This window comes from Sorangiineae bacterium MSr11367 (assembly GCA_037157805.1).
In the GTDB taxonomy this organism is placed as follows: Bacteria; Myxococcota_A; Polyangia; order Polyangiales; family Polyangiaceae; genus Pendulispora; species Pendulispora rubella.
Genome location: CP089983.1, coordinates 10,144,042 through 10,605,414, shown reverse-complemented (window position 1 = coordinate 10,605,414; position 461,373 = coordinate 10,144,042). Strand labels below are relative to the sequence as shown.

Here is a 461,373-nt window from a genome sequence, read left to right as displayed (position 1 = left end):
GCGCTCAGGATGAGCACCGAGGCGTCGGACACCTCGCCGATGATGTCGGGGACGAGAAAATAGGTGATCGCCAGCGTCCCCACCAAGCCGATGGCGCGTGATCCGACGCTGGTCGCGATGGTCCAACTCGCGCCCCGCACCGCCTTCGTGGTCAAAGGCTCGGCCGAGATGTGTCTCCCCCCTCTTCCCTTACCTCGCCGCTTTCCGGCGTTGCGTTCTGCCGTTGCGTTCGCGCGGCGTAGGCGTGGTGCGCCGCTCGAGGGCCGCGAGTTCGTCGCGATCGTCGTTCGTCGCGCGATCGCTGGCGCAAACGCGGCGCCAAACGGCAATGGCGTCGGTCGTCTGATCCTGCTTCTGGAACTTGCGCGCGAGCGTACGAAGCGCACCGGCGACCGACTCCGGATCCGCATCGCGGACGATGTCGAGCAGCGGTTCCCATCCGCGCTCGCCGGCGCCGAAGCGCTCCATGGCCCGCTCGAGCATCTTCTTCAAGAGCAGCGGCGGCACCTTCTTGGCGCTGGGGCGGAGCACGTTGCGCATCAACCACGCGCGGTCCGTGTCCTTCGTCTCGAGCAGCGCCTCGGCGAGCGGCGTGACCGCGTCGTCCTTTCCGGTGAGCGCGCCGGCTGCAAATTCGGCCCGCCGCCGGTCGAGCGATTTGACCACCCCCACCAGAACGAGTGTGGCCTCCCCATCTTTGCGGCGCCCGAGTTGGTCGATGACGAAGCGCGCGCGCTCCAACTCCGGGTGCCCGACGAGCCTTGCCAGGCTCTGCGAGGCCTCCGGAGGAATTTCCAGCCCTGCCAACGTTGTCAGCGCACTTTGCGCGAGGGCGCGATCGTCTCCCGAGGCAATCTCGATGAGCGCTTCGGCGACGTGCGGTTCGACATGGCTGTGCGTCGTGCCCGCGCGCGTGCCCACGACGAGGCGCAACGCGGTGAGCGCCTCGAGGCGCACGTTGGGATCGAGCAGCGAGTCCTTGGCGCACAGTGCGAGCTCCCGCGCGCCGATGCGCGAGAGCGCGGAGACGGCGTGGCGCTGGAGCACGGGCACGTCGCTGGAGAGCGCGTGGAGCAAGCCGCGGATCACGTCAGGACCGCCTGCGCAAAGCTCCCCCAGGACGATCACCGCCGCCATCTGGCGTTCGAGCGAGTCGTCGTGGAGAAGCTTGGTGATCTTCGCGATGTCGCTCACGGCCTATAAGAGTCACGCGCAGTCCGGGCACGCGCAAGTCGAAAACCGCACGTGTTCACTTGCGGCGACGCTAAAGTGGGGTCGACCTACATGACGGAGGATTCCGTGTTGTCCGAAGAAAACACCCACGCTGGTGTTGCGCGCTCTGGCGCTGCTGCGTCAGGAGGCGAATCCGCTGACGCGGCTGTCAGGCGTCGAGCCGAGCCACTCGACCTGCTCAGCGCCGGCGGAAATCTCCTGAGCCCGCTCGAACGCGGACAGATCCGGTTCATTCGTAAAAGCCTCGAGCCGGGACCCCTCGACAAATCGCTGAGATGGTTGCAGCGCATCATTGGCGCCAATTGGATCGAGGCGTCCATTCGGAACTTGCGTCACGTCCACGGACTGGATCGACTGCCGAATTTCGATCCGGGCAAAAGCTACGTGCTCGTGTCCAACCACCGCAGCTTTTTCGATCTGTACGTGGTCACCGGCTACCTCGTAAAGCGTGGGCTGCCGCATCGCATCCTCTTCCCGGTGCGGTCGAATTTCTTTTACGACCATCCGCTCGGCCCAGTCGTGAACGGTGTCATGAGTTTCTTCGCCATGTACCCACCGGTGTTCCGCGATCGCAAACGCCAGGGGCTCAATCTTGCGGGCATCGAGGAAGTGGCGTCGCTCCTTCGACGCGGTGGCGTGTTCGTGGGGTTGCATCCGGAGGGGGCGCGCAACAAAGGCGACGATCCGTACGCGCTCTTGCCCGCGCAGAGCGGGGTGGGGCGCATCATCCACCGCGCCCGCGCGCAGGTGATTCCCGTATTCGTGAACGGGCTCACGAACGACATCGTTCGACAGATTGGCTCGAACGTCACGCGAACCGGGCGCAAAGTGGTGGTCGCGTTCGGTGCGCCGGTCGACTTTGGCGGCCTTTTGGAGGAGGCGCCCAGCCCGCGGGTCTTCCGGCGGGTTTCCGAGCGCGCGTGCGAAGCCATCGCCGCACTTGGCGACCAGGAACGCGCGATTCGCGGCCGTTTGGAGGGTGGGCTGGCGTCGGGAGGCTCGTCGCGCTAGGAAGGCGCCTCCGCCGATGTCTGCCAGCCCCGTCAACGTCTCCGAACTATTGCGCAATCGCCCCGTCGTCCTCGCGCCGATGGAGGACGTCACCGACGTCGTCTTTCGTCGACTGTGCCGGGGGTTCGGGTCCACCATCGAGGTGACCGAGTTCGTGAACGTCGAAGGGCTGCTTCGCGGCTGCCGAAACGCGCGCCGGAAGATCTCGCTGGCGGAAGACGACACGCACACGGCCATTCAGATCTACGGCTCCAACCCGGAGCGCCTCGCCGAGGCGGCGCGGGTGGCCGAGGAAGCGCGGCCCGCGTTCATCGACATCAACTGCGGATGCTGGGTGCCGAAGATCGCAGGGCGTGGTGCCGGTGCGGGCTGGCTGCGCAACCCGGAGGCCATGGTGGCCATGGCCCGCCTCGTCGTGCAGAGCGTCTCGCTCCCGGTCACGGTGAAGACGCGGATTGGGTACGGGCCCGAATCGGACATGCCCATCGTCGATCTCGCGCGCCGCTTGGAGGACGTGGGCGTCGCCGCGCTCACGGTCCACTGCCGCACGGCCGCCATGGGTCACAAGGGCGCTGCCGATTGGGCGTGGGCAGCCCGCGCGCAGAGCGTCGTGTCCATTCCGGTCATCGTGAACGGCGACGTGCGCAGCGCCGACGATGCCGAGCGCGCGCTCGCCGAAACGCATTGTGCGGGCGTCATGGTCGGGCGCCGCGCCATCGAGCACCCGTGGGTCTTTCGCGAAATTGCCCAGCGCTTTCAGGGCAAGCCGGTGTTGCCTCCGACGGCCGAAGAACGGCTCGCGCTCTGCCGTGATCATCTCCGTGCCAACGTGGAGTTCCGCGGCGAGCCTCACGGCGTGCGGGTCACGCGGCGTCATCTGACGGGTTACCTCTCCGGTTTGCCGGGCGCGTCGGCGATGCGCCAGCGATTGTTCCAGACGGACTCGCTCACCGAGTGCGTCGACTTCCTTGAGGAAAGCGCCGCGCGGGCGGCTTGAAGATCGGCGACTGCCTGGTGCGACGGGCGTCCGGGTACTGAACCGGGGAACGGTCTCTTGCGGGCCGAACCGTGCGTGCGCACGCTGACCTACTTTCGCTGACTCCGGAGCAAATGAAACGGGGTTAGCGACCGTATCAGGCGAATGGTCGCTTCTTCTCCGCATCCAATTTTGGAGCGGGCATTTCCCCAGCTTTGGGAGCATCGCACATGCATCAGTCGAACAAGTTCGCGATATCCATTGTGTTCTGCGTGGCATCCGCGGCGTGCGGGTCGAGCCCGACCCCCGCACCGGTGTCGGTCGCCAGCACCTCCGCCCCCAGCGTCGAGCCTCAGGGCGTTGCGCCCTCAGCGGAAAGCGCACCGGCCGAGTCCTCCACGGCCACGATCACGCAGGCCGAGGTCGCGGCCACGGCTGCCGCACCGCTTCCCACGACGTGCACGGTGCAGGGTACGCGCAAAGCCTGTGTGCCCGACGCGGATTACGCGAAGAAGCTTTGCAGCACCGCGTATCCGGACGTGGCCCTCTCACTTTTCTCCCAGGGCACGCCCTTCACGCGCGCATACATGACCCGTGACGTCGACGGATGGAACGCCGGCGGCGGTCGCACGAGCCGCTCGAAGCTGCTCTTCGACGAAGAGGTGCTCGTGGTGGCCCATCGCAAGGCGAACGCGAACGGCATCGTTCTGGTCGCGGCCAATGGCGACACCGGCTCGTACGACGTGCTTCGCTGGGATGGCTCGTGCGTCTCTGTCATGGCCGAGGAAATCACGATGAACAAGGCGCCGAAACCCAAGCGCGCGGCCATCCCCTGGCGCCGCCTGGAAGAGCCCACCAAGAGCGCCCTTCTCGCCGCGCCGAAGGTGAAGGCCAGCCTCGAGGCCCGCGATAAAGCGTGCGGTGGCGACGACGAGGGCAAGTGCACCAAGGCCGAAGTGGCCTTCACCGGCGCCATCGCGGACTTCGTGCGCACGAGCAAGTCCCTACCGGAACCGACGCGCCGCCCGTAAGGCTTCACCGTTTTCGTCGGGGCGGCCGTGAGGTATACCGGGCGCCGTGCACGAAGGTACGCAATCCAAGCAACGTGTCCTCGTCGTCGGATGCGGAGGGCTCGGTGGCATCGTCGCCGCGTCCCTCCTCGAACATAGCGGCGAGTTGGTCGATGTGACCGGCCTCACGCGCAACCGCGCGGTGACGCACGCCATCCAGGAGCGCGGCTTCGTCCTGCGCGGTGTGGATGGCCTGCGCACGGTGCGCGGTCGCGCGGTGAACGAGCTCGCGCCCGACACCGCGCCGTTCGATTGGATCGTCCTGTCCACGCAGCCTACCCAGGTGGAAGATGCCGCGCGCAACGTCGTGCCCTTCCTTGCGCCGCACGGCGCCATGGTCTGCCTTCAAAATGGCCTCTGCGAGGATCGCGTGGCCGCCATCGCCGGGCCGGAGCGGGTCTTCGGTGCCGTCGTGGCGTGGGGCGGATCCATGGTCGAACCCGGTGTCTACGATCGCACCGCCGCCGGAGGTTTCACCCTCGGCCGCATCGACGGCAAGGCCGACGATCGGCTGATGAAGCTCGCGATGCTTCTCGAGCCCATCGGCCCCGTCTCGACGACGACCAACTTGGCCGGCGCGCGCTGGAGCAAGCTGGCCATCAACTGCGCCATCTCCACCTTGGGCACCTTGGGCGGCAAGCCTCTGGGCAGCTTGATGCTTCACCGGTTCGTCCGGCGCCTCGGGCTCGAGATCATCACCGAGGCCGTGGCCGTGGCCCGGGCGGAGAAGGTTCGGCTGGAAAAGGTCGCGGGTACCCTCGACATCGACTGGATTGCCCTCACCGAGGCCGAACGGCAAGTCAGCGGTTCGCCCGGGCTCGTGGCGAAGCATGGAATGCTCCTCGCTGTCGGTGCGCGTTATCGCCGGCTGCGTTCCTCCATGCTGGCCGCCATCGAGCGGGGCCAGCCGCCGGCGGTCGACTTCCTGAACGGGGAAGTCACCGTTCGTGGGCACAAGCTTGGAATTTCTACCCCTTTCAACCGCGAAGCCTGCAACATGGTGCACGCCATTGCGGCCGGAAAGATGAAATCCGGGATCGCGGCGCTCGAAGAGTTCGCGCGGCGCGTCCCCGACCTCGAACCTCGTTAACAGCGCAAACCGAAAAGCGGCGGGTGACCATGGCGCGCAAGATCGTCACGTACCTTCTCTGGACCTTCCTCGGCCTCACGTCGGTGCTCTGCCTTCTCGTCGCCGCCGTTCTCTGGGTGGTGACTGCGCCCTTCGATCGCCAGCGCCGTGTCAACCACATGTGGTCGTGCGCCTGGGCGAGCATGTACGCGGTGTTCTATCCCGGTTGGAAGGTCCGCACGATCCATCGCGATCGCATCAAGCCGGGGCAAGCGTACGTGCTGGCGGCGAACCACACGTCCATCGCGGACATCGTGCTGCTCTTCACGTTGTTCCGTCAGTTCAAGTGGGTCTCCAAGCGCGAGAACTTCAACATGCCGATCCTCGGCTGGAACATGTGGCTCTCCCAGTACATCCCGCTCGTGCGCGGTGATGCGAACAGCACGCGGACCATGTTGGAGCGATGCCGCGCCCTGCTGCAGAACGGCATGAGCATCATGATGTTCCCCGAGGGCACCCGCTCACGCGATGGGCGTGTGCAGCCGTTCAAGCACGGCGCCTTCTCCCTTGCTCACGAAGCGGGCGTTCCCGTCGTGCCGATCGCCATCCACGGCGGGCACGCGCTCATCCCGAAGCATGGGACCACCTTTGCGGCGACCGCCGAGCTCACCGTCGAAGTGCTCGAGCCGGTTCCGTCGGACCAATTCGAGGACGTGACCGACTTCGCCCGTGCCGTGCGCGGCCGCATCGTCGATGCGCTCGCCCTGCACGACAGCACGTTCGCGCTGGGCTTCGACGGGGCCATTCCCACCGAGAACGAAGCCTCGGACGGGCCCGGCTAGCATCTCGGGGACGGCGGCTTTTCTCTGATCCTTTGCGGTTGTCGTCGGCGTACGGCAGCTGGCCTGGAAGGGGCCAAGCCCGAACCGCCCCGGTGCGGGACACGAGAAGACCGCGCAAGACTCGGTTCGCCCCGCTCCTCTAGCCCCAAACCAACGGTTGACCTGATCGCCCCTGCCAACGTCACACCATGGCATGCGGAGGCCAACTAAGGCGATGAGTTGGGCATCAGATCGTCATTGCCAGTGGCACCTCAAAGCCAGTGTCGGGAGACGTCGGTTGTTGGCGGTCGCGAAAAAGCAGCTTGAGGAAGTCACGCGGTGTTCGGTTCGGTTAACGCGTAGTGCGGGCGGCGCAGTGACACTTCGCGGTGTGGTGACTGACGTGCAATGTGCATCGTCATGTTTCTAAAATGGTTGCCAACTTAAAGTGACATTAGCAGCAATTTGACACTCCCTATTCGATTGACCGGTGCGTGGGTATCGACGACCGTGCCTGGTAGGGAACTCGCGTCGTGTCCACGGTCGTGGCGGTGGAGCGCTCGGCGTAGCCATGTCTCACGGCCGTCTCGAGGTGCCGGTCGATTGCCATCTTTCGCCCCGGGGAAGAAACTATGTTACACAAGAAACCAGCTGGACGCTCTCGCGCCCAAGCTAAATTTAGATCCAGTAAATCCTCGCGTTCGTTTGTGCTGTTGATCCTGTCTGCGCTGACGCTGGCTCTGGGCTGCTCGGGAGGTGGCAATGGTGAAACGGTTGGACGCGTGCGGCTCGCCGATGGCTCCTCGTGCCCGCGCCCGTCTTCCAGCCCGGTGTCACCCGCCGCCTACAATCCCGATGCCTTCGGTGCAGTTCCCAGTTACGCGCCGCCCATTCCCGGCGACGAATCCAGCACGCATAGTCCTCTCGCCGAGAGTCCCCCTGCGGAAAGGTTCGAGTCATGGCCTACGCCGACTTTGGTTCCTTCGGTCGGTCTTGGTTGGGCGCCTGGCAAATTTGCAGTAGGAGACGATGGGTCCGCGAACTACTCCATTCCGATCTCCGTTCCGCCCGGTCGCATGGGCATGGAACCGGAGCTGAGCATCTCCTACAACAGCAACAGTGGATCTGGGTACCTTGGAGTTGGTTTTTCACTCGCTGGGCTATCAGCGATCACACGTTGCGACCAGAATTACTCCGACGACGATACCATGCGTCGAGTTGCGCTCGCTCGCGACGACCGGTTCTGCCTCTCGGGCCTTCGGCTCGTGGCTGTTCGCGGTGAGTATGGCGCAGACGGCACCGAATATAGGACTCGCCCAGATTCATTCGTGAAAATCGTCTCACACGGCGGCAACAACGGTCAAGATAGCTATACTGGACCACAATCGTTCACCGTTTACGACAAGAGTGGCGATTTGCGCGAATTTGGTGGTGCCGACGCCAGTGTCGAAGTTGGCCCCGTCACGGTGACATGGTCGCTCAAGTCGGTCCAAGATCGTTCGGGAAACACGATGGAGGTGACTTATGAGAAGCTTGCGTCCGACAAGGGCACCGAGGAGCACTATCCGATCGAGATTCGCTACGGCGCTCACTCAAGCGGGCTGCTTCACGACAAGTTTGTTCGCTTCGAATACGCAGCTCGGCTCGCCAGTGAGGTCATTACCAGTTACGCGTACGGGGCGCGTGCGAGAATAACAAAAATTCTTCACCGAATTGCAGTGCTGGCTGATGGTGGTCAAACCACCGTTCGCGTTTACGACCTCAATTTCGAAGCCGACTCCGCGAACCAGCGAAATCTGCTCAACGCCGTTCGCGAGTGCGATGTGGGCGGTTCGATCTGCAAGCGACCTACCGAATTCGTGTGGGCGACGTCTCGCCCCGAGTTCTTGGGCCCTTCATCGACGGAGCAAATGCCAGCAGTGGACCAGGCAGGGCAAAACGTCGTCATGGACGCGGACGGCGACGGTCGTGACGACATCGTTTACCCGGACAAAGAAAGGTGGAACATCGTTTTTGGTGCCAAGGAGCGGAATCCGTCGCCGGCGGCGACTCATCTCTCGACCCATGTGCGCACAGACGCGCCGACCAACGACGCACTGAGCGTAGGATTCCTGCAGCGAGGATTCCCCATTGACTATGATCAAGATGGCAAAACCGACTTGCTTCTTGCCGATATTTCTCCGACCTGGCGTTATTTGAGGTCGACCGGCGACAATTTTCAATTAATTAATACGGGAATACCTCGCTCAAAGCGCACAATATACAACCTATACTACGGTGGCGGCAGCGAGTCGCGCGACTCAGTGAAGATTCACGATCATCTTATGATGGGGTTCTACTTGGTGGATCTCAACGGTGACGGCATCAAGGATCTCCTCGAACGCGATCTACTCGACGACTGGCGTCCGAACCCACCCACGCCACTCTGCCAAGGTGACATGCCATGGAGTTGCGGTGGAAAGTGGACCTACCGAATGCACGATGGTCGTAGCGGCTTCGGCCCGGCGATCGAGGTTCCCGAACTGTTCAATGTAAGCATCGCGGCTCCGGTGCTTCCGCTCGATGCGGATGGAGACGGGAAGGAAGAACTGCTCATCGACACGTGCGCAGTGTATACCGGCATCGGAAACGTAGCCGTCATACCACCATCCTGTGGCCCAACGGATGGCAATGGGAAGATGCTCAACGACAACGGGCAGTTCAAGATCTTCTCCTGGCAGAAGCTACCCGGCCAATCCGATCCGAACAAGGGGACGTTCTCCATAGCCGATGCCGGTTTCAGTACACGATACGAGGCTCCCGGTATTTCTCAGAATATTGGGCAACAACAGGTCATCGTGCCCATAGATGCCAACGGTGACGGGCTCAAGGATCTGATCGCCAGCACTGACACTCGGCCCGAATACTATTTCGCGCCAAACTTTTGGCTCAACAGCGGAAAGGGGTTCGTCCGCCGCACAGATTCTGGTCTAGAGTCGCTCGGAGCCAATAAAATTCATCTGGAAGATAGTTTGGTTATCGACTATGACGCGGACGGACGAGAAGAGCTCTTCTTCGCCTATGGCGATACCGTGCTTCATTCGCCCGGCCAGTATCTTCCACCTGCGCTGAGAGAGGCGAAACGGTATTTTCGCTTTCGGACAACTGCAACCGCCAATGAGCTAGTATTCTCGTACTCAGGCGAGCAGCTGCCCTACGAGAAACCTGCCGAGCTGTCTGTGTTCCCAACACGACGTGGACCGCGCGTCGCTGATGTAAATGGCGATGGACTTCAGGACATCATAAGCGATTTTGGCGGCCTTCTTCATTGGCGGGAACATGCGAAAAACAACCAAGTGGGTGAGAAGGTCGATGCGATCGTTACCATCCGGGAGGGGCGTATGGACGGCGCCTTCGACCAACCGTCGGATATCTACCTTGGGTCGCTCTACCTGGACTATCGCCCACTGATTAACGCGTACGGAAAAAGTATTGCTGTCGAAGGCGGAAAGGACCTGAGCCAGATATACTTTCAGGCCGAGCAAAACCAGGCGACTTGCGTGTATCCGTGCAAGCGATTCGTTGGGCCAAAGTACGTTGTCTCTCGCACGTCCGAGGATACTGGGACGCGTTTTGGACGATCAACAAAAGAACTTTACGGTCGATACACTTTCCACCGTTACGAGGATGCGTACGTCGATCGTCATGGTCGAGGCTGGCTCGGGTTCCGGGCGCACGTTCAATACGAGTATCACGAGGACGAGAGCGGCCCAAAGGAGGGAATCTATCCCGTTACTGCTCGTTGGACGCGCGCGATTTACGATCCAACGACCTACGACGCTACGCAGCGAATATACCCCAATGGTGGGGTGCCGCTTTGGTCTATTGCATTTGGTTACCAACGCGCGAGCATGGGCGCAGAAGACCCGGCGCTCATGTGGCTCTCTATTGAAAGAGCCACGCCTTCTGTCCATAAGACAAACGGAAACAAGACGTATTTCGTCGAGACCCCTTTTGAGTCGACGCGGACGTACGAAAATCTTCCTTATGGCCCGCTGCAGCCCGGTCTCACGTTGGATCCCGAAGCGATGTTGCAGTCGGCCTCGGCGTATCGGGGTGAGGGGATTGCGGTCATTCGAGATGATTTTGGAAATAGTACGTCCACTCGTGTTAGCCACTGGACGCGACCTGACTTTGAAACGAGTCGGCTCAGCATCTCGGAGACTCTAACCTCGTATCTCAATGATGAGCCGCGCTGGATCATCGGCCGGGTGCGAACCACGAAAGTCACGGACCAGACACCAGAGGGCTCGCAGGCGCGCCAGTATGAGGCGTTCTACCAGCGAGACACTGGGCTCCTGGAGCGGCAAACCATCGCAACCCCATCGGACGACGCTCACTGGCTCGATACCGAGATCGAGCGTGATCGCTTCGGAAACATTGTTCGTTCGACGACGAACGACGCCCTGGACGTGTTTCGTGGCGAAACGGTTGTCACATACGACCCGGACGGCGTGTTTCCTCACGCGATTCGCAACGCGCTCGGTCACACGACACGCATCAAGTACAACCCGTACCTCGGGGTGCCAATCGCGATGGTTAGCGCGAATGGGCTTATATCTTGGCGCGTGTACGACGCGTTTGGAAATCTGAGGCGAGAGCACGAGCCCGACGGGAGCCTGACGACGTATTGGCTTACTCGTGATCGTGATGGCGAACTGTGGGGGCCGACGTTGCACGCGCAGGACAGTACAGGAGTTACATCGGGGGCACGATTAGATCGCCTCGGACGCGCCGTCTACGATTGGAGCTACGGCCTTCGCGGACAACGGTCAGAGTCGATCCGAACATTTTGGGACTTTGGCGGAACGAAGACCGCATCCATCCCCGCCCGCAGTGCTTCCACGAGCACACCGAAATGGTCGTTTTCATATGATGCTCGTCACAGGCCCTCGACCAAGGTCGCTCCCGATGGCGTAACAGTATCAAGGACATATCGTGAATTCGAGGAATGGCAGACGGATGGCAAAGGTGAGCAAAATCACTTTGTGTTCGATGGGCGCGGGCAGGTGGTGCGATCCGAGGATGCCAACCGTTTGCCGACGACCTACCGCTATGGACCATTTGGAAGTCTCCTGTCGGTCGACGTAAACGGCAGCAAAACAGAGTACACCGTCGACGACTACGGGCGAACGTTACGGGTTGTAGATCCGGATTTCGGCGCTCGTGCTTTAGTATATGACGCCTTTGGCCTGCGGAGCGTGGAAACGGACAACAAGGGTCAAGATACTTTGTCTTGCCACGATGCTCTAGGTCGTCTTACCCGAGAATCTAGCCCTGACGGGACCGACATTCGAACATATGACCAAGGCGCGAATGCCATTGGGAAACTGACGGCATCTATCAGCGCAGGCAGAAATGGACGGCGTTACGAGTACGACGCTCTCGGGCGACTTTCACGAACTACGACACTTGTGCCGAGTAGCGGAAGTCAATTGCAATCATATACGATCGAGCGGGCTTACAACGCTCGCGGCGAGCTTCACCGGCTGACGTATCCGAGCGTTGGTGGCAGCAGATTCGCCGTTGACTATCTGTATGACGACTATGGCAATTCGACAACGGTTCGAGATGCGTCGGACCAGCATGTGATGTGGCGTTGGCAGACTGCGGACGATGCGAATCGCATTAGCGATGTTCAGTTTGGCAACGGCGTCGCTGCGTCGAAAGTGTACAATGGTAATACAGGCCTTCTGCGTACCCTGACGAGTAGCTCGCCGAGCGTGGCGCAGCTTCAGAATCTTGAATATGCCTTCGATGAGAATCGTAATTTAAAGTCGCGTACTGACCACCGTCAGCAACTTGCGGAGAATTTTAGCTACGATTCGCTCGATCGACTGGTTCGCTCCGAATCGTCTGCGGCCAACGCTGCGTATGAGTACAAGTACGACGATATTGGCAATATTGTCTACAAATCGGACGTCGGTACATACGTTTACGATCGCGCGAACAAACCGCACGCCGTGCGCAGCGTGAACGGCCGGATTTACGACTACGACCCGAACGGGAACCAGATATTGCGGCCGACAGGTCCCGCCGACGACGTGGAAATAGAGTACACCGCGTTCGACAAGCCGCGACTGATTCGGAAGCCCGGAGGTGAGGTTACCTTCGAGTACGACGCGGACGGAGAGCGGCTCCGCAAAACGTCGGGCACCAAGTCGACTACATACATCGACGGGCTGTACGAGCGTCACGCGGACGGGCCAAAGCTGGAGCACAAGATGTACGTGTCCGGTCCGGACGGCCTTATCGCCATCGTGACGCTCTCGCAAACAGGAACCGGAGATATCGCCCGGAAAGAGCGATATGTGCATGGCGCACACGATGCGTCGGTTGACGTCATCACCAATGAGCAGGGAATGGTTGTCGAACGGCGAAGCTACGACCCGTTCGGACAAGCTCGGAATCCTGACTGGGCCACGGGTGGCGGACCGACGGAGCCAAAAACGGAGAGTGTCGGTTACACGGGGCACGAAGACGAGGATGATCTTGAGCTCGTCAACATGGGTGGGCGAATCTACGATCCGAAGATTGCGCGATTCCTATCGCCAGATCCAATCACGGAAGCGCCCTACTTTTCGCAATCTTGGAATCGATACGCATATGTCTTCAATAATCCTCTGACTTTTATAGACCCCGCCGGGTTCGAGACTACCAAGAACCACGATCGTCCAGCATCGCGTATTGAAGAGAAGCCATCGGAGCGCAAGGCAGAACCTCCGAAGGATGACTCGAAACCGGACCAGTCGGACTCTGGTTCGGGTGACCAATACGGCCATCGCGCCACACCACGCTCCGCGCAGCATCCGTTGGGCAATGCTGCCCAGGCCGTGACTCAGGCGAAGATGGGTGACTACGCGGGCGCTGTAAAGTCCGCCATCAAGGGGGTTTGGCAAATAGCTACCCGTTCGGTGCCGCAGCCCTTCGTGTACAGAATACCAGAGGCCATCAGGCAGGCAGACGAGGTCATAAGTCAATTTCAGGAGGGCGCGAACGTTCGTGATGGCGCCCGCAGAGCAACGGAAAAGTATGTCGAGCAGCGGCTGCGTGATGCACCCGTAGTTGGGCGTGTCCTGCGCGCGAAGGAGGCGGAGAAGGCGTCTCAGGAGGCGACGGATCCGGTTTCGAAGGCGGGCGCAGTTGGGGACGACTGGGGCGAGGTCGCGGATGCTGCGGCGGAAGCGGGCGCGCTAGTCTTTGGCGGAGCTAAGAGCGCAGAGTCAAAAGGCGTCAAAGGCGGCCGCGGAGCAGGCGCCGACCCCCTCTACATGAGAGGAACGAAAGCGGGCCCTCGGCTTCACGGAGATCTTCCTCACGCAGGCGATCTTCGCGGAATGCCAACCGATCGCCTCTCGGATCTGCGAGACATGACCAAGACGAGCCTCCAAACGAGGACTGACGAGATGCGTGATAGGGGTGACAAGGGAGGGCATGGTAGTAGGATAGGCGAAGAGCGGCAGCTACTTGAGCGCATCGAGCGAGAGCTGAAGAACCGAGGTGCACTTTGAGTAGAAGTAGGCGCAGTAGGAGCGAGGGGTAGGTAAGATGGATCCAGTTAGCGAACTAGTGGACCAGCTAGAAGAGAACCCAAATCGCTTCCGAGAGACCGATGGTTATGGGCGACTGGTTAGTCTCTTAGAACGCGGGTATCCGGGCGACGCCGTAAGGCGCGTCCTGCAAAAGAAGGACCCGGGTTTTGCGGGCGACCTGCTATGGGTGGTCGCAGAACTCGAGGATGTCACGCCCTTCGTTTCGGAGGCCGTCAGGCATCTCGCGAGCCCTGACAAGGGAACAGCTGCGTACGCAATGGAGGTCGTGCTGCGCGGGGCGAGAGATGGCAGTGAGTGCCGTGAGGCACTTCAGCGATTGTGCTGCTGCGACGTTGTTGTATGCAAAGCCGCAGTACAGACTTTGGCGGTAGAAGGGTTGGCGCGGCTACAAGAGATTCTCGAGAAGGCGGGGTGGACGTGGTCCACGGCTCTCGCGAAAGTTCTCTCGTCCCAGCCTGTTCCGCGCGAACTGTTCGAAAGCCTTGTCGCCGACCCGTCGTGTGATCGTCAAGTGGTCGGCGCGGCTCTTTGCACTCTTGCGTATGAACAGGATGCGGCCTACGTGAAATTTCTCACGCGCTCTGAGCATGCCTGGATTCGCGAGTACGGCAATCGGTTGGCCGCTCGGGCCGGGCGCGATCCACGTTAGTTGTCCAGAACGCGGCAGAGTGCCAACCAGATCTTCCCAAACGGAGACGACCATATGCCGGCATCGCGATGAATTGGATGCGAGTGTTCAAGAGGCAACAGCGCGATGCGACGAGGGCGGCACTCGAACGGATTGCACGGGACGGTTCGGATCTGAGCCGCCAGTTGAAAATGGACTTCTTCGTTGCTGTGCCCGATGAGATGAGCGGACGCATCATGGCAGTTCGCGTGGGTAAGCTCGGAGACAAACAAGCGTGGAGTGGGGCTCGGAAACGAAACCGCCGTTTCTTCTGGAACACGTGGCTCTTAGGAGGCGGCCACGGTATCGCCTGAGCGGGCTCGTCAAACTCGTTCGCAACCCGCTCGCGGGCCGGGGCATCCAACGCAAGATGCCCTCCGTTCAAGCTGGACCCAAGCCGAGTCGCCCGGAACCGGATCACGGTAGCGTGCGCTGTGACCCAGCGGCGACGCGGCCCGTACGCAAACCGCGCGCACAACCGAAGATCGAGAAGCAACCGGATCACGGCTACGACGAGTCGCACGGCTATGGGCCCGGACACGGCGGCCCCACCGGTCCCGGCGACGCGCCGGGCGACGCTCAGAAGTGATCGACCCCGGGGGCGCAAAGCACCTCGGGACCTTTTCCATAGTGATCGCGCACGAAGTCCGCGAGGCTCGCGGGATCGATGCAGCGTGCGCGGTACGTCCAACCCCATGCGGAAGCGGCAATGGGGAAGTCGAGCAGCGGATCGGGCGTGATGACGGTGCGCACGCGCTTCGTTTCGTTCGCGCAGATCGGATCGTTTGGCTGGCTGCTCACCGTGGAGCGAAATAGCTCGGTGATGGCGTTGCAATCGCCCGCGCCGGGGAGGTCGCACCGGTACAGGAACGCGACGGCGCCGTGCTCCAGATCGTGCACGTAGTTTCGCCGCGGCACTGGGTCGGTGAACTCCTGGAACGCGGCCCACTTTTGATCGTGCGGGCCGCTCGACGGTGGGTTCGAGTTGTAGGCAATCTCGACGCTCTTTTCGACGTGCGGCGAAGCAAGCAAGGGGTACTGGTCGATGACGATCTCGCACGCGGCATCGGGCACGACGTAGCGCGTGGTGCTGTCGACCAGTGCATCCGCGGGGACGCCCCCATCGCCCCCCGGCGTGTTCGGTGCGCTCTTGTCATCGTCGCCGCACGCGACGACGGCCAGCGGTGCGAACACCGCGGTGGAAGCTAGGACGACGAGCCCGCGAAGCCAACGAGAAGGGCGTCGCATGTCAGTCGGCCAGGGTGTAGTCGAACGCGTAGGTGCGCTGCCCATCGGCGAAGTCGATGCTCATGCTGCCGGCGATGCCCTTCAGGGCCTCGGTCCCCGTGTCGGGCACCACGGTGATGATCAGCGACGAGTTGCCGCGGTTCATCGACCCCGTGTGCTGCAGAACGAAACTGCCGCTCTTTCCGTGCAGACGCCCGCGCACCCGCTCGATGGCCACGTAGGCCATCGATTCGGGGACGGGAGCAATGGCGCTGAGCATCTCGACCACGCTGGTGCCTTCGAGGTCGCCCTCGAACTGCTTTTGGATCGTCGTACGACCGAGGATGACGCCGTCGTCCGTGTCGTACGGAGGCTGCGCATTTTTGGTGACGTGGAATTGACCGCGGGCGTGGTGACTCATCGCGCCCGTTCTACCATTCCTTGCGCCTACTTGCAGGCCGCCGGATCGTCGAGCTTGCAGACTTTGCCGATGCAGCGCGCCGGCGCTACGCATCCGGGGCCGTCCACGTCGTCTTCGCAGGGGCTGCCGTCGGCGGCGGGCGCCGCGCAGGTGCCTTGGCTGGTGGGGGCCGTGCACCTGCCGCCACCGGCGCAGCTGACGAAGTTCCCGCCGACGACGCCGCACGCTTGTCCTGGGGCCACGAATTGAACCTGGATGCACTTGTTGCTCAATCCGCACGCAAGGCCCTTGGCCGCGTAACATTCGCTCTCGAGCCCCACCGCGGTGCAGTCCTGGCCGGCTTCGGCGGGGGTGCCGCACGTTCCCGACTTGCACGCGGTCGTCGGGTTGCAGCGTTGGTCCGCGTTGCAGGTTTGGCTCGTCGCCTGAAACGCTCGGCATTTTCCATTGTTGCAGCCGAGGCCGAAGTCGCAGTCCTCGTTGATCCGGCAGGTATCACCCGCCGCACCCAGCTTGCTGCACACGCCGCATGACGATGAGACTTCCTTGCGGCAAAGCCGGTTCTGACATTGTTGATCCGAGCCGCATGCGGCACCGTCGGCCAGCTTGCCTGGCTTGGTGCGGCAGCTCTCGGGAATGTTGCGCGAGGTGACCTGATCGCAGCTGGCACCTTGGAGATCGCGCGCGCACGCCGCCAAGCCGGACGGGGTGAGGCTCGTGCCGTTGGCCGACAACGCCGGGAGCACGCCGAGTTTCTGGCGCGTCTTGCAGGTGGCCACGTCGCCGTACGCGACCTGAATCACCACCGGGGAGCACTTCTGCAGCGCATCGCAAATCGCGCTGGCGGCGTCGGTGGCAGCTTGGTCTGCGCTGACACCGTCGTTCGAATCGGAGGACGACGAGCATGCGGCCACCGCGAAGAGCGGCAGGACGAGGGTACACGCGAGTCCCAAGAGAGAAGAACGATGGTTCATGTGACGAGCCTATCCTTAAGCTGCAATACCGCGCGCGCGCAAAATCTCGCGCAGCGCATGCTGTACGTCGGGCGGGCTCGAAGAAATGGATGCACGCGCAAGCTCTACGAAACGGGCACCGCGCGTACGCTTGAGTCCTTCCAACGTGGCATGCCGATCGATCGGCGCGCCGTGCTCTAGGATGCCCAAAAGGAACTCCGCGGCTTCACGTGAATCGACATGCGCGAGCGCACGCAGCGCAGCCGCACGGATGGGCGGTTGTGATGACTCGCGCACGATGCGCGCGAGTGGGTCGAACGCATGCGGGAAATAGAGCGACTCCACCGCGCGCGCCGCGTGCTCCACCACAGCGGGATCCGGATCCGTGAGCCCCGCGCGCACGGTGACGAAGCTCCGCTTGAAGAACAGCGACTGCATGGCGGTCATCACCGCCACGCGGACCTGCCGCTCCGGCCTCGTGAACAACCGCTCGAGCGGTGACAGCACCGCGTACATCTGCAGCTGCGAAAGCTGCTCGCACAACCGCACGCGCGCATTCGTCGCGGCCGCGTCGCTCGGCCCCTCGCTCATGATGGCGCCGCTCGTGGGTACCGGCTCCACGGCGAACGCGGTCAGGCGCGTGAGCAGCGCTTTGCGCCGGATCAAATCGGGCAGGGCCGGGTTGAGCAAGAGGTCCGCGCACGCCTCCGCGGCGCTGCCTTGTTGCTCCCACTCGACGAGATCGAGGTGCCACACTTCAGTGACGTGGTTGTCCTGCCGCAGGTGCGAGGGGAGCTGCGCCGCATTGAGCATCTCGTCGCGCACGCCGGCATAGCGCCCCGCCGCGCGCGCGTAATGCGCCTTGCGCACAGGCTCGAGGTCCATGCGACTCAGCTCTTCGTAGAGCGCACCGACCCGCACGAATTGCCCGAGCTCACCCAGCGAAACGATGGCCGCGAGCAGCGCATTTTCGGCAATTTCCGGGGGTCCGCCGCGCTCGATCTGCTGCACGGCCACGTCGTGCCACAGCTCCGCCTGCACCGTCGTGTAGTACGTGCTCGCGGAGTGCAACGACAGCGCGCGCGCATACTCGGCGGCCTCGCGCGCGAGCGTGGCCGCGGCCGAGTACTCCTTGTGCTCCTTGGCGACGGAGAGCGCATCCTCGAAGTACTGCAGCGCGAAGTACTTCAGGTGATCCTCGCGCAGGATGCGGATGCAATTGACGTAGCCCTCGAGGATGTTCTCGAACATGCCACCTTCGCGCCCGATTTGAACGAGCACCTGGAAGCAATCGAAGGCCCGCTCGCGCTGCCCCACCGATTCGAAGTGGTCCGCCGCCTCTTCGAGCAAGCGCACCGCGGCCACGATGGCATCGCGCGCTTGCCCGGCGTCGTTGCACTGCTTCGCGCACCGCGCGAGGTTGAACTGCGCGAGCGCCGCATGGTACGCGTCTGCGTTGCGGATGCCTCGTTCAGGCGCCGCGCCGCCGGCCCCACGCGGGCCGCGGAGCACCTGCGAGAGACGCGACCAGAGCGCGCGCGCCTCCTGCCACTGCCCTGCCTTCTCGCGGTAGATCGCCGCCGCAGCCACGAGGCCCGCCTCTTCCATCTCACGCCCCGCGGCCGCCACGTCCCCGGTGGCGGCCATCGTGCGCGCGCGATCCACGGGCGGCACATCGTGCAGCAGGCGCAAATCGTAACCCAGCGAGGCCTCGACCCCGCGACCGCTGCGCTCCGATTGCGATCGCTCGGACTGCGACAGGTACCACTGCACCGTCAGCGCGCTGCGTGCATCGCCGCGCTTCGACATGGCGGCTTCGAGCGGGCGCAGGATGGAGAGGTACTCGTTCTCCGAAATCTGCGTCTGCTGCGCGATGGTGATCAGCGCCAGAATCGCGTCGTCATAATTTCCGCGGGAGGCCGCCTGACGCGCCCGTTCCCGGTAGTAATGGATCTCGTCCAGCATGGAACGAGGGAGAGACTACGTGGTGGGCGGTGCGCTCGCACGGGCCTTGGCGCGCTCGCGACGGCGCTTCGGCAACGTGAGCACCATCTCGATGAGCCCGATGCCCACGTAGAACGAGAGCAACCAGATGAGCACGAACGCCGGCTTGTAGCGCAGTGACACGACCAAGCTGGAGCCGACGGCAAAGGCCACCAGCGCCACGGAGCGCGCGTTGAGGCGCAGGTCCTTGAACGAGCGGAACTTGATGGTCGATACCATCAAGAACGTCAAAAACAGCGTGAGCGCCATGATGACCCACACGTACTTGGGCCCTGCCAGCGCACCTTCGACGGCGTGATTGGCCACCACCAGCGAGATCAACATGCCGGCCGCTCCCGGCACCACCAGGCCCACGATGTACTTGCCCGGCTTCGTCGGCTTGCCGCCTTCGCCCATGGTCAGCACGTTGAAACGCGCCAGGCGAACCGCACCACCCGCCACGAAGGCGAAGGCCACCACCAGCCCCAGCGTGCCCTTCTGATAGAGCGACCAGTTGTAGATGAGAATGCCAGGCGCAACCGCGAACGAAATGACGTCGGCCAGCGAATCGATCTGCAGACCGAAGGCGCTCTGCGTCTTGGTGAGCCGAGCAACGCGACCGTCGATCAGGTCGAAGAACAGCGCGAACACCAGAAGGATGGACGCACGGTAGAAGTCATCCCCATCCGCCCCGGCACGTGCGCTGATTCGAATCGAATCGAACCCGCAGAAAATGCTCGAAAGCGTGATCATGTTGGGGAGCAAGAAGAGGGTCTTCCTGAGATCGAGCTTTCGACGGGGCGCAACCATGGGTTTCTCGCTTCGAATCTGCCTGGTGAGAGGCCGTACGTAAAGTATCCACCTTCGATGTACGGATGTCTGCCCCCAAACGTCCCCTGAGTTTCGGATTTACGGAATCCTAATCGTAGCGCTCCGAGTGGACTTGTTCGCGCGTGGCGTTCAGCTCTTTGCGCAACAGATCGCGGACGGTGCTGACCATTCGCTTCAGGCCACAGATGTACGTGTGCGGTAGGCCGAGACCCAGGCCTGCGAGCTCGCTCCAGAGCTCCGGGATGTGTGTCTGCACGTAACCGCGACGTCCGCCCCACATCTCGCTCCCGCGCGAAAGCGTCGGCAGGAAGCGGATGTTCGCGTGCTCGCGGACCAGGGCTTCGAACTCGTCGCGGTAGAGAATGTCGTCTTCGTGCCGCACGCCGAACACGAGCCACATGGGCAACGTGTGCCCGGCGGTCTTCGCAGCGTGCATCATGCTTCGCAGCGGCGTGACCCCCGTTCCCGTGGCGACGAACAGCGAGGGCCCGGTCTTGTCGAGCGGCCGGGTGAAGAAGCCCTGCGGCCCCACCGCGCGGAGCAGCGAGCCGGGCGCGAGATCGTGGAGGTACGTCGAACCCGGACCGCCTTCCACGTGGGTGATGGCGAGCTGGAAGCTCGGCGTCGGCGACGGCGGCGATGCGATCGAATAGCTGCGACGGATTTCGCCATCGGGTCGTGGCAGGATCAGGCTGATCCACTGACCGGCCTCGAACGCGAAAGGAGCGCCATCGTGGCGCTCGAACGTGAGCTCTCGAACGGCAGGGGAGAGCTGGCGCTTTTCGGTCAGGCGAACTTCGAAGGTCGGCGGTAGCGGCACGGCGTTGGTTTACCTCGTCTCAAGTTTCTTTTTGGCTCAAGATTTTTTGGCGGGCTTCAAACTTTCCGCGCGGTACGCGTAAGAGGCCTTGACCCGCGAATGCGATCGCAGATTTCTCTCCATGCGCAAGAGTGCATCGAGCGTTTCCTCGGTGCCCATTCCCCGCTCGTGCGCGGCATCCAGCACGTGCCCGATGGGATCGGTGGCGTCGGCCGGGTGAAACAGCGCCCCGGGAAGCAGGGCTACTTCGAGCGGGCGATGGCACGCGACCACGCGCCCATCGAGCAAACTCGCGGCCGCGAGCGCCTCGTGCAGCCCCGGATCGGGATCGCCTACGACGAACTCGGCCCCGGACCAGAGGTCGACGAGCTTCCAGCCGCCCTCGCTGGGCCCCGCCCGAAAGAGCCCCCGGTGGGCCCGCTCCAAGGGCGCCACCCAGCTGCTCGCGCGTTCGAGGGCGGGTTGGGGCAACGCCAGGGCTGGCACAACCGTGCCGGCAAAGCCCGGTGTCGTTAGGGCATCGTCCCAAAACGCGCGGCTGCGCACCTCGAACCAGGCGTCATCCGGGCCGAACGGTCCGGTGCGATCTTCAAAAAGACGCCGCATTTCCTTGACCCGGCTTGCAAAGCGGGGGGAGCCGCTGCAAGTCACCAGGGCTTCGTACACGGCGAGAAAATCCATTGGGAAAAAGCGGTATAGTCGAAGGAATGCAAAATCGGGTCTTCTTCCCGCAAAGCGCACTCGACCAGTGGCTCATCGGGGGTGCGGTCGACCTGCGCGGTACGGAGCTCACCATCATGGGTGAAGCGCGTCGGTACCAGCTCGCGGAAGCGGTGCACGTGGTGCGGGAAGTCACCGGATCCGACGACGCGAACGATCTCGTGGGCCGGGTGAAGTCCAAGGTTTTCCTTCAGGAATTTGGCGCCGAGCTGCTCGAGAACTCGATGATCCTGGGGGACAACGCCTACGACGTGGAGCCGGGCTGGTTGGGCGCACCCATCGGTACATTCGACGAGCACGTCGCGTCCGGGGATCGTGCCGCGGCCCGGGCCAGCGGGCCCGATTTCGATGGCGATGAGCCCAAAACCGATGAAGACCTACTCGCCCGCTTTTTATTGCGGACCCTAAAATAGATCCCGGCTGAAACCTCGATGGCCTTCGCGTCCGACTTTTTCTTCGTCCTCACGGCGGCGAGCTACCTCGTGGCAACGGTGCTCTTCATCCGCTACCTCGCGGGCGCGCACGGCGGCCGTCTGGACGAGATGGTGACGTCGGCGCCGCAGTTCGTGCTGGTGGGGGCGCTGCTGCACGCGGGGCACATCCTGCTCTCGTCGCTGGTTCTCAACATGTGGCCCGTCGAAGAGATGCACTTCGGCATGAGCCTTCTGTCGATGCTCGCCTGCGCGGTGTACCTGGTCGCGCGCCGCCGTTACCGCATCGATGGCCTCGGGGCGTTGGTCGCGCCGTTGGCGCTAACGTTTTTGCTCGCATCGCGCATCGCCGCCATTGGAAGCCAGGAGCCCACGGCGCGGATCAAAAGCGCGATCTTGCCGCTGCACGTCACCGTGAACTTGCTCGGAGAAGCGCTGTTCACGCTGGCCTTTTGCGCAGCGGTTGCGTACCTGGTGCAGGAAAACCGGCTCAAGACGAAGCGGGTGGGCGGCCTCTTTCAGCGCCTGCCACCGCTCGATGCCCTCGACAAGGCCGAGCATGTGTTCCTCATGTCGGGCTTTCCGCTGCTGACCATCGGGATCCTCACCGGCACCGTGTGGGCTCGCCGCATGGAGGCCACGGGCTCGGCGGAGATGGCACGCGCCGCGTTCAGTTATCTCACCTGGATCTTGTTTGCCTCAGTGCTGGTACTTCGGGCGGTCGCCGGCTGGCGCGGTCGTCGGGCGGCGTACGGCACGATTGCGGGCTTTGGCTTCGCCGTTCTCGTGCTTCTTATCTATCTCCTCCGGGGACCGTTGCCGGTCCACGATTTGCAGGCTTTCGCGGGGATCTAAAGTCGTGACGTCGATTCTCGTTCTTGGTCTCTCGCATCGAACCGCACCCGTCGACGTGCGTGAGCGTTTTGCCGCCAACGGGGATGCCTTACCGCAGGTGCTGGCGCGCCTCTCGGCCCGTCCCGAGCTTCGGGAGACGTTGTTTCTCTCGACGTGCAATCGGGTCGAGGTCTTTTCCAACGCCGCGGGCGATCCTTCGACCGGGCGAAAGCGCGCCATTGCCGCCATTCGCGAAGTACTGGCGGAATACGCCGGGGTCACCCCGTCGGATCTCGCCCCCTACCTTTACGAGAAGCATGGCGAGGATGCGGTGCGCCACATCTTCCGCGTCACGGCCAGCCTCGACTCGATGGTTCTGGGAGAACCGCAGATCCTCGGTCAGGTCAAAGATGCCTACGACGCCGCCTTGGCGGCCGGCACACTCGGACACCTGCTCGGACGATGCGTGCACCGTGCCTTTACCGTGGCCAAGCGCGTGCGCAGTGAGACGGCGCTCGGGGCGGGGTTGGTCAGCATCAGCAGCGTGGCGGTGGATCTCGCGCGCCGGATCTTCGGCGATCTCGCGGGGCACACCGTGCTGCTCGTGGGCGCGGGGGAAATGGCGGAAGCCGCGGCCAAAAGCCTTGGAAAAGGCGGCAAAGGCATCCGCGTGGCGAACCGCACCTTGGCGAATGCGCAGGCCCTCGCGACATCGGTGGGCGGGACGGCGGCTCCGTGGAGCGCGCTCGAGGAAGAATTGGTCGGCGCGGACGTGGTGGTCACCAGCACGGGCGCGACGAACTACGTGATCACGGCGGACATGGTCAAACGCGTGCGCCGGGCACGCAAAGGCCGCACGTTGTTCTTCATCGACATCGCGGTCCCGCGCAACGTGGACCCGAACGTGCATGGCTTGGACAACGTGTACGTCTTCAACGTCGACGATCTTCAGGAACAAGTCGCCGAAGGCCTCAAGTCGCGCCAAAAAGAGGTGTCCCTGGCCGAGGGCATCGTCAACGGCGAGCTGTCGGATTACGTCACGTGGGCGCGCAGCCTCGATGTGCAACCGGCGGTGGTGGCGCTGCGGGCCAAGACGCGGGCCGTCCTCTTGGGCGAGCTCGAACGGACCTTGGCCGGGCGGCTGAAGCACCTGGGTGAGGGCGATCGCGCAGCGCTCGAGCAAATGATGGAGAGCGCGGTGAACAAGCTTCTCCACGCGCCCACGACGCGGCTCAAGGCCGGCGCCGTGAACGGTGCGGAGAGCGAAGAGCACGTGAAGACGCTCAAGCACCTTTTCGATCTTCCCGAGTTACCGCGGACCGCCGAAGAGACGCGGGCTCGTATGCCGCGCGAGCACGAGCCGCACCAAAGAGCGGATGACGACGAGCGCATCCCGCATTAGAAGAAGTTCTCCCGAATGCGCCTGGTTTACGCCACCCGAAAATCCGCCCTTGCCCTCGCACAGTGCCGCGCCGTCGTTGCGCAGCTGAAAGCGATCCACCCCAGCGTCGACTTCGTCGAGGAGCAAGTCGTCACCAGCGGGGACAAAATTCAGGATCGGCCGCTGTCCGAGATTGGAGGCAAGGGGCTCTTCGTTAAGGAAATCGAGGAGCGGCTCCTGGACGAACGGGCTGACTTTGCCGTGCACTCCATCAAAGACGTTCCCGGTCTGGTCCCGCCGGGGCTCGCCCTCGTGTGCGTTCCCCGTCGTGAGGATCCGCGCGATGTACTGGTCGCCCCGCGCCACGGCGTGCTCGCCGCGCTTCCGAGCGGCGCCACCGTAGGGACGAGCAGCCTGCGGCGCATGGTGGCCCTCAAAGCGGTGCGGCCGGATTTGAACGTCGTTCCCTTGCGCGGCAATGTCGACACGCGCCTGCGCAAGGTCGATGCGGGCGAGGTCGACGCCATCGTGCTCGCGCGGGCCGGCCTGGTGCGACTCCGCCTCGAGGCGCGTGCGACCGAGGTGCTCGAGCCCGACGTGTCCATTCCGGCGGTGGGGCAGGGGGCGCTCGGTCTGGAGAGCCGCGAGGAAGACGAAGCGACGCGGGCCTACCTTGCGCCATTGCACGACGCCGAGACGGGGATCTGCGTTGCCGTCGAGCGCGGTGTGATGATCGCCGTCGAGGGAGACTGCCGCACGCCCATCGCCGCATACGCCGTTCGCACGGAAAGCGGGCGCCTTCACGTGCGCGCCTTCATTGCTCGGCCCGATGGATCGTCGTGCCGGAAGACTGAACGGACGCTCCAGTGGCCGACCTCGGAGGCGGACGCAGCCTCCCTGGGGCAAGACATTGGTCACCATCTACTTGCCCAAATTTCGTAGCTGATTATCCTCGGGCCCGGTGAATCGCCTAAGCTTACTCGTCCGGGTCGCCCTCTCCGCGTGTGCGGCCGCGGCCATCTCCTTCATCGGCGCGCCGAGCGCGTGGGCCAAAGGCGCTGGGCCAGGCGATCCGCTGCAGCTCGACGTGCCGGGTCACGCGGACGCGTTTTATTACCAGCCGACCGTGCGCGGCCAGCAGCCGATTCTCATGTTCTTGCACGGGCGCGGCGGCAACCCCGCCGAAGACTGCCGCAAGTGGGCGCGCGTGGCGACGCAGTTCGGGTGGGTCGTCTGCCCGCAAGGCCCGGAAGATCGCGGCGGCGGTGCGCGCGGCTGGGGGAACAACCCGGTCTCCGGCAAGAGCACCATCGATTCGGTGGTGCAGGCATTGCGTGCAAAGTACAAGTCGCGCGTGCAGCTTCGTAACAACGTCCTCATCGGCTTCAGCGAGGGCTCGTTTATCGCGATGCAGGTCGGCATCAAGGACCCGCGCACGTGGGACCGCTGGCTCATTCTGGCCGCCAACGATCAATATTGGTGGGGCGAAGAGAACAAGCACCTGCTCGAGGAAGGCCGCAAGCGCATCCAGCGCGTCTACCTCTACACCGGCCAGAACGACGAAGTGGCCGAGAACACGAAGCGCGTCGAGAAGATGCTCCGCGATGCGAAGATCCCCGTACGCATGAACATCGTGAGCGGCCTCGGTCACGAGGTCCCCGCGGATCGCATGGTGACGAACTACCGCCGCCCGCTGCTCTGGCTCATGGCCGCTAAGAAGCCCTGAGAAGCACCGATGCTGGCCGGAGCGGAAATGCGCCAATGTCCTCGCTAGCCTCCGAGGAAGCGGCGCGGTTGCGTGTGGTGCCGGTTCGTCCGGTCATCACGGATCGTCCATTTGCATCGGTCGCCAGGGAAACGGCGGAGATCCATCAGGCCTTTTTCGACGACATCCGGCCCCTCGGGGCGCGCTTTCCGGCGGCGCATCTGCGCGAGGTCACCGTGGTGCGCGCGCCCGATCTGGATACGCGCGTCGATGCTTCGGGCCAGACGCGCGTGTGGTACGCGATCGAGTCGCTGCAGCAGACCGGGAGCTTCAAGGTTCGCGGTGCGTTGGTGGCCATAGATGCGTGCATCCAGCGCGCGGGCAGCAGCACGGGGCTGCACGTGGTGGCCGCGAGTGCGGGCAACCATGGTGCGGCCATGGCCTACGCGGCCTCGGTGCTCGGCGTGCGCGCGACCATTTTCGTCCCCAAGGGCGCACCCGCGGCGAAGTGCGAGCGCATTGCATCGTTCGGTGCGGATCTGCGGTTCGGGCCGACGCCGCACTACGACGACGCGGAGTCGGTGGCCATCGCGATGGCCGAGGCCGAGGGGCTCCCGTTCATTTCGCCGTACAACGACTTGAACGTCATCGCCGGCAACGGAGGCTCGCTCGGCTACGAGCTGGCGCGGGTGCTGGGTCACGTCCCCGAGCATGTACTTTTGCCCTTCGGGGGCGGCGGGCTCGCGACAGGTGTGGCGTGGGCGCTGGCCGATGCCGCAGGTGAGTCGCCGGGCCAGGTCCCTCGCGTGTGGGGCGTGCAGAGTGACGTGTCGCCCGCGATGGCCGATTCCCTCGAGCGGGGCGAGGCGATCGCGCGCTTCATTCCACAGGGACCCTCGTTGGCCGATGGGCTCTCGGGCGGCATCCCGGAGGATGCCTTCGCGCGCGCACGCTCCGCGATCGGCGGCGTCATGGTCGTGTCGGAGCAGGCCATCGCGCAGGCGATGCACTACATTTATCGCGACTTGGGATTGCTCGTGGAGGGCAGCTCGGCGGTGGCACTCGCGCCGTTGTTGCTGCCGTCACGCGAGCGTGTGGCCTCGGCCCTGGGCGTGCGCGGCGGCGATTTGGTCGTGCTCCTCACGGGTCGCAACGTGGATCGATCGACGTGGGAACGCGCCGTCGAGCCCTTCGTGGCAGTAACGAATCAATGAATGCACCGCCTCTCGTTCTAGGCATTGCCGGTGGCTCGGGCTCCGGCAAGAGCACCATTGCCCGCGCCATTCTGAAGGCGCTGCCGCCCGGCGCGGGGCTCCTCGTGGAGCAGGATCACTATTATCGCTCGCAGGCGCATCTGCCGTTCGAGGAGCGCGAGAGGGTCAATTACGATCACCCCGACGCGCTGGAAATGGATCTTCTCGCGCGGCATCTGGAAGCGCTGCGCGCGTGGACGCACATCGATCGACCGACGTACGATTTCTCCCGCCACGATCGCGCGCCCGAGTTGACGCGCGTCGAGCCGGTACCGGTCATCGTGGTCGAGGGCATCCTGGTGCTCGCCGACGAGCGACTGCGCACGCACTTCGACGTGAAGCTCTTCGTCGACACCGACGCGGACATCCGCCTGATGCGCCGCATCCGCCGCGATCTCGAGCACCGTGGCCGGACCTTCGCCCAAGTGCGAAAGCAGTATTACGAGACCGTGCGCCCCATGCACATGGCCTTCGTCGAGCCGTCCAAGCGCTTCGCCGACATCATCGTGCCCGAGGGCGGTGAGAACCGCGTCGCACTCGAGCTCCTCGTGAGCCACGTGCGGGCGCGTCTCGCGCGGGGGTGACTAGGGTTCGTCTTCGTCTTCGGGAAGGCTATCGATCTCCGCCCAGAGGGAATCCAAGTCGAGGGTGAGCTCGGGGCATCCCGGAATCGTGGACACCGTGCCATCCGCGGCGGTGAGCGCCAGCACGTAACGGCCGTCCGGGCCGAGCTCCAGGATCTCCAGGGTGCGTGCCTCCGGATCGATGAGCCAATAGTAGTGGATCCCGAATTGCGCATATTCCGTGGTCTTCTCGACCCGGTCCCGCCGCCGATCGCGAGCGGCCGGGGAAACGACTTCGATGGCGATGTCCGGCGGGACGCGTGTGGCGCCGTGGCGTCCGCCCGGTAGTCGACTGCCGGGAAGGTACGCCGCCACGTCCGGTTTTCGCCCTCGGTGCTCCGTAAGTCGGTATTTGGCCTCCGAGCCGAAAACTCGCCCGTTGCGCGGAACCAGCCAGTTGCGCAGCACCTGAATCAGCCAGCCGACGATCGTCTCGTGAATGAAGTCCGGCACTTCCTCTTCCTCCAGGTATCCATCGACCAACTCGCCGGGCTCGTCCTCCGGCAAGTCGGCCCACTCCTCGATGGTCATCGGCCGCTTCGGCGGAGCGTGGATGGTCACTGCAGGCTGTGCCATGGAGCCAAATATACCACGGGGGTCGACACCGCGGACCGGGTCGCACTACCGTGCCGGCATGCTCGGGAAACGATTCGCACTTCAAGGCGTGCTCGTGGCTGCGCTGGGGCTCGTCACGGGCACGGCGTCGGCCGATGGAATCAGTATTCCGCACGCCGTTCACAAGTTGAAAAATGGGATGACCGTCATCCTGAGCGAGGATCATTCGCTGCCACTCGTGGCCGTCAATGTCTCGTACAACGTTGGCTCGCGGTTCGAGGCGAACAAGCGCACGGGGTTTGCGCACCTGTTCGAGCACCTCATGTTCATGGGGACGAAGCGCGCGCCCACCGGTGCGTTCGACCAATGGATGGAGGCCACCGGCGGAAGCAACAACGCGTGGACGAGTGAAGATCGCACCGACTACTTCGATGTCGGCCCCAAGACGATACTGCCCCTCTTGCTCTGGCTCGAAGCCGACCGGCTGCGCGATCTGGGGCCGCTCATGACGAAGAAGAAGGTCGACGCGCAGCGCGAGGTCGTGCGCAACGAGCGGCGCCAGACCGGTGAGAATACGCCTTACGGCAAGGTCGAATTCCGGCTGCCCGAGTTGCTCTATCCCGAGGGGCATCCGTACCACCACCCGGTCATCGGCTCGCACGAGGATCTGGAGGCGGCCACCGTCGAGGACGTGAAGGAGTTCTTTGCCACTTGGTACGATCCGGCCAATGCGTCGTTGGTCGTCGCGGGTGACTTCGGCCAAGCGGAGACGTTGGACCGGATCAAGTCGTACTTCGAGTCGATCCCCTCGCGCGGCGCGCCCAAGGATCCGAAGGCGCCGGGATTTCCGGAAGGGGCCTCGACCCTCAAGTCGGTGGTCCGCGAGACTCTGGAAGACGAGGTCGAGCTGCCCAAGGTCATCATGGCGTGGCAGACGCCGAAGCACTTCGGGCCCGGCGACGGTGAGCTCGATTTGCTTGGCAACGTGCTCTCCGGTGGCAAGGCGAGCCGCTTGTACAAGGCGCTCGTGTACGAGCAGAAGATCGCGCAGAGCGTGGAGGCCGTGCAGCAATCGGGTACCCTCGGATCGCGGTTCGTGGTCGGCGTGTTGGCGCGGCCGGGCGTGCCGCTGGAACGGATCGAGAAGGCCATCGATGCCGAGCTTCAGCGCGTGCGCACCAAACCGGTTTCGGCGGAGGAGCTCACCCGGGTCAAAAACGTGGTGGAGACCGACTTCGTGGCGCGTCTCGAAGGTGTGCAGCAGCGGGCTTCGATCCTCAACATGTACCAGGCGGAGGTCGGGACGCCCGATTACGCGGAGCGCGATCTCGAGCGGTACCGCAAAGCGACCGCCGACGGCATTCGCGCGGTGGCCGAGCAATGGCTTCGCCCGGATGCGCGCGTGATCCTTCGTGTCGTGCCGAAAGGGAAAAAACCGTGACGTTCAAATACGCGAAACACGCGCTGCTTCTCGCCACCGTCCTCTCGACCGCCTGCGGCGGCGAGACTGCGGAAACGAAGCCGCCCGCGGTGGCACCCCCGAAGCCCGCGCCTGCGACACCGCCGGCCGCCGAAGCCGATCCACTGGGGCCGCGCCCCAATGTGGATGCGCCGCCGCCCTTCACGCCGCCCGCGCCGACGGTCTTCCGCACGGCCAACGGCATGACGGTGTGGCTCCTGGAGCGCCATGCCTTGCCGATGGTGGCCATCGATGTCGCGCTTCCCATCGGGTCGACCAGCGATCCGGCGGGTGAGGGCGGTCTCGCGTGGGCTACGGCGAGCATGCTCGACGAGGGTGCAGGTTCGCGCGGTGCGCTGGACCTCGCGCGCGCCATCGATCAATTGGGTGCCACGCTGGGCGCCACCGCGGGGACGGATCGAAGTGGGGTGTCGCTCTTCGTTCTCAAGCGAAACCTCGGGCCCGCGTTCGACCTTCTTGCCGACGTCGTCACGCGTCCGCGCTTCGATGCCACCGAGTGGAAGCGGGTGCACGAGCTCTGGACGAACGACCTCAAATCGCGCACGCGCGAGCCGCGGGCCGTAGCCTCGGTGGTCGCGTCGGCGGCGCTCTACGGTGCGGATCAACCGTACGGCCACCCCGTATCGGGGACCTTGGCCTCGGCGGCGAAGATCGATCTTGCGCGCGTGAAGCGCTTCTACCAGGCGAATTGGCGCCCCGATCAGGCGACCCTCGTCGCGGTGGGCGACGTCACGCGCGCCGAGCTGACGGCCGCCCTCGACAAGGCGTTCGCGGGGTGGAAGGCGCCGGCCGGACCCGCGGCGAAGGTGGCGCCGCTCGCGGAGCCGAAGGGCGCACGGGGGCGGCTCATCGTCGTGGACCGCGCCGATGCACCGCAGTCGCAGATCACGATCGTGCGTCCCGGGCCCACGGTGGCGGATCCCGATGCGGTCGTGGCGGGGCGGGCGAACATCGCCTTGGGCGGGTCGTTCACGTCGCGGTTGAACCTGGACTTGCGCGAGGAGCACGGCTGGACCTACGGCGCCGGCTCGCGGGTATCGACGATGCGGCAGGCGGGGACCATCGGGCTCTCGTCCGCGGTTCATACGGAGAACACCGGCGACGCCGTGAAGGCGATGCTCAACGACGCCGAGGTGTACGCCACGAAGGGCCTCACGCCCGCGGAAGTGGATTTGACGCGCATGATGGCCCGGGTGGACGTGGTGCAGGCGTACGAGCACGTCGCGAGCACCGCCACCTTGTTGGGCAACGATGCAGCGTTGGGGCTGCCCGCGACCTACGAGGCCGAGGCGGCGCTCCGGCGTGACAGTGCGACCAAGGCGGACCTCGACCGGGTGGCCCAGCGCTACTTTCATCCCAAAGACGCCATCGTGGTCATCGTTGGGCCTCAAGCGAAGGTGTTGTCGCAACTGGCCCAGGTCGAAGGACTGCCGAAGCCCGAGTTTTTCGACGCCGAAGGAAACCCGCGCGCGGCAAAGTAACGCGCGTCAGATCTTTCGCGGCGGGCCGAGCGTATGACGCTGGGTGCGCCGCCTATTGCCGTTCCTCCTCGCCTCGGCCGCCCTTGCAACCTCCGCCGGCTGTCGAACCGCGCAAAGCTCGCGTGGTTCGACGGACGAGAGGTCTCGGGCGGCGGAGTTGCTCGCCGCAGAGCCCATCGTCGAGGAGCCGCTGCCGCGGCCCAAGGACGTTCCGCCGCTGCGCCTCACGGCGTCCGACGGCACGGGCCTGCGGCTCACGCGGCTCAAGGCGCGCGCCGTGCTCGACGAGCCGCTCGCCTACACCGAGGTGCGCCTCGCCTTCGAGAACCCCGAGAATCGGACCCTCGAGGGGCGCTTCGAGATCACCTTGCCGCCCGGCGCCACCGTGAGCCGCTTCGCCATGAAGATTGGCGAGAGCTGGCAAGAAGCCGAGATGATCGAGAAGGCCCGGGCGCGGGTCGTGTACGAGGACTTTCTCCACCGCAAGCAGGACCCAGCCCTGCTCGAGCAAGCGGCGCCCAACGCGTTCTCGGCGCGTGTGTTTCCCATTCCTGCGCGCGGAACCAAAGAGATCCTCGTGGCGTATGCGCAGGAGCTCGCGCCGGGGGCGGGCTACGTGTTTCCGCTTGCTGGGCTGCCCGCGGTGGACGACTTCGACGTCATCGTGTCGCGTGCAGGCGACGAGCAGGCGTTGCAGACGCGCAAACGGCGTGATGATGCGCCGCTGACCGAGGACGTCGTGGTGGCGCCGGCGTCCCTGCGCCGCGATGGCGTGCGCAGTGGGCGCATCGTCCTCGCGCGCGTGCGCCCTTTCGCCAGTGCCGGGCCGGAGCCCTTCGAAGGCGGCACCGTGGTTCTCGTCGACACGAGTGCATCGCGCGCCCTCGGCTTTGCCGACCAGGCTGCGCTCGTCGAGGGGCTCGCCCGCGAAATCGCCTCCGGCGCGGACCCGAGCGCACGCCTCGTCGTGGCGGCCTTCGATCAGGACGTCGAGTCCATCTACGACGGCAACGCCGCCGGGTATGGCACGCAGGCCACCGCGAAGCTCATCGCACGTGGCGCCCTCGGAGCGTCCAATCTCGAGGACGCGCTCTCCTGGGTTGCGAAAAATGCCCATGAGATCCGCCGCGTGGTCGTCGTGAGCGACGGTGTCGCGACCGCCGGCTCCAGCGATGGCGAAAAGCTCTCCGCGGCCGCCGCCCGATTGCGCGACACGGGGGTGCAGCGGCTCGATGCCGTGGCGGTTGGCGGCATCCGCGACGATGCCGCCCTCGCGCGCCTCACGAGCGGCGCATTGCCGCATGACGGTGTCGTCGTCGATGGCGCACGGGACGCGCATGCATTGGCCAAGCGGCTCACGCGGACCGCGCAATCGGGTCTCACCGTGCAGGTGGAGGGCGCAACCTGGGTATGGCCCGAGCGCCTCGACGGCGTACAACCCGGCGACGAGCGCCTCGTCTACGCAGAGGTGCCCGAGGAGAGTCCCGTGCGCATCCGCATTGGGCAAGGTGCCCCCACGACCGCGGAGCTCCGCAACGTCGACGCCCCGCTGCTGGAGCACACGTGGGCGCAGGCGAAAATCGCCAGCGTCCTCGCGCACGCCGAAGGCCCCAAGGACGACGTGGCCCGCCGGCGCGTCATCGAGCTCTCCACGCGTCACCGCGTTCTGTCGCCGTACACCTCCCTCCTGGTCCTGGAGACCGACGCGGACTACGCCCGCTTCGACATCGACCGCAAGGCCCCTGGGAACCTCCTCGCCATCCGCGATGGTCGCGTGACCCTCGAGCATCGCGGCGAAGCGTGGCTCGGGAAGAACAAGGGAAAGGAGATTGCTCCCAGCGCCGCACCAAGGGCCACCGGCACCGTCGCTCTCGACGACACGCGTGCCGCCCCCGCCGAGGAGTTCGAGAAAAAGAGCGATTCGGCGCCGCCGCCACGCCCGCGCCCCCACGGTATTGCCGGTGGGCATGGTTCTGCGACAGGGACGGCGCTGACCGGCGCGCCGGACGCGCCTTCACCGCCCCAGGCAAAGCCGTCCCCCCGGACGAGCGACGCGGACGATCCCTGGGGGCCCGCCGCGCCGTCCCCCGCACCATCCACCGCATCCCCGGCGCCGCCAGCTGCGCCATCGACGCCACCCCGCGAGGACGGCGTGACGACGATGCGCGAGGAGGCCCCGATGCAGCGTCCGATGCGGTCTCGTTCTCGTGGACCTGTAGACATGGGAATGGGCAGCTACGATGGAGATGACCTCCCTGCGCGCAAAATTCACCCGTACACGGGCAATTTTGGCGAGGTGATGGACGCCATCGCCCACAACGATGCCAAGCGCGCCCTCGAGACGGCGACCCGCATGCACGACCAGGCACCCGGCGATGTCATGTCGCTGGTCGCGCTGGGCGAAGCGTTGGAGGCACGCGGTGACGTTGCGCGTGCGGCGCGGAGCTATGGCTCCCTCATCGATCTCTTCCCATCGCGCGCTGATTTGCGCCGCTTTGCCGGGGAGCGACTCGAGCGCCTGCGCTCGCCCGGCGCCCTGGAGCTCGCGATCGATACGTACTTCAAGGCCAAGGAGGAGCGCCCCGATCATCCGGCGAGCCACCGCCTTCTGGCGTTCGCACACCTGCGAAAGGGCAACTTCGCCGAGGCATTCGCGGTCGCTGCCGCCGGCGCCAAACGGCGCTATCCGGAGGGACGCTTTGCCGGCGTGGAGCGGATCCTGCGGGAGGACCTGGGGCTCATCGCCGCCGCGTGGATGCGCGCCGAGCCCGATCTCCGCGAGGAGATCACCAAGCGGCTGCGCGAGGCCGGAGGGACGCTGGAATCGCGCCCCTCGCTCCGCTTCGTGCTCAATTGGGAGACGGACGCCAACGATGTGGACTTCCACATCTTCGACGCGCGGGGTGGCCATGCCTTCTACCAACGTCCCCAGTTGGGGAGCGGCGGTGAGCTCTACGCCGACGTGACCACCGGCTACGGGCCCGAGTGTTTCACCATCCGCGCGCCTCGCAGCGCACGGGCCGCTCCGTACAAGCTGCAGGCCCACTACTATTCGCGTGGCCCGATGGGGTACGGCATGGGCAAGCTGGAGATCTTGGACCACGATGGGCGTGGCAACATCACCTTCGAAGAGCGACCCTTCGTGGTGATGGCCGACCAGGCCTTCGTCGACCTTGGCACGGTCAAGTGATCTGCTTCATGGTGTGCGCAGATCGTCCTCGATGCGCGAGATGCAGGCAGACACCTTGTCGTAAAAGGCGTCGTTCAGCGATTGGTAGCCGTTCGGTGCGGTCTGCACGAGGTCCTCGAAGCGCGTGAGCTCGCGAACCTTGCACCACCGCGTGTAGTTCTTCGGCGGATCGTCGTAGGTGGTGACGCGGAAGGTGACCGTGCACGAGGTTTGGGCGAAGCGGCACACGATCTTGGGGAAGTGCCAATTGTACTCGCCCTCGCACCAGGTATCGCCGCAGATGTCGTCCAGCAGCTTGAGCGCGATGGCGGCTTGCTCCTTGCTCAAATCGCTCGTCTGTAACTCGGCCTCGATATCGGTCGCTGCCGGCTCGAGTTCGACTTCGCCAGATGATCCCGCGCAGGCCGTGGCCAGCGACGCAACGATGACGAGGCAGAGCGCCCCGAACGAAAAACGCGTGCTCATGATGAATTCCTTCAGGCAGTGAAAGGTTGGTCGGTGAATGCCGACTGCACCCGCCCATTGCCAGTCGGAGGCCAACCCTCACGCCATCGATTCATCGAGAAAAACTGCCCCGCCGCGCGCCACCCACCTGTCCGGGACAGTTTGCCCCTGTCCCAGGACACCCCGTCAGGCGCGCAACACGGTCACGCCCGCCGCCTGGTACGGCGCGAGCGCTTCATCCGAAACGGTCGCCTCGGTCACGAGTTGCGTTAATTCGCTCAGCGGGGACACCACGTAGGGGGCGGCGGTGCCGAGCTTCTCGACCAGGGCCACGGCCACGACCTCGGCCGACGAGGCCACCATGGCCCGTTTGATGTGCGCCTCCGAAAAGTCGAACGTCGACACCCCCGTCTCGGGGTGCACGCTGCACACGCCGAGGAAGCACAAATCCGCGCGCACGCCCCGCACTCCTTCGAGCGTGACCGCATCGACGGTCGCGCGCGACGACTTGAACATGCGGCCCCCGAGCACAATTACCTCGACGTGAGGATGGTCCGCCAACGCCACCGCCACCGGCGGACTGTTCGTCACCACCGTGGCGTGCAAGTCGGGCGCGAGATGGCGCATGATCTCGACGTTGGTCGTGCCGCCGTCGACGAGCACGACGTTCGACGGACGCACCAAGGTGGCGGCTGCGCGCGCCAAGGTCGTCTTCGTCGAGGTCGATTGTGCGGCGCGCACGGCGTAATTGGCGCTGACGCGGGGGGCCGGCAAAGCGCCCCCATGCACGCGCTGCACGCGCCCTTCCGCGGCGAGTTCTCGCAGATCGCGCCGGATGGTGTCCTCGGACACCTCCAACACGCGACTCAACTCGCACGCGACGACCTTGCCCTCCCGCTCGAGCTCCGCCACGATCCAGCGGCGGCGCTCCTCGGTCAACATTGACTTGGGGACCTCACTCTGCATGGTTATGCGTACATTAGCACGAAAGTCCTTGAACGGACAGCGATGTCGTGCATGTTTGTGCCTGACATGATCGACTTTCCAGACGAAGCAGGCTTAACCCGAGCCAAGCGCGCACGCATAGCCGTAGGCGGGATGTTTTTCCTCCTTGGGGTCGCGTACGCGGGTTGGGTAGCGCGCATTCCTGCCATGCGTGACCGGCTCGATCTCGGCGATCGCGATCTCGGTCTACTCCTTTTGGCCGTGGCCATCGGGGCCATTCTTTCGTTCCGCATCGCACCGCCCCTCATCGCCCGCTACGGGAATCGCCGCACCACGCAGGTCGGCGCCTTCCTCATGTGCGTGGCCGTCACGTTTCCAGGCTTCACGCCCACGTCGCTTCTCACGGCCGTGGGGCTCTTTGCCATCGGCCTCTCGACGGGTCTGTTGGACGTCAGCATGAACGCGCACGGCGTCGACGTCGAACAGCGCCTCGGCAAGCCGATCCTCGGCTCGCTTCACGCGCTCTTCAGCGTGGGCGGCCTCGCCGGTGCCGGCATTGGCTCGGTCGCGGCCTCGCAAGGCCTCACCCCCGCCGTTCATTTGAGCTGTGCCTCCATCCTCTACCTCGTGCTGGCCTTCGTCTTTGGCCGCTCGCTCCTCCCGCGCTCCGACGCCCCCGTGCCGGAGAAAAAGCCCGAAGGCGCGCCCCGCGCGCGCCTCAATGCCACGCTCGTCGCGTTGGGCGCGGTCGCGTTTTGCTCGTCGGTGGGCGAAGGCGCCATGGGCGATTGGTCCGCCGTGTACTTGCGGGACATGCTGCACACCAGCGAAGCCGTGGCGGCCCTTGGCTACGCGGCCTTCTCGCTCACCATGGTCATCGGGCGCTTCGCCGGCGACCGGCTCACCGTGCGCTTCGGCGCCGTGGACATCGTTCGCTACGGGGGCCTGCTCGTGGCGGCAGGGCTCGGGGTCGGCTTGGTCTTCAACAACGTTGCCATGATGATCGTCGGCTTCCTCAGCGTGGGCCTCGGCCTCTCGGTGGTCATGCCCACCGCCTTCCGCGCGAGCGGCAACGTTCCGGGTGTCGAGCCCGCGGCGGGGCTCTCCATGATGGCCACCCTCGGCTACAGCGGCTTTCTCGTCGGCCCCCCCGGCATCGGCTTCGTCGCCGAACACCTCACGTTGCGTGGTGGCCTCGGCGTCGTGGTGGGGCTTGCCGTGGTCCTTACGGTACTGGCACCTTCGGTGGATCCTTCGCGGGCGTCTTCGCGAGGCGGGCAAGCGCGTCGTATGCTGCATACTTGAAGGCCTCGGCAAGGGTCGGGTAGTTGAAGACCATCTCGATGAAGGTATCCACCGTTCCCTTGCCCATGAGTAGCGCCTGCCCGATGTGAACGAGCTCCGACGCGCGATCCCCGATGCAGTGGCATCCCAGGAGCTCGCGCGTCTCGGCGTGGAAGATCAGTTTGATCACGCCGTCTTTGTCGCCCACGATCTTGCCGCGCGCATTGTCGCGGTAGAACGCGCGCCCCACCGCGTACGGAATCTTTTGCTCCGTGCAGGACTCCTCCGAGAGACCGACGCAGCTCACCTCCGGAATCGTGTACACGCCGTACGGCAACACGTGCGATACCTGCCGCTTGTAGGCGAAGTCGAAGGCATGGCACACGGCCACGCGTGCCTGTTCCATCGACGTCGACGCCAGCGCAGGGAAGCCGATGACGTCACCCGCCGCGTAGATGCTTGGCACCTCGGTGCGGTAGTCGTCGTTCACCGCGACGTAACCCCGCTTGTCGAGCTTCACGCCCATGCGATCGAGCCGCAGTTCCTCGGTCCTGCCCGAGCGCCCTGCCGCGAAGAGGAACTTGTCGCTGTCGATCATGGCGCCCGATTCCAGCTCGCATCGGATGCCGCAGCCCTCGAGCCGCGCGACCTTCTTCGTCTTCGCGTTCAAAATGATCTCGATGCCCAGGCCGTTCATCGAGGCTCGCAGGCGCTCGCCCATTTCCAAATCCAAGAACGGCAGCAGCCGCCCGCGGCCTTCGATGAGCGTCACCTTCACCTGCAGCGCCGCGAACATCGTCGCGTATTCGCAGCCGATGACGCCCCCGCCCACGATGGTCATCGTCCGCGGCAGTCGATCGATGAGTAGAACCGTGTCCGAGTCGTCCACGTCCTCGTCGTCGAAGGGAATGTCCGCCGGTTGATGCGGCTTCGAGCCCGTGGCCACGAGGAAGAACTCGCTCGTCAAGGTCCGCGGAGGCCCGCCGAGCTGCACGATCTCCACCGTGTGCGCATCGACGAAGCGGGCCACGCCGTGCAGCGTTTCCACTCCGTGGCGCTCGAGGTTCCAGCGGATGCGCGCCACCTCCAGATCGCGCACCGCATCCTTGCGGGAGAGCAGTTTTGGCACCGCCAGTTCGCGATTCAGGCGAACGTCGACGCCGTAAAGGTCCCGCTGCCGGTAGCCCGAGAGAAACAGCGCCGTCTCGCGCAGCGTCTTCGAGGGAAGGGTGCCCGTGTGCACGGCTGCGCCGCCCGGCTCCTTTGCGCACTCGACGATGGCCACGCGCTTCCCGAAGTACGCTGCCTGCACGGCGCCTTTTTCGCCTGCGGGCCCGGCTCCCAACACGATCAAATCGTAGTCGAACGCCACGGGGCTGACCCTACCAGAAGACGTGCGGCGCGTGCGCGCATCATCGCGCGGTGATGGCCTTTCGCAGCGCGGCCCTCGGGGCGCTATCGTCCAGCGCCGTCGCGCTCACACCGAGTTCACGAAAGAGCCCCGCAAGATCCACGGAGCCCGGTTGAGACCCCATCGAGGCGGCCAGGTCGCGCAGCACATGGGTACCGGTGGCGCGGTCGCCTTCGTCCCACATGCGCGAGGCCTCCCACATCTCCGAGTTGTTCCCGCCCGCCCGCAAAATCGCCCGCACCGCGTCGCGCAGCGAGTGCGCGTTCTGCGTGCGCTTGCGGATCTCCACGTCGGCGACGAGCCAAAAGATCGCGCCGCCCCAATAGATGCGCCCCCACGTGTGCGTGTTGTCCATGCCACGATCGCCTGCGCGGGGGAGGCCGTTGGGCATCATCTCGTAAAATTGCCGCCACAGATCCTCATCCGACGTGAGCCCCGCCCTCCGACGAACGATGGGCTCGAGGTACGTGGCGAGCCCTTCCTCGGCCCAAATGTGCTCGCGCGCGAGCGACGGCATGGCGAAGTGCAGCGTCTCGTGCACCGCGACCCAATCGCGTCGAAGCTCGGCCTCGTCGGTCTCGCGCCCCACGTCGATCAAAATGGACCCGCCCCCCGCACCGGCCGATGCGCGACCGAAGCCCACGGAGTCTCCCGATCGGGGAAGAACCGCATAGAGGGTGCCCTCCATGGGAAACGCTCCGAAATAGTCCCGCACGGCGCCGGTGCTGCGCGTGATCCACTCGGTCAACACCGCATCGCTCGCGCGAAACCGCCCGGGCACGATGGCCACCTTCAATGAGGTATCCCCGATATGAACCTCCGACGCGCGGAACTTCCCGAAAAGCGAATAGGGTACCCGTGAAATTTCGCTCGCGCGGATCTCGTAGGTGTCCGGCGCCGTGGCCCGAAGCCCCGTCGCGAAGCGAACGCCGTCTTCCGCCGCGACGTGGAACCGTGCGCGGTCCTCTTGATGCGTCTGCAGCGGGTGCAGGAGCCACGCATGCGCCGGCGATTCGATAACGCCATCACCCGCCCGCCGCGCGATCCCATCGCGCACGACCTCGGCGGCCGCCGCACGCAGCTCGAACCGGTAACGAATGCGGCATACGGACGCGCACTCCTGCACGAACCACGACGTTCCGCGCGGTGAAATGGCTTCCCACTCTCCGCCACGCTCCACCCGAACGTCGCGCACGAAGGGCTCTGCCGAGTCGCTCACCGAAAGCTCGATGCTCGCGGCGCGCGTCAGGGTCGCGGCGACGTCGAGCTCCGTTGCATCGCGGTTGGCCACGACCTCGTACGCCCAGGCCACGGCCTCGCCACCCGAGTCACGTGCGGCGGGCGGTGTCTTCGCGACCGGGTGCGTTTCGCCGCACCCCATCGTCGCGAGCGCAATGGCCAGGACGCTAGTCTTCAATCTTGTAATCCTTGATTTTGTAAAGCAGCGTACGGTGACTGATCTCCAAAATAGCCGCGGCGCGCGTCCGGTTGCCATTGGTTTTCTGTAGCGCGCGACGGATGAGCATCTCCTCGATGACGTGCATCGTCTTCTTGATGGAAAGCTCGCCGCTCGCCAAGTGCGCCTGCAGCGGATCCATCGCTTCCCGCAGTCGATCGGGGAAGTCCGTGCAATCGAGCACGTTGCGATCGGCCAGCACCATCGCGCGCTCGATGGTGTTCTCCAGCTCGCGCACGTTGCCGGGCCAGGCGTATTCGCAGAGAAGCTTCGCCGCCTCGGCCGAGACACCGTGGATGCTCGTGCCCAACCGCGAATTGTTTCGCGCGATGAAATAGTCCACCAAGTGTGGAATGTCCTCTCGGCGCTCCCGCAGCGGTGGAATCGAAAGTGCGAGCACGTTGATGCGGTAAAAGAGATCTTCTCGAAATTGCCCCGCGGCGACTTCTGCACGCAAATTGCGGTGGCTCGCGGCGATGATGCGCACGTCGACCGGTGTATCGACGGAGTCGCCCACGCGGCGAATGGAGGCTTCTTGCAGCGCCCGCAGAAGCTTCACCTGCAGCGCGAGCGGCAGCTCGCCGATTTCGTCCAGAAAGAGCGTGCCGCCCGTGGCCTCCTCGAACAGACCGCGTCGATCCGCCGCGGCGTCCGTGAAGGCGCCCTTGCGATGGCCGAAAAGCTCGCTCTCGAGCAGATTTTCTGGAATGGCCCCGCAGTTGATTGCAACGAAGGGACCATCATGGCGGCTCGACTGCGCATGGATCGCCCGGGCGACGAGCTCCTTGCCCACGCCGCTCTCTCCGCTGATGAGAACCGTGGTCTTGTACTCGGCGACCTTGACGATGGTGCGAAAGAGGTTCGCCATCTGCGGCGCCGTCGCCACGATGCCGTCGCGCGCATCAGCGAGCCTTGCCTTCATGGCGAGCCTCGCCGCACGGCTTGCCCCCTGACATGGGGATCACTCTTCCCGTAGGATGATTCCATGCTCACCGGACTCGACCATCTTGCCGCTGGAGGACCCGCTGCCCAACGAGTACGTGGCACCAACGTCGCGGTTCTGGCCCATCCGGCGTCCGTCACACGCGAACTCGTGCACGCCGTCGACGTGCTCATCGGACAAGGTGCGCGTCTGAAGGTCGTCTTCGGCCCCGAACACGGTTTCGGTGGCGAGGCGCAAGACATGATCGGCGTGGAAGACGCGCGCGATCGACATGGCATTCCAATTCGTAGCTTGTACGGCCAAGATTTTTCAGCGCTCGTTCCACGCGACGAAGACCTCGCGGATATCGAGCTCTTGGTCATCGACCTGCAAGACGTAGGCGCGCGTTATTACACCTTCGTGTGGACCGCGCTTTTGGCCGCGCGAAAGTGCCATCAGCTCGGCAAACGCGTTCTGGTGCTCGACCGACCGAATCCCATCGGCGGCGCGCCCTCCTGCGTCGAAGGGCAGCGGCAGCGGCCTGACCATCGCTCCTTCGTCGGGCTCGAGGCCCTTCCCATTCGCCATTCGCTGACCTTGGGAGAAATCCTCGCGTGGCGTGCGGACGAGGAGGGCATTCCGCCGGAGCAGCTCGAGATTGCCGCCGTGCACGATTGGGTACGCGAAGAGCATGCAACGGTGTGGGATCGACCTTTCGTGATGCCTTCGCCCAACATGCCCACGTACCACACGGCGTTGGTGTACCCGGGCGGCTGCTTGCTCGAGGGAACGAACCTTTCGGAGGGAAGGGGAACGACGCGCCCGTTCGAGATTTTCGGTGCGCCGTGGCTCGATGGCCAAAAGCTCGCGCTCGATTTCCACGCGCTGGGGTACGCCGGCGTGCGCGTGCGACCACTTACCTTCCAGCCCATGTTCCACAAGCACGCAGGTCAAGTCTGCGGAGGCGTCCAGGTGCACGTGGACGATCCCGCCACGTTCCGGCCCGTTGCGTGCTACGTGGCCCTCGTTGCTTTGGCGCACAAGCAAGATCCGGAACGGTTTCGCTTCCGAACGGAACGATATGAGTTCGTCGATGATATTCCTGCGTTCGATCTTCTCACCGGCGATGGCGAAGCGCGCGCGCTCATCGCGACCGGTGCGGCCGCGCACGATGTTGCGCAGATGGTCAGTCGGCTTCGCAATGGAGATTTGGAGATTGTGCGCAGTGCGCGCGAATCTTTGGTTCGTCGAACGTGTTGACTGGGCGCTCTGCCCGCTATTCGTACATGAGCGGATAACGGGTGTGGCTGGATCAAGCCGTGTTGGTTAGACTTCACCCCGATTGATGGCACAGGTGGAACAAGAAGCTCTGATTGGGCGCAAGATCGCGGGGAAATTCGCGGTCGAAGCGTTTATCGGAAGCGGCGCGATGGGGGCCGTGTACCGGGCTCGCCAGATCGCGCTCGACAAGGTCGTCGCGCTCAAGCTTCTTCATCGCGAGCTCGCGAGGGATGCGACGTTTCCTGCCCGCTTCATGCGTGAGGCCAAGGCCGCGTCCCGCATCGACCACCCGAATTCCATGCGCGTCGTCGACTTCGGCGAGGAGTCCGACGGCACGCTGTACATGGCGATGGAGTTCCTGGACGGGCGCGATCTGTTCCAGGTGATTCAAAACGAGTGGCCCATGCCGCCGCCGCGCATTGCCGATTTGGTGATGCAAACCCTCGCTGCGTTGGCCGTTGCGCATGACATGGGTGTCGTGCATCGCGATCTCAAGCCCGAGAACATCATGGTTCTCACGGCGATCGACGACGAGGGGAACACGAAGGACCTGGTCAAGGTCTGCGACTTCGGCATCGCGAAGATCATGGACGACCGCAGCGAGTCCTCGCCGGGTCACGGAGAGAACGGACAGCGCGAGCAAGGGAAGCTGACGACGCACGGTCTGGTGGTCGGCACACCCGAGTACATGTCGCCGGAGCAAGGTCGCGGCGAGCCGCTCGATGCGCGTGCGGATCTGTACTCGGTGGGCGTCATTTTGTATCAGCTGCTGACCGGTACGGTGCCGTTCGAGGCGAACAGCGCGCTGGGCGTCGTGCTGAAGCACGTGACGGACATTCCGCTCGCGCCCTCGCAACGCGTGCCGACGGTGGAGAAGAAGCTCGAGGCCATCTGCATGAAGGCGATGCAGAAGGCGCGCGAAGATCGCTACCAGAACGCCCGCGAGATGCGGGCCGATCTGCGTGCGTTTCTCGAGGGCGGTACGCCGCGTCTCGGCGTGCACCAGCACGTGGCACCGCATTCGTCGGTGCCTCCTGCCCTCCAAGCCGGGTCTGGGGCAGGAGCGACCGTTGCGCGCACGCCGCTGACCACACCGCACGATCTCGGTGTGGCCGCCACGGAGGTCTCCATCGACTCGAACGCGGTGCGCGCGGCGTCGGTGCGCAACTACAGTCGAAGTGGCAGCCGGCTCACGCCCCTCGGGACGGACATCGACAACGATCTTCCGGCGGCGCGCGGGCGCTGGACGGGGCACCTGCTCGCGGCGGTGCTTCTCATCGGCGTGGCGGGGGTGGGGGTGTTCCTCTTCCGAGGTACCTTCACGCAGAGCGCCGCCGCGCGCGACCACGTGGTCGCGCCGCAGGCAGAGCCTTCGGCGAGTGCTTCTGCGGCGGCAAACGCACCAGGCGCCTCGGCCAGCGCGTGGGCCGTGGCCACCGACGAGCCGAGATCGGGCGCGTCGGCGGAGCCCGCCCCGTCGGGGCATTCTGCGCCGCCCCACGCCGTCCATACGAGTGCTGCGACGCCGTCGCCGGAGTCCGTCGTCGAGCAAGCGCCATCTGCCGCGCCGTCGGCGTCAGGCAGCGCGCGTGCGCCCGCCGCGAGTGCGAGCGCCTCGGCATCTGGATCTGCGCCGGCAGGTGTGGCGCCCGCGGCCTCGGCGAGCGGTGGCAAGGGCAAAGGAAAGCGCCCGCGCACGTCGGTCGACTCGCCGCCGAGCGCTCCGTCGAGTGCCCCCACATGGGGCGTCGTGCCTCCCACGACGCCGCCCATCGTCTCGCCCTCCAGCGAGTCGCACGATCCGCCGGCCCCGAGCCCGGCGCCGACGGAATAGCGAGATCCTCTACGAGAGGCGCTCGTCGGAGTGCGGGTTGGCGCAGTTGCCCATGTGAATGTGCATCGCGCGATCGCGATCGCGCGCGGCATGGCGGCTGATCGCTTCGCCCAAGGTAACCCACATCGATTCGACGGCGTCGGCCTGCAGACGCAACGTTACGGGGCCGATCGTCAGGTGCATCACACCGCAGCTGCACTCTTCGACCATGCAGATGGGGCCCTCGGCGAGGCGGGTACGATGAGACTCGTCCATGTTCACTCCCTGATAGATGAAAGTGAAAATCACTTTCTATTTCATGACAAAGAGAACCCCACATCCCCCAAAAGTCAAGGAGAAAGGCTACTTCTTGTCCGCTTCGAGATCCTCGGCCAGGTAGCTCAGGATCACTTCATCCAGCGATTTGTCGCTGATCAGGTCTTCGCCAAAGATGGAGCTGCCTTGCTGAGGGCGCGCGTGCCCGAAGATGGCCGCCGGGCGAGCCGGTGCATAACGCCCCTCGGACCCCGCCGCGGCCGGTGGCAACGCGACCTTGCTCGGTTGGGACGATGGCGGAACCCTGTCCGTATCGGGAACGCTGGACGACACGCCCGACGAGATCGGGCCGCCCCCCGAGCTTGGCGGCACGTCGCCGCGCAAGAACGCGGGCAGCCGGTCGCGCAGCGGGTCAGGCGCCTTGGGCGAGCCCGGACTCGAAAGCGGCACCTTCGGCGAGCTCGGTGCGGGGCTCGGGGCCTTTGGCAAGGCCGGTCCCGGGAGAGGCATCTTGGGTGCAGCCGCTGCGGCCCCCGAGAGGGGGGCCTTCGGCGGCCCCGAGCCCGGGGGGGAGGCCTTCGGAAGGGTCGTCGAAAGCAGCGCCTCGGTGGCCCGCGTTTCTTTGCCCTGCCGGAAACGAAACGTATCCGCGCGCTTTTTGAAGAGTTGCGGCGAGAGATCCCGCAGCGGCTCCGGCGGCGGAGGGCTCTCCACGCGCGCCGGTCGCGGAAGCGGCTCCGGTGGTGGCGGCGGGGGCTCGAGCCGCACCTCGGGCGGTGGGGGCTCCAGCGCGTCGATGTCGAGGGTCAGCTCCGTTTCGCGTTCGGGCTGCTCACGCGTCTCGGGCGTCGTGGACGCGGGGGGCGTCTCCGGGGCGGGCGCGGAGACCGGCGGCGCGGCAGGAGGCGGCGAGAGGACAGGGGAAGGCAACGGTGGAGGGGACGCGGCCGCCGGCGGCGACACCGGCGCGTCGCTATCGGCCTTCGGCGGGGGCTCGGCGGCTGCCGGCTTGGCGCTCTGGGGGCGCAACGAAGGCGGCGACGAGTCGGCGGCGGCATCGACCAAATGATCGAAATGCCCACCACGCAAGGCGATGAACATCGCCTTGTGTTGTTCCTTCATCATCTGCCGCACCACGTCGGCCAACCCCTCGGTGCCGAGGTGCTCCGAGTAGCTTTTCTTCACCGACTTGAGGATCCGCCCCCCGTCCATGAACAGGTGCGTGATGATGTGCGGGTGCCGGACGCCCGAATCTTCGGTCTGGATATGGAATACCCGACTCTTGTGACGGACGTTGTTGTTATAGCCGAGCAGCGGTGAAGGCGCCTTGGACATGACTCAGCTACGCGAAGGCGTGCTCCCCCAAAATGTACCACGACGGGATGGCTGGTTGGCTAGCCCCCGACGATACTCGTGAGACATTCTTCGCGCGTCTGGCGAAGCCGCGCGAGGTCTACCCGAAGGCTTGCGCGCGTCGCGTCATCGATGCGCAGCGTCTCTCCTCCCGTCACGCCGATGGTTTCCGCGGGAACTGCCGCATCACGTGCTGCGGTGAGCACCTGCTCCACGCTGTTTTTATCGACGCTCACCAGAACGAGTGACGGGATCTCACCGAAAAATCGCGCGGCAGTGTCGGCGGCGCCATGACCTTCGGTCGAACCCACGGCGGGGAGCGTAATACGTGCTCCCACATCTTTCTCTCCCTCGGGTGCCGTCACACAGCACTCTGCAAGCGCCACGGCCAAACCGCCTTCTGCGACATCGTGGGCGCTTGCGAGAAGGTGCTCGCGCGCCAGCTTGAGAACGAGGCGCTGCAACCGCGTCTCGAGCTCCAGGTCGAGGTGCGGAGTGCCGGTCGTCCAGCCCTTCTTGCGCGCGATGTATTCGCTGCCGCCCAGGCACCCGGCCTGGTTGCTCGGCAGCACGCCCAGCGCGATCACCATGTCGCCATCGCGCTTGAACCACGGCGTGACGATGTCCTTCTCCGAGTCGAAGAGCCCCACGCACGCGATGGTCGGCGTCGGCAAGATCGCCTGACCCGCCGTCTCGTTGTAGAGGCTCACGTTGCCGCTCACGATGGGCACGTCCAGCGCGGTGCACGCGGCGGCGATGCCGTCGATGGCGCGCGAGAATTGCTCCATCACCTCGGGCCTCTCCGGGTTGCCGAAGTTGAGGCAGTCCGTCAGCCCGATGGGTTCCGCGCCCGAGCACACGACGTTGCGGCAGCTCTCCGCGACGGCCATGGCGCCGCCGGTGAAGGGATCGTTGCCCGTCTGGCGCGCGTTGCAGTCCACCGCGAAGGCCAGGTACTTGTAGACGACGCGGTCTCCGAGCTCGCACGGGACGCGCACCACGCCTGCACTTCCGCCGGGACGCACGGCGGTGCCGCCGCGAACGATGTGGTCGTACTGCCGCCAGATCCACCGGCGCGAGCCGATGTTGGGCGAGCCGCAAAGGGTGAGCAATTCATCGCCCCAATCCGCGGGCGGATCGAGTTCGATGCGCGTGGCGAAGATCTGCGAGAGCGGCTCGCGCGGCCGGTCGTAGACCGGGGCGCCGTCCGTCAGAATGTCGATCGGGATGTCGGCCACGACGACGCTTTCGCCCTTCTTCGGGCCGTCGGCCAGCGGGTCGTAACCCGGCGTCGCGCGGATGACCCAATGCTGCGTATCGGTGACGTGACCGATGACGGCGGCATCGAGTTCCCACTTCTTGCAGATCTCGAGCACGCGGTCTTCGCACCCGGGCTTGGCGACGAGCAGCATGCGCTCTTGCGATTCGCTGAGCAGAATCTCGTACGGCGACATGCGCTTCGCACGGCGCGGAATCAAGTCGAGATCGAGCTCGATGCCGTTCTTCACGCGGCCCGCCATCTCGACGCTCGACGACGTCAAACCGGCGGCGCCCATGTCCTGGATGCCCTCCAGCAGATCGAGCTGAAAGAGCTCTAGGCATGCCTCGAGGAGGATCTTGCCCATGAAGGGATCGCCCACCTGCATGGTGGAACGCACGCCGCTGCGGAGCGACGAGGCGGTGGCGATGCCGTCGTTGTTGGTCTTGCCCGCGCTGTCGTCGGCAAATTCGTCGGACGCCATGGTGGCGCCGTGGATGCCATCGCGTCCCGTCTTGGCGCCCATGTAGAGGATCGGGTTTCCGATGCCGGTGGCGCGTCCATAGAAGATGCGGTCCTTGTGCACCACGCCACAGGTGAAGGCGTTGACCAGGATGTTGCCGTCGTAGCGCGAATCGAAAAACACCTCGCCGCCCACCGTGGGGACGCCGAAGGAGTTGCCGTAGCCGCCGATGCCGGCCACCACACCGCGCAAGAGCTCGGGGGTGCGCGGATGATCCGGCCGTCCGAAGCGCAGTGAATTGAGCGAGGCAATCGGCCGCGCGCCCATGGTGAAGACGTCGCGCAGGATGCCGCCGACGCCGGTGGCGGCGCCTTGGTACGGCTCGATGAAGCTCGGGTGGTTGTGCGACTCCATCTTGAAGACGGCCGCGAATCCGTCGCCGATGTCGACGACGCCGGCGTTTTCGCCAGGTCCCTGAATGACCCGCGGGCCCTTGGTGGGCAGCCTGCGCAGGTGGACGCGTGACGACTTGTACGAGCAATGCTCGCTCCACATCACGCTGAACACGCCGAGCTCGGTGTAGGTCGGGGGGCGTCCGAGCGCCTCCACGATGGTCCGATATTCGGCCTCGCTCACTTTGTGTTGACGGACGAGCTCGTCCGTGATCACGAGATCTCCAGGAAAAACGCCCGGTGCGGTCCCAGGTACGGCGGCAACTCCGCCCGACGATTGGTGAGTCACGCGGCGCAACGTAGAAGCTTTGGCGCTTCCGTGCTAGCGAAAGGGCCGAAATGCGCGCCGCCGTTGTCGTTTTCCCGGGCATCAATGCAGATGCCGAAATGGTCCGTACGCTTCGCGATGTTTGCGGAGTGCCAACTACCGTCGTTCGCCACACCGAGACCGCACTCCCGACCGGGACGGATCTCGTCGCCATCCCAGGCGGGTTCAGCTACGGCGACTACCTTCGGGCGGGGGCCATCGCGAAGGTCGCGCCCATCATCCAGCCCATCGTCGAGCATGCAAAGCGCGGTGGATACGTGCTGGGTGTCTGCAATGGCTTTCAAATCCTCACGGAAATCGGACTCCTTCCCGGAGCGCTGACCCGCAATCAAGCGATGCGGTTTGCATGTGGCGACGTCTACGTCAAAGTCAGCGCCGTGGGTCCGTTCACACCGAAGGTCGATGCCGTCTGGCGCCTCCCCATCGCCAATGGAGAAGGGCGCTACCAAGCCACCGATCGCGTGCTCGCCGAGCTCGAACAATCGGGCAGCATCGCTCTTCAATATTGCGACAAGTCCGGCGCGGTCACCGACGCGGCCAATGCCGGCGGGGCGGTGCGCAACATCGCGGCCGTCTACGGTGGACCGCGCAAGAACGTATTCGGCGTCATGCCGCACCCGGAGCGCATGAGCGAGGCCATCCTCGGCGGCGTCGACGGGCGCACCATCTTCGACACCGTCATCGCAAGCCACGCGGCTTCCGTCGCGGCCTGATCCAAGGGGCGGAGGCGGGATAACGTGGACCTTCTCTACTTTACCCTCCTCACGAGCATCCTCATTTTCATTCACGAATCGGGGCACTTCGTCTTTGCGAAGTTCTTCGGCGTGAAGGTCATTACGTTTTCGATTGGCTTCGGCCCGAAGATCCTCCGGCTGCGTGGCAAGGAAACGGAGTATTGCGTGGGGCTTCTGCCCTTCGGCGGCTTCGTGAAGATGCTCGAGGAGGCCAAGGGCACGGAGGCGATTCCGCCGGAGGATGCCAAGCGCACCTTCGAGGCGCAGGCCTTGTGGAAGCGCGTGGTCATCGTGCTCGCCGGGCCGGCGATGAACGTCGTCTTTCCGGTAGCCCTCTACACCTCGGTGTTTCTCGAGGATCGGACCTTCCCCGCGCCCAACGTCGGCGTCGTCACGCCAGGCCGCACGGCGGAGGGAAAGCTCGTGCCGGGCGATCGCATTCTGTCGGTCGATGGACAGGACGTGGAGACCTTCCCCGAAGTGCAACGCATCGTCTCGCAGCGCGCGGGCGTGCCGGTTCGCTTCGTGGTGGAGCGCGATGGCAAACAGGTCGAGGTGCAGGTGACCCCGGCCGACGAACTCGTCGAGCGCTCCGAGGTGCAGCGCGAGCTCGATGTGGTGGAGCACGTGGCGCGCGTGGGAATCATGCCGAACTTCCCCGCGCCGGTCATCGGCGTGCCGAAGTCGGACTCGCCCGCGTACCGCGCGGGGTTGCGCACGTTCGATCGCATCACGGCCATCAATGGCAAAAAGGTCGATCGCTTTTTGGACCTGGTCGACGCACTGGCAAAGAACCGTGGCGACACGGTGGTGCTCGCGTACCTGCGCCCCGTGCCCGTTCCTGCGGCGGGCGGGCTTTGCGACATCGCGGTGATGGACCCCGGCGCGGTGACATTGACGCCGATGCCGCGCGAATCGGCGGGCACCGAGGAAAACGCGGATGCGCGCGCCAAGGACGTGCTCTTGCGCTCGGGCATCGAGGGTTCGGACATGTACGTGGCCTTCGTGCCACCGGGGTCGGGCGAGTGGAAGGCGGGGCTCCGTGCGGGCGATCGCATCACGCAGCTCGATGGCGTGCCGCAACGCTACTGGCCTGCGATGGCCGAGGAGCTTCTGCGCGATCCGAATCGGATGCACAGCCTGGAGTGGACGCGCGGCGGGCAGCCGATGGCCGGCAATTTCCAGTTGCGCAAAGAGCAATGGGTGGACGAGTTTTCCCAGCGCCACGAGCGGCACGTGTTCTTGACGACGCATTGGAGTCCGAATGCGCCGGCCGCGATGGTGAAGAATCCGAGTCTCATTTCGTACTCGCTGCGTGGTGCCTTCGAGGAGACGGTCAACGTCGTCAAGTTCATCACCGTCGGCTTCTGGCGCATTCTTCAAGGCCGCGTGAGCCTGGCCAGCGTGAGCGGGCCGATCACGATGTACGACGTGGCCGGGCAGGCCGGCGCCAAGGGCACGCGGGACTTCGTGTGGGCGATGGCGGTCATCTCGATCAACGTCGGACTGGTCAACCTGCTTCCCATTCCGGTGCTCGATGGCGGGCACCTCGTGTTTCTCGCGCTGGAGGCGATCAAGAAGCGCCCCCTGTCGCTGCGCGCGCGCGAGGTCTCGAGCCTGGTGGGGATGAGCGTGCTTTTCCTGCTGATGATGGTCGCCTTCAAAAATGACGTGGAGCGCCGCTGGGACGTCATCGTGGGGCAGATTCGCGAGATTTTCGGTTGAAGAACGAGATCACTGCTCGGAGTGTGGCTGCGGACGTCCTCGTTCGCGTGGATCGCGATCAGGCCTTTGCCGCGGCCGCGCTCGATGCGGAGATTGCGCGCTCCCCGCAGCTCGCCCCTCGCGATCGTGCCCTGGCCACGGAGCTTGCCTATGGTTCGCTGCGGGTGCGGCGCTGGCTGGAGTCGCGGCTTTTGCGACACGCGACGCGGCCACTCGAAAAGCTCGATCCGCGGGTGCGTGTTCACCTCGTGCTGGCGGCGTTCCAGCTCTTCTTCCTCGAGCGGGTGCCCAAATTCGCCGCGGTGAGCGAGGCGGTGAGTGCCGTGCGCGCGGTGAATGGGCCGAAGGTCGCGGCGTTCGCGAATGCGATTCTGCGCAAGCTTGCGCGCGAGGCGGAGGCGGAAGGCGCGAGCCTCGATTTGGAGGCCATCGCGGTGGAGTCGGCGCCGCCGTGGCTCTTTTCGACCTTGGCGGGCTCGCTCGGTGACGTCGGTGCGCGCGCGTACCTCCGCGCGGCCCTGGCGGCGCCGCCCAACGGTATATGCGTGTATGCTGCAAATATGCGCGATGCGTGGCTGGCGCGTCTGCGCGAGGCGGCGCCGCAGGGGGAGTTCGAGCCCGGGCCTCTGTCGCCGCATGCGATTCGCGCGCGCGCGGCGGGGCGGCTGCACGATTTGCCTGGGTTCGCGGAGGGAGCGTGGACTTCCCAGGAGGAGGGCTCGCAGGTGATCGCGCTCGCGCTCGGTGCGCGCGCGGGCGACGTGGTGCTCGATGCCTGCGCGGGGCGCGGCAACAAGACGGCGCTTTTGGCCAGTGCCGTCGGAACCGGCGCGGTGGACGCGGCGGATTTGCACCCGTCCAAGTTGGCGCGCCTTCGTGAAGAACTGACCCGCCTCGCGCGTGCGCCGCGGGCGACCTACGCGGTCGATTGGTCCGTGGGCGCCGGTGCCGTGGAAGGCCGCTATCACCGCATTTTGGTGGATGCGCCGTGCTCTGGAACGGGCACGTTGGGGCGCCGCCCGGACCTTTATTTGCGCCGCGCCCCGGAAGACCTCGCTCGGCTGTCGGCGCTGCAGGTCGCCATCGTCGAGCGCACCGCGGACCTTCTCGAGCCCGGGGGGCGCCTCGTTTATGCCGTATGCAGCGTTTTGCGCGAGGAAGGCGAGCAAGTCATCGAGAAAATTCTGGCCGCGCGCCCCGATTTGGAGCTCGGACCCTTCGAAGGCCAGCCCGCGGCAGATCTCGCGAACGGCGAAAGCATGCTGCGCTTGCTGCCGCATGTTCACGGCACCGACGGTTACTTTCTCGCGAGTCTCGTCAAGCGCCCCGCGACTTGCTAAAAGCTGGCGCCATGATTGACGTCACGCTTCCTCAGCTCGGTGAGAGCGTTTCCGAAGGGACGGTCACCAAGTGGCTCGTCCGCGAAGGCGACTTCGTGCAAAAAGACCAGCCGCTCGTCGAGATCGGGACCGACAAGGCCGACTCCGAGCTGCCCGCACCCTCTGCTGGCCGCGTGACGCAGATTCTCGCGAAGGAGGGGGAGACCCTTGCGGTGAACGCGGTTCTCTGTCGCCTGGACGAGAGCGCGCAGTCAAGTACGGCCCCGCAAGCGGGGCCTGGGGCTTCGGCGAGCGATGTGCGCGCGCCCGCCCCCGCACCGGTGCCCGCGCCGCCGTCGGCGCCCGCCGCCGTCGTGGCCCGTCCTCCCGCATCGTCGCCTTCGCTTGCAGCCGCCGCGGGGCTCGAAATCGCGTCCTCGCGCAGCGTCACGGGTGGCACCCTGGCCACGCCGACAGCACGCAAGGCAGCCCTGGAGAACGAGGTGAACCTCGACTCCGTGCAAGGCTCCGGCGAGCGCGGTCGCATCACGCGTGACGACGTGCTTCGCGCTGCGGCCAGCAACGGTCCGCAGGCCGTGCCGCCGCCCGCCCCCGCGCCTGCACCGGTGGCGGCTCCTCCCGCCCCCGCGCCTGCAGCCGCTCGCGCCCCGGCGGCCGCGCTTACGCAGTTGATCAACCAGGGTGGCGGCTTCGTTCCGCCGGTCCCGGGCGTGGGCTACGGCTCCTTCAAGGTGCCCGCCTACAAGCCGAACGAAGGCGACAAGGTCGTTCCCTTCTCGCGCCGGCGCCGCATCACCGCCGACCACATGACCTATTCGAAGTTCGCCTCGCCCCACGTCGTGACCGTGGCCGAGATCGACTTGAACAAGGTGTCGCAGCTTCGCGACGCGCACAAGGATCGCTACAAGAAAGAGGGGCACGCCCTCACGATGCTCGCCTTCGTGACGGTGGCGGTCGCCCGCGCTCTGCGCGAGAACATGGCGCTCAACGCGCGCGTCCTCGACGACGCGTACGTCGTGATGAAGGACATCAACATCGGCGTCGCAGTCGACTCGCCCGACGGCCTCGTGGTTCCGGTCATCCGTCGCGCGGACGAACTGGGCGTGCGCGGCATCGTTCGAGGGATCGACGAGCTGGCCAAGCGTGCGCGCAGCGGCAAGATCACGGTCGACGATCTGAGCGGCGCCACCTTCTCCGTCACGAACCCGGGCCTCAAAGGCAACTTGTTCGGCGGCGCGATCATCAACCAGCCCAACGTCGGCATCCTGCGCATGGGTGAAATCCAAAAGCGCGTCGTCGTCGTCGAGGGCCCCGGTGGCGAAGACGTCATCGCCATCCACCCCGTCATGTACGCTGCCCTGAGCTACGACCACCGCATCGTCGATGGCGTCGCCGCCAACAACTTCCTCTGGCGCGTCGCCGACGTTCTCGAGAAGGGCGAGTTCGAAGTCTAGTCGTCTCTTCGCTGAGCAAGCATCGCTCGAGGCGTTGCCCATGTTGAGCAGGACTTGCTCGACCCTAGGGCAGCGCCTTTTGCGTTTCTGCACCGTTCTCCTGGAAGCCGAACCGGTCCACTCGTTGCACCGGCGCCCGGGTCCCCAGGAGGAAACGGAATGTCGAAGATTCGGGTTCGTGGTGCGTTCGTCGTTGGCGTTTGCAGCGTAGTCCTGTTCGCGTGCGACGATGCCTCGTCCGATGCCGAGGGCGGGGCACAGGACGCCGGCATTCCTGACGTAGGCGCCGCGTGGAGCGCCGACGGCGGATTGGACGCAACCCGCGACGCCGATGATGGAACTGACGCCAGCGCGCTTCCGGACGCAGGCGGAACGCCCCCGCCAACGAACCCGCAATGCGGCTTGAATTGCGGGACACCAGGCTTTCCCCACAGCCAGGCCTCGGTGCCGGGTGGGCTGGTGCGCTGGAGCCAAAACGCCAATTGTTACGGGAATCAGCTGCCGGGAACGACCCCACCGGGAGCCGCATGCGAGGTGCGCGGCGATCACCCGGATAACTGCGCGCGGCACACCTGCAAGTGCGAAGCGTGTTCCGAGTCGTTTACCGCCGCCGCATGCATCAACGGCACATGTGCGGACGCCGCGACGACATGCCGCCTCGCTCGCGAGAATGCCCACACCTTTTGCGGCGATCCATGATCTTGCCGCGCCCCACACGATGAACGCTTGAGCTTCGTGAGGCGCTCGCCGGGGGGTCGCTATGGCATTCGCAATTCGCGAATCGCGAATCGCGAATCGCGAATCGCGAATGCCGCGTATCCTCACCCCGGAGGGCCGGAGCCATGAGGCAGCTTCATCTGAAGCCACAAGATGTTGTGCTCGCGCTAAAGGCCATCTCCACGGGACGGCGCAATTGGACGCAAACGGAGCTTGCCCAGACAGTTTTCATCAGTCCATCCGAGTGCAACGAGGGCCTCAAGCGTCTCGCGGCGTGTCATCTCTTCGACCGGTATGAAAATCGAGTGATCCGAGCCAACCTTCTCGAGTTTCTCGTGCACGGCGTGCGCTACGTGTTTCCTGCGCAAATCGGGGACTTCCGAGGAGGCATGCCCACGGGATTCGCCCTTCCAGATCTCGCCGATTCTGCGGGGGTCACGGTGTCCGACGATGAGGACCGCGTCGTCTGGCCCTTGACGAATGGGCTTGGCGGGGCCTTTGGGCGTGCCATCGAGCCGCTCTACAAAACGGTGCCTCGCGCGGCGGAGCAGGATGCCGAGTTTCACGAGTACCTCGCCTTGGTCGATATGGTGCGCATTGGGAGGCCCCACGAGCATCCGGCGGCGTGCAAGGAGCTCGAGGTGCGCCTTACCGACGATATCGCGAAGGGCTCCCAGCTATTTTCGTAGCCACGCGGCGAGGATGTACTCGAGGCCCCAGTTCACCACGGTGACGATGAGTGACGCGATGGATGCAGTGATGCAGCCTGCGAACTTCACGCCCGAGAGGCTGCCGGCGATCAAGAAGAGGAGGCCATTCAGAATGACGCCGCCGAGGCCCAGGGTGAGCACGCTCAGGGTGACCGTGACCGGGCGGAGGAAGTGCCACGCGACGGCGTTCAGGAGTGCGACGACCAGGGCGAAGACGATCGCGGAGCCAAATCCACGGGCGCGCATGCCCGGCATGATCTGCGCGACGATGAAGACGCTCAGACCCGAAATCATCAGGTGGCCGAGGCTGACGAGGAGCTGATTCTGTCCCATCGGCCACCAGTGTACGCGCCCGCTACTTACGGAATGCGAAAATCGCGCACGACGGCCATGTGCTGCATGCCGGTGGCTGCGCTGTCATCGGATTGGGCCGGGGCGACGTCGGCGAGGGGCGTGTAGACGCGCGAGTCGAAGACGAGGCCGTTGGGGAAGATCTGCGTGCCCACGTGAGCCTCCGTCGCGAGCGCGTTCATCTTCGGATCGGCGAGCACCCAGTCGTAGGGTTTGCTGCGCGGCGCGTTCGTCTTGTCGTTGCCCGTACCATCGACGGGGTAGGGGCCCGTCATGACGAACTTCGCGCCGAGCGTGGAGAGCCACTTCTCGTCGCGCGAGCTCGTGTTGAAGTCACCGCCCATGACGACGTAGTCGCTCGAGGGGATGTTTTCTCCAATCAAGCCGTCCAGCGCCTTTGCCTCGTCGCCCCGCTTCGCCTCGTCGGTGCTGCCCGATCCCGCTTTGAGGTGAACGCTGATGACCCAAAGATCCTTGTCACCCGGAATGTCCATCTTCGCCCATACGAAGTCGCGATCGGGGAGCGTTAGGTCCTCCCATTCGCCTTTCGCGAGCATCGGATAACGGCTGATGACACCATTGGGAATCCCCGTGCCGCTTTCGCGGAAGTAGGAAAAGTCTGTTCCAAATGCCGCGTCGACGAAGGTGCGAATATCCTTTTCGGAATTCGTTCCCACATTGAATTCCTGAATGGCGACGATGTCTGGTTTCAATCCTTTGAGAATGCGGATACCCGGCTCCAAATACGATTGACCATTTCCGCTGCTCAGATTGGCGGCCGCAATGCGGACGACGGTGCTGCCTCCAGGATTGGCATCCGATCCCGTATCGCGCGCGTCCGCGCCGGCGTCGTTCGGCGGAACGTACGCGTCGCTGCCCGTGTCGGGATTCCCGCCGCTGTCCGGCGGCAGCGTTTGTCCAGTATCTACGGAAGAATCCTTCAGGTCCGGAGGAAGGGTGATCCCCTCGCCCGAGCAAGCTGAAAACCCGTAGGCCAGCGTCAGTCCGAAGAGGGCGGCCAACGGCGCGCCAAGTGCCTTTTCGAGCGCAGTGCGTTTCTTGGACATAAGGTCCGCAGTCTTAGCGCGTTTTTCGAGTCTGCGCGAACGTGAGAATCAATTCCACGGTGCGGTACGTCACGTGCGCCGGAACGATGAAAAGCATGCCAAATCGAAGCAAGAACACCACGGTGCCCAGGCCGAATACACCGAGGTTGGGCATGTCACCGGTGAAAAATCCCTTGGTGAAACTCGTGTGCGCGAATCCCCACTGAAAAACGAAATACAGGAGCGACAGAAAAAAAATGCTGAAACGAAAACGCCACAACACGTCCAGTGCGCGCTTCATGGAGCGACATCCCCCGCGTGCTCCGCGCGAGCGGTGAGCAGCGCCAGAAGGAACGCGTTGCCGATGGGACCGAGGGCGAGAAATCGCGTGCGGCCACCCGACGTGTACGGAACGCCCGCGAGCGCCGTGGTTCGGTACAACTGCGCGAACTCCGCGGCATTTCCCGATGCTCTCGCCGGTGCGAGGGCGAACACGGTGGCCGTGGGAGATATGCCGAGAAGCACCGGAACGTCGTCGCCCTCGCCGAATCCGCTGTGGCCATCTTCGTATTCGCGAACGCCGCCGAACTCCCAGAGTCCCGACGCATACCGAAGCACCGCGCCCGTGAGCAGCTCCGCGATGCCGCGATCGGCGTAGCTCGCGTAATAGGCCGCGAGGGCCGTTCCCGAGGCCCGGGGGAAATCCGTTCCCCGCCCATTGCGGTGCTCCATGCGCTGAACGAGAAGGCCACTCGCGGGATCGATCTGCTTCGTTCGAACCTTGTCGGCCCAGTAGTGCAGCGCCTGCGCGTGCGAGCGCCCCGTGGCGCGCGTGTGCCACGCGAGGGCACCGGCGATGGCTGCCGTATCGTGCGGGTGCGCAGCATGCGGAAACGTTTCCACCAGGCCTGTCGGCGATGCGAGCAGACGTCGCTCGAACGCCGCGATCAGCGCGTCGTGCTGCTTGGCCACATCGGCCGGAAAGGCCGGGTCGAGCGCGCGCGCCACGGAAATGGCGAGGGCTGCGCCCCCGAGGTAGCCATGGGCATGCGAGCCCTCGAGCGACTTGAAGGCGTCTTCATTGCTCCACGCTTCCGTGCCGAAGGTGCGCATCTCCGGCAGAAAGCACTTTGCTGCGGCGCGTGTGACGACCGGCACGTATTCGGCTTTCCGCTCGGGGTGCTCGAATGCGACCTGCGCCAAGCCGAGTGCCGCCATCTGGTGCGTCCAGAGCGCCAACTTGCCATTGAAATGGCGCGGATCGTCGTCCTGTTCGAAGGCGATGACATCCGCGGCGAGTGCGCTCTGTCGTTCGCCGTCCCCGCGGAACCAAGCCTCGGCATCGCGCCCGCACCACCACGAGGCGAAGAAGCGAAACGCGATCAACGCGACGACGAAGCCCGTCGCGCGGATCCACCAAGGGGTCACCGATGCCTCCGACGCCGAACGATCACGGTGCGCGCGAGGATGGCAGCAATCGCGACGGCGCACATCGAAAAGAAGGCCACGGGCCCGCTTTTTTCACTCGGCACGGAGCATCCGCCATCGTCCGAGGACGCGGCGGGCTGCCCACCTCCGTCCGAAGCGCCGGCGTCGTAGGCGATACCGAGTTGATCGCGGATGGCCGGCCACTCGACGAGGCAATTGGCCGTCGGTGTTCCGTTCCCGCACGCGAGGGGACCGCGCACCGTGGCGAGGTGCAGAAGCGGCGCGAAGTTCGCGCCGTCATTGGTCGATGCACCGACGATGAAGCCGCTCGACTCGGTCGAGCACGCGTACAACGTCCCGCCGAACCAGGTCAGGCATTGAATCTGCGTATCGGATTTTTTGACGAAGGTGAGGTCGTCGCGCGAGGCCACGAAGAGCCCATCGGCACCGCCGACCCACACCTTCGAGCCATCGCCCGATAGCGCAAACCCGAGGAGTGCGGCGCCGGTGCGCACCGTGCGAAACGTCTTGCCGCCGTCGTCCGTCACGAGAAGACGACTTCCGCTGCCCGGTGTGGTGGTGCGCACGTAGACCCGCTCGGCGTTCACCGGATCGACGGCCGCGATGAAAGGCGCGCCCTCGTTCGGGGTCAGCTCGATGAGCGTTTCGGAAAAGGTCTGCCCGTTGTCTTTGGACGCGTAGAAGAGCCCTTCGATGGGCTCGCCTTTGCGACGAAATGCCGAGGCGTAAATGCGCGCGCCGTCGCTGGGGGCCGTGTCCACCGTCTCCGCGATGGCGTAGGTGGGCAGTCCGACGCCCAGGCGGCTCCACGAGATGCCTTGATCCGTCGTTTCGTACAGATGGCTCGTGTAGCCGTCGCCGGCATCGTCGCGCTTGTAGGTCGACGTCAAGGCGAGGGCGGCCGCGGGCTGGTTCGAGCGCGACGTCACGTCGATGACGACTTGGCCCTTCAATCCGCCGCCGGCGAAGGCCCATGAGCACCCGAGATCCTGTGTGACGCTGAGGCCCTCGAACGTACCCGCGAGCACCGTTTTTTCGCCGACGATGCCGAGGGCGGGATCTTCCACGCCGCCGTAGCCGACGGCGCGCTCGCAGACCCAGTCCCACGTCGCACCGCGGTCGTGCGAAAAGAGGATGCCGAACGTGGTGCGCAGCACCATCTTCTCCGGCGTCCTCGGGAAAACGACGAGCTGGCTCGCCGCCGGAAATCGCCCATTGGCCTGCGCCTGCCCCGCTCCCAGCATGAGCGAGATGGTGACGGCGATAGGCAGCGCCCATTTCGAAAGCACGATGCCCACGTTAGGCGGTAACGTACCGCGCGTGGAGACGGTTCGCCGCGCGCTAGCCCAATCGCTCGAGTGCGGGCGGTTTTCGGGCGCTTCCGCCCGCGCGCTCGAGCGGGCGTGGCACAGGTGGTCCGCCCCGCGCGTGGCACGGCCGCTCCAGGTGCCCGACGGCGTCGTGACCATTGCCGTGGGCGGTCCGACGCTCGGCGGCTCGGGAAAGACGCCGCTGGCCCTTGCATGTGCACGCTTCATCGCCGAGCAACAGTCCGCCCGCGTCGCCCTCATTGGCCACGCGTACCGGGCGACCCCGCGAATCGCGCGCGTCGTCCATCCCAGCGATGACGTACGCGTCGTGGGCGACGAGGCCCTCATGTGCGTTCACGCCGTTTCGGCTCCCTCCCCCCCGGAGGTCCGCGGCTTGCCGCGGCCGACTTTCAACGCAGAGGGAGGGCCGGGGAGGGGGAGTCTCGATGTCATCGTGGCCCCCACGCGGCAGCTCGCCATCGACCTCGCCCTGGCCCGCGGCGCGCGCATCCTCGTGCTCGATGGTGTCCTCCAGATGGCACCCCGGCGCGCGACGTTGTCACTGCTCGCATGCGACGCCCTCGCGCCATGGGGCAGCGATGCATGCCCGCCATGCGGCGACCTTCGTGCGCCGAAGGACGCGCTGCTCGCCGCGTGCGATCACGTCGTGACCCTTTCCGATGACCTGGTTCGAAGCCGTGGTGCCTTCACGTCCACTGGCGCGATGTTGCCGTACGAGCAGCTCGCGCGGATGAACCTCGGCTTGGTGACCTCCGTGGCGCGACCTGCGCGGATCCGCGAGCGCCTTCGGACCCGTGGCGTCGTTCCGCGCGCGGTCTTCCACGCTTCCGATCACGGTGTACCAAGCCCTCGGGAATTGGCGTCTCTAGCGGCAACGCATTGCGTCGAAGGATGGCTCGCGACGCATAAGTGCTCGATACACTTACGCAATTCATCAGTGCTTCCATTGTACGTCATGGAGCATGACGTGCATCTTGATACCACCCTTCGCTGTGTTCTGCGCGATGCGATCGGGCCTGAAAAGACGCGGGAAATGTAGCGCGGCCTTGACCGCGCTCGACACGCACCATAGTCTCGAAGAACGAATTCCAGGCTTTTTTACCGCCTTGCCACGATCATGGCTGAGTTCCTCTCGGTGCACGCGTGAGCGACTCGGACGAGAAAACGCGCGTCACCACGATCGTTCAGAAGACCCTCGGGGACGAACCACGTCCACGCGGTAACGATTGTTTGGTGGTGATTTACACCAAGGAGCCGACGCTCCTCGGCAAGCGGTTCGTCTTGGAAGGGAGCCCGTTCAAGATTGGACGCGGCGCCGAGAATCACATCGTGCTCGAAGGTGATTCCGTGTCGCGCAGGCACGTGCACTTCGAACAGCGTGGCGCGATCTGGTTCGCCGTCGACGACAACTCGACGAACGGCACCTACGTGAACGACGACCAGATCACGCGCGACATCGCCCTGGCGAACGGCGACCGCATCAAGGTCGGCCCCACCATCTTCAAGTATCTCTCCGGTGCCGATGTCGAGGCGCAGTACCACGAAGAGATCTACCGGATGACCATCATCGACGGGCTGACGCAGGCGCACGTGAAGCGCTACCTGCTCGAGGCCCTCGAGAAGGAGATCATCCGCGCGCGGCGCCACACGCGCGAGCTCTCGTTCTTGATGTTCGACGTCGACCACTTCAAAAAGATCAACGACTTCCACGGCCACCTGGCGGGCGACTTCGTGCTGAAGGAGCTCGCGCGCATCGTGCAGGGCCGCATTCGCCGCGATGAAGTGTTCGCGCGCTACGGCGGGGAAGAGTTTGCCATCATCCTGCCGGAGACCAACCTCGAGGGGGCGCGTTCGCTCGCCGACGGCCTGCGGGAGAAGATCGAGCAGTCGCGGTTCGTGTTCCAGAACGAACTCATCCGAGTGACGGTGTCCATCGGCGTCTCGCAGCTGCGCGAGGAAGATCGCACCAGCATGGATCTCATCAAGCACGCCGACGAACGCCTGCTCGAGGCCAAGCGTGGCGGTCGAAATCGTGTCGTGGGCTGAACGCCGGTGCTAACACGTGCAGCGCCGTGACGAACGCACGTCTTCCTGAGATTGTCACCCCGCCGCCCGGACCGAAATCGCGCGACCTGGCCGCACGCCTTGCTGCCGTGGAGTGCCCGGCCTTCGACGCACGCCGCGAAGCCCGCGCCGCGTTGAGCGAGGCGTCGCACGCCCCCATCGTGTACACGCGCGGGCAGGGGCCCAACGTGATCGACGTCGATGGGAATCGCTACGTCGATCTCGTGGCTGGATTCGGCGCGCTGCTTTTTGGGCACGGCCCGGAGGCCATCGTGCGCGCGGTGAACGAGCAGACGTCCGAGCTCGCATTGGCGCTGGGCGACGTGTACGCGGCCGAGACCAAGGTGCATTTGTGCGAGCGGCTGGCCGCGCTGTTTCCCGAGCCGGGGGCGCGCGTGATGCTGGGCCTCTCGGGGGCCGATGCGATCACCGCCGCCTTGAAGACGGCGCAGCTCGCGACGGGCCGCAGCAAGGTCGTAGCGTTCGTCGGCGGCTACCACGGGTTGTCGCACGGCCCATTGGCAGCGTGTGGGTTGGCGCCCTCGTTTCGTGCGCCGTTCGCAGGGCAGGTGGGCGACTTCGTGACGTTCCGCCCCTACGATGCATGCGATCTGCATCTATCCGACGACGTGGCCGCCGTCGTGGTCGAGCCGCTGCTCGGGCGGGGAGGGTGCGTCGTGCCGCCGCCGGGGATGCTCCGCGAGCTGCGCGCGCAGTGCGATGCGGTGGGGGCGTTGCTCATTGCCGACGAGGTGTGGACGGGAATGGGGCGCGCGGGGAGCATGCTCGCCTCGCTGGACGAGGGCGTCGTTCCCGATCTGGTGTGCCTCGGCAAGGGACTGGGGGCGGGCTTTCCCGTATCGGCGCTCATCGGTCGTGCCCATGCGATGCAGGCGTGGGGAGCGCATGGCGGAACGACGATCCACACGGGGACGCACTTCGGGTCGCCCCCCGCGTGCGCCGCGGCGTTGGCGGTGCTCGATGCCTTGCAGAACACGAACATCATCGAGCGGGCACGACGCACCGGCGATGCATGGCGCTCGAAATTGGAGCGCATGGCCGGCGTGACGGTGCGCGGGCGCGGCCTCATGGTGGGGCTCGCACTGGAGGGAGGCGCTGCTCGCGCGCTCGCCGTGTCGCGGGCGCTGCTCGCGCGGGGCTACATCGTTTTGACGGGAGGGGTGACGGGCGACACGTTGACCCTGACGCCGCCGTTCGACATCGAGTCGGAGTTGCTCGACGCGTTCGACACGGCGCTGGTCGAAGTCCTTCGAAAGGGAACCACGTGATGGACGCACGACGCAACGAGAGCGAAGCCCTGCACGAGCGCGCACGAGCCTTCGTGCGGGCGTTCGACGAGGGAAGGGCGATGCCGGAGCCATTCGACGCGCTGGCCGGCGCTCTCGCGCGCTTCCAGGCGCGGTACGTGCCGGGGTATGCGAAGCTGCTCGCGGCCCGAGGGCTCGATGCGGCGCGTTTCGAGCGCGCCATCGACGCGCCGGCGGTTCCAACGGATGCCTTCAAGGTGGCGCGCGTGAGCGCGTTCGGGGAGCAGGATACGCCCATTACGTTTCGCACGAGCGGCACCACCGTGGGCGCGCGCGGCTCGCATCCCTTTCGCGACGTCGGCACCTACGAGCGCGGCGCAGTGTCCTTTGCGCGGCGCACGCTTCTGCGGGATCTCCCCGAGCGGGTGCACGTTCTCGTTCTCGGGCCCTCGGCCAAGGACCTCCCCGACTCCTCGCTGGCGCACATGAACGACGCGTTCGTTCATGCCTTCGGCCTGCCGCGCGACGGCGACCCCTTTTTCCTTCGGGACGATGTCCTCGATCTCGCGGGGCTGGACGAAACGGTGGCACGCATCCTCGTCACCAGTGATGCGCCGGTGCTCTTGCTGGCCACGGCGTTTGCCTGCGCGTACCTGCTGGACGGCCTGGGCGATGCCGATTTCCGTCTTCCCAAGGGAAGCCGTGTGATGCAGACTGGCGGCTTCAAGGGCAAAACGCGCGAGATCGAGCCGCACGTTCTGCGCAGCGAGCTTGCGCGCGTCTTTCACATTGCCGAGGACGACATCGTCGGCGAGTACGGCATGACCGAGCTGTCGAGCCAGTTCTACGAAGAGCGCGGGGGCGGTCCCTACCTCGAGCCGCCGTGGGCGCGCGTCGTTCCCGTCGATCCGGTGACCCTGGCGCCGGTCGCCGAGGGCGAGGAAGGTATCGCGCGCATCGAGGACCTGATGAACGTCGATAGCGCCTTCGCCGTGCTCGCGGCCGATCGCGTGCGCCGCGTGGCCGGCGGGTTCGAGCTTCTCGGCCGCACTCCCGGTGCTCCGCCGCGCGGTTGCTCGCTCACCATCGAAGAGATCCTCGGGTCGTCGTGAGCCGCCTGGCGGACCTTCGCCGCATCCTCGATGCCGCGCGCGGGTTGGTCGAGCGGCGCGCGGCGCTCATCCCCGAGCTGGTGCAGAGCACCGGTCTCTCGCCCGAGGGCGTCGAGCACGCCCTCCTGCACCACCTCGAGACGGATGCCACGGAGGACGACCTGCGCACCCTTCTCGCCGGCACGGTCGAAGCGCCGCACGTCCACGTCATCCTCTCGGCCAACGTCTTCGTCGCCGCGCTGCGCGCGATCGTCCTCGCCCGCGCCGCCGCACCCACCGTCACGGTGCGGCCTTCGTCCCGCGATCCCGCCTTCGCGCTCGCTCTTCTCCGAGAACTCGCGGACCCTGCCATCACCCCCTCCGCCCCCGGGGGAGGGCAGGGAGGGGGGGGCGCCGAAATCCACGTGTACGGCCGCGACGAAACCATCGCCCAAGTCCGTGCCTCGGCCCCACCCGGAACCATCGTCCGCGGTCACGGCGCCGGCATCGGTGTCGCCGTCATCACGGAATCGGCCGATCTCGACGCAGCAGCCGAAGCCCTCGCCGACGACGTCATCGCCTTCGATCAACGCGGCTGCCTCAGCCCCCGCATCGCCTTCGTCGTGGCCAACGCCGCTGCCTTCGCCGAGAAACTCCATGCGGCCATCACGGCCCGCGAGCTCCGCGTCCCTCGCGGTGAACTCTCCTCCTCGGAGCGCGCCGACGCGCAGCGCTACGCGGACACCGTGCGCTTTGCGGGCACCTTGCACGCTGGAAGAGCCCACCTCGTCGGTGTGGCCGAGCCCCTGCTCGTCCCGCCCTCGGGCCGGCACCTCCACGTCATGCCCATCGAGGCCACCGCCGCCCTGCCGGTGATCCTGGCTCCGCTCGCGCGCAGCATCGTGGCCATCGGTCTCACCGACCCGGCGCCCCCCATCGTCTCATCTCTCCCGGGGCATGCCCGCATCTCGGCCCTTGGCCGCATGCAGCGCCCACCCCTCGACGGTCCGGTGGACCGCCGCCCTTCAACTCCCTGAGCGCGGACGGGACGGACGCGCCCGCGGCACGGCGGCGGCGATGTTCGTCGACGGCAGCGACGCCGGGATGATCTGCACGCGACGGTCCGGCCCTTCGCCGTTGCTCTCCGTGCGCACACCGCCCACGTCCTTCAGCGCCATGTGCACGATGCGCCGATCGCGCGCGCTCATCGGGTCGAAGGTGATGATCTTTCCTTCGGCGGCCACCCGCTCGCCGAGCCGCCGCGCCATCTGCGCGAGCTGATCCTCGTGGCGTGCGCGGTAGCCCTCCGCGTCGACCGCGACGTGCTTGCGCGGCTCGCCCGGACGGTGAACGACGCGGGTCGTCAGGTATTGAATCGCCTCGAGCACAGCGCCGCGCTTGCCGATGACGCGTCCGGCGTCCGGGCCTTCGATCTCGAGCCGGATCTCGTCCGCCGAGCCCTCGCCGTCATCCGGCGCCAGGTTCACCTCGGCGTTCATGAGCATCTTCTCCATCAAGGTGCGCACGAAAGTCAGCGCGCGGGACGCCTGCGGATCATCCACGCCGTTTTCGAGGCCATTCACGTTGGCCGCACCAGGGGAAACGTTCGAAACATCAGACACGGGCTTTTCCCTTTCGCAGGTTGCTTCCAGACTCCTTGGAAGCTTCTCGAACCTCGATATCGTTCTTTCCCTTCGGCGTCGACTTCGGGGCAATTTGCTCGATGAGGAGCTGCTGGCCGATACCGAGCACGCTGTTCGTCAGCATGTAGACGCCAAGCGCGGCAGGCAAGAACAACATCATGACGGTGAAAACACCCGGGAGCAGGTAGGTCATCATCTTCTGCTGCATCGGGTCCATTCCCTGCTGGGGCACGATCTTTTGCTGCACGATCATGAAAGCACCTAGCACGATGGGCAATATGAAGAACTTATCGGGCGCCGACAGGTCCGTAAACCACAGAAATTTCGTGTGGTACATCTCCACCGCGGTTTGCAAGGTGGTGTACATCGCAAACCAGATGGGCATCTGAACGAGCTGCGGTAGGCATCCGCCGAACGGATTCACGCCGTTCTTCTTCCAGAGCTCCATCATGGCCATGTTCTTGGCCTGGGGATCGCTGGCGAACTTCTCGTTCAGCGCGTCGACCTCGGGCTTCAAGCGGCGCATCGCCAGGCTCGATTTGATGGACTTCCACGTGAGCGGGAAGAGCAGGAGACGGAGGCAGAGCGTCATCACGATGATGGCGAGGCCCCAGTTACCGGTGACCTTGTTGCGGAAGAAGAGCAGAACGTCGACCAGTACCTTCGCCACGATGGAGAAGAACCCGAGGTTGATCAGGTCACTCAGCCCCTTGTTGCCGCCTGCCGCGTGGGCGAGGACGTCGCGCTCCTTGGGGCCGCCGAACGCGGTGACGCGGTAGGTGGTGCTCTCGCCCGGAGCGAGCTCCTTGGCGTTGTAGTTCAAGTTCGCGTGGTAAACGGCGGCCGCGGTGTCGTCGTCGCGGTTTTGACCGACCGAGTACCAGTCCTCTGCGAGGATCTCACAGGTGGCCGGCGCCGCCGGAACCAGGGCCTGCGCGAAGTACGTGTTCGAGATCGCGGCGTAGCGATCCACGCCCTCGCGGAAGGGGCCCTCTTTGAAGTCGTCGCGGTTCTTGCGCTCGACTTTGTTGGCGTTCGCGCACTCCAGATCCGTCATGAACGGGGAGACGCGGCCCAGGCTGCCCTTCACCTCTTTGTTGCGGCGGAAGGCGAAGGCCTGAATCGCGAAGCGGTGCGACTTCTTCGTGTCGGCCAGGTTGGTGACGGTGGTCTCCACCTCGAGCTCGAACGGGCGCGCGCCAGCGGTCACCGTCTTGACGATCTTCACCGTCTCGTCGGCGTAGGTGAACTTGCAGTCCTTGCTCTCCGAGGTCGAAGGTTCGAGCTTCCAATTGAAGCGGTCGTACTTGACCTGATCGTTCGCGCCTTCGGGGCCGCGGAACATGGTGCGGAGCGAACGCCACCGCTCGATGTCCGGCGTCGTCGAGAGGTCCTCGGCGTCGCTGCCGATGTACTGCGGATCGGTGAGCTTGTAGTGCGTGATGCCCGCACCGCGCGAGGACAACGTCGCCTGGAAGCGGTTTCCCTTGATGGTGCAAAGGTCACCCTGGGGCGGCACGTTCGGCACCGGCGCCTGATTCGGATCGCTCGGTATCGGTGGAGGGTCGATCACGTCACCGACGAAGTCGGGCGCGTTGACGTAGTTTTCGGCGAGACCCGGCTGGATGGCGTGCTGGGACTTGCCGGTGAGGGCGGGAATGCCCCACTGCCAGATTAAAATGGCCCCGATCGCGATGATCGCCCAGCGCAAAACCGTGTTCTTGTCCATTCGCTACTTCGAACTTTTCAGCCGATCCCCGTGGTTTTCATGACGTTTTCGATCGGCGGAACAGCCGAACTAGCCGAGCGAGGCGGAAGGTCGACGCCTCCCGGGTGAAACGGGTGGCACTTACACAGCCGCCTTAGCGAAAGCAAGCCGCCTTTCCATACCCCATGGCCTTCGAGGCAGGCCACCGCGTATCGCGAACACGACGGTTCGAAGCGGCAGACGTTGCCGAGGAGGGGGGAAATGAGGCGCTGGTAAAGCCGGATCAGCGCGATGACGACGTGCAAAACCATGACACTCGGTAGTGGCCGCTATTAGCTACGCTGACCTGGTGGCGAAAGATGACCCTTGTTCGATGCTTTGGCCAGCGCTTGTAACGAGCGCTTGCGGATCACCGGTCGCAATTTCTCCCATTCGGCGAGCGCGTCGGTCATGGAAAGTTTTTCAGCCCCTGCACGGGCGATCACCACGACGTCCGTTCCGGCCGCAACCCAGCGTTCATCCTGGGCAAGACGCCGGAAGCACTCTCGACAGATGCGCTTGATGCGGTTTCGGACCACGGCGCCGCCCAATTTACGGGTGACGATGAGGCCCAAACGCGCAAGTGCACGCGATGGAACATCGATCGGCGGACGCGACGAATCGCGCCCGTCCGGTGATGGGGCTAGGAGAAAGTAGAAATGCCGGCTCGAGACGCGTTCGCTCCCGGAGGACGTCGATTGAATGCGAACATAGTCCGCATGACGACGAACTCGTCGCTCGGGCCCAAAGCCGAAGCCAACCCAGGAGGAGGAACTTGCTTTCGTGGCAGGACTACTTTTTGTTACTACTTCTTGTAGATGCTGACAGCGAGACGCTTGCGACCCTTACGACGACGGTTCGCGAGCACTTGCTGCCCTCCACGCGTTGCCATGCGGGCGCGAAACCCGTGCGTCCGAATGCGGCGGAGGTTGTGAGGCTGGTAAGTGCGTTTCATGACGGGGCGCGAAAGAAAGCATCCATGTGTGCAGCGGTCAAGCGGCATGCCGACATCGGCAGCGATTTTTGACGCTTCACGTGGCGCATGATTCTCCGTACCATCGAGGCGTCCTGAAGGCGGCCCTTTTACGGATCGAAGCCGTCATCCGGAAAATCAAGCGTCGTTGTGAGCATCCGTGAGCAGCAGGTTAGTCCTCCTTCCGCTCCTTCTCCTAGCTGACGGAACCATGACCCAACAATTTTCCTCCGGTGGCGTCGGACCAGTCCGCCGCGCCATCGCCCGCCGACTGGGCGTGACCCTGGGCGCGACCGCGCTTTTCGCGTCTGCGATGCTGAGCAGCACGCGAGCGGAAGCTCAACAAGCAACCTTCCACCTGGATCGTCTGGAGGTGCCGGGTGCACCGGAGGACGGCGCCGTGCTCTTTCGGCCGGTCACCCAGCCAAAGCCGATTTTCTTCGGCCAATTGGCCCTGGGGTACTCGCTCCGGCCGTTGCACACGAGCAACGTCACGAATGACCGCAACACGCTGAGTCGCTCCGAGACAGCGGTCATCGACAACCAGTTCACGACGTACGCGACGCTGGGCTTCCAGTTTCTCAATCGGTTCACCATCGCAGCGACCTTGCCGGTCACGCTCATTCAAGATGGGCAGAACCCTGTGTACTCGTCGGGGGCCACGGGCGATGCGACCCGCGTCACCACCGGCGGTCCGTCGGCAGGGGATACGCGGATCGACTTGCGCGCCGTGGTCGTGCGGACCGGAAATGAGAAGGGCGCCCTCGGTGCGAGCTTCAGCCTTTTCGCGCCGAGCGGAAACAATTCGCGCTTCGGCGGCGATGGAAGCACATCAGCCATGGTGGGAATCCAGGCCGAGTACGACTTCAACCTGTTCGTGCTGACCGCGAACACGGGCGTGCACTTCCGCCCGCGCAACTCGATCAACCGGCCCGACCTGGACCAGGGTCTCGGCATCGGCAACGAGTGGCGTTGGGCCATCGGCGGGTTCGTGCCCATCAAGGGCGGGAAATTCCGGATCGGCGCCAGCGTCTTCGGCCAGACGGGCATCAGCGATGCGAACGTCATCGGCGACACCGTCTTCAAGAAGCGCAACACCCCCATCGAGTGGAACGTCGAGGGCCGCATGAAGTTCGGCCCCAAGGATCGCTGGTGGGTCGGCCTGGGCGGCGGCACCTTGATCGCCAACGGCTACGGCGCGCCGGACTTGCGCGTCATGGGCTTGATTGGTGCGTACCTGCCCATCTCCGATTCGGATGCGAATTCGCCGGATCGCAAGGCCGCGTTGCACGAGCAGTGGCGCCGTGAGGCCGCAGGTGATGCGGACAAGGACGGCATCCCGGACGACATCGATGCGTGCCCGAACGAGCCCGAAGATCACCAGGGCGCGGATCCGAACGACGGTTGCCCGCTTCCGCCCGATCGCGACGGCGACGGCATTCCGGACCAGTACGACCGCTGCCCCGATCAGCCCGAGGACAAGGACGGCATCGAGGACGGCGACGGTTGCCCCGAGGACGACGCCGACAAGGATGGCGTGCCCGACGTGACCGATGCTTGCCCCGACGTTCCCGGCAAGCCCTCGCCCGATCCGAAGACGAACGGCTGCCCGCAGTTCATCAAGAAGGAAGGCTCGGTGGTGCGCGTGCTGCAGCAGGTGCACTTCCAGACGGGGTCGGCGAAGATCCTGCCGGACAGCTTCCCGATGCTGCAGGAAATCACGGATCTTCTGAAGTCGAGCCCCGGCATCAAGAAGATGTCGATCGAAGGCCACACCGACAACAAGGGTGGGGCTGACCTGAACAAGAAGCTGTCGCAGAGCCGCGCCGACTCGGTCATGAAATGGCTGACCGATCACGGCATCGAGACCTCGCGTCTCGAGGCGCACGGCTACGGCCTCGAACGTCCCATCGAGGACAACGCCACCGACAAGGGTCGCGCTGCAAACCGCCGCGTCGAGTTCAAGATTCTCGAGGAAGAGGATCCGAACAAGATCAAGAAGTAGATTCTCTGCCGAGAATTAGGCTCGGGGCCGGAGGTGCTCTTACCCTCCGGCCCCATGATCGATCGACGCTCCAAGCGAAGCACCCAGAAGAACGAAGCCTTTCAGTACCTGCTCGAGGCGGTCGCCGATCGCAGCGAGGTCGAGGCGGTGGCCCTGGTCGACACGCGCGGCAACATCGTCGCCGGGACCGGCTTGCCGCAGGATCTCGCCGGCATCGCCCGCGTCGCCGGCCCCGTCGCCCGCGGCGAAGAATGTGTCGAGTTCGACCTCGTCACGGCCACGAGCGACTTGTTTCTCCGCTCTGTTCCCGCCGGCGACGAATCGCTCTACCTGGTGGCCCTCGGCTCGCGCGTCCGCAAGATGAACGACGCCGCCAACGCCATCACGCGCATCGCCACCGGCGCGTAAAATCTCCGGCCGCAAGAACGAACCGCCAAGACGCCAAGAGCGCCAAGAGAGATTCATGTGTTGGAGCGCCCGAGAACGCCCCTTCACGAAATCCTTGGCGTTCTTGGCGTCTTGGCGGTTTCTTTCTTGCGCGTTACGAAGCCCGCCGCGTGTCCAGAGCGGCGCGGCGGCGGCGTTCGCCGCGGTAGCCCAAGGCGATGCCCAGGCGGAGGCCTAGCAGGAAACCGAGGACGGTGCAGAGGGCTGCAGTGAGCACGGGACGGGATCTAGCACCGAGGGGCTAGCCCGTCCCGTTGTCGTGCTGCGCGAAGCTCAGTTCAGCGAGAAGGTCTTGCCCACGGTGACGGGGGCGCCGCCGAATGCCGGGACATGGGCGCTGCGGAACTTCGAGGCGATGCAGCCACCCACGGCGGTGCCGGTGAAGGGCGGTTGATCGACGTCGACGACGCTCACGGTGCCGCTCGGTTGGAACGTCACCTTGACGTGGCCGCTACCCGTCGGACCATCGGACTTCTTGCAGCTCGAGATGTTCACGTTGCCAAGCGATGCTGCTGCCTCGGCGCGGTTGAACGGCGCGGTGCTCGCCGCCGCTTGCGAGGGGGCAGACTCCTCGGCGTGACCACCGACCGCCTTCTGCATGGCGCCCGCCAGATCTGCCGGCCCTTCCTTCTTCGGGGGGGCAGCAGCCGGAGCCGGCGTCGCCCCTTCCTCGCCACCGCCGCCGCCCGCGCTGGCCGTGCCGCCGCCCGCAGCGCCTTTGCTGCGCGAGCCTCCGCCGGTGCCCTTGGCTCCGAGGCCCGGGGTGATCTCCTTGGCGCCCGAAGCCGCAGCGGTCGTTGCCGGATCGGTCGCGGCCACCGTGGGCGTCGGCACCGGCGTCGGTGCAGCCGACGCACTCACCGTGGCGGTGGGCTCGACGGCCTTTTGCTCTTCCTTCACCGACGGACGGGTCACGATCACCGCCACGATGACTGCGGTGCAAACCAGCAGCGTGCCCACGATGATAGCAATGAGCAGCGTCTTGTTCTGCCCGCCGCCCATCGAAACCGGCGACGACAGATCGCCGAAGTCTTGCGGAGGCGGCGCCAGCACGGGCGCCGCGAGCGCGGCGCTGAAGGCACCACCACCGCCGAGGTTCATGATGTCGTCCACGTGGCGTGGGTTCTTCGACCCACTGTCGCCCTCCGTGGAGCTGGTCGACGACGCGAGCGCACGAATGTCGATGAGGCCCGAGCCGTCGGAAACCGAGGACGACGACGAGGAGGACGGTGCCGACGGCGCCGAACCCCTGCCGGTAGCCTTGTCCGCCGGACCCGACGTCTGCGTGAGTGCGCCCAACGAGAAGAGCACGCTGTTCTCGTTGCGCTGGCCCGTGAGCTTGCTGCCATCGCCCGAGACCGGCGCGGCGCTGGTCATCACGTCCTCTTCGCCGCCGGCCTGCGACACGCTGCCGAACAAGTCCGCCTGATTCCCGCGGCCACCGGTGCGCCTTGCTGCGGCACTGGCACCCGCGGACCCGAGCGGGGATGCGCTACTACTTGCCGCCGCCAGCGGATTCGAATCGAACAGACCTCCGCTGGAGCCGTTGCCGTTCGCGCGAGGGCTGCTGCCGCCGCCGAAAAGCGAATCGCCTCCGCCGAAGCCACCGCCCAACCCGAGCGGGGACGAAGCCGTCCCCCCTCCCGTTGCCGCCGCGGCTGCGGCGGGGAGCGGATCGGCGTCGGGGCCGCTGTTGCGAAGGCTGAGCGGCGAATACTCTGCCACGGCAGGCGACGAGCCTGTGCTGCACGCTGCGTAGAGCGAGTCGATCTCGCGCAGCGGGAGCCAGTCGTTCATGCCGTCTTTCCAGCAGAACGTCTCGTCGTGGATCGTGCCGGTTTTGTACTCATCGACGATCTCCTGCACGGTCATCGTGCGTTGATCGCCATCGGCGACGTTTACAGTCCACTGATCTAGGTCGGCCGAGTACCCCGGATCGCTGACGGCTCCACTAGAGGCTCCTCCCCCGCTCGAAGCGGTGGCCTCCGGCTCGTTGCCGTTGATGACGATGGTCGCGCCGCATTTTTTGCAGCGGATCTTGACGATCTTCCCGAGGACCTTTTCGTCCGCGATGGTGTACTTGGCCTGACACGACTGGCACGAAATCTTCACGGATGCCTCCGGCCCTATACTCGGTGCAACACCATCCGGTCAGTGCACCGCCCTCTGAGTACGCACGGAGGCGTGCCCAGTAATCCGTGGGACGTTCGCTCACAGGATGATGAAGACAACTTTGAAAAGTATAGCGGGCCGCCAGAACAGCGATCAAGCAACGCGCCACAAAAGGTGGGAGACGCCTTAGCTAGGGTCCCGCAGCTTAATTAAGCAATACCAACGCTGTGCCGTCCTTGCCGCAAAATGACGCGGAGCCGTCGAATCGATCCCCGCAGGTAGGACAGATCTTCCCCTTCTCCTGTGGCCGCGCCGATGCGCCTGCGACGTAGGGAAGTATCTCCTCGCCTCCAGCAAGCTCGACCAGGGTGGCCCCGTCTTGCGGGCAAAATGTGGAACCGACCCCGTACTCGCGGTGGCAGGTCGGGCAGACGAGTCGCTTCTCGTAGCGCTCGCGGGCGCCGGCCACGGCCTTGGCTCGCTCGACGCTTTCTTCGTGCGCCTTCATCTGCGCGGCGTGCCGCGCGGCCTTCTCGCGACGGCGCTCCTCGACCTCGCGCAGCTTCTGCTCGTGCCGTGCCTCCGCCTCGCGCTGCAGCTTGGAGGCCCGGCGCGCGCGCCGCCATCCAAAAATGGCCACGAGGCCGAGCACCGCGGCCAAGGTGCCCACCACCGCGATGAAAATGTTCCGGCGCCGAACCGCATTGCCCACGGCGGTGGCTTCGTGCCCGCCGAGCGCGCCCTGCGCGATGATGGCCACCGACGTCTCCTCGTTCTCGCCCGAAGCATTGAGCCCGGACTGGGCGAGCAGCGCGTCGTAGTGCGCCGGTGAGCTGATCTCGACGAGGACCGTGGTGCTCTTGCCGGCGGCGCTCACCACCAGCTTCGTGATGCCCTCGGGTGCGTCTTCGGGGACGGTCACCTTGCCCGTGGGATCGACGACCAAGTGCGACCCTTCGCCCTCGACGTTCCATGTCACCGGCGTCGGCGTTGCGCATCCTTTGGCGTCGGAGACCACCGCGCGGAAGGGAAAGCTTTCCCCCGTGCGCAAAAGTTTACGAGAGGGCCGCACCTCGAGGCGTGCCGGCTCCCCTGGGGTGGTGCAGGCGCGGCTCGTAGGTTCGGGGGCATGCGTGGGCTCGGGCGTCTTCGGTGCCGCAGGGGTTGCGGAGGCGGCGGGGGTTGCCACCACCTTTTCGTAGCTGCGCGAACGTTTCACGTCCGCCATGCAGCGCCCCTCCTTCAAGGTGATCTCGTAGCGGCCGGACTCGCTCATCTCGAGGCGGTTGTCGCCGGAGATGGCGACCAGGGTGTTGAGCACCGCACGGCGCGGATCGGAGGCGGGGGTCGAGCAGCGTGTGCGCCACGAGCGCCCGGAGCCCTCGCGCGAGTGTGAGTCGCGCACCAGGGTAGGCATCTGCTCGTAGCACTGGTTCGTGCGAAACGTGCGGCCGGCGCCAACGATGCTCAGTTCGTCGCCTTCTTCCGTCACCGTGACGCTTTCTCCACCGCCCGTGGAACCGGTGACCGGAGGCGGCCCGCATCCAGGGAGCCACTGTTGCACCGTGTAGTCTTCGCGAAGGGGACCCTGTCGCCATTTTCCGTCGAGAGGACCCGCAAAGGCAGATTGCGTGAACGTGACGACTGCTGCGAACGAGCCAATCGAGAGGATGGCGAAACTTTCGAATCGGACCACGACGAGGGGGGAGCTTACCGCAAGACCATGGCCCGCGCTTTATTTGCCGGTTCTTTGGAAAATATGGGCATGATAGGCGCCAAGGCGAATGAAAGCTCACTACCGAAGCTTCGTGGCGCTCGCGTGTGCGAGTGCGGTGACCTTGTTCGGCAGTACGGCGGGCGCGCAAGTCGCAGACGGAAACGGTGACGGTTTCGATACGCACCTGTTTCGCCCTGCGATGGACTCGAAAGGGTTCTTCTCCGTCAACGGCACGGACATCCTCGGAAAGAACGACATCAGCGTCGGCCTCGTCATCGATTACGGCCGCACGTTGCTTCGCGTTCCCGACAACGGTGCGGGGAGTCCGCAACTCATCGAGCACTCGTTTCAGGGCACGGCGATGTTCAACTACGGCATCGCCAACCTGCTCGCCGTCGGTCTATCGGTCCCGGTGAACTTGATGGCCGGCGACGATCGCGGCGGGCCGGGTGGTGCGCCCACCGTCGGCGGCTGGGCGAACAACAAGCTGGACTCGCAGACCCTTGGGTACTTGGGCTTGCACGCGAAGCTGCGCCTCACCCGCGTCGATCGCGGCCCGGGCCTCGCGCTCGGCGTTTCCGCCGGCGTGCCCGTGACGGACGCACCGAAGAACGGCGGCGCCGATCCCACGGCGTGGGTGTGGCCCCAGGTCTTCTTCGAGCAACGCTTCGGCTCCTCGCAACGCTTCAAGATCGGTCTGAACGGCGGTATCCGCGTCCACGGTCCGAGCGACACGACGATCGAACTGCGCGACGGCACGTTCAAGGATGGCAATCGCCTCACGTACGGTGCCGCGGTCGCGTACCGCATCTTGGATCCCGTCGACATCGTCGCGGAGACGTACGCCACGTACCTGCTCTCGGGCGATGCCGCCGACAAGGTAAAGCCGTCGAACGAGGTGGTCGGCGGGTTGAAGATCTTCGTCGAGCGCAACTCGTACCTGATGCTCGGCGCCGGTCCCCGCTACACGAACGGCTTCGAGGCGGCGAACATCCGCGGCTTCATCGGCTTCGTCTTCGAGCCGTCGATCGGCGATCGCGATGGCGACGGCATCAAGGACGACATCGATCAGTGCCCCGACGATCCGGAAGATCATGACGGCTTCAAGGACGAAGACGGCTGCCCCGATCCGGACAACGACGAAGACGGCATCCCGGACAAGGACGACCGCTGCCCGAACGAGCCCGAAGATCGCGACGGCGATCAAGATGACGACGGTTGCCCCGAGGGCAACACGGGCGATCGCGACGGCGACGGCATCCCCGACAACGTCGACAAGTGCCCCGATCAGCCCGAGGACAAGGACGGCTTCCAGGATCAGGATGGCTGCCCAGACCCGGACAACGACTTGGACGGCATCCCCGACAAGATGGATCAGTGCCCGAACGATCCCGAGGACAAGGACGGCTTCGAGGACGAAGACGGCTGCCCGGATCCGGACAACGACAAGGATGGCATCCCGGACAAGGTCGACAAGTGCCCGAACCAGCCGGAGACCTTCAACGGCTTCGAGGACGAAGACGGCTGCCCCGACAAGGGACAGGTGGTCATCCAGGACAACAACATCGTGATCTTGCAGAAGATCAAGTTCAAGACGGGGTCGGCGCAGATCCTCGCCGAGTCGAACGGCATCCTCGACGCGGTGTCCGCGACCATCGTGCACCACCCCGAGTTCACCTTGATGGAGGTCGCCGGCCACGCCGACGAACGCGCGAGCGATCAGTTCAACTTGAACCTCACGCAGCAGCGCGTGAACTCGGTCATGGCGGCCCTCGTGCAGCGCGGGATCGACAAATCACGCCTGCGCGCCAAAGGCTACGGCGAGTACTGCCCCGAGGATCCCGGTCACAACGAGGAGGCGTGGGAGAAGAACCGCCGCGTCGACTTCAAGATCGTGAAGACGAAGGACGGGCCCACCGGCGTTCAGCTGGGTTGCCCGAACGCCATCGCCAAAGGTGTGAAGCCCGACCCGATTCCGTAACGAGCCTACTCGGCCGCGTTCGCGGCCGGCTCTTCTGCCGCATCTGCAGCAGCTGCCGCGGTCTCCGCCTTACCCCCAGCCTCGCTTGCGAGGCGGTTCTTGGCCGGACGACCGCGGCGCGGTTTTGTGGCCTCGCCTTCGCCCTCGGCTTTGGGCGCTCCCTCGGCGGAGGCGGGCGCTTCGTCGCCCTTGGGCGCGGCGCGCTTCGCCAGTTTCGGCAGCGAGATGGCGTCGAGTCGGGCGCGGAGCGGCTCGTTGCTCTCGGCGTAGATCCGCGCGTAGGCGAGGGCGCGCTGCGCCTGCGTGATCATCGCCTCCTGCCGCTCGGTGAGCTTGGCCTTCGCCGCATCCACCGCCGCCTGGGCGGTGACGACGTTGTGCGACGCCGCCTCGACCTCGGCGGCGAGATCCGCGAGGCCCTTGGCGTCCATGTCGCCAAAGCGGAGGTCGGCGAGCTCGTTGTTGAAGATCTCGAGAAGGGATTGCACGGGGAACGGTAGCATGGCACCGTTCCTTAGCACTGATCATAAGATCAGTGTAGGCAATACCCTATTTTTCTCCGAGCAACGATTTCGCGTTGTTGACGCAGACCTGGTCGTGCTGGTCGCGGCAAATCGTTTTCAGCAGCAGAAGCTCTTCATGCGTGGGCTTGCCCGAGGCCACGCGGGTCTGGAGCAGCTTCTTCGCGCCGTCGGGATCCTTGAGCATCATCCCGCGCACCTGATCGGCGACGCTTCCGCTCGCGGTGGTGTTCGAGGCCGATGCGGCCGGCGCCGCCGGGGGCAGGTTGCTTGCGCCGCTCGACTTGGAGCTCGAGTGCGAGCTTCCCGATTCGCCCGACGAACGGCTCGAGCTCTTCTCGGGGCGCTCCACGTGCTCGGGCGCGCTGGTGAGCGACACCGAGTGCCCGCTGTCCTTCACCGAAGGAGAAGGTCGCGCCATGGCGATGGTCTGAGCATCGAGCTCACGCAGCCTGTCGGTGGCCATCTTGCGGTGCGACTCATCGAGCGTGGACTGCTTCTCCACGAGCTCGTAGAGCGCGCGCTTGCGCGAAATGTCCGTCTCGTTGACGGCGCGCTCGAACATCTGCTCCGCCCAGCGAATCTCGATCGTCTTGAACCGCTTGTCGTTGCGTAGCGGCGAACCCTCGGGGATGCCCAGGAGGATCTTGTCGTGCGCTTCCTCGCAGCGGTTCTCCGGCGGATTGCACGCGCGATCGGCCTCGGCCAACGTCGCCTCTTCACCCGACTCGACCTGCGTGGGAACCGGCGACGCCGAAGGCAGAAGGCTGCGCTGTCGCTTGTAGGCCCAGACGCCGACGGCGGCGGAGGCGAGGATCATCCCGAGCAGCACCCATGGCACGACGCCGAGGCCTCGGCCGGAACGCGACACCGCATTGGTGGAGCGCTCACCGATGGACTCGAATTGATGCGTGTCCGTCGCGCCGGGCAAAAAGATCTGGCCCGCGCCGACGAATTTGAAGCGCACGTCGCCGAGCTCGATGATGTCGCCCGCCTCGATGATGCCGCGGCGAAGGTCCGAGCCATTCACGCGCACGCCGTTGGACGAGCCCTTGTCGACGATCTCGTAACGGCCTTCGCCGAGCGAGTGGATCTCGCAGTGCAGACGCGAGACCGAGTTGTGGTTCACCGAGATGGCGGCATCTTCCGCGCGGCCGATGGTAAGGCGTTCGCGATCGAGCGGGTACTCGAGGCCGGGCGTGGGACCGGCGAGCATGACCAAGCGATTCGGGCGCTCGAGCAAGAGCGAGCCGCGCGTGGTGATGTTCGGCAGCGTCGCCTTGGTGTCGTCCGGGATCGTGGCATTGGCGGGCACCTGCTCGACGGCGGCGTCGTCGTGCAGGACGATGCGGTAGTCGCCGATCTGAATCAGATCGCCATGCAGCAGGTCTTGCGTCTGCGCCACCCGCAGGCCGTTGACGTAGACCCCGTTGTAACTCTGGTGGTCTTCCAGGAAGAACGTCGGATTGCTCGGCGGAACCGACTGCGCCGGCGTGCGCGGCGATACCGGCGCGGCGCCATTCTTCTTCCGATGCAGCGCCGCATGATCACGGGACACGTTGCGCTCGGTGAGGCGGATGTTGTTCCCCTCCTTGCGGCCAATCGTGTAATCGTCACGCGTCAGCGGGACGACCGTCCGTTTGCCCTCCTCGTCCTCGATAATCAGCTTCCACATCGGAGTTCGTCGTCTGTTCGCACTCGCGAGGGGGCCCGGGTCAAAGTCAAGGTAGGCGCTCGGTTGAGGAAGCGGTTCCGCTTCTGCCCAAGTGTAGCTAGCGGGCCTACGTGAAAGCAACGGCCTAGACTACGCCCCTCCGCTGAATCTGCTGTGTCCACCTTCGGATACGTTTTTTCACCTATGTCGACTCGTAAATCAAACTGGATCCTTCTTTCCCGGGGACCCAACCGCGTCCACCCCCGCCTCGTCCTGACCTTTTGCGCAGCGCTTTTAGCGAACGGCTGTGGCACCACGTGGACGGGATCCATCGGGGCAATTTTGGCCAAGAACAACGAAAATGGGCGAGTTTTCGTCCGAGACGTACCCCCGGACATGGGGGCGGCCAGGGCGGGGTTGCTGGTGGATGACGAAATCACGGCCATCGATGGGAAGCCGGCGAAGGGGATGAATGGGGACGACTTGCATCAGGCATTGTCGGGCCAAGTCGGGACGCGGGTGCGGCTTCAGATTGTGCGCGAGGGGGTTTCGAAGGAGGTCGTGGTGGAACGGGGACCACTCGTGGCCCCGGCGGCGCCGTCACAGTCAGGTTCAGCAGGTTCAGGCGCGCGTTAGTCGACGCGCTGCGGTTCGGTTTCGGGAAGGGTCGAGACGAAGCGGTCGCGCGCGGCGAAGACTTGGGCGCGATCGCGACCGTCGAAGGTCACCTTGGTTTTGTACGACGGGTCGAACCACTTCGGGTACGAGCCCACGTCCACCTCGGGAAACGCCGCGACGACGTCGTCCAGCAGCGGCTTCAAGTCCCCCTCTTCCATCTTGGTGTAGACCGCGGTGGAGATGAACGGCACCTCTTGCCCGAGCTTCTCCACGAGGACGGGGATCTTCATGCGGAAGACCTCCGGCACGCCGGGCATGAGCCAGGTGTTCTTGAATCGAATCGTCGGCCAGCGGATCGCTTCCGTCGTCTCGAGCGTGGCGCCATCGGGAATGAGCGCCATGCGCAGATGACCTTCGGTGCACCGCTCCTTGTAGTGCTCGAGCAGCATCGTGCGCATCTCGGGGCTGGTGACGACGGCCACGCCGAAGGCTTTCGCCACGGCATCGACGGTCACGTCGTCGTGCGTCGGTCCGACCCCTCCGGAGGTGAAGAGCCAGTCGTGCGACGCGGAGAGTTCACTCACCTCACGCGCAATCGTCTCGATGTCGTCGAGCACCATGACGACGCGGCGCAATTGGATCCCCAAGTCGCGAAGCGCGCGTGCCAGAAACGGCAGGTTGGCCTCTTCGACTTTGCCCGAGAGGAGCTCGTTGCCAATGATGAGGACCGCCGCAGTCTTCGCCGGCTGCATGGAGCCTAAGAGTAGTCTTCCTGGATTGGGATTGGGGGGCCAAAAACCGTTCGATCCCGAACACGGTGCGAGCTTTCGCCCGCGCGGCGTAGTAAGCTTCCGCGCGGTATACGGGATAGCGATGCCCAAAGTTCTCGTGGTGGAAGATTCAGCCTCGGCGCGGGCATTCGTGCGCGCCATTTTGGAAGACGCGGAGTTTGCGGCTGCGCTCGGCGGATGTCAGGTCACGGAAGCGACCAGCGGCTTCGACGCCATGCGGCTTTTGCCGCGCGGTCCTTACGACCTCATCATTACGGACATCAACATGGCCGACATCAACGGCCTGGAGCTGATCCACTTCATCCGCAAGTCCGAGCACCATCGGTCGACGCCCTTGGTCATCATCTCCACCCTGGCCGCCCAGCGGGATGTCGATCGGGGGCTGGCCCTCGGCGCCAACGCCTACCTGCCCAAGCCGTTCACGGCCGAGCAGCTTCGCGCCACGTGTGTGCGCCTTTTGAGCGCGCCGGGCAGATCCGGCGTCGGAGGAACCGAGCAGGGGCCTCGCTCCAGCGTGACCGGGATTGCGGCGCCGGGCGAAGTGAAGCGCTGAATCGATGGCCGAGCACGGTGGGGGAGGGCGCGGAGATCTCGGAGACAAGGCGCGCGAGGAGTTCTTCTCCGAGGCGCAGGAGCTCATCGATGGCCTCGGGCGCGACCTTCTCGCCGTGGATGCCGTCTCCAAAGGCGGCCGCACCGATCCGGAGCTGATCAACGACGTCTTTCGTGCCGTCCACACGCTGAAAGGGCTCGCGGGGCTTTTCGGCGCCACCTTGATGAGCGGCCTCTCGCACGAGCTGGAGGACGTTCTGGACGATTTGCGCCTCGGGCGGCTCGAGATGAGCCCCGCGGTGCTCGATCTGCTCTTTCGCGCGGTGGAGCTCTACGCGCAGATCCTGGCGGCGGAGCGTGGCGATCGGCCCGATGAACCGGGTGCGGACGTCAAAGCGCTGCTGCACGCGCTTGGGCAGGTTTCGCAGCGGCGCGAGGGCGGTGGCGTCAGCCCGGTGGCGCAGTACGAGCTCGATCCGGGCCTCCTTGGCGTGCTCACCGAGTACGAGGAGTACCGGCTGCGCACGAACATCGCGCAGGGCGTCTCGCTGTTTCGCATCCGCGTGCAGTTCCGTCTGGATACGATCGACTCGGCGCTCGACGAGCTGAAGGCGCGTGCGCGGCCTCACGGCGAGATCATCACGTACCTGCCCACGGGCGAGGGCGGCGATGCCGACAGCATCGAGTTGGAGATCCTGCTCGCGAGCCACGCCACGCTCGCCGTGCTCGAGGCGGCGCTCGGTGGCTCGTACGCGGCCATCGAAGAAGTGCAGCGCCGCGGCGGTCGCAGCCGCCCGCCGCCGGCGATCGACGAGCACGAAGGCGAGCCTTTCGGTGACATGACCGGTGCCGTCCCGGCGGTGACGGGCGAGACGAGTTCGTTCCCGCAGGCCCCGCAGCCGCCGGAGTCCAAGGCCGGCGAGCTGCCGCTTCCCGTCGTGTGGGGGCGCGAGCCTCCGACCACGGGCACGGTCAGCACGACCACGTCGGAAATGCCGCCGCCTTTCGGCGACTTCGGCCGCGTTTCGCGCGGAAGGCCGACCGACGTCGACGACATTTTGAAGTCGATGCCCCCGCCCGTTCCACCGGCGGAAAAGCAGCCTTCGTACCCGCCCGGTGCCGTCGGCGGCACCGGTGGGCGCGAGATGTCGCTGCGCTCCGTGAGCCAGACGGTGCGCGTCGACATCCGCAAGCTCGATCACTTGATGAACATCGTGGGCGAGCTGGCCATCGTGCGCACCTCGCTGGCCAAGCTTTCGGACAAAGTGCGGTTGCGACCCGACGCGCGGGGCCTGGCCAACGAGCTGTATCGCCTGCACCGCGTCTTCGAGCGCAACCTCGCGCAAATGCAGAACGGCATTCTCGAAGTGCGCATGGTGCCGCTCGGGCAAGCGTTCGACAAACTAGCCCGCATCGTGCGCCAGATCTCGCGCGAACACGACAAGCAGGTGAACCTGGTGGTCACCGGTGCCGAGACCGAGATCGACAAGCTGATCGTGGAGGAGCTGAGCGACCCGCTCATGCACATGATCCGCAACGCCATCGATCACGGCATCGAGCCGCGCGAAGAGCGCATGCGCGTGGGCAAGCCCACGGTGGGCACCATCGCGCTGAACGCCTTCCAGAAGGGCAACCACGTCGTCATCGAGGTGGAGGACGACGGCGCGGGGATGAACACGCAGGTGATCATCAACAGCGCCGTGCGCCGCGGCCTGCTCTCGCGCGAGCAAGCCATGGAGCTTGCGCCGCACGAGATCCTCGGCCTGGTGTTCTTGCCCGGCTTCACCACGCGCGGCGAGGCGACGGATCTCTCCGGGCGCGGCGTGGGGATGGACATCGTCAAGACGAACATCTCGCGCATGGGCGGCATCATCGACATCTCGAGCGAGTTGGGCATCGGCACCAAGATGACCATCACGCTGCCCATCACGCTGGCGGTCATCAGCGTGTTGATCGTCGAGACCGCCGGGCGCACCTACGCCATCCCGCTGGCCAGCGTGGAGGAGGCCATCGTCTTCGACGAGCGCGATGTGCGGGCCGTGGAAGATCGCGAGGTGATGAACCAGCGCGGTCGCACCCTGCCGATTTGCCGCCTGTGGAAGCTCTTCGGCCTTGCGCCCGAAGCTGCGGCCACGGGCAAGCGCTTCGTCGTCATTGCCGCCGTGGGCAACCGCAAGTTGGGCTTCGTCGTGGATCGTCTGGTCGGACAGCAAGACATCGTCATCAAAGCGCTGGGCAAGTCGCTGTCGCACGTGCGCGGTTTCGCAGGCGCAACGGAGTTGGGCGATCAGCGCGTTGCGTTGGTGCTCGACGTGGCGGCGCTCGTGGAAGAGGTGCTCAGCGGCGACGGCGAACGTCTCCTCGAGGGTCGCAGTGCGGGGGCCCTGGAGATGCGAACGGAAGGGAGGCTCGGCGATGGCCGCGCTCGTGCGTAGACGCGCCGAGCAACGCGCCCTCCGCCGCGCGGCCGACGGCCAGCGCACGGAGTATTTGGCCTTTTCCCTGGCCGGGGAAATCTACGCCGTCGAAATCCACTCCATCGGCGAGATTCTCAAGCCGCCGCCGATTACGGAAGTGCCCCGTGCCGAGCCTTCGATCATCGGAGTGGTGAGCGTACGGGGGCGCCTGGTGACCGTGATCGATTTGCGAAAGCGATTCGGTGTCAAAGATGCGCCCATCGGCCATTTGACGCGTATCTTGCTCGTCGACAAGGGGGACGAAAAGCTCGGGCTTTTGGTGGACGAGGTACTGCAAGTCTACCGTCTCACCGAAAATGAGATCGAGCCGGCCAACGTCTTGGGCGGCGACCAGCCTGCCCACATCCTAGGCATTGGGCGACCCAAGGAGGGGACCGGCCGCCCCGACTTCGGATCTCTGCTCGTGCTGCTCGATTTACGACCTATTCTGGACGGGTGACGCCATGGCGCAGTCCTTGTCCCGCCCTCGCCACGATCCGCTGAAGAACCTCGTTGCGTTCGTCATTGGCGACGTCAACTACGCGTTCTCCATCGACTGCGTGCGCGAGATCGTGAATCCGCTTCCCGTGATCGAGTTGCCGAGTTCGCCCTCCGCGGTGGCGGGCGTGGCCGATTACCGCGGCGACGTCGTGCCGGTGATCGACCTGCGCGTGCGCTTTGGCTTGCCTCCGGTGACCGTGACGCGCCGGACCAAATGGATCCTCGTCGAGGTTGGCTCGGTGCAGGTCCCGAGGGCGCATCTCTCGCCTTCCGTCATGCCAGGGAGCAGACTGGTAGCCGTGATTGTCGACGGAGTGACAGACGTCTTCGGCACCGGCGGTGCCGAGCTCCGGCCCGCGCCACCGCTGGGCGCGGGCGACGACGTGCGTGGCATCGCCGGCGTGACGTACTTCGCCGATCTCATGGTCTTCGTCCTGGATCCGACGCGCTTTGCCGGCATCACGGACGCGCTGATGGAGGGCGCCGGCGTGGCCTACGCCCTGCCCGGCGAGGCCCCATCGTGATCGCCATGGAGCTCGAGCGAATCGAGCGCGCCCTCTCCGACGACGATCCGGAGGCGCGAAGGCTGGCCGTCCAGCAGCTGCCGCTGGTGCATGGTGCCGACGGTGCGCGGCTCTTGGTGCTCGCGTTGGGCGATGCCGATTGGCGCGTGCGCAAAGAAGCCGCGGTGGCCGCGCCGCTGCACGAAGCGCGCGGGCACATCGTGTCGTTCTTGCTCGATGCGCTCGACGACAAGCAGAACATCGGCCTGCGCAACGCGGCGGTGGAGGCGCTCGTTACCATCGGGCCGGACGCGGTGCCCGGCGCCATCGACGCGCTCGCGCGTCTCGACGCGGATGGGCGCAAGCTGGCCATCGAGGTGCTCGGCGGCATTCCGGATGCGCGCGGTGTCGCGCCGCTCGCGCTCGCGCTCGACGATCCCGATCCCAACGTGCGCGCGGCGGCGGCCGAGGCGCTGGGGCAGGCGGGGCTCTCCACGGAAGAAACGCGCGTGCAGGCGACGAAAGAGCTCACACGCTGCCTTTCGAGCGAAGACGTCATGGTGAAGCTGGCCGCCCTCGAAGCGCTCACCCGGCTCGATGCGCGGCTTCCGTGGAGCGTGTACGAGCCCCTGGTGCAGCACCCGCTCTTGCGGCGACAAGCCGTGGCCGCCGCCTCGCGCTCGCGCGAGGAAACGGCGTTGCTCGCGCTGGTGGAGGCCACGGGCGATCGCTCGATGACCATCGCGCGCGAAGCGCTGACGTCGCTCGGGGGGTGGCTCTTGACGGAGACGCTGGGCACGGAGCGGCTCGCGCGCGTGCGTCGCGCCATGGCCGCGTTGCCCCGTGCGGTGGACTTCGTGCGCAAGTGCGCAAAAGATCGCGCAGACAACGCGCGGCCGTATGCGCTGCTCGCCTTGGGGCTGCTGCGCGATCCGGCGGACCTACCGCTCATCGCGGATGCGCTGTCGGAGGAAGACATCGACGAGCAGGCGGCGCTTGCGTTGGACATTTTCGGCCGGGAGGCGACCGCGCCGCTCACCGAAATGATCCCGCGGGCGTCGGAGCACACGCGTGCGCTTTTGTTGTCGCTCCTTCCGCGCCTTTCACCCGAGCCGGATCCCTCGCTGCTCATCATGCTGCGCGAGGGAATGAACGATCCTGCGGCGGATGTTGCGGTAGCGGCCATTAAGGGACTCGCGGCTGCGGGGGATGCCAGCGATCTGGGGCGGATGATCTCGCTGACGAATCATTTCGACGTGCGTGTTGCGAAAGCGGCCGTGATGGCGCTCAGCACGCTCACGGCGATGTATCCAGGGCCGGCGCGCATGCTCTTGCGCGGTCTCGCTCCGGATGGGGAACACGTCACGGCGGGGTGTGCCATGGTGGCGGCCCTGGCCGGTGTCAAAGATGGCGTGGCCCCCGACGTCGAGTTCGTGAAGCGTGCGCTCTCCAACGGCGATCCGCGCGCGCGCCGTGTGGCCGTGGAATCGCTGGCCACGTTGGGCGGCGAGGAAGCGCAGCGCGCAGTTGCCTTTGCGCTGGCCGACGAGGAGCGCGAGGTCAGCCTCGCGGCGGTGCGTGCCCTGGGACGGTTGGGGTACGCGGATCCGTTGGTGGCGCTCATCGGCTCCAGCGACGAGCGCGATGTCATTGCGGCCACGCTGCGGGCGCTCTGCGAGGCCGATTCGTACCAGGGCCTCGTCTCCGCGCGCCCGCTGGTGAAGAGCCCCGACGCCGCCATCGCTTGCGCGGCTGTGGAAGCCATCCGCGGTTCCACGGGCATTCTGCGCGACGACGTGCTGTTCGACGCGCTCGATCATCCCGATCCCGAGGTGGTCAAGCTTGCGCTGGCCGAGCTTTCACGGGCGCCCGACGCGCGCGCACTTGCGCGGTTGGGCACGTGCCTCGACCATGCCCAGTGGGAGGTGCGAAGGCTCGCCTCCGAGTTACTCGGTCACACCAAGGCCCCGGCGGCGAAAGAGCTGCTCCGGGCCCGGTTGGAGCGGGAAAAGGAGCCCATCGTAAGGGGGGCGCTGACATTGGCGCTTTCGCTGCGGCCGCCACCGGGATCGGAGGAAGACTGACGTGGCGCGGACTCCGTTCGGCGATGGGGACCCGATCATCCGCGAGGACGAATACCGCCTTTTGCGCGATCTGGTGAGCGCCCGCATTGGAATCAATCTCGCATCCACTTCCCGCCAGAGCGTGGCGCGGCGTTTGCGTGAGCGATTGAGCGTGCTGAATCTTGCCTCCTTCACCGAGTACTTTCAGTACCTTCGATTTCATCCACTCGCGCGGCATGAGTGGGAGGAGGCGGTGGAATTGCTCACCACGAACGAGACGTACTTCTTTCGTGAAGATTTCCAGCTGCGGGCCTTCAGCGACGAAATCCTGCCGATGCTCCACGAGAGGAACAAAGCGCGAAGGCGCCTTTTCATCTGGAGTGCGGGCTGCGCGACCGGCGAGGAGGTCTACAGCATCGCCATCCTGGTCCATCAGTCGAACCTGTTTTCAGGCTGGGACGTGCGCATTTTTGGCTCGGACATTTCGCGCCGGTGTGTCGCCACCGCCCGGCGCGGGGTCTACGGGCCGGCGTCGTTTCGTGCGACACCCCCGGAATTGCGCCGTCAATACTTCGTCGAGCGTCCCGACGGGTCCCACATCCTCGATTCGATCAAACCCTTGTGTCATTTCGGGCAGATGAACCTGCTCGACGAGGACAAAGCTCGTATCTTGGGTCGGGTCGACGTGGTCTTCTGCCGCAACGTTCTCATCTACTTCGATGCCCACGTCCGCCGTCGCGTCATCGACATTTTTCACGACAGATTGTATCCAGGTGGGGTCCTTTTGCTCGGTCACTCGGAATCGCTGCTCAACGTCTCGACCGCATTCGAGCTTTTGCACTTGAAGGAAGACTTGGTTTACAAAAAGCCCACTTTGGCGCAGAAATCTGCGATGGCGAACCGGTCGTGAGCAGCTCGTCCCCCGCCCCCCGCATTCGACTCCTGGTCGTCGACGACTCGGCGTACAACCGCCGGAACATCGCCGACATTTTCCTCAACGTGCCCGAGGTCGAAGTCATCGGCAAAGCCGCCGATGGCGAAGAGGCCTTGCGTCTGACGACGCTGCTGAAGCCCGACGTCATCACGCTCGACCTCGAGATGCCGCGAATGGATGGTTTCACCTTCCTGCGCATCTTGATGTCGCGGCAGCCGACGCCGGTCATCGTGGTGTCGAGCTATTCGCAAAAGGAAAACGTCTTCAAGGCGTTGGAGCTCGGCGCGCTCGACTTCGTGACGAAGCCCGATCGGCAGATCACGCCCGACGCGACGGAGCTGCGCGAGCAGATCCTGAGCAAGGTGCTCGTGGTGAAGAACTGGCGCCCGCAGGCGCTCGTGCCCCACGGTTTGCGCCGTGCGGCCGCGCCCAGCGGCCCGTGGACGCCCGAAGGCCGGCCCACGCCGGTGCCGGCCGCGCAGCCGGTGTTCCAGCAGCCGCGCCACCTCGTGGCGATTGCCAGCTCCACGGGCGGGCCCAGTGCGCTGCTCGAGATCTTCAGCAAGATCCCCGCGACGTCGGGGGTGGGCATCGTGGTCGCGCAGCACATGCCGGACAAGTTCACGCGCACGTTCGCCGAGAGGCTCGACCGCCGCGGGCCCGTGCGCACGTCGGAGGCGCAGGACGGCGATCGGGTGGGGCTGCTCACCGGTTTCGTCTGCCCGGGCCGCCAGTGCATGGAAGTCATCCGCAACGCGAGCAATGATTACGTGCTGCGCGTGGGGCCGGGTGCGCCGACGGATCGGTACGTTCCCAGCGCGGATCGCCTGCTGAAGAGCGCGGCCGCGGCGGCCCGGGAGCGGTGCATCGGTGTCGTGCTCACCGGTATGGGTGATGACGGCGTCGAGGGCGCTCGGCAGATCTTTTTCAACGGCGGAACCGTGATTGCCGAGTCGCAAGAGACGGCGGTGGTCTATGGAATGCCTGCAGCCGCCGTTCGCGCGGGGGTGGTCAGCAAGGTCCTTCCGCTTCCGGCGATCGCCGAGTACATCGCCGGGCTCAGTTAGAGGCTTTTTCCTGGACTCTCCCCCTGCCCGAGAGGGGGAGGGAGCACCAAAGGCGGGCCGCTGTGGTAACAGTTTGATCCTATGAACTCGCCGCAAGATCCGCAGCTCGACGAACTTCTCGCTTTGGGTGACCGCGTGGTGAAGATGGCCACCAAAGGCGGTGCGACGGTTGCCGAGTGCCTGCTGCGCAACGGCGCCGAGCTCTCGGCCAAGGTTCGCTTGGGCGAGCCGGAGCTGGTCGAGGAAGCGGGGCACCGCTCCATCGGCCTTCGCGTGATGAAGGGCAAGCAGGTGGCCACGACGTCCACGAGCGATCTCTCCGAGGCGGGCATCGACCGCTTCGTGAAGGACGCACTGGAGTTGGTGGAGCTCGCGCAAGAGGATCCCTTCGCGGGCCCGGCCGATCCAAAGTTGCTCTGCGACACGTCGTCGCTGCCGGATCTCGAGCTCTACGATCCGTCCGGCGGACGCGTGGCGGCGGGCGAGGCCATCGCCATTGCGAAGAAGGGCGAGGCTGCGGCGCGCGGGTTCGATGCGCGCATCACCAACAGCGAGGGCGCGAGCTTCGGTCGCACCGCCGGCGGTGTGGCCATGGTGCTGTCGAGCGGATTCCATGTGGCTTACAAGGGGTCCTTCTGCTCGCTGAGCGTGGTGCCCGTGGCCGCGGACAACGGCGGGAAGAACCGCCGCGGCTACCACTGGACGGCGAAGCGTTTCCTCGCGGAGCTCGACGACGCGGAGGAAGTGGGGCGCGAGGCGGCACGGCGCACGCTGCAGAAGTTGGGCGCGCGACCGGTGGCCACCACCGAGGCGCCCGTGGTGTTCGATCCCGATGCCGCGCGCTCGATCCTCGGCTTGCTGGCGGGCTGCGTGATGGGCAGCTCCATCTGGCGCAAGTCGAGCTACCTCGTGGGCCGTGAGGGCACGCGCGTGGCGAGCGATCTCGTGACCGTGGTGGACGATCCGCTCATCGCGCGCGCACCGGGTTCGCGCCCGGTCGACGGGGAAGGGCTGGCCAGCCGCAAGAACCTGGTCGTCGAGAACGGGATTCTGCGGACGTACCTCTGCGACAGCTATTCGGCACGCAAACTGTCGCGCGAGAGCACCGCCAGCGCGAGCCGCGGCAGCTCCGCAGGGGTGGGGCCCGGCACGACGAACTTCATTTTGCAGCCCGGCAAGGAATCGCACGACGACATCGTGAAGGGCACGAAGCGCGGTCTCTACGTGACCGAGATGATGGGCTTCGGCTTCAACGCGGTGACCGGCGACTTTTCACGCGGCGCATCGGGCTTCTGGATCGAAAATGGCGAGTTTGCCTTCCCTGTGAGCGAGGTGACCATCTCGCTCAACGTCGACGAGCTGCTGCAGAGCATCGACGTGGTGGGCAGCGATCTGGATCTCCGCACCTCGACGGCGTCGCCGACGTTCCGCGTGGCGAAGATGACCATCGCCGGCGCGGGCTGATGTCGCCCGACGAGATCAAGGAGCTGCGCAAATCCCTGTCGTGCACGGCGAAGGAGCTCGCGGCCGCATTGGGTCTCGAGCAGAAGACCGTGATGGCGTGGGAGCAAGGTGAGTTGTTCCCAACGAAGCAATTCGTCGACCGCATGAACGCGCTGCGCGAGAAGGGCCCGTCGGCCATCCCGCGCAAATCCAAGGGTACGAACCCGATCAAGACGCTCGCGGATCCGCAACTCTGGGAATTGTTCCGCAAGCTCGCCGCGCACAAGAAGCTTCGCGACGACGTCGCGAAGCTCGCCGCGAACTATTCGGACCCTTCCGAAGAAGACTGATCGTCCTTCAGTACCGACTCGGGATCGGTGATCTCGCCCTCGATGGGCTCCTCGGGCTCGTCCTCGTGCACCTCTTCTCCGTACACGTTCTCGTCCTCGTTCTCGTTCTCACCTTCGTGCACGTTCTCGTGTTCGTGCACGGGCACGGGCACGTGCTCGATCTTCTCTTGCGGCGCGGGCACCGGCTCAATCGTGGGGACGGCATCCGGCAGCACCTCCCCCAACTCCTTCTCCACGATCTTCCGCGACTCCTCGTTCAACTCGGTGAACTCGTGCAACGTCGGAAGATCCTTCAGCGACTTCAACCCGAAGAACTCGAGAAACCCCGGCGTCGTGCCGTACAGCAACGGCCGCCCCGGCTCGTCCTTCTTTCCTAGAATCTTGATCAGGTCGCGCTCGAGCAACATCTTCAGCACCGCGCCCGTGTCGACGCCGCGAATCTCGTCGATCTCGGGCCGCGTGATGGGCTGCCGGTACGCCAGAATCGCCAACGTCTCCATCTGGGCGCGCGAAAGCTTCACCGGCTTTTGCTTGGTGAGATCCCGCACGTACCTCCCGTAGCGGGGCGCCGTGTGGAAGATGAAGCCGCCCGCCACCTCGTCCAGCTTGATGCCGCGCGGCTCGTACTCTCCCTTGAGCACGTCGAGGAGCCCCTTCACCTCCTTCTGCCGCGCCTCCGCCAGCCGCGCGAGCTCGCTCGCCTTCAGCGGCTTGTCGCTCGCGAACACCAGAGCCTCCAGGAGCCCCTTCAGATGCTCGCGCGATTCGTCGCCCAGCGGCTCCGCGGTGCCATCGTCGTCCTCCTCCTCGGGCTCGAAGAGCTCACCTTGCGCGAGCGCCTCCAGATCGAAATCGTCCCGCAGGGGAAGCGCGACCTCGTCGCCCACCAAATCGACCGTGGTCTCGACATCCTCCCCGACCGGTGCACCGAGCTCTTCGCCGAGCCCCTCGGCCTCCTCGGTTGCGGCCTCGTCGCCGCCGCCCTCGTCGGAGCCCTCTTCCTCGAGGACACTCTCCTCCGGCTCCGGCTCCGGCGTGGCGTTATCGGTCGGTTCCGTCGTCACGAGGCACCCTCGGGTGCCGCGGGCGGCGGTTCTTCGTCCTCCCCGGTCTCTCCCGCCAGCGCCGCCACGGCACGCGGGTCGAGCCCGCCGGACTCGATGCCGGCGTTGAGGTCCGTCGCTTCCACGTACAACGGCGCCAGCGGCTCCTCTTGGTAAAGCCGCGTCATGCGCAGACGGGTCATCTCCAGAAGCGCCAGGAACGTGATGACCAGATCGAAGCGCGTCGTGAGCCCCTCGAACAGCTCCTCGAACAGCATCCGAGGCTTGCCGCGCAAGAAATCAGCGAGCTCATGAATTCGATCCGTAATGGAAATACGGTCGGCGATGACGTCGTGGGTCATCTTGATCTTCGAACGCGAAAGGACCGACTGGAACGCCTCCAGGAGCCGGTAGAGCGGGATGTCGGCCAAAGGCGCCAAGCCCGTCTGGACGAAGGACTCCTCCATGGGCATGCCACGGCCGAACGAGTCCTGCCCCGCGACGCCACGCTCTGCGAGCTCGGCCGCGGCGTGCTTGTACTTTTGGTACTCGAGGAGCCGCGAAATCAACGCCTCGCGCGGGTCTTCCTCCTCCTCCTCGACCTTGTCGTCTTCCTGGCCGGGGGGAGGCGCCGGAAGCAGCATCTTCGACTTGATGTGGGCCAGCGTGGCCGCCATCACCAGGTACTCGGCCGCGATGTCCAGATTCAGCAACTGCATCAAGGCCAGGTATTCGAGGTATTTTTCCGTCACGAACGAGATCGGGATGTCCAAGATCTCGAGCTCGTGCTTCTGGCAGAGGTGCAGGAGCAGGTCGAGCGGCCCCTCGAACATCGGGAGAGAAACGGAATAGGTGCCGGGACCTGCGTCCAAACGCTCGACTTCGCTCATGTGCTGCTTTGGGCCTTATAACACCATTCCATTCGGGCCCAGTTTCAGGCCTAGATTCGGCCGAATTGGCCCGGTCGGCAACCGGGACTCTCGCTCCCCCGCCGCCGCTCGGCTAGCATGGGCCCTGTGATGAGAGGCGCGTCCGCCACGACGACGCAAAAGCATTGTCCGTCGTGTCGTGACCGTTTTTCGGGCGAGGCTCTCTTTTGCCCGAACGACGGCACGAAGCTCGTCGAATCGGACCCGAGCGACGAGTCCCCGGCGCCCGCGCCGCCGCCCGTCCCCGAGCCGGCGAAGCCCGTCGACACTTATTTAGGTCGCGAGATCTCCGGCCACATCGAGATTCGCGAGCTCGCCGGGGTCGGCGCCATGGGCCGCGTCTACCGTGCGTTCCAGCGCGGCATCGATCGCGACGTCGCGGTGAAGATCCTGCACCGCGAGCTCTCGGCCAACCCGCAGCTCGTGGCCCGCTTCCATCGGGAGGCCAAGGTCGCCTCGCGCTTGCAGCACCCCAACGTGGTGCACGTCCACCTCGCGGGGCAGCTTCCCGACGGCGCGCTGTACATCGTGATGGAGTACCTCGACGGTCTGTCGCTCCAGAGCGCGCTTACCGCCGCGGGCAGTTCGATGCCGCTTCCGCGTGCGCTCCACATCGCACTGCAGCTTTGCGATGCCGTGGGCGAGGCGCACGCGCAGGGCGTCGTTCACCGCGACTTGAAGCCGGAGAACGTGATGCTCGTCCGGCGCGGTGAGGACGCCGACTACGTCAAGGTGCTCGACTTCGGCATCGCGCGACTGAGTTGGGGCGAGCAGTCGATGGCCACGGCCGCCGGCCTCATTTTCGGTACCGCGCGCTACATTTCGCCCGAGGGCGCGCAGGGCGAGAGCGTCGGGCCGCCGGGGGACGTCTACGCGATTGCGACCTTGCTCTACCAGATGCTCACGGGGCGTACGCCCTTCGAGGGCGAGCAGGCGGTCGGCATTTTGATTCAGCAGATTCACGATACGCCGCCACCGCTCAAGTCGTTCCCCGAGGCGGCGGCGGTGCCCGATGCGCTGGCCGAGATCGTGATGCAGAACCTGTCCAAGGACCGCAACACACGCGCTCAAGATGCGCGTGCGCTCGGCCGTGCGCTGCTCGATGTGATGCGCGTATCGTCGCCGCGCGTCTCGGGGACGTCATTTCCGTCGGTGCCGTCGCTCGATGACGTGCCGTTGCTTCCAGGGGCTGCGCCCACGACCCGGTGGACGCCGCCGGTCGCGTTGCAGGCGCAACTCGTGCTCAATCCGCCGCGAGGCTCGTCGCCCGACTTCGGGCGCGCTTCGACGCCGACGCCGACGCCCGCGCCGGCGCTGGCCGCGACCATCGATGACGCCGAGATTGGCCTGGCGTTGCAGGCCCGGCTTGCGACCGCACCGACACCGGCGGCGCCGCTCGCGGTGCTGAATCAAACGGTGCGCCTGCCTCCGTCGTTTCCCACCGTCGAGCACCGACACGGGGGACCGGCGAAGCCGCGTTCCAACGTCGAGAGCACGCTGAGCGATGCCCCCTCGAGCGAGCCTTCGTCGGTGGCTTCCGTCCCGTTGCGCCCCCAGCCGCGCAAGTTCGCACGCTACGCGGCGCTGTTTTTCCTGCTGTTCATCGTGGGCAGCGTCGTGGCGGCAGGGGTCGCATACCACCTGGGCCTCTTGCAGCCTGCGGCCAGCGCGAACAACCTCGAGGACATCGTGATGCGCGCGCGCGTGGCGGCTTCCGAGGGACGGTGGGATGCACCGCCCGGGGACAACGTACAAGATCTCACCAACGAAGGACTCGTGCTCTGGCCCGGCGAGCCACGGCTGGTGGAGATTCGCACGCGTGCGAGCGACGACCTCATGAAGCGGGCCATCACCGCCAAGAGCGCGGGCGACTTGCAGCAGGCCGTGCGCGATGCGCGGCTGGCCACGCGCTTCGATCCCAACGACGCGAGCAAGCGCGCGCTGGTGCACGAGTACGAAAATGACATTGCGCAGGCCTCGGGCGAGCAGTTGATGCACCTGGCCGACGCCGGCGCCGGCGCGACGAAGCAGACCTCGTCGTCGGGAACGCGGGTGGCCGTCGAGACGTCGCCGGGCAAGCCGCGCATTGGGCAGCAGGTCGACTTTGCCGCACGGGTGGGGGTGGAAGGCAAGAACGTGAGCGACGCTCGCTTCGTGGTATCGGGCGGTAACCTCGGCGCCGTGGGCGCCAAGCTGACCGCGATCAGCGACAACGGTGCGTACCGTGCGGGGTTCACGTTTTTGGAGGCGGGGCGCTACGAGGTGAGCTTCTTGGCCCGGGTCGACGGCGCGAACGTGCGCGGCGTGCGAACCGTGGTCGTCGAGGGCGCCAAGCCGGTCCCCGCTCCTGGCGGCGAAGCCGCCCCGGCGCCGCCGGCACCGTCGGGATCGAGCGCGCCCCCTGCACCGAGCGGGAGCGCGAAATGGCTTTGAAAATAGCCGCCCGTATTGCGGCGGCTTCGACGATGGCTGCATGGCTCGGGGCGGCAGGGCCCGCGCATGCCGAAAATACGTCGCGCGTGCCGTCGACGAGCCCCGAGAGCCTCGTGGGCCGCCCGCACACCATCGCGGAGCTCGAGGCAGGGATCATCGCGCTTCCGAATGCGCCCATCTCGCGGCGGCAAGAGGGCGGCGAAACGCCGTTCGGGACCATCGGAAAAGGCGATGCGACGGTGCTGGTGGGGATGCACCTCCTCTACCGCGCCTCGCCCGCGTTCGCATTCGGCGCCGGCTTCCTTCTCGGGCCGCAGCCCACGTCGGACACGCAATACGGTGGCCAAACCGGGCTGAAACGCTCGCACGCGCGCAGCTACCTCCTCGTGGGCGGCGAGCTTCGCTACATCCCGTTCCGCTCGAAGACGCTGGAAGCCTGGTTCGGCCTCACCGTCGGTGGCGTCATCATCGCCGATCGCTTCTCGACGGACACCGGCGAAAAGGTGCCCGCCATCCTCGGCGTCCCAGCCGTGACCGTCCGCACCGAGGGCTACACCGTCGGCGTGGAAGTGGGCGGTAGCTGGGTCTTCGCCGATCGCTGGGTGGCCGGCATCATCGCGCGCACCGATCGTTGGAAGTTGCCCGACTCCCCGCAGTGCACCTCCATCGGCGACTGCGGCACACTCACCGGCACCGTGGAATCGATCCAATTCGGTTTGACCATCGGATATCGCATTCCCTTGTAGTTCGTAATCGCCCTGAAACGTTTGCAACGGGGTGCAACAGGGGCGCAACAGCGCGACCGCTCGGGAAAGCGCTTGTGTCACCCGGCGAGCGTGATGTGTAAGTGTAGTAATTTCAGTGGGTTAGCCTGCGTGCCTGGCATGGCCTGCGGCTTGCTCTAAGGGTCTCCAACAACGCGGACGCATCGTTTCGCGAACTTTGGAAAGGACCCTAGTTTGAAAAAGCCGTTGCTCATGCTGTTTGCTTTGGCGCCGTTCTTCACGCCGGGAACCGCGAAAGCACTGGAAGTGGCCGGAGAAGCCATGACGAGTTGGTCCGGCTGCGATTGCAGCGCAGGATCGCTGAAATACACCGACGATCAGATCTCTTATCTCATTAGCGAGATGCAAGATCTCGGACATCAGAAGAAGTTCTTTTACAAGAATAAAGATTCGTATTCGATGGATCTCATCGAGGACAGCCTGCCCAACGGCTACGACGCGGGCTATGCCGACGGCGTCGATTTGTTTGCGCTGTCCAGCCACGGCGGTGCGCCCAACGATTCGAATGGCAAGCAGACGTTCTCCACGCCGATGTGCAAATCGGGATCGGCTTCGGCATCGAGCAGCTGCCACTTCGACGCGAACAACTCTCGCATGGGTGAGGCGGCCGGACCGGGACAGAGCCAATACGCCACGCCGCATCCGGGCCAGGCCCGCTGGTGGGTCTTCTTCACCTGCTACAGCGTTCATACGAAGCCCAACGAACAATGGGGCCAAACCCTGGCGCACGGCGGCGACACCGTTCTCGGATACCGCGGAACCTCGGCCGATAGCTGGACGACGGACGAAGTGGGCGAGGACTTGGTCGACGCGGTGTTCGACGACGGCGACACCTTGAAGGGCGGCTGGTTCTGGGCGGCCGAAGATTGGGCGGTGGACGACGTGGCTTCGATGGTGGCCTCGGGCAAGACGAAGGACAAGGCCATCTACCGGCGCGACAAGGCGGTGACCAGTTGGGATCGGCGCGAGGCCGATAGTCATCATGGCTGGTTTGCGTGGGCGTGGCACGAGGGCTGAGAGATCCAAAGGATAGAACGAGGAATTACATACGATGAAATTCAACAAGAAGTGGTGGATGCTGACGAGCGTGGTGGGTATTGCGTGCAGCCCGATGGCCACCGGGTGCTCGAGCGACGATGTTCGCGAGAATGGTTCGGAGTCGACCGCGGTTTCGCCCTCCGCGCTCACCCCGGAGTTGCAGGGTGTCTCGACGTTTCGTGCACGGGCAGGGGCCCAGGCCTTTTTGCGTGACGAGCCGGCCACGGCGAACTTCGAGCGCGTCCGTGCGGCATTCGCCCAAAGGCAGCCCGTTGCGGGGAAGCTCGGCATCTACGAACTGGAACCGGTGGGCGATGTCGCCGCCACGTTGCAGCGCCGCGCGGCGGAGTTGGGAATTCGCGGCGAGGTCGTCAAGAAGCTGAATCACGCGAGCATCAAGGATGGCGTGAACGAGCTCCGCATCGGCGAGCGAAGCGGCGCCGAGCGCTCCCTGGTGACGGAGCTCTTTCATCAAGGCCCGGGCACGGCGGACTCGCGGAGCGACGACGAGTACCTGCAGCTGGCGAATCGCCGCGCGACCGTGGTGGGGTCGACGTTGCCGCTGGCGGACCTGTATCCGTACAAGATTCGCCGCTACAAGAACGCGATTGCGGAAGGCGAGGCGGAGCCCGAGGTGACGACGTACCAAGTGGCCGTGGCCTTCAACCAGAGCATCGACGATCTGCCGGTGATCGGCTCGGGCGGCAAACTCGTCATCCACATGACCACGGACGGGCAGCCCGTTGGGCACGAGTTCGTGATTCGCAAAGTGAAGTCCACCGTGAAGGAGCTGGACGGCTCGGCCCTGACCGATCCGGACACGGCGCGCGCCGAGGTGGAAGCGCGTTTGGCACGGAGCGGAATCGACATGAGCCAGTACCGCGCCGTGCGGTCCGAATTTGGCTACCAGCGCCTCGGGCGCGACAACACGCAAAACGTGCTCGCGCCGCACTATGGCTTCTACTACGAGGCCCTCGACGGTGTGTCGCGGAAGCTCGTGGAGTACGTCCCCGCGCTGAAAGACCCGACCCTTCGCGCGATCGCCGAGCGTGATACGAGCGCGAACGAATCGCGCAAAGCGCAGCGCAGGCAGGGGGCGACACCGCGTCGATAGGGTTTAGGGTTTAGGGTTTAGGGTTTAGGGGGGAGAGAAGAGAGAGAGGAGAGAAGAGAGCGGGGGGTTAGGGGGGCTTTGGCCAGGTGCGGATGAATTCGGCGGCGGCGCGGACCCCTTGGCGCCAGGAGGCCATGAGTTGAGCCTCGTCGTCGCAGCCTGCAAGCGTCAGTGCGTTCTCCCGGTCCAATCGGGAGAGCGCCAGGCGCTCGAGGGCATCCCCGAGCTCTTCGAGCTTGGCTGGGTCGAGGTCGAGGTCGAGGTCCGGCGGCGCTTGGCTCACGAGGATGCATTGACGATGACCCGAATGTTCTCCATTGCGCAATCGTTAAATCGGATTTTGAGGAGTAACTTGCTATTAGCAAGCTACTGCAATCTGCGCGCCTTATAGCAAAAACATCGACAGAATCGCCGTTTTTTGAAGGAATGCTTGACGGAGTCAAACGAATATTTGAGCATATCGCTCCCTTTCCCTACGGAGGAGCGAACCATGCATTTCATTCTTTTCTACGATGTCGTCGAGGACTACGTGACCAAGCGCACGCCGTTTCGTGGGCAGCACCTCGAGCTGGCGCGTGCGGCGTACGATCGCGGGGAGCTGGTCCTCGCGGGGGCGCTGGCCAACCCGGCTGACGGAGCCGTTCTCGTATTTCGAGATGGCAAGGCAGCGGAAGCCTTTGCCGTGAACGATCCGTACGTGAAGAACGGCGTCGTGGTTCGCTGGCGCATCCGTGAGTGGACGACCGTCCTCGGCGACGGCGCCACCCTGCCGACGCTATAGAGGTCCGCGCGACGACACGGCGCTCGGGCGGGAGGATGCAGTGGGATCGAACGGCGGGGTGGGGAGCGCGATCTGAAAGACCATGCCCCCGCCCTCCATGGTGGCCACGTCGATGGTCCCGCCGTGGACCTCGATGATCGACCGCGCCAGCGAAAGACCCAAGCCCAGCGCCCCGTGCCGGCGCGCCTTGTCGGCATATTTGAAGGCCTCGAAGATCTTCTCGCGCTCTTCCTCCGGCAATGCGCGGCCCGGCGTTTCGACGTCGATGTGCAGCCGGTCGCCGCGGAAGGAGGCGCGCACCAGCACCGTGCCCTCCTCGTGCGTGAAGCGCACCGCGCTGGTGATGATGCCCGTCAGGGCCTGCACGATGCGCAGCGAGTCGAGTTGCAGCCGGGGGACGCCGCGTTGCACCTCGCCCACGACCTGCACGCTGCTGTCGGCCATCAGATCACGGGCATCGAGCACGGCGCTCATGACCACGTCGTCGACCACGGTCCACTCGGGCGTGACCAAGAAGGCGCCCGCCTCCACGCGGGCGGCGTCGAGGATGGTCTGAATGAGGTGCAGCAGCTCGCGCCCGCGCTGCTCGATGATGACCAGGCTTTCGCGTTGCCCGTCGGTCAACGGCGCGCGCGAGGCCAGCGCCGCGAAGCCCAAGATGGCGTTGAGCGGCGCCTTGAGGTCGTGGCTCATGGAGGCGAGGAACAGACCGCGCATGCGCTCCGTGGCCTCGCGGGCGTGCGTGGCCTGCTCGTGCGCCGCGGCAAACTCGCGGAAAATGTCCCCGAGCTGCTCGATGGAGTCCATCATGGCGCCCACCGAAATGAAGCGCGCCATGCGCACCATGCGTGTGCCGCGGATGATGTCGGCCACACCGGTGGTGCGCACCGTGTTGGTGACCAGCCGCAGGTCCTCGCAGAAGCGCGTACCGACCCTCCAGGCGAGCAACGCGGCGAGTCCCACACCGGTGACGGCCAAGAGCGCGTAGATGAAGGTGATGGTATCGAGCCGCGCGGCCTCGAAGTGTACGGCCGCGTATCCATCGGTGAGTGGCACCAGGACGGTGGTCTCTTCTTCGGCACCCATGCCGAGTGCCGAGGGCGACACGGCGTTGGGCGAGAGCTCGGTGAAGTAGCCGAGTTGCTCGGCGGCCAAAATGGCCTGCTCCCGCCCCCGATCCGTCCCGCGGACGTGGTCGAACACGCCGCGCGCAATGTCGCTCGCCGTGCGCGCCCGCACGGCACTCTCGAAGAAGCGGGTGTGCGCGTACACGAGAAGCGATGCGCCCAGTGCGACAAAGGCCACTGGCCCGGCCACCGCGACGAGCAGCCGCGTGCGCGCCCGCATGGCCGTGCGGGGATTGGCGGCCATCACGAACACGGCATCGTAGGCCGCGTTCTCGGGCGCGACTTGGAGCACCCGCGCCACGATGCTGCGCAGCCGCACGTACAACGGCAGCGCGCCGGCCATGACGATGGTCGCATAGAGCAGAATGAGCGCGACCTGATTGTACAAGTCGTTCGTGATCGGCCGATAATTCGGCAAGAGCGTCGCCGTCGACGCGGCCAGCGACACGAACACCTGCGAGGTGGCGATGCGCGCCGGCAGCGCATAGACGGACAGGAGGTCCTGCGCGGGCACCGGCCCCGTGCCCTGGGCGAGGGCCCGCAACGTGGGCGCGAGGCGGCGGGTCAGGGTCAAGGTAATGATGGCGCTGAACACTGCCGACACCGCGAAGACCCACCCCGCCGTCGGCAAGGTCGCCACGAGCACCCGCTGATCGAGGAGCAGCAGCCGCGGGGCGAAGGCGACGGCCACGAGATCGCTGAACGCCGCGACGAGCAGCTGCATGCTGAGCAACCGCGGTACGAAGCGCAGGGCCGCGGGGCTCATGACAACCTCACGCGGGGGGCTTTGAGGGGCAGGAGCACATTGAAGGTGGATCCGCGTCCGAGCTGGCTCTCCACGTAAATGGCGCCGCCGTGCAAAAGCACCAACCGTCGCGCGATGGCCAACCCCAGGCCCGTGCCGCGTTTGCGCCGGTGCTCGTCGCCGGCCTGACGGTAATCCTCGAAGATCAGGGCTCGCTCGGTATCGCCGATGCCGGGGCCCGTGTCGCGCACGCTCACCTTGGCGTACGCACCCTGCAAGGCCACGCCGACGACGACCTCGCCCTTTTGGGTGAACTTGATGGCATTGGCCACCAAATTGGTGAGGATTTGGCGCACCCGCTTCGTATCGGCCTCGATGACCAGCCGCGCGACGCCCTCGTGCCCGACGACGATGGGGCGGCCTTGGAGCACACCGGCCGCCTCGCGCAGCACCTCGGTGGCGATGGCCACCACGTCGACCGGGTCCCGGGAAAGCCGCAATTGTCCGCTTTCCAGAGCGGAAAATTCGAGAATGTCGTTGATCAACTCGAGCAGGTGCCCACCCGAGGCCCGAATCTGCTCCACCTCCTCGGTGGCCTCGGCGGTGAGGGGGCCGTCGACGCCCTGAACGAGGATATCGGCAAATCCCAAAATGGCATTCAGCGGGCTGCGCAACTCGTGGCTCACCGCGGCCAAAAAGGCCGCGCGATCGCGGTCGGCTGCCCGGGCCCGCTCCAACGCGCCGCGGTAGCCTTTTTCCGCTTCCACGAAGCGGGCCACGAGCTGATTGAACGCGGTGGTGAGCGCACCGACTTCATCGAGCGAACGCACCGGCACGGGCTCACCGGAGGGCTCGCTGGGCACTTGAATCATCGCGCGGACGCGTTCGGTCAAGAACTCGACATCGATGTTCGCTTCGCGTGCCACGGCGTAGGCGAAGGCGGCCGCCACGCCGACGAGGAGGACCGTCAAGGCAATGAGCGCGGCCACCAATGCGGGGCCTGCCTCGGATTGATCGGGCGCGCGCACGAAGGCGAGCACATAGCCTTCTTCGGGATCTCGCTCGAGCGGTCGCACGGCGTAACGCACGCGGCCGAGCGATGTCGTGGCTTCACCGCGTTTCGCAACGATGAACTTGCGGATCGTGTCCGGCGGTGGAGCGCCCAGGCTCGCATCGGAGATGATCCCACCATTTTCATAGACGATGAGGATCTCCGCCTGCGTGCGCCGCGCAGCCTGCTGAATGGCTTCTTGGCGCCCCGAGAGCGTGAACCACGGAAGCCGCGCGCTGAGGGTCGCGGTGAGCAGCTCGGCACGTTCGGCAGCGAGGTCGTCGCTCTCGCGAACGAGGTGATCCAAGCCCGTGAGGCCAATGGCGATCGCCACGGCCAGGCTCACGAAAATGGCGATCGCGGGCGCCAAAGGATGGAGCGGCCAGAGCCGCCGAAAGGCTACGCCCTCCGCCGTATACCCGCCGTACGTCGGGAGTGAGCCTCGCGAACCGATGGACACGCGGACCGATGATACCCCCGTCTGGACGTGCGCGTGAAATTCTGGGCGCGTCGATGTGGCATCCGCCACGAGAGGCTTGTCTCTCACACGTCACGCAAGGGACGCACGCATGCGATGCGAGGCCCGTATTCATTGCGCGCTCCAGTGAACTCCGACCGAAACAGCCGATCTTTGCCTCGATGCAAGATTCGCCAGACGCAGAAAAATCCGGCCGATCGAGCCTCGTTCGTCATCGTGACAACAATGGCGGCGATACCACTTCAACACCTGTCACAAGGTCGGAACAACGCAGGGCGCGAACGCGTGCAACGCAGCACTTCACGCGCGTGCGCGTTCATGCAGGATCTCGCGCGCGAGGCCAGAAAGTGCAGCACGATTACGAGTTCTTCTGGCCATCTTGAAATAGGGGGTTACGCTCGTGGAGAACCATCGATTCGCTCCCAGGGTTGAAACGGTTCCGCTAGCGCGACCCCTGATTTTTAACTGAATGTTTACACCTAAAGGTTTCAGAGTGTTTTCAGGTGGGGCGAGCGAGCGGTTTTCCGGCTGAATTCCCGCGAATATTTCGCATCCGTTTCGCAGATCGATCGACGCACCGCGTCTCCGATTTTAATTGGCCGTTGACCCTTTACGCCGCTACGTCTTGGGCGGATAACATCATCGAACTACCGAAGTAAGCGATGCGCAAACTCTCACGACTCTTCGCAACCAAAGATGCAGCCCGCGGCGCGGCGCCCCGTCGCCGTCGCAAGCTCGTGCATCTTGCAACCGCGGCTGAAAGCAGCGCCAAGTTGCGCGTTGCCGACGTGCAGCAGGTTGACGTGGACGCGAGCGTGGTCGACGACGGCACCGCGGCCCTGGAGCTGGAGGAGCGCGCCGTTGCGGCACGTCACGCACAGGAGAGAGCACGCCGCGCGGGAATGGATGAATCGCGCGAGGTGTTGGTAGACGCAAGCGAGGCGGATGACGCGTCGCCTGACAGTTCTTCCCGCCCTTCTGGGCCTAGTCCCTCGGGTATCCCTTTCGAATCTGGTGTGTACGTGAGCTCCCGCTTTACCAACGCAGACCCCAATCTGGTCCGTCAGGTGACCCTCGTGGTGTACGAGTGGCACAATGTGGAGCCTGGCACACTGTCCTGGGTTTTTCCGAGCGTGCAGGCGGCCCTCGCCGCGGCCCGCGCGATGAAAAACGCGGTCAAATGGGCGGTCATCGCCGGCCGGCGCACCCAAAAGGTCGACGTCGAAAGCGAGCGCGCCAGCGGCCTCGTATTGGCCGAACAGGCGGGCTAGCGGCCCTGGGGGGCCGCACGGGTCTGGTTTTGGGGGGCTCCGCCGCCCCAAGCCCCCGAGAAAAGCGTTACGGCGTGTGTCCTAACCCAGGGTCCGCCGCCCCAAGCCCCCGAGAAAAGCGTTACGGCGTGTGTCCTAACTCAGGGCTCCGCCGCCCCAAGCCCCCGAAGAGGGGGTTACGGCGTGTGTCCTAACTCAGGGCTCCGCCGCCCCAAGCCCCCGAGAAAAAGCGTTGCGGCGCGCTGGGGGCGTGACCCATGGCCGTAAACGGTCTGGGGGGCTCCGCCGCCCCAAGCCCCCGAGAAAAGCGTTACGGCGTGTGTCCTAACTCAGGGTCCGCCGCCCCAAGCCCCCGAGAAAAGCGTTACGGGGCGGGGTCGTAATCCATGGGGCCGCAAACGGTCTCGGGGGCTTTGTCGCCTGAGGGGCCTGAGAGAAGTGTTACGGGGCGGGGTCTAACCCAGAGCCTCAAAGTCGTGATGGGGGGCTTCAGGGAGAAGCATTTGTTCACCCCTGAAGCCTGTCGCGACGCCGCTTTCTTCGTGAGAAGCGGCGCCTCGATGTCGCGCTAATTTAGATTCGTTCCAAAATGACGGCCATGCCCTGGCCGCCGCCGATGCAGGCGCTTCCTGCGGCGTAACGGCCTTGGCGGCGGGCGAGCTCGTAGACCAGGTGCGTGGTGATGCGTGCCCCGCTGGCCCCCAAGGGATGGCCCAAGGCGATGGCGCCGCCGTTCACGTTGGTCTTGGCCCGGTCGAGGCCTAGCTCCTTCTCTACGGCCAAATACTGCGGCGCAAATGCCTCGTTGACCTCGACCACGTCCAGATCGGAGAGCTTCAGATCCGTGCGTGCGAGCGCTTGCTGGATGGCCGGGGCCGGGCCAATGCCCATGATGGACGGATCCACACCGGCCACGCCCCACCCGATCAAACGCGCGAGCGGCTTGAGGCCTTTTTGCTGCGCAAATTCCTCGGTGGTGAGCACGAGGGCTGCGGCGCCGTCGCAGATGCCCGAGGCATTGCCCGCCGTCACCACGCCGTCCTTCTTGAAGACGGGCGCGAGCTTGGCCAGCACCTCACGCGTCGTTTGCGGGCGCGGGTGCTCGTCGACCTCGAAATTCACCGTGGCTTTCTTCTGCTTGATCTCGAGCGGCGTGATCTCGTCCTTGAAGCGCCCGGCCTCGTTGGCGGCCGCCCAGCGCTGCTGGCTTACCAGCGCGAATTCGTCGCAGGCTTCGCGGGTGATGCCATATTTCACCGCGAGATTCTCCGCGGTCATGGCCATTGGCAGGTTGCAATAGCTGTCGGTCAGACAGGTCCACAGCGTATCTTCCAGCGCGGGCGCCTTGCCGAAGGCGAATCCTTCGCGCGCGCCCCGCACCACGTGGGGTGCTTGCGACATGTTCTCGGTGCCGCCGACGAGCACCGCGTGGCCCTCGCCCAAAAGGAGCTGCTCGGCGCCGTTCACGATGGCTTGAAAGCCCGACCCGCAGAGACGATTCACCGTGAGCGCCGGCGTGGTGATGGGCAGCCCCGCCTTGAGCCCGATGTGCCGGGCGCAGTAAATCGCGTCGGCGCTCGACTGCAGCACGTTGCCGATCACCACGTGATCGATGGCGTCGGCTGCGACGCCCGATTGCGCCAACGCGGCCTTGGCCGCGACGACGCCCAGGTCGTTCGCGCTCAACCCTTTGAGGGCACCTTGCATGGTGCCGAACGCCGTGCGCTTCGCGCCGACGATGACAATCGATTTGGATAGCTTGGCCATGTCTTCCTCGTTTGCTCGATTCAACCCGCGTCGAAGCTTGCCCAGGCGCTGGTCAGCACCGTCTCACCGCGCTCCTTCACGGAAACGCTGAGCGCGACGCCGCCCGGCGCCACGATCCACCCTTCGGTGACGAGCGTATCGCCCGGCCAGACCGGACGCCGGAACTGCGCGTTGAATGCGGTGAGCTTCGACGCATCGCCTCCGCACGCGCCCTTTGCCGCGTGACGGACCATGTACCCGAAGGTGCAGAGTCCGTGCAAAATCGGCCCGCGCTCGAACCCGACGCTCGCGGCGAACTCGGGATCGGCATGCAACGGATTGCGGTCACCCGAGAGGCGATAGAGCAGCGCCTGCTCGTCCGTCGTCTTTTCCTCGATGCGAAAGTCCGCCGGGCGATCCTTCGGCACGGCGAAAGGCACTTCTTCCTTGGGCATCGATTTTCCGCCAAACCCGCCTTCGCCGCGGAAAATGATGTTCGAGGTCGTCTTGCAGACAACTTCGCCGTCCTCGTTCTTCGTCTCCATGTCCAGGACCACGTACGCGAACTTGCGCATGTCGAAGATGTCGCGGACGGTGGCCGTGGTGTACACGGTGCCTGCGCTGTTGAAGGGCCGCAGGATCTCCATCTTTTCCGAGCCGTGCACGACCATGGCCATGTTGCCCCCGCTCTTCGCAAGGAAGTCGAACATCAGGTCGATCTTCGGCACGACGGCGAAGCTCGGGTACACCTTGGGACCGCGCCCCTCGTAGAGGTAGTCGAGCTCGTCCTTGGTGGCACCGATGCCGAGCGCGTACAAAACGGTGTCCTGCCACGAGTAGATGCGTTTCGAGGGCTCGGACGGCTTTCCGATGATGTCCAGGTCGAGGCTCATGGCTCGAGAGAATCGGTTTTCCGCCCGCCTTGGTCAAGGCCGCGGTACCCTCGTTTCCGGTCGCGATGGCGGTTCCCAGTTCTTTCGGGATCGATTTATCCGCCCTAGGTCTCTCCTGGGCACGGATGCTGCCGACCGTCGCGCTCGTTCCCGCGTTCGGCTTGCGCGCCCTTCCCGGACCCGTGCGCGCCGTTCTCGGGTTGATGCTTGCATTGTGCATCCTTCCTGCCGTCGGAGCGACAGCCGGGACGACGCTGCTGGTGGCCCACGAGCCGTGGCCGCTTTTGCTGCTGGAGAACGTCGTGCGGGGCATTCCGGTGGCGCTCGCCGCGGCGATTCCTCTCTGGGCCGCGACCATGGCGGGCAATTTGGTCGATACGCTGCGCGGTGCCCACGAGCCGTGGAATGCCGACGTCGTCGCCGGCAAAGCGAGCCACATGGGCATTCTGTTCGCGCTGCTGTCCGCGGCGATTTTCCTGCAGTCGGGTGGCCCGTCGCGCGTGGCGTTGGCGCTCGCCACCGCCGATTTTCCCGCGCACCCGCTGCTGGCCGCCGTGCGCGATCTCGCGGGTGGCATCACCTTGGCCGTGGCCCTGGCGGGCCCTCTGTTCGCGGCGGCCATCGTGCTGGAGGTGGCCATCGCCCTCGTGGCGCGCGCGTCGTCCCCCGCGCAGCTCTACGTGCTTTTCCCTCCGCTGCGCGCGCTCGGCCTGCTCATCGTGGCGGCGTTGGTGCTCGAGCGCATTGCCTTCGTGCTTGCCCAGGCGATGCGTTGAAAAACGAATAGGATCGCCCAATGTACGCAGGACATTTTGCCATTGGCTTTGCACTTGCGCGGCGTTTGCGTGACGTGCCCCCGTGGATTCCGTTATTCGGAATCGGCCTGCTCGACATCCTCGATGGGGTGCTGGTCGGGGCCGGCCTCGAACGCGTGACCCCGGCCGCGAATGCCAATGGGTACATGCATATGTCACTCGAGTTCACCGATTGGGATCATTCGCTCGCGATGTCCGTCGCCTGGGCGGCCCTGGCCGGCATCGCTCTATGGCGAGCCGGTGGACCGCGATGGGGAATGGTCGCGGCCGCAGCCGTATTTTCGCACTTCCTAGCGGATCTCGCGGTGCACGATCCCGATCTGGCGTTGTGGCCGTATTCGTCGGCGCATGTGGGGCTGGGGGTGTGGAGCTCACTGCCCGTGGGCTCGTGGTTCCTGGAAGTGATTTTCGTTATCATTATGGTCTTAATTGGGTGTCCAAATGGCATCCAAAACTTGAATGCATCGAAATACCCCATCATGGTGATGGCATTTCTTTCGCTGCAATTGACACCATGGTGGTCGCCGATGGCGCTCGCCGACGGATTTGGCGCGTCGAGTTCGCCTGTCCTTTACGGCCTTTTTATCGTGGTTGGGTTCATTCTCCCGGCCTCGCTGATGTCCTGGTTCCTCATGCGTCCACTGGGTTCACGAGAGACGAATACGGCGACCTAATCAAAAGAAGGATTGACGCCCGAGATGTAATGTCCCCAAGTTAAGTCATCTCGGAGGACGAAAGCTTATGCGGCAATCGATGTGGCTGTTGGTCTTCGCGGCGGCAAGCGTGCCGGCGCTCTTGGTCGGTGCATGTAGCGGTGATGACACCTCCGTTCCCACGCAGGACGCGGGCACCGATGCGAGCAAGGACAGCACAACGGACAGCCCGTCTACTGGGGGCGACCCGGTGCGTGGCAAGTACATCGTGGACACGCTGGCATCCTGTGGCGATTGCCACACGCCGCGCAACGCCGACGGCAGCCCCGACATGACCCGCTACCTCGCGGGCAACGATTGTTTCATCGGTGTCAATCGCGGCGATGCGGGACCTGGCGGTCCGCAAGATCCTCCGGGGTGCCTCGCCGCGCGCAATCTGTCGAATCACGAGACCGGTTTGAAGAACCGGAGCGACCAAGAGATTCGCGACATGTTCCAAAATGGGAAGCGCCCCACCGGTGACGCTCTCTATCCGGTCATGCCATATTGGGTTTACCACAACATGACCGACGCCGACGCGAAGGCCGTTGTTGCGTACTTGCGCACCGTGCCGGGGGTCGATCATCGTTCGACGAGCCAAGCTCCGTGGAATTCACCCCCGCAAGGCACGGCACCGCCGATTGATCTCAGCAAGGTGCACACGCCGAAGCAAGAGGGCAACGCAGATTACGACAGCCAAATGCGCGGTAAGTACATTGCGGCGGTGACGGCGGCGTGCATCGAGTGCCACACACCGGACAAGGCGGGGGTCAACCCTCCCACGGCAGATCGAGAGAGATGGTTCGCAGGCAATCGTGAGTTCAACCGGGCCGATCTCCACCTGCCGCCCAATTTCCCGGAGACGATCCACAGCGCGAATTTGACTTCGGATCCGACAGGCCTCGCGGGCCGGTCGGTGGACGATATCGTCAAAGCCATCAAGCAAGGCGTCCAGCCAGACGGCGGTTTGGTGTGTCCCCCCATGCCTGCGGGGCACCTCGCTCCGTACTCCAAGATCACCGACGAGGACGCGAGAGATATTGCGAAGTACCTGCTGTCGCTTCCGCCCATCGCGAATGCGCGGCCCGACTGCCAACCCACGCCGCCATAAGTCGTCATGCGTACCATCGTGAGTGCGACGAAGGCAGGGGCGGCCGTCCTTGCGGCCGCCTCGTTGGCGGGATTGTTTGCGGCCTGTGGCTCGTCGTCCGACGGTGGCGGCAGTCCGCCGCCGGGGATCGATGCGGGGCCCGGAGATGCCGGGCCTTCGGGGCCGCCCCAACGCATTTCCGAGGCGGGGCTCTATTCGGATATCGCGACCAAGCAGGTGGCCGCGACCTCGCTCGAATATGCACCGGCGTATGCGTTGTGGTCGGACGCCGCCGACAAGAAGCGCTGGATCGTGCTTCCGGCGGGGGCGCGCATCGATACGACCGACATGGACCATTGGCGCTTTCCGATCGGGACCAAGCTATTCAAAGAGTTTTCGCGCGCCGGAAAGCGTCTCGAGACGCGTCTCATCCAGCACGTCGCCGATACGGGGAAGCTGGAAGACGACTACCTCGCGTCGACCTTCGTCTGGCGCGACGATGAATCCGACGCGGACCTCGTCGTCGACGGTGCCCCCAACGTTCGCGGGACCGATCACGACGTGCCCTCGCGCCAGGATTGCTTCAAGTGCCACCGCGGCGAGCCGGGGGCCATTCTCGGCTTCTCGGCGATTCAGCTTTTCCAACCGAAGGCCCCCGCCTCGGCGCTCACGTTGCGATGGCTCGTCGAGCAAGGCAAGCTCTCCGCACCGCCCGCGGCCGACGCCAACTTTGCGGCTCCAGGCGACGAGACGACGTCGCGCGCGTTCGGGTATCTGCACGCCAATTGCGGTCATTGCCACAACGAGAACGGAATTGCCTGGGCCGACAATCCCATGAAACTGCGCCTTCTCGTCGGCGAGCGCGATGCCGCGACCAGCAGCATCTACAAGGCCACCGTGGGCGCGAAAATGGATCGCCCGAAGACCTCGGGCGACACGTTCCGCGTCGTCGCCGGCCACCCCGAGCAGAGTGGCCTGTTGTATCGAATGTCCAGACGCGACGGCACGCCCGAATCGATGCCGCCCATTGCCAGCAAGCACGCCGATCCGGACGCCGTTTCCGCCGTCAAAGCGTGGATTGAACGCCTTCCGCCGTAAAGGCGAGTCAATCCCCCGCCAGCGCCCTCTCGATTCGCGGTAGCGCGCGCAAGGTGAGGGCGCTGAGCGTCAGGGTGGGGTTGACCGTGCCGCCGGTGCAAAACTGCCCGCTGCCCAGGAGGAAGAGGTTCGAGTGGTCGTGGGAGCGGCCGTGCGGATCGACGACGCTGGTCTTGGGATCGGTGCCCATGCGGTAGGTGCCGAGAATGTGTCCGCCTCCGAAGAAATCGGGCGCGTGTTCGAGGTAGGTGGTGCCGAGGGCCTCGTACATGCGGTCGTGCGTGGCGCGGGCGGCGGCGAGGCCGCGTTTCTCGTAGTCGCTGAGGGCGTAGTGCACCTTCGGGCGGGGCAAACCGAAGCTGTCGAGCGCGTCCTCGGCCAAGGTGACGCGGTTGTTCGGGTTGGGGAGCTGCTCGACCAGGGAGGAGACGCTCGAGTGGCGATGCGCATGCCATGCGAGCTCGCGCCGCAGTTGCGTGCCGCGAATGCCGCGAGCGAGAAGCTCGGGGAGCGCGAAATCGGCGGTTCCTTTGGCGTACGTCCAGCCGTCCGCGCGCAGCTCGATGCGAAAAGCTCCGCGGTGGGCGCGTTGATCGACGCCCTCGAAGTCGCGAAAGCGAAAATGATCGACGCCGGCCGTCGATTGCGGGCCGCGGTAGGCTCCATGGGCCTCGCGGGTGAGGGCCCAAGTGACCTGCGTCGGGTGGTCCATGAGGTTGCGGCCGACTTGGTCGCTGCCATTGGCCACGCCGCCGGGACGCGAAGACGTGCGCGAGAGGAGCAAAAGCTTGGGCGTCTCGATGCCGTGCGCGGCCAAGATGTAGATGCGCCCGCGCGCAATCTGCGTCGTGCCATCGGGCCTGCGCACGTGGATGCCTCGGATGCGCTCGTCGTCCCCCACCTCGACGAAGACAGCCACCGCATTCTCCACGATGCGTGCCCCCGCCCGTTCCGCGCGCTCGACCTGCACCCCGGCGTCGAAACGCGCGACCGTGGGGCAAATCGGAAGACAGCTCGCCCGGCCGTCGCACGCAGGCCTCCCGTCGTGCGGAATCGAATTGCGCGCTTGCGGATTGACGCTCATCTCGATTCCCAAGGTCGCCAGCGCGCGCTTCCAGGCCTTGTCCGCATTGTTGAGCGCAATCGGCGGCAAGGGATAGGGCGCGCTTCGCGGCGATTCCAAATCGCCGTGCCCCGATACGCCCATGAGCCGTTCGGCCTCGATGTAATACGGCTCGATATCCTCGTAGCGTAATGGCCAATCGACGCCGATGCCGAAACGCGACTTCATTTCGAAGTCGGTAGGGTGCAAACGCGGCGTCATGCCCAGCCAATGCCACGCGCTGCCTCCGACCAGGCGGAGGTAGTTGCTCCAGAACGTGTCAGGCCCCGCCTGGACGTAATAATCGCCAATGCGATCCAAAAGCGGCGCCGGTGCGTGCGCCACCGTCTCGTAAGGCGTCTCGGGCAATTTGATCACCGAGTCGCGGTAGCGCTGGATGGCCTGCGCGCGATCGACCCGTGGGCCGGCTTCGAGCACCAGGACCTTGGCCCCCGCGTTGGCGAGGCGGGTGGCCGCGATGGAGCCGGCCATTCCAGCTCCCACGATGACGACGTCTGCTTGCATATCGAGCATGTTCGAACTCATGGACTATCTCCGAGCGTCATCGCACGACGGGTGGCCGGCTCCAGAAGCCGGGAGGTCCGCCGCGGGTCGTCGGCGCATTGATGCCGTCGAGACGCCATCCCAGCGCGCGGACGTAGGTGGCGACACGCATGCCCGAGCCCTCTTCGTAGAGGCCCGTATACCAATTGGTAATCACGCGATCGGTGAGCACGCGAAATGCGCCATCTTGGAAGATGCCTCGGGATTCCAACTCCTCGAGGCTGGTCGGTGCATGCCAATCGCGGTATCCCGCGCGTTGATAAAGGCGTTGAAGATCGGCGGCACGCTGTGCATCCGACTGCAGCGAATGCAAATACGACTGCGCGAACGACGGTTCGAGCTGCTCGAATCCGGTGAGGAGCACGGACAAATGGAGAAATCGCGCCAGCTCGGGATGCAGGCGGAGCTCTTCGGGTAGCGTATCGAGCGCGTTTTCCTCTTCGGAAGGCGCGCAGGCGGCAAGGCCATGTGCGAGCGAAACGGCCGAAAAAGTAGCCAGAATCGCACGACGACCGATGGCGGGCGACGTGTCACTCATTAGGGACATCTTTGGCTCGAGTGCGCGCCGATTTCAACGGTACAACCATGTACGAGGAGAACTTTGCCCGATGTCGTTGTTACTCAAACCACCCGCGCCGCTCTCGTTCGATCGCACACTGCCGAGTGTCTTTCTCGCCGGCTCCATCGAAATGGGCGCCGCCGAGGATTGGCAACGCGAATTCGAACGCGGCCTTGGCGACACGCCCGCGGTCATTCTGAATCCGCGCCGCGATGACTGGGATAGCAGCTGGAAGCAATCGATGTCCGACCCGAACCTACGCGCCCAAGTGGAATGGGAGCTCGACGCACAAGACGCCGCCACCTGCATCGCGATGTACTTCGCCCCCACGACGAAGGCGCCGATCACGCTCTTGGAGCTGGGCCTCTTCGCGCACACGGGGAAGGTCATCGTGTGCTGCCCCGAGGGTTACTGGCGCAAGGGAAACGTGGATATCGTGTGCGCCCGATATGGCATGCCCATGGTGGCATCGCTCGCGGAACTCCTCGCGGCCACCCGCCAACGTCTCTTTTCGTGACCGCCTCTATCGGCGGGTGAGCGCGTCGAGATCGGCCAGGAGCCGCCGGATGCCACGCTCGATCGGGCGAAGGTCGGAAATCTCGACCCAAACCTCGAGCCCTTCCTGGACGGCGTAGCTGGTGATCGCGGTCAGCGCGTCGGCCGGGGAGCTCGTTTCGACGCGGATCGACACGCGTTGACCCCATGGCCCGGGCTGGCATTGCGTGAGTTCGAACGTCTTCGAGCCGAGCTCCAAACGCAATCGATCCCGCAATCCGCCCTCGACCATGGAGGCAACCAGCGGCTCCGGGTCGGGCGCTTTTCGTCCCTTCGTTCGCGGTGGCGGCTCGCGCCAAAGCTGTCCTGTCAGGGCCACGGTTTCTCCATCGAGTGACACGACGATCGCGCCATGCCGATATCCGCGGAGTGCGACGCGCTTCTTGCGCACGATGTTTTCGACGAGGACGACCTTGTTGACGTGGACCGCGCCTTCGATCTCCGCGGCCGCCGCTCGGGCGCGTTCAATCGATCGCGCTTCCTGTTCATACTCCCAGAACGAAAGCGTCATGCGCGAACGCTCCCTCGGCGGCGTTGCAAGACCCTTGCTCGCCTCCGTGAGGGCGGAGGCATCCACGTCCTCGAACGCGAGCTCCATGGACCAAGGGCGGTCCTCCGCCAAAGACCTCAGGGTATCCCTCCTCCATGCGAGCGCGTTTTCCGGCGCATTCGGGGCCGGGTCGTCCGGGCCCTCGGAAAGCGCCACGAGGACGTTCACGCCGTGCAGTGCGACGATGCAACCGACGCCTTCCGCGTTTTGCGCGACGCGCGCAGCGTCCGTGGCATCGCGCGCCCGTACGATCGCGAGCGCACTGGTTTTGCCGTGCACGTGGACGCCACCCGCGAGCTCTTCTCCTCCGCGCGCCCATGACAAGGCGCGCAGCTCGGCAAAGTCGTCTTCGGCCGTGTAGTCGGTTCGGGCCATGAAGGTGCGGCCCTCGACGAGCATCTCTTGCGGCGCCCAGCCGGCAAAGCGCTGCGGGATATCGGCGTGCTCGCGTTGGAAGAGCTCTTTCCATGGCTCGCTGTATGGTGCCCCCGGCACGTAGCCGGGGAGTAGGTCGGCGAGCAGCTTCTGCGCGTCCTCCACCGATTCGAACTTGGAGACGAGGATGCACTCTCCGCTGTTGTTCCCGCTGAAGGACTGCCAGATGCGAATTCCGTCGCGTCCGCCGCCGCCGGTTCTCTCCGCGGCGCGTGCGCATCCTGGGCGAGAGGACGCGAGGCGCAACGAGTCCCGTCGTGTTCTCCATGCCCGCATCGCGTCTTCGGCCGATTCGATGGGGAACGATACATCGTGAAATGAGCAGCCCTGCACGCGCTTGTCCGGCGTAATGGAGAGAAAATCGAGGCCTGCGCCGCAGTCTCCGGCGTCGTCCATGCCGTCGAAGAGTCGATGAACACCGAGCCGCGCGCCGAAACAGACGGATACACGGCACGGAAGGGGGCTCGCGCGAACGATCGCGGCGAGCGTCTCTTCGCTCTGAGCGCTCAGCATCATCGATGGATCCGGGCCCACGTAGGAAAGCAGCGACACATCCCGCGCCCCGAGCGCCGCGAGCTCGACGAGCAGCGCCGGTAGCTCCGCCATGACGCCGTCGTGCAGCAACACATTGGCTCCCCACGTTTGACCCGCGCGAAGGAGCGCCCCGGCGGCGCGGCGCCATCCGGCGTCTTCGTAGATGGAGACGCGCACCTGTCCGAGCGTACCCGAGAGCCGGGCGAGCACCTGGTCGCTGAGCAACGTGCCATTCGTGGTCACGTTGAGCGCGAGCTCGGTCGTCGTTCGCAAACGCGAAAGGAGGCGTTCGAAGCCGCGGAACGCAAAGGGCTCGCCGCCGCCGAACGCCACCTCCAGCGTTCCCGCGTGCGCGAGCCCTTCGAGCACCTCCGCCGCCGATTCCACGGTCCACGCGCTCGCACGCGATGTGTCTCGCGAGCAAAAGTGGCACGAGAGGTTGCAAACGTTGGTGATGCCGAACATCACGACGCGCGGAGCCTTCCGCGTGAACGTGCGGGTCGCTTCGTTTTGCACGCGAACGCTGGTGCCGGTCGCACCGTGAAAGTAGAGCATCGCACCATCGAGTGGGAACGCTCGGAATTCGCCAATGGCCGGAGGACGCATGTCCGCTATCATCTGTCCGCTCCTCCGCTTGTCATTCAAAAACGCTGCAGCACTCACGCCGTCTTCAAATTCCCTTCGAGACCTCTGCGACGCAGGAGCGCAGCCAGGTGTGGGCGGGGTCGGCGCGGCGGCGTTCGTGCCAGAGCATCGACATGGAAAAACTGGGCAGCTCGAGGGGCGGTTTGACCAGGACCAAGTCGAGGGATGGGGCAAAGGTGCGCGCCACCCGCTCGGTGAGGGTGAGGATCGTATCGGTTTGCTGCACCATGTGAGGCGCGGCCAAAAAGTGGGGCACCTCGATGGCGATGCGGCGGCGTTTGCCCAGCCGTGCCAGCGCGATGTCGACCACCGCGCCCGCCTCGCCGCTCGGGGAAACGAGGGCGTGTGGCAGTGAAACGAAGGTGTCCAGATCGAGCCGGCGACGCGCGCACGGGTGGCCTTTTCGCAGGACGCAAACGAAGCGCTCGCGAAAGAGGCTCTTGGCCAGAATGCCGCTGGGCGTAGCTATGCCGATGGCCGGTATGTCGAAATCGGGAATGCCGTGCTGGGGCAAACCCAACACGAGATCGGCCCGGCCCTCGGTAAGCGAGTCGCCCCACGGGCGCGGGTCGGAGATGATGCGCACGTCGACGCCGGGCGCCTCGGACCATATGCGCGCGAGGAGCTTCGGCATGAGGACCAACTCGATGTAATCGCTGGTGCCGATGGTGAAGCGCATTTGCGCACTCGCCGGATCGAAGGGGGCGGGGCTGGCCACGATGCGGGCGATATCCGCCAGGGCCCGCTCGAGCGGCCCGAGCATCGCCTCCGCGCGCGGCGAGACGACCATACCCTTTCCCGCGCGCACGAGCAGTGGATCACGCAGCTTGGTGCGCAGCCGCGCCAGAGCATGGCTCGTGGCCGATTGGGTGAGCCCGAGTCGCTTGGCCGCCCGGGTGACATGGCGCTCGACGAGCAGAGCATGGAGTGCGAGCACCAGGTTCAGATCCAGGCCGCGGAGGTCGCTCGCATCGAGATGCATGTCATGCATGGTTCATATGTCTATCATTGATTGGATACATGCCAGGGCGCGCCGTAGCTTTTGGGCATGTTCGTCATTGCTGGAGTCTCGGGAAATACGGGTTCGGTCGTCGTCGATACGCTGCTCGCCAAGGGCAAGAAGGTGCGCGTCATCGTGCGCGATGCCAAAAAGGGAGAGCCGTTCCGTGCGCGCGGCGCGGAAGTGGCCGTGGCCTCGCTGGAGGACGTGCCGGCGCTGACCGCAGCGCTTCAAGGTGCGGAAGGGGCTTACTTCCTGCAGCCGCCCGACGTGACGGCGACGAACTTTCTCGCAGGGCGCATCGCCTTCGCCGACGCCGTGGCGCGCGCGATCGATGCGAGCGGCATCCCCCACGTCGTTTTCCTCTCGTCGATTGGCGCCCATCGCCCCGACGGAACGGGGGTCATCGTCTCGCTCTACAATGCGGAGCAACGGCTCGTGCAGACGCAGGCCAAGGTGACCTTCGTGCGTGCCGCCTACTTCGTCGAGAACTGGGCCGGCTCCCTCGCGGCGGCTGCCGCCACGGGCAAGCTGCCCACGTTCATCGAGGCCGATCGCAAGCTGCCCATGATCGCGACGCGCGACATTGGCTCGGTCGCGGCGCAGGCGCTGCTCGAGGGGCCGCCCGCGGAGCATGTCCAGATCATCGCCCTCGAGGCTCCGCGCGCGTACTCGCCGCGTGATGTCGCGGAGGCGGCGGCGCGTGCGCTCGGCCGACCCGTGGAAGCGGATTTCGCGCCCGCGGAGGCCATCGAGCCGGCGTTTCAGAGCTTCGGCATGTCGGCGGACGTCGCGCGGCACATGCGCGGAATGTACGCTGGGATCAACGGCGAGGTGGTGCGCTGGGCCGGTGCAGGCGAACGGCACGTGCGCGGCACGACCGAATTGGACACGGTCGTGCGCGCGCTTCTGCCTTCGACGTGATCAACGCTTCGCGACCAACTCGATTTCGACGCGCGCGCCGAGGGGCAGGGCGGCCACGCCGATGGTGGTGCGCGCGGGATAGGGCGCGGTGAATTGCTTCGCGTACACCTCGTTCATCGCGGCGAAGTCGGCCATGTTCGTCAGGAAGACGTTGCACTTGACGACGTTGTCGAACGTGAGGCCCGCCGCGGTGAGCACGGCCTCGAGGTTCTTGAAACATTGCAACGTTTGGTCTCCGACCGAGCCTTCGACGAGGCGGCCGGTGGCGCTGTCGAGCGGGGTCTGTCCGGACAGGTAGACGTAGGGATCCGTATCGACGGCGTGCGAATACGGACCGACGGAAACCGCATTGGGGGCGGTGATGGATTTGCGTGCCATGAGCTGCATGCTCACACCGCTTCTGGCGCCGGCGCAACCTCCTTCGAAGTAGCTCAGCGGCCGAAGCGCTCCACCACGAAGTCGACGAAGGTCCGCAATTTTGCGGGCACCGGCTTTTGCGGTGGATACACGATGTGCATTGGAACCTCGGGCAAGGGATGATCCGGCAGCACGCGCGTCAATCGTCCCGCGGCGAGGTCGTCCGCCAATTGGAACTCGGGCTGAAGGGCAATGCCCATTCCTCGCACCGCGGCGGCGCGCAGGGCCTCGCCATTGTTGATCTTGAGGCGCGCGCGGATCTTCACGGGCTGAGCGGCCCCGTTCGGTGTTTCGAGCGGCCAGACATCGCTCCACGAGCCATATGCGTGCCCCATGCAGGTGTGCCGCGTGAGGTCTTCAGGGCGCTTGGGGATGCCGCGCGCGGCGACGTAGTGCGGTGACGCGGCGAGGATGAAGCGCACGCTGGCCAGGCGCCGCGCCACGAGGCGCGATGGCGCAAGCGGCCCGACGCGCACGGCGGCGTCGAACCCTTCCTCGACCAGGTCGGTGTAGTGGTCGTTCAAGATCAGCTCGACGCGCATGTCGGGGTAGCGGGTGAGGTAATCGGCAAGCGCCGGGGCCAGGCGGCACGCACCGAACGAGGCCGTGGTGGTCACGCGAAGGAGGCCCCGCGGCGATGCGCGGAGCTCGTCGGCGGTGCGATCCATGGCGTCGATTTCGGCGAGGACGCGCGCGCACCGTTCGTAATAAAGGCGCCCGAACGAGGTGAGACGCTGCGTGCGGGTGGTGCGCTGAAGAAGCTGCGCGCCGACGCGTTCCTCGAGGGCGCGCACGTGGCGGCCGACCATGGCGGGCGTCATCCCGAAATCGCGCGCGGCCGCAGCGAAGCTGCCGCGATCGACGGCGCACACGAAGAGCGACATGCCGGTGAGGCGGTCCATGATTCGATACCAATAGTACGGAATGAAGGTACTCGTTCGAAGATTATCTCGTGCGAGGACAGGATCTATCCATGGAGCATGTCGAGAATCATTCCTCTAGCCTTGGTGGTGCTCGCGGCACTCGTGTTTGGCGCCTGCTCGCGCAACGAGCCCAAGCTGACCACTGCGACAGGAGCTTCCGTGAAGGCGAATCCCGTTCATGAAATGCGTGTGGCACTCACCGTGGACGCCTACGACGAGGCGCTTCGGTTCTATCGCGAGGGTTTGAAGATGCGCGCCGTCGAAACGTGGGATCGGCCCGACGGCAGCGGGGCGATTCTCGATGCGGGCCTCGCCACCTTGGAGATCCTTTCGACGAAGCAAGTGGAGCGCATCGATCGCATCGAGGTGGGGCGGCGCGTCTCCGGGCCGGTGCGCCTCGGGCTGGACGTGGAGGACCCCGAAGCCGTCGCGCGGGCCTTCGAGGTCGGCGGTGCCGAGCGCATGGCGGGACCGGCGGCGGCGCCCTGGGGGACGACGTTTCGGATGCGCGCGCCGGACGGCATGCAGTACACGCTGTACGCCGGCCCGGGCGAAAAGACCGGCACGACGATCCGCGAGCTGCGCATCGCGTTGACCGTGGACGAGTACGAACCGGCGCTCCGCTTTTACCGCGATGGACTCGGGCTCCCACTACGAAAATCGTGGGCCGAACCCGAGGGAAGCGGCGCGATTTTCGAGGCAGGCAGGGCCACGTTGGAGCTTCTCTCCACGAAGATGGCCGAATCGGTCGATCGCATCGAGGTGGGGCCGCGTGTGGCCGGGCCCGTGCGCGTGGCGCTGGAGGTCGACGATTCGGCGAAGACCGGCGAGGCCTTGATGACCGCGGGCGCGCAGCTGCTCGGCGGGCCGGTGGTGACGCCGTGGATGGACAAGAACGTGCGCCTGCGCGCGCCGGACGGCATGCAGTACACGCTGTTCACGAAGCACGCGCGTTAGAGCATGTCGCGGGGTGCGGCTTCGATGGAGGCCAGGACGGCGCGGGCTTTGTTGCGCGTCTCCAGGGCCTCGTCGGCGGGGACGCTGCCTTCGACGATGCCCGCGCCGGCCGTGACGTCGAAGCCTTCGCCGCGGCATACCGCGGTGCGGATGGCGATGGCGAAGTCGAAATCGCCATGTTGCGTGAGGTAGCCCACCGCGCCGCCGTAGATGCCGCGCGGACGCGTCTCGAGCTCGCGGATGATCTGCATGGCGCGCAGCTTGGGCGCGCCGGAGAGGGTGCCCGCGGGGAACGCTGCGCGAAAGGCTTCGAGCGGCGGGACGCGCGCGGGATTCACGCGGCCTTCGACCTCGCTCACGATGTGCATGACGTGGGAGTAGCGGTCCACTTCCATGTTGCGCACCAGGTGCACGCTGCCGATGTCCGCCACGCGACCCACGTCGTTGCGGCCTAGATCGATGAGCATCACGTGCTCGGCGCGCTCTTTGGGATCGCCCAGGAGCTCGGCCTCGCGCGCGGCGTCTTCGTCGGGCGTGCGTCCCCGCGCGCGGGTGCCTGCGATGGGGCGCACGGTCATCACGCCGTCTTCGAGTCGAACCAGCGTCTCCGGGCTCGCGCCGGCGATCTGCGTGCGCGCGGTTTCGCCCTCCGCGGGTGGAAAATCGAGAAAGTACATGTACGGCGACGGATTGAGCACCCGCATCGCGCGGTACACGTCGAAGGGATCGCGCCCGGCGCGCGGCACGTGGAAATTGCGCGCCAGCACGATTTGAAACGCGTCGCCCGCGGCGATGTACTCCTTCGCCCGCCGCACGATGCGCTCGTACTCGGCATCGTCCATGCTCACGGCCATGTCGGCGGGCAGCTGTGCGCGGTCGGGCAGCGCAATCCGGCGCAGTGCACCCGGTGCCGCGAGATCGCGCTCGGCGCGGTCGACTTCTTCTTCGGTCTCCGCGGCGATGGTGAAGGTCTGTGCGAAATTGTCGAACACCACCACGGTGCTCCCGCCGACGAAGCGCGCGAGTGGGGCCTCCGTGCCCGGCCACGTTTCGACCTTGTCGATGGCATGCACGAGGTCCCAGCCGAAGTAGCCGACGTGCGCGCCGGCGAGGCGTTCGGCCGGGGTGCGCGGCTGGACCTTGCTCGCGAACAGGGCGCTCGCGACCGAAAGGGGATCGCCTCCGCGCGGAGGCGCCGAAAACGGCGCCTCGCCGCGCACGCTCCACTGGCCATTGGGCAGCAGGGCGGCCTCGTAGCGCGGCCGGTAGCCGAGCATCGAGAGACGCCCCCAGCGTTCCCCGGCGACGACGCTTTCCAGCAGAAACGACGCCGTTCCCTCGGCGGCGTCGCGCAAGAGCGCGTACGCCCGCACCGGGGTCAGACCATCGGCGACGAGCGTCCGCGTGACGAACGCCGTCACGTGGTGCCTGGGATACCGAGGATCTTCCGCGCCGTCTTCGGATCCGCCGGCGTGCGCCCGATGCTGCGCGCATACTGGGCCGCGCGCAGCACGAGCGGGGCGCTTCCCTCGGAGAGCACGCCCTTCGAGAGGTAAATGTTGTCTTCCAGGCCGAGGCGCGCGTGCCCGCCGAGGCGCATGGCCAGCTCGGTCATCGGCTGCTGGTGCCGGCCCACGGCCGCGACGGCCCACGAGGCTTCCTCCGGCACGAGCGTGCGCATGAAGCGCACGTGCTCCTCGCGCGCGCCGATGGCGCCCGGCACCCCGAGCACGAATTGGAAGTGCAGCGGTCCGGTGAGCGTTCCCTCCTTCACCAAGAGCAACGCTTCCTCGATATGCCCCACCTCGTAACACTCCAGCTCGGGCACGCTCCCCGCCTTGCGGATGCGCGCGGCCATGTCCCGAATCTCTTTCCGCGTGTTGATGAACACGTCGTCGCCGAAGTTGATGGTCCCGCAGTTGAGGGTGGCCATTTCCGGCCGGCACGCGAGCGGCCCCGCGCGCTCCTCCATCGACATGCCGACCGCACCGCCCGTCGTCGTCTGGATGATGCAGTCGGTCTTCGCGCGGATGGCTTCGATGGCCGCCGCAAAGCGCTCGGCCGATTGGGTCGATGTCCCATCGTCGTTGCGCACGTGCAGGTGAATCACCGCCGCACCTGCCTCGCGACAGCGGGCCGCTTCGTCAGCGATTTCTTGAGGAGTTATGGGCAGATATGGGGTCTGCGCCCGGGTGATCTCGGCCCCGACGATGGCCGCCGTCAAGACGATGTCCGGCGGCGGGGTGGGGGTGACGATGGGCTCCGGATCCGGCGCCGGGCCCGCGGGAAGGGCCGGCATGTAAAGCTCTCGCGCCTTTCGCTGCATGCCCTTGGGCACCACGCACGTGCCGGTCGCCCGGCAGACGACCACGTGGGGCTCCAAAAGGTCGGCTGCGCTCGGGGGCAGGCCGGACTCGCGCAGGTTGGCGATGACCTTGCGCGCCTCGAAGCGCATCTGCCGGCTGGTGTTGCCGACGGTGAGCAGCTCGGCTGTGGCCTCGATGTAATCGCCGGCGAAGACCGGGGCCAGAAACTCCACGGAATCGTAGGCGCGGAAGAGGCCTTCGTCCCCGTCGAGGCGGATGAGGAGCTCGGTGGCGAGATCCCCGAAGAGCGCAAGCATGCGCGCCCCATCGACGAGCTCCCCAGCGTAATGCGCATCGTGCGACGACATGCGAAGGCGCAGCGTGACCTTCAAGCCAACCATGCCACCTTAAGTATCATGGTGAGCCCGTTCCATGAGAGACCTGTTGACACGACTTACCGCCATGGCCGAGGACTTCATTGCCGGGGCGGTCGCCCCGTGATACCTAGCGCATCCTTGTACCGCGCCATCGTGCGCGGCCCCCGAGTCTCCGGTAACGCTGCATGACGCTCGTCGAAGCACGCAATCTCCCGTCCCACGTCGGCATCATCATGGATGGCAACGGCCGTTGGGCGCAGCAGCGCAATTTGAGCCGCGTTCGCGGTCACAAAGAGGGCTCGCACGCTGCCCGGCGCATCATCCGAGCGGCCCGTCGCCTTGGCCTCCGCGCCCTCACCCTGTACGCCTTCAGCGAGCAGAATTGGGCACGCCCGGAGGACGAGGTGGACGCCCTCATGGAGCTCCTGCGCGAGTTCCTGCTGTCCGAGCGCGAGGAAATCCTCGAAAACGGCATCCGGCTCAACGCCGTTGGCAACCTCGGCCGCCTGCCGGGCCTGGTGCGTGCCGTGCTCGACCCGCTGCGTCGCGAGAGCAAGGAAAACCACGAGATGACCCTCACGCTGGCCTTGAGCTACGGCGGGCGCGAGGAAATCGTCAACGCGGCTCGTGAGCTGGCCCGCAAGGTGGCCGCCGGCACCTTGGCGCCCGAAGACGTGACCGAGCAAGCGCTCCACGGGCTGATGCCGAGTCTTCAGGTGGGCGATCCGGACCTGATCATCCGCACCTCGGGCGAGCGGCGCATCTCGAATTTTCTTCTGTACGGGCTGGCCTACTCCGAGCTTCACTTTGCGGACGTGCTCTGGCCCGACTTCAGCGTGGAAGACTTTTACCAGGCCATCGCGAGCTACCAGGCCCGCGAGCGCCGCTACGGCCTCACCGGTTCGCAGATCGAGCACTTGTCGCTTGGTCCGCAGCATCCGGCAAACGGCACGTCGGCAGGATCCGGGACCGCCTCGCAAGCGGGGTTGGGGCGCCCGGCCGATCGAGCGGAGGCGGCGCGCATCGCCGTCTGATCGAAACGATGGCGGTCACCAAGTCGAACCTGGCGATGCGCCTTTTGACGGCGGCCGTCGCCGTCCCGGTCATCCTCTTCCTCCTCTACAAGTGCCCGCCGTACGCGTTTTACTTCCTCGCGTTTCCGGCCGCCTTGGTGGGGAGCTTCGAGCTGTTCTCGATGACGCACCCGGGGGACCGGGTCTCGCAGATCGTCGGCGTGCTTCTCTCCGCGGCGGCCTCGCTCCTCGTTTGGTTTTACGGCCACGACCCGCGCGTGCTCCTCACGATGCTCGTTGCGATCCCGCTCCTCGGGCCGCTGCTCACGTTGGTGCGCGTGGGGGACATCTCCTCGGCGGCCTTGCGCGCCTGTGCGATGGGTTTCGGCCCGCTCTTCGTGGCGTTGCCCATGACCATGCTCGCGATGCTTCGCCGAGACATGCAGGACGATGGGCCGGGGTACGTGCTCGTCACGCTGATGTTCGCGTGGCTGGCCGACACCGGTGGCTATTTTGCAGGCCGTTTCCTCGGCAAACACAAGCTCTACGAGCTCGTTTCTCCGAAGAAGACCGTGGAAGGCGCCGTGGGTGGCTTGGCGGGCTCCGTCGTGGGGGCGCTCCTCGCGAGCCTCGTGTATTTGCCGGCGTTTCCGCTGGCGCACTCGATTCCCCTCGCCATCGTCGCGAGCGCGCTGGGCCAAGCGGGCGACCTGGGGGAGTCCCTTTTGAAGCGCTCCACCGGCGTCAAAGATTCGGGCGCCATCGTCCCGGGCCATGGTGGCGTCCTCGATCGCATCGACGCCCTGCTCCTCACGAGCACCGCCGTGTACTTGTACACGTTGTGGGTTCACCACTAAGCCGAAGGCCGAGATTCAACCGCCAAGGCGCCAAGGCCGCCAAAAGAGGGATGAGGGGCGAGCAACGCCTTCTCACGCCCCTCCAAACCTTGGCGTTCTCGGCGTCTTGGCGGTTCGAATCCACCAATGGGACCCATTGGGAGAAACGAGACCACTTAAAAGACGGAACGCCGGCCTTTTGACGGGCCGGCGGTTGCCGCGGCTTCCTGGACGGGGCACCGTCCGGAGGCACTACATCTTTTGCGAGTAGAACTCGACGACCAGCTGCACGCGGAGCGGGAAGAGGACCGCGCCCTCGTCCGGGAGGGACGAGATCGTGGCCTGGCGCTTCGTGCGGTCGACGTCGATCCACGGCGTCTGGAAGCCGTCGGCGACGGGGAAGGCTTGCTCGACGGCGGCGTGGATCTTCTTGCGATCACGCACCGTCACGACGTCGCCCTTCTGGATGCGGTACGAGGCGATGTCGACGCGCTTGCCGTTGACGAGGATGTGCCCGTGGTTGACGAGCTGGCGGGCGGCCGGGATCGTGCGGGCGAAGCCGCAGCGGAAGACGATGTTGTCGAGACGGCGCTCGAGCAGCTCGATGAGCTTCGGCCCCGTGTTACCGGCCGTGGTCTTCGCCTCGTGCATCAAGTGACGAAGCTGGCGTTCGCTCACCCCGTAGTTCATGCGAACCTTCTGCTTCTCGAGAAGGCGCACCGCGTACTCGGAGAGCTTCTTGCGCGCCTGACCGTGCTGGCCGGGGGGATAGGGCCGGCGTTCCGTTTTCTTGGGGGACAGACCGGGGAGCTCCGTCCCGAGCTTCCGCATGATCTTAACGCGCGGACCCGTATAGCGACTCATTGCTCAAATTCCTCCAAACATTTCAACCGTGCTCCGGCAGGATATGCCGGTCCTAGGAAGCCGGCGGCGCAAGGTACACGGTTTTTCAGGAAAGGAGAGCACTTTTGGCACGAACGACGTCGTCGACAAGTGCTTTTTCCAAACGAGCCACTTCTCCGTAGTTTGGCAGCCGTATTTCGTGCATCCCGCTAACGAGCTGAACCAGAGACTTGTAGTCCGGCGCTTGAGCTTTCCAGTTCGCCACCGGGAACGTTTCGTAGAAACCCGACGTCAGACGCGAGGGCGTCAGCACGGAAATCCTCGCCTTTGGGTGCCAGAGCTGAAGATGCCAGAAACCGCGGGTCACGAAGTACTGGAATTTCCGCCCTCCAAACAGCCGCACCTCCCAGTCCTCCAGCACCAGGGCCAGATCGCGTTCGCGCGGGTCGTGCGGGGGAGGGGGCCAGTCGGTTCCGTGCAGCCGGTTGCGGAGGTCTCCGTCCACGGACAGCGGGCGCTCAAGGACGACGGTCGTGCGGCTGCTCATTTTCCTCCGATCCGGCCCGTTTTTAGGTCGAATGTGAAAGTGAAAATCATATTCATCAACTGCTCGCATCTGAGTTACCTTCGGCGCACCTGTCAAGGGAAACCGATTTGGGCGAACACCTCCCATGTTTCCGGGATGTTTCGAAAAGCCATCTCGCTCGAACGATCCCGCTGGCGAAAGCGATGGCCGATGTCTAGAACGAGCCACACATTTTGAACCGCCGCTCGTCGCGTAAGCGACCCCCCAACCGCACCGAAGGCGACGCCATGCGTCGAAATCCACCGATGACCGACTCGGAAAACAAGCCTGTTCCCGTGCCCCCGCCGTCGCGCACGTCGCTCCCGTCGACGACGACGAAGAAAGAATACGACTTTTTCGGAGTGATTCAGGACTACCTCGACGAGGCCGCGGCCGCGGCCAACCTCGAGTTGTTCGTCCGCACCATCCTGAGCCAGCCGAAGAACGAGATCATCGTCAACTTCCCGGTTCGGATGGATAACGGTGAGGTCAAACTCTTCAAGGGCTACCGCGTCCAGCACAACAACCTGCTCGGACCGTTCAAGGGTGGCATCCGCTTCCATCCCGACGTCAGCCTCGACGACGTGAAGGCCCTCGCCGCGATGATGACGTGGAAGAGCGCCCTCATGCGCCTCCCGTTCGGCGGTGGCAAAGGCGGCATCAAGTTCGACCCGCACAGCGTCACGCCCCACGAGCTGCAGAAGATCACGCGCCGGTTCACGCATGCCCTCGGCATGAACATCGGCCCGGACTACGACATCCCCGCGCCCGACGTCGGCACCAACGGCCAGACGATGGCGTGGATGATGGACACGTACTCCAACATGATCGGCAGCTACCAAAAGCAGAGCGTGAAGGGTGTCGTGACCGGCAAGCCCGTCGCCTCCGGCGGTACGCTGGGTCGCGCCAAGGCCACCGCGCAAGGCATGGTCTTCTGCCTCATCGAGTGGGCGAAGGAGCACAACTTCCAGCTCGAAGGCAAGACGATGACCGTGCAGGGCTTCGGCAACGTCGGCTCGCACGCGGCGGTCATCCTTGCGCGCCTCGGCGTTTCGACCATCGCGGTCGGCGACCACACGGGCTACCTGTTCAACCCGGAGGGCTTCAACGCCCACAAGCTGCAGGACTACGTCCAGCACCACGGGTCGATCGCGGGCTACCCGGGCGGCAAGCCCATCTCGCGTGAAGAGTTCTTCGCCACCAAGGCGGACATCTTCGCCCCGTCGGCGCTCGAGAATCAGATCAAAGAGGCCGAGGCCCGTCAGCTTCAGTGCACGGTCATCGTGGAAGGCGCCAACGGCCCGACCAACCCGGCCGGCGAGAAGATCCTCGAGGAGCGCGGCATCACCATCCTCCCCGACGTCCTCGCGAACTCGGGTGGCGTCACCGTCAGCTACTACGAGTGGGTGCAGAACAAGCGCTCGGAGAGCTGGACGGAGGAAGAGGTCGACGAGAAGCTCGAACGCGCCATGGAGCGTGCCTACCGCGAAGTGAGCGACTACGCGCGCAACAAGAAGGTGAGCCTGCGCATCGCCGCCTATGCCATCGCGCTCTCGCGCATCGAGGCCGTGTACAAGGAGCGCGAGATCTTCCCCTGAGGTAAAGATCGCGCGATCCCGTGCCAGTTTGCGAAGGGCTCCTCCGAAACGAGGGGCCCTTGGCATTTTTTGCGCATTTTCAGCCCTGTTGATCTTCGTTCCCCACTCGGTCAACATTCCGCCGTGTACGTCACCACGCGACTGGGCCGTTGGTTTTACGAGGAACGCGGGGAAGCGCAGAGGCCGAACGATCCGGCGATCGTGCTTTTGCACGCGCTTCTCTTCGATGGATCGGCGTGGGACGAGCAGGTAGGCCCGCTCTCGCAGTTGGGGCGCGTCGTGGTCATCGATGGTCCGGGGCACGGAAAGAGCGAGGTGCCGCCGCCGTTTTCGCTCGACGATCATGCGCGCGCGCTGGTCGATGCGCTCGATGCGCTGGGCATCTTCAAGGCGCTGCTCATCGGGGTCTCGTGGGGCGGCATGGTGGCCATGCGCGTGGCGCTCGACAATCCGATGCGCATCGTCGGGTTGGGCCTGATCGACACGACGGCCGATGCGCAGACCCGCGTGCGCCGCGTGAAGGATCGCGTGATGAGCAGTGTGTTTCGCACGATCGGGCTGCCGCCGAGCATCGTCGAAAAGCAGATCGCGCCGATGCTCTTCGCGCCGAAGACGCTGCGCGAGCGCCCCGAGCTCGCCGAGCGCGTCTATTCGCGAGTCAGCGGCTTTCCGCGCCTCGGTGTCAGCCGCGCGGTGAAGGCGGTGTCGGTGGAGCGGCAGAGCATCTTGGACAAGGTGCGGGCCATCAGCTGTCCGACCCTCGTCGTGTGCGGCCGCGAAGATGCGTCGGCGCCGCCGGCGCGCTCGGAGGCCATCGTGAACCGCCTGCCGCGCGCGACGATGCGGCTCATCGACGACGCGGGGCACGCCTCGCCCATCGAGCAGCCGGAGGCCGTCAACGCCGTGCTGGTCCCCTTCGTGCGCGAGCACCTCACGAGCGAGGCGCAGGCGTCGGTCTAGCAGGGGCTTCCGAGCCAGTGGCGCTCCATCTCGCCGAAGGGATCGGCGATGGCGGAGAGCACGTTGCGCGCGGTGGGGGAGCTGAGCGACTGCGCGGTGCGGTAGATGAAGTAGCGCGCCTCGCCGAGAAGCAGACCGCTGAGTGGCGTGTAGACGAGGTCCCACACGGAGGGGCGCACGCCGTTGCCCTCGAAGACGTACTCCCAGGCGACGGTGCTGCCGACGGCGAAGGCGAGCGAGCCCGCCCAGCCGAAATGGCAGATGCGCGCGCGCGTGTAGAGCTCACTGCCCATGAGGCCGTGGCCGATGACGTTGATGCGCCAGGAATCGCCGTCCCACTCGAAGGCCGGTTTGTCCGAATCGAAGATGGGCCAGTGCGTGAACGTATCGCGGTAGCGCTCGGCGATATGCTCGAAGTTCCCTTCCGCGAAAGGGTGCGGGTACATGTACGCCTCGATGTAGCGCAAGCCCGTGAGAAACGCCGTCGTGTGGAGCACGGGCGGCTCCCAGCGCGCCGAGAGATCCACCTTCTGCCGTGATGGCGCCTGCGGCGGCACGGCGACGAGCTGCGCGGCCAAGCCCAGCGCGAGAAGCCCCATCAGAAGCGACCCGTGATCCCCACGCCGTACGCAGGAACGACGCCGGTCGCCGTGACCGACGTACCGATGACGCCGCCCGTGGGGGTCATGCTCATGCCGGTGTTCGCGCGGGTCGTGGCCCGCGAAAGCGCGGGCTCGCGCGGCATGTTGCGCGTGAGAAACCACGCGATGCCGCCGCCTAGCAAGGTGCCCGCCCCCGTGAGGAGCGAAAAGGCCCGCGCACGGCGTTCGCTCACCGGCGTCTCGAAGAGCAGCGGGCTCGCCGAGGCGGCGGCGGCGAGTGCGCCCACGCCCAAGCCGAGATCGACCAGCATGACCCGCGACGGCGAGACGCGCACGAACGAGGCGAGGGTCCCCGCGCCTACCACGCCGATGGCGGCGCCGATGCCCGCGCCGTAGTTCGGCGTCACGTCCGGCTGCGAACCGCGAATGGCCATCTCCGTGAGGCCGCCCAGCACCAGCCCCAAACCGCCACCGGAGTGCGTGAGCACCGCATCGCCTTCGTCGGCCTTGGAGCGGGTCAGCGCGACGGTGGCCAGGGTGAGCCCGATCACGCCGCCGGCCGCGCCCCACGAGTACCTATCGGAGAACGGCTGCGTGTCGCGCCCATTGGCGATGAGCAGGCCCGCACCGGCGCCCCACCAGGCCCCGCCCGCGAGAAACCAAGCGTCGCCCGTGCCGACGTCCCACTCTTCGCTCACCAGGAGCGCGGTGCCGATGCCGATGCCCGTGCCCAGCGCCAACAGGGGATAGAGCACACGCGGATCGTCGTTGCCACTGGCGCGCTGCACGCTGAAGGCGACGTAGCCGCCGAAGAGCGCCCCATTGATGGCCAGCACCGCCCGCCCCTGCGATCGCAGTGGCATCATGAGCCGCTCGCGCGCCGACTCGTCCACCCGCGCGCGCTCGCGCTCGATGGCCGCCGCCTGGGCCGCCGCGGCCGGGGACAAGAGATCGCGCAGCATGACCAAGCCGCGCACCGCCACGTCGCTGCCTTTGACGATCTCGACGCGGACGCGCAGCTCGCGCGACTTGGGCGCCACCGCCACGATGCGCAGCACGAACTGGTTGTCCCCAGCGGCCTCGAGGCGCGGGCTCACCACCCACGTCCCCGCCGTCGCGCCGGCCGCACCCTCGTGTGCCGCGCGATCGATCATGTCGCTGTCGCGCATTTTCCCGGAGACCGGCCCCGTGTCCGTCACGTGCAGCGTGTAGCCGAGGTCCTGGGACGCATCGCGCAACGTGGCGTCCAGCTCCTGCGAACGCGAAAAAATGCCCGTCTCCGCGTCGCTGGGCTTGTGCAGCGGCGCCGACCCTGGCTGGTCCCCCGCGGGCGTCAGGGTGGGCCACATGACCACCGAACCGCTAGGCGAATCGGCCGCAAAGGCGCTCCGCTCCGCCGAAGCCATGAGCGGGGCTATCGCGAGGAGCGCAGTGGCAAGCCAAGTTCGAACACGCATTCGGAGAACCGATCGCAGACTGAGAAATCGATGGTAGATGAGGCCTACGAGGCCGCCAGGCCTCGTGAAGGAATGCGACGCTAACGGCCCGTGCTCCGCCCGTCAACGTACCGGAAATGGCGACGTTGGTTGCTCGGCGATGGGAAAAATGTCCGCCGTGATGTCCTCGGCCGTCAGCTCCTCGCGCGCGTGTTTGAGTTCGCTGCTCGTTTGGTCGAGCCGATCGGCCAACACGCCGAGGAATTGCCACAGCAGCTTGACCGCGAGTTCGTGCTCTTTGCGCAGGATTTCGAAAAAGTCGATGCGTTTGATGGCGATGAGCTCCGCCGTGCCGCCCAGGGCGGTGACCGTCGCCGAACGCGGCACGCTGCGGATCAGGGCCATTTCGCCCACGTGTTCGCCGGGGCCCAGCTCCGTGAGCGTGGCCTCGCCGCGCGAGACGCGCACCTTGCCCTCGAGGACGATGAACAACTCGTCGCCGCGGTCGCCCTCTTGGATGACCACGTCGCCCTCGTGGAAGGCCCGCACCTCGACGGCCTGCATGACCCGAAGCAGCTCGCGCTCGGTGAGCTTCGCGAACAGCGGCATGCGCGCCAGCACGTCGCGTTTGAGTGCAAGGCGCCGCGCGCGCTCGTCGTCGCCCTCGCCCTCCTCGCCCACCTTGACGATGATGAGCGTGATGTTGTCCTTGCCGCCCCGCTCGTTCGCCAGCTCCACGAGCGATTTCGCCGCCTGGTCGCCGTCCTTTTGCAGGTGCGTGAGCAGCTCTTCGACGCTCTGCAGGTAGCCCGTGAGTCCGTCGCTCGCGAGCACGAAGGTGTCGCTGGGCAGAAGCTCGATGACCAGCGTGTCTACCTCGACCCGCTCGTAGACACCCACCGCGCGCGTGATCGCGTTCTTGTGGGCGACCTTCTCGATCTGCTCGCGCGACAGCTTACCGCGCTTGATGAGCTCGTTGTGCACCGTGTGGTCTTCGGTAACCTGATGCACTTCATCGCCCCGCATCATGTAGATGCGCGTGTCGCCGACGTGGGCGATGAAGGCTTGGTGCCCGAGCACGATGATCGCGCTGAGGGTGGTGCCCATCCCGCGCTTGTCCGCGTCGCCTTGAGCTTCCTCGTGGATCTTCGCGCAGGCCCGCTGCACCGCGTGCTCGAGCAGCGCGATGATGTCCTTCTGCGTGACCTTGGCGGCCCCCGTCGCTCCATTGACGTAGTCGTCAATCAGCTCTTTTTCCCGCTTGATCTCCTCGTGCAACGTGCGCACGGCAATGGCGCTGGCCACTTCTCCGGCCGCGTGCCCGCCCATGCCATCGGCCACGACGAAGAGCGCGAGCTTTTTGTCGACGAGGAAGTTGTCCTCGTTGTGCTCGCGGACCTTCCCCACGTCCGTGGCTGCAAAGAACCGAATCGAGTCGATCATCTCTTTTTACGCCATCATGCCATGGATCGGTGCCGTCGCACCACGCAGCACGGTTGGGCTGACGGCGCTTCTCGTGGGTGCTGGAAATGGCTGCCCGGGTTGGATTCAGCGAGGTCATCCCATCCGTCCCCAACGTGCCCTTGCCCGTGCCCGTACTCGGCCACGCCCGCTGGCGAGTGTCGCGCTTTCCGCCAATCGACAAAGTTCGAAATAAACGATGCGGCTACTGGCAACTAGAAAAGGAGTGTCCAACCTGGGTAACGGTCATTGAATGCGTCAGGCCTTGAATGACCTCGTGCAGGAACTGCGGCAGCGGGACAAGACCGGCGGGACCGGAGCGATGCGCGCTCCAGAATGTCAGGACCGCCATCTTTTCTGGCGATCCTGGCGCTAGGGGCGGTAAGGCGCCGGCCTCGCCGGGATTGTCCTGCTGCCGCTGCTCGTATGCAAACGATTCGTAAATCCGCCACAATCAATTGGCTTTGGCGTTAATGGTGTATTGATTCACGACGGGGCCGGTCTCAGCCACGGTCATCTTTTCTCTTTTACATGAGCGTCTCGGGAGTCGCGTTTTCCGCGGCGTTCAATCGAGGTGTGCATGCGCTCTTTGCGATATGCGGGTCTGTTGACCACCGCATCTTTGTTCTTTTTTGCGTGTTCGGATCGCGGGGGAGAAAATACAGGAGGAACGAGTTCGCAGTCCCTCGAATCCGCGGCGTGTGTCGCGATTGATCCCGCGCGGTCGTTGTTCGTGACGAATGCGATCGAGTTGGAGAAGTTCTCGTTCCAATCGGTGATGAATCGAATCGTGAGCAACCTCGGCCCAACCGGGCAGACCTCGTTGGGATTGTACCAGCAAATGGTCGATACTCTGAACGACAGGGCCCACGGAACCACATCCGGGCCGCATTGTGATGATCAATTGGTGGGCGGCCAGCCGGCCATTAATGGATTTCCCATTCAATGCCCGCGGCAGGAGGGCGTGCTGTCGAAGACCAATCCATTCGAACCCGGCGACGACGGGTTTGCGCCCGTGGCCTTGGTCAACCGTTTCGACCTCGCGCCGCAAAATGGGTCGAATTGCGGGCAATACCGCATCGTGTACGGGAAAAACTCGGGCATCGAGAACGTTTTGGACCGCATGCTGTTCATCTTCGAGGCGGTATTGCCCAATCCCCATCCCGAGGCGGGAATCGGGGGGTGCAGGCCCGTTGCCGAGTTTTGGGCGAATCTCTCGACGGATGGCGATGCCAATTCGCGTGCGTCGAAGCTCGCGAATTTCTACTACTCGGGGCTCCCCGGCTTCGCGCCGGTCATCGAGGCTTCGCACTACGGTCCTGGCGGGACCGATACGGGGCAGATTCGGGCGAACATGTTCATGAATCGGGTGAGCCAGCAGCCGTGGGAGCTTCGCGAGTTCCGGCTCGGCAGCGTCTGCGGCGAGACGTCACCCTGTCCGCTGGTGGCGAAGAACACGTTCGTGCAGGTCAATCCGTTCGGCGGACTTTTCGGCCCCAATGGGCAGTCGAGCGGGTTCCAGACGGAGTTTCTGGACCAGGTCGAAGCGCTGGCGTCGGGAGACGTGAACACGATCACGATGTCGACGAGCAGCGGCTTCAACGCCGGCGAGAGCATCGAGAGCGGGACGTCGAACGACTACCGCGTCCAGGCCGAGAACAACACGGGCCTTCACCAGGCCATCACGGCGAAGCTGAAGTCCATCGGGCGCTCGGACCTCACGTCGAACAACATTCTCGATCGCGCGACGACACAATCGTGCGCCGGCTGCCACCAACTGAGCATCGGCGACGATCTCGGCGCCGGCGCCACCTGGCCGCGCAGCAACCTCTTCACCCACGTCAGCGAAAAGCGTGTGATCTCCCCGGCCTTGGCCCAAGTATTTCTGCCGTTTCGCGCGCAGGTGTTGAGCCATTTCCTGGACCCGACATGCGCTGCGCCTCCGTCGGCGAACGTGGATTCCCCGGTGCGCCGCACCCTCGGAGGAGGCGTGGTCGGCGCGGCCAACTAGGAGAGGAGAATTCACAGGAAGACGGGAAGACGGGAAGGGATTTCGACGCGCGGCAACACGGAACGCTTTTTTTGGGGTTTCCAGTTGGCCCACTTGGCCAATTGGAAGCCCTCTTAAACCTTCCCGTCTTCCCGTCTTCCTGTGAATCTTCTTCTAAGCGCAGACGGGGAACGAGCCGTCGACTTCGAAGTCGCGGCGGGGGAATACCAGGGACTCGCCTGCCTTCGTGAGGGGGTGGGCGATGCTCTTGCGGGAGACTTCGACCTTGTCGCGGCCCGCGGTGCAGGTCCAGGTTTGGTACTTCGTGCTCGTCGGCTTTTTGCTCGCGAAGACGGGATCGAAGAGGCCCACGTTGATGCCGTGGTGCGCGTTGGGGTGGGGCGCGGCGGGATCCAAGACGGTGCGGGCCGAGCGGAAGAGGAAGGCCTCGACCCCGGCGGCGCGCATGGCGCGGCCCAAAGGCTGCGCGGCGGCGTACGACGTTTTCGACGAGATGTGCATCTCGTGCTCGCGGAAGGGCGGCTTCGTCAGGTCGATGCCGCGGGTGGCGGCCACGTTCGCCACGAAGGTCGTCAGCTCGATGGTGACGATGCCCAGGTCCGCCGTCGTCCCCTCCAAAAAGAGAAGACGGTAATAGGCGACTTCGGCGAAACACGTTTCGACGTCGCCGGAGCCGTACCACATGCCCCGTTCGGCCCGCGTTCCAAAGCGAGAGCCCCACCGCAGCGGGGGATGACGGAAGGGGGTGAAAAGCAAATAGTGCAGGCCGCGAAACTCGGGCCCGTTCGGCACGGGCGGTTTCACCGTGTCGATGAGCTCCTCCAACAGGAGCTGCTCCTCGTCCGAGTCGACGAGCTTGCGGGTAGAGGTAATGTGCTGCGATTCGACAGCGCGATAGGCGTCCAAGGCCAGTGCCGCAAGGTGCTTTTCACCCTCGCATGCCTTCCACAGCCCTGCGATATCCGTCTGGAAATTCACTCGGCGGAGAGGCTACACGTGCCCGCGCATGGCGTCGAGATAAGTGGCCACATCGACCAGGCCCTCGACGGTGAGCACGCGCTCGGCGGGAATGCCCCCGAGATGGGCATTCGGAGAGTGAAACCAGGCTTGAACTTTCCGCTCGTCCCCACCGACGAGGGCATCGAGCCCGCGGAAGATGCGCACCAGGAGAAGAGCCAACTCCCCCTCCTTCTTGCTCGGCGTTATGAAGGTGCTCGTCATGAGCCTCGACACCGTGGCCTCGCTCACGCCGAGGATACGTGCCAGCTCCCGTTGCGAGAGGCCCAGGGCTTCGGCTACCCGGAGAATGGCCTTGGTTAAAACGACGCCCTCTTCCGGGTTGGGTGCGACTTGGTTCATTTCACAGGAAAACCTAACGCACGCCATTTTCAGGTGCAAACTGAATCCGGCCAATTTATGCCCGATTTTAGATGCTCGTACCTGACTCTGGCTTCGTGGTTTGCTGAAACACGACGAAAAGGTGAGTGATTTCCACGAGCCGGACCCACGAGAGCATGGGGGACGCCGGCGAGTCCATGCACTGAACAAAAGGCCAGTCTCTCCTTAATATAGAGCGCTGCCGCCGCCCCCGGCCTCCTCGCGCGGGGTGCTATTGGACGGGGACGGCATGTTCACGAGGCTCTTCGTCACCAGATCGGGTCAGGAGCGGCTGCTCGTTCCCGGGCTCGTCGCGTTTCTTCTGACCCTCGCGGTGGGCTTCGCGATCGCTTCGTACTGGAGCCACCGGGCCACCACGGACGAAGAGCGCGCCGCGGCGCTGGCCAATGGCAAACAGTTCGCGGCGGCGGAGGCGATCTACGTCCGCCTTCTGCACGAGCGGCCGAGTGTGCCGTTGGTGCTCGCGTTTCTGGACAACCACGAGCGCGCCATCACCGATCGCATCCGCCGCCGTCTTCAAGGCGAAGCTTACGACCCCATTGCCGAGCATGCTGCCGGCGCCCTGCTCAACGACGATACGCTGGACGAGGTGCTCTGGCGCGATCTCCCGCCGGACATCACCCTGGTGGCGCGTTTCTGGCGCGGGGTGGAGGCCGATGCCGTGCCTCGCCACGTGCGCGAGCAGATGCTCGCGGGTGCGAAGGGCGAGCCCCCGGTGCCTTGGTACAACCACCTGCTCGCGCGCGAAGCGCAGCAATCGGGTGCGCCCATGGAGGCGGCCATCTATTTCGAGCGCGAAGGTTTGACCTTTCCGGAGCGCGCCGGCGACGTGGACATTGCGCTCAACCTTTGGATGAACGCCGGCGCCTGGGATCACGTGCGGGATCGCTTGCAGGATGCACGCGTTTTCAAGGCGGCTGGGCCCCTGACCAAATACCGGTTTGCGGTCAACGAGCGCGATTGGAAGGGCGCGGCGCTGCAGCTCTGGGTCAATTGGAAGCAGCGCTGGCAGGGCATGGGGCTTTTGATGAGCGCCGTCTCCGCGCTGGCCTGGGCCTTCGTTTGCGGGCGCTTGGGAAAGCTGGGGGAGCGCCCGTGGTTTCGCTTGCCGCTCTACATCGTGGCCTTCGGGCTCGGTGTGGCCAGCGTGATTCCGACCATGTTCCTCATTGCGGTGGAGGAGTCGCGCCTGCGCCTGATCGAGACGGGCGACATGGTGAGGGACATCCTCTTCTTCGTCTTTGGCGTGGGGCTGCGCGAGGAGGCTTCCAAGTTGCTCCTCTTCTTGCCGCTCGTGCCTATCTTGCGAAAATGGGGAGACCGCCTGGACGTGCTGGTGGCCGGCGCGATGGTGGGCCTTGGCTTCGCCGCCGAGGAGAACATCGACTACATCGCGCAGGGCGCAGTGCACAGCGGCCTCGCGCGCTTTCTCACGGCCAATTTTCTGCACATGGCCATGACCGGCATTCTGGCGACGGCGCTGTTCGAGTTCATCGAGGACGGCGAGCGCCACGCATCGAATTTTCTCCGCACCTCGCTCTTCGTCGTGGGACTGCACGGCGCGTATGACTTTTTTCTCTCGCACGAAGAGATGGGCGGCTCCTTCATCGCGATGGCCGTGTTCCTCTTTTTGACGAAGCCGTTCCTCGAGGCCGTCGACGCGGCCCGCCGGCGCGCCGACAAAGGTATCTCGTTGCTTCAAGCCTTCGTGCTGGCCATCTCCGTGGTGACCGGCGTCACCTTCGTCTATGCCTCCGGGGCGATGGGGCCGCAGCAAGCGGCGGCCACCATGCTTCAAGGCCTTCTCGGCATCGCCATTCTGCTCTTCTTCTTCGTCCGCGAGCTGCGGGCCATGTAGCGCGTCGAGAACCGGAGTATCAGCGCGACTTGCAGTAGGTGACGGCGCCCGAGAAGACGTTGGGGTAGCTATGGCATTTGGTGCCGCCGTGTTTCTGGTAGTCGATTTCGCTGGTGATCTGGCCGGCTGCGGAGATCACGGCCATCGAACCTTCCACGGCTTGGCGGGTGTGTTCGGCTTGCCGCTGTTCGCGCTCTTCCTCGATGGCGTTCACCCGTTTGGCGTGCTTCTCGCGGACGTGTGCGTTGTGCGAGTCGAGGAGGTACCTTTCGTAGACCAGCGGATCGTCACACTCCGCCGGGTGCAGGTCGCACGTCATGATCACGGCCTGCGAATCAGCGGCGAAGTAGCGTTTTGCGAGCTCGGCATCGACCAGCCGTTGGAAGAGCAGTTGGCATTTCTCCTCCGTCGTTGGCTCCGCGCAGTGCTTCTCACGGAACTTGGAGCGAAATTCTTCGTTGCCAACGTGCTTCGTGATCAAACCGCAGTTCACACCGATCGCGTTGCCATCGGCACACGTCGCGTAGGCTATCTCTCGATGCGCCTCCATGTTCGCTTCGTAGCGTGCAACGTTGGCTTGGTTGTCGATCGTTTGGCTGCGGCAGCCCGAGAGCAACGAAAGAGCGACGGCGAGCGTGAAGAAAGGACCACAGAGTTTCATGTCGGGAGCCCGCAGGAGCAGGCTCCGTGCCGTGCGTCAGCCTTCGTCGTCGGTGTCGCCCTTGTCGCCGCGTAGACCGAGGGCGCGCGATTTCTTGTACAAGTGGCTCCGCTCCAGATCGAGTGCGCGCGCGGTGGCCGCCATCTGGCCGCCGTGGTGCGCGATGGCTTCGGACAAGATGGTGCGCTCGGCTTCTTCCACCAAGACGCGGAACGGCGTGCCGGGGCGATAGAGGCCCGCGGTCTTGGGCGAGCCTCCGCCCGGGAGGCAGGTGCGCACGTCTTCGGCTTGGATGACGTTGTCCGGGGTGAGGATGACGAGGCGCTCGATCAAATTGCGAAGCTCTCGAACATTGCCAGGAAAGCTGTACGCCGCGAGCACGCCCATGGCGTCGTCGGTCATGCGCATGTCGCGGCGGTCGTTCGTGCGCGCGGCGAGCTCGAGAAAGTGCCGCGCGAGCAGAGGAATGTCCTCGCGGCGGGCCCGCAGCGGCGGCAGCGCCAACGGGACGACGTTCAGGCGATCGTACAGGTCCGCGCGGAACTCGCCCTTGTCGCAGGCGGCGACCAAATCGCGGTTGGTGGCGGCGACGACGCGGGTGTCGACCTTGATGGTCTCGTTGCCGCCGACCCTTTCGATTTCGCGCTCCTGCAGGACGCGCAGCAGTTTGGCCTGCATGGGAAGCGGCATGTCGCCGACTTCGTCGAGGAAGAGCGTGCCGCCGCTGGCCCGTTCGAACTTGCCGCGGCGTTGCTTGGTGGCACCGGTGAAGGCGCCCACCTCATGGCCGAACAGCTCACTTTCGATGAGCTCACTCGGGAGGGCGGCGCAGTTCAGTTTCTCGAGCGGGCCCTTTTCCCGCGGCGACATCTGATGGATGGCCCTCGCGACGAGCTCCTTGCCGGTGCCTCGTTCGCCGGTGACGAGCACGCTCGCATGGCTGCGGGCAGCGCGGCCGATTTGCTCCATGAGCTTCTTGATCGCCGGGCTCTCGCCCACCAGGTCCGAGCCGGCGCCGCTGGCCAGGCGCAGGGCGCGGGCCTCCGCCTCGGCGCGATCCAGGCGCAAAGCGGTTTCGACGGCAATGAGGAGCGCGTCCGTGTTGATGGGCTTTTCGAGGAAATTCAGCGCCCCGAGGCGGGTGGCCCGCACCGCGGTGTCGATGGTCGCGTGCCCACTCATCATGATGACCGGGACCTCGACCTTGGCCGTGCGCAGACGCGAAAGCAGCTCCAAACCGTCGCCGTCGGGCAGCATCACGTCGAAGAGGCAGAGGTCGTAGCTGCGCTTCTTCAGCTTTTCGTCCGCGACCTTGACCCCGCCTGCGACGTCGACCGCGTAGCCCTCCAGCGAGAGTGCCTTTTGCAAGGTTGTCAGGATGGAAGGCTCGTCGTCGACGACGAGTAGGTGTCCTCGGGCCATGAACGGAAGAGTACACGCAATCACCTGGGAGTGGCTCGCGCGGCCGTGTACACTTGGCGCGATGCGAAGATCGCTCATCGTTGGCACCGCTTCCCTGATGCTCGCGCTGTCCGGCTCCCTACTCGGCTGCGCAGGCTCGGGCGAGGGGGCTCGTTCCCCCTACGGCGCCACCGCGCCGGACGTGGCGGTCTCGGACGATGCCTTCGCCGGCGCCGTGCGCGATCTGTTGAGCAGCGCCCCCGGGTCGAAGGAGCGCAGCCAGCGTCTGGCCGGGGTCGAAGCCGCGCAGATGGCCCGGGCGGTCGCCCGCTTCCGCAACCACACGCCGAACCGCGGGGTCGCCGCGCTCACTGGCGGTCTCTATCTGGTGCGCACCGGCGAGCTCACCCCGAGCCTTTTCGGCCAGAAGGGCAAGGACGCGCTGGCCTTGGGGGCGAAGGAATACGCCACGAAGGGCGACGAGGGGCGCGCGCAAGCGCTGTACGATCTGCTCGCTCCGCTGTCGTCGGCCGCCGAGAAAAAGGACATTCAGTCGCACCTCGACGCGCTCAATGCGTGGATCCGTGACGGGCGGCAGAAGTACGGGCCCGTCCGCAATGCGCACGAGCTGCAGACCATCGCCACGGCGAAGCGCCTGCTCGAGCCCAGCGACGCGGCGCTGCAGGACGCGTCGAACCGCACGGTGCAGTGGGTGCAGGCGGGGCTTGCGCTTCGCAACTCGCTGCGCGACAAGCGCATTCCGTCGACGCGGGAAGAGGGCATCGAGGCCTTCGGCGCGCTGCAAACCGGCGGGCGCACCCTGGCGGCGATTCATTTGCTCGCGTGCGATGCGCAGGGTGCCTTGGTGGCGATCGACAAGGCCGGGGCGCGCGAGTTGGTGCGGCCCGACCTGCTCATGGCGCTCGAGCGGGTGGGGGAGCGGCCGGATAGCCTGCGATGGCTCGACGTGCTCCGGGCGCTGCGTCCGCCGTCGTCGCGTGATTCGCAGGAGGAAGAGGCCATGTTCGAGGACCACGAGCTGTTTCGCGCAGCCTCGTGGGCGGTCTCCATCGAAGCATACCGGCTCGAGCCGTCGCTTCCGGAGGCGGCGGGCGCCGTGGCGGCGGGCCTGCAGGAGTACGGCATGGCGGAGGCGAGTCCCGCCGTGCTGGTCGCGGCGGCGAAGGCGCACCCCGATGCGCGCACCCTCGGCGGCGCGCTCTCGATCGTGATGCACGCGATGGAGCTCGAGGTGTCCGGCGAGGACGTGGCCGCAGCCCGTCGTGCGTTCAAGGCGGCGGCGCCGGTGCTGGCGCTGGCCGATCAGTCGAAGGGACGAACGGAGCCGAGCGCCGGTCAGGTGCGCGGGCTGATGGGCGAGCTCGAACTGCGCGAGGGCCGCGTGGCGGAGGCGCGCGAGCTGCTCAAGGCGGCGGCGCAGGATCGATCGGGCGGCGTGCTGGCGACCTTGGCTCGCATCGAGCGGTTCGATGGCCAGCTTCCAGCGGCCGCGGCGCACTTGAAGGAGTCGCTCTCCGCGCCCGACGTGGCGCGCGATCCTGCGCTGAAGGGCGAGATTCAGTTGATGCTCGGCGACGTCGCGGCGGAGCAGGGGAACTCGGCGGGGGCGCGTGCATCCTACACGGATGCCCTCAAGGACCTGGCGCGGGCGCGAACCCGCGGCGAGCCGGAGGAGCGTGCCCGCGTGGAGCGTGTGCTGGCCCGCGTGCTCGACCGGTTCGGCGCGGGGCAGCCGGCGACGAAGGCGCTGGAGCGCGCCTACGACAATGCGCCGCGCGACAAGCAGCAGGTGTCGGCGACCTTGGGCCAAATGGTGGGGCGCGCGCTCGTGCACAGCGATCTGCCGAAGGCACGCGATGGACTGCGTCGCGCGATCCAGGCCGATCTGGAGCAGGAGGACGTCGTCTACTTGGCGCTGTGGGTGCGGCTCTTGGAGCGGCAACTCAAAGTGCAACCCGACGGCACAGCGGAGAAGGTGTTCTCGTCGATTTTGGACGACGGTCGCTGGATTGGCCGGCTCTCGGCGTTCGGCGGTGGGCGCATCAAGGCGGACGAGCTCATTGCCAGCGCGAAGACACCGGCACAAAAGACCGAGGCGCTCTTCTACGCCGCCATCGATCGGCGCATCACGGGCGACCAGCGCGGCGCGGAGGCGACGCTTCGTCAGGTGCTCAAGACGGGCGGCATCGATCTGATGGAGGTGGCGCTCACCCGCGATCTCCTCAACAGCGGTCGCGTTTCCGTGGGGCCGCTGCCCGAGGTGGCGTTGCCGTAAGGGCCGATGGCAGAAGGCATTCGGCACAAGCTCGATTGGGGCAAGCTCGCGCCACTGCGCCTGCGTTCGCGGTTGGTCGCGGAGGGCGTTTACGCGGGCGGGCACCGCAGCGCCCGTCGTGGTGCGGGCGTGGAGTTCGGCGGCCACCGCGCCTACACGCCGGGCGACGATCTTCGTTGGCTCGATCGGCGCTCGCTGCTTCTCCACGATCGGCTTCTCGTGCGCCAATTCGAGACGGAGACGGATCGCGCGTTGCGGCTCATCGTCGACCGAACGGCGTCGATGGGCTACCGCGGTTCGCAGGCCGAGGGGGCGAAGCTCGCATGGTCGGCGTTGGTGGCGGCGGCGCTGGGGCGCATCGCCATCGAGAACGGCGATCCGGTGGGGCTCACGCTCGTGGGCGGGCAAGATGGAACGCGGAACCTGCCTGTGTCGGGCGGCCGTGAGTCGTTCGAGCGCTTGATCGCGACGTTGGAGTCGCTGGAGGCGACGGGCGATGCGCTGGCCGATGCGCGCATGCTGGACCGCGCGCTGGGCGGCATCGCGCGCTCGGCGCGGCGCGGGTCGGTCATCGTCTTTTTGAGCGACCTGCTCGACTTGCCCGAGGGCTCGATGGATCTCGTGGCCGGCCTCGCGGCGCGCGGACGCGTGCTCGTGGTGGTGCAGACCTTGGACCCCGACGAGGCCACGCTTCCCTTCGAGGGCACCGTGCGCCTGCGCTCCCTCGAAGGCGGCACCGTCGTCGAGACCGACGTCGAAACGACACGCGAGCAATACCTGACGGCACTGCGCGAGTTGAGCGAGCGCTGGGAGCGCACGATGCTCGCACGCGGTGGCCGCTTCGTGCGCGCCCTCACGCGCGAAGATCCCGTGCGCGTGGTTCGATCCATCGTCGAAGCGGCGCACTAACGGCACTCGCGGAAGTCGCGCTTCCGCGAACGGAACGACTCGTTCCGCCGGAGTGGCCGCGGGGGACAGTTTTGCGCCGTTTATGTGGGGGTACGTCGTTTGCTGACGGAACTTTCCATGACGCAGACGCCGAAACGCCGCACGGCACGTGTTGCCGGCGGCTTCTTGATTGCCACCTTCGTTGGCGCGCTTGGTTGCTTCGTGGGCTGCTCCACGCCTTCCGATTCGTCTTCCTCCGCGCCGCAGCAAGTGACCATTCCACAGGAACGAATCCTCGACGTGAAGCTCGATGGAAGTGCGCTGAAGGTCATCGGCGCGTACGTTCCGCAGTCGACGCCCACGGGCGTCCAGCCCACGCCGGGCCCGGGCACCCTGGACTGGACCTTCACAGCGGCCGACGGCACCACCGTCCGCGGCACCGTCGCCGACGGGCGCACCTCCGAGTCGGAATTCGCGCCCAGCGGCACCTCGGCACGCGCGGAAGTCTCGCAGCCGTGGATGGTCTTCTCGGCCCGCGTGCCCTCGACGGCGGGTACGTTTGCCGTGCCCCTCACCGGTGCGAGCGTGTCGCTCGGGGCGGTCACCCAGGTCTCCGCCAGCGCGCCCGTGGCCAGCGATGGTTCGACCCTTTCACCGGCGCCCTCGGGGACCGATGCTCCGCCCGACGGCGTTCGGAAGCTCCGCGATTCCAGCGCGACGTGTCCGTTCAACGTCTTGATCGTCCCCGAGGCGTTCACCGACATGGGGGCGTTTCGCACGCGCGCCGAGCAGGTGGCCAACGATATCGTTACTTCGTCGGAATATGGCACCTACGCGAGCGGCTTCGTCTTCTGGTCGCAGGACTTCGTCTCGCGCGATGGGAGCATCTTCGATCCCGGCGACAACCGCGCCAAGTCGACCGCGTTCGGTGTCTCCTTCGGCTCGGGGGATCCCAACTCCGCCGAGCGTCGCATCATCTACCCGCGCAACGCGCTCTCCGACGAGACGACCAACCGGCTCCGCACCGGGGCGCGCTACACCAAGGCGGACATCATCCTCATCATCGTCAATACGCCCGAGTACGGCGGTGTGAAGTCGCAGTTTCTCGGCATCACCTACGTGACGGTGACGAACAATGCGCAGGGCAACCGCGTCATCTTGCACGAGATGGGGCACGGGCTCCTCTCTCTTGCCGACGAGTACACGGACGGCACCTGCGATCGCAGCCGGGTGGAGTCGCCCAACACGTCGGCGCGGCTCGATGCATTGCCGTGGAAGGACATGGTCACGCCCTCGAATCCGCTGCCCACGCCCCAAGGCACGGCGGGCGTCGGTGCGTTCGAAGGGGCGGCGTACTGCACCACGGGTGTCTACCGGCCCGCGCACACCTGCCTCATGAAAGAGCTGAGCACCGGCTTCTGCCCCGTGTGCGCGCGCCAGCTGCGCAACGTCTTCGGTCCGCGCAGCAGCGGTGGCGATGCCGGTGCGTCCGACGCGGGAGGCTCCGACTCGGGCGGTGGCCTCGTGAACGGCGGCGACGGCGGGGGGCTCTACAACCCGGGCGGGAGCCTAGTCTGCCCCACCCGTGCTCTGTTCTGATGTACGTGCGACGTCGGTGCCGCGCAGCACTTCGATGGCCCTCTTGGCGCCCTCGAGGGTGATGTCGCGCGCCTCCACGATCATCGCGGCGATGCGCTCGACGGTGCTGCCTTTTGCGCCCGCCGCGATGGCCACCGAGCGCGCGTGCAGCGCCATGTGACCGCGCTGGATGCCGTCCGTGGCCAGTGCGCGCACGGCGGCGAGGTTCGACGCGAGGCCCACGGCGGCGCACACCGACGCGAGCTCGCCCGCGCTGGGCACGCCGAGAAGGAGCAGCGCCAGGCGCGCCGCTCGATGCACGCGCAAGGTGCCGCCCACCGTACCGAGCGCCATGGGCATCTCCAGCGAGCCCACGAGCCGTTCTCCATGGCGCCGCCACGTGGCCAGTGGCGCATAGCGGCCGCTCCGCGCGGCGTATGCGTGCGCGCCGGCTTCCACGGCGCGCCAGTCGTTGCCGGTGGCGATCACCACGGCGTCGATGCCGTTCATGATCCCTTTGTTGTGCGTTGCCGCCCGGTACGGATCGAGCTCGGCGAAGCGCGATGCGTTGACGATGCCGTCGATCACGCGCGACCCGGGCATGCCCTCCGTGGCGAGATCGTCCGCCGCGACGGAGCAACGAAGGCGCACTTTGCGCTTGTCGCAAAGGTTCGACAGGATGCGCAGCCCCACTTGGCCGTGCGCAAGCTCGGCCAAGCGCTCGCCCACGGCCTCGGCCACGCCGTTGACGAGGTTTGCGCCCATCGCGTCTTGGCAGTCCACGACGATGTGCACCACGAGCATCTCGTCTTCCGGCGTGCCGATGCTTCGCACTTCGAGATCGCGGGCGCCGCCGCCCCGCACGACCAGGCCGGGAACGGCCCGATCGGCGAGGGCGAGGAGCTCCTCACGCCGTGCGAGGATGCGCTCCTCGGCGCCGCGCGGATCGCGCACGTTCGTCAGCTGCACCTGGCTCACCATGAGCGGAGGATCGACCTCCGCCAGGAAGCCGCCACCCGCGCGGATCATCCTGGCCGCGTTGGAGGCTGCGGCCACGACGCTCGGCTCCTCGACGACCATCGGCACGACGTAGTCCTTGCCGTTGACGCGCACGTTGAGGGCCACGCCGAAGGGGAGGGCGTAGGTGCCGAGCACGTTCTCGACGAACTTGTCGGCCACCTCTGCCTCGAGCCCGCCGCTCTCGAGGGAACTCTCGAGAGCGGCCATCTCGGTTCCGGTCACGTCGGCGACGAGCGTACGGCGCTCCTGGATGCTGACTTTGTGAAAGCCGGGCAACCGCGATGTCTTGGCCATGGCCGGCTCAGTGCCCGAGTTCTACATTTTCCAGAATGCCGAGCGCGTCCGGGATGAGCACCGCCACCGAGAAGTAATTGCTGACCAGGTACGAAATGACGCCCTTGTCGTCGAGTCCCATGAAGCGCACGTTGAGGCTCGGCTGGTACTCGTCCGGGATCCCGGTCTGGTGCAGGCCGATGACGCCCTGATCTTCCTGCCCGGTGCGCATCGCCAAGATGGAGCTGGTGCCCGTCTCGGAGACGGGGATCTTGTTGCACGGGAGGACCGGCACCCCGCGCCATGCCCAGACGTGGCTGCCGTTGAACTCGATCTGCTGCGGGTACACGCCCTTCTTGGTGCACTCGCGCCCGAAGGCAGCGATGGTCCTCGGGTGCGCCAGGAAAAACTGCGTCTTGCGGCGTCGCGAGAGCAGATCGTCCATGTCCTCCGGGGTGGGCGGGCCGCTGCGCGTGTTGATCCGCTGCGCAAAATCGGCGTTGTGAAGCAAGCCGAACTCGCGATTGTTGATCATCTCGTCTTCCTGCCGCTCGCGCAGCGCTTCGACGGTGAGCCGTAGCTGCTGCTCGATCTGATCCATCGGATCGTTGAACAGATCCGCCACACGCGAGTGAACGCGAAGAACGGTTTGGGCCACCGACAGCTCGTACTCGCGCGGGGTCACCTCGTAGTCGACGAACGTTTCCGGCAAGATGGGCTCGCCCACGTGGCCCGCCGCGAGCTCGATGGCCGCCTGCCCGTGTTTGTCCTGCGGCGCCTGCAGGCGCAATTTGAACTTCTCCACGTGCTGGCGCAGCGTGTCCGAGTCCTTGACCGCGTCCTCGAACACCTTTTGCGAAAGCGAGAGCACCGTGCACGCCGTCACCGCGGTGACCGTGAATGGCCATTGGTCGCGGGACTCGACCAGCGCGTCGTCTCCGAAGTGGTCACCGTCGGCCAACGTGGCCAGGGTCTGCTCGTCGCCGTATTTGCCCGGCTTCAACTTGTTCGCCTTACCGTGGGCGATGAGATACACGTGATCGGCCGATTTTCCGGCCTTCACGATGGTCTCACCCGCCTTGTACTCTTTCTGGACGAACTTGGACGCCAGCCGACGCAGCACGCCGTCGTCCTGGATGCCCCGGAGCAGCGGTAGCTCGCACAGCTCCCCCGGAATGACCTCGACCTTGGCGCCGGTGCTCACGAAGGTGACCCGGCCATCGCCGACCGCATAGCTCAGTCGACGGTTGACGCGGTAGACGCCCGCAGACGTCTGCACCCACGGCAGCATGCGGAGCAGCCACCGCGAGGTGATGCCCTGCATTTGCGGGACGGATTTGGTCGTCGTTGCAAGCTTGCGGGCCGCGGCCGTGCCCAAGCTGGTGAGGGACTGCGGGCCGCCGTTGTGGCCATTTCCATTGAGGCCGTTGCCATTCAGATCGTACGGGGAGTGAGCACTCATTTCGCACCTCGCGTGAGCGGTATCATCGATTCAATCGGTTTTTCGAATTGCGAAATGGTCAATTACGTCCGGCCGATTTCGACATTTTCCAAAACGGCCAGCGCGTCCGGAACCAAGACGGCCGCCGAGAAATACGCGCTGACGAGGTAAGAAATAACGGCCTTTTCGTCGATCCCCATGAAGCGAACCGACAAGCTTGGTTGGTATTCGTCCGGAATACCCGTTTGGTGAAGCCCGATGACCCCTTGGTTCTTTTCACCTGCGCGCATCAGGATGACGGAGCTCGTGCGCGACTCCGTGACCGGGATCTTGCTGCACGGAAGCACCGGCACACCGCGCCAAGCCGGCACCATGTGGCCGCCCAGATCGATGCTTTGCGGGTAGATTCCCCGACGGCTGCACTCCTGCCCGAACGCCGCGATGCTCTGCGGGTGGGCCAAGAAACACGTGGGATCCTTCCAGACCAACGAAAGCAGATCGTCGAAGTCGTCCGGCGTGGGCGGCCCGCTGCGGGTATGGATGCGCTGCGAGAAGTCCGCATTGTGCAGAAGCCCGATTTCGCGGTTGTTGATGAGCTCCCGCTCCTGCTCCTCGCGCAGGGCCTCGATGGTCAGGCGAAGCTGCTGCTCGATCTGGTCCATCGGCTCGTTGAACAGATCGGCCACGCGGGTGTGCACCCGAAGCACGGTTTGGGCCACGCTCAATTCGTATTCGCGCGGTGTCACTTCGTAGTCGACGAAGGTGGCGGGAAGCACGGGTTCCCCCACGTGGCCGGCGGCCAGCTCGATGCAGGCCTGCGCGTGCTTGTCCTGCGGAAGCGTGAGAAGGTGCCTGAACTGCTCCACGTGGGCGCGAAGCTTCTCGGACTGCGCGATCATGTCCTCGAAGACGCGCTGGGGCATCGCCAGCACGGTGCAGGGGGTGGCCGCTTTGACCGTGTATGTCCACTTGTCGTTCGACTCGACGACGGCGCGATCGCCGAAGTAGTCGCCGTCGGCCAGCACGTCGATGGTCGCTTCGGCGCCATACTTCGTGGCGCCGATCTTGTTGGCTTTGCCGTGCGCGATGAGGAAAACGTGCTCGGCCGGCGTGCCGGATTGCACGATGACGTCGCCCGCCTTGAATTCTTGCTGCACGAAGCGGGCGGCCAGCGTGTTGAGGACCTCTTCGTCGTCGAAGCCACGCAGGAGCGGCAGCTCGGTGAGCTCGCGGGGAATGACCTGCACCTTGGCGCCGGTGCTCATGAAGGTGACGCGCCCGTCGCCCACGGCATACGTCAGACGCCGGTTCACACGGTAAACGCCGCCGCTGGTCTGTACCCAAGGCAACATTTTCAGCAGCCACCGCGAGGTGATGCCTTGCATCTGCGGTACGGATTTGGTCGTCGTCGCAAGCTTCCGTGCGGCGGCCGTTCCCAAGCTCGTTTGCGGCGTTCCGCCGTTGGACCCATTAGTCGATTTCGTGACGATGTTCATCGTGGCTCACCTTTCCGATGCGTGCCGCCGAGGCGCCCACCCCGTTCGGCCGCAGAATCGTTTCGCGCTTTCCCTGTCCGGGGAACGTTGCAGCGTTGCGGGGTCGCTATGCCTGCCGCACGGCACCCGTGCGGCGCGGCGGGCGGCGCACGCGCGCACGTAAGAACTGGCCAAATGGCTGCTGACGAGTCACTCGACACCCCCCGCGGCCATCGCGATCGCGACGGCGAACGCGAGCCACTCTATCTGCATGATTCGTATTGGCTACTGGAAAACGACGGCGCGGATCACATTCTTTTTGACAACCAAGTTACGACTACGGCTTAGGTCACGCGCGCGACTCATTTCGAGGTGAAATTCGAGAATATGGACTAGCGATGTTTCATTGGCATGTCCCGCACCGCCGAAGTGCAACCGTGCATCGCCGGGTGGGTTCGATGTGACTCGCCCATCGCGTTGTTGGGAATACGAAATAATTACTTCGGGTCAATAATGGGATTTTGCAATTGACGCTTGCATGTTCCATATTCGCCTGCGGGAAGAAGAAGACGGGTTGCGGGTGGTCCTTTTCGCCCTACCGCTCGCGTGGCCGTCCGCCGGGTGTAGGATGGCGCGCACGCTGGCGGTGCACATGATCCGCTCCATTGGTCGCGCGTCCGCTTCACCGGAGGAAAAGACACGAATTTTCGCCGCACTCGCTTCGCGGGTGCGCGGCACGATTGCCGGACCGGGTGCGCTGCCCATAGAGTCGCGGAGCGCTACGCGCAATTTACCCTTCTGGAGATTCCTGGAGCATACCCATGGCCGATACGCCTCCTGCGACTCTTGGCGCCCAAGCAGCGCGCCAGCTTGCAAACACTACGAAGACGCCGCCCCAGTGGGTCGGGGTCACGCCCCGCTGGTTGGTCAGCCTCCTTCCCTGGACCCCCGTCGAAGCGGGCACCTACCGTGTCAACAAGGTGAAGGAGGGCGGGGAGCAGGGCATCGGCATCGAGTGCAGCCCGAGCGACGCCGACGACCTTCCGAACGCTTCGGTGGACTACGAGGAGCAGCCTCGCGAGTACACGCTGAGCACCGTCACGACGACGATCGAAGTGCAGACGCGCATCTCCGACCTGTATCGCAGCCCGATGGATCAAGTGCGCGAGCAGCTCGGCGTCCTCATCGAGATGGTGAAGGAGCGCCAAGAGGGCGAGCTCATTAATAATCCGAATTACGGTCTACTCACCAGCGCGGCGCCCCAGATGCGTGTGAGCACGCGCGCCGGTGCCCCCACGCCGGACGACCTCGACGAGCTCATTGCCAAGGTGTGGAAGGAGCCCGCGTTCTTCCTCGCGCATCCGCGCGCCATCGCGGCCTTCGGGCGCGAATGCACGAAGCGGGGCGTCCCGCCGCCGACGGTCAGCATGTTCGGCTCGCCGTTCCTCACGTGGCGCGGCATCCCGCTCGTACCGACGGACAAGCTGGGCATCGATGGCAACAAGACGAACATCTTGCTGCTTCGCACGGGCGAGAAGAAGCGCGGCGTGGTCGGTCTCTTCCAACCGGGGCTCCCCGGCGAGGTGAGCCCGAGCTTGTCGGTGCGTCTGACCGGCATCAATCAACGGGGCGCGGCCTCGTACCTCGTCTCTCTCTACTGCTCGGCGGCGGTTCTCACCGAAGACGCGCTCGGCGTACTCGAGAACGTCGAGGTCGACCGCTACCATGAGTACAAGTAAGAGCCCGTACGAACCCGAGGTGGCACTCGACGCCGGCGCCGACGATCTCGTCGGCGCGATGGCCAAGGAGCTGGAGCGCCTTGCGAATAGCTATTTTTCGCAAGGCCCGATGGGCGCGCCCCTTCCCGGGGCGGATGCGACCGCTCTGACAGGTGTGGCCGGCGCGCCGTCGCCGGACGTTGCCGTGCCGGAAGCGGCTCCCGTTCTCTCGGCGGCCGCCCCGTTGTCGGCGACCGCTCCGCTGGTGCCGCCGCGGGTGAGCCCGCACGCGTTGAACGTCGGAGGCGGCGGAATTTCGCCGGCTTCGGCGCCGCTCCCTCCCGTGCCCGGCGCCGTGCATCGGCCTCCGCTCGCGGCCTCGCCGCCGCCGACGGATCGCGACCTTCGCGCGCTGCCGACGCTCCTGGCCGAGTATGGGCACTCGCCGTCGCCCATCGAGGTTGCGCGCGCGACGACAACGAACGACGCGTACGGTGGCTCGAACCCTGCGCCGTACTACCTGCAGACCGCAGGTATTCCGGGCTCGCCGCCCGCGTCGCCGGCGACCGCACCGACGCCTCCGCTTCCAGGTGGCGGTGCCTCGGGCTCGTCGTTCCAAGTGCCCGTGAACGTCGGTGAGTTCGTCGTCGTGCCGGATGCTCCTCCCACGGGGCTGGGCATGGACGTCACGAATGCGCCCACGGGATCGGCCACGCCGTATTTCCTCTCGCTGGCCGGCCTTCCGTCGTCGGTCTCGTCCTCGGGCGCACCGCCGGTGCCGGATTTCGGGGGGCTGCCGTTTCAGGTCCCCACCGACATCCCCACGACGCCGACGACGCCCAACTCGGGTCTTCTCTCGGGCGATCCGATGGCGGCCGAAATCGCAGCACCACCTGCCACCGCGGTGGAGCCGACTGCAACCTGGTCGGGCTACGAGTTCGAGCCCCAGTTGGTGCCCGATTTGGGCGGCACGCGGGCGACGGCTCCGGGCGTCTTCGATGCCAACGCCGTGAAGCGCGACTTCCCGATCCTCGAGGAGCGCGTGCACGGACGGCGGCTGGTGTGGCTCGACAACGCCGCCACCACGCAGAAGCCGCAGGCGGTCATCGACCGACTTTCGTACTACTACGAGCACGAAAATTCGAACATCCATCGGGCGGCGCATGCTCTGGCCGCACGCGCAACGGATGCCTACGAGGCGGCGCGCGACAAGGTGCGGCGCTTCATGAATGCGCCGTCGTCGAAGAACATCATCTTCGTTCGCGGCGCCACCGAGGGCATCAACCTGGTGGCGCAGAGCTGGGGCTGGCGCAACATCGTGGCCGGCGACGAAATCGTCATCACCTGGCTCGAGCACCACGCCAACATCGTGCCCTGGCAGCAACTCTGCTCGGAGAAGGGCTGCCGCTTGCGCGTGGCGCCCGTCAACGATCGCGGGGAGATCATCCTCGAAGAGTACGAAAAGCTGCTCGGCCCCAAGACGCGCCTCGTGTCCTTCACGCAGGTGTCCAACGCGCTGGGCAGCATCACGCCTGCGCGCGAGATGGTGGAGATCGCGCATCGCTACGGCGCCACGGTGCACGTGGACGGTGCGCAAGCGGTCTCGCACATGCCGGTCGACGTCCAGCTTCTCGGGGCGGACTTCTACTCCTTCTCGGGCCACAAGGTCTTCGGGCCGACGGGCATCGGCGTCGTCTACGGCACGACGGAGATCCTCGAGGACATGCCCCCGTGGCAGGGCGGCGGCAATATGATTGCCGACGTCACCTTCGAGAAAACCACCTACGGACCGCCGCCGAGCCGCTTCGAAGCGGGCACCGGCAACATCGCGGACGCCGTGGGCCTGGGCGCCGCCCTCGACTACCTCAGCGGGCTCGGGCTGGCGAACGTCCAACGCTACGAGCACGAGCTGCTCACCTACGCGGAGGAGAAGCTTTCGCGCGTGCCGGGGCTGCGCATCATCGGCACCGCACGCGAGAAGGCGGGGGTCATCTCGTTCATCCTCGACGGTCAGCGCACGGAAGAGATGGGTGGCGTGCTCGATCAAGAGGGCATCGCCGTCCGATCGGGCCACCACTGCGCGCAGCCCATCCTGCGCCGATTCGGCCTCGAGGCGACCGTTCGCGCATCGCTTGCCCCGTACAACACGTCCGAGGACATCGACGCGCTCGCGGAAGCTTTGCACCGGATCCAAGCCGGGAGGCCCGTCCGCGGGCTGTGAAAGGCTACGGGCTTCAGGGGCTACAGGAAAAGACAGCTCTCTATCTTCCTGAAGCCCCTATGCCACAAGCGTTCGAACCGCCAAGGCGCCAAGAACGCCAAGAGTAGGGATGTAAGAGCACCCCCTAAATCTTGGCGTCCTTGGCGCCTTGGCGGTTGAATCTTGGCTTTTCGAAGGCGAATGACGCGGTCCGTTATGGTGACGGGCCGGCCTTTTTCGCGGACAGTTCGGCCCGGGTGGCGCCTAAAGCGTAACGCGACCATCTGTGCGTCATTCCTGGGGAAAAAAGATGTGGGCGGCCGGCCTTGAACCGTCGGAGATGTTCGTTATAGTAGACGCATGGTTCGTTCGGTTAGTCCGCAGCAGGCTCACGATCTCATCTCCCGCGGAGAAGTCGAGGTGATCGACGTCCGTGAGCCGAACGAGTGGTCTACGGGGCATCTTGCAGGCGCGCGCCTCGTTCCCCTTGCGCAGTTCCGCGCGAATCCGAAAGCGGCGCTCCCGCGCGACGGCGTTCTCTTCGTGTGCGCGGCCGGTGTGCGCAGCGAAACGGCGGCCCGCCTCGCCGCCTCGAGCGGCTTCACCAAGGTCTACAACTTGAGCGGCGGCACCCGCGGCTGGGTAAAGGCCGGCAAGCCGCTGGTTCACGATCTCAGCGTCGCCGTCTAGTATACGAGCGACATCGGAGCGTCGCGGACGCGAAAACGTCACCGAAAGGTCGACGGCTTGTGCGACGCGCGGTGATGCATGCGGCGTAGGAACGTCGCACCAACATGGATATCGTCATCGTAGGGGGCGGCATCGTGGGCACGATGCACGCCCTTTTTGCCGTGCAGCGCGGGGATCGCGTCGTCCACTTGGAGCGCGAAGACGAGGCGCGAGGCGCCTCGGTTCGGAACTTCGGACTGGTATGGGTGAGCGGGCGTGCGCCCGGTGCCGATCTAGAGTTGGCACTCCGGGCGCGCCAGCTCTGGGAGAAAGTCGGCGCGGACGTGCCCGAGGTGGGCTTTCGCGCGAATGGATCGCTGACCGTCGCGCGGACCTCCGCCGAGGTGGCCGTGCTCGAGGCCGTGGCGCGCGCCGACGAAGGCGAGCGACGCGGGGGGCGCGTGCTCGATGCGGCCGAGGCTCGGCGGGTGAACCCTGCGCTGCGCGGCGAGTTCATCGCCGCGCTCCATTGCCGTCACGATGCGGCGGTCGAACCGCGCAAGGCGGCGCGGGCCATTCAGAGTTACCTGCGCGAACATGCACGCTACACATGGCTCGGCGGGCGCGAGGTCACGGGCTTCGGTTCGCACCACGCCATCGATGACCGCGGTGAGAAGCACAACGGCGATCTCGTGATCTTCACCACGGGTGCCTGGCATCGCGGACTCATGGCGCCGCACACCGCGACCGTGCGCCGCGTGCGTCTGCAGATGCTCCAGACCGAGCCGTTGGACGACACGCTGACCACGTCGATCGCCGATGGCGATTCGCTGCGCTACTACCCTGCCTTCGACGTTCCGGTTCGTGAGCGCCTCGATGTCCAAGTGCCGATTGCGCGCGAGCACCATATGCAGCTCTTGCTGGTGCAACGACTCGATGGCTCGCTGACCATCGGCGATACGCACGAGTACGCCGAACCCTTCGGCTTCGATGTGGACGAGCTCCCCTACGCGCATCTGCTCGAGACGGCCTCGCGCATGCTGGGGAGGCCGCTTCCGCCTGTGCGTAGACGTTGGGCGGGGGTCTATAGCCAATTGCGTCCGGAGGCCGCGGGGCTTTACCATCGCGTCGATCTCGCGCCCGGGGTTGTGTTGGTGACTGGGCCGGGTGGGCGCGGGATGACATTTTCGCCGGCGATGGCCGAGGAGACACTGGCACGATCATGAACCGGTCGCAGAGTGAGGAGTCGATGGCAGATGAGGCCTATGAGGGCCGTAAGGCCCGAATGAACTGGCAACTTGCATGTCTCGACATGGCGGGTACCACCGTGCGGGACGACGGGCTCGTGGAAAAGGCATTCACCGTCTCCGTGGCCGCGGAAGACGGATTCACACCAGGTTCTGCGGGCTACGAGCGCGCGCTTCGCTTCGTCCGCGAGACCATGGGGCAAAGCAAAATCGAGGTCTTTCGCGGGTTGCTCGGCGACGAGGGGCGCGCGGTCGCGGCCAATGCGCGCTTCGAGGAGGCCTACGGGGATCTGGTGCGCGCGGGGCACGTGCAGCCGATTCCCGGAGCGGAAGCGGCGATTCGTTCGCTGCGTGGTCTGGGCTTGTCGATCGCGCTGACCACAGGATTTGCGCGGCCGACGCAGGATGCGATATTGGAAGCACTCGGCTGGCGCAGCCTCGTCGATCTGGCGTTGTGCCCGTCCGACGTGCCGCGCGGGCGTCCGTACCCGGACATGGTGCTGGCGGCCGTGCTTCGCTTGGGCGTGACGGACGTGCGCTCCGTCGTCGTGGCCGGCGACACGCCGTCGGACATCTACAGCGGGCTTCGCGCCGGTGCGGGCATCGTGGCCGGTGTGCTCACCGGCCTCTCGGATCTCGAGGCCTTCTCGGCGGCCGGTGCGACGCACGTGCTCGCGTCGGTCAACGAGCTACCGGGGCTGCTTCGCGCGATGTCGCCGCGCGCGGCGTGACCTTCGCGCGCTGGCCCAAGGCGTAAGGGAGCAACGCGGCCGCGCAGACGAAGGCCAGGCCGATGAAAAGGTGAAAGACGCGATCCCAGCCGTAGCGGGTCGCCACCATGGCGGTGACCGCGCCTTGCGCGATGGCGCCGAACGAGCCGATGCCGTTGATGATCCCCGACGCGCTGCCGGCCCCTTCGGCGCCGCCCAGCTCCTGGGCCATGGCACCCGAGATGATCGCATCGGGGCCGAACAACATGAATCCGACGGCGGCCATGGCCGCGAAGTTCGCGACGGCACCCCACGCCGAGACCCGCGTGTACAGCACCAGGCTCAGGGCGAGCCCGAGGGTCATGGCGAAAAGCACACTGCGCTGGCGGGCGCCCATGCGGTCGAACACGATGCCGCTCGCCACGGTGCCGCAGACGCCGCCGAGTTCGAACGAGATGGAGAGATAGCCGGCTTGCCCGGGCGAATACCCGAGCTGCCTCTGGAGGTAGAAGGGAAGCCAGAAGAGAAGGCTGTATCGGATCAGTTTGAATCCGAAATAGATGAAGCCGAGGTACCAGACCTCCGGGCGCCGGGCGACGGAGGTCGTTCGCGGTCGTTCCTCCGCCTTGGGTGCGCCGGGGTGTGCCGGCAATCGCCAGAGCACCAGCACACCCACGAGGGCCATCCACACCGCGGGAACGTAAAACGCGCTTCGCCATCCGCCGTGCACGAGCAGGGCGCTGGCCAGGGCGGTCGCCGCGATGCCTCCGACTTGGTAGCAGGTGGACCACCAGCCCATGACCTTTCCGCGCTCACCGGTCGACCACCGCGGTGCCATGGCCTTGATGGTGCCCGGCCACCCCGTCGACTGCGCCAAGCCGTTGACGGTGAAGGCGATGCCGAACCACATCTCCGCGGACGAGGCGCCGAACCAGGCCACCGCCGCCGCCGACCCGAGCATCCCCGCCCCGATGAGCCGGCGCGGCCCCACGCGATCGCAGAGCCACCCGGACGCGAACATGCCCAACGAATAGGCCACCAAGTAGCCGGTATCGATGTGGCCGAGCGCTTCGGTGGTCAGCTGGTACTGCGACGCCAGGCTCGCCTTGCTCACGGCAAATTGCTTTCGCCCGATGTAATACGAAGCATACGCGAGCCAGCTCAGTGCGAAAACGTGCACGCGAAGACGTGTGGGCGGCATGGCCGTGCATCGAACAACGGTCGCGTGTCATCCGCGCGACTCGTTCGTCACGTAAAAGAGGCTTCCGCGTGACTTCGTGTCATCGTCGATACACGCGTGAAAACTCATTGCGAATACCCGTCAATTCCTAGCGGGGCCCATCGTGATTGGGTACCTCACGCACGCGATGAATCGACGACATTTTCTGAAGTTGGCCGCGGCCTCGGCGGGCAGCACAGCAATGCTCAACCTCCTCCCGAGCCATTTGCGGCGCGCACTGGCCATGCCGGTTCGGACCACCGGTTCGCTCGACACCATCGAGCACGTGGTCATCTTCATGCAGGAAAATAGGTCATTCGATCATTACTTCGGCACCCTGCGCGGTGTGCGCGGCTTTTCCGACCGCAGCGCGCTGCAATTGCAAACGGGGAAATCGGTTTTCTACCAGCCGAATGGCTCGTCGACGCTACTGCCTTATCCCGTCAGCGAGCAATACATGAGTGGCACTCCCCACGATTGGGGAACCGGCCACTCCGCGTGGAACGGAGGCCTCAACGACAAGTGGGTCCAGTACAAGGGCACGTCCACGATGGCCTATTACGCGCGAAACGACTTGGCCTTTTACCACGCGCTGGCCGACGCTTTCACCATCTGCGATGCGTACCACTGTTCGGTGATGGGGCCGACGAATCCGAATCGGCTCTACCTCTGGAGCGGCACCGTCGACCCGGCGGGCCACGGCGGTGGACCGGTCATCGACAACGACGAGTCCCGCGCCCGCACCTGGACGACGTACCCCGAGCGGCTCGAGGCGGCGGGGCTCAGTTGGAAGGTGTACCAGGAGACGGACAATTACGACGACAACGCGCTCGCGTGGTTCAAGCAGTACCGCGACGCCAAGCCGGGCAATCCCCTTTACGATCGCGGAATGGCCACCGTCGGCAATCTGGTGCAGGCCTTTCGCGCCGACGTGAAGGCGAACAAGCTGCCAAAGGTGTCGTGGATCGTGGCTCCCACGGCCTTGAGCGAGCACCCGGCGTATGGCCCCGTTCGCGGTGCGGCCCTTACGAGCCAATTGCTCGACGTGCTGGCCGCCTCGCCCGAGGTCTGGGCCAAAACGGTGTTCATTCTGACGTACGACGAGAACGACGGCTTCTTCGACCACGTTCCGGCGCCCACGCCGCCCGACGGCACGCCGGACGAATTCGTGAATGGCCAGCCCATTGGGCTCGGCGTGCGGGTGCCCGCCATCGTGGTATCGCCGTTCAGCCGCGGCGGGTTCGTCTGCTCGGAGACCTTCGATCATACGTCGATTCTGCGCTTCTTGGAGGCGTGGACCGGAATCAAGGAGCCGAACATTTCTGCATGGCGGCGCGCGGTGTGCGGCGATCTGACGCGGACGCTCGATCTGACGTCGTCCACGGTGACGTGGCCGACCCTGCCCGTCACGACGGACCCGGGGCCCGGCCGCGAGGTGACGGTCAAGCCGCCAAGGACCCAGCGCGTGCCCGTGCAGGAATCCGGAACGCGGGTTGCGCGCGCGCTCCCCTATCAGCCAAATGCCAATTTGCGCGCCGATGCCACGGCGGGCAAAGTCTGGATCGATATGGGCAATACGGGCACCTCCGTCGCGCAGCTGGCCGCTTATGCGAATCGCCACCGGACCGACGGCCCTTGGCGGTACGACGTCGGAGGGACCCCCGTTTCCGACTCGTTCAATGCGCGGGCCTACGGCGGGGGCAAATACGATTTATCGCTCTACGGCCCCAATCGATTCTTGCGCTGCTTCGCTGGAGATCTCAACGCGCCCGGAAAGGACATCGGGGTGACGTCGCTGGTGACCACCGACGAAGGGGGCAAGTTGCACCTCGTCTTCACCAACGAGAGCTCCTCGCCGGTCACGGTGACCGTGACGGCGAACAGCTACCGGACCGACGGCCCGTGGACGTACCGAATCGCCCCCGGCGAGAGCGCGTCCGATTCCTGGCGCGCGGGCCGCTACGGTGACGGTTGGTACGATCTCAGCGTGACCGTCTCGTCCGACCCGAGCTTCAGCCAGCGCCTGGTCGGGCACATCGAGACGGGCTCGCCGAGCGTGAGCGGGTAGATCGCTACGTCGTAACGTCGATCCGATCGACCAGCGACGGGCCGCCGCCGAAGACGACGGCGTCGAGAAGAAGGTCGTCCGACACCAGATCGAGCGTCGGGTGGTCTCTGCGCAGGATCACGCTTCCGCCCGTGTCGGCAAATCCGCACGCCTCGGCGCCTTCGATGGAGCCTTCGCGCCAGAGTTGCTCGGCGGGGGAGCGCTCGGAGGAAAAGGTAACGCGTGTCTTCGTGCGAAGGCGCTCGTGCGTCTCCAGGGAGCGCATGTCCTCGAAGGGATCGGTGATGACATGGCTGTCGATGCCGGTGCACAGCCGCGCGCCCGACGTGCGCAAGGCCGACAGATCCGGCAGGCCATCGCCCAGATCGCGCTCGGTGGTTGCGCAGATGCACGCGAAGGCGCGCGCTTCTCCGAGAAGACGCGCCTCGGTGTCGGTCAGGTGCGTGGCGTGCACCGCGACGAATCGCGGCGATAGAACGCCGCGATCGGCCAAGAGCTCCACCGGCCGGCGCCCCGTTTCGGCGACGCACTCCTCGATTTCGCGCGTCTGCTCCGAGACGTGCATGTGAAATGGAAGACCATGCCGTGCGGCGTACTCCGCGAGCGGCGCGAGCCACTCGGGCGGGACCGCGCGCACCGAATGCGGTGCGATGCCGATGCGCACGTCGGGATCGTCTTTGTATTTTGCACGCAAGGACTCGACGTCGGAAAGGATGGCGTCGACGCTGGGATCGCAGAAGCGCGCTTGCATCGCGTCGGCAGGCCGGCCGGCGCCCGCGCGGTGGTAGGCTACGCGCAAAAGCGCGATGCGAAGTCCCTCGGCCTTGGCGGCGGCGATGACCGCCTCGGAGAGCAAGGTGCGCTGTTCGTAGGGCGTGCCGTTCGGCTGGTGGTGCACGTAGTGAAACTCGCCGACGGTGCGCACGCCCGCGTGCCGCAGTTCGCGAAAGGCCACGCGGCTCACGTGCCCGATCGATTCGGGGGTGAGCGAGTTCGCAAGCTGGTACATGAGCCCGCGCCACGTCCAAAAGTCGTCCGCGGCGGCTCCGCGGCGGCGCGGTAGCCCGGCCTTGGGCCGCTGGGCACCACCGCGCATGCCGCGTTGAAAGGCATGGGAATGCGCCGTGGCCAGCGCGGGCAGTTTGAGCTCGGTTTTCACTGGCGCATCTCGTTGGCATCGGCGCGCGTGACGAAGTAGCCACGCGGCCAGTGGCGGTAATAGTCGGCGCGGAGGATGGGGCCTCCGTCGCCGGCGTCGGTGTCTTGCCCGAAGGTGCCGATGACCCGCACGAGCGAGCCCGGGCCGAGCGAAATCTCGCCGACGTCGTCCTCCGGCTTGAGACGGACCAAGGCGTGGACGGCGCCGAAGTCGCGATCGCTCACGGTGACGCGGCAGGTGTCGTTGGAGTTGATGCTGTCGCAGAGATTCCGCGGCTCCAGCTTGCGCACGGTGACGGCGAGGTAGGCGGCGCCACCTGCGCCCGGCGTGCGCGAGGTCACCACGCCGAAGAGCGAGCTCTTTCGCTTTTTCCACTCTTCGGGCTCGCGTGCATACATGACCGGGTCGTACTCGCGAACACCTGCGGCGGCCGATTCCTCCTCGGCCAGCGGCACGTAACGAGGCGAGTGACCATAGAGACCTGGGCCTGCGCACCCGGTCACGAACACGAGCAACGCGAGTGCTCTCTGGAACGAGATCATGCCAGCATTATCTCACGGTTCGACGGGGCGTACGGTGGACGAAAAGACGCGCAGTCCGAGCTCGCACGCGGTGAGAAAGAGGAGGATGAGTGCCACCACCCAGGAGACATCGACCGCGGCGCGCGTGTCGCCGAAATCGCGGCCCGCGGTGTTGGGCGCGGCGGCGCGCGGTCGCATGTCCAGCTCGCGTGCGCTGGGCGTGGCGACACGAATTTCGCGCTTTCCATCGTCGAATTCGACCCGGTAGTTTCCGATGAGGGGCGGGCTCACACGCCAGGTCGCACCATCGCGCTGGGCCTCGACCGGCCCCTTGGGACCGACGACGGCGAGGCGTCGCACACCGGGAAAGAGCCACGGGGTGGCCACCTCGCCGCGGCGCGCGGAGGCGTGCATGCGCGCACGTTCGACCCACATGTCGAGCAACGAGAGGAATCCGGGCCTCAGGGTCAAGTCGCTGCTGTCGACGCTGAAGGGCAGGGTGACGAGCCATGCCTCGCCGCGTCCCGCGGTGCGCGTGGCCACCAGCGGGGGCCCGTCCTTCCACGCGAGGAGCGCATTCAGCTTGCCGATGTCCTCCGCGTCGAGGATGGCCCGGTGGTTCGCGTCGAGCTCGAGCAGCGTGTTCGCTGCCTCTTCGAGCCCCGCGCGGGGGCTGCTCGGGTCGGCGCCCGGCACCTTGGTGAGCTCCCAGCGCACGGCGTGCGCGAGAATCGGTTCCAGCGACGCCCCGAGCGGCGCCACGGCTGCGCGCGGACCCAGCGCGAGGAGCACCACGCCGCCGTTGTCCATGAAGTCACCGAGCGCCCGGCGCTGCTCCGGGGTGAGCCCCGGCGGGTCGTCGAGCACCACACCCACGAATGGCGCGAGATCTTCCGCGCGCTCGGGGAACACCGGAATGGGACGCACGCCGATCTCGAGCTTGAGCGCCGCGAGCGCCTGCTCGATGAGCGGTGCGCCGCCGGTGGCTGCCGATTCGGCGGCCGTGTCGCCGATGACGGCGAGGGCACCGGGCCCGCTTTCCGTCATCACCGTCGCGACGTCGTCGGTCCCGATCGCATCGGCGCCGCCCAAGCGCGCGACGAGCTCGCCCGCCGGCTCCGCGGAGAGCATCACCACGGCATCGGCCGGCGCCGTCTGCGGGGCCGCGCCCTTGGCCACCACGGTTTCTCCTGCGGTCAACGTGATCTCGCGCCCCTGCGCGGTCGCACCCGGGCTGCATGCGACGCGCACGCGCACGCGTAGCCCCGCGCGATCGGCGGAGAGCAAGGCGCAGTCCGTCCCCGAGGCGCGAAGCTCCGGAAGCGCGACCCACACCGGCATTTCGCTTCCCTCGCCGATGGGCGGCTTGTCCGAGTGCCCGTCGGCGAGATCGCTCAGCACGACGACGCGCTTGTCCACCTGCGGAAGCTGCCCCACCAGCGCGCGCGCCATGGCGATGGCGCCTTCCAGATCGGTCGCGCGATCGCTCTCGGCGAGCCCGTCGAGCGCGGCTTGTGCGGCGTGGATGTCCGTCGTCGCGGCGAGTGCGACGCGCGCAGGTTCGCCCGCGGCCACGATGGCCACGGCGTCGCCTTCACGCGCCGACGCGAGCAGCTCGCGTGCGCCCTCCAGGGCCCGATCGAAGCGACTCTTTCCGCCGTCGAGCCGCGCGCGCATGCTCATCGAGTCGTCGAGCACGATAGCCAGCGCCACCGACGCACCGCTCGAGCGCTGTAGGGCGAGCCGCGAGCAGCGCACCAGCGGCGAAGCCCCGAGCAGCGCCAGCGCCAGCACCGCGAGGGCGCGGGTGGCAAACAGCGCGCGATCTTCGAGCCGAGAACGGCGCCGGGCCCGTGGCGGCGCGGGGGGGACGAGGTGCGCCGCGGCGAAGGGGCGATCGTCGGCGCGTTTGCGCCGCAGACGGTGCGCCAGGTAAGGCGCGACCACCAGAACACCGACGAACAGGGCGAGCGCAGCGACGAACGACACGGGACGCGAGGAACACTATCAGAGGTCGCGATAGTATTTCTCGAGCGCGAACAGATCCTCCTCACCGAGCCCTTCCTCGATGGCATTCTCGATGGCCCGCAGTGCCTCGCGCAGTACGGGGAGCGGCAGGCCCGCCTCCTGCTGCAGATCCACGTTGAGGAGCGCGTCCTTCAAGGTCAATTCCAGGGTGAACTCGGGGGAATAATCCTTCGCGAGCATCTTTTCCTTCTTGCCGACGTACGCCGGAGAGGCGAACGCCCCGATGGAAAGGGCCTCGATCAGGGTCCGCCGCGTCAGGCCGGCGCGTTCGCCGAGCGCGAGCATGCTCGTGTACGCAACGAGGTGGTGCACGCCTACGCCGTTGACCACGACCTTGAGGGCTTGCCCCTGGCCGACGTCTCCGGCGTGGATGATCCGCTTGCACATCGCCAAGAGCACCGGCTGCGCGCGCGAGACGTCGTTCAATCGCCCGCCCGCGAGCGCCACGAGCTCACCGCGCTCCGCAGGTCCCACCGAGCCGCTCACCGGCGAATCGACGAAGCGCCCGCCCGCTTCCTTCACGACGGCCGCAGCCTTGAGCGCGCCCGCGCGCCCGATGGTGGACATGTCCACGATCACGGTGTCCTTGTCGATGCCGGCCAGAATGCCGTCCTGCCGCGTGAGCAACTGCAGGAGCGCCGGTTCGTCGCGCACCATCGTGATGACCACCCGCGCGCCGCGCGCACACTCCGCAGGGGACGATTTGACCTTGGCCCCGAGCGCCGTGAGCGATTGGGCTCGCTCGTGATGGCGATTCCAAACTTGCAGCGCGAAACCCTTGCGCGCCACGTTTGCGGCCATCGGTGCGCCCATGGCGCCGAGGCCGAGAAATGCCACCTGGGTTTTCTGGGGTGGCAGAGTGGATATTCGAGACGGACCAGCGGGAGGAGGCGGCGGCCTAGATGTCATTCCGGCCACTTTATCGTGACCCAAGAAACGACGGCCCGCCACAATCCTGCGCGGCGGACTCTTCGGCTTACCCCCGCCAAAACCTGAACGACAACTGACTTGCTCCGAGCAAGCCACCACTTGCGCTTAGCTGCCCGGCGTTCGATGATGGGTGATCCATGTCCGGAGTATTCCAACTTGCGACACCTTTCGAGCCCAAGGGGGATCAACCGGCGGCGATCGCGGAGTTGCTCGAGGGCGTGAGACGGGGCGAGCAGCATCAGGTCCTGCTGGGCATCACCGGTTCGGGCAAGACCTTCACGATCGCCAACGTCATCGCGCAGAGCCAGAAGCCGGCGCTCATCCTTGCGCCGAACAAGACGCTGGCGGCGCAGCTCTACGGCGAGATGAAAGAGCTCTTCCCGAGCAACGCCGTCGAGTACTTCGTCAGCTACTACGATTACTACCAACCCGAGGCGTACGTCCCGTCGAGCGACACCTACATCGACAAGGACGCGATCGTGAACGACGCGATCGACCGCATGCGCCACTCGGCCACGCGTGCCCTGCTCTCGCGCCGGGACGTCATCATCGTGGCCTCGGTGAGCTGCATCTACGGCATCGGCAGCGCCGAGACGTACCACGGTCTGCTCATCGACCTGAAGACCGGCGAGGAATTCCGCCGCGACACGCTCCTGCGCATGCTGGTCGACATTCAGTACGAGCGAAACGACGTCGACTTTCACCGCAGCACCTTCCGCGTCCGCGGCGACATCGTGGAAGTCTTTCCGGCGTACGAGCAGGATACGGCCATCCGCATCGAGTTCTTCGGCGACACCATCGAGGCCATCCGCGAGGTGGATCCGCTGCGCGGCAAGGTGAAGGGCTCACTCGACCGCTACGCCATCTACCCCGGCTCGCATTACGTGACGCCGCAGGAGCAGATGCGCCGGGCCATCTCGAGCATCCGCGACGAGCTGCAGGATCGGCTGGGGTTCTTCGATCGGGAAGGGCGCTTTCTGGAGAAGCAGCGCCTGGAGCAGCGAACCCAGTACGACATCGAGATGATGGAGCAGATGGGGTTCTGCACCGGCATCGAGAACTACTCGCGCCATCTCTCCGGGCGCGCGGCAGGCGATCCGCCGCCGACGTTGCTCGACTATTTCCGTGAAGGCTTTTTGGTCATCGTCGACGAGTCGCACCAGACGGTGCCGCAGGTCTCCGCGATGTACCGCGGCGACCGCGCGCGCAAGGAGACGCTGTCGGAATACGGCTTCCGTCTGCCCAGCGCGATGGACAATCGGCCGCTCAAGTTCGAGGAATTCGAGGAGCGGGTCAAACAAGCGATTTACGTTTCGGCCACGCCGGGTGAATACGAAATACAGAAGACCCAGGGCGTCGTCGTCGAACAATTGATCCGGCCCACGGGCCTCACCGATCCGCACGTGGAGGTGCGGCCGGTGTCCGGGCAGGTCGACGACCTTCTCACGGAGATCCGCGATCGCGCGGCCAAGAACGAGCGCGTGCTCTGCACGACCTTGACCAAGCGCATGGCCGAGGATTTGACGGACTATTACCGCGAACTCAAGGTTCGTATTCGGTATTTGCACTCCGATATCGATACATTGGAGCGTATCGAGATTCTGCGCGATCTCCGATTGGGAGAGTTCGACGTTCTCGTGGGGATCAATCTTTTGCGCGAGGGGCTCGACCTTCCCGAGGTGAGCCTGGTCGCCATTTTCGATGCCGACAAGGAGGGCTTTTTGCGAAGCCCGCGCTCGCTGATTCAGACCATCGGGCGCGCCGCCCGCAACGTGAATGGGCGCGTCATCATGTACGCCGACCACATGACGCCGGCGATGAAGCAGGCCATCGGGGAGACAGACCGTCGCCGGGCTTTGCAGGAGGCGTACAACAAGGAGCACGGCATCATTCCGCAGACGGTGGTGCGCGCGGTGATGAACGTGAACCCCGCGGCGGGCACGATCGACTACTTGAACGTGCCCAAGGTAGGACGCGACGGCAAGGGTGCGCACGCGGTCGCCGAGACGGACGATCTCGCAGAGAAGATCGCCGCGCTGCGCTTGGACATGTTCACCGCCGCCGAGAACCTCGAGTTCGAAACGGCGGCGCGCCTGCGTGATGAGCTGAAACGGCTCGAGTCGTTGAGCGGGCTGTCCTCCTCGGATGCACCGCCCGCAAGCGGTGTGTCGTACGAGCCGTACGCGAACAAAAAGGGCAAGCGCGCGACCCGCGGCTCAGGGGCCAAAGGCAAAATGAGCGCACCGGCGGCCAAGTCGCCTGCGGCGCAGAAGCGGGCGTCGCGGAAGTTCCGCTAGATCCGGTTCGTGTCGCCGCGGGTGCGCAGGGCATCGACGACGCGGCGGACGTCTTGGGCGCGCTCGCGCGGGATGACCAGGAAGGCGTCGTCGGTCTCGACGATGACGAGATCGTCGACGCCGACGAGGGCGAACGTCTTTTTCGTCTTGGCGCTGGCCTCGGTGGTGAGATCGCGCACCAGGTTGCGATGGGCGTCGACGGCGACCGTGCCCTCGGGGAGGGCGTTGCCCGCGGCATCTTTTGGCGCGAGCTCCCAGGCGCTCTCCCAGCTCCCCACGTCGTTCCAGCCGAAATCGCCGTGTGCGACCGCGAGATCGGCCGACTTTTCCATGACGCCGACATCGATGGAGACGCTCGGCAGGGTGGGGAAGACCTCGCCCAACACGGCGGCCTCGTTGCCGTCGGCGGCGGCCGCATCGAGCCGGTCGAGGCCTGCGGCGAGCACGGGCAGGTGCGTGGCGATGGCCTTTTTCATGGCGCTCGCGTGGAAGAAGAACATGCCCGCATTCCACAGGTGCTTCTTGCCCGCGACGTACTCTTCGGCGCGTGCGCGGTTCGGCTTTTCGACGAAGCGTGCAACCGAGGAGAGGCCGGGCGCGAGCTCGGCGCCCAGTTCGATGTAGCCGTAGCCGGTTTCGGGTCGGGTGGGGACGATGCCGATGGTCGTGATGCGTCCTTGCCGTGCGCCGTCGAGGGCGCGCTCGAGCGTGGCGCGAAAGCCGGGTTCATCGAGGATGAAGTGGTCGCTCGGCAGCACGGCGATGAGCGCCTCGGGATCGCGGCGCGCGATGGTGGCCGCCGCCCAGCCGATGCACGGTGCCGTGTTGCGCGGCACCGGCTCGGCGAGGAGCTGCGCACGCGGGACGTCGGGAAGCACCGCGGCGGTCGCGTCGATCAGGTGCGCGCCCGTTGCAATGTACACGCGATTGGCCGGGACCAGCGGTGCGAGCCGGCGCACGGTGGCGGCGAGGAGTGATTCGTTGGCGTCGCCCCCCAGTGCCAGCAGCTGCTTGGGCCGGTGGTTGCGCGATGCAGGCCAGAATCGCGTGCCGGCGCCGCCGGCCATGATCACTGCGTAGACGTTTGCGGCCATGCGCAAGGTGTTACCACAGCTACGGCGTGTACGAGGGCCGGGCGTAGCCCCAGGCGATGGTCGCGATGGCCAGGGGCACGAGGTAGGCCGCGAAGAGCGCGAGCTTGCCGCCCACGAGGACGCGCCGCAGCGCTTGGAGGGCGACGATGCCCACCCCAAACGCGACGACGGTGCCCGCGAGCAGCGGGAAGGCGCCGCCCGCTTGCGGGCCGAAGCCGTGCCGACCTTCGAGCACGATGGCGCCGAACACCGCTGGCAGGGACATGAGGAAGGACAACTCGAAGGCGCGATCCGCCCGCACGCCGAGCCAGAGGAGGCTGGCGATGGTCATGGCGCTGCGGCTCAACCCTGGGAGCACCGCGCTGCCTTGCGCGAGCCCTACAAGGAGCGAGCCCAAGGTGGAAGGCGTGAGCTCACGCCCCACGGGCGACCACCGCGTGGACGCCACGGCTACGGCGGACAAGAGCAGGCAAATCCCTACGATGATGGGAGAACTCGACCACTCTTCGACGGACTTCTTCAAGGTGAGCCCGACGACGGCGGTCGGTACGCTCGCCAGGATGACCACGAACGCGTCGCGCCCGCCCGGTGTTTCGCGCATCAGCGAAGGCCGGACGAGGCCGCGCACCCCTTCATGAATGGCCGCGACCACGCGTTTGCGCAGCACCAGTAGCGTCGCCGCGAAGGTCCCCGCATGGAGCACGACGGTTGTTGCCAAGTCCGCCTGCCCGCCGAAAAGAAGCTGCACGAGCGCCAAGTGCCCATCGCTCGAGATCGGCAAAAATTCCGTAATTCCCTGAACGACGCCAAGTACGATGGCCTCGACGACCGGAATCTGCATCGGCTCCGTCACCTACCACAAAGCCGACCGCGACGGATCTTTCAGTCGTGAAACAACTCGTCCACCGCCCTGATGGAGACAGCCCGACGAATCCACCGCTCGAGCACCTCGAGGTGCTTCGTCGCCAAAATCCGAGCACGCGCCTCTTCGTGCACCCGGATTTTTCGAGCCTCTAGGAAGGTGAGCACCGCCTTCGGCACGCCCTTCGGCGAGTCCCTCGGCTTTCCCGAGGGCAATGTTCCTCTTCACCCAGTCACTTTGGAAAACATAGTTGCCGGATGCCCCCATCCCGCCAGCCTATCCAAGCCGGGGTACGAGGGCGAATTAACGGCGCTCTTCGTCGGAATTTCGACCTGGGGTGGGGGGCGCGCTTAGATCGGGCGCTGGACTCGATCTGCATGCCTCGATTCGACTTCGTATCGTTCGTTGCGTTTCTCGTGGTGGCGCTGTTTCTGGGCGCGGCGGTGCTCGGTTGTGAGGCCGAGCCGACGCCGCAGCTCATTTCGGTCACGGAATTGACGCCGCGTGAGGCGGAGGTGGGCGACAAGCTCGAGATCGCGGGGGCCGGATTTCCGCAGGGGAAATCTGCACGGATCGCGTTTCGTGGGACGCTCTATCGGCCAGGGGAGCGGCCCGCGCGCGGTGCGGTGATCGATGCGGAGGGCACCGTCGTGGGGCGCGACAGCATCGAGGTCGCGTACACCGAAGCGCTCGACGCCGAGTTCTGCGGCATCGCAGACCATCGACGGCACACGACCTTCGAAGGCGATCTCGAGGTGTCGTTCGCCGCCGCCTCGAAAGGCGCGCCGCCCGTGACGGCCGTGCTCCATCAGGTGACGCTCGACTTGCGGCCTCCGGAGGATTCACCCTCGGTCATCGCCGAGCGCGCCGCGGAAGGGGAGAAGACCCTTGCGGCCCTCGGCCTCCACGGCGCCGAGCCCACGGCGGAGCGAGGCCTTCGCGTCGCCAAAGTCGATGCCGGCTCACGCGCCGAAGAAGCAGGGATCCTCGCCGACGACGTCCTCGTCGGGTTCGCAGGCGTGCGCATCGGCAAGCTCGCCGATGTGGTCATCCCGAGCGGCGTGCGCGACGTCGAGGTCACTCTTCGTCGCGGTGCCGCAGCGCGCGAAGAAAAGCGCACCGTGCACACCCTCGGCGTGGACCGCTCGATTCCTACCGACGTCTTCGGCGCCGCCTTCATCGCCATTGCGGCCACGCTCGTCGTGCTTCTCTTCTTTACCCCGTCGCGCGGCCCCATCACCTGGCTCGAAAAGCGGTTCGTCAGCGCGCCCCGCTCCACCGTGGCTCCGCATACACCGCCGCGGCGCGAGCGCATCATGGTCGCCGTCACCGTCTCGCTCTGCTTCGCACTGCTCACGCTTCTTTCGTCGCTCTCGACGGCCTCGCGCAGCCTCATCGCGGAGCTCGACGTCCCCACCTTCGCCATCGTTTCGTGGATGACGTTGGGCACCCTGGCCCTGCTCGCGGGGGGCTCTTTCTCGAACCGCCTTCGCGGTGTGCTCACCATCGTCACCTTCGAGCTTCCGGTGGTGCTCGCCTTGATCGGGGCCGTCAGCATTGCAGGGTCGCTCCGCCTGCGCGACATCGCATCGGTGCAGGGCGGCTGGCCGTGGGAGTGGATCGCATTCCGTTCGCCGCCCGCCTTCCTTCTCTTCCTTGCGTTCCTCGCGGCGACCACGAAGGAGCGCTTTTCGCCGGCGGCTCGCGGCATCGTTTCTCTCGCCGAGCAGGTTCACGTGCTTGCGCTCGCCGGCCTGTGCGCCGCCGTCTTTCTCGGGGGCTGGACGCTTCCCATGCTCGCGCCGGGTGCGCAGCGCACCAACGGCTTCTATGCCCTGCTCGGGTGCGTCCTCTTTCTCGCGAAGATGCACGGCCTCGCGCACCTCGTTGCCCGCGGTCGCCGTATGACCTCGGCCATCGACACGCGCATGCTCATCACCCTCGCCTGGCGCTGGCTCGTTCCCTTGTCCGCCGCGGCCTTGGGGGCCTGCGTGGCGTGGGCGTACCTGCGCATCCTCCCCGAGATGGAGTCGCTCGTTGCCGCCGTCGACGTGGTGCTCGCCCTCTTGCTCATCGTGCGCCTTGGCGTGCGCACGGGCAGTTTCGGCCTACAAAAGCTGCGCGGGCGAGGCACGGCGGAGCCGCACCTCAACCCATTCCTTTGAGCCCAACCGTAGTCCCGGATCGAAATCGCCGGTCCGTTGCATATCGGGGCTAAACTTTTGTTCGCAGCGAGCCGTTCTATCTAAATAGAGGAAGATGGCCGCTAAATCCGTCACGGCCTCGCGCTCTCTACCAGCGCTCGAGGCGACGCCACGCACCTTCGGAGACATCGCACCCGTCTTGGTGCACGACTTCAAGGGTCCCCTTTCGGCCATGGCCCTCAACCTCGACTTCGTGCTCGAGCAGCTTCCGCAGGACGCCTCGTTCGACGTCCTGCGGGGAGCCCTCACCGAATGCCGCCACGCGAGCGACCGCATCTTCCGCACCATCGCGAATGTGCTCGACGTAACTCGCTGCGAGGAAGGCCGCTTGGGCCTTCGCCTCAGCTCCGTGAGCCTGCCCGAGCTCTTCGCCCGCGTCGTCGCCACGTACGAGCCCGAGCTCGCCCAGCGCGAGGTCGACCTTCAGATCGACGCTCCGGAAGAACTCCCCTCCGTCGATGCCGACGCCGATCTCCTCGCGCGGGTCATGCACAACCTCATCGACAACGCCCTGCGAAACACCCGCGCGCGCGGCAAACTCGTTCTCTCGGCGCAGGCCATCCGCGACACGATGGAAGTCCGCGTGAAGAACGAAGGCGCGCCCATCCCCTTGGCCATCCGCAACCGCCTCTTCACCCGCACCGTGGGCACCGAGGCCGAGGGCATGGGCCTCAACCGCGGCCTCGGCCTCTACTTCTGCCGCCTTGTCCTGCAGGAACTCGGCGCCACCATCGGCCTGTCCGAAGAGTCAGGCTTTCCCGTCTGCTTCGTCATCCGCTACCCGATTCCAGCTCGGTCGGTTCGCTGATTTCAACGGCCGAAGAGGATTGAACAGGGAGATCGGGAGATCGGGAGGTTTTTTGTTGTTTCAACGCGCCGCTCGTTCAACACAAAATCTCACTGCTCCCGATCTCCCGATCTCCCTGTTCAAAATTCACCGCGTTCCCGGTGGCTTCGCGTTGAAAATCGCAGCCTAAACGGCAACGAGCACGGGCCCTTGCGGGTGTCCCGTGCTCGTCGCACCTTGGTCGTGCTGGGCGATCAGTCTTTCAGCGCTTCGGCGCCGCCGATGATCTCCATCAGCTCCGTCGTAATGGCTGCCTGGCGGGCGCGGTTGTACGCGAGCGACAGACGCGCGATCACGTCTTTGGCGTTGCGCGTGGCGGCGTCCATGGCGGTCATCTGCGCGCCGAAGAAGCCCGCTTGGGTCTCCAGCAGCGCGCGGTAGATCGAGATGTCCATGTACATCGGCACGAGACGCTCGAGCAGGGCGCGCGGGTTCGGCTCGTAGAGGAACTCCGCCTTCAGCGCGTCGCCCTTGTCGGCCTTGTCGGATTTCTCGCCGTTGCTGTTGCTCTTGGGGATCGGCAGAAGCTGATCCACCGTCGTCTTCTGCGAGATGGCGCTCTTGAACTCGTTGTACACGAGGTACACCGCGTCGTACGTGCCGTTCTCGAAGTTGGACACGATGAAGTGCGTCACCTGACGCGCCTTCTCCAGATTCAGCCCGTCGTACAGGCCCGGGAAGTCCTGCGCGACGGTCGCACCACGGCGCTGCAGGTACTCGCGTCCCTTGCGGCCGATGGTTGCGAATTCCACTTCCGCCGCGCGCTCACCGCCCTCGCGCTCCTTGCGCTCGCGATCGGTCGCCTTGTTGACGTTGGCGTTGAAGCCACCACACAAACCGCGGTCGCCGGTCATCACCACGTAGAGCACCTTCTTCTCGGGCCGATACTCGAGAAGCGGGTGAAAGAGCTCGTCCGGATCGTGCGGATCGACCTTCGCCGCCTCGTCCTCGGCATGCTCGCGCATCGAATCCGCAACGCTCTGCAGCACCTCTTGCGTCTTCAGCGCGTACGGACGCAGCGCAAGAATGCGCTGCTGCGCACGATTGAGGCGCGCACCCGCGACCATCTTCATGGCGCGCGTGATCTTCTGCGTCGCCTTGACGCTCGTGATGCGCTTGCGGATGGCCTTGAGGTTCGGCATGCCTACTTGCCGCCTTTACCGAAAGCCTTGCCGAACTTCTCGAGGATGCCCTTCAGCTCGCCCTCGAGCTCCTTGTCGAGCACCTTCTTGGTGCGGATCTTCTCGAACATCTCGGGGTGGTTCGCATCGAGGTACGCGTAGAGCTCCTTCTCGTACGACGCGAGCTTGTCCACCGGGAGACCGTCGACGTAGCCCTTCGTCGCTGCGTAGATCAGCACGACCTGGCGCTCGACGGGGAGCGGCACGTACTGACCTTGCTTGAGCACCTCGGTGAGGCGCACACCGCGATCGAGCATGTCGCGCGTAACCTTGTCCAAGTCGCTGGCGAACTGGCTGAACGCGGCCTTCTCGCGGTACTGCGCGAGGTCGAGCTTCAGGGTACCGGCGACGCTCTTCATCGCCTTGATCTGCGCGTTACCACCGACGCGGCTCACGGAGATACCGACGTTGATGGCCGGGCGGACGCCCGAGTAGAAGAGGTCCGTCTCGAGGAAGATCTGGCCGTCGGTGATGGAGATGACGTTCGTCGGGATGTACGCCGAAACGTCACCGCCCTGCGTCTCGATGATCGGCAGCGCCGTCAGCGAACCACCGGAGTTCGGGTTGCGGAGCACCGTGTTGCCGTTGCCCTTCTCCTTCGCCTCGGCCTCCGCCTCGTGCTTGCCTTCCTCGCCGAGGTGGACCTTGCCGCCCGCGGGAACCTGCTTCCAATCCGTCACGCCGTTCGGCACCACCGCGTACTCTTCGGCCATCTTGGCGGCGCGCTCGAGCAGACGCGAGTGGATGTAGAAGACGTCGCCCGGGTAAGCCTCGCGTCCCGGCGGACGGCGGAGGAGGAGCGAAAGCTGGCGGTACGCGACGGCCTGCTTCGACAAGTCGTCGTAGATGCAGAGCGCGTGGCGGCCGGTGTCGCGGAAGTACTCGGCCATGGTCACGCCGGTGTACGGCGCGATGAACTGCAGCGGCGCCGACTCGCTCGCGCCGGACACGACGATCGTCGTGTACTCCATGGCGCCGAACTTGGTCAGCTTGTCCATGACCGCCGCGACCGTCGACTGCTTCTGCCCGATGGCGACGTAGAAGCAGTAAACACCGAGGCCCTTCTGGTTGATGATCGTGTCGATCGCGACGGCCGTCTTGCCCGTCTGGCGGTCGCCGATGATGAGCTCGCGCTGTCCGCGGCCGATGGGAACCATGGCGTCGATGGCCTTGATGCCCGTCTGGAGCGGCTCCTTGACCGGCTGGCGGGCCAAGATGCCCGGCGCCTTCACCTCGACGCGGCGACGATGCGGCGACTCAATGGGGCCCTTGCCGTCGAGCGGCTGGCCGAGCGCGTTGACGACGCGGCCGATGAGCGCCTCTCCCACGGGCACGTCCATGATGCGGCCGGTGCGCTTGACGATCGCGCCTTCCTTGATGGCGCTGGTGTCGCCGAAGAGGGCCGTACCGACGTTGTCCGACTCGAGGTTGAGGACCAAGCCCACCAAGTTGCCGGGGAACTCGAGCAACTCGCCGGCCATGGCTCCTTCGAGGCCGTAGACACGGGCGATACCGTCACCCACGCTGAGAACCGTTCCGGTCTCCTGCGTGAGCGCCGCGCGCTCGTAGTTCTGGATTTGCTTTTTGATGATCTGCGAGATCTCTTCGGCGCGAAGCTGCATGTTCTCGTCTCTTTGGTGCGGGCCGCTGTCGGCGGGTAAACTTTTTGGGGCCTAGAGCTTTGGACTAGGCCGGGCTGGGGGCGCTGCCCGACGCATCCGGCAGCAGGGCGTGTTTCATCTCTTGGAGCTGCGTGCGAATCGAACCGTCGATGACGGTGTCGCCGATGCGCGCGATGACGCCCGCGATGATCGACGGGTCCTCACGGCGGTCGAGGACGACGCGCTTTCCGGTCATCTTCTCGAGCTCGGCCTGGAGCTTCGCGTAATACCCCTCGCTGAGGCGCACCGCGGTCGTCACCGACGCGCGCACGACACCTCGCTCGAGGTCCGTCTTCTCTTTGAGCTGCTGCGCGATGTCCGGCAGGACGCGCATGCGGCGGCGGTCGTTCAAGAGCAGCAGCGTGTTGCGTGCCGTCTGCCCGAGGCCGAGTTGATCGGCGATGTCCCCGAGGATGGCCCGCTTGGCCTCGTAGGAGACCAGCGGATTCTCCAGCGCGCTCCGAAGCTCCGCGCTCGCCTGGTAATTCTGCGCGAAGAAGACGATCTCCTCGACCAGGGCGCCGAGGTTGCCGCTCTCCCGCCCGATCTCGAGGATGGCGGCCGCGTAACGGCGTGCAACGTTGGTGTTGACCATTTACTCCGTGCCTCCCGAAGAATGATTCGTCTGCTGCGCGTTGCTCGGCGCAGGCCGTGGCGGAACGCTGGCGGGACGCGGGAGCGGCGGACGCGCCGATCCTCCACCCGTGCCACCCGGACCGCGCGGGCCCGACGGCGGTGTCGTGGGCGAAGCCGGCTTGGACTTCGAGTTGCGCGCGGCCAGGTCCTGAAGGAAATTCTCGGCGAGGCGCTCGTGATCGGCCGCCGTGATGCGCGTCTGCAGAAGCTGCTCGGCCGCCGACACCGCACTCTCGACCGTCTCGCGCGTCAGGTCTTGCTTCACCTGGGCGATTTCGCTGGCGAGAAGCGCCTTCGCGTCGCGCTCCATGCGGGCCGCCTGCTCCTCGGCCTCGTGCACGATGCGCTCTTTCTCGACGGCGCCCGCCTCGAGAAGCCCCTTCTTCGCAGCGGATTGCTCCTCTTCGAGGGTCTCGAGCTTCTTCTGGTACTGCTTGGCGCGCTCTTTCGCTTCCTTCTTGATGCGTTGCGCGTTGTCGAGCTGCTCTTTGATGTTCGACTTGCGGCTGGACAGCGCCTTCGCGATCGGCTCGCGACCGAAGCGGTAGAAGATCCACATGAGGATCGCGAAGTTGATGATGTTCGCGATGTACGGCGTCGAGCCGGGCTTGAACTCGAACCAGTTGATGTCGCCCGGACCGTGATCCCCATGGCCTTCGTGCGCGCCACCTGCCCCGGAAGCTCCATGCTCCGCAGGTGCTCCGTGTGCGCCACCCGTTGCGGCCGACTGATGCTGCTCGTGCTGGTCACTCATCCCTGCACCTCTCGTCCAAGCACGCGGGTCGCAATGTCCTGCGCCAGCACCTTCGACTGCTCACGCAGTGCAGCGCGCACCTGCGCCGCGTCCGCCTCGGCCTGCTTGCGGCCGTCTTCCAGCGTCTTCGCCGTGCTGGCGCGGACGCGGGACATGATCTCGTTTTCCGTCCGAACGGCTTCCGCGCGGAGCTTCTCGCGCTCGGAGTTGGCCGCGTCGCGCGTCTTCTGCATCTCGCGCTGGTACTTGGCCTCCGCTTCCTCGGACTCCTTGTCCATGACGTGGCTCTCGTCGATGGCCCCTTGGATCCGCTTCTCGCGCTCGGCAAAGAGCTTGAGCATGGGATCGAACAAGGTGGGCTTGAGCACCACCATCAAGATGAGAAACAGGACGATTTGGCCGACCACCGTGAGGTCGAAGTCGACGTTGACCGCACCTTCCGCGGCGCGTGCCAGATTCGACTCCACCGCACCCATCATCGCGAGTGACATAGATCCGTCCCTAGGTCCTTCCAGACCCCGTTCGAGGCCTCTCTCCTTACAGAAGAAGCGAGGACAATCGTGCGGGAATTTCGCTTGAAAAGCAGGGAGCCACTACCACTACGGCGGCCCCCTGTCTACGGAGTTCTAGGTCGGGCGCCGCTCAGCCGATGTCGCCCTGGATCTCCGCCGCGTGTTTTGTCACGTCCACAGTGCGGTAGATTTTTTTCACGTTCCCGTCGGGCCCGATGACCACGGTCTGGCGCTTGGTGAGTCCGCCAACGAAGGGCACATTGAAGGACTTGGCGATGGCGCCGTCGGGGTCGCTCACGAGGAGGAAGGGGAGCTTGTGGTGCTCGGCGAACTTCTTGTGGGACGCGTCATCGTCGGCAGAAACCCCAATCATGACGGCCTTTTTGCCGAGTTGGTTCCACGCGTCGCGGAACGAGCAGGCTTCCTTGGTGCAGCCGGGGGTCTCGTCCTTCGGGTAGAAGTAGACGACGACGGATTTCCCTTTCAAAGCCGATAGTTGGATGGCTGAACCGTCGTGGGCCTTGGCCTTCAGCTCGGGCGCGGGCTTGCCAACCTCGAGCTCGCCAGCCGCGGTAGGCTCAGCGGTGGCCGCGGCGGGGTTGGCGACGGTCGGCGTCGGTGCAGCGGCGGGGGCTGCAGCAGCCGGGTCGGCGGTGGCGGCGCTGGTGGTGGCCTTGGAGCTGGATTCCGGCGGGGTCGAATCCTTCTGGCAAGCAAGCAGCGCGGTGGAGAGGGCAACGAATGAAACAAGACCGCGAATGGACGGGCACGGCATGGGTGAAGCCTCCTTCAAGGGTTCGCGAGGTGCGAGAGCACCACAGACCGGGTGATACGCCGCCGCGGTCGGAAGGTTACGTGGTTGGCCCGTACCTTCCATCAAATAATCCCGAACTCCTTGAGGCGCCGATAGAAGGTGCGGCGCGGGACGCCAACCAACCGGGCCGCCTGCACCCGGTTCCAGTTGCACTCCGCGAGGGCGTCCAGGATGCGCTGGCGTTCGGAGTCTTTGAATTCCGTCTTGTTGCGGGCCACGACGCGCGTGTTGGCGGTCGACGGCGGCCCCGCGCTGGCGCCCGTGGCGGATGCTGCGGATGCTGCGGACGTCGGCCGCACGCTGGACGTGTCCGGCAGCTCGAAGTCCTCGAGCTGGAGCTCGTTGGTGTCGCTCATGAGCCATGCGTTGAGCAGCACGTGTTCGAGCTGGCGAACGTTGCCCGGCCAGTCGTAGTTGGAAAGACGCCGCAGCGCCTCGCGATCGACCGCCTTGCGCTCGCGCCGGTAGCGCGCCGCGAAGATGGAGAGGAAGTGGTCGATGAGCGGCAGGATGTCCTCCGCGCGCTCGCGCAGCGGTGGGATGCGCAGCTCGACGACGTGCAAGCGGTAGAAGAGGTCCTCGCGGAAGCTTCCCTCGGCGACCATCTGGGAGAGATCGCGGTTCGTGGCGGCGACGATGCGCACGTCGCACGACTCCTCTTTGACGCCGCCCACGGGACGGACCGAGCGCTCCTGCAGCACGCGGAGCAGGCCCGCTTGCATCTTGATGGGGATCTCGCCGATTTCGTCGAGCAACAGGGTGCCCTGCTCGGCCTCGCGAAACAGGCCTTTGCGATCGCGGTCGGCGCCGGTGAAGGCGCCGCGCACGTGGCCGAATAGCTCGCTCTCGAGGAGGTTTGCCGGGATGGCCCCGCAGTTGACGCCGAGAAACGGCTTCTTGGCGCGGTTGCCCGAGGCGTGGATGGCCTTGGCGACGACCTCCTTGCCGGTGCCGCTCTCGCCGGTGACGAGCACGGGGACGTCGGTGTCCTTGATGCGCTCGATGATCGCGTACAGCTTGCGCATCGCCGCGCTGGTGCCCACGAGCCCCGCGTAGCCGAAGTGGCTGCGGAGCTGCGCGCGCACCTCTTTCAAATTGCGGCGCGTGACTTGGAGCTGCTCGGTGCGGCGGCCGAGGAGCTCGGAAACCTTGGCGTGCGCCGCCTCGAGCTCCTGGTTGGCGCGCGCGAGTTCGTCCGCGCGCTGCCGATTTTCGGCGATGAGGTGCGCGTTGGTGATGGCGATGGCCGCTTGATCGGCGAACGCCTCCAAGGTGGGCAGCTCCTCGGTGAAGCGCGCGCCGGGGCGAAGGCGGGTCTCCAGGTAGAGCGCGCCGATGGTCTCGTTTTCGCGCGAGATGGGCACACAGGCGATGGACTGGATCATCAACTGGTGCACGCTCACGGCCTCGGCGAGGCGCGCATCGTCGCGTGCACTGGTGGCGATGACCGGTTCGCCGGTGCGGACGACCTTTTCGGCGACCGAGTGCGAGAATTGCGCGTGCGGATCGTCGCCCTTGCGATCGCGCGAGGTGTGCGTCTGGAGCTCGCCGGCCGCGTTGGTGAGGACGACGAAGCCGCGCTCGGCGCCGAGCAAGGCGATGGCATGATCGGTGACCTTCGCCAGAAGCCGGCCGATGTCGTGGATGCTGGCCAGCTCGCGCGTGATCTCCAGGATGCGCACCAGCCGGTCCTCCGCCGGCACGGGACCTCGGCGCGTCCACGAGCTGCTGCGCTGGGGGCCGCTGGGCATGGTGACGTGCGAGGCGCCGTGGGCCTCTTGGAGGGCGTGCCGTCGCGGATCGTTCCAGAAGACTTCGCGCAGGTCGCGCGGGAGCTTGGCTGCCGTTTCCTCGAGGATGGAGAGCGCGGCCTCGACGTCGCGGCGGGCGAGCGCTTTGTTTCCCTGCGTCAGCGAGAGCCGCGCCCGGGCCTCCAGCGAGCGCCATTGCCATTCGCGGCGATCGGCCTGTGCGGCTTGGTCGTGCGCGCGATCGAAGGCCTGCCGGGCGGCGCCTTCGTCGCCCGAGAGCATCGCGATGGCGCCGGCGACGATCTGCGCGAGCGCTTCGTGTTCGCCGAAGCCGGACGGGCCGAGTGCCGCGCGGACCTTGCCGAGCCCCCGGCCCAAGGCGGCCGCATCGCCGCGCGCATCGGCCTGCGCGAGGAGGCCTTCGAGCCGCGACTCGGCGGCGTCGAGCGGCCTGCCGGTGGTTTCCCAGATGCGCGCGGACTCCTCGTAGAGCTCCGAGGCGCGGGGCACATCGCCCGTGCGTGCGGCCAGTTCCGCCTCGAAGCCCACGAGCATCGCCTCGTTGATCGGCGAAAGCTGCGCGCGTGCGGCCGCCAGCGAATCGATGGAGGCACGCGCCCGTGCGTAGCGGCCCAAGTACAAATCGAGGTTTGCGAGGTTGAGGAGCGCGCCTTGCAAAGCCAGAAGCCCGCCGGCGCGGCGTCCCATGTCCACGGCGGCCTCGAGGTGCGTCAGCGACAGCGCCAGATCGCCCTCGGCGCGTGCCAGCCCGGCGAGGTTCAAGCGGGTGAGCGCCACCGTGCCTGCGTCGCGGGCGTCCTCCGCCGCGGCGAGCGATTGCTCGTAGGCCTCGCGCGCCTTGCCGTTTTCGCCCGCGCGTTGGTGCACGATGGCCATCGCACCCAGGGCCACGGCTTCGAGGCGGCGGTCGCCCACCTGCCGCGCCAGTTCGAGCGAGCGCCCGAGCTCCGCGCGCCCCTGTTCGTCGCTGCCCATGAAGACGAGGGCGATGCCGCGCACGGACAGCGCATCCGCGGAGCGCGCATCGTCGCCCTCGATGGCGCCCTCCGCGAGCGCCGCTGCCTCGGCGTACGCCCCGCTTCGAAGGTGCGCGCGCGCCCGCGCCACCTTCCACGCCCGCGCGTATTTCGCCGTGTCGCGCACCGTCGGATCGATGGCATCCAGCTTGGCCGCGGCCGCCGCAGGATCACCGCGACCCAGCGCGATGCGCCCCTGGGCCACGGCCAGGCGTACGCGCTCGTGCACGTCGGCGGGATCGCCCAGCCGCGCGAACTCCTGCTCCGCTTCGTCGATGCGGCCCGTGTCGAGAAGCCGCTCGGCGCGCAGGAACTGGTCGCCGCGCGACACCGACGCGGGCACCAGCGAGACCTGGTGCTCGCTCTGCAGTACTGCATCGATGTCCTCGATGGAGATCAGCGGGCGATCGCCCACCTTGCGCAGCGCCGCGCGCAGGGCACCGGGCACGTGCGCCGTCCGCTCGATCAAATGATTCATCAGCGCCTTGGGTAGCGACGGCATGGCCCGCAGCACGAGCTCCTCGGCGGCGCGCGCATCGAGCTTGGGCACGTCGAAGCGCCGGGCATGTCCATCGCAGAGCTGGGCGACTTTCTCCACGCTGCCCACGCCCACGATGCGCGCTCCCTGTCGCGAGGCGCCCAGCATGACCCCGCGGGCCTCACGCCCCAGAAGGTGCACGTCGTCGATGATGATCACCGCCGACGCGAGCTCGGCCTCCGGCACCGCGCCAAGTTCCAGCGCGACCGCATCGGCCATCGAGAGAAGCCCGCCGGGCGAGGCCTCGATGCGCGCGACCGTGCGGCCCTCGATGCCCAAGGTCCACGCGAGCCGCAGGGCCAAGGTCGTGCGCCCCGAGCCGTGCGGTCCCACGATGGCCAGCCCATCGCCGGGGTCGAGGCCCGCCACCTCTTCGCTCAAGGTCTGCGCGACGCCCTCGAGCCCGAGGACCGGCCACCCGGGTTCCTCGGATCCATGGCTTTCGCGCCCGAACGACGATGGCCCCAAATGCGCCGCATGCCGCAGCGCGCTCGCGAACTCGTCGACGCTGGGAAAGCGCGCACTCGGCTCCTCCGCCATCGCCCGCGCCGCGACCGCGGCCAGCTCGGCCCCCATTGCGCTTCAACACCTCCGCCAACGTCGCCCCGAGCGAATACACCTCGGCCCGCACGGTGAGCGGCTCTCCCCGGAGCAGCTCCGGTGCGGCGTATTTCGGCGTCAGCCCTTCGGCCTGCGTCCCACGCCGCGCGCGCCAAGCCACCGTGAGGCCCAGGTCGACCAAGGTGGCGTTCCCCGCCTCGTCCACGATGATGTTTGCCGGCTTGATGTCCCCGTGCAGAAGCCCGGCCCGATGCAGAACGGTGAGCTTCTGGCTCGCGCCGATGATGGCCAGCAGCAGATCACGCGGCGGCCGCGTCTCGCGGGCATCGTCCAGGCTTTCGCCCGGGACCAGCTCGCGCACCAGGTAGCGCCGTCCGCTCTCCGGCAGAGCACCGAACGCGACCACGCGCGGGACCCCCAGGCCCTCGAGTCCCGAAAGGGCCATGGCCTCGCGCACCAGCGCCAGCCGCTCGTCGGTGCCCGCCCCCACGGCCAATGCTTTCAGCGCAAGCATGCGCCCACTCACGCGATCGCGCACCGCCCAAACTTCGCCACCGCCTCCCTTGCCCAGCGGATGTTTTGCTTCGTATCTCGGCGGAAGCAGGACCATCGATGACGATCCCGACTTATGTCACAGAACGAGGCCTCAGGGCTTCTGGGTTTTCTTGTCCAGCACCTTTTCCAGGCCGTAATTGGCGCTCAGGCCGAAGAAGAAGCCGGTGAGCGAAAACCCGACGGTGAGGCGCGCCACGAAGTCTTTCACCGGTTTGATGCGCACGCCAAATTGCGGCACCGCCAGGTGGATGAAGACGTTGGGCTTGGAGCCGCCGTTGACCCAGCTCGGCTCCTCGTACTGATTGACCTTGGCCACGCTCGAGTTGGAGTGCGCTCCCTTGGTGCATGCGTGCACCGAGCTCGGGTCGTCGTTCTCCGTTCGGCACGGCGCGTAGTGTTTGCCGTTGTCCGCCTGGTATGGGCCGTCGGCCTTTTCGTAGACCCAGTTGGTGACCAGCGAGCCAAAGATGGCCCCGAGGCCGACGCCGACGCCGTATTCGAAGTCGACGTTCCGGTGGACCTTGGTGGACCAGAGCAGGTCGGCGTTGACGTACAAGCCCTTCAAGCTGGAATTGACCAGCGACCAATTGTTGGCCGTATCCGGTTTGCCCTTCTCGAGAAAAAGAACGTCGCCGCCGGTACCATATTCGGTATACGTGATGGACGGAATGAAGGAAAAGCCATCTTTCCGAATGTCCAATTCCGCGCCGAAGGTATTCGAGTAAATCGTCTTTCCACCGTCGACGAAGATATTCATCAAAAACTTGGGAACGATGGTTCCGCGGTAGCGGGCTCCCACGAAGTAATAGGCCTTCCCCGGTTTCTCGTAGACGTCTTTGCTGTCGCTGGGCGGCTCCGCGGGCGGGTCGACGTGGGTTGCCGGCATCGCACTGGACGGCGGGGCGGCCAGCGGGGTCGATCCGGTGCTTGCCGGGTTCGTGCCCGGACTTTTTGTGCCTATGCTGGTAGGCGTGGTTTGTTGCGCGTAGCTCGACGTGGAAAAAACGAAGACGATGGTCGAAGCGATGAAAGGAAGGCGCAGGCGATGAGCTCTCATGAGTCCTCGTTTGGCGGGGCTGCGTTCTGGCTCAATCGTATACCACCTAACCATGAACCCGCAGTCCATCTGATGATGCACCGTCACGGTGGATGCGTATGACCGCACCGGTCGTGCGGGCAGGCTCCGTTCTCTGTTACCGGATGTTCGACGTGGGGGACGATGTATCCCTCGAACGTGCCGCGGGCTTGGCCCGCACGTCGGGCCTTTGCGACGCGTCCGAAGCGATCATCGGGCGGCGGCCTACGAGCACGATGGACGCTGCTGCCGTTCCGCTTCGCGTGGCCTTGGGAAAACGGAATATCTCGCTCCCGTCACTCGGGCGATCGCTCGAGGCAACATGCACGATACATCTATTTTCCACGGGCACGGTTTCCGTCTGTTACACGTTCCCCATCGCGCCGGGAACGTCGCTGGAAGCGCTTCTCCCCTTGTGTCAGGAACTTTACGTGTCCAGCACACTCGAAGCCACAGCACGTCGGGAGGCCGATGCGCTGGTGGCCGCCGTTGGGGGAGCGATCACGGGCGTGCACGTGTGGGACGAGTTCGAAGACTACACGGTGGTGCTGGTCCGCGCGTTCGAAGGCGATCTCACCGCCGATGCGGTCCTGCAATGGCCAGGTTTCCCCAAGCTGATCTTGGGCGAGCCTTCGCCCAAGCCGCTGGCCCACAAGCAGCGGCAGGACATTCTGCAACACGCATTTGGCTACCTCGATGAAGACCTGGTGGTGATCGATTGGAACAGCGCGTTCGTGCTGGATCCCGCGGGCGGTGCGGAGTTGGTGGATGTTTTGGAGTTTGCCAATTCGATTCTTTTGAATGTGCGCTATTACGATGACTTGCTCGATGTCGAGCTGCGCCACATTTATGCGGAATTGTCGCGCACGCGCCAGCGCAATGTCATCTTCAGCCCGTATGCGAAGTTCGCGCACGAGGTGATGCGGAATTGGCTCGGGCTGAGCGAGGTGTTGGAACGCATCGACAATGCCATCAAGGTGGCCGGCGAGACGTACGCGGCGCGCATTTACCGTGAGGCGGTGGTGCGCTTGCGGATCGACATGTGGAACGAGAGCATCGATCGCAAGCAGCGCCTGGTGTCGGAGGCGTACGGGATGCTCAAGGGCGAGGCCGAGCTTCGCAAGAGCCTGGCCCTCGAGGTGGCGGTGGTGGTGCTCATCGTCATCGAGATCATCGTGGCGTTGCGGGGACACGGCTCCGGCTAGGGAGGCGGCAGGGTTGGCAGGAGGGGGCTCTGCGGGTATTTCGCTCGGAATCGCGCCGCGCGCGCCCGTGCTTCCGCATCGCGGCCGGCGCCGACGAGGGCCTGAATCGCCAGGCTTTCGCGCTCTTCGGTGAGGTGCCCTTTGGGAAAGGTCCGCGCATGTTGCTCGGTCGCATCGAGGGCCGCCGCATAGTTGCCGCGCGCCAATGCGGCCCGGGCCATCTGCACGAGCGAGAGCTCCACCGCCAGGGTATCCGCGCTGTCTTCCTTCTTCGCCCGCGCGGGTGCCGGAGGGCGCGCGGCCGATGCCTGCGGGGGCGGGGCACTGGGCGCGGGCGGCACCGCGGCATCCGGCACGACGACGGAGGGCGCGACCTCCGCCGTGATGGCGGTCGCGGGTGCGGAGACGACCGGCGCCGGGGGTCGCGCTCGTTCCCCGAGTCGATAGCCCACGACACCGCCGCCCATCGCCCCCACCACCGCGGCCGCCGTGGCCACGGCGAGCTTCGTCTTCAAGATGGCTTTTGGCAGAGGGGATGGGGTCGGCGGAGCGGCGGGTGCGAGCGCCGCCGTCGTGGCGGCGAGGTGCTCGAGCACGCGTCCTTGGCGGGCGGGCGATTCGGCGTCGTAGTGGCGTTCGGCGTCGAGCAGTGCGGCGATGTCCGGCGCGATCGGGTCGAGCTTTTCACTCATCGCTCACCTCGGCGAAGTCGAATCCGGCGTGCCGCCTCGGTGAACTGCGTGCGCGCTGCCCGCAGCCGCGAATACGCCGTGAACATGGGAACGCCGAGCGACTCCGCGATCTCGCGCATCGGCAGCTCGTCGAGGTCGTGCATGATCAACACGGCGCGGCGATCCAGATCGAGCGCTTCCAAGGCTTCCAGAACGAGCGCGCGCTTCTGCGACATCTCCACCCGCTCGTCCGCGAGGGGGGCCGCATCGCTCGGGTCGAGTGGCTCGCTGCCCAGTTCTTCGCGGCGGTAACCCGGCCGGCGCCGATGGTGCGAGGCCACGCGAAAGACGATGCCGAACAACCACGGCTTGATCGCGCGCGCCCGATCGAACTCGCCGAAACGAAGGTGCGCCGCCAAGAAGACGTCGTGGGCGAGATCCTCCACGTCGCGATCGGCAATCCCGCATCGCCGCAGCGAGCGGCACACGTAGGAGAACTCGGTCTCGAAGACGGCTTGAAAGTGCGAATCCACGCCGCGCGTGCCCTAAAATTGCATGACCACGACGAGGCCTGCGGTGCCCGACACGGGTGGCATCGTCCAGATCGTGCGCCCGTTCAACGTGAGCGATGGCCGCACCAGCGCCGCCAATGCCTCCACCTCGGGACGAAGTGCCACGTACCGCGTCAGCGTCACCTCCACCCCCGCCCGCGCCCCCAACGCCGCGTACAGCCCATTGTCCTCCGCAGGCAGGCTCACGTCCTTCGACTCGCCCTGCAAGGACCCGATGGCACCCACCGCACAGAACTGCGCCACCTTCATGTGCACGCACGGGGCCAAGAGGCCCATCCCCGTCCACGCGTGCACTTCGCCACCCGTCGAGAGATCGGCGCGCGCCGGCAAAAAGATGCGTCCCTCTGCCGCGAGCGACAGCCTCGTCCACCTCAGGCCCACCGAGGCCCCCACGCCCAGCGCCGCCGACGGCGCGAGCCCGAGCGCGCCATGGCTCGAGAGCCCGATGCGCACCTTCGGTCGCTCCGCGTGCTCCGTGCCCTCGGCCTTTGACGGCACGGGCGGCGGCGTATCGTGCGGGACCTCCACGGGGGGCGGCTCGGAAGGCGGTGCCGGCAATGGCTCCAGCGGCGGGGGCGAAGGCCGCGGTCGCGCGATGGCCAGCGGGTCGATCGCGATGCTGATGGTGAACGCCATCGCCGAGCCGAGGCTCGCGCAGGTCATCTCGTGCGAGGACAGCTCGCGCACGCCAGGCGCCTCTCCGGGGCGGCGCACTTCGACTCGCCCCACGAGCCGTTCGCCCTTCTTTCCCACGGTGGCTTGCACCGCGGTGGACGCATCGTCCTTGAAGGGATCGTAACCGAGTTGGGCCGCCACTGCCCGTCGCATGCTCGCTTCGTCGCCACATGACTCGGCCCCTTCTCCACGCACGTATCGAAAGCGCGCCGAGGGCTCCGCCGACGCGGCGCGCGCGAGAAAAAGAAGAAGCAACGAAGAGACTACGAAGACAAAGCTGCGCGTCATTGTTCGAAGCAGTAAAGGTGCCCGCGCCGCTCGCACGGATTCGACGTCCAATCCGTCCATTCGTTGGGAGCCCCCGCCGGAGCGCCCACCTGCGCGTTGGCATTGCTTGCCGACGTCCACGCTTTGCACGTGGCGCCGTCGCGATCGAGCTGGCCACCGGAGTCGGTCCCGGTCCACACGAAGATGCCGTCGGCGATGCGGTTGCCGTACTCGTCTTGAACGAAGCTCGGGCCCTCGAGGCCCGCGTGCCATTCCCGTACGTCGGGTACGGTCATCAAGTTGCTCTTGTTGGCGAAAAGCCGCGCGGTGCGTCGGACGTTGTACCAGCCGCCGGGCACGTCGGCGATGCGATCGATGGCATGGTGGGCGCCGGCCCCCGCATCTTTGTCCGATGCATAGCTCGAGATCCACGCCCGCCACATGCCGCCGAGATGGGCCGCGGCCGCCGCCGTGGTGCACAGCTTGTCGGCACCGTCCGCGCCCGGATCTTTCTCCGGTGAGGCGCTCTCACCGCGCCCCTGCGTGGCCAAATCGGCGGTGTACGCCGCGCCCGTGACGAACATGCGTTTCGCGTCCGGTGGCCCGATGGTCGCGTGATCCTCCACGTCCTTCTTCGCGTCTCCGGCATCGCCGGCATCGACGATGTTCGTCCCCACGTCCAGCGCCGAACTGCACGCGGCGCCCGCCATCGCGAGCAGGCACGTCACGACAAGGCACGAGATGGCGTACTTCGCCATCACTGCTCGAGACAATACAAGTGCGACGGGTGGTGGCACTCCTCGATGGTGACGTTGGTCCACTTGGCGGGCTCCGGCATCATGAGGCCGATCGTGCCCTTGGTCGAACCCGTTTTCGACGCCGTCCAGCCGCTGCACGTGCCCTCGGCCATGTAACCGCCATTCCCCGTGCCGGTCCAAACTTGGGTGTTCTCGTCCACCCTCGTCGAAATGGGATCTCCGTATTCATCGAGCACGTTGCTCTTCGGGTCGTCCGAACCCGAGGTCCATCCGTTGGCCAGAGGATAGCTTGCCAAGTTGCCTTTGTTGGTAAAGAGGTGCGCCGTGCGCTTGACGTTGTACCAGCCACCGGAAACGTCCGCGATGCGGTCGAAGGCATTGTGCACCTCGATGCAGGTCGCTTCGTCTCCCATCGTGCAGCTCGAGATCCACGCCTTCCACGTTCCGCCTAGGTTGCCCGCCTGTGCGGCGCTCCTGCACAGTGAGTCGGCACCTTCCGCCCCCGGATCGCTCCCTGCCTTGGGCGCACCTTTCCCCAACACCGCGAGATCGCCGGTGTAGGCGGCCCTCGTCACGAACATCCTTTTCGCACCTGCCGATCCGGGGCCGGGCCCGCCGCCACCATCACGTTGATCGTCCCCGACGTCGAGCGTCGAACTGCACGCACTGCAGGTCACGGCGCCCAGTATCAGCAAGCCAAGAAAAAGAAGAGGATAGGTTTGTCTCATGCCCAGGGATTGCCGCGGCGTCGCGACGGTTGTTACGAAATCGAACCGACCCGATCGAAGGCGTGAAGGGCAGCATCTTTGAGCTGCTCCCGATCCGGGTAGGGAAGGAAGGCGCCATCGATGGCGTTGCACGTGAACCGCAGAAGGTCCGGTAGCTCGTAGCCGAAGGCCTCGGCCAGGTGCAAAAACTCTTGCGACGCCGTGGTGTCGCTCATCAACCGGTTGTCGGTGTTGATGGTCACGCAGAACCCGAGCCGATCGAGCCGCCCGAAGGGGTGCGTCGCGTAGCTGTACGCGCCACCGGTCTGCAAGTTCGACGTGGGACAGATCTCGAGCGGCACGCGCCGATCGCGCACGTAAGCCGCCAGGTGACTCATTCTAGGGGAGCCGGACGCTTCATCGATCTCCGCGGCGATGCTGATTCCGTGGCCAATGCGCCATGCGCCACACCGATGAAGCGCTTGCTCGAAGGGACGCGGGCCCAACCACTCGCCCGCATGCACCGTGGTGGGCATGTTCTCGTGCTGCAGAAACTCGAACGCGTCCAGGTGGGCGAGGGGCGGGTAGCCCACCTCCGCGCCCGCAATGTCGAACCCCACCACGCCGCGGTCGCGATGGCGCACGGTGAGCTGTGCAATCTCCAAGGCTCGCGCTGAGTGACGCATTGCGCACAAGAGCAATCCGACGCGCACCCTGCCCTGTGCCTGGCGTTCACCCTCGCGCAGGCCAGCCAGCACGGCGTCCACCGTCTCATCCAGGGTGAGCCCAGCCTGCAGGTGCTGCTCGGGGGCAAATCGCGTCTCGGCGTACACCACGCCATCCGCATCGAAGTCGGCCACCGCCTCCGCCGCCACGCGCGAAAGTCCCTCCGGCGTCTGCATCACTGCGGTGGTGTGCGCAAACGTGGACAGATAGCGCAAGAGTGCGTGCGAGTTGGCTTCGCCGATAAACCACTGTCGCAGCGCCTCGGGATCCGTATGGGGCAGTGCGTCGTAGTTCACGTTTGCGGCCAACTCGATGATGGTGGACGGACGAAGTCCGCCATCGAGGTGGTCGTGAAGGAGCACTTTGGGTACGCGGCGAACGGCTTCCACGCTCAGGGAGGTCGGTTTCATTTTTGCAATCTCGTGTCGGCATTGTTTCAGCATTGTTCGCTCGAGCCGCCCCCGATGCTAAGCTGAAGGACATCCAACGGGGGGAGGAGTTAGTCGCCTCTTGATTCTCCACGGACGCGTTACCAAGCAAGCCATCGACCGCAATCAAAGCGGGATGTTTCACAAAGAACTGGTGGTGACGTCCGGGCGGGTGCCGCTCGCCATGGTGCGCAAACGTTGGGCGGCGAACGATGGCGGCACGCGCTCGCCGGTGCTTCTGGTGCACGGCTTCGGGCAAAACCGATATGCGTGGCACCTGCCGTCGCGCAGCCTGGCCAATCATCTGGCGCGCGCCGGCTTCGATGTGTTCAACGTGGATCTGCGCGGACATGGACGCACGCGTCAGCTGACCAGCGTGGGCTCTTGTGGAATCGACGACTACGTGCGCGAGGACTTGCCCGCTGCCGTGGAAGAGGTCTCGCGCATTAGCCACAACCGGCCCGTCTTCCTCGTGGGCCACTCGCTGGGAGGCCTCATCTGTTACGCCGGCGCGCCCGAGCTTTCCGGCCTGGTCGCCGGCGTCGTCGGCATCGGGAGCCCGTACCACTTCACCAACGGTTCGTGGTCGTTGCAGACGTTTGCGCTCTTCTGGAAGGCCATCTCCGCGATGGGCGTGCGCCCGTGGAATCTGCCGGTGGCCATCCGCCCCATCGGATCGCTGATTCGCACGTTCCGCCGCGTGGCCGAGAGCCCGCTCTACCCCATTCCGCTGCGCGGCTGGCACGTGGGCGCGCTCGAGCCGCACGTTCTCGACGAGCACCTGCGCCTCGCCTTCGACCGCGCGATGCTGCACGACTTGGTGAACATGTTCGAGTGGGCCAACGAACGCCGTTTCGGCGGCGCCGCCTCCGACTACGCCGAGCGCTTCGAGAAGCACGACGTGCCGCTGTTCGTCATCTCGGGCCAGCGCGACGACATCGCGCCCCCTGCGAGCGTGCGCCCCGCGTTCCTGCGCAGCCGCTCCTCGGACAAGACGTACCGTGCGGTGCCCTTCGGCCACATCGACCTGCTCATGGGCCGCGAGGCACCGCTCAGCACATGGTCACTCGTCAGCTCGTGGCTCGACAAGCGCGCGGCTTAATCGTCGAACCGCCAAGACGCCAAGAACGCCAAGGTTTGAATCAAACAAACACTTGGCGTCTTGGCGGTCTAATTCGGCTTCCGCTCTAACGACGCTTCGGCGCGGTTCGTTCGCCGTTGTCGCGCGACTCCGCACGCGATTCGCGGCCGTCGCGCTGAAGCCGCGCCACCTCTTCTTCGAGGCGGCGCACCGTGCGTTTCAGATCCTTCACCTCGTCCTCGGTCGCCAAGGCCATCGCCTTGGCGATCCGCTCGGCCTGCTCCTGGGTGAAGGTCTGTACCTTGCCGGGCATGCTCATGGCGGTCATCACCGCCTTCATGACCCGCTCGTCCTGCATCAACTTCATGACGCGCGGGTCACTCATCCACTTCATGCCCTGCTTCAGCAGGGTTTTCTTCAGGCTAGCCATGCTGACGCCTCTGTATCAGTCTTTGGCGTCGCCGCGGGCGAAGATCGAAGCGACGTAGTTGAGGACGTCCGTCGCGCTCACCTCGTTGTAGCCGAAATTCTTGATCAATCTCGACTTGATGATGTCGATCTTCTCCTGCGTGTCCTTGTCGACCACGGCCGCCACCAGGGTCTTCAGCTTGATCGAGTCCTTCTGATCCTCGAACAGCTTCAACTCCAGCGCACGGCGCAAACGGTCGTTCGTCGACCATTGGAACTTCTTGCCCTCGACCGCCAGGGCACCGATGAAGTTCATGATCTCGCGACGGAAGTCGTCCTTGCGGTTCTCGGCGATGTCCACCTTCTCCTCGATGGATCGCATCAAGCGCTCGTCCGGCTCCTCGTCTTGGCCGGTGTAGCGGTTCTTGACCTTCTCCTTGAGGGTGTACGCCTTGATGTTGTCGATGTAGTTCGCCGCCAGCTTCGCGATGGCATCTTCATCGGCACTGATGGCGCGCTGCACCTCGTTCTTCACGATCTCTTCGTACTCGCGCTTCACCATGCTGATGATTTCGCCGAAGCGTTTGCGCTGTTCGTCGTTGGTGATGAGCGAGTGGTGACGTAGGCCCTTTTCGAGCTCGTTCATCACCATGAAGGGGTTGATCGTCCCTTCGCCCGCATCGTTCACCAGCGCGTTTGAGATCTTGTCCTGCACGTAGCGCGGGCTGATGCCCTCCATGCCTTCGCGCTTCGACTCCTTGCGCAGCTCCTTCACCGTGTCCTGCGTGTAGCCGGGGAGCACGCGGCCGTCGTACAGCTTCATCTTCTGCACGAGCGACAGATTGTGCTTCTTCGGATCCTCGAGGCGCGTGAGCACCGCCCACATCGCAGCCACCTCCAACGTGTGCGGCGCAATGTGCTTGTTCTTGATCTTCTTGGTGCTGAAGTCTTTCTCGTAGATCTTGATCTCTTCGTTGAGCTTCGTGATGTACGGGATGTCGATCTTGATGGTTCGATCGCGCAAGGCTTCCATGAACTCGTTGTTCAGGAGCTTCTTGTACTCGGCCTCGTTGGTGTGGCCGATGATCACCTCGTCGATGTCCGTCTGGGCGAACTTCTTCGGCTTGATCTTGTGCTCCTGCGAAGCACCGAGCAAATCGTAGAGGAACGCCACGTCGAGCTTGAGCACCTCGATGAACTCGACGATGCCGCGGTTGGCGATGTTGAACTCACCGTCGAAGTTGAACGCGCGCGGATCGGAGTCCGACCCGTACTCGGCGATCTTGCGGTAGTTGATGTCGCCCGTAAGCTCCGTGGAGTCCTGGTTCTTCTCGTCCTTCGGCTGGAAGGTACCGATGCCAACGCGGTCTTTCTCCGAGAGCACGAGGCGCCGGACGCGAACGTGGTTCGCGATCATCTTGGCCCAGTTGCCTTCGTACTTCGTCATCAAGTGCTTGAAGACGAAGCGGCTTGCCGGGTCGAGATCGCCTTCGCAGCGAACCTTGAACTGGTCGTTCGACAGCCCCAGCTCGTTGATGACGCGGGTGCGCCATTCCGGCGGGATGAGGCGCAGGGGCTCTTCGTTCATCGGGCTGGGGAAGACTTCCGCTTCCGTGCCCGTGAGTCCGCTGCCCTGCAGGTTGGTCCAGTCGAACGAATAGAGCGCGCCGTCGGGGGTGCGCGAATAGGCTTCCAGTCCCTGCTTGAGCAGGCGCGCGATGGTGCTCTTCGACGAGCCGACGGGCCCGTGGAGCAGGATGACGCGCTTTTCGGGTCCGTATCCTTCCGACGCCGCCTTCAGCACGTGAACGAGCCGCATCAGCGGGATGTCGAGCCCATAAATGGCGTTGGCGCCGTTGTTGAGCTCGTCCTTGAAGAAGTTGTACCGAACCAGTTTCTTCTTGTTGTCGATGTACTCTTCGGTCCCGTAGCTGATGATCATGTCGTAAACGCGCTGGTACGCGTTCCGCGTGATCTGCGGCCGTTGACGCACGACTTCCAAGTACTCTTCGAACGATCCCTCCCAATGCAGCTCGCGGTACAGGGCGTAGTCCTGCATTGCGGCGATTCGCTCAGTCATCGAAGTGCGTGTTTCAGCCATCCGTATCTCCTCTGTCAGCTTTGTGAGCTCTGTCGGCCTGTGAGCTTCGAGAGCTTGTCAGCAGCTTGGATTCTCGCCCGTCTCGCCAGCTTGGATTCTCACAGGATAACACGGCATGGAAAGAACACCCCTCCGAAGGCCGAGGTGCACGGGGCCTTGCTCGAGGCGCCGGAACGTCGCACCTTGTCGTCGAAACGAACTTCTTGGCGGGATGAAAATCGCATGCTCGCCTGTTGTCACTCGCTCTTCCTGGTTATGGCGGGTTCGTGGACTCCCGCTCCACTTGCTTGGATGAAGCAAGCTGGCGCGTTAATGGCAAGCGGTTCGACAAAGAGGCACACTAGGGAAGGATTTTGGGTCGAAGGAGGGAAGCTCACATGAAAATCGGTTCGCTCTGCAATGCCGGTTCACTGCGGGCTGTCGTCCCTTGCCTCTTGAGCGGCTGTCTTTTGGTACTCGGGCCCGCCCTTGGCGGATGTGCCGAGGCCTACGATCAACCCGCCGCGTACCCCTCTGCTTCTGTTTCTGGGTCCGCGGAAGAATCCAGCACGCGCTCGGCGAGCCTTGAGGCAAATCCTCCGGCGCCACCGCAGGAGATTGCCATCGGGGTGGACGAAAAGGCTTATGCCGACACGGATCCGACGGCCCTCACCGAGTTCCGCTCGACCTTGGAGCCGTACGGTAACTGGGTGGAGGACGCCAACTACGGCGTCGTTTGGGTACCGTCCCCCAAGGTGGTGGGGGCGGACTTTGCGCCGTACGTCAGCGCGGGGCATTGGGCCTACGACGACGACTGGGTTTGGGTGTCCGACTACTCGTGGGGCTGGGCTCCGTTTCACTACGGCCGTTGGGTCGCCATCCCGGGCCGCGGTTGGAGCTGGATCCCTGGGCGCACGTACCGTGGAGCGTGGGTCACGTGGCGTCTGGGATACGGGGCCTACGACTACATCGGCTGGGCTCCGATGGCGCCCAGCTGGTACTGGCGCGGTGGCTATGCCGTAGGGTTCTACGTCGCTCCGACCCCAACGTATTATTACTGCCCGCACCGCGACGTGTTCAGTCCGGCGATTGCCGGGCGCATCGTTCCGCCGTCGCGCGTTCCGCCCATCGCCTCCAACACGCGACCGTACTACCCGGCGGATCCCACGGTCGGGGGCGGACGCTCGGTGGCTACGCCCACGGTGGGTGGAGATCGCGTGGCCGCGCGACCGGACCTGGGGCATGGGCCTCCTCCGGCCACGATCGGATACGCCGCGCCGGGCTTCGCACGGCCACCGGCCAGCGACTCCGGGCTTTCCCGTGCACGCGCGTTTGCCACGCCGTCCACGGCGGTGGCGGTGGGCGCCCGGCCTCCGCAAGGTTTTGCTCCGCCGCCCACCCCCGTGCCGGTGGCGATCGGCGCGGGCCGTCCGGGGGTGCTACCCACCGGGCCGACCCGCTTGCCAGACCACGTCGGTGCCGCACCGCGGCCGTACATTTCGCCTTACACGAGCCCAACCGTCGTGGGCCGCACGTCGGTTCCCCGGCCCATGTATGGACCCTCGTCGAGCCTTCCACCGTCCCCTACGTTCCGCTCGAGCCCGTCCATCAGTGCCCCGTACCGCGCCCCAACGTTCTCACCTCCGCCACCTCCCGTGTTTCATCACGCACCCTCACCGATGTTCCATGGGGGCGGGAGCTTTGGCGGCGGTGGCGGAAGCTTCCACGGCGGCGGCGGAAGCTTTGGCGGTGGTGGTGGTCATAGCCCCGCGACGCCATCCATCGGCGGTGGTCGATCCGTAGGCGGCCGGCGTTAATCTTCTTAGACCTTGGAGAGTCCCATGTTTCGAAAATCGTTGGCCACCGCATTCTGCGTTCCCGTTCTCGCGTGCCTTGCCATCGCCAGCACGGGATGCGACGACGACGATGATTGGCGCCACGGGGATGCGTACGGCGGCTGGGTCAATTCACCGCCGCCCCCGAGCAGCGGGACCACCACACCGATCCTGGCGGAAGTCGACACCGATCAGACGCTGAACGCCAACCCCGGGGAGGGCGTGGGGATCTACACGGAGTACTCCACCGGCGGCCACTGGTACATCTGGTGGACGTGCGACACGAACCGCGACAAGGCCCACCGGCCCTGCGTCTTCGACGTGGACGTGCACGTCGAAAGCGGCAAAATCGCCAATGTGCGCGGCGACCGTCTTCTCTCGAGCGACAGCGTCACCGCGAGCAGCAACGGCACCGACGCCGGGGCCCACACGGTGACCACCACCGCCGTCGCGGGCATCGTGTTCGACACGGATCCCGGGGCGGTCATCCAGCTGACGGGCTACGTCGACAACAACGCCGACTCGTCGTACTTTTTCTTCGTGCAGAACGGCCAGGTCAATGGTGGCTTCACGGGCCGTCTGACGAATCCCTTGCGTCTGCAAGGATCGCGTCCCTAGACGAATGAGCGTACGCGTCGTCGTTGGACTTGGGTCGAATCTAGGCGATCGGCTGGCCACCCTGCGTGAAACGGCGGGGCGCATCTGCGCGGAGGTTGCGCCCATCGTGGCCGCCTCGTGGATCTACGAGACGGCGCCCGTGGGGCCGCCGCAGCCGCACTACTTGAATGCCGCGCTCTTGCTTCATTGGGCGCCAGACGATTTGCCTGCGTTGCTGGCGAAGCTGCAGGCCATCGAAGCGTCGCTGGGGCGCGTGCGGCGCGAGCGGTGGGGCGCGCGGACGATCGACTTGGACATCCTTTGGGCCGAGGATGTCGTCTTGGACCTTCCGCGGCTCACGGTGCCGCACCCTCGTGTGCACGAGCGCGCGTTCGCCATTCTGCCGCTGCTCGATGTCGCGCCCGACGCGCCCTATGCGCGGCCTGCGACGGTACCGGGCGAGATTGAGCGGTTCGCACCGGGGCATGAGTGGGTCGCGTTGTAGGCGCAAACCAAAACCCAAAACCCAAAACCCAAAACCCTCAAACCAACCCCCAAAACCCGCTCTCGAAATTCCTGCTCCCGCTCCTGCTCCTGCTCCACGCCAGGGTCCCGGACCGGGAGGCGAGATGCTCTGTCGAGATGCTCGAAGGTGGTGATGCTTGACGCCGCGCCTTTGGTGGGTTTCCGCCCTCGGCGCCAACGCACCTGTCAGACGTCATGCTGCAGGACGGGTCTGGTCCACCCATCGGGCGTGGAGCAGGAGCAGGAGCGGGAATTTCGAGGGCGGTTCTTGGAATTTGGAATTTGGGATTTGGCTGGAGGGATTTGGGATTTGGTTTAGAGGGTCCAGGGGGGCTTCGGTAGGAAGCGTTGCACGAGGGCATCCACCACGGTGCGGACCTTCAGGGAGGTGGGGCCGAGCCACATGGCGTGGATGGGAAGGCTGCGGCCGGTGTGGCCGGGGAGGACGGTTTCGAGGGTGCCCGAGGTAAGGTGCTCGGCGACGAGCCAGGTGGGGAGACGTGCAAGGCCCTGGCTCGACAAGACGGCCTCGGTGATGGCTTCGGCTCGGTCGAGGCGCCATCGGACGCGCATCGTGGCCGATTGCTCGGTGCCGTCGGGGGCGGTGAAGGACCACTCCGTGCCGGTGCGGCGATCGACGAGGGCGTCGTGTTCCGTCAGATCGGCGACGGTTTGCGGGCGACCTTGGCGGTCGAGGTAGTGCGGCGTTGCGCACACCACGGTGTCCTGCCGGCCGAGGTAGCGCGTGATGGGGTTCACGTTGTCGCCGAGGGCGCCCACGCGCACCTTGAGGTCGATGCCGTCGCGGGCGAAGTCGGTCTTGCGATTGGTGAACGACACGTCGAAGCGCAAGGTGCGATGGCGCTCCGCGAGCTCGAGGAGCACCGGCATGACCCACCGCTGGCCGAAGGACACGGGAAGATCGATCCGCACGCGCCCGGAAGGCACCCCCTTGCGCGCGGCCAGTGCCGCTTCGCCTTTCTCCAGTTCCGCGAGGGCGCGCACGGCGCTCGCGTAGAAGGCGCGGCCTTCGTCGGTCAGGGCGAGGCTGCGCGTGGTGCGATGAAAGAGCCGCGTTCCCAAGCGCCGCTCGAGCCGCCCGACGGCCTTGCCGATCGCCGAGCGCGTGAGCGAGAGCCGCTCGGCCGCGACCGTGAAGTTGCCGGCATCGGCGGTGACCACGAAGGCCTGGAGGCCATGGAGAAGGTCCGCGGAGACCATGGAGACCCATTCATTGGGGAATACATGTCCCTAGTCAATGCACCCGAGCCGGCGTTCCGTGGCGCGCCTCCCAGCTGTCCCGCCCTGACCCGTCGACGCTACAAGCCGAACGAACGCAGCTTCTTGTGCAGCCCTTCGCGCGTGATGCCCAACGCCTTCGCCGCGGCCGTCTTGTTGTTCTGGTGCTCGCGCAACGACTCGATCAAGAGCCACCGCTCGAGCTGGTCCATCATCTCTTTGAGCGTGCCCTTGGTCGGGCGCACGCGCTCGATCACGCCCTCGATCTGGCGAAGGCGCGGTGAGAGCAGCTCCGGCGTGACGAAGCCGCCCGGGTCGATCTGAATGACCAGGCGCTGCACTTCGTTTTGCAGCTCGCGCACGTTGCCGGGCCAGTCGTAGCTCTGGAAAAGCTCCATCGCCTGCTGCGAGAAGCCCGCGGCGGGCTTGCCCATTTCCGTGGTGAAGCGCTGCAGGAAGTGCGTGGCCAGCAGCGGAATGTCCTCGCGCCGTTCGCGAAGCGGCGGCACGCGGAGGGGGAACACCTTCAAGCGGTAGTACAGGTCCTCGCGGAAGCGCCCCTCGGAGACCTCTTTCTCGAGGTTCCGGTTCGTCGCGGCCACGATGCGCACGTTGATGCGCCGCTCCTGCGTCGCGCCGATGGGGCGGATCTCGCCCTCCTGCAGCACGCGCAGCAGCTTGGACTGCAAGGACAGAGGCATCTCCGTCACTTCGTCGAGGAACAAGGTGCCGCCGTCGGCGATCTCGAAGAGGCCCTTCTTCTCTTCGTGCGCACCCGTGAAGGCGCCCTTTTTGTGCCCGAAGAGCTCACTTTCGAGCAAATTCTCGGGCATGGCCGCACAGTTTTGCCCGACGAACAGCTTGTCGCGACGTCGCGAACGATAATGCACCGCCGCGGCGATCAGCTCCTTGCCGGTGCCGGTCTCGCCCTCGATGAGCACCGTCACGCGCGTGTCGACCACCTTGTCGAGCTGCTGGAGCAGGTGCCGCATCGGCCCCGCATGGCCGATGATCTCTTGCTGCCCGCCACGCCCGCCGGTGCGCCGCGTTTCCTCGCGCCCTTTGAGGAAGGCGTTTTCCTTCTTCAGCCGCTCCTCGGCGGCGCGCAGGCGCTTCACCAGCCGCGCGTTCGCCACGGCCAGGGAGGCGTTGTGCGCCATGAGGCCCACGATTTCCAAGTCGCCGCTGGTGAACACGCCCGCGCTCTCGCGGTTGTCCATCTGCAGCACGCCCAGGATCTCTTCGCCCTTCCACAAGGGTACGCCCAAGGTCGACCGGATGCGCGCTCCGATGAGCGACTCGGTCTGCCCGACCTCGCTCGTGGCGTCGGCCGCCAGCACCGCCGCGCGCTCGCTCACCACCTTGCGGAAGACGCTGCGCGTGATGGGGATCGGCCCGCTGCCTGCGCCCTCTTGACCGCGCAGCCGCGTGATCACCGGCACGTACCCCGCGCTGCCGGTGCGCGCGCCATCTTCGTCGTCGTCGCGCAGGATGATCGTCGTGTGCGTCGTACGCGGGACGAGTTCGAACACGGCGTCGCAGATGGCGATGAGCACTTCCGTGAGCTCGCCGGCGGCGCCGATGCGCGTTTGCGCTTCGTACAGCGTCTTGAGCCGGTCGCCGTGGCGCTCGAATTGGCCGCCGGCGGTCATCTCCTCGATGCGCCGTACGGCCACGACCCGCGCGTCGTCCGGGTCTTCCTTTACGGTGACGCCCAGCGAGACGGCGTGGTCGCCGCTGCCCAATTCGATGACGTCGCCGCTGGCCAGTGCGACCTGGAAGTTGTTCCCCGCGTCGAGCGGCACGCGCTCCGGTCCCTCCGGCCCCGGCCGCAGGATGGCCGTGCCGTTGGTGGAGCGCTGATCCGCGAGAACGTAGTGGTCGGCGGCGTAGACGATTTTGGCGTGCTGGCCCGAGACGAGCCCGTCGGACAGGACCAGATCGTTGTCCTCGGCCCGACCGATGCGCAGCACATCCGCGGATGAGTCGAGAAGTTTCCCGCTGGACGTTCCGCTTTTGACCTCGAGCCTAATCATCTGGACACTGCAGCTTTACCGCAAAATGCGGTCCGCCGTCACCCGTACCTCAAGGCAAAGCGCGCGCGCGCAGTCGGTTTGCCACTTTAACAACCGCGTCGTCACCTGCAATGAGGTCCTTGTTTCCACTTGCAATGTCCCCCGCCACGACTTTGTCGAGCGTCTCGGCCGCGGCCGTGTCTCCCTTGGGGGAAAGGTAGTCGATGGCTTCGGCGAGCGCGAGGCGCGACTGCCCGTCTTTGATCTTGTCGATCTTTTGCAGGAGCGCCTTCTTCGTGTCCTCGCGCCCGTAGGTTGCGGCCATTCGCGCCGCCTTGATGGCCTTCATGCGACCCGTGGGCGTGGAGGCCACAGGTTCGTCGAACACCGACGTGTAGCACTTGGCATCGACCCCGCACTTCTCGGTGATGTTCAGGGCGCCGTTGAAGAGCTCTTTCTCTTCCTTGGTCCAGTACTTCGTGACCATCTCGCCCACGGCGCGGCCGCGCGGCTTGTCCATCAGCTTGAGCGCCGCCTCGAGGCCCTTGGCCTGCATCGAGGCGCCCTCGTCGCCCTTGGAGCCGCTCACCTCGCGCAAAACCCAATCGGTGAGGGTCGGATCGTAGAAGGCGGAGCTCACCTGCACCAGGATGGGCCGCGCAAACGGCTCGTCCGGCGTCTTCAGCTTCGACGTGGACGCGAGCTTGCGGTACGTGCCCATGAACGCATCGCGGATGCCGGCATCCGGCGGGAACCGGGTCAGCGACTGCGCGATGACGGTGCGGTTCGTGTCGTTGTCGGCCTTCTCCAGGGCCGCCAGCAACGGAGCGCGCGAGCCCGGGCGCGAGATCCACGAGATGGCGTCGGCCAGGATGGCCGGGCCCAACTTGTCCGGCACGTCGTTGGCGAGCTTGGCCAGCTCGGGATCCGTCCCTTGCAGGGCGCCGAGCAGCGTCTTTTCGGCCTCCACGGGGATGACCATCAGCGCGGCGTTGACCGTGGCGCGTAGCTCGGCCTTGGCGGGCGTGAGGAGCACCTTCACCAGCGGCTTGACCGCTTGGGCGTACTTCAGCTCCTTGATGACCTGCACCGCGGTCTTTTGCCAGAATTGAATCTGGTCCATCGCCGACTCGGGGCTGTTCACGTCCACCGCGGCGGCCAGTTTGTCCGTGGCTTTCGGCCCGTAGCTCGGGTGCTTCACGTCGAGCACGGCGTCGTGAAGATCGGCCACCAAGTTGTACGACTTCGACTTGGACTGCGACGGCTGGAACTTGGCGAAACAGGTCCACAGCGAGTCGATGAGCGCCTGGTCCGTGAGCTTGCCCTGCGAGGCCACGCCGCTGGTCCATTGCGAGGCGAACTTCACGTCCTCCTCGTTTTTGCCCGGCTCGTAGTCGTTGAAGGCCTTGGCCATGGCCGGTGCCGCGCGCGAATCGCGCATGTCGGCGAGGGATTTGATGAGCTCTCGACGCGTTTTGTCGTCGAGGTTGCCGGCCGTGTAGACCTTGGTCATGGGCTCGACGATGACGTTCAGAAGCTCGGTCACCTCGGGTGCCTCGCGGTTCTTGTTCGTCTTCGTCATCGTGTCTTCGAAGAACTGGGCCAGGCGCCGCACGGCGGGGGAACGCTGGGCGGGGTCGTCGAGCCTCTTGACCCACGTCTTCGGGTCGTTCTCGTCCGCGCACGCGACGAGCATCGTGGATGCCGCACCTACCGCGACAAGCGGTAGCACGCCCCTCACCAGACCCGCGGCAAGACGGGTCGACAGCCCCAAGACAATGGATCGCGATTTTTTGCTCACTTGTACCTCCGCCAAGTGCAGCCTGTTGCTTGACGCTACCCGATGATCATCGCTTCGGACAAGAGTTTGCCCTCTCGGAACCGGCGCAGGTTCCAGCGTTCGAACATCGTGGCGCTGGGGGCGGGAAGTTCGCCCGTCATGTCTTCGGCAATGAGTTTGCCCATGATGGGCGCCATCATGAAGCCGTGACCCATGAAGCCGGAGGCCTGGTAGAAGTTTTCGACCTCGTCGACCTGCCCCACGATGGGGTTCGCGTCCGGGGTGATGTCGTAACAGCCCGACCATTGCCGCAGGACCTTCACATGGCCCAGAACGGGACAGGTTCGAACCAGGGACCGGGCGTAGCGGCCGAGAAAGGCGTGGGAGCTGTCCTGGTTGATGCCTTTGGGCACGTGCTCCTGGCCGACGCCGCCCACGATTTCGCCGCGCGTGGACTGGCTGAAATAGAGGCCGTCGGAGAGGTCGGCCACCAGGGGCTTGAGCCAGGGTTTCAGCGGTTCGGTTGAACAAATCTCGTGGCGATGCGGTTTGTTCGGCAGCTCGATGCCCAAGAGGCGCGCGATTTCGGGCGCCCAGGCGCCGGCGGCGTTGACCACGCGATGGGTGCGGATGGTCTCTTCTTTGGCCGGTTCCGTGGAGGCCTTGCCCGAATGCGGCAGGGCACGAGTGACCACCCCGTCGATGCGCGAGCCCTTGGTCCGGAAGCCGGTGACCTCGCGGAACGTCTCCACCGTGACGCCGTGCTTGCGCGCGCCCTGCGCGAAGCCCCACACGAAGGGCCAGGGGAAGACGACGCCGTCCTCGGGATTGTAGCTGGCGGCGACCACGCCGTCGGTGTCGAGCTCCGGCACGATCTGCTGCGCCTCTTTGGGCGTGAGCATGCGCGTGGGCAGGCCGCATTCGCTCTGCAGCTTCACGCTCGCCTCGAGCGCGCGCCGCTTGTCCTCGGTGCGCGTGAGAAAGAGGTAGCCGCCCTGGCGGAGCCACACGTTGATCTTCATCTCGCTGGCGAAATCGCGGCACATGCGGATGCTCTCCAGCATGAGGCGGATGTTCGCTTCGCTCGACCATTGGGCGCGCACGCCACCGCCGTTGCGACCGCTCGCGCCGCCGCAGAGGTAGCCCTTGTCGAGGACCACGATGTCCTTCACACCGCGCTTGGCCAGCTGGTACGCGATGGCCAGACCCATGATGCCTGCGCCGATGACGACGACTTCCGCGCGGTCTTTCATGACGGGTTTGCCTTCTCGACGTAGGCCTGGATGGCATCGTCGATGGCCTTGATCATCTCGTCGTGGAGCAAGCCGTTCGACATGACGATGCCGCTCTTGTTCTCCAGCGACTCCGCGCGGTAGTCGATGGCGTCGCCGCGGGCATCGCTGGTGCGGCCGCCTGCGCCGATCACGATGGCCTCCGGTGCGCACGCGTCCCAGCGGTAGCCGGCCTGCCCGAGGTGCGCATAAATCTCGGCGGCGGCGGTGGCCACGGCGATGGCCTTGATGCCTGCACTTCCGAGCGGCGCGACGCTTTTCACGCCAAGGTCGCTGGCGATGCGCACCAGTTCTTCCGACGGGCGCGAGCGGGAGAGCACGAGGCGCGCTTCGCGAAGCTCCGCGGTGGGCGAGACGCGGAGGGGCGTCTTGGCGCCGGCCCTGGTGAGCTCGAACGCCGGGACGTTCACGCCGCCGCCGAAACGCCGGCCGGTCGCCGGTGCGTGGATCGCCCCCAGCTTGGCCCGCCCGTGTTCGGCGAGGCCGATCATCACGGCGAATTCTCCGTTTTTCTTCACGAAATCGCGGGTGCCATCGAGCGGGTCGACGAAGAAGACCGCGTCGGAGTCGCGCCATGCGGCGTAGGTCGAGGGGTCGCTTTCCTCCGCGACCACGGGCACGCCGGGGAAGGACTTGGCCAGCTCCTCGCAGATGATGCCGTTGGCTTCGCGATCTGCGATGGTGACCGGATCGTGCGCGGCCTTGTATTCGACGGTGAAGTCGGTCGCGTACACGCGTGCGATGGCTGCGGAAGCGCGATCCGCGATGCGGAGAAGTTCGTCCAGCGTTCGGTCGTCGTCACTCATCTTGGGTTTTCTCGGCTCTCTCGAAGTCGTTCTCACATCATGATGCCGACTTTGGCCAGTGTTCGCGGGAGCGCGGCGAGGTCGGCATCGGGGAGGTAGACAGGACCTCCGCCCGTTTCGCGCACGAGTTCGACGAGTTGATCCACGGTGCGCGGCCCGAGGATGGCGCACGATACCAGGTGGTTCGCGAGCGCGAAGCGAATCGCCGCCGCACGCAGCGAGCGCACGTTGCCCTTCACGAGAAAGCGCAGGGCGTCGAGCTGATCGATGCGCTTTGCGAGCTCGTGCTTTTCCCATCGCTTTTCGCGGTGGTCGCCCTCGGCAAACCAATGCCCGTGCGCCCAGAGCCCCGAGAGAAGCCCGTACGCCAAGGTGGAGTGCACGAGAACGCCGGCGCCGTTCACCATGATTTCGCCGGCAACCCGGTGCAGATCCACCGAGTGGAGCAGGTTGTAGGACATGGAAATGACCTCGGCCCCGCGATCGAGCGCGGTCATGGCCACCTCCGAGTCGCCGGCCGAAATGCCATAGTGGCCGATTTTTCCGTCCTGCTTGAGCTTTTGCAAGGTCTCCAGCGCCTCGCCGGCGAGCAGGGCATCGACGCTGGGGTTGTGCAGCAGGTAGACGTCGAGCCGTTCGCGTCCGAGGCGCTTGAGCGAGCGTTCCACGGATTCGACGAGGAAGGGCCCGTCGAAGCGTTTGCGCGCGGGCGTGGTGCCCCGGTCGGTGCCGCCCTTGGTGACGAGCACCAAGTCCTTGTTTTTGTAGGGCGCCAGCGCTTTTCCGAGCAGGAGTTCCATCTTGCCGCCGCCGTAGCTGTCGGCGGTATCGATGAGCGTGATTCCGACGTCGATGGCGCGGTGGATCACCCGTTCGGCATCGTCCGGCTCGATGGGCCCGTAAGCGTCGCCCGACAGCCCCCAGGTGCCGATTCCCATTTCCGAGACGAAGAGCCCAGTCTTTCCGAGTGCACGCTTTCGCACAGTCAGCCCATCTCACACTTCCGCCAAAATTGCATTCGCACGCTACGGCTACCTGTACGTGCCCGTGCCCGTGCCCGTGCCCGAAAAATCCTGCCCGAAAAGACGGGCACGGGCATGGGCACGAGGGAGGGAACGGGGGAGGGGAATAGGTGGCCGCTGGGGCTTGACGAGACCCCAGAAAACGAGCGATTGAGGCCACGACCAATCAAACGGACGAAACTTGGGAACGAGGGGAGACCTTCGGGAGGCTGAAAACGATGCAAAAAGGACATGTGGCGCTGATTTTGGGGATTCTCGTGAGCGCGTGCGGTGGGGGTGAGGAAACAGCGCCTGCCCCGCAAACGCCGCCGCCTGCTCCGCCGCCGCCGGCCGCCGAGCAACCGAAGGCCGAAGCTCCGAAGGTGGAAATCAAGCCCGGCCTTTGGGATCTCGAGCAGGCGACCAACAAGTCGCTCGTCGAGGCCCTCAACGCGCACGACGCGAAGAAGGTCGCCGCGGCCTACGCCGACGATGCGGTCATCACGATCCCCGGCGTGTGGATCAACCACGGCCAGGTGCAGGGCAAGGCCGACATCGAGAAGAGCACGCAGCAGTTCTTCGACACCTTCAAGGACGCGAAGTTCTGGATTAGCCGCGTCTGGGTGAAGCAGGACGTCGCGGCCCTCGAGTTTGGCTGGAGCGGCACGCAGTCGGGTGAGTTCATCGGCGTGAAGGGCAGCGAGAAGCAAGCCGGCGTCGTGGGCCTCAGCCTGGTGACGTACGACAACGACGGCAAGATCAAGCAGGAAAACCGCTACGAGGACTTCGGCACCATCTTCGCGCAGCTCGGCATCACCAAGGCGCAGGGCAAGGTGCGCCCGGTTCCGACGGCGTCCGCCTCGACGGAGACGTTCATCTCGAAGGGCACGCCCGACGAGGAGAAGAACGTGGGCCTGGCCAAGCAGCTCAACGCGGCCTTCGAGTCGAAGAAAGAAGCCGACTTTCTCGCGCCGCTGGCCGAGGACATCGAGTGGAACGACTTCGTGATGCCCGAGGCTTCGAAGGGCAAGCCGGCCTCGAAGAAGTTCTTCGGTGAGTTCACCAAGGCGTTCCCCGACGGCAAGAGCACGGCCAGCGCGCAGTTCGGCGCGGGCGAGTTCGTCGTGGAGGAGACCGCCTTCAACGGCACGCAGAAGGGCGCCCTCGGGCCGCTCCCGGCGACCAAGAAGAACGTGACCCTGCACTCGGTCGACGTCCTCCAGATCAAGGATGGCAAGATCGTGAAGGGCTGGTCCTTCGGCAACAGCATCGAGCTGGTCGGCCAGCTGGGCCTCTTCAAGCCGCCGGCACCCTCCGCGGCCCCCGCGGGTGCGAAGCCGGCCGACAAGGGCTCCGTCGGAGCCAAGGGCGGCACGGCCCCGAAGAAGTAGTTTCGGGAATCCATCCGTATAGAACGGCGTCGGCCCACGATTGGGGCCGGCGCCGTTTTTCTTTTTGGGATGGGCCATGGACCTGGAACTTCAAGGCAACACCGGACCGATTCGTTCGCAGTTTCTCGTGCTGCTGTTCGACTGGCTCGGGAGAAACGATGCGGCGGAAACCGCCGATTCCATCCGGCGTGAGCTGCAGTTGCCCGAGGCGGGGGGCACGCTGGTGAGGGAGCTCACCGTGCCGCTCGCCTCGTACCGCACCGCCGGAGATCTTGCCGCGGCGCGCGCGGGGGATTCCTTCATCGGCCTTCACGTCGCGCGCGACATTCCACGCGGCAGCTTCGGCCTCGTCGAGTTTGCGGCCCGCAGTGCACCCGATGTGGAAGAAGCCTTCCATCGCGTGGTGCGCTACCTGCGGCTGCTCTCGGAGACGATTCGCCTCGAGCTGCGCAAGTTCGGCGGCGAGGTCGCGCTGGTGCACCGCATTCCTGGCGAGCCGTTGTGCGTAGGCCGTCAGGGAAACGAGTTTACCCTCGCGCTGTTTCACGCGTTCCTGCGGGAGCTCACACACTCGCGCACCCAGGCCAAACGCGTCGAGTTCGCGCATTCTGCGCCAGACGACGTGGGAGAGCTCGAGCGCTTTTTCGGCACGAACCAGCTTCGCTTCGACGCCGGGCGAAACATGATCGTGTGGAGCGACGCGATCCTTTCGCTGCCCTTGGTCTCGCACGATCAAAACCTGTTGCCTTGGCTCGACGACTACGCGCGCACGTTGCTTCCGGCCGACTCGGCGTTGGATCAACGCATTCCCGGATTGCACGAGCAGATTCGCCAATGCTTGCAGGCGCAAACGGTTCCCACGCTGGTGGAGGTCGCCCGTCGACTGCGCCTCAGCACGCGCACCCTGCAACGGCGTCTCGAGGCCGTGGGGACATCGTTCCAGGCGGAGCTCGAGAGCGTTCGCTTGGAGCTGGCGGAATGGCATCTGCGCGATCCGAAATGGAGCATCTACGAAATCGCGTTGCTACTTGGATATGCCGATCAACGCGGTTTCGAGCGCGCGTTCGTGAAATGGCGCGGAGTTACCCCGAAAGAATATCGACGTACGCATCCGTCTACTTCGTAAATATCCATCTAGCGTACGGAGCGTAAGGCGTCTCATCATTTGGCGTTGATTGCCTGGCTCGGCAGGTAATGGCCCATCATGCTGAGGGCCCATGAATTCTCGATTCATCCAACCTTCGCACCTGCTCGCGCTCGCGTTGCTGGGATGCGGCTCCTCTTCGAATGCCACCAACGACCCGGGCAGCGATGCCTCGCTCCGCAGTCCCGATGGCCCCGATGGTCCCGATGCGCACGGGCCGGCGCTGGAAGAACCCACCGGGCCCGTGGTGTATCTGTCGCAGCAGGGTAATGACGACAACGATGGGCTCTCCGCGGCCGCGCCGAAACGCACGTGGGACGCGGCCATCGATGCCGTGGGGCCCGGTGGGACGGTGTACCTCTCGGGGCGCTATTACAACGAGCGCATCATGATTCACGGGGCCGGCGAGCCAGGAAGGTCGGTGACCTTGCGGCCCGACCCGAACAACCGCGGTTTCGTCGATGGTGGCAAGTCCAACCCCCAGGGCACGTGGCGCGAGGACAATCTGGTTCGTGTGTACGGCCACGACATCGTTTGGGACGGAATCGAAATTTTCAACAGCCCATGGAACGCGTTCGGTTTCGACGACGATGCGGCGCGCGGGGTGATTCGCCGCACCAAGATTCACGATATTTACATGCAGCCCATCGGGAGCTCGGCCGACGACGTCCTCGTCGAGGACAACGAGATTTACGATAGCGAACTTTCCAATGTGAACAATTCCAAGTTGGAAGGCGTTTGGGGCGGAGGCATCGGCTCGGGGTGGAAGTTCAATCGCGGTGGTCGCACGAAGAATTTCACCGTGCGGCGGAACAAGATTCGCAACAATTGGGGCGAGGATGTCACTGCGCTTCACTGCGATGGGTTCGTCTTTTCGGACAACGACATTTCGCCAGTGACGGCGGTCGGTATTTACACGGACAACGCAGCCAACGGCGTCGTGGAGCGCAACTTCGTGCACGATGGGGAGGGCAGATCGCTGGCCTTTGCCTCCGAATCGTATGGATATGCGGACATCAAAGATCCGCCGCACGACATCGTCTGGCGGAACAACATCACGCGGAACGCGGGGCCGGTGGTGTTCGTTCGCGATGGGCGTAAGACGTATTACAACCTGCACTTCATCGGAAATACGTTTTACAATACGGAATTCTACGCTGACCAAGGCGACGAGGGCGGGGTTCGAGGGAACGAGTTCGTCGACAACATCCTCGACGGCAACTTCCACCTCGTCGACATGGGCGCGTGGTCCATCCATCACAACGACTGGGTGCGCGGCAATGCGCAGGGCGCGAATGCCTTCACGGTTGCGCCGGGCTTCGTCGATGCGGGGGCGGGGAGCCCGGAGGGCTTGAAGATCGGTGCCTCGTCGCCCTTGCGTGGTGCGGGCGCTGCGCATGCGGACCTTCCGACCGATTATTGGGGAGCGAGTCGCCCGGCCCCGCCGTCCATCGGCGCACACGATTCGCCGTAACGTAACGGTCGATGGAATGGTGTCAGTCATCCAAGGACCTGATGCGTGAGATTGCCACTCTCTGACGATTCTGGCGCTGGGAGCGGACTAAGGCGCCGGTCTCGCCGGAATTGTCTCGCTGCCGCTGCTCGCCTGCCAACGACTCGCGAGTCAGTCGCAATCAATCGACTTTTGCATTAGCGCTCTGAGCGGAAAACGGTGGCGGCCGCCAGCTGTCGTGCGAAAACGTGGTCGAGATGAATCGCATCGACCGCGTGCCGCCCACCGTCCAGCGCCGATGGCCATTTCTCACGGGAATTGCGCGGCTGCTTCCCGATCGGCGCGGGGTTTCTGCCATCGAATACGCGCTCCTTTTGGTCGCGGTTCTGCTGGTGGTGGCCGCGGGCTATCGGGCACTTGGCGGGAAGAACGCCAAGAGCACGAACAACGCGACCGCCGTTCTCATGGGCGGCGAGGCGGCACCCGTCGGTGGCGGCGGTGGGGGCGCGACCCCGGGAGGAAGCGATCGCGATCCCGGGGTCGTGTGCGACGGGCGTTCCTGCGGCGCGCCCGGCGCGTGCTTCGTTGCCGGAACGCTGGTGGCGACCCCCCAGGGGGAGCGCCCGATTGAGAGCCTGAAGGTCGGCGATCAGGTCTTTGCCCGAAGCGACCGAGACGATCGGGGGGACGAGGCAGAGGCTCGGCGCATCTCGAACACGTTCGTGCGGCCGGCCCCCTCGCTGGTCGACGTGCACGTCATCACGCTCGACGACGCGCACGAGAGCATCCGCTCCACACCGGAACACTTGTATTTTACACGCGATCGCGGGTGGCTGGGCGCGGGCGATCTCGTGGCCGGCGAGACGCTGCTCGATCGGGCGGGCCGCGAAGTTCAGGTGACCAAGGTCGTTCCGATCGCCCAATCGGCGGCGGTCTACAACCTCGAGGTCGAATCCGATCACACGTACTTCGTGGGCCGTAGTTCGGTATGGGTCCACAACCAGCCGTGCGGCACGGGCACCGGAACCACGGGCACGGGTACGACGGCGGCCCCACCGCCGCCCGTCACGGGTCCGGTCCCCAGCACGGGAGGCAGTGGCTCCGGCACCACGCCGTCGACGGCCTCCACGGGGCACCCGTCCTCGGTCGGAGGTCCGGCGGTGCCGGTTCCCAGCTCGGTGACCAACCAATCGTCCCATATGGGTGGGGGCGTGGTGAGCAACGTCACCGTTGGCACCGGCAAGAAAAAGAAGAAATTCGACGTCTATTACACGGACCCGGCGGGGCACGATTACGTGGGCGGGGGCACCTTCAAGAACAACGCGGGGACGCTTCCCACGAAGGATGCGTCGGGCAACCCCATCACGTACAAGGAATACGATACGAACTCCTTCACCCCGGGTGTCAATCGAGGGGCCGATCGCGTCGTCATCGGAAGCGATGGTACGAAGTGGTACACCAATGATCACTACGGGAGCTTCACGCGATTCTGATGAACCTCGATGATCTGTTGAAACCAGGGCCGCCGGCCATCGTGCAATGCACGGCCGACGTGGGGGCGATGAGCACGGCCGTCTGGACATTGCGGGGTGAGGAAGCCGCCCGCGGCCTGTTGATCGGAACGCTCCGCGGAACGCGAATGAGGCGGCGTGAAGGCCTCTTCGATCAGTTTGGCGCGTTGTTGCAATTCCCCAATTACTTCGGCGAGAACTGGGATGCGTTTCTCGACTGCCTCCGCGATCTCGAGTGGCTTCGCGCGGATGGAATCGTCCTCGTCGTGTTCGACGCCGTGCAGCTCTTGGCGGACGCCGGGGGGAGCGAATTCGCTATTTTCGTCGACGTGCTGGGCGATGCGGCCGACGCCAGCGCGGAGTCCGAAATGCCCTTTCACGTGGTGCTGCAAGCCACGGCCGAGCAAGCGCCCGAACTCCAGAGTCGTCTTGCCGCGCTCGGTCGCACGATCCCTCTGCTCAACCTTTGATCCGGCCTGAGCTGCGTCATTCGGTGCGAATTGGCGGCGCGACGCCGGGCGAATAGACTGCTCCCATGATGCCCATTCACCGTGAGGCTGCGGACCGCGTCGTGACGGAACTGTCCAACGATTCGCGGATCGCGGGGATCGGCGTCGGTGGTTCGTGGCTCACGGGAATGGATCGCTACTCGGACATCGACTTCGTCGTTGCCGTCTATCCCGAGCACGAAGAGGCGGTGAGCGCGGAGCGTGTGACCATGGCCGAGCGCTGTGGCTCGCTGCTCGCCGCGTTCACCGGCGAACACGTGGGCGAGCCGCGCTTGCTCGTCTGCCTCTACGGGCCGCCCGTGCTCCACGTGGATCTGAAGTTCGTCTCGCTCAGCGATCTCCACGAGCGCGTGGAAGATCCGGAGATCTTGTGGCAGCGCGGCGAGGACATGTCCCGCGCGATGAATGGCAGGGAGGCGAGTTACCCGTATCCGGATCTGCAATGGATCGAGGATCGCTTCTGGGTCTGGGTGCACTATGGCGCGTTGAAGATCGGGCGCGGGGAGCTCTTCGAGGCCATCGATTTCATCGGCTACCTGCGCGCGCAGGTGCTGGGTCCTCTGTTGCTGGCGCGCCTTGGCCGGCGGCCGACGGGGGTGCGCCGCATCGAGGAGGTCTCGTCCGAGGCATCGGCGGCGCTGGCAAAGACGCTGTGCGGGCATGATCGCGCCTCGTGCGGCAAGGCGCTGCGTGCCGCCATCGAGCTGTACCGCGAGCTGCGGCGCGGCCGCGGTATCGCCCAGCGCGAGGCGGCCGAGCTCGCGGCCACGTCGTACTTGGACGAAGTCCTTTAGAGGCCAAACCCGAATGCGAACAAGAAGCGTGGCGAGAGAGCCCTGCGATCGCCCGAGTCGCTGAGAATGCCCAAGGTCCCCGTTGTGTGAAGCTCGGTATCGCCGATGAGCATTCCCTGGAGACCGACCCCCATCGACAGGTAGAACCCCGCCGCCGTGGTGGCCTGAAAGCCGAGGTCGAAGGCGACGCCTTGCCGCTGGATGTCTTGGCTCGGACCATACGAATTGTAGGGTTTGGGATCCCTCGACATGATGCCGCCCTGTTGCAAGACCTGAACGATGTGCGAGACGCCGAGCCACCAGTCGAAGCGTCCCTTTCTGGGCACCGTGGCGTCCAGCTCCGGTGGCTTACTCAAGTAGAGCCGTGGCCCCAGCTCGAATACCCATCCTTGGAGCGAGGGATTGCCGGTGACCACGTGGTCGTATTCACCGAGTTTCTGCCCATCCTTGAGCGAGAGGTGGGTCAAGCCTGCGACGACCGACAGCCTTCCCACGACGCCGAGCACGAGCTGCCCTCCGATTCGGCCCGCGGCGGGGGCCACAGCGTTGAATTCGAGTGCCGCATACCGAAGGGGTCTCCATTCCTTCTCCGGTGCAGGAGCCTCTTCGGCATGCGCCATGAGCGACCAACCGTGTACGATTGTCACGAGAACAAGAAAGCCAAGGAAGCGTTGCCACCACCACATGCCCATGTGATAGCGGCGCTGCTCGGAACCAGAAAATGACACGAGCTGACTTCACGCGCCGCGCACTGCTCTTGGCTGGTTTGGGCGGTGCGGCGTGTCTCGCCCCGGCCTGTCGCAGTTCTCCGCCGCCGTCGCGTCTCCCCGTGACGCTCGTGCGCCGTTCGCCGGGGGGCCGCGGTCGCGAGGTGGTGAACTTTGGCCTGCCGCTGCCGCCGGGAACGCTCGAGGACGCGCGGCGCATTCGCGTGCTCGACGCGGACGGGCGCGAGCTGCCCTCGGCCACGCGCCCGATCGAGTCGTGGGCCCACGATGCATCGATGCGCGCCGTGCAGCTCCAGACCGAGGTCGATTTCGGCGCGGCGACGACGCTCTCCGTGGCGCTCGCGGTCGGTGAGTACCCGAGCGCGACGCGCGCGTTGGTGCCCATCGAGGAGACGTTGCTCCATGCCGACGGCTTGCAAGGGCCGCGTGTGATGGCGCTGCTTCCCGCCTCGTGGCTCTGCGAATCGCGTGTGGCCGGCCCGCAGGTGCCCGTGGAGCACTCGGGGAATTACGCGGCCTACGATCGCGCGGTCGAGCGGCATTTCCCGGGGTCGCTGCGGTACGTGGACAGCCGCGTCTTCAGCACGTGGCTCTTCGACCGAACGAGCACCTGGTACAAGCAGTACGTGCGCTCGGGCGAGGCGAAGTTTCTCGACGCCGCCTACCGCGCAGCCCATTTCGTGCGGCTCCAAACCGAACTCCAGGGGCCGGACGCGGGCATCTTCAAATTGAAAGGGCGCGACCTCAAATACGTGTACCCGCAAGCGATGCACTTGCATGCGCTGCTGAGCGGTGACCCTCGGGTGCATGCCGCGGGCGAAACGATGGCGCGCTACTGTCTGACCCGCTGGGATCCCTGGTATCGGCCCGAGCGCTACACCGAGCCACCGCTCGGGGCGGATCCGGAGAAGGACCGGCTCTTTTGGAGTGCGCGGCACGCGGCGTATGCGCTTCTGGGCATCGCGCACGGCTGGGAGATGACCGCCGACGTCGTGTACCTGCGCGCCATGCGCGAGCACGTGGACGCGCTTCATGCGCACCAACGTGAGCCGCCCGATGGGCGCCCGCCCGACGGCTCCTGGCGTCAGAATTGGGCGCTCTACGATCCGAACGAGACCCGGCTGACCGGTGCTGCATCACCGTGGATGACTGCGCTCTTGCTCGCCGCCCTCGTGCACGTGTGGCGCATCACCGACGATGCGCGCATCCCCGAGATGATCGTGCGCTGCTGCGATTTCCTCGACCGAAAAGGCTTTCAGGACGATGGCGACCCCTTTTACATCGTCGACGGTTTCGGAACGGCATCGGTGCCTTTGCCTCCGGGCAATGCCTCGGAGCCGGCGGCCATCCACTCCATGGAACTGGCCCATGGCTTGGCGATGGGCATCTTCTTCACGCGCGATCCCGCGCAGCGTGCGCGCTTTCGAAAGCGCTTCGAGGCCCAGTTCGCCCGTGCGCTGGTGCAAGATTTGAACGAGCCGCCGCGCGCGTACAACTGGGCGTTTCACGCCTCGAGTGAGCTCATCGTGCTGCTTCAGAATGCCCAATAGTGGAAGACCGCGAACGGCTGGCTCGCGACGATTTCTACGCTCGTTTCCGATTCGGCGATGTCCGCCGGAACGTCGAACGCGATTTCGCTCCACGTCGTGTCGGGCGGGAGCACGATGGCGGGGAGCTCGCGCCCGTTGACGCGGGGGTGAAGCACGTTGGCCGCTCGGTTGTCGATGCGCGCCACGATGCGTGTCGCTGCGCCGTTGCGAAGATGTAGCACGAAGCGTTCCACGCGGCGGTTGGCGCGGCCTCCTTCCGCGATCATGGGAAGGCGATCCTCGTCTTCGTCGGGCGGCCCGGACTCGGGGGTGCGCACGAGCGGTGCCGCATCGACGCGGGCGACGTCGTGGCCTTCGCGCGCGCCCGCGAGATCGTAGCGGTGCTCTTCTTCGCTCTCCAGATCGGCCACGTCGAGCGCATCGACCGGCTCCTGGCCGGAAAATGCCGCGCTCCAGGGTTTTTCGCCCGAGCCGAGGAGGCTCCAATCGGCGACGTGCGCGCGCATCGTCGTTCCGCCGAGCACGGTGGAGTCGACCACCACGGCCTCCGTGAGCAGAGGCCCGAGGACGGCGTCGCAGGCCATCCATTCCGGGTACACGATGAAATGCGTCGGCAGGCGAGCGCGATCCGTTTTGGCGAGGCGCTCGTAGTGCTCGTAGCGTGAGCCGGGGCCCGCGACCCAGTAGCGACCTTCGCCCGGGGTGGTGAGTCCCACCACGTCGAAGGTGCGGCGCTCGCTGAAGTACGCGATGGCGCCCGTGTCGTTCAAGCCGATGCGAGCGTCGGGCGGGAGGTTCTCCTTGGCCCAGCGTCCGAGTTTCACCTGCTGCCGATCGATGCCGCTGGCCGAGTTGACCACGTCGTCCAAGGTCCCATCGAGGCGCGACGCCAAGAGGCCGACGAAGCATCCTCCGAGGATCGGCGTCAGCACCCGCCAGCGGGCGCGGATCAAACCGAGGCCGTCGCCCGCGAGGCGCGCGAAGCAGGCGAGGCCCACGAACCAGCCTGGCGCGAAGGGCCACAGGTACCGAAGCCGGTTCCACAGGAACGAGACGTAGAAGCACGCGATGCCAATGCCCGCGGCGAGCAGCACGACGAGAAAGGCTCGCCAGCGCTTCTCCTCGCGCACGCCGAGCGGTATCACCGCGGCGACGCCGAGCAGGCCAATGGCGGTGCCCCCGGCCGGGAGAAACTCTGCCGACCAGATGCGTCCGTTGAGCAAGGTGACGAAGAGCAGCTTCACGTTGTATTGCACGGCCGCCCCCAGCGCGTCGCCCGTGTAATACGGATTGCCCACGAGAAGCTTGACGTGCGCCGTCGACGAGATGGCGCTGCCCGAGAGCACCCGCAGCAAGAGCGCGATGAAGACGGGCATGGCCAGCGGAAGCAGCGCCTGCCACCGCGAGCGCGCGGGAAAGAGGAACAACGTCGCCGCCGCCGCCACGGTGAAGAGTGCTCCCTCGGGTCGAAGCAAGAACGCGATCCACGAGCACACGACGAGGTGCCAGAGGGCGCGTGCCCGCCGGCGGTCCTGTTGGGTCTCGGCCCATTCGGCGGAAAGCCGGATGGTGCGCGCGATGGCCCACGCGAAGGGCACGGCCTCCATGCCGCTGGCCGCACACCACACGAGCCCGCCGAACGCCGGGACCATGGCCCCGGCCGAAAGTGCGGCGGCCTGCCCCGCCAGCGGTCGCGCCAGGCGGTAGACCTCCTGGGCGAGCAGAACGAGCGCGGCGAAGGAAAGAATCCACGCGGGCCACAGGATGGCGAGATCGCGAAAGCCCACGAGGTAAAACGGCGCGAGCACCAGGGGCCAGAGCAAGCTCGTGGCCCCGGTCGAAATGGGCTCACCCGCCTGAAAGCGCAGCGGGTGCCCCTCGGCAAACGCGCGCGCGTACTGGAAGTGGATGAACGAGTCGTCGAGCGTGGCGCCCGGGTGGCCGAGCTTCGCGAGGACACCGGAAACGGCCCAATGGGCGAGGCCCAACGTGGCCAGCACCACCGGCGCCATGGCGAGCGCCGTTCTGTGCCACGGGCGTGCCCGTCCCTTCCATGCCTCGGCGAGGCGGTTGCTCCATTCGCGCACGCGGTTGCCCATCATCGGGCTTGGAGACTATCGCGTCTCGTGCCGCATCACGAGCCGTCGTCGGCCGAAGCGCGCAGTGCGACGCCCCGGGGGACGTGCACCTCGACATCGCCACCGCCCAGATCCCGTGCGTAGATGATGACGGTGCGGCCGTGGCGTGCGATTTTCAGTGCCCCATCGGCACCCCCGCCGCCGTTGAGGGCATGAACACGGACTTCGATCTCGTCGCCGGGGGTGGACCGGACGTGCACTTCGCCGTTGCCCGCCCGAACGTCGACGACCTGCGCATGGCCGCGCCAAGCTTGGGCCGGGCTGGAGGTGCTGCTGCGCGTCTCGAAGCTTGCGCCATGACACGAGGCCAGCGCCGCGAGCGCGGCGGTGACCGCTTTTATGTGTATAATCCATGCATTCATGGAAGATCTCTCCTGCGCTGCCCCACGTGGCTACTGTCGGGGTGGCTTCTATTTGCGAACGTCGATGTGGATGTCGCCGCTGAAGGTCTGAACGCGTACGGTCGACGCCCCCGTGCCGACTTTGAAGTCGAGCTGTCTTTCGCCGGTGCGTACGGTGCCGAGTTGGCTGCTGATGGATCCGTTGTAGCTTCGAAGTTCGAAGCTGCCGCTGGTGGCGGACGGTAAAACGAGTCGGACGTCGCCGCTGGTGCTGCGCGCCTCGAAGGAGGCCTGCGCGGCGAGTTGTCCATCGAACGAGATGTCGCTGGACGTGTTGTGGATGTCGACCCGCGAGAAGGAGCTTCCGCTCAGTGCTACGGGGCCGCTCACGCTGTCGAGGGACGCGGTTCCTCGAACGCCGCGCACGTGGATTTCGCCGCTGAGGGTGCGCACGGTGGTTTGCGTGGTGTTGGCCTCGACCTTGACGTCGCCGCTGGCCGTGCGCGCGGCAATCGACTGGGGCGCGCCGGCGAGGTCGATGTCGCCCGAGATGGTGTCGACGCGCAGCGCACCGGTGACGTCGCGCACTTGCACGTCGCCGCTGGAGCTGCGCACCTCGACGGCGCTGGCCGCGGGCACGTGCACCTCCAAGGAGCCGCTGGTGGCACGCACCGTGGTGCGATCGCCGTTGACGCTGAATTGTACGCGCGGGGTCGAGTTCGACGTGTCTTTGACGCTAACCTCGGGCTTCGCCCAGCCGATGACGTTCAAGGTGGCGCCGACGACGTTGATGGTGACGGTACCCTTCGGCGATGCGGCGCTCACGTGGAACGACGGAGCGGGAGCAGGAGGCGCCGGTGGCGCGGGGGGAGCCGGCGGTGCGGCGGGGGGAGGCGGCGGCGGCGCGGGTTGCGCATGCACCGACGCGGCGCCGCACGAGAGGCAGGCGAGCGACGCGATGAAAAGGAGTTTGTGCATTAGATCCTCGCCGTAAGATCGATAACGTCGGTCTCGACGCGGATCTTCTGCTGGTAAAGGTCGGAGAGTTGCGACTTCAAATCGAGATCGTCCGGGGCGTTCACGAGGGTGTTGCGCACGGTGACGATGGCGGCGTCGATGGTTTGGAGGTTGACCTCCACGGCATGCAGCGTGGCCTCCGGCAGAGCGTGTTTGCCCCTTGCGAAATCCGCCTCCAGCGTGGCGAGTGCTGCGAGGTACGGTGCTTCTTCGGGAAATTCTTCCGCATGCGCCGGAGCGGGCGGTGCCACGGGAGGCGCGGGCACGACGGCCACCGGTTGCGAGGGCGGCATCTTCGTCGTGGGGCGCGAGGCCACGATGGCCAGGGCGGCCGCTGCCGCCAGCGCAAACCCTCCGGCCGCGATGCGCCACCGAGCATGTCCTTTGAGAACGCGCGGCTGCTCGATGCGTGACTCGATGGCCCGCCACAGTTCCGGAGCCGGGGCAATGGCGCGCGGCAGGGCGCCCACGCGCGCGGCGAGGGCGCGTTCCCCCTCGAGGAAGGCGCTGCAGCGGGCGCATGTGCTGGCATGTTCTTCGAGCGTGCGTGTGCGCTCCGGGGCGAGTTCCCCATCGGCCAGCGCTTGGAGCTCGAGTTCCGTGACATCGCAGGGTGTGCTCATCGGAGCACCTCCTTCAAAAGGGTGCGGGCCCGGTGCAGGTGGGCCTTCGACGTTCCCTCGGCAATGCCGAGGAGATCACCGATTTCCTGATGCTGATAGCCCTCCACGTCGTGCAGTACGAAGACGGTGCGGGGCCCTTCCGGAAGCCGTGCGAGTGCGCGCTCCAGATCGAGGGCCGCGTCGTCGTGACGGGGCGTGGAAGGCGATTCCAAGACGGCGTCGTTCGCCGTAGAAAAGATGCGCCGGGTGCGGCGCGCGGTGGCCCGTCGATCCTCGAGCACGACATTCACGGTGACGTGCCGCAGCCAGGTGGCAAAGGCACTCTCCCCGCGGAAGCTGCGCAGCTTCTCCCAGGCGCGCACGAAGGTGTCCTGGGTGAGCTGCTCGGCATACGGCCGATCGGCGACGAGGCGCAGACAGAGCGCGTGCACGCGCCCGACGTGGCTGCGATAAAGCTGCTCGAACGCCGCCACGTCCCCCCGAAGCGCCGCATGCACGAGCGGCTCGCCCGGGATCTCCTGTTCGGAGACCCCGCGTTCGCGCGGGGAGACTTTCTCCGCAGAGGCGGCAAAGAGAGTCCATCGGGGCAGGCCAAGCTCGGTCATCGCGGATTCTGTGCCCTAGATGCCGGCCACTCCCCAAGGGTTTAGAGAAATTCGTCGGCGGGTTGAATATCTAGCGATCAGTCTGCTTGCGAACCGCTTTTGCTTCGGGGTAAGGCGTGGGCCGATGCCCGAGACCCGTCCCCCGCGCCCGCCGCGCCCGTATGCCGATGCACCCCGCCTCCCCGAAGGCGAGCATGTGGAGGCCAAATCCCTGGTGGCCGGTGAATGGCTCGAGCTCGAGATCGGCCCCGGCCGTGGCGTCTTCGTCTTCGAGCGGGCCGCGGCCGTCCCCAGTGCGGGCCTCGTCGGCCTCGAGGTGCGTCGCAAGTGGGCCACCATCGTGGACCAGCGCCTCGCCAAGGCCGGACTCGGTCCGCGCGCCCGCATCTTCGCCGAGGACGCCCGCCAGGCACTCCCGCGCCTCGTACCCAACGGTGCCTTCCGGCGCGTGTTCCTGCACTTCCCCGATCCATGGTGGAAGAAGCGCCACGCGAAGCGCCTGGTGGTTCAAGGCGACGTCGTCGGCGAAATCGCGCGTCTTCTCGAGCCGAACGGGGAACTCTTCGTGCAGACGGACGTCGAAGAGCGCGCTGTGCAGTACGAAGCGCACCTGCGCGCGTGTCCGCTCCTCGTTCCCTTTGGCGACGCCGAGGGCAGCCCGCTCCTCGCCGAGAACCCCTACAACGCGCAAAGCCCGCGTGAAAAGCGGGCCATCGCGGACGGTTTGCCCATTCACCGACTGCGCTTCAAGCGCGTCGGCTAGCGGGTTTTGCGGGGGGTCAGCCGAAGGTCAGGTACGTCTGATCGGCCAGGCCGCGCTCGAAGTCGGCGAGCAGGCGCATGCCTTCCGTGGGGCGGAGGCGGTCCTGCTTGATGGCCGCATCGACTTGGGCCTTCAGCTTGGCGACCATTTCGCGCGATTCGTACTGCGTCATGCTGAGGACCTCGCGGATGCTGTTGCCCGCGATGGTTTCCTCCAGGTAGTAGCCGCATTCCTCGTCGTCATCGAGGAAGACGTGCACTTCGTTGACGCGGCCGAACAAGTTGTGAATGTCGCCCATGATGTCCTGGTAGGCGCCGGTCAAGAAGACCCCCAGGTAGTACGGCTTGTCGTCGAGCGCGTGGAGCGGCAGCGTGTCGCGCACGTCGCTCAAGTCGATGAACTTCGACACCTTGCCGTCGGAGTCGCAGGTGATGTCCACCAGGGTGCTCTGCTGCGTCGGCCGCTCGTTCAAGCGGTGGATGGGCGCGATGGGGAACAGGCCGCCCAGCGCCCAGTGATCGAGCAGCGACTGGAACACGGAGAAGTTGCAAATGTGCTGGTCCACGAGCTGTTTGCTCAGCTCCGTGATGTCGTCCGGCACCTCGCTCGCATCGAGCCGCGAGGCGATCTTCTGCATCCGTTCGGCGGCCTGCCAGAAGAGCGTCTCCACCCGCGCCTTCACGTCCAGATTGAGCAGGCCCAGATCGAACATCTTCTGGGACTCTTCCTTCACCTGGAGGATGTCGTGGCACGACTCGCCCAGGTTTTCCTGTGTCAGGTGCTCGAGGGTGTAGAGCAGGTTCTTCACCAGCTTGTGATCGTCGTGCGCGCCGTTGAGCGGGCCCGGGGTCACCTTCTCGATCGACCCGAAGGCCTGGATGACCAGCACCGAGTGGTGCGCCACCGTCGCGCGGCCCGACTCCGACACGATGTCCGGGTGCGGGACCTTCTCGTCGTCGCACACGTCCATGATGTTGTAGACGATGTCCCGCGCGTACTCCTCCACCGAATAATTCATCGAGGAGTGGAACGTCGAACGCGAGCCGTCGTAGTCGATGGCCAGGCCACCGCCCACGTCGATGTACTCGATGGGGTGCCCCATCTTGCGGAGCTTGGCGTAGTGGCGGGCGGCTTCCCGAACGGCGCGCTTGATGATCAGGATGTCCGGGATCTGCGAGCCGACGTGGAAGTGAATCAGCTTGAAGGCGGACGTCTTGCCAGCCTGCTTCATCAGCTCGGTGGCCGCGAGGATCTCCGACGTGGACAAGCCGAACTTGGCGTCCTCGCCACCCGAGGTGGCCCAGCGCCCCGCGCCCTTGGTCGAGAGGCGCACGCGCAGACCGATGAGCGGATCGACGTTCATCTCCGCCGCGATGCGCAGGATGGCGCGCACCTCGGAGAGCTTTTCCGCGATGAGGATGACCTTCTTGCCGAGCTTGCGCCCGATCATCGCCATGCGGATGTACGCGTCGTCTTTGTAACCGTTGCAGACGATGAGCGAGTCATTGTCCGTGTGGACCGACAGTCCAGCGAATATCTCCGGCTTGGACCCGACCTCGATGCCGTGGTGGAACGACCGGCCGGCATCGAGGATCTCCTCGACGACCTCGCGGAGCTGGTTCACCTTGATGGGGAACACGCCGCGGTAGACGCCGCGGTACTTGTTCTCGGAGATGGCGGAGGCGAACGCCAGATTCAGGTTGCGCACACGGTGGTGCAACAGATCCTGAAACCGGATCAACAGCGGGGTGCGCAGGCCTTGCTCGCGGGCGTCGTTCACCACGTCCTGCAGGGCGATCTTCCGACCGCGCTCCTGCAGAGGGGCCACGGTCATGTTGCCGTCGTCGTTGACGTCGAAGTAGCCGGCTCCCCATCGGTCGATGAGGTAGAGCTCTTTGGCATCATCGTTGGTCCAGACGTCGGGCGGCGGCGGGGACTCTCGCGACACGTCGTTCAATGGCTACTCCTCTTGGCGCCGGGGCTCTTCGCTCGCGCGCCCGCTACAATCCGGGGGGGGTTACTCACTGCCTCGCGCGGGGGCCGCCGATTGCAAGTCGCTTCAACTATTCGCGGTTACTACGCTACGCGGGCCAGCCGTTCAAGAACTGATTCGCGCTCCCGCGGCGGTTTTAATGTGTAACAAAGACGTGGCAGCTCCGCGAAGGAGTGGCTTCGCGCCCGGTCACAGTCCTTCACAATAGAAAGCGGTGGCGTGCGGTGCCGGCCGGGGGGACGCGGACGTTGGCCGACTGGGCCTTGCCCTCGGCAGGCGTGCACGTGACCCGGTGAAATCCGGCGGACAATTCAATGGAGGCCACCGGCGTGGGGCCAAAAGATTTTCCGTCGACGGAAACGTCGCACCAGCCGCCCGCTGCCGCCACGTTGAGTTTGCCGAGTTTGCCGGGGGCGTTCACCCGCGCGGCCGCTGCCCCCTCAAGATTGGCCTTCGGCGAGGCGGCGGCCAAGGGGTCCTGAGCAGTACGGAAAGGTACCGGCGCCTCCGCCGGCGAGAGACCCGGGGCTGGGGTCGGAGCTTCGCGAGCCTGGACAGCCTCGTCGGTCGTTGCCGGGGCGGCATTCTGCGGGACATTCGCGGACGCGGAGAGGTGCGAGAGCGAAGCCGTGGCCTCGGCGGGCCGGGTGCCCTTCGCGAAAAAGGTCGTCCCGGACACCACGACGAGCGCCAAGGTGACGACGCCGGCAAACGCCCATGGGAGCATGCGCCCGGACGGCGGGATGGCGTTCGTCACGGTGTGCGAGGCGGCGGGCGCACTGAGGTGCGCGCCGAAGTATTCCTTTTCGCTCGCGGGCAGGTCTCCACCGGCCTGCCCCGTGTCCGCTTGTCGAAGATCAATGGCCTCGGCCAGCTGTTTGCCCTGAAGAAGCGCCTCTTTCTGCGACACCAGCTTGTCGGCAAACAGCGAATGCATGAAATGCTGCAGCCCAATCGGGCTCACGATCATCTGCTCGCGCCGCACGAAGTCTTCCAGCGCGGCTTGCATCTCGCGGGCGGTGCGGAACCGCTCTTCGCGGTTGCGCGCGAGGGCGCGCATGACGATGGCCTCGAGCTCCGCCGGATAGTCCGGCACGACGTCCGACGGGGACGGGTAATCGCGCTCGCAGATCAACTTCAGCGTTTCGTACTCGCTCGAGGACTTGAAGAGGCGTCTTCCCGTGGTCAACTCGAAGAGCATCACGCCGGCGGAGAAAATGTCGCTCCGCGCGTCGATGTCTTCGCCCCGCGCTTGCTCGGGGGACATGTACGGGACCTTGCCTTTGAGCTTGCCGCTTCTCGTATCCGACCGAAGGCCGCGGTCGCTCTTGGCGATGCCGAAGTCGACGATCTTGATGTCGCCCGAAAATGTGACCACCACATTTTGCGGCGAGATATCGCGGTGGACGATGTTCAGTGCGGTGCCGTCGAAATCGCGCTTTTCGTGGGCGTAGGCGAGGCCGGCGCAGACACCGAGCATCACGCTGAGCGCATGCTCGAGCGGAAGCTCGGTGTAGCCGGGGAGCGTCTTTCGCTTCATCTGGCGGGCGATGGAGCGGATGTCCTCGCCGTGCACGTGCTCCATGGCGATGAAGTACGTGCCGTCGATCTGACCGACATCGAAGATTTGCACGACGTTCGGATGCGACAACGTGGCCGCGACCCGCGCTTCATGCAGAAGCATTTCGATGAAGGCTCGGTCTTGCTGCACCCTCGGCAGGATGCGCTTGATGACCACAAGCTTCTCGAAGCCCGCGACGCTGCGTTGCAAGGCGAGAAAGAGCTCCGCCATGCCGCCCGTCGCGAGCTTGCGCAGAAGGGTGTATTTGCCGAAGCGCTGCGGCAAACCCGACGCTGCCGGATCCGACGCAGCCGCACGCCCAACCATGGCCGGGCGGCCGACGTCTTGAACCGACGGTGCCGGGCCGCCCGAAAGGGGCGCGGGCGCACCCGAGTCTTCGGGGGCTGGCAGTGGGGGCGTTTTCAACGTGTGTGGTCTCCTCGAGCCGGCGAGACAGCGGACACGAGCTTCAAAGCGACGCAAACGTTAATCTGCACCCACGCGCCGGTCAATTCACCCCCGGCGTAAATCTATCCTCCAGCTCTCTCTATTTTTCCTGACTCTGCTGACCAGGTGTCAGCCGTTTCAGGGAAAACGCGGAGCTCATCGGAGGTAACTGTTGAGACGCCCGAGACCCCGCCGCACCACCCAACCTGAACTGGCCTGAACTGGCCTAACCTGGCCGGCCTGCATGGCGTGCGTACGGGGCCGTAACTCGAACGTGTTTCGTCAGCGAATTGAGGCGAGTCGATCCTTGGTGACCAGGCGAAGTTTCTTGAGCCGTATCGCCTGTTCCTGCTCCGTTGGGGTCATATGAAACCCCCTGCGCTCGAGCTTGTGGATTTGCTGCTCGAGTTCACGCGTCTGTGCTTCCAAATCGCTCACGGAGCTCTGAACCATTCGCTTCATGGGTCCTCCTGGCGGTGATTCCAAAACGCTAAGACAATATAGCGCGACGTCAACCCAAAGCCCGGCCGCGCCGCCGATCTCTTTCGAAGATGGCAGCATCTTTTCCAGCTCCTTTCTCGTTGGCCGAACGTACTGGGAGGATGACCGCGCTCGCGCTTTGCGTCAGACTCACCATGTGTTCGTGGGGTTGACGCGGGGAGCATGATTCGTATTCCCATGGAAAGACTGCCATTTTGGCGCCGCGCTGCGGCGTTGGGAACGCTCGGGCTCGGATGTCTGACCGGTTGCGCCGCACCGTCGTTGCCGCCGCCATCGCAGCCTCCGCCTCCGATTCGTGTGCCTACACAGATTGTGACCCCCACCCTGGACGGCTCGGAAAAAGAGCTGTTCGAGCGTGGTGAGCGGGCGCTTCTCGGACAACGTTGGCGCGAGGCGGCCGACATCTTCGAAACGTTGGTGCGCCTTCCGCCGCAGGAGTCGTTGGCACCGTCCGTGCTCTACGATCTGGCGAGCGCCTACGAGGGGCTCGAGGATCGCGAGCGGTCGCGTGATCGCTTTCGCGAGACCGCGCAGCGCTTTCCGCGCGACAAGGTGGCGCGTCCTGCGTGGCTGCGTGTGCTGTCGCTGGATGTGTACCTCGAGCAGTGGAAAGACTTGGGCGATTCGGCGGAGGTGCTGCTCGCGCGCGAAGATCTCGACCCGGTCGACCGTATGACGGGCCTCGGCGCGCGGGGGCTCGCACGCATCGAGGCCGGTGAGGACGTGCGCGCCATGATCGATGTGCAAAACGGGCTCGATCTGGTGGAGGAGCATCGCTACGGCATGACCGGGCGCCTGCCCGTGGCGGCCTCGCAATTGCGATTTGCGCTTGGAGAAATCCGGCGTGTGCGTTCGGAGCGCATCCAATTCGTGAAGCCGCTGCCGAATGGCGAGGTTCCCTCGGCGGCCGCCGTGTCACCCGATTTTTTGCCGAAGATGGAGGCCCGCTGCCAAGGTTTGCTCGATGCGCAGGCCGCCTACGGTGACGCGATGCGCTCCGTCGATGCGCATTGGATTGCCATGAGCGGCTACCGCGTGGGCGAGATGTACAAACGTCTCCACCGCGATTTGATGACCATCCCGCCCACGTTGCTGACCAAGACGGACAAGCAGAAGTCGATCTTCTACGCGATCATGCACCTTCGCTACCGCGTGCTCCTGGAGAAGGGGCTCGACATGACGAAGCGCACGCTGATCCTCGGCGAGCAACAACTCGATTCGTCGGCGTGGGTGCGGCGCGCCGAGGAGATGAAGCGCGACATCGAGCAGGCTCTCGAGGAGGAGAAGGCGGTGTTTGCGACGTTTCCCTTCACCGAACAAGAGGTGCAGGGTGCGCTGGACATCATGAAGAAGAAGGCCGAAAAGCAGCGCTTGGCGCGGGAAAAGGCGGGCAAGCTCTAAGCCAGGCTGGCGCGACTATTTCACGCTGCGCGAGCGGCTTTCGTTGGCGTCGACCCACGGTGCGCCGGCTTGCCCGGGCGCGTTCTTGTTGGGCACTTCGGTTCGCATGCGATCGGTTCGGGCAAGGCGTTCCAGGTAGTCGAGCCGCTTCAACGTCTCGCTGCGGAAGACGCTGAGGTCGCGGATCAGGTTCTCGATGCCAACCTCGTTCTTCAAGTTGACCCGGAAGTCCGTTTCCGCTTGCTTGCGGTCTTTGAGCGTTTGCCGATTCTGGCTCATGACGATGAGCGGCCCCTGAAGGGCGACCAGAATGGCGAGGAACAAGTTGTAGAACTGGAACGGGTACTCGTCGAACGGCCTGCCGGTGAAGGTGGGCGAATTGAAGAGGGCCCACCCCATGGAAAGGAAGAGCAAGAAGAGGATGAAGGCCCAGCTCCCATTGAGCTCGGCGACCTTGTCCGCCAGGCGTTGGCCCCAGGTGAGGTTGCCCTCGAATTCCTTGACGACGTCCTTCGCGGCGCGCTGACCGAGTAGCTCGTTGGTTTCGCGCAGGCGCGCGGCCATGTCGCTCAGGATGGCGATGGCCGCGTTTTTCGACTTCATCAAGTGCTCGCCGAGGTGCTCGCGCGTGAGCTCGAGGAGCGTGGCATCGACGGTGGCCTCGACGCTGGCCGAACGCGGCTTGTCGTCGAAGAGCGAGAGCTCGCCGAAGTACTCGCCGAAGCCCATGTCCTTCAGCACGACGCGCGGCGCCTCTGGCGATTCGGCCGGGAGAAAGACCTGCACGCGCCCCGCGAGGACCACGTACATGCTGAACCCGCGTTCCCCCTTCGCGAAGACCGCCTTGCCCTGCGCGTAGTGGCGCTCGATCATGCGCCCGGCCAATTCTTCGCGGTCCTCGTCGGAGAGCCCCTCGAAAAGCGGGATCTGGGCCAGGAGGTCAGCGTGGCGCATCGGACCCTAGCGTCGCCCAGTCCGCGAGGCCGGCGCAAGAGGTAGTATGGGGTGTAATGCCTCAAGCAAGCCGTGCGATGAGCGAGCTCTTGCCCATCGTGATCCTTCTCGGCGTCATTGCCGTGGTCACGTTGCGGTTGCCCCGTGTGGAGCTCGGTCACTCGCCTGAGTTCCGGCACCGGCGTTTTCTCAACTGGTTTCCCGTTGGGCTGACCTACTCCTTCCTCTACATGGGGCGGTACAACCTGACCGTCTGCAAGAACGCGCTCGGGCAGGTCATGACGAAGGAAGACTTCGGCACGATCTTTTCTGTGGGCACGGCGGTCTACGGGGTGGCCTTCCTCCTCAACGGCCCGCTCACGGATCGGTGGGGCGGGCGACGGACGATCATGCTCTCGGCGGTGGGCGCGGCGGTCTCCAACATCGCCATGGGCGCGGTGCTCCTGTCGGGCCGCCGCCACGCGCTCGTATCCGTGTTCGCGCCGCTTTACGCGCTGAACATGTATTTTCAGAGCTTTGGTGCGGTGTCGATCGTGAAGGTGAACGCCGCATGGTTTCACCTGCGCGAGCGCGGGACCTTCGGGGGTATCTTCGGCATCTTGATCTCGCTGGGCGTCTATTTCGCCTACGACTGGGGCCAGTTCATCGTGGACCACGCGCCCGTGCACTGGGTGTTCTTCGTGCCGGCGCTCCTACTTCTCACCTTGACCGGGTTCGACGCATGGCTGGTGCGCGACACGCCAGGGCAGGCGGGGCAGGCGGATTTCGACACCGCGGACGCGTCGTCCGGCGATGACGGGCCGCGGCTTTCGGTGTGGCAGGTGGGGCTGCGGATGCTGAAGCACCCGGCGATCATGACCATCGCGCTGATCGAGTTTTGCAGCGGCTACCTGCGCAACGCGATCATGCAGTGGTACCCGATCATGGCCAAGGAGACGGGCATCGCGAAGGCCTTCGTGGCCAGCCACTGGGGCATGATGACCTGCGTCGCCGGTATTCTCGGGGGTGTGTTTGCCGGGCTGATTTCGGACCGGGTGTTTCAGTCGCGGCGTGGGCCGGTGTCGGCGGTGCTGTATGGAGGCATGGTGCTGGGCACGGGCGGGATGTTCGCTGTGCTGACGACACCGCTGCTCGGTTGGCTGGTGGTGTTCATGTCCCTCTGCATCATCGGCGTGCACGGGATGCTTTCGGGCACGGCCAGCATGGACTTCGGCGGCAAGAAGAACGTGGGCGTGGCCGTCGGCTTGATCGACGGGTTCGTGTACCTCGGAACGGCGCTGCAGGCGTACGTGCTGGGCCAGGCCTTGCCCAAGGATGCGGCGGCGAAGGTGACGGAGAATTGGTGGGCGTGGCCGTTGGTGATGGCGCCCGCGGCACTCGCTGGGCTCCTGCTCGCGACGCGGGTGTGGAACGCGAAGCCAAAGCCGCGCGAGTTTGCCGCGAATAAAGATGCGTCGGAAGCGGAGACGGCCGTGGCCGGCACAGCGAACGAGACGCCGTGACCGCTCGCGGATATGGTTGGGGCATGCGGGCGGCGGGTGTTCTTGGAATCGTCATCGGTGCCGTCGTGGCGGGCGTGATGGCCTGCAGCGGCGATACCTTCACGAACGTCCCTGGGGGGGGAGACGCCGGCCCGGGCGTGGACGCTGGCGGCGATGCCGGCGCGGATGCGCGCCAAAGCTGCGCGCCGGGGGTTTCGGAGCGGGCGTTCTGTTCGAACTTCGACAAATCGCCGAACGCGCGCGACGACAAATGGGCCGTGAGCGGCGACGGGGATCGTGTGCAGGTTCGAAGTGGGTCCCCCTTCGCAGCGAAGTCGCCTCCGAATTTCTTGTTCGTCGACAGCGCGGACGCCGAGCATGCGTTCGTGACGACGAATTTGCCTGCGACGAAGCGTTTCCGCCTGTCGTTCGAACTGCGCCTGCAGGAGCTGGGGAGTCAGTCGTACGTGGCCACGCAGCTGTCGTTCTGCCCGCGACCCGGGGGCGGGAATTGCTTCACGTTGCAGCTTCGATTTGCGCCTCCGAGCGACACGGGCCGGCAGGTGCTCGTCGAGGACGGGACCTTCCAGGGGAACGTGGGCAAAGCCGAGGACGTGCGCGGGCAGTGGATCCACGTGGCCTTGGAGTCGAATCTGGAAGCGACCGCGAACAACCTGGGGACCCTGCGCGTGACGTTCGGCGGCGAGCCGAAGAACATGGCGATTCTCGTGCCGTCCAGCGCCATGGCGCAGGTCGACCACGTGGAGTTGAACCTCGGTGCGGTCGATGTTTCGGGCGGCGGGGGCTTCAATGCGTACCAGCTCGGATTGGACAACGTCATCTTCGAACCCGAGCCGTAAGGGTGGGTGTCCGGGACAGGCCTCGATCTGTCCCGGACGGGGCGGGATGTGCGAAGTCCCGGTAATTTGCGGGGGCTGCGGGCGGCACGCGGCTTGTTCTAACGCGCGGGCATGGACCTGCCGACTTCCCCCGAACCCCTTCGCATTTGCTTGCTGCTCTTCGTCGCCCTGCTCTTTCTTCCGACGCGGGCGTTTGCACAGTCGTTTGCCGGGCCGGAGCCCGAGATCGATCCGGACACGGTGGAGCGCATCGTGACCAAGCACCGCGGTGCGAGCTGGCTCTCGCTCGGCGGCTATGCGCATACGGTGGACGGGCACACGCGCGACTTCGGTGCGCTCGCCACGTTGGAGCTGCCGTTCGACCGCCTGGCGCACCGCCGGACGGACCCTCCACGCTTGGAGAATGCCGCGGCGATGGCGCCCAGCGGGACGTTTTCCGCCGCGAGCTTGCCGGTCACGCGCGACGTGGCGAGGGCCGCGGTTCTCGCGGCCTGGCGCTCGGCCGGGCTCGGCGCAGGCGATGGCCGAATGGACGACATGGCCACGCGGGCGCGGTGGAGCGCCTTGTTTCCCGAAGCGCGCATGCGCGTGGCCCGGGCCTTCGACGAGAGCGCCCGCATCGATTCCACGGCCTCGGGCGGTCCGCGCACCACCGACAGCGCCGGCGCGAACCTATGGCTCGAGGCGCGCCTCACGTGGCGGCTCGATCGCATCCTTTACGCGGACGACGAGCCCGCGTTCGAGCGCATTCGTTTCGAGCGTCACGACGCCCGTGCCCGCATTGCCGCCCGCGTGCTCACGCTGCTGGGGCAGTGGCAGCGGGCATGGGTGGACGCCCACCTCTCCGCGGCCGACGCCTCGGAATCGTTGGAGACGGGCCTCCGCCTCAGCGACGCCGAGGCCGCCCTCGACGTTCTCACCGGCTCATGGTTCGGCCGATGGCGCGCCTCCCTCGCCGTACGTTGAGAGCCTTACCCCGTGCGGCGGTCGTCGGTGGCGCGGCGGTCGGGCGAGAACGCGTGCGTGAGCGCAGCGGCGAGCTCGTCGGGGTTGGGGGCACGCCGATCGGCGAGCCTGCGGCGCTCGGAGAGAAGCGCGCGGAGTTCTTCGATGCTGCGCGCAGTGCGCGAGGCACGACGGTGCATCAGTTCGTGCGTGCCGCAGACGACGACCGGCTCACCGCCCGCGAGACGCAGGCTGGTCAAGGCGCGAGCATCGCGCTCACCGCACACGGCGCAGGCAGATCCACTGGCAAAGTCTTGCATCCGCCGACCCTCGTCCATTCAGGACGCGTGGGCCAACTTTGTGGCGGAGCGTGCGCGGGGAGGAGCCGGTATCTCATGGTCGATGTACTGCGCGGGCGAGCCCGCCTTTCCGTCCATGGCCGCGCGGGCCACGTTGAACATCTCGCGCGCGGTCACGTAGTGCAGCTTCCAGCGCGTGCCGTCGTTGTAGTGCTCGCGCAGGGCGGTATGCAGTGCCGCCATCTTCGGGCCGAGAACCGCCTCGGCGTTGTCCTCGGGTGCACCGTGCGTGTGCACCTTGACGAAGATCCAATCGGGGCGTCCTTTGACGGACACGCCCTGGCGCACCCACGTATGAAGGCGTTCCGGCGTCGGCGGATCGCGGGCGTCGAGGGCACCACCCTCGATGCGAAGCGGGCGAAGTGCGCGCGGTCCCGGCCGGCGGGCGAGTGCCAGGGGCCCCTGGATCATCAAGAGACGATCGCGGCGCGGCGTGCCGACGTGTGCGAGCTCGGCGTCTTCGTAAGCACGCCGCCGGCGCACGTCACCGCGCGGGTAGTAAATCGCGTTGACCACGTGCGGCTGGCACGGGTCGGGTGCACTGGGAAAGGTGAAGTCGGCGTAACATCCGAGCTCGTACAGGAGCTCCATTTCGTCGTCGACCCCGCACCAGCGGCCATCGGGGCGGGCGTTGGCCAGGCACCAATTGCCGTGGATGAAGGCCCACGCCGGCGTGCCCTGCGGATGGCGCGGCACCACGCCGTGCGCATCCAGATCGCGCAAAGTCTTCTCCAGGGCGGCACGCAAGGTCTCGCGTGTGTCGCCGTCGTGATGAAGGTGGACCTCCACCTCGCCGAGGCCCATGGCGCACATTTCGGCGAGTGGTTCCACGAAGCGTGGATCGTACTGCTCACCGGGAAAAAAGTAGGAGTGACGGGGCAAGCGCCCGTTCGCGTCGCGAAAAGGACGCGCCATCTCCGGGTACCGCCGCCGCCACGTCATGACCCGCTCGAGACCCTGCTCGAACGTGACGTCTCCGTGCAATGGTTCATAATGATCGCAAACGGCGAAGACAAGGTGCTTCACACCCTTGTCACCGAGACCGGAAGCGTCATGCGCGAAGGGTGCGCGACGCAAGTTCGCGCGCCCCCGCTGCAAAAGCCAGCCGGGCACCCACCGATGAAGCCCCTTCCGCCAAAGAGCGCGAAGCATGTGGGCTCTAGGTCACGGCGAGATACTTCGTCGAATGTTGCCGCTGCGACCGCCGGCGGTATCCCAGAGAACCACACCCACCGCCTTGCGCTGTCCGAGCTGTTTCACCCCTTCGCGCACGTCGGCACCGCGCGAGTTCGCGCTTTGCGCGACGACGATGACGCCGTCCACCGCGTTCTCGACCACGTTGGCATCGCCCGACCCGAGGATGCTCGGACCGTCGACCACCACGTAATCGTAACCACGGCCGAGGAACCCGACCACGTTCTGGAAATGGGTAGAGTGCAACGTTTCCGGGAAGGTGTGCGCACCCGTCTCTTCCGCCAGGACGTGCAGCGACGGGCCGAGGGCCACCACGGTCCAAGGCTCCATGCTGCCGCGCATCTTGCGCGCGAGCTGCGTGGAGAATCCGTGGCCCTCCGGAACGCGGAAGCCCAAGATTTTCGCGATCGTCGGTCTCTGGAAATTGGCCTCCATCAGAAGAACGCGTGCGCGCTGCGACTCGCTCAGAACGAGCGCGAGCTGGGCAGAAAACGTGCTCTTGCCTTCGCCATCGCGCGGGCTGGTGACACCAAAGACCCACATGCCGTCGGAGCGGCGCTGTTCGAGCCGGTGGCGGATGACGCGAAGCGAGGCGGCCGCCTCGGGGGCGGTTTCGCCGAGCATGATGAGAACGTGTGTATCGGGGGGGGTCGCCCAAGCTGGAACGACGCGCACGGGCGACTCCGCGCCGTGCACTGCCTGGGCAATTTCATTTCGAGACAGGACCAAAGTTCGGGGGGGATCTTCAATCAGCATGTATTGCCTCCTCCGTTCGGCGGTTGCGACGGTCCACTCCCAGAAGGCCTGGGAGGCGGCGCAGTTTCCGAACGGACCGAGTTTCTAGGAGCCGGGGGTTCCACGGAGCTCGACGGAGAGGGTGGAAGTTTGGGGATCGTACCGAGCACCGGGAGCATCCGGAGGAGCTCGACGTCGTACGCATCGATGAGCGTGTCATTCGTCGCGACCCGCGCAAAGGCGAATCCGACGGCGAGGAACATCGTAAGGCTGAGGCCAATCAGTGCGGCGTTGGTCCGGCCACCGCGCGCGGGGCGCGTCGGACGGTACGCGGGGTCGATGATTTCCATCTGCGCATCGCCGGTGGCCTCGGCGGCGCTTGCGCGAAGGCTCGCGCGATCCATGCGGCGCGCGAGATCGTCGTGGGACGACTTCGCATCGCTGGTGGCGCGCAAGAGACGTTGCCACTCGGTCTCCAGGAGGACCAGCGGGTTCGTCGGCTCGGCAACGGGAGCGGTCTTCGCGGTGTCCGCCGCGGAAGCCGAAGAGGAACCAGGGCCGTGCTTCGCAACCTCCGCCTGACGTTGCGCAATCTGCCGTTGGACATCCTCCACCCGCTTCTGAAGATCGGGCGCGACCTGTGCGATGTCGGCCTGACCTTTGTTGTCACCCTTCTTTGCGGCCTCGAGGTTGGCCTCGGCGGCCTGCAGCGTACGCGCTGCCGCGTCGACCTGGGATCGCGCAGCAATGACGTCGGGGTGTTGATCCGTGAAGCGCGTCACCTTGTCCGCCAGGTCCGCCTGAGCCTGTGCGGCCCGTCGCGCTGCCTCGTCACGCGCTTTGGCGAGGTTGGCGACGCTGTCATTCACCGTCGGCGCCGCGCCTGGGTTCGCACGCGCGCGCATTTCGTTTTCCAGCCGCGCCTTCTGACGGTAGAGCGAGGCGAGCTGTGGATCGGTCGAGTGTTGGGCCGCTACGATGCCAGGCATCAGAGGCGGTTGCTGCACGGCGGCGCCGAAGCCGGCACCGGGTTGTCCGCCCATACCACCCTGCCGCGTTTCGGCGGCGAACTCCGGGTGGGCGGCGAGGAACGTGGCGAGCTGCCGGTTCGCATTCTCCAACGCTTCTTCGGCGCGCTTTTGTTCCACGCCGAGGAAGTCGGCTTGTTGTTTGGACGTGCTCAGGTTGCCCTTGCGAAACTCCTCCATGGTCGACTCGGCGAGTCGCTGCGTGACCGCGCGGGTGCGCTCGGAGTCTTCGTCCTCGAAGGAGATGACGAAGGTCTCGCTGTCGCGCCCGCGGAAGCCCACGTGCAGCCGCATCTCCTCGACCGCGTCGATCATCCCCTTCGATTCCACCGTCTTCGGATAGAGGTTGAACTCACGAATGACGGGCTCCAGGCGCGTGCGCGTCAGGAGGGTGTCTTTGAGCTTCGGCGCCAGCTTCATGGCGCGCTCGGACGGCGACTCTTCGCGCTCGCCGGTACTGATGGCCGGGCGGACGAGGACGACGCATTCCGAGCGATAGATGCGCGTCAGGTTCGCGGCGATGGCGATGGAGATGATGGCACCGAGGACGAAAAGCGCGGCAGCGCTCTTCCAGTAGGTAGCGGCTCTGCGCGCCACCACGCGGGCGCGCTCCATTCTCTCGCGGGGCGTGAGCTCGCGAGGGGGCGCGAGCGCAACGAACTGGCCCGACACCGAATCGCGGTATTGCGATGCGGTGATGCGGAAGGCTTGCTTCAAAACTCCGAAGAGTCCGGAAGCATCCTCAGGGGAGGGAGGGGGCATGCAGATATAGATGCTGGATTCAGCGCAACGGATTGCGCTGATCCCTCCGTTAAAATCATTAGATATCGTCCTCTGCCTCGTGGTTCCGCTTCACAATTGCAATTTTTCCAATGGTTTAGCTGCGTCGAAAATAAACGAAATTTTGCGACCCGCCGTGAAGCACGGTCATCTGATATGGCCGGCAGAAAACAAGAGCGGTCGCAGTACCTCGGAGCGACAGAAAAAAAATGCCAACGTATCTCGTTACCGGGGGAGCCGGTTTCATCGGCTCATCCATCGCCGAGGCTTTGCTCACGCGTGGCGAAACGGTACGCATTCTGGATGACTTCTCGTCCGGGCGCCGCGCCAACGTGGAAAGCCTTTCGGGCAAGGTGGAGGTCATCGAGGGAAGCATCCTTGACGCGGACGTGGTGGCGCGCTGCATGCGCGGGGTCGACGTGGTGTTCCACGAGGCGGCCATCCCATCCGTCACGCGCTCGGTGGAGAATCCGCAGCGGAGCGTGCTCGCGAACGTGCAGGGCACGACCGTGGTGCTCGACGTCGCGCGCCACGAGCGCGTCAAGCGCCTGATCTATGCCGCGAGCTCGTCCGCCTATGGCAACACGAAGACCCTGCCGAAGGTGGAGACGATGCCGTCGGTTCCGCTCTCGCCGTACGCGGTCGCGAAGTTCACCGGCGAGCAGCTGCTGCGTGTCTTCGCGGGCCTCTACGGCATCGAGACGTTGAGCTTGCGCTACTTCAACGTGTTCGGCCCGCGCCAAGACCGAAAGAGTCAGTACGCGGCGGTGATTCCGAACTTCATCAGCGCGGCCTTGTCGGGTGAGCGGCCCATCATCTATGGCGACGGGGAGCAGACGCGCGACTTCTGCTTCATCGACAACGTGGTGCAGGCGAACCTGCGCGCGGCCGACAGCCACTCGGCGTTGACGGGCCAAGTGGTCAACATCGCCTGTGGCGAGCGGACATCGCTCAATGCGCTGGTGCGGTACGTCGCCGAGGAGGTCGGTACGCGCCTGGAGGCCGAATACCGGCCCGATCGCGCGGGCGATGTCCGCGACTCTTTGGCGGATATTTCGGCGGCGCGGGCGCTGATCGGCTACGAGCCCCAGGTGGACGTGCGCGAAGGTTTGCGACGAACCATTGCGGCATTTCGCACCACGAAGTAGGTTGCCGCCCCGCCTTCGTGCGGATCCGCTGGAAAACATTCACCTCGACGCCATGGCTCTGGGCCATGGCCGTGGCGATCTTGATCATCTCGAGCGTCGTGACGACGGCGTACTTGGTGGCGCTTCTGCGCGACCGCCCCGTGCTGGACGGGGAAGGGGAGATCCTCACCGAAGCGTCGCGGCTGCGGATGCGCCTGCCGCTGTACACGGATCCGCTCGTCGGGGCCTTCGACCAAGGGCCGTACCCGACCCGTGCGTACGTGCTTTACCCGCCACTCTGGTCCTGGGTGCTTTCGTGGTTGCCCGCCAAGGAAGCGCCGCTGTTGGGTCGCGTCGTGAGCGGCCTGATGTGGCTGGGCACCCTGATGTTCGTTCTTCGGACCGCGGCGCGTCGTGAGCGGCGCGGCGTGGCCATCGCGGCGCTTTACCTCATGGGCAGCCATTTGCTCGCGACGTTTGCGGTGTGCGCGCGGCCCGACACCGCGGCGGTGTGCTTGGCCGCCCTGGCGCTGCTGCTCGCGGTGCGTCGCGCGCATGCGGGGGCGCTTTGCGGGGCGCTCTTCGCGTTGGCGGGATGGTTGAAGCCGAATGTCCTCGGCCTTGGCGCCGGGGTGGCGGTGGCGCTGCTGCTCGAGCGTCCCTTTTCCGTCGCGGCACTGGTGCGCCGGATCTGGCCGCCGCTCTCCGGGGTGCTTGCCGTGAGTGTGCCCGTCGCCTGCATCTTGTACACGTCGAGCGACGGGACGTTCCTGGACCATCTGCGTCTCTCCGTGGGGCAGGAGCTCCGGCTCGACCTTTGGTGGGACCAAGTCAGCCGGCGGCTGCTCTTCCTCGGGCCTTTCGCCTTGGTGCTGGTGATGGGCTGGCGCGGGCGCAGCGATCCGCGCGTGCGCATCGCGTTCTTCGCCGTCGCGGTGAACCTCGCGTGGATGCTCTTTTGTTTCGCCAAGGTGGGCGCCGCGTCCAACTACTGGATGGAGCCGGCGCTGGGCGCCGTCATCCTCGTGGCCCACGCACCGTGGCCCGCCTGGTCCGCGCGCACCGCCCAAGCCCTCGGCGCCTTGGCCATCGCGCATGCGATTTGGCTGACCTATGTCTCGGCCGAGGGCGTGCTGGAGGCCTTCGAAAAGCTCCCCGCGCGCACCCAGCTCGTGCAGCGCGCCCGCGCGACCTGCCGCACGCAGCCGTCGGACGTCATCCTCTCGAACGGCGCCGGCATCGAGTACATGGCCAACGACCGCGTTCTCGCCCCCTTCTTCCAGACCTACGCGCTCATCTCGGCGGGCCGTCTCCCCGCCTCCACCTGGGTTGCGGACATCGAGCGCCCGGAAGCCAAATGCGTCCTCGCCGAAGGCCCCCTGCCAAGCATCCCCGCCGCGCCAGCGGTGCACGAGACGCTCACACGCAAATTCGTATTCGAAGCCGAAGCCGGCGATTTGCGGCTGTATCGCGCTCGGTGACGCCTGATGGCCTTTCGGGCTTGCCGGAGCTACGCTGACCGAGGCATGGCACCGCTCAAAGCTCACGTTCGCAATGGCCACATCGTACTCGATGAGCCGACTCCTTTGCCCGAGGGTGCAAGATTCGTCGTCATTCCGGCGGACGATGAAGACGTCTTCGCTGTCAGTGAAGCCGAAGCCAACGAGTTGGATGCACGAGCTAGTGCCCCTGTCGATACCGACGAGCCTGCGGAAGATCTGCTTCGCCGCTTGTCGCGCCCCGCGCGATGAGGGAGCCTCTTCGCGTTCGTTTCGAGATTCGTGCCTCGCGCGAAGCCGAACGAATCGACCGTTGGTGGCGCGGGAATAGGTTAGCGGCACCCGAGCTCCTCGAGCCAGAAGGGATCCGAATCCTCGCCATATGGCATGGTTCGCGAGGATCCGGACCCAATCTGTAGCGGTCTTTTTGCGAGGAGGCGGCTTACTCGTCGTGCTCTGCCAAGTGCGTCAGCGGTTGCTCGCCGGCCATGATGCGGAGGGTGTTCTTCAAGCGGAGATGTTGCAGGAACAGGTCGTGCTCTTGCACATGGCCGCGTTCGACGTGGGGGCTCTTGAAGTAGAACGAGAGCCACTCTTGGACGCCGCTGCGGCCTGCGCGGCCGGCGAGGTCGAGGAGGAGCGCCAGGTCGAGAACGACGGGGGCGGCGAGGATCGAGTCGCGGCAGAGGAAGTCGATCTTCATCTGCATCGGGTAGCCGAGCCAGCCCGTGATATCGATGTTGTCCCAGCCCTCTTTTTCGTCGCCGCGCGGAGGGTAGTAGTGGATGCGGATGCGGTGGAACAAATCACCGTAAAGCTCGGGGTAGACCTCGGGCTGTAGGATCGAATCCAGCACGCCCGACTTGGTCACTTCCTTCGCCTTGAAGCTCTCCGGATCGTCGAGCACCTCGCCGTCGCGGTTGCCGAGCAGGTTCGTCGAGAACCAGCCCTTGAGGCCGAGCGAACGCGCTTTGAGGCCGGGGGCGAGCACCGTCTTCACCAGGGTCTGCCCCGTCTTGAAGTCCTTGCCGGCGATGGGGACGTTCTTCGCGTGCGCGAGCTCCTCCAGCGCGGGGAAGTCCGCCGACAGGTTCGGCGCGCCGTTCGCGTAGGGAATGCCCTCTTGAATCGCCGCGTACGCGTAAAGCTGCGACGGCGAAATGGCCGGATCGTTCGCGCGAAGGCCCGCCTCGAATGCCTCGAGCGAGCGGTGGCACTCGGCCGGCTCCAGGTAGATCTCGGTCGAGCCGCACCACACCATCACCGCGCGGTCCGCCTTGTGCTGCGCGATCGCATTGCGGATGTCCTGGCGGATTTCCTCGGCGAGTTCGAGCTTGTTCTTCGCCGTCTTCACGTTCGGGCCGTCGAGGCGCTTCACGTAGTCGCGGCTGAAGGCGGCCTTCATCGGCTTGATCGAATGGAGGAACTCCTTGTGAGCCTCCAGATCGTGCCGGCGCAGGACCTCCGCGCGGGACGCGGCTTCGAACGCGTCGTCCGGGAAGACGTCCCACCCGGCGAACGCGAGGCTATCGAGCGGGGCGAGCGGCACGAAATCGCGAATCAACGGATTGCGGTTCTCCGAGCGCGGACCAATTCGAATGGTCTGCATTTGGGTGACCGACCCGATGGGAAGCGCGGTTCCGCGTCGGACGGCTTCCACCCCCGCGAAGAACGTGGTCGCCACGGCGCCCATGCCCGGAGTTAAGACGAGTAACTTGCCCTTGGATTCTTTGATCGGCCGCTGCGTCATATTGTTGGCCTGCAGTTGTGGGAAGGTTTCGTACTCAGAAAAGGGGTCCGGAGCCTAACTCAACTTTTCTTCACGTCCAACGGACCCTCTTTCCTCAGTGGCCTCCCGAAACTTGCGCCCCCCCCTTGTTGGCCGGCTTGCCGAGCAGGAGAATAAAGGGCAGAAACACGATGATCAGTGCGGCTGTGGCCCAGAACGTGTCCCCGAATGACATCACCGCGGACTGCTGCGCCACGATGCCATCGAGCAAGCCAAGGGCCTTTTGCTTCGCGTCCTCGAGCGAAATACCCCGGTTGACCAACATCTGCGTCATCCCTTGCAACCGCTCGTTGGTCATCACGTTGCTCGGGACGATGCTTTCCACCAACATGGCCCGGTGAAACTGCTGCCGTTGCGTGAGCAACGTACTCAGGAGGGCCACACCGATGCTGCCACCGAGCTGGCGCGTCAGGTTGTAGAAGCCCGTGGCCGTGCCGACGTCCTTCGTCGGAATCGGACCCAGGGTGGCCATGCTGAGCGGCATGAACATGAGCACCGAGCCCACCGAGCGGAAGATGAGCGGCCAAAAGAGATCGCGCTCCGCCGTGTCGGGGGTCAATCGGGTGAGTGCCAACACTGCGCCGATGAGCACCACCGCGCCGAAGGCCAGCAGCGCCCGCGCATCGAACCGGGTCACCAACTTGGAGACGAAGATCATGGTCACCGCGGAGCCGATGGCGCCCGGCAACATCAACATGCCCGTTTGCTGGGATGTGTAATGCATGCAGGTTTGCGCAAAGATGGGTACCGCGAACATGGCACCATAGAGCGTCATCCCGAGCACGGTGGACAAGATGCTCCCCGCCCAGAGTGAGCGGTAGCGAAGCACCCGCAGGTCGACGACGGGGTTCTTCGACCGCAGCTCGCGCACGACGAACGCCGTGAGCCCGACCACCGCCACGATGGCGCCGAAAACGATGGCGCGCGATTCGAACCAGTCCTCGTCGTTGCCTTCCTCGAGGATCGCTTGGAACGCACCGATGCCCACGGTCAAAAGGCCAATGGCAATCCAATCGATCTTGCTCCGCACCAGGTCTTCGGGGCGGTCTTTCTGGAGGAAGTACATCGTCATGGCCACGGCGATGATGCCGAGGGGCACGTTGACGAAGAAGATCCAGCGCCAATCCACGTTGGTGACCAAGTAGCCGCCGAGGGTGGGGCCGATGGCGGGGCCGGAAATGACGATGATGCCGAAGAAGCCCTGGGCCATCGCCTGTTCTTCTTTGGGGAACGTCTCGAAGAGGATGGCCTGGGCTTTTGCGAGCAAGCCACCGCCCGTGAGCCCTTGGAGGATGCGCGCGGCGATCAGCATGGGCAAACTCGTCGAGAGTCCGCACAAGATCGACGCGAGGGTGAAGCCGATCAGCGAAAAGACGAAGTACTTCTTCTTGCCGAACCGATGACCAAGCCAGGCGGTGAGCGGCAGGATGATGACGTTGGCGATGGCGTACGCGGAGACCACCCAACTGATCTGACTGAGCGTGGCGCCTAGTTCGGCCTGCATGTCGCTCAGTGCGACGTTGACGATGGTGGTGTCGATGATTTCGAGAAGGGCGCCGAGCGACACGGCCGCGGCGACGCCCCATTTGTTCACGGCCGGCGCGGAGGCTTGCTCCGGCGCGCGGGCGAGCAGGCCCGAGCCTTGAGCTGCGATAGCCATGGCATTACCCCTTTGTTCTTCTACTTTCGCGTGTCGACGGTGAGGTCGACGCTCATGCCGGGCCGCAGGACGATGCCGTCGGGCGCCGCGTGCAGCTTCACCCGAACGGGAAGCCGCTGAACGATCTTGGTGAAGTTGCCCGTCGCGTTGTCGGGCGGCAACAGCGTGAAGCGCGAGCCGGTTGCGCCGGAGAGGCTTTCGATCTCGCCTTCGAACTCGCGGCCCGGGAACGCATCCACCGAGAAATGCGCCGGTTGTCCTACGCGCATGTTGGTGACCTGCGTCTCCTTGAAGTTGCCCGTCAGGTAAATCTCCGGCGTGACGAGCTGCACGATCGTCTGCCCCAGGGCGACGTTTTGACCTTCGTTGATCGTTTTTTTCGAGACGACCCCGTCATGCGGGGCGACGATCTTCGTATAGGACAGATCGAGGGCGGCAAGATCGCGTTGGGCCTGTGCGGTCGCGACCTGTGCATGCGCTTGCGCCGCGCGGGCGCGCGCTTGGCGGACGAGCACCGGAACGTTGTTCGCCTGCTTGGCCTTGGCGTCGGCCTCGGCCACCTTGCTGCGGTTCTGCGCGACCGAGAGCTTCTCCGTCGTCAGGCGCGAACGGGCGGCATCGAGGTTCGCCGCGGCCAAGTTGTAGGTCGTATCGGCCTGATCGAAATTGGCCTTCGCGATGGCGCCGCTGTCGAAGAGCGACTTGGCCCGATCGCGATCGATCTTTGCCTGCGCCAGGTTGGCCTCGGCGGATTGGACCAGGGCTTCACGCTCCTTGATTTGATCCTGCGTGGTGGCCACGCCGGCAACGGCGGTTTGCAAGCTCGCATCGGCAAACGACTTGTTGCCGACGGCGTTGGTTTCGGCAACCTGGGCGTCGGCATCGGCCGCATCCGCCGAAGCGATGGCGGCGGCGACGCTGGCCTCGGCCTGCGCGAGGCGCGCTTTGGCCGGTGCATCGTCCAACTCGGCGAGGGCATCGCCCGCGTGCACTTGCTGGTTTTCCGTGAAGAGAATCTTGGTGACCGTACCGGCGGTGCGCGCCGGAACGGCGACGATGTTCGTGTCGATCTGCGCGTTGTCCGTCGTCTCGAGTCCGCGGTGCGCGAGGTACCACGCGCCCCCCGTGGCGATGGCGATGGCCGCGACGCCCATCATCATGCGGCGGCGGCGCTGCGGTTGAGCGGCCTGTGCCGGAGCTTCGGCGACTTCTGCGGCTGGGGCGTCCGTAAGAGTGGAGCTGGTGACGTTGCTATCGATGCTGGCTGATTGAGACATTTGCGTGTGCCCTCATACCCGGCAACCGGGTGTTGCCATATTGATGCTCCCACCTTGATTTGGCAACTCATGGTTGCCATGTTTTTGAGGTAGAAAGGTTCCTGACCGGATCGCCATCCGGCAAGGGGGCAGAAAAGCTCATGACCGAAGAAAACCGACCCACCGAGGAACCGAGACCTCGGCTTCGAAATGCCGGCCGTAGCACGCGTAGAACCGAAGGGATCCGCGTGCAGGGCCGAAGCGCCGAAATCGTCGAGCTCGTATTGCAGAATGCGGCCGAGGAATTCGGGCGAAATGGCTACGCCGGCATGCGTGTCGACGAAATCGCCACGCGTTCCGGCGTGAATAAGACAACTATTTACCGACGCTGGCCGACAAAGGACGATCTGGTGGTGGCGGCCCTTCGCCACATCAGCCCATACAAGCAGCCACCCAACACTGGCTCGCTGCGCGAGGATCTCCTTGGATTGCTGCGCAATATCGTGGAGATGGCCTCCACGCCCAAGGGCCTCGCGATCTTTCGCGCCATCCAGATCGAGCGCGGCCAGCCTGCGTTCGAGCCGGTGCTCACGCGTCTCAAGAACGAGATGGCGGGCAACCGGCAGGTGATCTTCGACCGCGCCATCCTCCGTGGCGAGCTACCCGTGACCACGGACACCCAACTCGTGGGCGAGTTGTGCTTTGCCGCGATGTTCCTCCGCATCGTGACCGTCGGGCAAAAGGTCGACGACCCATTCCTCGAGTCCGTGGTCGACATGATCGTTGCCGGCGCCAAGGCGGTGGGCGCCAAGGCCAGCGAGTCCATCGCCGGCCAGGCCAACCAAGCCAGCGTGGAGTAAGACCCGCGCGCCGCCTGTCCGGGACAGGGCTGAATCTGTCCCGGACAGGGCGCGATGTTGGATTCTCCGGCAAAGTCGGCAGGCTGGCCGTGGCACGGCGTTCGCGATGGCGATGGGCATGCTCGTCACCGCCCTGAGTGCCACGTTGATTGGTCTGCAAGCGCAACTCGTTCGTGTGGAGGTCGAGGTCGCGCGTGGCGTTCCCTCGTTCGAATTGGTGGGGCTCGCGGAGGCTTCCGTGCGGGAAAGCCGGGTGCGCGTCAAAGCGGCGCTCGCCCAAATCGGGGTCGATCTTTCCGAGTACCGCATCATCGTGAACCTCGCGCCCGCCGACGTGAAAAAGACGGGGAGCGCCTTCGACTTGGCCATCGCCCTCGCCACGTTGGCGGCATTGGAGATCGTGCCCGTGGCGTCATTTGCGGAGACGCTCCTGGTCGGGGAGCTGTCGCTCGCGGGAAGTGTGCAGTCCGTTCGCGGGGCGCTTCCTCTCTTGCTCGGCGCGCGCCAGCGCGGCCTGAAAAAGGCGATCGTTCCGGTATTCAACGAGGCGGAGGCCGGCCTGGTCTCCGGGATCGATGTGCGCGTGGTCGGGGCGATCCAGGATCTCGTGGCCGGCTTGCGGGGCGAGCAAGCCATTGCGCCGGCCAAACCCGGGTGGAACAAGGAGGAACGCGCACCCCCGCTCGACGATTTGAGCGAGGTTCGCGGTCAGAGTTACGCGCGCCGGGCCTTGGAGATTGCGGCCGCCGGGGCGCACAACCTGCTCATGGTCGGTAGCCCTGGCGCCGGAAAGACGATGCTCGCGCGGCGCCTGCCCACGGTTCTTCCGCCGCTGTCCGTCGACGAGGCGTTGGAGGTGATGGCCATCCACAGCGTGGGCGGGTTGCTCCCACCGGAGTGTCCGCTGTCGTTCACGCCACCGTTCCGTGCGCCCCATCATTCCATCAGCGAGGCGGGGCTGGTCGGTGGGGGCGATCCGCGGCCGGGGGAGGTGAGCATCGCCCACCGGGGCGTGCTGTTCCTCGACGAGCTTCCCGAGTTTCGCCGCGCCGCGCTGGAAGCACTTCGGCAGCCGCTGGAGGACGGCGTGGTCACCATTTCGCGCGCGTACGGCACGGCCACCTTTCCAGCGCGTCCACTGCTCGTTGCCGCAATGAATCCGTGCGCGTGCGGTTACCACGCCGACGGTACCGACCGGTGCACGTGCACGGTCGATCGCATTCGGGCCTATCGGGGCCGCATCAGCGGTCCGCTTCTCGATCGGATCGACGTGCAAGTGGCCCTGCCACCGGTGCACGTGAGCGCGCTCGCGCCATCGCGTCCCGGCGAGTCGTCGGCCACCGTCGCCGTGCGCGTGGCCGCTGCACGGGAGATCCAGCTCGACCGCATGGCGCGCGGGGAGACGAGCGCGCCCACCAACGCCACACTCCGCCCCTCGGAGGCGGCGCGCGTGACGGCGTCGGCGGAAGGCCTAGCGCTTCTGACGAGTGCCGCGGCGCGGTACGGTCTTTCGGCGCGCGCCTACGGCAAGGTGCTGCGCGTGGCGCGCACCGTTGCCGATCTGGAGGGGAAAACGGCGGTCTCGCGCGAACACGTTTCGGAAGCCATCCAACTGCGCCTCCTCGACCGCTTTCACACGAAGCGGCCGATGGGAGGCCTTACGGCTCCAATGCCGTAGCGGCCGCAGTTGGCGTCACGACGTGGGCGGTCACGCGCGAACGCCGGCCATCGAAACGCAGCTTCATGCCGAGGATCCACAGGTCCAGGGCCAACGTCACCGCGTTGGCCGCGACGACGGGCCACGCCCGGGCCAAGAGTCCGTACGCCAGCCAGAGGAACACCCCCGTGCTGAAGATCGCGTACATGCCCACCGAGATGCCCTCGGTGCGCCGGGTGCGCCAGATCATCAAAGCCTGCGGAAGGAAGGACGCTGTCGTGAGGAACGCTGCGAAATAACCGACCAACTCGGGAAGCAATGGGGGCACGGTGCGGCATCGTTTAGGAGCTCGGCCCATCCGTGTCCAGAGCGCGCCTTCGAAATGTAACGCAAAGCGTTAGCGGCCGCTGCAGTAGCGCGTGGTGGGGCGTGTCGAGGGGCGGCGCGGAGAAAGACATCGACGTGTGACGGAATCGAGGTTGCCCTCCCAATCCAGCCCCATGGCACGGGGTGGTGGGCGACGTACCATGCGATCGAGGTGCCGGGGCTACGTCTGCGGTCGTACCTTTTGGCGGCCTCGCGAGATGGCCACCCCCAAAAGGCATGACAGTCCGCCGGCAAACGCGAGGGGCTTGGGAACTTCGCCGAGGGCGAGCCACGACATCACGATGACCATGGCCGGGACGACGTAGGTCGTGGCGCCCATCTTGCCGGCGGTGGTGCGCGCGAGGGCATAGGCCCAAGTGGTGAAAGCCACCGCCGTGGGGAAGATGCCGAGGTAGACGATACCGGCGGTGGCGAGGGGCGGTGCTTTGGCGATTTGTGCGGCGAGTTGCCCCGCGAAGGGTAGGCAGGTGATGGTGCCTACGAAACAGCCAAACGCGGTGACTTGCAGCGCCGAGGCATGTTGCAGGGCGGGTTTCTGCCAAATGACGGCGGCGGAATAGGCGACGGCGCCGAGCACGCACAGGGCGACCCCAAGAACCGAGGCATGGCCGCCCTCGGACATGGAAATGCCGACGACGACGGCCCCACCGAATGACACGGCCATTCCGGCGAGGAGCCGCCGAGGGAAGCCCTCCTTCAGAAGCCAGCCGCTGAGGAGCGCAATCAAGATGGGACCGATGTTGATGATCATCGCGGCCGTGCCGGCGTCCACCTCCTGCTCACCCCAGTTGAGGACCACCATGTAGAGGCCGAACCAGAGGACACCGGAAACGACGATGCCGCGCCACGCTTTGCGCGCGGGCCAGCCTTCGCGCCGCACCAGGCAGATGAGGCCGAGCGAGATGGAGCCGATCAGCAGACGGCCGAGCGCCAGCGCCCCAGGCGAAAAGTCACGTGCGGCTGCGCGGATGGCCACGAACGAGGACGCCCAGCAGAACAATGTGACCAGCACGGCGGCGAAGGCGCGCCGGTCGATGCGAGGCTTCACGGACTCGATGGAAGCAGGGCGGGATTGCGCGGAAGCGGTCATGCCGTTGCATGTGTAGGGTCGCGCGGCCCCGTGCCCAATCCGTTCCTTGCTTTCGAATTCGCCAGGCGACCGGAGCTACCGGAGATAGATTTCCATCGGCTGGTTGTTGGCGCGATTCGTGTCGCCGTCCCACTTGAACGTGGAGAGGACGCCGAAGAAGTGCAGTCCCTTGGCGTTGTTGCGCGACCAATAGATGTCCGGGTAGCGCCTGTCGTTCACGTTGCCGGAAAAACTTACGCCGTCTACGTTGGCCCTCGACCCCGTCCATAGCGCGACCTGTTGGTCCTTGGACAATTTGTGAAGGTCGTAGTTGAGAATGTTGCCTGCGCGGAGATTGTCCAACAGGACGGTGCTCTCCGCGTTGCTGCTGAGCGAGTCGTTTGGGTCGGCGTTCTGCCGAATGTGAATCTGGGTGGAGAGGCCGGCGAGGGCCTTCATGGTCGCGGTCTTCATGTAGCAATTCGACTCGACGTCGATGGGGAGTTCGGCGTTGGCCTCGGCGAGATCGGACGGGCCGCGCTGGTTGCTCGTGGCCTCGATGAGCGACCAGCCGCCGCCGTCGAATTCCATCTCGCAGCGGGTGACCGTTTTCTCGTCGCCGGGCTTGAGCACGTACAAGACAGTGGCGGCTACGGGAAACGAGGCCTTCAGTTCTTTGCAGGTTCGAAAGAGGGCGCATGTAACCTGCACGGTTTGCACGTCGACGTCGCCGACGGTGCCGGTTGCCGAGGCGACGGTGCACGATTGATGCGGTGAGGTGGGAAGTCCGCCAGGCTTGACGCGGACGTTGTACGTCGCGCCGATGCGCACGGCGGCGGGGAAGGTGAAGGTGCCATCGCCAGAGACGAGCACGTCGTCGCCGCCGTTGTTCTGCAAGGTGAGGCCGCGGCCTTGAAGGCCGACCACCGTTCCTCCGACGAAGTGCGTGCCGGCCGGCGGCGGGCCCGCGTCGGGGCGTGGGCCCGCGCCGACGTCGGGGCCCGCATCTTGGGCCGTGCCAGGGGGCGGGGTGACGCCACCCTCATCGAGCCCGCACGCGGGGAAGAGCACCGCGAGCGAGCACGCAGAGAGGGAAAGGACGGCACGCGCGAAGGAAGCGCTCGGCATGGACCTGTTGAAGCGTACGTCGAAGACGTCGAGATCGCCAGTCAGCTCCGCCGTACGCAACTCCTGAAAAGGTCTTTCCTTTTTGTAACTGAAGTCTGAATCATCGCGGTGCGACAATCACCGATGGACCTGGCACTTCCGGTTCCTCCTTTGCCCCATGAGTTCGTTCGGCCCCGCATATGCCGCGTATCTACGCGTTCTCTCTCGCTTCCTGGCGGTGCGCGGCCGCCGCGGCGCGCTGGGTTTTTTCCTCATCGTGATCACGCCTCTGGTGGGTGTGTGCGCGTCCGCATGCGGGGGCGCGGGCTCGTCGACCTCGCCGACGAAGGCCAGCGCGCCGCGCACCGAAGCGCATGGCGAAAGGGGCGACGAGGCGTGTCCTGCATGTGCCGCGGATGCCACGCGCTACCTGCGCCAGCTCTCGCTCGATTTGCGCGGACGACCGCCGTCGGTCGAGGAGCTGGAGCAGGTGCGCACGTCGCAAGACGTGACGCCCGAGACGATCGACGCGATGGTGCACTCGGACGAGTTCCTCGGTCGCGTGCGCACGTGGCACATGGCCCTGCTCTGGCCGAACCTCGATGGCTTCCACGTTCGCGGCGCGCCGCTCGTTGCCATCGACTACGACGATGCGACGGGGCGCCAAAAGGGTGGCACCTTCTCGCCCGATCCGGCGATGGTCGAAGACGGCCCCGCGCCCAAGGGCAGGAGCGGAAAGCGGCCCGCCGCGCGCGGCTTCGTGTACCACCCTGACGGGTACGTGAACCAGCTCCTGCGTGGCGGCGAGGTTGGCGCCACGCTGTGCGATCCGCGGATCGAGTACCCCAAGCCGGCGGCGGCGCGCATGGAAGGCGGCCGCTCGGTGGCGCCCGCGCAGCCGACGTACAGCGTGGTGGGGACCGACAAGAAGAGACGCAAATATCCCTATTACGACGCGGACGGCGTTCCGCTGCCGTACCACGATGCGGCGCATTGCCCCAACTATTGCTCCAGCAAAGGCGACGCCGAGCGCGCCTCGCGCGATTACAAAGGAAGGCGCGAGTATTACGCGCCGATGAATGCCAAGGGCGCGGACGCCAAACCGCACGAGCTCGACCCGCCCGATATGCATTGCCCGGATGCGTTCCCGCACCGCGTGGTGAACTCGTGCGACAACCACGTCGGGTCCAACGACCCGGAGATGGTGGTGCGGGTGCGCCGCGAGGGGATGCGCAAGGTGCGTCATTATTGGTCCGGCACCACGGAGGTTCGCACGTGCGCCTACGACGCGCAGGAGCGCACGAACAGCACGATCACCGGTGCCTCCTGCGCGGGCAATGCGCTGCGTGACGCTTCCTGCGGCTGCGGACCGCAGGGCATGTATTGCATGCCGAGCATCCTCTCGGCAGGGGTTGCCAGCTCGCGCGCCGAATACGTGGTCCGCACGGCGCTGAACGAGGAGCCGCTTCGCATCGTGGAGTCGGTGGTCGCGCGGGACGAAGACTACTTCGACATCTTTCGCACGCGCCGCTCGTTCATGAATGGGCCGCTCGCGATGCTGTACAAGAACCAGCTCGGGTCGCTGCAAGGGCTCGCGTTGAGTGCGCCAGCATCGGCGGAGGCGCTTCCGGACATCTCGTACGACGATGCGGGCTTTCGCGAATACCTGCGCGATGCGCAGCATGCGGGCGTGCTCACGACGCCGGCGTACCTGGGGCGCTTTCCCACCTGGCGCTCGCGTGTTTCGCAATTTCGGACGGCATTCATGTGTCGCCCGTTCACGCCCGGAAGTGCGGCGCTGCCCTCGCCCGACGATGCATGCACCCGCGAGCCGAATCTGGCGCAGCGATGCGGCTGCAAGAATTGCCACGCCGCCCTCGAACCGATGACGGCGTGGTTCGGGCGTTGGGCCGAGCGCAGTGCGCAATACCTCGGGCCGGCGGAGTATCCGGCGCGCGATCCATCGTGCGAGCAATGCGCGGTGAACAAGAAGGGGTGCACCGAGCGGTGCCGCACGCAGTATGTGGTCGACACGGTGAATGCGGACGGCGCACGCTATGCGGGCACGTTGCGCGGGTACCTCTATCGCACCAAGGACGAAGAGGCGCGCATCGACGAAGGGCCGGGCGGGCTCGTCGCGAGCGCCATTGCCTCCGGGGAGCTCGAGAGCTGCACCATTCGAACGGCCTGGGGCAAGCTTCTCGGGCGATCCATGAGCGACGACGAGATGCAGGCCGTGCTGCCGGAGCTCGCGCGCCGCTTCGAGCGGAGCCATCACAGCTACCGCGATTTGATCAAGGCCATCGTCACATCGCCCGCGTATCGGAGGGTCGATTGACCCGTGTGCTCGCATGCGTCTTGCCGCTCGTCCTCGCGACGTGCGAAAGCACGGCACCGCTGCCCGAACCGCGCACCGTGCAGGGACGCGCGGTGCCCGTGGAGACGGCGGGGGCGCTGCCCGAAGGTCATCCCGAGATCCCGCTGGCCGAGCCGGCGTCGAACGATGGGCGCGTGGGGCGGGCTCCGCACCGACTCTCCGTCGAGCAACTCCGCGCGTCGCTGCTCGCGGCCACCGGCTACACCTGGATGGCCTCTCGGGTGGTGAACGATCCCGATTCGCTCGCCGGCGTGACGTACCTCCCGGATGCCGACATGCTGGAGGCGCTCGCGGCCACGCTCGGCCGGCCCGACTACGTGACCAGCACGAGCGAGGCCATCGAGCCGGCGGTGACCTTCTCCAAGCTGGCGGGGGATGCGGCGCGTTCGTCGTGCCGCATGTCGGTCAAGGCCGACACCACCGCGGCCGAGAAGGAGCGGCGGATCCTGCGGTATGCGACAGCGAAGGATACGCTGGTATCCAATTCCGATGCGATAAGGAGGAATCTCTCGTATTTGGTATTGCGCTTCTGGGGCCGCACCCTCGCCCCGAACGATGCCCAGCTCGCACCGCTCGTGACCCTTTTCGAGAAGGCCACCGCCGCGCCAGGCACACCCGTCGAAGGCTGGCGCGCCGTCTGCATTGCCATGGCCACCGACCCCCAGTTTCTCACCTATTGAGGCCCCCATGAGAAAGGACGAAACCCGGAAACCGATGCACTTCACGCGGCGCGATCTCCTACGCAGTGTGATGACGTTGACGGCGGCAGGTTTCGCGTCGCGTTTGGGCTTCCCCGCGCTGGCCCAGGCCGCGGCGCAGGTGTCGTCCACGCGCCGGTTCGTCTTTTGTTACTTCCCCGGTGGCTGGGATCAATTGCTCTTTTTGGATCCGCGCGATCCCACGGCCAATGGCAAAAAGTTCGACGACGAGAACCGCGCGAACACGCTGACCGAGACGCGGTATGCGTCGCTCGATGGCCACAATGGGTTTTCGTCCAAGGTGGTGACGGCCGGGAATCTCACGTTCGGGCCGGCGGTGGAAAAGGCCAATTCGACGTTGCCGAAGCTGACGAAGCATTATCAGCGCCTGGCCATCGTGCGCGGCATCAACATGGGAACGTTGGGGCACGAAGTCGGGTATCGCTACTTTCTCACCGCGAAGTTTCCCGCGGGGAACACGGCGCGGGGGACCAGCCTGGCGACGGAGGCCGCTGCGCAGATGCAATCGCCCCTGCCGCTTCCGGCGCTCTCGCTGCGCGTGGAGTCGTACAACGAGCATCGCCCGGGCCAGTATTCCGCGATGCGGGTCGACAGCATCGACGATTTGCTCATGGTGCTCGAGCGCGGGAAAGACCTGCTCGAGCGCGATGCGGTGGAGGAGGCGCTCACCGATTATGCGAAGCAAGGGGCGCCGTGCGCGGTGAACGTGTACGACCGCCGCGGACTGCTCACGCGCATGCGCGGGACGGATGGCGCGGCGCGCGCTACCTTGAGTTCGAAGCTCGCGAACAAGTTTCGTTTTCCCACGGGCAAGGATGATCTGAGTGCGGCGGTGCGCCAGCAATACGGTTTGAACCGAGGCGAGGCGGCATCGTCGGCCGCGCGTGCGGCGTTTGCAGCGCAGGCCATCAAAGAGCAAGTGGCCCAGTGCGTTTCGGTGGCCATCGGTGGCGGGACCGATACGCATTTCCTCGGCAACGGCGGGCATGCGGACGCGCTTCATCCGGGCATTGCGGCATTTGCGGCGCTGATCGACGACTTGGCCAAATCGCCGGCGCCGCCGGAGCTTCAGCGCTTGGGCGGTGACTCGTGGCTCGATCACACGACGTTGCTCGCCTTCAGCGAGTTCGCGCGCACGCCGATGTTCAATACCTTCGGCGGGCGCGATCACCACCTCACGAGCTCGTGCCTTCTCGCGGGGGCGGGCATCGTGGGCAATCAGGTCGTCGGCGCCTCGGGCGACGTCGGCATGGGGCCGGGGCGCTACGACTTCAAGACGCGGCGGACGACGAGTCAAGGCGGCGAGAACATCAAGCCGGAGCACGTCGCGGCGACGCTGTTGGCGAGCGCGGGGCTCGATCCGGGCGGTGCGCTCATTCGCGAGGAGCCGCTGCGGGTGTTGGTTGCCGGATGACGCGATCCTGGTGGGCGTCCCTTCTCGTGGTGTTCGGCGCGGCGGCGTGTGGGGCCGGTGATGAGCATCCCGTGGCGCTCGAGCCGGTGTCGGTGGATGGATTCTCGTGCGCACCGTTTCAGATGCAGAGTGCACAGGTTCGCATGGCCACCGGTTCGGCGGTGGCGCTTCATGCCGTGGGTGGCTCGGGTGTGGCGACGTTCGGCCTCGCCGGGGAGACCGGCGGCGCGAGCATCGAGCCGGGTGGCGGCCTGCGTGCAGGCAAGCGCGCGGCCTCGTTCGAGGCGATTGCGCGCGATGGTCGCTGCCGCGCGGAGGCTCGCACCCGTGTGGAGGTGATCGGGCCCTTCGCCGTCGAGCCCGCGTCCATCGTCGTGGCCCGCGGCACGCGGCTTTCGCTTGCGCCGAGCGGGGCACTCGGTCGCGTCTCGTACACCGTACTCGAGCGGCCCGGGGGGCGCGAGGGCGCGCTCGGGAAGATCGATGCGAAGGACGATGCGGCGTCGTTCGTCGCGGGCGACGAGGAGGGCACCTACCGCATTGCCGCGCGGGACGTCGGAAGCGGCCATGAAGCGCTGCTCACGGTGACGGTGGGCAAACCCGTTCCACTGCGCCCGCGCGCGGAGCTCTATGCCGTGCCGGCGCGCGGGCGTGTTCGGCTCGATTTCCGCGGCGGCTCCGCGCGCGTGGAGCCCGTGTCGGTCGGCGGCGCCGGAGGGCGCGTGACCCTGGAATCGGGCGACGCGTGGTTCGAGGCTGGCGCAGCGCCCGGCATGGCCGATGTCACGGTGCGCGATCGCTTCACGAAGGAGACGGCCAAGGTGCGCGTCCTCGTGGCCGAGACGCTCGGCGCGCCGTCGCTCCCGCGCGGAATGCAGTCCGGTCTGGGCGATCTCGCGTCCGGTGATGTCAACGGTGACGGCAAGCCCGACATCGTGGTGGGCCACTCCGAGCGAAGCAAGGTGGCCATGGAGGCGGGCGGCATCCTGGTGTACGCGGGAAGCGGTGCGCCGGGCGCGGTGGAGGCCGTCCCCGCGGTCATCGAAGGCGAGCGCCCCGCCGACCATCTCGGCGCCGTCCTCGCGGTGCGGGATCTCAACGGCGATGGCATCGACGACATCGTGGCGGGCATTCCCGACGCGGACCTCGGTGACGCGGATCGCGGGGCGGTGGCCGTCTACCTCGGCTCGAGCCATGGCGTCGCGCCGGAGCCCGATCGCGTCATGGCCGGCGAGGGGATGAACCACCATTTCGGCGCGGCGCTTGCGCTCGGCGATCTCGATGGAGACGGCGCGCCGGATCTCGCCGTCTCCGCGCCCACCGGTCGTAGCTCCTTCGAGCCGGGCTGCGAGGGCGGCCGCGTCTCGATTTTTCGCAATCGAAAGACACCGCGGGCCGTGTTCGAGAGCGTGCCCGAGCAAACCCTGGACATGCGCCCCGTGCAAAGCGACTCCGATGCCGTGCCCGCGTGCGGCAACGGACCCACCGGGGCCGGGCGCGCGCTCGCCCTCATCGACATGGATGGCGACAAGACGGCCGATCTCGTCGTGGGGCTGCCGCAGGTGTCCTTCCCGCAGCCCGGCAAGGCGCACGGCCAGGTGCTCGTCTTTCGCGGATTGGGTGGCGCACGCTTCGAGACCGATCCGGCGTGGGCCCTGGAGCTCGATGGGCCCCAGCGGCGTGACAATGCAGCCTTCGGGTCGGGGCTCGACGTCGTTCGGGCGGAGCCTCGCGGGTCCGAGGTGCTGGTGGTGCGTGCACCCGGTCTCGGTTTTTTCTCCTTCGCGCCGGGCTCTCTCGGGCCGCGCGGGCACGATCGACGCGCGCACGTGGTCACGACAGCGGCGGCGCGTGCGTTCTACGTGGACGACCGCCAGGCTGCGCGCGGGATTGCGCGAAGTGCGGCACTGGGAGACGTCGACCCTGCGGCGGGATTCGAATACGTGGTGTCGGCGCCGGAAAACCGTGGGGGCGTCTTGGTCTTCTCCGCGTCGGGCTTGCTCGATCGCCGCGGTGCACTGACCCCGCTCGCCGATGGCGCGGGCCGTCCGAACGAGTTCACCGGCCTTCGCATCGCGGCGGTGGGGGCGGGGGCGCTCGCTGTGTGGTCGCCGTGGAGGAACACGGCGCAGGGGAATTTTGCCGGTGCCATCGACGTCGTTGCCGCCGAACCCGCGCCATTCAAGGGCCGCTGGCCCGGCAAGGAAGCCATCGTGCTTCCCACGTTCGGCGCCGGCGATCGCGCGGGGCAGGCCGTCGAGCTCGGGGTGCTCGATGGCAAGAGCATCACGCTGGTGGGCGCACCCGGCGCGAACGTGCCCTCGCGCCTTCGCGCGGGCGCCGTCGATCTGTTCGGTGCGGATGCCGCGCGATCGCTGCAGCGCGTGACCGGCGAGCGGCAGGATGCGCAATTCGGGCGGGGCGCCATGGCGGTGCTGGACTTCGACGGGGATGGTCAACTCGATCTCGCGGTGGGCGATGCCGATGACAACTGGGGTGGCCCCACGCCGAAAGGCTTCGCGGACCCCGACGGGTGCTCCGTGCTCGACGCCGCGGGGAAGCCGGTTCAAACCGCACACCGCGGTTCGGTGCGCATCTATTCGGTGGCCGCCGGCAAAATGGTGGAGCGCTTCCGCCTCGTGGCCCCCAGAGAATCGCCGCGCAACATGAAGGGTTGGCCGCCTTACGCACGCGGGCGTTTCGGATTTTCCCTCGCCGTCGCCGACGTGAATGGCGACAAACTGGATGACCTCGTCGTGGGGCGGCCGAACGCGTTCGATGGAAGCGGCGCCGAAGTGATCCTCGGGCGAAAACACGATGCGGGCAACGATGTGCGGGTAGCCTGCAACGTCGGCGAGATGGGCAAGAACGGCGCACTGGTCATCCCGTCGATGGGGGAAGGCGCCCCGACGTCGTACGGCAGCGCGGTGGCGCGCGTCGGAGATCTCGACAAGGACGGATGCGACGAGGTGGCCATTTCGCTGTCGTCGACCGGTGGCTTTCCCGAGCACGCGGGCGTGGTCGTGGCCTTTGGCTACGATGCCGAGGGTAAGCGATGCCGAGGGCACGATCGGCCGTTCGTCCTGCGGCTCGTGGCTGACGATCATACGCTGGCCGACGACGTCGTGGGGGATCCGAAGACCCGCGCCAACGATCTGCAGGATCTGCGACAGCCGACGACCATGGGGCGCGTGCTGGCGCGGGGCTCGGGCGACTTCACCGGCGACGGCGTGCCCGACGTGGTCTTTCGGGACGGGGATCTGACGCTCGGCGAGATGCGCGGGCCGGCGGTGGAGATCCTCTCGGGCGCGTACCTCGCAAGCCTCTGCCCAAACCATCGATGCCCGCGGGGCCGGCATGGAGCACTCTTTTCCGATGGCGACTGGAACGTCGTGGCCATGCGCCCGCTCGGTGCGCCCGTGCGCCGTGTCCTCTTCGCGGGCCCCACGGCGCGTGGTGGCATTGCCTCCGTGGCACTGGGCGACGCGAACCGCGATGGCGTCGCCGATCTCGCGATGGGTGTGCCCGACGACTCCGACCAGGGCGAGTTCGCCGGGGCGGTTCGCGTGTACCTCGGGGGCAACAAGACGTCGGTGGACCCCTACGTGATGGCCGTGGGGGATCTCACGGAGACGAGCGTCTTCGGCGTGTCCGTGGCGCTTTCGCCGTCGGCGCTGGTCGTCGGGGCATCGGGGTCGACGCGCGGTGGTAAGGGCGCAAACCTCGGCGCCGCCTACCGCTGGAACCTGGAGGCGTCCAAATGAGGCGCGCCCTGCTTGTCGCGCTGCCGCTGCTGGCGGGCTGCGCAACCGCCGCGATTCAAGATCGCTCCGTGAGCGCGGTGGATCGCGCCCCGCGGGTGCTGCAGCGGGTGCCCCTTCCGGCGGGAGCCCGGGCCGTGGGCGTCGTGGCCCAGGAGGGGGGAGAGGGTATCATCGAGCTGGCAGACGGCCATTTCCTTCGTGTGGACGTGCGCGGGGAGGTGCAGCCCATCGACGGCGCCCCGGCGCTGCCGCGCGCGGAGTGGACCACGTCGGGCGGACTGCGCGCCGAATACGGCGGGCGATGGTTCGCGCTCGAGGCGCCGCCTGGGAACGAGCTCGGTGTCGCGCCCGAGGGACTCCGTAGCATCGCGCAGGTCGTCCCGCTCACGTTCCGCGGCGCGAAGGACGCAAAAGGCGCGCGCGATGCGTGGATCCGCATCGGCACGAGCGTGGTGCGCGTTCATCTCGAGGGTGGCGCCGACGCACCCAAGGTCACATGGATGGACCCGGCGCCGGGAGCCTCTGTCGGTGCCGTGCAATCGATCGCGCGCATCGACGAGGGGCGCGGCGCCATGGCGAGCGACCGCGGTTTGACCCTCGTCTCCGAGGGGACCATCCGCACGTACCGCGATGCCGGCATCCCCGGACCACTCGGCGGTGGCGGTGGCTGGGCGTGGGTCGGCTGGAATGGCCAGATCCTTCGCACCGACGGCGAGACTTGGGAATCGCTGGCCAAGGACGTCGTCCTCGGCCAAGGCGCGCGCCTCGCGGTGGACGGTGGAACGGGGACCTTTGCGCTCGTTCTCGATGGCGCGGGCGGCGTGTGGCGCATCCAGGCCGACGGCGCGCTGTTTCTCTCCGGGCTCGCCAACGGCGCCGCCGTTTTCGACACGAAGCTCGAGCTCGAGGCTTCCCCCGCCGAGCGCGACGCCCTCGAGCGGGTCTCGTTCGCCCTCGACGGGAAGGACGTCGCCTCCCGCACCGCGCCGCCGTGGGGGTGGGGAACCGACGGCGTTCGCCCTGCCGACCTCGCGTCCATCGGCTTCGGCACGCACCGCATCGACGTGCGCGCGCGCTTCGGCGACGGCCGCGAACGCACGCGCACCTTGCGCTTCGACTACCGTTCGCCGATCGGGCGCATCCCCACGTACGACGCCGACATCGCCCCGCTCTACGACGCCAAGTGCGGCTCCTGCCACACGGCCGGCGTTGGCCGCGGCGTCGCGCGCGATCTCTCGTCGTACGAGCGCCTCTCCGGCCAAGCCGCCGCCGTGCGCCGCGCCGTTCGCCAGGGCCGGATGCCCCCCGATCTTCGCCTGGACCCGGTTTCCACCAGCCTGTTCACCGCCTGGATCGACGGCCGCACGCCCCGTTAGACGATATCCATCCGCGCTTCGCACGCGCGAACGGCTGCGTAATCCTCCGCCACGGCGGCGGCGTCTTCGCTGGCCAGCACCACTTGGCCGATCGAGGTGAACACGTCGACCGTGCGCGGGACGTGATCGCCCGTGCCGTACACCAGGTGAATGTCCTGGAACGTCGGTCGCTGGCTCAATGCCTTCATCTCTTCGGCGTTGCGCCACGTGCCGGTGCGGGCGGCCGACAGATAGGCCACCGTGACGTGCTTGTTCAGCCGGTAGCCGTCGCCGCCGAGGGGCTCGCCGACCATATGGCGCACGCAGCGATCGATCTGCGAATCGCCCGTGGCCAATCGGGTCAGGCGCTGCTGGTGCCCGCCCGAGAGGCGCGCGTTCACCTCGATCAAACGGGGGCCTCGGGGCGTGTCCATCACCTCCACGTGGGCGGCGCCGTTGCGCATGCCCACGGCATCGAGCGCCGCGCGCACGTAGTCGTAGAGCGCCTCCACGCGCGGGGCGTCGGGCGGCAAAAAGTCCACCGCTTCGTAAATCCCGAGCCGGTCGTCGATGGCCCGCTTGCGGTACCGACAGACCGACACCAGCCCGTGCGCTCCGCCCGCCGTGTACGTATCGACCGCGTACTCCGTTCCCTCGCCGAACTCCTGCACGAGCACAGCTTCGTTGTGCAGCCCCATCTTGTTGATCACGCCGAGGATCTGCGCGAACACCGGACGCCAATCCTGGCCCGCCCGCACGATGTGCACGTTGTCGGTGCCTGCACTCTTCGGTGGCTTGAGCACCAAAGGCTGCCCCTCCAGGCCAAATTCGGCAATCCATGCCTCCACCGCCTCCGGCTTCGCCGTGCCGACTTGGTGCAGCACCGGAATTCCGTTGCGGTGCAACGCCAGCGCGGTCTGCCACTTGTCGCGGCGCGCCGCGGCCAGCTCCGGCACGTTGCCGACGTGCGGCATCAGCCGCGCGGTGAGCGCCTCGGCGAGCTCCACGCCCGACTCGTTGCCCGGCAGGATGCACAACGGCGAAAACTCGGCCACGCGCGCCGCGAGATCGGCCTCGGGCATCGTGCCGTCGAGGATGCTCTCGAAGTGCGAAGGATTCCAGCTGTCGAGCGCACTCTCGGGGATCTCGAAGGCCGTGCGCACGGCGACCGCGTCCACGTTCTTCGCACGAAATGCAGGTGCCAATCCGTATCCCGAAGAATACGGGTCCACGATGACTACTTTGGATCGATTGCTCACGATGGCCCTCTATCTATTCGGCTACTTATGAGTCTGTACTTTACGGAAAAAGCGCAGGGCTACGAAGAGCAATGCCATGAGCCCTGCGGTGGCCGCGGCCGTCTGCGCCAGGAAGGCGTGCAACGCGCCGCGTGCCAAATAATCTCCCAATAGGACGGCCACCACGGCACATACCGCTCGGTCGATGATCGACTCGATCGACAGCAGCGTGGCGCGCGCATCCGAATTGACGATGGCCTCGTTGAGCAGTTGCCGCTGAATCGGAAACGACAGGCCGCTCGCCAAGGAGAACACACTCAAGGCCGCGATGGTTCCTGCGACGCCCATGGGAACCAAGGCTGCCAGCGCACCGGCCATCGTCAAGGTGAGTACGAACACGGCGTTTTGATTGCTCATCCACCGCTTGATCCAGCCGCTGCGGAATGCCCCCGCAATTTCGCAGACCGTCGTGCCGGCCATGATCAATCCAAACGTGGGCAGCGGCAGTTCCTTCGAGGTGAGAATCGGCTGGAACAGATTCACTTGGACGATGCGCACCAGGGTGAAGACGGCGACGCCCTGGACCATCAGCATCAACAGCTGCGGCGTTGCTCGAAGGTATTTGAACGCCGTACCGATCAACGTCACGAAAGGCAGTGGCGTCTTGGCCTTTTGACCCGAACCCCCGATGGGCGGCAGCCGAAAGGCAATCACGGTCGCCGCCACGGCACTTGCCGACGAGAGCCAATACGGTGCCGCGGGCAGCCAGGACATGAGCAGACCCGCGACCGGTAGACAGGCGACCCTTCCTACCAAGCTGTAGGCGCGTCCTCGCCCCTCCGCGGCGCGGTAGGCATCGCGCGCGCCCTCGGCCGACAAGTAATCATAGAGGTACGCACTAAAGGCCCCCGACACCAACGAACGCGCCAGGGCGATGAGCACGAAGTGAACCAAAAAGCCGGTATAATTCGCGGCAAATACCGGTGTCAGGTTGGCCACCGCCAACACCACGGCGCCCGCCCGCACCGAGCGGCGGTAATCGAATCGATCCGCAAACAGGCCGGTGGGTACCTCCAAGAGGCAAAACACCACGTAATAAATGCTCTGAATCCCGAAGATCTGCGGATCGCTCAGGCCCGATTGGCGCTGATAGACATAAAAAACGGGAAGCCAGAACAGAAGCCCGAAGAGGAGTTGAAACGCATTACTCAACGCGACCACCCGCCGTACGCCGGCGGGGATCGCGGTAGAACTTGGCTGAGTCGACATGAACGTCAGAGTCGATGGGGTGGTTTGCTCTAATGTGAATAGGGGCGGACTTGCAGAATCTGCAATTCGTCATTCCCCGCCAACCATTCTACGTCGATGGGATCGGCGAAGGTGTAATTGGCGGCAAAGTGCGATTGCAAAAGCCGGCCCACGAGGGCCAATCGACCGAGCAGCGCTTTGTCGGTGTCGTCGAGATCGGCATCGGAATCGCCCAACGAGACGGTGCGTCCGCCGCCCTCCATCGTGTTGTAGAGGTATTGCAGCGGTGACGCATCGCCCGACACGATGGAGCTCACCGAGCCGCGGCGGGATGCGTTGATGTACACGTGGCGGAAATCCGCCGCGCTTGTCGGGTTGGTCGTCACCATCACGCCGCCCAACTTGGACGCCACTTCTTGCTGGATGACGACGCCCATGTACACCGCATCGAGCGAGATGCCCGCCTGCTGGCGCAGGCGCACGCTCCGCGGCGACACGAGCGACGCCCACACTTCCTGGATGCTGCGCAAAATCGTTTCCACCCCGCTCACGCGGGTCACCGATTCGTAGATGCCCGCGGCGGAGAAGCCCGCGAGATCTTCCGCGTTCGACGAACTGCGCACCACGAACCTCTCGGCGCCCGCGAGGTGATGAACGATGGCTGCATCGATGCTGTGGCGCATCTCCGCCGGCATGCGCGTGCGGCGGATCAAGTCCTGCAGCTCGAGACAGAGCGGATCGATGTGCGCGTCGGCACCGAGCTCCAACACCGCCTTGAGTTTCCCGACCACCTGCTGGATGCGCCAGGACGACTGCAAGAAGCGCTGCTGAACGGCAAACGGCAGGGCAATGCCGCGCGGGACGCGCACGTACTTGCGCAGCATCGCCAGGGCGGCGTTGGCGAGGCCGTCGCCGTTGATCACCCCTAGCTGGCGCGCCAGGTACTCCAGAAGATCGCTCCGCGGGGGACGCGGCACCTGGTAGAAACCGAGCAGCCGGTGCGAGCCATTGGCGAGCAGGTGATGCAGCTCACCGAGGTTGGCCGCCTTGGTGCCGTAGAGGTAACGGTCCGACGCACGCAGCTCCTCGAGGCTCAGGATGCTCCCCGTCACCGTCTCGGGATCGTCGATCCACACGTGCTGCCGTGGCGGTGCCGGAAGCTCGGCCAGCGACGGCGCCTCGATGCGCTGCAAACTGAGATTCGCATTCGACGGGTCGATTCGGTATTCGACCCATTGGCCGTCGAGCTTTTCGCGATCGATCATCTCGAACGCGTCCAATGCGATGGCATTGGGGATCTTCCACCCGTGTGCGAGCACGTTCACGTGCGAGAGTGGCGTGATGTGCGCGGCGTTGATGATGCCCGACACGCGCGGAATATCCTCGGGCACGCGCTCCATCACGACGATGTCCGACCACTTGAGCGGCATCGTCATGTTGCGGTAGTCCGCGCCGGTGCGGAACATGCGCAGGCGGCCGCGCGCCATGCCCGGGTTGAGCGGGACGAAGCGCGCTTGCGAGAACAACTCGTGCGCGAGCACGCGCGGCACCTCGTCGGTCGGAATGGTCCGCAGGAATGCCTCCTGCAGGTGATTCGCCGGCTTCATCACCACCGGGATGCTCGGATCGACGTTCTCCCGCACGAACGCGTAGAGGTAGCGGAGCATCTCCGCATCCATCGTGTCCGCTTCGGTGGTCTCCAACGAGAAGAAGACTTCCGCCGCGCCATTGCTCGGCGGCGTATGCAGCGTCTTCGACGGCGTGCCGGGCTGGCGCACGTGGCGTGAAAGGATGGCCAGGTAAAAGCGCCGATTGGGATCGTTGTAGACGCTGGCGTTCACCGCATCGAGCGTCCGTTCGAGCTCCGCGCGCGGCAAGTTGAGGAGCTTGGCGACGTATTCGACGTGGAATCGCCAGCGCGCGCTATCGAGGAAGTGCGCGATACCCGCCGGGCGGTCGACCACGATTTTGACGAAGCGTACGCCGCTCAATTCGCCGGAGAGTCGGTCGAACGCCTCCATGGTCAACGGCTCGCCCACGAGGGCCGCCGTTTCGGCTTCGGCTACCTGCGCTGCATTCGTCATCTGATGCCACCGATTCGCTTGGGTGTGTTTAGGATAACAACCAACCGGTCCGCGGCCTTTGAAACGTATCGAATTAAACTACAAGCGCGTACCCGTTGGGGGCGCGCACTTATGCCACCGGTTGGCGGCGTGTCAAGGCAGTCCCGTCGCGCTGTGAGTGTCTTTTTTCAGCTATGGCGCGCGGCGCCGTGATGTCCGCGATCGTTGTCAGTGGACGGGAGGCTTGAAGCACTCGATCGTCGTGTCGACACGGAACGTGGACTTCTCAGTGTGTCGTTCCGCGTGGAAGAGATCCATCGAGTACGTCTTTCCGACGGTGAGGCCGCGCGCATCCATATTGACGCGGTCGCGCGCCGGCGGGTGCGGCCCGCCGAGATCGAGTGCGAGCTTCCCATCGACGAAGACCCAGAGATCGTCATCGCCGTAAAACTCGAAGGTCTCGCCGCCGCGGTAGGTGAACGAGAGGCGCACCTCGGTGGTGAACTCGAAGTTGTGATCGATGTTCTCGTTCGGGGGCGGGGGCTTGGGGCCGTTGCCGAATCCGGTGGTGGTGCCCTGCGCCTTGTCGTCGTCGATGGGAAAGAACGCGGTGCGCTCGTAGACGTAGTGGCCACCCGCTTGCTCGACCAAGTCGAGCTGGCGCGTCAGCTCGATGTTGACGCCCTGCTTGGTGTGGTACCAGTCGTGAAAACGCGCGGCGTCGGTGGTGGCGGGTCCTTCGTTCGTCTGGCCGCGGGCGATCCACACGGGCGTGTGATCGTCGGGGTTCAAGCCGAGGCCCACGATGCCCTTGGCGACGCCGTCGCCGCGGTAATGCTCGAAGTCGAGGTGGCCGTTGGCTTGGGTGCAGCTCGTGGCGTTGGGCTCCGCCCCGCACGGGCGGAAGTCGCGGATGATGGCCTTCAGCGAGTGGCTGCACTCGCCGCCCCCATCCGGGAGTCCGCCGCCGTCGTTGCCGGGGATGACGACGCCCCCTCCAGGGTTGTTCGCGCCGCCATCCCCTCCATCGACGCCGTTCCCGCCGGTGGGCGCGTTGCCGAAGTTGGACGAGTCCGAACCGCACGCGAGAAGAACGAGGAGCATCGACGTCAGGTACCGGCGCATTTCTCGACGGTAGATCGAATTATTGCATCGATCGATTAATAATTTGCGCAAAATTACGTAAACTATTGCGCGTGGACGTGCGGTTTTTCCCGACATGGCGCGCAAAGCGCGCGGCGAATCCCGATTGAATTTTGAACAGGGAGAACGGGAGATCGGGAGCAGTGAGGTTTTTTTTGAACCGAACGCTGCGCGTTGGAACCCCCAAAACCTCCCGATCTCCCGATCTCCCTGTTCAAAATCCAAGTGGACGCTCGTGCCGCTCCAGCGATCGGCCATGATGCTGCCCTGGAACTAGGGACAGTCCGCGCACTAGGCTGCGTGGAACCATGGCGAGCCCCCTCGAGCGTGCGCTGGGCGTATTTCACGAAACGGTGGCGCAGGTGCCCGCCTACCGCACGTTTCTCGCGGAGCAAGGCGTTGCCGCCGAGCAGGTGCGTGACGAGGCGGCGTTTCGTGCGCTGCCGCTGATGACCAAGGAGAACTACTTCCGTCGTTTTCCGCTGGATGCGCGTTGCCGGCAGGGAGCGCTCGCGCGGGCGGAGATGATTGCCGTGTCGTCCGGCTCGACGGGCGAGCCCACGTTCTGGCCGCGCACGGCGCGGGACGAGGCGTTGGTGGCGGAGCGCTTCGAGCAGGTGTTCCGCGATTCGTTCCGTGCGGACGAACGAACGACGCTCGCGGTGATCTGTTTTCCTCTGGGGACGTGGGTGGGCGGGATGTACACGACCAGCGGCTGCCGCGCGCTCACGGCGAAGGGCCAAAAGGTCACCGTGATTACGCCGGGCAACAACAAGGACGAGATTTTGCGCGTGGTGGCGGCGCTGGCACCGTCGTTCGAACAAGTCGTCCTTTTGGGCTATCCGCCCTTTTTGAAGGACGTGGTCGACACGGCACGGGCGCGTGGCATCGACCTCCGCCCCTGGCAGGTGAAGCTCGTGCTCGCGGGCGAGGTGGTCAGCGAGGAGTGGCGCACGCTTCTCGCGGAGCGGCTCGGGCAGGGAAATATCCTGCAGGATTCGGCATCGCTCTACGGCACCGCGGATGCGGGGGTGCTCGCCACGGAGACGCCGCTGTCGATTGCGCTGCGCCGGTTCTTTGCGGCGCATCCGGATTTGGCCCGCGAGCGCTTTGGCGAATCGCGCCTGCCGACGCTCGCGCAGTACGATCCGCTGGCGCGCTATCTCGAAGAGCGCGACGGCACCTTGCTTTTCACCGCGGATGGGGGCGTTCCGCTGGTGCGCTATCACATTGCCGATACGGGGGGCATTGCCGACTTCGGCGCGATGATGGAGTTTGCGCGGGCGCGTGGCTTCCTGCTGCCGGCGGAGCTCGAATCGGGCGATCGTGGTGTGCGTGAAATGCCATTCGTATGGGTATTCGGCCGCTCGCATTTCACGGTTTCCTTTTTCGGTGCCAATGTCTTTCCCGAAAATGTCACCGTGGCGCTCGAAGAGGCACCGATTCACACGTGGGTGACGGGCAAGTTCGTGCTCATGGCCGAGGAGGATGCCCAGCGCGATCGGCGCCTGCGCCTCGTGGTGGAACTCGCACCCGGCGTGGCGGCGAGCGACGATAAAATCGAGGCCATCGCCGCCTCGGTGGTGCGTGCGCTGGTGCTGCGAAGCAGCGAATTTGCCCACTACGTCCCCAAGGAGCGGCAGCGCCCGGAGGTGATGTTGGCGCCGGCGGGGGATCCCTCGTGGTTCCCGGTTGGGGTGAAGCACCGCTACACGCGAAACGCGCGATCCACTTCCCACTAATATAATACGCAAATAACTCTTTTTTGCAATGCCTTGAAGAGAGGGCATCTGCTGCGCATATCTACCCGCTCCGGAGGAGGGATATGCCCAACGTTCAACCGCGGCCGCTCACGGCCGCAGAGTCGAAGCTCGTCCGCGATCACGAAGCTTTTGCCGCGTCCGTGCGCGCGTCGGTGCTCGAGAAGGCACCGTCTCGATCGGGCGGCACGGAGGACCGGTTCGCGTATGCGCGCTTGCGCGACGAATACGCCGAGGCCGGCGAGGAGGACCGGATGGCGCTGCTCGCGCAGATGCACGAGACGGCGGCGCGGGCCGATGCGCGCAGGGCGCAGGAAGAGGAGCTACTGCCCGATCTTCAGGCACCTTATTTCGCGCACATGCGTCTTCGCACCGCGGGAAACGTGCGGGACGTGCTCCTGGGCGCGCGGCCGTACGTCGACACGGGGCGTGCGGTGACCATCGTCGACTTTCGGCGCGCGCCCATCGCCGAAGCCTTTTTTACCTGCGAGCCGGGCGACGACTACGAGATCGAGGTCGACCGTCGCACCGTGGAGGGGGTTCTCGAGGCGCGGCATTTGGTGGCGTTCGAAAAGGGCGCGCCGGCGGCCATCACCGTGGAGGGCGGGGCCCTTCGCCGGGTTCGCGGGGAGTGGCACTTCGAGCCCGGCGCGCTTGTCCCTGATTTCTCCCGGGTGGAGGGGCTGCCTCTGGCCGCCGAGATCGATCACGCCCAGCGCGAGAAGGGCATCGCGGCGCTGCTCGATGCGGATCAGCGCGCCGTCCTAGAGCGCGATCCCAAGGAGACGTTGTTGGTTCTCGGCGCCGCCGGCAGCGGCAAGACCACGGTGGCCATCCATCGCATCGCGGCCATCGCGGAGCGTACGCCGGACTTCGATCCCACCGCGGTGCTGGTGCTCGTGCCCGAGGTGGGATTGCGGCACCTCGCGCGGCGGATGCTGACGGATCTCGGGCTCGAGCGGGTCCACGTGCGGACCTTCGACGAATGGATCCGCGGGGAGGCGCGGCGCGTGTTCCCGTGGATTCCGGAGGAGTCGCCCGACGCGCCGGCGGCGGTGCGCCGGCTCAAACGGCATCCGGGGATTTTCGCGGCCATCGACGCGCTCGTCGAGGACATCGTGCGCGGGATCGGTTCGCGCATCGATCGACTGCATGCGGGGCGTGGCGCGATTCGCGAGGCCATCGACGCGCACCGAGAGCCCGTGATCGAGCATCGACTGCGGCAGGCGGAAAAGGCCGTGCTCGGGGCGGCGTCGCCGGCCAAGCAGCCGCTGTTGAAGGATGCCTTTCGCGAGGCGCGCCGGCGCCTCGAACGGGTGCAAGCGGACCTGCATCGGTTGGTGGGCGATCGCGCGCTGCTGGAGCACGCGGTGCGTGCGGCCAAGGGGCAGTTGGCCATGCCCGTTCTCGAGCAGGCGGTCGAGCACACGCGGCGCCAGCTCGACGATCCCAGCGCGGTTCGGTTCGCGCACGTCGACGCGGAGCGCTTGCAAACGCTCGATGGCCTTTCGCTCGACGAGGATACGCCCGATGCGGTGGCGGGAACGATCGACGCGGAAGACTATGCCATCTTGTTCGAATTGCTCTTTCGCAAGACGGGTCGCTCGGGGACGCGGGCGGGGGCGCTCCGCCGTTATCGGCATTTGGTCCTCGACGAAGCGCAGGGACTTTCGCCCATCGAGTTGCGCGTGCTCGGGCGGGCGCTCGCGCCGGGCGGTAGTGCGACGGTGGCCGGCGATGCTGCGCAACGGCTCGGCGAAGGGGAGGCGTTCGCATCTTGGGATACGCTCGTTTCCGAGCTGGGCGTGCACTCCACGGCGACGCACCTCGAGACGTCGTACCGATGCCCGCGCCCCATTTTGGAGCTCGCGTATGCCGTGTTGGGCGACGAGGCCGCGGGGCCCATGCCCGCTGCCGCACGCGAGGGACCTGCGGTGTTGCGCACCGTGCTGCCCGGCGAGGGGCACGCGGCGGTGTTCATTTCCGAAGCCCTGCGGAGCCTCGCGCGGCGTGAGCCTCACGCGGGGGTGGCGGTCATCGCGGCGGATGCGAAGTCGGCGCGTGCGGTGCACGAGGTGCTCGCGCGCTCGCTGCCGGCGCGCCTCGTGCTCGATGGGGACTTCGCCTTCGCGCCAGGGGTCGAGGTGACCGAGGTGGCGCAGGTCAAAGGCCTGGAGTTCGACTACGTCATCCTGCCGGATGCCGACGCGCGGACGTACCCGAGCGACGGCGAGCATCGCCGCAAGATGCACGTGGCACTGACCCGGGCCGTGCATCAAGTGTGGATCGTCGCGCCGGGCGCGCTGTCTCCTATTTTCCCGATGGCGCTGGCGGTGCCGGAGGCGCTGTCGTGGCCGATGGGGCGAAGAACTTGACCTCGGTCGGGCCGCGCGGTGCCGGCTTGGGGCCTTTGTGCACGACCAAGTACACTAGGAATGCGATCACGGCACCGAGCACGATGATCGGCTTGAGGGCTCCCTCGAACACGGTCCGGGGGGTTTGCCGCCCCCCGCCACGGAGCACATAATCGAACAACGCCAACGGGCACCTCTACAAAACGAGAAAACGCCGATTCTACGGGCGACGCCCTGCCGCGTCCACCCGCGCCCCCAAAAATGCCCAGGCTGGCAGGGCTACTCGTACCAGGTGGCCACGATTTCCTTCACTTGGCCCAGTGCGGCCAGGGCGCAGAGGCGCGACCAGGCCTCGTTCGAGGCGGCGCCGTGATGGCTCGGGCAGTCGCGCTCGTTCAGCGGAATCAAGGTGAGCGTCTGAGAGGGATTGCATCGGGCACGCCCTCGGCTGCCGGGTTGGAACTGCGCATCGGGCGCGAGCCCACGCACCGCGTCGCGCGCGGCCGTGTCCGTTGCGTCGAGGCAGAATTCCACCGAGCCATCGTTGTCGCACGCGTGCTCTTGCGTGAACGCGAACTTCTGCGCGGGGCACGTCGGCGTGCTCGGTGCAGGCGCCGTGCTGGGCGCGGGGGCTGCGGCGGGCGACTTCGTCTCGCTGCAGGCCCAAAGCGCGGTGAGCAGGGCGCCCACCGCACCCACCAAGAGCGCGCGATGCGCGCGCATCACGGGAGCACCCGCGCGAGAAATCCGTCGATGAGCGCGGCCACCTCCGTCGGTCGCTCGAGCCCTGCGAGATGCCCGGTGCGGGGCATCACGTGGAACTCGGCACCCGGGATGGCCGCGGCCATGCGTTGCGTCTCGGCCAGCGAAAACGTGGGATCCTCTTCGCCCGCCACGACGTACACCGGCGAGCGGATCGTCGCGAGCAGCGCGTGCTGATCCGGCCGCGCCGAAACGACGCTCTCGACCGCCAAGATCGACGACGTCACGTGCGCGCGTGCGACCGTCTCGCGGATGGTCCGCACCGCTTCGGGCTTTTCGCGCAAGCTGGTGGGCCCGAGAAACGCGCGCGTCACGCTCCTCATCAACGGGCCACGCACGCCGCCCATCGCGCGGACGATCCGCGTCAGCGCAAAATACTCGAGCTTCTGGCGAAGCCCTGCCTCGGAGGCCGTCCCATTCATCAACACCGAGGCCACGACCCTTTTCGGATGCCGCGCAGCAAAGGTGCCACCAATCATGGCGCCCCACGAGTTGCCCACGAAGATGGTTTTCGCAATCTCCAAGCCGTCGAGCAACTCGGCGATGCAACGCGCACACTCGTCGAATGCGAACTTTCGCACCAAGGGGTCGCTCTCACCGTGGCCCGGCGAGTCTACGAGCACCACGCGGTACCGGCTCTCGAAATGCGCCGCCACGGAGGACCACATGGTGCCGTCCATCAAGAGGCTCGGCCAAAACATCATGGCGGGATGGTTCTCATGTCCCGCGATCCGAACATGGATGCGACCGAGGCACGTTGGCAGATGGCGACTGAGCCATGTCATGGTCATACCAGTGTAATCCTGCATTGGCCTCCACCGCGAAACGGATGTTACGTTTTGCGTCGCTTGACCACCTTCACGTCGTTCACCGAGAGCAAGCGACCGTCGTCGGAGCGTAGCTCGAGGGGGCGCACGGGGCGATCGGTCGCGCCATCCAAAAGCGCGACCGAAATCGTCTCGTGCGGCTCGTACGAGAACTGCTCCCCCCATTGGCGCAGGGCCACGATGACATGAAAAAGACCGCGGCCCTTCGTCGTGAGGACGTAGCGGCCGTGCGCGCCCCCATCTTCGGAAGGCACGTGCTCGAGAATGCCGGCTTCGATCAACGAGCGTAGGCGGGTGGCCAGGATGCCCTTGGACAATCCCAGACTCCGCTGAAAATCACTGAAGCGCTGCACGCCCTCCAGCGCGTCGCGCACGATCAAGAGGGACCACCAGTCGCCGATGGCATCGAGCGAGCGCGCCACCGGGCACGATGCCCCTTCTAGACTCGTTCTTTTCACCATGCGTCCTCGTTCTCGGGGTTGCCTTTCGCGTCGAGCCGCTTAAAGTCCAGATGGTTCTATCATAGAACCAATGTCTTCTCAAAGGATTCGAACATGGGGTCTCGAAACGGTGCGTTGTCGAGCTATGGCACGCTTTTGTTTTCCGTCGCCTGCGGTCTCGCAGTGGCCAATGTCTATTTTGCGCAGCCGCTGCTCGATGCCATGGCGGCACGGTTCGGCATTCCTCATGCGACGGTGGGCATCGTGGTCACCGTCACGCAAGTGGGATATGGGCTGGGACTGCTTTTGCTCGTACCGCTTGGCGATCGATTGAATCGGCGCAAGCTGATTGTCCGGCAATCGGTTCTATCGGCCATGGCGCTCGTCGCCGCGGGGTCCGCCTTGACGGCACCATGGCTGCTCGGCGCCATGGCGTTCGTCGGCCTTCTCGCCGTGGTGACGCAGACGCTGGTCGCCTTCGGCGCAACGTTGGCCGCGCCGGAGCAGCGCGGGCGCGTGGTGGGGGTCATCACGAGCGGTATCGTTCTGGGCATTTTGCTGGCGCGTACCGTGGCCGGCGCCCTTGCTGATCTCGCGGGATGGCGCTCCGTGTATTTCGTTTCGGCCGCGCTGACCCTGGTGATTGCGGCGCTGCTTCATCGTGTCTTGCCCGCAGAGGACACGGGACGGGAAACGACGCCCTATTTCAAATTGGTATCTTCCGTCTTCACGCTCTTCGTCGAAGAGCCGCTCCTTCGCATTCGCGCCACGATCGCCCTGCTGATGTTTGCGTCCGTCACCGTTCTCTGGACGCCGATGGTTCTTCCGCTCAGCGCCCCGCCGTTCTCGCTTTCGCACACCCAAATTGGCGCATTCGGGCTCGCCGGGGCGGCCGGTGCCCTCGGGGCTGCGCGCGCCGGCGGCTGGGCCGACCGCGGGCACGAGCGCACCGTCACGGCGCTGGGCCTGCTCCTAATGCTCGTTTCGTGGCTGCCCATCGGCATGATGAAGCAATCCTTGTGGGCGCTCGCCGCGGGCGTGGTCGTGTTCGACTTGGGCCTTCAATCGACGCACGTGACGAGCCAAACCGTGCTTTACGGTGCCCTCCCCGCCGATGCCCATAGCCGGATCACCGCCGGCTACATGATCTGCTACTCGATCGGTTGTGCCCTCGGTTCGGTGGTTTCGACCGCGGTTTATGTGCGCGGCGGATGGGAGGCCGTGTGCATGCTCGGCGCGGCCATCAATGGAGTGGCCCTGGCGTTTTGGGCCGTGACCCTGCGCCGAGCGCCCCATCTTCTTCGCAAAAGCCCGTCCACGCTTCCCACTCCGTAAATGCCTGGAGCATGTGCATTCAAACCGGGATGTTCGACCGCGGTCGCAGAACCACACCACGACGAAACGCCTCGATGATGGCATTCACCTCGAACACCGTCCGCGTCCCCTCCAGTGAGGGTAGATACAGTGAACGCTCGGCCACCGCCATCAAGTCGAAATGCCAATACAAGGTCATGAGCGGATTTATGAATAGCTTGCTCGTCCGCGTGCGCCTCGTCCGATGATGATCGCCAAAATGCCCCTCGAGCGCGGAAAGGATGCTCGTGTTCACGATGCTCACGCGCTCGGGCATGCGCGCATGAACGAATTCCAGGGCCTCCCGAAAAAGCTGCCCCTCGGGCATGCTCAACTGGAGTGCATGCGCCCCCAGATATCCGCCCACCGTCTCCAGGGCGGCCACGTTCTCCAGAAATTGCGCGTGGCATACGCCATGAAAAGCGTCGATGCCAAAGCCGAGGCACGTCACGATGCGCTGTGGAACCGAAAGCCCGGCCACCGCTGCAAGGCTGGTCATGTCCTCTTGCGGTGTCCCGAGCCCCGCTTCGTCTCCGCGCATGAGGATGTCCGTGCCTCCGTCTATGAGCACGACGGCGTCGATCCCATGCGCCGCGACGATATGCGCATACGCGTCACGGAGTGGTGCCACCCCCACCTTGTCGAAGCAATACATCGGCGGCGCCTCGCCGCGCGCCGCGAACCATTGGCATAGGTACCGCTCGGGGAAATAGGGCTCTTCGCCCTCGGTGAGCGCAGTGACCTTGGCCAGCGCCGGCGTCAGGAACCTCGCGTCCGTTCCTCCGAGGTAGGTAAAGCTCAAGTTCGACAGCACGACGTCCTTGGCAACGGCGCGTAGTGCGAAATACAGCGGCAGTCCGGCGAAGACGTCGAATCCGCCGCCAGCACCGCTGACGAGGATGCGCTGGGCGGTGCGGAGTTTCGTGAGGAACGGGAGTTCGAGCAGGGTCATGCGGCTTTCGTCGAGGCGACGCGGAGGCGTTCGGGGGCGACGCGGAGGGTGACGTGGGTTCCCCAGGGGAGCTCGATGCGGTCTTGTTCGATGCCGTCGCCGAACAGGGTGCCGCCTTCGTTCATTTCGGAGACGACGTCCAAGCCTTCGCGGCCGTCGAGCAGACCACTCGCGAGGGATGTGCCCGTGGCGATGCTGGGCCAGGGCTCGCGCACGAAGAAGGCCAGCTTGGGCTCTTCGGGCGAGGGGAGGGCGCAGGCGGTGCGAAGCTGGCGGTGAATCGATAGCGCCCAGCCGGTTGCGCCCGTTCCGGTCGAGACGATGAGGCCCGACGAGGAATGGCGCTCCTGCTGCTCGCCGCGATGCAGGCGATAGCGCGCGGATTGGTGGCTGGTATGGCCGACGAAGATCTCGTTCAGCGCAAGGAGCCGTTGCCCGTCGGGGAGGCGCGCCTCGACCATCGTTCGGGTTTGAACGGTGCAGTTGTCCGATGCGGCCGCCGCCAAAAGCGACGCGGCCTCCTCCGGCCGATGGCGCACGAGCACGCCCGGGTAAACCTCCGGATCGGGGTTCAATCCGATCACGAGTTGCCCGGAGAGGTACTTTGCCACATTGGCCACCAGCCCATCTTGACCCACGGCCGCGACAATGTCGTCGGGCTCGAAGACGAATTGGGCCAGATCGGCGCGGCCCAGACGGATGCGTCGCCACGCCGTGGGGATCGCCTGCGTCAGCGTTTGGACGGCGCCGTGAAAGCGGTGGTGCCGCGCCTCGGTCTCGTCCAGCGACACGCCGCGCGTCTTCGAGAAAAAGCGCGCCTGCTCGCGCGTGCCATGCCGGGCGATGAGCGCCTCGTAGTCCGTCGGCCGGGTGACCACGACCACGCGCGGAACCTTGCTCATGGCTCTCGCTTGCTTTCCAGCTTGCGCGTGGTCGCGCCCACCAGGCTCGTCATCATCGACGCGAGCAAATCCGGGCTCACATTGAGGTGCTCGATGTGGATGCGCTCCAGCTTTCCGGCCACTTCCTGCGCGGCCAGCGCCAGCACGATCTGCGGTGCGAGCTGTTCGTACACGGCGATGCGCTCCTTCTCGAGCGCCACCTTCGCACCCTCGATCGCGCGAAGTTTGTCGGCTTGGGCGAGACCCAGAACGCGGCTGCGTTCCGCTTCGCCCTCGGCCGAAATGCGCGCCGCCTCGGTTCGTTCGGTCGCCTTGCGCCGCTCGTTCTGGCCCTCTTGCAGGATGAGCGCCTCGTTGCGCTTGGCGATCTCGATGCGGTTCTGCAGCTCGTTTTCCTGGATGGCGCGCTCCTTCTCCACCGCCATCGCGCGCCGTGCGAACGCCGCTTCGTCGGCTTCTTGCAGGATCCGTTCGCGCACCGGCGCCTCGATCGCGCGCTCCGTCTCGGGCGTTGGCTTCACCGAGAGAACGGCCACGGAAAGCACGGCGACGCCCATCGCCTTCAGCCGTGCATCGCCGAGCAGCGCCTGCTCGATGCGCTCGCGGATCTGCGCCTGGCCCTCCGCGAGCACCTGCCGCACCGGCGTGCTGGCGATGTAGTCCCAGGCGTGGCGCTGGGCGAGATTGGCCAAGGTAGACGACAGCTTCTCCAGCGGATCGCGCAGGTACGCCCCGCGGCGCAGATCGATGGTGAAGTCGACGGCCTCGGCCACGGCCTCGGGGTTCTCGATGCGGTACGTCAGCGCGCCCTGGGCCGTTACGTCCTGAAAATCCGCCGAGCGACCGTGGAAGAGAAATGCCTGTTCACGCTGATCGACGGGCACCTCGGCCATGCTCGACGAAAGGGGCAAGAACCAGAACGACAGACCGCGCCCGCTCGCCCGCAATCGTCCACTGCGGTAATAGAGGATGTGCGAGCTCGCATCGGCCCGGAAGTGTCGAACGAAGGGGTAGCTGCGTATTTCGGCCACGGAATAGAGTCTAAGTGCGACTGAAAAAGTTACAAGAACCCTTTCTATGAAAATCGCACCCTAACTCAAGCGGGCGCAGCTTCGAATCGAGAGCGTATCCTGTGGAAATCACGATATCGAATACGAATTAACATATGGGATCAGCGAGAGCACTACCTCTTATCCCCGCCGGACGTCGCGCCAAATCGACGCCGAAATACCGAACATCCGGGTGGGCATATGCGACCAAATTCGTGCCTTCGGGAGATCCGCGCATACGGATTTCGTTGCGGTGCTCGAATCGGTTCGCATATACCCGAACTCGCTTCCAGCGCTGCGCAGCGCGGAAAAATCCGCGATGGAGTGTACCGTTCCCACCGCGATGATCCATGCCCGGTGCCCATTTTCCCCTGACCTGTAACGGGGCCTGGACATCGACACAGCCATGCTCCCGAGCTTCACGGTGACATCGCTCTACGTGAGCATGCACGCTCGATTCGAGCTTGTTTTCTCGGCTCATCGTGCCTGGCGTGATTGGAAGTCATCTCCATGCTTGCGATCATAGGTCGAATGGTTCATTGACCAATTGAATGAGCCCGTCACGCGCGCGGCCTGAATCTGCGCGGATTATTGGGCATGCATTGTGCTGGATGTACTTCCGAGGAGACCATGTTGAGAAGCCCTCGACGACTTATCCGAGCCACCCAAGGCGCCATCGCCGTGGAGTTCGTGATCGCCTTCATGCCCATGGCGCTCGCGTTCTTCTCCTTCACGCAGCTAGGCTTTGCCTACTCGGCCGGCATCGTCATGCGCCACGCGGCTACGGTGACCGCGCGCTATGCCTCGGTCACGGCGGGCAAATGCATGCCGGGTAGCCCCCCGTCCGACACGACGGCTGCCGCCAAGGCTGCGTTGGGGCCCTGGTCGTCGAAGATCGAAGTGCAGAGCGTGGAGGCTTCGTACAACGGCCCCGGCCCGCAAGGCCCGCTGCCGACGACGGTGCGATTTGCATATACCTGCACAGTGCCGCTGGGAAAGAACATCGTCTGCAATGGGGGCAAGTTGCAGAAAGAGATTCGAGTGACCCTTCCGCATCACGGAGCTTCGTACAACCATGCTTGCGAGTGAACGCTGCATCGCAAAACCGTCGCTGAAGGACGATCAGCGCGGCGCCATCATGCTCATGGGCCTGTTCATGGCGTTGTCCCTCGTGGCCTCGCTGTGGTTCTTGATCGGCATTGGCCAGGCCATCATCTTCCGTGATCGCGGGCAAGAAGCTGCGGATGCGATGGCCTTCTCCGTGGCGGCCGTCGATGCGCGCGGGATGGATCTCATCGCGGTGCTGAACGTCATCATGCTCGCGCTGGTGAGTATCTACCTACTCATCCAGCTCGTGGCCGACGCCATGATCGCGTCGATCATCTTCAGCCCGGAGGGCGAGGCGGTCGATCGCGCCAACCAGGGGGCCGTGAAGGGCGTGTTGACGGTGGCCCTGCCGACGATTGCCACGGCCCAGACGGTGATTGCCGTGGCGACCCCATGGGTGGGCACGTTGATGATCGCTCCCCAAGTGGCGTCGCACTACCAAGGATTCGAGAAGAGCGGACCGTTTGCCGCCTTCGGATTGCAAAATATACCCGGTGCGGGATTCTCCACGGGCAAGGCCGCTACCTTCGACAAATCGAAAAGCCGCAAGGACAAGGCCAAGGAGCGCGAAGGAGAAGAGCCGCTTTCGGCCGAAGATCAGGCCGAACGCGATCGCGCCGACAAGGCGGAGGAGCGAAACGGCGTTCTGGGAACGATTCGCCTCGGCCTGCCGGTGGCGTACGAGCCGAACGACACGCTTTGCATCCGTGCGTTCGTCTTCGTGCCGGACATCATCGCCGATCTGTTTCATCTCCCGAGCCCGGTGAAATGGGCCATCGACATCGTGCTGGGCGGAGCCGGCGAGCTCTATGCGAAGAGGGCTTGCAAGGGGGCACCGTGGGACTGGCCTGGGCCCAAAAAGATGGCCGGCGGCAACCTCTCGCCGCAGACGCAGGTGTACGGTTTCTCCAATGGCGACTTCCAGGACAAGTGGGAGCGCAAGGTCAAACTGGGGGGCCCGCGAGCCCAGTGGGGCGGAGGCGATGGCGCGGCGAAGGAGCACTCGTACAACGCGCAGGCCGAGTTCTATTACGATTGCAAAGGCCGCTTTTTCGAGGCCGATTGCAACGGGCAGACGATTGGCGCCACCAGCGTGGGCAAAGAGCACGCTCTCTACTCGATTGGCTGGAAGGCGCGGCTCATGAAGTACAAGAGCCCTGGCCAGCTTCTGTTCGAGAACCTCGTAAACAGCACGGTGAGCAACGGTGTCGGCTTGGCCTTCGACGGCATGGCCGAGGGATTGAAGAAAATCGGCGTCCCCGATGCCGTCGTGGACAAGGCCAAGAACATGGGCCGCAAGGCCTACGACTCGAGCGATATCGCGACCCAGCAGGTTCCCAAGGTCAGCGGTGCGATCAAGAACGCGGGCAAAGAGTTTCTGGACGAAGCCAACAACTACCACTGATGACCATGGAGAATTCGCTCGTGAAAGCCTCGTCTCTGGACCGGCCCCGCAAGCGGGGCCTGGGGAAGAAAACCGCACGTCGGATTCGAAACCGCGGTGCGGCCATGGTCGAAGCTGCGGTGATCATGCCGGTGCTCATCAGCTTCTTCGGCTTCCTGACCTTCTTCTACGCCGGCTACAGCGCGAAGCAGGAGGCCATGGCGGCGAGCCGCAATGGCGCCTTCTCGCAGGCGCTCCAAGGTGGGTGTGGCGGCGGCCAAGCCTTCCCGATCAAGCCCGACGTTGGCGGCGGGAAGGGGGTGGGGGAGGCTGCCAGCAAAAGCCCGCTCAATGGAATGGTCAGCCAAGGCATTTTCACGACGACGGGAAGCGCCAGCAAGACGGCGACGAACGCGGGGCTGAGCGTGCTGGGTTGGACGAAGGACGTGACGGCCAACTCGTACGTATTTTGCAGCCCTGCCACGGGTGCGGACTTCCTCATGGAAGCCTTGAAAGCCGGACTCAACGCGCTCAAGGGCGCCGTGGGACTCTAGGAGCCGATCATGTGGGCACTGATGTGGATGGCTTTGCGCAACAAGAGCAACTTCAATGCGAAGCGCGCCCGCTACTCCGGTGGCACGTTGCGCGTGTTCGGGTACGTGCTGGTACTCGCGGTCGTTTTTAGTGCGTTCTCCGTGCACTCCGCGCGGGCCGAGATGGCCAAAACCAGTATGCAGCTGGGTCGCAATCTGGCACCGCTCGCCCATATGATTCAGCAGCATTCGAAGGTCGATATCGACGGCGAGTCGATTTCGATGGGGTTGGGAACGAGCCCCGATGATTTGAATACCGTGCTGGACAAGTTCGAAAACCATTGCCGCGAAAACGGCGTCGTGGGGACGTGGGACAAGGCGGCGATGGCCTCGGCCAAAATGCTGCCGCAGGCGGTGCCCGACATGGGCGTGATTCGTTCGTCCACGAAGCTCGAGGGCGTGGTCCTCTGCTTCATCAAATCGGAAGATACGCCGGACTCGCTGCTCGGCCGTCTGCAGCAGTTCAACAAGACGCACGACCTGAGCGCGCTGGGCAAACTTCGTTATGCGTACGCCGCCGTTGACAAGGGCGTGACGAGCATCACGACCATGTGGACCGAGGACCACTTCCGCATCGATCGTCTGATGCCGACGGAGACCTTCGAGCCGGGCTCGGACAATCCGCTGCTCCCGCGCCCCATCCAGTCGCGCCGCATCCTCTCCGGCACGGTCGAGGGAACTCCCTACGGTGTGCGCGGCTACCTTTCCACGGCGAGCCCGCGCGAGGTGCTCGATCACATGGATACGGACATGACGGCCGGCGGCTGGCAGGGCCTGCAGCACCCCGAAGACGCGGTGGGCCGCGCGTACATGAAAGACGGCGTGATCGTGTTCGCGGGCGCGGTCGTGAAAGACGGCAAGACCATGGTGTCGATGGCCGAAATGGGCGGCCAAGATCCGCTGACCGTGGGCGTCGAGGCCGTGAAGGCCGTCTCCATTACGGAGAAGTGAGATTTGAACAGGAAGGGGGGAAGGCGGGGAGGGATACGGCACAAATCCCACCGCGCACCGAGGCTGGTTTGGGTTTTTTACTTGACTCACGAAGCCAACTGAAAACCAAAAAAAGCCTTGGCACTCGGTGGGATTCGCGTTGTTTCCCTCCCCGCCTCCCCCACTCCCTGTGAATCTTCTTCTGTAGCCCTCATGGGTTCGCGCGGTAGGTGATGCGCCAGATGGTGCCGTTGGCGTCGTCGCCAACGAAGAGGGCGCCATCGTTGCCGACGGTGACGCCCACCGGGCGGGCCCACACGGACGCGTCGTCCACGACGAAGCCGGTCATGAAGTCTTCGTATTCGCCCGTGGGGACGCCGTCTTTGACGAGGATGCGCACCACTTTGTAGCCGGTGCGGCTGTCGCGGTTCCAGGAGCCGTGGAGGGCTACGAAAGCGCTCCCCTGGTACTCGGTGGGGAACATCTTGCCGTCGTAGAACGTGATCTGCAACGGCGCCGAGTGGGACTGTAGAAGCACGTCGGGCATGGCCACCTTGCCGGCGAGATCCTTGCGCGCGCCAGCATGGCGCGGATCCTCGTGATCGCCCAGGTAGTACCAGGGCCAACCGTAGAAGGCGTTCTCGCGGACGCGGGTGACGTAGTCGGGGACCAGATCGTCGCCAAGCTTGTCGCGCTCGTTGGTGGCGCACCACACATCGTTGGTCTTCGGGTGCACCGTCATGCCCGAGCAATTGCGAATGCCCGTGGCGAAGACGCGCTTGTTCTTGCCCTCGGCATCGAAGGAGAGGACGGCGGCGCGGTATTCCTCCGAGTCCCACATGGCGCCGAGACCATGCGTCGCCTCCAGTTCGCGGATGGCCTCCGGCGTGCGTTTCGCGACGTCCTCGGCCACGTTGGAGGACGAGCCTACAGCCACGAACATGCGCTTTCCGTCGTTGGAGAAGGCCAGGTCGCGCATCGTGTGTCCGGCGCTGGTGGGCGAGAGTTGCGCGATCAAGGTCTCCGGGGCGCCGCGTGCGGTGACGTCTCCCTCGGTGTACGCGAAGCGCTTTACGGCATTGGCCTCGGCGACGTAGACCCATTTGGGCGAGGGGCCGAGCGGATAGAACGCGAGCCCGAAGGCGTCGTCGAACCCGGTGGCATACGTCTCCACGCGCTCCGCCGCATCGGCGCCCGCCGCGGCGCGCAGCACTTGAATCCGTTTGGCATCGCTCTCCACGACGAAGAGATCTCCATTGGGGGTAACCCGCAGAAGGCGCGGCTGCGAGAGACCTTTGGCGAAGACCGTCGCATGAAATCCCGGCGGGAGCTTCGGCTCGGCGCTCTGCGGCCGATCGACCACGTTGGCTCGGTTGCGAACCGACTCGGAGGCGAAGGGCGCGGGCAGATCCGCCACCGTGATGCGACGGCGCACGCCCGGTGCGTCGCTGCGGAAGCCGCCGGCATTCGTGGTGCGGGCGGAAGCAACCGTTTCGGTACGGCTGCCGAGGCTCGAAAGGTACGCGATGATCGCTTTGCGGTCGGCGCCGGACGTCGTCGCCAAGGTCATCGTGCTTCCGGGCACGAGCAAGCCGGGCGCCGAGAGAAATTTGTCCAACGTGGGCTCGTCCCATGTGAGCTCGGCGGCGCGCATCGCCTTCGTGTATCCATAGCGCGCTTCGGCGCCGGCTTTCCGGCCCACCACGCCGCGCAAGGCGGGACCTTGTGCGCCCTCGGCTTCCCGCCCGTGGCAGACGGCGCATCGCTCGAGGAAGATCGCCCGCCCGTCGCGTGCGTCGCCCGCGATGGGCGCGCTCGCCTGACTCTCACCGCGCGAACGAAACCAGAGGACCGATACGGCCGCCAAGGCCGCAACGCCGACGATGGGAAGAACGATGCTACTTCTGGCCATGTTACCCCGTGATTAGCACATCCTCCCGCCAGCGGTGGGGATCGGCCCACGTGCGAAGGGCTGGCGGAAGCGACCAGCCCAAGTCAACGACCCACTTCGCCGGTGGAAAGGTGGCGGCGCGGTGGGGCAAGCCTTCGAGCCAGATCACCAAGGTGTAGACCGCAATGTCGGCACCGCTCCACGCGGGGCCGCACAAGGGTTCACCCGCGGGGCGGGTCGAGACCATTTGGGCCAGCCGATCCAGCATGCGCTGCGCGCGGCCGATGAACATGTCGCGCACCTCGGGAAACTGCGGGTGCTCGTGCAGCGGGTGGTAGCGCATACCCAGATCCGACAGCGTGTCGATGACGCTGTCGGTCAACGCGACGAACTCGAAGGCGTCCGCGCCGGCCATTCCCGCGGGCCAGAGCGGCGGCTCGGGGAACTTGCGGTCCAAGTAATGACAAATCGCCGTCGAATCCGAGATCACGCGATCGCCATCGACGAGCACCGGCACCGTGTGCACCGGGTTGAGGCAGCGCACGGCCTCCTGATTCTCCGGCGTGGCGCGCGCCTCGCGCAGCTCGACGGAAATACCCTTGAGGACCATGGTAAATCGAACACGGCGGGCGAAGGGCGAATTGACGAAATGATAAAGAATCATGGTTTTCAAAGTTCCTTCACGTACCAAGCTTCTGACCCATAGTGTCCCGTGGTGCCCAGCTGCTTGGGCGTCGTTACGAAACCATTTCTCTCATAAAGTATGCGCGCGCGCCTCATGTTCGTGAGTGTTTCCAGGTAGGCGCGTCGGTAGCCGAATTCTTTGGCCGTGCGCAGGCACATGTCGAGCATACGTTGCCCGAGCCCGTGTCCTCGGCACTCCGACAGCAAGTACATCTTTTGGAACTCGCAGGTGTGCGCGTCGCCGCCCTTCAGAGGGGCGACACCGGCGCCGCCGAGCACCCGCTGCTCGCGCTCGATGACGAAATAGGCGGAGCGCGGTCTGCGATAGAATTCGTACAGGCTGTGAAACTCCGGGTCCTCGTCGACCAGCCCGCGGGTTCCGGGGCTGAACTCGGCGAGGCATGCGCCGATGATTTCCGCGAGTGCCCCGTTGTCCTTTCGGGCAATCGGGCGAATGCGAAATTCCTCCTGCAGCCGTGTGGCCCGTAGCGCGCGTGCATAAAGGTTCATTCCGGAGAGGACGATGGTGCGTTCCTCCTCCGAGAGGATGGCCAGTGCTTCCTGCACGCGTGAATTGGCCGGGCCATGGATGATGCCCAGGCGCTTGCGCCCCGCCGCCGTGAGTATCAGCACGCTGCGGCGCGCGTCCTGCTTGTCCTTCGGCGCGCGCACCCACCCCTTTTCCACGAGGCGCGCGACGATGCGGCTGGTGGTGGATTTGTCGAGGCCGAGCGCCTGACTCAGATCGGCTTGCGAAACGGCCCCGACGGGGCCTTTGCCTTCGATCTCCATCAGGGCGTGAGCCTCCGAATGACTCACCCCGGCCTCGTCGTAGCGGTCCTGCAGAAAACCGAGCTCGCGTACGACGCTGCGCGCGGCGTGCCGCAGGGGGAGGACTTCAGGGAAGAGGGGGGTGGTCATGATGATAGTTGTTGCATGCAACTAATTGGTTGTCACGTGCAACTTCATGGTCCCGCTTCGCCCCGCACGGACCCGTGAAATGCGCTAGCATGCGCCACCCACGACCATGCCGAGTTCCATTTTCCTTCGACCAGCCCTCGCGCTCTCGCTTTTGTCTGCGCTGTCGTCCGTCGCGTGTGGAGGTGCGGAGTCACCTCCGCCGGCACAGCCGCCATCGCCTCCCACCGCGCCCGCACCGGCTCCCGTGAGTGCCGCGCCGCCCATGGTGCCGGGGCACTCCCTCGACCTCGGGGCGATGGATCGATCGGTGAAGCCGGGGGCGGACATTTTCCTTTATGCCAATGGCGCGTGGTACGCCAAGGCGGAGATCCCGGCGGATCGCAATGCGACGGGCGCCGGCATGCGGGTCACCGAGGAGATCGAGGGCCGCACGCGCGGCATCCTGGAGGAGGCCTCGAAGGGCGCGGCCGCGGGGCCTCTCGCGAAGAAGATCGGCGACACCTATGCCAGCTACATGGACGAAGCGGCCATCGAGGCGAAAGGCACGGCGCCGCTTCGGCCGCTGCTCGATCGCATCGCGAAGATCCGCGATGCGCGCAGTTTGGCGGCGTACCTGGGGAGCTCGCTCCGTGCGGACGTCGATCCGCTCAACGATACGAATTACCATACGGATCACGTGCTCGGCCTCTTCGTCGAGCAGGATTTGAACGACCCATCGCGTTCGGTGCCGTACCTCCTGCAAGGTGGCATCGGCATGCCCGAGCGCAGCTACTACCTGGAGGAGGGGACGCGCATGCAGGCGCATCGCGACGCGTACTTGAAGTACGTGGCGACCTTGCTGCGGCTCGCCGGTGTGGCCGATGCCGATGCCAAGGCCGCGCGCGTGGTCGCGCTCGAGAAGAAGATTGCGCAGACGCACGCAAGCCGCGAAGACTCGGGCGATTTTACCAAGGCGAACAACCCGTGGTCGCGTGCCGATTTCGCGTCGAAGGCGCCCGGTCTCGATTGGAATGCCTTCTTCGTGGCGGCGTCGCTCGACAAGCACGCGTCGTTCATCGTCTGGCAGCCGGCCGCGGTGACCGGACTGGGCGCGCTGGCGAAGAGCGAGCCGATCTCCGTGTGGAAGGAATACCTCACGGCGCGCACCATCGATCACGTGGCGCGGTTTCTTCCGAAAGCCTTCGTCGATGCGAGCTTCGCCTTCCATTCGAAGCAAATGCGCGGCACGCAGGCGCCCCCGCCGCGTTGGCGGCGCGCGAACGAAGTCGTCACCGAGAGCCTCGGCGAGGCGGTGGGCAAGCTGTACGTGGAGCGCTATTTCCCGCCGGAGACGAAGCGCGCGGTGCAGTCTCTGGTCGAAAACCTGGTGACCGCATTCGGCCGGCGCATCGATGCGCTGTCGTGGATGGCCCCGGCGACGAAGGCCAAGGCGAAGGAGAAACTCGGCACGCTCAAGGTCGAAGTCGGTTATCCCGATACGTGGCGCGATTATTCGGGCCTCGAGGTGACGCGCGGCGATGCACTCGGTAATTTCGAGCGCGCGGAGTCGTTCGAATATCGTCGCAACTTGCAGAAGATCGGGCGCCCGGCCGATCGCGGTGAGTGGGCCATGGTGCCGCAGGTGGTCAATGCCGTGAATCTGCCGGTGCGCAATACATTGAATTTCCCGGCGGGAATGCTCTCGCCGCCGTATTTCAATGCGAAGTCGACCGCGGCGGCGAATTATGGATCCATCGGCGCGATCATCGGGCACGAGATTAGCCATTCGTTCGACGACCAAGGTGCGAAGTTCGATGCGCGAGGGCGGTTCGCCGATTGGTGGACTCCGGACGATCTGGCGCACTTCCAGGCTTCCGCGGCGGCATTGGCCGCACAATACGACGCGTACAAGCCTTTTCCCGATTTGGCCATCAATGGCAAACAGACCCTGGGCGAGAACATTGCCGATCTCGCGGGCCTCGCCGTGGCCTTCGACGCGTGGCGCGCGTCGCTGGGCGGGGCGCCTGCACCGGTGCAAGATGGGCTCTCGGGCGAGCAGCAGTTCTTCCTGTCGTATGCGCAATCTTGGCAGAGCAAACTGCGCGACGAGAGCTTGAGGAACCGCATCAAGACCGACGGGCACGCGCCGCCGAAGTACCGCACGTTCACCATGCGAAATTTGGATGCTTGGTATTCCGCGTTCGACGTGGGCGCGGGCGATCCGCTGTATCTCGCACCCAACGCGCGCGTGCGCGTTTGGTGATCCGTCTGGTGCATTAGGCCGAGGCCAGGAGCAGGCCGGCGCCCGCGAGCTCTACCCAGAAATAGAACCACGTTGGGTAGAAGGCGGACGGGCGCTCGAAAAGGCGCGCCACGAGGCGGCCGAAGGCCATGCCGAGCAGGGCGAAGGCCACGGCGACGACGGCGCCGCGCCGGAGATCCGTTCGCATGATGGCCACGAGGAGAAGGGCGCCGATGGCGATGCCGAACCCCCCGTAGACCGCGCGCACTTCGGTGCGGGCCTCGGCACCGTCCAGCTCGATGCGGAAGGGCGCTACCAGTCTCGTCGGTGCGGCCAGGCCAAAGATGCCCATGCCCAAGAAGAACGCCGCCACGAGGGCGAGCCGTGCACTATCCATGGTGCAAGCATGACCGATGCTGCCCCGCCTCCGCTTTCACGAACGTGCTACGCCACGCTCTGGCTATGGCCTGGGCGCGCCATTTACCGCGGCGCGTCGCTGCAGCTCGATGCCCATTCCGGATCCGTGGCATGCCTCGCCGTGGGGGTCGATGCCGCGTTCACCTTGCACGTGGGCAGCACGGCGACGATCGCGCGTTCCGCGTTGATTTCCGCGCGCACCCCCCATCGGCTGGTGGCGCATGGCGCGGAGATGATCTTCGCGTACCTGGATCCGGGCACGCCGCTCGAACGCGCGTGCCGGCGTTCGATGACCATGCACACGGGGCCCATCGCGCATGGGCATCGGAACGAGGAGGCGTTGTTCGATTTCGAATCGCCCGAGGCGTGGCTCGCCAAGGCGGCGGCCCTCGAGGCGGGGGCCGCGCCGCGCCTCGATCCGCGGGTGCGTGCGGCGGCGGAGGCCATCGTGCGGGAGCCGGCGGCGGAGGAATCGGCTGCCGCGTTTGCGGAGCGCGCCGGGCTGTCGACATCGCGGTTTCTTCATCTGTTCCAAGAGGAGACCTCGACGAGCTTTCGCCGATATCGACTTTGGGCGCGCATGCTGCGGGCTGGTGCCGCGTTGACGCGGGGAGGGGATCTCACGGCGGCCGCCATGGACGCGGGATTCTCCAGCTCCGCGCACTTCAGCAGCGCATTCCACGCAATGTTTGGCCTTCCGCCGAGCCGTCTGCAAGCCGGCGTTCGCATCGTGCTTGCAGAATCGGCGGCCTGGAAGGCCTAAAGGGCGTCGGTTCACCAACGCGCGGCATGGTAATACCCTGGCGCGAAAAAGGTATTCGTGGCGTCTCCGAAGCCGCCACTCGCGACGGGTCCGTTCGGGTTCCCGTGATCGACGGGCTGCTCGAACCGAAGTGCCAAATAGCGTTCGCCTGGCTGCGTCACGTCCATCTCACGCACCTCGACGATGCCGGGCACCTTGCGCAATTGGACGAGAATGTCCTCCTCCTCGGCCTCCAGGAGTGAGCGTGCTCCGTGGCTCACTCGTCGGTGCGAACGCCGTCTTTTTCTCGCCGCGGCCGACCTCGCTTGGCGCCGTGCATCCTCGGAGGGCGCGTATTTCCGGCACTGGCTTTGCGTCCCTCTTCGATTGCGATTCGGGATCAGACGAATGACGTCAATGTCATAATTGAAATTCGTATTGTCCAATACGCTATATCGTCATCGCGATTGTCGAGATGTCGTTATTTGATGCGTGCTCCTGAATCTTGATTGCCATCGGAAAGATCGCGCCGTGTCATCGTGCGCGTCGGAAGGCCACGACACGTCGATGTCGCCGTTACAACATGCGCATTAGAAAGGTTGCTAAGGTGCCAAAGAAATATCGATTCACGTGAACGGAGCCGGGTGGACGTCCTTCGTACCGGGCGAAGTCCGGCGCGAATTTTACCGGGCGCCCGACATGCAATGCGCGCGATGAGTGGCATAGTCGCAACGCAATCGCGAAGTGGTATTTGCCTTGACTCTCCGAAGATATATGGCAATAAATGTTGCGCGTCGCGTCACGAGTACGTGCGCGTGTCGCATGCCGCAATCATACTTCGGAAGCGAAGGCACCGTGAAATATGGAGGTGTCGCCTTTCGTAGTTCGCTGCAGACGATCCCCTTTTCCTTTTCGCAGCGGTGAACATGGGCCAGCATTTCGATTCGCGCGTGCGCCGTCCATTGACGGCGTATCAACGTGATATTTGGATCGCCAATTCGCGCCTTCCCGACAATCCGCAGTTCAATTTTTCGGGGCGCACGCGTCTCGAAGGCGAGCTCGACGTCGAGCTGCTGAGAGAGTGCGCGGCCCGTGTGATCGAGCGTCACGATCCCTGGCATCTGCGTCTTGGCGAGATCGATGGCGAGCCTCGTCAATGGCTCGAATGGGAGATACCCGAGATTCCCATCGTCGATTTCTCACGCGAGTCGGACCCGGCGGCCGCGTGCAAGGCGTGGCGTGAGCGCTCACTGTTGCGTCCATTTTCGGTCGAGAAAAATAGGCTGATCGAATTTTCGCTGCTGCGCGAGAGCGACTCCGTCGTGCACCTGTATTCGAAGGTGCACCACATCGCCGTCGATGGTTTTGCCACCGTCCGGCTCACCGACGAGGTGGTGGCGGATTACGTGCATGTTCGGCGCACGGGGGAGCCGGCCAAGCTTTCGGCATCGTCGTACCTGGATTTCATCGACGAGGAGGCGCGCTACCTCGCCTCGGCCGAATACGAACGAGACGTCGAGTTCTTTCGGGCGGAGCTGGCGGGCGTATCGCCCGCATTGTTTGCGAGAAGAGCGAAATCGGGGGAACGGACGACGGTCTATCATCGTGTGACCGTCGACGGGCGCATTATCAAGGGGATTCAAGAGAGCGGCGCCGCACTGTCCGCGTATTTTACAGCAGTAGTGGCTATTTACGCGTCGAGGGTCCACGGGCGTGACGAGGTCGTTCTCGGTATTCCGTTCGCGAATCGGCAAGGAGACGTTGCGCGGCGGGTTTGTGGCCACGTTGCGAACATGCTGCCCCTGCGCGTGCCCGTCGCGGGCTTGACCATGCGCGAGCTGGTGGCGCGGACCCGGACGGCATTGTCCACGCTGCGCCCGCACGAACGGCTGTCTTTGGGCGATGTCATGCGCGAAGCCGTGCCGCGCGGAACGGGGCCGCTGTTCGACGTCACCTTCTCCTATTTGCGCCTCCCTTCGCCAACGGAAATTCCGGCCGTCGCGCGGGGAACCTTGGAGCCGACCATGCTCGTCCACGATTCGGACGCATTGTCGATCACGGCGTTATCGTTCGAAGGGGACGATGCCCTCTATTTGGACTTTTACCATGCGCAGGACGTCTTCGACGACGACATGCCGTCCGCCCAGGTGGCGCAGTCCATCCACGCGCTGGCGGAGCAATCCCTCGCAAACTTGGATCGCCCCATTTCCGAGCTCGATTTGGTCGGCGGTGCCGCGCGCGCTGCTCTGCTCGAGATCGGTACGGGGTCGCGATCGGCATATCGGCGCGATACCACGGTGCATGGCCTGTTCGAGGAGCAGGTCGCGCGCATTCCAGACCACGTTGCCATCGTTGCAGCGGATGGCGCCACGCTGACGTATGCCCAGCTCGATGCGCGCGCCAATCGCGTGGCCCGCGCCCTGCGCGAGGAAGACGGTGTGGGGCCCGACGATCGGGTGGCCGTTCGGATGGAACGCAGCCCCGACATGCTGGTGGCGCTGCTTGGTGTGATGAAGGCGGGGGGCGCATACGTGCCCGTCGATCCGGGGTATCCCGAGGAGCGGATTCGATTTTTGCTCGCGGACAGCCGTGCCAAAGCGGTGGTCGACGCCGAGCGACTTCGGCGCATCGAGGCGCAGGCATGGCCGTGTACGCCCCTTGCGCCTCTCGCGGGGCCGAAAAACCTCGCATATGTCATTTACACTTCCGGCTCGACGGGAAATCCAAAGGGCGCGATGGTCGAGCATCATTCGGTCATCAATCGTTTGACGTGGATGCAGACGGCCTACCCACTCGGGTCGGGTGACGTGCTCCTGCAGAAAACGCCAATCTCCTTCGATGTTTCGGTGTGGGAGCTCTTTTGGTGGGCCATCGAAGGCGCGGCGCTGGCCTTGCTGCCGCCGGGGGCCGAAAAAGACCCGCTCGAGATTTTGCGCGCCATCGGTGCGCGAAAGGTCAGCGCGATCCACTTCGTGCCGTCGATGTTCGGGCCCTTTCTCGATGCGCTCGAGGGCGTACCCGAACGGCGCGCGGAGACGGCATCGCTGCGGTTCGTCTTTTGCAGTGGCGAGGCCTTGCCGCCGGCGCGTGTCGAGCAATTCAATCGCATTTTCGGCGGTGGCGGGCCCCGTCTCGTCAATCTGTACGGGCCTACGGAGGCCACGGTCGACGTATCGTATTTCGATTGTCCGACGGATGCGTCGGTGGCGCGCGTGCCCATCGGGCGGCCCATCGACAATACGCGCCTGTACGTCCTCGATCCCGACGGCAAGCTGCAGCCGCCGGGGGTGCCGGGGGAGCTCTGCATCGCGGGCGTTGGTGTGGCACGCGGCTACCTCGATCGGCCCGAGTTGACGCGCGAGAAGTTTCGCGACGACCCCTTCATGACCGGCGAACGCATGTACCGCACGGGCGATCTCGCGCGGTGGCTCGCCGATGGCAACCTCGAATACCTGGGGCGGATCGATGGGCAGGTGAAGATCCGCGGCAACCGCATCGAGCTCGGCGAGGTGTCCAATGCCTTGGCCAAGCTGCGCGGCGTTCACGATGCCGTCGTGCTGGATCACGTTTCCGAGGCGCGCGGGACGCATTTGGTTGCGTATTACGTATCGGACGAGGCCCTCGACGATGGCGCGCTTCGCGCCGATCTCGGCGTGACCTTGCCCGAATACATGATCCCCGCGCGGTTCCTCCGCATCGAGCGCATTCCGCTCACGCCGAACGGCAAGGCCGATCGCAAGGCGCTCGCGGCGTTCTCCCCCGCGGAAGCGCCGCGTCCGTACGAGGCGTCGCGCAACGAGTTGGAGGCCGCGATCGCGGCGGTATGGGCCGAGGTGCTCGGCGTGGAACGCGTGGGCGTGCACGATGACTACCACGCGCTCGGCGGCGATTCGATCCTGGCGCTCCGCGTTCGGGCGCAGGCCGCAGGGCGCGGCGTGCATTTTTCGCTGACCGATCTCGTGCGCCATCCCACGGTGGCGCAGCTGGCGGCCCGCGCGATGTCGCGTGAGGCCGCGGACGAGGCACTCGAGCCGTTCAAGCTCGTTTCGCGCGTCGATCGGGCGCAGCTCGAAGACTGCGAGGATGCGTACCCCGTCACGCGTTTGCAGCTCGGGATGCTCTATCACAGCCGCCAGCACCCGCGCTCGGCGGTCTACCAAGATGTCTTCCGATACACGTTGACCCTGCCCTGGGAGGAGGCTCCCTTTCGCCAGGCCTTCGACAAGCTGGTGGCGCGTCACCCGGCGCTGCGCACCTCGTTCGCGCTGGGAGGCCACGCGGAACCGCTGCAGCTCGTTCGGCGTGCCGTGCATGGCGGGATGACCATTGCCGATCTGCGTGCGTGGCGCGAGGCGGACGCAGAGGCCGAGATACGCCGCCACATCGACGAGCGCCGCTTCCATCCGTATCGGTTCGATCAGGCGCCGCTCTACCTTTTCCGCGTTCACGTGCGGCCCGAGGTGGTGGAGCTCGTGTTCAGCTTTCACCACGCCATTCTGGACGGTGGAAGCATCGCGAACCTCCTGCGCGAGCTCCTTCAGGATTACCTGCACGCCATTGGACGCGGCATCGATGCCGTGGGCGAGAAGCCGCCGCCGTCACCCGCGCATCACGCCCGCGAGGAGCGGCGCGCGCTCGAGTCGGAGGAATCGCGTGCGTACTGGCTCCGCAAGCTCGAAGGGGCCTCGCTGCTCGAGATTCCACCGTTCGGCTCGTACGAGCCGCCGGGTGAGGGCGACGCGGTGATCCGGCACATCGCCTTTCCCGACGGTCTCGAGGTGATGGTGCGCGACTTTGCGCGTGCGCATGCCATCCCCGTCAAGTCGGTGCTCTTTGCGGTGTACTGCCAGACCTTGCGTCTCTTTTCGGGGACGGACGACATCACCACCGGGCTGATCACGCACGGCCGCCCCGAGCGCGAGGGGGCCGATCGCATGGCCGGGCTCTTCCTCAACACGGTGCCCGTGCGTCTTGGCTCGGGCGCGTCGAGTTGGCTCGAAGCGGTGCGCGAGACCTTCCGCCAGGAGCAGGAAGGGCACGCGCACCGGCGCTATCCACTGAGCGCGATCCAGGCCGATACCGCGAGCGACGTGCTCGATACCGCGTTCAACTACGTGCACTTTCACGTGCTTTCCGCGGTGTTGGAGCTCCCCGGCGTGGCGCTGCGCCGGTTCGAGTCCTGGGAGGAAACGAATCTCGCGCTGCTGGTGAACGCGATCACCAACGTCGACGATGGCCGCATGCGGCTCCGCATCGACGCGCGCCGCAACGCCCTCAGTGCAGACCAGGTGGGACTCTTTGGCGAAGCGTACGTGCGCATCCTCCGGCGCATGCTCGAGCATCCGCACGAGGCGCCGGACTTCGCGCCCCTTTTTGCGATCGATGTGGTGCGACAATTCGAGATGCAGGTTGCGCGCACGCCGGAGGCCATCGCCGTGCGTTTCGGCGACACGCGCTGGACGTACCGCGAGCTCGATCGCGCGGCCAATGGGATCGCGCGTCGACTGCTCGACGCGGGCGGCACTCCCGGCGCGATGACCATCGGCCTCTCCGTCGAGCGTTCGCCCGAGATGATCGCGGCGGTACTCGGCATCGCCAAGGCCGGCGGGGCGTGCGTGCCGCTCGACCCGAGCTACCCCAAAGCGCGTCTCGATGCGATGGTCGAGCAAGCCCGCCCCTTCCGGATCCTCCGGCGCGAGGATCTCGTCGGGGCGCACGAGGGCTCGGCGGGGCTGCTGCCGGAGATCCCGCTTGCCAGCCCCGCGTACGTCTTGTTCACCTCCGGCTCCACGGGAACGCCCAAGGGCGTGGTGATGCCGCATCGCGCGCTCTCCAACTTGGTCCGGTGGCAAAATCGCATCGACACGGCGGCGACGGGCGGCGTGACCTTGCAGTATGCGCCACTCAGCTTCGACGTCTCCTTCCAAGAGATCTACGCGACGCTCTGCTCGGGTGGGGCCTTGCAGCTCGTGTCCGAGGAGGAGCGGCACGACATGCGTGCACTGCTGCAGCTCTTGGATCGAAACGAGGTCGAACGGATCTTCATGCCGTACGTGGCGTTGCATCAGCTCGCGGAGATGGCGAGCGCGCTCGACATCCGGCCCCGCGGCCTGCGCGTCGTGATCTCGTCGGGTGAGCAGCTGCGGGTCAGCAGCGCGATCCGCCGGCTCTGTGAAGGCGCGATCCTCGAGAATCAGTATGGCCCGACCGAGACCCACGTGGTGACCAGCTTCGCCATGACGGGCGATCCGGAGGCGTTCCCCGTGCTGCCGCCGATTGGTTCGCCCATCGATGGTGCGGAAGTGCACGTGCTCGACGCGCAGCTTCGCCCCGTACCTCCGGGGGTCCGCGGCGAGATTTACGTGGGGGGACGCTGCCTCGCCGATGGCTACTTGGGCCGGCCCGATCTCACCGAGGAACGCTTCCGCGCGCATCCCTTCGGCGCAGAGGGCGATCGACTTTACCGCACAGGTGACCTCGGCATGCTGCTGCCCAGCGGGGCCATCGTCTGCCTCGGCCGCGCTGACGATCAGGTCAAGGTGCGGGGCTTCCGCGTGGAGCCTGCGGAGGTGGAGCGCGTCATCACGGACCTGGGCGCCGACTACCCGGGCTTGCGCGAGGCCGCCGTGGTCGTGACCCGCCGCCGCGACGGAGATGCCTTCCTCGCCGCGTACCTCGTGGGAGAGCCCGACGAGGTTCCGCTCGAAGCGATCACCGAGCGGCTCCGGAACGTGCTGCCGAAGCACATGGTGCCCGCGCACCTGGAATGGATCGAGAGCCTTCCGCGCACGCCCAGCGGAAAGCGCGACAACGAGGCGCTTCGCAAGCGGCCCCTCGCGCAGAAGCCTGCTGCGAGCTCGAATGGTCGCGCGCCGGCCGACGTCTACGAGCGCGTGCTCGTGGAGACTCTCGCCGATCTGCTGCAGCGTTCGGACGTCGGGGTGGAGGACGATATGTTCGAGCTCGGCGGAACCTCGCTCACCGCGATGCGGCTCGTCATGATGATCGAGCAGCGCTTCGGTGCGCACGTCCCGCTGTCGCATCTGTTGAAGGCGCGGACGGCGGCCGCGCTCGCAGACCACCTCCGTCGCGATGGAGCGATGGCCGAGTTCGACCCGCTCGTGAGCCTTCGACCCGAGGGAACGCGTCCGCCGCTGTTCCTCGTGCACCCCATGGGAGGCAATGTGCTTTGCTACCTCCCGCTGGCGCGCCACTTGCCGGACGACCAGCCTCTGTACGCGCTGCAGGCCGCGGGCGCGGACGCCGGCGGTGTCCCCATCGAAAGCGTCTCCGAACTCGCCACGAATTACCTCGCGGCCATCCGGCGCGTGCAGCCAGTCGGGCCGTATGCGATTGGCGGCTGGTCGTTCGGCGGGTTCGTCGCCTTCGAGATGGCGCGTCAACTGCGCGAGGCCGGCGAGGATATTTCCCAGCTGATCATCATCGACACCGTCGCCTTGAGCCCGGACGAGCGAATGCGCGCCGCCGACGAGTTCGTGCTTGGCTGGTTCTTCTGGGAGCTTCTCTGGCTCGAACGCGGAGCGAGCGCGCCGATGGAGGCCATTCCGTCGAACCTGCTGACCTTGGAGGAGAAGTTCGAGTTCATCGCGCGTCAGGCGATCAAGCTCGGCGTCCTTCCCGGCGGTAGCTCGGGGGCCACGGCGCGCCGTCTGTTCGAAGTGTACAAGGCCAACTCTCGGGCCGCGCTCGATTACCGTCCGGGCGTGTTGGATCGTGACATCACGCTCCTTCGCGCGGCGCGTCCGCTGCCCGAGGTGCTGCGCCCCATGCACGATAGTGCAGGATCCATGTACCGCGACCCGGCCAACGGTTGGACGGAGCGCACCACGGCAAAACTCGAAGTCGTCGAAATTCCGGGCGACCATCTGACCATGATGGCCGAGCCGCACGTTGAACACCTTACCGCAGCAATCATCGAAAAGATCGGGCAGAACAAATGGGAAACACCAAAGCCATCATCGTGGGCGCCGGAATCGGCGGGTTGGCAGCCGCCGTCTCCCTCCGACGCGTGGGAATCGACGTTGAAGTTTGGGAGCAGGCCCCCGAGCTCAAAGCCATGGGGACGGGCATTTCCGTCATTAGCAATGCGGTGGCTGCCCTCCAGCTACTTGGCATCGATCTCGGCCTGGGCACGATCCGCGGTGCCGTGGGGGAGACTGCGGAAATCCTCAACCCCAAAGGCCAGACCATCGTAACTTCGCGCGCGTCGGATATCTTCAAATCGCAACCGGGCGCGAAGACCGTGTGCATCCACCGTGGCGATCTCCAGGCTGGGTTCCTGGAGGCGTCGAAGGGCACGCCCATCCACCTCGGTGCGGTGGCCTCGAAGTTCGAGCGTGATGGTAAGGGTGTTCGCGTGAAGTTCAAAGACGGGCGCGAGACCCGCGGCGACATCCTCATTGGCGCGGACGGCATCAACTCGACGATTCGCAGCCAGCTCCACGGGGCGAGCCCGACGCGTTACGGTGGATTTCTCTGCTGGCTGGCCACGGTGCCGTTCAAGCATCCGCGCATGACGCCGGGGTGGAGCGGTCAATACTGGGGTACGGGCAAGCGCTTCGGCCTGCACGACATCGGGCAGGGGCGCGCGTATTGGTGGGGCACGCAGACCATGCCGGAGCAGCAGGCTCGCAATTGGAAAGGCGGCAAACGGGAGCTGGCCCGCGCCTTCGAGGGCTGGGCGCCCGAGACGCGGGAACTCATCGAGATCACGCCGGCGGAAGACATCGTGACGGTGCCGTCGCAGGATCGGCCGTTCATCGAGCGCTGGGGCGAGGGGCCGGTGACCTTGCTGGGCGACGCTGCGCATCCCATGCTGACGAGTCTTGCTCAGGGTGGAAGCAGCTCCATCGAGGACGCGGTGGTGCTGGCCTCGACGTTGGCCACGGCGCCGGATCCGGTCCGCGGTTTGCGTCAATACGAGGACCAGCGCCGCGAACGAACGCGGTGGATGGTCGACACGTCGCGCAAGCTGGGCGTGGTGGAGCAAATCGAGAATCCCTTGCTCATTCTGCTGCGCACGGCGTTCTTGAAGCTCACACCGAAGGGCAAGCTCTGGGAGACGTTCGAACGCGCCGGAACGCTGCCGCCCATCAACACCGCGTTCAAACTTCAGACCGCAAGCGAGGCATGACCATGGCATCATCCAATACGAACGACACGCGAGAAACGGTACTTCGATATCTGAAGGCGCTCGGGGAAAAGGACCTCGCCACGGTCCTCGCGCTCGCCGCCGACGATATCGAGTACCGAATTCTAGGCGATCATCCGCTCGCGGGCGTCTTTTCCGGGCGCGACCAAGTCGTTGCCGGATTCTTTCAGCCCATGATGTCCCTGTTGGACATGGCCGCGCCGTATGTGACCGAGGTGTCGCGCATGATCACCGAGGACGAGCACGCCGTGGTGGAATGCGTCTCGAGCTCCACGACGAAAGACGGCCGCCCCTTCCGCAACCCCATGGTGGCCATCCTCACCGTAAAAGACGGCAAGGTGACCCAGGTCGCCGAATACTTCGACACGGACAACTTCAAGCGCACCCTATTCCCCTCGGCCCCGCGCTAAACGAACTTTGCTCGCGACGGCGGAACTCCGGATCCGCCGCCTCGCTTTATTACATGCATTCACGCGAGTCTTGGACGGTGATTGTGGCGTGACCGTAGAGTTTCGCGTTGCCTTCCTTCGGGATATCCACCGTCACGGCGGTGCTTACATTGAAAGAGCCCGTCTCGCGCCGTTCCCTCGGTTTTGCCGAGTGCATCGTTCCGGAGGTGGTCCATGAACGCGGGGCGGACGTGGCGCCGGAGGTGTCCCAACAGGTGGGGGCCACGTCATGATCGGGCGATGAAGGGGCTTCCTTCATCCACTGCCGCGGCGAAGGGCAGGTGAGGACGTCGATCTCGATGGGGCATGTGTCGCCGCTGCACGCATTCCTTGTACGCCGCAGCCGCATGACCGTGGTGATGCCTATGGTGGGACGATGAGGATCGGCGCCGCCATCCCAGGGCGGAGCTCCGGCGTCCGGTCGCGCGATTGGTGCGCTCAGCCAAATGGCGGAGGGGGTCCGAATGTCCTGCCTCCGGAGCTGGACGATCCCATCCAAGAAGTCACGGCGGGTCCCATCGTCGAATGTCCGCACGAAGGTCCCATCGACGCTCTGGCGAGAATCACGCTTTCCGTCGGCCTCTTCATAACTGTCGCACGAGCTCCCTCCGATGCCGTGGTAGCACGCGGCGCTTCCGAGCGACGTCGCAATACCGATGACGACGCTGGCCAACAGCACCAACTCGCAACGTCCTCGCGTGTTCATTCGGTTCTTTTGCGGCGGCGACGCTCGGCCCGCAAATGACACCAGCTGACATGGGCACGTAGTAGACTTTCACGCGTGGAACCGACAGATATGCAGCCCGAATCGGAATCGCCGCCGCCGCACACGGGCCGCTGTCTTTGTGGTGCCATCCGCTACGTGGCCAACGGATCGCCGGTGAACGTGCGCGTCTGCCACTGCCGCATCTGCCAACGGGCCACGGGCGCGCCCTTCTTCGCGCGCGCACTCTTTCCCATCGCAGCGGTTTCGGTCCAAGGACAAACGTCGGCCTTTGCCTCGTCGGCCGGCCTTCTTCGCCGCTTCTGCGCATCGTGCGGTACGTCGGTGTTCGCGCAGCGTGATCACGAGTTTCTCGCCGTCGCGCTCGCGACCCTCGATGAACCGGGGCGGCTTCCCCCGACGATGCACATCTTCACCTCGAGCAAAGTCCCATGGCTTTCGTTGAACGACGGCTTGCCGCAGTTTCTCGAACGGCCTTGAATGAATCGACCAAATGGGTGTGTTGCGCCATCGGGCGATTCGCGTGAATGTTTGATTCGTTATGAACATTCATGATTACGCGCGGCGCGCCGTGTGAACTTCGTGTTCACTCTAGCGTATGAGCCATCCACGGCGTATGCATGGCTTCGCCTAATAACGCATCCTCGATGTTCGCCTTCGCGAATCGGGGGCATTCTGGAGATTTGTACATGTCTTTCGCTCGTTGGTTCTTCGTGGCCTGTGGAGCTTCGGCCATCATTGCATGCAGCTCGTCGTCCGAGAGCGGTTCCGATACTTCGAATTGCTCGTGCGATATCTCGTACAATGGTGCAAAGCGCACGCTTTCGTGTGGCACGAATACCTGTTTGAACGGTGTCTCCTTTACCTGCGGGAAAAACGCCGCCGTGTCCCAAGGTGGTCAATGCACGGGCGAGGAAAGCGATGACGACCAGAAAAATGGCGGTCCTCCTGCGACCAACGACGCGGGAAAAATCACGGACGCCGGCCCTGCTCCCCAGCCGGGACGCGAGTGCAATGAATTGCGTACGTATTGCGATACGAAATGCAACGACGGCGGCACGGCGTACGCCGAGTGCGTCAAAACGGCCAACGAGGGCAACGACAAGGCGTGCGTGGCCTGGCAATCGAACAACGCTCAGCTCTGTAGCCTCGCGACGCGCGACAACTAAGCAGGGATTTCCAGCCCTGGAAGGGCGACCTCAGGCGGCTGTGTCGGTAGCGGTCGTGTCGCGCCCGGGTTCGGCTATGCTGCTCCAGGAATGACGCAGCGGCGCTACTCGGACGAAGAGGTTCGCACCATCCTGGAGATGGCGCTCAAGAGGGACGACAAGCAAGGCGTCGGGCACGACGAGCTTCTGGCTGCGGCCGCCGAGGTAGGCATTTCGCGCGAGGCCATCGAGACGGCGGCGCTGGAGCTCGACGATGCGCGCGGTGAGCAGCAGGCGCGGGAGGCGATTTTGGCGCGCCGGCGCAAAGGGTTCGCAGCCCACATGTGGCCCTTCATCGCGGTGAACGCGTTTCTCGCGGCCATCAACATGCTCACGACGCCGGACGTCCTTTGGTTCCTCTTTCCGCTCCTCGGGTGGGGCCTCGGCATGTTTTTCCATGCGCGGTCTGCCTTCTCGAAGGAGGTCTCGCCCAAAGCGCTGGCGCGCGAACACAAACGAAACGAGCAGCAGGCGCGCAAGCAGCGACGCGAGAAGACCGCCAAAGAGCTCAATGCGGCTCTCGACCATGGCGTCGACCGGTTGCTGACGCACCTTTCGCGCGAGATGCGGGATGGCCGAACGCGCGTTGCCGATTCGGGCGCGAAGGACCCGCGCAAGCGCGTCGACGTCCGGGAAGACCTTTTGGACGAGCTCGAGCACGATGAGCCGTCGGAACAGCGCGCCCGTCGTTCGCGCTGACCCGCGGGGCGCAATTGCGTCGCACGCATGTTCGATATTGACACTATGCATTGGCCGCATGCCGTTTGCGGGCGCATTTTCTCCCTTGCGACGCGGACGAACGCCGTGGACGCAGGACAAAGGGAGAATCTCGTGAAAAATATCGCTCAATGGAAGATCACCCTCGGCGAATCGCTGGTCGCTTCGGCGGCGGCGACGGTGAGCTTCGTGCTTCTCGGTCTGCCGGTGTGGGCCATGTTCATCGGTTGGATCGCGTTCTTTACGCGGGGGGTCGATTTCCGGCACGGCGCGATCAACTTCGCCTGCGTGCTCGTGGGCTTGGCATGTGGGATGGGCGCTGCCGTGGGACTCCACGCGCTCGGTCCGTACTTGGGGGCGTGGACGGTCACCGTGGTGGTCTTTTTCGTGGCGATGGTGGTCGTGTCGTTGCGGCTGGTGCCGATCTTCAACAACCTGCTCGGATTCTTTCTAGGCTTGGTCTCGTACTTTGCCTCGCACCTTCCGCCTTCGGGGGAGGCTTTTGCCAAGCTGGGAATGGCCGCGGCGGTGGGATCCCTCGCGGGCTGGTTGGCGAGCCGCGTTCACAAGCACTGGAGTGCGACTTCGTCGATTCAGCCCCGACCGCGCGGCGGTGAGGCACTCGGAAATGGCTAATCCGTGTCGGTTGCGCAAGCCTCGCTCGTGGAAGGCGAGGCGCTGCGGGATGTACGGATGGGCATGTCAGCGTCCAATCGGCGCTTCATCGATGAGGTCAGCGCGTAAAAGCCCGCAGCCGCCCCGGCACAGAGGAAAAAGCACGTGGACCAGAGCGTGCTCCCGCCATGTCGCTGAAGAAGGAACGCACCGCACGCGGGCGCCGTCATGTTCGCAGCGCCCCACACGCCTTGGTAGATGCCAAGGTAGTTTCCGCGCGCCGCGCTCGGGGCCAGATCGGAGATCACGGAGGTAGCAACTGGCAGGGCGAACATTTCGCCGAAACTCCAGATGGCGACCGAGATGGCATAAATTGGAATGGTGGTGGCAAAGGCATTGATGCCAAAGCCAATGGCCATCAAAATAGCACCGACGGCCAAAACCCCGAGGCGGTTGAATGCTCGGGTAACCTGCCCCATCGTCGGCTGCAACACCACGATCAGTGCGGGGTTGATGGCGATGAGCAAACCGTATTGCCGCGCGCTCAATCCGTGGTTGCCCATATCGATGGGCAGATTCGTCTGGTGCTGCGTGAAGACGAAGGCCAGTGGAAACATCAGAAGGACGAAGCCAAGAAACAGGGGATCGCCCAGGACGGTCGGGCTGGAGACGCGCACCTCGACCTCGGTGCGTTCGGCCGGACGCGTTTCCCGCACGCCGGCCCAAATGATGGCCACGAACACGAGGCTCGCGGCACCGTCTGCCAGAAAGAGCCATCGCGGGCTGAACGTGGCAAGCGCGCCCGCAAGCGGCACTCCGCAGGCAACGCCGAGGTTCACGGCCCAATAAAGGAATGCATAGGCGCGAGGTCGAGCTTCGGGGGCCACCACGTCGGCCACCAGCGCGCTGACCGCAGGTCGATACATGTCGCCCGTCATGCCCAGGACGAAGGCGCCGGCCGCGAAGTGGGGGAGCGTTTGCGCCAGAGGCAGCAGCATGATGGCGATGGCACTGAATCCCAAGCTGGCGATGATGGTTCGCCGCCGCCCGATGCGATCTGCCAGCGTGCCACCCAGTGGCCCGGCCGCGAAGGAGCCTATGCCAAAGAACGAGGCGACGATCCCCGCCTCTTGCGGAGAAAATTGCCTGCGCTGGGTGAGGTAAATCGATAGAAAAGGTAGAACGAACGTTCCGAACTTATTGACGAACGTGCCTGCACAGACGAGCCAAAATGCCGTCGGGAGTCCACGCCAATCCGGAAAGATGCGTCGCCACATGGTCTGGGCCCGCGTTTCACGAAGCGTGGGCTCTAACCCGTCGGTAGGGCCGCTCTCGCCCAAAGTCCACCGCCCTCGCATGGATCGGGCATGGATCGGGCCACATCCCTACGATGGACCCTTCGCGCCATCACCGTGGCGTAGATTCGCATTGCTCCGCAGGCCGGCGACCTCGAAGCATGATCATGCGGATCATCCAAACGCGATCGTCGTGATCACGTTACCGCCCTGTAAGCCGCTATTTGCGTGTCATTGCGTAATGGCGAACGGCATGCGCACTGCAGTGTCGCGCGGCGAGAGGAGTGATCACCATGAATAAAACCATTCGCCGTACGGCATCTCGCGTCACCGTGCCCGCGTTCTGTCTTCTCGCGACGTCGTTGTTTCTCGCGCCCGCGGCTTCCGCGGGCACACGCGGCCCCAACTCTGCTGTCGCGCCCGACCCTCGTGCGGTGGAATGCACGCAACAGAGCACCCTCGACGGCACGCATTTGTCCGATGTCCAAATTGCCCAGTATGCGCGAAATGCAGGACTCCACGGTGATGGACTCGTGATTTCCATCGCCGTCGCATTGGCCGAGAGCCAAGGCTGGACGCGCGCGGTGCTCATCAACACCGATTGCAGCCGCGATCGCGGCGTATGGCAGATTAACTCGTATTGGCATTCCGAAGTATCCGACGACCAAGCGTTCGATCCTGCCGGCTGCGCCGCGGCGGCGTACAACATCTCGTCGGGGGGAACCAATTGGACGCCGTGGACCACGTACAACAACGGCGCATACCAGCAATACATGTCGCGCGCTCGAGATGCCGCCAATCAGGTCGGCGGCTAACGGTTGGCCGCCTCCGTGCGGGGTGGCCGTCGGATGGTTCACCCGTAACGCCAGCCGAGGGCCGACATCTCGTAGGGGGCGCTGCGGGCCCAGCGATTGGGCAATTGGTCGAGGTCGTTGATGACGATTTCGACGGGGGCCGCTGCGCGCGCGCCGCCAAAAGCTCGACGGACGAACGCCACGATGGAGCTTCTTTCATTGTGGCGGGTGTTCGTCGTTTCCATGCTGCTGTCTCTTCTTCTCTTCGGTTCGAATGCGGGCGTTCCTCCGCGCGAACGTACCTCCTCATCGAAGTACGCGAACGGCGCGGGCTGGTTTCGCCGTGAAGGTGCTGTGGGCGTCGGGCCGTTGCTGACCGGCGCCCCTGTCTAATGTCGTGTCAGACGCTCCGGGATCGACGTTCCGGCCAAATATTTCTCGAACGCAGCAAAGATCGAAAATGACGCCGGCACGGTTTGACGCCACGCGCTAAAATAGGTGCGGCGTGTCTTCGTAGACCATTGTTTTTACTAAGATTTCTTTCCTTGGCTCCAAGCCCAGTCCGCTATGCTCCTACGGCAATCTCCGTAGCGGACATTCGTGCCAGCTCGAGCGTGGTGGCTTTCGCGTCGGGAAGGCGCGCGAAGCTAGTGGTGTGGAAGCCGCGCTTTCGGTGAGCTCCCGTTGCCGGTTCCGGCACACGGGAGCCTTCAGGCAGGCACGGTCTCAGTCGGCTGTGAAGGGGAGTGCAGCTCGGAGCATGGCGGTGTCCGATGGTTGGGCCTGGACCTGCAGTTTCGAGGGGGCGAACGCCGCGCTGCTGGTCTTCTCGCCGCCACGCGGTGTCCATTGCTTCACCTCGTGGTGCGATTCGAGAATGTCGATCGTCGAGTCGGTGATGGTGGCGGGCGATGACGTGGTGGCCGACATTGCGTGGTACTTGCTCGAGCAGCTGCCGGTGATCGTGACCCGATCGGCCTCGATGCGCAGCGTGCTGACCACCCTCAGCTGGTGCTTCTCGATGACCTTTGGATCCCCGCCAAGGAGTACGGAGGGAAGTTGCCAGGTGCCGTAGACTGGTTTGCCGCCGGCGGCCGACACCAACGTCAAGTCGACCTGCTGGCCGCCCGCCGAGAAGTGGAGGATGTTGCCCGAGACGGTGTACTCGACGCGGTTTGGTCCGGTCAGCTCCGCGCTGCAGCTGAGCACGAAATCCGCCGGGGCCTCGCTGGGTGAGCCGCTGTCGGGCGGACCACCGTCAGGGGTAGCTCCGCTTGGCGTATCGCCCGGCGATCCGGGGCCGCCGGTTGAGCGGCCCCCGTCGTCCGAGTCGCTGCAGGCCGTGAGCGCCGAAAACGTCGCCATCGCAAAGGCACAAAGAATAAGTCGCTTCATGACCGAGATGTCGGCCGTCTCGCCATGCGTGTTGCGCACGAACTTTAGCCCCCCGGGCCAGGGCCGAAGCGCTGTCCGGGACAGCCGGGAATCTGTCCGGGACACTTCCGACACTTCGGATCTTCCGCCCATTTCGCACGGAACGCCTCGGCATGACGCTCGCTATGAGGCCAGTCGCCGCTGCAACGAGCATCGGCGAAGCCCGCGCACACGCTGCCCCACGGCGCGACGGGAGAGATCCATGGGGCGATCCAAAGGCAGACGAACATGATGGATTGCATTGCAGACAAGATGAAGTCGTTGAAGAGCGTGTTGCATGCGGTGGAAAAGCAGTTTGGCAAGGGCTCGATCATGGCGCTCGGCGACGAGTACGAGCCGGAGCCCGTGGGGACGATTTCCACGGGGTCGCTGTCGCTCGATCTGGCAACCGGCGTCGGTGGGTACCCGCGAGGCCGCGTGATCGAGATTTACGGCCCCGAGGCGAGCGGGAAGACCACACTGGCCCTGCATGCCATTGCGGAAGCGCAGCAAGCGGGCGGCGTATGCGCATTCATCGACGCCGAGCACGCGCTGGACATCTCGTATGCCCGCGGCATCGGTGTGGAAACGGAAGGCCTCCTCGTTTCCCAGCCAGATACCGGCGAGCAGGCGCTCGAAATCACGGAAATGCTCGTTCGATCGGGGCATGTCGATTTGATCGTGGTCGATTCCGTGGCGGCGCTCACCCCCAAGGCGGAACTCGAAGGCGATATGGGTGACGCGCACATGGGCCTGCAAGCGCGACTCATGAGCCAAGCGCTCCGCAAGTTGACCGGTGCCGCCCATCGTTCTGGAACGACATTGATGTTCATCAATCAATTGCGTCAGAAGATTGGCGTCACCTTCGGATCTCCCGAGACGACCACCGGCGGCAACGCGCTGAAATTCTATGCCTCGTTGCGGCTCGACGTGCGCCGCATCGGTCAGGTCAAGGTCGGCGACGAGCTCGTAGGTGGCAAAACACGGGTCAAGGTCGTCAAGAACAAAGTCGCGCCCCCCTTCACGGAGGCGGAGTTCGAAATTCGTTTTGGATCGGGGGTCGATACCATGGCCGAGTTGATCGATCTGGGCCTTCTGCGCGGGCTCTTGGACAAGAACGGCAATCATCTGTCGTACGACGGGACGACCCTGGGGAATGGGCGAGAGCGGTCCCGTGAAGCGCTCAACGAAAGCGACAACCTGCAAAGTACGCTGCGCGAGGCCATCATGGCCGCAGGCCCGGTCAAGCCGGGGCGGCGCACGATCGATGCCTGATGGCATAGCACAGCGCGGTTCCCAGCTCCGGTTTCCGTCGCGACCTTGTCGGGGCGGAAGCCGGTTCGCACGAGACCAAAACCGGAATGAAACTAGATTTCTCGGAATTTCGCTGCTCGATCGCGCGCACATTGGATCATCTCGAGCCAATGTGGACGCCCCTGATCCTTCGCGATGTCTTCTTTGGATTGCGAAGGTTCGACCAAATATGTGCAGACTTGGGGATCGCCTCCAATGTGCTCACCGCCCGGCTCGAGACCTTGGTCGACAAGGGCATCTTGGAGCGCGTTCCATACCAGAATCGCCCACCGCGCTACGAATATCGCCCCACGCGCAAGGGGAAGGACCTATTTCCCATTCTATTGGGCATGATGCACTGGGGCGATAGCTGGGTTTCCGAGCGCGAGGGTCCACCCGTACGGGTTCGGCACGAGCCCTGCGGTCAGTCCAGCGAGCCTCGTGTCGTATGCAGTGCATGCGGCGAACCTATTTCCCTCGACAACGTCGGCGTCTACGCTGGCCCTTCGGCACGGCCCACGCGCGGAACGTCGCTCCTGGCGAGGGATTTGCCGCCAGAGGACGGACCCAAGACATCACGCCGCCGCCTCCGAGAGCGGCTTGGTCAGGCCATCGCGGCCACACTGGAGGTGCTTCACTCGGCCGGGGCACGCTACCAAAAGGCGCGCCCAAGCCGTGCAGAACACGATGGTGCGAAAGCCTTTTACCTCGCTTGCCATCACGAAGCACCGACGAAAACGGGCGTTACCGTGAGGCCCCAAAGCTCGTCGCAATAGGTTCCCAAACGAGCGCTAGCCCAGCATGACCTGAACCGCGATGTATACGGCCGCGACGGCGATGAGGCCGCCCAGAAGAAGGATAACCGTGCCGAATGCGAGGGCTGCCCACGCGCATGCGCGCTGGAAGGTTCCGCGCGGCACGTTCTTTCTATGGCATTCGATCAACGCTGCGATAGCAAGGATTACGGTGACGATCTCACATGGCACTTCGTTCGGTTGATGTCGATAGATGTGCTCAACGGCATAGTGCCGCAAGAACGGGGGATGGGCCCAGGCTGCGTCCGTTTTCCCAGTGGTGCTGGCGGTCGACACCGAAGAGCGTATAAACGGCATTGACGACCGAGGCGATGGTCAAATACCCATTCGCGGTATACTCGGCCGGCTTTGCCCCCGTGACGAGCCCCGTTTCGAAGTCGACCGGGAGCCCCATTCGCTTGAGTTTGCCCGCGTCCAAGGACAAGTGCGCACCCGAGAGCTCCTCGTTCGACGATTGGAAGTCCGAACCTCCGAGCACTGCACCGGCACGAATGCCCTTCCCCGCGAACAGGATCGAATTGGAGAATGGGTTGTGATCCGTCCCGGTGTCGTCAATCGGCCTATCCAGCTGACGCATGGTGCGGGAGAACTCGGAGGCGAACATGACGGTGGTCACATCGAGCAGGGATCGCGAGCCATCGAAAGGCGTGTTCTTCAAGTACGTAATGATTTGGGCGAAACGATTCGCAGTCGTAGTGCAGAGCTCCGCGTGGCCCTTGGCCAAGGGCGCCGAGTGAGCGTCGATGATCATGTTCCCCGTGATATCGAACAGCGCCGACTGAGCGATGCCGCGCCGGAAAAACTCTCCCATGAGGGCGAGGTTTTGCTCGAGCTCCACCACGGGAATGGATCCATCGTTCGTGGGGGTGGGCGGGACCAAGGGGGGCAGTTCGAGCGCACGCAAGCGATCGGTGAGCGATAAACTCTGAGCCGTGGCGTTCCCGAGTGCTTGCGCCCCCGTGGCGAAGCGACTCGAGCCGGTCGCCGCCTCCCGGCAGCGCGCTTGGAGAAAAGGGTCGATGGAGAATTGATTCTCACCCGAGGTCGGCAGTCTGGACTTGAGCGCCAACGCGCCTGCAGGGGTCAATGGCACGAAACGGGAGTCATCGAGCTCTGCACCCAGCAAGGAACCAACTTTCAGGTAATCGAGCGGCTTGTCGAGATTCAATCGCGATATCGCCGAGGGGCCACCGAAAGGGTTTCCCGTGAGACACACGTTCAAATTCTGGTCATGCCCATCGAACGTCGTGGACATGATGACGCCATTGACTACGCAGATGTCCTGCAGAAGAGGACGGAGCGCTTCCGCGGCCGGCGCGGCCAATGTTTGGTTGCCATTGTTCCCCTTCCAGGGCACAGGCTCTTTCCCCGTGTAGTTCTGCTGCAGCTTCGCCGCCGTCATTTCCAGCGGGCGCGCGTCGAGCAGGCAGGTCGAATCCATTCCACCGGTGACGAGCACCTGCAGAAAGAAATGGGGATCATCCGGTTTCGTCTCCCCTCCGAACGCCCGCCGTGAAAGAACGAGTCCCCCCGCCGCACCGGCGAGGCTCCCGAGAAAAACGCGCCGGGTCATCCGAGAAGAGTCTTTCATGTTCGTCTCCCAACGTGTCATGGATCTCACTGTTCGAGCAGGACGTAAGGATTGAGCAATGCGGCCGTCACCATGGTCGTGATGAGCGTTTCTGCCGTTGCGTTCTGGAAGGTGGGCCCCAAAAACTCTTCGCGCCAGGCCTCGTACTCCTTGGGTGGCGCGTCGTACCCCGTGAGTCCTTGCCAGAACGAACGCAGAACCGTGTCCTCGCGTGCCTGATCCTGCGGCCAGGTGCAAAGACTCTGCACGACCGGCACGAGGCTCGAACGAAGCTCGAAATCAGGAATGGTTCGCAACTTCGAAGCACCGGGACATAGGGAAGCAACGTCCTTTCCAAGCCCCGTGAATGCCATTCGCCATATCACCAGGCTCATCGCATTTGGATCCCCGTTCTGGAATGCATTGCGGGAACCATCGCCGCTCCAATCGCCGAGCAACTTCGCGAGCACCAAGCCGGTACCGGCATCCGAAGAAGGGTCTTCGAGGTACTGCGACAGCGTGAAGGAGGTTGGCTTCGCCACCAGCCGCGAACGGAGGATCTCGTTCATGGCCACGTATCCTCGATAATGTGCCGACTTCGAATCGACGCCGGGATCGGGCTTCCTGGGAGGAACGCCCGCGTCGGCCTGGGTGGATTGACCGTTGCGGGTCTCCGAGGAACATGCCGTTGCCGCGACGAGCATGACCGCTGCCAGCGGTGCAAGATGGGTGAGTGCGTTCATCGAGAATCTCCAAGGCGGCCCTCGAGCCACATGTAAAGGGTTTCGCGCTCGCTTGCGGGCATGGAACGGCCCGCGGGCATACGCCGTGCGGGATCCGAAGTTTTGACTCGATCGAGCATGCGCGCGAACGTGTCTTTGGGCGCACGCTGGGAGCCGTCCGGGCCACGATGTGGAAACGCCTGCTGGTCGGAGAGCCATCCCGTGAGATCGAGTCCGCTTTGCGCGCCCGGTCCGGAGTGGCATGTCGAGCAGTTCTTTTGAAGAATGAACGCGACCGGACACGGTGGGCGGGATGCAGAATCCACACCGGGCGGCAAATCGTAGCACTCGTCGGAACGCGGTTGGGACGCTCGGAATGTGCGACCCGTCAGCACGCGGCGGATGACGTTTCGGAACGCCGTCGAGGAATTGCTTTTTGCTTCGTCGACGAAGAGAGCGCTCAATTGCGCCAGGTAACCGGGATCGACGAGCTGCTGATCGCCATTGAAGTACTCGAAGGTGCGTCGAACGAGGCACGTTTTCACCTCGGGAGCACTCTCGATGATGTGGAACAAGTCGTCGAGACTTTCTCCGTAGCCATTGAGCGACGGGTCCGTCGAGGAACGGACGTAGCCGATATTCCAGCCGCCTGCCGTGGCCCAACTCGCCTCGTACGTGCCGCGGTCCAAGATGGCCTGATCGTCGAATGCGATACTCTTGTAGCGGCGCATGTCCAGTCCTGCGAAGCCATTGGCCTTGAAGAACCCAGCCATGGGATCCAGCTTGTAATGACAGGCCGCACACCCCGGATCGGAAGCATGCCTATTGCCGACGTGCGTCTCCGGCAGCGCAGCGTTGATTGGCTTGAGGTCGTCGCAGAAAAAGCGATCCAGCACGTAGGCCGCGCGACGGCGATTCTTGTTGGTCGACGAATTCAGCAGGATGCTCCAGAAGGCCTCTGAATCGAGTCCCCCCGCGGCTTCCGGAACGCCGAGCTGTGCGGCATCGACCTCGGTGAGATCGTGCAGGTTGTCGAGGTGGGGGCTCTTCTCGAGGAGCCCTTGCTCGAAGTCGTAGATTCCGATGAGGGCTTTGCGAGCCGTTCGCACGACCTCTGCCAGATCGACGGGGAAGCCTCCCGTACACAGGAGGATTGGAAAGAGGGGAGACAACTCGGTACCGCTGTTGCCGGCCCTATATGGGAATATGTCACCCGGAAACAAGAAAGCCGAGCTGCCTTCCGGTTCTTCGGAGAACAACAAATGGTTGCAAAGTTCCGTGATGTTCTTTGCCTTCTCGATGCGGACGAGCAGATCATCGGCATACTTGACCCCCACGTCGCGTTCGCGGCGGATCCGCTCGGACGCCGACGGAGTGGGAACTCCGGCGTCCGCGTTTGGCGCACCCGACGGGGAGGGGAACCTCGGGCCCGCCGCGTAGAACGGTTGGTTCAGAGAGAGAAGGGAAAGGTAGTTCCCTCCGCGCTCGAACTCCAAAGCCGCATGGATGGCCCGCCGTGAAATCAGAGCATTGTGATCCAGTTCGCCATCGGTTCCGCGAAGCGCGCCCCTTTTCAAACCGAGAAAATACAGATTGAAGTCCAGAATGGTATCCAACGATCGTGGATCGTCCATGAAGTGGTCGACGATTCGCTCCGGTGAGAGCCGGAGGAGTGCCTCGACATCGTCGGCGGACTCGAGGCCAGCGCCATGTCGAAGAGCGCGCGCTACTTTTTCGATGTAGTGACGTCGCTCCCAGTCCGATTCCTCGGGAGGAGCCGCGGCGTCATTCGTAGGTGCTACCGGTGTCATCGGCGCAGGTTCATCAGACAATGTATTCGAATTGCCGCCGCACCCCGAAAGGGACGCCAAACCCGTTCCGAGCATGACGCTCACAGCGAGCAGGACATGACGATGCCTTGCGGCAACGTTGGACAGACTACGCCAGGTGGTGGTGCCCATGTTTGCCACGCTATGCATCACGAATCTCGTTTTGGCCAACGAAATACGTAAAGCTTATTGTTCTTACGGGCGGTTCAACATTTATTGAACATGGCAAGTCGTAGTCGCCCAACGGCCGCAAAATGATGGATACCGCCCGAGCGATCGGCCTCATTTATTGTGTTTCGGCGGCGCTCAAACGCCGGGTCGATGTGCGTTGCGTCATCGTATGAAAGGTAATTGTAATATTGTGGAACGTCAGGAAAAATACTAAATAACGACCTAACCGGAACGCTCAATCTCGAATTCGAGTATGAGTTTGCACAATCCAAATCGTTTAAGGACGTGTTCGGTTCGCCCGGAGCGTGACGTGCCTTTACCGGTGCCCGAGATCGTCGAGGATCTCGGGCGCTGGCCTCTTCGCCAACGAGGGGCGCCGAATGAGCGGTACGTCCGGTAACCCGAGTGAGATCGGCCCGGCTGTCGTTGTTGAAGCCGCCGCCCCATTTGTTCATTCGACGAGAGGCATCCAGCGTCGGTCGATGCTATGTAGGGAACCATGCCGAAGGACAAAAAGAAGAAGAGCGCACTCGCTGCCGCTGCAAGCCGCAAGCTCTCCAGCATCGGAGCGCCCCAAATGACACCCGAACAGCTCGCGCACTCTCTCTTGCACGCCGAAGAGCGCGGCGAAGTCCAGCGCGTGACGCTCGACGACGGCTCGTGGGGCTGGGCGATGAAAGACGCGCAGGGACAAACGCGCATCCTCAAGCCGACGCCGCCCATGCTCGAGGCGCTCGACCGCTTCGAACGCGAGGGGCACCCGGCGCACTGACGCGCTCTCCCCGTAGGCTCGGGGGCGGCATGAATCCGCGAGACTTGGAGGCAGTATCCTTCGAGCTCGAGGCGGGGCGGGGCGGTGGTTATCGCCTTCTGCTCTTGGATATGCGTGCCGCCTGCAACCGAATTTCGACCGCTGACGAGCGATCCCGAGCCGCCCAGCGGCATGCTCGCACGAGGGCTCGATGCCCGCGACTATGCCGTGGATCGGGAATCGAGTCATGCAGACAGCATCGAAATCCATCGGCAGTCGCCTTCCCGAAGCATTTCGCCCTAGCCGAGCCCTGGCCTGTCTCAACGCTCGTCGCCGTGGGCTTCGCGCTCGCCTGCTGCGTCGGTGCCATTTGGGCGCCCCTGTTCGTCGATCCCGGCATCCCGTATTCGACGGTGGCTCTCGAAATCGCGATTCCCACCCTTTTCGTGGGAACTCTCTGGGCAGCGCTGCTCCGAGTGAAAAGCACGGCTCGCGGCGGGGAAGTCCGATGGGGGTGGCGCCTATCCATTCCACTGGCCCTTGTGGATGCCCAACTGACCAGCATCATCCTATTGGCGTCGAAGGCGACCTCGGGGTTGGAGATCATCATCTCCGTCCCGTGTGGGCTTTGGATGGGAATGACTTGGGGAACACTCGTTTGGGCCCCCTCCCTCGTCGTCGCATGCGGGTGCTTCGGACTTCCCATTGTCCATGCCGACGAAGAGCTCTTCGAGTTTGAGGCGTGCGATTCATAGGCGCCGACACGGTGGACTATTTCTTCTTCGATGGCTTCGGGCCCTTGCCGGAGTTTGGCGGGCTCGAATGGTAGTAGTAATTGTGCTGGTTGCCGAGGACCTCGTTGTAGGTCGGCGTCTGTCCGTGCGCGCCGTGAAAGTGATTGGTATTCGAGCCGCCCACGGCATTGAACTCGCCCCCATGGACATTGACGCTGTAGGAGTCGGCGGGCTTGCTCCACGGATTCGGCGTGTGGACGTTCGAGGTCGTCGTCGTCGACGTCCCGTCGGGATAGATATGCGTGGTATGCGTCGTACCGTGGACGTAGTTGAACGTATTGGGCGCTTGGTAATTGGGGCCTGCGCCCGGCGGTAGGTCGTGGTAGTGATTGTGTTGGTCGTTGTTGACGACGTTGAACGTGCCGCCATTGACGTTGTACGTCATATGTCCATTGTCATGTTGGGTCGAGGTGATCCATTTGCCGTCGCCTAGGACGGCCCCGAACTTCGTGGTGCCGCCCGACCCGTCGGCTCCAGATCCACCGCGTACCGGGTAGCCGCCACCCCGGCCAGGGCCAGAGCCAGGTGAGGAGCCGCCGCCAAAGTTGTACGAGGAACCTCCAACGCTGTACGAGCCGCCGCCGGGATTGTACGAGCCGCCGCCAGGGCTGTAGGAAGCGCCGCCCACGTTTCCGTTTCCGGAAGTGCCCGGGCCGCCAACGGCGCCGTTCGTCGCAACGCCGCCGCCGGGGTTCCCGGGGTCGTGCGCCGCACGAACGACGCGATTCTGGAGTGCCCGGAATGCGGTGCTCGCTACGAGCATGATCGCGATGAGGAGCAGGCCATACTCGATGGACCCCGCGCCGCGCTGATCACGAGCGAGCTGTACGAGTGCCCCCGGAGCTGGGACAATCGGATTTATCCGCCGCAGCTTCATCGTATTCCTCGTTGCGCAAATTCAATCGACTGACGTCTGGGCACGATGGCCAACGTGACGTTCGGGAGGCGCGAATGAGCCCACGCCCATGCTGGAAGGTGGGCCATTCGCATTCGTCTTTCAAGACACAAATAGCAATCTCTTGCGAAAGTTGCATTGTGTCTTCGCCGTCCCACTGGCAGGTCGAATCGACTGCGGATTTGCGCAATGTATCGCCCAAGGTGTCATGGTCCACGGGAAGACCACCGGTATCAATCGGCGTCTTTCTGCGGGTCGACGGCAAGATGGGCCGTGGGCTTCGAGGTGATATTTGCTATATCGTGCACGCGACGCACGAAGAAACGATGACCGCTATTGCGTTAGCTCCAAGTTCGACACGTTGGTGACCTGCTCATCGACCCAACCTGCGTCGAGACCCCCTTCTTTGATGAAGACGGTGTCGTTGGCCGCGTTGAGCGAGGCGAAGCGGATTTATGAGCCGTCGAGCGTGCACACGGCCACTTCCACGCCGCCGAGGTACCAATCTGCCCACTGTAGAGCGTGCCGCCTCACACGAGATGGCTGCACTTTCTCATATAGGTTCGCTTTCATCGACGATGGCGGCGAACGCACCAGCATGCAATGAGGATGACGACGCCCGAATGTCAGTTCTTCACCCCCCATTCCGGTCCCGCGTCGCTCGAGGTACGGCGGAAATTGCTGCGTCGATCGTGCGCCCGTCGATTTTTTGATCGAACCGGCCGCGCCATCCCAATGACTCCGTGACGGCTCGTTCCGAGCCCGAGCTCGGGATAAGCACTCCCGACGATAGGAGTCTTTGACAATGCATCGGTTCTTCATTCGAAGTGCGTTTCCAGTTGCAGTATGGAGCTCCCTCGCCCTCGTAGCCTGCGCGGATGCCTCGAACGATTCTTCGATCGAGGGTACGGACGTCGTGAACGACCCCGTCGTTCAACGCGAGCTGCGCGCGGAAGCGGATCCGCCCGCAAAAATCAAGGTGGTGGCTCCTCCCGGAGCGCCCGCCAACGCGCGTGTTCGAATCGGCACGCTGTATGGCAATCTTAATGAGGAGATTGGACCGCTCCGAGAAACGGGCGTCACCTATTGGTGGAGCCTTCTTTCGTATCCTGTCATCACTCGAGAATTTACCTACGTCGCACCGGGAAGCTTCACCACGGTGGAGGCGTCTCTGCTCTCTCTCGACATCAAGGGCGTGACGAGCCCTACGCTCGGGCTCAGCAAGCTGCCCATGATTCCGGCGCCATATGTCAACCTTTCGAGCATCATCAACGGTGTGGCCACCAAGATCCACAACGACCCATTGCCCCTCACATGGGACGGGACGGTCCCCGTCGCCTTGCTCCCGGGCCAGTACATGGTTTCCTTCGGCTACGACGAGGCCGACGGTCAGGTCGTCGATATCCCCGCAGGCGAAACGAAAACGATTCACGCCTGGGACTACGCCGGCCGTCAGGTTGCCAAGATCGTGGCGCCCAACCGCCGATTCGCGACGGCGTCCTGCGCGCTCCCCCGTGCCGGTCAAACGGTGCAGTATTATCGGCTCCAGGAGAGTATCTCCCATGAGATCGCACTGGCCGACGGTGAAAGTTCCGCCGAATTCGGCAAGCGCGCCGGCTCGTATTTCAATTACTTCTTTACCATCGACGGCATCGTCGAAGGAGGGTATCCGATGCAGATACCCATCGCCCTCGGCGAACCTGGGCAGGGACCGCGACCCTTTCGCGTAGGGCGGCTCGACATCGATCATGTCCCCGTGCCACAGCCCGACGGCACCACGAAGATGGTGGCCGGTACGTATCAGGTATATCGGAAGACCGGGACCGATTCGAGCGGACGCGACGTCTTTGCGTCGGTCAACCTCGCATGCAACGCGTCCGTCCCGACGCACACCGGCATCGACGTTCCCGATGGGCGATACAAGGTCGTCGTCAGCTATTCCACGGCGAGTGGACCCCAGAAGGCCATCGATATCGTCGATGTCCGCGGATCGCTTCCATGATGTGATCTCGATACGCTCGTTCCGCTCGTGCACTTGGCGACAAGCCTTGGCGGCATCGGACGGCGTGTGGGTGGATTTACAGATGTCTCGAGTGAGACGCGATCGATACAATGTTCGTTCTTCCTGCCGTCGTCGATGATGGATCAGGTCCACGCGATTTTTCTTCGTGTGCGCTCAAATGAAGTTCGTTCCGCTTTCGTAGAGTCATGATGAAGGGCACCGCGCGGGCTTTGCGTGCCCTTTGTCGACCATGATCGAATCGAATGCGCCGGATTCGTCGACCGCGTTGACGGTCGAAGTTCATCGCCCCATTTCATCGAACGACGTCGATGACGATGGCCTGTCCAAGCGCCGGACACTGCGGTCTCTGCAGGAGCTTCTGATCTCCGATCCGACGCTGCGGATGCATTGTGCCATGCTGCTGCCTCTCGGCTCGCCGTGGCCATGGCATCCGCTGCATCCGGGTGGCACGCGTGCGGTCACCTTGGACGCATGGCCGAAGACCCGTGCACCGGAGGTGGACGAATGGCGCCATTTCGTCGACTATTTCGTGCGCCCCTTCGTGAAGAGCACCCGGGTGGCGTTGGAACGATACGGCGTAGCGCTTTGCCATGAGGGCCCGCTCGCGTTCGAAATGGCGCCCGATGGACGTGCTACCGGCCGACTCGTCGTTGGCGTCACCGCGGAGGCGCCTCGCAGTCGGACCTTTCGAGGCCCCGAGTCCCTCGACGCCGTGCGCAGGGGCCTCGCGAGTCTCGGCGAGGCATTTCGTCGCGCCGCGGGTTGTCGCCGGCCGGAGTTCGACATCGATCGAGCCGTTCTTCAGGCGGCGGCGCGGGAGCTGCGCTTTCTCGATCCGCAGGCCGCCAAGGCGCTGTCGGCGGACCCTGTCGTGCGCGGTCTCGTGCACACGATTCTTCCGGCGCAGGATGCGCTCTTGCGCGCCGTCGTGCAGCGGGTGGAAGACCTTGCACGAAAGCGCTCCGCGGATCGGTCGCTGCCCAAACCTGCGGTGATCATCGATCTCGATCTGTGCGCGTTGATGCCGCGCACGCGTACACTGCTTGCGGCCAGGCAGGTTGCGGAATGGCTCGACCCCGAGCGGCTCGACCCGCTGCCGGTGCACCACGAGGCCGGTTGGCTCGATTTTCTCGCGCACCATCGGCTGCCGCAGAAGTACCCGGACGTCGATTGGGGCGGACTTCGTGCCCGCTTCGAAATGGCCTATTATCGGCCCTGGGAGAACCTTCGCTCGGACGAGCCCACACCGGGTATCGCCCAGTTCGCCCACGACATCGTCCAAGCGGGGGGCGAGGTCGTGTTCAGCACGGGGCGCCGGGACCGTGTGCGCGAGCAGACCGAATACGTGCTCGCGCGCGCCGGGATCGTTCACGCCACCCTGTTGACGATGCCGGATGACCGAACCCGCCCGGTGGCCGAGCTAAAGGTCGAGCAGGTGCGTGCCTTGTCGGGGCTCGAGGTGGTGGCGTTCTTCGACGACCTCGCGGCCAACAGGGCGGCCATGGTGGCGGCATTTCCGACGGCCACCGTGGTGGCTGCACGTGCCCCGGGCTTTGCCGGCGAGCCCGTCACCGACGACGCTCCCCAGATTGCCACTTTCGAAACGGCGCCGCGCGTCCACACCCCGATGCGTGGCGTGGTTCCTGCGCCGCTCGATGCGCAGACCATCGCCAAGCTCGCGCTCGCCGAACTCGATGCGCCGCCGGTGGCTGCCGATCATGCGGTCCATCTCTCGCTCGAGCAATCGCGCGCCATCGTAGACCGGCTGGTGGCGCGGGCGGAGCTCGATGCGGAGCGGAACGCAGCGGCCGCGCTTGCGGCGCTGCAGGTCGGGCCGGTGCCTGCGAGCGACGTCGAGCGCACCGTGCGCCTGCTTCACCACGTGCTGACGCGCAAACAATTCTGCAAAGGCCCGCGGGGTCATTACCCCATCGAGTCGGCCATGCGCGACATGGGCCCGCACATCGAGCGGCATTTGCCCGTGCATATCGTGATCTTGGGATTCCCCATCAAGCATTGCGAAAGCGCGCTGAAGGCATTTGGACCCTTGCCCGACGTTGCGGAGCTCGGTGCTCTGGTGCGTTTGCGCGAACTCGAACTCTCCGTTCAACGCCTGTTCGAGCCAGGCCTTCGACTCACGGTGCTGACCGACGGACAGCACTACCGGCCGCGTTCCGAGGCGAGGGTGGCGGCGTACCTGAATGGGCTGCACGCATACCTCGATTGGGTCGGCGCGGAGCGCATCGCGTTTCGCGACATCGACGACCTCGCGGAAGCGACCTTCGGGCCGGGAACCCGTGCGCGCCGGCAGGAGGTGATCCGGCAGGAGGAACATCGCCTGCGCGCCGCCCTCGAAGGGCTTTCGGTGGACCACGATCCGCTGAGAACGCTCCGCGTGGCCGCCGCGCGCCATGCCGATTCGGAACATCTGACGTTTCAGGAACTGTTTCTGTCCCTCGTGCACTCGGTTCCGATTCCGCCCCCGCCGTCGGGCATGACTCCGCTCGCGTGGTCCAAGGCCCTCTACGAGGACTTATTCAACTTGGAACGCGACGGCCTGCGTGACGCCCGGCGCACGCTGCTCACGACGGCCTGGGAACACAGCATCCGCTACATGGCGTCGGTGCGGGCCAACGCGCTGCTTCGATATTACGGTGAACCGTTCGACGTGCGCGTGCGCATGGGGGTCGTACCCCGAGCGGGGCGCCTTGGGATCTCCCTCCTCGGCGGCTCCACACTGCTTCCATGGCACGGTACCGGCTGTGTGGACGCACGCGGCTACGTATCTACCGAATTCGCCATTTCGCTGCTCGATCAGGGATTCGTCCCGGTGCACTCGCCCCTTTTGAAGGGGCAACCCTGGATGATGGTGCCCATTACGGCCACACGGGTGCCGGCTCCCGGCCGCCCCGCGGAATTGGTGCCGTCCTTCGTTGAGAGCATTCGGTTGCGGAGGAAGTGATCTCCTTCGATGAACACGACCGCCGCCCACCCCGTGCCCCTCCTTACCCGTCCGTTTGCATTGGCATGGGTAGCCTATTTCTTTCACGCGCTTTCGTTTCAGCTCCATCTGCACGTGCCGGGCTATCTCCATGCGCGCGGTGCCAGCGAATTCGACATCGGCTTGATTTATGCCGTGAGCGCGGCGTTCGCCATTGTGGTCAAACCGTTTTTCGGACGCCGCATCGATGCGGTGGGACCGCGACCGGTTCTCCTCGTTGGCGGCGTGTTGGCCACGATGAGCACGTGCGGGTACATGCTGGCGCAAGGCCATGGCCTTCGTTGGATCTACCCGTTGCGCATGCTCCAGACGATTGCCATTCAGGTACTCGTCACCTCGTTCTATGCGTATGCCGCCCATCATCTGCCGGAGCGGCGCCGCATTCAGGGGATTGGCCTCTTCGGCGTGGCGGGGATTCTCCCGATAGGTCTTGCGGGACTGCTCGGTGAAGTCTTGCTGCGCCTGCGCCCCGACTACACGTTGCTCTTTGCGACCTCCACCGGGCTTGCGATGCTCGCGTGGGCCATTTCCGCGACGCTCACCGCCGCGGCACCCGTAGGCGACGGGCCGCCGCGGCGCTTCTCGGCAGCCATCTGGCAGCGGGAACTCCTCCCGCTGTGGTTCGCGAGCTTGCTTTGCGCCATCATCGCGGCCATTTATTTCACGTTTCTAAAGACGTTCGTTCAAACCACCGGCATCGGTTCGGTGGCGATCTTCTTTTCGATGTACACGACGATGTCGATCATCGTGCGGGTGCTGGGGGGTGGACTGCCCGAACGCATGGGCCCCAAGCGCGTCCTCTTCATGGGAATGGCGTGGATGGCCGTGGGCCTCTTCCTGCTCGGGCAAGCATCGAGCGGATATGGAATCGCGGCCGCGGGGATCGCGTGTGGCCTCGGGCAGGGGTACGGGCTTCCCGTTCTATTGGGGCTCGTGGTCGCACGCGCGGACCCACGGGCACGCGGTTCCGCGCTGGCGATTTTTACGTCGTTCTACGATATCGGAACGATCGTGGCGGGGCCCCTCTTCGGGTTGGTGGTTCGCACCACCAACTATGCCGTGATGTTTCGGATGGCGGCCGTCCTCATGCTCATTGGAATAGGGCTGTTCGCCCGATTGGACCGCCGACATTGACCTCGAGGAGAAATCTCATGTCCCGTTGCATGCCTTTGGATCGCGCCATTTTGGCCCGGGCGGTCGCCGACAGCGTGGTGGTGGCCTCCGATCCCGACGTCAAGACGGCCAATCGGACGTATTGGGAACGCTCGCAACCGTGGACGCTCTCGGTGGTGGATGCCATTCGGAAGCACCCCGATGCGACGATTCGATCGCGCGGTGAAAACCTGTTCGCGGAGCCAACCGCCCCGGTACCGTATTTCGATTTGAAAACCGCTTTGCTCGAAAGCGCGTCGAGCGAGCCGACGCAGGCTCTGTTCGAGAAGGCATGGCAAGCCGAGTGCATGTCGCGCGTTGGCTATCACCTCGGTGCGAAGTACGAGCCTCAGGTTCCCGCCGTATCCGCCGCGGAACTGCAAAACGCCTCGCCGCGGCCGGTTGGCGGGGGTCGGTCGCCCATGGTCACCGTCGTCATCCCTTTTCGGGATAGGGATACGCAAGGGGTGCGCTTGCGAAATCTATTCGCCTGCCTTCTCGCCTTGCAGGATCAATCGATTCCCCGCCACGACTACCGCGTGCTCGTCATCGAGTCGGACGAAAGCGCCCGCTGGCGGGACACCGTCCAGCCATACGTCGACCAATACCTGTTCGCGCCGAAGGCGGGACCCTTCAATCGCTCGTGGGCCATCAACGTGGCGGTGACGAACGCCGCCGAAGACTCCGAGTTGCTCTGCATTCTGGACGGCGATGTCCTCGTCGATCGCGACTACATGGCGCGGAACATTGCCCGCTTGCAACGCCCGGGGACCGGCGCCCACCTCACGTACCGGGACATGTCGTGCCTCGACGAGGCTTCCAGCTCGGCGGCCATTCGCCAACGCCTCCACGGCGGCGCGCCCGACGTGGACGTCGACCGGTTGCGCGCATTTCAAATCCGGCGGCCGCCGAGCTGCTCTTTGTGGCTTAGGACCGAGGCGTTCCGTCGCATCCATGGCTTCGACGAACGGTACGAAGGCTGGGGCGGTGAGGACAACGACTTCTTCTTCCGCCTGCATTTGGCCGTGCCCTTCGATACGTTCGACGACTGGCTCTTGCACTTGCATCACCCGCCAGCGGCCACCGTGATGGCCGGGGCTCAAAAGGTCAACGCCCGTATTCCATGGTGCTCGTGGCGTCCCGAGGGGCCCATCGGGCAACGGGATCGATTCGTCGACGAATCGGTCTAGGGGCGCGAGAATGCGAGTGCCGAAACCGAGGGTATACTTCAAGCATGCACGACATGCGAAAAGGTAGATGTCCCCTCTGCGCTCACAACGAGATCGTGCGGGCGATGCCGAAGGCAGTCGACGACAGCGACGACGCCGGCTCGTACGTGCTCACCGCCACGCACGCTCGGACCGAGCAGCTGTCCGGAATGGTCTTTGGCATGCGGCCACCCGTGGTCTTCGGCATCATCGAAGCCTACATTTGTCGTCGCTGCGGGTTCGTTCAGTCCTTCGCCCGCGAGCCGGAAAAGATCCCCATCGGCGAAAAGTACGAGACCACCCTCGTCCGCGGCCCCAAGGACGGTAACCCCTACCGCTGATCGCGCGCGCCAATCGCCAATAGGTAAATCATGATTACTCTTCTTCACTATTTGCTCACCTCGCCTGCGATCGGCGAGATTGATTCCATCGATGCGCTCCGCATCCGCGCTCGCGAGGTTGCCGCGACATTTTCCGTGCCATTCGACCGCGCCGTGGTGACCGCGTTTGCGTGCGATCGGATCGGCTTTGCGTTTGCGGCGGGGTACCAGGCTGCCTTGCACACGCTGGTGCCGGCACTTCCTAGGGATCTTGCGGTGTCGCTCTGTGCCACGGAGGACGGCGGCGCGCATCCGCGCGCCATTGCGACGCGGCTCGATGCGGAGGGTGGGGGCTTCGTGCTCCGCGGAAGGAAGCGGTGGTCGACGTTCGCGCCCGCGGCCGATGCGCTCCTCGTCGTCGCGTCGGTCGGCGTGGACGATGGTGGCAAGAATAGGCTTCGCCTGGTGCGTGTCGATTCGAAAGCCGACGGCGTTCGCATCGAGCCCATGCCGCCTCCGCCGTTTGCACCGGAGATCCCGCATGCCGAGGTGACGCTCGACGGGGTGAGCGTTCGCGGTGAGGATGTCCTCGAGGGCGATGGCTACGATCGCTACCTAAAGCCGTTTCGCACCATCGAGGATCTTCACGTGTTCGGCGCATTGATCGCACACGTCTGCGGCCTTGCTCGTGCGCTGTCGTGGCCGCGCGATATCGTCGAGGAGCTCACGGCGTCCATCGTCACGCTTCGCGCGTTGGCATTCGGCGATCCCACGTCGCCGGAGATCCATATCGCGCTCGGCGGTGCGCTCACGCATACTCGGTCGCTCCTCGAGCGGGTCACCCCGCTCTTCGACACCGCACCCGTCGAGACGCGGGAACGATGGGCGCGCGATCGCGCGCTCCTCGGCGTCGCGAGGACCGCGCGCGGTCGGCGGCTCGAGGCGGCGTGGGCGGCGCTCAGCCGCGCCTGATGCGATGCCCCCTCGTGACCGATCGACTCCATGTTCACGGAGGAAGCTCGTCGCCCCGTTTCAGTGCCTGGAGCGCGCTCGAAAGCTTTTCCTTGGACCAACCATTCTCCAGAGCGACCGCAGCCTCCAGCGCCGGGATGGCACTCCGCGCGTGGAACGCGACCAAGGCATTGGCCGCGGCAATGCGCGCGTGAGGATTGTCATGCTTCAATTGTGGGAGCAAATCAGGAATGGCCTCTTTGGCATCGAGCTTCACCAGCGCGCGTGACGCATGTTCGACGTCCCAGAGCTCCTTTCGGCGAAGCAAGGCACGGATGGCGGGAATGCTCGTCTTGTCACGGACATCCGCCAGCGTGTCCATCGTGTAGCCGCGCACCTGGTACACGCGAGAGTCGAGAAGCTTACGCAACTTGGGAATGGCGCGGACGCCCGCACTCTTGGCCAAGCCGCGCACGGAGTTCGAAATGGAATCACTGTCCATGGGCGGTGCGCCCGTCATCAGTGCAGGCTCGAGAATGTCGAACGTCTCCTCCGTACCTCTCTCGGCAACGCGGTACACGATCTCGAACCACGTTTGGGTATCCGTAAGGAGCGCACGGATCTTCGCCAGGTCGGCCGCGCCGTTTTCCGCATACGCGCGGAGCGCATACCGCCGAACCTCGGGATCGGGATCGCCGAACAATGTCTCGAGGAGCTCGCACGCCTGCGGTGACCCGATGCTGCCGAGGCCCTTGGCGGCGTCTTCTCGAGCCTTCGCATCCGGGGAGCGCGCGAACACCGCCAGTTGCTCCAGATCCTGGGATTGCGCCGTTTGGCCGAGCGCGCGCAGTCCTGCACCGCGGAGCTGTTCGTCCGAGGACGATATCGCGATGCTCGCAAAGCGATGCGCATCGGGGCGCTTGTCTTCGGCCAGCAAACTCACCGCCTGCGCGCGAACCGCAAAGGTGAGGTGCTCATCGCTTGCGACGCGCACGAGATACGGTCCGCGTCGCTTGTCCTTCTCGTCGGGAAGCATGGCGGCAAAGGCCCTCAGCGCGACGGACTCCTCTTGGCCAACGCAGCCAGACAACGTGTCCACGGGCGTCGCGTCCGCGAGCAGCGTGTACACGTGCTCGCTGTCTGCCGGCATTCGGACCGCGATGTACTCGGCCATGTATCCACGCACGACGGGACTCTGGTGCATGAGCAGAGCGAGTCGCTCCTTCGACGACGCATCTGCGACCATCTTGCGGTACGCGAGCCACGATTTGCTCGTGCTCCCGCCGTAGCCAACTGCGCGGCTCTCGATCGAGTGGCGTGCCGCGAGCTGGTCCACGTCGCCCCGAACGATGGGATCGGTGATGAGCTTCTCGGTCGGAAGAAAGACGTTGGGATACGGCATGGGCGACGCCTTGTCGATTTCCCCGTCCGAGCGAAATTCGATGTGCCTCACGGACTTTTCGAGCGCCGGGGGCTCCTTGTCCCCGCAGTTCACGAGCATGGCCACGGAGATCCCGACCCAACGTATTCTCATCTGCCGACCTCTCTATCGCGAGTAGCGAGAGAATCCACACGATGGCATCGGCGGCACTCATTGTCGAGAGAGCTTCGTCGTGAGCGAAAGTTGCGCATGCGTTGCGCACGAATTGCCCAACTAGGACGGCCTAGCGTTTCGACAGAGCAGCGCCACCGCCGTGCCGCGCGCGAGGGAACGCTTCTTCCCCGGGACCAAGCCCGTGGCTCGAACTTCGATGTCGATTCCATGACGAATCCAATCGCCCATGGTGGGAGAACCTTCGACGCATGTTCCGATCCCGGTGTGCAGGCCATCGTGATTCGTGACGGACCGCGTGTGGAGCCCGACGCCTTCGGCGCGATCGACCGCGCCACGAACGACCCCCTGGTGACGGCCCTGATGGCGGGCTGTGGCCGCGGAGGAACCCGAACGGGTGCGCTCGGAACGCAATAACGTGGTACCTTCCTCCGCCATGGATTCTCGTCTCGTTGAGCTCAAGCAGCTGTGCGTGGTGGGTGTCGTGGCCATGGCGGTCCTGGGCGGCTGCAGTGGGTGCGGAAAGAAGAGCGACAAATCCGAGGGCGCGTCGTCTGGCGGGCCGGTGGCCTCCGCGACCTCGTCGGTCACCGTGGGTCAGCCGGGCCTCCCGGATGTCTGCAAGATGTTCACGAACGAAGAGATGGCGGCCCTGATCGGCGGCAAGATCACGAGCTCGCGCGCCGGCGAGAAATCGACGGCCCTGCAGCCCGAGTGCGACTGGCTTGGCGCCAACGAGGGCATCTCCGTGAGCATCAGCCTCACCCCTGCGCTCAACACATCGACGCTCGAAGGCTACGAGCCCGTCGCGGGCATCGGCGAAGCCGCGACCGAAAACCACGGCATTTTGACCGTGCTCTATCGCGGGACCGAAATCACCGTGATCCACGGAGGCACCGGCCAAGTGGAGACGCAGAAGAAGATCGCCGCCAAGGTCATCGAAGCCATCGACAAGAAACGCCAGGCTCACTGAACATTCGACGGCGAGCCGAGCGCGAGATCCATCACTTACGCACGTGCGGGGTGGCCGGATGCGGTCTACAGTGCGCGCCGCCGCATGTCCGATATTTCTCAGGAAGAGCTCGCTCGTACGATTGCCGTTCTCGAATCCCTCGTCGAGAACCGAATCCAACTCGCCACCATTCCAGAGGAGCAGCGCGTCGCGCTTCTCATGGCCGCGGGTCGGCTCTCGCGGCCGCACCGGCACGAGGCGGTGAAACTCTCGAAGGCGTTCCGGCGCGTTCAGCGAAAGGCAAACCAGAGCGCCGATCGCGATGCGCGCGGGGCCACCGAGATTCGCGCGGCGCGGCGTGCCGACGTGTTCACGGCGCCGCCTCGGATCCTCCCTGGGCCCTCGGCCGCGCCGCCCCGTGAGCTGAACAAGCCGCGCGCGTGCTACGTGTGCAAGACCGAGTTCACGCGGCTGCACTTCTTCTACGACTCGATGTGCGAGGCGTGCGCCGAGTTCAACTACGAGAAGCGCTTTCAGACCGCGCCGCTCGCTGGACGGGTCGCGCTCATCACGGGGGCGCGCGTGAAGATTGGGTACCAGGCCGCGCTGAAGATGCTGCGCGCCGGCGCCCGGGTCTTCGTCACCACGCGCTTTCCGCACGATGCGGCGCAGCGGTACGCGCGCGAGCCCGACTTCGCGCAGTTCTCCAGTCGGCTGCACGTGCACGGCTTGGATTTGCGTCACTGCCCGAGCGTCGAGCTGTTCACGCGCTACCTCGAGCAGACATGCGATCGGCTCGATTTTCTGGTGAACAACGCTGCCCAGACCGTGCGGCGCCCCGCCAACTATTACGCGCACCTGCTCGATCTCGAGCTGCGCGCCGAGCGCGATCTGCCCGATGAGATGCGCAAGGTCCTTCGGGGTCACGAGGCGTGCAAGAGCGCGATGAGCGTCTCCGAAGTCGGCGCGATCGATGCGCTGGGGCAGGGCGGCACCGTCTCGGGCGGCCTCGCGGTGTGGAACGACGGCGCGCCGGGTGTGGGCATCCGCTCGTCGGCGCTGCTCTCCCAAATGCCATGTACCTACGAGGATGGCATCACGTCGACCGAGATTTTCCCCGTCGGAGCCATGGACGCCGACCTGCAGCAGGTCGATCTCCGGACGATGAACAGTTGGCGCGCGACCCTCGCCGACGTGCTGACCACCGAGATGCTCGAGGTGAACCTGATCAACGCCGTCGCGCCGTTCATCCTGTGCAGCAAGCTCAAGCCGCTCATGATGCGTCAGCCGACGGGCGATCGGCACATCGTGAACGTGTCGGCCATGGAGGGCGTCTTTTCGCGCGGCACCAAGACGGACAAGCACCCGCACACGAACATGGCCAAGGCCGCGCTCAACATGATGACGCTTACCTCGGCACCCGACTACGCGAAGAGCGGCATCTTCATGAACGCAGTCGATACCGGCTGGGTGACGGACGAGGATCCCGCGCAGATCTCGCAGCGAAAGCAGGAGATGCACGACTTCCAGCCGCCGCTCGACATCGTGGACGGTGCCGCGCGCATCTGCGATCCGTTTTTCTCCGATTTGAATACGGGTGTTCGCGTGTTCGGCAAATTCCTAAAGGACTATCGGCCTTCCACCTGGTGAGGCCATCAGTTTAGCGGTGCGCGTCCGAATGTAAAATAAATGACAAGGTGGCCAATGTGCCTTGGAGGCAAACTCCGTTGCCTGCAAACGGGCTCGATCGCGCGTGAGCGGCGCACTAGACCGTCGTGCATGCGATTCATGGTCAATTCAGGATCCGTATTGCTCATGGGACTCGGGCTGATGGGGTGCGGGGGGCCGCCGACGGACGAAACCTCGCAGGAGGAGCTGTCGCTGCAGGCCGACGCCGGCCCGGTCAAAACGTCCCTCAATACAGTGTCTTGCCAGTTCCGCGTCTCGAACACGCAGTCGTTCCCGGTCGATCTCGAGAAGACAGAGGTGGGACCGTTGGAGAGGGGAACGATCCATTGGTCCGCCACGTTGACCGACGAGGCGGGGGCGACGACGGTGGCTCGCGTCGATCACGAAATCGATGGCCCGAATGCGGACGGGAGTCGTCGTCTCCCAGCGCGGGCCACCGCACGCATTCGGAATCCATTCGATGGGCAAGAATTCTTTCGCGACGACGCGACAGGGGAATTGCAATGGCCTGACTCGATTCTCGTCAACGACGAAACCGGCAGCCTTCGAGCCTCCGCGGGCAAACCGGGCCCCAGTCTGGTCGAAGGGACGTTCTTCATCGTGTTGATCCCGAACAAGACGGGCCATCGCTGGTTCCAGGACGGCAAGGAAGTCAAGTACGTCAATTACACCTGCTCTCGGCGCCGCCTCAACGACAACTGACCTTGCCGGAGCTGAGCCACGAGTGCGGCTCGCTCTCGCCACGACGGAACCCGCCAGGCACGGCGTGGTTCGGACATGCGACCTTCCGTGCGACCCAGTGGAGCACGTCGGCGGTGACAGTTGCCCCCGCGGCCCGTGACGTCCGAGTTAGAGTGCGCGAATGATTCGTACTTCCGCTGCGGTCCAATTGGGGTCGTTGAAAAGGAAGCTTCTGACCGGCGCGCTCGCGGTGACCGCTTTCGCCGCGAGCAGCGCATGCATCTCCATCCTGGGGGTCGACGACCTGCCGGCGATGAGGACGGACGCGTCCACGAGCGATGCGGCCACGAGCGACGCGACGGACTTCGCCTGTGGAGGAAACGCCGACTGCTTCGAGCGGTATGGGGAAAATTGGATATGCCGGCCTTCGAGTCAACGTTGCGTGAACCTCGTGTCGACCGAGTGTCCGCGCGTTATCGGCAATAGTCGCGACAACAATGCAGTCATCTTCGGGTCGATTCTTCCGCTCATGCCCCCCTATGTGCGTGCGGGTCAATCGATGGTCCACGGCATTGAACTAGGCATTCTGGATTTCGAACTGGCCGGGCGTCTTCCTCCGGTGCCCGGGAAGTTCGGTCTACGGCCCATCGTGGTCGTCTCGTGCATGGAGGACTGGATGGACCAAAGTGTTTCACTGCGGGCGGCACGGCATTTGGTCGACGACGTCGGCGTGCCCGCCATCATCGGCCCGGGCTCGAGCCCGAACTTGTCGAAGGTGGCTACCGATGTTGCTATTCCTCGAGGAGTGCTGTTGGTCTCGCCTTACTCCACGAGCCGCAGCCTGACGCAGCTTCCCGACGACGGCTTGGTCTGGAGAACCGCCCCATCCGCAGCCGTCATGACGAATGGGCTCGTCGCGCTCATGCCGTTGGTGGAGCAAGAGTCGAAGTCCCATTCGGCCGATACGGCCATCAACGTGGCCGTCGTGAGCGCGGTAGGCTCGTACGAGCAAGGTCTTGCAAATGCACTCATACCTCGTTTGACTTTCAACGGCGCACCGGCCAGCGATCACACCAATTCGAAACACTATACTCGTATCAATCATGAATATGGCAGTCGAGACATATCGGCCACGATTGCAGGTCTATTGTCCTTCAAGCCGCACGTTGCTTTCGTGCTCGCAATGCCCGGCGAAGTCCAACGTATCATCACGGAGGTGGAAAAAGGGTGGCCGTCCTCTCTCGCCTATCGTCCGCTCTATCTGCTGGCCGATGAAAATGAAAAGGCGACGATATCGTCCGGTTTGGCGGGATTGAGCCGGGATTCGCAAAAGAGGATTCTGGGGACCAAAGTCGGAGGGGCTGGGGACACGTTCGCCGCGTTCGTTTCGGCATACCTCGCCAGAATCCATGATGGCACGTTACCTGACGACTCTTTTGCGGCGAATGCATACGACGCCCTGTACAACTTGGCCTATTCCACCGTTGCTCTCGGCGCCGAACCGCTCACCGGCCGGGGCCTTGCGCGTGGGTTTGCGAAACAAATCTCCGGGAGCATGATTCCAGCGGGGCCGGGCAATATCAGCGCAGCGTTGGAACGCCTTCTCGCGGGAGAAACGTTCGATTACGACGGAGCGTCCGGGCCGTTGGATTTCGACGTTGCGACGGGGGAGGCACCGGCCAACGTTCCACTCTGGTGCGTCGGGAGCGGGGACGGTTCCACGGTGGATGTGCGCACGAGCTCCGTTCATTACAGCGCCAAACTTGGCAAACTGACCGGGTCCCTCGCGGAAATTCGGGCCACGTGCAACCCGTAGCGCGGAGGGCCGTGGCACGGTGGAGCTTGATGGCGCTGGGAATCGAAGGTACGGCTTTCGTCGGCGAGAAGGTCGCAACCCATGTCCGACACCGACAAAGCTTTCTCTGGGTCGATTCCCGCTCTCTACGAGAGCCACCTGGTTCCGCTCATCTTCCAACCCTACGCGAATGATTTGGCGACCCGACTGAAGCCGCGGGCGCCCAAACGGCTGCTCGAGGTGGCCGCGGGTACCGGCGTTTTGACCCGGGCCTTGGCCCACGCGTTGGACGAGAATACCGCCATCGTCGCCACGGACTTGAATCAGGCCATGCTCGATCATGCTCGCGCGGTGGGCGCGAAGCCAAACGTCGAGTGGCGCCAAGCGGATGCGATGCAACTCCCTTTTGGAGACGGAGCGTTCGACGCCGTCGTGTGCCAGTTTGGTGCGATGTTCTTCCCCGACAGGGCGCACGCCTACGCCGAGGCTCGCCGGGTCCTCCGCCCGGGTGGACTCTTCGCATTCAGCGTATGGGATCGCATCGAGGAGAACGAGTTTTGCGAAGTCGTCACGACCGCGCTCGAGTCCATCTTTCCCGACGACCCGCCGCGCTTTCTTGCGCGCACCCCTCATGGCTACCATGACCGTGCGCTCATCGAGCGCGACCTCAGGGCCGGCGGCTTCGTGGAAGCCGTGCAGATCGAGACGATCGCAGCACGCAGCCGCGCGGAGTCTCCATCCATCCCCGCGATCGCCTACTGTCAGGGAACGCCGCTGCGGAATGAAATCGAGGCGCGCAATCCGACGCGGCTCGCGGAAGCGACCGACATCGTCGCGGCGGCCATCGCGAAACGATTCGGCACGGGAGCGGTCGACGGCAAGATTCAGGCGCACGTCGTCACGGTTTGCAAAGACCGCGGCACTTGAGTCGCGTCGGTGATGCGGCGAAGATCAGCGAGAATTCACCGGGTTCGAGGTGACGAGGGGCATGCCCCGACGATAGTCTTGGCAGACCATGGGACTAACGCGTTGCCCCAAACATGGAGACCAGGGACTGTTCCTTGGTTGCCTTCACGTGATTGCCGGGGTCGAATCGGACGCTTTCCCGCCTCATTACCGCCGCTTCGACTTCACTTGGTACGATGAGGAAGATCCGAACCTCGTTACCTTCTCGTTTTGGTTCTGCGACTCGTGCGCCGGTGAGTGCGGCCTGCCTAGCAAGACGCGAGACGAGGACGAAGTCCGTAGACTCGAGCATGCGGCGGGCGCTCGCAGTCGCGCGGCTTGTTGTGAGTGCGCCCGTGAGTTGTTGCGCCGATTTCCCCCCGTGGCCGCTCCTGAACTCTTGCGAAGCCACATATGACTTAGCGCGCCGTGGGCGCGTACGCAGAGGAGCTGTCATGTCGGCAAGCAAAGATCACCTCACTCGATTGCGGACGTAGGCCTCGAACACTCACGCGTCGTGCGCAGCTCAATCGCTTGCTAGGCTTTCATTAGAAACGGCTACTCCTTTGAGCGGCTTGTCGCACGCGATTGGCGTCACGTCGTCAGGGGGCCGCCCCGGGCGCTGAAGAGGACGGGAGGGGGCGGGGCCGGTCGCGGCGCTTTGTGGGGGAAAGCCGACCTCATGGGCGCAGATTGCGATGGATCGGAGGCACCTTCGGGCCGCTCTTGCGACATATGTATACATGTCACTGTGACGGCTCGTGCTTGGCGCTCGCTAACCCCTCGTCCCTCACGAGACCCGGTTCGTCGTAAACTCTGAACGGTTCGCGAACCCACGTTGGCCTCTCGTGGATTGTCCGCGCAAAGAATTGGGCATGCGCGCCTTTTGCTGCCCTGTTGGGGCACATGGTGGGCGAAGGGAAACGTCGACGTGAGGGGCCACCGCTCGCTCGCGCAGACCGTTCTCCTCGTCTTGCCGTTCCAGATCATCTTTCGCGCGGGCGAGGCGCTGTGGCCTCTGCTGCTCGCGTTTTGGTTCGGCCGGAACCATGGGACGGACGTCTACTACCTCGCGTGGGCGGCGTTTTCCTTCGTCGGCTCGCTCGTCTTTTCGGCGCATCAGGATTCGGCGCTCGTCCCCATTCTTGCGGAGGAGCGGCTGCGGCGGCCAAAGGAGGTCCCACGCCTCCTGGGCTCGGTGCTTGCGCATACGTGCGTGCTGGGTGGCGTCCTCTCGGCGTTCGTGGCCGCGGCCGCGTTCGTCTTCTTCACTCTGAAGTACGAGGGGGCCGATCGCGTGCTCGCCAACGCGATGATCTTGCCGTTCGTGCTTTATCTCGTCGTGCTCTCCGTGCGGACGTTCTTCGCGACGTTGCTTGCGACGGAACATCATTTCGTGATTCAACCCGTGGCAAGCGGACTCGGGATGATGGTCGCGATCGCCGTGCTCCTGCGGGGCCATGCGCTCGTCGGCATTGGACTCGTGCCCATTGCCTCCTTGGCGGGCGAGCTGGTGAGTCTCGCCGTCCTTGCGTGGTTTGCACTGCGCGTCGCAAAGGTGAAACTCGTCCTCAATTTGTCGCGCACGCCCGCACTCCTGGCCATTGCGCAGCTCATGGTGGCCGCCGTTGGCGGCGGCGCGATTACGCGCATCAATCCCGTCGTCGACCAGCTCATGGCCGCACTCACGACCATCGCAGGGGCTGGGACGATGCTTCGCTACTCGGGCGATCTCTCCAGCGTCCCCACGTCGCTCCTGCAAGCGGCTCTCTTGCCGGTTCTTCTCGCGCGCCTTTCGGATCAATTTGCGAAAGGCGAGCACCTGCACGCACGACGCACCGTGATCCGCACGCTCATCGTCGTATGCAGTCTCCTGGCCGCAGCCAGCGTGCTGCTGTACGCCGTGCGTGAGCCGCTGGTTCGGTTCGTGTTCCTCCGTGGCGCGATGGACGAAGAAGGCGCGGCGCGGATTGCGGCCATTCTCCCGTACCATCTCATCGGGCTCGCGCCCTTCGGCGCCCTGCTCGTTCTTGCGCGCGCGCACATGGCCGCGCAGAACAGGGCCGTGTTCCTTCGCGCTGGTATCTTCAATGCGATTAGCAACGTGGTGTTCAACGTCTTGCTGCTCCGGGCCATCGGTCTCGAAGGCCTCGCCTTGGCCACATCGTGCATGCAAGCCGCCGTCGCCGTCTTCCTATGGGTCCGCTTTATCGACAAACTCGACACACCTACCGCCGGTCCGCGAGGCGTCGTCGCAACCAGCCCGTGATGGACAGCGGCCCCTCGCCGCCGAGCACCAGCGCGGCGAGGGCGGCTAAATAGAGCAAATTCGTCTCGTATCCCGGCTCGCCGAAGTGCGCGCCCGCCGCCGTGACGGATTGGAGCTTGATCGCGCTAAAGCCGTAAGGCAGATGCACGGTGAAGATGGCGACGAGCATGACCACGGCCATCGGTAGGCTCGCAAGGGGGATGGCGTACCCGACGAGCACTGCAAGCCCTCCAAGAAGCTCCACGGCAACCGTGGCCCATGCCAACACCGTGGGCGCGGGAGTCCCCATCGCGGCCAAGAGTTGCGCGAACATCTCCGGGCCGCGCGTCAACTTTGCATAGCCATGCGCCATGAAGCCGTAGCCGACGATCAGGCGCAGTGGGAGCGCGTACCAAAGCGGCGAGCGCGGCGCTACGACTCGGAGATAGCGATCGACGAATTTGGGAGTCATGGACGCCAGTACGCGGCCGCGGGCCGTCGGTTTCATGGTCGAGACATCATGACGTCATGATGTCTCGGTCTTCGTGAAATGAGCGCCGATTTGACCCGGAGACATCATGACGTCATGATGTGTTCGTGAGAGACAAGCCACCGAACCGCGCCCCGCTCTACGCACAGATCGAAGACGCCCTTGCAACGAGCATGGCGAACGGTACGTTGCCGCAAGGAAGCCAGCTTCCGCCGGAAGACAGTCTCATCGCGCAGTTCAACGTGAGTCGCACCACGGTTCGGCAAGCGATTCAAAATCTCGCGAATCGAGGTCAGGTCGAAATTCGGCGCGGCAAGGGGACCTTCGTCGCAAAGTCGAAGATCACGCAGGAGCTTACGCACCTCACGGGCTTCGTCGAGGATATGCAGGCCCAAGGCCGTCGACCTTCCGCGCGCGTCCTACAAAAAGAGGTCGTCACTGCGAGCAAACGCGTCGCCAAATATCTAGACTTGGCGGAGGGCGCGCGCGTGGTGCGGATCCGTCGGGTGCGCCTCGCCGATGGCATTCCGGTCTCGCTCGATGAAACTTACCTCCCTCATGCCGTCGGCAAGAAGGTGCTGTCGAACGACCTTGAGAAAGAGCCCATTTTCGCGTTGCTCGAGCAAAAATACGGAACACCTCTCGTCGAAGCCGAGTACATGCTCGAAGCCGTGGTCGCAGAGCCGGACGTCGCGAAGGCTCTCGGGATCAAACCAAAGAGCGCCATCTTTCTCATCGAGCGCATCGTCTACAGCCGAGGACATCGTCCCGTCGACTACGAAAAGCTCTATTACCGCGGCGATCAAATCCGATTCACCACGCGCCTCGCGCGCCAGACGTTCGCCGCGCGAAGCACGACATGAGCGAGAATTGACGAGGGCCACCCGCCGCACGCGTTACGAAATTTACGTTGCGGAGGCCCATTGCCGACGTTATCCCAGCAAGAGCCGATTCTAACGACGCTATTGCAAGGGGAAAGGGGTGGCGCCATGAAACACGGGCCGATCCAGATCAACGAGCCGGTTCGAGCGAACAGCGATATCAATATTACGCCGCTGGTCGATATCGTACTCGTGCTCTTGATCATTTTCATGGTGGTCACACCGCTGCTCGAGAAGGACATCTTGGTGCGTGTCCCCAGCGTTCAGACGGACCCGCCGGACCAGGTACCGCCACCCGATCAAATCGTCGTTCACGTGAAAGGCAGCGGAAAGCTCGACATCAACGTGCGCGAAGTCGAGGAGAACGACTACATCGCGGAGTTGAAGAAGCGACTGGACCCGCGGCAAGAGAGCGAGCGGGTCGTCTTCTTCGTTGCCGAAGAGAAGGTGAACTACGGGCGCCTCGTATGGGCCGTGGACTCGGCGAAGATGGCCGGAGCCCAGACCATCGGGATCGCCACCGACGCGGTGCAGTAGGAGCCAGGTTAGACGAGCAGGCCGTGGAATCCGAGCGGCACGTATTCCAGTACGATGTGGCTCGATTGATGACCGGCAGGCAGTGCGCGTCGGTAATGTGTCAGTTCGCGGCCGTGGTAGAAGACCGCGTCTCCGATGCGCAGATCGGCGTGTGCGGGGGGCTGGCCGCCGGCTCGGTCGAACGAAAAGCTCAGTGGCCAGCCGGTTTCCGCGGCGGGCTCGGGATGGTAATCGAGCTGCAGCGAAATACTGAGTTCCGCCTGCGGGCGATCTTTGTGCGGTAACAGCTCGGCGCCGTCGACGTACGAGAAGAAGTACGAAAAACTTGGTTGGACCGGCTGTCCAACCACGGCCGACATGATGCCGGTGAGGCGCGCATGCACGAACCGAGCGATGGTGTCATTGTAGCTCGAGAACCGTGACGCGTTTTGCCGATCGCCGCGCGCGAGCAACCCGGCCTGGAGCACCGCGGCGTAATAGCGGCGAAGCGCGCGCAGCTCGGGCGCGGAAAGGAGATCGCGCACGATGGTGTGCCGCTCGGAGGCGAAGGCCGCGCGATGCTGGGCGAAGGACTCGAGCGGATCCGCCGGGCTCCGATCGCGCGAAACGAGTGCGCCCGCCGACGCCAGGCTACGGGCGAGCAAGGGCGGAAGCGGCGGCGGTGCCCGACCAGGTACGAGCTCGGCCAAGATGGCCGCGGCCGCGGGATCGACCCAAAAAGGGGAGACCAAGGCGCTCGGAACGCCGACCCAGAATGCAGGGCCTGACGCGAAGCCGTGCAATCGGCCTTCCTGTTCGTCGTAATCGGCGGGCCAGCGCACGTGGGGATGCAGGCCGAACTCGGGTTGGAAGAGGAACGTATCCGCGACCACCCACGCATCGTCACGCGCCAATTTGGCGGGTACGTCGTCGAGTGGCACCTCGAAGCGTGGCCAGTCGACGATCTCTTCGTCGCGCACCAGAAACCCGATATCCACGAGTGCCGCCACCACGGGGGAATGGGAATCGAGATCGATTTCGCCGCCGCGTTCCACCAAGATCGAAAAAAATTGGAACAGTGCCGGGTCGGTTGCGCGTGTGAGATCGCGAACCACCAGCCCGCGTCCTCGCACGGGGTTCTTGACGCAGATCGTTTGGATGCGATCCACGTCGATCGGATGCGCCTTTGGCTGGGGATGAACGTGGATGTCCACGAACGGGTTCATCATCAACGGTGAATTCGGGTCATCCATCATGCGTTTTCGTCCGGAACACGGCGTGCGCTCGGGTCCACCAGGACGTCGGCGATCGCTCCGGCAATGGTTTCCGTGTGGCTTGGACCTAAAAATGCGAATGACGCCGAGGGGTTGAGCTCGAGGAAGACGTGGCGGCCCTCTTGGGTCACGATGAGATCCACGGCCCCGTAGTTCAACCCGAAGCGGTCGAGCATCTTCAGCAGCTTCGCACCGATCCCGTCGGGCAGCTCGTACGCGGACCACCTCGGGATCCTGTCGAGCGTATAGGCCTGGCGACGCCAATCCAGATTGTTGCCGCCCCGCGCGCCAGCCTCCGCGGCGACGCTGAAAATGCGATTTCCAACGATGGTGACACGCACGTCGAATCGATTCTCGATTCGTTCCTGGAAGATCATCGGACAAAGCTCGAGTCCGTCGAGGTTTTCCAGAGCATCGGCGGTCATCTCGGTGGTGAAGAACACGGAGCGCTCGGCGTCGTCCACCGGGCCCGTGGGGACTTCCTGGAGCAGTGCCTTGGTGACCATCGACCCGCACTGTTTCGCGAATGCGCGAACGGCCGCGGCATCGTTGGTGATGAGCGTCTTGGGCACGTCGAGGCCGAGCCTTTGCGCCACCCCGAGTTGATGCGGCTTGTTGTCGGCACGGCTCTTCTTCCAAAAGGGATCGAGCTGGAAGACCTGCAAGTTTTCCAGGAAGCCGACGATCGCGATCTCCGAGGCTGCCACGCACGTCTCGCGCACGCCGGGCTCCATCGCGGGCAGTCCCGCGCCCACGAAGATGCCTTGCCAAACGGACAAGATGGGCTCGCTCTCGAGGGGGCCGCGCGCCCAATTCGTGCGCGATGCCCCCTCGCGGTCGTACTCGATCGAAAGGAACTCCTCATTTGGAAACCGAGTCGGATCGAGCAACAACGCATCCACGTTCCAGCGATCGCGCAATGCTGCGACGACCGCTGGAATTTCCGTGGCCTCCCCGCGAACACAAAGCAGGACATAGCCACGACCACCGACGGGGGTACGAAGATTCGGATCGAAGGCCGTCATGGCCGCGTCCTTTCCTCAGTTACTGGCCGATGGGCCCGCCCGTGGGCACCGCGCCCGAGTGGATGCCCGCCTTGATCTTGATTTGATAACGGCGGAACAACGGCTTGACGATAGAGGGCTGGCTCCCCGTTTCGACGGTCTCCGGCTTCTCGGTCTCGACGATCTCTTGATTCGATTTCATGACAATGCTCCTTCCCCCCCCAACGTGATTGCACATAGTATCGCCATCGTCTCAGAGCAAGTGGTCTGCGTGCAAGTTGCTATATATAAAATTGTATTTATCGTCGCACGCGACACATCGAATTATTCCAAAAGCGAATCGCGCCAAAATCGAGGCGCTCACGCCAATCTCCCTGACCTCCTTGACAACTTAGGAGTCCTAAGTTACATCCATGGCATGACTGGGAAGCGCCTGCCGTATTTCGAGGAACATACCGAGCCGCTGCCCGCGCGCATTGCCACTGGTCTGCACAAAATCGGGCTCGCGATGAAGCAGCAAGCTTGGCTGCAGGCGAATCAAGAAGGGCTATCGGCCACCCAAGGGCAGATTCTCGCGGCGCTCGTCGCGCATGGCCCGCTCACCGGCTCGGAGCTGAGCGAGCGCCTTGGGATTACACTCCCGACCATCAGCGATTCGGTGCGCGTGCTCGTCGAAAAGACGCTGGTCACGAAATCGAAGGATCCTCGTCATCCACGCGCCAGCCTGCTCACCCCGACCAAGAAGGGGGCCATGTTGGGGGCCCGTGCGCGCTCCTGGCCGGAGTTTTTGGCCGCGTCGGTGAATGACCTGGCGCCCGAGGAACAGCGCGCGTTCTTTTCCGGCGTCATGAAGATGATCCGCACCTTGCAAGAGCAAGGGCTCGTCCCCGTGGGCGGTATGTGTGTAACATGCACGTATTTTCGCCCGAACGTCCGCACGGGGGCATCGCCGCATCACTGCGCCTTCGTGGACGCGCCGTTGGCGAACGAGCAACTGCGCCTCGATTGCCCCGAGCACGGGCTCGCCGCCGAGAGGGCGCGACGCGAGATCTGGGACCAGTTCATGCGACCCGGCTGAGCGACCTCCGCGAACACCCCATATCGAGTTTTCCGCGGTCACACGGACCGACGGCAAGAGCGGAGCTTTGCTCCGAGAAAGAGACGACCCTCATGAACACCGCACCCGGTTACACCCATGGCTCCTCGGCGGTTGCGACGTCGCCCGTGACGCTCGCCGCCTTCGAGGAGATGAAGGCAAGTTCCCTCTTCGGCGACGAGGACGTGAAGTACCTCCGCATGTCGCACGACATCGTGAAGGACGAAGTCGAAGCGATCCTCGACGTTTGGTACGGCTTCGTCGGAAGCCAGCCGCATCTCCTCGCGTCGTTCACGGGCAAATCGGATGGCAAGCCGCTCGGCGATTACCTTGGTGCCGTGCGCAAGCGTTTCGGGCAATGGATCCTCGACACCGCACGTGCCGAGTACGACCAGATGTGGCTCGACTACCAGCACGAAATCGGGCTCCGCCACCACCGCGCCAAGAAGAACGCGACGGATGGCGCCCCGTCCACCGACATCGTGCCGTTTCGCAACCTCTTTGCGCTCCTCTTTCCGGTGACGTTCACCCTTCGACCGTTCCTGGCGAAGAAAGGGCACGCCGCCGAAGAGGTCGAGAAGATGTATGCGGCGTGGGTCAAATCCTGCTTGCTGCAGATCACCTTGTGGAGTCACCCCTACGTGAAGGATGGAGACTTCTGATGCCGACACCCCGCCTCGCCCCCGAGTGGACGACGACCGAGTGGCTGAATACCCCCGAGCCCCTCACGATCGAGCGCCTTCGAGGTCGCGTCGTATTGCTTCACGCCTTCCAGATGCTCTGCCCCGGATGCGTCACACGCGGCATTCCCCAGGCCCAGCGCGTCGCCGAGCATTTTTCGCGCGAGCCCCTCGTCGTCGTAGGACTGCACACCGTCTTCGAGCATCACGAGGCCATGCGCGTGGAGTCGCTGCGAGCATTCCTCCACGAATACCAAATACGTTTTCCGATTGGTATCGACGCGCCCGATCCGGCGGGTGGCCCGCTCCCTCGAACGATGAAGGCCTATGCCATGCAAGGCACGCCCACGACGGTGCTCATCGATGCCGAAGGGCGGCTTCGACAGCAGACCTTCGGCGTTCACGATGACCTACGTCTCGGAGCGGCCATTGGGCAGCTCTTGAGCGAAAGGAGCGGTGTGCGCCGCGTCGTCGTCGAGGGAGCGCCGATGCCGCCAAACCGTGCTGCGTGCGATGAAGATGGATGTGCGAAGGCCTGAATAAGGCCGCGTCGACATTTTTCGCACAACCCGAGCGCGGCCCGCGCCGAAGTAACTTGCATGCGGCCGTGCAGGATCACGACATGGGCGAATACACCTCAACGGCGTGCGACGCTCGCGAGGGTCGCATGCGCCTTGGCGATGCTCGGCGTCGTCTTTTTTGCATCGCCAGCGGGCGCCATTCCTCTCGATCGACTCGGCGATCCGCGCCCTGCCAGCCTCGTGCTCGACACCACGGCGGTGATTGACGGCGCCTCGCGCGCCAAGCTCGCCACCCTTACCGAGGAGGTGCGCCGGTCGGGACGTGGCGAGCTGGTGGTCGTCATCATCGACAACGTGGAAGGGGAAAAGCCTCGCGAATATGCCACACGCCTCTTCAACAAATGGCGAATTGGCGACTCCACACGCAACGATGGGATTCTCATCCTCGCGGCCCTACAAGATCGAAAGGCCGAAATCGTCCTGGGCAAGGGACTCGAATCGCCGGAATACGTACACGCGAGCGAAGAGATCATGCAGGACGAGATGGTCCCTCGCTTCCGGAGCGGAAAACTCGGCGATGCTCTCGTGTTTGGGGCACGTGGCTGTGCAGGTCGAATCTTGCACGCCACGAGCCTCGTTGCACGCGCGGGAAACTTCGTCGAAAGCAACGCCGTTCCCCTCGCGGCCGGCGGAGGCATCTTCGCCATCGCTTTGGCCTTTGCCGGGCGTGTGTACCTGCGCAGGCGCCCGCGCCGGTGCACCACCTGCGGGCAAACGATGCTCCGTCTCGGCGAGGTGCAGGACGACGCGCACCTCTCCCCGGCCGAACGAACCGAGGAACAGATTGGAAGCGTCGATTACGACGTATGGCTCTGCCCATGCGGCATGGCGCTGAAGTTTCGTTATGGCGCATTCTTTACGAAGTATTCGAATTGTCGGCGTTGCTCCGCGAAAACGAGTGTCTCCAGCACCACCACGCTGGTCTCGCCCACGGAGTACTCCGAGGGGACGGCTCAAATCGACGAGCATTGCGAGCATTGCGGCCACAGCCACTCGTACACGCGCTCGATTCCACGCGTCGAACGACGCGAGTCTTCTAGCTCCTCATCGGACCCGTGGTCGAGCTTCTCGAGTAGCAGTAGCAACGATAGCGGCGGGACTTCTTCCGGTTCGGGGGCCAGTGGTAGTTGGTAAGCCACGCTCACGGAGCATCGATCGGGGCTGGTTTCGTGGTGCGTTGGAGTAAGATGCGTAGACGCTCATGCGCGAAGGTGTCGCTTTCATTGGCCGGGCGGTCGTCGTCGCGGAGCTTGTAACGCTGCTCGATCGGGTCGCCGAAGGGATCGGTGGGCTCGCGCTGGTGGCGGGGGAGCCGGGGATTGGCAAGACGGCGCTGCTCGAGCGACTGGCCACGGCCGCATCGGCCGAGGATGTGCGCATTCTCTGGGGCGCGTGCTGGGAGGCCGACGGGCAGCCACCGTATTGGCCGCTCGTGCAGATGCTCCGCCGAATCATCGCCGACGTTGGCTGGGCGCGCGTAGAGCATTCGGTAGGTGAGGATGCGCCATGGCTCGGGCCCCTGCTGCCGGAGGGGAGCCGGGCGATGCCGCCTACGGCTTCCAGCGGGGAACAGGCCCGGTTTCGGCTGTTCGACACGTTCACGCGCCTTTTGGCGGACATCGCGCGCGAGCGTCCGATCCTCCTCGTCGTCGACGATCTGCATTGGGCGGACGAGGGGACGCTGCGGTACCTCGAATTCGTCGGGCGCCAGCTGCGCGATTTCCGCGTCCTCGTGGCGTGCACGTACCGCGATATCCCCACCGAACAGAGCCCCGCACTGAGGCGCCACCTTCCGTCGCTGACGAGGCTGGGACGGCGGATCGATCTCGAAGGGATGCCGGCCGACGAAATCGGCGCACTGATGCACGCGGTGACGGGGCGCGTCCCCGACGCGGCGCTCGTCGCCGAGGTTCACGAGCGCAGTGGCGGAAATCCCTTGTTCGCCGGCGAAGTGGCCCGCGCGGGCCTCGCCGAACGACGCTTTGCGGCCGCGGATGCCGTGCCCTCCGGTGTGAGCCATGTAGTGACGAGTCGCCTTGCGCGACTGCCCGCCGCCACCGTCACGCTCCTTCAGCAAGCCGCGGTCCTCGGCAACGCGTTCGAGCTGCCCACGCTCGCCCAGATGGCCGGCTGCTCGATCCAAGCGACGCGGGAAGCGCTGCACGAGGCGGTGCGCGGTCGGATCATCGCGGAGAAAGACGATGGCGGCCGCATGGCGTTCATCCATGCTTTGGTTCGCGACACGCTCTATGAACAGCTCCCGCGCGCCGAAGTGGCACGTTTGCACCGCCGGGCCGCGGACGCCCTCGTTGTGTGTGGACCTGGTACGGACGGAGCGTCCGCCGCGCGCCTCTCCCATCACTTCGCACTGGGCGGCTCCGTGGACCGAGCCATGGCCTACGCCACGATGGCCGGTGAGCATGCCCTGCATTCGCTGGCCTACGAGGATGCGGCGCAACATTTCCAAAATGCCCTGAACCTCGAGGGCGCCCTCGGAGGCGACGAGGCGCGGCGGCTCGACATGCGCTGCCGGTTGCTCTTGCAGCTTGGCCATGCGCAGTGGCGTTCGGGTGACGGGCAATTGGCCTCGACGACCTATGCCAAGGCACTCGAGATCGCGCGGCTCACACGAGACGCCGAGGCGTTTGCCCTTGCCGCCCTTGGCTGCTGTGCCCGGGCGCAGCTCTGGGTCTTCGATCGGGAGCTCGTGCGCGAGCTCGAGCAGGCCCTCCTCGGGCTCGGTGAATCGGATAGCCCGATCCGAGCCCAAGTTCTCGCGCGGCTTGCCAAGATGCTCTACCTCGACCCCGCCTCCATCTCCCATCGGGCCGATCTTGCCTCTCGCGCGATTGAGGTAGCTCGGCGCGTGGACGATCCTGTTACGTTGATCGAGGCGCTGTCTGCGCGCCCGCTCGATACCACGGAGGATAGGCTGACCACGGCCAACGAAGTCTTTCATCTCGCCAGCCGCATGGGGGACGAAGAGTTGGTCATGGAGTCTCAGTTTTCGCGTGCCATGGCCATGCTCGAAGGTGGCGATCGGAATGGGGCGGAGCTGGTCATTGGCAGTTACGGGGTCATGGCCGACAAGCGCCGAGTGCCCCTTTGGCAATTCCATCACCGCTGCCTGGTGGCGTGCTTGGCGCGGATGTCAGGACGATTCGACGAAGCCCAGGCCCGCCTCGAAGAAGCGGCCGACCTGGGGGCCCGTGCCAAACTGCCGGGGGCGGGCGTCATCTGTGAGCACCATCTGGCCCACCTGGCGCTCGACCGTGGGCAGCGTGCGGCTGCGGAGGCGTCCGTCCAATCGCTGGCAGCGTACCTTGCCCGCCAGCCGTTGATTCCCGATTACATAAACTGCATTTTGACCCGTCTCCAGATTGCGCTGGGCTCCGAAACGGAAGCTCGGGTGGGTTTGGACCGGTTTCTCGTGACGGGCGAACGGCCGCGGGTTGCAGGACCGGTAGGTGCCGTCAGCCTCATGCTCCTGGCCGAGATGGTCCATGCGACGGGGGCCCGCGATTACGCCGCATCGCTTTTCGAAGAGTTGAAACCCTACGAGGGGTGCGTTGCGGTATCCGCCCGCTTCGTCTATTGCGCAGGGCCGGTATCGTACACCCTCGGCCTCCTCGCCGCGATGCTCGACCGTCACGACGACGCCGAGCGATATTTCGATATCGCGCGCGAAATCGCAGCACGCATGGGGGCCAGTGCGTGGTCCTCCAAGATTCGGGAGCAATCCTCTCGATGGCGGCGCCAACGAGCAGGGCTGCAGGCTTCTCACTCCCCGGAGCGGGTGCTGGCGCGCCTGGGAAGCGTCATCCAGTTGTACCGAATCGAGCGAGTTCTCGGCGTTGGAGGAATGGCCGCCGTCTATGCGGCCCGCGCCGAGGACGGTCATCCGGTGGCCATGAAAGTCATGCTGGAGCGTTTCCTGGACGATCCCGCGCTCCTTGCGCTCTTCGCACGTGAAGCCTTGATTGCCAATCAGGTGGGACATCCTGGCGCCGTCCCCATTCTCGCCCACGACGTGGACGAGGACGGCTGCCCATTTCTGATCATGCCGCTGCTCGAAGGAGAAACCCTCCGCAGGCGCTGGGAGCGCGCAGACAAGCATCTGTCCATGGCCGAGGTGGGCGTGCTTCTGTTGGACGTGCTCGACGTGCTCTCGGCGGCCCACGAGAAGGGAATCGTCCACCGCGACATCAAGCCCGAGAACGTATTCGTCACGCTCGATGGAGATGCGCGCGTCCTGGACTTCGGAATTGCACGGCGTGTGGATGGGGAGGGAAGCGTCACGGTGACGGGGCAGATGTTCGGTACCCCCGCGTTCATGCCGCCGGAACAAGCCTTGGGCGATCGGAGGTCCATCGGCCCGCACAGTGATTGCTGGGCGGTAGGCGCGACGATCTTTACCTTGATCTCGGGAGAATTCGTGCACGCCGCCGACAACGTTGGCGCACAGTTGGCCGCGGCCGCCACCAAGAGCGCGCGGTCACTGCGTGAGGTGGCGCCGAATCTACCGGCATCCATGGTCCGATTCGTCGATAGGGCGCTCGCCTTCGAACCGACCCATCGATGGCCTTCGGCGACGCCCATGCGTACGGCACTTGCGGAAGCGCTTTGTGAGGCCCTGGGCCGCCCTCTCGACGAGGTCACGACGCAAGTTCGCACGAACCTTCGCGCAGAGCTATCACCGGACGTCGACGAGACGCGCGCAAACGCATTGCGTGCTTCCGCGTCCTGACTTGACAGCGTCGTACTTCCCGTGAGACTCCCTTCTCGATAGCGATAGTGGTTTTCACTTTTGCTTGCGGCACTGCTGCGCTTCGGGTGGGGTGCCTGCGGGGGGAGATACTTCGATGCGCATGGATTGCGAGACGAAGGTGGGGCGGTGGTTGGCGCGCGGTTCGGTGGCGGCGGTTCTGGCGTCGCTGTTCGCGGTGGGACTCGTCCAAGGTTGCGGTGATGACGATCCCGCTGCGCCGAAGCAGGACAGCGGGCCGCCGGACACTGGAAAGCCAGACACCGGAACGGACGCCGGCACCGACGCGCAGGGCGATGCGGATCCGGGACCACAGCCGAAGAAGTTGGCGCTCTCCAAGGACGGCACCGATCGGTTGCTGAACGTCACCTTCGACAGCGCGGGAAATCTCTACGCGGTGGGCATCGTCTCGACGGCGACCGGCGCGAATGCGGATTTCGAGACGGCGGTCATCAAGGTTCTGCCAAGTGGGGAAACCGATACGTCGTTTGGTGGTCCCGGTGCCAATGGCGTGGCGCGCAAGAACATCGTGGTCGGCAAAAACGGAGAGCTTGCGCGCGGAATCGCCATTCAGCGCGCGCCGGTCGCGGATGGCGGGACCGAAGATCGCATCGTGGTGGGAGCGACGGTCGATTTGGCCGCCGACGCCGGTGCGGACCCGCGGGATCGCGATATCGCGTTGGTTCGATTCAAGATGGATGGAACGCTGGATGATGCATTTGGCACGGGCGGCGTCGCAACGTTCAACTTGAAAGACGGCATCGAATTCCCCACGACTTTGCCGGACGGTGGGGCGAGCACGGGTTACACCGCGGACTCGCAATGGGGGCTCGCCGCGCTGCCGAATGGCAGCCTGATTGTCACCGGTTCGCAACGGACGGCGAATCCGAACGCCGCCCGCACCGATAGCGATTTTGCGGTCATCAAGGTGGATTCCCAGGGCAAAAAGCTGGACGACACCTTCGGCCAAGGTGGCTCGGGCGTCTTCACCTACGATCCGGACCGCGACGTCGATGCGGGCTGGCGCTCGGCCAGTCCTCGCGCCGTCACCCTCCTCGAAAATGGCTCGATCGTGGCGACGGGCTATCAGCCCGACACCGATGGCAAGACCGTCGTGCCGACCATTTTCAAGCTCACCCCCGCAGGTGCCCTCGATCCGAGCTTCGGAACCAATGGCGTCTTCAGCAAGGTGCTCGGCGCGGTGACCGAGGCCTATGCCGTCGTGCAACAAGGCACCAACTTCGTCACCGTGGGGTACGGGCGCGAGGTCAGCACCAATCCGAACGACATCGTTTCCGTGCGCGTCAACGCCAGTGGGCAGCTCGATGGGACGTACGGCACCGGGGGCAAGGCTACCCTCGACGGGAACAACCAAGTCGACCAAGGGCGCAATCTGGTCGTGCTGCCGGACAGTCGCCTTTTCGTCGTTGGCAATGGCCAGCAGACGAAAGACGTCGGCGAAGCTCTGACCGCCGTCTTCACCGCGAATGGGCAGCCCGATACGAACTACGCGCCGAAGGGCCGCAAGCTCTACGATCTGGGCGGCACCGGCGACGTCTTCTGGGGTGTTGCGCTTTCCCCGGACAAGAAGAAGATCGCCATCGTCGGCTACTCCAGTGCCGTGCCGACGGGCAGCAACGAAGACTCCTTCCTGCTCCTGGTTCCCGTTCCCTAACCCACGAGGAGATGGCCATGCCCTCTTTTCGGCGGGTCGCGTGGGCCGTGGCCGCGTGCGTGGCGTCGGTGGGCCTTGCAGTGCTCGGAGCGAACGCCGGGTGCCGCAAAGCACCACCGGACGAAAACGTCTACACCGGATCGGGCGGTGCCAAGCCGCCTCCCTCCGGAACGACCCCCGACTCGGGCGACTTCGACAAGCGCGCCTTGCTCCAAGCCGCGGGCGAATGCGCCGTCGGCCGCTACCGCGACTTCGAAGGCTCCGCACGCGCGCTGCGCGATGCCGCGGCCGCATGGCGCGACGATCCGAGCGATGTCCGTCGAGACGCCGCACGGGACGCATGGCGCGCGGCCATGGCCGCATGGGAGCAAGCGGAGGTGTTTCGCGTGGGGCCGGCCGCGCGCTCTTCGGAGCCGGGCGGCAAGAATTTGCGCGACCAGATTTACAGTTGGTCGCTCTTTCATCGATGCACCATCGAGGAGCAACTGGTCGACGAGACGTACGCCCGTCCGGAGTTCGCGACCACGTTGATCAGCACGCGAGGGCTCGGCGGCTTCGAGTTCCTCGCATTCTACGGCGGCACCGACAACGCCTGTCCGGGCGGCTCACCCATCAACGCGCTCGGCTCGTGGAATCGCCTGGGACCCGAGGAAATCGGACGCCGCAAAGCGCGCTATGCCGCGGCGATCGCCGACAACATCGGCGGGCACGTGGCCACGCTGCTCGCCGCGTGGGACCCCGGCGGAGGAAATTTTCTCAACGAGCTCGTCGCCGCCGGCGCGGGAAGTGCCACGTTTGGGACGAATCAAGATGCTTTCAATGCGCTGAGCGCGGCCTTGTTTTACGTGGAAATGGAAGTGAAGGACGAGAAGCTGGGAAAGCCCCTCGGCCTGAACGACTGCACGCGGGGCCGTTGCCCAGAGGCCGTCGAATCGCCCTATGCGCGCATCTCCAAAGAGAACATCAAGGCCAACCTGATCGGGTTTCGTCGCCTGTTTCAAGGATGCGGCGAGAACGGTGCAGGCCTCGGCTTCGACGATTGGCTGCGCGCGGTCGGCGCTTCGGATCTCTCCGATCGGATGATCGCGGCGCTGGCGACGGCGCAAGCCGCCGTGGACGCGTTGGCGGGGATGTCGCTGGAGCAGGCGCTGGAATCCGCGCCCGCCAAAGTGGAAGCCCTCTACGGTGCGGTGAAGACGCTCACCGATTTGCTAAAAACGGAGTTCATCACGGTGTTGAACCTCGAGCTCCCCAAGGGCAGCGAGGGGGACAACGATTGAGCCATGAAAAGCACCGCGATCTTCGACGGACTTGGCTCGTGGCTCTTTCGGCCGGTCGATATCGCATTTCTCGCAGCGTTTCGCTTTTTGTTCGGCGTCACCATGTGCGTCAGCATGCTGCGCTTCATCGCGTATGGCTGGATTGACGACTTTTTCGTCGCGCCCGCGTTCCACTTCAAATATTGGGGCTTTGGCTGGGTGGAGCCGCTCGGACCCGGCGCGATGCACGCTCTGTTCTGGGTGCTCGCGGCGCTCGGTGGCGCGGTGGCCGTGGGGCTGGCGTTTCGGTTGACGGCGATTCTCTTCGTCCTGGGATTTTCGTATTTACAATTGCTCGATGTCGCGACCTATTTGAATCACTACTATTTGGCCGCGCTGCTCGGGATGCTCCTCGCCGTGTCGCCGGCCCACCGCGCGTTCTCCGTCGATGCCTGGCTTTGGAAGTCTCCGCCCGCCGAGGTGCCGGCGGCGTGGCTCTATCTGCTTCGATTCCAGATCGGTGTCGTGTACACGTTTGCCGGGCTCGCCAAGGCGAACGCGGATTGGTTGCTCCACGCGCAACCCCTGCGGATTTGGCTCGGGGCGAAGACGGGGTTGCCTTGGATTGGGCCGGTGTTTGCCTGGCCCGGGGTGCCGCTCGCCATGAGCTGGGCCGGGTTTCTCTTCGATACGTTCATCATTTGGTTTCTCGCGTGGCGGCGGACGCGGTTGGCGGCATTTGCCCTGGTCATCGTGTTTCATGCGATGACGCGGATCCTTTTCCCGATTGGGATGTTTCCGGTCATCATGGTGCTTTCGGCGCTGGTGTATTTCCCGGCGGATTGGCCGCGGAGGCTGGTGGGGCGCGTGACCGGAACATCGGTTGCCTCGACGCCCGAAGGGACGCGCGCATCGTGGACGCGCGGTCGCAAAGCCGCCGTCGGCCTTGCCGCGCTGTATGGCTTCGTTCAGCTCATGATGCCCTTGCGGCATTTGGCCTATGGGGACGGCGTGCGCTGGCACGAGCAAGGGATGCGGTTTTCGTGGCGCGTGATGGTGCGCGAGAAGAATGGGAGCGTCACGTTCATCGTGCGCAACAAGCACACGGGGCGCGTGTGGAACGTGAGCCCGCGTGCGATGTTGACGCCGCTCCAGGAGCGCGAAATGGCCGGGCAGCCCGATCTCATCTTGCAGCTGGCCCACCGCGTGCGGCAGGACGCCGAGGCGCGCGGCGAAGGCCCGGTCGAGGTGCGCGTCGATGCCCTCGTTTCGCTCAACGGGCGCAGGCTGCGGCGCATGATTGATCCCGATGTCGATCTCGCGTCGATTCCGGATGGCCTCGGACGGCGCGACTTCATTCTCCCCGGTCCGACCGAATCCCCACCGCACATCCGGCCCATTTAGCGACATGCTCCATCGCGCCCCTCGTTTCCTCGTCCCGTTCGTCGTTTCCCTGCTCGCGCCCGGAGCGGCCCGCGCGCAAGATGCGCCTGCGGAAAAACCGGCCCAGCCCCAAGAGGTCTCCGTGGCGGGTACGCGGGTGGCGCGCACCGCAGGATCGGCGCACGTCATCAAGGAAAAGCGCCTCGAGGTGTTTCGCTACGACGATCCCACTGCCGTCGTCGCGCAGGTTCCCGGCGTGTATTCGCGCGGAGAAGACGGATTCGGGCTGCGGCCCAACATCGGACTACGGGGCGTCAATCCCGATCGAAGCAAGAAGGTGGCGCTGATGGAAGACGGTATTCCATTTGCGCCCGCGCCGTATTCGGCCTCGGCCGCCTACTTCTTTCCGCTCATGGCACGGATGGTGGCGGTGCGGGTCATCAAAGGGCCGGCGGCCATCAGCTATGGTCCGCAGACGGTGGGTGGAGCGATCGACTTCATCACCCGGGCCATCCCGCAAACGACGTCGGGGGCCATCGATGCTTCGGCCGGCGAATACGGTTACGGGAAGCTGCACGGATACGTCGGCAGCGGCAACGAGAAGGTGGGATTTCTGCTCGAAGGCGTGCACCTTCGAAACAGCGGCTTCAAAGACCTCCCGAACGGCGCCGACACCGGATTCGCCCGCAACGAGTGGATGTTCAAGGGCTATTACGTCCTCGATCCGAGCGCCGCCATTCGCAACGAGCTTCGATTGAAGGTCTCCTATTCCGACGAGGTCTCCAACGAGACGTACCTCGGATTGAGCGATCGTGATTTCCGCAAAGACCCATTCCGTCGTTATGCGGCAAGCTCGCTCGATCGCATGCAATGGCATCGAACGGGGATCTCGCTCGCGCACGTCTTCACGCCTTCGCGCGACGTTTCGCTCACCACCACCGTCTATCGCCACGACCTCGCGCGCACCTGGCGCAAGGTGAACGGCTTTCGCGGTGCCGATCTCTTCGACGTATTGACCGATCCCACGAACCCACGCAATGCCGTCTACGATGCCGTGCTCAATGGTGCCGATGGCGGTAGCGCGAACGAGAACATCTTGATTGGCCCGAACCAGCGCGACTTCGTCTCCCAGGGCGTGGAGATGCGCGTGAAGTACGATCCCAAAACCGGGCCTGTCTCGCACAGAATCGAATATGGAGTTCGCCTTCACCAGGATCGGGTGGAGCGGAGGCACAGTCAGGATGCCTTCGCCATGAGCGGGGGCACCCTGGTGCCGGTTCCCCAGCCCACGGTGGTGACGGCCTTCAACGAGGCGTCGTCGGAAGCGCTGGCGATCCACGCTACCGATGCCATCACCTGGAAGCAGCTCACCGTCACGCCGGGACTGCGCGTCGAGGCGATTCGCGGGACCTTCATCGATCGCGCGACCCACCAAACGACACGCGGCCTCACCCAGGTGCTCCTGCCCGGTGCCGGTGCGTTCTATTCGATTCTCCCGCCGCTGGGCGTGCTCGCCGGCGTTCACCGCGGATTCAGCCCGCCGCCGCCGGGGAGCCCGTCCGACGTTCGCGCCGAGTCGAGCGTCAATTACGAAGCCGGGGCGCGGTTCGTCAAAGGGGCGGCGCGCGCGGAGCTCATTGGTTTTTACAACGATTATTCCAACTTGACCGACGTCTGCACGCTCTCCAGCGGCTGCGTCGAGCAGAACCTCGATCGGCAATTCGACGCCGGGCGTGCGCGCATCTATGGGCTCGAAGCTTTTGCCGAGCACGAGATCCCGGTGGTCTCGGACATCAAGCTACCGGTGCGGGCTTCGTACACGCTGACGCGGTCCGAATTTTTGCGCACCTTCGGTTCCGAAGATCCCATCTTCGGCGCCGTCACGCGCGACGACGAAATGCCCTACGTGCCGCGCCATCAACTCAATGCATCGGTGGGGGTCGACACCAAGCGCTTCTCCGGCGCCATCTCGATGAACTACGTCGCCAAAATGCGCGAGAAGGCCGGCCGCGCGGCATTGGACAACGTGCTCCACACCGACGCGCTGCTCGTATTCGATGCCAGCGCGACGTTCCGCCTGTTCGAGAATATTTCGATTTACGCGAACGTTCGCAACATCTTCGACGAGCACGCCATCGTCTCCCGCCGCCCGTTCGGCGCCCGGCCGAACGCCCCGCGTTGGATTCAAGTCGGAATCAAGGCCACCTTCTGAGCCGCGGGTTTTCTCCAGCCGCGCCGCGGCGGTGCCAACCCCGCCGCAGGCCCGGCGATGTCGATTGCACGCGAAAGGGCAGATTGCGCCACGAGATCGATTGTATTGGCGGAAACGGGTGAAAGCTCCCGGGTGATCGTGGAAAAGGGATGGGATTTGGATTTGCGTAAAGGACTGTGCGCGGCGTCGCATGGCGTGCCGGCGCGTCCCGACCCAGGAGAGATCGCTCATGAACGCAAGTTTGGATTTTCTCGACCCGAACGTACTTGCCGAGGGGGCCCCGTACGAGGCGTACCGCACGCTGCGCGCGGAGGCGCCCGTTACGTGGCTGCGCACCCCATTCGGAGGGCATGACTACTGGCTCGTCACGCGTCACGCCGACATCCAGGAGATCTTGGTGAACTCGACCGATTTCTCGTCGGCGCTCGGAGGGACGGCCACCCGCCCGCTCAGCGAGTTCGAACTCAGCGTCGCTCGCCAAATGGTCAACGTGATGGACCCGCCGAATCACACGCGGCACCGAAAGCTGGTGACGCGTCCTTTTGCCATCAAAGCGCTCGAGCCGCTCAAGCCCCGCGTTCGCGCCCTCACCGCCAAGATGATCGACGAATTGGCCGGCCGCGATGTGTGCGACGCCGTGGGCGAGTTGGCGGCGGAGCTCCCCATGCAAGTCATCCTCGAAGTGCTCGGCGTCCCCGATGCCGATCGCGGGCGATTGTTCGAAATCAGCAACGCCCTCATGCACGTGGACGATCCCGAAATGGGCGGCAGCCTCGAAGCGGTGCAGATGGGCGTCATGGAGCTGATTGGCTACTTCATGAAACTCGCCCAAGAAAAGCGCCAAAGGCCGCAGGACGATGTCATGACGTTACTGGCCCAATCGGAAGTCGACGGCGAGCGCCTCACGGACGAGGAGCTCGGAATGTTCTTCGTCCCCCTCCTCATTGCCGGCAACGAGACCACGAGAAGCGTGATCGCCTCGGGCATCGAGATCCTCGCGTCACGGCCCGAGCTCTATCGCCAGCTGCGCGCCGATCCGGCCCTTCTCCCCGGGGCCATCGAGGAGATGATTCGTTACGTGGCGCCCATTTGCCATCTCCGGCGAACGGCCAGCCGCGATTTCGAGTTCCGCGGGCAGCAGATGCATCATGGCGATATGGTCGTGTTGGCACTGGCATCGGCCAATCGCGACGAATCGGTCTTCGCGAATCCGAACGAGTTCGACATTCACCGAAGACCGAATCCGCATATCTCCTTCGGGTACGGCCCGCATCTCTGCTTCGGCGCCGCCCTGACCCGCCTCGAGGCCAATATCTTCTTCGACCTCTTCCTCGACCGCTTCGCCAGCGTGTCGCCGGCGGCTCCCTCGAAGCGAATTCGATCCAATTTCATGAACTCGCTCAAGTCTCTCCCGATTCGGCTGGAGGCGGCGAGTGCGTGACGGCTAAATTCCCAACGTCGTGAAGGGCTGGCAACGCAGTGGGGCCGCGTTCTCCGGATCGAGGCCCCGCAGGATCAATTGCGTGATGTTCGGATCGATGGCCATGCCCAGGTGGCCGGCGGTGTCGAAGCGGCAGGCATCCTGGAGCACGATGTTCGTCACATTGTCGCCGGCACCCTCGACGACGCCGCTCGTGTACGGCGTAACCACGTTGTCCACGCGCGAGACGATGTTCGTGTACGAAGGTCCCGCCACGGTGACGCCGCCGTCGTTGAGCTTTTGCGCGAACGGCGAGCCGGGCATGAATTCGAGGCACGATGCGCAGGCGTGGCGGCTGAAAAGATCGGCCAGGCCGGGGGCGACGCTGGTGAGCAATCCGATCAGCGTCGACAGGCCATGCAACGTGGTGCCCTTGTAGTTGGCGCCGAAGCCGACGAAGTGTTTCACCTTGGCGTCGCCGCCGAGGAACTTCATGTAGTACGCGGGAACCGTGGTGCCCTCGGAGTGCCCGACGATGTCGACCTTGGACGCGCCGGTGGAGGCGAGGACTTTGTCGACGAAGGTTCCGAGCTCGGCGGCGCTGTCGGCCATGGAGGCGAGGCCGCCCACCCAGGGGCCGAGCAGGCCGGTGCCGTACGTCAATGCAAATACGCAATAGCCCGCGCTGGCGATGCGGGGCCCATGGTAAAACCAATTGCCATCCGCCGTCGAACCGAGGCCGTGCACCAGGATGACGGGCTCGGGGTGCTCGCTGCTTGGCTTGCAGTCGAAGTCGTTCGCCTGGGCGCTGGGGGCGGCCGTCGATTCGACACCTTGAAGGGAGACGATGGGAACCGGGCCCTTGAGGGCGTCCACCTGCGTGGGGCTGCCTGCCCCTTGGTCGGCCTCCGACTGCGCTCCCGCCGTACAGCCACCGAGCCAGAGTGCGAGAACGAAGGATCCACCGAGCCGACCGAAACGAGAAAGGCAGTTTGCCATGCCGAGCACCTCCTAACGGGACACTTTATGAAAGCGGTCCGTACACGGCTTGTATGAGGAGGCTTTTCTAATTGCGCAAAGCGACTATTTTGAATCGCGAATGAGCACGCCGTTGCGATGTACCGTTTATTACGGATTACGGCGTTTCCTGCTACTCGCACCTACGTTCATTCTGGCGCCGGCAACGCCCTATCGCCGCCTGACGCCGACGCTGCTGCTGTCCTGCAAAGGGCCATTCCAGCTGGAGGTGAACGATGACGCGCCGCGTTTTGTACGCGCTGCGTTGATCGCGCCCAAGGTTTTGCGGCGGCGCGTCATTGCGTTGGACAGCGATATGGTGATCTTCGACTTGCCGATGCATTCGGTCGTGACGACCGAGCCGGTGCGTGTTCTGGAATTCGAGCGCTTCGCGCCCTTGCTCCCCGCGTTGAGCGAGGCGTTTCCCGGGAAGCTGCCGGCTGCGGAGGCGGATCGCTTGTTCGATGCCGCGGTGCGGTTGGTCGACGAGACGCCGCCGGAGCCGCATCACGATCCGCGCATCGAGCAGGCCCTGCGCTTGATCGACGAGCTGCCCTTCGACGAGGTGACGGTGACGGAGCTCGCGCGTCGGTTGGGGCTGTCGCCCTCGCGGTTTCGGCATCTCTTCAAAGACGTGACGGGTCACACGATCAGCCACTATGCGCGCTGGGCCGCCGTGTGGCGTGCGTGCTCGCTCTGGTCGCAGGGGCGGCGTCTCACGGAGATTGCCCATGAAGTCGGCTTTCACGATCTCGCGCACCTCGATCATGCCTTCATCGAAGTCTTCGGTTTGAATCCCTCGACGGTGATCGATCCGGAGAATGTCACACTCATCCGGTGTACGTAGTGCGCAATCGTCCACCAAGTCCTCCCAAGACGGCGAAGAGCATCGCGCCCGCGCCTGCGAGGCCGCTGGTGGCGGCGAAGGCTCCTGGGTAGCCGACGAGGGTCACTAGCCATCCGCCCGCAACGCTGCCCCCGAGGACACCGAGATCCCAGCATGCGGTGAGCGCACCGAGGGCGGCGCCGTGTTGCTCCGCCGGGGTGCGATTCACCACGATCTCGACGGTCGATGGATAGAGCAACGACACACCCGCCGCCACCGCCGCGACACCCGTGAGCACCACCGTGGAGGTGTGGCCGACGCCCACGAGCGCGAGGCCCACCGCCTCCAGGGCGGCAAAGGCCACGGCGACGCGATGGCCGCCAAAGCGATCCACCAGCGGGCTCCCCAGCGCGCGTGAAAGGAGAAAGCAAAAGGCAAACAGCGCCAGCGCAATCTCTTGTCCGCCGAGCCCCGCGTCGGCGAGGCGCAAGAGAACCAGCGCCGCAATGGCCCCGTAGCCGCAGCTCGCGAGGCCGAAGGCGAAGGCCGGCGCCCGCGCGCCGAGTGGAAAGAGCCATCCTGCGCGAGGGTCGCTCGTGCGCCCCGGCGCCGCCGTCGTGGTGGCCACCAGCGCCAACGTGAGCACGGGCAGGGCGGTGACGGCGCCCCACACCGCGGGCGATCCGCCGGCGCGGTGCAACACCAGCGCGGCGAATGGGCCCACCGCCAGGCCGGCCCACATCGAGAGCCCGTACCAGCCGGCCACGCGCCCTCGGCGGTCCGCGGGCGCAAATTGCAGGATCCACGCGACGGAGCCGGTGAACACGCTGCCTTCGCCTGCACCGAGGCACAATCGCGCCAGAAAGAGTGCCCCCAGGTTCGGGGCCAGCAGATGGCCGAGCCCGCCGATGACCCCGAGGGCGCCGCCCATGAGCACGACGCGCCGTGCGAGGCCGCGATCCGACGCGCGTCCCACCAGAGGCCGTGTCACCGCGGCGGCCACGGAGGCGACGCCGATGACGGTGCCCACGCCCAGCGGCCCCGCGCCAAAGCGATTCACCAGGTAGTCGGGGAGACTCTGCAAGGTGACCCCGAGCGCCACGTATCCGAAGAACGTGGCCAACCAGAGACGTACGAAGGGAGCGCGGTCATTCACGCGAAGGAATGTGGGGTTCGCATGTCATCGTGAAAAACGATTTGTTTCGATGCAGGTCATCGTTCAGAATGATGACCCCATGAACTCCGCGGATCTGCACGTCTTCGAGGCCGTTGCCCGCCATGGCGGCATCGGAAAGGCCGCGCGCGAGCTGGGGACCGTTCAATCGAACGTCACCGCGCGCATCCTCGCGCTGGAGGACAACCTTGGAAAGCCGTTGTTCTTCCGGCACGCGCGCGGTGTTTCGCTCACCCGTGCGGGCGAAACGCTGCTTCCCTACGCCGTGCGCACCGCCCAGCTATTGACCGAGGCGCGCCGCGCCCTGGACGATGGCAAGCCGACGGGCAACTTGGTCATCGGCACGTTGGAAACGACAGCGGCGGTGCGCATGTCGCCGGTCCTCATTCGCTACCGCAAGCGCTACCCGGAGGTCGATCTCACCTTGCACACGGGCTCGTCGGCGGGGCTCGTCGAGGACGTCCTCGCGTACAAGCTGGAGGGGGCATTCGTGGTCGGCCCCAGGCACCATCCCGATCTGACGGAGGAGACCATCTTCGAGGAGGAGCTCGTCCTGGTGAGCGCCCCCTCCCGCACGGACTTGCGGGCGGCGTTGCGGTGCGAGGGCGTGGTCGTCTTTCGGGCAGGTTGCTCGTACCGGCAGAACCTCGATCATTACCTTGCCGATCGCGGCATCGTCATGCCGCGCCGGCTGGAGTTCGGCACGCTCGATGGGATCCTCGGCTGCGTCGCGGCCGATCTGGGCATCACCCTGATGCCGAGATCCGTCGTCGAGACCTCCGGGAGTCATCGCGTGAAGGCACACACCATCCCAAAGCGCTACGCCGTCGCGCACACCGTCTTCGTGCGACGACGCGATGCCTTTGCTTCGCGCGCACTCGTCGAATTCGTTCGCACCGCGGGGGAACGATGAGCGCCCGCCGCGACGATGCCCTCGCCCGGGACGAGGCCGATCCGCTCGCGCGCTTTCGCGAGCGGTTCGACTTCGGTCGCAGCACCTGCATCTACCTCGATGGCAATTCGCTGGGGCGCCCGCCCCGGGCGGCCATCGCGCGCATCCGGCGCGCCATGGAGGACGAATGGGCCGGCGAGCTCGTGGCCGCGTGGGATCATTGGATCGAGCTCGCACGCGAGGCGGGGGATCTGCTGGCCGGCATCGTGGGGGCAGCGCCCGGGGAGGTCGTCGTCTCCGACTCGACCAGTGTCAATTTGTACAAGCTCGCCGCGGCCGCTTTGGACGCGCGGCCCGAGCGTCGGGTGATCGTCACGGACGACGACAATTTTCCCACCGATCGATACATCCTCGAAGGCCTCGCGCAGGACCACGGGCTCGACGTGCGGTCGATTCGCACCGACATCGACGAGGGTGTGACACTCGAGCGGGTCAAAGAGGCTTTGGGGCCGGACGTGGCATTGCTGTCGCTTTCGCACGTCGCCTACCGCTCCGGTGCCATCGCCGACATGAAGGGCATCACCGCCGCGGCGCACGAGGCGGGGGCGCTCGTTCTCTGGGATCTCTGCCATTCGGCGGGGGCCGTGCCCGTCGATCTCGCCGGTGCCGGTGTCGATCTGGCCGTTGGGTGTACATACAAGCATCTCAACGCCGGCCCCGGTGCGCCTGCGTTTCTCCATGTGCGCGCGGACTTGCAGGCGAGCTTGCGCCAGCCGATCTGGGGCTGGTTCGGGCAACGCGATCAATTCGACATGGGCCCGGCGTACCAGCCGGCCGACGCCGTCGAGCGCTTTCTCGCGGGCACGCCGCCCGTGCTTTCGCTCTACGGCGTTCTCGAGGGCGCGCGTCTCACCGCCGAGGCGGGGATGCCTGCCATTTACGACAAAGCGCGCGCTCTCACGTCGTACGCGGTGCTCCTGTTCGATGCGTGGCTCGCGCCGCTCGGTTTTCGGCTGGCCTCTCCGCGCGACGAGCACGCGCGGGGCGCACACGTCACGCTCGAGCACCCGGAGGCCTGGCGATTGTGCCGCGCATGGAAGGATGCGGGCACCATTCCGGACTTTCGCACGCCCGATCGCCTGCGGATCGGTGTCGCGCCCTTGTACACGCGCTATGTCGATCTGCACGACGGGCTTTCGCGTTTGCGCGACCTTGCGGCGAGCAAGGCCTACGAGGCATACCCGAAGACGCGTTCGCGCGTCACGTGAGCCGTCTCACATGGCCGGTGCGCGGCCTTGCGGCGGCCCGGAGAGGACGCGCTCCACCATTTCCTGCACCACCAAGGTGGCATTCTGGCGCTCCACGAGCTCCGGATCGAACTCGTGCGACCAGGTGAACACGCTGCTCGAGAAGTACTCGGCCAACAGGGCCACCATGCGAAATGCGCTTTGCCCCGCCGACTTCGCCGCCGTCGCGGCGCGCGCGGGATCGCCGCGCTCCTCGGGCGGCAGAAAGAACGAATCGTGGAATACCACCGCGCGCGGTCCCTGCGCCGCGCCGCGCATGGCGGCGACACGACGGCCTTGCGGAGGAGGGGAAGGCGCAGTGCTCGAGGTGTAGTCCGGGTGCGGCACCAATTCGTCGCGTGGCTCGTCCATGAGCCCGGCCATGCCGAGCATTTGCACCAGATCGCCGTACCATGACGGCAGCGCGCGTTCGGTGAACGCGTCGCGCGGGCGCGCCGTCATGTGCGGATAGAACCCCTCGAGGTGCCGCGAGATCTCCCGATAGGCGACGTACGCGCCATGGTCATTCCAATGGGTATCGGTCCGCGCATACACGCGTTGCCGCGCTTTCTCTTCCAGCAGCGCGCCGCGCACGTCGAGGATTTTGACCCGTGAATGAGCGCTCATGTGCAAAATGAGCTGGTCCAGCCGCGTGGCCCCTCTCTTTTCGTAGCCCTCGGCGAGCATGTCCCCATAAATCGATTCCTTGTTGGGGGCGATGAGGACGACATAGCGACCCCCGCGCGCGGCCATCCAATTCGCGCGCGCCTCGAGCTCGCGCTGCCACGCGACGAGCTCCTCCCGCGACATCGGCCGCTCACCGCGATGGATCTCCATCGAATGATCGCCGGTGTAAAAGAGCCAGCCATCGCGGCCGCGGACGACGTCGTTCATCGAGGCGACGCCAAACGCGAGCTTGCTCTGCGCGTGCATGCGAATCAGCTGCTCACGGAAGCCGAACGAATCGTTCCAATAAGCATCGAAGTCGCGCGGGAATTTTTCCACCGCGGCCAGGGTGGTGGGCAGGCTCGGTGCTTCGGCCTGCCGCCGGTTCTCGTCGAGCCGCGACACCTCGGGGGAAGGCGCCCAGCGCCGCGCCAGCGGCAAGAGCAGCCCGGCGACGAACAGGGCGATGAGTGCAAACTCGGCGGGGTACTTTCTCAAGGTCAAAATCGGAAGTAGATGAAAGGGTTGTACGTATTGGCCGACAATTTGATCGCGCAGCCTACGAACACCAAGCCGAAGCCGGCCACGCGCACCGTCGATGCGATGCCGGCGCTCGCCGCATCGGCACGCCGAACGATGGCGCTCCGCACGGCGGGCAGGCATGCGGCACTGGCCACGACGCCGACGAGGATGGCCAGCGCGCGCTCGCTATCGAGGTAAATGGTGCCATTGTAGTCCACCCGCGGGCCCAGCCCCGCGAGCGCGCGAAAGTAGACGCTTGCGTGCCGCAAGGTATCCGCGCGAAAGAGCACCCAACCCATCATGATGGCGAGCAGCGCGTACGCATGCTGCAGCATGCGCGGCCATTTCGCGAGCACCTTGCCCAGCCCCGCGCGCTCCACCACGAGAAAGACGCCATGGTAGATGCCCCAAACGACGAAGGTCCAGCTCGCGCCGTGCCACAATCCACAGAGGAAGAAGACGGTGGCCAAGTTGGCGTAGGTGCGAAGCGGAGACCCGCGATTCCCTCCCAGCGGGATGTACAAATAATCGCGAAACCACCGTGACAGCGAAATGTGCCAGCGCCGCCAAAACTCCGTGAGGGACGCGCTGACGTAGGGATAATCGAAGTTCTCCGGGAAGCGGAACCCGAACAGCGCCGCGAGCCCCACGGCCATATCGGAGTATCCCGAGAAGTCGAAATAGATTTGCAGCGAATAGCAAACGATGCCCAGCCACGCGAGCGGTGTGGCGAGTTGATCCGCGGGGAGGGCGAAAATGGCATCGGCCGAGACGGCGACGGTGTTGGCAATGAGCATCTTTTTGCCCAAGCCGAGGATGAATCGCTCGGCGCCGGCGGCAAACCGCACGGTGTCGACGTGGCGCCAGACGAGCTGGTGAGCGATTTCGTGGTAGCGAACGATGGGCCCCGCGATGAGCTGCGGGAAGAATGCAATGTAAAGCGCGAGCCGGAATGGATTGCGCTGGGCCGTGGCGTGGCGGCGCCGCACGTCGATGACGTACGAGAGCTGATGAAAGGTGAAGAACGAGATGCCCAGCGGTAATTCGATGTGCCCGATGGTGATGGGCCCCGCGCCGGGAAATGCGAAGGCGCGGAGTGCCTCCACCGTTTCCATGGCGAATACGGCGTACTTGTAAAAGAGCAGAAGTCCTATGTTGAGGGCGACGGCGCCGAAGAGGACGGCCTTTCCCAGGAGGCCTTCGCGGTACCGCTCGACGAGCAGGCCCAGGGCATAATTGAGGGAAACGGAGGCGAGCAAGACAACGATGAATCTTGGCTCGCCCCACGCGTAGAAGAGAAGGCTGGCAAGGAGAAGAACCGCGTTCCGCGCCACGTGCGGCGCGATGAAGTAAAGGGTAAGAACCGCCGGCAGAAATAAGAACAAGAAAAACGGCGAAGAGAAGACCATGAAAAAAGTGCTCCACGAAGAGTGTCCAAACCTTCGCGCAGGAGCTCTCGATTCGAAGCAAGAGCAAGGTTCGCCGGCGGCGCTGGCTTACTCGCTCCAGTGTCCGGGTCGCGCGCCGCCGGATCGGACGATCGGCGTGGCGCGCGTTTTTTTTCTAAACGAGCTCGGCCTTAACCGCCCGCGGCCTTTTTGATGGCCAGGCGAATGCGGGGATACGAGCCGCAGCGGCAGACGTTGTCGATGGTGTCGATGTCGTCGTCCGTAGGCGCAGGCTTTTGCGCGAGCAGCGCGGCGGCGGCCATGATTTGGCCCGCTTGGCAGAAGCCGCACTGGGCGACGTCGCAGTCGATCCAGGCTCGCTGCACGGGGTGCAACGTTTCGCCGGTGGCGAGGCCCTCGATGGTCGTGATTTTCGCGTTGGCCGGGACGTCGCGCATGGCCATCAAACAGGGGGTGAAGGCCGCACCATCGAGATGGCAGGTGCACGCGCGGCAGACGCCGACGCCGCATCCGTATTTGGGTCCGGTGATTCCGAGTTTATCGCGCAGGACCCACAAGAGGGGCATGTCCGCGGGAGCGTCCACCGTGATCGATTTGCCGTTGAGCGTGAAGGTGTAATTCGGCATGGGGTGGCTCCTCTTCAACCCGTGATGGGAAAACGGCGCGGGGTCGTTCCCGTCGCGCGGGCGTAGGCGTTGGCCACCGCGGCAGCGGCAGCAGGGTAGCCGAGCTCCCCGGCGCCGCCGGGTTCGCCGGTCGTGGGCGGGAGAATGTGCACTTCGAAATGCCGCGGCGTATCGCGCATGCGCGCATAGTGGAAGTCGGAAAAGCTGCTCTCCCGCACGGCGCCATTGTCGATGTGCAGCCCCGCTTGCAATGTGACGGAAATGCCATCCACGGTGGCGCCCATCAATTGCGCCTCGAGCCCGCGCGGATTCACCGCGCGCCCCACATCGGCCGCGACCACCGCCTTGGTGACGCGCGGTCCCGAGCTCCCGGTGGTGTCGATCTCCACCAGGCAGGCGACGCACGATTTGTATTCCTCGTGCAGGCCGATGCCTTGTGCGGTGCCCGGGGGCATCGCGCGGCCCCAGTTTCCAGCGCTGGTGACCTTGTCCAACACGGCTTTCGAGCGGGATGACGACAAAGTCGCCCGGCGGAAGGCGGCGGGATCTTTCCCCAACGCGCGCGCCATTTCGTCGACCATGATCTCATTGGCCACGGCCACGAATCCCGAATAGACCGAGCGCCAGCTCCCCGTGTTCATCTCCAGGGGCACCTCGGACAGAAGCTGCGAGCTGAGGCCGAAGTTGTACGGCACCTTTTCCGTCAGCAGGAAGAAGAGCTGGTTCGGCACGCCGCCGAGAAGCTTGAAGCCCACCGCGGTGAGCGCCTCGCCCAGGCCGTGCGTGAGATCGGTTTTGACGGCGGCGATGCGATGCTCGTAGGTGAGTACGGCGCCCAGGGCATGCGTCGCGCGCAGCTTGTGATGGCTCATCGGCCGCATGCGCCCGTGCTTCGTGTCGTCGGAGCGCGTCCACATCAATTTGACGGGGCGGCCGATGGCCTTGGAGATTTGCGCCGCCTCCAGCGCTCCGTCGAAAAAGAGCCGGCGCCCGAACGAGCCACCCCCGCGCACCACGTGCAAGGTGACCGCGCTTTGCGGGAGGCCGATGCTCGCAGCGATGGTCTGCTGCGCCACGATGGGCGACTTCGACGAGCACCATACCTCGGCCTTTCCATCGCGCACGTCGGCGACCGCCGCAAGCACCTCCATGGGCGCATGGCTGACGAAGGCGAAATCGAACTCCGCATCGACGTGCGCCGCCAACAACGGTGGGGTCAAAGGCAGCGCGGCCGATGCGAGCATGCCGCGAATGTCGCCATCGGAGAGCCCTGCAACCGGGCCATCGTCCCAGGTGATGCGCAGCGCATCGCGCGCTTTGATGGCTTGATCGAAGGTCTCCGCGGTCACCGCGATGCCATTCGGGATCTGCGCAATGGCAATCACCCCGGGCATCCCCCGCGCCGCCGAAGCATCGAACGACGCGACGGTGCCCTTGATGGTCGGAGCGCGCGCCACCACGGTGGGCATGGCCCCCGGCACATCGAGGTCCATCGCGTACTTCGCCTGACCGGTCACGATTTCGCGCGCATCGATGCGCGTGGTCGGCTGACCGATGACCGAGAACGTCGACGGATCTTTCGGCGCCGCCGACACGGCCGGCAAGAGCACGCGCGCGGCGTCCTCGGACAGCGAGCCATACGTGGCCGTGCGCCCATCCGGCGCGATCACCTGCGTGTCCTTGGTGACCAAGGTGTGCGCCGGTACGTCGAAGCGCGCCGCCGCCGCCGTGACCAGGCGTGCCCGCGCCGCCGCGGCCACCGCCCGCATCGGTCCGTAGAGCGAGCGCACCGAGTTGGAGGCACCGGTGAGCTGGTTGAAGAGAATCTCCGGTTGCGCGTCCGAAAGGGCCACTTCGACATCGGTCAGCTGGGCATCGAGCTCCTCGGCCACGATCATGGCGGCCGTGGTGGTGATGCCCTGTCCGACCTCGGCCCGCGGCAGCTTCACGCGCACACGGTTCGCCGTGTCGATCTCGATCGAGAGATTCCACGCCGTGAGCGCACCCGCCAAGATGAGCGCGTCGCCGAGATCCACGATGTCGGGCACGCCCAAGGTCGCTTCTTCGGCGGCGGGGGCCGTTTCGACCTCGGCTTTGCACGCCACCGTGAGGATGGGGGCGGCGACCAAGTACGTGAGAAACCGACGACGCCCGATGGAGCCTTCATCTTTGTGCATTGCTCACCACCGTTCGAAAGCCTGACCACGTGGCCAGGACCCCAGGGTCGCATTCGTTACGAGGGGGTCATTCTAACTTCGATGCCGGTAATGAGGGAATCGATTGTTATGCCGCATTGCGTCGGGTGCGGAAATCCACGCCCGAGAGATTCTCCGGGAGGATCCAGAGCTCGCGGGCGAGTGCCTCGTCGAGCGCGCGGGCGGGCAATTCCACCTTCGCGGGCGGCCTTCCAATCCCCAGCATATTCAACGGCATCCAGTTGCGCGGGCCGAAATAGTCGCCCCCGGCCACCTCGCTCCCGACCGCTGCGTACAGGATGGATAACGCACCAAAGTTTGGCGGTGGTGCAAAGCTCACCAACCACCTTTGTAGGCCGCCATCGAGGAGATCCGTGCTGGAAACGCCGGTGTGGGCCCCCACACTGGTGAGGCCCGGCACCCGACGATGTAATTCCAACATGAACAAGAGGTTCGCGAGCTTGGAGGCGGCATAGGCCCGTTGTGGGCAATACCTCGTTTCGTGTTGCAGGTCGTCCAAATCGATGCGGCCATGTGCGGCAAGCCCGCTCGACACCGTTACGACGCGCGCGCCCTGGCCTGCTCGAGCAGGGGCAGGAGTTGTCCGGTGAATGCAAAGTGCCCTTAGGTTTACTGCCGAAACTTTGCGAAAGTCTCGAGCTTTGGTTACGGTCGAACCGCGGCAGCGCGACAATCCCGGCGGGGCCGGCGCCATCGCTCGCTACCCGATGGCCGGGTCGCCAAACGTTACGGCGACACTCTCCTGTCGAATCGGTCATTCCGGCGGCCCCGCCGCGCTTGTCGCGCTGCCGCGGGTTCGACTTCACCGAGAGATTCGATCCACTACGTGGACGTCGGCAGTACGGTTCGGTGATTCGTTCCGAACTGACGTTCGAAGCCATCCTCGGTGAGCTCGCGGGTCGGGATGTTCATCACGCCGGCATTGTTGACCAGGATGTCGACCGGCGTTCCCGCACCGAGCATGCGCTCGGCGAAGCGTCGAATCGACGTGAGCGAGGCCAGATCGAGGGCTTCGAGCGCGACGTTCGCCTTCGGAACTTCGGTGAGCAATCGATGGCGAGCCGCGATACCTGGGTTCGCGTCGCGGCATCCTAGAAGGACGTGCGCCCCGGCGCGTGCGAGCTCGAGCGCGGTGCTGTAGCCAATTCCGGAGTTCGCGCCGGTGACGATCGCGAGCTTGCCGTCGAGCCGAGGTATTCGTCGAGGGGGCCAATTTCGTTCCATGGTGGATAGAAATGAGGTTTCTCGGTTCCAAACGCTCGTGAATAGTCGTCATGACGGACATAATGTGCCGTTATGTTTGGCGCCGATGTCTATGCACGCGATCTGGACCTCAACTTGCTCCGCGTCTTTGCGGTGGTTGCGGAAGAAGGGAGCATCACCCGTGCGGCCGCGCGCCTCTACGTCACGCAACCCGCGGTAAGTGCGGCCATTCGCAGGCTTACCGCGTACGTGGGGGCGGAGCTGATCACCCGCCAGGGACGTGGCGTGGTGGTCACCCATCGCGGCGCCGAGCTTTTGGCCGCATCCCGCGCTCACTTGCAGCCGCTCCTCGCGGTGGCCATGGCGGTGCCCGTGTTCGACCCAAGGTCCTCGATGGCCACGGTCCGCATCGGGCTTGCCGATTCGTTGGAGTCGTTGCTCCTTCCCGATTTGGTGAAGGCCTTGCGGACCGAGGCGCCGGAGATGCAGCTCATCATCGCCCCGGTGCAGTTTCGCACCGTCGAAGAGCTGCTCCTCTCCAACAAGGTGGATTTCGCCGTGAGCATCGCCGACGAGCTTCCGCGCTCGATCGTTCGCCAGCCGCTCGCCTCCCATCCGCCGTCCTGGCCGCCTTTCACGTGCCTTTACGATCCTCGCCACTCGAAATTGCCGAAAAAGCTCTCCGAGCGCGAGTACTTCGCACGCGAACACGTCGTGGTTTCGTATGCGGGCGACGCCCGGGGCATCGTCGAGGATTCGGGCGCTCGAGCACGGAAGGTGCGCATTGCGGTTCCCGCATTCAGCTACGTGGCGGACGTCGTCGATGATTCTCCGCTCCTCGCCACGATTCCGACGCTCGTGGCCAAGCATATCCTTCGGACGCGGCCGCACTTGCGGAGCGCGGCCTTGCCATTTCTCTCGTTCGAATCGACGGGATTCGAGCTTCTTTGGTCCCGAGCCAACGACGATGACGATGCGGCGCGCTTCGTACGCGGTCTCGTCACGAAGGTGACCCTCGCCATCGTGGCGAGCCTGGAACGCCCGGGCAAGAAGTGAGGAGTGCGGCGGCGATCATAAACGGTACGTATGTTCTTCATATTCCTTATTTCCTCGTCTTTTGCATCGTCCACCGTAGATTGACGGCAAATGCCTATATCGAAGTTCGTGCTGAACGGTCGCGACGTTCGGATCGACGTGGACCCGGAGACGCCGCTGCTTTGGGTGATCCGTGAACAACTCGGCCTTACGGGGACGAAATACGGGTGCGGGCGAGCCTTGTGCGGTGCCTGCACCGTGCACCTCGATGGAAAGGCCATTCGCTCGTGCGTGTATCCGGTGAGCGAGGTGGAGGGGCGTCAGGTGACGACCATCGAAGGCCTGAACGGTGGCGTGCAGCACCCGCTGCAAGCAGCCTGGATTGCCGAGAACGTCCCGCAATGTGGGTATTGCCAATCCGGCCAAATCATGGGCGCGGCCGCCATGCTCGCGGTCAATCCCGCACCGAACGACGAGGATATTGCCAGCGTCATGGGGGCTCACCTTTGCCGGTGCGGTACGTATCCGAGAATCCGTTTGGCCATTCATCGTGCCGCGGCGCAAATCGGGCGCTCTGGAGGAGGGCGATGAATCCCAGCCGGCGCGACCTGCTCAAGTTTGCGGGCGGTCTCGCGCTTGCGATGCACCTTCCGGCCTGCGGCCGCTCGTCCGGCGCCCCGACGGGGCCAGGAACGTCGTTCGAGCCGAATGCATGGCTGCGCATCTTTTCCGACGATCGCATCGTGTTCGTGCTCGATAGGGTCGAAATGGGGCAGGGGACGATGACGTCGCACGTGATGATGCTGGCGGAGGAGCTGGAGGTGGATCCCCAGCGCATGGAGGTCGTCCTTGCCCCCGTGGACCCCGCGTACGGCAATCCCGCGCTCGGGGGAGCTCAATTTACGGCGGGCTCCACGAGCGTCGAAGGCTCGTGGGACGCCTTGCGGAACGCGGGGGCGACGGCTCGTGAGATGTTGCGGCGTGCCGCGGCCGCGCAATGGAGCGTCCCGCTTGAGGAGTGCGATGCGCGCGACGGAGCCATTCGACATGCGAAGAGTCGGCGAACGGCCACCTACGGCGCGTTGGCGACCGCGGCTGCAGCTTTTCCCGTCGAGGCGCCTAGGCTCAAGGAACCTGGTGAATTTCGGCGAATTGGGACCTCGATTCGCCGTCTCGATGCGCCGGCCAAGACGAATGGTTCGGCGGTGTATGGCCTCGACGTCAAGCTTCCGGGCCTCGTCGCCGCGGTGGTGATGCGTCCGCCCGCACGCGGTGCGCGAGTCGCCTCGTTCGACGCGGCCGTTGCGCGGACTCGTCCGGGAGTGCTCGACGTGATCCCGCTGCCTCAGGGAATTGCCATCGTGGCCGCGACCTATTGGCAAGCGCGCAGGGCCTCCGAGGACGTGCGCATCGCGTGGGAGGGCGGAATCACCGGGGCCTCCTCGGCATCGATGCTGCCGCACTACCGCGATCTGTCGTCGCGACCGGGGACGGAGCTAAGTGCTCGAGGCGATTTGGACGCGGAGTTGGGCCGCGCGGTCGCCACGTTGGAAGCGACGTACGAAGTCCCGTTTCTCGCGCATGCGGCGTTGGAGCCAACGAATGCGACGGCGATCGTGACCGGCGACCGCTGCGAGATTTGGGTGCCCACGCAAGCGCCGATCGCCATGCAGATGGTGGCCGCACAGGTCCTGGGGCGTCCGGCGCCGGCGATTCAGGTTCACACGACGATGATTGGGGGAGCCTTCGGGCGCCGTACCCAGCCGGATGAAGTCATGGACGCGGTCATGATTGCCCAGCGCATCGGCAAACCCGTCAAGGTCGTGTGGTCGCGCGAAGACGAAATGGCCAATGACTACTATCGGCCCATGGCCGTCTCGTTCATGCGCGGTGGTCTCGATTCGACGGGGGCGCTGCGCGCCTGGCTGTGCCGCCTCGCGGTCCAGACGGGACCGCTCACTCCCGGGATCGACACGGAGGCGCTTTCTGACACGCTGTATGCCATTCCGGCGATGCGGATCCAGGGGTGCGTGGCCGAATCCATCGTGCCAGGTGGTGCCTGGCGCTCGGTGGCGCAATCGTCCAATACCTTCTTCCTCGAGGGCTTCCTCGACGAGCTCGCGCACTTGGGAGGGCGCGACACGTTGGACTTCCGCCGCGCGCTGCTACGCGATAGCCCGAGGCCTCTCGCCGTCCTCGAAATGGCTGCATCCAAGGCGGGTTGGGGCAGCCCACTTCCTGCAGGCATGGGTCGCGGCATCGCGCAACAGACGAGGGCGGGCAGCCATTGCGCCATGGTCGTGGAGGCGGAGGTGAATGGCACGGACGTGCGCGTGCGGCGGGTGGTGGCGGCCATCGATTGTGGCCTGGTGATCCACCCGGATCTCGTGCGCGCGCAAATCGAGGGATCCATTGTCTTTGGGTTGGGGGCGGCGCTCCACCAGCAGATCACCTTTCAGGACGGGCAGGTTCAACAGAGCAACTTCGACGATTTTCGCCTGCTCCGCTACCACGAGAGCCCGCCCATCGAGGTGCACGTCGTCGAGAACACCGAGCGGCCGACGGGGTGCGGCGAGGTGGGGGTACCCCCGGTTGCACCGGCCCTATGCGGAGCCATCTTCGCAGCGAGCGGCCGGCGCATTCGCCGTTTGCCGATTCGCGAGGCGATGAGGGAGGCATCGTGAGCCCGCGCTCCTTGGTGACGGCATCCGTCATCGCGTTCACCGCAGCGGTGGGATGGCTCGGCCGGCCCGAGAGCGCGGTGGCCGCGGACCCGCTCGCGGAGTACGACGTCGTTTACAGCGTGCTCCTGTCGCCGCGCTGCCGAAATTGTCACCCCGCGGGAAATGCGCCGCTGCAGACCGACGAGGGCATTCCGCACGCGCAAAATATCTCGCGCCGCTCGGAGAGCAACGGCCTTTCGTGCTCGACATGCCATCGTGAAACCAATGGGCGGTTGCCGCACACACCGCCCGGCGCGCCGCATTGGGATCTCCCGCCCATCGCGACCCCGATGGTCTTCGAAGGCCGGACGCCGCGGCAGCTCTGCGAGCAGCTCAAGGATCCCGTGCAGACGAACGGCAAAGACCTCGAGGCCCTCGCCGAGCACATCGCGGCCGATCCGCTGGTCGCATGGGGCTGGTCGCCCGGCCCCGGACGCACGTTGCCGCCCGCCTCCCACGAGCGAACGACGGAGGCGATTCGTGCGTGGGTAGCGGGCGGAGCGCCCTGCCCGTAATCGACGTGGGAGGTTGCATTTGTTAAGGTGATAGGGTGATCGATCTCTCGTCCATTCTCGATGCTTATGCCGCGGCGCGCCGGGCCGGCGAGGTGGGATGGCTGGCCACGTTGGTCGAGGTGGAAGGCTCCACGTACATGCGGCCGGGGGCGCGCGCATTCATCACGCCGCGGGGGGGCGTGGTCGGTCTGGTGAGCGGCGGCTGCCTGGAGAAAGATCTCGCGGAGCATGCGCGCGCATTGTCCGTCGATGCCCCACGGCGGCTCGTCGTGTACGACTTGCGCGACGAGGACGATATCGATTTTGGCCTCGGGCTTGGCTGCAAAGGCAAATTGACCATTGTGATCGAGCCCATCGATCCGCACGATCCGGCGAATCCGCTGGAGCGCCTGAGGGCCTTTTGGAATCAACGGCCTCCGTCGCCGGGGGTCGTGGTTACGGCGCTGGACGAGGCCCGGCCGGCCACCGCCCTCGAACGCGAATGCACCGAAGTGTTGCGAGCGGGCAAGTCGCGAATCGTCGCCCTCGATGGGAAACGCTATTTCGTCGAATACCTTGCGCCGCGCATGTCGCTGGCCATTTTTGGGGCCGGGCCTGACGCCGTTCCGGTGGTGCACCGGGCCAAGGCGTTGGGCTGGTGGGTGGCGCTTTGGGATCATCGGGAGAGTGCGCTGGCGAACGATGGCTTTTCCACCTGCGACGAGCGGCATCTCGTCCCGGTCGCGGGGCTGGCGCGCGCGGCGGCGGAAGCTCGAACGACCGCGGCGCTGGTGATGACGCACCACTACCGGGCCGATGCAGAAATTCTGCGCGGCCTTGCCGGGCGGCAGCTGCCGTACGTGGGCTTGCTCGGTCCGCGCGATCGGGCGCGTGCGCTCTTCGAGGAGCTCGCCGAGCCGGTTCTCGAGAACCTGCACAGCCCCGCAGGGCTCGACGTGGGCGCCGGGACACCGGAGGCCATTGCGCTGTCCATCATCGCCGAGATTCACGCCGTGCTGCACGGGCGGTCCGGCGGTTCGCTGCGCCACCGCGGAGGTCCCATCCATGACCGCGATGCATGAAGTCCGAAGCGTGCACACCGTAATTCTGGCGGCGGGCGGTTCGAGCCGGCTCGGGCACCCCAAGCAACTGGTCCAAATCGGTGCGGAGGGCGTGAGCCTGCTTCGCCGTGCCGTGCAGATGGCGCGCGCTTCGGAGGCCGCCTCCGTCACGGTGGTGCTCGGTGCCCACGAGGCGGCCATGGCGGCGGAGCTCGCGGGTCTCGACGTGCGGACGGTGCACAACGCAGCCTGGCAACGCGGCATGGGGTCTTCGATCCGGTGCGGCGTGCACGCGCTGCGTGGTGCCCCCGTCGAGGACGGCGTTCTCTTCGTCGTGTGCGATCAGCTGCGCGTGACGACGGCGCACGTGAATCGGATGATCGCGGCCTTTCGCGAGGGGGCGGCCATCGTGGCCAGCGGCTACGCGGATACGGCGGGTGTGCCGGCCCTCTTCGCGGGCAGCTTTCGCGAGGAGCTCGCCGGCCTGGAGGACCAACAGGGAGGCAAGCACGTCCTCGAGCGGCATGCGGCGCGCGTCCGTGTGGTACCGCTCGTCGGCGGGGAGGTCGATGTCGACACCGCCGAGGATCTGCGCCGCGCGCGGTCCTTTGCCGTTGGGCGCGACTTTCCCGCCCTCGAGCAACAGGTGAACGAGAAGCCGCTGGTCTACTTGGATACGGCGGCCACGGCGCTCAAGCCGCGCGCGGTCATCGACGCGGTCACCCAGGTGTACGCGCGCGATTGCGCGAACGTGCACCGCGGGCTTCACCAGCTTTCGCAGCGCGCGAGTGCCGCGTACGAGGGCGCGCGTGCGGCGCTCGGCAGCTTTCTCGGTGCGCGTTCCCCGGAGGAAGTCGTCTTCGTTCGCGGCGCGACCGAGGCGCTCAACCTGGTGGCCGCGTCGTGGGCGTTTCCCCGGCTCGGCCCGGGCGATCGCATTTTGGTGACCGCCCTGGAACATCACGCGAACCTCGTGCCGTGGCAGGTCGTGGCACGGCGTACCGGCGCCTTTCTCGACGTCGCGCCCATCGAGCCCTCGGGCGATGTGTCCCTAGAGGCCTTCGCCTCGCGCCTCACGGCGCGCACGCGCGTCGTTGCCGTTTCGCATGCCTCGAACGTGCTCGGTACGGTGCTTCCCATTCGGGACATGGCGCGCCTCGCCCACGCCCAGGGCGCCGTCCTCGTCGTCGACGGTGCGCAGGCGGCCCCCCACGTGCGCATCGACGTGAAGGAGCTCGATTGCGACTTTTACGCCGTGAGCGGGCACAAACTCTACGGCCCGAGCGGCATCGGTGTCCTCTGGGGGCGCGCCGCGCTCCTCGCCGACATGGAGCCGTACCAAGTCGGCGGCGACATGGTGGCCGAGGTGGCGTTCGACGGCGCCTCGTACCGCCCGCCGCCCCACCGCTTCGAGGCGGGCACGCCGAACATCGAGGGGGCCATCGGCCTCGGCGCGGCCGTACGGTACCTCCGGGGGCTCGATGCCGCGGCCCGCGAAGCGCACGAGCGTGATTTGCTCGAATATGCCGTTTCGACCTTGGAGCAGATTCCCGGTTTGGAGATCGCGGGCTCGCCGTCCACGCGCATCCCGCTGCTCGCGTTCGCGATCGAGGACGTTCACCCGCACGACTTGGCCACCTTCCTCGATGGCGAAGGGATTGCGGTTCGCGCCGGCCACCATTGTGCGCAGCCGCTTCTCGAGCAGCTCGGCCACACGGCGCTCACCCGCGTATCCTTCGGCATCTACAACACGCACCGCGACATCGACGCACTGGCCGAGGCCCTGCGCGGTGCCCGCGATTTCTTCTCGGTGTTCTAGGGCAAATGGGCTCCGTTCGCGATCTCTACAAGCGCACCATCCTCGAACATAGCCGCGCCCCGCGGAACTTCCGCGCGCTCACCGGCGAGGGGATCCTCTCCGCCGAGCTTCGCAACGTCACGTGCGGCGACCGCATCGTTCTTGCCGTCGCCGTCGAAGACGACGTTCTCCGCGACATCGCTTTTCAGGGAAGCGGCTGCGCCATCAGCATGGCCTCGGCCTCGGTCATGACGGAGGCCGTGAAGGGGCTATCGCGCACCCGCGTGTCGGACTTGCACGAACGATTCGCCGCGCTCGTCCGCGATGGCGTGGAGAGCGAGCTGGGAGAGCCGGGCGAGTTGGCCGTCTTTCGGGACGTCGCGCGCTTTCCCGTGCGGGTGGCATGCGCCACCCTGGCGTGGGACGTGCTGCATGTCGCCATGGCGCTGTAGCCCGCGTCGGTGAGGGAAGCTTCTTCTCTCGAATCCAAATGAAGTTTTCCAAGGATGGATTCTGTCGGTGGGGCACCCACGCATGTCGCCAGACATCGCGTTGGTGGACGTCGATATGTCCACGAACCGCCACGCGAATGTTGCGTCGTTGACACAATCTGGACTCCTCGTTATATCGATTGCATCGATGTTTGGCGCCCCAGCTGGCCCCATCGGCGCTTGGGTACGTTCAATCCCAACGAGCCTTTGGATTTCCGCGTTCGTTCAAACGGTGTTCCTCATCGCGCTCGCCGCGAGTGATGGCTATGACGTTGCGCGCCATGGCGAAGCAATCCGCGTTTTGCTGACGTATGCCACGGTGTTGGCCCTTTTCGGGCTGATTCTCCTGGCCATACGGACGCCCCGCCGGGCAACGCGCGCCACGGCGGTGGTGTTCTCCTTGTTCGTCGCGGCCAACTTCGCGCGGTTCGAAACGACCGGCTCCTTCGACTACGGCTTCGTGCGCGCGAATCTTCGGGAGATCGCGACTCCCCTCGGGCGCCGCATCGTTCTCTCGAACGTGCACCTATGGGAAGTCGTCGTTCTCTTCGCCCTCCCGCTGGCCCTCATTGGCGCGATCGTACGCTGGCCCGCCCCGCGATGGCGCGGAACGGAGCGGTCACGCCGCCTCGCGATGGGCGTGTGCGTTCTCGTCCTGGTCGGCGTGCCCGTGGCGCGCATTCGCACGCACGAGTCGCTGACGGATTTCGTCGTCTCGGCGTTCCGCTTCCACGCCGTGAAGCGCGCCGCCGCGGCGAGCATTCACGGGGCGGAATTCCCCCTGGTGCACGAGTCCGTACCCACGGCAGCGCGCATGCTCGCCAGCGCCGATGCCCCTCGGCCCCACGTCATCCTCCTCTTCCTCGAGTCGTGGAGCGGGCACTATTCCGATAAGACGCGTCCCGACGGTCATCCGTTCACCCCCACCTTCGACGCACGCCGGCGCGAGGGACTGACCTTCGATCATTTCTACGGCAACTCCGTGCAAAGCAGTCGCGGTCACTTTGCGACGCTTTGCTCGCTCATCCCGATGATCCATGCGAAGGAGTTCGTCGACATCCCGAACACGCGCGTGCGTTGTCTGCCGGAGGTGTTGGGCGAGCAAGGTTATGCCACCTCGTTCCACTCTGCGAGTGACGAGCCGGATTTCGATTCCGCCGACAAGTTTCTCGCCCGCATTGGCTTCGACGATATCCGCTTTGCGCAGAAGCGCCCCGAAACGCCGGAAAGCTCGGTCTGGGGCGTGGGGGTTCAGGACGACGTCTTCTACCAGCGTTTTTTCGCGGGGCTCGATGCGACGATGGCGCGCGAACCGGGCAGGCCTCAGTTCGCCGTGCTGGCGAATGCGTCGCACCACTATCCATTCGACAAGAATCCGAATCACGTCCCCGATCCCGAGTACGACGGCCAATCCACGAAGTACCAACGGAACTACACCGCGTCGCTCACCGCGTCCGATAGGTGGTTGGCGACGTTCTTCACGGAGCTTGATCGAAGGCCTGCATTCCGAGACGCCATCGTCATTCTCGTCGGCGATCACAGCTTTCCGGCGGACGAACATGGCATCCACTTCAATGGGATTGGCTCGTTCGAAGAGACATTTCATATCGGCTTTTCCCTTCGCTGGAAGGGCCACGTGCCGCCGCAGGTGGTCACCGATCGCGCGGCCTCGCAGATCGATCTCGCGCCAACGATCCTCGACCTGCTCGACATCCGCACGGCGACGCCCTTCATGGGGCAATCGCTCGTGTCGGGGGACGCGGCCCGGCCCCCCGTCCCGCTCGTGCAGCCGTACGACGGTGTGCAGCTGGCGGCCGTGCGGTGGCCATTCAAATTGACCGTGCACGAATCGGCGGAGCAAGAGCACCTCTACGATCTCGCGCAGGATCCCCGCGAAGAGAACGATCTCATCGATGATCCGCTGTTTGCCCCAGAGGTCGCGACGCTTCGGCCGACCATCGTCGGCATCCACGCGAACGAAGACATCCTGCTCACGAACCGCGTCTGGCCGTTTCCCGCCTCACGAAGACCGAAGGCCGATTCGACGGTCTTCACCGAGTGGCGTCAGACGCACGTGACGTTGCGCTAGATCAACGCGCGCCCGCTCGCCAGGCGTTATCCCGTGGCGAGCGCTCGAAGGAGGGGCGCGCATCGAAGACGACGAAGGGCGTCTGCGGATCGAAGGTGGCGGGGAGCTGTGTCCGGCGCGTGGGCGTCGCGTCGTCGTCGAAGCGTTGCAGCGCATCGAACGTCTTGGCGTCGGGCTGCCAGCCATCCTTTTCCCAGTGGAAGCGTTGGCCTCGTGCCTGCGGGCCGCCCGTTTCGCTGGGGGTGACGGTGAGCTCCGATGCGGCGGGCGGGCCCAGAAGCGCGCGGCTCGTCTCGGGACCGACGACCTTCTCGAGCGCCGTTTGCACGGTGTCGCCGAGGCGCACCCTATCGGCCACGCGTGTGGCGGCGCGCACGGCCTCCGCGGGGCCGACGGACTGCGCCCACGCCAGGGTCTCCAGCGGCGCGTACGAAGGGACCCATTTGGCATCGCCATCGCGGGCAAGGCTCGAAAGCGGTGCGTCCAGCGCGCCCAGTGAATCGGCGACGCGGTCGCTGCGACGGGCGAGAAGGGCGAGCCATGGATCCACGCCGTCGGCGGCTCGGACGCACTCGAGCCCGAGCCATCCAGCGACGCCGTCGAGCAGCCATCGCGCGCCGGGTTCTGCCCGAGCATCGGCGCGATCGGCGAGCCAACGTGCAGCGAGGGCCTGGGCCAGTGCCGCGCGTCGGGTGGAGCGCCCGACGCCCGAGGATGCGATGTCCCAACCTTCGCTCTCGGGCAGCCACACCATCGCGCCGTGCACCTCGAGCTTTCCGCGCTCGCGCGGCGCCTGCACGATGCTGGTCACCTCCGGGGCGGTGCCGAGGTGCGTTCCAATGCATTCGCGCATGCGGCGGACGTCGTCGAGGACTTCGCGCGCCGTGTCGACGTGCGTGGCGCCGTGCCACACCATGAGTCCATCCTCGTGCCGTTCGTGCAGCGCCGCCCCTTCGGGCAGCCAAGCGACGGCAAAGTCGAGGCCTTGATGCGTATCGCCTTGGGTCGTCGTCGAGTTTGCGCCCTTCACGTCGGCCGCATCCTGCTCGGAGAACGACACCGACCAGTGCCAATCCCCTGCGGGCGCCACACCCGCCATCGGCACGAGGGCCTTCGCGTCGATGGGGGAAGGCTGCTCCGGCAGCCCGAGATTTCGTCGCATCGAGGGCGAACGCAGGGCGCGCTCGCCGTCGATCCCCAGGCGCGGAAGCAGGTCGGCAGCGCGTGCCCAAACGCCCGAGCCGTCCAGCCAGGGTGCCTCGTTCTCCTCGAACCAGCCGGGGGCGGCGACGGTGATGTTCAACTGGACATTGCACCCACGGTCCGGGCAGCTGCCCAGGTCGAGCATGAAGTGCTCCTCCTGCTCGACGACGTCGCGCGGGCTACCGTCCACGCGGGCCTCCTCGATCCGCATGCCCGTGCGCAGCGCTCCATGGAGCTTCGCACGTGCCGTGCGCACGCCGCGAAGTTGCCAGGTGATACGGGCCGAACGCTCCGATGGATGGATGGTCGCCTCGACCCGTCCTCCCTCCACGGAAAAGGGCGACGCCTCCGCCCAGAAGCTTTTTTCCCACGCGGCATCGGAGGCATTTTGCTCGGTCTTCGAGGCGAAGCCCGATTGCACGACGATCCGATCGCGCAGGAGTACGGTACACACCACGAACGCGGCGAAGCTCGCCATGCCGAGCAGCCCCGCGCCCTGCCGGAGCCTCCGCGCGGCGTCGCGCCATCGTGCGAGCCAGGTGATCGCCGTGCCTCGGGCGTGCGCCAACCAGGCGAGCGCGATGGTGAAGGCCACGACGCTCATCTTGAGACAGGCCATTTGCAACACGGGGCCGAGCCACGGGCTCCAGCCGGAAAACTCGGACAGCGCAATGTGAACGGGCACGCCCACCTGCGCGACGGGATAGGAAACGATGTCCAATTCGTGATTCAGCAGCGCAATGAACGCGACCAACATCGACAGCGCATAGGCGGTGCCCGACGAACGCACGAGCGCGTGCACCAGGAACGTCAGCGCGCCGAGCTCCAGGAGCGGGGGGGCGGCCACCAGCGCATTCACGAGCAACGCCGTCCAAGGCTCGAAGGTCGAGGGAACGGTGAGCCCGACCACGATCCAGTTCGACAGGGTCGGCAGTAGCGCCAGGACGAAGGTCAGGCCGAGGGCCGCCAGCGCCCGCCCAAGAACGCGCGTGCCGAGTGGCGCGGGGGTGGCGTCGATCATCTCGTCGAAGCCGGCCCGATCGTCGCGTCGGACGAGCGCGCCCACGAAGCCTGCCACGGTAAACAAGGAAAAGACGTAAGAAAGGCGAAGCAGGAACGGCGCGAGGATCGCAGCACGTGGGACGAACGGCCCGTCGGCGTGGCCCACCATGTGATAAAAGGCGCCGGCCACGTTCATCAACGTCCAGAGTCCGATGGCCACGCGAAAGGCCCATCCTTTGGTCGCCTGCATCAAATGCCAACGAGCCTCGGAGAGGGTGGCGCTTTTTAGAATACCGCTCTTCGTCGAAATACGTTTTTTCGGAGGGGCATGGCTCTTTTGCGGGATCGCCCGCTCCAGAACGAGTGCCTCACGCCGTTGCCGATGGATCGCCCAGCCCAAAATCGCAGCAGGGATCGCCGTCCAGAGCAGGCGATTGAGCAGCAGCGGTGCACTCAGCGCCAATTGTGCCGTGGCCTTCTCGTGCGGAGTCCATCGCTTCGTCTGGGCTTCCGCTTCTCCAAAGCCACTCACGTCGAGCACCGTGGCGATGTCCGCGTGGACGCTGCCGCCGCGAAGCACGACCATCGCGATCATCCAGACCAAAATGACCACGGCGGCCACGGCAAACGGCCCCGCGCTGCTTCGCGTTCGCAAGGCTGCGGCGAGATACAGCGCCCCCAGTCCGAGCGCCGACGGCACCACGAAGAGAATCCACGCCCACGTGATGGCCGCATACGGCGTTGGCCCGACGGCCTCGGGCGGGAAGGCGCCCAGTTTGGCCAAACCCGGAACGAGCAGAAACCCGATGGAGCTCGACGAGCCGAGGATGACCGCCAGCCCGAGCGCGCCGGCATACCGCGAAAGCAAAAGCCCGCGCAGAGAAACGGGCGCGGTGAGCACGAGCTCGTGGAGGCTTGCGGTGCGGTCGCGCGTCACGACCTGCGCGAACACCCACGCCCACGCGAAGACCAGCCAGAACGACTGCCCCGACGTCATCTGGAAGATCACGTGCGGGCTGTTGCGCGCCACGTCGGCGCCGCCCATCTGACGGAGGTACTCCGCGTTGAGGAGCATCATGAAGAGGTAACCCACCAGCCCCACGAACATGAGCGGGACCAGCGAGGTTCGCAGGCCCGCCCGAAGCTCGTGCCACGCTTCCATCGCGTAAATGCGCATGATGCTCATGCGGCCTCTTTTGCCAGCTGCGCTTGCGCGAGCACGTGGTGGTACGCATCGTCGAGCCGGGGCGCATGCGGCACGTAACCCTCGCCGGGTGGTGCGTCGCCGATCACGATGGCGCGCGTGCCCTCCGGCGATGCCGACACGTTGAGCACGTCCTCGGGGGCGCGCTCCGTTCGCGGGTAGATGCGGCTCCAGGTGCGGCCTTCCAGCGGCCGAATCAACTCCGCTGGCGTTCCGCTTGCGACCACGCGCCCGCGATCGAGGATGGAGAGCCGGCCGCAGAGGCTCTCGATGTCGTCCACGATGTGCGTCGACAAGAGCACCACCGCCTCCGCCGCAACGTCGGCCAGCACGCGGTGGAATCGATTGCGCTCGGCCGGATCGAGGCCTGCCGTCGGCTCGTCCACGATGAGCAACTCGGGCGAGCCCAAAAGGGCCAATGCGATCCCGAACCGACGCAGCATCCCGCCGGAATACGTCGCCACCTCGCGGTGCGCCGCGTCGGTCAAGTTGACCCGCTCGAGCAGCATGGCCATCTCCGCTTCGCGCTCGCGTCGGTCCGTGCGCCCCTTCAACCAAGCAAACCGTTCGAGCAGCGACCGCGCCGTCACACCCGGGTACGCACCGATCTGCTGCGGAAGATACCCGAGGCGGCGCCGCAGTCCGTCGGGTGAGGCGATGACGTCCAGCCCGTTGAAATGGATGGTCCCTGCATCCGGCGTTTGCAAGGTCGCCAACGTGCGCATCAGCGTACTTTTGCCCGCGCCATTCGGCCCCAAAAGGCCATAGAGACCTGGGCCCACCTCGAGCTCCACGCCATCCAGCGCCCGAAGACCATTGGTGTAGGTCTTCTTCAATCCTCGCACGAGTAAACCGTTCGATTGCGACATGGCAAACCTCGTCAATGGAATCAGCGGATGCGAACGATGCCCCAGGTAACCCCGGGCATCACGAGACCCTGGGCCGGTGCGCCGTCGCCTGTCCTGCGCCGCAGGGTGGTGGTGGCGAAGTTGGCCGTCGAGACATTCTCGTAGGCCTGGCCGTCCACCTCGAAGACGGTGATGCCGCCGGCGAGCGGCGCGGCGTCGGTGCGCTCGGCGGGTTTCGTATTGTCCAAGGTGATGCGCCACGTTTGCCACGCCGTGGCCGAAAAGGCCTGGTTGTACGTCGCCCCGGGCGCCGGCGCATAGAGCGTGCGATCCAGAACGCGTACGTAGGCCTCGCCGTTCGAGCCGGGAATCAGCCCGCCGCTCGGCGCCCCGGTGACGTCGTTGAGCGTGACGACGGTCGGATCCAGCGTGTCTTGCCCGGCGGCCAGGCGTGCCAAACAGGGGGCGGGCGAATGGCTCGGCGAAATCAGATGCACGGAGGCGACGTACGGATCGGATGCAAAGTACACGTCCCCGTTGGGCGCGCTCGCCGTGTAGAGCAATCCCCCGCAGGGGGCCTTTTTGACGGCCATGGTGCCGTTCGACGTATCGAAGAAGAGAATCTTCGATTCGGGCGCCACCTGATCGTAATTGGCGCTCGTGCCATAGACGGCGGTAACGTACCGGTTTCCGAATTTGCGAAAGCCGTTCTGCGCGAGAAATGTATTCTCGGAGCCGGCGATCAAGACCTCGGCGAGGCTGATGCGCCGGACGATCTGCATGGCGGCGAGGTCGAGTTCGAGGGCTTGCCCCGATTTGGGGTCGAAGAGGTATCCCTTGTTGGGCCCGTCGAAGAGCATATTCTCGCCCAGAAGGGCCGAAATGCCCACGCCGCCCAATCCGAGTTTCCCTTGGACTTCCGGGCGTCCGCCGTTCAATCCGTATTTCGATACGGTGAGCTGCTCGGAGCTGACGACGTAAAAGACCCCCGTCTGCGGGACACCCCAAATCGAGGCACCGCCCGGAAGCTCGATGGCTTGATCCAGCTTGGCCTCGCCCCCGTTGATGTCGCTCACCAGCCAGAGCAGCGAGGTGACCTGCGTAAAGTCGGGACTGTACACGCGCCCCGTCACGGCGTACGCGGGACCGCTGCTCGTGGGCGGGGGCGTGTTCGACGTCGAATCGTCGCTGCTGCATCCCGCCACACCCAAGAAACAGGCGGCGATCCAAAAAGCGATACGTTGGTTTCGGCGAGTCGTCATGGTGATGCTTCTCCTCAAAAATCAGCCGACGTTTTGACGTAAAAGGCCCTGCCAGGGCGTTGCACACCGAAAAAGTCGAAGACCGCTTCATCGGTGAGGTTCTGAACCTCCACGGTCATCCCAAAGCTCGTCGCATCCTTGCGGGCGACGTAGCCGAGGGCCACGGAGTGCACGAATTGGGACGGGATCTCTTTCTTGAATTCCGTCTGACCGAGGCTCTCCCACGTGCGAAAAAACGAGTGCACGTACCGGCTGTTCCACGTGAGGGAGATTTCGTCCTGCGCGGCGAACGCCTGGCGCATCTGCAGTCGTACGGAGCCGTTGCCGAAGAGGTAAGGTCGATTGGGAATGCGATCTCCTTCGAAGTCGCCGAACGTGCCCTGGTGCGAGCGGTTTCGGAAATCGACGTACGTGACGTTGCCATCGAGTACGACGTACTCCCCCGGCGACGTCCAACCGGCGGAGCCTTCCACCCCGAGCGAGCGCCCGTCGTAGACGTTTTGGTAGCTTTGCGCGCGCGCGTCGCCAAAGAGGCTGATGAGGTTTCGTGCCTCGCGCAGGAAGGCATTGGCCGTCGCCCGCCAGTTGCCGGACGGGGTCTGGCGCGCGTCGAACGTGAGTCCGAGGTTGCCGTTGTGGCTGGCCTCGGGCTCGAGGCTCAGATTGGGGATGATGAGGGCATTGTTGCCGAATACTTCGTCGGCCCGGGGAAGGCGTGTGGCGTATTCGTAGGATGCTTTGGCGTAAAGCCAAGGTGAAAAGCGATAACGGATTCCATTTCCCGCCCCGAATCGATGGGTGTCGCGATCGCGCCGCTGGAAAACGTTGCCCGGGAGCGGCTCCTCGCCCTGGAGGCTCTGCACGTAGTCTTTGGCAAATGCGATGTTTTGCAGACGTCCTTCGAAGAAGTTGGCCTCGTATTCGAGGCCGTTCACCAAGGTGAACAGCTTGCGTTCGGACGACAGCGGATCGCGGTCCTGGGCATTGCTGGGGAATTGAGAGCGGCCCGTTCGCACCAGGTACGTGGGGGCTGCGGACAGCCGCAGGACGTGGGCTGGGTGAAGTCGCCACTCGACGTTGAGGCGGGCGAAGCCGGTGTCGTCGAAGAGGACGTCGTCGTGCGCGCGCAGCGGATCCGACTCTCCCGGGCGGAGGCGCGGGTCGGTGCAGCGGCCGAACCAGTCGTACGTGCATATCGCGGTGTCCAGGAAATGCCCGCGCGTGCGCGTGTATCCGCCCACGACGTCCATGGATACGCCGTGGCCGAGCGGCTGCGTGTACCGCAAGCTCGCGCCCATGGAGGTTTCGCCGTAGCTCACGCCGCCGTAGGGCACGGTCATCACGACGTTGTGCTGGTACTCCTTGTCGAAGTCGGTCACGAAGGCGCGCAGCAGCAAACGCTTCGCCCAAGGCCGATCGACGAAGCCCACCTCCACGTTGCCGCCCTCGGCGCGGTAGCGATCGTGAAAGCGGTAGATGCGTGTGGGCGTGATCACGCCGCGCGTGTCGGCGACGTCGACGTCGACGGGGTAATCGTTCTTGGCATAATCGACGAAGGCGTTGGCCCGTGCGAACAGGCCGCTTCCCTCGTCCAAGTGCCTCCCGCCGAGGGTCAATCGATGCGTGTCGAAGGAGCCGACTTCGTATGAGGCTCCCGCGTGCGTGCCGCGGATGTCGCGATCGGTGACCAGGTTGACGGCGCCGCCCAACGCATCGGCGCCCAAGCGCACGGGCACGACGCCGCTGTAGACTTCGACCCGGTTGAGGAGGTTCACCGGCACGTTGGCGATGCCAAAGGGGTAGCCCGCGAGTTCGAGGGGAACGCCGTCGAGGAAGAAGCGGACCTGGTCATCGGTCAGCCCATTGAGCGAGAAGCGCGTGCTGGAGCCGAGACCGCCTTCGCGCCGCACGCCGACGCCTTGTGTGCGGGCGAGCACCTCGCCCAAGTCCGCCGATTCGCGCTTGGCGCGATCCATCTCGACGACCGCCACCGCCTCCGCCGACCCGCGGAGGCGATCCGCCTCGGATTTGCCTTTCACCGTGACGTCGGTGGGCGTTGGACTCCCCCACCCCAACCCTCCCCCGGAGGGGGAGGGAGCCGAAACGTCCGTCCCCCCTGCGGCGGTGCCCCCGGCTCCCGGTGGAGAGACAGACGTCCCGGCTCCCGGTGGAGAGACGGACGTCCCGGCTCCCTCCCCCCCCGGGGGAGGGTTGGGGTGGGGGAGCGCAGGAAGACGAAACTCGTACGAATAGAGAATACGCGCCGCAACGGCCCTGCCGTTCCTCTGGGCCGGTGAGAACGAGAAATGCAACGCCGCCTCGCGCGCAGCTTCGTCGAAACCGTGCCCGGCGGGCTGCACCGGCTCCGCCGCCGAAACATGTCCAACGGCATCGACGGTAAGGCGCAGTACGACGGTGGCCTCCAAGCGCTGCGCGAGCGCCTCGGGCGGATACGTGGCCTCGATGGACGAGGCGAGCACCGGCGGCAGCACCTCGTCGGCCTGACGCGGGGGCTCCGATGGCGGGGGATCCTGTGCGCGTGCGACACCCTCCACGAGGCACGCGCTCGCTGCCACCAGGGCAGCACAGAAGACAAGTCTCATCATTGTACGAGCTACCACTCGCTAGCGCATCTATCAGCAACCACATTGAATGAGCAATAGAATTGCATTTTCAACAACGCTCGCTACACTTCTGCATCTGCGAAACCGTTGCCTGTGTCTGGCGTTGTTGAAAATACATGTTAATTGCATTTACATCTGTGCTGCGTGGTTGCTAACGGTTCTTTCATGGGACTTATGTCGAGACGATGCTTCGCAACGACTTTGTCGATGGGAATCCTGTGTGCCGTGTCCGCGCAGGGGCAGGAGGCTCGAGGCGCAGCCTGTCCGCCGACGTGTGAACGCGTGATTTTCGACGTGAAATTGCAGCCCGACGCCACGGAGCCGCACCGCATGGTGGGCTCGCTGTGTGCGCGAGGCCCTGTCGCGCCGCGCACCTTGCAGGTCCTCGTTCACGGTGCCACGTATACGAAGGAGTATTGGGATTTCCCGTACGCCCATCCGCGGTATTCGTATGTGGCCGCGCAAACCGCCGCGGGTTTTGCCACCCTCGCCCTGGACGGCCTCGGCACCGGCGAAAGCGACCGCCCACCGGCCGAGCGAGTCACCACCGCGGCCAACGCGTACGCCGTACATCAAATCATTCAGACGATGCGCGCGGGCTCACTCCGGCCCGATCGCATCGTTTTGGTGGGCCATTCGCTCGGCGCCGCGGTTGCCGCCGTCGAAGCTGCGACCTATCAAGACGTAGACGGCGTGATCTTCTCTGGGATTCTCCACAACCAGGGGCCCGACAACCTTGCGCTCTACGGCCAATTGCAGCCGGCCGCACCCGCGGGATACGTGACCACCGTTCCCGGTCAGCGGGGACCGCTCTTTTATCGTTCCGAATCCGCCGATCCTGCCGTCATCGAAGCGGACGAACGCCTCAAATCGACGGTCAGCGCGACTCAATTTTCGGATGCTGCCGCGGGGGCGGCGGCCACGGCGTCCATCCGCGTGCCCGTGTTGGTCGCGGTGGGGGACGAAGATACGACGTATTGCAGCCCCCCGTCGTGCTCGGAAACGGGCGCCCTCGAACGGGAAAAAGCATTTTACGCGCACGAGGCCCGTGTCGAGGTACTGGGCATTCCGCAGATGGGGCATTCGCTCAATCTGCACCGTCGTGCAGGGGTCTGGTACGCGGCTGCGGCCGCGTGGACCGCGCGACGCGTTCACTGAAGTTCATTCATTCATCAATATTCCCAGAGTGGAACATGAAATATCGACAGTACGCTGAGGACGGTATGTCCGATAGGCCGACGTACGTCGAGCGACGCGTGACCGTTCACGCGGATCCGCTCGAATTGGCGGCGGCGCTCATCGCGTCGGCCGCACACACGACGTATGCGCTTTACGAGCGCCATGGAGAATGGAGTGCGGCGTTGGGCGCAGCCTACGAAATCGTCGTCGATCGCGACGACGTGCTCGTGTCGAGCGCGGCGGGTGCCCAGCGCATCGAAGGCGTCGATTTGGCATCGATGCTCGACAACGCGATCGCGAGCGTCCCGTTGCGCGGTTTCCGCGCCTACGGAACGGCGTCGTTCGAACTCGCGTATCGCTACCATGGCCTTTCCGGCAACCCGGCCAAGGAATCGCTTTTGCATCTTTGCGTGCCGGAGAGCGAAATCCGCCTTCGCGAGGGGACGGCGCTGGTTCGCGCGCTCACCCTCGCGGAGGTGGAGCGGCTCGTCGGCCTGGTGAACCGGCTCGATGCCGCCGCCGTGCGCGATGGCGCGGGTGCCGAAATGCCGCCCCGGGCGACGGGGGACATCGTCGATTTGGGGACGGGCAGCGCCAAGTACAAGCAGCTCGTCGCATTGGCCACGCAGGACATCGCCGCGCATGGTTTGGACAAAGTCATCGCGTCGCGCCGCGTTCCCATCGCCTGTCCCATCGATCTGGTGGCGTCGTACGTGGCGGGCCGCCGGCGCAACAATCCGGCGCGCTCGTTTCTGGTGAAACGCGGTGACCTGCAGTTCGCCGGATTCAGCCCCGAAACGGTGCTCGAGGTGAGCTCCGATGGAACCGTCACCACGCAACCCCTGGCGGGGACGCGCGCGCTGGTGGAAAACGATGCCGAGAATCACGGTTTGCGGTCCGAGCTCCTTCGCGACACCAAAGAGCTCGCCGAACATGCCCTCTCCGTGCGCCTGGCCTTCGAGGAGCTTGCGCACGTCTGTACCGCCGGCAGCGTGGCCGTAACGGATTTCATGTCCGTCTCGCCGCGCGGTACCGTGCAGCACCTTGCCTCGCGGTTGTCGGGCACCCTCGACGAGAACAAGAGTGCGTGGAACGCGTTTCAGGCGCTGTTTCCCGGCGTGACGGCGTCGGGCGTGCCGAAGCGCGAAGCGCTCGAGTGGATCCGCAACCACGAGCCGCACCGGCGCGGCCTTTACGCGGGTGCGATGATGTTCATCGACGACGACGGCGCCATGGACGCCGCCCTGATTTTGCGCACGGTGTTTCAGTACGGCGGCGACGCGTGGTTGCAGGCGGGCGCCGGAATCGTCGCGCAATCGACCCCCGATCGCGAGTTCGAGGAAACGAGCGAGAAGCTTCTATGCGTCGCGCGTGACCTGGTGCCTCGTAACCCTTCGACCGCGCGAGTCCGCCATGCCGAGTCACGATAGTTTCCTGGATGTGCGGGGCACGATCGCCCGCGTGCTCGGTGTGCCCGCGGAGTCCATCGACGATGCGAGCAACCTCATCGAGCTGGGCCTGGACTCGATTGCCATGATGCGCCTGGCCGGGCAATGGCGGCGTCAGGGCATCACGGTGGCCTTTGCCGAGCTGGCGGCGAACCCGGTGGTGTCCGCGTGGAGGGCCTTGCTGGAGAAGCCCGCGCCGCGCGCTTCGTCGGAGGCGTCGTCGCACGCGGACCCCATCGCCGTGGACGAACGCGCGCCGTTCGAGCTGGCCCTGATGCAGCACGCCTATTGGGTGGGCCGCGAGCAGGGCCAAAAGCTGGGCGGCGTCGCGGCGCACTTCTACAACGAGTTCGACGGCGAGAACGTCGACCCCGCGCGGTTGGAACGCGCCGTTCGTGCGCTGATGCAGCGCCACGGCATGCTCCGCGTCCGGATTGGCTGCGATGGACTGCAGCGCATCGTCGAGGGTGACGTGTGGCCCGGCCTCGAGGTGCACGACCTTCGCACGCGCACCGAGGACGAGGCACGGGAGGCGCTCGCGCTCTTGCGGCGGCAGCTCTCACATCGGCAGATGGACCTCGAGCGGGGCGAAGTGTTCGACGTGCAATTGTCGCTGCTTCCAGAAGGGCGCACGCGGTTGCACGTGAACCTCGACATGGTGGCCGCCGACGCCCTGAGCCTGCGCGTGCTCTTGGGCGACTTGGCGCACCTGTACGATGGCAACGAGCCGCCGTTGCCGGCCATCGGCTACAGCTACCCGCGGTACCTTCGCGCGCATGCGCAGCGGACGCGCGCGGGCGACCAGGCGTACTGGCGTGCGCGCCTGGAGCAGCTTCCCTCCGCGCCCCAACTTCCGGCCGCGGTGCAGGTCGCCGACGTCACCACCGTCGTGCGTCGCCACCGCTGGCTGCCGCCGGAGCGCGCGCGCGAATTCGAGGCGCGGGCGAGGCGTCACGGTCTCACGCCGGCCATGGCCATGGCGGCCGTGTTCGCGGAGGCGCTCGGCGCGTGGAGCGATGCGCCGCGATTTCTGCTCAACCTGCCGGTGTTCGACCGCGAGCCGCTCCACCCGGACGTCGGCTTGATCGTCGGTGACTTCACCTCGTCGATTCTCTTGGCGTGGGACGGCGAAACGCCGGGCTCCTTCGCGGAGCGGGCCAAGCGCCTGCAATCGCGGTTTCACGAGGATGCGGAGCACGTTGGCTATTCCGGGGTCGAGGTGCTGCGCGATCTGTCCCGCGCGCGCGCCGAGCAGGTGCTCGCGCCCGTGGTGTACACGAGCGCCCTCGGCCTGGGGGAGCTGTTTCCCGCCTCCGTGAAGGAGCGCTTTGGAACGGCGTCGTGGATCATCTCGCAAGGCCCGCAGGTCTGGCTGGATGCGCAGGTCACCGAGCTCGATGGCGGCTGGCTGGTCAATGTCGACGCCCGCGAGAGTGCCTTCGCGCCGGGCGTGCTGGATGCGCTGTTCGAGGCCCACGGCCAGCTGCTCGAGCGCCTCCTCGGTGAGTGCGGTGCATGGGACGAGCCCGTTCCCGCGCTGCTGCCGGCGGAGCAAATGCAAACGCGCCGCGCGGCCAACGACACAGCGAAGCCCCGCAGCGGCAAACGCCTCCACGATGGCTTTTTCGAGCGGGCCGAGCGTGATCCCGAGGCCATCGCGCTCGTCTGGGGCGAGGACGGCGCGATGTCGTACGGCGAGCTTCGTCACCGAGCTTTGCGCGTCGCCGCGCACCTGCAGGCGCACGGCGTTGCGGCCGGGGACGCCGTGGCCGTGCATCTGCCGAAGGGCCACGAGCAGATCGTCGCGGTCTTGGGGGTGCTGGCGGCGGGGGCGGCCTACGTGCCGGTGGCGATCGATCAACCCGCGCTGCGCCGCGAGCGCATTTACCGCGCGGCGCAGGTCGCGTACGTGCTGGAGCGCGATAGCCTGGCCTTGGGCCACGCGCTGCCGGGCGAGGGGCCAACGCTCCCCGCGCCGCTCTCGGGGAGCGATGCCGCGCGGGCGTACGTCCTGTTCACATCGGGTTCGACGGGAGAGCCCAAGGGGGTCGAGCTTCATCACGCGGCCGCGATGAACACGATCGAGGACCTGAATCGTCGTCTCGCATTGGGTGCAGCGGATCGAACCCTCGCCTTGTCAGCCCTGGAGTTCGACCTCTCCGTGTACGACATGTTCGCGCCGCTCACCGCGGGCGGTGCCATCGTCTGCATCGAGGAACGCGAACGCCGTGACGCGTACGCGTGGCTCGATCGCGCCAAACGGCATGGCGTCACCGTGCTCAATTGCGTTCCGGCCCTGCTCGACATGACGCTCACCGCGTCCGGCGGTGAGGCCCTGCCGACCTTGCGCGCCGTGCTGACGGGCGGCGATTGGGTGGGCACGGACCTTCCACGCCGCCTGTCCGCCTGGTCGCCGCACTGTCGTTTCCTCGCCCTGGGCGGCACGACCGAGACCGCGATCCATTCCACCCTTTGCGAGGTGACCGACGTTGCCCGGATGCCGGCGCACTGGACGTCGATCCCGTATGGCAAGCCGCTCGACAATGTGCAGCTTCGCGTGGTCGACGGCTTGGGTCGCGACTGTCCGGATTTCGTCGCCGGTGAACTCTGGATCGGCGGCGACGGCGTTGCCCTCGGCTACCGCGGCGACCCGGCGCGGAGCGCCGAAAAGTTCGTATCCGAACAGGGAACGCGGTGGTACCGCACGGGCGACCGCGCGCGGTACGTGGCCGGTGGCGATGTGGAGTTCCTCGGCCGCGCCGACTTCCAAGTGAAGCTGCGCGGGCACCGCATCGAGCTCGGCGAGGTGGAGGCTGCGCTGCGCAGCTTCCCCGGCATCGAGCGCGCCATCGTGCTGCTCGGAAAACATGCCCTGGCGGCCGTGGTCGTGGGCCCGTCGCCGGTCGACGTTGCATCGGTTCGCGCGTTCCTGGCGGAGCGATTGCCGGCGTTCATGTTGCCCGAGCAACTGGTGCACTGTACCGAGCTGCCTCTGACGGCCAACGGGAAGGTCGACCGCAAGCAACTGGAGCGCTGGGTGGCGTCGCTCGCCCCCGGCGACAATCGAGGTGCGAGCGCACCGGTCGGCGAGATCGAGCAGAGGGTCGCTCTCGCCTGGTCCGAGGCGCTCGGTGTGGTGGCACCGGGCCGCGAGGATAATTTCTTCGCTGCGGGCGGCGACTCCCTGGTGGCCACACGTCTGGTGCGTCGCCTGCTCGATCATGGCCTATGCGACGTGAAGCTCTCGGAGTTGTTCGCGCGCCCGATCCTGTCGGACTTTGCCGCGACCTTGCGCCTCGGCGAGGGGGCGCTGGCCGCACCGACGTTGACTGTGGATCCGAGCCGTCGCCACGAGCCATTCCCACCGACCGAGGTGCAGCGCGCCTATTGGCTGGGCCGCAATCCGAACTTCACGCTCGGCGGCGTGGGCTGTCACTTCTATCGCGAATACGACATCGACGACCTCGATGTCCCGCGCTTGGCTGCGGCGGTGGATGCCCTCGTCCAGCGGCACGAAATGCTGCGTGCCGTGTTCGACGAGAATGGCGAGCAGCGCATTTTGCTCGAGGTGCCGCCCTTCGCCATCGAGGTCGTCGAGGCCGGCGAAGACCCCGAGCGCGCACACGCCGAGCTTCGAAACGAGCTTGGGCACCGATGCTACGATCCGGCCCGATGGCCGCTCTTCGCGATGCGCGGCGTGCGCTCGGGCACGCGGACGCGTCTCGGGGTGAGCCTCGACAATCTGGTGGTCGACGCGCTCAGCATCCTCACCTTTTATGCAGAGCTGAATACGCTTTATCGAACGCCGGATGCGCGTCTGCCGCCGATCGAACTCTCGTTTCGCGACTACGTCGTTGGCCTGCCCGCGGACCCTCGGGCAAGGACGGCCGCGCGGGCGTTTTGGGAACGAAAGCTTCCGACGCTCCCGCTCGCGCCGCAGCTCCCGCTCGCGAAGAGCCCCACCGAAATAGGGCGCCCGCATTTCATCCGCTTCGAGGGGCGCATCGACGCCGGCGATTGGACGCGCATCCTCGGACACGCCAGCACGTGCGGCGTGACGGCATCGACGGTGCTGCTCACCACGTTCGCGGACGTCTTGAGCCGCTGGAGCAGCCATCCCGATCTGACGATCAACGTAACCTTGTTCGATCGGCGCGAGGTGCACCCGGATATCCATCGCGTGATGGGGGACTTTACGTCCCTCAGCCTGGTTGGATATCGACCCACGGCCGGCGAGAGCCATGCCGCTCGTGCGCGGCGCATGCAAGGGGAGCTCGGCCAGGCCCTCGACCATCGCGAGGTGTCGAGCATCTCCTTGGTGCGCGAAATGGCGCGGGCTGCCGGGAGGCCAGATCTTTCGATGCCGGTGATCTTCACCAGCGCGCTTGGCGTTCCGGGTGGTACGTCGGCGCCGGCGAGCGGGCCTTTCAGCAGGCCCGTCTGGGGCCTCACGCAGACGCCGCAGGTGTGGCTGGACCACCAAGTCGTCGAGTCGGACGGTGGCATCGCGCTGAATTGGGACGTGGTCGAAGGCCTTTTTCCCGAGGGCATGGTCGCCGACATGTTCGAGGCGTACCTGCGCGCGCTGCGGTGGCTCGCGGCCCACGCATGGACGCAGCCTCTGCCCGACGCGCTTCCCGATGCCCATCGACGCGTTCGCGACGACGTCAATGCAACCGCGTGTGCGTATCCCCAGCGGACGCTGCACGAGGCGTTCTTCCGCATCGCCCGCGAGCAGCCCACGCGCACGGCCCTGCATTGGGACGATGCGCAGGCGCAAAGCTACGGCGCGCTCGCCGAACAGGCCTTGCGGGTGGCCGCCATGCTGAAGCATCGCGGCGTCGAGCCGGGCGATCTGGTCGCGGTCAGCGTGCCGCGAGGACCCGAGCAGATCGCCGCCGTGCTGGGCGTACTGGCTGCCGGCGCCGGGTACGTTCCGATTGCGCTCGATCAGCCCATCGCGCGCCGTGAAGCGATGCTGCGACAGGCGGGTGTGCGCTGTTCGATCACCGATTCGATCCGGGAGGCGCGGTCCTTCGACCCGGCGCGGGAACCCGTCGTGGGCGATCCCGAAGGCACGGCCTACGTCATCTTCACCTCGGGCTCGACCGGCGAGCCAAAGGGCGTGGAGATCTCGCACCGCGCGGCGCACAATACGATTGTCGACATTCAGCGGCGCTTCGACGTGGGCGCGAGCGACCGCGTGCTCGCCGTGTCGGCCTTGGACTTCGACCTCTCGGTGTTCGACATCTTCGGTCTGCTCTCGGTGGGCGGCGCGCTGGTGCTCCTCGACGAAGAGCACCGCCGCGATCCGCGGCGCTGGCACGAGCTGGCCGCCCAGCACCGCGTCACCGTGTGGAACAGCGTGCCCACGTTGTTGGACATGCTCCTGCTCGTGGCCCATCAGGCCTCGCTGGCCTTGCGCCTGGTCCTCGTGTCCGGCGATTGGGTCGGTCTCACCTTGCCGTCGCGGTTGCAGGTCGTGCGATCCGGCTGTCGCTTCGTGGCGATGGGCGGCGCCACCGAAGCGGCGATTTGGTCGAACTTCGTCGAGGTCGAACGGGTGCCCGCCGGGTGGCAGTCCATCCCGTACGGCCGCCCCCTTGGCAACCAGAGCTTCCGCGTGGTGGACGCGCACGGACGCGACTGCCCCGACTGGGTCCCGGGCGAGCTCTGGATCGGTGGGGCCGGCGTGGCGCGCGGCTATCGCAGCTCGCCGGAGTTGACCGCGCGCAAATTCGTGGAGCATGGAGGCGCACGCTGGTACCGCACCGGCGATCGGGGTCGCTACTGGCCCGACGGCACCCTGGAGTTCCTCGGCCGCACCGACCATCAAGTGAAGATCCGCGGGCATCGCATCGAACTCGGCGAGATCGAGGCGGCGCTGAAGTCGCATTCCGAGGTTCGCGAGGCCATCGTGGCCGCCCACGATGGGCGCCTGCTGGCCGTCGTCGTGCTCGCGAACGACGTCTCCGAGCAGGCGTTGCGCGCGGTCCTCGAGGGCAAGCTTCCCTCGCACATGATTCCCGCGCGCATTCAGCGCATCGACCGCGTTTCGCTCACGGCCAATGGCAAAGTGAATCGTGCGCAGGTCCTCGAGCAGCTCGCCGGCCTGGCTGGCGCGCCGGACGCGCCCTCCGAGCCGCTGCGCGGCGATTGGGAACACTCGATTGCGGCCCTCTGGAGCGAGTTGTTCGGAGGGCGCTCCGTGGGGCCGCTCCAGAGCTTTTTCGAATTGGGGGGCGACAGTCTGCTGGCCACGCGTTTCCTCGAAGCGCTGCGGCAGCGTCACTCCATTCAGTTGCCTCAACGGCGCTTGTTCACCGGCCCGACCGTCCGCGAAATTGCCGCGGCGATCGCAGCCGATCCCACCGTCGCGCACTTCGAAGAAGGCGCGTTGTGAAGGAGCTTTCTGCCATGGCCCCTGTTGCCATCGTTCGTGAATTGAAGACCCTCGGCGTCGAACTCTGGACCGACGCCGGGCAACTCCGCTTCCGCGCACCCAAAGGCGTGCTCACCGAGGACAGGCTCGCCCTGCTCCGTGCGCACAAGGCCGAGATCCTCGACGTGCTCGCCGCCGAGCAGCCGCCCCGCGTCTCGGCCGATCTACATGCACGCCACGAGCCGTTTCCCCTGACCGACGTGCAAACCGCGTATCTGCTTGGCCGGCAGGACTCCTTCGGATTCGGCGGCGTGGCCTGTCACGGGTACCTCGAGCTGCACTATCCTCATGTGGAGCCCGAGCGCCTCACCGGGGCGTGGAATCAATTGATCGCGCGGCACGACATGCTGCGCGCGGTGGTGGAGGCCGACGGGTACCAGCACGTGCTGCCGGAGGTGCCCCGCTACCGCATCCAAGTCGAAGACCTGCGCGAGGCCTCGCCGGATCGAACGGATCGCGCCCTCACGGCGATCCGCGCGGCGATGGATCATCGCATGCACGCGACCGCGGTGTGGCCGCTGTTCGAGCTGCGGCAAACGCGAACGCGGGAAGGGGACATCGTCCACTTCTCCATGGACGCGCTCCTCGCCGATTGGGCGAGCGCCGAAATCCTGTTTGCCGAGCTGGATCAGATCCTCGACGGTGCCGGCGACGATCTGCCGCCGTTGCAGATTCAATTTCGCGATTACCTTCTCGCGGAGCGCCGCCTGCGTGACACGGCCCGCTACCAGCGCGATCGCGAGCATTGGCTGGCGCGTGTGCCGCACCTGCCTCCCGCACCCGAATTGCCATTCGTCTCGATCTCGAATTCCGGCGAGGTGCGCTTCCAGCGGCACCGCCGCAGGGTCGAGATGCCGCATTGGGAGCATTTGCGCCGCCGGGCCGGTGAGCACGGCATCACACCGTCGGTCGCGGTGCTCGCCGCGTACGTGGCGGTGCTGCAGCGATGGGCAAGGCGCCCGAGTTTCTCGGTGAACCTCACGATCCTGCATCGATTGCCGCTCCACTCCGACGTCGAGCGTCTGGTGGGCGACTTCACCTCGGTGAGCCTCTTGGCCGTCGAGCCCAGTGCCGGTCGCCGTTTTCGCGAGCACGCGGCGCGACTCGGCGAGCAGCTGTTCGAGGACATGGACCATCGCCTGTTCTCCGGCGTGGAGGTGCTCCGCGAAGTGGCGCGGCAGCGCGGGCGGGAGGCGGCGATTTCTCCGGTGGTCTTCACCAGCGCCATTGGCCTGGCCCGCAAACGCGCTGCACGCTTTGGGTACGGCATCACGCAAACGCCGCAGGTCACCTTGGACTGCCAGGTCCAGGACGATGCGAACGGCTTGCAGATCCATTGGGACGTGCGCCAGGGCGTCTACCCGGACGGTCTCGTGGAGGACATGCTCGAGGCGATGCACGGCCTGCTCCTTCGTCTGGCCGAGGACGCGGACGCCTGGGAAGCGCTCGACCCCGTTGCATTGCCCGCGTGGCAGAGCGCCGAGCGCGCACGCGTGAATCGGACCGGCGGCCCGGTGCCGGACTCGCAACTTCATCGCGCCGCCGTCGAGCGGGCGAGCACGTCCCCCGATGCGGTGGCGGTCATCGATCCACGCGGGGCGTTGACGTACCGCGAGCTGATGCTGCGCGCCGGGGCGGTGGCCGCGGCGCTGCGTGAGGGCGGTTGCGTGCCCGGCGAATGCGTGGCCATCGCCATGCAAAAAGGCGTCGAGCAGGTGATTGCCGTGCTGGGCGTGCTGCTCGCAGGCGCCGTGTACCTTCCCGTGGACACCACGCAGCCGCGCCTTCGCCGCGACAAGCTGCTCGCGAATGCCGGGGTGGTCCACGTCCTGACCCAATCCTGGGTGGCCGCCCTGCCGGCGGCCGAGAGCCTTCCCGAGGTCGCGTGGGCCGATCCCGATGCGCTGGCCTACGTGATCTACACCTCGGGCTCCACGGGCGATCCCAAGGGCGTGATGATTTCCCATCGCGCGGCGCTCAACACGCTCGAGGACATCCAGCGCCGTTTCCCGATGACCGCCGCCGATCGCGTTCTCGGCCTCGCGCAACTGGGGTTCGATCTGTCGGTGTACGACGTCTTCGCGACCTTGGCCGCGGGGGCGGCGTTGGTGTTGCCCGATCCCGAGCGCTTGGCCGATCCTTCGCATTGGGCCGCGCTCGTCGCGCAGCATGGCGTCACCGTGTGGAACTCCGTTCCCGCGCAGATGCAGATGCTCGCGAGCTACTTGCCCACGGAGCCCGTGAACGTTGCATCGCTGCGGCTTGCTCTGCTGTCCGGCGATTGGATTCCCGTTTCGTTGCCGGAGCAGATTCGCCGGTTCATTCCACACTTGCGCATGATCGGTTTGGGCGGCGCGACCGAGGCCTCCATCTGGTCGAACTACCACTGCATCGAGAAGGTCGACCCGACGTGGCGAAGCATCCCGTACGGCGTGCCGCTGACCAACCAGGCCTTCCGCGTGCTGGACGGTGCCCTTCGCGATGCACCGGTGTGGGCCGCGGGCGATCTGTACATCGCCGGGCTCGGCCTCGCATCGGGGTACCTCGGGGATCCGCAGCTCACGTCCGAGCGCTTCTTCGCGCACCCGGTCGACGGTCAGCGTCTTTATCGGACGGGCGATATGGCGCGCTACCTCCCCGGGGGCATCGTCGAGTTTCTCGGTCGCGAGGATAGCCAGATCAAGCTTCGCGGACACCGCATCGAGCTCGGCGAGATCGAGGCGGCTTTGCTCGCGCACCCCGCCGTCGGTGCCGCGGCCGCGTGCGTCGTGGAGAGCGAGCACGAAGGCCGCAGCCTGAGCGCGTTCGTGGAGGCGCGTCGGAGCTCCGTCGATCGGGACGAGCTTTCCGCACGGCACGCGCGTCTGCGTTCGGCGGCCGTGCGCTTCGCCGACCGGCCCGATCTCGAGCCCATGCATGTGCCCGCTTATCTGTCGGCGCTCCGCGATGCGTCCCTCGCGTCGATGCTCGCGGTCTTGCCGCACGATCACACGGTGGAGGAGATGTTCTCGGCCGTACGCGTGGCCGAGCGCCATCATTGGCTCGTCCGCCGCTGGCTCGGCATGCTGACCGAATCCGGGTGGCTCTCGTTCGACGCCTCCAGTGGCCGCTACCGGCACCAAAGGGCCGTCGATGCGGACACGGTGCGGGGGGCATGGCAACGTGTACACGAGTTTGCCTCCGAGACGGGGCTATGCACACCGGCGTTCGTGCAGTACCACCTGGCACACGTCGAACGCCTGCACGCGCTGCTCGAGGATCGGCAGAGCCCCTTCGAGCTGCTGTTCCCCGAAGGGCGCCAGGAGATAGCCCTCGCGCTGTACCGCGACGACGCCATCGCGCGGTACAACAACCACGCCGTTGCGGCGCTCATCAACCGCATCGCGGCGTCGACCCCCGGCGGCAGCAAGCTGCGGGTGCTCGAGGTGGGCGCAGGCACCGGGGCCACCAGTGGCGTGGTGCTGCCGCTGCTCGAAGGTTATGACGTGGATTACGTCTTTACGGACCAAACCGCGTTCTTCCTCGCCGATGCCGGCCGTCGGTTTGGCGAATATCCCTATCTGCGGACGGGGCTGTTCGATCTCGATCAAGATTACCGCGCGCAAGGCTACGCGCCGAATTCTGCCGACGTCGTGCTGTGTGCGGGGATGCTCAACAGCACGCGCAACGTCGAGGCGGCCGTGGCGTCGGCCATCGCGTTGCTCGCCCCGGGCGGGTGGTTGGTCTTCACGGAGCCAACGGCCGATCACGCGCACATTTTGCTCACGCAAGGCTTCATGATGGACCCCGAGGACGGGGACCGTGAGCACGGGACGAGCAAGTTTCGCTCGACGAGCGCTTGGCGCGCGTTGATCGAGCGAAACGGTGGCGAGCTGGCTTTTTGCCTGCCCGCGGAGGAGCACCCGTTCGCGGCCTACGGAATGCACGCGTTCGCAGCGCAATTCAAAAGCGATCGGCAGTCGATTCGCCTCGACGAGCTCGGGCCGTTCCTGGCCGAGCGCATCCCGGCGCACATGATTCCTTCGCACCTGCAGATCGTCGACGCGCTGCCGCTGACGGCAAACGGCAAGGTCGACCGGAAGAAGCTTGCAGGGCTACGTCCTGCATCGCTCGAAGGCTCCCCCGCCGATGGTCCGCACGACGCGGAGGTGGACGAGCTCGATGGGCGCCTGTGCGCCCTCTGGGCCCATGCGCTCGGGATTGCGAAACTCGGTCGCGACGACAATTTCTACCAGCGGGGAGCCGACTCGCTGATCCTCGCCCGCGTCGCGGGGCGCCTTCGCGAAGAGATCCCCGAGGCCGCATCGCTGGCGTACGACACGCTGCTGCGGCAGATGCTCAACGAGCCCACGGTGCAGGCCCTGGGGCGGATGCTTCGCCGCGGCGAGGAGGCCAAGAAGACGACGCCGTGCGACGCGGAGCACGGAATCCCTCGCCACCGCGAGGGCAGCAACTCGTTGCTCGTCTCCTTTGGAGGAGGGGAGGGGGGCGGAGGAGGGGCGAGACCGGTGCGCGTGATGTTTCACGCCGCGTTGGGCACGATGGATTACTTCCAGCACCTGGGCCACGCATTGGCGGCGCAAAACCTCGGGCCCGTCGTCGGTGTGGCCGTGGCCGATGCCGAGCAATACCTCGAGACCGCACCGCGCGAGCTGATCGATCGCTTGGCCGATGACTACGCGCAGCGCCTCGTGGACGAGGGCTTCGAAGAGTTCCAGCTCATTGGCTATTGCCTCGGCGGGCTGCTGGCCATCGAGGTGGCGCGCCGTCTGCTCGAGCGCGGCTTGTCCGTGCGGGATCTGACCCTCGTCGACAGCATTCCCATGTTCATCGAGACGGACGAAGAGTTGGCGTTCGAGGCGATCTTCGTTCCCAACTTGCAACTCGATCCGGTGGCCGCCGTCTTTGGGCCGGAGGTGGAGGCGGCCGACGTTTACCGCGCCATCGAGAAGCTCATGGTCGACTACGATCGCAACGTGCCCGCGGGGGCGATGGCAAAGCTCTCCGGCGATGCGGGGCTCGAAGCCGTGGCCGCGGCCGTGCGCCGGCAATCGGCACGGCCGCAGGAAGAGCGCCTGGCGGCGTATGCGCACGCCGCCGCGTCGCAAGCGGGTGTACCCATCGGGCCGGAGCTGGTGCCCTCGCTGTTTCGCGTGTGCCGGCACAGCATGCGCGCCGCACGCTTCGATCCGCCGCCGTACGTGGGCGACATGAACTACCTGCGCTGCATGGAGCAGCAGTCCTTCGGCATCACCGCCGGGGTCGGGCACTTGGCGGCGCCCTTCTGGGAGCAGACGTGCCTGGGGCAGTTCCGGGTCATCGATGTGCCGGGCAACCATTTCAGTGTGATCGAGCCGCCGTTGGTGGAGCACGTCGCCGAGCACCTCGCTGGGTCGTTGCGCGGAGCGCCGCAATGATCATCGCCGTGCTCGGTGCTTACGGCGATGTGGGGCGCCAGGCCACGCGGCAATTGCTGGGGCTCGGGCGAGGGGCCTTGCGTCTCGGAGGCCGCGACGTGGCCGCCGCACGAGACTTCGCCGCGCAGCTGCCTGCGGCGGATCTCGCGTGCTGTGCGGTGGACTATCGCGATCGGGCTTCGCTGCGCGCGTTCGTCGACGGGGCCCGCATCGTGGTCAACTGCGCGGGGCCTTCGCACGCGATCGGGGATGCGGTGGCCCTGGAAGCCTTGCGCACCGGCGCCGACTACATCGATGTCGCGGGCGACGATGCGTTGCACCGCACGCTCGATGCGGAGGCCTTCGCGCGCGCCGGGCGCACGGTGGTGCTTTCATGTGGACTTCAGCCCGGGTTGACGGGCCTCTTGCCGCGCTGGCAGGCGCAGCACGCCTTCGACGAGGTTCATCGCCTGGTGAGCTACTTCGCGGTGCTCGACCAGTTCACCGCGGTGGCCGCCGACGACTACCTCCAGGGCGCCGAGGAGGGGGTGAGCGAGCCCCTCGCCGCGTGGCGAAATGGGCACCGTCGTTCGCGGGCATCCACGCGCGTGCAAGGTGTGCGCGTTCCCTTTTTTCCCGGTGCGGCGACCTTGTTGCCATTCCTCGATGCGGAGGGGGAGCGGCTGGCGCGCGCGCTCCGACTCGAGCGCGGCGATTGGCACACCGTGCTGGTGGGGGAGCAGATTCGAAGGGCCTTCGACCGCGCACGGACCCTCGGCCGGGCAGAGGCCATCGCGGCGCTGCGCCGGGCAAGCTTGCTCGATCTGGCCGGGCGTGAGCCCTACGTCGTGCTGCTCGTGCAGCTCGAAGGGCGGCGCGGAGGTGCGCCCGCCACGCGCACGCTGATGGTGCGCGGGCACGGCAATGCGGTGCTCACGGGAACCATGGCGGCGCTCGGTGTGCGCGCGGTCGACGAGGGCACGGTGCCCCCGGGGTGCCACTTCGCGGCGGACGTGCTTCCCCCGGCCACGACGGTGGCACGGCTGCGTGGGAGCGGTGCGCTGGGGGCTTTCGAGCTGTTCGACGGCGCTCTGGATGCGCGGACCGAACACGAGGAGGGAAGCCTGTGAGCATCGGCGAGCAGCTCGAACGAGGGATCTCCGTGCTGGTCGAGACGCCGCTCGCGTATGACGAGCTCCTCGCGTGCATGCGCATCGCGCGTCGCACGGGCGCGTCGTTGCGCGTGGCGACGGTGCTCGAGCGCACGCCGTCGGCACGGCGGTTCATCGCCGCCGTGAAGGGGCTGCAGGCGCCGATTCGAGGGGCGAATGCCGCGTGTACGAGGGACGATCTCCACGCGGTGTTGGCCCTCCTAGGCCGCGCGTTCGGCGGCGTTCGCCCATGGCGCTTCACGCGGGGCGCGCATGGGATCTCGGGGCGCCTCGCCGGTGTGCCCATCGTCCTCCGTGTGCACGAGGAGCCTGCGCCCCTCGAGCTCACCCTCGATCACGATGCCGGCGCGCTGACGTTCTCCCCCGCGCCCGGCGAGGCCGTCGATCCCGCCGCCGAGCCTCGGGCCGACGCCGCGGAGATGCAGCACCAGCTCGTGCTGGCGCAAATTCACCAGGCCATCGTCCAGGCGCCCGAAGCGGCGCGGCCGGAGTTCCCCGATCCGGCGGCGATCCACGACGCCGCGCTGCGCTTCCTGGGAGGGCGCGCATGGGAATCGCTTCCCGTGGCGTTGGGGCGGCTCGAGGCCATCAGCCTGCGCGCCCTGTCGGCGCTTCTTCTCGAACGCGACGAGCCCGAGATCCTCGCGGCGCTCGATGTGGCGCCGCGCCACGTTTGGCTCGTTCGCCGTTGGCTGCTCGCCTTGAACCGCGCGGGCCGGCCATCGTCCGGACCCGAGCTCGCCGACCCGGCGACTCTGCGCGACGCCTACGCCGCATTGGCCTTTCCACCCGCGATGGCCGATCTGCACCTCGCAGCGCTGCGCGCACTGCCGCAACTCCTCTCGGACCAGACCACGCTCCCCCGCCTGCTCGGGTCGAACGCGGCGAGCGCCCTCTCCGCGTACCAGAGCAACGTCTTCACGGCCTACCTCGATGCGGCGTGCGACCAGCTTGCGCAACGACGCGATGCGCCCCGCGTGCTCGAGGTGGGGCGCGGCAACCTCGATCTCGACAGCGATTTCGCCGTGCAGGGCGTGGCGCCCGAATCCGTGGACGTGCTGATCGCGCGCAATGTCCTTCACAACGCTGCGCACATCGGTCGCACCTTGAGGTGCATGCGCCGTGCGTTGTCGGCCGGCGGGTGGCTCGTCTTCACCGATTCGACGCACGAGAACGCCGCCATGCTCAGCGCCATCATGTTCTTGCTGTCACCGCCCCCGGGGGCACCGCCCCTGGGCGCTGAAGATCGGCGCGCAGGCACCGGCTCGCCCTTCGTCGACACGGACGGTTGGCGCGCGGAATTGCTCGCGGCCGGCTTCGCGCCCCAATTCGAACTTCCCCCTCCGAACTCGCCGCTGGCTGTCGCTGGCCAGCGCCTCTTCTTCGCGGTCGCCCTATGATCATCGACTTCTCGGCCTTGCTCGCCGCGTGGTGCCGGACCCTCGATCCGCCTGCCGTTCGCATGGCCATTCTCTCGTCGCCCGACGGCTTTGGCGGTATCGCGGTCCGTGCCGCCGAGGGCTGCGGTTTGGAGGTTCGGCGCGAACCTTTACCCCTTCGCCCGGCCAGGGCCCTGGCCTTTCTCGAGCGCACCCGGCCCGATTGCGCCGTGCTTCCCGTGGCGTTGCTTCGCGAGGTGCTGGCCTGTGAAGCCCTCGCCCTCTCCGATTTGTCCACGTTGCGGTGCATCTTCTACGAGGGCACCGCCGGTGCAATGCTCGATGCCGCCGAAGTCGCCGCGGCCCAACGCCTTCTCGGGGCCGAAGTCTCCGCTTTCGTGGTAGACGGCGAGCCCGCCGCGCCCATCGTCCCCCAAGGGGAGGCTGCCGCGCTCGCGGAAGCCAAGGCGCTGTTGGAGCAGGACGTTGCCGGGCTCGATTTCACGGAGGCCATCCGCGCCCTCGAAGCCTTGAGCCACACGGCGCTGCGCTCGATGCTTCATGGCCTCTCCCGCAGCGGCCTGTTTTCCACCCCGGAGGCCCTGCACACCGAGGACGACGTCGTTCGCACCGCGAACGTGGCCGATGCCCACCGCCCTCTGATCCGCCGCTGGCTTCGCGTTCTCACGGAGCAGGGGCTCCTGCTGCGCAGCGATGACGCCTTCCGCTCCACGGTTCCACCGGCGGCGTACACCGGTGATGCATTGGACCATGCCTGGACCGAACTGGAGACCGAGTGGACCCTCACCATGGGGTCGAGTGGAACGATCGCCTATGCACGCCGCAACGCGGAGCAGCTTCCCGAGCTCCTACGCGGAACCCGAAAGGCCGTGCACCTCTTGTTTCCCGAAGGCCGAACCGACCTTGCGCGTGCGCTGTACCGCGAGAGCATCGCCGCCCGCTACCAGCATCACGCCGTGCGCGCGCTGGTCGGCCGGGTGGCAGCCCATGCTCCACGGCCGCTGCGCATTCTCGAGGTTGGCGCGGGCACCGGCGCGACATCGGAGCTCCTGCTGCCCGCGCTCGCGGGCCGCGACGTGGAGTACCTCTACACGGACGTCTCCGCGTTCTTCTTGAACGAGGCCGCGGAGCGGCTGCGCGCGTACCCCTTCGTTCGATTCGGCCGCTACGACATCGACCTGCCGCCCCGCGCCCAGGGTTTCGCTCCCCACGAATTCGACGTGGTGATCGGCGGCGGTGTCCTCAACGCGGCCCGTGACACGGACGCCTCCATTCGCGGATTGACCCAATTGCTGCGAACCGACGGCTGGCTGGTCCTGACGGAACCCACCCGTGAAGAGTTTTGGGTGCTCGCGTCCCAAGCCTTCATGCTCGGAGAAACGAGCGACGGACGGGCGTCGACCGACACCACGTTTCTCTCGCTCCCGCAGTGGAACGCCGTGCTGGACCGCGCAGGATTGCGCCGCGTGCTCGGTCTTCCCGAAGAGGGCCACCCGCTGCACCGACTCGGCCATCGCGTCTTCGTGGCGCGCCCCAAGCAATGACTCGACCAAAAGGATTCGACCCATGACGGACTCCCCCCGACCGTATCCGTTCAACGACTTCGAGGGCATCGACCTCGCACCCGCCTACCGTGACGCGCAGGAGACGCCGGGCCTGGTCAAGGTGCAGCTTCCCCTCGGCGAGCCTGCGTGGCTGGCCACCCGCTACGAGGACGTGCGCCTCGTGCTCTCGGACCGCCGATTCAGTCGCTCGATCGCCCTGACCCGCGAACAGGCCCCGAGAATCATGCCCCGCATTGCGGAAGGCATCGTCACCATGGATCCGCCGGCCCTCACGCGCCTCCGGAATCTCGCCGTGCAAGCCTTCACGCCCCGCCGGGTCGAGGCCCTGCGTCCGCACGTGCGCGCCCTCGCGCACCGCCTCATCGACGAGATGGTGGCCAAAGGCCCCCCGGCCGACCTGGTCGAGGACTACGCGCTTCCCATTCCCATGTCGGTGATCTGCGAGCTCCTCGGCGTCCCCGTGGCCGATCAGGCGCGCTTCAAGGAATGGAACGACTCCCTGCTCTCGACGAACACGCGGAGTGCCGAACACGTCATGCAGAACATGGGCGAGCTGTCGCGCTACATCCTCGAGCTCGTCGCACTGCGCCGCCGCGAGCCGCGCGACGACCTCATGACGGCGCTGCTCGAGGCCCACGACGTCGACGACCGCCTGAACGAGCGTGAGCTCGTGCTCCTGTGCATTGCCATTTTGGTTGCCGGCTACGAGGCGACGTCTTCGCAAATTCCCAATTTCATCTTTACGTTGTTGAAGCACCCCGAGCAGCTCGCGCGCCTTCAGGCGAACCCCGACTGCGTGGGCGATGCCGTGGAAGAATTGCTTCGCTACATCCCACTGGCCTCGGCGGCCATGTTTTGCCATTACGCGACCGAAGACGTATGCGTCGGCGGCGCGGTCGTGCGCATGGGGGAGCCGGTGTTCGCATCGGTGGGCGCGGCCAATCGCGACGCGGAGAAATTCGCCGCCCCGGACGAGTTGAACGTGTGCCGGGATGCGCATGCCCATATGGCATTTGGACACGGAATGCACCACTGCATCGGGGCCGCCCTGGCGCGGGTCGAGCTGCAAGAGGCGCTCGCCGCCCTGGTCGTTCGCCTGCCGAACCTCCGGCTGCACGAGGACGTCCGCTGGAAGGCGGCGACCTTTTTCCGCGGCCCGCACGCCATGCTGGTGAGCTGGTGAAACGTCGCGTCCTCGTCGCGGGCACGGCCTTTGGCCGCATTTACCTTGCCGCAGTGGCTTCGGCGCCCGAATCGTTCGAGCTCGCCGGGGTGCTGGCCCGCGGAAGCGATTACTCGCGCGATGTGGCTCGGCAGCACGGCGTGCCGCTCTACACGAGCGTCGAGCAGGTGCCCGGCGACGTGGACATCGGCTGCGTGGTCGTTCGCTCGGCGGCGACGGGCGGCGACGGTGCCGAGTTGGCCCAGGCGCTGCTCGCGCGCGGCATCCACGTGCTCCACGAGCACCCGGTGCACGTCCGCGAGATCACCGCGTGCCTTCAAGCGGCGAAGCGCGGTGGGGCGGCCTACGCCGTGAATACGCTTTACCCGAATGTGCGCCCGATCCGTCGGTTTCTCGCCGCGGCCGCCCGCCTGCGTCCGCACCAACGGGTCGCATTCGTCGATGCGGCGTGCAACAGCCAAGTTGCCTATCCGCTGCTCGACGTGATCGGCCGCGCCGTCGGCGGTCTGCGTCCGTGGTCATTCGGCGGGTGCGCCCCCGACGCGTGCGGCTCCCCGTTCCGCATCCTCCACGCCACCCTGGGCGGTGCACCGGTGACCCTGCGCGTGCAAAACCAAGTGCACCCGGAGGATCCGGACAACCACTCGCACTTCATGCATCGCCTCGAAATCGGTTTCGAGGCCGGGGTGCTGACCCTCGCCGACACCCACGGCCTGGTCCTCTGGAATCCACGTTTGCACGCTCCACGCGATGCCACCGGCCGGCTGCAGATGGGCGGCCCTGGCACGGAGCGTCTCGCCGTACCGAGCACGTCGATCATCGGCGGAGCGGAGGCAGGCAGTTACCACGACGTCTTCGCGCGGACGTGGCCCGAGGCCGTCGTGGCCGCGTTGCGCGATTTGTGCGACGACATCGCGGACCCGGCGCGGCGTGCGCGGGCGGGGCAATGGGCACTCGCCGTGTCCTCCGCGTGGCGCGATCTCACGGCGCGCATCGGCATGCCGGAATTGATCCGGCCCGGCACGCCGCAGCCGTTCCCGTTGGAGGACCTCCATGACCACGTCCTGTAGCCACGTTTTGCTCTGGGTTCGCGACATTCACCAGGCGGTGCGCGACTACCGCCAACTCGGTTTTCGCGTGGATTATGCCACCGCGGAGGCCAAGGCCCAGCACGCGCACATCTGGTTTCGCCGCGGGCCGGCCATCGAACTTCTCACCGCGCCCGCCACCGCCAAATGGTTCAAATGGCCTCTCGAGCTGGCCTTCGGCCGCGGTGCCGGTCACCGCATGGTGCGCTGGACACGAAACGAGGGGTTCTGCGACGTGGCGGTCGCCGTCGATTCGGACGATCTCACGGGCGAACGACGTGCCCTGGCCAAAGCGGGCATCCCCGTCGGTCGCGTGGTCCGCTGGAAGCGCACCAAGCCCGATGGTGCGCATGTCCGCTTCCAATTCGCCTATCCGCGGAACGAACATCTGCCCTTTCTGGTCACCCCGTACGATACGCCGCAATGCCCGCCCGAGGTGCACCATCCCAACGGCGCCGTCGCGCTCCGCCAAGTGCGAATGGCCGTGCAGGAGCGCGATTTCGCGGCCGTGCGGAGGCTCGTCGGCGACGACCCCACATTCTCGTTGGAACCCGGTGAGCGCACGCGAATCCGTGATGTGGCCCTCGAAGGCCTTCTGACGGAGCTCGATCCCACGCTCCTGCACGGAGCGACCTTTCTTTCATGGGGAGATGAATCATGCTCGAAGGCTTCGTAAATTGGCCTGCGGAGTTCGCGGCGACGTACCGCGAACTCGGCTACTGGCGTGGCGAGACACTCGGCGCCATGCTGCGCGCTCGCGCCGAACGAACCCCGGAGCGGTGCGCGGTCGTCGATGGCGATCGCGCGTGGACGTACCGCGAGCTGGAGCAACGCTCCGCGCGATGGGCCGCCGGTTTGCGCCAGCTGGGCATCGCGCACGGGCAGCGCGTGCTGGTGCAATTGCCCAACACGGCGGAGTTTCTCTCCCTGTGCTTCGGGTTATTTCGGATAGGGGCGATTCCGGTGCTCGCCTTGCCCGCGCACCGTGTGACGGAGATTGTCCATTTGACGGATCTCTCCGAGGCCGTGGCGTACGTCGTGGCGGATATCCATTTTGGCTTCGATTACCGCACGTTGGCCCGCACCGTCCGCGAGCGCTGTCCCAGCGTGCGCCATGTGTTGGTCGCAGGCGACGCGCAGGAATTCACGTCGCTCGCCGACCTCGACGCGCACGCCCCGGACGCGCAGGAAACGGAGCCCGATCCGGGCGATGTGGCCTTGTTGCTCTTGTCGGGTGGAACGACGGGGGCGCCCAAGCTGATTCCGCGCACCCACGATGATTACCTCTGCAACATCCGCCTCAGCGCGGAAGCCGCTGGCTTTCACGCCGATACGCGTTATCTGGTCAGTCTACCCATCGAGCACAATTTCGCATTGGGCTGTCCCGGCGCGCTCGGCTGCTTGTACGCGGGCGGCACGGTCGTACTCTGCCGCGACCCCAGCCCCGACACGGCGTTTGCCCTGATTGAACGGGAGCGTGTCACGGCGACGGCGCTGATTCCGCCCTTGGTCTTGCTCTGGTTGGAGGCGGTGGAGTGGGCCACGGAGAACCTGGGCAGCCTCGAGCTCTTGCAAGCGGGAGGGGCTCGTCTCAAAGCCGAAACCGCCGCCCGCGTGCGCGGAACCTTGGGCTGTACCCTGCAACAAGTCTACGGAATGGCCGAAGGCTTGCTCAACTTCACCGGCCGCGACGAGCCCGATTCCATCGTATTCGATACCCAAGGACGCCCCGTGGCGGCGCACGACGAAGTGCGCATCGTCGACGCCCATGACCAAGCGGTGGCCGACGGAGAGCTCGGCGAGCTGCAGGTCCGAGGGCCCTACACCATTCGCGGCTATTACCGCGCCGAGGCGCACAATCGACAGGCATTCACCTCCGACGGCTTTTACCGAAGTGGCGACATGGTGCGCCGATTGCCCGGCGGGCACTTGGTCGTGGAGGGGCGCAGCAAAGACGTCATCAACCGCGGCGGCGACAAAGTGCCCGTCGAGGAAATCGAGAATTACCTCCTCTCGCATCCGAAGATCCGCGACGTCGCCCTGGTTGGCATTCCCGACGACGCCATGGGCGAGCGCACATGTGCATGCGTCATCGCGCGCGATGCCGCCCCAACGCTCGCTGAGCTGAATACGCACTTGCGATCCATCGGCGTCGCCGCCTTCAAGCTTCTCGATCGCAGCGTCGTCCTGGAGGACTTCCCAAAGACGGCCCTGGGCAAGGTCAACAAGCGCGAGCTGGCCGCACGGATCGCCGCGCAGCCTCGCGGCTAGCCGCGGTTCATCAGGCCGAGCCGCTTCGGAAGTTGCTCGGCGAGAAAATCGAGGAACGACTGGATCTTCGAGGCATTGTGGCGTGACCGTACATAGATGGCATCGAGGACGACGTCGTCCGTGTCGTAGTCGGAGAGAACCTCCACCATCTCACCGCGTTCGATTTGCGGTTGCACCATGTAGCGCGCCAAGTACACGAGCCCGGTGCCGCGAAGCGCCGCATCTCGAAGTGCGAAAACGTCATTGGCGACGAGCGCTTTGCCCGCATCCACCATGACGGACTCCCCGTTCACGTGGAAGGTCCAGCGCGGACGGACTGCATGGCGCAACAGATTCGGGTGCGCCACCGGCCCGTCGTCCGATGAGTCCTTTTCCCAAAATGCGCACTCCGAAATGGCTTCTCAGCCGGTGCAACGCCCAGGAGTGCCGTACTTCTTCGACCATTCGGTGGCATTCGTTTCCAATTCTACGTACCAGGCCTTTCAGAATTCAACTTGGCTCCGAGATGTCTTTTCGAGCCTGACGGTCGACACCCAGACCACGCCGGAACAACCCAGCGTGACGCAGCAGTTCGAGCGCACGAGCCTGATGTTCTTCCAAGAGGGAGCATTCGGATTCCCGCCCGGGATGACCGGTTTCGGCTTCACCTCGGAATCACCCGGAGGACTGAAGCTCGCCACGCATGCCTTGGAAACCTCGCTCGGGAAGGACAACGTGTCACCGTACACGGAAACGACATCCGTTCACGGACGGGCGGCGACGGTGCGCGGATCGGAGATGGCTTTCTCCGGTCCTTTCTTTTCGTGGGTCAATGAGACAAGTACGGATTCCAGTCCGAACATTCCGCTTACGCGCACCGAAATGGTAAATGAGGATTATGCACCGGCGAAGCTGGCCAGCAATCTCGTGGCCATCGGTCTCGCGCTCGGCCCCGAGGACAGCGGGCGCTTCGAGCAAGTTCTGCGAGCCGTCGGATGGTCCGTTGAACGGCACGAAGCTTACTTCGCGGGGCACTCACCTTTGGACGGAGGCAGCCGTCGATCCGTGATCGTCGAACCCGCCGTCGGAAGTCGACGCGGAATGTCCGTGGCGGTCATCGCGTTGAATCGGTACACCTCGCACGACGAACAGCTCGGCGATGCGAGGCTCATGGTGGGGGTGCGCGGGAAAAACGTCGCGGTGCTGCGGATTCACCCGTCCGCCGGCAACGAAGCCATCGAGCGCGAGATCGACGGCCTCTGAACGCGGTTCCACTATCCGCGTTTCCGCCGAGAAATCAGGGAAAGCACCATGTCGCGATCGGCGCTCTTCAACTCGCCCGTGACGGCGAGAAGGGCGACGTACGCGATGGCGACGACGCCGGCTGCAACGGGCGTGAGAAGCCAGCCGAGGCGCGGCAAGAAAAGGCCCGCGACATAGGCCAAGGCAATTCCTCCGAGCGCGCGCAGGAACGTGGCAAAGGGGATGAACGCTCCCGAATAGCGACGAACGGCGACGGCCATGGCCAAAAGGCCAATGCCCAAGGTCACGCTCGTCGAAAGGGCGGTGGCGCGGAGTTGCGGCTCCCCGTACGTGGCGTGGGAGCTCGCCACCCAGACGGAACCCGCGAGAAGAGCCAGCAGAACGAAGCTGAGGGTCGCCGAAAGGCGCTCTTTGCCCAGGCTGGCCAGGACGGTGGTGCCGATTCCGAACAAGGTGAAGGCACCCTGTCCAATCACCAGAATGCGCAAGGTGCCCGCGCCGCGCTCGGACACCACGGAGCCGAAGGCCACGCCGAGTACGGATGCGGGCAGCGCCACGATGACCGCGACGAACAGCCCGCACGCGAGGGCGCTGATCCGCGCGCCGCGTTCGACGTAGCGGCGGACGGCCTCGCGGTCGTTTTCCGCGTGGGCGCGCGCCACCATGGGAAAGAGGATCTGCGCGATGCTCAAGACGAGCTGGTACGGCAGGAACGCGAAGAATTGGCAAAACCGATACACGGCGACCCACTCGTCGGAGCTGCTCGCGGCCGCGGCGCCCGTGAGGCCGCTGTCGAGCGCGCCCGAAGAGAGAAAGCGCCCGAGCACGGCGATGTCCGCCTGCATCAAGCCATTGGCGAAGAGCTGCGCCAGGGCCAGCGGCAGGAGCTGCGCGAGGTAGGCCATGCCGCGCGGCACCTCCGGCGCGCCCTCCGCCTCGGGCGTGCGCCCCGTGCCGCTCCAAAAGAGCGCCATGGGCACGATGAGCAGCGCGGCGATGACGAAGCCGAGGACGGCGCCTTCCACCCCGGCGCCGAAGCGTGTGGCGAAGAACCAGCCCACCCCGATCAAGCCGACGGTGCGCAGGGTCGCAAAAATCGTATCGAGAGCCGCCTGGCGCGTGAACATCGCGCGTCCGTTGAGCGAGCCCACGAGCGGCGCGTACACGCCATAGATCGCGACCACGCAGGCCACGATGCGCAGCGGCCGCGCGATGTGCGGCGATTTTTGAAACGCCGCGTACGTGGGGCTGAGCAAGGCGAAAAGCACGGCGAGCCCGATGGCCAGCGGCACGTGGACGCGGAGCGTGGCCCGGAAGGCCTCGTCCTGGCGCTTTCCTCCGCCGGCGACCGCGCGGCTCACCCCTTGGGTGGAGCTCGAGACGATGACGTTGTTGATGATGTTGGCCGGTGCAAGCACCCGTGAAAGGGCGCCGTAGCCGGCCATGCCGATGGCGTACTTCAGGGCCGTTTGCTGCACGAACCCGAGCAAAATGAAGTACGCCTTGGCGCCGAGCACGGCCAGTCCGCCCCTTCCGACCGCACGCGCGCCTTGCCCGGCCTGCGGCTCGTCCTGCTTGGACGCGGAGGGTGCCGGGTGTGATAGAGGACGAACCATGGTGAAGGTTCCTCTAACACTCTCCGCCGTTTCACCGCTCGCGTTTGCCGTGCTGGCAACCCTGGCCTTCGCTGGAACAGGCTGCAGCAAGAACGAAAAACCCGAAGAGCGCGGTTCCGCGCCCCCGCCCGTGGTGGAATCCGCCAAACCCGGAGCGTGCGCGTCCGGCGGCGGGACCGTAGACGATCCGGTGCAAGGCGAGTTCTTCGTCCGCACCGCAGGCGGCTACTGCCTGGAGCCCCAGGGCGACACCAAGACGTACGGTGACCGCGGCAAGCTCACGATGGACCAGGTCTGCACGACCGCCGTCGACGGCGAGTGCGAGGTGTACAAATCGTACGGCCTGAAGCGTGCGGTCATCGTTCGTTACGTGGACGGCGGCGGTGGCGGCGGCAGCGTGGAAGTGGTGCTCACCACCTTCGGCGATCCCGGTGGCGCCTACGGCATGTTCACCAAGCGCGTCATCGCCGACGCCGATCCGGCGGACGCCCGTGCACCGAAGCCCATCACCGCCGGCGGCGCGGGGGCCCTGGGCAACGGCCGCGGTTACGTGTGGAAGGGGCCCTACCTGGCCGAGCTCACGTACTTGAACGAGCAGGAGTCGCCCGAGCAGATCACCAAGTCGAGTGCGCCGGTGCTGACGGCCATCGCGGAGGGCCTTGGTGGCAAGCTGCCTGGATCGGCGGACAAACCCGCGGCCGCGCAGGCCCTGCCCACGGCGAACCTGGTGCCCAACGGCATTCAATACTTCCCCAAGGAGGTGCTGGGCATTGCACGCCTCGGGGCGGGCGCCGTCGGTTACTACAAAGATGGCACCAAGCGCTACCGCATCGTCTCGCTCGTGCGCGACGACGCGGACGTGGCCAAGGACGCGATGAAGCTTCTCCGCCAGCGCCCCGGCACGCTCCCCGTCGCGCAGCTTGCCGACGAGGCGCTGCATCTGACCCTCCAGGATGCGCCCGACCGTCCCAAGAGCGAATACGTCGTCGCGCGCAAGGGCACGATCATCTTCGGCGTGGGCGACGAAGACCTGGTGGTGAAGCCCGGCGAGCCCGCGGAGAAGCAGGGCGAGCTGCGTCTGAGCAAGGATGAAAAGATCGCGCGCCTGCGCACCTGGATCCTCGCCGCCGCCGGCGTGCCCGCGGCTCCCGCCGCCGACGCCGGAAAGCGCTAGCCCGCGCCGAGCGCCTTGCGCTCGAAGCATTGGTTCGGGACCCCGCGTTTTCGTCGCAGAAGAGCACTCTGCTTGATGAAACGCGTGGTCACCGGATCGTGGTAGCCGCTGGCCAAGGGCAGCGACTCGTCGACCTCGCGGTGGTAGCGCACCACGCGATCCATCATGAAATCGCGCACCCATTTGCCCACGAGTGACGCCATGCCCACGAGCAGGTGCGTCTCGTCGACGTCGCGCACGAAGGCGATGCGGCCTACGCCGGGGAACTGGTACTCGCTGCGTGCGCGCCCTTCGCAGACCACCGCGTGCAGCCGCCCGCCGAGTGGCCCGAAGTGATCGCTGTAGCGGTCGTAGCCACCGACCTTTCCACACGCGGCCTCCACGTCTTCGTTCACGGCCGCGCGTGCCGACAACACGAGGCGCTCCATCGCATGGAGGTCCACCAAGAAGCGCGACGCACCCTGCTCCACGGCGCGGTTGAGCGCAGCGGTGCACACGAGCGACACCTCCACGCGCACGATCTCGACGCCCTTTTTCGCGAGGCGTGCCAGATCGCGCCGCACCTTGGTGACGATGGCGTCGTCGGCGACGAAGGCCTCCGTCTCGTGTCCCCAGCACTGTCGTTCGTGGTCGCTTGGACAATGGGCCCGCAACTCGGTTGCAGGCTCGAGCGAGAGCGCGCCAAACAGGGCATCCGGGTCCGCCGCGTCGCGTCCACGACCCGTGACCTCGGCCAGCGCACGGGCCCACGCTTCCCCGAGCGCAGAGTCGCCGTACGCCACGAGGCCCTTCGAATCACCGAGCCGCTCGGAGAAGGCACGCCCCGGCCGCCCAAACGCCACTTTGGCGCCCGTACCCTCGCACTTCGCCGTGACGGCGGTGACGATGAGCGGGCCCAAGCGAGGTCCGAGCCCATTTTCATCCACTGCAACGAGGTAGCTCATGGCGGGCCGTTCCTGGGCGGCACCCTAGCAGTGCCCACGCCGGGTGGTGCTCCTGAATTTGGAACCCCAGCCGTCCGCCCTCGAAGCCCTTGACGAAAAATGCCCACGTGCTTACCGTCTCCCGCCCTCGAATTCGGGGCATCCATTAGACTAGACAAATTACCGAGCCCAAGGCGTTGCGTAGCGAAGCGGAGCAACCGAAGTGAAAAAGAACGATCTCAAGAAGTTCAAAACGCTACTCACGGAAAAGCGCGACGAGATCATCAAGAAGGCCAAGCAAACGTTGGAGGAGGACATGACCCTCGACGCCAACGACTTGCCCGACGAGATGGACCTCGCGTCGAGCGAGTACCTCCAATCCTTCACGTTCCGCCTGCGCGGCCGGGAAAAGGCGTTTCTGGACAAGATCAACAAGGCGCTCGCGAAGATCGAGGACGGTAGCTTCGGTGTCTGCGAAGAGTGCGGCGAGGAAATCTCGTTGAAGCGCCTCGAAGCCCGCCCCGAGACGAACCTGTGCATCCGTTGCAAGGAGGACCAAGAGCGGATGGAGAAGGACTACTCCTAGTCGTTCGATCGCGTTTCTTTCTGCGATCTCTCGAAATCGTGCTCGCGCCATGACGGAAGCCCCGCGTGGGGACAAGACCGAGTCGAAGGCACGAAACATCGGGAGATCGCATGAGAACTAGAATTTCTCCGTGGGGGCTTCTCGCACTCGCGTTGGGAACTGCGTGCGGGAGCGCGCAAAAGCCGGTGACGTTCGTCACGTCGGCGACCGTCGAGAGCGGGATCGACATCGTGAGTCGCACGTTGGCCGCCGAGGGACACTCGGCCACCTCCGTCGATCGTCAGACGGGCATCGTCCTCACGGAGTGGCAAGACACCGGCTTCGGATACGGCTTCGTGAACCAGCAGCCCGCGAACATCGTGCGGCGCTACGTGGTGATTCTCGCACCCTCCGGCAACGGCGCGAACGTCACCGTGCGCATCGACACGAAGCGCTGCGCCCAAGGTTGGTCGACCATGGCGGGCGTCGACCGGCAAGGTCCGTGGATCGTGAACTTGCCCGGTGCATATTGCCAAGAGAGCCCGATGATCCCGGGAAGCTTCCAGGAAGACATCGACGCTCTCGCTGGGAAAATTCAGCACGCGCTGGCTGCGACGGCCCCGAAGACGATTTAAATAGCGGGGATGGCCGAGCCCATCCCCATCGCCGAGGCGCCTGCGGCGGTTCGCTTTTCTAGGTTCTTCAACGAACTTGCTCGCGCTTTCATGGAGCGCGAGGGGCTGCTTCACCAGATCGCGCTGGCGCTTCTCGCGCGCGAACACGTGTTGATGACCGGCCCTCCGGGCACCGCGAAAAGCGCTGTCGCATCCGCGGTGCTCGGGAGGATTCTCGATGAGAGCACGGGGGCGCCCAGCGTCTTTTCGCGCCAGTTCACCGAGAGCACCGTGCAGACGGATCTCGTGGGGCCGGTCGACTTCAAGACGCTCATGCAAACGGGCCGCACGGAGCACTTCACCGACGAAGGCATGCTCGGCGCCGTGCATGCGTTTCTCGACGAGGTGCTCGACGGGCGCGACATGCTCCTGCGCACCACGCTCAACGTGCTGCACGAGCGCGAGCTCAAACAGGGTACGTTCACCACCAAGGGCGCCATCGAGTGCGCGTTGATGACGACCAACCGCTACCTCGCGGAGGTCCTCGAAACGTCGCGTGAAACGCTGCTCGCGTTCATCGACCGCATCGCGTTCATCGCCTTCGTTCCCAAGAGCTTTGCCGACCACGCCAACTTCGCGCAGGTGCTGCGCACCCAGGTTGGAGGGGCAGGGCGCCCGCGTTTGGGCTCGCTCCTCACCATCCAAGATTTGGACGTGCTGCAGGCCGCCGTCGATGACGTGTTCGTTCCCGACGAGGTGTGCGACGCCATGGGCGCGCTCATCGAGGCGCTCGATCGCGAGCTCTCCAGCAGCGCACGGAGCGACCCCAGTTTTTCCCCGACGCGCTACCTGTCGACGCGCACCGCCGTTCGGCTCGGGCGCGTGCTGCGTGCTGCGACGGTTCTGCGGCGCATCACACGGGGCGGGCCCGAGGAAGCCTCCTTCGACGATCTGTCCATGCTTCGTTACAGCCTGCTCTTGTGCGGGCCTCCGCGCGAAGCGGTGGAGAGCCTCCTCGCGCGCGAGACCGATCCGCGTGAACGGCGCCAGCTTTCCATCATGAAGGTGGAGGGCAGCATCTTCGATGCGGTGCTGGCGCGGTTGCCCAAGCCGGCACCGAAGCCGGTCGTGCAAGTCGCGCTCGAATCGGTGGACGAGCTCGCGCGCACCGTAGAGCGAGTGAAGAAGGAGGCGGTGCCCGCGACGCTTCTGCGGACCGCCGAGAAGCTGGCCAAGGCGGCCGACGCGGGCGGGCGCGAGGCGCAGCGGGCGGCCTCGCTCTTGGCCGAGACGTTGGACGCGCTGAGCGGCGGCGCGCTCGAACAAGGGCTCGCCGGCGGTGCGGGCGCGATGCCCGTGGACAAGGTCGTGGACGACCTTGCGAACCTCGCAGAGCGGCTGGAGAAAGCCTCGGGCACGACGCGGCCGATTGCGCGGTGGCTGCGCGGACGGGCGATGACGCTGCTCGAGGAGCACGCGTCGCTGGGGTTCGCGCCCGTGGGCGCATGGCTCGACGAGGGCGAGGTGACGGTGCGCCCCATCGAGAGCTCCGACGCGATGCTCGCGTCGCTGGAGAAGCTCGTCGCCGAGCACGCGAAGCTTAACGCCGAAGGGGCCGAGGCGACTGCCAAGGTCGAGGGGGCGCCGTTCGCGAGGGCGGCAGCGCGCCTCGAGGACCAGCTGGTCGTGCTCTGGGACGGCGAGCTTCAGCGCGCGGTGCGGGCGGCGTTGCTGGGCAAAAATGCCGATCAACTCGAGGCGGTGGTGGGCGCCCTCGAGCCGCATCTGGAGCACGTGGATCGGACGGGGCAGCGCCTGGAGGCACTGGGGGCGGTGCCGCTCGCCTTCAAATCGCGCGTGCTGGGGCCGCGGATCCGGCCGCTGCTCGAGGCAGCCTTCGAGCGCATCGACGCGAGGGATCGCCTGCAGGTCATCGAGCGCACGTCCTCGGTGTTGGAGCGCCTCGAGGCCGTGGGCCTGGGGCGCGTGCTGACCCGCGGTGAGCTGCTCACGCTCATCGCCCACGTGCTCTTGCGCACCGAGCGGGCGTCGCACCCGGCGCCATCGCCAAGCGCGAAGGGCTACCGCGATCTGCGCAACGCCGAGCAACGCGTCTCGCTGACGTACACCCTGCTGGTGACGGCCTTTCGCGTGTCGCAGGACGCGGCCTCCTCCCGTGTGGAGTATGACGCGCGCCTCGCGGACGTGCACGAGCTCCTGGAGGGGATCCCCGCGGAGCTTCGCGACCAAGTGGTGACGATGGATATCGAGCGCATCGGTCGCGCGGTGACCCTCCTGGAGCAATTCTGGGAGACCCTGCGCGGTCCCATCGAAAGCACGTGCGCCTCGGGTGATGCGGCGGCGTTGCTCGTCGTCCTCGACGACACGCGAAAGAGCCGCTTTTTCCATGTCGCGTACGACGAGGGCGCCTTCGCGCGCTTCTCGCTCGAAGCGCGTCTCGTGGGCGAGGTCTTCCCGGCGGCGCTCGAGCGCACCGCCGCGCTGCGGGCGCGCATCGACGGGCTCGAGTCGCATTCGAGTGCGCTCCTCGCCCGCCTGCGCCGCGGCCATGCCGACGCGGTCTGGGCCGATATCCTCGCGACGGGACGCCCGTGACCGCGGAGCTCGGCGCGCGCATCGAGCGTCTCTCCCTCGGACCGGAGCACATCGAAAAGCAGCGCCTCGTCAAGGTGGCCCGTCCGCTCTTGGCGGCCTTCGGTTACCGCCCGAAGACGGTGACGATGGCCTTGGAGGCGTTCGGTGCGTCGAGCGAGTCGGCCGAGTCGCTCCAGGCCGCGTGGGACGAACTGGAAGAGAACGTGGAGCTCGTGGAACGCGCGACCATCGTCGTGGGGCGGCCGCTCGTTGCGTACGCGGCGTGGCTGCGGCGCGTGTGGGAGCTCCTTTCGCGGGCGGCGCCGCCCGCAGGTTCCGTGGCGTTGCTTCCGCCGCTCGGCTTCGCGACGGACGTGCCCGAGACGACACGCGCGCTGGAGCTCGAGCTCGCGCTGGTCGATCACCTGCTCGACGGTGCGCGCACCGAGACGCGCCTCCTCGGGCGAAGGCGGCAACAGTTGCTCGCCGCGCGCCAGGTCCTTCTCGACGTGGCCGCGGCGCTGCCGCTCGACGCCGGCGCGGTGGCGGCGCGAAGCGCGTACGTGGCGCAGCAGATTGCGTGGCTCGATCGCCTTCAAGCGGCGGGACTCCAGGCCGACGTCGATCTGATCCATCAAGCGCGCCAAGCCTCCCGCACGGGCGACGTTCGCCTTCTCTACGCCGGCCTGCGCGCACTCCAGGACAGCGGCGACGCCGAGCTAGGACCGGCTGCTTCGCGTGCGCTCGGCGGCCTTCGCGGGTGCAGGCCGCTCGAGATCAGCGAATCGCTCGAGCGCTCGGCGAGGGAGACCTTCGGCGCCGTGGTGTTTCGCGATGATGCCACCCGCGCATGCGCCCTGGCCGTGGACGGCGCGTTCGAGCTCGGCGCGCCGATGACCCCCGTGCGCGTCGACGAGGAGCGCCGGCGGCTGCGCGCGGTGCGGTTTCCCACGCCGGCCATGCAGCTGGTCTCCGCCCGCGGTGCGGAGGATCTTCGGGACGCGTTGATCACCGACCCGCGGGCGTTGCTGCTCGATCTTGCCGCGGGACGCCTCTTGAGCCGTCGCTTCATTCGCGAGGAGGTCGAGCGGCGCTCGCGCGTGGTCATGACCAGCGAAGTGCGCGTCTACGTGCTCGACGGCTCCACCTCGATGCAGGGCAACCGCGCGCGCATGCGCGACGCCATCGTCCTCGCGGAGCTAGCGACGCTCCGAAAGCGCCTCGAGGACCCCGGCCACGTGCGCCCGATGCTTTACTTCCGCTACTTCACCAAGGAACTCGGGGACATCGTCCGGGTCTCCACCCCGGCGGAGGTCGACCAGGCCATGGTGGGCATCAGCTCCACGGTGCGCGAGGGCGGGACGGACATCGAGCGCGCACTGCTCGCGAGCTTCGCCATGATCGCGCAGGCCAAGGCGAGCGATCCTGCGCTTGCGCGCGCGCAGATCGTCCTCGTCACCGACGGCTGCGCGCCCGTGAACGAGCCCCAGGTCACCCAGGCGCGCGAAAGCCTGGGCGATCTTCCCATCGGCGTCAGCGTCATCGCCCTGGGCGAGGAGAACCCCGTGCTGCGCGCGCTGGTGGCACAGCAGCGCACACGGGGGGAGCGCGCGTTCTACCATTTCATGGACGACGCCCAGCTCGAGGGCATCTGCAGCGGTGCCCAACTCGGGCCATCGTTGCACGCCGACATCGCACCCGAGCAAGAGATCGGGCTGCTCCTGGACGAACTGGAGCTCATTGCACGGCGCCGCGACCAGAGCGCGCTCGAAGACCTTGAGCTCGAGGCCGACGCGCGCCGCGAGGCCGGGCTCGAGCCAAGCGACACCACCGAGGGCGAACGCGCGCACACGGAGGCCCTCTACCGCGATCTCCGCGCGCTGGAGCAGCGCTTCGCCCGTTGGTTTCCCGACCCGGCCGCCGCCCCCGTGCCCATGGCCATCGAGCCCGAGGAGGAAGAGGCGGTCTACGTTGCGCTCGCCGCCATCGCCGAGGTCCTCGACGTGGTCGGCGGAACGGAGCTCCACCGCCGCGCCGACGCCATCGCCCTGCTCGAGCGGCTGCTCCCGGATGCGCGCCTCACCCCCGCCACCTACGCCCGCACCGTATCCTCGGGTTCCGAGCGCATCACCACCGCCCTACGCGCCGTGCACCAGGCCGTCGCGGGGCGTGCTCCCTGATCTCACTCCACTTCGGGCCGCGCCTGCCCCCGCTCGGTCTCACCCCGCACCTGGTATGGGTGCCCGAGCAACCGTTGCCACGCCGAGCTCCCGCGCCACGCCAGATACGAGCGATTGAAGCCGAGCACGTTCCGCTTGTCGAAATACGGATTTTGAATATTGCCCAACTCGGCGAGCAAAAGAACCAACTCGCCAATGCTCACCGGACAGCCCTCGAGCCGGATGTACGGCTGCTTCTTCAGCTCGCGCAGCTTTCCGGCCATCTTCAGCATGCGCGCATACACGTCCTTGTGCTTGATCTCGTATGGATCGAGCTGCGACCGATCCTTGTACAAACTTTCGATCCGCACCACCTCGCCGCCGAGGCTTCCCTGCCATTGGCAGCAGTCCCCCACGAAGACCACTTTCTCGCCGTACTTGATGTCCAGCGGTCCTTTGTAATGGCCAAAGACCATATGGAGGCGCGGCAGCTTCGCATCGCATTGCTCGTCGTAGAGGCGCAGCACCTCGATGACTTCTTCCATGACGCCCGGGCAACCGCCCCAGCAATAGCCATCGTCGCCGTGGCCGGGCGGCGGTCCCGCATAGCCGAAGATGTTCGTCCCCTCGAAGTACTTCTCGATGCGCACCAAGCCCACCTGGAAGCCCTTCGCGCGCTCCTGCATCTCCTCGACGGTCACATCCCCGGTGATCTTCGCCTCCAGCGGGCCGAAGCCGCGCTCGTGCGCGAGGCGAATGTGCTCCACCTCCATCGGGTCGACGCCGATGATGCGGCAGCACACGGAATCGAGCGCCACCTGGTTGTTCCCCATCACGATGAGCCCGAGCTCGCGCGGGATTGGCGTCAGCATGCGCCCCTCGCCGGCGATGATGGCATCCACCGCGCAGAACTGCGGCTGAATGATGTATTGCAAATCGGCCACCTTGCGGTTGAGCGCATGGTCGTGATCGATGAGCCGGTGCCGGTCGTCCTGGATACCAATGTAGTTCTTCATCGAGAACGTCACCGTGGTCCACGGATGCGCCTTGAACTTCGGGCAATTGACGAAGAAGTCGGCCCGAGCAATGGGCTCTGGCGTAAACAGGTAATCGCGCAAACGCCCTTCGTGGTGCAGCGGAATCTCGACTTGCGGCTCCTCCTCGAAGAAATACCGCTTGGCCCCCACCCGCGAGACCACCTCGTTGTATCCCGCCTCGTCGAACACGAAGCGCGTGGGCACGGTGATGCCGCTGCGCTCCCCGATGGCGAGCTCCTTCATCGACCCATCGTCCCGATCCTTCAGCGCGAGCAGCACCCCCTCGGCAAACTCCGCACGCGTGTGCGCATGCGTGAAAAGCTCCCCGGCGGCGACCAAGTTGGGCTTCACCAAGGTGCGCCCGAATGGCCGAAGCCCGAGTTCCTCGAGCCCCCCGCGCACGATGGCGCGGATGTTCTGAACGTCGTAACCGTTCGCGCGGCGAAGAATGACGCGGGCGTCTTGGGTCGGGTGCATCCTTCGAGAGTACGCCTTTACCAAGTTTTCGATAGACCGACGGACGGGCGAATGCTCAGGTCGGCCTGCCGCTTGGTTTCGCCGGAAACGGCGTTTTCCAGCGGATACAAGTACAACGCAAATGCACCCTCGGCCGAGAGCGCGAAGCCGCCTGCGAGTTCGAGCGATACGCCGAGCACGCCCGCACCGGTCATGCCAAAGGTTCGGCTGTCGCTCGCGCTTCCGTTGCGCAGGTCGAAGTTCTGCGACAGAAAAAGTGCGCCCGCCTCGATACCGAAGTACGGCGATACGCTGCGTAGGTCGATGACGCGCACGAGACGCAGTTGTGCGGTGGCCTCGTCGACGGTGCCTTGCAATCGCCCATTGTCGAAGGCCGCACGGCACACGCCCACGCGCAATTGTCCCGTGAGGGCTTCCCAATGAATCCCGACCTCACCGTACCCGCCGAAACAGGTGCCGGTGGCATTGCTCAGCGCCGTGTGAACCTGCGCCCCCGCCCCCACGAAGAACGCGGAGCTTCGCACGCCGCCTTTGCGCACGAGTCGGGCGTAGGCACTCCTACTCAGATCCGCATCGCGCACCTCGCGCGTTTCCCAAGCGCCGACCCGCACCCGCCCCTCGAGCAGCGCATCGGGCGCACGCGCGCGCAGGAAATACGTGCCGGGACGCACGCTGATGTGCCGCGCGCGATCCGAGGCCCCGATTTCGCCGACGACGGGACCGGAGCTCGAATCGCGGAAGACGAGGTAAGGTTTCCCGGCGGGCACCACCAACGTCGCGCGGCCGGAGGTGTGTTCCCACAAGGTCGTGAGCTCGAGCTTTCCATATCCGGAAAGCTCGTAGCGGAAGGTGGGATGCTGCGTCCCGCCGAAGGTCGCGCTGGAGGCCCGAACGGTGTTCTCCGAGGCGTAGCGGTACGCTTCTTCGACGGATACGTTGCCATCGCCATCGACGTCGCCTGCACCGAGCAGGGCGGAGTTGAGGTAGTGGGAAAAGAAGGAGCCCTTGATGGCGTCGGATTCCTGCGCATCCTCGTTCGCCGCGCTGGCCGTCCAAAAGAGAAGCCCTTCGCGGGCCAGGCTCCCTTCGGTGCGAATCTCCACCGGTGGGGCGCGCGTGCCACCTTTGACCCGGGTAAGGGCGCCGGAGCGGCATGCATCGAGGATCAAGAGGCGAAATTCGGCCGCGGAAGCGCGAACCCATTGTTCGAGCTCGCCGAGCGGCAGAGCGCTGCCCCGAAGATGCAAGGCCGCGCCGTCCGCGTGGCCGGAGTAATACGCAAAGAGAACGACCTGCGTGTTCGGTTTGCTCGCGGCCAGGCGAAGGCGCTCGCCCAGGCCGGCCAGCGCCTTGCGCACGGTGTCGGCGCTTTCTCCTTGGAGCAAAACGAGTTTGTCCGGGTCGAACCTGCCCAGCGACTGCAACGTGTCGCGGATCTTTTCCGCGTCCGATTCCGCGTAGCGCAGTTCGGCTTGCTCGGGCGAGCCAACGTTGTTGCCGAGGATCAGACCGAACCGCTCGACGTCGGCCATGGCCGGCTTGGCCACGAGCAAAGCAAGCGCGCACCCTGCGAGTTGGGCTACGAATCGGACGAAGGCGTTCACGGCGTGCGCGCCCCTTTGACCAGGGTCCAGCGCGTGGCCGTGCACGATGGCGGCGCCGTGAAGCGATCCCCCTCGCGAAGCAGGCGTGCGCGAAGCGGTTCGGCATCCTCGGGCCCATCGCAGACGAGGCCCACGATGGATTCTTCACCGAGCACGTCGTCGAGCACGATGCTCGTCGGAAGCGCGCGCACCTCGTTCCCCGTGGTGGCGGGCATCTCCGCCGCGCCATCCGCGTACACCGATGCCGCCCCCGAGCCGTCGACGCTCAGCACGAGCACGTGCACCGGATGCCGCGCCGAATAGGCGAATTGAAGCTTGTCGCCGGGTTGAACGCGTTCGCCCGGAACGCCACTGCGCACGTGATCTTCGTGCTCCACGAAGAACGCGACCTCGTTTCCGCCACCTTTGAGCCGCGTCGTGTCCTCGTGGCGCGTGCGAACGAAAAGGGCGATGCCCGCGGCCAGGGCCAGACCGCCCACGGCCATGGCCGGCCACCTGCGCGTTGCGCGCTTCGTCGGCAGGCGAAGCGGCGGCCACTGCTCGCGCATCCGAGCGTACTCCGCGGAGAGCTCGTCCCTCCGCGCGCGGCATTTTTCGCACTCCGCGAAATGCCGCTCGGTCTCCTCGTCGCGCAGCTCGCCGGCGAGGAACGCGTCGATGCGGTAATCCGATAGGCAGCGCCGCGTCACCATGAGAGTCCTTTCTTCGCGGCGCGCGCGCGAACCTGTTCGAGGAGATAACCCACGCGCCGCGCCGAGCAGTCCAAGGCGAGGGCAACCTCCTCGTGGGACATGCCATCGAGCCACGAATGGACGGCGGCCATCCCGAGGTCCTCGGGAAGCCCCGCGAGGAAATCGCGCATGGCCAGCGATTGCTCCGGTCGCGGATCGTGCCCCTCGGGCATCGACCGGCCACGAAGGCCGAGAATACGCCCGCGCGTTCGCTCGTTTCGCAATCGATTGAGGCACTTGTGCGTCGTGACCGTGTAAAGCCATGCCACGACGGAGTTCTTCCCGCCCAATTGGGTTGGATCGGCCAGGAGCGACACGAAGATCTCCTGCACGACATCGCGCGCCGCGTCCTCGTCGAGCAGCTGGCGCGCACGACGAAGCACGATGGGCCCGTGCGAGCGATACAGCTCTTCGACGTGGTCTAATGATAATTGGGCCAATCGAGAGACTTCCCTGCTGCCAACTTCAATGTGACTTCCGTGCCGATGGGCACTTCGTGGAGCTCGTCGTAAATGTAATCCGACCCGCACGCCACGCGAACGGCCCAATTGTCTTCGCCGGCCCGCGTGCGGTAACACGCCTCCCGCTCGGCGAGCATCGCCTGCTTCTCCTCCGGGGAAAATCGAACGACCTTCATCAAATGAAACCCTTGGCTCAACGTCCCATGCAGCACGTTCGCGGTTGCGGTATTCGGCCGTACCGGCTCCGGCATGTACACCAGCACGTAATCCTCGACGATGCCGATCGCCGTGCTATCGAGCGGCCCTTGGGGGCCCGGTGTTTCGAGCGCCACGATGTTGGCCACGGCGAGGGGGACCTCGTTCGGGTGCAGGCCCTGATGGCCAAAATCGTTGAAGACGTGCGGCTCCGGCGGTCTCAGAACGTCGAGGCGAAACCTGGCCGGAAAACTCCCGCGCACCGTTGCCGCCTCGGAGCTCACGATGTCTCCTTGCCGCGTGAAATTGTCCCAGCCCAACATCACGTGAACGGCGGGCGGAATCGCATCGGCGCCCAACACGACATTGCCTCGTAGAACGACGAGTGGCTCGCCTTCGTAGTCCGCATCTTTTTGAGCCGAGCATGCCGGTATCAGCGCGAAAAACACGACGAGCGCTGTGGCCACGAGAAACGCACGGGGCATGGCTCCGTCTAACATTTCCGCCGCCGACCGGGGGCTCCAATTCAGCGGACCCGGAAGCTCACACTATTTCCAAAGTCCCCGTCGGCCGTTTCGGCGTGCGCCAATAGTTGGTATTGGCCGCTCGGCGTGGTGGGCGACGTGACGATTTTGACGTTGCCGTCCGTGCGGAAGTCCCACAATTGCGTCGGTCCTGAAAATTCGTTTCGTGAAATGCTGATTCCCGCCTCCGACGGGAGCGGTTTGCCATCGATGTCGCGCACGGCAAAGTCCACCCATTCGAGCGCTTTTTCACCGCCGCGGGCCGCGCCGGTCACGACGAACGAGTCGCCTTTGGGGACGGAATAGGGGCTGATTTCGAGTTGGATCTGCGAATACTCGCGCGGCACATTGTCGCCGGCGCAGCCGGCCAAGAGCGCGGCTGCGAGCCCCATCGTTCGGATCTTCATGTCCATCAGGACCGCGAGCGCGCGCGGCCGGCAAAAGAAAATGAAGAAACGAAGCGAGAAGAATCTCTTCTCAGTCTTTGCGAACCGGAATTCCACCTACCGGCGCCACGTCGGCAATGGCCCGGGATGCCTCTTTGTACCGCGCCATCATGTCGCGGGTGAGCTCCTTGTCTTTGCCAAAGAGATCCTTTTCCTCGCGCGGGTCGTTCTTCAAATCGAACAGCTCGAAGCTTTGGTCTTTACCGCGCGCGATGAGCTTTGCGTCTTCGTGCCGGAAGGTACGACGCCGCTGATTGAACTCGTCCTCCGGCAGATCGGTCACGATGTCGTGCGACGGTGCGGGCGGCTCGCCGAGCAGCTCCGGCGCGAAGCTCTTTCCGTGCAAGCCTTCCAGCGGCTTGGCGCCGAGCAAGTCGGCGATGGTCGGCGTCAGATCCAGCGCGCTGCGCGTGGACTCGATGCGGCGTCCGGCGGCCTGTCCCGGGACGAAGGCCATGAGCGGCACGTGCACCAGCTCCTCGTACAACTCGTGCGCGTGCTTGATCCGCCCGTGCTCCCCGAAGGCCTCCCCGTGGTCGGCGCTCACGATGATCGCGGTGCGCGCGCCCCAAGGTTCCTTGGCCACGAAGTCGAGCAGCTTGCCGATCCACAGGTCGGTGTAGAACACCTCCTCGTCGTAGAGATCGCGCGGGCGCGTGCCCCAGTGCGGCGACTCGTCGTGCCCCTGGTACTTGTCGTGCGGGTCCATGTAGTGGAACCACGCGAAGAACGGGCGCGATCCATCGCCCCGCAGCTTCTCGTTGCTCAAAAGCTCGATGGCCAGCGGCGTGAGCTTCTGGCTCGTGACGTGCGGGTCGGTGTTGTAGTCGAACGTGATCTTCGGCACGAGCTTCCACTCGGCAAAGCCGCGATCCAGGCCGGCGTAACCCTTGTCGAGGTACGCGTGGGCCTGGCCGGTCATGCAGGGGATCTGCTCCTTGGCGAGCAGCTCGCACAAGAACGGCGGGTTGTCCTTGTAGCGCGTGAAGAAGACGCCCGTGCGTTGAAGCTCCGACGGGTAACGCCCGCTCAGGAAGCCGACCAAGCTTTTCGACGTGAACGACGAGGTGGAGTACGCCTGCGTGTACACCGTTGAGCGCCCCGCGAGCTCCGTCAGGCGCGGAGCAATCGGCCGCTTGTACCCGGCCCACGGCATGTCCGCGCGCAAGCTGTCGATGGTGATGAGCAGCACGTTGAACGGCGGGCGCGGTGCGGCTGCCACCGAGGCATCCACGGCGGGCGCATTGGACGGCGCCGCGGACGCGTTGGACGTGGCCGCCGAAGCAGGGCTCGCATCGCTGCGCGAGCAACCCGCGACGAAGGCGGCGACCGAAACGAAGGGCACGAACAGGAGGGCGGCTCGAGAAAACACGGGCCTCGTTCCCTAGCACGACTGCCCTGCCCGACGAAAATCGTGGGGATTCTGCATGCAATCGCTGCCGTAGCCAGTTCGTTCAAGAGCCGGGCAGGGGACCTCCGCATACTCACCCTCATGAACTCCCGACACGATGAATCGGTTCTCGCCCGTCAGTGGAACAACTACCGCAGCGTGCATCACAGCCGGAAAAACCTGCTGATTCACCTGCTCATGGTGCCGGTCTTCATGGCCGGCACCGTTTCCGTCGGCGCGGGCGTCGTGCTGGCCATCCTGGGCAAGGCCGGCGCGTTCGGGGCGGCGGGCGCCATCGCCGGCGGGCTCTTCGCCATGATCCTCTCGATCGGCCTTCAAGGCGTCGGTCACAAGGCGGAGGAGCGTGCCCCGGAGCCCTTCGCCGGGCCGAAGGACGTCGTCCTGCGCATCTTCGCCGAGCAGTGGATCACGTTCCCGCGCTACGTGCTGAGCGGCCAGTTCGCGCGTGCGTTGTCGGGATCATGACCTGCGAGGTAATGGCTCCACCGCCGCGCGGTGCCTAACGTGATCGGCATGGATACACGCACCGTCGTGGAGCGCTTCTTCGATCGACTTACTGCCGGCGCGGTGGAGGATGTCGCCGCCTTGGTCTCGGATCCGGTCGACTGGTACATCCCCGGGCATGAAGCCATTGCCCCATGGCTTGGACGGCGCACACGCCGCCACGAGGTGGAGGAGGTGTACCGGCTTCTGTTCCGCAACGTCGAGCCCATTCGATTCGCGATGCACGACATCGTCGTCGAAGGCAACGTGGCCGTGGCCAGCGGAGAATTCGCCTCGCGCATGCTCGCCACGGGCAACGTCTACGAATCGCTGCTCTTCGTGCATTTCACCGTCGTGGACGGCCAGATCGTGCGCTATCGCCTGCTGGAAGACACCTACGGGCTCGTGCGCGCCATGAGCGCGCACCCTTCACACCCAGCGGTGTGATTCGCCTTTGACGGCATCGACCTCGCCGTCGAGTTCCAGCGCCGCTTCGCGGGTCTGCGAGGGGGCATCGCCGATGCGCCGGCGGTACTCCAAGTGCGCGGCATCGAGACGGCCGAGTGCACCGGCCATCGCGGTCAAGCTCGCGGCGGCAGGCTGGCGTCCCCCGTGAATCCCGCCGGCCAGTCGCTTGGCGGCGTCGAGGTGTTCCTCCAGTTTCGATGCGCTCTCTCGGAGCGGCACCGGCACCGTGTCAGGACCTTCCCATCGACCGACCCGCGCCGTGGCGGTCAGTGATTCCATGAGGGCGTTGAGTATCTTGCGAAAATCCCCGATACGCGTGTCCTTCATAGGGCGCGTACGGTCCCAAGTGCGGCGGCGACGGCATCCCAGTCGAAGGTAGGAAGCTTGCGTTCCAGGTGCTGCTCGGCCCACGTACGGGCCACAGCCTGAAGAGCTTCCGCGCGGGTGGCGCCCCACTCGGTGACGACTTCGGTCTCGGCCGTGCCACGGACCCAAGCCCGCACACGCCATTCGCCCTCGTCCTCTTGCGAGGACCGCTGGGCGATCGAAATGGTCAAACGATCGTCGTCACAACGAAAGTCGTAGACCATGCTTTCTTCTTTGCGAAACTGATCGGTGATACGCAGCGCACGCCGGCCGGCGGCCTCGGATTCTTTCGTCACGAGTCCTCCTCGGCGACAGGTTGCGGACCCGGCACGATGTGGGCGATGTCAGGATCGACGCCCGTGTCCGTCGACGAGCGGGCTGGGCGCTCTTCGCGGCGCTGCTTTTTCCGCTCTTCCTTCTCGCGCTGCTTGTCCAGGCGAGCTCGCTCTTTTTGACGCTTTTGGAAGGTGGTGTTTGAAGCCATGCGCGCAATTATCCCATGCCGGCTGGGCGGCTCGTTGAGGCTATTGGGGAGGGACGCGCCGTCGCTGCTGTTGCTTGCAACCGAAGCTGAAGCGAAGAGCAGCTGGCGCGTCCGAGATGGCGAAGCTGGAGTCGCGACTACCAGCGATTGCGGCCGCCGCCGCCGCCACCGCCACGTCCACCACCACCACCGCCACGACCCCCACCGCCACCGCCGGGACCGCGTCGGGGGCCACCGCCACCGCCGCCGCCACGCTCCGGGCGCTCTTGGGCCTCGTTGACCTTCAACGGACGGCCATCGAGAAGCGCGCCGTTCATCTCGTTGATGGCATCAGACGCCGCTTGAGCCGAACCCATGGTCACGAACGCAAAGCCACGGGGCTGACCGGTTTCCCGATCGGAAACGACGTACACCTCAGCGACTTCGCCGAAGCGCGCAAACGCCTCGCGAATGGATTCCTGAGAGGTCTGGAACGAAAGGTTGCCAACGTAGAGCCGATTGCCCATGTTTTCCCGATTCGAATTCGCAACGATTGAGCGCGATCTCGACTATCGAGAGGCGTGGTCGTACGCGGTTGCTCGCGGGCTGCGAGGTCCCCGAAGAGTGAGGCCTTGCCGCAAAAATTGCAAGGGAGCACAAGAACGCACCCGCCGTTTCATGCCACCCCTAACTTTTCCGGCCCATCCGCAAGGCCGAGCTGTCACGATTTGGGGCGTAGCGGTATCGCGATGGGCCGGAACGGCGCCGCCGACGCACCCCGCAATCGCAGCGGCGCGGCGATGAAGGCGAATTCGTACGTGCGGTCGCGCGCGAGCTCCTCGAGGTTGATCACCTCGATGATGGGGATGCCTCGTTGGGCGAGCAGGTACGTGTGGAGGGGAATCCAGTTGTCCTTCCGGGGCGAGGGAAGCACCTCCGGCGCGAACGCATCGCTGCCGATGACCATGACGTGCTTCTCTTCGGCCAGCCATTGGGCGGCTTCGAAGGAGAGGCCGGGTTCGTTTCCGCCGTAGCGCGCCCGATCCGGCCAGAGCGACATGCGGCCCGTTCGGACGAGAACGACGTCGCCCGGCTGCAAGGCCGTCGATTGGCGGGCGAGGGCGGCTTGCATATCGGCCAAGGTGATCGCGTACGAGTTGGGGAGCACCGCCACGCCCTTCGAGGCGGCCACGTCGATGAGCACACCGCGCGCGAGGATCGGCGGCATCTTGTCGACGCCATTGCGCGTCCAACCGTGGTCGCCGAGGTGGCCGTCGGCCTTCACGCCGTTGTAGACCTCTCCGTCGAGGCCGAAGTGGTTGAGCGCATCGATGTGCGTGCCCGTGTGCGTGTACATCGAAATGGCATCGCCGGTGTATGAGACCTTGTCGTTGTGGGCGTTCCCCACCTTGGCCGGATCGTCGACGCCGGTGCCGCGGGGCGTGTGCGTCATCCAGATCTGGTAGTGCGGATCGCCGAAGGCGTCGAAGCTCGGCATGCCTTGGAAATAGTCTGTCGAGAGATCGTAGACCTTGCGCACGTCGAGGCGCGACAGGATCGCCGTGCGCGATTCGACGGTCATCATGTTGAGCGTGCCAATTTCGTCGTTGGGCCCCCATGGGCTTTTGCCGACGGATTCGGAGCGCGGCGCGGCCGACGTCGGGGTCGTGGCGGCCGGGGGACGTGCCTGCGCTGGGGTGCATCCGGCAAGCCAACTGAAAAACAAAAGGGCCGAGATGCCCACGGCGGACTTCGTGAACGAGGCTTTCATGGTGCGGGATTTAAGGAGCCCGCGATCCCGCGGAAAGGCGCGCGCGTGTCCGGAGATTAAGGACAGAATGTCCTCAATGAGCCTTCTTCTGGACGACCCCGGGGTGGGGATGGCGAGCGTGCTCGCCTTCGTGCGCACCGCGGAAACCGGCAGCTTCGCGCGTGCGGCGGTGTCGCTCGGGCGCACGCCGTCGGGCATCGCCAAGGCGGTCTCCCGGTTGGAGCAGCGGCTCGGCGGCGCGCTCTTCACGCGAACGACGCGCACCCTGAGCCTCACCGAGTGCGGCGAGGTCGTGCTCGAGCACGCCAGGAACGTCGTGGAGAGCATCGCCTCCGCGGAAGCCGCCATCACCGCCGCACGCAGTGGCCCGCGCGGCCGGCTCAAGGTGAGCGTGCCCCACGGTTTGGGGCGCGCCGTCGTCTTACCGAGCCTGCCGCAGTTTGCGCGCGCGTATCCGGAGATCCGTGTCGAGATGGACTTCGAGGGGCGCCCCGTCGACGTGGTCGGCGGCGGCTACGACGTGGTGCTGCGCACCGGAAAGGCGCCCGACAGCGGCCTTCGCGCCAAGCGGGTCGGCCGGGTGCGCGAGATCCTCTGCGCGGCCCCCTCGTACCTCGCGCGCCGCGGCATCCCGCGCACCCTCGAAGAGCTTTCCCGCCACGATTGCATCCGTTACCGCTCCCCCAAGACGGGGCGCGTCCAAGCGTGGACCCGCGCGCGCGATGACGCCGCCAACGTGCCCGCGACCCTCGTCTTCAACACGGCGGACGCCGTCGTCTTCGCGCTTCGCTCGGGCATGGGCATCGCCCAAGTCACCGAATGCACGGTACGCACCGACCTCGCCGAGGGCGCCCTGATCCCCTTGTTCGACGAGCCCCGCCCCGACGACGCCGGTCGCGACGTCTGGCTCATCTGGCCGGCCGATCGCCATCATCAACCCAAGGTGCGGGCCTTCATCGATCACACGGCGGCCCTCTTCGCTCGTTGATGACCAACGGAAGAAGGCAACCGCCAAGACGCCAAAGCCGCCAGGATCGCCAGCGGAACCAGCAATAAAACCAAATTAAGGATTTATCGTTGGTTCACCTGGCGATCCTGGCGCCTCTTTTTTGGCGTCCTGGCGGTTTCTTCTTCTCGTGATTCAGTGCCGGCCGTAGTCCAGCGACTTTCCTTTGCGCTGCGCGTAGATGTACGCCTCGAGGCCGCGCATGCGCGGGTCGTCCGAGGACATGGGCTTGGCGCGGACGGGGTGCTCGAGGCACCAATTGATCATGTCGCGCAGGAGCGCGACGCGTCCCAATTGCGGTTGGAACTTGGGATACGTTTCGGGGTGCGTGTTCGCTGCATGGGGATGGCACATGTCGCACGAGACCGCGATGGTGCTGCCCAATTCGTCGGCACTGTGAAAGACGCGCGAGCCGGCGGTGGCGATGCGCTCGGACTCCGCCTTCCACAAGGCGACGTCCTGCTCGGTCACGCGGCCGTAGGTTTGCGCCTGCTCGGCCTTCGGTGCACCACCGGCGGCGCCCGCCGTGCTGGTTTGCACGTTGACCAACTTCGAATTGTCGGCCGCGGGTTGCAGCTTGTGGCGCTCTTTTTCCTCGGCTTCCCAATTGCTATTGGGGTTTTGCCGCAGCCACTCGGCCATGAGCGAACCGGCAATCGAGGTGCCCGGCGTGCCTTCCGGCACGACGGTTTTCGTCTTGCCGTCGCAGAGCAAGACCTCGACGCCCGGCTGGCCCGAAGGCTTGCCCGATCCATTCGATGCCGTGTTCTGCCCCGTGCCCTGTGCGGGCGGATTCTCGGCGGTCTTCGGCGGCTCTTGGCTGGCCGAGCTGCACGAGATATCGAGCGCCGCCAGTGCGGATATCGCTACAACGATGAGGGAATAGCGTTTCGGTGACATGATTCGGATCTCCTCTCAGAAGCTCGTCCGCACGGCAGCCGCCGGTTTGTCCTTGCCGCCCTTGCTCGACAGGAACGACGACCGCACCGTCACCGGATTGCGGTTCCAAAGATTGTAAACTTTGTCGACCAAGCCATTGGCCAACACCTGCACCGAACCATCTCCGCAGCCATCCTGAGGATCGAACGGATCCGGTCGCGCCATTTGAACGGTGAGCTCGGGCAGCCCCTCCGGCGCGTACGGCCAAGGCCACGCGGTGGAGAGGAATCCGTGGAACGACATGTTGCCGATGCGATTGCTCAGCAATTGATGCGTATGCCCGTGGAGCACCGTCACGTTTTGGAACTTGCGCAGGATGGCCTGCACCTGTTCGGCGTCATCGGTCCAGAAGTTCCACGGCTTGTACAGCTTGTAGAGCGGTGAGTGCGAAAAGACGATGAGCGGCGTCGACGCGGGGATCTTCGCCAGGTCCTTCTGCAGCCACGCGCGACCTTCGTCGCCCACGGTGAAGGGGCTCTGCACGCCGTTGTCGAGGCCCGCCACCGTCTTCATGCGGTCCATGGCCGAGAGCTTGCGCGCCGTCCAGAAGTCCTTCTCGACGACGCTGTTGAGCACCACGCAGTGCACGCCTTTGTGGTCGAACGAGTATTGCGGCTGCCCGAAGAGCTCCCGCCACTTGTCGCCCAAGTCGTAATACCAATCGTGCTCGCCCACCATCATGCGGAGCGGGGCCTTCAGGCTCTTCAGGATCTGCGCACCCAGTTCGAGCTCCTTCGGCTGCCCGAGCTGCGCCAGATCGCCGCCGTAGAAGACGAAGTCCGGCTGCGGATCCATCGCATTCACGTCGTCCACCGCGCGCATCAGTGCGTTGACGAATCGGTCATTGAGCTTCCGCTCGTACAAGTGCGAATCGGAAATGTACGCGAAACGGAAATTCCCTTTTTGCCCGCCCGGTGTCTGCCCGTAGGCCACCTTCACCGGTTGGAACGAGTGCGGCGTGACCAGACCCTGGCTGGCCACCGCGGCACCGGCGGCGAGCGATACCTTCATGAAGCTCCGGCGATCCAGCTTCGCGAGTCCGCGAAACAGGCTATCGCGCTCCTCCATGTGCTTCGTTTCGATGCTCTTCCAGGCGCTCTTTTTGGTCGTCATGACGTACCTCTATTTCTGAGCCTCGAAGGGCAATTTCTTGCGATTGGCGAGCGCGTCGTCGCGGAAGGGGCGGCTCTTTTGGGCCACCGCACGCTGGCGGTCGAACTCTTTTTGATTCGCCTCGGCGAACCGTTTGTCGGTCAGCGAAAATAGGAACGCCACCACCTGGTCGACTTCGCGCTCGCTCAACGCCAGCGGCTCGATGCCGCCGTCGAGGAACGGATTCGCCTCGCCGCCTTTGTTGTAGTGATCCACCACGTCCCACAGCGTTTGCATCGACCCGTCGTGCATGTACGGCGACGTGATTCCGATGTTGCGTAATTGCGATGTCTTGAACCCGCCAATGTCCGAGCGGTTGCGGGTCACCACGAAGCGCCCGAGCTCGGAAAGGTCCGTCTCGAGGGCCATCTGGTCCATCGTCTCCTTGGTGTTGCTCTTCTCCAAGGAGGTGAGGGCCCGGCCGGCGAGCTTGTTGAAGTCCTGGTGCCGGGCGGAGACGCCGATGTTGTGGAACTTGTTGTTCGTGCCGATGGGGCTGTTCGAGCTGAATTGATGACAGGTCGAGCAGCGCGCCTTTCCATTGAAGAGCGCCCAGCCGCCCTTCGCATCGTCGGACAGCGCCGCGGCGTCGCCGACGGTGAATCGGTCGAACGGTGCATCGAGGAACACCAGGGTTCGCTCGAAGGCTGCAATCGCGCGGCCGATGTCCTCGTAGCTCACCGCCCGCCCGTACGCGGCCTGGAAGTCGCGCTGGTATTCGGGGACGGCCGCGATCGCCTTGGTGGCCGCCGCGCCGTCAGGCATGCCCATTTCAATCGGGTTCACGATGGGCAACCGCGCCTGCTCCTCGAGGGAGGCCGCGCGGCCGTCGAGAAACAGCGTGTTGAAGAACATCGCGTTCATCGACGTGGGCGCGTTGCGGCGCCCGAGCTTGCCATCGACGCCCTCCGAGGTGGGCCGCCGATCGGTGAAGCCTCGGCTCACGTCGTGACAGGTCGCACACGAGACGGTTCCATCGCGTGAGAGGCGCGTATCGAAGTAGAGCTTTTTGCCCAGCGCCACGCGCTTCGCATCGAAGGCGTTGTCCGAGGGGACGAGCACTTTCCAGAAGCTGTCGGCCACGCCCGCCGGCGGTGCCCCGTCCGGCTCCTTGGAAAAAAGGCCGGGGAGCTTCGTGAGTTGCTCCGACGAGGGCATGGCCCCGTGCGGTCCATTGCCGAGCAGAATCGGCGGCGCCGACGCTGCAGGGGGCGCGGCTTGCGCGGGTGGTTGCGGTGCGGCTGGTTTTGCAGGTTGTGGCTGGGCGCTGACGGCTCCCGCCGTGGCCCCCGCCAGGATTAGTACGGCAAGAAAGCTCACACGAGCCCCCCTACGCCATCGGCCAACGTGGGGCATCTGGACGTCCTCTCGTCGCATGACGACCACCTCCGACCAAAGACTCTCTGCTTAAACGCGAAAACCTTCCAATCGAAGACGATGATGAGCTGATAGTTTCAAGTTATCGGCTTCGGGTAGTCCGACGCGACGGAAGGGTTCGACATGGATGTATCCGCATTGACGCTCACGCAACTGCGTTACCTCCTCGCCGTCGACGAGCATCGCTCGTTCCGCGGCGCAGCCGAGAGCTGCCGTGTGTCTCAACCGGCGCTCAGCATGCAGATCCGTCGGCTGGAAGAGATCCTCGGCGTATGCCTCTTTGACCGAGGAAAATCGCCCGTCGTGCCCACCGACGTGGGCACGCGCGTGGTGACGCAAGCGCGACAGGTGCTGCGCGAGTGCGCGCGCCTTCCGGATGTGACGCAGTCGTTCGACGTCGTGGCGGGCTCCTACCGCCTCGGAGTGATCCCCACGTTGGCACGCACGCTCATCCCGCGTTTGGTGTCGTCATTCACCAAAGCTTATCCGCGTGTGCACTTGGTCATCGAAGAGCTACCAACCGATCTTTTGGTGCGCCGTCTGCTGGAAGATACCGTCGATGGCGGTCTCGCCGTCACGCCATTGGGTAGCCCTGCCATTCACGAACGGCATCTCGGCTTCGAGCGGTTCTTCGTCTACCTCTCGCCCAAGCATCCTTTGGGCAAGCAAACCGAGATTCGCCAGAGCGATCTCGTCGAGTACAAGCCGTGGCTGCTTTCCGAAGAGCACTGCTTCCGCACGCAGATTCTCCACCTGTGCAGCATCGACCTGCGGCAGCAGCCCTCCGACGGCGGCGTGCGCTTCGAGGCGGGGAGCTTGGACACGCTCATCGACATCGTCGACACGGGCCACGGCCTCACCTTGCTGCCCGAGCTCGTCGCCAACCGGCTCGCGCCCGAGCGCAAGTCGCAACTGCGCTCCTTCTCACCGCCGGTGCCCGTGCGGCGCATCAGCCTGATTCACTCACGCCAACAGGAGCGCCGCCCCCTGGCCGATGCCGTGCTGTCCATTCTGACCGAGGGCCTCCCCGCGGCCTTGCGCCGCCGCCCAACGGACGCCGTCATCCCCCCCATCCTGCCCGCGCACCGCCGCAAGAAGTGAGGGTTTGACACGGAGATCGGGAGATCGGGAGTTTTTGAATTTCAAAAACTTTCACTGCTCCCGATCTCCCGATCTCCCTGTTCAAATTCTTCGGCTGCTACCCGGTCGATTTGATGCGCTTCGATTTGGGCTGCGTGTCGCTGGCGCGGTCGAGCACTTCGCGGAGGTAGTGGCTCGTGTGGGCGATGCCGCTCTTGGCGACTTGCTCGGGGGTGCCCACGGTGACGATCTTGCCGCCGCCTTCGCCGCCCTCGGGGCCCAGGTCGATGACCCAATCGGCGCAGGCCACGACATCGAGGTTGTGCTCGATGATGACGATGGTGTTGCCCTGGTCGCGCAAATCGAACAAGGCGGTGAGGAGCACCTCGATGTCCGAGAAGTGAAGGCCGGTGGTCGGTTCGTCGAGCACGTAGAGGGTGCGCCCGGTAGCCTTGCGCGCGAGCTCGCGCGCGAGCTTCACGCGCTGCGCTTCACCGCCCGAAAGCGTGGTCGCGGATTGCCCCAAGGTGAGGTACCCCAGGCCGACTTTGCGCAGCGCCTCGAGCCGCTCGAAGACGCGCGGAATGGCGTCGAAGGTCTGGCTCGCCTGCTCGACGGTGAGCTCGAGGGAGTCGGCGATGGAGAGGCCGCGGTAGTGAATCTCGAGGGTCTCGCGGTTGTAGCGCTTGCCCGCGCATGTGTCGCAGGTGACGAAGATGTCCGGCAGGAAGTGCATCTCCACGCGCAGAAGGCCGTCACCCTGGCACGCTTCGCAGCGGCCGCCTTTGACGTTGAAGGAGAATCTCCCCGGCTTGTAGCCGCGCGCGCGCGCATCGGGCAGGTTCGCGTAAAGCTCGCGCAGTTGCGCGAACACGCCGGTGTAGGTGGCGGGATTGGACCGCGGCGTGCGGCCGAGCGGCGCTTGGTCGATGGAGATGACCTTGTCGATCTGCTCGAGCCCTTCGACGCCGTCGCATTCGCCCACCGGGGCGGTGGCGAGGTAAAGCTTGCTCCGCGCCGCGGGCAGCAACGTGTCCACGATCAGGCTGGACTTCCCGCTGCCCGAGACGCCGGTGATGCACGTCAAAAGGCCGATGGGGATCTCCGCCGTGACATTCCGCAGATTGTGCGCGCGCGCACCAACGACGCGCACTTCGCCGCGGCCGGCGGGGCGTCGATCGCGCATGACGGGGAGGGTGCGCTCGCCCGAGAGGTACGGCCCGGTGAGCGACGCCGGATCGGCCATGACCTCGGCCGGCGTGCCCTGGCTGATGACCTGGCCGCCGTGCACACCGGCCCCGGGGCCCATGTCCACGACGTGGTCGGCGGCGAGGATGGCCTCGCGATCGTGCTCGACGACCAGCACGGTGTTGCCCAGATCGCGCAGGCGCGCCTGCGCCTCGATGAGGCGCGCATTGTCGCGGGCGTGAAGTCCGACGGAGGGCTCGTCGAGGACGTACATGACGCCGACGAGCGCCGCGCCAATCTGCGTGGCCAGGCGAATGCGCTGGCCTTCGCCGCTGGAGAGCGTCTGCGCGCTTCGATCGAGCGAGAGGTAATCGAGTCCCACGTCCACGAGGAACCCGAGGCGCGCGGTCACCGCATTGATGAGCGGTTCGGCAATCGCACGTTCCCGCGCGGCCATCTCCTCCACGCCGCCTTCGGCTTTGAGCTTGTCCAGAAAGGCGCCGAGATGCCGCAAGGGCATCGTCCCCAATTCCGAAATATCTTTTTCACCGAGCTTCACCGCGAGCGCCTCGGGCCGGAGCCGGCGCCCGTGGCATGCATCGCACGTCCGCGTGGCCAGGAAGCGCCCGAGCTCGTCTTCGCCAATCGCGCCCTCGCTGGCGTCGGGATCGTCGTCGTTGAAGTCCTCGCCATTCTGGCCTTCGGCCATCTGCAGTGCGGTCAGCCGCGGGACGATTCCCTCGTACGTCGCCTTCTTCTTCCCGCGCTTCGCGGTCTTCTTTGCCGTTGCGGATCCATCCCCCTCTGGAGGAGGGCCGGGCAGAGGGGGACTCTCAGTCCCAAAGAGAATCGCCTTGCGCTGCGCCTCGCGCATCTTTCCCCAGGGCACGTCGGGATCGACGCTCAGCGTTTCGACCGCCCGCGCCACCTCGGTGGCCAAGGCCACGGATCCGCGCCGGCCCCACGCGAGCACCACGCCTTCGCGCAAGGTGCGTTTTGGATCGCCAATCACGCGTTCGGGATCCACCACCACGCGGGCGCCCAATCCATCGCACGCCGGACAGGCTCCGTGCGGTCCATTGAACGAGAAAATACGCGGCTCGATGGGCGGCAGCGAAATCCCGCAATCGACGCAGGCAAACCGCTCCGAAAGCCAAAAAGGCTCCTGGCCTTCCACCGCGACGAGCAGCCGTCCCTCACCCAATTTGAGTGCGAGCTCCACGCTGTCGGTTAGACGACCTTTGAGTCCTTCTTTGAGGACGATGCGGTCGACCACCACGTCCAAGTCGTGCGCTTTGCGTCCGTCGAGCTGGATCTCGTCGCCGAGGTCGACCACCGAATCGTCGATGCGGACGCGGACGAATCCTTCGCGCCGCAGGCGTTCCAGTTCGAGTTTGAGCTCACCGCGGCGTGCGCGCACGATGGGCGCGAGGAGGGAAAGCCTCGTCCCATCGGCCAAGGCCAGCACGTGGTCGACGATCTGTTGGACCGTCTGCGCTTCGATGCGCTTTCCGCAATTGGGACAGTGGGGGACGCCCACGCGCGCAAAAAGTAGCCTCAGGTAGTCCGCAATTTCGGTCACCGTACCGACGGTCGATCGCGGTGATTTGGCTAGCGGACGCTGTTCGATGGCGATGGCCGGCGACAGACCGTCGATGCGCTGCACGTCCGGCTTGGCGAGCTGCTCGAGAAATTGGCGCGCGTAGGCGCTCAGCGACTCGACGTAGCGTCGCTGGCCTTCCGCGTAGATCGTATCGAACGCCAGTGATGACTTACCCGAGCCACTGGGGCCGGTAAAAACGACCAATTTGCCGCGGGGAAGCGACAAATCGACGTTCTTCAGATTGTGTTGTCGCGCGCCGACGACGACGAGACGGTCCATCAAACCTCATTCCCCAACTAGCACGAACCAATCGGCAAATGGGGCATAGCGCGCTCTTCGAATTCCCGTCCGAGGGATTGGTGAGTGCTCTACGACGCCCTTCGTCGCTGTTCGCGCAGGCTTACGATGCTCACGAAAACGCCGCCTGCAATGACCAACAGCATGCCGACGAGTGCCAGCCGATCCGGCCATTGAGACAAGGCGAAGGCTCCCAAGAGCGCACCAACCACGACTTGCAAATAACTGAACGGGCTCACCCGGGCCGCCAATTCCAGGGCATACGCGCGGGTCATGGCCAGTTGCGCAAACCCAGCACAGAGTCCGGCAACCACCATGATGCCGAAGTCCATCAGGCCGGGAAGGGACCTCGCTCCCCACACGCCCGGAATGGAGAGCACCAGCATGGCGATCGCCGCGGTCAGGGAAAAATGCGTGGCAATCGCCTCCGGCGACTCACGATCGCTCACCTGTCGGAGCATGATCATGGCGATGCTGCCGAAAAAGGAGCCCGCAATGGCCACGGACGCCGGAAGGAGCATTTTGGCGTTGGCCACCTCGTGACCAAAAATGAATGCCGGGCGGACGATGCAAATGACGCCAGCGAGCGACAACGGAATGGCAACGGCCATGCGGCGCCCCGAGCGCTCTCCCAGCATCAGCGGTGCGAGAAATGCGAGCATCACCGGCGCGAGGTTCACCAAGGTGATGGCGTCGCCGAGCGCCAGGTCCGGCGTGCCGGTGGCATAGAAGGTACAGAGCATCGAAATGGTGCCGAAGGCGCTGCGCATCCACATCTTCGGTGTGCTTTTGGCCACGAAGGGGACGCCGCGCATCTTGGCGACGGCGATGGCCACGAGGGCGCCGATGCCGGCGCGGGTGGCGGCGACCAAGGTCCAAGGGACGTTGCGACCGGTGCTGGCCAGGTGCGCGAAGAAGTACATCGCGGCGAACAGGGCGGCGCTGAGCGCCATCCACCCGTAGGCGGCGATGTTCCCGGATCTTGGTCCGTCTACAACGGCTGCGCTTGCCGCCAACGTACCTGTCGAGACCGCGCTGGGGGCGAGGGTGCTTTCTGAACCGCGGGTAAGAGAAGGGGAAAGTGGGATGGCTCCGAAACTACTTGGAGAGGACGTTGGCATCGAAAAAATGGCTCCGGCGCGACCCTAGGGCCAAACTTGAAGAAGGGGAGTCGGGCTGTGATACCCTGGGCTCGCATGCCCGATGATGACTCGAAGGGTGGTTCGAGGCCGCGGAAAGCGCATCTGCGGACCAAGCCCCTGGTCGACAACAATCAGTTTCGCGAAGCGCTCCAAGCCGAGCTGCGCAAGCATTCCCGGCCGGTGCTCATCGTGGTGGCTGGCCCCGAGGTCGGCATGCGCCTTCGCTTGGACCGCTCGGTGGAAGTGGGGCGCGATCCGTCGGCGAGTCTTCCGCTGCGCGACGAGAGCGTCTCCTGGCGTCACGTGCGCTTCGAAGACCGCGGCGCGGGCGAGTGGGCCGTGGTCGATCTTTCGAGCACGAACGGCACCTTGCTCAACAGCGAACGTGTGTCGGACTCGCGTCTGAAGCCGGGCGATCGCATCGTCCTCGGCAAGACGATCTTGGAGTTTCAAGAGCAGGATGCCATCCAGCAGGGCTTCAACGCCGAGCTCGAGCGAATGCTGAGCGAGGACGAGTTGAGCGGTCTCTGGGTCAAGCGTCGCTTCGACGCGCAGCTTGCCACGACGGTGGCCGCGGTGGACATCGGAACCGTCGACGTGGTGAGCTGCATCGTGATGGACCTCGACGGCGTGAAGGGCATCAACGACACGCACGGGCATGATATGGGAGCCTTCGTGATTGGCACCTCGGGTCAGGTCATTGGCCGCGTGATTGCGGCGCAAGGATTCGCCACGCGCTTCGGCGGTGACGAGTTCGCAGCGGCACTACCCGGCGTGGCCAAAGACGAAGCCGTGCGCATTGCGGACAACATCCGCGAGGCCATTCGTGCACACGTGTTCCAACGCAATGGCATCACCGTCCACCCGGGCATCAGCCTTGGCGTCGCTTCGTTGCCAGGCGATGCCACGGATGCCGAAGGTCTCTTTCGCGCTGCCGATCAGGCGATGTACCGCGCCAAGCGTGGAGGAAAGAACCGCGTGGCCATATAGCTCACCGAATCCATGCTCCGAGTCGAGTGCGAGAAGTGCAAAACGCCGTTCCAGGTCGATGAACGCAGGGTCCCCGCCGCGGGGCTTCCCATGCGATGTCCGAAGTGCGGGCACAATTTCATGGTCGAGGGCACGAAGGCCGCGGCGGCCCGCCTTCGTCGTGCGGGAACGAGCACGCTGATCTTCGGGACGCTCGACGACATTCTGAATCCGCAGAAGGGCTCCACCCCGCCACCGCCGCCCTCCCAGCCGCCGCCCGCGCGCTCGACCCCGCCGATTCCCTTTGCGGGGCCGCCCGTTCCGGTGCCGGCACCCGCCGCGGAAGCCGATTCGCCGTTGAAGAAACGCGCGAACACGATGCCGTACGCGGGCCAGCGAAGACGGCAGCCGTCGCTCAGCGACGAACCCGTCCTCGAGGTGAAGGAGGAGGAGGCCGACGCTACGGGGGCGGAGGAGGCTGCGCTTCTCGCGGTGGCGGAGGACGAGGCGATCCTCGAAGGGCTCGATTGGAGTGTGGATTCGGATCCGGGGGTTTCCGCGTTGGCGGGGGCTCCTGCTTCGGTGTCCGCTGTTCCGGCTCGGGTCGAAGAGAAGATCGTGCCCGTGCCCGTGCCCGAAGACGTGAACGAGCACGAGGACGTGAACGAGCCCGAGCACGTGAGGCCGGAGTCCGAATCGGAGTCGGAGTCCGAATCGGAGTCGGAATCCGAATCGGAGTCGGAATCCGAATCGGAGTCGGAACCCGAAGAAGTTTCTGCCAAAGAAGAATCGACGGCCGAAGAACCGGAACAGGAAGAAGCGGCTCCGGAATCCGCGACGGAAGAAGTCGAGCCGGAGCCCGAGCCGGAGCCGGTTGTTGCGAAGGAGTCGGAGCCCGAACCGGAGCCGGTTGCAGCGAAGGAGCCCGAGCCCGTCGTTGAGAAAGAACCGGAGCCCGAGCCGGAGCCGGAGCCGGTTGCAGCGAAGGAGCCCGATCCGGCCGAGCGAAAGCCGGAGCCGAGTGTCTCGGTTGCGGTGAAGAAGCCGAGGCGGGCGCCGGTATGGGCCATTGGACTCGTGGCGGCGGCGGGGCTTGCGCTCGAGGCCACGCCCTATGGGGCCTTTGGGCGCATTGCCATCTCCGACAAACTGCACGCGGACGAATACGCAAACCTTCTCGTCGCCTCCGCCGAAAAGACGCGTGTCAGTCTGGGAGCGGACGTCTTCCCGGATGCCAAGGCCGCACTCCAAGCGCTCACCCGCGCCCAACAGCAGGCCCCGCGCGCAAAAGGTCTCGCCGAATACCTCCATGTCGCCGACACCGAGGTGCAACTTCGCTTTTCGACCGCCGCGGATCTCGACAAAGCCAAGTCACTCCTCGCGTCCGCGGGGGACGCCTCCGAAGACGCTCTCGCCATGCGCGGCGAAATTGCCCTTCGCGCGAAAGATGCGCCGGCCGCCCTCGAAGCGTTCACCCGCGCCTTGGCGAAACGTCGCACCGCCCGTGCGCACTTCGGGTTGGCCCGCGCCCATTATCTCGCGAACGATTTCAGCGAACTAACCAACGCCATCGACGCCACGTTGTCGGCCTCCCCACGGCACGTCGGTGCCAGGGTCCTTCGCGCCAAAGCGACGTGGGAACGCCAACACAACGACGCCGTTTCGGAAGATCTGGCGGCCGTGCTCGAAGGCCCAGCCCGTGAGGCGGCCTCCCCGCGCGAGCTCGCCGACGCGTGGGCTCTGCGTGCCCTCATCGAGGCTGCCAAGGGAAAAACCGCCGAGGCCAAGGCCGCGCTCGAGCAAGGCTCGAAGCTCGATCCGCGTGCCAGCGACCTCCTCGTCGCCCAAGGCGACATCGCCTACGGCGAAGGCAAGTACGCCGAGGCACTGTCCAGTTTCGAAAAAGCCCTGGAGAGCGAGCCCACGCCGATCGCCATCACCGGTGCTGCCAAGGCCAAGCTTTCCCTCGATCGCATCAGCGAGGCGAAAGCGCAGCTCACGGCTGCCGGCAAGGATTACCCCAAGGACCTGCGCATCGCCTACTGGCTCGCCCGCAGCGACGAAGCCCTCGGCAACCAGGAGACTGCCGAGCGCGAATACCTTCGCGCCATTGGCGTTGCCGATGCCAAATCCACCGACGCGGCGTTGCCTTATGCCGGCTTGACCCGGCTCCTCGCCCTCAAAGGCCGCGGCAAAGAAGCCGAGACCAAGCTCGAGGAAGCGCGCGCCAAGCTCCCCAACGTCGCTCCGGTCGAGCGCGACCTCGCAGAGGGCTACTGGCACCGCGGCATCGAGCAACGCAAGGCGAGCAATAGCGCCGGTGCCATCACCGATCTCAAACGCGCCCTGGAGCTCGATCCCGAGCGCGGTGAGATCTACGCCGATTTGGCCGAGAGCTACGAGTCGCGCAACGACTCGCAGAACGCCTTCATCACGTGGCAGAAGGCCCTGAAGATCAACGAGTCGCAGCCCTATTGGCGCTACCGATACGGCCGTCTCCTCCTCGAGCGCGGCACGGTGGGCGACGCCTCGAAGCACCTCGTCTTCGCCGTCGGCGAGGCCAACAAGATGGACCCGGCCCCGCCGTGGTTCGTTCCCGCGCAGCTGGCATGCGCGCAGGCTCTGCAGAAGGCGGGCAAATTCGCCGATGCCATCGAGCACTACCGGCGCTACCTCGACTTGTCGCCGAAGGCCGCCCCCGAGCGCAAAGACGCCATCCTCGCCCTCGGCGAACTCGGCGCGCACCCCTAAGGCAACGGTCGATTGAATGTGTCAGGTTCGAACCTGCCCGGTGCTGGGACCGCGGCAGCGAGAGGAAACCGGCGGAACCGGCGCGACGTGTCGGGGCTGAACGCCAGGATCGCCACTCCGCTTGGCGATCCTCTCCTTGGAGACGGACTAAGGCGCCGGCCCCGCCGGGGTTGTCCCGCTGCCGCTGCTCGACTGCGAGGCAATCGTCGATCTGCCACGTTCAATCGACTTTTGCGTTAACGGATCACTCGGGCGTGGGAATCGTCGCCGGGCAGGCTGCCGTGCGCGATGCATCGGCCGCCTGACGTGCGAGCGCGCTCGCATCGGGATGCTTGGATGCGTTGATGACCTTGAACTGACACGACTTGGTCGCTCCAACCTTGGCCACGACCAGGTACTGCACGTTCTGGCTGGTCACGCGGAACGTGATGGCAAACGGGTCGAAGGCCGCGCCGTTCACCACGCCGCGCCAATCGACGGTGTCGCCGAGGAACGTGAACGCGCCCCCGCCGATCTTGCCGCTCCAGACATTGAGATCCATCTCCGCGCTGCCTCGCCCGACGCGCACGTTGGCGCGCAGGTCGTCGTCCTCGGTGAGAAGGCGGTAACCGGCGAGGCCGCCGCAGTCGTATTTGGCGTAGGCGGGGCCTTCGTCGATTTTCGTGCACGACTCGGGCTTGATGCTCGTGAACTTGCTATCGACCGCCAGAACGGCCGATTGCGCCTCGCCCGTGTCGTCTCCTGCCGGGAGTTCCTCCGCGCCTGCGCAGCCGACGGAGGTGATCAAACAGAGCAAAGAAAGCGCTTTGAACGGGGTCATGGCCTGCTTTACGTAAGGCCGGATCGTCTCTCTTCCCCTCTGGCGGTTTCGGCGATCACTTTGTCGCGTTAGCTCCAAAGTCGATGGATCGTGGCAGACTCGCGAGTCGCTTGCGGGTGAGCAGCGGCAGCGGGACAAGTCCGGCGAGACCGGCGCCTTAGTCCGTCCCCAGTGCCAGGATCGCCAGAGATATGGCGATCCAGACTTTCTGAACCACGCATCGCCCCGGTCCCGCCGGTTTTGTTCCGCTGCCGCGGTGCACGTATCAGGTCATTCGGATACCTGACACGTTCAGGTGACGGATGCCTTTAGGTACGCTCGTCGAGCGTGCGCGCCATGCGTGCGAAATCGACGACGTCGAGTGTCTCCCCGCGGACGGTCAGGTCGATGTTCGCCTTGGCGGCGGCTTCGGCGATGCGCTCACTGCCGAGCGAGCTCCATGCATTGCGCAAGGTCTTGCGGCGTGCGCCGAAGGCTCCTTTGACCAAGGCGCGGAACGTGTTCGTCTCGGCGGCACGTGCCGGGCGGCATGGCGAGAACTCGACCACGGTGCTGCTCACCTCGGGGGAGGGGAAGAAGGAACCGCGACCCACCGCGAGCACCTTCCGCACGTCGAACGCGGCGCGCGTGAACACCGTGAGGGCGCCGTATTCCTTGGTGCCCGGCGCTGCGAGTAGGCGATCGGCCACCTCGCGCTGGACCATGAAGACGGCGCGATCGATGAACGCCGCACTCTGCACGGCCCGCTCGATGAGCGCGCCCGTGATCTGGTACGGCAGATTCCCGCAGAGAACGCGCGGCTCGCCCTCGCGGGCCTGGGCGAAGACGCCCTCGAGGTCCACCGTTTTGGCGTCGGCCTCGCGCACGTCCATGCTTCCGCGTTCGATGGCTTCGCCGAAGGTGCGTGTGAGCACCGGGACGAGATCCCGATCGCGTTCGACGGCGATGAGAAGGCGCGCCCGCGCGGCGAGCTCCGAGGTGAGGGCACCCAGGCCCGCACCCAACTCCACGACGACGGCGCGCCCCACCTCCGCATCGGGGACCGACGCGCAGGCAATGGCACGAACCGCATGCGCATCGACCAGGAAATTCTGCCCAAAGCTCTTCTTCGGTGCCAGCCCCGATTCGCGGAGCAAGGTGCGTGAGTCTTTCATCCGGCGATCCGTCGCTCCGTTACCCGCGGACGCACGCCAAGGCGTCGCAGGATTTTCTCGGCGCGTGCCCGCGCCGCGATGGCACGAAGCCATACCGCTTCCTCCACCACTTCGCGCACGCGTGTTGGGGCACCCTCACGATCCGTGGGCGCCGGCACCGCGCGCTCGAAGGGTGGAAGGGACCAGCGCACGTCCACCCGCCGCGCGCGCAGGCGGCGGAGCGCGGTGAGGATCTCGCTCGTGGGCGCCGGGGCCGGCGAGAAGACGTAAAGCACGCTCGCACGCGCTTTCTTGTCGTTGAAGATCATATCGAGCGCGCCCGCCATGGTCGCGTGCGTCTTCTCGCGTTCTCCCTCGACCCGCGGTGGCACTTCGATGCCGAAGGCCGCGATGTAGTGCCGGAGCTGCTGCTCGCGCGTCGTCGGCGCGTGCGGAACGCGCGGTGCGAAGGGCGCCCGTGCGCGCAGTGCCTGCGCCCGCGCCGCGAGCAAGTCGAGGTTCGATTTGGGGATGTCCTGCAGCCCGCGCGGATCGAGCGGCCGCGCGTGCTCCGATACACGCTGCGCGATTTCCCACTCGTCCAGCTCGCAGCGATCCACGTCGATCATGCTCGCCGCGCTGGCCAGTGCCGCGGCGATCTTCACGGCATGAGGGGCCCCGCTGGCCGGTGAGAGCCACGTGCGCGGGCGCGAAGCCAGCACCGCGAGCCCAACCCGGTCGCCGCGGGAGAGGTGACGGGCTGCGAGCGCGGCCACTTCGTCGACCATGTCGTCGAGAGGGGCGCGGCCTTCGGGGCCCGCCCAGAGCTCCACCGAGGCATCGAGCACGAGCCAGACCACGTCGCGCTCCTCGCGCTCCATGTCGCGCACGATGAGGCGGCCGCGCCGTGCGCTGGCCTTCCACGCGATGCGCTTGAACGGATCGCCCGGCACGTGGTCGCGGAGTTCGCGGATCTCGTCGCCTTCGCCGAGGGCCGGTGCCGCACGCCCCGCTTCGGCGGCACGCCGCGAACGCCCGCCGCGCGGCGAAGTGACCAACGCGTGCAGCGAGCGAGGAAATACCTCGATGCCGAATGGATTGGCGAACATGAGCGGCACCTCGTAGAGCGCCTCGCCGCCCGCCGGCGTGCCGCGCACCTCGAGGGCCATGCCGTGCACGCCCCAGCGTCCCACGCGTTTCGCGTGGATGGAGACCTTCACCTCGAGCCGCGAGTTCGGCAAAAGGTCCACCGTTTCCGGCTCCACGGTGGTTTCCAGCATGCTCGATGCAATGGCCCGCACGCAGATGCCGCGCATCTCGTCGCTGCTGCGGTTGCGAAGCTCCGCGCCGAACGTCACCGTCTCGCCGCGCGCCACCCGCAGAACGCGCTTCGTGGTGCTCCACACCATCTCGAAGCCTGCGGCGCGCAGCCTCGTCACGGCGGCCAGCGCAAAGGCGCGCCCCACGGCCACCGCCAGGATCATCGCGCCACCGAACGCGACCACCGTCCCGAGCCGCAAGGCCACGCCCATGGATGCGACGGCCGCGCCGGCAAGGGCTACGTGAAAGGTCGCGCGGGTGGGGTGCAGTCGCACTGGGGAGAAGGGTTTAGGGTTTAGGGTTTAGGGAGTGAGCGCGGAGGGTAGCATGTCTGCTGGTCCCTAAACCCTACCCCCTAGACCCTCTGACCTGGGACAGCCCCGCAACTGTCCGGGACAGGCGGGCGCGAGCGGAAATGGGGAGATTTTCCGTGCTCGACCGCGGGCACGCGGATGGCAGTGCACCCGCGCATGCACGACCGAACTTCGCGTTGGATTCCCCTCCGGCTGGCGCTCGGCCTCCTCATCGTCGTCTGTGGCGCGTGTGGCTCCAGCAAAGAGATGCGCTCTTCTTCTTCACTCGGCGACGCGGGAAGTGCGCCGCTCGCGCTCGCCGTGGAGTCCTCGTCACCCGTGGCGGGCGCGCCGAGTCGCGGGCGCGATCCCGCGGTGCTGGCCCTCTCGATGGCCGACGCGCGGCATTGCACGGCCACCGCGTTGGCCTCCAACCTCGTTCTCACCGCCCGCATTTGCGTCGCTGCCCACGAGCCGTCGGCCCTCCTCCTCTATGGTGGAGAGGACCCTGCCGCGCAGCAGCTTCTGGCCCGCGGTCGCGAGCTCGTGGTCGATGCTGCGGAAGACGCCAGTTTGGCGCTGCTCATCCTAGATCGCGACCTTCCCGAGACGACACCGCTTCCCATTCGTGACGAGCCCGCGCAACGCGCCGAGCGCATTCGCACCGTATCCTTCGGCCAACGCACGAAGGACGAGTCCTCGAGGAAGCTCGCGCGCGAACACGTCGCCGTGACGGAGGTCACCCACGATGGCTTTTTGGTGGCGGAAGCCACATGCCAAGGCGACCCAGGTGGTGTCGCGCTCGACGAGGGCACGGGCGAGGTGCTCGGCCTCGTGACGCAAGGCGGCATCCCATGCGATGCACCCGCCGCGTACACGCGCGTCGACATCCATCGCGTTCTCCTGGAAGAGGCCATGGCGCACGCCAAACAGATGCGCCAAGACGATCTCGACGCGGCGGATGCGGGCCGTCCCCGGGCCAAGAGCCCGAAGAAGTCGAGGCCCGCCACGGACGTTGGACAGCCTTGCCAATCCGCGTTCGAGTGCACCACCGGCATGTGCGTCCGCGAGGACGATCAGGCGTATTGCACGCGCTCCTGCGGAAGCGGCGATCGATGCCTCACAGGCTTTCGTTGCAAGGAGGCAACCGACGTCAAGGCCTGCATCATGAGCTTGTAGCGTCGCACGATGACGCACCGCTCGGCTTCGCCGACGTCGCTCTCGCCCTCGGCATCCCACGCAAGTGGCATGCGTTGGTGCGAGCCACCTAGCCGGAGGAGGGGGGCAGTGGTATGGAGGGCCGCCCCCATGGATTTTTCGTTCACCGAACACCACGCGTTGCTTCGCCAATCCGTTCGTGACTTTGCACAATCCGAGGTTCGTCCGTACGCGCGCCAATGGGACAAGGAGGAGCGCTTTCCGCACGAGATCATCCCGAAGCTCGCCGAGATGGGACTCTTGGGCATCCGCATTCCGGAGGAATACGGCGGCTCGGGGATGGATACGGTCAGCTACGCGATTTGCGTCGAGGAGACGGCCAAGATCGACGGCTCGCTCGCCTTGACGTTGGCCTCGCACAACGGACTGGGCACCGGCCACATTCTCACCTTCGGAAACGAGGAGCAGAAGCGCCGCTACCTCCCGAAAGCGGCCCGTGGCGAGTGGCTCGCGGCCTGGGCCCTGACGGAGCCGGGCAGCGGGAGCGATTCGGCTGCCCTCCGCACGACGGCCCGCCGTGACGGTGACGATTGGGTCATCAACGGCACGAAAATGTTCATCACCCAGGGCAGCGTCGGCGGCTTCTGCGTCGTGCTGGCCCGCACCAACGCCGACGCGGCCAAGCAAAAGGGCATCACGGCCTTCATCGTCGACCGAGGCACGCAAGGCTTCTCGGCCTCCAAGCATCTCGAAAAACTTGGCTGCCGCTCGAGCGACACCGTCGAGCTCACCTTCGAAGAGGTGCGGGTGCCCGATACGCAGCGCGTTGGCGAGGTGGACTGCGGCTTCTCCGACACGATGCGCATCCTCGATCGGGGACGCGTGTCCATTGCGGCCATGGCCCTCGGTCTAGGTTACGGCGCGCTCGACATGGCCTTGCACTACGCCAAGGATCGCAAGCAATTCGGCAATCCCATCGCGGACTTCCAAGCGATCAAATGGATGCTCGCCGACAGCAAGACCGAGTTGGACGCGGCCTCACTCCTTACGTACCGCGCGGCCTGGCTGGCCGATCAAAAGCGCCCGTACAGCAAAGAGGCCTCCATGGCCAAATTGTTTGCGAGCGAAGCGGCGACGCGCGCGTGCAATCGGTCCCTGCAGATCCATGGCGGCTATGGCTACACCCGCGAGTTCGACGTCGAACGTCACCTCCGCGACGCGAAGATCTGCGAGATCGGCGAGGGCACGAGCGAAGTGCAACGCATGGTGATCGCAAAGCATTTGCTCATGTGACGCCGGCGCGGCGCGCGGCGTCGCTGCTACGGCTAAGAGCGAGAAGATTCACAGGAAGACGGGAAGACGGGAAGGATTTTGAGTTTTCCTTTGGCCAACGGTGCCGAAAGGAAAACCCTCAAACCTTCCCGTCTTCCCGTCTTCCTGTTTAATTTCTTCGGCTTCTTCATGGGGCTGCACGTGCCCGTGTGACGAGCGCGCGTGAGGGCTCACGCGTGCGTGCGTCCATGGACTCGATTGCGTTCGCGTTCGCGTCGCGAGTGCACGCGATGCACCGCGAGCGCGCGCGTACAGTCCAAGTGAAGTCACAAGTTATCCACAGTGATTACCGCTGCTTATCCACAGCACGCGCTGATCATCCGTCCATCGCAACTTGGCCAAGCCCGTCACACTCATGTGAAACTGGAGCTGAACGTGCGGTGATTTATTGACAGCCCTGGCTCGTCTCCATACGGTGGCGTTTGCACGTGGGAAGAAGTGGCAAGAAGTGCCAAATCTTTCCCTCCTCTTTCCTCCGTGGGTGATTCGTTGAGGCGCGACGCCGGATGTTTCGCGGTCGTTATGAGCACAGCATCGACGCGAAGGGCCGGACCAGCCTTCCGGCTCGGTACCGCGATCACCTTGCTGCGCTCGGGGAGCGACGCATCGTGCTGACCAGCGCGCTCGATCCGTGCCTCGTCGCCTACGCGATGCCGGAGTGGACGGCGTTCGAGGAGAAGCTCGCGAAGCTTCCGCAGTTCGACCGCGCGGTGCAGAAGTTGAAGCGCATCTACGTGTCCGGCGCGGTGGAGTGCGAGGTCGACGATTCGGGCCGCATCCTCGTGCCGCCCACCTTGCGCGAGCACGCATCGCTGCAGAAGGAAGTGCTCTGGGCAGGCTCCGGTAAGTACGCGGAACTTTGGGACAAGGTGATGTGGAAGCAGCACTTCGACACCACCGAAGACGAGCGGCGCGACATCAGCGCACGGCTCGCGGAGCTCGGACTATGAGCGGTCCCGCGCGCGCTGGCGCTGGCATCGAACCGAGCGATCCGCAACTCTCGCTGCCGGGTCTCGTCGAAGGCAACGTCGAGTGGGTCTGGGCCGAGGACGAAGGAGAGGTCAACGTCGTGGAACACTTCGTCCATGCCACCGTCATGAAGGACGAAGTGGCCCAGGTCCTCGCCCCGCGTGACGGGGGCGTTTACGTCGACGTCACCCTCGGCGGTGGCGGTCACGCGGAGGCCATCCTGGAAAGCGCCCCCGGCGCCCGGGTCATTGGCTTCGATCGCGATCCGGAAGCCATCCGTGCGACCGAAACACGCCTCGAACGGTTCGAGGACCGCATCGAGATCGTGCGCTCCAACTTCGGCCGCGTGCGCGAGGAGCTCTCCGCCATGGGGCTCGCCAAGGTGGACGGACTTTGCGCCGACCTGGGGGTCAGCTCGCCCCAGCTCGACGATCCGCTGCGCGGCATGAGCTTCCGCGCCGAGGGCCCGCTGGACATGCGGATGGACCCAGAGGACTCCGAGACGGCGCTGGATCTCATCTCGCGCCTGAAGGACGACGAGCTCGCGGACATCATTTACCGCTACGGCGACGAACGTCGCTCACGCCGCATCGCCCGCAGCATCAAGCGCGCCCTCGACGAGGGCGATCTGGCGACCACGCTCGATTTGCGTCGCGCCATCGTGCGCGCGGTCGGGCCGGTGCGGGTCGGCGGGGTCGATCCCGCAACGCGCACCTTCCAGGCGCTCCGCATCGCGGTCAACCGCGAGCTCGAGGAGCTCTCGACCCTGCTCGCCGCGCTCCAGGACGTCGTGGTCCCCGGTGGTGTGGCCGCCGTCATCAGCTTCCATTCGCTCGAGGACCGTCTCGTCAAGAAGACGTTCGCCGACCGCGAAGTCTGGCAACCCATTTGGAAGAAGCCGCTCATGGCCAGCGAGGAGGAGCGCGCCGCCAACCCGCGCTCCCGCAGCGCCAAGCTGCGCGCGGCCCGCCGCATTTCGCAGGACTCCCCGCAGGAGAGCGCCCGGTGAAGCTCGGGGGGCTCCTCCAGAGTTGGGGCAAGGCGCGGTCGGGTACGCCGCGGCAGCGAGCGGCCGTCTTCGTCACGGTGTGGACCTTGGCCATCGTGGCCACCGTGCTCGCGTTCGTGCTCCACCTGGCCTTGCGCGGTCGCACCGTCGCCTTGGGCTACGAGCTCGGGCGCGCGCGGGCCGAGCAAGCCCGCCTGCGCGAGGTCAAACGCGTCCTCGAGGTGGAGGCCGCCAGCTACAAGACGCCCGAGCGCGTCGACATCGTCGCGCGCACCCTGCTCGGCATGGAGCCGCCCACGGCGGACCGCATGATCGTGCTTCCGGCGCTGCAAGACTCGGATCGACCGCCGCCGCGCGCGCCCGAGGGCGCCGATGGCGGCTCCGCGACGGTGGCGGCGACCCCATGAGAAACCTGGATCGCTCGCGCGCCCGTTGGATTCGGCTGCGGATGGGCGTCCTCCTCGGCGTGATGGGGCTCGCCCTCGGCGGCTTGGTGGCCGGCGCCTACCGCGTCCAAGTCGAAGACGGCCCGCTGTGGAAGGACATGGCCGAAAAGCAGCGGCAACGACGCCTCCACATCGAGCCCAAACGCGGCACCATCTACGACCGAAACGGCACCGCACTCGCCGTCAGCGTCGACGTGCCCAGCCTCAGCATCGACATCCACGAGATGCTCCGCGGCATCGAGGCCCCCGACGTGCAAGAGGCTACCTTGCGCGATGCTGCCGCGCGTTTGGCCACGGGCCTCAACCTCAAGGCCGACGAACTTTACGCGAAGTTTTCCGTCAAGAAGCACTTCGTCTGGATCAAGCGCCGCATCACCGTCGACGAAGCTGCCTTTGCGCGCGATCTCGGTGACGCGAAGAAGCAGGCGCACCCCGTCAAAGGGCTCAACATCGAGGGCGAAGGCCACCGGTACTACCCGGGCCGCGATCTCGCCGGGCCCGTGCTCGGATTCGTCGCGCCCGACGGGCAGGGCAAGGACGGCCTCGAGCTGAGCATGGACGAGGAGCTGCGCGGCCGTGTCGAGGAAGTCAGCGGCCTTCGCGATCGCACCGGCCGCCTCATTTTCTCGAACGGCAACACGCAAGGCGACGCCCTCACGGGGCGCGACATCCACCTGACCATCGACGAGGGCATCCAGCACGTCGCCGAACGCGAGCTCGGCGCCGCGCAGCGCACGTACGAGGCCAAGGGCGGAGCGCTCGTCGTCGTGGATCCGAACACCGGCGAGATCCTCGCGCTGGCCTCCAGCCCCGGGTACAACCCGAACGACTACGGCGAGTCCGAGGTCGACGCCCGGCGCGATCGGGCGGTGACGGACCGGTTCGAGCCGGGCTCCGTCATGAAGGTGTTCACCTTTGCCGGCGCACTTGCCGCGGGAACGCTCAAGCCGACGGAGTCCATCTTCTGCGAACACGGGAGCTACACCATCGCGGGGGCGCTCATCCGCGACACCCACTTGAACGACTGGCTCACCCCCACGCAGATCCTCGCCCGCAGCTCCAACATCGGTGCGTTGAAGATTGGCCTCAATTTGGGGGAGGCAGGGCTGTACTCGGCCTTCCGGCGTTTCGGCTTCGGCGAGCCCACGGGGCTACCGCTGCCGGGCGAGGCTTCCGGCGTGCTTCGTCCGCGCGGTCGGGCATGGTTCGAGGTGGATACGGCGTACGCCTCTTTCGGACAGGGCGTGAGCACCACCACCGTGCAGCTCGCCATGGCCATGGCGGCGATTGCAAACGGCGGGCGCCTGCTCGAGCCGGTGCTCGTGCGCAAGGTGATGGACGCCCGCGGCGAGCTGGTGCGTGAAGGGGTCACCCACGTGCGGCGCGAAGTGATACCTCCCGGGACCGCGCGCATGGTGACCGAGATGCTCACGGCTGTGACGGAAGACGGTGGAACCGCCCTCGAGGCGAGCATCCCTGGATTCCGCGTGGCCGGAAAAACCGGTACGGCGCAGAAAGCCGATACGAAAACCGGGAAAATGTCGAACGAGTTGTACACGTCGTCCTTCGTCGGCTTCGTTCCGGCCGAGCGTCCGCGGCTGGTGATTGCCGTGATGCTCGACGAGCCGGTGATCGGCCACGCCGCCGGTTCGATTGCCGGTCCTGTCTTCCGCCGAACGGCCGAAGCAACGCTACGCTACTTGGGTGTGACCCCCAACGCCGCCACCGCCAAGCTTTCCAATGTCACCCGCGAGGGCGATCCCGCGGACAGCTTCATCGCCTCGATGAAGCCGCCCCTCCCCAACGCTCCCCCGGAGGGGGAGGGAGCCGCAACCGCGGAGGCCCCGGCCCCGGCGGCGCCGCCCATGATCGGCCCCCCGCAAGAACCGGTGCGCGTGCCCGACACCAACGGACTGCCCGCACGCGACGCCGTCAAAAGCATCCTTGCCGCGGGCCTCGTCCCTCAGATCGAGGGATACGGTCGCTTGGTGCGCCAGAGCCCCGCAGCCGGATCCTCCGCGGCCAAAGGAAGCGCCGTCCGTCTGGTCTTCGAGCCCTCGTCATGATGCCGCCGGAAGGACTCCGGCTCGTCGACATGGTGCGCGAAATCCCCGGCCAGGTCGACATCGTGGGCGACCCCGAGGTGCGCGTGCACGGGGTGCACCACGACTCGCGCCGGGTCGAGCCGGGCGATCTCTTCGTCGCCCGCCACGGCGCCAACACCGACGGCACCCGCTTCATCCCGCAGGCGGAAGAGCGCGGGGCCGCCGCCATCATGGTCGAGCGCGGCCACATCGACGCCGATGCGGGCAGCATCGCCAACGTCCCGCACATCATCGTGGACGACGCCACCGACGCCCTCGCGTTCGCGTCCGCCGCCGTCTATGGCCACCCCACCTTCACCCTCGACGTCATCGGCATCACCGGCACCAACGGCAAAACCACCACGAGCCACCTGGTGCGCGCCGCCGTCGACGGCGCCCTGGGCCGTGAGGGCGCACCCGCGTGCGGCATGATTGGTACCGTCGGTCACATCTTCGGCAACACGAAGATCGAGGCCGATCACACCACCCCGGAAGCCGACGAAATCGCGCGCGTCATGAACCACATGCGCCGGCTCGGCGCGACGCACGTGGCCATGGAGGTCTCCTCCATTGCGCTCGAGTTGGGGCGTGTGCGGGCGGTGCGCTTTCGGGTGGCCGCCTTCACGAATTTTACGCAAGATCACCTCGACTTTCACGGTTCGATGGAGGCCTACGCCGCCGCCAAGGAGCGGCTCTTCTTCGACATGGGACCCGGGAGCTCGGTCATCCACATCGACGATCCACTCGGCCGCAGCATCGCCGAGCGCGTGCGCGCGCCCTTGTTTCGCGTGAGCGCCCGAACCGGCACCCCGCCCGAAGAGGCCGAAATCGCCCCGATTCAGGCCACCCTCGATGCGCGCGGCATTGACGCCACCTTGCGCACGCCCAAGGGCACCCACCGGGTGCGATCGCGCCTCATCGGCCGTCACAACCTGGAAAACATCGTCGTTGCCGTGGGCGTGGCCTGCGCCCTCGACCTGGAGCTCGGGCGTGCGTGCGCCGCCATCGGCGAGGAATGCGGCGTTCCCGGGCGCCTCGAGCGGTGCGACGTCGAGGCCGACGACGTCATCGTGCTCGTCGACTACGCGCACACCCCCGACGCGCTCGCCCGCGTTCTCGAGAGCGTGCGCAAGGTCAGCACCGACGGTTCGCACCTCGTCTGCATTTTCGGCTGCGGCGGCGATCGCGATCCCAAGAAGCGCGGGCCCATGGGCCAAGCCGTCGCCGAGGGTGCGGATCTCGGCGTCATCACCAGCGACAACCCGCGGACCGAGGATCCGGCGGACATCGCGCGCCCCGTCGAAGAGGCCATGCGCGCGGCGGGTGCCCCGTACGTCGTCGAGTTGGATCGCGCCCGTGCCATTCGCGAGACCATCCTGGGCGCGCGCCCCGGTGACATCGTGGTCGTCGCCGGCAAGGGCCACGAGGACTACCAGATCATCGGCACGGAAAAGCGCCCCTTCGACGACCGCATCGAGGCGCGCAACGCCCTCGCCGAGCGCCGTCAGCGCGGCCAGGGAAAGGGCTGAGCATGTCCACGCCCATCCCGAAGAACCGCGTTCAGCGCACCAGCGGCGAGATTGCCCGCATCACGGGCGGCACCCTCGTTCGAGGCAAGCCCGATCGCGTGCACACGGGCGTCACCACCAACAGCCGTGAGGCCACGCCCGGCTGCGTCTTCGTCGCCTTGCGCGGTGAGAACTTCGACGGCCACGCCTTCGTCCTTGCCGCCTCCCGCGCCGGCGCCAGCCTCATGCTCATCGAGCGCCGTCGCTCGCTCGATCTGCCCGCGGATCCCGAGTTGGATCCCGAGGACAGCGCCCCTCACGTCGTCGAGGTCGACGACACCCTCGTCGCATGGGGCGCCCTCGCGAGCGATCACCTCGCGCGGTGGCGCGCCAACACCCCGCAGGGACGCGTCGTGGCCATCACTGGCAGCGCCGGAAAAACCACGACCAAATCGTTCGCCTCCGCCCTTCTCGCCGAGGTCGACGCCACGCACGCCACCTTGGGCAATCTGAACAACCGCGTGGGCGTTCCCGCGATGATCTTTGCCCTCGAGCCGCACCATCGCTTCGTCGTGCTCGAAATGGGGACCAACCTGCCCGGCGAAATCGCCACCTTGGCCGCCATCGCCGTGCCCGACGTCGCCATCATCACGAACATCGGCCTCGCCCATGCCGAGCGCCTCGGCGGAACGCGCGCCGGCGTTGGCGAGGAAAAGGGCTCCCTTTTCGCGGCGCTTCGCGAATCGGGCTGCGCGGTCGTCAACGCCGACGACGACGAGATCGCGCGCCAACTTCCCCGCACCGCGGCCCGCCACACCGTCTCCTTCGGCCGCGCGCCCGGCTCCGCGTACCGCCTTCGCGCGCGCGCCGGCACCAAGGTCGTCTTCGCGCGGGCCAAAAGCGAGATCACCCTGGATCTGCCACTCGCCGGCGAGGCCGCCGCCATCGACTTCCTCGCCGCCCTCGCCGCCACCGAGTTCGCCGTCGGCCGTTCCCTCTCGCTCGAAGAACTCGCCCGGGGCCTCGCCCGCGTCGCGCTCCCCGAGGGCCGCGGACAGATTCACACTCTGTCGTGGGGCATCACCGTCATCGACGACAGCTACAACGCCAACCCCTCGAGCATGTCCGCCGCGATCGACCTCGCCGTCGAGCTGGCGGCGCCCGGAAAACGCCGCATCGTGGCCGTCCTTGGCGAGATGCGCGAGCTCGGCCCCGCGGAAGGCGAAGCGCATGCCGCCCTCGGGGACGAGTTGGCACGTGCCCGCGTGCACACGGTCATCGGATGCGGCGGTGCGGCCATCGCGCGCACCCTTCACCGAGCTGCGCACGGCGGCGTGCGCACCATGGCCGCGGCAACCACCAGCGAGGCGGCCGACGTAGCCTGCGCCGAGGTTCGCCCCGGCGACGTCGTCCTCGTCAAAGGCTCGCGCGGCGTCCAGACCGAGCGTGTCGCCATCGCCCTCCTCGCCCGCGACGGCGGCAAGAGCAGCACGAGCAGCCCCCAGAGAACACCCCGGTGATCCTCGAATTTCTCTTTCCCCTCCGGCACGACGCGAGCTGGCTCACCTGGCTCAACGTTCTTCGCTACGTCCCGTTCCGCATCATTGCGGCCGCGGCGTCGGCCATGTTCATCTCGTTCTTTCTCTCGCCGTGGTTCATCCGCGAGCTGCAGCGCAAGCAGATCGGCCAAGTGGTCCGCGTCGACGGGCCTGCGAGCCACCACATCAAGTCCGGCACCCCCACCATGGGCGGCGCCCTCATTCTTCTGTCGGTGCTCTTGCCCACCATCCTCTGGTGCGACCTGAGCAACGTCTTCGTCTGGGCCACCACGGCCGTCACCGCCGGCTACGGCGTCATCGGCTACCTGGACGACTACCTCAAGATCAAGGCGAAGAACTCCCGCGGCGTTCCCGGCCGGTACAAGCTTCTGGGCCAGTTTCTCATCGCCGGGGCGGTCATCGCCTACGTCTTCTTCGCCGAACGCCACGTGCCCCCGGATTGGTGGGAAATTCGCACACGCGTGGCCATCCCGTTCGTGGCCTTCGCCAAGCACCCCATCGACTTGCCGGTGCTCGTCTACATCCCGTTCGCGGTGCTGGTGGTCGTTGCCATGTCCAACGCCGTCAACCTCACCGACGGCCTCGATGGCTTGGCGATTGGCCCGGTCATCATCAACGGCGCCACCTACCTCCTCTGGTGCTACCTCGCCGGTGCCACCTTCGGCATTGCCAACGTGTCGCAGCGCTTCATCGTGGCGCGCTACCTGGACATCCCCGGTATCGCCAGCGTGGGCGAACTCTCGGTCTATTGCGGCGCTGTCGTGGGCGCTGGCATTGGATTCCTTTGGTACAATACCTACCCCGCACAAGTGTTCATGGGCGACGTCGGATCGCTCGCGTTGGGCGGCGGCCTGGGCATGTGCGCCGTCTTCACAAAGAATGAGCTGCTCTCGATCATCCTCGGGGGAATCTTCTTTTTGGAGGCAGTCAGCGTCATTGTGCAAGTTTTGAGCTTTCGCCTCACGGGAAAGCGCATTTTTCTCATGGCTCCCATCCATCACCACTACGAAAAGAAGGGCTGGCCAGAGCCCAAGATCATCGTGCGGTTCTGGATCATCAGCATTTTGCTCGCGCTTATTTCGCTTTCTAGCCTGAAGTTGCGATAACTAGCCCGGTGCTCGACCTGACCGGAAAGCATGTCGCCGTGCTGGGCCTCGGCCTGAGTGGCTGCGCCGCCGCACGTCTTTGCCTGGCCCGCGGGGCAGGGGTCACTGCCGTGGACGCCAAACCGTGGGACGCGCTGTCCGACGACGCGCGAAAACTCAAGGACAACGGGGTGCGCGTCCTGGCCGGCGTGCACCCGGCGGCGGCCATCGAGCATGTCGACTTGGTGGTGACGTCGCCCGGCTTCCCGTCGTTTCCCGAGTTGGATGCGGCCATGGCGGCCGGGCTGCGGGTCATCGGCGAGGTGGAGCTGTCGGTGCAGGCCCTCCCGCCGCGCGTCCCCGTCGTGGCGGTGGGCGGCACCAACGGCAAGAGCACGACCACGGCCCTCATCGGCGCCATCTTCGAGCAGCACGGCACGCGCGCCTTCGTGGGCGGCAACTTCGGCGAGCCGCTCAGCGACTACGTGGACGACGCGTTCGACATCGCGGTGCTCGAGGTATCCAGCTTCCAGATGGAGCGCCTGGAGACGTTCAAACCCAAGGTGTCCATTCTGCTCAACGTCACGCCGGACCACCTCGATCGGTACCCCTCGTTCGAGGACTACGCGCACGCCAAGGGCAACGCGTTCGTGCGGCAGACCAAGGAGGACGTGGCGGTCATCCCATTCCGCGACGACATTTGCTGGCACGAAGCGCGTCGCGGCGACGCCGCCGTGCGCACCTTCGGCCCGGGCGGGGACGTCGACGTTACGCCCAAGGCCATCATCGAGCGCACCTACGGCCACGTGTACACGCGCAGCGAGATCGCGCTGGTCGGCAGCCACAACGCGACGAACATCGCCGCGGCCATCGCCGCCGTGCGCGCCTTCGGCATCCCCGCGCAGAGCATCCGCGACGCTTTGGCGAAGTTTTCCGGCCTTCCGCACCGCACCGCCTACGTCGACGAAATCAACGGCGTGCGCTTCTACGATGACTCCAAAGGCACCAACGTGGGCGCCTCCGTCACTGCCCTGCGCGGTCTGCCCGAGTCCAACGTCGTTCTCCTCGCCGGCGGGCGCGAGAAGGGCGGCAGCTACGATCCGCTCGTATCCGTGCTTCGCTCCAAGGGCCGCGGCGTCGTCGTGCTGGGCGAGGCGGCGGAGACCATCGCCAACGCGGTGGGAAGCGCGTTGCCGGTGCGCCGCATCGCCACCGCGCCGTCGCTCGAGACCACGATGGACGCCGCCGTGCGCGCCGCCTTCGAGCTCGCGCAGCCGGGCGACGCCGTGCTCCTTTCGCCCGCGTGTTCGAGCCTCGACATGTTCCGCGACTACAAGCACCGCGGGGACGAGTTCGTGGCCGCCGTGAACCGCCTGTCGCAAGGAGTGAAAGCGCCATGAGGGTCGAAGCCGGCAGCATGCGCAGCTCCGTCGCGCCGCCCGCCAACATGCGGACGCGCATCCAGGTGCAACTCGCCGCGCCGCTCGATGCGATCCCGAATGCCATCAAGGCCTCGGGGCCGATGGATGCCGTGCTCGCGGCGGTCGTCGTCGCCCTCATCGGCTTCGGCGTGATCATGGTGTACAGCGCCTCGGCCGTCGATGCGACGCTGCATTACAAGAACCCGCACTTCTATCTGACGCGTCAGAGCCTCTACGCGATTGCCGCGCTCACCGTGCTCTTTCTCTCGAGCCGCATCGACTACCATCGCCTCTACAAGCTGACGTACCCCGTGCTCGCGGGCGTCGGCATCCTGCTCACGATGTGCGTCATCGGCCTCGGGCATCGCGGTGGTGGTGCCGCGCGCTGGCTAGCCATCGGTCCCGTGCACGTCCAGCCCGCGGAGATGGCCAAGCTGGCCATCGTCACCTGGCTCGCCTATTCGCTGGCCAAAAAGGCCGATCGCGTGAAGACGTTCACCGTCGGCTTTCTGCCGCACTTGATCATCGCCGGCCTCTTCATGGTCCTCTGCATGAAGCAGCCCGACTTCGGCAGCGCCATCGTTCTCTTGCTTCTCACGTTTACCCTGCTCTTCGTGGCGGGGGCCAAGCTCGGCTACATCATGGGCGCCTCCATCCTCGGCGCCATGTTCGCCGTGGCGGCCATCCGATTCAGCCCGTACCGCTACGCGCGCTACCTCGCCTTCGAGAACCTCGTGCAGTACCGCGAGGGCATCGCCTACCAGCCGTATCAGTCGGTCATGTCGTTCGGCTCCGGGCAGACCTGGGGCCTCGGTTTGGGGCGCGGGCTTCAAACCTTGTACTTGCCCGAGGCGCACACCGACTTTGTGGCCGCCATCATCGGCGAGGAGTTCGGCTTCGTGGGCATCTCCCTCCTGTGCGGCGCGTACCTTCTCCTCGTGCTCCGCGGCATCCGCGCCGCGCTGAGGGCGCCCGACGACTACGGCAGCTACCTGGCGTTCGGTATTGCCACGATGTTCGGCGTGCAGGCCCTGGTCAACCTGGCGGTGGCGCTCGCCATTCTGCCGACCAAAGGGCTGACCTTGCCGTTCGTGAGCTTTGGTGGCTCGTCGCTCTTGGTGAACGCCGCCGCTGCAGGCATCCTGCTGAGCGTGTCGCGACAAGGTGGAGCCGATGGCAGCAGGTGAGACGACGAAACCAGGAATCGTAATTGCAGGAGGCGGTACGGGCGGGCACGTGTTCCCCGCGCTGGCCATTGCGGCAGCGGCGAGCGAGCTCGCGGAGGTCGAGGTGACCTTCGTCGGCACCGCGAAGGGGCTCGAGTCCCGCATCACCCTACCGCCCGGGCACCGGCTCGAGCTGCTCGACGTTCAGCCTATCAAGGGCGGTGGCGTCCTGCGCGCCGCACGCGGAACGGGCGTCGCGGCCGTGGCCACGGTGCGCGCGGTCTCGCTGCTCCGCCGCTTGCGGCCGCGCGTGGTGCTGAGCGTGGGCGGTTATGCTTCGGGCCCGGTGGCCTTGGCCGCGGGCATGCTGGGCATCCCGCTGGCCATTTTCGAGCCCAACGCCGCCATGGGCCTCGCCAACAAGGTGGCCGCGCCGTTCGCGCAGCGCGCCTACCTGGCGTTGGTCGAGTCGGAGGGTGGCTTGCCGAAGATCCCGCCCACCGTGCGCGCCTCCAGCGTGCGCATCCTCGGCGTGCCTTTGCGCAAGGGATTTCACGGTGCTCCGTACCGCGCATCCTCCTCGGCGCGCGTTCTCGTCCTGGGCGGAAGCCAGGGCGCGGCGCCGCTCAACGAGCGCGTGCCGGAGGCCATGGGCCGCCTGCTGAAGGACTTCCCGCAGCTCGAAATCGTGCACCAATCGGGCCGCGATCGCGAGCTCCTCGTGCGCAATGCCTACGAGCGCGAGAAGGTCGGTTGCGCCACGGTCGTTCCCTTCATCGACGACGTGGCCGAGGCCATCGCGGGGGCCGATCTCGTGATTGCGCGGGCCGGCGCGGGCACCGTGGCAGAGATCTCGGCCATCGGACGCGCGGCGATCCTCATCCCGTTCCCCTTTGCCGCCGATGACCATCAGGCCAAAAATGCGGCCGTCTTGGCCGGCACCGGCGGGTGCCTGGCCATCCGGCAGGAAGCGGCCGATGCCACACGCTTGGCGGCCGAAGTCGCGCGCCTGCTTCGCGACGACGCGACGCGCACCCGCATGGCCGAGGCGGCACGCTCCTTCGGGCGCCCCGATTCCGCGCGCCTGGTCGCCGAGGATCTTCTGCGCCTCGGACGCTGGCACGTCGAGGCGAACGCACCGCCCGCGCCCAAGGTCGTCACCAACGGCGTCGCACGCACGACCAATGGCACCGGCAACTACCGCCGCATCCCGGAGACGCACTGATGTTCCGCGGTCGCGTGCGGCGCGTCCACTTCGTGGGCATCGGCGGCATCGGCATGAGCGGCCTCGCCGAGATCCTGCGAACCATGGAGTTCGAGGTCTCCGGCTCGGATCGCAAGCCGAACGAGATCACGCATCGCCTCGAGAGCCTGGGCGTCACCTTTCGCGAAGGGCACGCCCCGGAGTTCGTCGAAGGCGCGGACGTGGTGGTGCACTCCAGCGCGATCCAGTGGAACAACCCCGAGCTCACGCGGGCCCGGGCCCTGGAGATCCCGATCATCTCGCGCGGTGAGCTCCTCGCCGAGTTGATGCGCGTCAAGTACACCGTGGCCATCGCCGGCTCCCACGGAAAGACCACCACGACGTCGCTGGTGGCCACCGTGCTGCGGGCGGCGGGGCTCGATCCCACGGTGGTCGTCGGCGGCAAGGTGAACGCGCTCGGATCGAATGCGCGCCTCGGCGCGGGCGATCTCTTCGTCGCCGAGGCCGACGAAAGCGATGGGTCGTTCCTGCGGCTCACCCCGACCATCGCGGTGGTGACGAACATCGATCCCGAGCACCTCGACCACTACGGCACCTTCGAGAACCTGAAGGCGGCGTTCGTCGAGTACGCGAATCGCACGCCATTTTATGGCCTTTCGGTGCTCTGCCTCGACCATCCGCACGTGCAAGAGGTGCTTCCTCGCATCTCGCGGCGCCACGTCACCTACGGCGTCTCGCGGCAGGCCGACTACCGCGCGAGCAACCTGCGCTTCGAGGGCCTCGCCACGCGCTTCGACTGCCAGCGGCGCGGGCAGACTTTGGGCGAGTTCACCGTGCGCATGCCGGGCGCTCACAACGTGCTCAATGCCCTGAGCGTCATCGCCGTGGCCGACGAGCTGGAGATCCCGCTGGATGTCACGCGCGATGCCATCGCGTCCTTCCACGGTGTCCAGCGCCGCTTCACGGTCGTCGGCCAACCGGCGCTCGAGAAGGGCGGGCGCCGTGGCGACGTTCTGATCATCGACGACTACGGCCATCATCCGGCCGAAATCGAGGCCACGCTCGATGCTGCGCAGCGCGGCTTCGACGATCGCCGCGTGGTCGTCGCCTTCCAGCCGCACCGCTACACGCGCACGCACTCGCTGTTCGAAGAGTTCACCCGCGCCTTCAACAAGGCCGATTTGCTCCTCGTCACCGACGTCTACGCCGCGGGCGAGCAGCCCATCGAGGGCGCGACCGGTGAATCGCTGGCCCACGCCATCCGCGCCCACGGCCACCATGCCGTGCGCTACGTGCCGGACAAGAAGCAAATCGCTGCGGAGCTGCTCGATCTCGTCGAGCCGGGCGACCTGGTCATTGCCCTTGGTGCAGGCGACATCAACGCCAGCGCCCGCGAGCTCCATGCTGCGCTTGGCAAAGGAGGCGCATGAGCGGGGTAAACCCCACCAACCGCCGCGTTGCCAAGCCGCAGCTTCCGCCCGACGTCATGGAGCTCGCCGACGCCGAGGACGCGTTCGAAACCGAGCCCGAGGAACCCGAGCTCGAAGAAGGCAGCGCTCCGCCGCCGAAGCGCCCGCGCGGGGCTTTGTTCCGCGCTTTGCAGGGCATCACTGGCTTCGCGCTGGTCGCCGGGGTGTCGGTGTCCGTGGCCTATGCCGCGCGGCACTACGTCACCCACAGCCCGCGCTTTGCCGTGACCGACATCGAGATCGTCGGCGCCAAATCCCGCACGCCGGAGACGGTGGCCGCCGAGGCCGGCGTCGCCAAAGCCCAGAACATTTTCGCCGTGGATCTCGACGAGGCACGCACCCGCCTCTCCCAGGATCCTTGGGTGCGCGAGGCCACGCTCGCCCGGCGCCTTCCCGGTACCGTCATCATCCAGATTGCCGAGCGCGAGGCCGTGGCGCTCGTCGCCTTGGGCGACCTTTACTTGAGCACGCGCAGCGGCGAAATTTTCAAGCGCATCGAGCCGGGCGACCCGAGCGATCTCCCCATCATCACGGGCATCACGCCCGAGGCCGTCGCCGACGATCGCGAGGGGGTCGCGCAATCGATCCGGCGCGCGCTCGACCTCGCGGGTGACTACGAGCACGGTCCCCTTGCGCAACGGGCCCGTCTGCAGGAAATCCACCTGGCCCGCGATGGGTCGACCACGCTGATCGTCGGCAAAAACGCCCTCCAACTCAACCTGGGCGACCCGCCATTTCGCCGCAAACTCGATCAAGCGGTGCGCGTTCTCGCGGAACTCGATCGCCGTGGCGCCAGGGCCGACGCCATCATGCTCGACAACGACGCCCGGCCCGAACGCGTGGTGGTCCGGATGCGCTAGTGATACCCTCGGGCCATCCCGATGGATCACTCTTCCGACAGCGAAGAGGCCCGCCTGCGGCGCCGCATCGCAGATCTCGAGGAGCGCCTTCGTGAGCGCGATGCCGAAATCGAGCGGCTCGGGCGAACGGATCTCAGCGCCTCCGAGCGTGAGCTTCTCGCGATCTTCCGCGCGATGACCGACGTGGTCCTGGTTCTCGATCGCGAGGGCCGCTACATCAAGGTGGCTCCGACCGCGCCGGATTTGCTGTACGCCCCCTCGGTCGACCTCGTGGGCCGCACCATCCGCGAGGCCATCGGCCCCGAGGCGGAGGCGCAGTTTCTTCCGCCGATTTTGCGTGCGTTGGAGACGCGGCAGGTCGTCTACCTCGAGGAGTATGCGCTGCCGATCGCCGGCCGCAATATCTGGTTCTCCGGCTCCGTCTCGCCGATGACCGAAGACTCGGTCGTCTTCGTGGCGCGCGACATCACGGATCGCAAGGAGGCCATCGAGCAGCGCATCCGGCAGGAGGAGTTGATCCGCGCGCAATCGCAAATGCTCGCGCAGCTCTCCTCACCGCTGATCCCCATCACCGACTTCATCGTGGTCATGCCCCTCATCGGCGCTCTCGACGAAGCGCGCGTTCACCGCATCACGGAGTCGTTGCTCACCGGCATCATCGACCAGAGGGCCCGCGTCGCCATCGTCGACGTCACCGGCGTCACTGAGGTCACCGCCTCCCTCGCAGAAATGATCGTCCGCGCCGCCCACGCCACGCGCCTTCTCGGCGCCGAGGTCATCCTGAGCGGCATCCGCCCCAACGTCGCCAAGGCCCTCGTCGAAATCGGCGCCGACCTCGGCGACATCGCGTGCCACACCAACTTGAAAAACGCCATCGCCGCGGCCATGGCCGAGTTTTCGGGTTAGTTCCGGTTAGCCGCAGTGGTCGCGGCTCGTGGAAGCTCGATCCACAAATTCGTGACGTCGCGACCAACGTCCAGCAAGGCGCCCGCGACGTGCATTGCCTGCGCCGCTAGCTTATGACGGGTGAATGAGAATACCCCTTATCTTCTTGTGTGCAGCCGTCGTTGCCGCAGGATGCAGTTCACAGAACACGGATTCCTCATCGGAGTCGCAAACCTCAGCGCTCGAGCCGGCGCCCTCGTGGGGATTGCTCGCGGGAGGCACACTGGATAACGAGCCAGTGAAGGCGACGTACTTCTTTCAAGGCAATATGCCTTACGAAACAAACCTGCATACCGTTCGATCGTCCAATCCTTCGCAAGACTATTGGTGGACGAAGACGCCGAGCTCGCGGCCGGCCACGATGAAGAGCATCAAGGACACGGGAATCAATGTCCTGACCGCTCCCTATCTAGGAAAATATGTGACCTCTGGCCACTTCTCCGACAGTACCCAGGTGGCATTCGGGTACCTAATAAAAGAAGCAAAAGATGCGGGTCTGTTGATCCTTCCAGCCCTGGAAGGGACGCAGAATTGCGTGGACGGGCCACCCACCAATCAATATGGAACGGAAACGGGGGATTGGCGAAACACGTGCCCTACTCGGGCGGTAACTACATTCGATCAACAGAATGTTATTGCGAATCCAACGGCCTTTATTGAAAGAATCGAAGAGTTGTTTGTTCTTTTTGGGGACAGGTTGGAATCGACTTGGGCACGAATTTATGACCGCGATGGGAAAGCGCGGTACGCGATTCATATCAACCACCCGAGTCAGTTATACAAGCCCGGGCAAACCGATGTCGACGTCGCCAATGCGTTCGAAGGCATCCGCCGCGCGTTTGCTGCGAAAGGAAAAGATATCGGATTCATGTTCGATACATGGCAAGAGAACAAGCCCGGGGGATTTATCGATCTCAAACCGAATAGCCCTGTCACGAAGACGACGGGCTTCCTCGCCCTGCAGGGTTTCGGGACGGAGATTCTGTCGTTCGGTATTGCGAAGGAGTATGGGTGCGCCGATCCCGCGAATCGCATCCATCACGAGATTGTCAATGGGGAGCATCGGTACTCGGTGTACGCCAATGAGAACGATGTGGTCATGAAGCGTATCGCGGACGAAAAGAAGGCTGCGTTGTCCTCTTGGGTCGCATCCGGCGTCCCCGTCCACCTCGACGTCAGCCCGGGATACGATGCCACGAAGGTATTCGGACAGCCGCACCTCGACTGCAGCAAGCCATGGGAGATCAACGTCATGTTCGGCGACACCGGAAGAACGAGCTCTCCCGTATTCGACAGATGGCGCAACGCCCAGAGCGAATTCAAAGGTCACGGCATCAAGGGCATCATGTTCAACTCGTGGAACGGCTACACCGAGGGGATGGTCGCCGAGGACACCATCGAACATGGCTCGGTCGAGCGCAGGTGGCTCACGGACTTGCTACGCGCCGACCCGCGACTGTGTGATCACTATTATTACGAGAACGGTGTTCAGAAATACCACGTGTTTGGCGCAATCTGCATGAAGTTTGGAGACCTCGATCGCGGTGGCGAGTACGGTGTGCTTGGGCAGCCGACGGGCGATGCCGTGCCGGGGGCGTCGAAGTATCCCAATTTGGTTTACCAGCCCTTCACGAAGGGGCGTATTTACTGGGACGGATCGGCCGCCAGGGAGGTTCACGGCGCTATCCACGATAAATTCCGCGCAATGAGATACGAGGAGGGCTACGGATATCCAACGACGGACCAGGAAAAACTGGGACCCGTGCCCGATGGTGCTTACAACGATTTCTTCGGTGGGGGCAGCATCTATTATAGTCACTCCGGAACGTACGCCGTTTGGGGGGCGATCAACGACACGTACAAGACGATCCGAAACTCCGACCGTTGTGGTGCACCCACGAGTGACGAGAAGCCGTATGGGGCTGACGGAGCCATCGTCTATATGGAGAAAGGTTCCATTCAATGGTTCCCCGGCGTCGGTTCAACCATCCATTGTCCGTGAGGTCCTACGACCCCTCGAGCACGTCGAGGTAGGCATCGAGTGACGTCACTTGCTCGGCCTTCGCGTCGACCACTTGACCCTTCGTGTCGCGAATCGGCGTGAGCACCGGGGGCACCGTGGCCAGCGCGCGCGGCAGGTTCAGGCTCTTCACGCGCGCGATGACTTGATCGCGCCATGTGGTGTTCAATCGTGACCCGTACTTCTCCACCAAGGCGGCCATCGCGGCTTTGTCGCCGGTCGCCTTGATGCGTTGGTGCTCGGTCAAGAGCTCGCCCGCAGCGCGGCGCCACGCTTCAGGATCTTTCACCGTGAAGAAGATCTTCCCGTTGCGCTCTTCGACCTTGGTCACGCCTTTCTCCAGGAAGATGCCCAGGCGAATGAATGCGCCCTGCATATGATCCTCCTCGATGCGATCGCCTTCGGGGACCCAAGAGAGGAACTCCAGGGTCATCGCTTCTTCGAGCGTGGGGTACACGCGTGCGCACCGTGCGTCGGGCAAGAGGCCGATCTGCACCGTCTTTGGGTCGCCCACGAGGTAGTTCGCGACCAAGTTGGCGCGCCCTTCCTCCATCGCGGAGTAGTAGGGCGCCAAAAGCTTGGCCGGATCCCCCTGCAAGGTGCTGCTCACCTTCCCGGAGCCATGGCCCGTGACCTCGTGGAATCCGATGGCCGCGTCGATCAAGTACGGTGAGCACCGCCGCACCTCGGCGCGGGCCTCCGGCACGACGAACTCGTCGAGCATCTTCGCCTCGCGCATCTCGCGAAAGGCCGTGACGCTGCTCTCGTTGATAAAGTTCTTCGAGCCGTGCGTCTCGCGCATCTCCTGCGAGTTCGGCAGATTCACCCCGCCGAAGGTGAAGAACCCCGCCTCGCCCGTCGCCGCGAGCACGCTCACCGCGGCGGCGGCGGGCACGCGGAACACGTCGCGCTTGTACTCCTTCGGCGTGGGCAGCTTCTGCTCGAAGTACGCTGCCTCGCGCGCCAATGCCTGCAGCTGTGGATCGTGCTGCGGATCGGCGATGGCCACGAAGCCCTCGAAGCTTCCTTTGCGCTGGCGCACGTCCAGCGCCACCTCGATGAAGCCCAAGATGTAGTCCACGGGAAACGTCTGCGCGACCCACGCGATGTCGTGCTTGCGAAACTCCTCCGGCTCCCCCGTGGCCAGATAGTTCACCAAGTGCCGCAGCGCCTCCTTTTGCGCCGCCGGCGCCAGTGTGCTCGCAGCCTGCAGGTGCTCGATGACGCGCTTCAACTCGGGCGCGGCCAGCCCCGCCGGCGTTTTCGCGTCCCCGGAGCGGTACACCTGCTCGACGACCTTTCCGCCCTGCTTCACCAAGCGCCCATTGAGCTCGTACTGCTCCTGGAACAGGTGCAGATCCTTGCTCGTGATGCCTTCGTAATGGTTCGACGCGCTCTCCGCGATGGGATCTTTGCCCACGCCCGGCGACTTGTTCACCTGCGCCGGTTGCACCTTGGGATCGAACATCGCCGCGAGCAGATCCGCCGGCACGCTCACACCGGTCGCATGCGCCGCCTTCTCGAACTCCGCCCGTGCGATGGGCGGCGTGTACTTGGCCCCCGTCGATTTGTCGTGCAGCCCATGGTGCACGAACAGAAAGCGCCGGTACTCGAGCAGCTTGTCGCGCACCGACGGCTCGAGCTTGTCCCGTTTGGCCAACACGTTCTGCACGGCCTGCCGGGCGGGCCACGCGAAGCGCGAGGTCTGCATCGTGAAAATCACGTCGCCCGCCAGCGCCGCGCTCGCGAGGTGGTAGGCCAGGGCGCGCTGCTCGGCGGTGAGCCGCTCGAAGCCCGACGGCGGATACGACGCCACGGCGATGTCCCCCACCAGCCCCAAAGACTTCGACACCTGCGGCGTCGCCACCGGGGACGCCGCCGACCGCGGCGGCTCGGCGGCCCGGGGCGCCGGCGTTGCAGAGCTGGAAGGCGTGGAAGGGGAACAGGCTACGAGCGCGACCAGCGAGGCCGCCGCAAACAGGCGCATGGCCCGGATGGAATCACTTCGTCGAAACGGAGGCGAGTTCCAGGGTGATTTCCGGTGCTCCGGGCGGTCCATACGGCCCCTCGAAGCGCAGCAGCCGGTACGGAGCCTCGGGCTCGACCCACATGTAGTATTTCGGAATGAACGGCTTCGCCAGGCGCGTTAGCACGCTGCCCAGCGCAATCCAGTCGTTCAAGTCCGGGTAGAAGATCACCTCGACCGCGTCGCGCGCTCCGATAGGAAGCGACAGCCGCGAGCGGCCTGCGGTCTCGACGTAGACCTTTGCCACGAACCGGTCGTTGATCCACGCGTACACGCTTCGCCGCTTGCCATCGAGCGGCATCCACCCCAGGCAGAAGGGAAGGGCCACCTCCGGGTAGGCGGCCTCCGGCAGCGGCATCGCTTGATGGTGGAACTCGGAGACGCCCTCCTCGCGCAGGCACCGCCCCTCTTTGTCGAGCATCCGGCGCGACATGGACTTCGTCAAAAGCCCGCTGCTGCCGCGTGAAAAGCGAATCTCCTCGTGGATTTGGCCGCCCAAGATGGGCTGCTTGGCCGCGAAGAGCACCCCGTCGGCATCCTGTGTCAACTCCACCACGCTTCCACGTGCCGGGTCGGTGTCGACCACGTGCCTCGCCTCGAGAACCGAGTGAAACGCCCGCTTTTCGCGCGGTCGAATCGCATATTTCGCGGTGGACTCGAAGCCTCGCGGCGGCTCGGGGAGAAGGGTTATCTGGGACATCGCACTCCTTTTACGCCTTTCCCTTATGTCCGGCCGATCAAAAATTTGGCCCAAACCGGACGGGCATGATGAAGCAGGGGGTGTCATGAGCACCCCGCTTTCCAACGGAGAGATCGTCGTCGGGCTGGACGTCGGCACCACCAAGGTGTGCGCCGTCGTGGGCGAGGTGGCCGAGGATGGCATCACCATCCTCGGCGTGGGCTCGGTTCCCTGCCGCGGCCTCCGCAAGGGCATCGTGTCCAACATCGACTGGACGGTGCGATCCATCAAGGACGCCATCGAGAGCGCCCAGACCATGGCCGGTGTGGAGATCCGCACGGTCTACGCCGGCGTCGCCGGGAGCCACATTCGCTCCATGGTGTCCGACGGCGTCGCCGCCATTGCCGGCGGCGAGGTCACCCGCGCCGACGTCGAGCGCGTCCTCGAAGGCGCCCGGGCCATCCCGGTCGATGCCGATCGCCAGATCCTCCACGTGCTCCCCCGCGAGTACGTCGTCGACACGCAGGACGGCATCCGCGATCCTATCGGGATGAGCGGCGTGCGTCTCGGCGTTAAGGTCAATCTCGTGACGGCGGCCACCACCTGCGTCCAAAACGTCATTCGCTGCGCCGAGCGCTGCAACCTCGCCGTGGCCGACGTGGTCCTCGAGCCGCTCGCCAGTGCCGAATCGGTCCTCTCGGACGACGAAAAGGAAATCGGCGCCGCGGTCATCGACATCGGCGGCGGCACCACGGACATCCTGCTCTACGTCGACGGCGGCATCGCGCACACCAGCGTCATCCCCGTCGGGGGCAACAACATCACCAACGACATCGCCGCGGGGCTTCGCACCCCCATGGCCGAGGCCGACCGGCTCAAGCGGCTTTCGGGCTGCGCGCTCGGCCGCATGGTCGCGGACGACGAGGAAATCGAGGTTCCCGGCGTCGGAGGCCACCCCCCGCGCCGCGTCTCCCGCCGCGTCCTCTCGGACATCGTCGAGCCGCGCGTCGAGGAGATCTTCGCCGTCGTGCGCAAGCGCATCGAGGACACGGGCCTCATCGAGCAGCTCTCCGCCGGCGCGGTTCTCACCGGCGGCGCGGTGCTCCTCGAGGGCATGACCGAGTTCGCCGAGGAGGTGCTGGGCATGCCGGTTCGCATCGGCCACCCCGTCGGGGTCCGCGGCCTGACGCAGCTCATCGCCGGTCCGCAGTACGCCACGGGCGTCGGGCTGGTGAAGTACGGCGCCCAGGTCATGAGCGAGGCCGCCGTGCGCGAGGCGTCTCCGCCGGCACAGTCCATGATGCGGGTGCAGTCTGGCGCGGCCAAACCGTCCAAGGACGCGGCCGTCATGACCCTCCCGCGCGCGGAGAAGTCCAAGCTTTGGGAGTGGATCAAGCAGGCTTTCTAAGTAGGCCGATAAATAAGCACCAAGAATTTGTATCCGGTTCGATTGATTCCTTAGATTGAAAAAATCACGAATCCGGCGGTGAACGAGAAGAGGCGCTCGCCACCGCAGTGACGGATTCACGATGAAGGCAGACCGCTAGGGCCGCGATGGTCCACGGGAGGACGGCGATGAGTTTCTCGATCGAGTTCGCGGACGAGCAGCAGGAGTACCAGGCGCGCATCAAAGTCATCGGCTGCGGCGGCTCCGGCGGGAACGCGGTCAACACCATGATCAACTTCGGCCTAGAGGGCGTGGAGTTCATCGTGGTCAACACCGACGCGCAGGCGCTCAATGCCAATTTCGCGCCCACCAAGCTGAACATCGGCAACAACGTGACCAAGGGTCTCGGTGCCGGTGCGGATCCCGAGCGCGGGCGCAAAGCCGCGCTGGAAGACGTGCAGCGGATCAAGGAATTGATCAGCGGCGCGGACATGGTTTTCGTCACCGCCGGCATGGGCGGCGGCACCGGCACGGGCGCAGCCCCGGTCATCGCGCAGCTCGCGCGGGAGGAAGGTGCCCTGACCGTCGGCGTGGTGACCAAGCCGTTCCTCTTCGAGGGACGCCAGCGCGCACGCCGCGCGGAGGTCGGCCTCGCCGGCCTGGCCGAGCACGTGGACACGCTGATTACGATTCCGAATCAGAAATTGCTTTTGCTGGGCGACGAAGATCTGACCTTCATCGATGCTTTCCGTAAGGCCGATGAAGTTCTGTATCAAGCCGTCAAAGGCATCAGCGATTTGATTACGCAGAACGGCATCGTCAACGTCGACTTCGCCGACGTGAAGACGGTCATGAGCGAGCGCGGTCGCGCCCTGATGGGGACCGGCATCGCCAAGGGCCAAAACCGCGCCCGCATGGCCGCCGAAATGGCCATTACGTCGCCGCTGCTCGACGATATCTCGGTCGAGGGCGCGACGGGCATCCTGATCAACATCGTCGGTGGCCCGGACCTGAAGATGCGCGAAATCCAGGAGGCGGCCTCGCTCGTGCAAGAGCAGGCGCACGAGGACGCGAACATCATCTTCGGCTCGAGCATCGACGAGTCGCTGGGCGAGAACGTGAAGGTCACGGTCATCGCCACCGGCTTCGACGTGGCCGACCGCGCGCTGCTCCAGGAAGCTGCTGCCCGCGGCCAGCTTTCCACGCCGCAGCCCATTCCGACGCACCAACTGCGCGACTCGAGCTACAACATGCGCGCCCCGGCGTATCCGTCGATGCGCCCGCAGGCGCCGGCCTACCCGGAGCCGCAGCAGCACGTTCCCGCGGTCTCGCGGCGCGCGCCACCTTCCCAACACGCGCAGACATACCAGCAGCCCTCGGCGGCGCCGCAAAGCCGTCTCCCGCTCCGCGAGTCGCCCGATACGCGTCGCGATGCGCGCTGGGCCGAGGCGCCCGACTCGCGTGGCCGCGCCGAGCGCAGCTCGAGCTTCCCCGCCTTCGAGACGGATTGGGACGTCCCCGCCTTTCAGCGCAAGCACGGCGGCTAATCGCCAATCACGACAGCGCGCATCCCCCATTGCGCCAAAATGAATCCGGGCCGAACTGCATCATTCTTTGCAGCTCGGCCCGTTTTTCGTGGCGTGCTACCGAGCGGGTATGCGCACCACGTTCATCCTATTAGCGGGCATTGTATTAGGTTGTTCCCTTAGCGGCTGCGCGAGCGAAAGCGCGGAGTCCTCGACCGAGACGCAGGAGTCGTCGGTGCAAGCCGCCTTCGTGCTCGACGTGCCGTACGTCGCGCAGAATCCCGAATTGGCGCGCGGCTGCGAGGTGACCGCGCTCACCATGTTGCTCCGGTACGCGGGCGTCTCCAGCGCCGACAAAATGACCTTGGCCGAACAGATCGACAAGGTCCCGTACATGGAAGACGGCTTTCACGGGAATCCGTACGAAGCCTTCGTTGGGGATATGTACACCTTCGAGAACCCGGGCTACGGCGTCTACCATGGGCCGGTCGCGCGGCTCGCGGAGCAATACATGCCCAACCAGATCGTCGATCTGACGGGGGCGAACTTCGACACGCTCCTCATGGCGCATGTCGCAAGAGGGCGACCCGTTTGGGTCATCAGCAACGCGCTCTGGCGCAAGCTCGCCGACTCCGAATTCGAGACGTGGCACACGCGCTCGGGCGACGTGCGGATCACGTGGGAGGAGCACTCCGTGGTCATCACGGGCTTCGACTCGACGTCGGTGTACATCAACGACCCGCTCGATCCGAGCAAGGGCAAAAACAAGCGCCTCAATCGCAAGAACTTCCGCGAGGCGTGGGAGCAGATGGGCCGTCAGGCCATCACGTACCGCCTTGGCAAATGATGGGCGTAAATGACAAGTCGATGACCGGCGTGCCGAGGGCCTCCGCTTCACGGACCACCGTGGAGAGGCCCTCCGCCTCCGACGCGTGAACGAGGGCATCGGCCGAGGCAATCCACGCGAGCGTCTCGCTCCGCGGCTTGCGCCCGACGAAGTGCACGTCCGCACCGCGCGCGCGCGCAAGCCTCTGCAACCGCGCTTGCTCGGGGCCGTCGCCCACGACCACGAGCCGGGCCCCGTGCGCTGCGGCATGCTCGATGGCGCGGTCGATGCGCTTGCTCGGGATCAGGCGCGCGGCGCAGACCCAGAGAATGGAACAGGGAGGGGGGGAGGCGGGGAGGTTTCGGGGACCCTGGCTGCCCCGTGCAGGGATCTCGGGCATCTCGAACGGCGGCGGCACCACGCGCGCAATCGTCCCCAGCGCGCGCCGTTCCTCGTGGCCCAGCGCCGATGCGAGATCGCCGAGCAGTGCCTCCGACGGGAAACGCCACAGTTGCGCATGCTGCAGCATCGCCCGCACCGCGTACCGTCGCACCGCACCCGGGAGCGCCACCAAGAGCCGCACATCGCCCCCGTGCGAAACGAGCTCCAGCCCCCCGCGGTGCTTCGCCGAAAGCGCGAGCAGCGCACTGGGCACGACGAAATGCGCAATCGTCCGATCGAAGCGCCCCGCCGCGCGCAGCGCCCGCGCCATGCGCGCCATCTCGAAGGGCACCCCCGTCGCACGCCACGGCCGTTCGCGAAGGCGTGCCGCCACGCCCGGCCAGCCGAAGGCCGGGCCCCGTGGCACGAAGACCTCCACGGTGGCGCCGGCTCGTCGCAGCTGATCGACCTCGGCCCGTACGAAATGCCCCGATGCGTCATCGTCGTCGCGGGGATAACTGGTTGTAACGATGGCGACCCGGGTCACGTGCGGCGGCGACGATGCTAGACCTGTGGGCATGGTCTCGGATGCCCAAACGGTTCGCATCGAAGGCAAAATTCTCCAGCTCACCGAAGATCCCGGTCTCCTCGCCGCCCAGCTCGCCGGCGAAGAGCTCGCGTGGGATCCCGAACGCGCACTCCTCGGCAACATCTCCACCGACGAGCTGACCCCGGGATGGGTTTGCTACTACTACGACGAGACCCTGGCCCGGTACTGCCTGGTGGGCCTTCGCGGCGGCGTCGTGCAGCGCGATCACATCAAGAACGGTGGCTTCGGCGTCATCGTCAGCGGCATCTCCAAGGGCTGCGGCTCCTCGCGCGAGACCGCCCCGTACAGTGAGCTCAAGGCGGGCGTGAAGCTCGTCGTCGCCAAGAGCATCGAGAAGATCTACCGCCAGAATGCGCAAAACATCGGCCTTCTCACCAGCACCGACTTCGGCCTGATCCCGCGCATCGCCCGCGGGGAGGCCATCCCCATGGAGGAATTCACCCGCGGGCTGGATGCCATCAGCGCCGCGGTCGTCGAGCATGGCGGCCTTTTCGCCTACAACCGCGCGCGCATGGCCGGCCGCACCACGCCGCCGGCCATCACCACGTCCCCGCGGCCCATGACCCTCGCCGAGAAGATCCTCGCGGCCCACGCCATCGTGGACGCGAGCCGGGGTACCTTGGGTGTGCCCGCGGTGCAACCGGGCGATGCCTTCTTCGCGCGCACCGACGTGCGCTTCTCGCACGAGTACGTGACGCCCATGGCCGACGCCATCTTCCGCGCGGAGCTCGGCGACGAGGCCACGGTCAAAGACCCCGAGAGCGTCTTCGCCTTCCGCGATCACCTCACGTTCCTCGATCGCGTCATGTCCAAGGCCCACCGCGACATGGGCCTCGACGCGCAGGCCCGCGAGCTCGCCACCGTCCAGGAGGAATTCAGCCGCCGCCATCGCGTGAAGCTCTACGGCGAAGTGCAGCGCGATGGAAAGCTTGTGGGCTCCGACGCCATCTGCCACAACAAAGTCATCGAGGAAATTGCCCTCCCCGGGCAGCTCGTCGCCGGAACCGACTCGCACACGTGCATGGCCGGCGCCCTCGGTTGCTTCGCGTTCGGCGTGGGGTCCACGGACATGGCCAATGCGTGGTTCACCAAGGACATCCGGGTCACCGTGCCCGAGACCGCGCGCTTCGTGCTTCGCGGCGTCTTGCCCGCGGGCGTCTGCGCGAAGGACGTCATGCTCCACATTTTGAGCCAGCCCTTCTTCAAGAGCGGTCAGGGCATCGGCAAGGTCCTCGAGTTTGCCGGCGACGGCATCGCCTCCCTCCCGCTGGACGAACGCGCCACCCTTACCAACATGGCCGTCGAGGCGGGCGGCTTCACCGGCATCATCGAGGCGGACGAGGTGGTCGTCGACTACCTGGTCGCGCAGCGCGGCCTCGACGCCGACAGCGTCCGTGCGCGCATCGTCCGCGCCGATCCCGGCGCGAGCTACGTGGCCACCTTCGACATCGACCTCGCCGCGCTCTCGCCGATGGTCGCCACCCCGGGCGATCCGCGAAATGGCATCCCCATCGATTCCCTCACCTCCTCCAGCGTGAAAATCGACATCGCCTACGGCGGCTCGTGCACCGGCGGCAAAAAGGCCGACATGGACATGTACGCCACCGTGCTCCAATCCGCGGTGGAGCAGGGCAAGCGGGTGGCCGACGGCGTGCACCTGTACATCCAGTTCGGATCGCAGGACATCCGCCGCTACGCCGAATCGCGCGGCTACCTCGACATTTTTCACCGGGCCGGGGCCGAATTGGTCGACCCATCGTGCGGGGCCTGCATCAAGGCCGGGCCCGGCGTCAGCGATTCGCCCGACCAAGTCACCGTGAGCTCCCAGAATCGGAATTTTCCCGGAAGAAGCGGCCCCGGAAAGGTGTATCTTGCAAGCCCGCTGGTCGTTGCCGCGAGCGCCATCGCGGGCCATATCGTTCACCCGGCTGAGATCGCGGCCTCCCTGAGGGCCGTCTAGTTCACCCACAGTCCCCGTTCGCCCTGCCCCCGCGGCCCGAAACCTCTGGCGGGGTGGACTACTTTACGCTACGAGTCCGCCCCAATGGCAGCGACGATCCAGGCCGACAGCTACGCGACGGTGGCCTACACCCTCAAAACCTCCGAGGGAGTCGTCATCGACGGCAGCTCCGTCGAAGGCGGCGAGCCGATTCAATACGTTCACGGCTACGGGACGCTCGTTCCGGGACTGGAGGCTGCGCTCGAAGG

The 461,373-nt window shown here is 65.6% G+C and carries 376 protein-coding genes and 3 pseudogenes (2 of these 379 cut by a window edge); 200 read left to right on the top strand and 179 right to left on the bottom strand.

What is annotated here, in order from left to right:
• From LVJ94_40945 to LVJ94_40935, 3 genes are all read right to left on the bottom strand, one after another.
• Window positions 1-155: the 5' end (the start) of an oligosaccharide flippase family protein gene (locus tag LVJ94_40945; protein ID WXB03258.1), read on the bottom strand. Its footprint begins 1,321 nt before the window's first position; 155 of the gene's 1,476 nt are visible here — the first part of the coding sequence; it begins with the start codon at window positions 153-155; the stop codon falls past the left edge of the window.
• A 34-nt stretch (window positions 156-189) separates the two neighbouring features.
• Window positions 190-1,194 (bottom strand): hypothetical protein, encoded by a 1,005-nt coding sequence (locus tag LVJ94_40940; GenBank protein ID WXB03257.1) that lies wholly within the window; start codon window positions 1,192-1,194, stop codon window positions 190-192.
• A 159-nt stretch (window positions 1,195-1,353) separates the two neighbouring features.
• The gene (locus LVJ94_40935; protein WXB10839.1) at window positions 1,354-1,695 is read right to left on the bottom strand and encodes a hypothetical protein; all 342 of its coding nucleotides are present in this window, start codon (window positions 1,693-1,695) and stop codon (window positions 1,354-1,356) included.
• On the opposite strand from LVJ94_40935, the gene LVJ94_40930 reads away from it, so the two are divergent.
• From LVJ94_40930 to LVJ94_40905, 6 genes are all read left to right on the top strand, one after another.
• On the top strand, window positions 1,618-2,244 hold the full coding sequence (locus LVJ94_40930; GenBank protein ID WXB10795.1) for a 1-acyl-sn-glycerol-3-phosphate acyltransferase: 627 nt from the start codon (window positions 1,618-1,620) through the stop codon (window positions 2,242-2,244). The genes LVJ94_40935 and LVJ94_40930 overlap by 78 nt on opposite strands.
• A 16-nt stretch (window positions 2,245-2,260) precedes the next feature.
• On the top strand, window positions 2,261-3,241 hold the full coding sequence (gene dusB / locus LVJ94_40925) for a tRNA dihydrouridine synthase DusB (GenBank protein WXB03256.1): 981 nt from the start codon (window positions 2,261-2,263) through the stop codon (window positions 3,239-3,241).
• 209 nt (window positions 3,242-3,450) lie between these two features.
• The gene (locus tag LVJ94_40920) at window positions 3,451-4,251 is read left to right on the top strand and encodes a hypothetical protein (GenBank protein WXB03255.1); all 801 of its coding nucleotides are present in this window, start codon (window positions 3,451-3,453) and stop codon (window positions 4,249-4,251) included.
• 46 nt (window positions 4,252-4,297) lie between these two features.
• Complete coding sequence (locus LVJ94_40915; protein ID WXB03254.1) at window positions 4,298-5,380, top strand: 2-dehydropantoate 2-reductase; 1,083 nt, start codon at window positions 4,298-4,300, stop codon at window positions 5,378-5,380.
• 29 nt (window positions 5,381-5,409) lie between these two features.
• Window positions 5,410-6,201, top strand: coding sequence for a 1-acyl-sn-glycerol-3-phosphate acyltransferase (locus tag LVJ94_40910; GenBank protein WXB03253.1), 792 nt, complete (start codon window positions 5,410-5,412; stop codon window positions 6,199-6,201).
• 692 nt (window positions 6,202-6,893) lie between these two features.
• Entirely contained in the window at window positions 6,894-13,730 is a 6,837-nt protein-coding gene (locus LVJ94_40905; protein WXB03252.1) for a hypothetical protein, read from the top strand.
• Window positions 13,731-15,018: 1,288 nt separating this feature from the next.
• On the opposite strand, the gene LVJ94_40900 is transcribed toward LVJ94_40905, so the two are convergent.
• The 7 genes from LVJ94_40900 to LVJ94_40870 form a co-directional block, all read right to left on the bottom strand.
• A complete protein-coding gene (locus tag LVJ94_40900; GenBank protein ID WXB03251.1) occupies window positions 15,019-15,687 on the bottom strand; it encodes a DUF3105 domain-containing protein in 669 nt (222 codons plus the stop codon).
• A gap of 1 nt (window position 15,688) precedes the next feature.
• A complete protein-coding gene (locus tag LVJ94_40895) occupies window positions 15,689-16,087 on the bottom strand; it encodes a DUF3224 domain-containing protein (protein ID WXB03250.1) in 399 nt (132 codons plus the stop codon).
• A 26-nt stretch (window positions 16,088-16,113) separates the two neighbouring features.
• On the bottom strand, window positions 16,114-17,061 hold the full coding sequence (locus LVJ94_40890; GenBank protein WXB03249.1) for a hypothetical protein: 948 nt from the start codon (window positions 17,059-17,061) through the stop codon (window positions 16,114-16,116).
• Window positions 17,062-17,076: 15 nt separating this feature from the next.
• Entirely contained in the window at window positions 17,077-19,005 is a 1,929-nt protein-coding gene (locus LVJ94_40885) for a HEAT repeat domain-containing protein (GenBank protein WXB03248.1), read from the bottom strand.
• Between the two features lie 15 nt (window positions 19,006-19,020).
• Window positions 19,021-19,833 (bottom strand): phosphatidylcholine/phosphatidylserine synthase, encoded by an 813-nt coding sequence (locus LVJ94_40880; protein WXB03247.1) that lies wholly within the window; start codon window positions 19,831-19,833, stop codon window positions 19,021-19,023.
• A gap of 109 nt (window positions 19,834-19,942) precedes the next feature.
• Window positions 19,943-20,674, bottom strand: a complete 732-nt coding sequence (locus tag LVJ94_40875) for an FAD-dependent oxidoreductase (GenBank protein ID WXB03246.1) — start codon at window positions 20,672-20,674, stop codon at window positions 19,943-19,945.
• 36 nt (window positions 20,675-20,710) lie between these two features.
• Window positions 20,711-21,355 (bottom strand): hypothetical protein, encoded by a 645-nt coding sequence (locus LVJ94_40870; protein WXB03245.1) that lies wholly within the window; start codon window positions 21,353-21,355, stop codon window positions 20,711-20,713.
• A gap of 26 nt (window positions 21,356-21,381) precedes the next feature.
• Between LVJ94_40870 and LVJ94_40865 the strand changes: the two genes are divergently transcribed.
• The 7 genes from LVJ94_40865 to udk are packed head-to-tail and all read left to right on the top strand — an operon-like array spanning window position 21,382 to window position 27,582.
• Window positions 21,382-21,807: a hypothetical protein gene (locus LVJ94_40865; protein WXB03244.1), complete on the top strand. Its 426-nt coding sequence runs from the start codon at window positions 21,382-21,384 to the stop codon at window positions 21,805-21,807.
• 18 nt (window positions 21,808-21,825) lie between these two features.
• Window positions 21,826-22,680, top strand: a complete 855-nt coding sequence (gene ccsA / locus LVJ94_40860; protein ID WXB03243.1) for a cytochrome c biogenesis protein CcsA — start codon at window positions 21,826-21,828, stop codon at window positions 22,678-22,680.
• A gap of 4 nt (window positions 22,681-22,684) precedes the next feature.
• Window positions 22,685-24,061, top strand: a complete 1,377-nt coding sequence (gene hemA, locus LVJ94_40855) for a glutamyl-tRNA reductase (protein WXB03242.1) — start codon at window positions 22,685-22,687, stop codon at window positions 24,059-24,061.
• Between the two features lie 15 nt (window positions 24,062-24,076).
• Entirely contained in the window at window positions 24,077-24,982 is a 906-nt protein-coding gene (hemC, locus tag LVJ94_40850; protein ID WXB03241.1) for a hydroxymethylbilane synthase, read from the top strand.
• A gap of 19 nt (window positions 24,983-25,001) precedes the next feature.
• Complete coding sequence (locus LVJ94_40845; GenBank protein WXB03240.1) at window positions 25,002-25,766, top strand: hypothetical protein; 765 nt, start codon at window positions 25,002-25,004, stop codon at window positions 25,764-25,766.
• 35 nt (window positions 25,767-25,801) lie between these two features.
• Window positions 25,802-26,959 carry a pyridoxal-phosphate dependent enzyme gene (locus LVJ94_40840; GenBank protein ID WXB03239.1) on the top strand — a complete coding sequence of 386 codons (1,158 nt, stop codon included), beginning with the start codon at window positions 25,802-25,804 and terminating at the stop codon, window positions 26,957-26,959.
• Entirely contained in the window at window positions 26,956-27,582 is a 627-nt protein-coding gene (udk, locus tag LVJ94_40835) for a uridine kinase (protein ID WXB03238.1), read from the top strand. The genes LVJ94_40840 and udk overlap by 4 nt, the downstream gene beginning before the upstream one ends.
• Here the strand turns inward: udk and LVJ94_40830 are convergent, their stop codons facing one another.
• Window positions 27,583-28,197 carry a Uma2 family endonuclease gene (locus LVJ94_40830; GenBank protein ID WXB03237.1) on the bottom strand — a complete coding sequence of 205 codons (615 nt, stop codon included), beginning with the start codon at window positions 28,195-28,197 and terminating at the stop codon, window positions 27,583-27,585.
• Between the two features lie 58 nt (window positions 28,198-28,255).
• Between LVJ94_40830 and LVJ94_40825 the strand changes: the two genes are divergently transcribed.
• Genes LVJ94_40825 through LVJ94_40815 form a run of 3 tightly spaced genes read left to right on the top strand, consistent with a single transcriptional unit; the run spans window position 28,256 to window position 34,327 of the window.
• Window positions 28,256-29,617 (top strand): insulinase family protein, encoded by a 1,362-nt coding sequence (locus LVJ94_40825; protein WXB03236.1) that lies wholly within the window; start codon window positions 28,256-28,258, stop codon window positions 29,615-29,617.
• Window positions 29,614-31,137, top strand: coding sequence for an insulinase family protein (locus LVJ94_40820; GenBank protein WXB03235.1), 1,524 nt, complete (start codon window positions 29,614-29,616; stop codon window positions 31,135-31,137). The genes LVJ94_40825 and LVJ94_40820 overlap by 4 nt, the downstream gene beginning before the upstream one ends.
• Before the next feature lie 43 nt (window positions 31,138-31,180).
• On the top strand, window positions 31,181-34,327 hold the full coding sequence (locus LVJ94_40815; GenBank protein WXB03234.1) for a tetratricopeptide repeat protein: 3,147 nt from the start codon (window positions 31,181-31,183) through the stop codon (window positions 34,325-34,327).
• Window positions 34,328-34,333: 6 nt separating this feature from the next.
• Here the strand turns inward: LVJ94_40815 and LVJ94_40810 are convergent, their stop codons facing one another.
• Window positions 34,334-34,792 (bottom strand): hypothetical protein, encoded by a 459-nt coding sequence (locus LVJ94_40810; GenBank protein ID WXB03233.1) that lies wholly within the window; start codon window positions 34,790-34,792, stop codon window positions 34,334-34,336.
• A gap of 165 nt (window positions 34,793-34,957) precedes the next feature.
• Window positions 34,958-35,737 (bottom strand): DeoR/GlpR family DNA-binding transcription regulator, encoded by a 780-nt coding sequence (locus LVJ94_40805; GenBank protein ID WXB03232.1) that lies wholly within the window; start codon window positions 35,735-35,737, stop codon window positions 34,958-34,960.
• Between the two features lie 132 nt (window positions 35,738-35,869).
• Between LVJ94_40805 and LVJ94_40800 the strand changes: the two genes are divergently transcribed.
• On the top strand, window positions 35,870-37,021 hold the full coding sequence (locus tag LVJ94_40800) for an MFS transporter (protein WXB03231.1): 1,152 nt from the start codon (window positions 35,870-35,872) through the stop codon (window positions 37,019-37,021).
• Here LVJ94_40800 and sthA read toward each other — a convergent pair.
• From sthA to LVJ94_40785, 3 genes are read right to left on the bottom strand one after another with little or no spacing between them, the layout of a single operon-like run.
• Window positions 36,942-38,372 carry a Si-specific NAD(P)(+) transhydrogenase gene (sthA, locus tag LVJ94_40795; GenBank protein WXB03230.1) on the bottom strand — a complete coding sequence of 477 codons (1,431 nt, stop codon included), beginning with the start codon at window positions 38,370-38,372 and terminating at the stop codon, window positions 36,942-36,944. The two genes, LVJ94_40800 and sthA, sit on opposite strands and share 80 nt — an antisense overlap.
• Before the next feature lie 40 nt (window positions 38,373-38,412).
• Entirely contained in the window at window positions 38,413-39,828 is a 1,416-nt protein-coding gene (locus tag LVJ94_40790) for a hypothetical protein (GenBank protein WXB03229.1), read from the bottom strand.
• Window positions 39,818-40,789 (bottom strand): sigma 54-interacting transcriptional regulator, encoded by a 972-nt coding sequence (locus LVJ94_40785; protein ID WXB03228.1) that lies wholly within the window; start codon window positions 40,787-40,789, stop codon window positions 39,818-39,820. The genes LVJ94_40790 and LVJ94_40785 overlap by 11 nt, the downstream gene beginning before the upstream one ends.
• 63 nt (window positions 40,790-40,852) lie before the next feature.
• On the opposite strand from LVJ94_40785, the gene LVJ94_40780 reads away from it, so the two are divergent.
• Both LVJ94_40780 and LVJ94_40775 read left to right on the top strand, forming a co-directional pair.
• Window positions 40,853-42,049 carry a DUF1343 domain-containing protein gene (locus LVJ94_40780; protein ID WXB03227.1) on the top strand — a complete coding sequence of 399 codons (1,197 nt, stop codon included), beginning with the start codon at window positions 40,853-40,855 and terminating at the stop codon, window positions 42,047-42,049.
• Between the two features lie 94 nt (window positions 42,050-42,143).
• Window positions 42,144-43,904, top strand: coding sequence for a protein kinase (locus tag LVJ94_40775; GenBank protein ID WXB03226.1), 1,761 nt, complete (start codon window positions 42,144-42,146; stop codon window positions 43,902-43,904).
• Between the two features lie 9 nt (window positions 43,905-43,913).
• Here LVJ94_40775 and LVJ94_40770 read toward each other — a convergent pair whose 3' ends face one another.
• From LVJ94_40770 to purL, 3 genes are all read right to left on the bottom strand, one after another.
• Complete coding sequence (locus tag LVJ94_40770) at window positions 43,914-44,159, bottom strand: hypothetical protein (protein WXB03225.1); 246 nt, start codon at window positions 44,157-44,159, stop codon at window positions 43,914-43,916.
• 87 nt (window positions 44,160-44,246) lie between these two features.
• Window positions 44,247-45,494, bottom strand: a complete 1,248-nt coding sequence (locus tag LVJ94_40765) for a hypothetical protein (GenBank protein ID WXB10838.1) — start codon at window positions 45,492-45,494, stop codon at window positions 44,247-44,249.
• 59 nt (window positions 45,495-45,553) lie between these two features.
• On the bottom strand, window positions 45,554-47,902 hold the full coding sequence (purL, locus tag LVJ94_40760; protein ID WXB03224.1) for a phosphoribosylformylglycinamidine synthase subunit PurL: 2,349 nt from the start codon (window positions 47,900-47,902) through the stop codon (window positions 45,554-45,556).
• Window positions 47,903-48,024: 122 nt separating this feature from the next.
• Between purL and purQ the strand changes: the two genes are divergently transcribed.
• The 6 genes from purQ to LVJ94_40730 all read left to right on the top strand — a co-directional run bounded on the left by purQ (window position 48,025) and on the right by LVJ94_40730 (window position 54,672).
• Complete coding sequence (purQ, locus tag LVJ94_40755; GenBank protein WXB03223.1) at window positions 48,025-48,726, top strand: phosphoribosylformylglycinamidine synthase subunit PurQ; 702 nt, start codon at window positions 48,025-48,027, stop codon at window positions 48,724-48,726.
• Between the two features lie 24 nt (window positions 48,727-48,750).
• The gene (rseP, locus tag LVJ94_40750) at window positions 48,751-50,472 is read left to right on the top strand and encodes an RIP metalloprotease RseP (GenBank protein WXB03222.1); all 1,722 of its coding nucleotides are present in this window, start codon (window positions 48,751-48,753) and stop codon (window positions 50,470-50,472) included.
• Between the two features lie 23 nt (window positions 50,473-50,495).
• The gene (rsmB, locus tag LVJ94_40745) at window positions 50,496-51,812 is read left to right on the top strand and encodes a 16S rRNA (cytosine(967)-C(5))-methyltransferase RsmB (GenBank protein WXB03221.1); all 1,317 of its coding nucleotides are present in this window, start codon (window positions 50,496-50,498) and stop codon (window positions 51,810-51,812) included.
• 11 nt (window positions 51,813-51,823) lie between these two features.
• A complete protein-coding gene (locus LVJ94_40740) occupies window positions 51,824-53,266 on the top strand; it encodes a 2-oxo acid dehydrogenase subunit E2 (protein ID WXB03220.1) in 1,443 nt (480 codons plus the stop codon).
• Window positions 53,267-53,425: 159 nt separating this feature from the next.
• The gene (locus LVJ94_40735) at window positions 53,426-53,965 is read left to right on the top strand and encodes a hypothetical protein (GenBank protein ID WXB03219.1); all 540 of its coding nucleotides are present in this window, start codon (window positions 53,426-53,428) and stop codon (window positions 53,963-53,965) included.
• Between the two features lie 323 nt (window positions 53,966-54,288).
• Window positions 54,289-54,672, top strand: coding sequence for a hypothetical protein (locus tag LVJ94_40730; protein WXB03218.1), 384 nt, complete (start codon window positions 54,289-54,291; stop codon window positions 54,670-54,672).
• Here the strand turns inward: LVJ94_40730 and LVJ94_40725 are convergent.
• The 5 genes from LVJ94_40725 to LVJ94_40705 are packed head-to-tail and all read right to left on the bottom strand — an operon-like array spanning window position 54,661 to window position 58,828.
• On the bottom strand, window positions 54,661-55,026 hold the full coding sequence (locus LVJ94_40725; GenBank protein ID WXB03217.1) for a phage holin family protein: 366 nt from the start codon (window positions 55,024-55,026) through the stop codon (window positions 54,661-54,663). The two genes, LVJ94_40730 and LVJ94_40725, sit on opposite strands and share 12 nt — an antisense overlap.
• Window positions 55,027-55,052: 26 nt before the next feature.
• Window positions 55,053-56,111 (bottom strand): endonuclease/exonuclease/phosphatase family protein, encoded by a 1,059-nt coding sequence (locus LVJ94_40720; protein WXB03216.1) that lies wholly within the window; start codon window positions 56,109-56,111, stop codon window positions 55,053-55,055.
• Window positions 56,112-56,124: 13 nt separating this feature from the next.
• Window positions 56,125-56,391, bottom strand: coding sequence for a hypothetical protein (locus LVJ94_40715; protein ID WXB03215.1), 267 nt, complete (start codon window positions 56,389-56,391; stop codon window positions 56,125-56,127).
• Window positions 56,388-57,518 (bottom strand): hypothetical protein, encoded by a 1,131-nt coding sequence (locus LVJ94_40710; GenBank protein WXB03214.1) that lies wholly within the window; start codon window positions 57,516-57,518, stop codon window positions 56,388-56,390. Before LVJ94_40710 ends, LVJ94_40715 begins: the two co-directional genes overlap by 4 nt.
• A complete protein-coding gene (locus tag LVJ94_40705) occupies window positions 57,515-58,828 on the bottom strand; it encodes a hypothetical protein (GenBank protein WXB03213.1) in 1,314 nt (437 codons plus the stop codon). Before LVJ94_40705 ends, LVJ94_40710 begins: the two co-directional genes overlap by 4 nt.
• 31 nt (window positions 58,829-58,859) lie before the next feature.
• Between LVJ94_40705 and LVJ94_40700 the strand changes: the two genes are divergently transcribed.
• The 5 genes from LVJ94_40700 (at window position 58,860) to LVJ94_40680 (ending at window position 64,330) form a co-directional block, all read left to right on the top strand.
• Window positions 58,860-59,909, top strand: a complete 1,050-nt coding sequence (locus tag LVJ94_40700) for a tetraacyldisaccharide 4'-kinase (GenBank protein WXB03212.1) — start codon at window positions 58,860-58,862, stop codon at window positions 59,907-59,909.
• A gap of 104 nt (window positions 59,910-60,013) precedes the next feature.
• A complete protein-coding gene (locus tag LVJ94_40695; GenBank protein WXB03211.1) occupies window positions 60,014-60,916 on the top strand; it encodes a diguanylate cyclase in 903 nt (300 codons plus the stop codon).
• Window positions 60,917-60,942: 26 nt separating this feature from the next.
• The gene (locus LVJ94_40690) at window positions 60,943-62,223 is read left to right on the top strand and encodes an aminotransferase class III-fold pyridoxal phosphate-dependent enzyme (protein ID WXB03210.1); all 1,281 of its coding nucleotides are present in this window, start codon (window positions 60,943-60,945) and stop codon (window positions 62,221-62,223) included.
• Window positions 62,223-63,314 (top strand): acyl-protein synthetase, encoded by a 1,092-nt coding sequence (locus LVJ94_40685; GenBank protein WXB03209.1) that lies wholly within the window; start codon window positions 62,223-62,225, stop codon window positions 63,312-63,314. The genes LVJ94_40690 and LVJ94_40685 overlap by 1 nt, the downstream gene beginning before the upstream one ends.
• Entirely contained in the window at window positions 63,311-64,330 is a 1,020-nt protein-coding gene (locus tag LVJ94_40680; GenBank protein ID WXB03208.1) for a proline dehydrogenase, read from the top strand. Before LVJ94_40685 ends, LVJ94_40680 begins: the two co-directional genes overlap by 4 nt.
• Here LVJ94_40680 and LVJ94_40675 read toward each other — a convergent pair.
• The 5 genes from LVJ94_40675 to rpmH all read right to left on the bottom strand — a co-directional run bounded on the left by LVJ94_40675 (window position 64,319) and on the right by rpmH (window position 67,638).
• On the bottom strand, window positions 64,319-64,915 hold the full coding sequence (locus LVJ94_40675) for a KH domain-containing protein (protein WXB03207.1): 597 nt from the start codon (window positions 64,913-64,915) through the stop codon (window positions 64,319-64,321). The two genes, LVJ94_40680 and LVJ94_40675, sit on opposite strands and share 12 nt — an antisense overlap.
• Entirely contained in the window at window positions 64,908-66,665 is a 1,758-nt protein-coding gene (gene yidC / locus LVJ94_40670) for a membrane protein insertase YidC (GenBank protein ID WXB03206.1), read from the bottom strand. Before yidC ends, LVJ94_40675 begins: the two co-directional genes overlap by 8 nt.
• Window positions 66,666-66,682: 17 nt before the next feature.
• Complete coding sequence (yidD, locus tag LVJ94_40665; protein ID WXB03205.1) at window positions 66,683-66,955, bottom strand: membrane protein insertion efficiency factor YidD; 273 nt, start codon at window positions 66,953-66,955, stop codon at window positions 66,683-66,685.
• A 21-nt stretch (window positions 66,956-66,976) separates the two neighbouring features.
• Window positions 66,977-67,387: a ribonuclease P protein component gene (gene rnpA / locus LVJ94_40660; protein WXB10794.1), complete on the bottom strand. Its 411-nt coding sequence runs from the start codon at window positions 67,385-67,387 to the stop codon at window positions 66,977-66,979.
• A gap of 101 nt (window positions 67,388-67,488) precedes the next feature.
• Window positions 67,489-67,638 carry a 50S ribosomal protein L34 gene (rpmH, locus tag LVJ94_40655; protein ID WXB03204.1) on the bottom strand — a complete coding sequence of 50 codons (150 nt, stop codon included), beginning with the start codon at window positions 67,636-67,638 and terminating at the stop codon, window positions 67,489-67,491.
• Between the two features lie 229 nt (window positions 67,639-67,867).
• Between rpmH and LVJ94_40650 the strand changes: the two genes are divergently transcribed.
• Window positions 67,868-69,661: an OmpA family protein gene (locus tag LVJ94_40650; protein WXB03203.1), complete on the top strand. Its 1,794-nt coding sequence runs from the start codon at window positions 67,868-67,870 to the stop codon at window positions 69,659-69,661.
• Between the two features lie 54 nt (window positions 69,662-69,715).
• A complete protein-coding gene (locus tag LVJ94_40645) occupies window positions 69,716-70,069 on the top strand; it encodes a hypothetical protein (GenBank protein WXB03202.1) in 354 nt (117 codons plus the stop codon).
• Window positions 70,070-70,381: 312 nt separating this feature from the next.
• On the opposite strand, the gene LVJ94_40640 is transcribed toward LVJ94_40645, so the two are convergent.
• Complete coding sequence (locus LVJ94_40640; protein WXB03201.1) at window positions 70,382-72,220, bottom strand: zinc-ribbon domain-containing protein; 1,839 nt, start codon at window positions 72,218-72,220, stop codon at window positions 70,382-70,384.
• 205 nt (window positions 72,221-72,425) lie between these two features.
• Complete coding sequence (locus LVJ94_40635) at window positions 72,426-73,916, bottom strand: hypothetical protein (GenBank protein WXB03200.1); 1,491 nt, start codon at window positions 73,914-73,916, stop codon at window positions 72,426-72,428.
• Between the two features lie 88 nt (window positions 73,917-74,004).
• Here LVJ94_40635 and LVJ94_40630 point away from each other — a divergent pair, with 88 nt between their 5' ends.
• Window positions 74,005-75,918: an OmpA family protein gene (locus tag LVJ94_40630; protein WXB03199.1), complete on the top strand. Its 1,914-nt coding sequence runs from the start codon at window positions 74,005-74,007 to the stop codon at window positions 75,916-75,918.
• A gap of 5 nt (window positions 75,919-75,923) precedes the next feature.
• Here LVJ94_40630 and LVJ94_40625 read toward each other — a convergent pair whose 3' ends face one another.
• From LVJ94_40625 to LVJ94_40615, 3 genes are all read right to left on the bottom strand, one after another.
• On the bottom strand, window positions 75,924-76,421 hold the full coding sequence (locus LVJ94_40625; protein WXB03198.1) for a hypothetical protein: 498 nt from the start codon (window positions 76,419-76,421) through the stop codon (window positions 75,924-75,926).
• A 46-nt stretch (window positions 76,422-76,467) separates the two neighbouring features.
• Window positions 76,468-78,114 (bottom strand): FHA domain-containing protein, encoded by a 1,647-nt coding sequence (locus tag LVJ94_40620; GenBank protein ID WXB03197.1) that lies wholly within the window; start codon window positions 78,112-78,114, stop codon window positions 76,468-76,470.
• A gap of 611 nt (window positions 78,115-78,725) precedes the next feature.
• The gene (locus tag LVJ94_40615; protein ID WXB03196.1) at window positions 78,726-79,463 is read right to left on the bottom strand and encodes a competence/damage-inducible protein A; all 738 of its coding nucleotides are present in this window, start codon (window positions 79,461-79,463) and stop codon (window positions 78,726-78,728) included.
• 121 nt (window positions 79,464-79,584) lie between these two features.
• Between LVJ94_40615 and LVJ94_40610 the strand changes: the two genes are divergently transcribed.
• The 9 genes from LVJ94_40610 (at window position 79,585) to LVJ94_40570 (ending at window position 89,371) form a co-directional block, all read left to right on the top strand.
• Window positions 79,585-80,055: a response regulator gene (locus LVJ94_40610; protein ID WXB03195.1), complete on the top strand. Its 471-nt coding sequence runs from the start codon at window positions 79,585-79,587 to the stop codon at window positions 80,053-80,055.
• 4 nt (window positions 80,056-80,059) lie between these two features.
• The gene (locus LVJ94_40605; GenBank protein ID WXB03194.1) at window positions 80,060-82,489 is read left to right on the top strand and encodes a chemotaxis protein CheA; all 2,430 of its coding nucleotides are present in this window, start codon (window positions 80,060-80,062) and stop codon (window positions 82,487-82,489) included.
• Window positions 82,470-82,970 (top strand): chemotaxis protein CheW, encoded by a 501-nt coding sequence (locus LVJ94_40600; protein ID WXB03193.1) that lies wholly within the window; start codon window positions 82,470-82,472, stop codon window positions 82,968-82,970. Before LVJ94_40605 ends, LVJ94_40600 begins: the two co-directional genes overlap by 20 nt.
• Window positions 82,971-82,974: 4 nt before the next feature.
• A complete protein-coding gene (locus LVJ94_40595; protein WXB03192.1) occupies window positions 82,975-83,535 on the top strand; it encodes a chemotaxis protein CheW in 561 nt (186 codons plus the stop codon).
• A 5-nt stretch (window positions 83,536-83,540) separates the two neighbouring features.
• A complete protein-coding gene (locus LVJ94_40590) occupies window positions 83,541-85,598 on the top strand; it encodes a HEAT repeat domain-containing protein (GenBank protein WXB10793.1) in 2,058 nt (685 codons plus the stop codon).
• 1 nt (window position 85,599) lies between these two features.
• Window positions 85,600-86,487, top strand: coding sequence for a protein-glutamate O-methyltransferase CheR (locus tag LVJ94_40585; protein WXB03191.1), 888 nt, complete (start codon window positions 85,600-85,602; stop codon window positions 86,485-86,487).
• Complete coding sequence (cheB, locus tag LVJ94_40580; protein ID WXB03190.1) at window positions 86,484-87,578, top strand: chemotaxis-specific protein-glutamate methyltransferase CheB; 1,095 nt, start codon at window positions 86,484-86,486, stop codon at window positions 87,576-87,578. The genes LVJ94_40585 and cheB overlap by 4 nt, the downstream gene beginning before the upstream one ends.
• A gap of 81 nt (window positions 87,579-87,659) precedes the next feature.
• A complete protein-coding gene (locus LVJ94_40575) occupies window positions 87,660-89,042 on the top strand; it encodes a TldD/PmbA family protein (GenBank protein WXB03189.1) in 1,383 nt (460 codons plus the stop codon).
• Entirely contained in the window at window positions 89,042-89,371 is a 330-nt protein-coding gene (locus LVJ94_40570) for an XRE family transcriptional regulator (protein ID WXB03188.1), read from the top strand. Before LVJ94_40575 ends, LVJ94_40570 begins: the two co-directional genes overlap by 1 nt.
• On the opposite strand, the gene scpB is transcribed toward LVJ94_40570, so the two are convergent.
• Window positions 89,344-90,435 (bottom strand): SMC-Scp complex subunit ScpB, encoded by a 1,092-nt coding sequence (gene scpB, locus LVJ94_40565; GenBank protein ID WXB03187.1) that lies wholly within the window; start codon window positions 90,433-90,435, stop codon window positions 89,344-89,346. The genes LVJ94_40570 and scpB overlap by 28 nt on opposite strands.
• On the bottom strand, window positions 90,432-91,304 hold the full coding sequence (locus LVJ94_40560) for a segregation/condensation protein A (GenBank protein ID WXB03186.1): 873 nt from the start codon (window positions 91,302-91,304) through the stop codon (window positions 90,432-90,434). Before LVJ94_40560 ends, scpB begins: the two co-directional genes overlap by 4 nt.
• A gap of 129 nt (window positions 91,305-91,433) precedes the next feature.
• On the opposite strand from LVJ94_40560, the gene LVJ94_40555 reads away from it, so the two are divergent.
• The 4 genes from LVJ94_40555 (at window position 91,434) to LVJ94_40540 (ending at window position 96,713) form a co-directional block, all read left to right on the top strand.
• Complete coding sequence (locus LVJ94_40555; protein ID WXB03185.1) at window positions 91,434-93,776, top strand: protein kinase; 2,343 nt, start codon at window positions 91,434-91,436, stop codon at window positions 93,774-93,776.
• 32 nt (window positions 93,777-93,808) lie between these two features.
• Window positions 93,809-94,522, top strand: coding sequence for a hypothetical protein (locus tag LVJ94_40550; protein ID WXB03184.1), 714 nt, complete (start codon window positions 93,809-93,811; stop codon window positions 94,520-94,522).
• A gap of 213 nt (window positions 94,523-94,735) precedes the next feature.
• On the top strand, window positions 94,736-95,578 hold the full coding sequence (locus tag LVJ94_40545; GenBank protein ID WXB03183.1) for a DUF6345 domain-containing protein: 843 nt from the start codon (window positions 94,736-94,738) through the stop codon (window positions 95,576-95,578).
• Window positions 95,579-95,612: 34 nt separating this feature from the next.
• Complete coding sequence (locus LVJ94_40540; GenBank protein WXB03182.1) at window positions 95,613-96,713, top strand: hypothetical protein; 1,101 nt, start codon at window positions 95,613-95,615, stop codon at window positions 96,711-96,713.
• A gap of 67 nt (window positions 96,714-96,780) precedes the next feature.
• Here LVJ94_40540 and LVJ94_40535 read toward each other — a convergent pair whose 3' ends face one another.
• Window positions 96,781-96,996: a hypothetical protein gene (locus LVJ94_40535; GenBank protein WXB03181.1), complete on the bottom strand. Its 216-nt coding sequence runs from the start codon at window positions 96,994-96,996 to the stop codon at window positions 96,781-96,783.
• A gap of 207 nt (window positions 96,997-97,203) precedes the next feature.
• Here LVJ94_40535 and LVJ94_40530 point away from each other — a divergent pair, with 207 nt between their 5' ends.
• A complete protein-coding gene (locus LVJ94_40530; GenBank protein ID WXB03180.1) occupies window positions 97,204-97,494 on the top strand; it encodes a YciI family protein in 291 nt (96 codons plus the stop codon).
• On the opposite strand, the gene LVJ94_40525 is transcribed toward LVJ94_40530, so the two are convergent.
• The 3 genes from LVJ94_40525 to LVJ94_40515 form a co-directional block, all read right to left on the bottom strand.
• Window positions 97,489-99,387, bottom strand: coding sequence for an ATP-binding protein (locus LVJ94_40525; GenBank protein WXB03179.1), 1,899 nt, complete (start codon window positions 99,385-99,387; stop codon window positions 97,489-97,491). The genes LVJ94_40530 and LVJ94_40525 overlap by 6 nt on opposite strands.
• The gene (locus LVJ94_40520; protein ID WXB03178.1) at window positions 99,384-100,877 is read right to left on the bottom strand and encodes a HAMP domain-containing histidine kinase; all 1,494 of its coding nucleotides are present in this window, start codon (window positions 100,875-100,877) and stop codon (window positions 99,384-99,386) included. The genes LVJ94_40525 and LVJ94_40520 overlap by 4 nt, the downstream gene beginning before the upstream one ends.
• Window positions 100,878-101,569: 692 nt before the next feature.
• Complete coding sequence (locus LVJ94_40515; protein WXB03177.1) at window positions 101,570-101,770, bottom strand: hypothetical protein; 201 nt, start codon at window positions 101,768-101,770, stop codon at window positions 101,570-101,572.
• A 147-nt stretch (window positions 101,771-101,917) separates the two neighbouring features.
• Here LVJ94_40515 and LVJ94_40510 point away from each other — a divergent pair, with 147 nt between their 5' ends.
• Window positions 101,918-102,166, top strand: coding sequence for a hypothetical protein (locus LVJ94_40510; GenBank protein WXB03176.1), 249 nt, complete (start codon window positions 101,918-101,920; stop codon window positions 102,164-102,166).
• A gap of 573 nt (window positions 102,167-102,739) precedes the next feature.
• Here LVJ94_40510 and LVJ94_40505 read toward each other — a convergent pair.
• Window positions 102,740-103,933, bottom strand: coding sequence for an acetyl-CoA C-acetyltransferase (locus tag LVJ94_40505; GenBank protein ID WXB03175.1), 1,194 nt, complete (start codon window positions 103,931-103,933; stop codon window positions 102,740-102,742).
• A gap of 20 nt (window positions 103,934-103,953) precedes the next feature.
• Complete coding sequence (locus LVJ94_40500; GenBank protein WXB03174.1) at window positions 103,954-104,805, bottom strand: MaoC family protein; 852 nt, start codon at window positions 104,803-104,805, stop codon at window positions 103,954-103,956.
• Window positions 104,806-104,930: 125 nt separating this feature from the next.
• On the opposite strand from LVJ94_40500, the gene LVJ94_40495 reads away from it, so the two are divergent.
• The 4 genes from LVJ94_40495 (at window position 104,931) to LVJ94_40480 (ending at window position 108,500) form a co-directional block, all read left to right on the top strand.
• Entirely contained in the window at window positions 104,931-105,581 is a 651-nt protein-coding gene (locus tag LVJ94_40495; protein ID WXB03173.1) for a flagellar biosynthetic protein FliR, read from the top strand.
• Window positions 105,582-105,646: 65 nt separating this feature from the next.
• Entirely contained in the window at window positions 105,647-106,294 is a 648-nt protein-coding gene (locus LVJ94_40490) for a hypothetical protein (protein WXB03172.1), read from the top strand.
• A gap of 79 nt (window positions 106,295-106,373) precedes the next feature.
• Entirely contained in the window at window positions 106,374-107,423 is a 1,050-nt protein-coding gene (locus LVJ94_40485; protein ID WXB03171.1) for a cytochrome c, read from the top strand.
• A gap of 6 nt (window positions 107,424-107,429) precedes the next feature.
• Window positions 107,430-108,500, top strand: coding sequence for a hypothetical protein (locus tag LVJ94_40480; protein WXB03170.1), 1,071 nt, complete (start codon window positions 107,430-107,432; stop codon window positions 108,498-108,500).
• Between the two features lie 7 nt (window positions 108,501-108,507).
• Here the strand turns inward: LVJ94_40480 and LVJ94_40475 are convergent, their stop codons facing one another.
• Together LVJ94_40475 and LVJ94_40470 are read right to left on the bottom strand one after the other, a co-directional pair.
• Entirely contained in the window at window positions 108,508-110,148 is a 1,641-nt protein-coding gene (locus tag LVJ94_40475) for a GMC family oxidoreductase (protein WXB03169.1), read from the bottom strand.
• A 16-nt stretch (window positions 110,149-110,164) separates the two neighbouring features.
• Window positions 110,165-110,704, bottom strand: coding sequence for a sorbitol dehydrogenase family protein (locus LVJ94_40470; protein ID WXB03168.1), 540 nt, complete (start codon window positions 110,702-110,704; stop codon window positions 110,165-110,167).
• A gap of 70 nt (window positions 110,705-110,774) precedes the next feature.
• Between LVJ94_40470 and LVJ94_40465 the strand changes: the two genes are divergently transcribed.
• Window positions 110,775-111,242, top strand: coding sequence for a nucleoside 2-deoxyribosyltransferase domain-containing protein (locus LVJ94_40465; protein ID WXB03167.1), 468 nt, complete (start codon window positions 110,775-110,777; stop codon window positions 111,240-111,242).
• Window positions 111,243-111,248: 6 nt separating this feature from the next.
• Here the strand turns inward: LVJ94_40465 and LVJ94_40460 are convergent, their stop codons facing one another.
• Both LVJ94_40460 and LVJ94_40455 read right to left on the bottom strand, forming a co-directional pair.
• Window positions 111,249-113,417, bottom strand: coding sequence for a radical SAM protein (locus tag LVJ94_40460; GenBank protein ID WXB03166.1), 2,169 nt, complete (start codon window positions 113,415-113,417; stop codon window positions 111,249-111,251).
• Window positions 113,418-113,469: 52 nt separating this feature from the next.
• Window positions 113,470-114,435, bottom strand: coding sequence for a LysR family transcriptional regulator (locus LVJ94_40455; protein ID WXB03165.1), 966 nt, complete (start codon window positions 114,433-114,435; stop codon window positions 113,470-113,472).
• A gap of 57 nt (window positions 114,436-114,492) precedes the next feature.
• On the opposite strand from LVJ94_40455, the gene LVJ94_40450 reads away from it, so the two are divergent.
• Window positions 114,493-115,368, top strand: coding sequence for an NmrA family NAD(P)-binding protein (locus tag LVJ94_40450; GenBank protein ID WXB03164.1), 876 nt, complete (start codon window positions 114,493-114,495; stop codon window positions 115,366-115,368).
• Here the strand turns inward: LVJ94_40450 and LVJ94_40445 are convergent, their stop codons facing one another.
• Both LVJ94_40445 and LVJ94_40440 read right to left on the bottom strand, forming a co-directional pair.
• Window positions 115,369-115,755 (bottom strand): Rid family detoxifying hydrolase, encoded by a 387-nt coding sequence (locus LVJ94_40445; GenBank protein WXB03163.1) that lies wholly within the window; start codon window positions 115,753-115,755, stop codon window positions 115,369-115,371.
• 44 nt (window positions 115,756-115,799) lie between these two features.
• Entirely contained in the window at window positions 115,800-116,687 is an 888-nt protein-coding gene (locus tag LVJ94_40440) for a LysR family transcriptional regulator (protein WXB03162.1), read from the bottom strand.
• A gap of 78 nt (window positions 116,688-116,765) precedes the next feature.
• On the opposite strand from LVJ94_40440, the gene LVJ94_40435 reads away from it, so the two are divergent.
• Window positions 116,766-117,665: a VOC family protein gene (locus LVJ94_40435; protein WXB03161.1), complete on the top strand. Its 900-nt coding sequence runs from the start codon at window positions 116,766-116,768 to the stop codon at window positions 117,663-117,665.
• Here LVJ94_40435 and LVJ94_40430 read toward each other — a convergent pair.
• From LVJ94_40430 to LVJ94_40420, 3 genes and pseudogenes are all read right to left on the bottom strand, one after another.
• A complete protein-coding gene (locus tag LVJ94_40430) occupies window positions 117,662-119,086 on the bottom strand; it encodes an anthranilate synthase component I family protein (protein ID WXB03160.1) in 1,425 nt (474 codons plus the stop codon). The two genes, LVJ94_40435 and LVJ94_40430, sit on opposite strands and share 4 nt — an antisense overlap.
• Complete coding sequence (locus tag LVJ94_40425; GenBank protein WXB10792.1) at window positions 119,083-119,964, bottom strand: 3-keto-5-aminohexanoate cleavage protein; 882 nt, start codon at window positions 119,962-119,964, stop codon at window positions 119,083-119,085. Before LVJ94_40425 ends, LVJ94_40430 begins: the two co-directional genes overlap by 4 nt.
• 9 nt (window positions 119,965-119,973) lie before the next feature.
• Window positions 119,974-120,372, bottom strand: a pseudogene (locus LVJ94_40420) (hotdog fold thioesterase).
• Window positions 120,373-120,533: 161 nt separating this feature from the next.
• On the opposite strand from LVJ94_40420, the gene uppS reads away from it, so the two are divergent.
• The gene (uppS, locus tag LVJ94_40415) at window positions 120,534-121,382 is read left to right on the top strand and encodes a polyprenyl diphosphate synthase (protein WXB03159.1); all 849 of its coding nucleotides are present in this window, start codon (window positions 120,534-120,536) and stop codon (window positions 121,380-121,382) included.
• An 8-nt stretch (window positions 121,383-121,390) separates the two neighbouring features.
• Complete coding sequence (locus tag LVJ94_40410; protein ID WXB03158.1) at window positions 121,391-122,218, top strand: phosphatidate cytidylyltransferase; 828 nt, start codon at window positions 121,391-121,393, stop codon at window positions 122,216-122,218.
• Between the two features lie 231 nt (window positions 122,219-122,449).
• Here LVJ94_40410 and rpsD read toward each other — a convergent pair whose 3' ends face one another.
• Window positions 122,450-123,061: a 30S ribosomal protein S4 gene (gene rpsD / locus LVJ94_40405; GenBank protein WXB03157.1), complete on the bottom strand. Its 612-nt coding sequence runs from the start codon at window positions 123,059-123,061 to the stop codon at window positions 122,450-122,452.
• An 85-nt stretch (window positions 123,062-123,146) separates the two neighbouring features.
• The gene (locus LVJ94_40400; protein WXB03156.1) at window positions 123,147-123,656 is read right to left on the bottom strand and encodes a hypothetical protein; all 510 of its coding nucleotides are present in this window, start codon (window positions 123,654-123,656) and stop codon (window positions 123,147-123,149) included.
• 215 nt (window positions 123,657-123,871) lie between these two features.
• Between LVJ94_40400 and LVJ94_40395 the strand changes: the two genes are divergently transcribed.
• Window positions 123,872-125,203 (top strand): Glu/Leu/Phe/Val dehydrogenase, encoded by a 1,332-nt coding sequence (locus LVJ94_40395; GenBank protein ID WXB03155.1) that lies wholly within the window; start codon window positions 123,872-123,874, stop codon window positions 125,201-125,203.
• Window positions 125,204-125,326: 123 nt separating this feature from the next.
• Complete coding sequence (locus LVJ94_40390; protein WXB03154.1) at window positions 125,327-126,163, top strand: alpha/beta hydrolase; 837 nt, start codon at window positions 125,327-125,329, stop codon at window positions 126,161-126,163.
• On the opposite strand, the gene LVJ94_40385 is transcribed toward LVJ94_40390, so the two are convergent.
• The 3 genes from LVJ94_40385 to LVJ94_40375 all read right to left on the bottom strand — a co-directional run bounded on the left by LVJ94_40385 (window position 126,160) and on the right by LVJ94_40375 (window position 129,644).
• Window positions 126,160-126,762 carry a DUF3943 domain-containing protein gene (locus LVJ94_40385; protein WXB03153.1) on the bottom strand — a complete coding sequence of 201 codons (603 nt, stop codon included), beginning with the start codon at window positions 126,760-126,762 and terminating at the stop codon, window positions 126,160-126,162. The two genes, LVJ94_40390 and LVJ94_40385, sit on opposite strands and share 4 nt — an antisense overlap.
• Complete coding sequence (locus tag LVJ94_40380) at window positions 126,762-128,222, bottom strand: hypothetical protein (protein ID WXB03152.1); 1,461 nt, start codon at window positions 128,220-128,222, stop codon at window positions 126,762-126,764. The genes LVJ94_40385 and LVJ94_40380 overlap by 1 nt, the downstream gene beginning before the upstream one ends.
• A 102-nt stretch (window positions 128,223-128,324) precedes the next feature.
• Complete coding sequence (locus tag LVJ94_40375; GenBank protein ID WXB03151.1) at window positions 128,325-129,644, bottom strand: Stp1/IreP family PP2C-type Ser/Thr phosphatase; 1,320 nt, start codon at window positions 129,642-129,644, stop codon at window positions 128,325-128,327.
• 751 nt (window positions 129,645-130,395) lie between these two features.
• Between LVJ94_40375 and LVJ94_40370 the strand changes: the two genes are divergently transcribed.
• Window positions 130,396-131,673, top strand: coding sequence for a hypothetical protein (locus LVJ94_40370; protein ID WXB03150.1), 1,278 nt, complete (start codon window positions 130,396-130,398; stop codon window positions 131,671-131,673).
• Window positions 131,674-131,826: 153 nt separating this feature from the next.
• Here LVJ94_40370 and LVJ94_40365 read toward each other — a convergent pair whose 3' ends face one another.
• Together LVJ94_40365 and LVJ94_40360 are read right to left on the bottom strand one after the other, a co-directional pair.
• Complete coding sequence (locus LVJ94_40365; GenBank protein ID WXB03149.1) at window positions 131,827-132,651, bottom strand: RES family NAD+ phosphorylase; 825 nt, start codon at window positions 132,649-132,651, stop codon at window positions 131,827-131,829.
• 12 nt (window positions 132,652-132,663) lie between these two features.
• Entirely contained in the window at window positions 132,664-133,032 is a 369-nt protein-coding gene (locus LVJ94_40360; GenBank protein ID WXB03148.1) for a DUF2384 domain-containing protein, read from the bottom strand.
• Window positions 133,033-133,300: 268 nt separating this feature from the next.
• Between LVJ94_40360 and LVJ94_40355 the strand changes: the two genes are divergently transcribed.
• Window positions 133,301-134,929: a PrsW family intramembrane metalloprotease gene (locus LVJ94_40355; protein WXB03147.1), complete on the top strand. Its 1,629-nt coding sequence runs from the start codon at window positions 133,301-133,303 to the stop codon at window positions 134,927-134,929.
• A gap of 19 nt (window positions 134,930-134,948) precedes the next feature.
• Here LVJ94_40355 and LVJ94_40350 read toward each other — a convergent pair whose 3' ends face one another.
• The gene (locus LVJ94_40350) at window positions 134,949-135,590 is read right to left on the bottom strand and encodes a hypothetical protein (protein WXB03146.1); all 642 of its coding nucleotides are present in this window, start codon (window positions 135,588-135,590) and stop codon (window positions 134,949-134,951) included.
• A gap of 36 nt (window positions 135,591-135,626) precedes the next feature.
• Window positions 135,627-137,012: a sigma-54 dependent transcriptional regulator gene (locus tag LVJ94_40345; protein ID WXB03145.1), complete on the bottom strand. Its 1,386-nt coding sequence runs from the start codon at window positions 137,010-137,012 to the stop codon at window positions 135,627-135,629.
• A 61-nt stretch (window positions 137,013-137,073) separates the two neighbouring features.
• Between LVJ94_40345 and LVJ94_40340 the strand changes: the two genes are divergently transcribed.
• From LVJ94_40340 to LVJ94_40330, 3 genes are all read left to right on the top strand, one after another.
• Window positions 137,074-139,287: a tetratricopeptide repeat protein gene (locus LVJ94_40340; GenBank protein WXB03144.1), complete on the top strand. Its 2,214-nt coding sequence runs from the start codon at window positions 137,074-137,076 to the stop codon at window positions 139,285-139,287.
• A 6-nt stretch (window positions 139,288-139,293) separates the two neighbouring features.
• Window positions 139,294-140,196, top strand: coding sequence for a DUF58 domain-containing protein (locus LVJ94_40335; protein WXB03143.1), 903 nt, complete (start codon window positions 139,294-139,296; stop codon window positions 140,194-140,196).
• Between the two features lie 117 nt (window positions 140,197-140,313).
• Window positions 140,314-141,774, top strand: a complete 1,461-nt coding sequence (locus LVJ94_40330; protein ID WXB03142.1) for a M64 family metallo-endopeptidase — start codon at window positions 140,314-140,316, stop codon at window positions 141,772-141,774.
• On the opposite strand, the gene LVJ94_40325 is transcribed toward LVJ94_40330, so the two are convergent.
• The 3 genes from LVJ94_40325 to LVJ94_40315 all read right to left on the bottom strand — a co-directional run bounded on the left by LVJ94_40325 (window position 141,745) and on the right by LVJ94_40315 (window position 145,983).
• Entirely contained in the window at window positions 141,745-143,067 is a 1,323-nt protein-coding gene (locus tag LVJ94_40325; GenBank protein ID WXB03141.1) for a hydroxymethylglutaryl-CoA reductase, degradative, read from the bottom strand. The genes LVJ94_40330 and LVJ94_40325 overlap by 30 nt on opposite strands.
• 7 nt (window positions 143,068-143,074) lie before the next feature.
• On the bottom strand, window positions 143,075-144,508 hold the full coding sequence (locus tag LVJ94_40320; protein WXB03140.1) for a cyclic nucleotide-binding domain-containing protein: 1,434 nt from the start codon (window positions 144,506-144,508) through the stop codon (window positions 143,075-143,077).
• 62 nt (window positions 144,509-144,570) lie between these two features.
• Window positions 144,571-145,983 carry a cyclic nucleotide-binding domain-containing protein gene (locus LVJ94_40315; protein WXB03139.1) on the bottom strand — a complete coding sequence of 471 codons (1,413 nt, stop codon included), beginning with the start codon at window positions 145,981-145,983 and terminating at the stop codon, window positions 144,571-144,573.
• 800 nt (window positions 145,984-146,783) lie between these two features.
• Between LVJ94_40315 and LVJ94_40310 the strand changes: the two genes are divergently transcribed.
• The 5 genes from LVJ94_40310 (at window position 146,784) to LVJ94_40290 (ending at window position 152,527) form a co-directional block, all read left to right on the top strand.
• On the top strand, window positions 146,784-147,701 hold the full coding sequence (locus tag LVJ94_40310; GenBank protein ID WXB03138.1) for a hypothetical protein: 918 nt from the start codon (window positions 146,784-146,786) through the stop codon (window positions 147,699-147,701).
• 940 nt (window positions 147,702-148,641) lie between these two features.
• Window positions 148,642-149,901, top strand: a complete 1,260-nt coding sequence (locus LVJ94_40305; GenBank protein ID WXB10791.1) for a cysteine desulfurase — start codon at window positions 148,642-148,644, stop codon at window positions 149,899-149,901.
• A gap of 339 nt (window positions 149,902-150,240) precedes the next feature.
• Complete coding sequence (locus LVJ94_40300) at window positions 150,241-150,570, top strand: rhodanese-like domain-containing protein (protein WXB03137.1); 330 nt, start codon at window positions 150,241-150,243, stop codon at window positions 150,568-150,570.
• Window positions 150,571-150,674: 104 nt separating this feature from the next.
• A complete protein-coding gene (locus LVJ94_40295; protein WXB03136.1) occupies window positions 150,675-151,775 on the top strand; it encodes a TIGR03364 family FAD-dependent oxidoreductase in 1,101 nt (366 codons plus the stop codon).
• An 86-nt stretch (window positions 151,776-151,861) separates the two neighbouring features.
• Window positions 151,862-152,527: a phosphonatase-like hydrolase gene (locus tag LVJ94_40290; protein ID WXB03135.1), complete on the top strand. Its 666-nt coding sequence runs from the start codon at window positions 151,862-151,864 to the stop codon at window positions 152,525-152,527.
• Here the strand turns inward: LVJ94_40290 and LVJ94_40285 are convergent.
• The gene (locus LVJ94_40285) at window positions 152,478-153,707 is read right to left on the bottom strand and encodes an MFS transporter (protein ID WXB03134.1); all 1,230 of its coding nucleotides are present in this window, start codon (window positions 153,705-153,707) and stop codon (window positions 152,478-152,480) included. The two genes, LVJ94_40290 and LVJ94_40285, sit on opposite strands and share 50 nt — an antisense overlap.
• Window positions 153,708-153,873: 166 nt before the next feature.
• On the opposite strand from LVJ94_40285, the gene LVJ94_40280 reads away from it, so the two are divergent.
• Complete coding sequence (locus LVJ94_40280) at window positions 153,874-155,793, top strand: phospholipase C, phosphocholine-specific (protein WXB03133.1); 1,920 nt, start codon at window positions 153,874-153,876, stop codon at window positions 155,791-155,793.
• 4 nt (window positions 155,794-155,797) lie between these two features.
• Here the strand turns inward: LVJ94_40280 and LVJ94_40275 are convergent, their stop codons facing one another.
• The 4 genes from LVJ94_40275 to LVJ94_40260 are packed head-to-tail and all read right to left on the bottom strand — an operon-like array spanning window position 155,798 to window position 160,338.
• Window positions 155,798-156,952, bottom strand: coding sequence for a formimidoylglutamate deiminase (locus LVJ94_40275; GenBank protein WXB03132.1), 1,155 nt, complete (start codon window positions 156,950-156,952; stop codon window positions 155,798-155,800).
• Window positions 156,949-157,494, bottom strand: a complete 546-nt coding sequence (locus tag LVJ94_40270; protein WXB03131.1) for a hypothetical protein — start codon at window positions 157,492-157,494, stop codon at window positions 156,949-156,951. Before LVJ94_40270 ends, LVJ94_40275 begins: the two co-directional genes overlap by 4 nt.
• Before the next feature lie 12 nt (window positions 157,495-157,506).
• A complete protein-coding gene (locus tag LVJ94_40265) occupies window positions 157,507-159,462 on the bottom strand; it encodes a VWA domain-containing protein (GenBank protein WXB03130.1) in 1,956 nt (651 codons plus the stop codon).
• 18 nt (window positions 159,463-159,480) lie between these two features.
• Window positions 159,481-160,338 carry an NAD(P)-dependent oxidoreductase gene (locus LVJ94_40260; protein WXB03129.1) on the bottom strand — a complete coding sequence of 286 codons (858 nt, stop codon included), beginning with the start codon at window positions 160,336-160,338 and terminating at the stop codon, window positions 159,481-159,483.
• A gap of 230 nt (window positions 160,339-160,568) precedes the next feature.
• Between LVJ94_40260 and uvrB the strand changes: the two genes are divergently transcribed.
• Window positions 160,569-162,728: an excinuclease ABC subunit UvrB gene (gene uvrB, locus LVJ94_40255; GenBank protein ID WXB03128.1), complete on the top strand. Its 2,160-nt coding sequence runs from the start codon at window positions 160,569-160,571 to the stop codon at window positions 162,726-162,728.
• Here the strand turns inward: uvrB and LVJ94_40250 are convergent.
• Window positions 162,725-163,822, bottom strand: a complete 1,098-nt coding sequence (locus LVJ94_40250; GenBank protein ID WXB03127.1) for an NTP transferase domain-containing protein — start codon at window positions 163,820-163,822, stop codon at window positions 162,725-162,727. The genes uvrB and LVJ94_40250 overlap by 4 nt on opposite strands.
• 19 nt (window positions 163,823-163,841) lie before the next feature.
• A complete protein-coding gene (locus LVJ94_40245) occupies window positions 163,842-164,663 on the bottom strand; it encodes an undecaprenyl-diphosphate phosphatase (protein ID WXB03126.1) in 822 nt (273 codons plus the stop codon).
• Between the two features lie 398 nt (window positions 164,664-165,061).
• Here LVJ94_40245 and LVJ94_40240 point away from each other — a divergent pair, with 398 nt between their 5' ends.
• Together LVJ94_40240 and LVJ94_40235 are read left to right on the top strand one after the other, a co-directional pair.
• On the top strand, window positions 165,062-166,849 hold the full coding sequence (locus LVJ94_40240; GenBank protein WXB03125.1) for an NADH-quinone oxidoreductase subunit H: 1,788 nt from the start codon (window positions 165,062-165,064) through the stop codon (window positions 166,847-166,849).
• Window positions 166,850-166,943: 94 nt separating this feature from the next.
• Entirely contained in the window at window positions 166,944-167,696 is a 753-nt protein-coding gene (locus tag LVJ94_40235; GenBank protein ID WXB03124.1) for a HAMP domain-containing histidine kinase, read from the top strand.
• Between the two features lie 233 nt (window positions 167,697-167,929).
• Here LVJ94_40235 and atpG read toward each other — a convergent pair whose 3' ends face one another.
• The 9 genes and pseudogenes from atpG to LVJ94_40190 all read right to left on the bottom strand — a co-directional run bounded on the left by atpG (window position 167,930) and on the right by LVJ94_40190 (window position 178,792).
• Window positions 167,930-168,877 (bottom strand): ATP synthase F1 subunit gamma, encoded by a 948-nt coding sequence (gene atpG / locus LVJ94_40230; GenBank protein WXB03123.1) that lies wholly within the window; start codon window positions 168,875-168,877, stop codon window positions 167,930-167,932.
• A 2-nt stretch (window positions 168,878-168,879) separates the two neighbouring features.
• Window positions 168,880-170,538 carry a F0F1 ATP synthase subunit alpha gene (gene atpA / locus LVJ94_40225; protein ID WXB03122.1) on the bottom strand — a complete coding sequence of 553 codons (1,659 nt, stop codon included), beginning with the start codon at window positions 170,536-170,538 and terminating at the stop codon, window positions 168,880-168,882.
• 64 nt (window positions 170,539-170,602) lie between these two features.
• Entirely contained in the window at window positions 170,603-171,172 is a 570-nt protein-coding gene (atpH, locus tag LVJ94_40220) for an ATP synthase F1 subunit delta (protein WXB03121.1), read from the bottom strand.
• Window positions 171,173-171,967, bottom strand: coding sequence for an ATP synthase F0 subunit B (locus LVJ94_40215; GenBank protein ID WXB03120.1), 795 nt, complete (start codon window positions 171,965-171,967; stop codon window positions 171,173-171,175).
• The gene (locus LVJ94_40210; GenBank protein ID WXB03119.1) at window positions 171,964-172,458 is read right to left on the bottom strand and encodes an ATP synthase F0 subunit B; all 495 of its coding nucleotides are present in this window, start codon (window positions 172,456-172,458) and stop codon (window positions 171,964-171,966) included. The genes LVJ94_40215 and LVJ94_40210 overlap by 4 nt, the downstream gene beginning before the upstream one ends.
• 151 nt (window positions 172,459-172,609) lie before the next feature.
• Window positions 172,610-173,254 carry a peroxiredoxin gene (locus tag LVJ94_40205; GenBank protein ID WXB03118.1) on the bottom strand — a complete coding sequence of 215 codons (645 nt, stop codon included), beginning with the start codon at window positions 173,252-173,254 and terminating at the stop codon, window positions 172,610-172,612.
• Between the two features lie 101 nt (window positions 173,255-173,355).
• Entirely contained in the window at window positions 173,356-177,195 is a 3,840-nt protein-coding gene (locus LVJ94_40200) for a sigma 54-interacting transcriptional regulator (protein ID WXB03117.1), read from the bottom strand.
• 61 nt (window positions 177,196-177,256) lie between these two features.
• A pseudogene (locus tag LVJ94_40195) lies at window positions 177,257-177,790 on the bottom strand (protein kinase).
• A gap of 36 nt (window positions 177,791-177,826) precedes the next feature.
• A complete protein-coding gene (locus tag LVJ94_40190) occupies window positions 177,827-178,792 on the bottom strand; it encodes a hypothetical protein (protein ID WXB03116.1) in 966 nt (321 codons plus the stop codon).
• Window positions 178,793-178,890: 98 nt separating this feature from the next.
• On the opposite strand from LVJ94_40190, the gene LVJ94_40185 reads away from it, so the two are divergent.
• On the top strand, window positions 178,891-180,015 hold the full coding sequence (locus LVJ94_40185; GenBank protein ID WXB03115.1) for a hypothetical protein: 1,125 nt from the start codon (window positions 178,891-178,893) through the stop codon (window positions 180,013-180,015).
• Here LVJ94_40185 and LVJ94_40180 read toward each other — a convergent pair.
• From LVJ94_40180 to LVJ94_40155, 6 genes are all read right to left on the bottom strand, one after another.
• Complete coding sequence (locus tag LVJ94_40180; protein ID WXB03114.1) at window positions 180,012-180,707, bottom strand: hypothetical protein; 696 nt, start codon at window positions 180,705-180,707, stop codon at window positions 180,012-180,014. The two genes, LVJ94_40185 and LVJ94_40180, sit on opposite strands and share 4 nt — an antisense overlap.
• On the bottom strand, window positions 180,704-181,219 hold the full coding sequence (locus tag LVJ94_40175) for a sigma-70 family RNA polymerase sigma factor (GenBank protein ID WXB03113.1): 516 nt from the start codon (window positions 181,217-181,219) through the stop codon (window positions 180,704-180,706). Before LVJ94_40175 ends, LVJ94_40180 begins: the two co-directional genes overlap by 4 nt.
• Window positions 181,220-181,231: 12 nt before the next feature.
• Window positions 181,232-182,221: a hypothetical protein gene (locus tag LVJ94_40170; GenBank protein WXB03112.1), complete on the bottom strand. Its 990-nt coding sequence runs from the start codon at window positions 182,219-182,221 to the stop codon at window positions 181,232-181,234.
• Window positions 182,218-182,961: a hypothetical protein gene (locus LVJ94_40165; GenBank protein ID WXB03111.1), complete on the bottom strand. Its 744-nt coding sequence runs from the start codon at window positions 182,959-182,961 to the stop codon at window positions 182,218-182,220. The genes LVJ94_40170 and LVJ94_40165 overlap by 4 nt, the downstream gene beginning before the upstream one ends.
• The gene (locus LVJ94_40160) at window positions 182,958-183,533 is read right to left on the bottom strand and encodes a hypothetical protein (protein WXB03110.1); all 576 of its coding nucleotides are present in this window, start codon (window positions 183,531-183,533) and stop codon (window positions 182,958-182,960) included. Before LVJ94_40160 ends, LVJ94_40165 begins: the two co-directional genes overlap by 4 nt.
• 185 nt (window positions 183,534-183,718) lie before the next feature.
• The gene (locus tag LVJ94_40155) at window positions 183,719-184,801 is read right to left on the bottom strand and encodes an adenosine deaminase (GenBank protein WXB03109.1); all 1,083 of its coding nucleotides are present in this window, start codon (window positions 184,799-184,801) and stop codon (window positions 183,719-183,721) included.
• Window positions 184,802-184,901: 100 nt separating this feature from the next.
• On the opposite strand from LVJ94_40155, the gene LVJ94_40150 reads away from it, so the two are divergent.
• On the top strand, window positions 184,902-185,921 hold the full coding sequence (locus LVJ94_40150) for an alpha/beta hydrolase (protein WXB03108.1): 1,020 nt from the start codon (window positions 184,902-184,904) through the stop codon (window positions 185,919-185,921).
• An 85-nt stretch (window positions 185,922-186,006) separates the two neighbouring features.
• Here the strand turns inward: LVJ94_40150 and LVJ94_40145 are convergent, their stop codons facing one another.
• Both LVJ94_40145 and LVJ94_40140 read right to left on the bottom strand, forming a co-directional pair.
• Window positions 186,007-186,330, bottom strand: a complete 324-nt coding sequence (locus LVJ94_40145; GenBank protein ID WXB03107.1) for a hypothetical protein — start codon at window positions 186,328-186,330, stop codon at window positions 186,007-186,009.
• 15 nt (window positions 186,331-186,345) lie between these two features.
• Window positions 186,346-188,409, bottom strand: coding sequence for a serine protein kinase (locus LVJ94_40140; protein ID WXB03106.1), 2,064 nt, complete (start codon window positions 188,407-188,409; stop codon window positions 186,346-186,348).
• Between the two features lie 377 nt (window positions 188,410-188,786).
• Between LVJ94_40140 and LVJ94_40135 the strand changes: the two genes are divergently transcribed.
• Genes LVJ94_40135 through folK form a run of 3 tightly spaced genes read left to right on the top strand, consistent with a single transcriptional unit; the run spans window position 188,787 to window position 191,325 of the window.
• Window positions 188,787-190,205, top strand: a complete 1,419-nt coding sequence (locus tag LVJ94_40135) for a hypothetical protein (GenBank protein WXB03105.1) — start codon at window positions 188,787-188,789, stop codon at window positions 190,203-190,205.
• Window positions 190,206-190,229: 24 nt separating this feature from the next.
• Complete coding sequence (locus tag LVJ94_40130; protein WXB03104.1) at window positions 190,230-190,841, top strand: hypothetical protein; 612 nt, start codon at window positions 190,230-190,232, stop codon at window positions 190,839-190,841.
• A 4-nt stretch (window positions 190,842-190,845) separates the two neighbouring features.
• The gene (gene folK / locus LVJ94_40125; GenBank protein ID WXB03103.1) at window positions 190,846-191,325 is read left to right on the top strand and encodes a 2-amino-4-hydroxy-6-hydroxymethyldihydropteridine diphosphokinase; all 480 of its coding nucleotides are present in this window, start codon (window positions 190,846-190,848) and stop codon (window positions 191,323-191,325) included.
• A gap of 335 nt (window positions 191,326-191,660) precedes the next feature.
• On the opposite strand, the gene LVJ94_40120 is transcribed toward folK, so the two are convergent.
• The 6 genes from LVJ94_40120 to LVJ94_40095 all read right to left on the bottom strand — a co-directional run bounded on the left by LVJ94_40120 (window position 191,661) and on the right by LVJ94_40095 (window position 199,460).
• Window positions 191,661-192,566, bottom strand: coding sequence for a LysR substrate-binding domain-containing protein (locus tag LVJ94_40120; protein ID WXB03102.1), 906 nt, complete (start codon window positions 192,564-192,566; stop codon window positions 191,661-191,663).
• Window positions 192,567-192,664: 98 nt separating this feature from the next.
• A complete protein-coding gene (locus LVJ94_40115) occupies window positions 192,665-194,620 on the bottom strand; it encodes a sigma 54-interacting transcriptional regulator (GenBank protein WXB03101.1) in 1,956 nt (651 codons plus the stop codon).
• 49 nt (window positions 194,621-194,669) lie between these two features.
• Entirely contained in the window at window positions 194,670-196,295 is a 1,626-nt protein-coding gene (locus tag LVJ94_40110) for a HEAT repeat domain-containing protein (protein ID WXB03100.1), read from the bottom strand.
• Window positions 196,296-196,435: 140 nt separating this feature from the next.
• Complete coding sequence (locus tag LVJ94_40105; GenBank protein WXB03099.1) at window positions 196,436-197,632, bottom strand: FAD-binding oxidoreductase; 1,197 nt, start codon at window positions 197,630-197,632, stop codon at window positions 196,436-196,438.
• On the bottom strand, window positions 197,629-198,477 hold the full coding sequence (locus tag LVJ94_40100; GenBank protein ID WXB03098.1) for a 3'(2'),5'-bisphosphate nucleotidase CysQ: 849 nt from the start codon (window positions 198,475-198,477) through the stop codon (window positions 197,629-197,631). The genes LVJ94_40105 and LVJ94_40100 overlap by 4 nt, the downstream gene beginning before the upstream one ends.
• Before the next feature lie 32 nt (window positions 198,478-198,509).
• Window positions 198,510-199,460, bottom strand: coding sequence for an aldo/keto reductase (locus LVJ94_40095; protein WXB03097.1), 951 nt, complete (start codon window positions 199,458-199,460; stop codon window positions 198,510-198,512).
• Window positions 199,461-199,717: 257 nt separating this feature from the next.
• On the opposite strand from LVJ94_40095, the gene LVJ94_40090 reads away from it, so the two are divergent.
• The 6 genes from LVJ94_40090 to LVJ94_40065 all read left to right on the top strand — a co-directional run bounded on the left by LVJ94_40090 (window position 199,718) and on the right by LVJ94_40065 (window position 206,280).
• On the top strand, window positions 199,718-200,869 hold the full coding sequence (locus tag LVJ94_40090) for an ester cyclase (protein WXB03096.1): 1,152 nt from the start codon (window positions 199,718-199,720) through the stop codon (window positions 200,867-200,869).
• A gap of 76 nt (window positions 200,870-200,945) precedes the next feature.
• On the top strand, window positions 200,946-201,995 hold the full coding sequence (locus LVJ94_40085; GenBank protein ID WXB03095.1) for an AraC family transcriptional regulator: 1,050 nt from the start codon (window positions 200,946-200,948) through the stop codon (window positions 201,993-201,995).
• Window positions 201,996-202,086: 91 nt separating this feature from the next.
• The gene (locus tag LVJ94_40080) at window positions 202,087-203,487 is read left to right on the top strand and encodes a right-handed parallel beta-helix repeat-containing protein (protein WXB03094.1); all 1,401 of its coding nucleotides are present in this window, start codon (window positions 202,087-202,089) and stop codon (window positions 203,485-203,487) included.
• A 236-nt stretch (window positions 203,488-203,723) separates the two neighbouring features.
• The gene (locus tag LVJ94_40075; GenBank protein WXB03093.1) at window positions 203,724-204,959 is read left to right on the top strand and encodes a Hint domain-containing protein; all 1,236 of its coding nucleotides are present in this window, start codon (window positions 203,724-203,726) and stop codon (window positions 204,957-204,959) included.
• Window positions 204,959-205,447: a barstar family protein gene (locus LVJ94_40070; protein WXB03092.1), complete on the top strand. Its 489-nt coding sequence runs from the start codon at window positions 204,959-204,961 to the stop codon at window positions 205,445-205,447. The genes LVJ94_40075 and LVJ94_40070 overlap by 1 nt, the downstream gene beginning before the upstream one ends.
• Window positions 205,448-205,512: 65 nt before the next feature.
• On the top strand, window positions 205,513-206,280 hold the full coding sequence (locus tag LVJ94_40065) for a nucleotidyltransferase domain-containing protein (protein ID WXB03091.1): 768 nt from the start codon (window positions 205,513-205,515) through the stop codon (window positions 206,278-206,280).
• Here the strand turns inward: LVJ94_40065 and LVJ94_40060 are convergent.
• On the bottom strand, window positions 206,277-206,927 hold the full coding sequence (locus tag LVJ94_40060) for a hypothetical protein (protein ID WXB03090.1): 651 nt from the start codon (window positions 206,925-206,927) through the stop codon (window positions 206,277-206,279). The genes LVJ94_40065 and LVJ94_40060 overlap by 4 nt on opposite strands.
• 74 nt (window positions 206,928-207,001) lie before the next feature.
• Here LVJ94_40060 and LVJ94_40055 point away from each other — a divergent pair, with 74 nt between their 5' ends.
• Entirely contained in the window at window positions 207,002-208,558 is a 1,557-nt protein-coding gene (locus LVJ94_40055; protein WXB03089.1) for a hypothetical protein, read from the top strand.
• Here the strand turns inward: LVJ94_40055 and LVJ94_40050 are convergent.
• The 5 genes from LVJ94_40050 to LVJ94_40030 are packed head-to-tail and all read right to left on the bottom strand — an operon-like array spanning window position 208,543 to window position 213,282.
• Entirely contained in the window at window positions 208,543-210,660 is a 2,118-nt protein-coding gene (locus LVJ94_40050) for a hypothetical protein (GenBank protein ID WXB03088.1), read from the bottom strand. The two genes, LVJ94_40055 and LVJ94_40050, sit on opposite strands and share 16 nt — an antisense overlap.
• A 32-nt stretch (window positions 210,661-210,692) precedes the next feature.
• Window positions 210,693-211,058, bottom strand: coding sequence for a hypothetical protein (locus LVJ94_40045; protein ID WXB03087.1), 366 nt, complete (start codon window positions 211,056-211,058; stop codon window positions 210,693-210,695).
• A 48-nt stretch (window positions 211,059-211,106) separates the two neighbouring features.
• The gene (locus LVJ94_40040; protein ID WXB03086.1) at window positions 211,107-212,015 is read right to left on the bottom strand and encodes a DUF4097 domain-containing protein; all 909 of its coding nucleotides are present in this window, start codon (window positions 212,013-212,015) and stop codon (window positions 211,107-211,109) included.
• Complete coding sequence (locus LVJ94_40035) at window positions 212,015-212,677, bottom strand: zf-HC2 domain-containing protein (protein ID WXB03085.1); 663 nt, start codon at window positions 212,675-212,677, stop codon at window positions 212,015-212,017. The genes LVJ94_40040 and LVJ94_40035 overlap by 1 nt, the downstream gene beginning before the upstream one ends.
• On the bottom strand, window positions 212,674-213,282 hold the full coding sequence (locus tag LVJ94_40030; protein ID WXB03084.1) for an RNA polymerase sigma factor: 609 nt from the start codon (window positions 213,280-213,282) through the stop codon (window positions 212,674-212,676). Before LVJ94_40030 ends, LVJ94_40035 begins: the two co-directional genes overlap by 4 nt.
• 124 nt (window positions 213,283-213,406) lie before the next feature.
• Between LVJ94_40030 and LVJ94_40025 the strand changes: the two genes are divergently transcribed.
• Window positions 213,407-214,045: a tRNA (guanine-N7)-methyltransferase gene (locus tag LVJ94_40025; protein ID WXB03083.1), complete on the top strand. Its 639-nt coding sequence runs from the start codon at window positions 213,407-213,409 to the stop codon at window positions 214,043-214,045.
• A 16-nt stretch (window positions 214,046-214,061) separates the two neighbouring features.
• Here LVJ94_40025 and speA read toward each other — a convergent pair whose 3' ends face one another.
• From speA to LVJ94_40010, 3 genes are all read right to left on the bottom strand, one after another.
• Complete coding sequence (gene speA / locus LVJ94_40020) at window positions 214,062-215,993, bottom strand: biosynthetic arginine decarboxylase (protein WXB10790.1); 1,932 nt, start codon at window positions 215,991-215,993, stop codon at window positions 214,062-214,064.
• A 244-nt stretch (window positions 215,994-216,237) separates the two neighbouring features.
• A complete protein-coding gene (locus LVJ94_40015; protein ID WXB03082.1) occupies window positions 216,238-218,025 on the bottom strand; it encodes a protein kinase in 1,788 nt (595 codons plus the stop codon).
• 303 nt (window positions 218,026-218,328) lie between these two features.
• The gene (locus LVJ94_40010; GenBank protein ID WXB03081.1) at window positions 218,329-218,508 is read right to left on the bottom strand and encodes a YdcH family protein; all 180 of its coding nucleotides are present in this window, start codon (window positions 218,506-218,508) and stop codon (window positions 218,329-218,331) included.
• 201 nt (window positions 218,509-218,709) lie between these two features.
• Between LVJ94_40010 and LVJ94_40005 the strand changes: the two genes are divergently transcribed.
• Complete coding sequence (locus LVJ94_40005; GenBank protein ID WXB03080.1) at window positions 218,710-219,948, top strand: hypothetical protein; 1,239 nt, start codon at window positions 218,710-218,712, stop codon at window positions 219,946-219,948.
• A gap of 15 nt (window positions 219,949-219,963) precedes the next feature.
• Here LVJ94_40005 and LVJ94_40000 read toward each other — a convergent pair whose 3' ends face one another.
• Window positions 219,964-220,902 (bottom strand): DUF1003 domain-containing protein, encoded by a 939-nt coding sequence (locus LVJ94_40000; protein ID WXB03079.1) that lies wholly within the window; start codon window positions 220,900-220,902, stop codon window positions 219,964-219,966.
• Between the two features lie 77 nt (window positions 220,903-220,979).
• Between LVJ94_40000 and LVJ94_39995 the strand changes: the two genes are divergently transcribed.
• From LVJ94_39995 to LVJ94_39985, 3 genes are all read left to right on the top strand, one after another.
• Window positions 220,980-222,404: an MFS transporter gene (locus LVJ94_39995; GenBank protein WXB03078.1), complete on the top strand. Its 1,425-nt coding sequence runs from the start codon at window positions 220,980-220,982 to the stop codon at window positions 222,402-222,404.
• Window positions 222,401-223,243: a hypothetical protein gene (locus tag LVJ94_39990; GenBank protein WXB03077.1), complete on the top strand. Its 843-nt coding sequence runs from the start codon at window positions 222,401-222,403 to the stop codon at window positions 223,241-223,243. Before LVJ94_39995 ends, LVJ94_39990 begins: the two co-directional genes overlap by 4 nt.
• A gap of 111 nt (window positions 223,244-223,354) precedes the next feature.
• Complete coding sequence (locus LVJ94_39985; GenBank protein ID WXB03076.1) at window positions 223,355-224,209, top strand: hypothetical protein; 855 nt, start codon at window positions 223,355-223,357, stop codon at window positions 224,207-224,209.
• Between the two features lie 5 nt (window positions 224,210-224,214).
• Here LVJ94_39985 and LVJ94_39980 read toward each other — a convergent pair whose 3' ends face one another.
• The 4 genes from LVJ94_39980 to LVJ94_39965 form a co-directional block, all read right to left on the bottom strand.
• Window positions 224,215-224,448: a hypothetical protein gene (locus LVJ94_39980; protein ID WXB03075.1), complete on the bottom strand. Its 234-nt coding sequence runs from the start codon at window positions 224,446-224,448 to the stop codon at window positions 224,215-224,217.
• A 78-nt stretch (window positions 224,449-224,526) separates the two neighbouring features.
• Window positions 224,527-225,573 (bottom strand): hypothetical protein, encoded by a 1,047-nt coding sequence (locus LVJ94_39975; protein ID WXB03074.1) that lies wholly within the window; start codon window positions 225,571-225,573, stop codon window positions 224,527-224,529.
• 138 nt (window positions 225,574-225,711) lie between these two features.
• Complete coding sequence (locus LVJ94_39970) at window positions 225,712-226,365, bottom strand: CpsD/CapB family tyrosine-protein kinase (GenBank protein ID WXB03073.1); 654 nt, start codon at window positions 226,363-226,365, stop codon at window positions 225,712-225,714.
• 125 nt (window positions 226,366-226,490) lie between these two features.
• The gene (locus LVJ94_39965) at window positions 226,491-228,221 is read right to left on the bottom strand and encodes a hypothetical protein (protein WXB03072.1); all 1,731 of its coding nucleotides are present in this window, start codon (window positions 228,219-228,221) and stop codon (window positions 226,491-226,493) included.
• Window positions 228,222-228,493: 272 nt separating this feature from the next.
• Here LVJ94_39965 and LVJ94_39960 point away from each other — a divergent pair, with 272 nt between their 5' ends.
• The gene (locus tag LVJ94_39960) at window positions 228,494-229,432 is read left to right on the top strand and encodes an SDR family oxidoreductase (protein WXB03071.1); all 939 of its coding nucleotides are present in this window, start codon (window positions 228,494-228,496) and stop codon (window positions 229,430-229,432) included.
• A 17-nt stretch (window positions 229,433-229,449) separates the two neighbouring features.
• Entirely contained in the window at window positions 229,450-230,892 is a 1,443-nt protein-coding gene (locus LVJ94_39955) for a hypothetical protein (GenBank protein ID WXB03070.1), read from the top strand.
• A 460-nt stretch (window positions 230,893-231,352) separates the two neighbouring features.
• On the opposite strand, the gene LVJ94_39950 is transcribed toward LVJ94_39955, so the two are convergent.
• The 3 genes from LVJ94_39950 to LVJ94_39940 all read right to left on the bottom strand — a co-directional run bounded on the left by LVJ94_39950 (window position 231,353) and on the right by LVJ94_39940 (window position 235,636).
• Window positions 231,353-232,660, bottom strand: coding sequence for an inositol-3-phosphate synthase (locus tag LVJ94_39950; GenBank protein WXB03069.1), 1,308 nt, complete (start codon window positions 232,658-232,660; stop codon window positions 231,353-231,355).
• 94 nt (window positions 232,661-232,754) lie between these two features.
• A complete protein-coding gene (locus LVJ94_39945) occupies window positions 232,755-234,359 on the bottom strand; it encodes a DHA2 family efflux MFS transporter permease subunit (protein WXB03068.1) in 1,605 nt (534 codons plus the stop codon).
• Window positions 234,360-234,379: 20 nt separating this feature from the next.
• Complete coding sequence (locus tag LVJ94_39940; GenBank protein ID WXB03067.1) at window positions 234,380-235,636, bottom strand: HlyD family secretion protein; 1,257 nt, start codon at window positions 235,634-235,636, stop codon at window positions 234,380-234,382.
• A 227-nt stretch (window positions 235,637-235,863) separates the two neighbouring features.
• Between LVJ94_39940 and LVJ94_39935 the strand changes: the two genes are divergently transcribed.
• Together LVJ94_39935 and LVJ94_39930 are read left to right on the top strand one after the other, a co-directional pair.
• On the top strand, window positions 235,864-236,475 hold the full coding sequence (locus LVJ94_39935; GenBank protein ID WXB03066.1) for a TetR/AcrR family transcriptional regulator: 612 nt from the start codon (window positions 235,864-235,866) through the stop codon (window positions 236,473-236,475).
• 118 nt (window positions 236,476-236,593) lie between these two features.
• A complete protein-coding gene (locus LVJ94_39930; protein WXB03065.1) occupies window positions 236,594-238,153 on the top strand; it encodes a YifB family Mg chelatase-like AAA ATPase in 1,560 nt (519 codons plus the stop codon).
• Here the strand turns inward: LVJ94_39930 and LVJ94_39925 are convergent.
• The 3 genes from LVJ94_39925 to LVJ94_39915 all read right to left on the bottom strand — a co-directional run bounded on the left by LVJ94_39925 (window position 238,134) and on the right by LVJ94_39915 (window position 240,716).
• Window positions 238,134-238,460, bottom strand: coding sequence for a SemiSWEET transporter (locus tag LVJ94_39925; GenBank protein WXB03064.1), 327 nt, complete (start codon window positions 238,458-238,460; stop codon window positions 238,134-238,136). The two genes, LVJ94_39930 and LVJ94_39925, sit on opposite strands and share 20 nt — an antisense overlap.
• 219 nt (window positions 238,461-238,679) lie before the next feature.
• Complete coding sequence (locus LVJ94_39920; protein WXB03063.1) at window positions 238,680-239,567, bottom strand: DMT family transporter; 888 nt, start codon at window positions 239,565-239,567, stop codon at window positions 238,680-238,682.
• A gap of 117 nt (window positions 239,568-239,684) precedes the next feature.
• The gene (locus tag LVJ94_39915; GenBank protein WXB03062.1) at window positions 239,685-240,716 is read right to left on the bottom strand and encodes a hypothetical protein; all 1,032 of its coding nucleotides are present in this window, start codon (window positions 240,714-240,716) and stop codon (window positions 239,685-239,687) included.
• A gap of 157 nt (window positions 240,717-240,873) precedes the next feature.
• Between LVJ94_39915 and LVJ94_39910 the strand changes: the two genes are divergently transcribed.
• From LVJ94_39910 to LVJ94_39890, 5 genes are read left to right on the top strand one after another with little or no spacing between them, the layout of a single operon-like run.
• On the top strand, window positions 240,874-243,033 hold the full coding sequence (locus LVJ94_39910; protein ID WXB03061.1) for a hypothetical protein: 2,160 nt from the start codon (window positions 240,874-240,876) through the stop codon (window positions 243,031-243,033).
• Complete coding sequence (locus LVJ94_39905; protein ID WXB03060.1) at window positions 243,030-243,752, top strand: hypothetical protein; 723 nt, start codon at window positions 243,030-243,032, stop codon at window positions 243,750-243,752. Before LVJ94_39910 ends, LVJ94_39905 begins: the two co-directional genes overlap by 4 nt.
• A gap of 7 nt (window positions 243,753-243,759) precedes the next feature.
• Window positions 243,760-245,205, top strand: a complete 1,446-nt coding sequence (locus LVJ94_39900; GenBank protein WXB03059.1) for a DUF1501 domain-containing protein — start codon at window positions 243,760-243,762, stop codon at window positions 245,203-245,205.
• Entirely contained in the window at window positions 245,202-248,969 is a 3,768-nt protein-coding gene (locus LVJ94_39895; protein ID WXB03058.1) for an FG-GAP-like repeat-containing protein, read from the top strand. Before LVJ94_39900 ends, LVJ94_39895 begins: the two co-directional genes overlap by 4 nt.
• On the top strand, window positions 248,966-250,345 hold the full coding sequence (locus tag LVJ94_39890) for a hypothetical protein (protein ID WXB03057.1): 1,380 nt from the start codon (window positions 248,966-248,968) through the stop codon (window positions 250,343-250,345). The genes LVJ94_39895 and LVJ94_39890 overlap by 4 nt, the downstream gene beginning before the upstream one ends.
• Here LVJ94_39890 and LVJ94_39885 read toward each other — a convergent pair.
• The 4 genes from LVJ94_39885 to LVJ94_39870 form a co-directional block, all read right to left on the bottom strand.
• Window positions 250,342-251,583, bottom strand: a complete 1,242-nt coding sequence (locus tag LVJ94_39885) for an ATP-grasp domain-containing protein (protein WXB03056.1) — start codon at window positions 251,581-251,583, stop codon at window positions 250,342-250,344. The genes LVJ94_39890 and LVJ94_39885 overlap by 4 nt on opposite strands.
• Before the next feature lie 21 nt (window positions 251,584-251,604).
• The gene (locus tag LVJ94_39880) at window positions 251,605-252,774 is read right to left on the bottom strand and encodes an MFS transporter (GenBank protein WXB03055.1); all 1,170 of its coding nucleotides are present in this window, start codon (window positions 252,772-252,774) and stop codon (window positions 251,605-251,607) included.
• An 86-nt stretch (window positions 252,775-252,860) separates the two neighbouring features.
• Complete coding sequence (locus LVJ94_39875) at window positions 252,861-254,894, bottom strand: hypothetical protein (GenBank protein ID WXB03054.1); 2,034 nt, start codon at window positions 254,892-254,894, stop codon at window positions 252,861-252,863.
• Window positions 254,895-255,101: 207 nt separating this feature from the next.
• A complete protein-coding gene (locus LVJ94_39870; protein WXB03053.1) occupies window positions 255,102-255,998 on the bottom strand; it encodes a fibro-slime domain-containing protein in 897 nt (298 codons plus the stop codon).
• A gap of 326 nt (window positions 255,999-256,324) precedes the next feature.
• Here LVJ94_39870 and LVJ94_39865 point away from each other — a divergent pair, with 326 nt between their 5' ends.
• Both LVJ94_39865 and LVJ94_39860 read left to right on the top strand, forming a co-directional pair.
• Window positions 256,325-257,758, top strand: a complete 1,434-nt coding sequence (locus LVJ94_39865; GenBank protein WXB03052.1) for a phenylacetate--CoA ligase family protein — start codon at window positions 256,325-256,327, stop codon at window positions 257,756-257,758.
• An 83-nt stretch (window positions 257,759-257,841) separates the two neighbouring features.
• Complete coding sequence (locus LVJ94_39860; GenBank protein WXB03051.1) at window positions 257,842-260,151, top strand: ATP-binding domain-containing protein; 2,310 nt, start codon at window positions 257,842-257,844, stop codon at window positions 260,149-260,151.
• Between the two features lie 258 nt (window positions 260,152-260,409).
• On the opposite strand, the gene LVJ94_39855 is transcribed toward LVJ94_39860, so the two are convergent.
• The 3 genes from LVJ94_39855 to LVJ94_39845 all read right to left on the bottom strand — a co-directional run bounded on the left by LVJ94_39855 (window position 260,410) and on the right by LVJ94_39845 (window position 262,180).
• Window positions 260,410-260,856, bottom strand: coding sequence for a hypothetical protein (locus tag LVJ94_39855; protein WXB03050.1), 447 nt, complete (start codon window positions 260,854-260,856; stop codon window positions 260,410-260,412).
• On the bottom strand, window positions 260,853-261,596 hold the full coding sequence (locus tag LVJ94_39850; protein ID WXB03049.1) for an alpha/beta hydrolase: 744 nt from the start codon (window positions 261,594-261,596) through the stop codon (window positions 260,853-260,855). Before LVJ94_39850 ends, LVJ94_39855 begins: the two co-directional genes overlap by 4 nt.
• 128 nt (window positions 261,597-261,724) lie before the next feature.
• Window positions 261,725-262,180 carry a helix-turn-helix transcriptional regulator gene (locus LVJ94_39845; GenBank protein ID WXB03048.1) on the bottom strand — a complete coding sequence of 152 codons (456 nt, stop codon included), beginning with the start codon at window positions 262,178-262,180 and terminating at the stop codon, window positions 261,725-261,727.
• A 93-nt stretch (window positions 262,181-262,273) separates the two neighbouring features.
• Here LVJ94_39845 and LVJ94_39840 point away from each other — a divergent pair, with 93 nt between their 5' ends.
• Window positions 262,274-263,494 (top strand): MFS transporter, encoded by a 1,221-nt coding sequence (locus LVJ94_39840; GenBank protein WXB03047.1) that lies wholly within the window; start codon window positions 262,274-262,276, stop codon window positions 263,492-263,494.
• A gap of 19 nt (window positions 263,495-263,513) precedes the next feature.
• Here the strand turns inward: LVJ94_39840 and LVJ94_39835 are convergent, their stop codons facing one another.
• The 3 genes from LVJ94_39835 to LVJ94_39825 are packed head-to-tail and all read right to left on the bottom strand — an operon-like array spanning window position 263,514 to window position 266,397.
• Window positions 263,514-264,464 (bottom strand): DUF1152 domain-containing protein, encoded by a 951-nt coding sequence (locus LVJ94_39835; protein WXB03046.1) that lies wholly within the window; start codon window positions 264,462-264,464, stop codon window positions 263,514-263,516.
• A complete protein-coding gene (locus LVJ94_39830; protein ID WXB03045.1) occupies window positions 264,461-265,366 on the bottom strand; it encodes a hypothetical protein in 906 nt (301 codons plus the stop codon). The genes LVJ94_39835 and LVJ94_39830 overlap by 4 nt, the downstream gene beginning before the upstream one ends.
• Window positions 265,363-266,397, bottom strand: a complete 1,035-nt coding sequence (locus tag LVJ94_39825; protein WXB03044.1) for a band 7 protein — start codon at window positions 266,395-266,397, stop codon at window positions 265,363-265,365. The genes LVJ94_39830 and LVJ94_39825 overlap by 4 nt, the downstream gene beginning before the upstream one ends.
• Window positions 266,398-267,045: 648 nt before the next feature.
• Here LVJ94_39825 and LVJ94_39820 point away from each other — a divergent pair.
• From LVJ94_39820 to LVJ94_39805, 4 genes are read left to right on the top strand one after another with little or no spacing between them, the layout of a single operon-like run.
• Window positions 267,046-267,504: a pilus assembly protein gene (locus LVJ94_39820; protein WXB03043.1), complete on the top strand. Its 459-nt coding sequence runs from the start codon at window positions 267,046-267,048 to the stop codon at window positions 267,502-267,504.
• Window positions 267,491-268,927 carry a hypothetical protein gene (locus LVJ94_39815; GenBank protein ID WXB03042.1) on the top strand — a complete coding sequence of 479 codons (1,437 nt, stop codon included), beginning with the start codon at window positions 267,491-267,493 and terminating at the stop codon, window positions 268,925-268,927. Before LVJ94_39820 ends, LVJ94_39815 begins: the two co-directional genes overlap by 14 nt.
• Before the next feature lie 5 nt (window positions 268,928-268,932).
• Window positions 268,933-269,460 carry a pilus assembly protein gene (locus tag LVJ94_39810; GenBank protein ID WXB03041.1) on the top strand — a complete coding sequence of 176 codons (528 nt, stop codon included), beginning with the start codon at window positions 268,933-268,935 and terminating at the stop codon, window positions 269,458-269,460.
• Between the two features lie 9 nt (window positions 269,461-269,469).
• Complete coding sequence (locus tag LVJ94_39805; GenBank protein WXB03040.1) at window positions 269,470-270,450, top strand: hypothetical protein; 981 nt, start codon at window positions 269,470-269,472, stop codon at window positions 270,448-270,450.
• A 190-nt stretch (window positions 270,451-270,640) separates the two neighbouring features.
• On the opposite strand, the gene LVJ94_39800 is transcribed toward LVJ94_39805, so the two are convergent.
• Genes LVJ94_39800 through LVJ94_39790 form a run of 3 tightly spaced genes read right to left on the bottom strand, consistent with a single transcriptional unit; the run spans window position 270,641 to window position 273,925 of the window.
• Window positions 270,641-272,341 (bottom strand): PQQ-dependent sugar dehydrogenase, encoded by a 1,701-nt coding sequence (locus LVJ94_39800; protein ID WXB03039.1) that lies wholly within the window; start codon window positions 272,339-272,341, stop codon window positions 270,641-270,643.
• 1 nt (window position 272,342) lies between these two features.
• A complete protein-coding gene (locus tag LVJ94_39795) occupies window positions 272,343-272,984 on the bottom strand; it encodes a glutathione S-transferase family protein (GenBank protein WXB03038.1) in 642 nt (213 codons plus the stop codon).
• A 5-nt stretch (window positions 272,985-272,989) separates the two neighbouring features.
• On the bottom strand, window positions 272,990-273,925 hold the full coding sequence (locus tag LVJ94_39790; GenBank protein WXB03037.1) for a helix-turn-helix domain-containing GNAT family N-acetyltransferase: 936 nt from the start codon (window positions 273,923-273,925) through the stop codon (window positions 272,990-272,992).
• A 106-nt stretch (window positions 273,926-274,031) separates the two neighbouring features.
• Here LVJ94_39790 and LVJ94_39785 point away from each other — a divergent pair, with 106 nt between their 5' ends.
• The gene (locus LVJ94_39785; GenBank protein WXB03036.1) at window positions 274,032-276,167 is read left to right on the top strand and encodes a M13 family metallopeptidase; all 2,136 of its coding nucleotides are present in this window, start codon (window positions 274,032-274,034) and stop codon (window positions 276,165-276,167) included.
• Window positions 276,168-276,180: 13 nt separating this feature from the next.
• Here LVJ94_39785 and LVJ94_39780 read toward each other — a convergent pair whose 3' ends face one another.
• Entirely contained in the window at window positions 276,181-276,543 is a 363-nt protein-coding gene (locus LVJ94_39780) for a DUF4345 domain-containing protein (protein WXB03035.1), read from the bottom strand.
• A 9-nt stretch (window positions 276,544-276,552) separates the two neighbouring features.
• Here LVJ94_39780 and LVJ94_39775 point away from each other — a divergent pair, with 9 nt between their 5' ends.
• Window positions 276,553-277,326, top strand: coding sequence for a helix-turn-helix domain-containing protein (locus LVJ94_39775; GenBank protein WXB03034.1), 774 nt, complete (start codon window positions 276,553-276,555; stop codon window positions 277,324-277,326).
• Window positions 277,327-277,337: 11 nt separating this feature from the next.
• Here the strand turns inward: LVJ94_39775 and LVJ94_39770 are convergent, their stop codons facing one another.
• A complete protein-coding gene (locus tag LVJ94_39770; GenBank protein ID WXB03033.1) occupies window positions 277,338-277,586 on the bottom strand; it encodes a hypothetical protein in 249 nt (82 codons plus the stop codon).
• A gap of 645 nt (window positions 277,587-278,231) precedes the next feature.
• Here LVJ94_39770 and LVJ94_39765 point away from each other — a divergent pair.
• From LVJ94_39765 to LVJ94_39755, 3 genes and pseudogenes are all read left to right on the top strand, one after another.
• Window positions 278,232-285,176: pseudogene (locus LVJ94_39765) on the top strand (amino acid adenylation domain-containing protein).
• 86 nt (window positions 285,177-285,262) lie between these two features.
• The gene (locus tag LVJ94_39760) at window positions 285,263-286,459 is read left to right on the top strand and encodes an FAD-dependent monooxygenase (protein ID WXB03032.1); all 1,197 of its coding nucleotides are present in this window, start codon (window positions 285,263-285,265) and stop codon (window positions 286,457-286,459) included.
• 2 nt (window positions 286,460-286,461) lie between these two features.
• Window positions 286,462-286,887, top strand: a complete 426-nt coding sequence (locus tag LVJ94_39755; protein WXB03031.1) for a nuclear transport factor 2 family protein — start codon at window positions 286,462-286,464, stop codon at window positions 286,885-286,887.
• Window positions 286,888-286,936: 49 nt separating this feature from the next.
• On the opposite strand, the gene LVJ94_39750 is transcribed toward LVJ94_39755, so the two are convergent.
• Complete coding sequence (locus tag LVJ94_39750) at window positions 286,937-287,632, bottom strand: hypothetical protein (GenBank protein ID WXB03030.1); 696 nt, start codon at window positions 287,630-287,632, stop codon at window positions 286,937-286,939.
• A 75-nt stretch (window positions 287,633-287,707) separates the two neighbouring features.
• On the opposite strand from LVJ94_39750, the gene LVJ94_39745 reads away from it, so the two are divergent.
• From LVJ94_39745 to LVJ94_39730, 4 genes are all read left to right on the top strand, one after another.
• Window positions 287,708-288,130 carry a GFA family protein gene (locus LVJ94_39745; GenBank protein ID WXB03029.1) on the top strand — a complete coding sequence of 141 codons (423 nt, stop codon included), beginning with the start codon at window positions 287,708-287,710 and terminating at the stop codon, window positions 288,128-288,130.
• Between the two features lie 209 nt (window positions 288,131-288,339).
• Window positions 288,340-288,819, top strand: coding sequence for a hypothetical protein (locus LVJ94_39740; protein WXB03028.1), 480 nt, complete (start codon window positions 288,340-288,342; stop codon window positions 288,817-288,819).
• Window positions 288,820-288,909: 90 nt separating this feature from the next.
• Window positions 288,910-289,557, top strand: coding sequence for a 2TM domain-containing protein (locus LVJ94_39735; GenBank protein WXB03027.1), 648 nt, complete (start codon window positions 288,910-288,912; stop codon window positions 289,555-289,557).
• Between the two features lie 132 nt (window positions 289,558-289,689).
• On the top strand, window positions 289,690-290,211 hold the full coding sequence (locus LVJ94_39730; protein WXB03026.1) for a DUF1097 domain-containing protein: 522 nt from the start codon (window positions 289,690-289,692) through the stop codon (window positions 290,209-290,211).
• Here LVJ94_39730 and LVJ94_39725 read toward each other — a convergent pair.
• The gene (locus LVJ94_39725; GenBank protein WXB03025.1) at window positions 290,208-291,467 is read right to left on the bottom strand and encodes an MFS transporter; all 1,260 of its coding nucleotides are present in this window, start codon (window positions 291,465-291,467) and stop codon (window positions 290,208-290,210) included. The two genes, LVJ94_39730 and LVJ94_39725, sit on opposite strands and share 4 nt — an antisense overlap.
• A gap of 311 nt (window positions 291,468-291,778) precedes the next feature.
• Between LVJ94_39725 and LVJ94_39720 the strand changes: the two genes are divergently transcribed.
• Window positions 291,779-292,300, top strand: a complete 522-nt coding sequence (locus tag LVJ94_39720) for a hypothetical protein (protein WXB03024.1) — start codon at window positions 291,779-291,781, stop codon at window positions 292,298-292,300.
• A gap of 38 nt (window positions 292,301-292,338) precedes the next feature.
• Here LVJ94_39720 and LVJ94_39715 read toward each other — a convergent pair whose 3' ends face one another.
• Window positions 292,339-292,482, bottom strand: a complete 144-nt coding sequence (locus tag LVJ94_39715) for a hypothetical protein (protein WXB03023.1) — start codon at window positions 292,480-292,482, stop codon at window positions 292,339-292,341.
• A 1-nt stretch (window position 292,483) separates the two neighbouring features.
• On the opposite strand from LVJ94_39715, the gene LVJ94_39710 reads away from it, so the two are divergent.
• Window positions 292,484-292,672, top strand: a complete 189-nt coding sequence (locus LVJ94_39710) for a hypothetical protein (protein WXB03022.1) — start codon at window positions 292,484-292,486, stop codon at window positions 292,670-292,672.
• Window positions 292,673-293,005: 333 nt separating this feature from the next.
• On the opposite strand, the gene LVJ94_39705 is transcribed toward LVJ94_39710, so the two are convergent.
• Window positions 293,006-293,674: a hypothetical protein gene (locus LVJ94_39705; GenBank protein ID WXB03021.1), complete on the bottom strand. Its 669-nt coding sequence runs from the start codon at window positions 293,672-293,674 to the stop codon at window positions 293,006-293,008.
• A gap of 270 nt (window positions 293,675-293,944) precedes the next feature.
• Between LVJ94_39705 and recA the strand changes: the two genes are divergently transcribed.
• Together recA and LVJ94_39695 are read left to right on the top strand one after the other, a co-directional pair.
• On the top strand, window positions 293,945-294,967 hold the full coding sequence (gene recA, locus LVJ94_39700) for a recombinase RecA (GenBank protein ID WXB10789.1): 1,023 nt from the start codon (window positions 293,945-293,947) through the stop codon (window positions 294,965-294,967).
• Window positions 294,968-295,116: 149 nt separating this feature from the next.
• The gene (locus tag LVJ94_39695; protein WXB03020.1) at window positions 295,117-295,761 is read left to right on the top strand and encodes a helix-turn-helix transcriptional regulator; all 645 of its coding nucleotides are present in this window, start codon (window positions 295,117-295,119) and stop codon (window positions 295,759-295,761) included.
• Between the two features lie 238 nt (window positions 295,762-295,999).
• Here LVJ94_39695 and LVJ94_39690 read toward each other — a convergent pair whose 3' ends face one another.
• Genes LVJ94_39690 through LVJ94_39680 form a run of 3 tightly spaced genes read right to left on the bottom strand, consistent with a single transcriptional unit; the run spans window position 296,000 to window position 299,903 of the window.
• Window positions 296,000-297,391, bottom strand: coding sequence for a DUF1501 domain-containing protein (locus LVJ94_39690; GenBank protein ID WXB03019.1), 1,392 nt, complete (start codon window positions 297,389-297,391; stop codon window positions 296,000-296,002).
• 26 nt (window positions 297,392-297,417) lie between these two features.
• Window positions 297,418-298,113, bottom strand: coding sequence for a hypothetical protein (locus LVJ94_39685; protein ID WXB03018.1), 696 nt, complete (start codon window positions 298,111-298,113; stop codon window positions 297,418-297,420).
• Entirely contained in the window at window positions 298,110-299,903 is a 1,794-nt protein-coding gene (locus LVJ94_39680; protein WXB03017.1) for a hypothetical protein, read from the bottom strand. Before LVJ94_39680 ends, LVJ94_39685 begins: the two co-directional genes overlap by 4 nt.
• 688 nt (window positions 299,904-300,591) lie before the next feature.
• On the opposite strand from LVJ94_39680, the gene LVJ94_39675 reads away from it, so the two are divergent.
• A complete protein-coding gene (locus tag LVJ94_39675; GenBank protein WXB03016.1) occupies window positions 300,592-300,864 on the top strand; it encodes a hypothetical protein in 273 nt (90 codons plus the stop codon).
• 750 nt (window positions 300,865-301,614) lie between these two features.
• Here the strand turns inward: LVJ94_39675 and LVJ94_39670 are convergent.
• Window positions 301,615-302,514 (bottom strand): hypothetical protein, encoded by a 900-nt coding sequence (locus tag LVJ94_39670; GenBank protein WXB03015.1) that lies wholly within the window; start codon window positions 302,512-302,514, stop codon window positions 301,615-301,617.
• A gap of 823 nt (window positions 302,515-303,337) precedes the next feature.
• Between LVJ94_39670 and LVJ94_39665 the strand changes: the two genes are divergently transcribed.
• The 6 genes from LVJ94_39665 (at window position 303,338) to LVJ94_39640 (ending at window position 311,208) form a co-directional block, all read left to right on the top strand.
• On the top strand, window positions 303,338-304,534 hold the full coding sequence (locus tag LVJ94_39665) for a hypothetical protein (GenBank protein WXB03014.1): 1,197 nt from the start codon (window positions 303,338-303,340) through the stop codon (window positions 304,532-304,534).
• A gap of 250 nt (window positions 304,535-304,784) precedes the next feature.
• Complete coding sequence (locus tag LVJ94_39660; protein WXB03013.1) at window positions 304,785-307,517, top strand: L-tyrosine/L-tryptophan isonitrile synthase family protein; 2,733 nt, start codon at window positions 304,785-304,787, stop codon at window positions 307,515-307,517.
• A gap of 9 nt (window positions 307,518-307,526) precedes the next feature.
• Window positions 307,527-308,690 carry an MFS transporter gene (locus LVJ94_39655; GenBank protein ID WXB03012.1) on the top strand — a complete coding sequence of 388 codons (1,164 nt, stop codon included), beginning with the start codon at window positions 307,527-307,529 and terminating at the stop codon, window positions 308,688-308,690.
• Between the two features lie 17 nt (window positions 308,691-308,707).
• On the top strand, window positions 308,708-309,898 hold the full coding sequence (locus LVJ94_39650; GenBank protein WXB03011.1) for a hypothetical protein: 1,191 nt from the start codon (window positions 308,708-308,710) through the stop codon (window positions 309,896-309,898).
• 104 nt (window positions 309,899-310,002) lie between these two features.
• Window positions 310,003-310,257, top strand: coding sequence for a hypothetical protein (locus LVJ94_39645; GenBank protein WXB03010.1), 255 nt, complete (start codon window positions 310,003-310,005; stop codon window positions 310,255-310,257).
• 30 nt (window positions 310,258-310,287) lie between these two features.
• A complete protein-coding gene (locus LVJ94_39640) occupies window positions 310,288-311,208 on the top strand; it encodes an acyl-CoA dehydrogenase family protein (protein ID WXB03009.1) in 921 nt (306 codons plus the stop codon).
• A gap of 34 nt (window positions 311,209-311,242) precedes the next feature.
• Here LVJ94_39640 and LVJ94_39635 read toward each other — a convergent pair whose 3' ends face one another.
• Window positions 311,243-312,721: a HEAT repeat domain-containing protein gene (locus LVJ94_39635; protein ID WXB03008.1), complete on the bottom strand. Its 1,479-nt coding sequence runs from the start codon at window positions 312,719-312,721 to the stop codon at window positions 311,243-311,245.
• A 228-nt stretch (window positions 312,722-312,949) separates the two neighbouring features.
• Here LVJ94_39635 and LVJ94_39630 point away from each other — a divergent pair, with 228 nt between their 5' ends.
• The 7 genes from LVJ94_39630 (at window position 312,950) to LVJ94_39600 (ending at window position 321,070) form a co-directional block, all read left to right on the top strand.
• The gene (locus LVJ94_39630; GenBank protein WXB03007.1) at window positions 312,950-313,156 is read left to right on the top strand and encodes a hypothetical protein; all 207 of its coding nucleotides are present in this window, start codon (window positions 312,950-312,952) and stop codon (window positions 313,154-313,156) included.
• 19 nt (window positions 313,157-313,175) lie between these two features.
• A complete protein-coding gene (locus LVJ94_39625; protein WXB03006.1) occupies window positions 313,176-313,712 on the top strand; it encodes a DUF3558 domain-containing protein in 537 nt (178 codons plus the stop codon).
• A gap of 84 nt (window positions 313,713-313,796) precedes the next feature.
• Entirely contained in the window at window positions 313,797-315,341 is a 1,545-nt protein-coding gene (locus LVJ94_39620; protein ID WXB03005.1) for an SDR family oxidoreductase, read from the top strand.
• Between the two features lie 129 nt (window positions 315,342-315,470).
• Window positions 315,471-316,082, top strand: a complete 612-nt coding sequence (locus LVJ94_39615) for a hypothetical protein (protein ID WXB03004.1) — start codon at window positions 315,471-315,473, stop codon at window positions 316,080-316,082.
• A gap of 160 nt (window positions 316,083-316,242) precedes the next feature.
• Window positions 316,243-317,877, top strand: a complete 1,635-nt coding sequence (locus tag LVJ94_39610; GenBank protein WXB03003.1) for an ABC transporter substrate-binding protein — start codon at window positions 316,243-316,245, stop codon at window positions 317,875-317,877.
• 81 nt (window positions 317,878-317,958) lie between these two features.
• Window positions 317,959-318,783 carry a class I SAM-dependent methyltransferase gene (locus tag LVJ94_39605; GenBank protein WXB03002.1) on the top strand — a complete coding sequence of 275 codons (825 nt, stop codon included), beginning with the start codon at window positions 317,959-317,961 and terminating at the stop codon, window positions 318,781-318,783.
• A gap of 949 nt (window positions 318,784-319,732) precedes the next feature.
• Window positions 319,733-321,070: a hypothetical protein gene (locus tag LVJ94_39600; GenBank protein WXB03001.1), complete on the top strand. Its 1,338-nt coding sequence runs from the start codon at window positions 319,733-319,735 to the stop codon at window positions 321,068-321,070.
• On the opposite strand, the gene LVJ94_39595 is transcribed toward LVJ94_39600, so the two are convergent.
• A complete protein-coding gene (locus LVJ94_39595; protein ID WXB03000.1) occupies window positions 321,030-321,521 on the bottom strand; it encodes a DoxX family protein in 492 nt (163 codons plus the stop codon). The two genes, LVJ94_39600 and LVJ94_39595, sit on opposite strands and share 41 nt — an antisense overlap.
• 125 nt (window positions 321,522-321,646) lie before the next feature.
• Here LVJ94_39595 and LVJ94_39590 point away from each other — a divergent pair, with 125 nt between their 5' ends.
• Together LVJ94_39590 and LVJ94_39585 are read left to right on the top strand one after the other, a co-directional pair.
• Entirely contained in the window at window positions 321,647-322,402 is a 756-nt protein-coding gene (locus LVJ94_39590) for a GntR family transcriptional regulator (GenBank protein WXB02999.1), read from the top strand.
• A gap of 126 nt (window positions 322,403-322,528) precedes the next feature.
• A complete protein-coding gene (locus LVJ94_39585) occupies window positions 322,529-322,957 on the top strand; it encodes a biopolymer transporter ExbD (GenBank protein WXB02998.1) in 429 nt (142 codons plus the stop codon).
• 8 nt (window positions 322,958-322,965) lie between these two features.
• Here the strand turns inward: LVJ94_39585 and LVJ94_39580 are convergent, their stop codons facing one another.
• The 3 genes from LVJ94_39580 to LVJ94_39570 are packed head-to-tail and all read right to left on the bottom strand — an operon-like array spanning window position 322,966 to window position 325,416.
• A complete protein-coding gene (locus tag LVJ94_39580; GenBank protein WXB02997.1) occupies window positions 322,966-324,192 on the bottom strand; it encodes a hypothetical protein in 1,227 nt (408 codons plus the stop codon).
• The gene (locus LVJ94_39575) at window positions 324,189-325,235 is read right to left on the bottom strand and encodes an MvdD family ATP-grasp ribosomal peptide maturase (GenBank protein WXB02996.1); all 1,047 of its coding nucleotides are present in this window, start codon (window positions 325,233-325,235) and stop codon (window positions 324,189-324,191) included. Before LVJ94_39575 ends, LVJ94_39580 begins: the two co-directional genes overlap by 4 nt.
• A gap of 19 nt (window positions 325,236-325,254) precedes the next feature.
• Window positions 325,255-325,416, bottom strand: a complete 162-nt coding sequence (locus LVJ94_39570; GenBank protein WXB02995.1) for a hypothetical protein — start codon at window positions 325,414-325,416, stop codon at window positions 325,255-325,257.
• 216 nt (window positions 325,417-325,632) lie between these two features.
• Here LVJ94_39570 and LVJ94_39565 point away from each other — a divergent pair, with 216 nt between their 5' ends.
• The 10 genes from LVJ94_39565 to LVJ94_39520 all read left to right on the top strand — a co-directional run bounded on the left by LVJ94_39565 (window position 325,633) and on the right by LVJ94_39520 (window position 340,306).
• A complete protein-coding gene (locus tag LVJ94_39565; GenBank protein WXB02994.1) occupies window positions 325,633-326,292 on the top strand; it encodes a MarR family winged helix-turn-helix transcriptional regulator in 660 nt (219 codons plus the stop codon).
• Between the two features lie 92 nt (window positions 326,293-326,384).
• Entirely contained in the window at window positions 326,385-326,972 is a 588-nt protein-coding gene (locus tag LVJ94_39560) for a protoglobin domain-containing protein (GenBank protein WXB02993.1), read from the top strand.
• Window positions 326,972-327,529: a redoxin domain-containing protein gene (locus tag LVJ94_39555; GenBank protein WXB02992.1), complete on the top strand. Its 558-nt coding sequence runs from the start codon at window positions 326,972-326,974 to the stop codon at window positions 327,527-327,529. The genes LVJ94_39560 and LVJ94_39555 overlap by 1 nt, the downstream gene beginning before the upstream one ends.
• Window positions 327,530-327,670: 141 nt before the next feature.
• Window positions 327,671-328,705, top strand: a complete 1,035-nt coding sequence (locus tag LVJ94_39550; protein ID WXB10788.1) for a TPM domain-containing protein — start codon at window positions 327,671-327,673, stop codon at window positions 328,703-328,705.
• A gap of 67 nt (window positions 328,706-328,772) precedes the next feature.
• Window positions 328,773-332,318 (top strand): AAA family ATPase, encoded by a 3,546-nt coding sequence (locus LVJ94_39545; GenBank protein WXB02991.1) that lies wholly within the window; start codon window positions 328,773-328,775, stop codon window positions 332,316-332,318.
• 115 nt (window positions 332,319-332,433) lie between these two features.
• Window positions 332,434-334,011 (top strand): hypothetical protein, encoded by a 1,578-nt coding sequence (locus LVJ94_39540; protein ID WXB02990.1) that lies wholly within the window; start codon window positions 332,434-332,436, stop codon window positions 334,009-334,011.
• 17 nt (window positions 334,012-334,028) lie between these two features.
• Complete coding sequence (locus LVJ94_39535) at window positions 334,029-335,291, top strand: imelysin family protein (protein ID WXB02989.1); 1,263 nt, start codon at window positions 334,029-334,031, stop codon at window positions 335,289-335,291.
• A gap of 3 nt (window positions 335,292-335,294) precedes the next feature.
• Complete coding sequence (locus LVJ94_39530) at window positions 335,295-336,674, top strand: HTTM domain-containing protein (GenBank protein WXB02988.1); 1,380 nt, start codon at window positions 335,295-335,297, stop codon at window positions 336,672-336,674.
• Between the two features lie 4 nt (window positions 336,675-336,678).
• Window positions 336,679-338,865, top strand: coding sequence for a TonB-dependent receptor (locus LVJ94_39525; GenBank protein WXB02987.1), 2,187 nt, complete (start codon window positions 336,679-336,681; stop codon window positions 338,863-338,865).
• Between the two features lie 229 nt (window positions 338,866-339,094).
• Window positions 339,095-340,306: a cytochrome P450 gene (locus tag LVJ94_39520; protein ID WXB02986.1), complete on the top strand. Its 1,212-nt coding sequence runs from the start codon at window positions 339,095-339,097 to the stop codon at window positions 340,304-340,306.
• Between the two features lie 3 nt (window positions 340,307-340,309).
• Here LVJ94_39520 and LVJ94_39515 read toward each other — a convergent pair whose 3' ends face one another.
• On the bottom strand, window positions 340,310-341,284 hold the full coding sequence (locus tag LVJ94_39515; GenBank protein ID WXB02985.1) for a lipase family protein: 975 nt from the start codon (window positions 341,282-341,284) through the stop codon (window positions 340,310-340,312).
• 100 nt (window positions 341,285-341,384) lie between these two features.
• Here LVJ94_39515 and LVJ94_39510 point away from each other — a divergent pair, with 100 nt between their 5' ends.
• The gene (locus tag LVJ94_39510) at window positions 341,385-342,149 is read left to right on the top strand and encodes an AraC family transcriptional regulator (GenBank protein WXB02984.1); all 765 of its coding nucleotides are present in this window, start codon (window positions 341,385-341,387) and stop codon (window positions 342,147-342,149) included.
• On the opposite strand, the gene LVJ94_39505 is transcribed toward LVJ94_39510, so the two are convergent.
• Window positions 342,133-343,284 (bottom strand): MFS transporter, encoded by a 1,152-nt coding sequence (locus LVJ94_39505; GenBank protein ID WXB02983.1) that lies wholly within the window; start codon window positions 343,282-343,284, stop codon window positions 342,133-342,135. The genes LVJ94_39510 and LVJ94_39505 overlap by 17 nt on opposite strands.
• A 79-nt stretch (window positions 343,285-343,363) precedes the next feature.
• Between LVJ94_39505 and LVJ94_39500 the strand changes: the two genes are divergently transcribed.
• Together LVJ94_39500 and kynU are read left to right on the top strand one after the other, a co-directional pair.
• Window positions 343,364-344,215, top strand: coding sequence for a LysR substrate-binding domain-containing protein (locus LVJ94_39500; protein ID WXB02982.1), 852 nt, complete (start codon window positions 343,364-343,366; stop codon window positions 344,213-344,215).
• Window positions 344,212-345,462, top strand: coding sequence for a kynureninase (gene kynU / locus LVJ94_39495; protein ID WXB02981.1), 1,251 nt, complete (start codon window positions 344,212-344,214; stop codon window positions 345,460-345,462). Before LVJ94_39500 ends, kynU begins: the two co-directional genes overlap by 4 nt.
• 6 nt (window positions 345,463-345,468) lie before the next feature.
• Here kynU and LVJ94_39490 read toward each other — a convergent pair whose 3' ends face one another.
• From LVJ94_39490 to LVJ94_39465, 6 genes are all read right to left on the bottom strand, one after another.
• Window positions 345,469-346,644, bottom strand: a complete 1,176-nt coding sequence (locus tag LVJ94_39490; GenBank protein WXB02980.1) for a hypothetical protein — start codon at window positions 346,642-346,644, stop codon at window positions 345,469-345,471.
• A gap of 2 nt (window positions 346,645-346,646) precedes the next feature.
• Window positions 346,647-348,077, bottom strand: coding sequence for an MBOAT family protein (locus LVJ94_39485; GenBank protein WXB02979.1), 1,431 nt, complete (start codon window positions 348,075-348,077; stop codon window positions 346,647-346,649).
• A gap of 170 nt (window positions 348,078-348,247) precedes the next feature.
• Window positions 348,248-348,703, bottom strand: a complete 456-nt coding sequence (locus LVJ94_39480; GenBank protein ID WXB02978.1) for a (2Fe-2S)-binding protein — start codon at window positions 348,701-348,703, stop codon at window positions 348,248-348,250.
• Between the two features lie 14 nt (window positions 348,704-348,717).
• Entirely contained in the window at window positions 348,718-350,880 is a 2,163-nt protein-coding gene (locus LVJ94_39475; protein ID WXB02977.1) for a molybdopterin-dependent oxidoreductase, read from the bottom strand.
• Between the two features lie 106 nt (window positions 350,881-350,986).
• Window positions 350,987-351,340 (bottom strand): hypothetical protein, encoded by a 354-nt coding sequence (locus LVJ94_39470; GenBank protein WXB02976.1) that lies wholly within the window; start codon window positions 351,338-351,340, stop codon window positions 350,987-350,989.
• 401 nt (window positions 351,341-351,741) lie between these two features.
• Window positions 351,742-352,143 carry an SDR family NAD(P)-dependent oxidoreductase gene (locus LVJ94_39465; protein WXB02975.1) on the bottom strand — a complete coding sequence of 134 codons (402 nt, stop codon included), beginning with the start codon at window positions 352,141-352,143 and terminating at the stop codon, window positions 351,742-351,744.
• Between the two features lie 72 nt (window positions 352,144-352,215).
• On the opposite strand from LVJ94_39465, the gene LVJ94_39460 reads away from it, so the two are divergent.
• The 8 genes from LVJ94_39460 (at window position 352,216) to LVJ94_39425 (ending at window position 361,813) form a co-directional block, all read left to right on the top strand.
• Entirely contained in the window at window positions 352,216-353,178 is a 963-nt protein-coding gene (locus LVJ94_39460; GenBank protein WXB02974.1) for a LysR family transcriptional regulator, read from the top strand.
• Window positions 353,179-353,268: 90 nt separating this feature from the next.
• Entirely contained in the window at window positions 353,269-353,748 is a 480-nt protein-coding gene (locus LVJ94_39455) for a (2Fe-2S)-binding protein (GenBank protein WXB02973.1), read from the top strand.
• Window positions 353,745-355,841: a molybdopterin-dependent oxidoreductase gene (locus LVJ94_39450; protein WXB02972.1), complete on the top strand. Its 2,097-nt coding sequence runs from the start codon at window positions 353,745-353,747 to the stop codon at window positions 355,839-355,841. The genes LVJ94_39455 and LVJ94_39450 overlap by 4 nt, the downstream gene beginning before the upstream one ends.
• On the top strand, window positions 355,838-356,395 hold the full coding sequence (locus tag LVJ94_39445) for a hypothetical protein (protein WXB02971.1): 558 nt from the start codon (window positions 355,838-355,840) through the stop codon (window positions 356,393-356,395). Before LVJ94_39450 ends, LVJ94_39445 begins: the two co-directional genes overlap by 4 nt.
• Window positions 356,396-356,430: 35 nt before the next feature.
• Entirely contained in the window at window positions 356,431-357,456 is a 1,026-nt protein-coding gene (locus LVJ94_39440) for an XdhC family protein (GenBank protein ID WXB02970.1), read from the top strand.
• Between the two features lie 10 nt (window positions 357,457-357,466).
• Window positions 357,467-359,254: a SufS family cysteine desulfurase gene (locus LVJ94_39435; protein ID WXB02969.1), complete on the top strand. Its 1,788-nt coding sequence runs from the start codon at window positions 357,467-357,469 to the stop codon at window positions 359,252-359,254.
• Window positions 359,255-359,259: 5 nt separating this feature from the next.
• On the top strand, window positions 359,260-359,685 hold the full coding sequence (locus LVJ94_39430) for an SUF system NifU family Fe-S cluster assembly protein (protein WXB02968.1): 426 nt from the start codon (window positions 359,260-359,262) through the stop codon (window positions 359,683-359,685).
• 271 nt (window positions 359,686-359,956) lie between these two features.
• Complete coding sequence (locus LVJ94_39425; protein WXB02967.1) at window positions 359,957-361,813, top strand: sulfatase-like hydrolase/transferase; 1,857 nt, start codon at window positions 359,957-359,959, stop codon at window positions 361,811-361,813.
• A 1-nt stretch (window position 361,814) separates the two neighbouring features.
• On the opposite strand, the gene LVJ94_39420 is transcribed toward LVJ94_39425, so the two are convergent.
• Genes LVJ94_39420 through mxcH form a run of 4 tightly spaced genes read right to left on the bottom strand, consistent with a single transcriptional unit; the run spans window position 361,815 to window position 369,938 of the window.
• Window positions 361,815-365,204, bottom strand: coding sequence for a hypothetical protein (locus LVJ94_39420; GenBank protein WXB02966.1), 3,390 nt, complete (start codon window positions 365,202-365,204; stop codon window positions 361,815-361,817).
• Window positions 365,201-366,091: an ABC transporter ATP-binding protein gene (locus LVJ94_39415; GenBank protein WXB02965.1), complete on the bottom strand. Its 891-nt coding sequence runs from the start codon at window positions 366,089-366,091 to the stop codon at window positions 365,201-365,203. Before LVJ94_39415 ends, LVJ94_39420 begins: the two co-directional genes overlap by 4 nt.
• A gap of 20 nt (window positions 366,092-366,111) precedes the next feature.
• Window positions 366,112-367,332 (bottom strand): hypothetical protein, encoded by a 1,221-nt coding sequence (locus LVJ94_39410; protein ID WXB02964.1) that lies wholly within the window; start codon window positions 367,330-367,332, stop codon window positions 366,112-366,114.
• Between the two features lie 14 nt (window positions 367,333-367,346).
• A complete protein-coding gene (gene mxcH / locus LVJ94_39405; GenBank protein ID WXB02963.1) occupies window positions 367,347-369,938 on the bottom strand; it encodes a TonB-dependent siderophore myxochelin receptor MxcH in 2,592 nt (863 codons plus the stop codon).
• Window positions 369,939-370,163: 225 nt separating this feature from the next.
• On the opposite strand from mxcH, the gene LVJ94_39400 reads away from it, so the two are divergent.
• The 11 genes from LVJ94_39400 (at window position 370,164) to LVJ94_39350 (ending at window position 393,100) form a co-directional block, all read left to right on the top strand.
• A complete protein-coding gene (locus LVJ94_39400) occupies window positions 370,164-371,114 on the top strand; it encodes an alpha/beta hydrolase (protein WXB02962.1) in 951 nt (316 codons plus the stop codon).
• A gap of 65 nt (window positions 371,115-371,179) precedes the next feature.
• A complete protein-coding gene (locus LVJ94_39395; GenBank protein ID WXB02961.1) occupies window positions 371,180-372,565 on the top strand; it encodes a salicylate synthase in 1,386 nt (461 codons plus the stop codon).
• Window positions 372,549-378,986 (top strand): amino acid adenylation domain-containing protein, encoded by a 6,438-nt coding sequence (locus tag LVJ94_39390; GenBank protein ID WXB02960.1) that lies wholly within the window; start codon window positions 372,549-372,551, stop codon window positions 378,984-378,986. Before LVJ94_39395 ends, LVJ94_39390 begins: the two co-directional genes overlap by 17 nt.
• Before the next feature lie 14 nt (window positions 378,987-379,000).
• Window positions 379,001-384,442, top strand: coding sequence for an amino acid adenylation domain-containing protein (locus LVJ94_39385; GenBank protein ID WXB02959.1), 5,442 nt, complete (start codon window positions 379,001-379,003; stop codon window positions 384,440-384,442).
• Window positions 384,439-385,551 carry a saccharopine dehydrogenase NADP-binding domain-containing protein gene (locus LVJ94_39380; protein WXB02958.1) on the top strand — a complete coding sequence of 371 codons (1,113 nt, stop codon included), beginning with the start codon at window positions 384,439-384,441 and terminating at the stop codon, window positions 385,549-385,551. Before LVJ94_39385 ends, LVJ94_39380 begins: the two co-directional genes overlap by 4 nt.
• Window positions 385,548-386,993 (top strand): bifunctional Gfo/Idh/MocA family oxidoreductase/class I SAM-dependent methyltransferase, encoded by a 1,446-nt coding sequence (locus LVJ94_39375; protein WXB02957.1) that lies wholly within the window; start codon window positions 385,548-385,550, stop codon window positions 386,991-386,993. The genes LVJ94_39380 and LVJ94_39375 overlap by 4 nt, the downstream gene beginning before the upstream one ends.
• Entirely contained in the window at window positions 386,990-388,537 is a 1,548-nt protein-coding gene (locus LVJ94_39370) for a class I SAM-dependent methyltransferase (GenBank protein WXB02956.1), read from the top strand. Before LVJ94_39375 ends, LVJ94_39370 begins: the two co-directional genes overlap by 4 nt.
• A gap of 22 nt (window positions 388,538-388,559) precedes the next feature.
• A complete protein-coding gene (locus LVJ94_39365) occupies window positions 388,560-389,741 on the top strand; it encodes a cytochrome P450 (protein ID WXB02955.1) in 1,182 nt (393 codons plus the stop codon).
• On the top strand, window positions 389,738-390,811 hold the full coding sequence (locus LVJ94_39360; GenBank protein ID WXB02954.1) for a Gfo/Idh/MocA family oxidoreductase: 1,074 nt from the start codon (window positions 389,738-389,740) through the stop codon (window positions 390,809-390,811). Before LVJ94_39365 ends, LVJ94_39360 begins: the two co-directional genes overlap by 4 nt.
• Window positions 390,795-391,505 carry a VOC family protein gene (locus LVJ94_39355; protein ID WXB02953.1) on the top strand — a complete coding sequence of 237 codons (711 nt, stop codon included), beginning with the start codon at window positions 390,795-390,797 and terminating at the stop codon, window positions 391,503-391,505. Before LVJ94_39360 ends, LVJ94_39355 begins: the two co-directional genes overlap by 17 nt.
• On the top strand, window positions 391,487-393,100 hold the full coding sequence (locus tag LVJ94_39350; protein WXB02952.1) for an AMP-binding protein: 1,614 nt from the start codon (window positions 391,487-391,489) through the stop codon (window positions 393,098-393,100). Before LVJ94_39355 ends, LVJ94_39350 begins: the two co-directional genes overlap by 19 nt.
• On the opposite strand, the gene LVJ94_39345 is transcribed toward LVJ94_39350, so the two are convergent.
• Window positions 393,097-393,447 (bottom strand): LysR substrate-binding domain-containing protein, encoded by a 351-nt coding sequence (locus LVJ94_39345; GenBank protein WXB02951.1) that lies wholly within the window; start codon window positions 393,445-393,447, stop codon window positions 393,097-393,099. The two genes, LVJ94_39350 and LVJ94_39345, sit on opposite strands and share 4 nt — an antisense overlap.
• Window positions 393,448-393,493: 46 nt before the next feature.
• Here LVJ94_39345 and LVJ94_39340 point away from each other — a divergent pair, with 46 nt between their 5' ends.
• Window positions 393,494-394,342: a DUF5829 family protein gene (locus LVJ94_39340; GenBank protein WXB02950.1), complete on the top strand. Its 849-nt coding sequence runs from the start codon at window positions 393,494-393,496 to the stop codon at window positions 394,340-394,342.
• Window positions 394,343-394,353: 11 nt separating this feature from the next.
• Here the strand turns inward: LVJ94_39340 and LVJ94_39335 are convergent, their stop codons facing one another.
• A complete protein-coding gene (locus LVJ94_39335; protein ID WXB02949.1) occupies window positions 394,354-395,958 on the bottom strand; it encodes a lipopolysaccharide biosynthesis protein in 1,605 nt (534 codons plus the stop codon).
• Here LVJ94_39335 and LVJ94_39330 point away from each other — a divergent pair.
• Window positions 395,957-397,132, top strand: a complete 1,176-nt coding sequence (locus LVJ94_39330) for a hypothetical protein (GenBank protein ID WXB02948.1) — start codon at window positions 395,957-395,959, stop codon at window positions 397,130-397,132. The genes LVJ94_39335 and LVJ94_39330 overlap by 2 nt on opposite strands.
• On the opposite strand, the gene LVJ94_39325 is transcribed toward LVJ94_39330, so the two are convergent.
• Window positions 397,129-398,076 carry a hypothetical protein gene (locus tag LVJ94_39325; GenBank protein ID WXB02947.1) on the bottom strand — a complete coding sequence of 316 codons (948 nt, stop codon included), beginning with the start codon at window positions 398,074-398,076 and terminating at the stop codon, window positions 397,129-397,131. The two genes, LVJ94_39330 and LVJ94_39325, sit on opposite strands and share 4 nt — an antisense overlap.
• Before the next feature lie 202 nt (window positions 398,077-398,278).
• Here LVJ94_39325 and LVJ94_39320 point away from each other — a divergent pair, with 202 nt between their 5' ends.
• From LVJ94_39320 to LVJ94_39305, 4 genes are all read left to right on the top strand, one after another.
• The gene (locus LVJ94_39320; GenBank protein WXB02946.1) at window positions 398,279-398,641 is read left to right on the top strand and encodes a TraR/DksA C4-type zinc finger protein; all 363 of its coding nucleotides are present in this window, start codon (window positions 398,279-398,281) and stop codon (window positions 398,639-398,641) included.
• A gap of 110 nt (window positions 398,642-398,751) precedes the next feature.
• A complete protein-coding gene (locus LVJ94_39315) occupies window positions 398,752-399,255 on the top strand; it encodes a hypothetical protein (protein WXB02945.1) in 504 nt (167 codons plus the stop codon).
• Between the two features lie 9 nt (window positions 399,256-399,264).
• Window positions 399,265-401,850, top strand: a complete 2,586-nt coding sequence (locus LVJ94_39310) for a MoxR family ATPase (protein WXB02944.1) — start codon at window positions 399,265-399,267, stop codon at window positions 401,848-401,850.
• Window positions 401,847-404,009: a VWA domain-containing protein gene (locus LVJ94_39305; protein ID WXB02943.1), complete on the top strand. Its 2,163-nt coding sequence runs from the start codon at window positions 401,847-401,849 to the stop codon at window positions 404,007-404,009. The genes LVJ94_39310 and LVJ94_39305 overlap by 4 nt, the downstream gene beginning before the upstream one ends.
• Window positions 404,010-404,011: 2 nt before the next feature.
• On the opposite strand, the gene LVJ94_39300 is transcribed toward LVJ94_39305, so the two are convergent.
• The 7 genes from LVJ94_39300 to LVJ94_39270 all read right to left on the bottom strand — a co-directional run bounded on the left by LVJ94_39300 (window position 404,012) and on the right by LVJ94_39270 (window position 410,835).
• Window positions 404,012-405,502 (bottom strand): DUF362 domain-containing protein, encoded by a 1,491-nt coding sequence (locus tag LVJ94_39300; GenBank protein ID WXB02942.1) that lies wholly within the window; start codon window positions 405,500-405,502, stop codon window positions 404,012-404,014.
• Window positions 405,503-405,519: 17 nt separating this feature from the next.
• Window positions 405,520-407,106 (bottom strand): caspase family protein, encoded by a 1,587-nt coding sequence (locus LVJ94_39295; GenBank protein WXB02941.1) that lies wholly within the window; start codon window positions 407,104-407,106, stop codon window positions 405,520-405,522.
• A complete protein-coding gene (locus LVJ94_39290) occupies window positions 407,103-407,798 on the bottom strand; it encodes a hypothetical protein (protein WXB02940.1) in 696 nt (231 codons plus the stop codon). The genes LVJ94_39295 and LVJ94_39290 overlap by 4 nt, the downstream gene beginning before the upstream one ends.
• Window positions 407,792-408,220, bottom strand: a complete 429-nt coding sequence (locus LVJ94_39285; protein ID WXB02939.1) for an RNA polymerase sigma factor — start codon at window positions 408,218-408,220, stop codon at window positions 407,792-407,794. Before LVJ94_39285 ends, LVJ94_39290 begins: the two co-directional genes overlap by 7 nt.
• Before the next feature lie 38 nt (window positions 408,221-408,258).
• Complete coding sequence (locus tag LVJ94_39280; protein ID WXB02938.1) at window positions 408,259-408,978, bottom strand: hypothetical protein; 720 nt, start codon at window positions 408,976-408,978, stop codon at window positions 408,259-408,261.
• A gap of 41 nt (window positions 408,979-409,019) precedes the next feature.
• Window positions 409,020-409,424 (bottom strand): hypothetical protein, encoded by a 405-nt coding sequence (locus tag LVJ94_39275; protein WXB02937.1) that lies wholly within the window; start codon window positions 409,422-409,424, stop codon window positions 409,020-409,022.
• Window positions 409,425-409,494: 70 nt separating this feature from the next.
• A complete protein-coding gene (locus LVJ94_39270; GenBank protein ID WXB02936.1) occupies window positions 409,495-410,835 on the bottom strand; it encodes a sulfatase-like hydrolase/transferase in 1,341 nt (446 codons plus the stop codon).
• Between the two features lie 120 nt (window positions 410,836-410,955).
• Here LVJ94_39270 and LVJ94_39265 point away from each other — a divergent pair, with 120 nt between their 5' ends.
• Together LVJ94_39265 and LVJ94_39260 are read left to right on the top strand one after the other, a co-directional pair.
• Window positions 410,956-411,339, top strand: coding sequence for a terminase (locus LVJ94_39265; GenBank protein WXB02935.1), 384 nt, complete (start codon window positions 410,956-410,958; stop codon window positions 411,337-411,339).
• A 48-nt stretch (window positions 411,340-411,387) separates the two neighbouring features.
• Window positions 411,388-411,804, top strand: a complete 417-nt coding sequence (locus LVJ94_39260; protein ID WXB02934.1) for a nuclear transport factor 2 family protein — start codon at window positions 411,388-411,390, stop codon at window positions 411,802-411,804.
• Here the strand turns inward: LVJ94_39260 and LVJ94_39255 are convergent.
• From LVJ94_39255 to LVJ94_39235, 5 genes are all read right to left on the bottom strand, one after another.
• Window positions 411,787-412,104: a hypothetical protein gene (locus tag LVJ94_39255; protein WXB02933.1), complete on the bottom strand. Its 318-nt coding sequence runs from the start codon at window positions 412,102-412,104 to the stop codon at window positions 411,787-411,789. The genes LVJ94_39260 and LVJ94_39255 overlap by 18 nt on opposite strands.
• Window positions 412,105-412,148: 44 nt before the next feature.
• Complete coding sequence (locus LVJ94_39250) at window positions 412,149-412,487, bottom strand: hypothetical protein (GenBank protein WXB02932.1); 339 nt, start codon at window positions 412,485-412,487, stop codon at window positions 412,149-412,151.
• Window positions 412,484-412,675 (bottom strand): hypothetical protein, encoded by a 192-nt coding sequence (locus LVJ94_39245; GenBank protein ID WXB02931.1) that lies wholly within the window; start codon window positions 412,673-412,675, stop codon window positions 412,484-412,486. Before LVJ94_39245 ends, LVJ94_39250 begins: the two co-directional genes overlap by 4 nt.
• A 137-nt stretch (window positions 412,676-412,812) precedes the next feature.
• On the bottom strand, window positions 412,813-413,181 hold the full coding sequence (locus LVJ94_39240; GenBank protein WXB02930.1) for an RNA-binding protein: 369 nt from the start codon (window positions 413,179-413,181) through the stop codon (window positions 412,813-412,815).
• A gap of 194 nt (window positions 413,182-413,375) precedes the next feature.
• The gene (locus LVJ94_39235; GenBank protein WXB02929.1) at window positions 413,376-414,425 is read right to left on the bottom strand and encodes a cyclase family protein; all 1,050 of its coding nucleotides are present in this window, start codon (window positions 414,423-414,425) and stop codon (window positions 413,376-413,378) included.
• A gap of 76 nt (window positions 414,426-414,501) precedes the next feature.
• On the opposite strand from LVJ94_39235, the gene LVJ94_39230 reads away from it, so the two are divergent.
• A complete protein-coding gene (locus LVJ94_39230) occupies window positions 414,502-415,413 on the top strand; it encodes a LysR family transcriptional regulator (GenBank protein ID WXB02928.1) in 912 nt (303 codons plus the stop codon).
• Between the two features lie 153 nt (window positions 415,414-415,566).
• Here LVJ94_39230 and LVJ94_39225 read toward each other — a convergent pair whose 3' ends face one another.
• The 3 genes from LVJ94_39225 to LVJ94_39215 are packed head-to-tail and all read right to left on the bottom strand — an operon-like array spanning window position 415,567 to window position 418,842.
• Complete coding sequence (locus tag LVJ94_39225) at window positions 415,567-416,331, bottom strand: hypothetical protein (protein ID WXB02927.1); 765 nt, start codon at window positions 416,329-416,331, stop codon at window positions 415,567-415,569.
• Window positions 416,332-416,346: 15 nt separating this feature from the next.
• Window positions 416,347-417,483 carry a metallophosphoesterase gene (locus LVJ94_39220; GenBank protein ID WXB02926.1) on the bottom strand — a complete coding sequence of 379 codons (1,137 nt, stop codon included), beginning with the start codon at window positions 417,481-417,483 and terminating at the stop codon, window positions 416,347-416,349.
• Between the two features lie 9 nt (window positions 417,484-417,492).
• Window positions 417,493-418,842, bottom strand: a complete 1,350-nt coding sequence (locus tag LVJ94_39215; GenBank protein ID WXB02925.1) for a cytochrome-c peroxidase — start codon at window positions 418,840-418,842, stop codon at window positions 417,493-417,495.
• Between the two features lie 180 nt (window positions 418,843-419,022).
• On the opposite strand from LVJ94_39215, the gene LVJ94_39210 reads away from it, so the two are divergent.
• Complete coding sequence (locus tag LVJ94_39210) at window positions 419,023-420,000, top strand: hydrogen peroxide-inducible genes activator (GenBank protein ID WXB02924.1); 978 nt, start codon at window positions 419,023-419,025, stop codon at window positions 419,998-420,000.
• Window positions 420,001-420,097: 97 nt separating this feature from the next.
• Here LVJ94_39210 and uvrA read toward each other — a convergent pair whose 3' ends face one another.
• Both uvrA and LVJ94_39200 read right to left on the bottom strand, forming a co-directional pair.
• On the bottom strand, window positions 420,098-423,049 hold the full coding sequence (gene uvrA / locus LVJ94_39205) for an excinuclease ABC subunit UvrA (protein WXB02923.1): 2,952 nt from the start codon (window positions 423,047-423,049) through the stop codon (window positions 420,098-420,100).
• Between the two features lie 89 nt (window positions 423,050-423,138).
• A complete protein-coding gene (locus tag LVJ94_39200) occupies window positions 423,139-424,020 on the bottom strand; it encodes a DMT family transporter (protein ID WXB02922.1) in 882 nt (293 codons plus the stop codon).
• Window positions 424,021-424,263: 243 nt separating this feature from the next.
• Here LVJ94_39200 and LVJ94_39195 point away from each other — a divergent pair, with 243 nt between their 5' ends.
• Together LVJ94_39195 and LVJ94_39190 are read left to right on the top strand one after the other, a co-directional pair.
• Window positions 424,264-425,199 (top strand): GGDEF domain-containing protein, encoded by a 936-nt coding sequence (locus LVJ94_39195; protein WXB02921.1) that lies wholly within the window; start codon window positions 424,264-424,266, stop codon window positions 425,197-425,199.
• Between the two features lie 12 nt (window positions 425,200-425,211).
• On the top strand, window positions 425,212-427,929 hold the full coding sequence (locus LVJ94_39190) for a zinc-ribbon domain-containing protein (GenBank protein WXB02920.1): 2,718 nt from the start codon (window positions 425,212-425,214) through the stop codon (window positions 427,927-427,929).
• A 244-nt stretch (window positions 427,930-428,173) separates the two neighbouring features.
• Here LVJ94_39190 and LVJ94_39185 read toward each other — a convergent pair whose 3' ends face one another.
• The 3 genes from LVJ94_39185 to LVJ94_39175 all read right to left on the bottom strand — a co-directional run bounded on the left by LVJ94_39185 (window position 428,174) and on the right by LVJ94_39175 (window position 431,477).
• Window positions 428,174-428,749 (bottom strand): hypothetical protein, encoded by a 576-nt coding sequence (locus LVJ94_39185; protein ID WXB02919.1) that lies wholly within the window; start codon window positions 428,747-428,749, stop codon window positions 428,174-428,176.
• Window positions 428,750-429,057: 308 nt separating this feature from the next.
• Complete coding sequence (rsmA, locus tag LVJ94_39180; protein ID WXB02918.1) at window positions 429,058-429,903, bottom strand: 16S rRNA (adenine(1518)-N(6)/adenine(1519)-N(6))-dimethyltransferase RsmA; 846 nt, start codon at window positions 429,901-429,903, stop codon at window positions 429,058-429,060.
• Window positions 429,900-431,477 carry a DUF58 domain-containing protein gene (locus LVJ94_39175; GenBank protein WXB02917.1) on the bottom strand — a complete coding sequence of 526 codons (1,578 nt, stop codon included), beginning with the start codon at window positions 431,475-431,477 and terminating at the stop codon, window positions 429,900-429,902. Before LVJ94_39175 ends, rsmA begins: the two co-directional genes overlap by 4 nt.
• A gap of 195 nt (window positions 431,478-431,672) precedes the next feature.
• On the opposite strand from LVJ94_39175, the gene LVJ94_39170 reads away from it, so the two are divergent.
• From LVJ94_39170 to LVJ94_39095, 16 genes are all read left to right on the top strand, one after another.
• Window positions 431,673-432,674 (top strand): trypsin-like serine protease, encoded by a 1,002-nt coding sequence (locus LVJ94_39170; GenBank protein WXB02916.1) that lies wholly within the window; start codon window positions 431,673-431,675, stop codon window positions 432,672-432,674.
• A 129-nt stretch (window positions 432,675-432,803) separates the two neighbouring features.
• The gene (locus LVJ94_39165) at window positions 432,804-433,946 is read left to right on the top strand and encodes an acyl-CoA dehydrogenase family protein (protein ID WXB02915.1); all 1,143 of its coding nucleotides are present in this window, start codon (window positions 432,804-432,806) and stop codon (window positions 433,944-433,946) included.
• Between the two features lie 545 nt (window positions 433,947-434,491).
• Window positions 434,492-434,935 carry a division/cell wall cluster transcriptional repressor MraZ gene (mraZ, locus tag LVJ94_39160; GenBank protein ID WXB02914.1) on the top strand — a complete coding sequence of 148 codons (444 nt, stop codon included), beginning with the start codon at window positions 434,492-434,494 and terminating at the stop codon, window positions 434,933-434,935.
• Window positions 434,936-435,081: 146 nt separating this feature from the next.
• Window positions 435,082-435,963, top strand: a complete 882-nt coding sequence (rsmH, locus tag LVJ94_39155) for a 16S rRNA (cytosine(1402)-N(4))-methyltransferase RsmH (protein WXB10787.1) — start codon at window positions 435,082-435,084, stop codon at window positions 435,961-435,963.
• Window positions 435,960-436,370: a cell division protein FtsL gene (locus LVJ94_39150; protein WXB02913.1), complete on the top strand. Its 411-nt coding sequence runs from the start codon at window positions 435,960-435,962 to the stop codon at window positions 436,368-436,370. Before rsmH ends, LVJ94_39150 begins: the two co-directional genes overlap by 4 nt.
• On the top strand, window positions 436,367-438,475 hold the full coding sequence (locus tag LVJ94_39145) for a transpeptidase family protein (GenBank protein ID WXB02912.1): 2,109 nt from the start codon (window positions 436,367-436,369) through the stop codon (window positions 438,473-438,475). The genes LVJ94_39150 and LVJ94_39145 overlap by 4 nt, the downstream gene beginning before the upstream one ends.
• The gene (locus tag LVJ94_39140; GenBank protein WXB02911.1) at window positions 438,472-440,022 is read left to right on the top strand and encodes a UDP-N-acetylmuramoyl-L-alanyl-D-glutamate--2,6-diaminopimelate ligase; all 1,551 of its coding nucleotides are present in this window, start codon (window positions 438,472-438,474) and stop codon (window positions 440,020-440,022) included. Before LVJ94_39145 ends, LVJ94_39140 begins: the two co-directional genes overlap by 4 nt.
• Window positions 440,023-440,024: 2 nt before the next feature.
• Window positions 440,025-441,521 (top strand): UDP-N-acetylmuramoyl-tripeptide--D-alanyl-D-alanine ligase, encoded by a 1,497-nt coding sequence (locus LVJ94_39135; GenBank protein ID WXB02910.1) that lies wholly within the window; start codon window positions 440,025-440,027, stop codon window positions 441,519-441,521.
• The gene (mraY, locus tag LVJ94_39130) at window positions 441,518-442,666 is read left to right on the top strand and encodes a phospho-N-acetylmuramoyl-pentapeptide-transferase (protein ID WXB02909.1); all 1,149 of its coding nucleotides are present in this window, start codon (window positions 441,518-441,520) and stop codon (window positions 442,664-442,666) included. The genes LVJ94_39135 and mraY overlap by 4 nt, the downstream gene beginning before the upstream one ends.
• Window positions 442,667-442,674: 8 nt before the next feature.
• Window positions 442,675-444,045 (top strand): UDP-N-acetylmuramoyl-L-alanine--D-glutamate ligase, encoded by a 1,371-nt coding sequence (gene murD, locus LVJ94_39125; protein ID WXB02908.1) that lies wholly within the window; start codon window positions 442,675-442,677, stop codon window positions 444,043-444,045.
• Complete coding sequence (ftsW, locus tag LVJ94_39120) at window positions 444,042-445,253, top strand: putative lipid II flippase FtsW (GenBank protein ID WXB02907.1); 1,212 nt, start codon at window positions 444,042-444,044, stop codon at window positions 445,251-445,253. The genes murD and ftsW overlap by 4 nt, the downstream gene beginning before the upstream one ends.
• Window positions 445,240-446,457 carry an undecaprenyldiphospho-muramoylpentapeptide beta-N-acetylglucosaminyltransferase gene (gene murG / locus LVJ94_39115; protein ID WXB02906.1) on the top strand — a complete coding sequence of 406 codons (1,218 nt, stop codon included), beginning with the start codon at window positions 445,240-445,242 and terminating at the stop codon, window positions 446,455-446,457. The genes ftsW and murG overlap by 14 nt, the downstream gene beginning before the upstream one ends.
• Window positions 446,457-447,866, top strand: coding sequence for a UDP-N-acetylmuramate--L-alanine ligase (gene murC, locus LVJ94_39110; GenBank protein WXB02905.1), 1,410 nt, complete (start codon window positions 446,457-446,459; stop codon window positions 447,864-447,866). Before murG ends, murC begins: the two co-directional genes overlap by 1 nt.
• Complete coding sequence (locus tag LVJ94_39105) at window positions 447,863-448,765, top strand: FtsQ-type POTRA domain-containing protein (protein ID WXB02904.1); 903 nt, start codon at window positions 447,863-447,865, stop codon at window positions 448,763-448,765. Before murC ends, LVJ94_39105 begins: the two co-directional genes overlap by 4 nt.
• Before the next feature lie 21 nt (window positions 448,766-448,786).
• Window positions 448,787-449,671: a PAS domain-containing protein gene (locus LVJ94_39100; protein WXB02903.1), complete on the top strand. Its 885-nt coding sequence runs from the start codon at window positions 448,787-448,789 to the stop codon at window positions 449,669-449,671.
• A 277-nt stretch (window positions 449,672-449,948) separates the two neighbouring features.
• Complete coding sequence (locus LVJ94_39095; protein ID WXB02902.1) at window positions 449,949-451,712, top strand: hypothetical protein; 1,764 nt, start codon at window positions 449,949-449,951, stop codon at window positions 451,710-451,712.
• A 4-nt stretch (window positions 451,713-451,716) separates the two neighbouring features.
• Here LVJ94_39095 and LVJ94_39090 read toward each other — a convergent pair whose 3' ends face one another.
• Together LVJ94_39090 and LVJ94_39085 are read right to left on the bottom strand one after the other, a co-directional pair.
• Window positions 451,717-453,717, bottom strand: a complete 2,001-nt coding sequence (locus tag LVJ94_39090) for a dipeptidyl peptidase 3 (GenBank protein ID WXB02901.1) — start codon at window positions 453,715-453,717, stop codon at window positions 451,717-451,719.
• A 13-nt stretch (window positions 453,718-453,730) separates the two neighbouring features.
• Window positions 453,731-454,456: a hypothetical protein gene (locus LVJ94_39085; protein WXB02900.1), complete on the bottom strand. Its 726-nt coding sequence runs from the start codon at window positions 454,454-454,456 to the stop codon at window positions 453,731-453,733.
• Window positions 454,457-454,541: 85 nt separating this feature from the next.
• Here LVJ94_39085 and ftsA point away from each other — a divergent pair, with 85 nt between their 5' ends.
• From ftsA to LVJ94_39070, 3 genes are all read left to right on the top strand, one after another.
• Window positions 454,542-455,843, top strand: a complete 1,302-nt coding sequence (ftsA, locus tag LVJ94_39080; GenBank protein ID WXB02899.1) for a cell division protein FtsA — start codon at window positions 454,542-454,544, stop codon at window positions 455,841-455,843.
• 167 nt (window positions 455,844-456,010) lie between these two features.
• The gene (ftsZ, locus tag LVJ94_39075) at window positions 456,011-457,369 is read left to right on the top strand and encodes a cell division protein FtsZ (GenBank protein WXB02898.1); all 1,359 of its coding nucleotides are present in this window, start codon (window positions 456,011-456,013) and stop codon (window positions 457,367-457,369) included.
• A gap of 214 nt (window positions 457,370-457,583) precedes the next feature.
• The gene (locus LVJ94_39070) at window positions 457,584-458,195 is read left to right on the top strand and encodes a C39 family peptidase (protein ID WXB02897.1); all 612 of its coding nucleotides are present in this window, start codon (window positions 457,584-457,586) and stop codon (window positions 458,193-458,195) included.
• Here the strand turns inward: LVJ94_39070 and LVJ94_39065 are convergent.
• The gene (locus LVJ94_39065; protein ID WXB02896.1) at window positions 458,173-459,135 is read right to left on the bottom strand and encodes a glycosyltransferase family 4 protein; all 963 of its coding nucleotides are present in this window, start codon (window positions 459,133-459,135) and stop codon (window positions 458,173-458,175) included. The genes LVJ94_39070 and LVJ94_39065 overlap by 23 nt on opposite strands.
• Between LVJ94_39065 and LVJ94_39060 the strand changes: the two genes are divergently transcribed.
• Window positions 459,134-461,125, top strand: a complete 1,992-nt coding sequence (locus LVJ94_39060; protein WXB02895.1) for a 3-isopropylmalate dehydratase — start codon at window positions 459,134-459,136, stop codon at window positions 461,123-461,125. The two genes, LVJ94_39065 and LVJ94_39060, sit on opposite strands and share 2 nt — an antisense overlap.
• 84 nt (window positions 461,126-461,209) lie before the next feature.
• Window positions 461,210-461,373, top strand: the 5' end (the start) of a protein-coding gene (locus LVJ94_39055; GenBank protein WXB02894.1) for a peptidylprolyl isomerase. The gene runs 448 nt beyond the window's last position; the window shows 164 of its 612 coding nt (coding positions 1-164); the start codon lies at window positions 461,210-461,212; its stop codon lies beyond the right edge, outside the window.

Coding starts and splice junctions, on each gene's coding strand:
- LVJ94_39275 (WXB02937.1), bottom strand. CDS start 409,424: ATGAAGATCCGAACGATGGGGCTCGCAGCCGCGCTCTTGGCCGGCTGC.
- LVJ94_39705 (WXB03021.1), bottom strand. CDS start 293,674: ATGAAGCGACTTATTCTTTGTGCCTTTGCGATGGCGACGTTTTCGGCG.
- LVJ94_40465 (WXB03167.1), top strand. CDS start 110,775: ATGTCGTTGTTACTCAAACCACCCGCGCCGCTCTCGTTCGATCGCACA.
- LVJ94_39845 (WXB03048.1), bottom strand. CDS start 262,180: ATGGTGAAAAGAACGAGTCTAGAAGGGGCATCGTGCCCGGTGGCGCGC.
- LVJ94_40895 (WXB03250.1), bottom strand. CDS start 16,087: ATGAGTCACCACGCCCGCGGTCAATTCCACGTCACCAAAAATGCGCAG.
- LVJ94_39950 (WXB03069.1), bottom strand. CDS start 232,660: ATGACGCAGCGGCCGATCAAAGAATCCAAGGGCAAGTTACTCGTCTTA.
- LVJ94_39280 (WXB02938.1), bottom strand. CDS start 408,978: ATGCCCCGTGCGTTTCTCGTGGCCACAGCGCTCGTCGTGTTTTTCGCG.
- LVJ94_39945 (WXB03068.1), bottom strand. CDS start 234,359: ATGGCTATCGCAGCTCAAGGCTCGGGCCTGCTCGCCCGCGCGCCGGAG.
- dusB (WXB03256.1), top strand. CDS start 2,261: ATGTCTGCCAGCCCCGTCAACGTCTCCGAACTATTGCGCAATCGCCCC.
- LVJ94_40550 (WXB03184.1), top strand. CDS start 93,809: ATGGCTGCATGGCTCGGGGCGGCAGGGCCCGCGCATGCCGAAAATACG.
- rsmH (WXB10787.1), top strand. CDS start 435,082: ATGAAGGACGAAGTGGCCCAGGTCCTCGCCCCGCGTGACGGGGGCGTT.
- LVJ94_39940 (WXB03067.1), bottom strand. CDS start 235,636: ATGTCTCAATCAGCCAGCATCGATAGCAACGTCACCAGCTCCACTCTT.
- LVJ94_39220 (WXB02926.1), bottom strand. CDS start 417,483: ATGACGACCAAAAAGAGCGCCTGGAAGAGCATCGAAACGAAGCACATG.
- LVJ94_40460 (WXB03166.1), bottom strand. CDS start 113,417: ATGATAGCGGACATGCGTCCTCCGGCCATTGGCGAATTCCGAGCGTTC.
- LVJ94_39580 (WXB02997.1), bottom strand. CDS start 324,192: ATGATGGATGACCCGAATTCACCGTTGATGATGAACCCGTTCGTGGAC.
- LVJ94_39545 (WXB02991.1), top strand. CDS start 328,773: ATGCGCGAAGGTGTCGCTTTCATTGGCCGGGCGGTCGTCGTCGCGGAG.
- LVJ94_39640 (WXB03009.1), top strand. CDS start 310,288: ATGATTACTCTTCTTCACTATTTGCTCACCTCGCCTGCGATCGGCGAG.
- LVJ94_40880 (WXB03247.1), bottom strand. CDS start 19,833: ATGGTTGCGCCCCGTCGAAAGCTCGATCTCAGGAAGACCCTCTTCTTG.
- LVJ94_40335 (WXB03143.1), top strand. CDS start 139,294: ATGGCAGAAGGCATTCGGCACAAGCTCGATTGGGGCAAGCTCGCGCCA.
- LVJ94_40270 (WXB03131.1), bottom strand. CDS start 157,494: ATGATCTCGTTCCAGAGAGCACTCGCGTTGCTCGTGTTCGTGACCGGG.
- LVJ94_39605 (WXB03002.1), top strand. CDS start 317,959: ATGTCCGACACCGACAAAGCTTTCTCTGGGTCGATTCCCGCTCTCTAC.
- LVJ94_40235 (WXB03124.1), top strand. CDS start 166,944: ATGGCCGCTAAATCCGTCACGGCCTCGCGCTCTCTACCAGCGCTCGAG.
- LVJ94_39060 (WXB02895.1), top strand. CDS start 459,134: ATGGTCTCGGATGCCCAAACGGTTCGCATCGAAGGCAAAATTCTCCAG.
- LVJ94_39795 (WXB03038.1), bottom strand. CDS start 272,984: ATGATTCTTTATCATTTCGTCAATTCGCCCTTCGCCCGCCGTGTTCGA.
- LVJ94_39675 (WXB03016.1), top strand. CDS start 300,592: ATGCCGAAGGACAAAAAGAAGAAGAGCGCACTCGCTGCCGCTGCAAGC.
- LVJ94_40035 (WXB03085.1), bottom strand. CDS start 212,677: ATGAGCACACCCTGCGATGTCACGGAACTCGAGCTCCAAGCGCTGGCC.
- LVJ94_40485 (WXB03171.1), top strand. CDS start 106,374: ATGTGGCTGTTGGTCTTCGCGGCGGCAAGCGTGCCGGCGCTCTTGGTC.
- LVJ94_40780 (WXB03227.1), top strand. CDS start 40,853: ATGCTCACCGGACTCGACCATCTTGCCGCTGGAGGACCCGCTGCCCAA.
- atpA (WXB03122.1), bottom strand. CDS start 170,538: ATGCAGCTTCGCGCCGAAGAGATCTCGCAGATCATCAAAAAGCAAATC.
- LVJ94_40805 (WXB03232.1), bottom strand. CDS start 35,737: ATGCAGAGTGAGGTCCCCAAGTCAATGTTGACCGAGGAGCGCCGCCGC.
- LVJ94_39310 (WXB02944.1), top strand. CDS start 399,265: ATGGCCGAGCCCATCCCCATCGCCGAGGCGCCTGCGGCGGTTCGCTTT.
- LVJ94_40010 (WXB03081.1), bottom strand. CDS start 218,508: ATGAAGCGAATGGTTCAGAGCTCCGTGAGCGATTTGGAAGCACAGACG.
- LVJ94_39690 (WXB03019.1), bottom strand. CDS start 297,391: ATGAAAGACTCTTCTCGGATGACCCGGCGCGTTTTTCTCGGGAGCCTC.
- LVJ94_39645 (WXB03010.1), top strand. CDS start 310,003: ATGCCGAAGGCAGTCGACGACAGCGACGACGCCGGCTCGTACGTGCTC.
- LVJ94_40540 (WXB03182.1), top strand. CDS start 95,613: ATGAAATTCAACAAGAAGTGGTGGATGCTGACGAGCGTGGTGGGTATT.
- LVJ94_40800 (WXB03231.1), top strand. CDS start 35,870: ATGTTTTTCCTCCTTGGGGTCGCGTACGCGGGTTGGGTAGCGCGCATT.
- LVJ94_39530 (WXB02988.1), top strand. CDS start 335,295: ATGAAAAGCACCGCGATCTTCGACGGACTTGGCTCGTGGCTCTTTCGG.
- rsmA (WXB02918.1), bottom strand. CDS start 429,903: ATGAAAGACTCACGCACCTTGCTCCGCGAATCGGGGCTGGCACCGAAG.
- LVJ94_39145 (WXB02912.1), top strand. CDS start 436,367: ATGAGAAACCTGGATCGCTCGCGCGCCCGTTGGATTCGGCTGCGGATG.
- LVJ94_40115 (WXB03101.1), bottom strand. CDS start 194,620: ATGATTAGGCTCGAGGTCAAAAGCGGAACGTCCAGCGGGAAACTTCTC.
- LVJ94_39785 (WXB03036.1), top strand. CDS start 274,032: ATGCCGAGTTCCATTTTCCTTCGACCAGCCCTCGCGCTCTCGCTTTTG.
- LVJ94_40395 (WXB03155.1), top strand. CDS start 123,872: ATGACCGACTCGGAAAACAAGCCTGTTCCCGTGCCCCCGCCGTCGCGC.
- LVJ94_39085 (WXB02900.1), bottom strand. CDS start 454,456: ATGTCCCAGATAACCCTTCTCCCCGAGCCGCCGCGAGGCTTCGAGTCC.
- LVJ94_39695 (WXB03020.1), top strand. CDS start 295,117: ATGTGGACGCCCCTGATCCTTCGCGATGTCTTCTTTGGATTGCGAAGG.
- LVJ94_39760 (WXB03032.1), top strand. CDS start 285,263: ATGGGAAACACCAAAGCCATCATCGTGGGCGCCGGAATCGGCGGGTTG.
- LVJ94_39830 (WXB03045.1), bottom strand. CDS start 265,366: ATGAGCAAGGTTCCGCGCGTGGTCGTGGTCACCCGGCCGACGGACTAC.
- LVJ94_39720 (WXB03024.1), top strand. CDS start 291,779: ATGAATAAAACCATTCGCCGTACGGCATCTCGCGTCACCGTGCCCGCG.
- LVJ94_40000 (WXB03079.1), bottom strand. CDS start 220,902: ATGCGCCACGCTGACCTCCTGGCCCAGATCCCGCTTTTCGAGGGGCTC.
- LVJ94_40110 (WXB03100.1), bottom strand. CDS start 196,295: ATGCTCGTCGCGTGCGCGGACGAGAACGACCCGAAGACGTGGGTCAAG.
- LVJ94_39560 (WXB02993.1), top strand. CDS start 326,385: ATGAACACCGCACCCGGTTACACCCATGGCTCCTCGGCGGTTGCGACG.
- LVJ94_39575 (WXB02996.1), bottom strand. CDS start 325,235: ATGACGGCCTTCGATCCGAATCTTCGTACCCCCGTCGGTGGTCGTGGC.
- LVJ94_39455 (WXB02973.1), top strand. CDS start 353,269: ATGCCTATATCGAAGTTCGTGCTGAACGGTCGCGACGTTCGGATCGAC.
- hemC (WXB03241.1), top strand. CDS start 24,077: ATGCGCCTGGTTTACGCCACCCGAAAATCCGCCCTTGCCCTCGCACAG.
- rpsD (WXB03157.1), bottom strand. CDS start 123,061: ATGAGTCGCTATACGGGTCCGCGCGTTAAGATCATGCGGAAGCTCGGG.
- LVJ94_39355 (WXB02953.1), top strand. CDS start 390,795: ATGACCACGTCCTGTAGCCACGTTTTGCTCTGGGTTCGCGACATTCAC.
- LVJ94_40055 (WXB03089.1), top strand. CDS start 207,002: ATGACACGAGCTGACTTCACGCGCCGCGCACTGCTCTTGGCTGGTTTG.
- atpH (WXB03121.1), bottom strand. CDS start 171,172: ATGGTCAACACCAACGTTGCACGCCGTTACGCGGCCGCCATCCTCGAG.
- LVJ94_39535 (WXB02989.1), top strand. CDS start 334,029: ATGCCCTCTTTTCGGCGGGTCGCGTGGGCCGTGGCCGCGTGCGTGGCG.
- LVJ94_40360 (WXB03148.1), bottom strand. CDS start 133,032: ATGAACCAAGTCGCACCCAACCCGGAAGAGGGCGTCGTTTTAACCAAG.
- LVJ94_39630 (WXB03007.1), top strand. CDS start 312,950: ATGACGAATCCAATCGCCCATGGTGGGAGAACCTTCGACGCATGTTCC.
- LVJ94_39415 (WXB02965.1), bottom strand. CDS start 366,091: ATGTCGCAATCGAACGGTTTACTCGTGCGAGGATTGAAGAAGACCTAC.
- kynU (WXB02981.1), top strand. CDS start 344,212: ATGAGCGCCCGCCGCGACGATGCCCTCGCCCGGGACGAGGCCGATCCG.
- LVJ94_39725 (WXB03025.1), bottom strand. CDS start 291,467: ATGTGGCGACGCATCTTTCCGGATTGGCGTGGACTCCCGACGGCATTT.
- mxcH (WXB02963.1), bottom strand. CDS start 369,938: ATGATGAGACTTGTCTTCTGTGCTGCCCTGGTGGCAGCGAGCGCGTGC.
- LVJ94_40650 (WXB03203.1), top strand. CDS start 67,868: ATGACCCAACAATTTTCCTCCGGTGGCGTCGGACCAGTCCGCCGCGCC.
- LVJ94_40080 (WXB03094.1), top strand. CDS start 202,087: ATGAATTCTCGATTCATCCAACCTTCGCACCTGCTCGCGCTCGCGTTG.
- LVJ94_39500 (WXB02982.1), top strand. CDS start 343,364: ATGAACTCCGCGGATCTGCACGTCTTCGAGGCCGTTGCCCGCCATGGC.
- murG (WXB02906.1), top strand. CDS start 445,240: ATGGCAGCAGGTGAGACGACGAAACCAGGAATCGTAATTGCAGGAGGC.
- LVJ94_39105 (WXB02904.1), top strand. CDS start 447,863: ATGAGCGGGGTAAACCCCACCAACCGCCGCGTTGCCAAGCCGCAGCTT.
- LVJ94_40935 (WXB10839.1), bottom strand. CDS start 1,695: ATGCGGCAGCCCACGCTTTACGAGGTAGCCGGTGACCACGTACAGATC.
- LVJ94_39650 (WXB03011.1), top strand. CDS start 308,708: ATGTCCCGTTGCATGCCTTTGGATCGCGCCATTTTGGCCCGGGCGGTC.
- LVJ94_39755 (WXB03031.1), top strand. CDS start 286,462: ATGGCATCATCCAATACGAACGACACGCGAGAAACGGTACTTCGATAT.
- LVJ94_39615 (WXB03004.1), top strand. CDS start 315,471: ATGCGATTCATGGTCAATTCAGGATCCGTATTGCTCATGGGACTCGGG.
- LVJ94_40475 (WXB03169.1), bottom strand. CDS start 110,148: ATGAGTTCGAACATGCTCGATATGCAAGCAGACGTCGTCATCGTGGGA.
- LVJ94_39390 (WXB02960.1), top strand. CDS start 372,549: ATGCCGAGTCACGATAGTTTCCTGGATGTGCGGGGCACGATCGCCCGC.
- LVJ94_39260 (WXB02934.1), top strand. CDS start 411,388: ATGGATACACGCACCGTCGTGGAGCGCTTCTTCGATCGACTTACTGCC.
- LVJ94_40340 (WXB03144.1), top strand. CDS start 137,074: ATGCGAAGATCGCTCATCGTTGGCACCGCTTCCCTGATGCTCGCGCTG.
- LVJ94_40005 (WXB03080.1), top strand. CDS start 218,710: ATGATTCGTATTCCCATGGAAAGACTGCCATTTTGGCGCCGCGCTGCG.
- LVJ94_40560 (WXB03186.1), bottom strand. CDS start 91,304: ATGAGCGAAGTCGAGCGTTTGGACGCAGGTCCCGGCACCTATTCCGTT.
- LVJ94_40455 (WXB03165.1), bottom strand. CDS start 114,435: ATGCATGACATGCATCTCGATGCGAGCGACCTCCGCGGCCTGGATCTG.
- LVJ94_39890 (WXB03057.1), top strand. CDS start 248,966: ATGAGGCGCGCCCTGCTTGTCGCGCTGCCGCTGCTGGCGGGCTGCGCA.
- LVJ94_40400 (WXB03156.1), bottom strand. CDS start 123,656: ATGCGAGCAGTTGATGAATATGATTTTCACTTTCACATTCGACCTAAA.
- LVJ94_40435 (WXB03161.1), top strand. CDS start 116,766: ATGTCGAGAATCATTCCTCTAGCCTTGGTGGTGCTCGCGGCACTCGTG.
- LVJ94_40135 (WXB03105.1), top strand. CDS start 188,787: ATGAAAATCGGTTCGCTCTGCAATGCCGGTTCACTGCGGGCTGTCGTC.
- LVJ94_39170 (WXB02916.1), top strand. CDS start 431,673: ATGCACGACCGAACTTCGCGTTGGATTCCCCTCCGGCTGGCGCTCGGC.
- LVJ94_39370 (WXB02956.1), top strand. CDS start 386,990: ATGATCATCGACTTCTCGGCCTTGCTCGCCGCGTGGTGCCGGACCCTC.
- LVJ94_39970 (WXB03073.1), bottom strand. CDS start 226,365: ATGCTCGGCGAAACCGCCCCCGAGGCGGCCGCCTCGCTTCGCGTCATC.
- LVJ94_40890 (WXB03249.1), bottom strand. CDS start 17,061: ATGAACCATCGTTCTTCTCTCTTGGGACTCGCGTGTACCCTCGTCCTG.
- LVJ94_39210 (WXB02924.1), top strand. CDS start 419,023: ATGGATGTATCCGCATTGACGCTCACGCAACTGCGTTACCTCCTCGCC.
- LVJ94_39350 (WXB02952.1), top strand. CDS start 391,487: ATGCTCGAAGGCTTCGTAAATTGGCCTGCGGAGTTCGCGGCGACGTAC.
- LVJ94_40910 (WXB03253.1), top strand. CDS start 5,410: ATGGCGCGCAAGATCGTCACGTACCTTCTCTGGACCTTCCTCGGCCTC.
- LVJ94_39480 (WXB02978.1), bottom strand. CDS start 348,703: ATGCCGAATTACACCTTCACGCTCAACGGCAAATCGATCACGGTGGAC.
- LVJ94_40145 (WXB03107.1), bottom strand. CDS start 186,330: ATGGCTAGCCTGAAGAAAACCCTGCTGAAGCAGGGCATGAAGTGGATG.
- LVJ94_39265 (WXB02935.1), top strand. CDS start 410,956: ATGAACTCCCGACACGATGAATCGGTTCTCGCCCGTCAGTGGAACAAC.
- LVJ94_40040 (WXB03086.1), bottom strand. CDS start 212,015: ATGCACAAACTCCTTTTCATCGCGTCGCTCGCCTGCCTCTCGTGCGGC.
- LVJ94_39335 (WXB02949.1), bottom strand. CDS start 395,958: ATGGTTCGTCCTCTATCACACCCGGCACCCTCCGCGTCCAAGCAGGAC.
- LVJ94_39835 (WXB03046.1), bottom strand. CDS start 264,464: ATGACCCTGCTCGAACTCCCGTTCCTCACGAAACTCCGCACCGCCCAG.
- LVJ94_39860 (WXB03051.1), top strand. CDS start 257,842: ATGCCCAACGTTCAACCGCGGCCGCTCACGGCCGCAGAGTCGAAGCTC.
- LVJ94_40530 (WXB03180.1), top strand. CDS start 97,204: ATGCATTTCATTCTTTTCTACGATGTCGTCGAGGACTACGTGACCAAG.
- LVJ94_40825 (WXB03236.1), top strand. CDS start 28,256: ATGCTCGGGAAACGATTCGCACTTCAAGGCGTGCTCGTGGCTGCGCTG.
- LVJ94_39900 (WXB03059.1), top strand. CDS start 243,760: ATGAGAAAGGACGAAACCCGGAAACCGATGCACTTCACGCGGCGCGAT.
- LVJ94_39235 (WXB02929.1), bottom strand. CDS start 414,425: ATGAAAGCCTCGTTCACGAAGTCCGCCGTGGGCATCTCGGCCCTTTTG.
- LVJ94_40350 (WXB03146.1), bottom strand. CDS start 135,590: ATGAAACTCTGTGGTCCTTTCTTCACGCTCGCCGTCGCTCTTTCGTTG.
- LVJ94_40625 (WXB03198.1), bottom strand. CDS start 76,421: ATGCTACCGTTCCCCGTGCAATCCCTTCTCGAGATCTTCAACAACGAG.
- LVJ94_40840 (WXB03239.1), top strand. CDS start 25,802: ATGTCCTCGCTAGCCTCCGAGGAAGCGGCGCGGTTGCGTGTGGTGCCG.
- LVJ94_39525 (WXB02987.1), top strand. CDS start 336,679: ATGCTCCATCGCGCCCCTCGTTTCCTCGTCCCGTTCGTCGTTTCCCTG.
- LVJ94_40610 (WXB03195.1), top strand. CDS start 79,585: ATGCCCAAAGTTCTCGTGGTGGAAGATTCAGCCTCGGCGCGGGCATTC.
- LVJ94_39165 (WXB02915.1), top strand. CDS start 432,804: ATGGATTTTTCGTTCACCGAACACCACGCGTTGCTTCGCCAATCCGTT.
- LVJ94_40715 (WXB03215.1), bottom strand. CDS start 56,391: ATGAAGCGCGCACTGGACGTGTTGTGGCGTTTTCGTTTCAGCATTTTT.
- ftsA (WXB02899.1), top strand. CDS start 454,542: ATGAGCACCCCGCTTTCCAACGGAGAGATCGTCGTCGGGCTGGACGTC.
- LVJ94_40445 (WXB03163.1), bottom strand. CDS start 115,755: ATGCAGCTCATGGCACGCAAATCCATCACCGCCCCCAATGCGGTTTCC.
- LVJ94_39300 (WXB02942.1), bottom strand. CDS start 405,502: ATGCACCCGACCCAAGACGCCCGCGTCATTCTTCGCCGCGCGAACGGT.
- LVJ94_40290 (WXB03135.1), top strand. CDS start 151,862: ATGGCGGGTACCACCGTGCGGGACGACGGGCTCGTGGAAAAGGCATTC.
- LVJ94_40630 (WXB03199.1), top strand. CDS start 74,005: ATGAAAGCTCACTACCGAAGCTTCGTGGCGCTCGCGTGTGCGAGTGCG.
- ccsA (WXB03243.1), top strand. CDS start 21,826: ATGGCCTTCGCGTCCGACTTTTTCTTCGTCCTCACGGCGGCGAGCTAC.
- LVJ94_40215 (WXB03120.1), bottom strand. CDS start 171,967: ATGAGTGACCAGCACGAGCAGCATCAGTCGGCCGCAACGGGTGGCGCA.
- LVJ94_40885 (WXB03248.1), bottom strand. CDS start 19,005: ATGCTGGACGAGATCCATTACTACCGGGAACGGGCGCGTCAGGCGGCC.
- LVJ94_40240 (WXB03125.1), top strand. CDS start 165,062: ATGCCTCGATTCGACTTCGTATCGTTCGTTGCGTTTCTCGTGGTGGCG.
- LVJ94_39450 (WXB02972.1), top strand. CDS start 353,745: ATGAATCCCAGCCGGCGCGACCTGCTCAAGTTTGCGGGCGGTCTCGCG.
- LVJ94_40345 (WXB03145.1), bottom strand. CDS start 137,012: ATGGCCCGAGGACACCTACTCGTCGTCGACGACGAGCCTTCCATCCTG.
- LVJ94_39660 (WXB03013.1), top strand. CDS start 304,785: ATGATCGAATCGAATGCGCCGGATTCGTCGACCGCGTTGACGGTCGAA.
- LVJ94_39475 (WXB02977.1), bottom strand. CDS start 350,880: ATGCACAAAGATGAAGGCTCCATCGGGCGTCGTCGGTTTCTCACGTAC.
- LVJ94_40385 (WXB03153.1), bottom strand. CDS start 126,762: ATGGGGCTTCTCGCGCTGGGCTTGGCCGCGCAGCTCGTCGCCGTGCCG.
- LVJ94_40070 (WXB03092.1), top strand. CDS start 204,959: ATGAACCTCGATGATCTGTTGAAACCAGGGCCGCCGGCCATCGTGCAA.
- LVJ94_39195 (WXB02921.1), top strand. CDS start 424,264: ATGCCCGATGATGACTCGAAGGGTGGTTCGAGGCCGCGGAAAGCGCAT.
- LVJ94_39540 (WXB02990.1), top strand. CDS start 332,434: ATGCGCATGGATTGCGAGACGAAGGTGGGGCGGTGGTTGGCGCGCGGT.
- LVJ94_40735 (WXB03219.1), top strand. CDS start 53,426: ATGTCGAAGATTCGGGTTCGTGGTGCGTTCGTCGTTGGCGTTTGCAGC.
- LVJ94_40505 (WXB03175.1), bottom strand. CDS start 103,933: ATGGCCAAGCTATCCAAATCGATTGTCATCGTCGGCGCGAAGCGCACG.
- LVJ94_40355 (WXB03147.1), top strand. CDS start 133,301: ATGTTCACGAGGCTCTTCGTCACCAGATCGGGTCAGGAGCGGCTGCTC.
- LVJ94_40075 (WXB03093.1), top strand. CDS start 203,724: ATGAATCGCATCGACCGCGTGCCGCCCACCGTCCAGCGCCGATGGCCA.
- LVJ94_39750 (WXB03030.1), bottom strand. CDS start 287,632: ATGAACACGCGAGGACGTTGCGAGTTGGTGCTGTTGGCCAGCGTCGTC.
- LVJ94_39100 (WXB02903.1), top strand. CDS start 448,787: ATGGATCACTCTTCCGACAGCGAAGAGGCCCGCCTGCGGCGCCGCATC.
- LVJ94_40470 (WXB03168.1), bottom strand. CDS start 110,704: ATGAGTGACACGTCGCCCGCCATCGGTCGTCGTGCGATTCTGGCTACT.
- LVJ94_40375 (WXB03151.1), bottom strand. CDS start 129,644: ATGATCGACTCGATTCGGTTCTTTGCAGCCACGGACGTGGGGAAGGTC.
- yidC (WXB03206.1), bottom strand. CDS start 66,665: ATGGACAAGAACACGGTTTTGCGCTGGGCGATCATCGCGATCGGGGCC.
- LVJ94_40180 (WXB03114.1), bottom strand. CDS start 180,707: ATGAGTGAAAAGCTCGACCCGATCGCGCCGGACATCGCCGCACTGCTC.
- LVJ94_39470 (WXB02976.1), bottom strand. CDS start 351,340: ATGTTGGAATTACATCGTCGGGTGCCGGGCCTCACCAGTGTGGGGGCC.
- LVJ94_40105 (WXB03099.1), bottom strand. CDS start 197,632: ATGAAAGACCGCGCGGAAGTCGTCGTCATCGGCGCAGGCATCATGGGT.
- LVJ94_40170 (WXB03112.1), bottom strand. CDS start 182,221: ATGACGCGCAGCTTTGTCTTCGTAGTCTCTTCGTTGCTTCTTCTTTTT.
- LVJ94_40555 (WXB03185.1), top strand. CDS start 91,434: ATGAGAGGCGCGTCCGCCACGACGACGCAAAAGCATTGTCCGTCGTGT.
- LVJ94_40450 (WXB03164.1), top strand. CDS start 114,493: ATGTTCGTCATTGCTGGAGTCTCGGGAAATACGGGTTCGGTCGTCGTC.
- folK (WXB03103.1), top strand. CDS start 190,846: ATGAGCGTACGCGTCGTCGTTGGACTTGGGTCGAATCTAGGCGATCGG.
- LVJ94_39430 (WXB02968.1), top strand. CDS start 359,260: ATGGGCTCCGTTCGCGATCTCTACAAGCGCACCATCCTCGAACATAGC.
- LVJ94_39820 (WXB03043.1), top strand. CDS start 267,046: ATGTTGAGAAGCCCTCGACGACTTATCCGAGCCACCCAAGGCGCCATC.
- LVJ94_39410 (WXB02964.1), bottom strand. CDS start 367,332: ATGACGACTCGCCGAAACCAACGTATCGCTTTTTGGATCGCCGCCTGT.
- LVJ94_40495 (WXB03173.1), top strand. CDS start 104,931: ATGCTGCCGACCGTCGCGCTCGTTCCCGCGTTCGGCTTGCGCGCCCTT.
- LVJ94_39625 (WXB03006.1), top strand. CDS start 313,176: ATGGATTCTCGTCTCGTTGAGCTCAAGCAGCTGTGCGTGGTGGGTGTC.
- uvrB (WXB03128.1), top strand. CDS start 160,569: ATGTCCGGAGTATTCCAACTTGCGACACCTTTCGAGCCCAAGGGGGAT.
- LVJ94_40185 (WXB03115.1), top strand. CDS start 178,891: ATGACCGCACCGGTCGTGCGGGCAGGCTCCGTTCTCTGTTACCGGATG.
- LVJ94_39230 (WXB02928.1), top strand. CDS start 414,502: ATGAGCCTTCTTCTGGACGACCCCGGGGTGGGGATGGCGAGCGTGCTC.
- atpG (WXB03123.1), bottom strand. CDS start 168,877: ATGCCGAACCTCAAGGCCATCCGCAAGCGCATCACGAGCGTCAAGGCG.
- LVJ94_39240 (WXB02930.1), bottom strand. CDS start 413,181: ATGGGCAATCGGCTCTACGTTGGCAACCTTTCGTTCCAGACCTCTCAG.
- LVJ94_40595 (WXB03192.1), top strand. CDS start 82,975: ATGGCGCAGTCCTTGTCCCGCCCTCGCCACGATCCGCTGAAGAACCTC.
- LVJ94_39385 (WXB02959.1), top strand. CDS start 379,001: ATGGCCCCTGTTGCCATCGTTCGTGAATTGAAGACCCTCGGCGTCGAA.
- LVJ94_40300 (WXB03137.1), top strand. CDS start 150,241: ATGGTTCGTTCGGTTAGTCCGCAGCAGGCTCACGATCTCATCTCCCGC.
- LVJ94_39685 (WXB03018.1), bottom strand. CDS start 298,113: ATGAACGCACTCACCCATCTTGCACCGCTGGCAGCGGTCATGCTCGTC.
- LVJ94_39635 (WXB03008.1), bottom strand. CDS start 312,721: ATGAGAATACGTTGGGTCGGGATCTCCGTGGCCATGCTCGTGAACTGC.
- recA (WXB10789.1), top strand. CDS start 293,945: ATGGATTGCATTGCAGACAAGATGAAGTCGTTGAAGAGCGTGTTGCAT.
- LVJ94_40140 (WXB03106.1), bottom strand. CDS start 188,409: ATGGCTGAAACACGCACTTCGATGACTGAGCGAATCGCCGCAATGCAG.
- LVJ94_39995 (WXB03078.1), top strand. CDS start 220,980: ATGAGCGAGCTCTTGCCCATCGTGATCCTTCTCGGCGTCATTGCCGTG.
- ftsW (WXB02907.1), top strand. CDS start 444,042: ATGAGGGTCGAAGCCGGCAGCATGCGCAGCTCCGTCGCGCCGCCCGCC.
- LVJ94_40190 (WXB03116.1), bottom strand. CDS start 178,792: ATGAGAGCTCATCGCCTGCGCCTTCCTTTCATCGCTTCGACCATCGTC.
- LVJ94_39090 (WXB02901.1), bottom strand. CDS start 453,717: ATGCGCCTGTTTGCGGCGGCCTCGCTGGTCGCGCTCGTAGCCTGTTCC.
- LVJ94_39585 (WXB02998.1), top strand. CDS start 322,529: ATGAAACACGGGCCGATCCAGATCAACGAGCCGGTTCGAGCGAACAGC.
- LVJ94_39915 (WXB03062.1), bottom strand. CDS start 240,716: ATGCCGAGCGCTTCCTTCGCGCGTGCCGTCCTTTCCCTCTCTGCGTGC.
- uppS (WXB03159.1), top strand. CDS start 120,534: ATGACGCTCGTCGAAGCACGCAATCTCCCGTCCCACGTCGGCATCATC.
- murC (WXB02905.1), top strand. CDS start 446,457: ATGTTCCGCGGTCGCGTGCGGCGCGTCCACTTCGTGGGCATCGGCGGC.
- LVJ94_40575 (WXB03189.1), top strand. CDS start 87,660: ATGAACTCGCCGCAAGATCCGCAGCTCGACGAACTTCTCGCTTTGGGT.
- LVJ94_40025 (WXB03083.1), top strand. CDS start 213,407: ATGCCCGAGACCCGTCCCCCGCGCCCGCCGCGCCCGTATGCCGATGCA.
- LVJ94_39460 (WXB02974.1), top strand. CDS start 352,216: ATGTTTGGCGCCGATGTCTATGCACGCGATCTGGACCTCAACTTGCTC.
- LVJ94_39620 (WXB03005.1), top strand. CDS start 313,797: ATGTCCGATATTTCTCAGGAAGAGCTCGCTCGTACGATTGCCGTTCTC.
- LVJ94_40325 (WXB03141.1), bottom strand. CDS start 143,067: ATGGCCAAGACATCGCGGTTGCCCGGCTTTCACAAAGTCAGCATCCAG.
- LVJ94_40725 (WXB03217.1), bottom strand. CDS start 55,026: ATGGGACAGAATCAGCTCCTCGTCAGCCTCGGCCACCTGATGATTTCG.
- LVJ94_39465 (WXB02975.1), bottom strand. CDS start 352,143: ATGGAACGAAATTGGCCCCCTCGACGAATACCTCGGCTCGACGGCAAG.
- LVJ94_39810 (WXB03041.1), top strand. CDS start 268,933: ATGGAGAATTCGCTCGTGAAAGCCTCGTCTCTGGACCGGCCCCGCAAG.
- LVJ94_40295 (WXB03136.1), top strand. CDS start 150,675: ATGGATATCGTCATCGTAGGGGGCGGCATCGTGGGCACGATGCACGCC.
- LVJ94_39420 (WXB02966.1), bottom strand. CDS start 365,204: ATGAGCATCATGCGCATTTACGCGATGGAAGCGTGGCACGAGCTTCGG.
- LVJ94_39875 (WXB03054.1), bottom strand. CDS start 254,894: ATGACGAATGCAGCGCAGGTAGCCGAAGCCGAAACGGCGGCCCTCGTG.
- LVJ94_40065 (WXB03091.1), top strand. CDS start 205,513: ATGATGCCCATTCACCGTGAGGCTGCGGACCGCGTCGTGACGGAACTG.
- LVJ94_40720 (WXB03216.1), bottom strand. CDS start 56,111: ATGTCCAAGAAACGCACTGCGCTCGAAAAGGCACTTGGCGCGCCGTTG.
- LVJ94_40900 (WXB03251.1), bottom strand. CDS start 15,687: ATGCGACGCCCTTCTCGTTGGCTTCGCGGGCTCGTCGTCCTAGCTTCC.
- LVJ94_40570 (WXB03188.1), top strand. CDS start 89,042: ATGTCGCCCGACGAGATCAAGGAGCTGCGCAAATCCCTGTCGTGCACG.
- LVJ94_40280 (WXB03133.1), top strand. CDS start 153,874: ATGAATCGACGACATTTTCTGAAGTTGGCCGCGGCCTCGGCGGGCAGC.
- LVJ94_39330 (WXB02948.1), top strand. CDS start 395,957: ATGGTGAAGGTTCCTCTAACACTCTCCGCCGTTTCACCGCTCGCGTTT.
- LVJ94_40245 (WXB03126.1), bottom strand. CDS start 164,663: ATGCAGATTCCGGTCGTCGAGGCCATCGTACTTGGCGTCGTTCAGGGA.
- LVJ94_40330 (WXB03142.1), top strand. CDS start 140,314: ATGACGCAGACGCCGAAACGCCGCACGGCACGTGTTGCCGGCGGCTTC.
- LVJ94_39200 (WXB02922.1), bottom strand. CDS start 424,020: ATGGCGCTCAGCGCCGCCCTGTTCGCCGCGATGTACTTCTTCGCGCAC.
- LVJ94_39680 (WXB03017.1), bottom strand. CDS start 299,903: ATGACACCGGTAGCACCTACGAATGACGCCGCGGCTCCTCCCGAGGAA.
- LVJ94_40380 (WXB03152.1), bottom strand. CDS start 128,222: ATGCGTGTTCGAACTTGGCTTGCCACTGCGCTCCTCGCGATAGCCCCG.
- LVJ94_40100 (WXB03098.1), bottom strand. CDS start 198,477: ATGAGTGACGACGACCGAACGCTGGACGAACTTCTCCGCATCGCGGAT.
- LVJ94_40525 (WXB03179.1), bottom strand. CDS start 99,387: ATGAGCCCCGCGGCCCTGCGCTTCGTACCGCGGTTGCTCAGCATGCAG.
- LVJ94_39780 (WXB03035.1), bottom strand. CDS start 276,543: ATGGATAGTGCACGGCTCGCCCTCGTGGCGGCGTTCTTCTTGGGCATG.
- LVJ94_39395 (WXB02961.1), top strand. CDS start 371,180: ATGTCCGATAGGCCGACGTACGTCGAGCGACGCGTGACCGTTCACGCG.
- LVJ94_40500 (WXB03174.1), bottom strand. CDS start 104,805: ATGAGCCTCGACCTGGACATCATCGGAAAGCCGTCCGAGCCCTCGAAA.
- LVJ94_39735 (WXB03027.1), top strand. CDS start 288,910: ATGACGCAGCGGCGCTACTCGGACGAAGAGGTTCGCACCATCCTGGAG.
- LVJ94_40870 (WXB03245.1), bottom strand. CDS start 21,355: ATGGATTTTCTCGCCGTGTACGAAGCCCTGGTGACTTGCAGCGGCTCC.
- LVJ94_39910 (WXB03061.1), top strand. CDS start 240,874: ATGAGTTCGTTCGGCCCCGCATATGCCGCGTATCTACGCGTTCTCTCT.
- LVJ94_39555 (WXB02992.1), top strand. CDS start 326,972: ATGCCGACACCCCGCCTCGCCCCCGAGTGGACGACGACCGAGTGGCTG.
- LVJ94_40205 (WXB03118.1), bottom strand. CDS start 173,254: ATGCCGTGCCCGTCCATTCGCGGTCTTGTTTCATTCGTTGCCCTCTCC.
- LVJ94_40740 (WXB03220.1), top strand. CDS start 51,824: ATGATTGACGTCACGCTTCCTCAGCTCGGTGAGAGCGTTTCCGAAGGG.
- LVJ94_40120 (WXB03102.1), bottom strand. CDS start 192,566: ATGGTCTCCGCGGACCTTCTCCATGGCCTCCAGGCCTTCGTGGTCACC.
- LVJ94_40605 (WXB03194.1), top strand. CDS start 80,060: ATGGCCGAGCACGGTGGGGGAGGGCGCGGAGATCTCGGAGACAAGGCG.
- LVJ94_39325 (WXB02947.1), bottom strand. CDS start 398,076: ATGAGCTACCTCGTTGCAGTGGATGAAAATGGGCTCGGACCTCGCTTG.
- mraZ (WXB02914.1), top strand. CDS start 434,492: ATGTTTCGCGGTCGTTATGAGCACAGCATCGACGCGAAGGGCCGGACC.
- LVJ94_39740 (WXB03028.1), top strand. CDS start 288,340: ATGTCTTTCGCTCGTTGGTTCTTCGTGGCCTGTGGAGCTTCGGCCATC.
- LVJ94_40920 (WXB03255.1), top strand. CDS start 3,451: ATGCATCAGTCGAACAAGTTCGCGATATCCATTGTGTTCTGCGTGGCA.
- LVJ94_39815 (WXB03042.1), top strand. CDS start 267,491: ATGCTTGCGAGTGAACGCTGCATCGCAAAACCGTCGCTGAAGGACGAT.
- LVJ94_39185 (WXB02919.1), bottom strand. CDS start 428,749: ATGACCCCGTTCAAAGCGCTTTCTTTGCTCTGTTTGATCACCTCCGTC.
- LVJ94_39895 (WXB03058.1), top strand. CDS start 245,202: ATGACGCGATCCTGGTGGGCGTCCCTTCTCGTGGTGTTCGGCGCGGCG.
- LVJ94_40410 (WXB03158.1), top strand. CDS start 121,391: ATGGCGGTCACCAAGTCGAACCTGGCGATGCGCCTTTTGACGGCGGCC.
- LVJ94_40685 (WXB03209.1), top strand. CDS start 62,223: ATGGACGCACGACGCAACGAGAGCGAAGCCCTGCACGAGCGCGCACGA.
- LVJ94_39710 (WXB03022.1), top strand. CDS start 292,484: ATGGAGCTTCTTTCATTGTGGCGGGTGTTCGTCGTTTCCATGCTGCTG.
- ftsZ (WXB02898.1), top strand. CDS start 456,011: ATGAGTTTCTCGATCGAGTTCGCGGACGAGCAGCAGGAGTACCAGGCG.
- LVJ94_40865 (WXB03244.1), top strand. CDS start 21,382: ATGCAAAATCGGGTCTTCTTCCCGCAAAGCGCACTCGACCAGTGGCTC.
- LVJ94_40250 (WXB03127.1), bottom strand. CDS start 163,822: ATGGCCGCAAACGTCTACGCAGTGATCATGGCCGGCGGCGCCGGCACG.
- LVJ94_39140 (WXB02911.1), top strand. CDS start 438,472: ATGATGCCGCCGGAAGGACTCCGGCTCGTCGACATGGTGCGCGAAATC.
- LVJ94_39290 (WXB02940.1), bottom strand. CDS start 407,798: ATGGTGACGCGGCGCTGCCTATCGGATTACCGCATCGACGCGTTCCTC.
- LVJ94_40620 (WXB03197.1), bottom strand. CDS start 78,114: ATGTGGAAGCTGATTATCGAGGACGAGGAGGGCAAACGGACGGTCGTC.
- LVJ94_39225 (WXB02927.1), bottom strand. CDS start 416,331: ATGTCACCGAAACGCTATTCCCTCATCGTTGTAGCGATATCCGCACTG.
- LVJ94_40810 (WXB03233.1), bottom strand. CDS start 34,792: ATGAGCACGCGTTTTTCGTTCGGGGCGCTCTGCCTCGTCATCGTTGCG.
- rpmH (WXB03204.1), bottom strand. CDS start 67,638: ATGAAACGCACTTACCAGCCTCACAACCTCCGCCGCATTCGGACGCAC.
- LVJ94_40285 (WXB03134.1), bottom strand. CDS start 153,707: ATGCCGCCCACACGTCTTCGCGTGCACGTTTTCGCACTGAGCTGGCTC.
- LVJ94_39930 (WXB03065.1), top strand. CDS start 236,594: ATGCTCGTCACCGCCCTGAGTGCCACGTTGATTGGTCTGCAAGCGCAA.
- LVJ94_39515 (WXB02985.1), bottom strand. CDS start 341,284: ATGGCAAACTGCCTTTCTCGTTTCGGTCGGCTCGGTGGATCCTTCGTT.
- LVJ94_39840 (WXB03047.1), top strand. CDS start 262,274: ATGGGGTCTCGAAACGGTGCGTTGTCGAGCTATGGCACGCTTTTGTTT.
- LVJ94_39190 (WXB02920.1), top strand. CDS start 425,212: ATGCTCCGAGTCGAGTGCGAGAAGTGCAAAACGCCGTTCCAGGTCGAT.
- LVJ94_40030 (WXB03084.1), bottom strand. CDS start 213,282: ATGACCGAGCTTGGCCTGCCCCGATGGACTCTCTTTGCCGCCTCTGCG.
- LVJ94_39775 (WXB03034.1), top strand. CDS start 276,553: ATGACCGATGCTGCCCCGCCTCCGCTTTCACGAACGTGCTACGCCACG.
- udk (WXB03238.1), top strand. CDS start 26,956: ATGAATGCACCGCCTCTCGTTCTAGGCATTGCCGGTGGCTCGGGCTCC.
- LVJ94_39665 (WXB03014.1), top strand. CDS start 303,338: ATGCATCGGTTCTTCATTCGAAGTGCGTTTCCAGTTGCAGTATGGAGC.
- LVJ94_39865 (WXB03052.1), top strand. CDS start 256,325: ATGGCGAGCCCCCTCGAGCGTGCGCTGGGCGTATTTCACGAAACGGTG.
- LVJ94_40785 (WXB03228.1), bottom strand. CDS start 40,789: ATGAAGGCAAGGCTCGCTGATGCGCGCGACGGCATCGTGGCGACGGCG.
- LVJ94_40480 (WXB03170.1), top strand. CDS start 107,430: ATGCGTACCATCGTGAGTGCGACGAAGGCAGGGGCGGCCGTCCTTGCG.
- LVJ94_39365 (WXB02955.1), top strand. CDS start 388,560: ATGACGGACTCCCCCCGACCGTATCCGTTCAACGACTTCGAGGGCATC.
- LVJ94_40765 (WXB10838.1), bottom strand. CDS start 45,494: ATGTCCAAGGCGCCTTCACCGCTGCTCGGCTATAACAACAACGTCCGT.
- LVJ94_40045 (WXB03087.1), bottom strand. CDS start 211,058: ATGAATGCATGGATTATACACATAAAAGCGGTCACCGCCGCGCTCGCG.
- LVJ94_40590 (WXB10793.1), top strand. CDS start 83,541: ATGGAGCTCGAGCGAATCGAGCGCGCCCTCTCCGACGACGATCCGGAG.
- LVJ94_40425 (WXB10792.1), bottom strand. CDS start 119,964: ATGCCGGCCCTTCCCGCGGGCCCGGCGCCGGATCCGGAGCCCATCGTC.
- LVJ94_39520 (WXB02986.1), top strand. CDS start 339,095: ATGAACGCAAGTTTGGATTTTCTCGACCCGAACGTACTTGCCGAGGGG.
- LVJ94_39670 (WXB03015.1), bottom strand. CDS start 302,514: ATGAAGCTGCGGCGGATAAATCCGATTGTCCCAGCTCCGGGGGCACTC.
- LVJ94_40645 (WXB03202.1), top strand. CDS start 69,716: ATGATCGATCGACGCTCCAAGCGAAGCACCCAGAAGAACGAAGCCTTT.
- LVJ94_39850 (WXB03049.1), bottom strand. CDS start 261,596: ATGATGTTTTGGCCGAGCCTCTTGATGGACGGCACCATGTGGTCCTCC.
- LVJ94_39610 (WXB03003.1), top strand. CDS start 316,243: ATGATTCGTACTTCCGCTGCGGTCCAATTGGGGTCGTTGAAAAGGAAG.
- LVJ94_40830 (WXB03237.1), bottom strand. CDS start 28,197: ATGGCACAGCCTGCAGTGACCATCCACGCTCCGCCGAAGCGGCCGATG.
- LVJ94_39485 (WXB02979.1), bottom strand. CDS start 348,077: ATGGTCTTCTCTTCGCCGTTTTTCTTGTTCTTATTTCTGCCGGCGGTT.
- LVJ94_40600 (WXB03193.1), top strand. CDS start 82,470: ATGGCCGCGCTCGTGCGTAGACGCGCCGAGCAACGCGCCCTCCGCCGC.
- LVJ94_40210 (WXB03119.1), bottom strand. CDS start 172,458: ATGTCACTCGCGATGATGGGTGCGGTGGAGTCGAATCTGGCACGCGCC.
- LVJ94_40310 (WXB03138.1), top strand. CDS start 146,784: ATGGCCGATACGCCTCCTGCGACTCTTGGCGCCCAAGCAGCGCGCCAG.
- LVJ94_39985 (WXB03076.1), top strand. CDS start 223,355: ATGGACCTGCCGACTTCCCCCGAACCCCTTCGCATTTGCTTGCTGCTC.
- uvrA (WXB02923.1), bottom strand. CDS start 423,049: ATGGACCGTCTCGTCGTCGTCGGCGCGCGACAACACAATCTGAAGAAC.
- yidD (WXB03205.1), bottom strand. CDS start 66,955: ATGGTTTTGCACGTCGTCATCGCGCTGATCCGGCTTTACCAGCGCCTC.
- LVJ94_40155 (WXB03109.1), bottom strand. CDS start 184,801: ATGAAACCGACCTCCCTGAGCGTGGAAGCCGTTCGCCGCGTACCCAAA.
- LVJ94_39595 (WXB03000.1), bottom strand. CDS start 321,521: ATGACTCCCAAATTCGTCGATCGCTATCTCCGAGTCGTAGCGCCGCGC.
- LVJ94_39565 (WXB02994.1), top strand. CDS start 325,633: ATGACTGGGAAGCGCCTGCCGTATTTCGAGGAACATACCGAGCCGCTG.
- LVJ94_39790 (WXB03037.1), bottom strand. CDS start 273,925: ATGACCACCCCCCTCTTCCCTGAAGTCCTCCCCCTGCGGCACGCCGCG.
- LVJ94_39380 (WXB02958.1), top strand. CDS start 384,439: ATGATCATCGCCGTGCTCGGTGCTTACGGCGATGTGGGGCGCCAGGCC.
- LVJ94_39135 (WXB02910.1), top strand. CDS start 440,025: ATGTCCACGCCCATCCCGAAGAACCGCGTTCAGCGCACCAGCGGCGAG.
- LVJ94_39315 (WXB02945.1), top strand. CDS start 398,752: ATGAGAACTAGAATTTCTCCGTGGGGGCTTCTCGCACTCGCGTTGGGA.
- LVJ94_39805 (WXB03040.1), top strand. CDS start 269,470: ATGTGGGCACTGATGTGGATGGCTTTGCGCAACAAGAGCAACTTCAAT.
- LVJ94_39960 (WXB03071.1), top strand. CDS start 228,494: ATGCCAACGTATCTCGTTACCGGGGGAGCCGGTTTCATCGGCTCATCC.
- LVJ94_40440 (WXB03162.1), bottom strand. CDS start 116,687: ATGGACCGCCTCACCGGCATGTCGCTCTTCGTGTGCGCCGTCGATCGC.
- LVJ94_40615 (WXB03196.1), bottom strand. CDS start 79,463: ATGCAGCCGGCGAAGACTGCGGCGGTCCTCATCATTGGCAACGAGCTC.
- LVJ94_39065 (WXB02896.1), bottom strand. CDS start 459,135: ATGCCCACAGGTCTAGCATCGTCGCCGCCGCACGTGACCCGGGTCGCC.
- LVJ94_40130 (WXB03104.1), top strand. CDS start 190,230: ATGTTTCGAAAATCGTTGGCCACCGCATTCTGCGTTCCCGTTCTCGCG.
- LVJ94_39870 (WXB03053.1), bottom strand. CDS start 255,998: ATGCGCCGGTACCTGACGTCGATGCTCCTCGTTCTTCTCGCGTGCGGT.
- LVJ94_39400 (WXB02962.1), top strand. CDS start 370,164: ATGGGAATCCTGTGTGCCGTGTCCGCGCAGGGGCAGGAGGCTCGAGGC.
- LVJ94_40050 (WXB03088.1), bottom strand. CDS start 210,660: ATGATGGGCAACCGCGTGCGCGAATGGAGCAACCGCCTCGCCGAGGCA.
- LVJ94_39550 (WXB10788.1), top strand. CDS start 327,671: ATGCTCGGCGTCGTCTTTTTTGCATCGCCAGCGGGCGCCATTCCTCTC.
- LVJ94_40320 (WXB03140.1), bottom strand. CDS start 144,508: ATGAGTGCTCACTCCCCGTACGATCTGAATGGCAACGGCCTCAATGGA.
- LVJ94_39655 (WXB03012.1), top strand. CDS start 307,527: ATGAACACGACCGCCGCCCACCCCGTGCCCCTCCTTACCCGTCCGTTT.
- LVJ94_40315 (WXB03139.1), bottom strand. CDS start 145,983: ATGAACATCGTCACGAAATCGACTAATGGGTCCAACGGCGGAACGCCG.
- LVJ94_40090 (WXB03096.1), top strand. CDS start 199,718: ATGCAAAAAGGACATGTGGCGCTGATTTTGGGGATTCTCGTGAGCGCG.
- LVJ94_39255 (WXB02933.1), bottom strand. CDS start 412,104: ATGGAATCACTGACCGCCACGGCGCGGGTCGGTCGATGGGAAGGTCCT.
- LVJ94_39570 (WXB02995.1), bottom strand. CDS start 325,416: ATGAAATCGAATCAAGAGATCGTCGAGACCGAGAAGCCGGAGACCGTC.
- purQ (WXB03223.1), top strand. CDS start 48,025: ATGCGCGCCGCCGTTGTCGTTTTCCCGGGCATCAATGCAGATGCCGAA.
- LVJ94_39340 (WXB02950.1), top strand. CDS start 393,494: ATGGCTTCTCAGCCGGTGCAACGCCCAGGAGTGCCGTACTTCTTCGAC.
- LVJ94_40770 (WXB03225.1), bottom strand. CDS start 44,159: ATGGACGAGTCTCATCGTACCCGCCTCGCCGAGGGCCCCATCTGCATG.
- LVJ94_39510 (WXB02984.1), top strand. CDS start 341,385: ATGAGCACGCCGTTGCGATGTACCGTTTATTACGGATTACGGCGTTTC.
- LVJ94_40200 (WXB03117.1), bottom strand. CDS start 177,195: ATGGGGGCCGAGCTGGCCGCGGTCGCGGCGCGGGCGATGGCGGAGGAG.
- LVJ94_39800 (WXB03039.1), bottom strand. CDS start 272,341: ATGGCCAGAAGTAGCATCGTTCTTCCCATCGTCGGCGTTGCGGCCTTG.
- LVJ94_40085 (WXB03095.1), top strand. CDS start 200,946: ATGGACCTGGAACTTCAAGGCAACACCGGACCGATTCGTTCGCAGTTT.
- LVJ94_39245 (WXB02931.1), bottom strand. CDS start 412,675: ATGGCTTCAAACACCACCTTCCAAAAGCGTCAAAAAGAGCGAGCTCGC.